This window comes from Lactococcus sp. LG1267 (genome assembly GCF_017309545.1).
Classification (GTDB): Bacteria; Bacillota; Bacilli; order Lactobacillales; family Streptococcaceae; genus Lactococcus; species Lactococcus petauri.
Genome location: NZ_CP071295.1, coordinates 461,371 through 922,743, shown reverse-complemented (window position 1 = coordinate 922,743; position 461,373 = coordinate 461,371). Strand labels below are relative to the sequence as shown.

Here is a 461,373-nt window from a genome sequence, read left to right as displayed (position 1 = left end):
TAATCTTGTTCTACAGGACCAATGACTGTCAGCGTTCCTAAACCACGATATGGAATAACAAACTTTTGACTGATCAACGTTAGGTTAGCAAAATAAGACATATTGTCAATGACAACCGAACGCATCTCATCTGTACTTGTTAATTCTCGTATTTCTTGAGCCATACGTGTATCATCGCTTAAAATTTTATAAAGCTCAGAAAGATTGTCTGTGGCAAAATCAAAGACATATTCACGTCCGCTACTTGTCAAATGCTCTGTGAACAAATCTGCAAAGACGGATTCAAAGAGCTCCAAGACATCACCAGTTGTTTTAAAGTACCGCTGTACTATCTGTGGGATATCCGTCCTCAACGCATAATGCACATCAAGAACTTTCTTACCTACTAAACGTTCTTTAATCAACCGTGTAAAGACTTGCAAGTCATGTTCACTCATACTTTTGGGGAGTACAAACTGATTTGTCCGAAGTTCGCCTGTCGCTAAGGTCATCACTGTCAACATCGAGTGATTATCTAAAGTGACAAGTTCAAAGGACTGTAAGACTTGCTCTTTCTGAGGAACATTAAGTACGAAAGAAGTTAAGCCGGTCAATCTTGAGAGAACTTCACTTGCTCTTTCAAATAAATCCGATAAGCGATAAAACTCACCATCAAAGGATTTCATAATTTGAAAAAGATCATTTTGTGTAAATTCTTCCAAGCGCAATACATTTTCTACAAAGTATTTGTAACCTGAAATACTAGGAACACGCCCACTTGACGTATGTTCTTTTTGAATGAGTCCAAGATTTTCCAAGGCTTTCATATCATTTCTGATTGTCGCACTTGATGCTTTAATCTGTTCCAATAAAGCTTTAGAACCAACGGGTGTGTGCTCTTTCGCGTAAAGTGAGACAATCAAATCCAAAATCTGTTGTTGCCGTTCTGTAATCATCTTTGTCTCCTTTCTTCGCTTTTAGCACTCACCATCCTCAAGTGCTAACAATATTATTATAACCCTTATCTCCTATCTTGTCAAGCAAAAAAACCAAAAATTAGCACTCTTTTTTATAGAGTGCTAATTTTTGGTTTTTTAAATAAATCCTACTTCTTTAGCAATGAAACGGATGCTAAAGAGACTAACAAGCATGACAGCTAGTGGAAATAATAGCGCTAGATTTTGCTGATGCATGAGATATTGATAGCCCCAATCAACAATTACCAGCACAGCCGCTATCTCTAAAATCCATAGTCCCACATTGAAAAAGCGGAGTATGAGTAAGATGAGAAGGAAAACCAAGAGTATTTCTATTATATTTTGCCATTGGGCTACTGGAGCCAGAGTTTTATTGATAAATCCCGTTATTGTGCGGCTTGTATTTTGAAAAACCGTCGTAAAGGTATTGGGTGATGCTAAAAGCCGTTGTGCAATAATCATTAAAGTATAGAGAAATAAGGCAATATTAGCATATAAAATCAAGTAGGCTTTATTCAACATTGTTGTGCGACTCCTTTTAACGCCCTTTATTTTACTGGGGCAATAACTTCAAATATTCTTCAAGTGTAAGGTTGTGTTTTGTCATATATTTGGCATTATCCACACCTACATAACGAAAATGCCAATCCTCATAATCCACACCAGTGGATGCTTTCCCACCTTCCGGGAAACGTAGTACAAAACCGTACTCAGGCGCAATTTTCTTCACTTGTGCGACTACATCTTCAGGGCTTTGGTTCAAAGCATCTACTGTCGACATATCAACAGCTAAGCCTGTTTGGTGCTCTGAGCTACCTGCAGGCTGTGAATAAGTCTTAACATTAGTTTCAGCTTGCTCACGAGATATAGGTTGCCCTGTGTTATTGACTGATCCTGCAGCACCAACCATTTCATTTTCCACATAAGTATTGAAGAGTTGTTCTTGATAAGCCACTGAGCGATATGCCGAAATCAAGTGTTCTGAGGGATCAATAGCCTGCGCTGCTGCTAAAAATTTAACAAGAGCATCTGCGATACGTTGATCAACCTGCACAGTGCCAACAGTTGTAAGCTCTGGGGAGAGTTCCTCTTTTGGATTTTCCCTGTTTACCAGAACAAGATTCCAGTCAGAACGATGAGCTTCCGGTAAATCAGTTGCCTTACTTTCAGCTGGCGAACTTGAAGATGAAGTTTGTCTTGGTTCAGCCGTTTTTTTCGTGACTTGTGTCTTGAGTTTACTTACAGCAAATACACATAGTCCAATGAAGACCAAGAGAATAATGAAACTTCCGATTACTCTACTTTTTTTGAGTTTTCTTTTTTTAGTTCTTCTTTGCATTTTTTATGATTTCTGCTCCAAGTTTGCGATACTCCATCGATCCGATATCTCCTACTTCAAATTTTCCATTTTCAAAAGTCAGATGTGTCACGGAACCATTATCCAAATTATGCGGACGTTCTTTATCTGGACGAAGCATTTTGATATAGCTTGCAATCGTCATCCCATGACTAACTATGACGATATTTTTCGCTCCCGCTGCTTCTGCTTCAGTTGCCATATCAGAAAAGCCATTCATAATACGTCCAGAGAGTTCTTCCCAAGTTTCCGCCCATCCTGCAGTATCGACTTCATAAATAGCACGCGCTAGTTCTTCATCTGAAGGGAACTTCCCTGTCTCTTGCATACCTTTTTCAGCAAAGATAATAGGAAGAACCCCATCAAAGAGTTCGCCATCATATCCCCCATCAAAAGAACCAAAACACCATTCACGAATACGCTTGTCCATCTTATAAGGAATATCTTTATTCTCGGAGTATTCCAAGATAAAGCCCATCGTTTGTATTGTTCTGCCAGAGTCAGAAGAATAAGCACGATCAAACTTCAACCCTTTAGCTTTGAAGCCCAGCCCCAACTCCATAGCTCCACGTTCACCTTCAGCAGTGAGCGGTGTGTCCGACCAACCTTGGGCTCTGCCGATTGTATTAAACATTGTTTTTCCGTGTCTTACCAAATAAATCTCAACCATGAACTCACCTTATCTTCTATTATATATATATCTTTAATTATACTTTATTTCAAAGCAATTGAACAGAGAAAAAAACCTCTTCTTATATAAGAGATTTTCTATCTATAGGCTATTTTTAGCTAAATTTTTTGATTTTTTCTTGAATCTCACGTGCTGAGTCTTTCAATTTATCCGCTTCTTCTTTGCTGATGCTTTCGATAAATCCAGGATAAGCTTGTGCACCATCGCGTCCAACAAGTGCTGGTGTTGACAAATACGCATCAAGTTCAGCATCGTAATGCGAGCAGACCACAGCTGCTTTGGCATCAGATAAAATGAGATTCATTAGACTCACTGAAGCTGCAGCAATAGCAAAGTTCGTATAGCCCTTTCCTTCATATACGACAAAACCGCCATGGCGTGCTGAATCTTCGATTTTTTCAAGGTCAAAATTGTTTGTCACTGCTGTTTTTTCAAATGGTACGCCACCAATATTTACTGTTGACCACGCTGCAAATTGCGAATCACCATGTTCACCAAGCATATAGCCGCTCACACTTCTCGCATCTACACCTGCTTCTTCAGCAATATAACGGTGTAAACGAGCCGAATCTAAATATGTTCCCGTTCCAAAAACTTGGTTTTTGGGAAGGTTAAGAGCTTGTGAATAAAGCTGTGCAATCACATCATTAGGGTTGGTTACGATTAAGAAAACACCATTAAAGCCTGAAGCATTAATTTCATCTGCTACTGCTTTGACCATGGGTGTATTAATTTTCAACTCTTGGAAACGATCTTGGGCATCAAGAGCTTTGATATGGCCCAAAGCAGAAATAACGACTTCTGCATCAGAAAGGTCTGGATAATCGCCGACAGTAATCTTTGTATGACTATTGAGTAGGCTAGCTGCATCAAGCATGTCAAAAGCTTCCGCTTTAGATTTTGCAGTATTTTTATCAATAAGGACTAATTCATCAACATAGCCTGCTTGAACAATCATTTGAGCAATCATTGCTCCGACATTCCCTAACCCAATTATACCTACTTTACGCATCTGAATCTCCTTTAAATTTTAGAGGATTTCTCCTCATTGTTTGTTTCATTGTATCAAAAAAAATCCCTTTTTTCAGAGATTTTTTCTTTTATTTACCAAAGATTTGTTTTAGCCAACTGGCTTTCTTGAGGATTCCGAGAAGGAGTACAGAGGTCCCTATTCCTGTAACTACTCCTCCTGTCCCAGCTGCATGCACAGCTATGGCATGTTTACGCGTTACAGCATCCTTATCCGCATCATCAAGTGAATTGATAGAGGTATGTTGTGACATCAGTGGGATATTTGCTTCCCCCCAGGTATAAGGAAGTTCTCCTTTGGTAGAAACTTGAGTAGTTGTATTCTTATTTTCTATTTCTTGTGGCTTTATAGTTTCTGCTGGGGTAACTTCTGTTGTATCCTTTTTATCTTGATTATGTGCTTCCAGATTTTTAAGAGGTTGATCTCTTTCTGTATCCGACTCCGGGTTCTGTACCTCTACTTTTTCTGGTGTTGTGAGTGAAATTGAAGGTAAACTATTATCCGGCTGCTCTGGTACAATTGGAGGTGCTGTAGGTGTAATCGGCACAGGTTCGCCTACAGGTACCAAAGGAAGAGTATTATCCGGAATTATGGGGACTGTTGGTGTGATAGGAACAGGTTCACCTATGGTTACTGGCGGAAGTGTAATATCTGGTGTTTCTGGAACGATCGGAGGCATTGTCGGCGTAATAGGCTGAGGGTTTTCAGGTGTTGTCGATCCACCGCCTGTATTTGCTTCCTCGGTTAACGAATTATTGGCACTTTTGTCCTGCAGTTCTTCAGCTTGGACACGTGAAACTGATGCAGAATAAGCTTGGCTCGGGTTCAGAATGATTGTTTGCCCTAATACTATGGTGGTTGCTAAAATTATACAATATCTTTTCTTTCTCATTCGCTTTTTGCCTCCTTTCTCATTATTTCTACTATACACCTTGTTTGAACGTATGCTGGGTTGCTATCGCTTCTTGCGCTCGACGGATACTTGGCTCAGCCAGTAAACTTTGCTCAACACGAGAATTTTTTATTTCTAGCTCTAATAGTTCAACTGCTTCATGCAAAGTTTGAACATCTTCTACACTTAAGACCTCAATAATATAGTTCAAGCTCTTGACATTCAGATACTTTTCAGGGAGTTCAGTACTTATTAATGTCTCAGATCCCAACGATCCCTCTAGACTATCAATCAGACATTGACTTTTTTGATTGTATTTAGGAAAAAGTTGCTTAACAAGAGCTTTTCGCCCAATGGGAAGTGTGTTACTTCCAAATATCTTTTTGAAAATATCATTTAGAAAAATTCCCAGAGCCCATAAGGCAAAGCTCAACATAAACGTGATTAAGAAGGTTTCTAAAGCGGAACGATCCAGTTGCCCATGACCATGTATAAAAGAAAAATCGTTTATAATATAAAAAGCTAAAATAAGGACAGGAAAGCTGAACGCAAGTAAAGACGAGCGGTAATTAATTTTGTACTGAATTTCTTGACGAAATTCGATCTTTATAACTTCAAGTTGATGGAGTTTGTCTTCTATTGTTTCGACTATTTCCATCAGTTCTTGGCAATGATCCAATGCCACACTTTCCTCCTTTCCCATAATTCCCTCTCTCTTCTCAATACTACATTTCTAAATTGTTCCAAAAATCCATCATCCGTAACTATTTATTCATCAAACAGTAAAAAAAGACTTATTATTTACATTTTAACATTTTAATTTGCTGTTTTTTGTTACATTTATATTAAATAACAAAAAAACATCCTAAGGATGTTTTTTATTCTTTTATTAATTGTGTTTCGATACATTCAATCGGTTAATCGCGCGATGAAGTGCTACTTCGGCACGTTTAGCTTCATCAGTCTTATGTGCCGCTTTAGCTTCTTCAAGCTCTTTTTCAGCACGAAGTTTTGCACGTTCGGCACGTGGAACATCGATATCACGATTACGCTCAGCAGAGTCTGCGATCACTGTAATCATACTATCCTTCACTTCAATAATACCGCCATTAACAGCAATATAATCAACGTGCTTCACATCATCAGGACGGCGCACCTTAAGTTCACTGATTTGTAAACCAGCGATTGTGGAAATCATGTTGGGTAAAATCCCCATATCTCCACCAATCGTATGCGCAAGAATGTAGGTTGCATGGTGATCATAAACGACACCCGCAGGAGTGATGACTTGAATAGCCATGACATTTTCACTCATTTCAGCAACCTCCTATCTTAATAACCCATTTTTTTAGCTTTTTCAAGAACGTCTTCGATTGGACCTACACCACGGAAAGCATCTTCTGGAATTGAATCGTATTTACCGTCAAGAATCGCTTTGAAATCTTCAACAGTTTTTTCAATTGGTACATATGATCCTGGTACACCAGTAAATGTTTCGGCAACGTTAAAGTTTTGTGAGAGGAAGAATTGGATACGACGTGCACGGTTAACCAATACTTTTTCATCATCAGACAATTCATCCATACCAAGAATAGCAATGATATCTTGTAATTCTTTATAACGTTGGAGCACACGTTGTACTTCCATAGCTACTGCATAGTGTTCTTCACCAACAATTTCAGGTGTAAGCGCACGTGATGAAGAAGCCAATGGATCAACGGCTGGGTAGATACCCATTTGTGTCAAACGACGTTCCAAGTTTGTTGTTGCATCCAAGTGAGCGAAGGCTGTTGCTGGCGCAGGGTCAGTATAGTCATCGGCTGGGACATAAATCGCTTGGATAGAAGTTACAGAACCTTGTTTTGTTGAAGTGATACGTTCTTGAAGTTGACCCATTTCAGTTGCAAGCGTAGGTTGGTAACCAACGGCTGATGGCATACGTCCTAAGAGGGCAGATACTTCTGAACCGGCTTGGGTGAAACGGAAGATATTATCAATGAAAAGCAAAACGTCTTGTTTTTCTACATCACGGAAATATTCAGCAATTGTCAAACCAGTAAGAGCAACACGCATACGTGCTCCAGGTGGCTCATTCATTTGACCGAAGACCATGGCTGTTTTTTCAATAACGCCTGATTCTTTCATTTCCCAGTAAAGGTCATTCCCTTCACGAGTACGTTCCCCAACACCAGTAAATACGGAAATACCACCGTGTTCTTGGGCAATATTGTGAATCAATTCTTGGATAAGAACGGTTTTACCAACTCCGGCCCCCCCGAACAAGCCAATCTTACCACCTTTAAGGTATGGGGCAAGTAAGTCAATAACTTTAATCCCTGTAACAAGAATTTCATTTGCTGTTGAAAGTTCATCAAAAGATGGCGCTTTTTTATGGATAGGACTGCGTTCTGCATTTTCAGCAAACGCTTCGCCACCATCGATAGCATCTCCAAGTACATTGAAGACACGTCCAAGTGTTTCTTGACCGACAGGTACGCTGATTGCTTTACCTGTATCGAGAACTTCAAGTCCACGTGTTAAGCCATCAGTTGATTCCATAGCGATGGTACGTACGGCACCATCACCAAGTTCCAACGCCACTTCAAGGACGATTTTAGTTTTAACGCCGTCTACATCTTTATAAACGATGAGTGCGTTATTAATCTCAGGAAGAGTCGCGCCTGACGCAAATTCAACGTCGACAACGGGACCAATGACCTGAGTAATTTTACCAGAACTCAATATTTTTCCTCCTAGTTTATTTTTCTGTCTTTAATTCTTTAAGAAAGGTTACCACATGCTTAAAGCGCTGAGGCTCCTGCAACAATTTCCGTAATTTCTTGTGTAATTGCTGCTTGACGCGCGCGGTTATATTGTATTGTCAGATCGTTAATCACTGTTTTAGCATTATCTGTAGCTGTACGCATTGCGGACATACCAGCAGCATGTTCAGCTGTTTTAGCATCAACAATCGCACCATAGATCATGCTTTCAGCATATTGAGGTAAAAGTTGATCTAAAATAGCTTCGCGGCTTGGTTCCAGTTCGAAACTCACCAATGATACTGGTGCTTCATCTTCTGGTTCCTCTGATTCATCAAATGTAATCGGAAGCATTTTTTGCATGCGTGCTTCACTTGTCAATGAATTGATATGGTGATTGTAGCAAACATAGAGTTGATCAAACTCTTCATTTTGATAGCGAGATACAGCTTGACGTACAATTTCACGAACTTCTTCAAAACTTGGTTGGTCAGTCAAACCACGTAATTCGTAAGATAATTCTACGTTACGAGAGCGGAAAAAATCTGCTCCTGTTCCACCTAAAGCAAGAATACAATATTCTTCTGGTCCCTGGTGTTTTTCACGTAATTTATTCATGACTGACTTCAAGATATTAGAGTTGTAACCTCCTACAAGGCCACGATCTGAAGTGATAACTAAATATCCTGTTTTCTTAACGGGACGTTTAGTCATCATCGGATTTTTAGAAGGGCCACGATCTGCAGCAACCAAGTCGGTTGTCACTTGACGCACCTTATCTGCATAAACCTGATAAGTTTTCGCAATCTTTTCTGATTTTTGCAATTTCGCTGCAGATACCATTTGCATGGCACCAGTGATATGACTTGTTTTTTCGGTTGAAGCAATTTTTGATTTAATTTCGCTAAGTGAAGCGCCCATAATGAACCTCCTTATTTAACGTAATTTGTAGTTTTCTTGAAGGCTTTGATTGCATCGTCAAGTTTTGCTTCATCTGGCAAATCTTTAGTATCTGTAATGACTTGTAAAAGTTCAGCATAGTTGACATCGAAGAAATCAAACATTTTTTCTTCAAAATCGAGAATATCTTCTACGGGAACATCATCAAGATGGCCATGTGTCAATGCATAAAGAATAAGAACTTGTTTTTCAACAGCCAATGGTTTGTGTAACGGCTGTTTCAAGACTTCAACTGTACGACGACCACGGTTCAATTTAGCTTGTGTTGCTTCATCAAGGTCAGAACCGAACTGTGTAAATGCTTCAAGTTCACGGAATGATGCCAAGTCCAAACGGAGTGTTCCGGCAACTTTTTTCATTGCCTTGATTTGAGCGGCACCACCAACACGTGATACAGAAGATCCGGCATCGATGGCTGGACGAATACCTGAATAGAAAAGGTCGTTTTCGAGGAAGATTTGTCCATCTGTGATTGAGATAACGTTTGTAGCGATGTAGGCAGAGATATCTCCGGCTTGTGTCTCAATGAAAGGCAAGGCTGTCATTGAACCACCACCTAAGTCATCGCTCAATTGTGCCGCACGTTCCAAAAGACGTGAGTGGAGGTAGAATACATCCCCTGGGTAAGCTTCACGACCTGGTGGACGACGGAGCAAGAGTGAAAGTTCACGGTAAGCCACGGCTTGTTTAGATAAATCATCATAAACAACCAGAACGTGTTTACCATTGTACATGAATTCCTCACCCATAGCTGCACCCGCATAAGGTGCAATATAAAGTAATGGTGAAGGTTGTGATGCTGAAGCTGTTACAACGATTGTATAATCCATTGCTCCAAGTTTACGGAGTGCTTCAACTTGTGTACGAACTGTCGATTCTTTTTGACCAATGGCAACGTAAATACAGATAATGTCTTTACCTTTTTGGTTAAGAATTGCATCGATAGCTACAGATGTTTTACCTGTTTGACGGTCACCGATAATCAACTCACGTTGACCACGACCGATTGGTACAAGTGCATCAATAGCTTTAAGTCCAGTTTGGAGTGGTTCTGAAACAGATTTACGTTGCATAACACCTGAAGCTGGAGCCTCAACAGGACGTGTTTTACCTGTATTGATATCGCCTAAGCCATCAACGGGTTGTCCAAGTGCATTTACAACACGGCCGATGAGTTCTTCACCGACTTGAATTTCCATGATTTTACCTGTACGTTTTACTGTATCTCCTTCGCGGATGCTAAGGAAATCACCAAGTACGATAATACCAACGTCTGTACTGTCTAAGTTTTGCGCCATACCATATACGCCGTTGTCAAACTCGACAAGCTCACCGCTCATCGCATTTTCAAGGCCGTAAGCACGGGCGATACCGTCACCAACATAAGTGACGACACCAGTTTCAGCAACTTCAAAATCTGGTGTAAAATTTTCAATTTGTTGTTTAATCAGTGAGCTGATTTCATTCGCTTTGATTGCCAAATGTATTTTGCTCCTTTCTGAGTTTTCATGTTAAATGGCTGAGAATTTTTTCTCAAAGGAGATTCTTAGAGAATCTCTTTGGCAATTTTTGCCAATTGTGATTTGACAGAAGCATCAATGATTTTTCCACGTGAATTTACAATAAATCCACCGACAATCTTTTCATCTACTGTGTTCACGATTGTTACTTCGTTCAAATCAAATTTCGATTTAGCGAGAGCAACAAATTTTTCGATTTGTGTTTCGGTTAATTTCACGCTTGAAATGACCTCTACATCAGCAATTCTAAACATATCATCTGCTGTATTTTTAATTTCAGCAAGAATTTCTGCTAAATCAGCTAATCGTCCGTTTGCACGAACAGTATCAAGGAAATTTTTCATCAAAGGTGATGAATTTTCTTTGATACTGTCAATAACTTCTGATTTTGCTGCTGTAGAATATACTTCCGTTCCGAAGAAAGAAGCAAGATCATCTTCTTTAAAAAGTTGTGTCAGTTCGTTAACCTCAGAAAGAATAACTTCTAATTGAGATTGTTCCTCTGCAACTTCAAGCAAGGCTTTACTGTATTTTTGAGAATTGACTGTTGTCATTTTCAACCAACCCCCTATTCGCCAAGCTTAGCAATATAGCTGTCAATAAGTTCTGATTGTGCTTGTGAATCCAAAGATTGACCGATGAGTTTTTCAGCAATTTGTACTGAAATATCAGCAACATCCCCTTTAACTGAACTGAGCGCTTCTTTGCGTTCTTGCTCAATATCTTCTTGGGCACGTTTTTTCACATTCGCAGCTTCTTCATTGGCTGTTGCCAAGATATTTGCACGATTTTGTTTAGCTGTATCATTGGCAGTTTGGATAATGTTGGCAGCTTCTTCTTTAGAACCTGCAAGTTCATTTTCACGTTGCGCTAATAATGTTTCTGCTTCTTTTTTTGACAGTTCTGCAGTTGTAATATCGTTGTTGATTTTATTTGCACGTTCTTCAAAGATACCTGTAATAGCACCCCACGCAAATTTACGAACCAAGATCAGCAAGATGATGAATGCACCGCTGACAACGATAATATTACCAAGAACTGTATTCGGAGCAGTTTCTAATAATGTAGTAAGCATTTCTACTCCTTTCCTAGTGTTCTGCTAAAATTTTGTGGCTAATGTAAAGATTTGTCAAAAGAACAAATACATAAGCCTGAAGAGATGAAATAAAGATTGAGAATGCTATCCAAGCCATTGCTAAAATCCATGTCACAGGAAGAATAAACCAACCAGAATCGATCATTCCAGCAATAATCCCTAGAAGAACTTCTCCGGCAAAGATATTACCGTAAAGACGAAGTCCCATAGAAAGGGCATTTGTAAACTCTTCCATAATAGTCATCGGAAGCATTGCTTTAGGTTCTTTCCAAAAGGCATTTTTAATATAGCCTTTAAAGCCAAACTGTTTCACACCAAGGGTATTGGCGAGTACAATGACTAAGACTGCTAAAGTCAAGTCAACTGTTGAGTTTGCTGTTGGAGAGCGCCATAAGCTGATGTCACCCGGTGCAGTGATTTTAGTAACTAGCCCAATAATATTCGAAATCAAAAGGAAAGAAAAGAGTGTAAAACTCATGAGGGCATACTTTGGTGACTCTTTAGCACCTAGATTTTCACGTCCGATGCCGTTAATAAAGTCAACTACCCACTCAAGGACGTTTTGCTTACCTGTAGGCTTCAGTTGCATATTGCGACTTGCCCAATAAATCAGACCAAAGACAATTAAAACGGTCAAAGCTGTCATATATAGAATGACTCCGTCAAAAGTTACTGGTCCAACATTAAAAGTCCATGTTGATTCCATAGCTAGTCTTCCTTTCTAAATAATTGTTGAGTATAAAAGTTAAATCAACGATTTTTAGAACAAGAAAGCCATAGCTAAGGCGATGAAGAATGTACCTTCGGCAAAGGCAACACCAAGGAACATACTTCCGCGGAGTTTGCCTTCCATTTCTGGTTGGCGTGCAACAGCATTAATAAATGCTGAAACAATAAGTCCATCACCGATAGCGGCACCAAGTGCACTAATACCAATAGCTACTGCTTTAAGAGCTTCAATTGAGATTGTTGTCATTTAATGACCTCTTTCTATGTGCGATTTTTCGCAAATTTTTATTACTATGAAATTATAGTCCTATTCAATCCGTTTGTCAAAACTTAACCTAAGATTATCAAACATTTTTCTATAAATCGTTCGGCCTTTTTTGAGCAAACGTTTTCTTTAGGATTTATTTAAGTTTCAAGGTTTTACATTTTAATTTTAAGCTGTTTAACTTAGACGTTCTTCTTCCTTATAATCAATAGGAAGCCATTTTAAAACGGTCTCGATTTGTTTGGTCCAATAGTACCATTCATGTGTACCCGGCGATTTTTCATAACGAAGGTCAAAGCCTTTTTCCTCAAGAAGTTGAGCCGCTCTATTATTTCCAGAGATAAGATAATCTTGTTCCCCACACCAACTGTAAAGCTTGGGCTTTTCACCTTCATGATGTTCTGCAAGATAGAGAATGCTGTTTTCACTATCATTAAAGTGATCAAGGTCACCAAAAATTCCGGTCCAATAAGCTTCATTCTCAGCACTTTGTTCTTTTAGGTCAGTCATATCTAACGCTCCTGATAAACTTGCTGCATAACTGAAATTTTTCGTAGCCAAAGCCAGCTTGAATGCGCCATAACCTCCCATCGACAAACCTGCGATAAAATTCTTTTCTCTCTTGCTGCTCAAGTTAGGAAAGAAATTATGTACCACTTGTGGCAATTCCTTTGCAATTGCATCAAAATATCTCATACCATAATTAGTATTAGTATAGAAGCCCAAATCAGTTGAAGGCATGACAATGGCAAGTTGAGAATGACGAATCAAACGATCAATCCCCGTTCTTATAAGCCATGAATCTTCATTTCCAGACATCCCATGCAATAGATAAAGCACTGGAATATCTTTTCCATCTTTTACACCTGTTTTACTAGCTTCTGGATAAATCACATTAAACTTACGATTCATCCCCAGTACTTCGGAGTAATATTCAATATTTATAATAGCCATTTTTCCTCCCATCCCGTTTACTTTTATGATTCAAGTAAACGTTTCCTACTATTATAACATAAGAATTATTACATATCGCCTTATTCTCATTGCTATTCAATCAAAAAGCAACGCTGTTTTGTCATATAGTATGTAACATTTTTTGTACCCAAACTTACTTTACTGTTTGAATTTGCCAAGTGCCTTTTTTATAAAGGAAACGGATTGCTCCTTGCTGGTCTGTCCGATAAATTTTTATTCCTCGTGCAGTTAATTGGTGAAGCGTTTCTTGACTCGGATGTTTATATCGATTATTCTTTCCAGCAGAAATAAGAGCAACCTTAGGCTTAATCGCTTCTAAAAAACCTTCCTTTGTAGAAGTCTTACTGCCATGATGTCCAACTTTTAGGATATCAACTTCTAAATGTGGATATTCTTTCTGGAGTTTAACCTCTCCCTCTTCTTCTAAGTCACCTGTAAAAAGAAATTTCTTCCCATAAAATTCACCAAACGTCACTAAAGAATTATCATTATCGCTTTTTCCTTCACCTCCTGTCGTTAGAAACCGGAGATAACTGTTAAATATGGGGAGCTTGTCTCCCTCTTGCACAATGTGAATCTGACTTTTTAAGCTGCTTAGTTTTTTAACAAAATTTTTCTTCTCTAATGCACTAGCTGATACATAAATATTTTTTATTGGTACTTTCTGAGCTACACTCTCCAAGTCGCCAATATGATCCTCATCTGGATGTGTCACAATCAGAACATCTACTTTGCTCACTCCACTCGCTCTCAGATAAGGTAGAAGTGTACTTTCAGCATTGCTCTTATAAATTCCCTCCTTCCACTGCTCATCAGCTCTTATTTTTAATCTACCGCCAGTATCAATTAAGATATTTTGACTGTTCCACCTGTCTTGCAAGAGAATGCTGTCTCCTTGGCCCACATCTACCATTGTAATATTTGGGTGTTTAGGATTTTTAACAAGGAAAAAAAGAAAGAAAAGGACAATTATTACAACTAAGTTCCAGTTCCTTTTTCTGTAAAAATCGAGTGCAAGTCCACTTAGCATAAAAAGCAAAAGTAAAAAAATAAGATTTGGTTTGCCAAATACAATCGGTTTATCAAATAAACTGCCAACCAGTCTTTCTATTGATTCTAAAATAATAAAAAAAAGGATTAAGTAATGTAAGATCAATGCCGAATAAAGAAAGGAGAAAGACAAAAAGTAAACCTGGCAAAAGTAAAAAATCAAAAATCAGACTAAATAATAAAGTCAATATAATCGATAATGGTTGGAAAGAATGGAAGTGAAAAATCAAAAGTGGAAGTACCCCAACAGCTAGAACAGTAGAATCAAGTAATGCTCTTTTTAATCCTTTTAGTTCATTGAATTTTTGTGAAAAAAATGTGATTAAGAAAGAATAGAGCATCGTCAGTTGTCCTCCTGTTGTCAGTAGGAAATATGGACTGAATATCATTAAAAGAAGAAAAGTGATAGAAAATCTATCGCTTGAATTTTTAATAGGTATATTTTTTTGAAGAAGCGCACGTAAGATTGAGAGAGATAAGCCAGTAAGAAAAGCATAAAATATCGAAAAGGGAATTTGGATAAAATAGACCAACTTTCTTGATAAACCTAGCCTTAATAAAATATTTCGAAGAAGTTCAATAAAAAAATTTACCTGCATCCCTGACAGGGCAAATAAATGGATAATACCGAGGCTAGTATAAAGTTCCCCCATTTCTTCAAAGTCTTTATCCAACCAACCAAAAAGAAGCCCTGTCATATAGGACGACATGGGAGAAGGAAAATGTTCTTGTGTCCAAAGAATAGCTTTTCGGCGTACCAGCCGTAAATCAAAGTCATGTTTTTCTTCAAATCCTTCAATTTTTTCTATTTTAAGAAGTCGGGAAATACCTTGCGTCCTTAAATACTTTCTGTAATCAAAACCTGAAAAGTTTCTTTGCTCTTCTGGTATCTCTAATGTGCCTTCAATGTAAAAAATCCCCTTTATCCTAAGATTTTTAAAGTATTCTTTTTCTTTTTCCGAAGTCAATGTGTAAAAAGCTTGGAAATCTCTTCCGTTCACTTCTCCCCTGAAACTGAGTCTGTTTCCATTCACTTGAAGAGTATCCATATAAGGGGTAATCTTCGAAATTTTTTCTGGTTGTTGTATTTCCTGTACTTCTGTCTCTTTTTTTACCATGAGTAAGAAGAAATTAAAGCACAGTAAAAGGGCTAACAAACTATAGTATTGACGATAAAAAGCGATGAAGAGACTAAACAAACTAAGAATAAGTAAAGGCCATGAAAAACTGAAAATAAGAAAATAAACAAAAACTAAGAGATATACTAAATAGATAAGCGTAAATTTTTGTTTCATCTAACTGCCAGAGCCTTTCTTAATCTACAGTGATTGCTTCTTTTAACTTTTCTAATGTTTTAGGACCAAAGCCACTTACCTTGGTCAATTCTTCCACTGACTCAAAAGAACCATTTTCAGAACGGTAATCCAGAATATCTTGCGCTTTTTTTGCTCCTACACCACTAAGCTGCTGCAATTCAGTTAAATCAGCTGTATTAATATTAATTTTAGTTTTTTCAGCTGTTTTACTGGTATTATCTTTGGTTTCTAACAAGTGATTTGTATCTGCTTCTCCTCTCACTGGAACATAGACCTCTGCTTCATCTTGTAATTTTTTTGCCAGATTTATTCCCTTCCTTTCTGCTTCTTCTGTAAAGCCCCCAGCACTTGCTACTGCATCAGATACACGCTTTTTGGAGGATAACTTGTAGATGCCTGGCTTTTTGACAGCGCCTTTGACATCAACGACGATTTCATTCTCATCTGCTTCTTTTTCTTCTTTTTTCTTTCCTGTAGCTTCTTTTTCCTTGCTCAGCTCCGCCCACTCGGAATGCTTTTCTTCTTGCTTTGGGATATCTAAAACTTTTTTATTCCAATAAAAAGCCCCTAAAATAGTCAATGCCAAAACAATTCCAACAGCGATTTTCCAATTTTCTTTTACATATTCTGATATTTTTTTCATAGTTCTAAATACGAAAAAACATGCAGTTTTTCACTGCATGTTTTTATAAAAACTTTTTTAAATTCCAAAACTCACGATAATCAAACCTACAACTACTAAAACAGCAAGAAAACCAGCATTTACTAAGGCAAAGTATTTTACAAATCCTGCCGTTTCACCACGTGCTTGAACGCGAATGATTTTATAGGCAATCAACGTTGCCATTGAAGCTACCATCGTCCCTATACCACCAATATCTGCTCCGATAACGACAGAAACGGCATGAGGAGTAAAAGGTGATATAAGAATTGGTGCTGCGATATTAGAGATAATCTGGCTCATAAAGACTGTGCCTAAGAAGGACATCTGTGGGCCAACAAAGGTATTGCTAATAAAGTCCGTAAGTACTTGAATATTTGCGATATTTCCTACAATCAAGAAGAAGAAAACAAAGGTAAGAAGTAAATGGTAATCAACACCCTTAAAAAGTTCGGGGCGATAGAAAAGAACAATTACAGCAACAATAGCTACAGCAAGATAAAAGTTAACATAACCAAATACAGCTGCGGCCATTAAAATCATTAAAGCAATAAAGATTGAGGTTTCTAATCGATTAAACTTGTTTACTTTTGTTTCAATGACCAAGGGTTCGTTGTCAATAAATTGGCAAGCCAAGTTCAAGAGCAGAAAGCCTGCGAGCCATAGTAATCCTGTTCCTTTAAAAAATTCTAAATTTGTCAATGACTGCCCCAAATGATGTGCTGGGTTTTGATAAAAAGAATATAAATAAAGATTGTGAGGATTACCTTGCGGTAAAAGACTTGAGCCTGTATGACAAGCAGGTACAATCATCGCGGCTCCAATGTAAACAGACTTACGATTTTTTATTTCTCGAGTAATCGTCAAGTAAAGCGGTAAAATCGTCAATATAGTGAGATCATTAGTAAAAAATACGGCAAAAAAGAAGGCCAGCATTGTGGTGAATCGTACAAGCTGACGCGTTGTTTTACTTCTTTTAACCAATGTTTGGCCCATATAGGACAAAATACCAGTAGATCGAAAACCAGCAATAACTAACATTAAACCAAAAACAGTTACAATGACTTTGTTATCAAAAAATTCAGTCTGTATTCCGCCCATACTCACTGAAATAACGGCGATAATAAACGATACAAGAAAGACCTTATCAACAATAAAAAACTGGGTCAACTTTTTGAAAGCATTGTCTGGCTTTCTTGTGATTTGCTGTTCCATGTTTTCTCCTTAAAAAACTGATTGATTGCACTCCTACAATTATACAACTTTTTTCCATGAAATTACGAAAAAGATTATAAAAAAACGGATTTTTTTTTAGAAGAAAAAATACAGCAAGGATTATCGGTTCTAAAAAAGTTACTTTAAATAAATAAAAAGTACTGTTTACAGTACTTTTGTCGTCCAAGATTCACAATTCCAAGTCTCAGTTGCAACATCTTGGTAGAATTCTGGTTCATGTGAAATTAAAAGAATTGTTCCCTTATATTCTTGTAAGGCACGTTTGAGTTCATCCTTGGCATCCACATCCAAATGATTGGTTGGCTCATCAAGGACAAGAACGTTACTTTCAGCATTCATTAATTTACACAAGCGAACTTTAGCTTTTTCACCACCACTTAAAACCGCAACTTTACTTTCAATATGTTTTTTTGTTAAGCCACAACGTGCCAATGCAGCCCGAACTTCCGCTTGGTTCATTGCCGGGAAAGTATCCCAAATCTCTTCCAAACATGTTTTCCCATTGTCACTTTTCACTTCTTGTTCAAAATAACCAATTTCTAATTTTTCACCACGTTGAACTTCTCCGTCAATGGCTTGTATTTCTCCCAAAATGCTGCGCAAGAGAGTTGTTTTACCAATCCCGTTTGCCCCTGTAAAAACTATCTTCTGGCCGCGCTCAGCCCGTAAGTTGAGTGGGCGTGACAAAGGCTCCGTATATCCAATAACTAAATCTTTAGTCTCAAAAATAAGTTTACTTGAAGTTGCACCTTTTTTGAAATCAAATTGCGGTTTTGGTCGCTCTGCACTTAATTCAATCATGTCCATTTTATCTAGTTTTTTCTGACGGGACATTGCCATATTTCGTGTCGCAACACGTGCTTTATTTCGTGCAACAAAATCTTTAAGATCTGCAATTTCTGATTGCTGGCGTTTATATGCGGCCAATTCTTGTTTTTTCTTCATTTCATAGACAGACTGGAAGGCTTCATAATTGCCAACATAACGATCTAAGGAACCATTTTCCATATGGTAAATGATGTTAATAACAGAACTTAAGAAAGGAATGTCATGCGAAATCAAGATAAAGGCATTTTCATATTCTAAGAGATACTGCTTAAGCCATGCAATATGCTCTTCATCCAAATAGTTTGTTGGCTCATCCAACATCAGGATTTCGGGTTTCGTCAGCAAGAGTTTTGCCAAAAGAACCTTGGTACGTTGGCCACCAGACAGATCTTCAACATCTCGCTCAAAGCCGATTTCATGAAGACCAAGTCCGCGTCCGATTTCCTCCACTTTAGAGTTAATTTGATAAAAGTCACTTTGCTCTAGAATATCTTGTAGTTCGCCGACTTCTTCCAAAAGTTGATCCATTTCTTCTGGAGTCACATCTCCCATTTTCAAATACAGATCATTAATTTCCGCTTCAATATCAAAAAGATACTGAAAGGCACTTGAAAGAACATCACGGATTGTTTGCCCTTTTTGTAAGACTGCATGTTGATCTAAGTAACCCACGCGAACTTTTTTTGACCATTCTACTTTACCTTCATCGGGTTGTAAAGCTCCTGTGATGATATTCATAAAGGTGGATTTACCTTCACCATTCGCACCGACCAGCCCGACATGTTCGCCTTTAAGAAGACGGAAAGACACATTTTCAAAAATCACGCGCTCACCAAAGCCATGCGATAAATTTTTTACATTGATAATACTCATATTACAGCTCTTTCTTTTTTACATACTGTTTAATAGTTTAACACAAAAAGTTAAAAGTAGGAAGTTGAGTATACCCTTAAGTAAAGATTATTCCTCATTTATTATTTTGTTCAGATAAGTAAAAACTGATCCAGAGGATCAGCTTACTATTTCTGTAAAAAAAGAGGTACTGTTAACATAACAATATCAAAGATAAGATGCACTGTCCAAGAAGTCCAGATTGATTTTGTTTTCAGATAAGCATAGTTAAATATCAAACGGGCAGCTCCCTGCACGAGTAAGATTTGAACAATTGTTCTTAGTACATCCCCGCCAAAATAAGTTTGAAAATGAACCATACCGAAAATAAAAGCTGTCAGCAAGGTACTAATCCATGTCGGCCAAGCAAATTTTTTACGAAAAGTTTCCAGAAGAGTTATCGAAAAAAGTTCTTCTCCCATCAGCATAAAAGGTACAAAAGGTAGGAGCGCTAGATTTCCAATGGCCTCGTTGCCATGATTTCCGGCTAAGCCAAAGATTATCTGCACCAAAGCTCCACCAATAAATGACCAAATAACATTTGCAAAAAAGCAAAGAATAATTATTTTAAGATACTTACCTTCTGGCTTTCTAAACCATTCCAGTGCGGAGTTTTTAAAGATAAGTGCAGCAGCTAAAAGGCTAAATACTAGCAATGTCAACTCTTGAAAAAGACCGATATGTAAATTTACAGATCCCATAAGATAAAATCCGATATAAAGAAGACCGAAGCCAATTAGTGCTTTTATTATCTCCTTGCTTTTTACTTCCATAGTTCTACTCCTAATTTTCATAAATATTGATGGACTTATTTTATAAGATTAATTATCGATTGTCAATATATTTTTATTGATATAAGATGTTTTTGTATTGAAATTATATAAAAATTCTAAAAAAACTCCTTATATAAGGGGTTTTTAGTTTGATATTGAGATTGTTTCAGACAAGGTGTCTGAGAGCTGATTCAATCGGGAAAAAGCTTTACTTTTTCTTTAACCGATACGAGTGATGATTTTCTTATGAAAATCTCTATCTGCTGATTCAATCGGGAAAAAGCTTTGCTTTTTCTTTAACCGATTGAACCCTCCAATCTAATTTTTCTACTATTATAATAGTAGAAAGTTATAAAAGTTGATTATATAAAGCTCTGTAAATATCAAACTTTTTCTACAAGTTGTGGAAAATATACTAAAGTTTTATACTTATGCCCCTTTTTTGCCCCCTAAATTAAAATCCCCACAGAGTGTAGGGATAAAGTGAAATAACTAAATTGTGTACCTAAAGTATAACAGAAAAATCCCTATTATCATAGAGATTTACCTATTAAGAACAGACGTTTATTATAGCATAAACCTTATTTTTTATGGTTCGGAAAAAATGACCGAATCAAAACAGTTATTAAAATAACGACCAGTATTATACGACTTACAGATTTATATTCTGTAAAATACTGAAGAAATATCGCTAATACAATAAGCAAAGTCGCAAGTAATTTATAAATAAATTCAAATCTTTTCATATGGTTCCTGCTGGATTCGAACCAGCGATAACTCCGTTATGAGCGGAGAACTTTAACCAGCTAAGATAAAGAACCAAAGCTCCCCGTAATATGAAAGGGAGCTATACCAAGCTCTTTGATTAAGTGTTATGAGCTTATAAATAGTTTGTATTTTTATCGAGCTTGGCATACGTTCATTATAGCATATTAAAACGCCTGCATAAAGCAGACGTCTTAGATAAATATCCGTTATAAGTAAATTAGGACAAGTACACCCCTAGTTTTCTAACCTCAATACTGTGAAATTTTATCCCTCTTAAAAGTTAAAGGGAACAAAAAATTATATATTAGTTTCTTTCACAATATAATTAGGTCTTTTCTTAGTTTCTACAAAAATTTTTGCAAGGTATTTGCCAATAATTCCCAAAGAAAGAAGCTGCAACCCTCCGAGTAATAGCACAAGAATTACAAGAGTAGGGAATCCATCAACTGGATCACCCCAAATTAGAGTTCTGACAAAGTAAAATAATCCCATCACTATTGATGCTAAGAAACTTAAAAATCCAACAAATGTTGCAAGATTAAGCGGAACTTCTGAAAAATTTACAATGCCATCAACTGAATACTTAACCAGCCCCCAAAAATTCCAAGAAGTAGAACCTGCAACACGTTCGTGATTTTCGTATGGAAGATAAGTGGTATCAAAACCAACCCAACTAAACAATCCTTTTGAAAAACGATTGCGTTCTTCTAGTTCTAAAATATTATCAACAACCTGACGAGTCATCAATCGAAAATCACGTGCTCCATCAACCATCTCTGTATCGGATATTTTATTAATAATTTTATAAAAATTTTTAGCAAAGAATGAACGAATAGGGGGTTCCCCATCTCGTGAAACACGGCGTGTTCCCACTATATCATAACCTTCTTTTATCTTCATATACATTTCATTTAACATTTGTGGTGGATCTTGTAAGTCTGCATCCATCACTGTGATAAAATCTCCATCTGCAGCTTTTAATCCTGCTAATAATGCCGCTTCTTTACCAAAATTTCTTGAAAACGAAATATACTTAATATCTTCCCTTACAGCAAGTTTTTTCAAAACTTCTAGAGTTTTATCCCGTGAACCATCATTAATAAAGTAAAAAGTCTTTTCTAAAGGTAAACTTTCCGTTTGCTTATCCACTTCATCGACGAACATTTCGAGTACTTCTTCTTCGTTGTATGCGGGAACGATTATTGAGAGTTTTGGCACGATTTTTTCCTTTCGTAATCTTACTTATTGAAATTCCCGCAAGGAAAATAATCCAGGAGAAAATCGAAATAATAATACTAGCCTTATGTGCAATTGTTTTTTCGTATGTAACTTTGACAATATCTGAACCATTTGGTTCAATTTCTAAAAAACCATCACTATTCTTATATGAAACTAATTTATTCCCTTTACTATCGAAGGCTTTAAATCCTTTAAGATATGTGATAGGTGCTTGTACGGTATCAATGTTAGTTGGCAAATTATTAATCATTAAATCCTCTCCCTGTACGGAAGCTATATTTTCATGTAGTTTGCCATCAAACTTCACCAAGGAATTTGCATAAACTTTTTGATTATTTTTAAATTGTCCTTTAATTCTATAATCATTAAACGCTAGTGATGAATATGTTAAATCATTATTTTTCTGCCCCAGCTCTTTTCGAGTTGCAAAATTACTATTTAAAATAACATCAATATTCTGAGGGTTTACTCTAAAGTATAATCTCCAACGTAAATTTTTGTTAGTTGGTTCAAAAGACTCATTTTTGATTCCGTTTTTTGCTTTAGTTGGGCCAACTTGACTAGCAGGTAAAACTGGAAAATAAGTAAAAATAGTATTACCATACATGCCTAAGATAGCAAAAATTAGCATAATTGAAGATGCAATTGGAATTATTCGTGGTTTTTCTTCCGTCAAGTCTATCAAACCCATTGCAACAAAAATACTTCCTAATAATTTGGGAATGAAATCCAAACGTGAAGTATACTGAATTGTCTCTGAAAAGAAATTTTGTATAAGCCACCATGGGAAAACCGATGAGTGAAGAAAGAGAAGAGAAATGAGATAGCCTAAAGCTATACACTTATATTTTTTATCTAATTTTTTATTTATAAAAAGTAAGGCAAATATTACTATAACTAAAAGTGAAAGTACATCAGAAAAATCAAATATATGTTTTACCACATTGTCAAAAAAACTCTTACCCCATTGCGTTTGACTATTAGGTAGAGGTGCCCAGGTACTTCCAAGACGCTGCTCCAAAAATGGAATTGTGAATATAGCAGATAATGCAATTGTAGCAATGGTCGTTCCAAATAGAATATTAATATTTTTTATATTGATTTTCTTCTTCAACAACCCTACAATAAAAATCAAGAGAATGGTAAGCACAAGAGCAAAAGTTTCAGGTATAGATAACATTACCGCTAACGCACTAAATCCAGCTGCACTCTTCCAAAATCTCTTATCACTCTTAAAAATAATCTTATAGAAACTAATAAGTATGACTGGAGCAAATAAAAAAACAATATTAGAAGTATATTGATTTATCCATACTAACCTTGTTAATGATGGATTTGTTCCTATACCTGCACTTGCAGTTAATATATAAGTTATTGAAAATATAAAAGCCTGTAAAATGTTATTTGTTGCTTTTTTAAAGACTGAATAATTCATTACTAAAGCAAAATAAACTATGAATATATCAAATAATATGAAAGCTAAAACAGGATTATTAAGTAAACGCCAAAGTAACGTTAAGGGAAGCAAGCCATACGAGGGATAAAATAGATTAAGTCCATACCCCCAATTCTGAATTCCTGAATATTGTACAATATCTGGAAAAAATTGACCGTGTTGTTGTAGTTTTACAATCTCATAAAGACGTGTAATGTGGAAATTGGAGTCAACATAAGTTATTAATTCTCCATTAATTAAAAAAGGTAAGAACAGAATTAATGAAATAAAGAAGAAAATTAAATTCCTTATCCAACGTTTCTCAATATACCTGTTTAGTTTTTGTTTCACGGTAAGAATTCCCTCATATAAAATAGTATTTGTGCTCGAAACACACGCTTCTTTAATAATAGCGAAATTATTATTTTTAATCAACCTTCAAATAAAAAAACCTAGTCATGTTGACTAGGTAAGTTTTCTATTTAGTAATTTATAGTTTGACCTGCATAAATCAAGTCAGGATTTTGAATCCCATTACTTGAAACAAGGTGCTGCACAGTTGTGCCTAAACGTTGTGCAATAACGGAGAGATTATCTCCATATTGTACTGTATAAGTTCCGCCTGCTGCCGCATTTGAGCCACCTGAGTAGCTGATTGCTTGACCTGCATAAATAAGGTTAGGATTACTCAAAGCGTTCTGACGGGCCAATTCTTGCCAGCTTGTACCCCAACTGTAAGCAATGCTGCTCAAAGTGTCGCCATATTGTACAATGTGAGTTTTCTTGCTCGGACTTGGTGCTGGAGTAGGCTCTGGAGTTGGATTTGGTGTAGGTAGAGGATCTGGTACTTTTCCATCATATCCATTGTCTGTGATACCTGTAAGGTCAATATTACCATCTAATCCACCTGCCACATAAGTAGAAGTAAATTGGAAAATACCAATATCATCCATGCTTGGGAAGAAATTCCAGTTTGGTGTTGGAGTTACTTCATAGTTTGGATATTCCGCAATCCAAAGTGATCCAGGAAACTCTTTAATAATGCGTTTGTAATCAACGTGGGCTAATGTATAAGGCTTGTAGCTGTAATACATTGGTGTATATCCTGCTTCTTTCACACGTCGCATTCCATAAAGAATAGCATCTGTGTTCGCCTGCTTACTTCCACTCGCACCACTCTCATAATCAAGAGCGACAATAGAGCCCTTTGGTGTTGCAATTTGTGGCAAGTATCGGTCAAGCACGCCTTTTGAAAGTTCAATAGACCCGCCTACTTGATACCAAATATAAGTGTGCGCACGTTTTCCTTGTGCCATTGTATTTTGAACTTGACTGTTATAAGTCAACTGGTCTACGTAATAACCACCATAAGTTCCCCCAATCTGAGCAATTGAGAACTTGTCATTGGCATAACCAAAGTTTCCTTGATAGCCGTTATATTTCGACCAGTCTGGATGTATACTATAAAAGTAGACAGAACTTTATGTGTTATAATCTGTTTTAAAAGACATGAAAACGAAAGGACATCCTATGTCAAAATCTAAACGCTACGATGAAGAATTCAAACAATCCCTTGTCAATCTTTATCAAACTGGAAAAACTCAGTCTGAACTCTGTAAAGACTATGGTGTATCTCAAACAGCACTTTCTAAATGGATCAAACAGTATTCTCAAGTTAAACTCGAAGATAATTCTGTACTTACTGCCAAACAAATACAAGACCTACAAAAACGTAATGCACAGCTTGAAGAGGAGAACCTCATCTTAAAAAAAGCAAGTGCCATATTCATGCAAAACTTAAAGTAAGACTCCTCGCTGTCTATCGGTTACGCTTTGAACACGCCACAACAACCTTGTGTCGTGTTTTACATGTCAATCGTTCTACTTACTATAAATTTTTAAAACATAAGCCCTCAAAAAGAGAACTGGATAATCAAATTTATAGAAAACAAATACTTCAAATTTATACCAAAGCAAACAAAAGACTTGGTGTGAAGTCTATCAAGGTCATTCTTCAAAGAGACTATGATACAAAAATCTCTGAAGGAAGAATTTACCGTCTCATGAAGAATATGGCGCTCCCTAAAATGGCAACCGTTAAGCCAAAACGCTCACTTAAAGAAGTTCAAAAAACGTACCCTCAGAACTTACTCAAGCAAGAATTTAATCCTGACCAACCAAATCAAGTATGGACAACAGACTTCACCTATATTTCTATCGGATATAAGAAACATGTCTATCTCTGCGCTATACTTGATCTCTACTCTAGAAAATGTATTGCTTGGAAACTCAGTCATCGTATCGATGCAAAGTTAGCATGTGACACTCTAGAATTAGCACTTAATAAAAGAAAGATTGAAGGAACACTTCTCTTCCATTCTGACCAAGGTTCACAATTTAAGGCCATTGAATTTAGAAAAATAATTGATGACAATAATATCATGCATTCTTTTTCTAAGCCTGGATATCCTTATGATAATGCCGTTACTGAAGCATTTTTCAAGTATTTGAAGCATAGACAAATCAACCGAAAAAATTATCAAAATATGAAACAGGTTCAATTAGATTGCTTTGAATATATTGAGAATTTTTATAACAATTACAACCCACATTCGGCTAATCTTGGACTCACTCCTAATCAGAAAGAAGAAAATTACTTTAATTCAATCAATTAACACTTTTTTCTGTCTACAAATTTGACATTAGTCCACTCATCAAAGTCAGATTCTGCAAATGTCATACTTAGTCCCTCTTGTGAGTAAGACTGCATCCCCTCTTGACCAATTCTATTGAATCGTTTTAAAACAACGTCCATAACAATATAATCAAGCTCTGGATAAACTTCTTTTTCGCTAGAACCAATGATGATAAGCAGTCGTTCGCGAGTTCTTTTTTCAATGATTTTTAAACGGTCATCTGGTGTTCCACTAAGTAGGCTTTTTATATCCTCGGTTAATGACATATACACCTCCCTATCCTGCAGGAGTTACTGTGACTTCACAAGTTGCTGTTTTACCATTTGATGTTGTAACTGTAATTGTCGCTGTACCTTCTGCAACTGCTGTAACTTTTCCTTGAATTGGTGTTACTGTTGCAATCGATGTATCACTTGATGCAAATTGAACCGACTTATCTTCTGCATTTTCTGGTGTTATTGTTGCTGTTAACGTTTCGTTTGCCCCAACTGCGAGTGATAATGTTGTTTTATTCAACGTTACACCCGTAGGGGCTATGCTTTTTTTACTACAGCAAATGCTTCATCTTTAACAGTCATGAACCCAAGCTCAAACGTAGCTTTAATTGCAGCCATATCACGTTCTGCTAAGTTAATAGGTTTATCATTTTCATCCACAACGGTTGTAAGAGTAGCTTCAGTAAGAATTTCATATTCAATACCTTTTAGAATTCCGTAGTATGCATAGTTCCAGTCAGCAATCAATTCCAATGGAGCAGTGTCCCCTGTTCCAAATGACCCTTTAGGAGTATAAGCAATAGGCAAACCAAGGATATCATCAACACCGTTAGAGTTAGCAGTATTGAAGATTGGAAGTTTATTTTCATCTTTGGTTGCACGATATTTACGACGTTGTGAACGAGTTGTGGCAATACCATTTGGCTCCAAATCGTTATCTTCAATTGATGCGATTGCTTCGTTGAAGTCGTCATATTTATTTGCTGTTTCTGTGATTATGTTTCCTGCATCAGTTGCAGCTTTTAATACACTGAATTTATATGGTGTTTCAATTCCACCAAATACAGCTTGGTCAAATTTCTTATAGAAAGCTTCTGCGATTTCTGCTTTCATCAATTCAAAGAAGTTTGTTACTGAGTAGTTCAGATTTTCTTTAGTCGTTGGGATGATTACAGCCATCTTTTTAGAAGCAAGTTCAGCTTTTACAAAAGATGGTTTGCTTGTTTCAATACGCTCGCCTTCGCCAACCCAGTAAGCACCGACACCAGTCATGAAAGTAAATTCTTCGACTGGTTTTGTCATTGGCACAGCCTTAGCTAAGCGCATAGCTGCAGAGTCATTCTTCACTGATGTGATAATTTCTGTAGATTGATTTTTAGGAATTGACCCTGTCTTGGCAGATTGCATTGTCACATTGTCTGGATCAAATGCAAAGTGTTGTAAATTAAGATTAAGTAATTGTTTTTTCATTTTTATTCTCCTATTTAATAATTCGGTGTTCGTTAAGTGCTTTTTGAGCTTCCGCAATACTTGAAGTTCCTGTATTGTTTGGGACTTTATTAGGCGTTTTACCTGTATTGCGTTCTACTTCCCAAAGTTTGCGCTCTTCTTTGATATAATCCGCAAATTCTTTGACTGCTGCTTTCGTTTTGTCCGCATCTTCTGAAACTAAGATATTCAACACAGCTTCAGTGGTACGGATTTCTTGCTCTTTCAGCATAGTTCCAGCTACTTTAGACATTTCCCGCAAGTTTTCCTTGCGCTCATATTCTGCAATACGAGCTTCAAGTTTTTTGCGTTCATGTTCTTCTTTTTCGTCTTTGTTCATTTTTGCTAGTTTTTCTGCTTCTTGCTTCTCAGCTTCAGCTTCTTTTTGCCAGCGTGAACGTTTAGACTTCACAATAGAATCAACATCATTATCATCTTTAAGTCCAAATTTTTCTTTGACTGCTGCTAATTGTTCATCGGTTAGATTTTCTAGTTTAAATTCTGGTGGAGTGGCTTGGCCAGTTCCCGTTCCACCTTCACCTCCATCTTGACCCTCTGCGAACAATTGCAAGTTTAAAGGCAATAATTGTTTGTTTTTCATAGCGATGCTCCTTCCATATCTTTTAACGTGGATAAATGCTTGCACTTCCGAAGCTTTTAATGTCATCACGCTTGGACATAAGAAAAAACCGACTGTAACCCAGACGGTTTTTTCACTTTTACTTTATAAATGATCGAAAGTCATTTATGCTTTCATATTCTTCTATATCATCTATCTTTTCTAGCTTTTCTTCATACTGTTTTCTCCTCATTATATTATTTCCTTCTTTATCATTAACAAATATCGATAAAAACTCTAATGTAACTAGTCCTTCAGGAATATCAAAATGCTGATTAACTTTAAAATCTCTTTCATCTCCAAATAAATTTGTTCCAATTAATTCAATCCCTAGTCCTAATCCTCGCTTTATAAATAGACTGTTTACGAGTATCACAACAAGTTCAACAGAAGATAGCTGCGCTCTTAAAATCCCAATATAATTTCGATACTCCCCTTTACCTATCTGTTCTTCATCAAGTCTTCTATTTAAATTTTTCAAAATTCTATGAACTATTTTAAAATAGGAGCTTGTTATTTTATAGTTTTCAGTATAACGCTTTATAATAATACCAATATCTTGAAACTCTTCCGACTTTTTATCCTTTACGGTTTCAAATATTCTTTCTATAGAGTCTTTTGTTTCCGTCTTTTCCTGTTCTTTTTTAAATAGATCTAACAAACTATAAAATTCTCTATTTGCATCATCAAGTTTTCTTCTTTTCTCATCTTCTTTTTTATCATTTGTTCTATCATTTTTAGCCTGTTCTTGAATACTAACAGTATTATTAAAAACCAGATATGTCAGATATGGACCGATTAATGATAAAAATATCTTTAAAAGCTCTAATCTATTTAAATTAATCATTTTTGGATTTACTTTATATTGTACTAAAAGTGCATATACATCAGATAGGACAGGTAAAAATAAAATCAACAATACCATTGCTATTACCACCAGACAGAACCATAGTTTCTTAAAAATATTTTTTCCTTTTTTATTGTCCATTTTTTCTCCTCACTAAAATATAATAGCAAAATAAGATAAAAATAACATCTGATGATTTATTATTTCACTCAATTTAGTAAGAGAAACCGTCACCTTTCTTCCTTTTCAATTGTAATTTCTTAATTGCTCTATCAGCTTCTGCCCTATCCTCAAAAGCTTGTTTATAATCATCTTGGTTGATTACTCCACGCTTTAGTAAACTGTCCCAGAAAGACTTATCATCGACGTGTGGAGCAGTACTACATTTGCACCACGGATGCATATTTGGTGCATTAATTCCTGGACTCATGTCGGTTAGCTTAAATATTTTGCCATTTAAGGCACCACAAACAGGACATGCATCAGGCTCCGCAATATATTCATATTCTTCAATAGAAGCTCTTTTATAACTTTCTTCTTGAATAGCTGTTTGAATACGTGTAGTCTCTGAAACGAGTAAACGATTTGCGTTATATGTTGCATTCTCTCGTCCTGCTTCAGTCATCAATTTCTTAAGTTGTGGAGATAATTCTTTAGGATTAATACCACTTGTTACGGATCTAATGAGAAGTTTTTCAATATCTGCTTTTAATTCAAATTGATATTGCCATAGCTTATCCGAAAAACTAGCAAAGCCCTCCACATTAAAACTTCCCTTAAGCACTGTTTCTATTAAGGTAGTATATCCATCTTTTGGGACGGTTAAACCAAGAATGCCTGCTTGTCTTTCAAACTCGTTTAATGCTACTCCAGTCAACTTGTTAGAGAAGTACTTATCAAGTTCATCAAAGACAGCAATAAGCTCTAATCCTATGTTTGCTTTTAATAACTCCAATCGGTTCACTCGCATTGTAAGATTGTAAAGTTTTAAAACTTGATTTGCTTTGTGTGAGAAGTCTTTTTCTTCCACATACTTCTTAGCTTTTCTCCCAAAAGATTGAACATCCATTTTGTCTGCACGTTTCATAGCTTCACTTACTGAGATACCTTGGCTATTCGCAAAGTTCTGCCAATTCGCATTGATTTCTTTTTGAATGGCTTCTTGTGCATCAAAAAGTTTATCCATGATTTGTGTCATACGTTTTTTATCATCTTTAATCTGTTGAGCTTGCCACGCTTTTTCACGCTTTATCCAATAATCTGGAGTTTTCATAAATTACTCCTTTATGATTTGACCTTACAGTGAAAATATTTTTTGAAATTTTTTCCAATATCGTCTAAAAGTTTTTCTGTCATTTTAGCTGCCAATCGTTTGTTGAAAAGTGATACGATTCTAATCTTTAAAATATTTAATTTATAGATTAAACGCTGTTTAACAATAGCTTCCACTTTAATTTTGCTCATCACTTGCCTCCGTCACTTTTTTATCAGTATCAAACACTGGTTTATCAGCTTTTTCTTTATTAATTCGCTCTATTTCTGTCTTCACATCAGGAACAACAGATAAAACGCTTAAATCAGTTTCTTCACTTGCCACTCCCATAAGCAGTGTAGCTGTCTCAGCTTGTTCTTTGATATCTTTAGGCTCATTACGAGTAAACGAGTACTCAATATCTTTCCATGAGTCTTTCCCAGCTTCATTAGTCGTTAGACTACAAAATAATTTATAACGCTTATTGAGTGAAGACTGAAACTTCCGTTGAAAAGATAAAGCAAGGTTACTCATAGCTTGCAACTTATAAGCCAATGCAACACCACTTGATGATCCAAAAGATTCATCTGAGATATTTGCAACCATACTTGTAAGGAAAACTAATTTTTCTAATCGATTCAATAGATTTTCTGTTTGAGCATCGCTATCAGGCTTTTCAAGAAACTTAACATCAACCTTATTTGCTCCTTCAGGATCTCGTGCATAGTAATTAATGACTCGGTTGCTTCGAATATTTTTTAAATCTTCTATGTCTACCTCAGCGCCAAGAAAAGCCATGTATTGGTCACTAAAATATTCCACATCATTTGCTTTCTCACTAATAGCTTTGTTAAAAGCGTTAACTAGAGAGATTACAGATTCAAAGATACTCATTCTCTCTTCGTTAAAATAAAACTCAACAACAGGCAGTTCTGGATAAGGATTGTAAGTTCTATCTCCAAAACTTAAATCGCTAGCCTCCCCATTAATTTCAATCGTCTCAAGTAATGTATAAACTTCTCCTTGAATTTTTCCGTCATCATCAATACCATATCTCACCGCAAACAAAGGTTCTTCTTTGATTGAGTCATCATATACCATAAACATATTTTCAGGAGTGTTATAAATAACGTTTGTTTGTGTAGCTTCATCTTGATAAAGTAACTCATAAGCCCGGCCATAAATACATGCCACCTTAGCAAGTTCTGATTCTTCATCTTCCATATCATTTAAATTATCAAATGACTGCAGCTTTTCTAGCACTTTAGAATCTTTATGTGATTTCTTAACAGGTATCCCATTAAAATAACCTGTAAAAGTATCAACAATATATTTTGGAAAATTCACAGCTAAGCGGTTGTCAGGCTTCCAATCATCCTTCTTTTTCTGAGAAGCGATATCCATAATGCCTTTATACATATTTATTAAATACTGATAGCGTGCAATTTCTTCTTTATGTTTTTCTATAAACTCTTTCACCACCTCAGGAGTAATTTCTCCATCTTTTGAAAAAGTCATGAGTTTAATTGGTTTAATGTCCAACTATAATCCTCCTTGGAATGATTTTAATTTGGCTTTTTGCTTACCATTCATAGACTCAGCAATACCCGTTGTTGCATCTGGTGCATCATCATGTTTGTTTTTACCTTCTTTTTGGTAAGTTGTCATAGCTTGGTAGTATTCTGGAAAACGTGTACGCCAGTCACTCGGAAAACGTACGTGCTGCTCAATCCAATAGCTGTTTGAATAAATGCGGGCTTCTTTGTTATTTCCTTGATAGAAGTCCTCTACTGCACAAGCTACATTTCCTTGTATCTTTTCTCGTACTGAACGAGCAAAAGACCGACCACCATTGTTGCGCTCGATCCTTGATACATTTACTTTATGAGTGATTAACTGTTGAGCTACTGCTTTTTCTGTGTACTCCATTGGTTTTTGTGTGTAAACAACATCCAGGACATCCGCAAAGCCGTCTGAGGTTTCTCCCCATACAATAGAGCAAAGATAGTCTTTACCAGTGTCTGCAGTATCACAGTAATTCCAAATCTTAATGTAGTTTGAGCGTGATTGATAAGTTTTAAACTCTCCATACAAGCGACCTTTAATATCAATTGGTTCTTGTTGGTAGTTGGCACTTGCAATATCTGGGCCCATTGTCTTTACTTTTCGTTTATAATCTTCCAAAGTAAGTACATCATCACAGAGCATTTCGTTTGTTTGTTCGTTATAGGCTTTAAGATTAACATGCTTCACTCTGTAACCATTTTGAGGTAACTCTCTCAAAGCTCGTCCTGCCAAGTCTTCACTGTGCCAACGTGTCATGTTAATAATTATCTTACCGCCTGATTCCAAACGTGAAAGCATGGTATTAACAAACCATTCCCAGTGCTTATCTAAGACTGCTACGTTGTTTGCCTCCTCAGCATTTTTGATAACATCATCAATGATAATAATATCAGCACCAAAACCTGTCGCAGTACCTGTTGGAGAAGTTGCGAGATAGTTATTATAACCATCTTCCAAACTCCAAAGGTTCATTGCACCATCACCAAATTTTATTTTGGCATCAAATATATCTGAATAAACAATCTTATTCACATCTGCTTTAGTCTCTTGAATAGTGTTACGTACATTTTTAGAAAAAACTGTGGATAAGGTTTCGTTATATGATCCAGTCATAATTTTCTTTGAATGGTCATTCCCCAGAATCCATTCAACAAAGCGGCCAAGCGAAAGAGACTTTCCGTGACGTGGTGGCATATTTAAAACTAATACATCGTGTTCATCATCATTTAAAAAGGATTGAAATTCATTACACACAGAGACCAAATATGCTCTGTCTCGCTTATAAAAGCTGGGCATAATCAAATTACAATAGTCAAAGAAAAAGCGCCTAGCCAGCTCAATTTTAGCCCCTAGCGCAATCTTATCCATCTCTACTTGCCAACTTTCTAAGCTCGTCCACACTTAATTCAGCAAAAGGATTAGTTTTTACTTCCCCAGATAGCTCTACCTTACTAGTATAGTCACCATCCATCTTATTAAGTGTGTCTATTGCTTTAATCATATCAGCTTCTTTTTCAGCGTTTTGTGCTATGTTCGATAAAGCTACCATTCGCTCTTTACGTGTCATAATCGCAGCATCTTGAGCTTCTTCTTGAAGTTCTTTATACCTTGTCTGAACCTTGCCTGTCTTAAACAAATTTGAAGCTTTAGAATCTACTGTTTCATCTTTCCATCTTGACGATTGTTTAAATGCTTCTCTATATGATTTCCGTTGGCTCATGCCAGCAATCAGGCATTGAACAAATTTTTCGTGTCTTGCATTTTCTAATATTGGCATAAGTCTCCTTTCATCAATATAAAAAGCCGCCATTTCTGACAGCTTTAACAGGATAGTGTTTATAAGTATTTTCTAGAGTCAGGCACTCCCTGTAAGTACCTGCTATAGGGATTAGCGGATTCGAACCACTAACCGTTCGCTTAGAAGGCGAATGCTCTATCCAACTGAGCTAAATCCCCAAATAAAAAACTGAACACGAGATTGATTTCATCATGTTCAGTTTTTTCACGAATAGCTTGAAGCTTCAAGTTATTCGACTAAAATATTGGATCAATATTTCAATTAAGAAATCTTGCCCAAAATAACATTCAAAGTATCAAGTTGAGCACGTTCAATTGTTGGCTCATCTTTAAGGAATGCACGTAAAGCTGCAGCTCCTGTACCATCTACTGCAATTGATTTACCTGTAGCAGTATTCATAACACGAAGTGATTTATGTCCTTCATTAACTCTAAATAATTTAAGCATTTCTATTTCCTCCTCTGGATCTGGATCAGGTTTTGGAGTAGAATCTCCTAAACGTAATCCGTATGCAAACGACAAGCCATAGTAATCTGACCATGCAAAACTGTCACGTGTTACATATTGTCGTCCATTGATATTTTGTTGAACAAGTGTTGGGTGTGTAGGTTCTTCGACGATTGCAACGTGACCGTAACCTCCATCTGAAAAGACTACAATGTCTCCTCGTTGAAGTTGGCTACGATTTGTAATACGTTGAACTTTTACTCCTGCATTTTGCAAAGCAGCAATATTACTTGCGCTCCCTGTATCAATAGCGTTACCGCCCATATGAACACCATATGCAGTCTGAACAACGTAGACAATCAAGTCCATACATTGACCACCATACATGCCATCCATGTCTACAGTTTGACCAAGCTTAGCTGATGCTAATGCCAATAAGTCTGCCATTTCCTACCTCCTTTATTTTTTATTCTTTTAAGATAAAATAGAGGCCTCTGAGTTATCTTGGTATGAAACAATTTCAGTACTCTTAATTCAACCGAACATGTTATTTGTGTTTTACCGAATTGTTCATGTTACTATTATCGCATTAAAATATAAGTAAAAAGTCGCAAGTTTGTTGCATAAAAGTCGCATACATTTTCACTTTATTTTATTTACCAAATAATATAAGGACTTAATCTGCTCTTCAACTCATCCAGCCTTCTAAAGATGGTTGAACGATCTGTACCTATATCAAGAGCAACTCCATTCCACGTCCATTTCTTTTTATAATATATAGACAATGCTTTTTTAACAAGCTCATCTTCTGAAGGCCACCACCTATCAAATTCTCTTTTATTGGATAAAAGAGTATTTAATTCTTCATCTTCATCTAAAGCTTTATCTAATTTTTCTTGAATTAAAAGCGCACTCTGGATGTATACTATAAAAGTAGACAGAACTTTATGTGTTATAATCTGTTTTAAAAGACATGAAAACGAAAGGACATCCTATGTCAAAATCTAAACGCTACGATGAAGAATTCAAACAATCCCTTGTCAATCTTTATCAAACTGGAAAAACTCAGTCTGAACTCTGTAAAGACTATGGTGTATCTCAAACAGCACTTTCTAAATGGATCAAACAGTATTCTCAAGTTAAACTCGAAGATAATTCTGTACTTACTGCCAAACAAATACAAGACCTACAAAAACGTAATGCACAGCTTGAAGAGGAGAACCTCATCTTAAAAAAAGCAAGTGCCATATTCATGCAAAACTTAAAGTAAGACTCCTCGCTGTCTATCGGTTACGCTTTGAACACGCCACAACAACCTTGTGTCGTGTTTTACATGTCAATCGTTCTACTTACTATAAATTTTTAAAACATAAGCCCTCAAAAAGAGAACTGGATAATCAAATTTATAGAAAACAAATACTTCAAATTTATACCAAAGCAAACAAAAGACTTGGTGTGAAGTCTATCAAGGTCATTCTTCAAAGAGACTATGATACAAAAATCTCTGAAGGAAGAATTTACCGTCTCATGAAGAATATGGCGCTCCCTAAAATGGCAACCGTTAAGCCAAAACGCTCACTTAAAGAAGTTCAAAAAACGTACCCTCAGAACTTACTCAAGCAAGAATTTAATCCTGACCAACCAAATCAAGTATGGACAACAGACTTCACCTATATTTCTATCGGATATAAGAAACATGTCTATCTCTGCGCTATACTTGATCTCTACTCTAGAAAATGTATTGCTTGGAAACTCAGTCATCGTATCGATGCAAAGTTAGCATGTGACACTCTAGAATTAGCACTTAATAAAAGAAAGATTGAAGGAACACTTCTCTTCCATTCTGACCAAGGTTCACAATTTAAGGCCATTGAATTTAGAAAAATAATTGATGACAATAATATCATGCATTCTTTTTCTAAGCCTGGATATCCTTATGATAATGCCGTTACTGAAGCATTTTTCAAGTATTTGAAGCATAGACAAATCAACCGAAAAAATTATCAAAATATGAAACAGGTTCAATTAGATTGCTTTGAATATATTGAGAATTTTTATAACAATTACAACCCACATTCGGCTAATCTTGGACTCACTCCTAATCAGAAAGAAGAAAATTACTTTAATTCAATCAATTAACACTTTTTTCTGTCTACAAATTTGACATTAGTCCAGACATACGGCTTGCAGGAATTTTTGAATCTGCTTTTTCAGAAGCAATACTTGCTAGAAAAGCATTTGTATAACCTTTCTTCTTTTTCAATTCCTCTACGGCTTTACGATAGCGCTCAAATTTTTCTTGTGTCATAATCCCTCCTTTTTATCTAAATAAAGTTTTTATAAAGAATTTTTATATTATTATATGTTTACGCTTGACTTTTTTCTCACGAACGAGTAAAATAAAGGAATAGTTAAAGAGCCTATTAAACACTTAATAAAACTTGCTTGCCGGCTGTGTTCATTAAGTATTTTAGGTTTTCTTTATCAGAAATATAATTTATCTTTACAAAAACTATTTTACTCTTTCGAGTTATATTTGTCAAGCGAAATATCACGAAAAAGTGAATTATTTTTTGTCATACCTTTGAAAGGCTTGATATGACTACATTTGATAGAATAAAAGAACTTGCTGATAGACAAGGCAAATCACTCCAAAAAGTTGCAAGTGATCTTGGATTTAGTCCAAATTACTTTTACAACTTAAAAAGTAAAAAATCTCCTTCAGCAGAACACTTAGCAAAAGTAGCAGATTATTTTCATGTTTCAGTTGATTATCTTCTAGGTCGTGAAGAAAACGCAGGAAATAAAGAACCTGTAGATCTTGCTGATCTAGTAGATGAAAGTAAAGTTGATTGGGATGAATGGGTATCTTTTGATGGTAAACCACTTACTGATGAGGTGAAATCTGCATTAAAACTTATTTTAGGTAAACGTCTTGAAGACTAATCGGGGGCTCTATGAACGAACAGGAACTAATAGAGCGTATAATCCTTGAAATAGAAAAATTTGGAATTGAAGTTATCGGAGACAACTCTTTTCCTTTGGACGCTGTAACTAACAATAGAAAAAAGATAACAATTTTTAATCCCAGTACGGTTAAAGCATTTAAGCTATGCCATGAATTAATACATATTAAGAACAATGATTCTTATCGCCTAGGAGAATGTGACACTACAAGTCCTCAAGAAAAAAGGACTAATAAAGAAGCTATTCTCTTTCTATGGGATATATTCATAACTGAAGGTGGGAGCTTTAATCTTTTTCAAAGGTTCATCGAAATATCTGGCTGCCCTTGCGATACTTCTTTTTCTCTTCTTTGTAAAGTAAACGCAGAAGTTATAAAAGAATTAAACAAAGAGGATAGCCAGGTAAAAGACTATAGCAAAATGTCCCTCAAGGAATGTGTTATTGACTATATCTCGCATTTTGATGTTGTGGAACAAATCAATACTTATCAATTTCTTGAAGCATATAATTTGCCATACGAAGAGTATGATGCAGCCGTTAAAATATTTAAAACTGTTTTGCATCTAGATTATGCCTGTTAAAAGGAGTGACTATGAAATTCGGAATGAGAACACCCAGTATTAAAAAAAGCATCAAAGCTCAAACGACTGGGAAGGTTAAAAGGCAAATAAAAAAAGCTCCAGTTCCCACTTATGGCAAAAAAGGAACTGGAGCAATTAAAAATCCTAAAAAAGCAGTTTATAATAAAGCTTATAAAAAAACTACATTTTCTTTTTGGAATTTGTTTAAATAAAGAATATATGTGCTATCAAGCTAAAAAGTAGGGAGATAAAATGACCGGAGAACTTTCAAAAAAACTAGTTGATAAAAGTATTGAAGCATTTATCATGGGTCTTGAGATTTACAATAAACCCACAATTAATTATAGATTGAAGGGTTCTCCTTCTTTATTTGTAACGCATGGGAACTGATGCTTAAAGCAAAAATGTTGGACGATGGAAAGAGCATTTACTTTAAAGATAATCCTGATAGAACTTTAAGTTTAGAAAACGTGATAAATCAAGTTTATCCAAATAAAACACAACCATTAAGAATCAATTTAGAAAAACTGGTTATTTTGAGAAATACGAGCACTCATTTTATTACTGAAGACTATGAAGTGATATATGCTCCACTTTTTCAATCAAATGTTCTTTCATTTTCTGAGCAACTTCTTCGTTTCCACGACAGAGACATTACAAAACACGTTCCACAAAATTTTTTAACTCTATCAGCAACTATGGAGCCACTAACAAATGAGCAAATAAAATTGAAATATTCTCCTGAAGTCGCCCAAAGATTTATTTTTCAAAAAAATGATATTGAAACAACCACCGAACTTTATCCATCAGATAAATTTTCTATAGCAATTCAGCATAACTTTTACCAAGTTAAGTCGAAAGAAAAAGCGGATTTCACTTTTAAGATTGATAAAAATTCTACACAATCTGTAAATACTATTACAAAATATAAAGACCCTAGCGAGACGCATAAGTATTCTTTTGAAAATTTAGTAAAAGAAGTTCAAGTCCGTTTGCAAAAGCGTAAAATACCCTTTACATATAAAACTAGCTCTGGAAGTAAAAATATCTTCAGTAGTTACACTCTTGGATTGTTTATAAAATTTTATGATATAAAAAATAACGAACAATATTCTTTCAAGCACATTGTTGGAAAAAATGAGACCTATTCATATTCTCAACAAGCTGCTGAATTTATAATTTCAGAAATAAAAAAAGATCCTCAAAATATTATTGAGAATCTAAAGAAGGCAAATAAAAAGAGATAACCCCAGGCACATAGGACTGCTCAATGCTTCAATAAAGCACTTACCCCATTTTGGGACCCAGCGGATATCCTTCACAAGTTATCTTTAAAGCTATTATAAACAATTTACAAATAAAAAGCAAATAAAAAAACCGCCCTAAACTTTGGCGAGTCGCAGGACGGATTTAAAAAATTAGTATGTGAAAACCACGTTATTCGTGAAGTTTTCTTGTACTCTATTTTACAGAAAAAAGGAGTAGAAATCAAATGTGGGTAGAAGCTTTACAAAATGGTAAATATAAATATTTTGAGAGATATCGGGACCCTTTAACCGAAAAGTTAAAGAAAGTGTCAATTACACTCGACAAAAACACTTCAAGGGCACAAAAGGAGGCACAACGTCTTCTCCAGGAAAAGATTGATAAGCACGTAAAAGATGATGATGTAAGTAACATTACTTTTTGGGAACTATATGAAGAGTATTTCAAGAACTGGTCCCCAACAGTTAAAGATTCTTCAAAGCGTGGTCTAATTGCTCACGATAATAGAATAAAGGATAATATCCCTAAGTCTACCCCCGCAAGAAATATTACACGCAGAACAATTCAAAAGTTAGTTAACGAAATGATGGATGAGGGCTATGCTTATAGTTACTATAATGGTTTCAAAAAACGATTCCATTCTATTCTTGATTTTGGTGTACGTATGGGATATCTTGATAAAAACGAAGCAAGTTATGTTAAATCTCCAAAAAAAGTAAAATCATTTGAAGAAGTCCAAGAAAAAAGAGAGAGTTACCTTGAATTAAGCGAAATAAAACAATTATTAAAAATACTTAGGATTACTCCAAGAGTAGATCATTTAGCAAACTTCGTAGAATTTATGGCCTATACTGGAGCAAGATATGGAGAAACTGCTGCTTTAACTACTAAAGATATTGATTTAGAGAATGGTCTAATAACAATAAATGGAACATATGATCGAGCATTGAAGATAAAAACAACTCCAAAGACAGATTTTTCCTACAGGACAATAACGATTCCAGATAATATTATTAAAATAATTGAATCACAACTGGAGTTACTGGAACTTAATAGATCAGTCAAAGGGAAAGATTTCAATAAAAATAATTATATATTCTTTAGTGTTAATGGTTCAGCAATTGATTTAGATACTTTAAATGTAGTGATACGGCGAGCAGCAGAAAAAGCAAAAATCAATAAACATTTAACTTCGCATATTTTTCGTCACTCACATGTTGCCCTACTTGCAGAATTAGGTATCCCGCTGAATGCTGCAATGGAAAGAGTAGGACACACAGATTATAAAACTACTCTAAGCATTTACTCACACGTTACCAAATCTGTCAAAGTTGATATAGTTAAAAAGTTAAATGAATTAAAATAAAAAGTGCCCCTCATAAAATTAAAGGGGCACTTTTTATTATTGTTGGATTTATTGGTAGCACTGTATTTTACGATTTTTATTTTTATGCCCCTTCTGTGCCCCATTGTCTTCTTGTAACAAAGCAAAATAACCGTAAAGCCTGTTATAAAGGCACTAAGAAACAATTAACCGATTGAACCCTCCATGCTGTAAGAAATCAATCGGTTGAGTTCTACTGCGTACTCCATTGGGAGTTCTTTAGTAAAGGGTTCAATAAAGCCCATCACAATCATATCTGTGGCTTCTTTTTCTGTTAAACCACGGCTCATCAAATAGTATAACTGTTCTTCTGAGATTTTAGATACTTTGGCTTCATGTTCCAAGGCAACTTGTGAGTTATGAATCTCATTAAATGGAATTGTATCTGATTTTGAAATATCATCCATAATAATCGTGTCACATTCAATATGTGATTTAGAATGTGCAGAGTTTTTGTTGAAGGTTACTTGTCCACGATAATTTACAGCTCCACCAGATTTAGAAATGGATTTAGAAATAATCGATGAGCTTGTATTTGGTGCATTATGAATCATTTTGGCACCTGTATCTTGCTCTTGATTTGCGTTAGCAAAGGCGATTGAAAGCATTGTACCACGTGCGCCAGGACCGTCTAAATAGACAGCTGGATACTTCATAGAGACACGTGAGCCTAAGTTACCATCAATCCATTCCACAGTTGCATTTGCCTCTGCTTTGGCTCGTTTTGTTACCAAGTTATAGACATTATCTGACCAGTTTTGAATGGTTGAATAACGCATATATCCGCCTTCTTCACAGAAGATTTCAACAACAGCAGCATGCAAGCTGGCTGATGAATATGTTGGTGCAGTACAACCTTCCACATATTGGATAGAAGCACCTTCATCAACAATGATTAAAGTACGTTCAAACTGACCAGACTTTTCGTTATTAATACGGAAATAGGCTTGGATAGGAATTTCACATTTTACCCCTTTAGGCACATAAACGAAACTTCCTCCAGACCAAACTGCTGAATTCAAAGCAGCTAATTTATTGTCTGTTGGTGGCACGAGCTTTGCAAAGTATTTTTTGAAAAGCTCCGGATATTCTTTCAGAGCAGAATCGGTATCGGTAAAGACGATACCAAGTTTTTCAAATTCTTCCTTCATGTTGTGATAAACAACTTCTGACTCATACTGTGCTGATGCTCCTGCTAGGTAAGCACGCTCTGCTTCTGGGATACCAATTTTTTCAAAGGTTTCCTTAATTTCATCAGGAACTTCTTCCCAAGTACGGGCAGGTTTATCGGTAGGTTTTTGGTAATAAACCACATCATCAAAATCAATGTCTGATAAATCAGGCCCCCATTCTGGGAGATCTAATTTTTTGAAGGCTTCGAAGGACTTGAGGCGGAAATCCAGCATCCATTCTGGTTCTTCTTTTGCGGCCGACATTGTACGTATCACATCTTCTGTCAGACCTGTTCCTGTAGACATGACTAATTCAGCATTATCATGAAAACCAAATTTATATTCTTCTAATACTGGAACTTCTTCTGTCATTATTTTCCTCTCTTTATTTGCATTTTAGTGAGATTCAGATACAGTCGCGGTACCATCTGTCTCAATCGCTTTTTTCAGGGCATTCCAGGCTAGCGTTGAACATTTTACTCGCTGCGGAAATTTCGACACTCCTGCAAGGAATTGTGCATCTCCTAAACGCTCCTGCGCTTCTTCAACGTGTCCTGTCACCATTTCTGAAAAAATCTTTGCCAATTCCAAAGCTTCGGCTTTTGTCTTGCCAATCACAGCTTCCGTCATCATTGAGGCAGATGCTGTTGAAATTGTACAACCGTGCCCGCTAAAGGCAATATCGCTAATCTTATCTTCTGTAAACGCAACAGTCAAGCGAATGACGTCTCCACAGGTTGGATTATTTAAATCAACAACACAAGCCTGTTGTAATTCACCTGCATGACGTGGCGCAGAAGAGTGATCAAGAATTACTGCACGGTATAAATTATCTAATTTTGAAAGTGCCATTCTTTTTCTCCGTTTTTTTGAATACTATAAGCCGAAAAACTCTTTTGTCTTCAAAAGAGCATCCACCAGTTTATCGCAGTCTGCTTTTGTATTATAAATATAAAAACTTGCGCGTGCTGTTGAAGCTTGACCAAGGTAATTAAGCAAAGGCTGTGCGCAATGATGCCCAGCGCGTACAGCCACACCTTCCATATCCAAAGCTGTCGCCAAATCGTGAGGATGAAGTCCTCGGATATTAAAGGCAATCACACCACTGCGCTCTTCAACAGCTTCTGGACCATAAACTTCCAAACCTTCAATCGCTTTTAGTTTAGGCATCACATAAGCTACAAGCTCTTGCTCATACCGATGAATATTGTCCATTCCTATTGCCTCAAGGTAGTCAATAGCTGCCCCGAGTGCGATAGCTCCCGCAATATTTGGTGTGCCCGCTTCAAACTTCCATGGCAACTCCGTCCATGTCGAGTGACTTTCATAAACGAAGTCAATCATTTCCCCACCAAATTCGATAGGATTCATTTGATTAAGCAAAGTCTCTTTTCCATAAAGAACACCAATTCCTGTTGGACCACACATTTTATGCCCCGAAAAAGCAAAGAAATCTACATCCAACTCTTGGACATTAATTTTCATATGCGGAACAGACTGCGCACCATCAACGACAAAATAGGCACCGTGATGATGAACTAGCTCTGCAATTTCCTTAATCGGAGTGATTGAACCTAGGACATTTGAGGCATGTGTTAAGCTTACAAATTTTGTTCTGGTCGTCAGTTTTTCTTTTAAGTCATCAACGTCTAAAGCACCGTCTTTCAGATAGACAATTTTTAGAATTGCTCCCGTTTTTTCAGCAACTTGTTGCCAAGGGACAAAGTTTGAGTGGTGCTCCGCAACGGAAATAATAATCTCATCACCTGCTGTTAAGGTTTGCTCCGCAAATTTTGAGACCCAGTTTAAACTCGTTGTTGTTCCACGAGTGAACAATACTTCTTTCGTAGACGCAGCATGAATAAACTTTCGAACCTTTTCACGTGCTGCCTCATAATCTGCAGTTGCACGCTCTGCAAGGGTATGAACCCCGCGATGAACATTGGCATTATCATGCTCATAATAGTTTGTCAAAACATCCAACACCTGTTGTGGCTTTTGGGTGGTGGCTGCATTGTCCAAGTAGACTAATGGTTCGTCATTAACTTTTTGATTAAGAATTTTAAAGTCTTTTGTTAAGTCAATCATTAGATTGCCAACTTTCTCTCGATAATTGAGATAAATTCATCACGAACGGCTTTAATTGGAATTTCAGTTACAACTGCACCGAGGAAGCCTCGAATAACAAGACGTTTGGCTGTTGTTTCATCTAAGCCTCGACTCATAAGGTAGTACATATCCTCAGGATCAACCTGACCAATAGAAGCTGCGTGTCCTGCAGTTACGTCATTTTCCTCAATGAGCAAAATAGGATTGGCATCACTACGAGCACGGTCTGAAAGCATCAATACTCGGCTTTCTTGTTGCGCATCCGCCCCTTTAGCCCCGCGCATGATTTGACCAATTCCATTAAAAGTTAATGTGCCTCGATCAAGAATAACACCATGTTGCAAGATATGCCCTACTGAATTACGGCCAAAGTTTGTCACACGAGTATCAATCCCTTGGATTTGTTTACCCATAGATAATCCAACAACTTTGATTTGTGAGTGGCTTCCATCACCTTTTAAATCGCTGTCAAAATCACAAATAACATTGCCATCATTCATTGTTCCGATAGACCAATCAATTGTAGCATTATTTGCTAAATGCCCGCGACGACTGATATAAGCTGTGACATGTTCTCCTAAACGGTCAATAGCCGCAAATTTCACTTGCGCACCTTCAAGGGCAATAACTTCGATAGAAAGATTACCTGTGACCTTAACGTTGCCATCACCGATACTTTCCAAACGTTCCAAATAATCAAGCTTACTGTTACGACCAGCAATAATTAAGATGTGTTTATTGAAAGGCAAATCTGACTCAGAATCCTGATAGAACTTTGCTTCTACAGGCATGTCAATTTCAACATTGTCCGGAATATAAAGAACCGCGCCAGAGTTGAAACTGGCAACATTGCTTGCTGCTAAACGATCTTCTGTATAGCTCACAGCTTTGCCGAAATAATTTTCGACTATCTCAGGAATTTCTTCCATCGCTGAAGCAAAATCAGTGAAAACAACACCTTTTTCAGCCAAATCTGGACGCATTTGCTCCATAACATTTTGGCTGCCTACTTGTACCAAAAGTGGGTGATTTGGTAGTTCTGTAAAGCTTGGAACGTTTCCACTTGGCTCAGAATCCCCTATTTCTGTATTATCCAAGCCCCAACGATTGAATTTCACACGCTCAATATTGGGCATCTCTAACTCTGTCATAGCCTCAAAGGCGGTTTGACGAAGCTCTGATAACCAGTTTGGTTCAGCATGCATGAGCGAGAAATTTTTTATTTTTTCATTCATTTAATTGTATCTCCATGATGTATTTGGTGATGTATGACTTTCTGTCCCTTAACACCTCATACGACCTCAACCTATGCTTCTTCCTTATATTGAATCCCTAATTCTTCAGAGATTTTAGCATATCCTTCTTTTTCAAGACGTTTCGCAAGTTCGGCTCCGCCTGTCATAACAACGCGGCCTTCCATCATGATGTGAACGACATCTGGGGTAATATAGTCGAGTAAACGTTGATAGTGGGTAATGATAAGGGCACCAAAACTATCGCCACGCATAGCGTTCACCCCTTTTGAGACTACTTTAAGCGCATCGATATCAAGCCCAGAGTCAATTTCATCCAAAATAGCAAAAGTTGGTTCTAACATCAAGAGTTGGAGGATTTCATTACGTTTCTTCTCCCCACCAGAGAAGCCTTCATTGAGGTAACGCTCTGCCATCTCTTCTTTCATGTTAAGTAATTCCATATTTTTATCCAATTTTTTGATGAAATCCATAACAGAAATTTTGTCATCTTCTGCACGTTTAGCATTAATGGCTGCACGCATAAATTCAGCGTTTGTAATCCCTGGAATTTCAGAAGGGTACTGCATCGCAAGGAATAATCCAAGTCGAGCGCGTTCATCGACTTCTAATTCAAGGACATTTTCACCATCAAATAGAATTTCTCCTTCAGTGACTGTGTAACTTGGATTTCCCATAATTGCTGCTGACAAGGTTGATTTCCCTGTACCGTTTGGACCCATGATTGCATGTACTTCATTGGTATTAATAGTAAGGTTTACACCTTTAAGGATTTCTTTGTCTTCAATGCTCACATGAAGATTTTTAATTTCTAAAGTTGCCATTCTAACTCCTTCAATTCATAAGTAAAATATCTTTTACACTTCACCCTCCATTATAACAAAAAAAACAGACGAAAAGCTCATTTCCGTTCTGTTTTGTCGTGTTTATATTTTCTTTTACGTTTCTTACTTATAACTTGCTCTCGATACTCCGAACTGCCAATGAACCTCAAAACATTGAGGAAAGGTTGGCGGTCTTTACCAAGTATACCGACCAAGTCAATAAACAGCCCCAGTCCAAGCAGCAAAGCAATAATTAAGAATATACCACCGATCCGGCTGGAAACTTGTAGGATCAAGGAAATAAAGGCAAAAATTCCAGCTATGCCATAAATAACTAATACAGCGCCTCGATGAGTGAAGCCAATGTACATTAAACGGTGGTGCAGGTGCATTTTATCCGCACTAGAAATTCTTTGATTATTCAGTTTTCGCCGCACCATTGCCACGATTGTATCTGTTAATGGAACACCTAAAATCAAAAGTGGTGTTAGAACAGCTACTGCCGTTGCATTCTTTAAACCTTGCAGGGACACAACCGATATCATAAATCCCAAAAACAGTGCACCAGTATCTCCTAGATAGATAATTGCTGGATGATAGTTATATGGGAAGAAGCCCATAATGGCGGCAACTAAGGTAAAAATGGTAATAGGCAAGAAGATACTTGAACCTGGTAAAAAGAAGTAAGACACAATCCCCATGGTAAAGAGTGAAATCACGGAGACACCACTGGCTAAACCATCTAGGCCATCGATCAGATTAACCGCATTTGTAATCGACACAATCCAAAAAACGGTAAAAATAAAGGATAACCAAGCGGGAAACTCAAGAAAAGGACCACCGAAAGGAATTTTAAGATTGTCAAAGCGTGCATGGGTAAAAAACCATGTGATTGAAGCAGCGAGAAGCAACCCAGCCATCTTCATCTTAGGGGAGATTTCTTTGATGTCATCAATCAATCCCGTAAGGACAACAATACCACCTGCTACAATAAAAGGTGCAATGTAGTTGATATAAGTCACAAAATGTGGCTTAATTCCTTCCGCCAACTGTTTGGGGCTCATCAGGGGAAGTTGTGGATAAACAATCATCGGGAGGATAAAAAGTGTCGCAATTGCAAAGGATGCAAAAATAGCTACTCCCCCTGCCGAGGGCATTATTTTAGTATTGACACGTCGCTTGTTAGGCTTATCTACAGCTCCAATTCGGCGTGAAACAAAGGTCATTAATGGGGTGAAAATCAAGGACATTCCAAATGTCACGAAGAGCACAATGAAGAACTCTACTGTGAAGGGAATCCCCTTAATTGGGATTTCTTTTATGGTATCTATCATATCTTAAATTTTTGAGAGAACTTCCAAAGCACGTGTATTGATTAGTATCTCGCCGTATTCTTGTAGTGTTTCGCGACTGTTGATCGTTTCCTGTCCGTATTCTAACATTCGGGCACGCATCGAACTTACGGCTGTCTTTCCTTTTGACTTTTGATTGTCCAAAATAATCAAATAAAACTTATCTTCATAGCTATAAAGTTCAGATTCCTCTGCATCAATTTTAACATTTTTTACTGCTGTTAAAAGTTGAGACATGTTTTCAAATTCTAGAGAATAGAAGACAAAATCTGGATCTGGTTTATTTTCTACTTTTGTTTCTTTTGTTTCAGTTGTACTTGTATCTGCCATTGTTCCGCCATTTTGTTTTAAATCTTCCACACGTCCAAAGAAATCCGTCATAAGTTGCTCAAATTCTTCGGGATCATCTGGGAGATTATTGGGATCAATATCAATATTTTCTTCAGTAACAATAATATTCACCCCTTTAGGGAAAGGTTGAATTTGGAAAGTTAAAAGTCCTGATGAGAACCTTTCCTCAAGTCCTAGTTCTTCTACTAATTCATAAAAAAGATTTTCAACCATTGACTGATTTGTAAAAAAATCAGAGAGTTTGACATCATGATCAACCAAATCTTGAAAGGTTAGGCTAATCTTTATCGTTTTTTCGTTTATTTCTTCGTATTGCATATTTTTAACCTATTATTCTTCATTAACCTGCATGAGAACCATAACTTTTAGTTTTCATTGCAGAAATATTTTTTCTTATATTTAACTGTTTCTTCTAATTATAACATATAAAAGGCTGTTCGCGTTTTTTGCCATTCACTCGAAAACTTTCTTTTTTTACTTTGTTACTCTTACGAAATTTTTTGTATCATTGGAAATTGTTATGTTATTTACCTCTAAAATATATTTTTTTGATAAAATAGTTCTATGATTTATTACATTCTTGCCAATCCCAATGCCGGTTCACGCAAAGGGGAGCGTTCATTGAAACTTTTACTGCCCTATCTTGAAAAAGAGGGCCTCTCTTACAAACTCTTTGCGACCGAACATACTGGGCAAGAAGCAGCTTTTATCCAAAAAATCCTGGAAGATAAATCAGCAGAGGACCGGATTGTCATCTTAGGTGGTGACGGTACCATTTCTTTGACTCTCAATGCTTTACCGGATGATCTGTCCTTTGGTTACATTCCTTCTGGTTCAGGTAATGATTTTGCCCGGAGTTTGGGGCTTTCTTTTGATCCTATCCAAGCCTTCGAAAATATTCGCCAAGATAAGACCAAAGACTTTTATGTTATCCATTATAAATCGCAATCGTTTTCTGGCTACGCGCTCAATAATGTAGGAATCGGTTTAGATGCAGCCATTGTCAAAGCAACTAACAGTGGACGTATGAAAAGCATACTTAATGCACTCAAGTTAGGCAGGCTTTCTTACTTTCTGACTGCCCTTCATGTTTTATTTAGCAAAAAACCGTTTGAGCTTAGCGTTTATAACATGAAAAATGCTTTTAAGTTTGATAATGCCTTTCTCTTGACCTTTACTAAGCATCCCTATTTTGGCGGTGGTATTCAAATTGCACCTGAAGCGACTAATCTCAGCCAGGAAATTCATTTGGTTGAGTTGGACAGATATAGTATCCCGAAAATATTTTCGTTAATTCCTAGTCTGCTTAAAGGAAAACATTTAGACAATAACCTTTTCCATCATAGTGTTTCCACAGCAGCTGCAGTAACATCGCAGTCCGTTCAACCCGTTCAAATCGATGGAGAGTCTTTTACTATCCAAGCCAATGACACTTTGACTCTAACTTCTGAAAAAAGAAAGATTATTTGTTAATAATAAAACGGAAGACTATCTTTTCAATAAGAGTTCATCTTCCGTTTTTCTTTTACAAAAAAATAGCGATATAATCATCGCTATTTTTTATTTTATTTTACTTCTTCAATTTCAGTTTCTGAAACAGTGACTTCAGGAGCATTTGACAAATCTGACAATGGCTCAAGATTACGGTAACGGAACATACCTGTACCGGCAGGAATAATCTTACCGATAATGACATTTTCCTTAAGACCAAGTAAGTGGTCTTCTTTACCATGGATTGCAGCATCAGTCAAGACACGTGTCGTTTCTTGGAAGGATGCAGCAGACAAGAATGAATTTGTTTCCAATGATGCTTTGGTAATACCCATAAGAACAGGACGTGCTGTCGCTGGTGTTTTACCTGAAAGGAGAGCTTCTTCATTGATTTTTTCAAAGTCAGAAATATCCATAAGTCCACCAGGCAAGATATCAACATCACCAGTATCCATTACGCGGACTTTACGAAGCATTTGGCGAACCATAACCTCGATGTGTTTATCCCCGATTTCAACCCCTTGTGAACGATAAGTTTTTTGAACTTCACCGAGCAAGTAAGTTTCAACAGATAAAGCATCACGTACTTGGAGCAAGTGCTTAGGTTCAATTGAACCTTGGATCAATTGGTGACCACGGTGGATAAATTCACCTTCTTCAACCATGAGCACATCGGCCATTGATACTATGTATGAACGTGTATCTGTTTTACCTTTAACTGTGATTTCACGTGTACGTGTCGCAGCGTCTTCCACAATAGATTCAACCGTACCAGTAACTTCGGTAATGATTGCTTCCCCTTTAGGATTACGTGCTTCAAAGATTTCTTGTACACGAGGCAAACCTTGAGTGATATCTGAGCTTGACGCAACACCACCCGTGTGGAATGTACGCATTGTCAACTGTGTACCAGGTTCACCGATTGATTGAGCGGCGATTGTACCAACAGCTTCACCAACTTCAACGGCTTCACCTGTTGCCAAGTTTTTACCGTAACAGTGTTTACATACACCATGTGGTGTTTTACATGTAAATACTGAACGGATTGTAACTTCTTTGATACCTGCAGCAACGATTTGCTTCGCGATATCTTCTGTAATCAATTGATCATCGCCAATAATTACTTCACCAGTTTCTGGATGTACAACTGTTTTACGTGTGTAACGTCCTTCGAGACGTTCAACCAACGGTTCTACCATTTCTTTACCAGTGGCAATATCAGAAATCAAGAGTCCACGGTCTGTACCACAATCCACTTCACGGATGATAACATCTTGAGCGACGTCAACCAAACGACGTGTAAGGTAACCAGAATCGGCAGTCTTAAGGGCTGTATCGGTCATACCTTTACGCGCACCGTGAGTTGAGAAGAACATTTCCAAGACAGAAAGACCTTCACGGAAGTTAGAAATGATAGGCAATTCCATGATACGACCATTAGGAGCAGCCATCAAACCACGCATACCGGCCAATTGCGAGAAGTTGGAAATGTTACCACGGGCACCAGAGTCCATCATCATAACGATTGGGTTAGTCAAATCTTGTTCTTCAATCAAGCGTTTTTCAAGTGTATCTTTTGCACCACGCCAAACATCAGTAACCGCATTGTAGCGCTCATCATCAGTAATCAAACCACGACGGAATTGTTTAGTAATTTGTTCTACACGTTTGTGTGCTGCACCAATGATTTCTGCTTTTTCAGGAACCACTGGGATATCCGCAATACCAACTGTTAAACCAGCCAATGTTGATTGATGGTAACCTAAGTTCTTGAGCAAGTCAAGGAACTCAGAAGTTGTTGTTGTACGGTAACGTTTGAAGACTTCAGCGATAATATTACCCAAGTGTTTTTTCTTGAATGGCAATACTGTATCAATTTCAGCTAAACGTTTATGGATATCTTCACCAGGTTCCATGAAGAAACGATCATCTGTTTGAGTTGTGATGTTCTCATCGGTATTTTCATTCAAGTAAGGCATACCTTCTGGATAAATTTCATTTCCTTCAGGCATGATTGAGTTGAACATTACTTTACCGACAGTTGTAATCAAGATTTTACCTTTTTGGAATTCTGTCCAAGGTTTATTCATTGATTGTGTTGCAATACCGATACGTGTATGCAAGTGGACATATCCGTTACGCATTGCAATTTCAACTTCTTCAGGATTAGAGAAGATCATACCTTCTCCTTCACGTCCTTTTGCTTCCATTGTCAAGTAGTAGTTACCCAAGACCATATCTTGAGAAGGTGTAACGACTGGTTTACCATCTTTAGGGTTAAGGATGTGTTCAGCAGCAAGCATAAGCAAACGTGCTTCGGCTTGCGCTTCTTCTGACAATGGCACGTGAATCGCCATTTGGTCACCGTCAAAGTCGGCATTGTAGGCTTCACAAGCCAATGGGTGCAAACGCATTGCACGTCCATCAATAAGTACTGGCTCGAACGCTTGAATACCTAAGCGGTGAAGCGTAGGTGCGCGGTTAAGAAGGACAGGGTGTTCTTTAACAACTTCTTCAAGGACATCCCAAACTTCAGCATCTTGACGTTCAACTTTACGTTTAGCCGCACGGATGTTGGCAGCCATTTCACGTTTAACCAATTCGGACATTACGAATGGTTTGAAGAGTTCGATAGCCATTTCACGTGGGACACCACATTGGTACATTTTAAGTGTTGGACCAACTGCAATAACTGAACGACCTGAGTAGTCAACACGTTTACCCAACAAGTTTTGACGGAAACGCCCTTGTTTACCTTTCAGCATATGGCTAAGAGATTTAAGCGGACGATTACCGGCACCTGTGATTGGACGACCACGACGACCGTTGTCAATCAATGTATCAACAGCTTCTTGCAACATACGTTTTTCATTTTGGACGATAATATTAGGGGCGTTAAGCTCCATCAAACGTTTCAAACGATTGTTACGGTTGATAACACGACGATAAAGGTCATTCAAATCAGATGTGGCAAAACGTCCACCATCTAATTGAACCATTGGACGAAGATCTGGTGGAATAACTGGAAGCACATTAAGCACCATCCAAGCTAATTTGTTACCAGATTTTTTGAAGGCTGTTAATACGTCTAAACGACGAATGATTTTCACACGACGTTGTCCGCTAACATTTTTCAATTCTTCTTTAAGTTCAGCAACTTCTGCATCAATATCAACATCGTTAAGCAAATCTTGGATAGCTTCAGCACCCATTTTCGCAACAAATGAACCAAAACCATTTTTCAAAAGTTGTTCACGATATTCACGCTCTGTCAAAAGTTGTTTCTTTTCAAGATCTGTTTCCTTAGGATCAATAACGACATAACTTGCGAAGTAAATAACTTCTTCAAGAGCACGTGGGCTCATATCAAGTGCAAGCCCCATACGTGATGGAATCCCTTTGAAATACCAGATGTGTGAAGTTGGTGCTGCCAACTCGATGTGCCCCATACGTTCACGACGTGATTTAGCTGTCGTTACTTGAACACCACAGAGTTCGCAGACTTGGTTTTTGTAGAAAACGCCTTTAAGCTTACCACAAGCACATTCCCAGTCCTTTTGTGGACCAAAGATACGCTCATCGAAGAGACCTTCGCGTTCAGGTTTTTGCGTACGATAGTTGATGGTTTCTGGTTTTTTGACTTCACCAAATGACCAGTAACGAATTTTTTGTGGAGATGCGATACCAATTCGCATACTCTCAAATTTATTTACATCGACCAATGTTTTCTCCACTTTCTTTGTATTTATTTCTTTTCTGTTGAATGTTTGGCTCTTGACAAACATTTCTGTGAAGACCGCTAGCTGTATCTTTTAAAACACAATCTTGCCCGAAAATCTTCAATCTAACGGATCAAAGCTCATGTGCTAGGCAGCAATGTAGAACTTATTTTTAAAATAGAAGTTATCCATCCAAATACAGTTCTACATTACCGCCTAGCACACTTGCACAGCGGTTTACCTTAAAAGGTTTTTATCTTAAATTTATTACGAAAAGCTATTTCTTATTCCTAATAAACTTCTTGTTCACAGAAAAGAACAATTATTTTTCTTCTTTTGCTTCGCTAATCAATGCTTGTTCAGTTTCCACTGCTTCAGTAACAATTTGCTCCTGAGCTTCAAGCATTTCTGGCGTAATGTCAATATTTTCTTGACGAACTTCGATTTCATCATCAAGTTCACGAAGATCAAGGACATTTTTCTCACCATCAAGGACTTTAAGATCCATACCAAGTGCTTGCAATTCTTTTACAAGGACACGGAATGATTCAGGAAGACCTGGTTTAGGAATACGTTCACCCTTAACGATAGCTTCATAAGCACGTGTACGTCCAATAACATCATCTGACTTGTAAGTCAAAATTTCTTGGAGAACATTTGCCGCACCATAAGCTTCAAGGGCCCAAACTTCCATTTCCCCGAAACGTTGTCCACCGAACTGCGCTTTACCACCGAGCGGTTGTTGTGTAACGAGTGAGTAAGGACCAACACTACGTGCGTGAAGTTTATCATCAACCATGTGGTGAAGTTTGATCATATACATGACACCGACAGAAATACGGTTATCAAAAGCTTCACCTGTACGTCCATCATAAAGTACTGTTTTGGCATCATCAGCCATTCCAGCTTCCTTAACGGTATCCCAGATATCTTCATCACTTGCACCATCGAAGACCGGTGATGCAATGTGAATACCCAATGTACGTGCAGCCATACCTAAGTGAAGTTCCATAACTTGTCCGATATTCATACGAGAAGGGACACCCAATGGATTCAACATGATATCGATTGGTGTACCATCCGGCAAGTAAGGCATATCCTCTACAGGAACGATATTTGAAACGACACCTTTGTTACCGTGACGTCCGGCCATCTTATCCCCAACGTGGATTTTACGTTTTTGTGAGATGAAGACACGAACCAACTTGTTCACACCTGATGGCAATTCATCACCATTTTCACGTGTGAATACACGTACATCGTGAACGATACCGCCACCACCGTGAGGAACACGGAGTGATGTATCACGAACTTCACGTGCTTTTTCACCAAAGATAGCACGAAGAAGACGTTCTTCAGGTGTAGGATCAGTTTCACCTTTTGGTGTTACTTTACCAACGAGCAAGTCCCCATCTTCAACCTCAGCACCAATACGGATAATACCGTCTTCGTCCAAGTTTTTGAGGGCTTCATCACCAATATTTGGAATTTCGCGTGTAATTTCTTCAGGGCCAAGCTTTGTATCGCGTGTTTCTGATTCATACTCTTCGATAGCAATAGATGTATAAACGTCATCTTTAATCAAACGTTCAGACATGATAATGGCATCCTCGAAGTTATAACCTTCCCAAGTCATATAAGCAACGAGTGGGTTTTGGCCAAGCGCCATTTCCCCATTTTCCATTGATGGTCCATCACCAATGATGTCGCCGGCTTCAACTTTATCACCAAGTTCAGCAAGTGGACGTTGGTTATATGAAGTTCCTGAGTTTGAACGACGGTACTTCATAATGTTATAGATATCAAGTTCACCTGATGTTCGACGTACACGGATTTCGTCAGCATCTACATATTCAACGGTACCATCATGTTTAGCAATCACAGCAGCACCTGAATCACGTGCTGTTTGATGTTCCATACCTGTACCAATCCAAGGTGCATGTGGATCAATCAATGGAACGGCTTGACGTTGCATGTTGGCACCCATAAGGGCACGGTTGGAGTCATCGTTTTCCAAGAAAGGAATACAAGCAGCTGCTACGGCGATAACCTGTTTAGGAGAAACGTCCATATAGTCTGCAGTTGAAGCATCAACTTCAATATTGTTACCAACGTGACGGGCCATTACTGTTTCGTTGACAAATTTGTTGTCATCAGTCAATGGTGAGTTAGCTTGGGCAACAGTGTAGTTGTCCTCTTCGTCAGCTGTTAAATACTCTACTTCATCCGTAACTGTTCCCGTTGCACGATCAATACGACGGTATGGTGACATGATGAAACCATATTCATTGATTTTGGCATAAGAAGACAAGTTATTGATCAACCCGATATTTGGACCCTCAGGTGTTTCAATCGGACACATACGGCCATAGTGAGTGTAGTGAACGTCACGTACTTCATATGAAGCACGGTCACGTGAGATACCACCAGGACCTAAGGCAGAGAAACGACGTTTGTGTGAAAGCTCTGACAAAGGATTGTGTTGGTCCATAAATTGTGACAACTGTGAAGAACCAAAGAATTCTTTGATTGCAGCAGTTACAGGACGGATGTTAATCAATCCTTGAGGTGTCATATTTTCATTTTCAGAAGATGACATACGTTCACGGATAACACGTTCCATACGTGAAAGACCGATACGGACTTGGTTTTGAAGCAATTCACCAACTGAACGGATACGACGGTTTCCTAAGTGGTCAATATCGTCTACTTTACCAATACCTTCAGAAAGACCTAACCAGTAGTTGATGTTAGCAATCACATCAGCTGGCATCAACACACGATTTTCTGCAGGAATTTGACCATTAGAAATCAATGTCACGACACGTTCTGGATCTTTTGGAGAGTAAACTTTCAATGTTTGAAGTTCAATTGGCTCAGGAATAACAGCATCGTCAGATGGTTGATAAACTGTTGTATTGAGACCATTATCCAAAAGGTTTTCGATAGAATCTAAAACATCACGTGTTACAAGAGTATCAGATTCAACGAGAATTTCTCCTGTTTCAGGATCAACGATTGGCTCTGCCAAAGTCAAACCGAGAATACGGTTTTTAAGCGCAAGCTTTTTATTAAATTTATAACGACCTACAGGTGCAAAGTCGTAACGACGTGGGTCGAAGAAACGTGCAATTAAAAGTCCACGAGAGCTGTCCGCTGTTTTAGGTTCACCAGGACGGAGGCGGTCATAGATGTCTTTAAGCGCTTCTTCAACACGTGTGTCTGATGGGTTTTTGTGAACATCTTTGCCCAATGTTGTATTGAGGAGTTCACTTGGTCCCATAAGTTCAAGGATTTCATCGTCACTACCAAAACCAAGAGCACGCAACATTGTTGTAAATGTTAACTTACGTGTACGGTCAATACGTACATAACCAACACCTTTAGCGTCTGTATCTAATTCAAACCACGCACCACGGTTAGGAATAGTTGTATGACCATAAGATTCCAAACCATTTTTATCTGTTTTAAGGTGGAAGTATGAACCTGGGCTACGTACCAACTGGCTGACGATCAAACGTTCAGAACCGTTGTTGATGAATGTACCCATTTCAGTCATAAGTGGGAAATCACCGAAGAAAACTTCTTGTGTTTTTAATTCGCCTGTTTCTTTATTTACAAGGCGGAAAGTCACATGAATCGGTGCAGAATAGTTTGCATCGTGAGCACGGGCTTCATCCACAGTGTATTTAGGGGCTTTCATTTCATATCCAACAAATTCAAGCTCCATTGTGCCCGCAAAGTTGTCAATTGGAAACATTTCTTTGAAGACGTTAGCCAAACCTTCGTCAAGGAAGTTTTGATAACTTGCTGTTTGAACTTCGATCAAGTTCGGCAAACCAATTACTTCTTTGATTCGTGAAAAACTGCGTCTTGTACGGTGTTTACCGTATTTTACGTCATGTCCTGCCAAGTTGATTCTCCTCATTCTATTTTTCCAGTTTTTCTGGATGTGTTATACAAGATTTGTCGATTTTAAGTTTCTTATGAAAAATTCTGAAAAGTCAGTAGTTTGTCTTTTTCATTACTTTTTAGATTTTTTACAGCTCAGAAACGGCAAAAAAGCAACGAAAACTTGACGTTTCGTTGCTTACAAAACCCGTGGGGACAATATTTCCCACAGAATTTGTCGACAAACCATTACCCTATATTATATCATTTATCGACTGTCTTTACAAGGTCTAAATGCCCTTGAATTACTTTTCTTTCAGCTTAACTTTACCTCTATCCGTCACTTCAACACCTTCTAATTTTAACAAACGAATTTGTTCTAGACGCCCTTCACCGTGCATCCCTATAGTGCCATCAGATCTGATGATTCGCCACCAAGGTAAATGATGACTTCCCGATAGACCGTGAAGCGCTCTGGCGACTTGCCGCGCACCATTTATAAGGCCTGCCCGTAGTGCAATATCTCTGTATGAACTCACTTGTCCATAGGGTACCGCTTTGATTTCCTTAAGTATCCGCTGCGTTTCCGGCTTAAGATCTTCAAAGTCCTTTACCATATTTTCACACGTTGCTCAGGCGCGCGATACATCCCGTCGCTTTCTTGCACCTCAAAAGTCTGATAAAATTCTTCTAAGTTTGTCGGTGGAATATTGGCGCGCAATTTCGCTGGGGCATGAACATCCATTGAAAGAAGCATTTGCTGGAATTCCATGCTGGCTTTCATACGCCAAATTTTCCCCCATTGGCTAAAGAAATCTGTAAGATTAACATCCTCTTCTTTTTGCGCAGCAGTCATCGCTACCGTGATTCCTCCTTGGTCGGCAATATTTTCCGAAACAATCAACTTGCCGTTTGCTGGACCAGCTTCAGTTGCTCGTCCATCAAAAGCTGCAATCATTTCTTCTTGTTTCTTCTCAAAAGCTTCATAGTCTTCGTCTGTCCACCATTTATTGAGATTGCCATACTTGTCAAACTGCGCTCCATTATTGTCAAAAGCATGTGAAATTTCATGGGCAATTACTGCACCAATACCACCGTAATTTTGACTAGCTGACTGTTCAAGACTGTAGAAGGGTGCCTGTAAGATAGCTGCTGGAAAAACAATCGTATTGCTGTCGGGACTATAATAAGCATTAACCATATGAGCCGGCATATGCCACAAGCTCTTATCAACTTCTTCGCTAAATTTTTCATAGTGACGTGCAGTGAGCAATTCATCAAAATGACAGGCATCTTCGTAGAGAGTTCCATTTCCAACTTTAAAACGACTATATATTTCTGGAAGTTTGTCCGGGTAGCCTATGAACACAGTAATTGCACTCAATTTTTCAATAGCCTTATCAATCGTTGCACGACTGAGCCATTCATTTTTATCTAAGCGTTCTTGATAAACTTTAATCATCTCAGAAGTCATGTGCTTAACGTCGGATTTAGCTTCTTCTCCAAAATATTTTAGACCGTAATAAAGGCCAATCACTTGACTGAAATAACTCTCCGTTATATCGAGTTGATGTTTTTCTTGACTCCTTGCCTCTAATACATTCGATAAAAAACGTCCATATGCAGACCCTAAAAGTCGTAATTCATCTGAAAGTAAGCCGGTTGCCTTACGCGCGATTTTCACCAACATCCACGCTTTAATTAAAGGCCAGTTTTCTTCGTTGATGATATGGTCAAAAGAGTCATAAAAACGATTTTCAAAGACAACGATTTTCTCCGGTTCAGTGCTAACCAAACCCTTAATAAATGAGTCAAAATCTATATTTTTAAAATGTCTTACAAACTCCTTAAAAGGAACCGGATTATAAAGCTCCGCATATTTAGCCCACTCTTCCGCAGTATTTGCTGATTCCACCAAAAGGCCATCAAAAGCCACTGCTTTAGCCGCGATTTCTTGGGCATCTTTTTGTCCAAAATGCTCTAATATTTCTTTGGAGTTTTCCTGCCAAAAACTCAAAAGTTCAGCTTTACGAGGATGACTTTCCTCATAGTAAGTAGTGTCAGGCAAAATAAGTCCAGGACCAGTGAAGCCTAGAGAGTGGTGCACTGCATCTTTCATATCTGCATCAACGCTGATTGAGAAAGGTAATGGGGCTTGAGAATGAAAAATCAAATCAAGTAAATGCGTACGAAAATCCTCGAATGAGTTAAGATTTGTTACCTTATCCATCTCTCTAATAACGGCCGAGAAATCGTTTTTATTACGACTTTTCCAATCTCCTGCCTTATTGTAAAACTTTATAGCCTCTAGCAGTTCAGGATTATCTTCTGGAAGTTCCACAGACATGCGCTGCAAATCGGCTGTTAAGTTTTTTTCATTTTCCAATACCAATTCGTCAAAAGCAGAGATACGAGGTTTATCATCTGGTATCTGTACCTGTTCAAGCCATTCGGCATTTACTGTTGCAAATAAATCATCTTGTATTCGTGTCATTATAACCTCCTGAAAACGTTTTTTATATTATAACATAAAAGAAAAAGCAAACTTCCGAACAGCTCTGCATTCTGAAATTCGCTTTATCTATTTTTTTAAATATGAAGTTTTTGACGAAGTCTTGTGCCTCGGCTCCCCATTAATTTTTCAAGTAAGCCAGCTTTGGCTGCAATATAAATGTAGGTGAAGAATCCACCGCCACCAGCCACAGCTACCACGAGCAAGGCTTTGAAATGACCTGGAGAAAGTGGCATCAAAATCAACGAAATCAACCCATAAAGAACCAGAGTCACAACGGCCATAATAGCCGTAATAATTGAGATTCCAATAATTCCTTTCAAAGTACTCTTAACTCGGAAACCCGTAACTTCATGAATTTTGCGAATAATAATCCATGTGCCATATCCAAAAGCAATAGTTGTCGCCACAAGCGGACCATAAGAGTGGAAAATCATAATTGACGGCACTTGCAAAATCAATTTGATCACTAAAGTAATAATGAAGTAACGCATCGCTACTTTAGAATAGTGCAAAGCTTGCAAGATTGGGGCAACCATCGTGTACAAAGCCAGCAAGAAGCTTTGGAGGACAGCCCAGATAAACAGTGCAAGCTGCAAGCTATTTACTGAACCATAAAACAGTGTATAGATTGGTGCAGCTAAAATTGTCATGCCTAGGACCGCAGGCAACATAAAGGCCACAAACAGTTGAAAATCGTAAGAAATCAAATGCGCTGTTTCTTTATAATTCTTCTTAACAAAGTTAGAGGCAATAAGTGGCAGAGCCACAGCTCCTAAAGTCATCGCTTCACCAATGAGAATCATTGTCAATTTGTCGGTATTAGCAGAAAAGTATGAGAAGAAAACTAAAAGCTGTGTATCACTATAGTCAGATACCCACCGCATGACCGTAACAAAGGTCGCTTGGTCCACAATTTTAAAAATTTGAATAGCTGAGCCAATAACGACAAACGGGATAGCTTGATAGATGGTTTGTGAAAGCAGGCGCCAAGCACTAATTTTTGTAATACTTGGGCCTGGGTTAATAATCTTGCCAAGCATATTGTTTTTGATCAAATACCAGAGCAAGACAGCACATGAGCCCAACATACCGATAAAGGCTGCTGTTGTGGATTGGACAACTGCTTGTGTCCAATCTCCACCTGAGAAGCCAAGCTTCATAATCATAAACGTAAATACTAACATCCAAATTACACGGACAACTTGTTCATAAATTTGGCTCAAAGCTATCGGCTTCATATCATTAAGCCCTTGGAAATATCCTCGAATAACTGACATAGCCGGGAAAATCAGAATGGCGAGCGAAAGCGAGCGCATCACCTCTGTTAGGTTTTCTCCTCCACCTGACATAGCTGCTAATGCGGGCGCACCGATATACATCACACCAGCTGCTACAATACCAAGCCCAACCATAAAAATAAAGATATGACGAACTAAACGATTGCTTAGATTTTCATCTCCCATCGCATTATAATGGGCTACCTCACGCGCAATAGCTACAGGAAGACCTGCAGTTGAAATCAAGAGAAAGAGCGCATAAATATTATACCCCATTGAAAAAAGGGCATTGGCTTCATTATTGTGTTCTCCCATCCACGCAAACCACGGAATGATGTAAATCGCACCCAGAAGACGTGATAAAATATCCGCTAAAGTAAACCACAAGGTCCCGCGCATCATTGTATCCTGCTGTGCTGCTTTATTGTCTCGAATCTCTTTACGCTTGGTTTCCGCATCCATTTGCTGGAGCTTTTCTTCCATGCTGAGATTATCAGTCATTTCTGTACTATTCATTTTTCTATTTTACCATGAAGTAGGGATTTTTGACAATAAAAGTTTATAACACTCCTTGGACAAAATAAGTTCTATTTCGAACTACAAATTCTAGATGGATGAGTTTAGTTCCTTTATTTACTAGAACCGTGAGATATAATTAACTTGAAATTCCAGAACGTTTGACATAAAAGTAGCACAGAAAAAAATGTCACGGTATAAAAATTAAAATAAGTTATAAGCAGGATGAAAGCTAAGCCCAGAAGTCCTCTAAAAAAATGCTCCTTTATCTGTCGTTGGATATACATTAACTTTAAGATGCGCATACTGATAAAATAAGCCCGGATTACTGTATTCATCATTATTAAGAAGACCGTTGCCAAGACTACAGTTAAATTCATGGACGAAGCTACAGTAAAAAAAGATAGAGCCATCAGGTAAGAAAGAGCCTGAATTTTTGGCAGTTGTTTTTTGTAATAGCTTAGCTCCACTGTTCTTTCCATGAATGCCACGTTTTGGAAGATGAATATACCAATGTAATTCAGAATGAAACTGCTCTGAATTACCACAAGAAGACCTAAAAGTGAATCAAAACCCGTGAATACACTTTCCTCTGAAACAAAGATAAGAAAACTACCACCAAGGAAAATCAGAGCGCTAAAAATATAAGTTTGGTTATTTTTATTCATAAGGATGATTAATAAAAAAGCCGGAAATTTCCCATTGTATAGATAGCTGCTCCTGCTGAAACACCAATAACAGCGCCAACGGCCCAGTTCCAAGCTGCAACTGTTGCTATTTTAGCCGCAATGACTCTATAGCTATAGACATATACGCCACGCGCGATAGCCTTAATTTGTGTCCAACCAAACCAAACCCTACCGCAGTTAAAGCCCTGCGCATCCCTGCTGAACGATGCCACAAGCCTTCCAAATTCCTTCCGACCATTCGGATAGAAAAAGCACGCGGTGCCAATAATGGCACATTTTGACTTGCCATCAATTCTTTTTCTTTTTGTTGTAAAAAAGCCAAGTCAGATTCATCAAATGTAACCTGTTCAAGCGAATCCCAATTTTCACTTTGTTGTTGATTTACTTGAATATCATTCGCTTGTACTAGCCCTGTCACAGACGGCCCAACTGTCGAAAATAAGAGAGTGAGCGCAATCATACCAACTATCCCTTTTTTAGTTTGTCTTTTCATTAAATTTTCCTTCCTGTGATTATGATTTTTTATGTGTGAATTTTTCAGCAAAGATACGAATAATACTTGAAGTACTTGATTAACCCTACCCATTTATATCGCTTATAGTTAGTCTATAACAACATTACAGCTAAAGACAGTTATAACTTAGGCTTAAATTACTACTTAAATTACTATATATTGACAGTTCTTTGTCGACTTAGTTAATAGAAAAATTGCCATAAACAAGCTTTTTCTTGCTCTTTTACCACAGTTTCAAAGCATAAAGATATTAAAAATATAGGAGTCTTTTATGAAAAAAACACTGCCCATCGGAGAAATATATCGTTATTTTCGTACCTCTAAAAATTTCGCCCTTAAGGAAGCGGCGAAGGACTGCATCTCCACTTCCCAACTTTCTAATTTTGAAAATGGACGCAGTTATGTTTCTTGCATTGTTTTGCTCTATCTCTTGAATAATATAAATGTAGCACCTCACGAATTTTTCCATCATCTTAATACCCAACTCAATCCTTTGGACTGGTTTGAAGAACGTGATATGGCTCATCTAAACAGTAATACGCTCCATCTTCAAAAAATTATCCAAAAATATGAAAAATCACTTATACAAAGCTCATCTTCCACTCAAAGATTAAACTTGGATAAATTTCGCTTAGAGGCAACCATGAAGCAGATAGATCCCCATTATCACCTCTCTTCTAAAAGTCTTACTGTCATTAAACACTACTTAATTAACATCAAAATATGGGGCGAATATGAATTTGATTTGTTGAGTGACATAGCTGGATTTCTAGACTTAGGTACCTTATCAAAGTTTAGCCATAAAATACTCAAAACAGCACGATGCAGAAACATTCATCCTCTTACCCAAAAAGCTCAAATAAAAACTGGAATAATCTTCCTCGAGATTTTTATTAAAAATAGACAGAAATATTTAGCAGAAGAGTTACTTGATTTTATTGCTTCTTTAAACATTCCAGAAATCGATCTTTTTGAAAGAGTAAATTTCATATATCAAAAAGCGCATTTTGAAGTGGTTTTTGGAGATACGAGCGCTATAGAAACAATGAAAAAATGTCAATATATTTTTGAACGATGTGAATCCTATCAAATTGCTCTGAAACTTGAACAGGAAATTAAAAGCTTAGAGACTGTGGTAAAAACAAGATAAACGCTTCCTATAGCACTATCCTCTCTTGTTCACGAAACATAAAGCGATTATCAAGTTACAAAAATATAAGTGAAAATGGTATAATTAAGCCTACGAATAAGAAAAAAGCACCTATCCACATTTAAGTGAAGTGCCTTATAATTTAGCTCTCTTCCGGAGTTAAATGGTATAAATAAAGGAGGCAGAAAAACCCATGCTCAAAATACAAGATGTTTTAGAAATTCTGAAAAAAGACGAAAACTTTCACGAAATTGTCTTTAAAAAGGAATATTACTATAACTGGGAAGAAGATTTCACCTTCGATCAATTAAGCTATGATAGCCGAAACACTTCTGCATCAACCCTATTTTTTGCGAAAGGTCTAAATTTTAAAGCAGAATATCTAGAAAACATAGCAGCACCTTTCTACATTTCTGAAATAGATTATGAAGTGGAAATACCTGCAATCATTGTTTCAAATGTGAAGCATGCAATGAGTCTCTTAGCTCAATCATTTTATGATTATCCACAAAATGAACTCCAAATATTAGCTTTGACCGGAACAAAAGGAAAAACAACTTCTGCTTACTTCGCTAAATCAATCTTAGATGAAATGAACGGACAAAAAACAGCCTTACTTTCTACAGCAGAAACAACTCTTGATGGGAAAAATTTCTTCAAATCTGAGTTAACTACACCCGAAAGTCTTGACTTACTCAAAATGATGCGCCAAGCTGCGGATAATGGAATGACACACCTTGTGATGGAAGTAAGCTCACAAGCTTATAAAACTGAACGTGTCTATGCTATTAACTTCGATGTTGGTGTCTTCCTTAATATCTCTCCCGATCACATCGGACCTGTCGAACATCCTACACTTGAAGATTATTTTTACTGCAAGCGACAACTTTTACATCATTCCGGTTACTTTGTAGCCAACAGTGAAATGACCCATTTTAATGTAATTAAGCAAGAGTTAGCAGATCTTAAAATCCCGCATGATTTTTACGGTGAAAAATCTGACAATCAAATCATCGAATCTCATGCACACGATTTTACAACAAGTGGTAAAATAGCTGACCATTTTGACATTCGTTTACTTGGAAAATTTAACCAAGAAAACGCCTTAGCAACAGCTTTAGCAACCCAACATCTAGGAGCCACAATCGAACAAATTAAAAACGGCTTAGCAAAAGCCGTAGTACCTGGACGCATGGAGATGTTAACTACAAAAAATGGTGCAAGAATTTATGTTGATTACGCCCATAACGGTATTAGTTTGCAAAACTTAGTGTCTGTTGTTGAACCTCATCATAACGGTAAAATCGTCTTGGTTTTAGGAGCTACGGGTAATAAAGGTGAAAGTCGTCGTAAGGATTTTGGCCAAGTTATCGAAGCACACGAACGCTTAGAAGTCATTCTCACTCAAGATGATTCTAACCACGAAGATCCTAAAGCCATTGCTGATGAAATTGCAAGTTATGTTTCACGCTCCTGTGATTTTGAAGCAGATCGTGCAGAGGCAATAAAACAAGCCATTCAACGTGTGACAGATCAAAATGATGCTGTTATTATTGCTGGAAAGGGTGCAGACAAGTTCCAGTTAGTCAATGATAAACGTGAACCTTATCCTGGTGATAGAGCCGTAGCAGAAAAATTTATTTAAAAATTGCCTCATCGGCATTTTATGTTTTGGAATAAAAAAAAGCAGCCTAAGCTGCTATTTTTTATTTAGCATTATGTAATTCATCTTCAGAAAGTTCTGTTAATGAGGCATATTCTGCAGGGTAACGTTTTTTGTAGCGATTCATCATAAAGAAGGCTACCAAACCAAAGATAACTGGACCAGCAATCATTGATACAACTGTTTGGATTGTATCTCCAAGGACTGCAGAGCGTTCAGCAACTGGCAAAGCAAAGTAATCTGTGATAGGTTGGATTACTGTGAAGGCATTTGCAAAAGCAACAACAAGAAATGTTACCGTTACAGCCGCCATCGCTACACCTTTAGATTTATAAAGCGTAAATGGTTTTTCAATATTATCATTGAGTTTGAATTTTGCATAGGCAATAACGATAAAGAGGTAAGGCAATGTCATCGCAACGTTGGCCATGTTTGTCAAGATTGCAAAGAATTTCGCCGCTGCTTCTGCACCACCACCAAGGTTGATGAGCATGTTCAGCAAGATGATAACAAAGACAATTACGAATTGGATAACCATGGCAAATTTTGGCATACCTGATTCTTTATCAAGTTGTCCATAGCGACCAGGCCAAAGTTTATCTGGTGTACCAGAAATAATTTGTTTAACTGGGCTGTAGATCAATGTAAAGAAAGCACCCATTAATGAAAGCAACATTGCAAGACCCATGTAACGGGCAAGAATTGAACCGATAACTACCGCACCTGAATGACTCATACCAAAAGCAGCACCAAGCGCTTCACCAAGGTATTGCATTGTTACATAACCTGCATTACCAAGGTTAATTGTTCCAGCTTTTACGCCTTCGTAAAATGCACCGCCTGTTTGGTAATTCATGAAGAAACCAACACAGAGAATCATTACAGAATAACCGATTGCAATGATAAGCGCTGACGTTACAACACCACGAGGGAAATTTTTCTCAGGTTGGTCTGTTTCATCAACCAAACCACCAACTGCTTCAACACCACCATAAGCAAAGATAGCAAATACCATGAAGGCAATAAAGCCAATTGCAGAACTGTTATTGAAGTTAGGATTAAGGCTGGTTACAAAAGCTTCAGCAGTAATTGGCGTTGTTGGATGTCCATTAAGAATAAGGACTAAGAGTGCGCAAATCAAGAGAATCGCATTCAATGAAAGAACAGCAATACCACCAAGTGTAGCGAATTTTTTGACTGCATCCAAACCACGAAGTGCAAAGAAAGTGATTGCAGCAACCCAAATCATAGCAATGATTGAGAGAATCCATGGATCTGGCACATGAAGCGAGTTACCAAAAATCATGTTTGTGATTGGTACCATGATACCATTTGAAACGTTGACCATCCATACCAAATATGAAGCGTACCACATAAATGTTCCGACGAAGGCGAAAGTTGGACCAACTGCTTTCTCCATCCAAGAATAGATCCCACCTTTTTCTTCTTTGAAAGCTGAACCAAGTTCAGTTACCATGAAGGCAAAGGGCAGGAAGAAGAATAATCCACCCACGATATACCATGGAATTGCAGCATAACCCATCATGTAGAATGCACGTGGGATGTTGTTAAATCCATATACTGATGTGAAGATCATCAGGCATAAGCCGACAAGAGAAAGTTTCCCTTTTGCTTTATCAGACATCAAATGTCCTCCTTTTTTTATAATCAGATTGACTGATTGAAAATATTTGTAAATCAAGTAACTTAAAGTACTTGTATAATTACCATAAGTAAAGGCGAGTGGGAAGTTTGACCAGAACTCTCAACAGTGAGTTATATTGTCTTTTATAAAAGATAGAATAGAACAATCATAACTAGAATTCGTTATAATTGTGCGACAATTCTAAGAAAAACCTAAAACAGGTCGCCCAAAGGCGACTTGTTTATTGGTTTATTTAATTAAGAAAAGTAAATTCTCTCGAAAAAATCACTGTTGGAAAGCTATTCCTCCCAACCTTAAGAACTATTTTAGCTTATTATGCTTTATTTTTCAACTTTATTATTGAGTTTAAGCATTTCGAGCAGTACATCTACCGCTTTTTCCATTGTTTGTAAGCTTACAAACTCGAAACGCCCGTGCATGTTTTCACCACCGGCAAAGATGTTTGGTGTTGGCAAGCCCATAAATGAAATCTTAGAACCATCTGTCCCACCGCGAACAGGTTCGATTTTTGGCTCGATATCCAAGTTTTTCATTGCTTCTTCGGCTAAATCAATGATTGACATGTCTTTCTCAATAACTTGAGCCATGTTGTAATATTGATCTTTGATTGTGGCTTTTACGCGTTCAGAGCCAAGTTCAGCATTCATTTTATCAGCAATTTCTTGCATCAAGGCTTTGCGCTCATTAAATTTATCTTCTGCATGGTCACGAATAATATATTGTGCGCGTGCTTCTTCGACAGTTCCGTCTAATTTCAAAAGGTGGAAGAAACCTTCACGTCCTTCTGTTTTTTCGGGACGATCAAATTCTGGCAATTGCGCATGGTAATCCATTGCTAATTGCAAAGCGTTAACCATTGTATTTTTGGCTGTACCTGGGTGAACATTTTTACCTTGAAACTCTAAAACAGCACCGGCAGCTGAGAATGTTTCGTATTCTAATTCACCAAGGGGTCCACCGTCAACTGTATAAGCAAAGTCAACATTGAAATCTTCAACATCAAAACGGTCAGCCCCTGTACCGATTTCTTCGTCTGGACCAAAACCAATACGGATTTCACCATGTTCAAAATCAGGATTGATATTGATTAAATAATCAGCCAAAGTCATGATTTCAGCAATACCAGACTTGTCATCAGCCCCCAAAAGTGTTGTACCATCTGTATGAATCAAAGTTTGACCTTTGTAGTTTTTCAAGTTTGGGAATTCTGCTGGATCAAGACTGAAACCAGAATCACCAAGTTTAATCACAGACTCTCCATCATAGTTCTCAAGAATTTGCGGATTGATACCTTCTGCATTAAAGTCTGCTGTATCCATGTGAGAAATCAGACCGATTTTACGGACATTTTTGTCTGTAGTTGCTGGGATAGTCCCTACAACATAACCGTTTGATTCAAGATAGTGTACATCTTGAATACCAATTTCGCGCATCTCATCTGCCATTTTATGAGCAAAATCAACAAGAGCAGGAACAGATGGTACAGTTGTTGAATTTTCATCTGAACGTGTGTTTACTTTAACATAATCAAGGAAACGGGGTAACAATTTTTCGTATTTCATTTTTATCCTCCTATGGAAATGAAGTTCTTTAATACCTTTGTTTGTTGGATTTGGGCAGAGATGAAGTCTTGAGGAGAATCATAATGAATTTCTTCAAGTTGAAGTGTATCGTCAAACGCAAGATTTGACGTAAACTCTCGTTCACCTACTGCGGAGATGTAGCCATATTTTTCTAAGGCTCTGATGAAAATATCTGGACGTGCTTTGACAATATCTTTACGCGTAAATTTGAGCAAAAAACTGGTCATGTATTTCAGAGCATACTCTGGATCAACATCGCCCATAAGATGATATACTTCTTGTTCAAGTATTGTAAGCGGTAAGTGATGCGCCACCTTGTAAAAATAGTTAAATAAGCTATCTGTGGTCAAATCATACCGACTTGAAAAATGTAGCGTGATTGTATTGGTTTTATTTTGAAGTTTTTGCTGGACAATAGACTGCTCCAGTCTCTGCTCCACTTGACTTCCAACTGCCACAAAAAATGGTTTCTCATAGATATTAACAGCTACAGGCATTGTTTTTGAAGAAAGATCAAAGTCAGCATCAGTAAAAACTTTAAAATTATTGCCATAACGTTTATCCTTGCGCCAGATAAAACCAGCAGCAATAAAGCTATCAAGCTGGCGATCTAAGTTTTTCTCTTGTTCAAAAACTTTATGAATTTGGCGTAAGGTTACCTCTTCATGCACGTGCAGGTAATTAATCAGTTTTAAGAAAAAAGGCTGACAAGTCAGCCTATTTTCATTAAAAACGCGAATAGGCATTATTTGTTAAACTCTTCAGTAAGTTGTGGTACAACTTGCTTTTTACGTGAAACGGCACCAGCTAAGAAAGCATGGTCGTCTTCTAACGTAAAGTGGAAAGCTGCTTCAACTTTATCTTTGTGGCTACCGATTTCGACAATTTCTGAGTTAGAATTTACGATATCTGTAATCATGAAGACAAAGTCATCATAATGTTCAACTTCCATTGCTTTCTTGATGGCTACTTTGACATCGTGTAAGCGTGAAAGTACATCTTGAATTTCAACTGTATTTACCTGAGCGATACGGATACGACTGCCATTAAGTTCAAATGTTTTTGCATCAATATCAATGAGTTCATCTGCTGACTTGTTGTCCAAGTTTGTGCCAGCTTTAAGCATAGCCATACCATATTCTTGGAGATCAACACCAGCAATTTTTGCCAATTCTTCTGCAACTTTATGGTCAGTTGCATGTGTTGTTGGTGATTTCAAAAGCAAGGTATCTGAAATCAAACCTGAAAGCAAGAGACCTGCTACTTCACGGGGAATCTCAACACCCGCTTCAAGGAATTTGCGGTAAACAATTGAAGAAGCTGAGCCAACAGGTTCAATTGTCATGAACAAAGGAGAAGCAGTATTGAAGTTAGCCACACGGTGGTGGTCCACCACACCAAAGATATTTAATGAAGCAATATCTGCGATTGATTGTTGGAACTCATTGTGATCCGTCAAGATAACTGTATCCACGCCTTCAGCTGCTGCTGATGTTACAACACGTGGTGCTTCTACACCAAAATAGTCCAACGCAAATTGCGTTTCTTCATTAGGTGTACCTAATGCAACACACTCTGTATTCAAAGCGCCAACTGGACGATGGTTGCTCAAATATGAGAAACCATAAGATGATGCGATTGCGTCTGTATCTGGTTTTTGATGACCAAAGACAAAAATTTTATCTGACATTTCTTTTACCTCATTTATATATTTATATTCACTTCATTATATCAAAAAAAGAGGATTTACGCACGCTTTCAATCTATTACTGGAAGTGTTCTTGCCTTAATCTTGGCACCGAAAAAACTTGAAAGCCAAATGCGGCCTTCAAGTTCTATCTAATTCTCTCTAAATATTCTTGATAAGTTTCTGTACCCATGATTGATTTTGCATTGGACACACGTTCTTTTGTCGGCGGTTTAACACCTGCAAGTGGATATTTCCAGCCTAGTTCGCGCCATTTGAATTCTCCCATCGTATGGTAAGGTAAGATTTCAAATTTTAGCACATTATCCAAGGTTTTAACAAATTCCCCTAGCTTTTCTAAATCTTCATCAATATCCGTTTCACCTGGTACAAGCACGTGACGGATCCACATGGCTTGCCCCTTATCAGAAAGGTAGCGGGCAAATTCTAAAATATTTTCATTAGGGTGTCCCGTCAAGGCCTTATGACGTTTTGAATCAATTTCTTTCAAGTCCAGTAAAACAAGATCTGTGACTTCAAGAAGTTCATCAATACGAGAGGTGATATATTCATCTGTTCTAAATGGCCGTGCTGAAGTGTCTAATGTGGTATGGATACCCAAACTTTTAGCGTATTGGAAAAGAGCGATGACGAAGTCAATTTGCAACATGGCTTCCCCACCAGATACAGTGATACCTCCTTTTTCGCCCCAAAAACCACGGAAACGAAGTGCTTCGTCCATCACATCTTCTACCGTACGTGTCGTTGCTTTTTCGTTTTTCAACGCCCAAGTATCTGGGTTATGACAATATTTGCAGCGCATTTGACAACCTTGCATAAAAACAATGAAACGTACTCCTGGACCATCTACAGATCCAAAGGATTCGGTAGAGTGAATCAGGCCGGTTACTTTTTTGGCTTCTTCAATATATGTATCAGTCATAAGCTTTTCCTCTTCTTCAGTATGCTTTTATCATACCTCAAATCTCTCTTATTATCAAATCCTTTTCTAGGCTCTTAATTTTCCATCATCAAACAGGTTAACCACAAAAGTAATCACGCAGAGAAGCAAGGCCAAGAAGAAAACATTATGCAAAGCTCCAAGAACGATTTGTTCTAATTGACCATGAATTTTCTCGGGAACGACTACGTTGGAAGCTGTACTAATAAATTCGTTGACATTCTTAAAGCTGACTTCTGGAAATTTACTGAGCCCCGCATTGATACCTAAGGAAAAAGCTAGCCCCAATATCCCGGTCATCATTGCCTGACCCAAAGTTCGTCCTAGCACAACGAGAGAACTTGCTTGACCAACCATTTCAGCAGGAACCATTTTTTGTGCCAAAAGTGTCGTTGTTGAAAGTATAACCCCCATCACACTTCCTGTAAAAGCAGAAATAATGTAAAAACCTTCGATTGGGAAAGCAACACTTGAAAGAACCAAGGGAATGTAGACAAGGATAAGAATACCCACTAAAACGGCATAAAGTCTCTTCGGCGCAAAACGTCGTAAAAGAAAACCAACAAAGAAACTGGTTACCATCCAAAACAATGATGTAGGTGTTAATGCAAGACCTGCAACAAAGGCTGGAACGCGGTAAATGGCTTGTAGCCAAATAGGAAAATAAATATTGAAAGCAATCAAGCAGCCACTTAAAAGCATTGAAATAATAATCTGAATACTGAAAGTCCTTGTTTTAAACATTTCTAAATTAAATAAAGGATCGACTGCTTTTTTCTCTGTACGAATAAAAATGATGCTGGCCGCAACAATCAAGAAGAGGAGCACAACTTCTAATAGCCAATTGATTGTGGAAGCTGACATTTCTTGAAACATCAGTAATAATGAAACTAAAAGTACAGATAGAGAGACAATACCTGCCCAGTCCATCGGTTGTTTTGCTGTTTTTTCGTGTACATCCTTATAACCAAAAATTGTAAGTAAAAGTGTGATCAATCCCAAGGGCACATTGATGAAGAAAACCCAGTGCCAGCCCAACGTATCAACAATCCATCCGCCAAGCAACGGGCCTACTAAAGCCGAAATCGCCCAAGCTGTATTATTCAACGCCATAATTTTTGCACGCTCTTCAAAATCAAATAAATCAGCAATAATTGTGAAGGTTAAAGGCATCACAGCTCCTGCACCGATACCTTGAATCGCTCGAAAAATAATGAGGAACAGCATGTTGGGGGCAATACCACAAAGTATCGAACCAATCACAAAAGAGACAAGTCCAAAGATAAAAATATTTTTTCGCCCCAGATTATCCGCAAGTTTTCCATAGATTGGTGTTGCAATAGCCGAAATAAGTAAATAAATAGCAAATACCCAGCTTTGGAGTTCTAGTCCTTTCAACTGAGAAATGATGGTTGGCATAGCTGTGGTCACAATCGTAACCTCAACAGATGTCATAAATGTTGCAATAAAAATAGCTATAACAATAGCCAAATGTTCTTTTCTTTTCATATTCCCTCCTCTGTTCTATATCTTCATTTCTTTTACATTTTATCATAGTTTTTTTCAGAAAGTCAGGACAGTAAAATAAAAAGATAGATTAATTTTAATCTATCTTTTACTTTTATTCAGGAAGCTCTACATCGAACTCCACACGAAGTTTTAATATACGATTTCCATCTACTTCCAGACTTGTGAGTGAGAAATGATCTTCTAAGTTGTCAATCTTACACATCACTTGTTGTCCTTTTTCTGGAATTTGTCCTGTTTCTGAGAGGAAGAAACCAGCCATTGTGTCTACATCCTTGTTGACCAAATGTGTGCCAAACTCGTCATTAAAGTCATTGATGGTCATTTTACCTTGAACCACATACATGTTCTCACCGATCTTATGAACTTCTGCTTCTGCAATATCCGTTTCGTCTTCAATCTCTCCGACGATTTCTTCAATCAAATCTTCAAGTGTGACGATACCTTCAACGCCCCCATATTCATTCAGCAAAATAGCCATTTGATTTTGGGTGTTACGCATCTGGAGCATCAAGTCATCCACAAAGACTGTTTCAGGAACAAAGAGTGGTTCTTGCAACATCTCACGGAAATCAATGTTATCAAAACCGTCAGCAAAGCCTCGAGCTAAGATACGTTTGGTGTGAATAATCCCTAAGATGTTGTCTTTATCATCATCATAAACAGGCACACGAGAGTATGACTCGCTGAGCATTTTCTCAATATTTTCACGCGGATCATCATTGATATCAATCATGAAGGCATCCGTACGTGGAACCATAATTTCACGTGCTACAAGTTCATCAAGACTGAAAACACCTGTAATCATTTCACGTTCAGAATCATCTAAGGCCGTTTCATCCGTGTGCACGAGATACTCAATCTCATCACGTGTCATGTCATCATCACTGCTGTCAAACTTGATTGGGAAAATTCTTGCCAGCCCATTAATCGTAATGGTCAACAACCAAATGAAAGGTTTTAAAACTACACCAATCGCCATCAAGGGACGAACCATTTTCAAAGCTGCTTTTTCTTTAAGAGCCTGAGCGATACGTTTAGGGAAAAGCTCACCAAATACAATCGTAAAGAAAGTCAAAATAACCAAGATAATGATTTTACTTAAGGTTTGGGCAAAGCTTGTATCACCAAACAACGGTGCCAGCTGTGCAGCTAATGTATCAGCCAAACTTGCCCCCGCTACGATATTCAAGAAGGTAATCCCAACTTGAACGGTGGACAGGAAGTGTGTCGGATTATCGATTACACTAAGCAAATATTGATACTGCTCATCGCCTTCACTCGCCTTTTGCTCTACACGCGATCGCGATAGAGAAACGAGTGCCATCTCACTTGCTGAGAAGAATGCATTCAAAGCAGTAAGAAAAACAAGTAATAAAATCTGTAAAATTATCGAGGTGCTCTCGGGGTCAGGGTGTGCCATTTTTACTCCTATTTTTTAGTAATATGAAAACTATTATATCATAGTTTAATCGTTTTGAAATATTTTTTTCTTTTCTTGCTCACGATGATTATGCCATAAGCCAGCAAGGAACTTCACAATTTCTTTAACTAATGAGTAGACAGGTACGGCAATAATCATACCTAGAATCCCATATAAACTTCCTGAAACCAACATCAAAACCATAACCGTCACAGGGTGAACGCGCACAGCATTCCCCACGATTTTAGGATAAACAAGGTTCCCGTCAATCTGTTGTAGGATTAAAACATAAGCGACAGCGAGTACAGCTGTCCAAGGTTGAGTAAATGCCAAAGTAAAAATTACCGGCAAAACTCCGATATAGGGTCCTGCATAAGGAATTAAGTTGGTAATAGCCGAAAAGCTGGCAAACAAGAAGGCGTAAGGAATGCCGAACAACATGTAACCTACAAAGACAAAGATGAAAACCAAAAGCGAGTCCAAAGCCACGCCCGAAATATAACGAGAAATTGTGGCATTCATCTTCTCGAGGAGCTCAACAAAACCAAGTGGATCTTCACGAAAAATTGTACGTTTTAAAGAAGGAAGTAATTTTTCACCATCTTTTAGCATATAGTAAAGTAGGATAGGAACTAAGATAGCAACCATAACCACAGAGGAAATGATACTTACGATGCTTCCAACACTGTCCGTTAAATTTTTAAGCAAATTATTCAGAATATCAGTATAAGATAAATTAATATTACTAATCATGCCATTAATGTCCAGCTGACGGTAAATGTGAGCAAAACGTGGATCATTTTGTAAAGATTCAATCCAATGACGAAACTCAGGAAATGCTTTCGTACTGGCATCAATCAAGCTACTTAACTGCGAAACGATATTAGGGATGATAGACGCAATACTCCAAACCACAAGCCCAAGCAAAGTAATCAAAACAATCAAAATCGCAAAGAAACGTTTAATTTTCCAACGGGTTTCCATATAAGTCACTACGGGTTTGAAGATGTAGTAAAGAAAACCCGCGATGATGAAGGGAATAAAGAGCAGGGCCAAAAGAGTTTTGACCGGTTGGAAGAGAAATTCCAGTTGCATGAGCATAAAAATAAGCAGGGTCGCTGCTAAAATTTCTACTGTCCAAAAAAATAATCTACTGTTTTTAAACATAATATCCTACTAATAAGGGCAAACGAAGCCCTTTCTTTTTTTTTAAAGCTATTTATATTATAATTGAAATAAGATTTTTACGCAAATTCAAGATTTCGGGAGGAAATTTATGCAAATCAAGCAAACCCGTGACACCATGTCGGAAATATACTGTGATGCATTACGTATTCGTAATACGGTTTTTGTAAAGGAGCAAGGTGTTCCTTTTGATTTAGAAGTTGGCAGTCCTATTGATGAGGCACATTCCGTGCACTTTGTAGGTTACGAGGATGGTAAAGCCTTAGCGACTGTTCGTCTTTTGGTGGATAGCGAAGATAAGAAACATGCTGTGGTCCAACGAATGGCTGTTCTAAAAGAGGAACGTGGCAAAGGTTATGCAAATGTCCTATTACAAAGTCTTCTTGATTTTTGCAATCAAGCAGGAATTACCCTTTTAACTTTGCATGCACAACTTAGCGCCAAAGGCCTCTATGAAAAATTCGGCTTTCAAGCGCAAGGCAAAACCTTTACAGAAGCTGGAATCGAACATGTTACCATGTCTTTTGAAATTAAATAAAAAAATAAGCGCTCACCTATTCACCGTTGGAGAGCGCTTTCCTTTATTTATATGCATTATATTAGCAATTCCTTAAACAAAACTAAACCTCCTTGCTTCAAGCAAGGAGATTTTTTACTCTTATTTTTAACTCCGGCAAGACCTGTGCCTCAAACCATGGATTTTTCCGTAACCAAATATTATTACGTGGTGAAGGATGCACAAGTGGAAAATATTCCGGTAGATAATTCTCAAAATCACGTACAACATCAGTAATACGTGTTTTCTTCGGCACATTAAGATAGTAAGGAATCGCGTAAGAACCAATGAGGACAATAAGCTCCAACTGCGGCATTTCTTTAATCAATAAAGGATGCCATTTTTCCGCAAAGCCTTTACGGGGCGGTAAATCACCAGATTTTCCTTTACCTGGAAAGTAAAAGTCCATAGGCAAGATGGCGAGCTTAGATGAGCTGTAAAATTCTTCATAAGAAATCCCTAGCCATTCACGAAGACGATCCCCGGAAGGATCATTCCAAAAAAGACGACTCTCCTGTGCTCGAATCCCCGGTGCCTGACCTACGATAAGGATTTTTGCTTCCTGGTGTGCAGAGTAGAGCGGGTCAATACCTTGTGCAGTATACAAAGTATTTTGCGGATCTTCTTTTATGGCTTGAAAAATTTTTGACAGCTTATCCATTTATTCTCCTTCTTTGAGAGGAAGTAGAGCATCAGCTAATCGTGCGAATTCTGGTATTGAAAGTGCTTCGGCACGAATGGTAGGCGAAATATCCGCCTGGGCCAAAAGTTCAGTTATTTCTGGTTTTTTATCCTTACCAAAAGCAGATTGTAAGTTGTTCATCAAGGTTTTACGACGGTGAACAAAGGTTGAGTGCATGGTTTTAAAGAAGAAATCTTCATCCTTCACAGCAACCAAAGGCTGCTCGCGGCGTGTCATCTTCAATATAGCTGAATCTACATTAGGCGCTGGAACAAAAACTGTGCGCGGCACAGTGAAAGCGACTTGTGCTTCCATATAATATTGCACCGCTATCGAAAGCGAGCCATAAGCCTTTGTGCTTGGTTTAGCTGCAATACGATCCGCAACCTCTTTTTGCATCATCACTACAAACTCAGTAAAGGGAATCTTAGATTCAATCAAGTGCATGAGAATTGGTGTTGTAATGTAATAAGGAAGATTTGCTACGACTTTTATAGGCAAGTCAGGATTTTTGAAATTCTTGATGTGCTCACGCATATCAACTTTCAAAACATCAGCATTTACAAGTTGAAAGTTATCATACGGCGCCAAAGTTTCTTCCAAAATTGGAATCAAAGTTTTGTCAATTTCAAAAGCCATTACTTCTGCTGCCTCTTCAAGTAAATACTGTGTGAGTGAACCAATACCTGGTCCAATCTCAATCACGTTTACTTGATCTGAAAGGTCAGCAGTTGCCGTAATTTTTGTCAAAATATTATGGTCCGTCAAAAAGTTTTGACCAAATTTTTTCTTAAAGTTAAAGTCATGCCGACGAAGAATATCCTGTGTGCGAATGACATTTGAGATACGATCTATATTTGAAGTTGTCATAGCTTTATTATAGCAGAAAAGCCGACGAACTGCTTTTAAAGAAAAAACAGAAATCAAAGAATTTCCGTTTTTTTCTTTTTATAACCGTAAATGCAAATAAGCTAAGCAAAACATACTTTTTCTCCTTAACTTTAGCTTGTGAGCCACGAATAATATTTTAGGAAGCCCAACATCTCACTCCACAAGCTCTAAGGCTACTTTACCTAAAGCAAAATTCCCAAGGGTTGCGGAGCCATTTTCCGAAACACTCGGCAGTCGCAAATATTCATCTATCGGACATGGGAGAGCAACGTAATGATTCAGAAGTTTCACAAATTCTTTTTGAACATATGCGAGCATATTGGGCTGCTCCATAATCCCACCGCCTAGTATAATAGCATCAGGTGCTAATGTTAAAGTTGCATTAAGCACGCCTTGCGCGATATAGTAGGCCAAGATTTCCCACTCAGGGCTGTCTGCAGGAAGTTCTTCACCCGAAATCCCTGTTCTGGCTTCAAGACTTGGACCTGAAGCCAGTCCTTCCAAACAATCACCATGAAACGGACAAATACCTTTAAAATAAAGATCGTTTGGATGACGTTTAACCATTTGATGGCCCATTTCAGCATGGCTTGTAGCACCAATAAAGTGACCGCCTTGAATAGCGCCGCCGCCAATCCCTGTACCAATAGTAAAGTAGACTAGATTTTCAAGAGCAGTATTCATCATTTCACCATAAGCCGATGCATTTACATCAGTAGTAAAAGCTATGGGAACATGAAGCGCGTCTTCTAAAAGTCCAACCAAATCCGTATTTGCCCAACCAGCCTTAGGTGTTGAAGTAATAAAGCCGTAAGTTTTACTTTTACTGTTAATATCGATAGGACCAAACGATCCTAAGCCAATTGCCGCAACATTTTTTGATTTAAAGTAATCGACGGTAGCAGCAATTGTTTCCTCGGGTGTTGTGGTAGATATTCTAATTTTATCTACAAGCTCGAACTGCTCATCCGCAACGGCGAGCACAAATTTTGTCCCACCAGCTTCTATAGATCCATAATACATTGTCAACTTCTACTCCTTTTCTTCAAATTAATGAAAGAATTTTTTCCTGTTTTACTACTTCTGCATATTCCTTTAACACTAAAATATCGTTATAATCAGACGAATTTGTAATCATCATCATTACCATATCCTCTAACCCAGCTTCCTTGATAGTCTTTCTGTTAAATGTTCCAAGCAAGTCACCTTTTTTAACTTTTTGGCCTGCCTTCACATTTTGGCTAAACCCTTTGCCCTTCATCGTGACCGTATCAATACCAATGTGAATCAAGATTTCTGCTCCACTTTCGGTTTTCATACCATAGGCATGACCCGTTTCGTAAGCAATCACAATTTCTCCATCTGCTGGCGCAAAGACATGATCATCTGCAGGTTGGATAGCGACACCTTTGCCCATTTTTTCTGTGGAGAATACAGGATCATTGACCTGCGAGAGTGGAAAAGCTGTGCCATTGATTGGTACGAAAATTGCTTCCTTTTCAGAGTTTTCTATATCTTGCATTTCAGAAGTGGGCTTCTCTACCTGAGGCTCCTCAATTTTTTTGTTTTCAACTTGTCGTCCGTAAATCAAAGTAACAATGAATGCAAGGATAAAGCTAATCAAAATAGCGAACATAAACTGCAGATTGTAGCCTGCTTTAATGGAGATAAAGCCAATCAAACCGGCAGAACCTAGGCTTACACCCAGCACATGAAAAAGCCCCATAAATAATGAACCAACAGCGGAAGCACCAAGTGCAATAAAGAATGGATATTTAAGTTTTAGGTTGACCCCAAAGAGAGCAGGCTCAGTTATCCCTAAAAGGGCGGAAAAACCAGCTGGAGCTGCGAGCGCCTTTGTTTTAATATTTTTTGTCAAGAAGAAGATCGCGAAGGTTGCACCTGCTTGTGCCATATTGGCTGCGGCTGCAACCGGAAAAATAAAGTCCCCACCAATACCCGAATGCTGATAGTTAGTGATAAGCATGGTTTCAATTGCTGAAAAGCTTTGGTGTAAACCTGTCAAAACAATCAGTGAGTAAAAGCCGCCAAATATGAACATTCCTAAGGCACCTAAGGTGTCATAAAGGCCAACCAAGCCATCTGTTAAACCATTTGATACAAAACGAAGTGCAGGACCAATTATGGTAAAAGTGAGAAATCCTGTAATAATTACCGAAAGCAATGGTGTGAAAGTGAAGTCAACTGCGTTGTTCAAATGTTTATGGAAAAAGTTTTCCAGCTTTGCAAGGACAAAAGATACCCCAATAACAGGAAGTACTTGACCTTGATAACCTGCCTGAGCAACATTTAAACCAAATATATTCCAGTAGGTCATTTCATTGTTTGCAATAGCTGTGGCCACCGCATAACCATTGACAAGCGATGGCATCACCATAATCATCCCGATAACCGCACCAAGATAGGGATTTCCTCCGAAACGTTTGGTAGCCGAAAATCCTATAAGAACAGGCATAAAGGCAAATGGTGCTGCACTCATAGCATTGACAATGTCTGCAAATCCTTTCCAAGCTGGAAACATTTCAACAACTGATTTTGCTGCAAAAAGATTCTCAGCGGTAAGAGCGTTATTGAGTGCCATCAATAAACCACCTGCAACAAGAGCGGGAATCAAAGGAACAAAGATATCTGAAAGAAGTTTGACTAATGCCATCACAGGATTTGGTTTGCTTTGGCTGTTTACAATCTCTTTTAAATCAGCTGTCGACGCCTCTTTTACTCCTGTAAGTTTGACAAATCCCTCATAGACTTTATTGACATCACCAGGTCCCACAATGATTTGATATTGTCCCGCCGTCTCAAAAGTTCCTTTGAGATCTGGGTCATTGTCTAAGGCTTCTTGATGAATCAATGAGCTGTCTTTCAGTACAAGGCGCAAGCGGGTTGCGCAATGTGCTGCTGCTTGAATATTCTCTTCTCCCACAGCAGAAATAATCCGTTCAGCAACTTGTTTGTGGTTCATAGTTTTCTCCTAAAATTTATTTTGGTGTCGCTTACATAACACATTTAATCACTTTACAAAAAATATGTCAAGCGTTTAACACAAAATAAAACATAACTTAAAATAATCAAGTTTATAAATTGACTTTTACATGAAAAACGTTTATCATAAAAATAAAATATGACGATAAGGAAATACAAGAAATGACATGGACTACCACTGAACGATACCGTGCTTATGAAAGCTATTCTGAGGATGAATTAAAGACCTTACGCGAACGTGTTGCTCAATCCCCTTGGCCCTCAACTTTTCATATTGAGCCAGAAACCGGTCTTCTCAATGACCCCAATGGTTTTTCATTTTTTAATGGCAAATGGCATCTCTTTTACCAACATTTTCCATTTGGCGCTGTGCATGGTTTGAAGTCATGGGTACATTTGACTTCTACAGATTTGGTGCACTTTGAAAAATCAGGACTCATTCTCTACCCTGATACGAAATTTGAGAACGCTGGTGCTTTTTCTGGTTCTGCTTTTCCTCTTGATGATGCACTTTTTATCATGTACACAGGAAATCATCGTAAAGAGGATTGGACACGCATACCTTATCAACTTGGTGCTAAGTTGGATAAAGAAAATCAGCTAGAAAAGTTGCCAGAGCCTATAATCTATCCCAATTTCTCAGAAACAACTGATCACTTTCGAGATCCACAAATTTTTCAACACCAAAAGAAACACTATATGCTGATTGGTGCACAATCTGTCGCCGAAGAAGGAAAAATAAAGATTTATCGCTCTAAAAATGAGCAATTAACAGCTTGGGAGGACTTAGGATTTTTGAATTTTACTTCAGAAAAGATGGGCTATATGATCGAATGTCCCAATCTTATCTTTATAAATAACACACCGGTCCTCATCTTCTGCCCCCAAGGCTTGGATCAATCAATCTGCTCTTATGGCAATATTTATCCCAATACCTATCTTATTGCCGATTCTTTTTCTGTTGATAAAGAAGTCCGGTTAATGGGCGACAATAGGATAGAAAATCTTGATTATGGCTTTGACTGTTATGCCACACAGGCTTTTAATGCTCCTGACGGCTCTGCTTATGCTATTTCTTGGTTAGGTTTACCAGATACAACTTATCCGACAGATCAGTTTGGCGTGCAAGGCGCCTTGTCTATGGTCAAAAAACTAAGTGTTAAAGACGGAAAGCTTTATCAAACTCCTGTAGATGAAATGAAAACTCTACGCAAAAAGAAAAAAGAGTTTTTACTCAAAGAAGAGCTGATTTCGACTCATAATGTTTTTGAAATGGAAATTGACCTCAAGTCTGAAGAATCACACCATTTGAATATCATGGCAAACGCTTCTCATGAAAGTGCACTGGAAATCCATATTGACAAGGAAAATGATTGTTTCACGGTTAAAAGAAATTATGAAAAAAGGACAGTAAATGTTAAAATAGAAAAAGTTAATCTATTTATAGATAAATCTATTTTTGAAATTTTTATTAATGATGGAGAGAAAGTCTTATCGGGGCGTGTATTTCCTAACAAAGAACAGTATTTTATACAAAGTGAAAAACCGATAAATATTAAAATGTGGGAACTGAATTAGTGGTTAAACTTGAAGATGTTGCAAAAAAAGCGGGTGTAAGTTTGACAACCGCTTCGCGTGTGATTAATAACAAAGGGTACTTAAGCGACACAACTATTGCTAAGGTTGAGGCCGCAATGCGTGACTTACATTATGTCCCAAATGCTGCAGCCCGCTCTTTACAAGGGAAATCTTTAAAATTAATTGGACTCGTTTTTCCTAATATCCAGAATGTATTCTATGCAGAATTAATCGAAAAAATTGAACAGGCGCTCTTTCGAAGAGGTTATAAAGCCATGCTGGCAACAACTGAGCACGACGAAAGGAAAGAAAGAGATTATTTAACTTTACTTCTTTCTAACCAAGTGGATGGCATCATTTATGGAAGTCATAATTTAAGTACTAACGATTATACTGCAATCCACGCACCTATCGTATCTTTTGACCGCATCCTCACTGCACAAACTACTATCGTTAGTTCAGATAATTTGCAAGGCGGTCGTTTAGCAACAGAAACTTTGATAAAAAACGGGAACAAAAAAATTGCTATTTTTACCGGCAGTGACAATACTAATTCGCCCACGCGCCTCAGACGCGAAGGCTATCTCTCTGTGATGAAAAAGCATGACTTAGAACCTCATGTGATTAAAATCCCAACAAGTTTAACTTTTCTGAATAAAAAAGAAGAAATCAAGAGAATTTTAAAAAAATCTGACTTTGACGGGATTTTCTGCACAGATGACTTAACAGCACTTCTTGTGAAAAATCTAGCGGCGGCAATGAACAAAGATATAAGTATCATTGGCTTTGACGGCACAGAGTTTATCAGGGAATATCATCCAGACTTGACGACAGTGAAGCAACCCATTACAGATTTGGCGGAGCTTTTAGTCGACTTAGTTATTCGTAAAATCCAAGGAGAAACAGTCGAAAACTCATATAAACTTCCTATAACTTTACATCAAGGACGAAAGCCTTTCGAAGAAGAATAAAAAAAGCGAAAACCAATCGGTTTTCGCTTTTTTATTCTAACTTTCTTTATCTTACTTTCAAGATCTCAAACCACGACCACGTTCAATAAAGTAATAGCAAACGGCATAGAGAGCAATGACAAAACCAAGTAGCACAAGCAAGCTAATCCACAGGGCAACATCTTGCACACCTAAAAAGCCATAACGGAAACCTGAAATCATATATACGATCGGGTTGACTTTCGAAATGTCCTGCCAAATTGGGGGTAACATAGAGATAGCATAGAAGACACCACCGAGATAAGTCAAAGGTTGTAAGACAAATGTTGGCACGATCGAAACATCATCAAAAGAACGCGCAAAGACACCATTAAGAAGCCCAGCCAAGGAAAAGAGGAAAGCCGTCAACAACAGAGTTACAATAATTACGAGCCAAGACTTCACAACTAAAGGAACAAAAAGCAACGAAATGATAGTCACTAACGTCCCAACGAAAATACCTCGAAGACTTCCGCCGGCCACAAAGCCTAAAATAATCACATGTGTAGGCACTGGAGCGACGAGTAATTCTTCAATATTTTTTTGAAATTTTTGCGAAAAGAAACTCGAAGAAACGTTCGCATAAGAGCTAGTAATAACAGACATCATGATAAGTCCGGGCACGATAAATTGCATATAAGAAAAGCCATGCATATCACCGATTCGTGAACCAATCATTTTACCAAAGATAATAAAATAAAGTGTGGTCGTAATCACTGGTGGCACAAGAGTTTGCACCCAAATACGCATAAAACGTGTGACTTCCTTAATAGCAAGAGATTTTCCTGCGGTCCAGTAGAGTTTAAACATTTTTTTCCTCCTCATGAGTAAGCTTAACAAAAAGCTCTTCTAGACGATTTGATTTATTGCGCATGGAAAGAACTTGAATGCCTTGGGCAGTCAGTTGCTCAAAAGCAGCATTGATGCCCTGATTGCGTTCAATCTTAAGCTCCAAGGTCTGGGAATCCACCAATTTCATCTCATATCCAATAAGCTCTGGTGCTTGCCCTTCCGCTTTAATATCGAGAATAAATGTTTCCGACTGTAATTTCGATAGTAAGTTTTTCATACTTGTATCTTCAATCACTTGTCCAGACTGGATAATTCCAATATTTCGGCAAAGCATTTCTGCTTCTTCCAAATAGTGTGTCGTCAGAATAATTGTTGTACCTGAAGCATTGAGTTGTGCGAGAAATTCCCACATTGAGCGGCGCACATCAATATCAACACCCGCTGTTGGCTCATCCAAAATCAAGAGCTTAGGCTCATGCATCAAGGCACGCGCAATCATCAAACGACGTTTCATCCCACCAGAAAGACGTCCTGCACGATCATTACGCTTTTCCCAAAGTTCCAACTGTGTGAGATATTTTTCTGAGCGTTTGAGCGCTTCCTTACGAGGTACACCATAGTATCCGGCTTGATTGACTAAGATTTGTTGAACCGTTTCAAACTGATTAAAGTTAAACTCTTGGGGCACAAGTCCGAGTTGTTGCTTAGCCTGCACTAGATTTTTATCAATATCATAGTCAAAGACTTTAACTGTTCCAGACGTTTTATTCACGAGTGAAGTAATAATACCGATAGTAGTTGATTTCCCTGCCCCATTAGGACCAAGCAAGGCATAAAAATCTCCTTCTTCAACTGCTAAATCAATACCTTTTAAGGCTTCCGTACCGGAATCATATACTTTTCTTAAGTTTTTTATTTCAAGTGCTTTTTTCATTTATAGCCCTTCATTATTTCTTCTATTTGTTGAAGCTCAATCCCAAACATGTTAAGTCTTTTGAGGATTTGCTTGCCATTAGCATAACCTATGCGGAGTTCTTCACAGAGATATTCCCGACGTTGGCGACTATCAGAGCGGAGGACAAGACCAAAGTTAATAAGATCTGCTTGAACCACAGTCGGCTCGATATTCGCGCCTCCTGTCAAGTGTCCCAAAGCTTTTTGCAAATCTTCATACTTGGCATGTTCTACTCCGAGAGAACCTTTACCTTTAGGTCGTGCTTCTTCACGTTTCAAAAAGGCATGCTGCGCCTCAGGAATAGCTTGCATAATAATCTTACGGATGCGTTCCCCTTGAAAATCTGGATCAGTAAAAACAACAAGCCCTCGTTTCTCTTGGAGGACCTTTAACCGCTCGATATCAGTCGCGTCTATACTACTTCCACCAGTTTCATAGGTATCCAGATCATAAAAGCGCTTCAGGTTTCTTGTGTCATCTCGCCCTTCAACGACGATAACTTTTTCGATTTTTTCTTTCATGAGGTCAAACCAAAAACTTTCAGTGCATTTGCATAGGTTTGCTCAGCCACTTCTTCCAAGCTAAGTCCACGAAGTTCCGCAATTTTCTCTGCTGTATAACGTGTGTAGCCTGGCTGATTTTCCTTACCGCGATAAGGCATTGGTGAAAGATAAGGGGCATCAGTTTCCACAAGTATGCGATCTAAAGGAAGCTTTGTAGCTGCTTCTTGGACATCAAGAGCCTTTTTAAATGTCACAACACCTGAGAAAGAAAGCATTAGACCAAGCTCCAGAAACTGTCGGGCCTCTTCATAGGTACCAGAAAAGCTGTGCATGATTCCTCCACGAGAGCCAACGCCTTCAGACTTTATAATTTCATAAGTATCAGCTAAAGCATCACGTGTGTGTACCACAAAAGGAACATCTGCTTCTTTTGAAATTTGAATTTGGCGCCGAAAACTTTGTTCTTGCAGTTCTTTTGATTCGACCATCCAATGATAATCTAAGCCAATTTCGCCCACTGCAAGCACCTTATTTTTTTGCAAATTTTCCAGCAGATACTGCTCTGCAGCTTGATCAAAGCTTCCACATTCATCTGGATGCCAACCAATCGTAGCATAGCATTCTTCATGTTCTGTAGCAAGCTTTATCGCCCAATCATTTGTTTTACGATCCACTCCGACAATATTCATGCGATGAACCCCTAGCTCATGTGCCTGAGTAATAATTTCCTTTTCTCTACCAATAAATTCATCTGAATTGAGGTGTGTGTGCGTGTCAAAAATATCCATTCTTCTATTATAACCCAAAATAAAGCAAATCTTATCTTAGAAAAACCGCTCTATTTTAAAAAGAAAATTTTCCTTTACTAAAAGCATGCAGCAAAAAACACCCGCTCGGGGTGTTTATAATAATTGCATTTGCTTTTAGATGGCATTGCGCAAACGAGCGCCGCCATTTTCTAAAATACGTACTGTACGCGGTAAAAAAGCACGGATTTCTTCTTCGTTGTATCCCACATGTAGACGTTTTTCATCCATAATGATTGGACGGCGCATGATTTGCGGATTTTCTGAAATGATTTTGATGGCTGCTGAAAGCGACAAGTCTTCAAAATCAACGCCTAAGGTCTTCACAAAGCGATTACGGCTAGAAATAAGCCCTTCCACACCATCATCACACTTTTCAAGAATACGACTAATTTCTTCTGCTGAAAGTGGGTCGCCAATGAGGTTACGTTCTTGAAATGGAATATTGTGATAAGTAAGCCAAGTTTTAGCTTTTTTACAACTCGTACAAGATGGGGCCGTATAAATAGTAAGCATCCCTCTCTCCTTTATATTAATATGGAACAATCCATGATCTTATTTATAATACCTAGCGGTATTAGCATTTGCTATTATAGCACAATTGACAGACAAAAAAAAGACCCTTTCCCTTTTTATTCTAAAAAAATCTGTCCTATTGGACAGATTAAAAAAAGTATTTAAATGTTATAATACTGGCGTTTTAACATAGATGGATAAATGTTCTTTGCTTCTTCCAGTTCTTTTTTCTTATTCTCAATATCTTCCGTAATTTCGACCGAAAAATTTTCAAAAATAGGACGTGCTTCTTTGAAAATATAGCCGCCATTTTTCAAATCTTGTTCATCTTCGAAAACAGCCAAATGGTGGGATAGATTTTTAAAGAAAGTACTTAAGAAATAAGCGGGGATGTACAAATTATACATTGAAGTATAATTTTTCAAAAAATTATAGTCGTAAAACGGCACTTTTACATCACTACGGGGATTAACGATTTCTTCATCATCTCCAATAATCGGACGGTTCAAGATTTCGATAATTTTTTGATTCAAGGTGTTTCTGACTTCAATTTCGCGTAAAAGTTTCTCAATGGCTAAGCGCTTCTTATAGCGATTTTCGTCAAAACGTTTGTAGATATACATGCCCGCAATAAAAAGCCAAGCACCCGCAATCATAGCAATAATCATAGAAATAATAAGTTCTGAATTCATACTATTATTATAACAAAATGACTAATGTTTTAAAACTCATTTCTCCAGAATTTATATAGCTAAGCTGTTATTTCGATCTTATTTCCCTCAGGATCGAGAATAACGGCTTCATAATAGCCATCGCCAGTTCTCCGTGGTCCAGATAAAACTTCAAAACCTTGTTCTAAAAATTCTTGAGCCCGCTTGTCTACCTCGGCTTCATCTCCCACCTGTAAAGCAAGATGAGCAAAACCCAGACCTTCAGGCATTATCTTTTCAATATCTGCACGATGCATGAGCTCTACACGTGCCCCTTCTTCAAAACTCATAAAATAGGAAGTAAAGCCTGTTTTAGAGTTGTGATATTGCTGACCCGCCCTTGCAGAAAAAAAGGTTTCATAAAAATTCCTCATCTTCCCTAAGTCTCTTACCCAAATTCCGATATGTTCAACTTTCATCTTTTTATCTCCTTGACTCTATTATAATATACTCCGACAGATAAAAGTGTTCCTTTCTTTGAAACATTTTACTTTTGAAAAGATATCTTCATTTCCTCCTTTTTAATCGTACTTATTTTTTGACCTTTTTTGACCTTTGATTTATAATAGAATAAAACATTGAAAAAGGAGACTTATCTATGGGATATTTAGTACCTACTGTCATCGAGCAATCAAGCCGTGGTGAACGCGCATATGACATTTATAGCCGTCTACTGAAAGACCGTATCATCATGTTGACAGGCCAAGTTGAGGATGGTATGGCCAACTCAATCATCGCACAACTCCTCTTCTTGGATGCCCAAGACAGCACAAAGGATATTTACCTCTACATTAACACACCTGGTGGTTCTGTTTCTGCTGGACTTGCAATTGTTGATACTATGAACTTCATCAAATCTGACGTTCAAACAATTGTTATGGGTATTGCTGCATCTATGGGTACAATCATTGCTTCTAGTGGTACAAAAGGCAAACGTTTCATGTTGCCGCATGCTGAATACATGATCCACCAACCTATGGGCGGTACTGGTGGTGGTACACAACAAACCGATATGGCTATCGCAGCAGAACACTTGCTCAAAACACGTCGTACTTTAGAAAAGATTTTGGCCGAAAACTCTGGTCAGTCTATGGAAAAAGTACATGCTGATGCAGAACGTGACAACTGGATGACAGCCCAAGAAACATTGGATTATGGTTTCATTGACGAAATCATGGAAGCCAACAGCTTAAAGTAAAGTAAAACAAAAAAACGTTCAACCTAAGAGTTGAACGTTTTTCTTTTATTGCTCACGTAGTTCGATAAGAAGATCTTTCGTCTGAATCGCTTCTCCTGCTACGGCATGAATTTCTTCAATCGTAGCATCAAACGGTGCTTCGATGGTCGTCTCCATCTTCATTGCTTCTGTAACCATCAGTGCTTGTCCTTTTTTGACCTGATCTCCTTTTTTCACTAGGATATCCAAAACAGATCCCGGCATGGTTGCACCAATTTGTTGTGGATCGGTGCTGTCAGCCTTACGCTTCGCAACAATTTGTGTTTTGATCGATTGATCATTTACACTAATTTCACGTCTTTGACCATTAAGGTTAAAGAAGAGCACACGATTTCCTAAAACATCTGGCTCACCAATCTCATCAAGACGAATAATCAGAGTTTTACCTTTCTCAATCTGCACCTCGATTTGCTCACCCATACGCATACCATGAAGGAAGGTTTCCGTATCAAGCAAGGTTACTGAGCCAAAAGCATCTTGCATTTTTTGATAATCCAAGAAGACTTGTGGGTACATAATGTAGCTTAAAACTTCATGTTCTTCAGCTGGGTAACCTAATATGTCTGAGAGTTCCTTTTCCACTTGTGCAAAGTCAACGGCTGGCGCGTGAAGACCAGGACGATCTGTTAATGCTTGTTTACCTTTGAGAACCAGCGATTGAAGTTTCTCTGGGAAACCACCTACAGGTTGACCTAAATCTCCTTGGAAGAAGGAAACAACTGACTCTGGGAAGTTTAATTCTGCGCCTTTTGCATAAACATCTTCTTCTGTGAGATCATTTTGCACCATAAAGAGTGCCATGTCGCCCACAACTTTCGAACTTGGAGTCACTTTAATAATGTCACCAAACATCATGTTCACTTTGCTATACATAGCTTTGACTTCATCAAAACGAGCATCTAAGCCAACTGCAGCAGATTGTGCTTTAAGATTGGTATATTGCCCCCCTGGCATCTCATGTCTGTAAACTTCTGTTTGCGGGCTCGTAATTCCAGCTTCAAAAGGTGCATAATAACGACGCGTATCTTCCCAATAATGGTCAATTTGTTCCGCGTTAGCAATATTCAAAGCCGCATGACGTCCACCATGCTCCAAGGCATAATAGAGTGACTGCATAGAAGGCTGCGATGTGCCACCAGCAAGTGATGCGGTCGCCACATCGACGATATCTACACCTGCCTTAATCGCACCTGAATAGGTAATAATACCATTACCTGCCGTATCATGTGTATGCAAATGAATCGGCAAATCAACTGTTTCTTTCAGTGCTGTTATCAGTACATAGGCAGCTTGTGGCTTCAGAAGACCAGCCATATCCTTAATTGCAAGAATATGAGCACCGCTAGCTTCCAATTCTTTAGCTAGGTCTTTATAATACTTCAAGTCATATTTTTGACGTGTTTTATCTAAGATATCGCCAGTATAACAAATCGTTGCTTCAGCAATTTTACCCGTGTCACGTACAGTTTGGATAGATTTTTCCATTTGCGGCAGCCAGTTAAGACTATCAAAAATACGGAAAACATCGATTCCCTCAGCTGCTGCTTTTTGAATAAACTCCTGAATAACATTATCAGGATAATTTTGATAACCTACTGCATTTGAGCCGCGGAACAGCATTTGGAAAAGTGTATTGGGCATCTGTTCACGCAATTTTCTTAAGCGATACCAAGGTGATTCATTTAAGAAACGGTAGGCGACATCGAAAGTTGCCCCGCCCCACATCTCTACAGAGAATAGGTCAGAAAGACCTTGATCTACAGAGGTTGCAATCCCCTTCATATCTTGTAGACGCAAGCGTGTGGCTAAAAGACTTTGGTGTGCATCACGAAAAGTTGTATCTGTGAGCAAAACTTCATGTGAACCTTTAACAAAGTCTACTACGGCTGCAGCACCTTCTTGATCAAGGATATTCTTTGTTGTTGTTTTCTGGAGAAGCTCAATTTCAGGTTGACGAGCAGGTTCAAAATAACGCTTCTCTGTTTTGTCAATCCCTGGGAATCCATTCACGGTAATATTCGAAATATATTTCAAGATTTTTGTACCGCGATTACGTTTGCGAGAAAACTTGAAGAGTTGCGGTGTATTGTCAATAAAGGTTGTCGTTGCTTGACCACTGGTAAACTGCTCGTCCTCAATAACGTTTTCCAAAAACGGAATATTCGTTTTTACCCCACGAATGCGGAATTCACGCAAGACACGCTGCATCTTATGCACCGCCTCTTCAAAATCTGTCGCATGAGTACAAACCTTGACTAAAAGACTATCGAAATAAGGCGTCACTTCATATCCTGCATAAGCATTACCTACATCAAGACGTACACCAAATCCGCCTGGTGAGCGGTATGTGTTAATTTTTCCTGTATCTGGAAGGAAATTATTTTCGGGATCTTCAGTCGTGATACGGCACTGGATGGCTGCACCTAGACATGGAATTTCATCCTGTGCAGGAATTTTGATATCTTGATGCAAATCCTGGCCTTGAGCAATAAGAATTTGTGCTGTAACAATATCTACACCAGTAATCATCTCCGTAATCGTATGTTCTACTTGGACCCGTGGGTTAACTTCAATAAAGTAAAATTGGTTATCTTTAACTAAAAACTCAACTGTCCCTGCATTAACATAACCCACAGCTTGGCAAAGTTGGACAGCTGCTTGACAGATTTCATTTCTAAATTCTGGTTCTAAGCCTACAGCTGGTGCAATTTCGATGACTTTTTGATTACGGCGTTGCACAGAACAATCTCGCTCATGAAGATGAACAATATTGCCATGTGTATCTCCCAAAATCTGTACTTCGATATGTTTTGGATTTTCAATATATTTTTCAACGTAAATTTCTGCTGAACCAAAAGCTGTTTGTGCTTCAGACTTGGCACGCGCATAACCATCACGCATCTCTTCGTCATTGCGAGCAACACGCATTCCACGTCCGCCGCCACCGAGAGCTGCTTTTATCATAACAGGGTAACCATAAGTTTCAGCAAAGGCAAGAGCCCCATCCAAATCGACAGCTCCATCCGTTCCTGGAATACCTTGAATTTGCGCTAAATCCGCTGCTTTCTTAGCTTTAATTTTATCGCCAAAAATATCCAAATGTTTTAAATCTGGCCCTACAAAAACTAAGCCAGCTTCACGGACCTTAGTCGCAAATTCTAAGTTTTCAGAAAGCAAACCATATCCCGGGTGAATTGCATCCGCTCCTGCATCTAGAGCAATACGAATAATATCATCCGCATCAAGGTAAGCATCTATCGGTTTTTTACCTTGTCCGACTAAGTATGCTTCGTCTGCTTTGAAACGGTGTACTGAGTACTCATCTTCTTTTGCATAGATGGCTACAGTGGACAAACCCAATTCATTACAGGCACGAAAAACACGAATGGCAATTTCACCACGGTTGGCAACGAGCAGTTTTTTCATACAATCCCCTATCTTTATTCCCTAAATATGTTGTGTAATATGGTTGACGATACCTTATAATTCAATTCCCTTCTTGCTTTAGCAAGATAGAGGCATTGAGTATTACGACTTGACGCAGTAAAAACATTTTTTGCGGAGAAAGTAGTAAGACTCTAGCAAATCTCCATAAGAGTTTGCGTTTGGCTCTCCTTGCTTTAGCAAGATAGAGGCATTGAGTATTAGAAAGCATCAGCAACCAAATTATGAATTTTCACAACATACAAACTTTATAAAAAAAGCTAATTTGATTAGCTTTTTCTTAACTTTAGCATTTAATATTAAACATTTCTAGCATATGTACTTGAAAGCTCTCTGACTTCTCTACGTTTTTCATCTGCCGAAATGTTGAGTACGAAAGCAATCCCCAAAGACAACACAAGGAATGATGATCCTCCTTGCGATAGGAATGGGAATGTTACCCCTGTTTCCGGAATAATCCCAAAGGCTCCCCCAATATTGATAAATACTGAAATCAAAAGGGTAGAACCAATACCGATACAGATCATCGAATTAAACGCACTTTTTGCACGGATACCGACCATTAAGATACGAACAATCATAAAGAACAATACGCCGAGAACAAGAATCCCTCCGATTAGACCCAGCTCCTCAATGACAATCGAGAAGATAAAGTCCGTGTGCGCTTCAGGTAGAAAACCGTTTTTCTCAATAGAGTTTCCGAGTCCACGACCAAACCATCCGCCATTACTTACGGCGTAATAGGAGTTGGCCATTTGGTGACCATATGTTGACAAGCCTCCGAAAGGATTAACCATTGCCTTAAAACGTGCATTGACATAGTGTCCCGGGATAACATCGCCACCTACGGCATAAAGGTAGGCAATAAAGGCAACCATAGCTCCCAAAATTATCTTGCCATAGCCACTAAACCAACGCCAAGAGATTCCACTCGAAGCAATCATTACTCCTGTAATCATCGCCATAATAGAAGCATTACCCAAGTCTGGCATGATAACCAAAATCCCTAACATTACGAGAATCGCAGAGCGCCATCCACCAAATAGTTTTTGCCAAATGGTTTTCCCTTTGAAAATTGCTGCGATATCTTTTTCATATATTTCATCCTGCTTTTCGGAAAAGACAGAAGCCAGATACCACACAACGAAAAATTTTGCATATTCAGCAGGTTGAATCGTTCCCACACCTGGGATGGGAATCCAGCCGTGTGCGCCATTTGCAGAAGTATTTGGACCGACACGCGAATAAATCATGGCTGAGATCAAAAGAAATAAAACCCAGCCAATCATTTTTTTACTCTTAAGAGCTCGGAGTTTCATCCGATAAATCACTGCAATAGCAACAAAACTCAGCAACATGAACGCGCCTTGGTTGATTGCCATTTTATAAGGTGAAAGTCCCTTCGCCAGCTGATATGGGACTGTTGCTGAAAAAACCATCACGATACCTACAGCTGACATTATCAGGTAGGGAATCAAAATAGAATAGTTCAGGAAGTTTGCTTTCTTCAATCCATCATTCATTTTATGTTATCATTTCATTTCTATTATTTTTTAACATTTTTTATTATACCATTTTTTCAGTTTCATTTTTACAGATGTGCAATTATTTTAAAAATAAATGGTTTTTCTAGAATGAAAAATACTTCATAGCACTTAAACTTCTCGGTGTAATGTAACCATGCGCTCTTTTGGACAAAACTTCATCGTTTCGACTTTATCAGGGTTGCTGCTTTTATTCTTACTGCTAATATAATTTTTACTCTTACAACTTGTGCAAGCTAAAGTTATTTTCACTCTCATTCTACGATGCTCCGTTTTCTTAAATACTTCCGGAAATTAGCCAAGGACCAAAAGAAATTAACAACTACGAAAAGACTTGTCACAATAAACGCCATCCGATAGGAAACCCAACCTGCAATTGCTGAGCCAACGATCGGACCTACAACAACACCAAAGTTAGAAAACATTTGGTTATAGGCGAAGATCCGTGACACACCTTCCTTAGGGGTGATTTTAGCCAAAAGGGAATTGACGGAAGGCATCAGAGCACCCGTGCCGAACCCCAGCATAAATCTTAAGATTCCTAATTGAAGAGGGGTTTCTACAAAAGCCATCGGTAAATACATAGCGAAACTAAAAGCTAAACCGATTAAAATCAGCCGATGTGCGCCATATTTGTCTCCTAATTTACCCAATGTACTAGAAGACATCATTGCAGATAAGCCAACTGCAGATACAATAAGACCTGAGATAAACATTAAGTTATTTGTATTTGTAGTCAATGTTTTGATGTAAAGGGTCACAAATGGCTCTATTGATTGTGTGGTGACTTGGATAATGAAGCTGGTAATAAGTAAGCCAAAAAGGATATGCTTGTTACTTACACGACTGATAATTTCCTTTGTAGATAACATATTATCTTTCGTTACAGGTTCAAAGTTTTCATGGACAAAAAAGACCGTTAGAATTGTTGCAAGAGCTAGCAGACTCCCAACGATAAGGAAGACATTCGCCATCCCAAACCATTGTGCCAATAAACCACCGATAGAAGGGCCAATCAAAGTTCCCGTAATCATTGCAGTGGATAAGACACCCAGGGCATAACCTGAACGTTCTTTCGGTGCTTGAGAAGCGATCATTGCTGTCGAGTTGGGAATAAATCCTGAAAAGAAGCCCATAAGACTGCGCATGAGCAGTAGCCACCAATAGCCACCCATATGATGAGAAAAAGCAATCGCAGACATGGTAAAGGTCATGGCAAAAGAAGCTCTGACCATCATGGGTTTCCGGCCGTATTTGTCCGCTAATTTTCCCCACATAGGAGCAACTAAGCCTGAGACCAAAGCTGTCGAAGCAAAAGCAATACCAGAAAACAGCTCTACATTAGAACCTGTCACTCCTAGGCTTTGAATATAAAGGGGCAAAAATGGCATCACCAGTGAAAAAGATGAGCCCACAATAAAACAGCCAATCCATGTGATCCACAAATTTTGTTTCCAATTAACTTTTCTGTTTTTTGTTGATTTACTCGTTTTAATCCCTCTTTTCTACTGCTTTTAACAGTTCTGTGATTTTTTCATAAGTTTCAGGAATTGTTCCTGAACTGTCAATAATACGTGTGGCATACTTCTTCTTTTCTGACAAAGGCATTTGAGCTTTGATACGCGCTTCTGCCTCTTCTTTTGTCATATTATCCCGACTCATGATACGCTCAATTTGGATGCTTTCTGGAACAGCGACTAACCATATTTCATCAAAACCATCATAAGCCTGTTCGATGAGTAAGGGAATATCCATAATTATGGCCTTTTGAACCTTATCATCCTTCAAAAGTGCTTCACGTCTCTTATAGAGTTCTTGGCGAATAATATGATTTTGGAGCAATGCTAGTTTTTCTCGCGCTTCATCATTTGAGAAAATTAAGTCGCCCAACTTTCGCCGAACCAAAAGTCCTTTCTCATCAAAGTAGGCAGGGCCAAATTCTTGTAGAATCGCCTGATATAAGGAGCCACCTGGGGCTTGTAATTCACGAACCACTTGATCCGCATCAATGATCGGATAGCCCTGAGAACGCAAAAAATCAACCGCCGTTGATTTCCCAGAAGCTATTCCACCTGTCAAACCGATTACTTTCTTCATAGCTTTATTATAGCACAACTCATGATACGATATTCAGTAATTACGCCCCCATGAAGCAAAAACGATATTTTTCCAGTCCAGAAAGGGCTTCGGACTGTTGTAATTGTCCATTCACTACCTCTTCCACTGCAGAAAGTAAGTATTATCGTTAAAAAAAAACAGAATTTGCTTAATTTATATAAATAAGCAAAAAACAACCTTCCCAAAGGAGAGATTGTTTCTACATTTCAATAGATATTAAATGTTTGATGTGTGCATTACTTCATCATCATCTTGTGAAAGAACTTCGTGGAACACACGTTCAGTCAATTCTTGTTTTTGTTCTGGTGTGAGGTATTTCGTGTTTACACAGTAACCAGAGATACGTACGATAACGTCTTCGCCAGCCATAATTTTGCTGTAAACATCTTTAAGGTCCATAACGTTAAGGTTAACGTGTTGTCCACCTTGTCCGAAGTAACCGTCAAGGATTTGAACCAAGTTATCTACTTGTTCGTCACGTGTTTTACCAAGTGCACGTGGAGAAACTTGAGTTGTCAATGAGATACCGTCATTTGCATGAGCAAATTCAAGTTTCGCCAAAGAGTTCAAGTTTTGGAGCCATCCACCGCGCGCTTTGTTTGATGGGTTAGCACCTGGTGAGAAGAATTCTACTTTAGATTTGTTCACTGAACCATCTTCATTGAGGAATACACCTTTATGAACTGGTGAGTTACCTGTTTGTTTAGAGTAAGCCACGTTTGAAGTGATTGTCAAGAGTGAAACTGTAGCTTCAGCATTTTTGTAAAGTTTGTGTGAAGCTAGTTTTTCGTAGTACATCTTCATCAAAAGTTTAGCGATATCGTCTACACGGTCATCATCTTCACCGTAACGTGGGAAGTCGCCTTCAACTTCGTAGTCATAGATGTAGCCGTTTTCATCACGAATAGTTTTAACTTTCGCATATTTGATTGCTGAAAGTGAGTCAACTGTATTGGCGAAACCACAGATACCGAAGCCCATGTTCGCACGAACACGTGTTGGCAAGAAGGCCATTTGTACAGCTTCATAGTTGTATTTATCAGTCATATAGTGGATGATGTTCATTGCATCCACATAAGTATCAGTCAACCAAGTCAATGATTTGTCAAAGTTTTCCATAACTGTATCATAGTCAAGAATTTCGTCAGTTACAGGTTCGATGTCGAACACTTTGTAGTCTTTATGAACATCGTCATATCCACCGTTCAAACCAGTAAGCATCGCTTTCAGAACGTTAACACGCGCTCCGAAGTATTGGAGGTTGTGACGTTCGTTTTCATTTTCTGGGTCAAGTGGTGATACACAACATGAGATACAAGACATTTCGCCGTAGCCTTCTTTAGCCATTGTTTCTACACCTTCATATTGAATAGAAGAGTGTTTATGAGACATTGACATTGCATAACGTTTGAAGGCATGCGGTAATTTATCAGACCAAAGTACTGTCAAGTTTGGTTCTGGAGCGTTACCGATTGTATCCAATGTGTTAAGGAAACGGTAGTCCATTTTTGTAACACGGTGACGACCGTCATTACCCATACCTGCCATTGATGTTGTGATGAATGTTGGGTCACCAGAGTAAAGTTCATCATAAGCAGCAGCACGCGCGAATTTCATTGTACGAAGTTTCAATACGAAATCATCAACGAATTCTTGAATTTCTTGTTCAGTGAAAGTACCACGTTCAAGGTCACGTTCAGCAAAGATATCAAGAACGATTGGCACACGTCCAAGTGATGTAGCCGCACCATTGATAACACGACATACAGCCATGTAAGCAATGTTGATCCATTGGATAGCTTCTTTAGTGTTCAGGGCTGGGCGACGAACGTCAAGTCCATAAAGATCACCAAATTTAGCAACTTGATCAAGTGCTTGGTATTGCATGTTGATTTCTTCTTTAAGACGGATAGTTTCTTCTGTAATTTCAGTGATTGCATCCCATTCGCGTGCTTTTTCTTTCATCAAGTAGTCTGCACCGTAAAGTGCAAGACGTGCGTAAACACCGATGATACGTCCACGTGAATAAGCATCTGGCAAACCAGTTACTGTGTGTGCGTGACGTGCTTTACGGATAGCTGATGTATAGGCACGGAAGATACCATCATTTACAGAAGTCATTGTTGTATCCAACACTTCGTGCAATTCAGGATCAACGCTGAGTCCGTGTTCTGTCAAGATTTTTTCTGCTACACGAAGACCACCTTTTGGCATGAAGTTCAAACGGAAAAGTTCGCTGTTTTGCATACCGTAGATTAATTCGAGATCTTTGTTTTCAGGATCGATGTAACCAGCAGGAATTTTGTGAATAGAAGTCACACGATCAGTATCGAATGGGAATCCTACTTCTTCATAGTGCGCTTTTGTTGTTTCGATAATATCTTTTACTTTAAGCGTACGTTCTGTTGGTCCTTCGAGGAAACTTTCGTCTCCATCATAAGGTTTGTAGTTGGCTTGAACAAAGCGCGTAACGCTTGCTTTATCTTGCCAGTCTGATCCTTTGAAACCTTCCCAGGCTTGCTCAAAGATTTCTTTAGTTTCTGTTTTCATGTAGAAAATCTCCTTTGGTCTTTCTGTTTCAGATTACGCTTTTATTATATCATACAGTTTACTAATTTCAAGGGATATATGGGAATGTTTGCACTTTCTTTACTAGTACAGTTTGAATTTTAAGTTAAACTGTTATATTTACGGTAAACGATTACAGATGCAAAATGTCACAGAAGTACAGAGATAACAAAAAAAGCCAAGCTTTTTTGCTTGACTTTTTTCTTGATACAGTTTCTGTACTTAAATCTTATTTGGTTTCGATTAAACCAATGTTGCCATCTTCACGGCGGTAAACGACATTAGTACTGTCTGTATCTGCATCTGTAAAGATATAGAAATCATGTCCTAACATGTCCATTTGAAGGACTGCTTCTTCAGCATCCATTGGTTTCAAGGAAACATGTTTTGTACGAACAATCTTTACTTGATCTTCATTTACTTCTTCAGCTTCATCAAGTGGTGCAAACTCGTCTCCGAAAGCTTGTCCGGTAGGAACATTAATCTTAGATTTACGGTTTACACGTGTTTTATACTTGCGAATTTGACGTTCTAGTTTTTCTTCAACAAAGTCAATAGCTGCATACATGTCAGCTGCTGTATCTTCTGCACGCAAAGTTACATTTTTAGCAGGAACTGTAACTTCTGCTTTGTAACGTTTGTCGGAGTAAACTTTAAGATTTACATAGGCTGTTACTTCATGACCATCGTTAAAGTATTTTTCAAGTTTTCCAACCTTATCTTCAACATATGAGCGGATTGAATCTGTTAACTCAAAATTTTCACCACGGATATTATATTTGATCATAGAGTCTACCTTAACGGCTCTTGTATTGAACCTTCACTGTTTTGCAGGCGCTGGACAGTCAAGTTTTAAGAACCGTCCTTTCTTTATTTCTAATTTAATTATAATATATAATCGCTTACAAGTCAATCAATAACACTTATTCTAATCTTTTTATTAGAAGAACCAATCGAAATCGTATCCCCTGGATGAATTTCGCCGGCAAGCAATTGTTCACTGAGCGTGTCTTCAACCTCACGTTGCAGAGCTTTACGCAATGGGCGGGCACCGTATTCAGGATCAAATCCTTTATCAGCAATAACTTTCAAAGCAGCAGGTGTAAATTTTACTTTGATATTTTGATCTTTCAAACGCGATACAAGAGATTTACTCATGATTTTCACGACTTGTTCAATCTCTTTTTCTGTCAGTGAATGGAAAACGATAGTTTCATCGATACGATTGAGAAATTCTGGACGGTACTGTTTCTTCAGCTCTTCCATGATTCTTGCTTTCATAGCTGGATAATCCGTTGAAATTGATTTAGCCCCAAAACCAACCGTTTTATCATCACGAATAGCCGTTGCACCCAAGTTAGATGTCATAATGATGATCGTATTTCTGAAATCAACTTTACGTCCTTTGGTATCTGTAACGAAACCATCATCCAAAATTTGTAACATGATATTGAAAATATCAGGGTGGGCCTTTTCGACTTCATCAAGGAGAATAACAGAATAAGGCTTATTACGGACTTGCTCTGTCAATTGCCCACCTTCATCGTAACCTACATATCCAGGAGGTGCTCCGATAAGACGCGATGTCGAGAATTTTTCCATAAATTCACTCATGTCTACACGAATCATATTTTCTTCACTGCCAAAAACACTTTCCGCTAAAGCCTTAGCAAGCTCTGTCTTCCCAACTCCTGTCGGACCAAGGAACATAAATGAGCCCAAAGGACGTCTCGTATCGGCAATCCCTGAACGTGCACGTCTAATGGCACGAGAAACAGCAGAAATCGCTTCTTCCTGTCCAACCACACGTTTATGTAACTCTTTTTCTAAGTTAATCAGACGTTCACTTTCTGTCTTCGTCATCTGTTGGAGTGGGATTCCTGTAAGGTTAGAAACGACAGCATAAACATCGCTTTCCTCCACCAAAGGATTATCATTTTCCGATACTGTAAAATTATCAATCTTGTGCGTTAATTTTTCAATATCTTTTTCAATCCCTTGCGCTTCAACAATATCAAGAGCAACAACTGCTTTTTGTAATCTCAGTTCTTCCGCTTTTAATTCTGCTTTTAACTCGTCTAACTTGGTATAATTTGTTTTACTCGTGATTTTAACTTTGGCTGCTGCTTCATCAAGAAGATCAATAGCTTTGTCTGGGAGACGACGACTAGGCATATAGCGATTACTCAAGCTGACAGCACGCTCCAAAGCCCCTTCTTCAAATTTGACTGTATGGTAAGCCTCAAATTTTTCTTTCAAGCCTTGTAAAATCGCAACCGTTTCCTCTTCTGAGGGTTCTTCGACATTGACACGGGCAAAACGGCGTTCTAGGGCTTCATCTTTTTCAATATATTTTTGATATTCTTGATAAGTGGTAGCACCAATGAGTTGGAACTCGCCCCGTGCTAATGCTGGTTTTAAAATGTTTGAGGCATCGTTGACCGAGTCCATGCCGCCACCAGCACCAATAATGGTATGGAGTTCATCGATAAAGACGATAACATCTTTATCATGTGTCACTTCATCAACAATAGCCGTCAAACGATCTTCAAATTCACCACGGAATTTTGTCCCCGCTACGACCATCGCCATATTTAAAGCCATAATGCGGCTGCCGCGTAAACCTACAGGAACATTTCCTGCAGCCACACGTGTCGCAAAACCTTCAATAATCGCTGACTTACCAACACCTGGCTCACCAACAAGAACGGGATTATTTTTTGTTCGACGGCTCAAAATGTGGATAAGACGTTCAACTTCACGCTCTCTTCCAATCATGGGATCAAGCTTGCCTTCACGGGCTGCTTTTGTCAAATCTGTTGATACCGTGTCTAAAGTAGGCGTTGTCGTTGTTTCGGACACTTTCCCCGACAGGTTTCTTTTCGAAGCTGGTGTCACCGCTTTACGGCGCTCTGGTACACGTAGATATGCTTTTTGCTCTAGCTTTTTGCGGAGGTTAACGATATTGATGTCTTGCTCACGTAAAAGTTGTCCTGCAAAGCTGGCTTCATTTGCCAACAGCATATATAAGAGATGCTCGGTCCCGATGCGGTTTTTATCATTATTTTGAGCCAGTGCTCGTGCTTGCTCAATAATCGTTTCCACTCTTGGACTAAGCTTTATTTCTGATTTTTTTGTCTTCACTTGACTTGAAAAATCTTCGATGTCGATTAACATTTCTTCCAAATCAATCTTTTCTGAATTAAGTAGCGTAAATGCCAATGAAGCCGGGACCTCAGCCAAGGCAGCCAATAAGTGCGAGCTTTCAACCCAAGCGTAGTTAAACTTGTGCGCATAGTCGACAGACTTCTCAAGCACTTTTATGACTTGTGGTGTAAAGTCCTTTTCATTAAATTTCATCATCACGATCCAATCTCTGTAGTATTTTTATCATCATTTGTGCTCGACAACTGTTAGAAATATCACTATCAGCTAAAAGCAAAAGGAGAAGATTTCCTTCTCGTTCAGTCAAAATGTTTTCATCAAATAAAAGTTGCAAGACATCTTGTGCCATACTTTCGGTCAAGTTGGCAGGCAACTTCTGTGCTAAATCAAGCAAGAATTCATGCTTTGCCGAATAATGGTATTTGAATATTTTAATATAGCCGCCACCACCACGCTTTGACTCAACATCAAAGCCTTTAGATGGGGTGAAACGGGTTTTAATCACATAGTTAATTTGCGAAGGAACCACGTCAAATTGACTGGCTAAATCTGCACGTTTAATCTCAATCTCACGTGCCTCTTCTAGCAGTTTTCGCAAATAAGCTTCGATAATATCTGAAGTATTTTGGACAGACATAGAACCTCCAATCTTTGACCTTTATTGACTATTATATCGAAAATTTTAATTTTTTACCAAAAATAGTGGCTGAAACGTCTCTAAAATAAAAAAATCCGCTAAAAGCAGATTTTTTTATTTTATTTTACATCAACAATCTTAACTTCGATTTCACCCATAGGCAACGGAATTTTCACAACATCGCCAACTTTACGGCCAATCAAGGCTTGAGCGATTGGAGATTCATTTGAAATTTTGCCTGAAAATGGATCAGCTTCAGCAGTACCGACGATTTCGTACTCTTCTTCTTCGTCATCTCCAACTTCTTGGAAAACAACTGATTTACCAAGAGCAACTTCATTTTTGTCAATATTAGCATTGTCTACGATTTCAGCATAACGAATCATTGTTTCCACAGTTGAGATACGACCTTCAATAAAGGCTTGTTCATCTTTTGCTGCTTCGTATTCTGAGTTTTCTGAAAGGTCACCGTAGCTACGTGCAATTTTGATGCGTTCAATAACTTCAGGGCGTTTAACCAATTTAAGGTTATCTAATTCTTGTTCTAATTTTTCCAGACCTTCTTTGGTCATGGGGAAAGTTTTTTCTACCATTTTTTATCCTTTTTAAATTTCTAATTAATTACCCGACGCAATCGCATCATTGACATACTTTTGAACATTGATGTTTTGTTCTTCAAGTGTTTGCGCAAAGTAAATCTTACCTTCAACGTCTGCTACGAAATAAAGATAATCATTCGCAGTCGGGTTAAGCACTGCTTTGATTGACGACAAGCTTGGACTCACGATTGGTCCAGGACCAAAACCTGGGTACAAATAAGTATTGAAAGGTGAGTCTAATTGTGTATTAATTGCAGCTTGCTGATCAAGCGACGTATCCTTACCTAGCTTACCTTCAGCATAAAAGATTCCTGTATTAGAATCCATCGTCATCCCTAAATCTTTACGGTTAAAGAAGACCTGTGCAACGTTACGGCGATCATCATCGCTATTCGCTTCTTTTTCGACAATGGCAGCCAAACTCAAGGTTTCATTGACCGTAAGTCCGTTCGCTTGTATTTGTTCATACAAAGGTTCCAGCTGTGTATTAGTTGTTGAAAGCATGGTCTCAATTAAGCTTTCAACAGTTGTCTTTTTCGTATACTCATAAGTTGCTGGGAAGAGGTAACCTTCAAGTTGATACTTCACACCACTGTCTTTACTTGGTAAGCTTGCAAGAAGTTTTGGAAACTTCTCTTTCATTTTTTCGATGAACGCTTGATCCTGTACAGTCTTCATAAACTCATCTTTAGTAAAAGGTGTTTTTTCATCTTTATCCGCAGAATTCACTGTAACAGCTTGAGCAATTTGTTCCAATGTATAACCTTCAGGAATCAAAATTTTGCCCAGAGTTGGTTCCACAGGATGTTCGGTTCCTCCTTGCTCCAAAAGACTTGCAATATCCGACAAGTTCATGCTAGGCGCCAAGTTGTAGTAGCCGCTCTTAAAGCCACTGAAATTTTTAAATTTAGTATAGTATTGGAAAACCATACCATTTTTGATAATACCTTCTCGTTGTAAGATATCTCCGATTTGTTTACTGCTTGCTCCCGCTGGAATGTTAATGGCGCGTTTGGTTGTATTTGCAGTATTGAGCGGTTGTACACCTTCTTTGATGAAATTATAACCGTAAAAACCAGTCCCTGCCGCAGCCAGAATTAAAACAGCTACGATAACAGCAATAATCTTTCCAGAAGAAACTTTCTTCTTCGATTTTTTCGCTTTCGACTTGGGCTGCATTTCTTCAGCTTCCGCATCCGATTTTACTGCTGCACGACGACTTCTTTGTCTGTGAGTCGTCTCTTCGCCAAGAGGCTCTGCAGCATCACTTGCTTGTGCTTCAGGTTGCTCATATTCATCAACAACTTCTTTATCAGACTCTTTTGTCTTGCGTCTAAGTCGTGAATAACTTTGTCCTTGGCTCGCTTGGAGCATTTGCTCGCGAACACTTGCAAAGTCTGGACGTTCTTCATGTGCTGATGCTTCTGTTTTCACTTGATCAGAAACAGCTTTTTCAGGAAATTCTACATCTTCGGAAATTTTAGCTTGTCCCTCTACTTCTGGATTTTCCAGTTCTTCTGTCAACTTAAATGGAGTTGGACGTTGAATATCCGAAAAATCAGCACGTTCTCGCCGAGTATGTCTACTCGGGGTTGAAGAAAGTTCTTTGTTGGATTCACGGGCATAGTTTTCAAAAGTCCCATCCGTGTTGGCTCGATTTCCTTCTTCAAGTTCACGCAAGATTTTATCTTTGAAACTTTCTCTCGAAAACTTCTCCGTATCTTTTTCTACCAAGGTTAATCCTCCTTATCACGCCACCCTCTTTTTTTAAACAGTGAAGCGTAAGTTTGTTGGGTAATATTCACAAAAGCGAGGTCAGGGACCTCACTCTTTTAGATTTTAATTCTCTTCTGAGTCGCTGTCGTCATCATCGTCGTCCTCTTCATCGAGTTCAACGTCTTCATCCACGTTATCCAGTTCAACTTCAGCAAGTTCAGCATCATAAGCTTGAACCTCATCTTTTTCATCATCTGGATTCTCATCATCATAAGTCATGTCATCTGCATCGTTTCCTTTGTCGATGTGTTCATCTTCAGGATCCACTTCATCTTCGATACCGAATGCATTAACTTTTGTACGTTTTTTAGTTGTTTTTTCTTCTTCGTCGTCAATTTCATCAAGAGCAATTACTTCCTCATCGATTTCGTCGATCGCGTACCATGAGCGCAGTGCCCAAATGTTATTTCCTAATGGAATAAAGCTTCCATCTGTATTCATTTCTGTGTAAAAACGTGCAATTGTGGCTTTGATTTCATTGTCCGACTTTTTCAAGTAGTCTTGAACGGCGTTCAAGATTTCTGCAAAAGCCATTTCCTTACCATTTTGTTCCAAAATTGCATGAGCAACTTCAATCATTGAAAGTTCTTCGATATTTTGTCCTTCTAATGCTTCAATTTTCAAACTTTTTTGCTCTCTTTCAGATTTTCTTTTTCTATATTATATTAAATTCGCTTCATTGTCAATATGTAAACGGATTTAAACTGTTTCATTATGTGTCGTTTTCCGTCTTGCTTGGTAGGATGAAATTAATAATGCATCAATACCTTATAATCATAGTTACCGAGTTTTTCACGCCCTTTAAGGTCATCAAGTTCAATAAAGAAGGCACACCCAACAACGATACCACCCAAACGCTCAATCATCTCAATAGTAGCTTTTACTGTTCCACCTGTTGCCAAGAGATCATCTACAATCAGAACACGTTGTCCTGGCTTAATAGAGTCAGCATGCATTGTCAATGTATCTGTACCATACTCTTTTTCATAGTCTGCTGAAATAACTTCACGTGGTAATTTTCCTGGTTTACGCACAGGAGCAAAACCAACACCAAGTGCAAAAGCAACAGGACATCCAACGATGAATCCACGCGCTTCTGGGCCAACAATCACATCAATTTCTTTATCGCGTGCATATTGCACAATTTCAGTAACTGCATAGTTGTAGGCATTTCCATCAGCCATAAGTGGTGAGATATCGCGGAAAACGATACCTTCTGTTGGGTAATTTTCAATCGTTGCAATGTAATCTTTAAGTTGCATGTGCATCTTCCTCTTTTAATTTTTTATAAATTTCTTTGACAGGGGATAAGGCGAAAAGTTCTTGAAAAGCAACAATTTCTTGAAGCTCTCGGTAAATATTACTTTCAGAAATATCACGCTTTTCGGCGGCTTTATTCACACTCATCATGCCATTGTCAATAGTGACAAAATTCAGTTCTTCAAATATTTGAATCATCTTTATCAGTAAAATATCGGGTATCTTCAAATAATTTGCTAAGTCTTTCAATTTAAAACGTATGTCAAACTCAGGATACTGATAAATTGCTTTATAGAAGCGCGCAAACTGCTCACGCGTCCCCGCTCCCGTCAAATAATAATTTTTCTTGATTGTATTTTTGAAATAAATCAATTCAAATTCCTGCTCATGTATTAATTCCGCCAAAGCAGATAAGGCTTCCTTATCAGTTGGGGCTTCCTCAATAATAAGCACTTCTTCTATTGTACCATTTTTCACTTCATTATGGACAAAACGTATTGTATTTTTAGGCAATTCAACTTGTCGACTTCGAATATCCAGAAGCTCAACACCATTTACTCTAGCATCAGCCACCATAAGCTGAACAGTTGTTGTACCATTCCAAGTATTGCTAGATAAGGTACCGACAAGTTCTGTATCACTTTGTTCAAATTCTAGGCTTTCAGCTCCATGCCCAAAGTAAACCGCATCTAAAGCTTGTCCATTTTGTACTAATTTAAGTTTGAGATGACTGTTGTCTTTTCCCATACTACGTGCTTGCTCAACCTGATAATCCGTAAGGAGAAAATGAGGCTTCGGATTGTCCATACCATAAGGAGATAACTTTTCTAAACTCCTAATCGTCTCTAAGCTAATCTCGTCAAACTGCAAACTGCCCTGAACTTCTAGTGAACTTTTTCCTGACATATCGATATCGTTTTCTTGAATAAAGTCGAGCATCACTTGCTTGATTGCTTCCACATTCTCCAAGGCAAAAGTCATCCCAGCAGCTTGTTTGTGGCCACCAAAAGCCATAAAAAGTTCACGGTGTTCGTTGAGTGCTTCAAATATATTAAAGTTTTCAATCGAACGTGCTGATCCTCGAAGAATCCCCTCTTCTTCTGCCAACATAATGATAGGTTTGTGAAATTGCTCAAGTAAACGTCCGGCAACAATACCTAAAACACCTTTATGCCAATCCTTATGATACAGAATTTGTACGGGCTCGTCCGTTATCATTGTGAGGGCTTGATTGAAGATATTTTCTACAATTACTTTACGCTTGCTATTTTTTTCATCAATCATCTGCGCAATTTCAGCAGCCACTTCTTCATCCCAGCCTGTTAATAGTTCAATCGCTGGGTTTGGGTCATCTAAGCGCCCCAGAGCATTCAAACGAGGGGCAATTTGAAAACCAATCGTTTCCTCATTCACCTTTTCAAAATCAGTTCCTGAGAGACGCATGAGTTCCATCAAGCCTGCACGCTCAGTATTCGCTAATACTTTTAGTCCATGACTCACCAAGATACGATTTTCATCAGTAAGACTAACCATATCCGCAATTGTTCCGATTGCCACCAAATCAAGCATATCTGAAGGAATATAGTCTAAAAGAGCTGTTGCGACTTTAAAAGCTACTCCTACTCCAGCCAAATACTTAAAAGGATAGTTTGATTCTGGGTGTTCAGGATGCACAATTGCAAAAGCTTCTGGCAGTACTTCTGGCATGCTGTGATGGTCAGTTACGATAACATCAACATTTTGACTTTGTGCATAGGCGATGGCTTCATGACCAGCCACACCATTATCCACGGTAATAATCAAATCAATGTCTTCATTTTGAATGAAATATTTATAGACATCAAGATTTGGTCCGTAACCATCAGTAAAGCGGTTAGGAAGATAGACCTGAACTTCCGCTCCTAATTCATCTAGAGCTGATTTCATGACGGAACTTGCCGTCATACCATCCGCATCATAATCACCGTATATTAAGATATTTTGCCCATTTTCAATTGCAGTCAAAATTCTTTGAACGGCTTTTTCCATATCGTGCAACAAAAACGGATCATGTAATTGCTGAAGATCAGGATTCAAGTAAGCTTGAATCTCCTCTTCTGCCCTTATGCCGCGTTGCCACAAAATTTGCGCTGCCAGTGTATCTAATTTATATTTTTTACTTAACTTAAGAAACTCATCCGGTAAGTCTGACTCAGTTAACTTCCATATATATTTTGATTTAATCAAGTTTCCTCCACTTCGACTGCTTATTTGAAGATTTATTTATAATTAAAAAACCTATTTCCTATATTATCTACAAGACTTGGGAAAAGCGCACGGACTTTCGCAACGAAAGCCAGCTGGACAGGTAAGTTCAATTCTCTTTTATTTTTCCCTAAAACTTGCTCAATCTTATCCGCAACATATTCTGCACTGACCGCGTTTTCGCCCACTTTTTCCAAATAGTCCATATTGTCTTTGTGAAATTTTGTGCGGACCGGCCCTGTGTTGACTGTTGTCACAATAAGATCTGGTTTTTCTAAACGTAAAGCATCAGAAAAAGCGAGAACAGCGGCTTTGGAAGCTGCATATACTGTCGATTTCGCTGTAGGTAACTTCCCTGCTATGGATGCAATATTAATTACTTGCAACTGTGGTTGCAAATCACGCGTCCGCTTAATCAGATCTAACGTATTCACCTTGAACATTTCATCAATTTGCTCATCCGATAAGTTACTTAACTCTGTAAACTCTCCAAAGCCCGCATTATTAATGAGGATATCTACTTTTTCAGGCATGTCTGGCTGTGGAAGCGAGCGACTGATCAAGATAAGGTTATGATCTTCTAAACGCTGAACAAGTGCTTGTGCTATATCACCGCTAGCGCCTGTAATTACAATATTCTTTTTACTCAACTTTTTCTTCATAAAAATCTTTCGCCACATACGAATTAGGATGAACATCTCGTGCTTCTTGCGCAAGCTGAGCTACAAGTGGGCCAACATAGCGTGCACTAATATGCGTGAGCACCAAACGCTTTACGCCAGCTTCCTGAGCAACATCTGCTGCTTGTTTTGAGGTCGAATGTCCGTGTCGGCGGGCCATTTTTGCTTCTTTTGCTTCATAAGTTGCTTCATGAACTAAAAGATCTGCCCCAACCGCTAAACGAACAGCGCTTGGTGTACGTCGGGTATCTCCAAGAATAGTGACCACTTTCCCCTGCTTGTCTGCGCCAATATAATCCTCTGGATGAAAAACTTTCCCATCATGTTCTACTGTTTCACCCTTCTTTATTTTGCCAAAGAGGGGACCGAAAGGTAGACCTGATGCTTTCAAAGCCGCTGCATCTAGTTCTCCAGGACGGTCTTTTTCGACTACACGATAGCCGAGACAAAAAATTGTATGATCTAAGGTATCAACATATACTTCAAAGGTTTGATCTTCAAATATCTTACCAGGCGTTTCAATTTCATGAAAGTGAATCTTGTATCCAAGACGCGAACCCGACATGCGTAGAGCCGTCATCACAAAGTCTTTCAGACCTTTTGGTCCATATAATTCCAAGTCCGTATGTTCCTCATCTTTACTTGAACCTTGGAAAGAACGACTAGATAGAAAACCCGGTAGACCAAAAATATGATCGCCATGCAAATGTGTAATAAAAATCTTGGTGATTTTTCTTGGTTTAATTGACGTTTCCAAAATTTGATGTTGGGTCGCTTCGCCACAATCGAATAGCCATATTTCGTTACGTTCATCGAGTAACTTCAAAGCAATAGCCTGTGTTTTTCGCGTTCGTGATGGCTGGCCCGCGCCCGTCCCTAAAAATTGAATATCCATATCTTCCTCAATATTCTAATTATGTTCTTTCCTATCCATTATTGGAATCAAATAAAAAACATTTTCTACTTTGATGCTTGTCTCTCATAGTTTCCACCTGTTCATTAAGTCAGAAAAGAGAATATCAAAATGTAAAAAACATTGTGCTTCTCACAATGTCTTACAGCGCTCAAAATAAAAAATTTATCCGTCTGGAGGGAATCGAACCCCCATCGCAAGAACCGGAATCTTGCGTGATATCCATTACACTACAGACGGCACTGATAACTCTATCATTTTACAGGAAAACAAAGGAAATTTCAAGTTTCTTTATTTCAAAAAATCTTCAAGGAAATCTTCGATGCTTTCATAGGTTTTATCTGCGATTTCCTTATCGTCATGTCCTATGTAAGCAGTGGCTAAACCAAGTTTTTGTGCTGGAAGAATGTCATGTTCAAGGAGATCTCCAACCATAAGTGTTGCTTCACGATCGAAGCCTTCCTTATCTAAAATATTATAAAAAGCTGCTTGATCAGGTTTGGTTAAGCCAGTTTCGGCCGAAATATAAACTGGAAACAGATTTTCAAAGCCAAAACGTTTAATTTTTTCTCTTTGCTCTCCACTCTCCCCATTGCTTAAAATAGCAATATTATAATTTTGAGAGAGTTCTAGCATTTTAGATAATAAATTCTGATCAACTTCTATCTCTTCAAGTAAAGCTGTCAAAAAAATGTCAAAGAACAGGCGCACAAAGTTTTCTTTATAGTGAATTGCGTAGTAATCCAAGACCTGGCGCACACGCTCTTCGCGCAGCTGCTCAATCGTCATTTTCCCTTCGTGAACTAAAGGCCAGAGTTGCTCATCCACTTCACGATACTTTGCCATAAAATCATCTATAGAAAATTCATCCTGAAAATCAATCAAGTCCAAAAAAACTTTCCGGTGTGCTGTTTCCCAATATTTTTTAAAAGGAAAGAGTGTATTGTCCCAGTCAAAAATAATATTTTTTATCTCTTTCATACTTCTCAATCCCTTTCCTCTTTCTTTAAAAGTTTATCATTTTGCCTTCTGGATATCAAATGAATTAAGACGATCCATCAGGAAGTTTTTCATAAGGCTATTTCTCTAAAAGCACCTGTTTTACACCTGCTTCAAAGCTTGTTACTTCAAGCTCTGGAAAATGTTTTTTAAACTTGTCTGAATTAAATACATTGTCCTCTGCATAACGCGGAAGAAGCTCTTGCAATTCTTTCGCTTTTTGGCTGAAAAGGGCCGCCAATTTGAATTGCCACATCTTAATTATTGTGTATTGAAGTTTTTTTCCTGTGATTTCTTCTGAAAGTGTAATGATGTCCTGATAAGTCAAGCTTGGTGCGCATGGCAAATGCCAAGTTTGACCATAAGCATCCGCATCATTCCCTATGAGAGCCATTGCACGGCTAGCATCGGGTGTCCAAATCAAGGTTCTCAAACGAGTAGCACTCAAGGGAATTTTTATTTTTCTATTCTCTTTAATTGCATTGAAGACCATTGTATTTGTTATACTCTGCGTCTGACCTGGGCCATAAAACTCCGGCGCGCGGCAGATTACAGCTTCGAGCGAATGGTGCTCTATCTCCTCAATTATCATTTCTGCTAATCGGGCACGTACCGTGGATTTTCTTCCCGTCGGTTCAAATTTAGTGTCTTCATATTGTATTTCCGCATTTTTAGGGTACATATAGGTATTATCAAAGAAAACCAATTTACTTTGGTGCAGCTTACAAGCGTCAATGACATTTTTCATCATCAGAGGAAATTGTTCTTCCCAAAGCTCAGAATTCATCGGTAAACCGGCTGTAAAATAAACAATCTCACTGCCAGCAATCGCTGCATGCGCTTCCTCAGCCTTCAGTAAATCAGCCGAAAACAAGCTATCTGTTGGGTTTACTTTACGTGGTTTTCTACTCACAAGCCTAATATCTTTTGTATATTTTTTAAAAAGTTCCTTGGCCAGCTCTTGACCAATCTGTCCATTACTTCCTAGTATTGTTTGCATTATGCAATCTCCTTTATAAGCATTTTAGCGACTGACCTTACAGAAAACGGATTTTGTCCCGTGATAAGTTGCCCATCTTGGAGGGCAAAATCTTTATAGAATCTTTTTTTGCACCATGTTGCCCCACGGCTTTTGGCTACCTCTTCATTGAGAAAAGGAACGATTTTTTTCTTGCCTGCAAGAACTTCTTCAGCTGTTGTAAAACCCGTTATCTTTTTCCCTGAAATGATGTATTGACCTTCTTGGTTCTTAAGATTAAGTAAACCAGCGATACCATGACAAACGGAAGTGAGATAACCACCATGCGCATAAATAGCTTGGGCGATACCTTTTATTTCTGGATTATCTGGAAAGTCCCACATCACACCGTGGCCACCTGTGAAATATATGGCACGATAGTCTTGCGAGATTACTTCCTCAGGTTTCAAAGTCTTTTTTAAAGCTCTTTCGACAAAGTCTTGCCGCTCATAAATGTTCCAAATGGCTTCATCCATATATTTCATACTCCGTGGGTCAAGTGGAACATAGCCACCATTTGGGCTAACAAAGTCATAAGCAATACCATGTTTTTGGAGTTCATCAACAAATTCTGCACTTTCGCCCAGCCAAAGCCCTGTCGCTTCATCGGTATTCTTATAACGCTTAATATTTGTTTCGACAATCAAAACTTTATTCATTTTTCTTGCTTTCCTTTCATTATCCTTGTTACTTCATCCAGAAAATGTTGTAATTTCATAATTTCTGATGTATCGTGTTCAAGATAGTAAAAGTTTCTTGTTCCTTCTGAACGATAATTGACTATCTTTGCTTGTCTTAAGATTTTCAAATGATGTGAAATAGCGGGGCGCGATAAGCCTGTAGCTTCGATTAAATCTCCAACTTGTATGCCTTTGCAATCACTCTTCTCCAATAACTTAATAATAATTGCTTGTCTCTTTTCATCACCTAAAGCAATTAAAAAGTCGCTGACTTCACTTAGTTCATGTTTTAAATGTTCAAATTTCATTATTACTCCTTATTGGTTTATGTTTTTAAATCATTAAACCATTATCTAACCTTACTGTCAAAAAATTGGATTGACAACCTATTCGTTTTTTTTTAAGAAAATAAAAAAACTCACAGCACCAAAGGCTATGAGTTTTTATTTTTATATAAAACAATTATTTAACTTTAACTGAATCTGTAATTGCTTCAACAGCCTTCTTCATTGCGATATCGTGTTGGAGCATGTCAACTGGAAGAAGTTTTTCAACTTGTTCAACAGGCATGTTATATTGTGCAGCCAAGTCAGCAATCTCAGCTTTAACTTCTTCATCTGTAGTTTCGAAGTTTTCTGCTTTAGCAATTGCTTCAATAACAAGGTTTGTACGCACACGTTTACCAGCATCTTCTTGGTATTGTTCGTGCAATTGCTCTTCAGTAGTACCTGTGATTTGGAAGTACATTTCTGGAGAGATACCTTGTTGTTGCATTCCACCAAGGAATTCGTTCATTGCGCGGTGAACTTCTTCGTGAATCATTTCTTCAGGAATTTCTTTGATTTCAGCATTTGCTACAGCTGTTTCGATAGCTGCAGTTTCAACAGCATCGTTGTAAGCTTCAGCTTTAGCATCTTCAAGTTCTTTACGGAATTTAGCTTTGAGCTCATCCAAAGTTTCAACTTCTTCGTCAATATCTTTTGCTAATTCATCATCAAGTTCTGGAACTTCTTTTGCTTTAACTTCGTTAACTTTAGTTGCGAATACTGCTTCTTTACCCGCAAGATCTGTAGCTTGGTAGTCTTCTGGGAAAGTCACTTTCACGTCGATTTCTTCGCCAGCTGAAGTGCCAACAAGTTGTTCTTCAAAGCCAGGGATAAATTGACCTGAACCAAGTTCTAAACTGTGGTTCGCACCTTTTCCGCCTTCAAATTCAACACCATCGATAGAACCAACAAAATCGATAACTACTGTATCTCCGTTTTCAGCTTTACCTTCTTTAACAGTCAATTCAGCAAGGTTGTTTTGTTCTTGTGTCAAACGTGCTTCAACTTCTTCATCAGCAACATCTTTAGTTGCTTCTACTGAAACTTCCAAGTTTTTGTAGTCACCAAGTTCTACTTCAGGCTTAACAGTTACTTCAGCTGTCAATTCCCAGTCAGAACCTTTTTCCATTTTAGTGACATCAATTTTTGGTTGAGCAACAGGTTCGATACCTGCTTCTTTTACAGCTGCATCATAAGCAGTTGGCAATACGGCATTCAAAGCTTCTTCGAAAAGAGCTTCTTCACCATACATGCGGTTAAACATTTGACGGCTGATTTTACCTTTACGGAAACCAGGCACTGAGATATTACCTTTTACTTTATTGAAAGCTTTGTCAAGACCGTTTTTGATTGTTTCTTGGTCGATTGAAAATGAGAGTGTACCAGTGTTAACACCAGTTTTTTCAAAACTTGCAGTCATTAATTATTTCTCCTTATTTATGAGCCTTGAGCTCAGAAATTTCATACCTTTCTAGAATAGCATAAAAACTGAGTGAATTCAACTTTTTGAACAATTATTTTTCGCGCTTTTCTTTGAGTTTAAATCAAAAAAAAAGCTTGCAAAAGCAAACTTTTATGGATTTAAACGTTGCATGACTTCTTGCCATAGGTCGCCACTAAAAACACGGGACGCTTGTCCGCCGCCTAGTACACCATAGCCTAACATCAAGCCCGCTGCACCTGCTATAAGGACAAGTACAAGAACTAAAAAGACTAATGAAAGGCGAACGCCTAATACTTTAATCGTTTTTTTAATCATCAATTTCCTCAAGTTCTGGAACACGTTCAATATCTGCTCCAAGTGATTTTAATTTTTCATGGAAGCGGTAATAACCACGATCAAGGTGACTTAATTTACGTACTGTAGTTTGACCTTGCGCAACCATACCAAGCAAAATTAATGCTGCACTTGCACGTAAATCTGTTGATTTAACTTGTGCACCTTGTAATTTTCGTGTGCCTTGGATGATGGCTGTGTTACGTGTAATATCGACCGTTAAGCCCATACGACGCATTTCTTCTAAATGTTGGAAACGATTTTCAAAAACCGTTTCAATCATTGTTGATTCACCCTTAGCGATAGCTTGAGCCGCAGTCATTTGCGATTGCATGTCTGTTGGGAAACCAGGATGTGGTAAAGTTTTTACATTTGTTGCTTTTAAGATTTCAGGACCTAGAACACGAAGTCCTTCATCTTCTTGGACAAACTCCACACCCATCTCAATCAATTTAGAAATTAAGGGACGGTTGTGCTCACGAACCGCATCTTTGATTAACACATCGCCTTGTGTCATTGCCGCTGCTACCATGAAGGTTCCAGCTTCGATACGGTCTTGTACAACTGCGTGGTTAGCTCCATGCATTTTTTCAACACCTTTGATAATAATTGTATCTGTACCAGCACCTTTGACATTTGCACCCATCTTATTGAGCCAATTTGCAAGGTCAACAATTTCAGGCTCGCGTGCTGCATTTTCTAAAGTTGTTGTTCCTTCTGCTAGAGTTGCAGCCATCATCAAGTTTTGTGTGGCACCTACTGATGGGAAGTCCAAATAGATATGTGCACCACGTAGCTTTTCAGCCTTAGCTTCAATGTAACCCGCTTCTTGAGTAATTTCCGCCCCCATCAATTCAAAGCCACGCAAGTGGAGATCGATAGGACGCGAACCAATTGAGCAACCTCCGGGCATTGAGACACGAGCATGCCCGTTTCGAGCTAAAATTGGACCCATTACAACGATAGAGGCACGCATTTTGCTTACAAATTCGTAGGGTGCTTTTGTTTTTACTTTAGAAGCTGCTTGTGCGTGAACCGTCTTGCTTTCTTCTGAAAACTCTAAGTCAACTCCAAGATGATCCACTAAATTGTTCATCATGTAAACATCGCTCAAGATAGGAACATTACGAAGAATAATTTCTCCCTCGCTTGGCAAAAGTGTCGCTGCAAGCAAAGGCAAAACAGCATTTTTTGCTCCTTCAATTTCTACAGTTCCTTTAAGGCGGGTATTTCCACCCTTGACAATTATTTTATCCATTTATACATTCCTATAATTTCTTTATTCTGAAAGACACCCTAAATTATAGCACAATGAATCTTTTCGTCAACTTTACAGGATTATGTCTGTCCTTTGTATTAGTTGTTCAACTAAATGTGCAGGCAGGCTATAAACGTACTGACGGTCTATAAGATTGGGTTTTGCTCCCTCAAAGGTTTTGGTCACAAAACCGAGTTTTTCGGTCAAAATACCTCCTGCGGCATAATCCCAAGGTTGTAAAAGGCTAAAATAAGCGACAGTTTTTCCTTCAAGAAGGTCCGCATAGGCCATTCCTGCGCTGCCTAACATCCTTACTCCTAAAGTAGTTAAACTAAAGTCCGTTAGTTTATATAAGTTTTTACGATAAATCATTGAATTGATTGAAAGTAGACTTTTTTCAAATGCTTGCGGTTTATAGAAAAGCCTTCTATCATTGCAAAATACTTCTTGCGCGTTATTCCAATAAAGTTTGTCCGCCATTACATCAAGAATTAATCCAAATTGGGGCTGACCTTTTTCATAATAAGCCAGCATCACAGCAAAGTTATCTTGCTGCACCACGAAATTTATCGTACCATCAATAGGATCTAAAATCCAAAAATTGTCTTGACTACGGTCAAAAGCTGCTGTATTTCGTCCGGCTTCTTCGGCTAGAATTTTATCCTGAGGATAATTCTTCCTAATTTCTTCAATGATGATTTCTTGAACCTGCTGATCAAAATTTGTCACCAAATCACTAAAATTACTTTTTTGCGAAACTTCCAAAGTTTGATGAATATTATCACGAAGAAAAGCTCCGGCTTCTCTCACCCAAGTTTTTGCTTGTTTAAGCTTTTTCAAAGCGAACAAATTGTCTTTCACTCGCTTGTACCTCCTTGACGGCACGATAAAGCGAATAACCACTGTTTTCTTCGAATTCTCGCCCCAGCTGTTTTTCTTGCATCTTGGAAGGTACAATCTTCTTGAATGTTTTATAAGCCTCCAAGAATTCTTCTTTGTTCACTTTACTCTCATAAAAATTTTCCACTTGATTGAAAAAAGAGAGCACTGCAGTCATTTCAGCAGTACTCCAACTTAAATCAAGTGGATATTGATAATTAGCTTTCATTATTCCCACTCTCCCTTATTCAGTTAGAAGTCGTTTACGGCACGTTTCATTTCCGCACGACGATAATGACGAGGTAAGAAAGCACGAATCTCGTCTTCATTAAAACCAATTTGTAACAAACGATCATCTGTGATAATCGGACGACGTAAAAGGTTTGGATACTCTGTTACAAGATTAATCAACTCGTTAATGGTCAACTCATCAAGATCCAAAGCAAGCTTTTGAAATATTTTTGACCGAATTGAAATAATATCTTCCGTTCCGTTTTCTGTTTTTGACAAAATTTTACGTAAGTCATCATTTGTCATCGGCTGTGTCAAAATGTTGTGCTCCGTATAAGGGACACTGTGTTTGTCCAACCATGCACGTGCCTTACGGCAACTTGTACATGAAGGCGATAAGTATAAATCAACCACTTTCTTTCCCCATTCTATCTAGGCTGTAACCAATTATTAAACTTGAGCAGCGCTATTATTTGTTACTTATTATACCAAAAATTATAGATTAAAAAAAGTGCGTTTTTTTACTATTGTGTAAGAATTTGTGTCTATGTTACATATTGTTCATATCGTCACAAATTTCTTGTAAATCTTCAAATCTAATCAATTCCATATTATAATTTGATGTCTTTTGCATCCTATCCGTAATAAAATGGAGCTTAGTTTCGTTTTCTTCGTCATATAAAACTAAAGAACCATCTGAATTTTCGAGCAAAAAATCGTTATACTGACGAAATTGACTTGGATTTTCGTAATCTTCGTAAGCATATTTAACATAATCTACATCTTTAAATTCACGCAATTTTGCTTGATTCGCCTCGTTCCAGTTTTTTCCCTGCGTTTCAAAGGGAAAAATACTTGCAATATGGAACTCGTATTCTGTTTGTAATTCTTTAGAAACTTGTAATGCCCAATATTCAAAGCCTAAATTACCCGTGAAAATAACCCATTTCAATCCTTTGTCCAGATACGCTTCCAATCTTCTTTTAAAGGCTTTTTTGATAATTTTAATTTTGATATCCTTCTCATCAAAAATCCCTAAATCAAAAGCTGTGTAACCTGTAATAAGCAATGTTTTCATAACGGATCCTTCCTTGCACAATATAAGGCATCATATTTTTTCTTTTCTTGATTATCCAAAAACATCTTTTCTCCTCGTTTATACTTTTTATACGACTTACGCAAAAATAAAGGAGCTATTTTTATTGCTGTTATTAAAATTTGAAAGTAAAGAAACTAATCGCAAACTCTACAATAAGATACCATTTTAACTGTAATAATCCAAAAGACAAATAATTTGCTATAATTACATTATACAATAGAAGTAACAATTTAATATATGGAAAAACACACATGCTAAAATATCCTCAAGGATTAAATAAACAAAGAAAAAATTTTTCAGGAAAACAAACAGAGAAAAAAGTGGTGCATAACGCTGCGAAAAGTACTCCGAATATGGTAAAATCTAAATCGGCAGTAAAATTTGGTAAACGTGGTATGAACTTTGAAGCAGAGATCAATGCGACTAATGATTATTATCTTGCACATGATATCGCTGTGATTCATAAAAAACCCACTCCTATCCAAATTGTAAAGGTTGACTATCCCCAACGTAGCCGTGCTAAAATTACCGAAGCCTACTTTAGACAGGCTTCAACTACAGATTATTCTGGCGTCTATCAGGGAAGATATATTGATTTTGAAGCTAAGGAAACCCATCAGAAGACAAGTTTTCCTCTGAAAAATTTTCATGAGCATCAAATCGTCCATATGTCCAAAGTTCTTGAACAAAAAGGCATTGCCTTTGTGCTCTTACACTTTGCCTCTTTGGACGAAACTTACTACTTGCCATCTGAGAATTTGATTCGTTTTTATCAAGAAAAAAAAGGCTTAAAGTCTATTCCTCTTGATTATATTAAGCAACATGCTTATCAAATCCCATCAAATCAGATTCCTAGAATCCCTTACTTGGATATCGTTAATCAACTTTGCGAGGTGAATTAAAATTCCTACTAACAAACGAAAAAAATCAAAAATGAATCGAAATAAAAACACTGCAGTTAAAAGATCTCTCATTTCAACATTGAAATGGGCTTTAATTCTGATTTTTTCAACAATTATTCTGACTTTTGTTGCTGCTGGTGCGCTCTTTATTTATTACGCAAAAGATGCACCAAAATTAGATATGAGCAAATTGGAGTCACCCCCATCAACGGTCGTTTATGACAAGGATGAGAAAGTAATTGCTACTCTTGGTGCGGAACAACGTGATTTAGTACAGACTGATAATATACCTGTCATGCTTGTTAATGCTGTAACCTCGATTGAGGACCGCCGCTTTTTCAATACACGCGGTGTTGACCCAATACGTATTGCTGGTTCTTTAGTCAATAACTTACGTGGTGGACATATGCAAGGTGGTTCTACCTTAGATATGCAGTTGATTAAACTGTCTTTCTTCTCTACTGACTCAGCTGACCAAAACATGAAAGTCAAAATTCAAGAAGCTTGGCTTGCCTTACAGCTGGACCAAAAATGGTCAAAAGAGCAAATCTTTACTGCTTATGTCAATAAAGTCAATATGGCAAACGGTTATTACGGTATGGGGACAGCTTCTCAAGCTTACTATAATAAACCGTTAACAGACTTGTCTATCGCACAGTTAGCCCTACTTGCGGGTATGCCACAAGCACCAAATACTTATAATCCTTATAAAAACCCAGAAGCTGCGAAGTATCGTCGCGATTTGGTAATCAATGCGATGTACCGCAATGGTAAAATCACTGAGAAACAAAGAGATGAAGCCATCAATACACCAATCGATGACGGTCTTCAAGACTTGAAGAGCGGTGTGAACATTCCTGAATATGCCAATGACTTCATCACCGAAGCCATCAAGCAAGCCAATCAAGAAACAGGAACAGATGCGCCAAATGCTGGCTTAAAGATTTATACTACGCTTGACAGCAAAGCGCAGGAAAATCTATTCAACATTGTCAATACCAATGATTCTGTACCATTCACTGATGACGAACTTCAAGTTGCTTCAACTTTGATTAATACACAGACAGGTGGCGTTGCGGCCCAAATCGGTGGACGTAAGCAAGAAATTGCGGTGTTTGGTTCAAATCCTGCAACAGAATCTACTCGTGACTGGGGCTCAACGATGAAGCCACTCATCGACTACGCACCTGCCTTTGAAAATGGCATTTATACAAGCACTGCCCAAACTATTTCCGACTCTGGTCCTTACTTCTATCCCGATGCTCAAAATATTCAACTGAACAACTGGGACAATCAGTATCTAGGAAATATCTCCGTACGACAGGCTTTAGCTCTTTCACGTAATATCCCGGCTATTAAAACTTTGGATGCTGTTGGACTGGACAATGCGACTGCTTTTGCCAACAAACTCGGATTTAAGTATCCTGTAGAAACAGGAAAATATGATGACAAAGGTAACCCTATTTTTGAACCAGGAACTATGACTTTCGCTAATGGGATTTCAAGTAACTCAAGAAGTAGTGATTCTCAATATGGTGCAAGCTCTGAACGTATGGCTGCTGCATATGCTGCTTTTTCGAACGATGGTATTTACACAAAACCTTACTATGTTTCGAAAATTGTAATGCCTGACGGCTCAACAAAAACTTATGAGCCAGAGCGCACGCGTGCGATGAAGTCTTCAACTGCTTATCTTATTACTGATATTCTCAAAGATGTTATCAAAGGAAACGACGGAACAATACCTGCTCTTTCTACAGGGCTTTATGCACAAACTCCTGGTCTTCCTGAAGCAGGGAAAACAGGAACTTCCAACTACGATGATGCTGAATATCCTAAAGCTCTTGAAACAGCTGGAATCACGCAAGCTCAGCTCCAAGGTGGTTCAATGGCACCAGACGAAAACTTTGTTGGTTACACACCACAATATTCTATGGCTGTATGGACAGGTTACAAAAATAGACTACAACCTGTCTATGGCGAAAATATGTATATCGCTGCTAAAGTTTTCAAAGCAATGATGACAGATTTATATCCTGATCCAACATCTGTTGCAGACTGGCAAATGCCAAGCGATGTCGTAAAACAAGGTTCTGACCTTAGTGTAACAGGAAATTAATTTATGAAAATCGAGAAAATCGTTAGTGAAATTGCTCAGGAAAATGCTTATATCCTGAGCAATTCTGCTTTTAGTATACTTATTGATCCTGGCAGTCAACCAGAAAAAATTATTGCAAAACTCCAAGAGATTGGCAAGCCTTTAAGTGCTATTCTCTTGACTCATGCACATTTTGACCATATTATGGGACTTGACACCCTCAAGCAAGCCTATCCTAATGCTCAAGTTTATCTACATGAAAATGAAAAAGAGTGGCTCAAAAACCCCGAGCTTAATGCTTCAGCTTTAATGCTCCCCTTTCCTGTCACTTGTAAGACTAATATAGATGAATATTATGTCTGTGATACACCTTATAATCTCTCTGGGCTAAAATTCCACGTGCGCCACACACCCGGACATTCTATTGGAGGAATTAGTCTTGTTTTCGAAGAAGAGAGGCTTATTTTTTCCGGTGATGCACTTTTTGCTGGTGCGATTGGAAGAACAGATCTTCCAAGTGGGAATCACACACAATTACTACAGTCCATTGAGGCAGAACTTTTTAGCCTTCCCGATGATTATACGGTTTATCCAGGGCACGGTCCAAGCACAACGATTGGAAAAGAAAAACTTTATAATCCATTTTTCTAATATAAAAAGCCCCAATGGGCTTTTTTATATTCAGCTTAGTAAGCTTCCAGAAATTTCCCTCAAAAAAAACATCTCTATATTAATATAGAGATGTTTTTTATTATACAGATAATGTTTGGCCAGGATAGATATTTCCTGTAATACCGTTCATTGCGGCAAGTTCATCTGCTGTTCTTCCATAAACAGAGGCAATTGACGTTAAAGTATCACCTGATTGAACAGTATAAGAACTAGAAACGGTGCTTGTTGCCATCGTTGAAGCACTTGTAGTTGAAGTTGTCGTCGTTGCACTAGTCCCAGCTGTTGGTATCTGGAGAACTTGGCCTTGCATGATGTGTTCTGTAGCTGAGAGACCATTTTGGGAAAGAATTGCATCCATTGATACACCATAGTGTGCTGCAATATCATAGACTGTATCACCTTCTTGAACAGTATAAGTTTGTGTACCGTATGAACTTGTATCTGTAGAAGTTGTAGTTGTCACATAGCTTGTTGTTGAAGTTGTAGCGACTTCTCCGCCATCATAAGCTGTTAAACCATATTGCGCAATAACAGCATTTAATTTTGAGGCATAATTTGGATCTGTAGCATAGCGTCCTTGCAACCAAGCGGTTGCATCTTGATAAGAGCTTGTATTTTCACGCCAAACACCTGAATACAAGAAAGAGCCACGTAATAAACGTGCTTGTGCAGCACAAGCCTCTGCAACTGAAGCATAAGCTTGGAAAGGTTCCACGACATTATGCATTTGTCCGTCAAGAAATTCTTGTGTAGGCAAATAAACTGGATTTCCTGAAGTGTATTTCACACCGAAAATATTATTATAATTTACAGCTAGTGCACTTTGTCCAGCACTGCTTTCCAAAATACCTTGGGCAATCATAACAGAGGGGTAAAGACCATATTCGTTTGCGACTGGAGTTGCTGCTTCAGCCAACTCTTGTACTGACATTGCTTGTGCTTTCACAGCCCCAAGACTTGTAAGGGCTACAGCAGCTGCGCCAAATAAAAATTTGTGTTTTGTATTCATCTTATAAAAACTCCATAAATAAAATATTCATTATTTCTAAGTATATACTATTTATTATCTAATGTAAAACTATATAATCCTTGATATTATATTTTTATAGCGCTTATTCGCTTTTTTTATGTAAAACTGATAAAGTAGGTTTTATAATAAGAAGCAGGATCATCAAAGATAAAAGGAGAACTCTATGTCTAAAATTTATGAAAACATTACTGAACTCATTGGGCAAACACCCATTATCAAGCTTCGCAATCTTCCTGAAGACAGTGCTGAGGTTTACGTTAAACTTGAGGCATTTAATCCTGGAGGATCAGTAAAAGACCGTATTGCCCTCAATATGATTCGGCAAGCAGAGCGGGATGGACTACTAAAAGAAGGTGGGACTATTATTGAACCAACTTCTGGAAATACTGGAATCGGACTTGCTTTTGTCGGAGCTGCTTTAGGCTACAAAGTTGTGATTGTCATGCCTGAAACCTTCTCACTTGAACGCCGTAAATTAATTCAAGCTTACGGTGCTGAACTTATTTTAACTCCAGCTGCTGGAGGAATGAATGAAGCTATTGCTACAGCAGAGCATCTTGCAGAAGAAAAAGGATGGTTCCTTCCACTTCAATTTGACAACCCGGCTAACCCAGCTGCTCACGAAGCCACAACAGCTGTAGAAATACTGGACGTTTTTGGTGAAACAGGTTTGGATGCTTTTGTGGCTGGTGCGGGAACCGGTGGAACTATTTCTGGGGTTTCCCATGTACTGAAAAAAGCAAATCCTAATCTCAAAAGTTATGCGGTAGAACCTGCAAGTTCTCCTGTCTTAACAGGCGGGCAACCACAGCCCCATAAACTTCAAGGGATTGGTGTTCCTTTTATCCCTAAAGCTTTGGACACTTCTTCTTATGATGAAGTAATTGATGTCCCTGTGGAAGAAGCTTTTACTACTGCTCGCGAAATTGGTTTTAGCCAGGGCTTCCTTGTAGGGATTTCAAGTGGTGCAGCAATTTGGGCTGCTCTTGAAGTTGCGAAAAAATTAGGTAAAGGAAAGAAAGTATTGACCTTGTCTGCCGACAATGGCGAGCGCTACCTCTCTACAGAACTCTATGATTTTTAATTCTTAAACTCTTAACTTAAGAGAAACATCAATAGTTGTAATTTAGCCACGTCTTTACTTAAACAACAGATAAAAAAGCTCCGACACTTAATCGGGGCTTTTATTCTTTTATCAATTCGCTACTTTAAGCATTTCTTGATAAATATTGCGGAAGATTGTAAGAAAGGCTTCAATCTCTAACATATTATTTGTATGGTCCAGACTAACACGTACAGCGCTGGTTGCAAGATCAGGTTTGACATGCATAGCCATGAGTGTGCCGGCAGCAGCATTTTTCTTCGAAGAACATGCAGATGTTGTTGAGATGAAAATCTCATGTTTTTCAAAAGCATGAACAACAACTTCTCCTCTAACTCCACGAATTCCAAAGGTCAATATATTGGGAGCAAAGTCATCCATTTCTGAAAAAAGGATAATTTTTTCTTGCTTAGAGAGTTCCTCAAAGATGATTGCTTTCATTTGACGAATTTTCTCAACTTTATGATCAAAATCAGATAGTGCAAGACGAAGAGCCTTAGCTGTAGCAGCGATACCAGCAACATTTTCAGTCGTCGAACGCTTGTTATTTTCCTGACCACCGCCATGTAAAAGAGGGGCTAAGCGTTTCCCTGATTTAATATAAAGAAAACCGACACCACGTGGCCCGTGGAATTTGTGCGCTGAAAATGTTGCAAAGTCCACACGTTCCAACATAAAGTCCTCAACAGCTATTTTACCAATGGCTTGGACAGCATCGATGTGGAAAGAAATGGTAGGACGATTTTCCAAGAGTTTAGCGATTTCTTTGATCGGTTGAATAGAGCCTATCTCGTTATTTACGGCCATGACAGATACCAAAATTGTATCTTCGCGGATTAATGCCTCAAGTTCTGAAACTTTAACAAATCCCCGTTCATCAACAGGTGCTTCATCAATTTCAAATCCTTGCGTAGCTAACCATGCTGCAGTATTTTTAACTGCAGGATGTTCTATGGCTGAGATAATGATGTGCTTCCCAAATCTTTCTTTTTCATATGCCACACCTTTTAAGACCCAGTTATCGCCTTCTGTTCCACCACTTGTGAAGTAAATTTCCTCTGTATTAACATGAAGTAGATCCGCGATTTGACGGCGTGAAGCCTCCAAAAGACGTGTTGCAGTTGTTCCTAAACTGTGCAAGCTCGAGGGATTTCCCATAATTTTAGTGGCTACATCTGTATATGTGCGTAAAACTTCTGGATTTATAGCGGTAGTGGCTGAATTATCAAAGTAAATGATTTTAGTTTCCCCATTTCTGAATAACATTTAGCAGCTTCCTTAGCTTAAGCAGCGGAAGCATTTTTTCATCCTTACATTCTATCACTTTTTTCTCGCTTTTTACAGCTTGAAAATCATTATATACTCAACTGTTATCTTCATTCTGTTTTACTGCAAGTAAACATGCAAGAGCTACAAATTTTTATAATCAAAGACAATAAAAAATACCATGGTTAACCACGGTATCAGTATTTCTACGCTAGATTATTTAACAGCGTCTTTCAAAGCTTTACCAGCTTTAAATGCAGGAACTGTAGTTGCTGCGATTTGGATAGCTGCACCAGTTTGTGGGTTGCGTCCTTCGCGAGCTGCACGTTCACGAGTTTCGAAAGTACCGAAACCGATAAGTTGAACTTTTTCTCCTTTTGCGAGGAATTCAGTTACTGATTCACCGAAAGCGTTAACTGCTTTTTCAGCATCTTTTTTAGTCAATCCAGCTTTTGCTGCAACTTCAGCAATAAGATCTTGTTTGTTAGCCATTTTAAAAATGTCCTCCATATTTTGTTTTACCTGTTCTTATTAGGCACTTTTCATTTTATCAAATGTTGTGAACCTTTGCAAGCCTAAACAGCGTTTTTCTGCGGTTTTTAGCTGATTTTAAGGTTGAATCATCAAATTAAAAGTAAAGTTTCCACTGACTAAATCTAGCTGATTTGCTTTTAAATATAAATTATCTGCTAAAGTAAGTTGTGGCAGATGTAATATGACTTGATCCTTCGTCGGTAAGACTTCTACAAAGGCTGGAAGCTTAATGCTTGACTTCACATAAGCAAGAACAGCACTTGTTGGTAAGTTCAATGTCCCTGCCGAAACATTCTTCACCTGAAGTGCAACAGAACCATCATTTAAAGCCAAAGGTTCAAAGTAAATATAGAGTGGAATTTTTTGGCCAAAAAGTTGGTAAGAAGCTTCTAAAACAGCTTGACTATTTGATAGATAGAATTTATAACTCATGTCTGAAGTCTGAAAATCTTGCAGATAAGTATTAATAAGCTGGTTTAACTGGTCCCGATTAGTCGTTATTTTAGCGACTTCTGTCGTCTCTTTAGGCTTACTTACTTGTCTCAAAGATTGTTGGTCCCGCACATTAAATACGCGACTCGAAATAAAAGCAAAAGTTCCAAGATTAATTGCTAATAGAGCAAGAAAGAGCCATTTCCAGATTGTTTTTTTATTTTTCATTGATCACCTGATATTCTTTAAATACTGCATCAGCCATGATTTGATAGCCAATATTGTTGGGGTGGAAACTATCTGCTGTATAAAGGAGATCATTGATTTGAGACTGACTTTCAGAAATCCCTTTCTCCCCTCCGATTCCTTTGTAAAGCAAATCGTTAATGGCAATAAAACTCGTATTTTTTTCTTCTTTTACCGTCTCCTCTGTTGCGATATTCCAATTATTAATGATTGTTTGCAAGGCTGTTATATTAGGAAAATTCATATAGAAAGGATTATAAATCCCTAAAACATAGACATGAGCCTTAGGATTATTTAGCCGAATAGTCTCAAAGATTTTTTTCAGCTCATTTTGATAATTACGCGCAGGTTGTTCAAAGTCTTTTTCTTTAAGTTTTGAAAGACGAGCAGCATTATCTCGGATAACTTTCATAACATCATTCCCACCAACAGTCAAAGTGATAAAATCTGCATTTTTTATAGCAGTTTGGATTTCTCTGTCCTGCATTTTTTCATAGATTTGGGTACTTGTATCACCTGCATGACCAAAGTTTTGTGACTCTACTTTTCCTGTGGTTTGGTTTTCTACCTCTTTTGCTAAAAGAGGGACGAAGCCACCTTGGCCTGTTGCATCACCAACACCTTCTGTTAATGAGTCTCCCAATGCCACGTAATTCACGATTTTATCTTGATCCTGTACTTCTTCTTTTAAACGGTTGCCAGCTGGAGTACTCATCAAGGAAAGCAAACAGAATACAAGTAAACTTGCTAGCAAAAAGCCAGCAAGTTCAAGAATAATTTTCAGTTTTTTATTCATAATCAATCATTACAGCCCAAGCACCCGGTCCTGTATGAGTAGCAATAGTAGAGTTAGTATCGAGGATAGAAATTGGTTTTTCAACAAATTTTTGCAAAGCTTCCTTCGCTTTATTAGAAAAATCAAGTCCTTCTACATGTGAAATGCCAATCTCACGAATTTTACGTCCAGAGTTTGCGATGTGTTCTACCGTTTCATCTAACCATTTGGTAAATGTCTTATTCCCACGTCCTCGTGTCATTACACCTAGCTCACGGTTTTTTAGTTCCATCACGATACGTACATGCAAGAGACTTCCCACGATTCCGGTTGTACGACTGATACGTCCGCCTTTAACCAGGTTTTCGAGCGTCGAAATCCCAATAAACAGTTCTGTATTTTCACGTACGTGATTAATTCTCTTCAAGATTTCTTCTTTTCCAAGACCTTCTTTAGCCAATCGTGCGGCTTCCACTACTTGGAATTTCAAACCTTGGTCCGTAAAATCACTATCAAGAACTGTTACATCACGGCCAGATAGCATTGCCCCTTGACGTGCTGCTTGTACTGTACCGCTTAAACTTTCAGTGATGTGGATGGAAATAATCGCATCTTCTTCACTGGCAATTTCTTCATATTTTTCTGCAAAGACCCCTACAGGAGGTTGGCTTGTTTTAGGCAATGCCTTAGAAGCCTTCATTTTTTCCATAAATGAGTCCAAGGGTAAGTCTGAATCAAGGTAAGTTGTCCCGTCAATAGTTACCGACAATGGAACTACAGTAATATCAAGTTCTTCTACTAATTCTGGTTCAATAGTTATTGATGAATCTGTCACAATTTTAATTGTCATATTTTCTCCAAATCAAAATAAAAAGACTTCGATTTCTTTTCTAAACAATCTATGTTAATATATATTAATATTATACCAAATGAACTGCAATTTCGCTAATCCTCTTTTTCAAATTTATAAATATTTTGATTTTAGAAAGCGAAATTATTATGGAAAGAAGGAGATCAATGGAAAAGCCAGCTTCTCGCGCTTATCAAATTGTCGACCAGGTCTTTAATGCCATCACACACGGAGTCGGAACTGGTCTTGCTATTACAGGACTTGTTTTACTCATACTTAAAGGAGTAGCCAATCATTCACCGATACAGATTGTTGCTTTCTCAATTTATGGAGCCTCTCTTGTACTACTTTTTCTCTTTTCAACTTTGGCACACAGCCTACACTTTACACGCGCTCAAAAAGTTTTTCAAGTTTTTGATCATAGCGGTATCTTTTTACTCATCGCAGGAACTTATACCCCTTATTGCCTCGTTACATTAGGAAATTGGCTAGGCTGGGGAATGTTAGCACTTGTTTGGCTTTGTGCGATCTTGGGAATAGTCGTTACAGCTATCTACCTCCCACGATGGAATACCGTGCCTAGAGGTTCAACTGTCCTTTATATTGTTATGGGATGGGTCATCCTCTTTGCCATTTACCCTCTCTGGCAGCTTCTGCCTGCCTATGGCTTCTGGTTTCTCGTTGGAGGAGGCGTAATTTACTCTGTCGGTGCAATTATATACCGTTATAAATTCCCTTTCGCTCACGTGGTCTGGCATCTTTTTGTTCTTGGTGCTGCAATGCTGATGTGGTTCTCCATCTATGGTTATGTGGGATCATAAGAAAAAACGCTATTTATAAACAGCGTTTAAGACATAGGTTTTCAACTTGTTCAAAAGTAAATCATTTTCTTCCACATAGACTTGAGTCTGTGTGGTTTTTTTTGTGTCAGCAAAATGCAAAATGACTTGTATTCCTCCAGGAAACTCCCGTAAAATTCGAGAAATATGCGTATTATGACTTGCATCTTCAAGATTCAACCAAAGTTTACGGTCTGTCTCTTCTACTTCGATGACACGATCAGCTAGCATCTGTAAAGCATCGTTTCTTTCAGAAACTTTGCCAGAAATTAAATAAAATTTTCCTTTTTCGAGATTTGCCATAAACCGCCGATAATTTTCTGGGAAAAGTGTAATATCAAAATTTTCTTTACTGTCAGTTGTGGATAGGAAAGCCATTGTCTCTCCTGTCTTTGTACGATGGGTACGCACAGCAAGCAGCTCGACTAAAACAGTCGCTCGCTTATTTTTTTGCAAATCAGTCAGTGCTGTAAAATTTGTTTTCAGTTTAAGTGCTAAAGTTTGCAAGGGGTGTGGCGTAATCCCTACACCTAAAAACTGCTTTTCATACTCGTATTTCTCGGATTGCAGATAATCTTCTGCATCTTGAAAAGAGAATTTTAAGGCAGATGCACCGAAGAGATCCAGTTGAATATTTTGACTATAATCAATGAGAGTTGATAAGTTTTGAGCCAGCTTCCCTCTGTTCATGTCTTGATCATCAAAAGCTCCAATCTGTACAAGTGGTAGCAAATAATCTTCTTTCTGGAAATTTTGAGGTAAACTTTTCACCAAGTCTGCTAAATCACTAAAGGGCCTATGTTCAACAATCCAAAATGCCATATCTCGTGGAATGCTCCGTACATTTGCTAAGCCCAAGGCGATTTTACCATTTTCTACTCTGTCATGATAAGGCATCCGATTGATGGAAGGTTGCTCCATTTGAAAATCATTATCCAAAGCGTCTTGCATCATGCTCTCTCTTTTACGGTCTCGCAGCTGAACCTCATAAAATTCATCGGGATAATTCGCCTTGAAATAAGCGATTTGAAAAGCTAGAGCAGCATAAGCATAGGCATGAGAACGATTAAAACCATAATTAGCAAAACGTTCAATCAGACGATATATCTCCATCGCTTGTGCTTCGGTGTGCCCCAACTTTAAGCTTCCTGCTAAAAATTCAGCTTGGAGTTCTTCAAATTCTTTTCCTTTTTTCTTTGAGATTGCACGGCGGAGCAAGTCAGCCTTACCCAAAGAGAAGCCAGCAAAGCGTTGTGCAACTTGCATGATCTGTTCCTGATAAATCATAATACCATAGGTTGGCGCTAATATTTCTGTCAGTGTCTCGTCAATAACTTCTACTTTTTCCTGTCCATGTCGGCGGGCAACGAATTGGGGAATAAACTGTGAAGGGCCTGGACGGAAAATAGATGTCGCATCAACAATATCCTCAAACTTTGTTGGAGCTAAATTATGCAAAAAACGTCTCATCTGTGGATTCTCAAATTGAAAAATACCTAGAGTATTTCCAGCCCGGAAAAGTGCTAACGTTTTGTCATCTTCTAAATCTATGTGCAAAGGATCGATGTGAACATTTTTTCGTTTTTGTACTAATTCACATAATCGCTCAATTATCGTTAAATTTCGTAAACCCAAAAAGTCGATTTTCAACAGACCAATTGCTTCAACATCCGGTGCCTCATATTGTGTCAAGGCCAAATCATCGGATGGTTTTAGAGGCACGTAATTGACCAAGGATTCTTGGCTTAACACCACGCCCGAAGCGTGTGTCGATGTTTGACGCGGTAAGCCTTCAATACGAGTAGCTATCTCATACACCTTTTGCAATCGACTGTCGCGTAAAATTTCAGCCTTAAGTTTAGGATTTTCCTCATATTCATCACGAAGCGAACCAAACCGTTGTCTCAACATGCGTGTGAGAGAAGAAAGCTCAGCTTCGTTCATCCCAAAAGCCTTTCCGACATCACGTAAAGCTTGTCGTTTACCTAAGGTCGAGAAAGTCACGATCTGCGCCACATGGTCGCTACCATAACGCCGCTTCATATAAGCAAGCAACTCGGACCGTTTGGTATCAGGCATATCAATATCGATATCGGGCATTGCCACACGTTCAGGGTTAAGGAAACGTTCAAAGAAGAGATTATTTGCTACCGGATCAACATGAGTAATGCCTAAAGTATAAGCCACCAATGAACCAGCAGCAGAGCCACGCCCCATGCCGCAATAGATGTCGTTTTCACTTGCATAGCGTAATAAGTCGGCAACAATAAGAAAATAGTCATCGAAGCCCATTTGATGGATGACCGATAGTTCATGATTGAGACGTGCACGATAGTCTTCTCCTGCAGGCAGATTGACTTCTGCTCTTTCACGAAGAAGCTCCGCTGCATTTCTTTGTTTATCAAACTGAGGCAAGCCTAACTTCTCACTAAAGTCATACGCAATATTTGCAACTAAGTTTTCAAGATTATCTAAGGCTTGAGGATAATTCTTAGCATATAATTTTTCGTAAATTTCTGGTCTCTGCAAAAGTTGGTCATTTGACAAAGTCAACTCTTGATTGTAAGGTATTAAATCACGAATCGCATGTAGAACTTCAAGGCTTTCATTATCGACCTGTGATAAGTAGCGCACAGGCTGAAAAGGAAGGTGCGGAAACTGAAGCGAAGTTCCTCCGGCACCTGTAGGCAAGATGCCAACATATACTTCTGCCTGAATCTGTGAAAGGGCTGAGAGATTCGCATAAGACTCTGGTACCACTAGAACGACATCATTTAAAAAACTCTCAATATCAGAAAAACGGTGACGACCGTAATTATGACTGGAAGAGATTTTTAAAAGATTTTTATAACCCTCAGTATTTTTAGCAATAAAACTAAAGGATACAGGTAAACTGTCCAGCTCAAAAACAAGCTCAACCCCAATAATGGGCTGTATGTTTCTCTTTTGTGCTTCAATCGCAAAGTGATAAGCACCATGTAAATTTCCGACATCACAAATGCCGAGCTGTTTATAGCCCATTTTTTCTGCCACATTCAGATAATCATCTACTCGGACAACACTATCTAAAAAACTGTACTCTGTTTTGGTGTTGAGTTGTGCAAACATTTGGCTCCTTTCTCCTTTGTTTTTATACTTTTTTCGCATAATTCTTGAATTTTAGCTCTAATAGTATTATACTTTATTTTGAAGAAAAATCGAAAGAAGAATTATTATGAAAGTACTTGTAACTCTTTTCTGGTCAGCCGTTATCGGCGAAGTTGTAGGTTACATCATGACCGCACTCGCTGGGGTAGCTGACAAGCCGTTTAGCACTTTGGTTGTCTCACTGGTATTCGGACTTTTTGTTTTACTCATTAGTAAAGTCGGAGTTGTGGAACCAAAGCATTAATCTCTCTTTCAAAGACCGATCAAAAAAAGCAGGTTTTTAATCTGCTTTTTTTGTGTCATAATAATCCTTTTCTTGTAGCTCCCAATACTCTTGATCTGTCTCACTAATTTCTCTTAAAATACGTGCCGGATTTCCCACAGCGATGACATGTGCGGGCAGATCTTTAGTAACTACTGCTCCTGACCCTACAATCGTTCCTTCGCCAATACTAACACCTGGATTCACAATAACACCTGCACCGAGCCATACACGATCGCCAATAGCGATTGGTTTTGCATATTCAAGCCCTCGAACCCGAACAGCTGCATCGATAGGATGCAATGGTGTAATCAGGCTTACGCGAGGTCCAAACATCACATCGTCTCCAATAGTGATTGGTGCAACATCCAAAAAAATACAATCCACATTGGCATAAAAATTTTCACCAATGTGTGTGTTAAAACCATAATCGACTTGAAGTGGCGGATTCACATAAATAGATTTTCCTGTACTCCCAAACAATTGTTTCTCTAAAGCAATAATTTCTTTTTGATCCATTAGGCTGGTTTGATTTATCTTTTGGGCAAGTACTCTTCCTGGTTGTGGATCATACTCTTTTTCAATCTTAGATGCTCTATAAAGTTGTCCTGAAATCATACGTTGATACTCTGACATGGCTTCTCCTCTCAATATTGCATCCAGTATATCAAATTATGATAGGAAAAAATATTAAAAAGTAAGCACTAAAAAAATCCCCAACTTAAGTAGGGATTTTTATTTTTACATGTTTTCCACTGCAGCTTTAACAAAGGCTTGATAAAGCTCTTCTGGACGGTTTGGACGTGATTGTAATTCTGGGTGATATTGACAAGCAACGAAGAATTTCTTATCGGTTAACTCAACGATTTCGACCAAACGGTTGTCTGGGGAAACACCAGAGAATGTAAAGCCTGCCGCTTCAAATTGTTCACGATATTTATTATTAAATTCATAGCGGTGACGGTGACGACGTTGAACGACATCCGCATCGTTATATGCCGCACGTGCTTTAGTGTTTGCTTTTAGTTTTGATGGGTAGAGTCCTAAGCGCAAGGTTCCTCCCATGTCTTCAACATCAACTTGGTCACGCATGATATCGATAATTGGATATGGTGTTTCTGGGTTTAATTCGTAAGAATGTGCCCCTTCCATGCCGAGAACATTGCGCGCAAACTCCACGCATGTCATTTGCATACCCAGACAGATCCCCAACATTGGAACGTCGTTTTCACGTGCATAACGGATAGCCGAAATTTTACCTTCTGATCCACGTTCACCAAACCCACCAGGAACGATAATACCATGTGCATCTTTCAAACGTGCAGCAGCATTGCTATCGTCCAAGTCATTGGCATTTACCCAGTCCAATTCGATATCGCTGTCTGCTGGGTATCCGGCATGTTTCAATGCTTCTGTCACTGAGATATATGCATCTGGTAATTCTACGTATTTCCCAACCAAGGCAATCTTGACTTTTTTCTTGAGGTTCATCACATGGTTAACCATTGCTGCCCACTCTGTCATATCAGCTGCAGGTGCATCAAGTTTCAAGTGATCACAAACGATTTGATCCATGTTTTGCTCTTGCAAGTTTAACGGAATTTGGTAAAGATGTTCCACATCTAGAGACTGGATAACTGCTTCAGGATCAACGTCACAGTACATAGCTACTTTATCACGCATTTCCCGTGTGATTGGAACTTCTGTACGAAGCACCAACATATTCGCTTGGATACCATACTCACGTAATGTTTTTGTTGCATTTTGTGCAATTTTTGTTTTCAACTCCCCAGCTGCACGCAAGTGGAGGATTGGCACAGTGTGAATGTACATCACATTATCTGAACCAACTTCGGCTTTCATTTGACGTAGAGCCTCAATAAACGGAAGGGATTCCATATCACCTACTGTACCACCCACCTCAGTGATGATAACATCCGCATCAGTCATAGTTGCTGCACGCTTAATTTTTTCTTTTAATGTATCCGTAACGTGAGGTACCATTTGAACTGTGGCTCCAAGGTACTCCCCTTTACGCTCTTTGCGTAAAATTTCAGAGTAAACTTTACCTGAAGTTACATTTGAGTATTTATTAAGATTGATATCAATAAAACGCTCGTAGTGTCCAAGGTCAAGGTCTGTTTCAGCACCATCGTCTGTAACAAAAACCTCACCGTGTTGATAAGGACTCATTGTCCCTGGGTCAATATTAAGATACGGATCAAATTTTTGTACAGTTACTTTAAGGCCACGGTTTTTGAGCAAACGTCCCAAAGACGCTGCAACAATACCCTTACCCATTGATGATGTACCACCACCTGTGACGAAAATATACTTAGTTGCCAATGCGAAATCTCCTCTGTTTTCTATATTAAGCCTGGGAAAATATAATGGAAAAATAGTTGCTTTTTTATTTTTCCTAATGAGGCGCTTAGGCAAAGCTCCGTAGAGCTTGCCATCCATCAATTAGTGGTTTTAGCCACAAATGTTGGTAGCGAAACAAAAAAATAAGCTCCCTTTTGTAAGGGAGCTTCTGACTTTACCGCAAAAAGCGGTGCCCGAATATTATTCTATATGATTTTGATTTTTTTGTCAAGGTCCTAGATTTTATCTGGAGTAAAAAAGAGGATAAGAACATCTATCCTCCTTTTAGAAATTAGTGAATATCAGTAGGACTCGCGAGCAACTGGTTTCCCTCTGAGGTCATCTACTTCGACTTTAAATGTCATCTGCACCTCCCTCTTTATTGTTAAAAAACATTTTCTCACACTTTGTCCTTATTACCAACTGATATGCAAAATTTCCAGTGAGGTACTTATCCAGACTTTTACTTACTCATAACTTGCACGTTCCCCACCAATAAGCTTAGGACGTGATTTGAGAGCTGTGACATGCGCTCCGCCAAGTTCTTTCAAGAGAGGTCGCACAGGGATTTGGACATGCTTTACGTGCATTCCAATAGCTGTATCGCCAATATCGAGTCCAGCATATGCCGTGATATGCTCAACTTCTACTGGTGCCTTAAATAGCTTATAAGCTGCGACTTGTCCACTCCCTCCTGCATGAAGCTGTGGAACAACAGAAACGATTTCCAAATCTTTTTTGTCCGCCAATTCTTGCTCTACAAGTAAAGCACGGTTAAGGTGTTCACAAGCCTGGACAGCTAAATAAATATCCCGCGCCTTGAGTGCTTCGTAAATCGTTCCGACAATCACTTCGCCGATCTCAGCTGAGGAGTTCTTACCAATTGTACCGCCATTGACTTCGGAACTAGATAGGCCCAAGACAAAAATCTGTCCAGCTTTTATCTCTGTTTTTGCAATAACATCTTCAATAATTGTTTTTGTTTCTTCTTTAATTTGTTTTAAGTCCATGAAGAGCACCTGATTTCTTAAGAATTTCTGTAAGAAGCAAAGCAACGACAAAACCGACACTGGTTTGCACGGCATTGATTGCCATGTCTGGTAATGCCACGGCTAAACTTCCAACAATAAACATATCTGCTATAAAATAACCGCCGACCATAACCACAGTAGCCAACACGTAATTAAGTGCTTTATTTTTTGTTATAACACCTAAATAACCTTGGAGTCCATGAATGACTAAAGTAAAAAACATGTATGCCGCATATCCTGCAATAAAATCATTGAGAAATCCTGCTAGTGCACCAACAATTAGACCTTCACGTTTTCCAAGAAGCATTGCTGTCGTGAAAATACCCGCATCAAGCAAGGTAAAATAACCACCAGGAATAGGTATTTTGGTGAAATAGCCTAAGACAAATGTCAAGGCAGCTAACAAAGCCAACAGGGTTAATTTTTTAGTTGAGTACTTCATTGCTCCTGCTTTCTTTTACTTTTCAAAGTTTGCTCGAATTCTACTCCATAACGTTTGTCAGCAGACTTTGGTGTATTTTTTATTGATTTAACTACAAAGTCAACAGCTTCTCGTGTTGCTGCGGCTAAAGTTTTACCATTAGTTAACTCTGCAGATAAAACAGAACCGAAGATATCTCCAGTGCCATGATATGCACCTGGCAATTTTTCTGCCAAAACATAGTCAATCTGTCCGGTACTTCTTGCAGCCGCGGCTCCAATATATTTTTCATCAAGCATAACACCCGTCAAAACAACATTTTTTGCCCCACGTGCTTGTAATTTTTCAATGAGCATTTCAATAAATGCTTCTGACTGCACACCTTCTTGGTAAGGTGTTCCTGTTAAAAGGCACGCTTCTGTGATATTAGGCAAAAGAACATCTGCATAAGGCAAAAGTTCACCCATTTTTTCTACAAAGTGCATATCGAAAACACTATAAAGTTCCCCATGATCAGCCATGACTGGATCAATAATAGCCAGATTGTTCGCATCTTTATATATGTCAATCAAGTCTTTGAGCACGTCAATTTGTTCCGCAGAAGCCATAAAGCCACTATAAATTCCATCCATATGGAGATTTAATTCTTGCCAGGCTTGAATAATGTTGCGCATTTCATCTGTAAGGTCAAGATAAGTAAAGTTGGTAAAACCACCTGTATGTGTTGATAAAAGCGCTGTGGGCAATAGTCGACACTCTATGCCGTAAGCACTAATAATCGGAAGCGCCACTGTTGAGGAACAACGACCTACGCAAGAAATGTCATGTACAGCAACAATATTTTTAGTCAAAATAAATTACCTCCTTGAGATAGAGCCCTTCTGGGGCAGCAGTCGGACCTGCTAGGTCGCGATTTTTACTTTCTAAAATCTTTTTAATTTGCGAGACAGGCATCCGCCCATTTCCTATTTTAATCACAGTTCCCATCATATTACGAACTTGTTTATAAAGAAACCCATTGCCCCGAAAAATAAATTTATAGTTTTCATCGTCTAGTTTTACAAGCTCAGCTTGAGTTATCGTTCGTATCTTATCTTCAACTGTAGCACCAGCTGCTGTAAAGCCAGTAAAGTCATGTGTACCAACCAAATCTGCTAGAGCTTGTCGCATCAAATCTTCATCAAGTTGATAGCGAAAATGTGCACGATACAAACGGTGAAAAGGACTCCGAACTTTACTGTTTTCCAGAAAATACTCATAAATCTTTTCATGCTTGTTAAAGCGAACATGAAAATCCTCTTCAACTTGTATGACTTCACGAAAGGCAATATCTGATGGGGTTTGCGTGTCCAAAGCGAAACGTAAACGTTCCTCATCTCGCTGCCCTTGTAAGTCAAAATGAATACGTTGAGCATGCGCATGCACTCCCGAATCTGTACGTCCTGAGCCATGCAATATCACAGTCTGGTGAGAATTTAATTTTGTCAAAACTTTTTCAATCTCTTCTTGTACAGTCCGTTGATTATTTTGGGTTTGAAAACCTGCAAAATTTGTGCCATCATAAGCAATCGTTGCCATATATCTAGTCATGTTTATATTATAGCAAAATCAAGTATAGATTTGTCTAACCTAATTTAGAGTTTCCCTTATTCTGCAAACTTTCTACTCTATTTTGAAAACCCTTTAATGCGACCAACCTTGCATTATTTAGGTTAGAAGCTCTTTTACACAACTATGTTATGTGTCAATATAGAAGCCAAAAATGCCCACATACGTTTTGGAGTCACCCAAAGGAACCTTTTGCTAAGAAAGCCAGATGTTCTCATCATTACCATCATCAAAACTATACCAATGCAAGGTATTGTCTGAAAAAGACTGGCCCCTACTTCTTGCTTTGCGTTCTTTACTAACTTTTGAATAGACATTTTCTAGATTAGTATCAAAACGCGCTGCAAGTTCACTGGCTGTTCCACAATCTAAAAATGCTTCTCCTCTATAAACCGCATATAACTTTTTCATCGTCTTCCTCCTTAATCATTTTGATGCAAGTTGGCAAGCATTTTTTCTCTTTGCATCTTGCGCCGCATTCTACGTTTCTCCTTACTTTCATGCTTGCGTCGCTCTATTTCTAGCTTGAGCAGTTCCTCCTCAAAGGCTAATTCTTCCTGCTTGCTTTTCCTTTGCGATATTTTAACTCTTTCTTTAGCCCTAGAGACTTTTGTCTGGATTATTGTCATATCTTCTTCCTTTCTATACCTTTTTTCAACTCACATCTTTTATAGAACTTTTGTCTATCTCAATTTGACTTTTGTATACTAATAAGCTACAATTAATGTAGAATGAAAAACCTATTGATTGGTGTGTATATTCTCACTCACACATACCTTATAGGACTTCTTTATAAAAGTTGCAAATCTTCTTTACAAGAAACATTATAGCATATTGGTATAAAATATCAAACGAAAAATATACTAATATGCTACAAACAGATAAAGCTATTCTGAAAGGTTAATAAATTTGGATTTATACGAAAAAATAAAAAAGTTAGCGGCCCAAAAGCATGTATCCATCAGACAAATTGAAGAACATCTGGGGTATGGTAATGGAACAATACGCCGCTGGAGTAAACAAACACCTGGTGTTGATAAAGTAACAGCAGTCGCCAAATACTTTAATGTCAGTGTTGATTATCTCCTTGGACACCAAGAAAAAAGCAATCATCAAGAACCTATCGACCTTGCTCCTTTAGTAGACGAGAGTAAGGTTGACTGGGATGAATGGGTGTCTTTTGATGGCAAACCACTTACTGATGAAGTAAAAACGGCATTAAAACTTATTTTAGGTAAGCGTCTTGAAGACTAAATGGGGGCTCTATGAACGAACAGGAACTAATAGAGCGTATAATCCTTGAGATAGAAAAATATGGAATTGAAGTTATCGGGGACAACTATTTTCCATTGGATGCTGTCACACATAACAGAAAAAAGATTACTATTTTTAATCCGAAAACGGTCAAGGCCTTTAAGTTGTGCCATGAGTTAATGCACATTAAGAATAATGATCGCTATCGTCTTGGAGAATGTGATACAACCAGCCCTCAGGAGAAACGAACAAATAAAGAAGCTATCCTCTTCCTCTGGGATATCTTTGTGTCCGAAGGCGGAAATTTTGAACTCTTCCAAAAATTTATCGAAATTTCTGGTTGTCCATGTGACACTTCTTTTGCGCTACTCTGTAAAGTGAACGAGGAAGTGATACACGCATTAAACAAATCAGACAGCCGAACGAAAGATTTTAGCACGATGTCGCTCAAAGAATGTGTGATTGACTACATCTCACACTTTGATGTTGTTGAGCAAATCAATACTTATCAATTTCTTGAAGCCTATAATTTGCCTTATGAGGATTATGATGCTGCCGTCGAAATTTTTAAAAAGATTTTAAAGTTGGATTACGCGTGCTAACTTTGAACTAATGCGGAGTACGCCTTTCGATATATAGTATAAAATAAAGCACTTCCCATGAAGTGCTTTATTTTTTTAATTTAAAAAGCCATCTTTTAAGCTTTACTTTTAGAACAAAAAATGCCCCGCCACGAAGGCGGAGCGAGGTTTGGCACCATGATCCGAGGGGGATTCGAACCCTCGACCGTTCGCTTAGAAGGCGAATGCTCTATCCAGCTGAGCTATCGGACCAAAATAGACAAGTAGATTTTTACACTACTTGTCTAGTCTATCATATTTTTCTAATTGAAGCAATTATTGTCCTGTATAAGGATCAACATAAGTGGTTGTACCATCTGCACTCGCACCTCCCATTCCTGGGTCAGTTGTTCCATATGCTGCGCCATCGTCTACAGAAGCCCCATAAGGATCTGGGGTAGTTGCATCAGCCTGACTTTCTTCAGAAGATTTTGTTTTATCCGATGAAGTTGGCTTATCACTTGTCGCTGCGCTACCATCTGTCGCAACATAGGTAGCAGAATTGCTGCTGTCAAGATTTACAAAAGAACCATTGACATCAATACCATAAACAGTTGACTTGCCATTTTCTGTTACTGTTGCTGAAGGCATGAAATAGGCATCAGGTATATTACCAGTTAATGTTTCGTATGTAATTAAATTATTACTTAAACTATTGCCTGTCTCTTTTTTCAGAGAGTTTCGTAAAGCGTTTTGAACGGCTAAAGTCGTATTTGTAGATAACAGCTGATAAGAACCACCATCTCCTGGATTCATATAATCAATCCCTTGATATTGAATCGAAACTACTTTATTAAAACAATCTCTATAACCTAATAAAGAAGTTAAAGTTGAGCCATTGATTGGAATATTTGTTTTGATGTCTTCACTAATATCGTCCAAGAATTTTTGATATTGAGTGATATTGTTCAATGCCAAGAGCTTCGTCACAACTGCTGAAATAACTTCACGCTGGTGTGCTGCACGACCATAGTCTCCATTAGGTAAGTGATGGCGATCACGCGAATAAACCAGCGCTTGGTCTCCATTAATGTGTTGTTTACCTGGTGGAACTTTCGCAGTGTACTCCGGCTCTGTGTCAGAGATATAAAGAGTCTGCCCAGTTGTATTGTCAATATCAATACCGCCCACATCATTGACCAAGTTGACCAAGCCATCAAAGTTAATCATGAGGAAGTTATCAACATTAATACCAGCCTGTTCTCCGATTGTCTTCATGGCATATTGGACACCTGTTTCCAGCCCTCCTGCATTATACCCCATCGGATAAGCGGCATTCATCTTCTGTGTCGAAACAGTATTACCTTTATTATCCAAAATGTTTGACATGACATCTCGCTCAAGAGAAACCATCGTTGTTGTATTCGTTTTGGGATTAAGGGTCATAACGATCTGTGAGTCAGAGTTACCATCCCAGCTGGTTGATCCTCCGCGGTCAGCTCCTCCAGTATCGACACCCATGAGTAAAATTGTTAATGGCTCAGTCGCTTTGATAATTTTTCCCGCATCTGTGCTTCCAACTTCCGCATAGGTTTTCGAAAATGCTTTTGTTGTGCTATCTAAAACTGTCGAAACATAGACAGTGGCTGCTCCAGCCGTTAAGGCGATGATCCCAACGATCATCAACAGCGATTTTTTCCAAAGTTTCATAGTAAAATTATATCAAATTTCTACAAATAAACAACAGGAAATGAAAAAAGCAACCAGATAGGCTTCTTTTTTCCTATCTGATCACTCTTATTTCACTTAGAAAAATTTGACCATTTGATACACATCTATCAATTGTCCATGTTCATCGCGTGCGCCATATTTTTGGACTGTTTCAAGCTCAAAACCAAACTTTTCATATAAATGGATAGCTGCTTTGTTGCGTTTTTGAACAGTTAATTCAAGTCGCTTTATCACGTCCATCTCCTCAATCCATTCAAGGGCATCCTCAAATAAAAAAGAAGCAATACCATAAACTTGAAATTGTGAACTTACAGCAATAAAAATATCCCCAATATGGCGTATGCGATAGTGAAAATCTGCCGTAATATGTAGAACGCCAGCAATTTCTTGACCAATAAAGGCTAGAAAATAAGCGTTATTGTCCTTCGTAAGAATCTGTGTCAAGTAATCTTGCATCTGCGTGGGCGACATAAGAATTCCCGCCTCATCTAAAGTCAGAAAATGACTTTCTTTTCCTACCTGATTAAGAAAAGCAATAAGCTTTATGCTATCTTCAGGAGTTGCTTCACGAATCAGTAACTCTGTGCTCATAATTCTCCTAGTAGTGCCTCATAGCGTTGTCCATGTGGAAGAAGTTCTAAGACACGTTCAGCATCCGTTGCAAAGCCGTCTGCGTATTTATCAAATTTCACTTCTAAGTAGGATTCAGGTAGACTTTCTCCCAGTAGCTCGCCCCATTCAATAACAGATATGCCTTCACCAAAAAGATAATCGTCAAGGTCAAAGCTGTCAGGATCATCTCCTGCACGGTAAACATCCATATGATATAAAGGGAGCTTTCCTTCCTCGTATTCTCGTACAATGGTGTAAGTTGGGCTCTTAATCATCTGCGAAATTCCTAAGCCCACAGCTAAACCCTTCACAAAGGTTGTTTTACCTGCACCAAGCTCTCCTGTCAAAACAATAATATCTTGTGCCTGAAGAAGGCCACCTAAACGCTCTGCAAATGCGAGCATCTTTTCTTCATTAACTTTTAATTTCATAGCCTTATTATAGCACAACTCAACACGTGAAATTTAGTAATTAAATCCCGGAAAACGGAAGTGATTGTTTTTCGCTAAGTCTTGTGTGACTCTAGCAAAGTCTAAAGGAGTCTTGTCTTTGGCCATTGACTCCTTTCCTCTTTCATGCAGTATGTCTGGGAACAAAAAAAGATTCCTTACGAATCTTTTTCTTTTATAGTTTTACGCCAATTTCTTCTTTGACTACGTCAACTATTGTGTCAACAACTTCATTTACTTCTTCATCTGTTGGTGCTTCAGCCATAACACGGAGAAGTGGTTCTGTTCCACTTGGGCGGACAAGAATGCGGCCTTTGCCGTTCATTTTTTCTTCCATGGCCGTAATAACTTCACGTATAGCTGGAATATCCATTGCCCCTTCTTTAGCAGCGTTATTTGCTACACGAACATTTACAAGTTTTTGAGGATAAATTGTGACTTCAGCTGCTAGTTCTGATAATTTTTTACCTGTTTCACGCATGACTTTTACAAGTTGGATAGCTGAGAGTTGTCCATCACCGGTCGTATTGTAGTCCAAGAAGACCATATGACCTGACTGTTCACCGCCAAAATTGTAATTATTTTTACGCATTTCTTCCACAACATAGCGGTCACCTACAGCCGTTACTACGGAATTCATACCTGCTTCTTCCAATGCTAAATGAAAACCAAGATTAGACATTACAGTTGTAACTACGGTATCTTTTGCTAATTTCCCTTGCTCAAGGAGATACTTCCCAACGATGAACATAATTTTGTCACCATCAACGATATTGCCATTTTCATCTACTGCGATAAGACGATCCGCATCACCATCGAAAGCCAGACCAATGTCGCTTCCAGTTTCTACAACCGTATCTGCTGTTTTCTCTGGGTGTGTTGAACCAACACCGTCATTAATATTAAGTCCATTTGGATTTTCACCAATCACTGTGAGTTCGGCATTTAAATCAGCAAACACAGCACGCGCAGATGTATATGAAGCACCATTAGCTGTATCGAGTACAATTTTGTAACCTTCAAAATCGCCTTCAGCTGTTGTTTTCAAAAATGCTTGATATTTACGTACAGCTTCATTATAATCGTGTAAAATTCCCAAACCTTCAGCAGAAGGTCGTGGTAATTTATCTTCTTCAGCATCAATCAAAGCTTCGATTTCTAACTCTTTATCATCGTCAAGTTTAAAACCATCTGCTCCGAAGAACTTAATTCCGTTATCCAAGGCTGGATTATGGCTGGCAGAAATCATAACCCCTGCAGAGGCTTCTTCTTTACGGACCAAATAAGCCACTCCTGGTGTAGCAATAACACCCAAGTCATAAACCTCAATCCCTACTGATAACAGACCTGAAATAAGGCTTGTTGAAAGCATCTGACCCGAAATACGTGGATCACGTGCTACATACACTTTTGGTGTTCCGATTTCATGTTGGCTAAGAACATAGCCACCAAAGCGCCCAAGTTTAAAGGCCATTTCTGGCGTTAACTCTACATTTGCCTCTCCACGAACGCCATCTGTTCCAAAATATTTACCCATTTTATTCTTCTCTTTTCTTTTTTTACTTATTTATTTTTTTACTGGAGTCATTGTTACTTCTACTTGACTAGGTTTCACACTTGCTCCATCTGCCTGTATATCGACATTTACAGTCTCTTTTTCCGTAATATTAGATATGTTTACCGTCGCATCAACACTATTAATCTTATCTAGAGCACTTTGTTCTCCTGAAATGGTGACTGTCTTCTGAGAGAGAGACGTCTTCATGTCTGAAAGACTTTGGTCAAGTGTTCCCGTTTTCTTCACATTAACTGGGACTGTTTTTGACGGCTTTTCTACGCTCACTTTCATTTGCACTGTCGCCGGACTGATTTGTGCGGGAAGTAATTTTCCGTCAGCATCAACTGCATGCAAGGTAACCGTACCAGAGTAATCATCATTTAAGTATGCATCACTTGGTAAGGCCGCTTGGATGGCATGGATTTGTTTGATGCTTGTTTCCCCTGCTGTTACTTTGACTTTTTCTTGACTCAGCTTGATGTCATTAACTTTGAAACCATCTGGTAGCTGCGCTTGTTCAATCAAGGGTGTTACATTAAATTCAGCACTGGCTTTCTTTTCTAAGCGAACGGTCAAGGTTGTAGGTTCAATTTGTGCATTTATGCCATTAGGAAGTTGTTGGATACGTACGGGCATCGTCACTGTTCCTTCTTTTGCATTGGATAAATCCACCACAAGATAAAAGTTCCGAGAATCCGGGTTTTCTTCTGTATTAATCTGAACGCGATTGTAACTTGTCAGGTAGACATTAGCAGTATTATTATAACCACTGGCAAAATATTCATCTGAATTATACTTAATTTCAATTGGTACATTGGAAATAGTTGTCGTATAAACTTCTCCAGTTGTTGAGTTACCTTGATTTCTCAACGCAGCAGAGCTTGCATTAAAGAATAAAATTACTGCAAAGAAAATGGAAGCTAAGATTGTAAAAAGTTTTGAAGCGAAAAAATTATTTCTCATTATTTTTTGCCTCCTGTTTCTTCTGGTCCCAAAATAGCGATAAGTTTTTCATGGAACACTTCTTTTGAAATATCCGCGTACAACTCACCATTATAAGCGATAGATATTCCTCCTGTTTCTTCCGAAACAACAAGAACTAAAGCATCTGAAGATTCTGATAAACCTATAGCTGCACGATGTCGTGTCCCAAACTCTTTGGATATTCCCGTTTTCTCAGTTAAAGGAAGGTAGGCACTGGTTACAGCAATTTTATCATCTTGAATAATCACTGCCCCATCATGTAAAGGCGTATTCGGGATAAAGATATTGATGATTAATTCACTGGAGATATCTGCATCTAACCTTATCCCTGTGGAAGCATACTCACTCAGAGTTTGTGTTCGCTCAATAGCAATGAGTGCTCCAATTTTACGCTCAGACATATAGGCAAAAGATTTTTCATATGCCTCAATATAGCTATTGATAGACCGGTTGCGTCCACCGGATAACCGATTGGTCGTCCGACCTAATCCTTCCAAAGCTCTACGTATTTCTGGTTGAAAGATAATAACACCGGCAATCGCACCATAGGTAATTACTTGATTGAGTAGCCACTCTAAAGTGGTCAAACCGATCAAACCAGCAACTATTCTTATGAGAACAAAAATAATAACACCACGTACTAAGCTGACCAGCTTTGTGCCTTGTACAAAACGCATAGCTAAATAAAGAAAAAAGCTTACAATAGCGATATCGATGATTGAAATGAACACACGCCAAGGCGATTGGTTTAACTCCAATATTTTTTGCCAGAAGTCAAGATTAAAAATTTGACTAAAATCACTCACATACTGCCCTCCTCACTGACTTATTCTTTACTATTATACCAAAAATACATTTCTTTATGTTATCTCCCACATAAAGAAAAAGCGACTTACACTAAGTTGCCGCTTTTCTCTTTTTTATTTTGCTTGACGTGCAGCTTTTCGTGCAGCTCGTCTTGCCTCACGCTCAGGATCTACTGGGCGTTCTTTTCTTTCTCTTTTTTCACGAACTGGCTGCGCAGCTTTTTTATCCGAAGCTTTTGCTTCACGAGCAATAAATTTTTCGTAATCCCCTGACATTCGGGCATACCGTAAGAATTTTTTCTTCGCATCTGCCGCAGCTTTTGCATAAAGCAATTCTGCTTGCTCTGCATTGACCTTCATAAGATTGGCAAAGCGAGACTGTTTCACCAACAATTCTCTTACTTGTCCAAAATCTGGACGTTTAAAATCTAATGTCAGAGGATTTTTTCCAACTTCTTCAAGTGCTGGATTGTAGCGGTAAAGTTGCCAATATCCACTGTTTACTGCAGCTTTTGCTTCATCAAGCACCTTGCTCATTCCCTCATAGTTTCCATGTGTAATACATGGTGTATAGGCAATAATTAGAGAAGGGCCCTTATGTTTTTCCGCTTCATCAAAGGCTTTGATTGTTTGCATCATGTTTGCACCACTTGCGATTTGAGCGACATAAACATTGCCGTAAGTCATAGCCATAAAGCCAAGATCTTTCTTCGCAGCAACCTTTCCGCCAGAAGCAAACTGCGCAATCGCACTTGCCGGTGTACCTTTGGAAACCTGTCCACCTGTATTGGCATAAACTTCGTTATCCATAACGAGGATATTTACATCTGCACCGCTGGCAATAACGTGATCCAATCCACCAAATCCAATATCATAGGCCCAGCCATCGCCACCAAAAATCCACTGTGTAGGTTTTACAAATTGGTCTTTTTCATTATATATTTCTTGTAGCAGAGCTGAATTTTCTTTTTCCTCTTTAAGCACGGCTTTGAACTTTTCAGCACGTGCTCTTGTACCTTCAGAATCTTCCAGGTGCTCCAGCCAATCCTCAGCTAACTGTGCTAAGGTAGCCGACATTTCAGGTAGGGCTACCTTAACTTGTGCTGCAAGTTTTTGCCGTCTTGTTTGACTTGCAAACCACATGCCATAACCGTATTCAGCATTATCTTCAAAGAGCGAATTTGACCATGCTGGACCTTGCCCAACATTATTTGTGGCATAAGGGGCAGCCTGTGTCCCCCCATAAATAGAAGAACATCCTGTGGCATTGGAGATCATCATACGATCACCAAACATCTGTGTAAGCAGTTTGATATAAGGCGTTTCCCCACAGCCAGAACACGCACCAGAAAACTCAAAGAGTGGTTGGTTAAACTGTGTAGCAGCGACTGTACCAGAGCGTGCTGGATTTTCTTTTTGCTTAAGTGTCATCCCAAAAGCCCAGTTGATGGCTTGAGTTTTTTGACTTTCATAAGGTACCATTTTTAGGGCTTGCCCTTTTTTCGGACAAGCTTCCACGCAGAGTCCACAGCCTGTACAATCCTCTACGGAAACTTGAATCCGGTACTTCAGACCGTCTTTGCCACGGTAATCCATCACACTGAAGCCTTCTGGCGCCACATTCCATTCATCTTCATCTGCGAGGAAAGGACGAATGGCAGCATGTGGACAGACAAAAGAACATTCATTACATTGCGTACATACAGCGCCGTTCCATTCTGGAACTTCCAAAGCAATGCCTCGTTTTTCAAAGGCAGAAATCCCTAGCGGACTACTTCCTGCTGCTACATTGGTAGCCACATCCTGAACAGTTAATTGATCACCTTCAAAGGCATTGACCTTATCTAAAAAGTTGAAAACATAGCGTTTACGGGCTGTATCTGCCGGAGCGGCTTTGGTAACTTTTTCTTCTGTGTCAGCCCATGAGGTAGGTACTTTTACTTCATGTAAATGATGCAGGGCTGCTTCCATAGCTTGTAAATTTTGCTCTACAATCTTTGGCGATTTACGGGCATACTTCTGTGCATCCTCTTTAAGAATCGCATAGACCTTATCAAAGGGCATAATGTTGGTCAACTTAAAGAAAGCAACTTGCATGATGGTATTAATGCGTCGCCCCAAACCAGTGGTTTGTGCAATCTTAGCAGCATCGATTGTGTAGAAACGAATCGCATTTTTCGCAATATACTTTTTAAGCTGGGCAGGTAAATTTCGATCAAGTTGTTCATCTGTCCAGCTTGTATTGAGGAGGAAAATCCCGCCAGGGCGCAAGCCTTTTGTTAAATCATATTGGCGCACATAAGTTGTATTATGGCAGGCTACAAAGTCAGGATGCGAAATCATATACTCCGACTGAATAGGACTGTCACCAAAGCGCAAATGACTTACGGTCAGTCCACCTGATTTTTTCGAATCGTACTCAAAGGCACCTTGAACATATTTGTCCGTATGGTCACCGATGATTTTAATAGCAGCTTTATTCGCACCCACGGTCCCATCTGAACCAAAGCCCCAGAATTTTGCTTGATAAGTATCTGCTGAAGTGAGATCCAAGTTCCCTGTAAGCGGTAAGGAAAGATGAGTCTGATCATCATCTATACCGATAGTAAAGCTTTTCTTCACAGATTTATTTTTCAGCTGCTCGAAAACTGCCACGATGTGCTCTGGTCGCGTATCTTTACCACCTATACCGTAACGTCCACCAATAACAGAAATATTTTGCTCAAACAGCAAATCTTTAATATCGAGTAAAAGAGGCTCAGCATTACTTCCTGCTTCTTTTGTCCGGTCAAGTACGGCAAGTGAAGTCACCGTTTTAGGTAATTTTTCAAGAAAGTTTTCTGAGGGAAATGGACGGTAAAGATGGATATTCAAAAAGCCTACTTTGCGCCCTTGATGATTCAGGTAATCAACAGTTTGTTTAACTGTTCCGGCAACAGATCCCATACTTACAATAACTTCTTCGGCATCTGGTGCTCCATAGTAATCTACCAGATCATAGTCCGTCCCACGCAAGTGATTTATTTCCCGCATGTATTTTTGCACGAGTTGAGGAAGTTCCTCATAATATGGATTGACCGTTTCACGCTGTTGGAAATAGATATCAGCATTCTGATTGGTTCCTGACACAGTTGGATGGTCTGGATTCATCGCACGTTGACGGAAAGCACTTAATTTCTCTTGATTAATCAATTTTGCTAGGTCTTCGTAATCCAGAACATCAATTTTTTGGATTTCATGTGAGGTGCGAAAACCATCAAAGAAGTTTAAAAAGGGCACCGATGCTTCAATTGTTGTCAGGTGGGATACAGCTGACAAGTCCATAACTTCTTGGACGCTAGATGCTGCTAACATGGCAAAACCTGTGGAACGCGCTGCCATAACATCCGAATGATCGCCTGAGATATTCAGTGCACCTGTTGCAATAGCACGTGCTGCCACGTGGATAACCCCAGGAAGAAGTTCGCCTGCCATCTTATACATATTGGGCAACATCAGTAAAAGCCCCTGAGACGAGGTAAATGTTGTTGCTAGAGCTCCAGCTTTTATGGCACCATGCAAAGCTCCAGCAGCACCTGCTTCTGATTGCATCTCGCTCAGTTTAACAGGTTGTCCCCAAATATTTTTGCGGCCCGAAATCGACCAAGCATCTGTATAATCAGCCATTGGTGAACTTGGCGTAATGGGGTAAATCATTGCAATTTCAGAGAAAGCATACGCAACATGTGCGGCTGCCATATTCCCATCCATAGTTTTTTTCATGATAAAGTCCTTATGTAAAAGCATTTATTTGGTTTTTCATCAGAAAAAACGGTGTCATTTGTTTTTTCTGTGGAAATATTCCTGAAAATCCAAGAGCTCTTACGCTTAAATTTTTGACTACTTCTATTTTAGCACTTTTAATTATAGGCTCCATGAGTGATGAGTGTCAAACACTTTTGACAAAAAATATAAAAAAAACAGAAACTTATTATAAATCTCTGCTTTTATGGATATAATATTTAATATTATCAGAATTTGATTTAACCTTCCTTAATACGTACTTCGGTATCTTTATCAAAGAAATGTGCTTTATTAAGATTAAGTGTGACAGTGATTTTTTCGCCAGGCTGACGGAAGTCTCTTGCTTCTACACGAGACACGAGTTCTGCATCTCCTGCCTTCAGATAGAGCATTGTTTCAGCACCCAAAAGTTCTGAGACAGTGACTTCAGCTTCAATTTGTGCTTCAGGATAAGCTTCCTCTGCAAGAATTGAGGCGGAGATATCTTCTGGACGTATCCCCATGATGACTTCTTTTGAAGAATATCCTTTTTCTTTAAGGAGCTTGTGTTGGCCTTCTGGAAGCGTTAAGCTGATGCCTTCACCGATGAGTTTGTTGCCTTCAATTTTGAGACTTAAGAAGTTCATCGCTGGGCTACCGATGAAGCCAGCAACGAATTTTGTCGCTGGTTCATTATAAAGTTCTTGAGGTGTGCCGATCTGCTCAATGCGTCCGACAGTACCTGATTTGTCCGCGTTCGGTGTTGAACTCATAATGACAATACGATCTGCGAGAGTCATCGCTTCAGTTTGGTCATGAGTGACATAAATGGTTGTAGCTCCAATGCGACGGTGAATTTTAGCGATTTCTGTACGCATAGAAACACGAAGCTTGGCATCCAAGTTTGACAAAGGCTCATCCATAAGGAAAACTTTAGCATCACGAACAATGGCACGTCCCATAGCTACACGTTGACGTTGTCCACCAGACATATCGGCAGGTTTACGATCAAGTAGATCAGTCAGTCCAAGAATCTTCGCTGCATTTTCTACACGTTGCTTGATATCATCTTTTTTATGCTTACGCAGTTTAAGTCCAAAAGCCATATTGTCAAAAACCGTCATATGAGGATATAGGGCATAGTTTTGGAAAACCATGGCTATATCACGATCTTTAGGTGCAACGTCATTCATCAGTTTACCATCGATAGTAAATTCGCCTTCTGTAATATCTTCTAGACCTGCAATCATACGCAAAGTTGTTGATTTCCCACAACCTGATGGTCCAACAAAGACGATAAATTCTTTATCTTTGACATCTAAATTAAAATCTTCCACCGAATATTGTGTAGCATTCGGATATTTTTTATAAACCTTGTCTAATTTAAGTGTTGTCATTGCTTCTCCTTCATCTTGTTGTATTTAAGCTATCTTCATTCTAATGCAAACGCTTCCTTTAAACAATATCTAAGATGCACAAAAAAACTGTACAAAATGCACAGCTTTATTTCTTTGTTATGAGGCTCAAACTATTAACCTTTCAGCGCATTTTTACAACCCCAGCTTGAACGATAAGAGCAGGGCGCACACCACCGGTAGTCCCCGATTCGGCACGCGGGCCAGGCAAAAGGGCTCCCAAAGGAATGCCATCCTCGGTGGTCTCCCTATGTATCCCCCAAGCCGTAGGCCCAAGCTCATGCCAAGGGTGCCATTGGGGTACATTTTCAGCACCTGTACGTGTAAACCACCACTCCCCATCACCAGCTACACGATTTTGCCAAGTTCGGAATGGTACATTTCCACCCCCTCCTGGACTCTGTGCTGAAAAGTATAGCACATCCGCCATAGATAAGGCAAAGGCTTGCGGTATTCCCTGTGGATTAACACGCGTCAAATCTTGGGCTACTGGACCCTCAAGATTACGCGGAGCCCAACCTTCAATCCCTCCCCATTCAATATAATTCGGAGCCACAGTCACTGGTACATCATCTCGTGCAGGTATGACTACTGGCTGAACACGCTCTTTAAAGTCAAGATTTAGCCCTGCATACCAACTCGCTAATACCGTAGGTTGCTCATTCCATGAAGGGCCTTTAATTGTGCGATTACGGATAATCATATGTTCATGGTCTCCTACTTCTCCAAGATAGAGGAATTGCTCCCCCGCTGTTGTGAAGCGATTACCTGGTCTTAATGAGGGTAAGAGGCTATCAAGTTCAGAGTCAGGAATGTTTGCATCAGGATCCAAAACTTCTCCTCCTCTGATAAGATGAAGGAAGTCTCCTAATACATCACTAAAACCAATGTATGCTGGTTCATCCTGAAAACGTGGTATATCAGGGCTTAGAGTATTCACCTGTTCCATAGGTGGCGGCATACCAATCAACTCACTCTTCACATGCACACCATAATAATAAGAACCTTGAAAGTTATGGACGACCTCTGTCATATGAGAGGCATCTAGGAGATAAGATGTAGCTTCCCCTGCTTGAAGGGCTCGTGCATAGTAGGCCCATCCGTTCGCTTCATCCATCACCCAGTAATTGCCAAGTAAATCATCACCATCAGAGTTTCCCTCTCGAAAAGCAGTATAACGTTCATTCCACTGATGGAGTGTTATCGGTGCCCGGTCTTGATACAGGTTTTGCGCTGTTTCACGCGTGATGGTTTGTCCCGGCCATTGGCCAGTGTTAGTATAAGTATCACCTTGACTCCAGTAATTAGTAGTACCGGCTCCGGGATGCGTCGCTCTTTGATAGAGTTCTCCATCCTCTCCTCGATAGCTCAGGTCACGGGCGTGTCCTGCTGCTGCGGTAATAGGACTATTATATGCTGTATTAAAAGTTGGTAAGTACCATGGTGGGCTGACGTCTCCACGGCTATAACCAAATGTTAGGTTAGATAGCTCATTAAAGGCAGCTGAAAGACTGTCACTTCTACGCTGTGAAACATCGGTTGCTTCTGGAATGTAGGTCGTCCAGCTGTCTAACTCTTCACGTTCCCCAGATATTATCGGTTGCCAAACATCACTTCCACGCTCTTGAAACTCCCCGAACTCAGAAAGTTGAAGCCTTACAAGGATAGGTTTTTGACCAAAGTTTTCGACAAAGACATCTTTATTTTCATCACCATCAAAATAGTCATGTACACGTCCGCCAACGTCAGCACGGTTTTCGAATTCTCGGTCATTGATGGCTTGTTGGTTGAATGCTGTAAAGGCGAATGTGCCTCCGATTAAACCAAGAATGGCTAAGAGCGCAATATTCCGCAGTTTACGTTTCTTTTCTGGGCTCATCTGTGACTCACCCCCTTAAGACATAGGAAACTTAGAACACAGAAAATTCTGCTCTGCTCTGCTAAAGGATTATACAACATAGGTGCTCCTTCTTCAAGTTTTTTGTTAACTTCAAGTAATTTATTTAACTATATTGTAATATTTTTCTTATTCATTTCAAAGTAATATCCACATTATAAAAATACCTCTATTGGCTGTTATCCAATAGAGGTATTTTTACGATTTTAGAACTTTAGAGATGTTCTAGCATTTATTTTACTTCTTCTTTGAGTTGTTCGGCTTCCTCAGCAAATTTCTGAGCAACGGCTTCGAGATCTTCTTCTTCCTCATCTCCCAGATAATGGTCATTATTGATTTCATCAAGGTTGACAAAAATTTCGATGTGACCATGGAGATTTCTGAAAGTTACTGGTGCATCGCCTCCATACTCGCCATCCACATTAATCATCATTTTTTTATCTGTGAGGGGCTCGACTTTGATTTGGCTTGATTTTAGGTATTCAATATTGACATCATCCACGTGACTGCCTTTAATCACCATGGAAATCAAAGCCAGTAACTCGAATAAATTATCTGTCTTCACCAAGATAAGAGTAAACAGACCGTCATCTAGTTTGGCATCTGGTGCGATTTTTTCAAATCCTCCAACAGAGTTGGTTAAGGCCGCAAAAAACATGGAAATCTCACCTTCAAACACGCCATCATCATGCGTAACCTTGACTTTGCGTTTACGAATTTGGGGCAGTAAATCAACACCTTTGGCAAGATAAGCCAAGTAGCCAAAAGCTGTTTTCAAACGGCTTGGTACACTATAAGTCAGCTCTGTTAAGCTTCCACCAGCAGCAATATTGATAAAATACTCAGCATCATTCACTTGACCCACATCAATATTCAAGGTCTGATTTTTACCAATCATTTCAACAGCTGCTAAGGGCTTATTGCGTGGGATTTTAAGTGCACGCGCAAAATCATTAGTTGTCCCTGTGGGGATAATGGCTAACTTCGGCCTTTTATCAAATGGAGACATTCCACTTACTATTTCGTTGATAGTGCCATCACCGCCAGCTGCTACAATAAGATCAAACCCTGCTTCAGTAGCACGTGAAGCTTCTTTTTGGGCAGACTGTGGTTCTGGTGTTGTCTGAAAAGCAGAGGCTTCATAGCCGAAACTTTCTAACTTATCCAAAATATCCGCGACATTTTTTTTAATGATTTCTTGCCCACTACTTGGGTTGTAAATCAATCTTGCTTTCATAATTTCAGCAACTCCTCTTCTGACCAAACTTCAATGCCCAAATCCTGTGCTTTAGCCAGTTTTGACCCAGCATCTGCTCCAGCTATAACTAAATCTGTCTTTTTAGAAACTGAGCCTGAGACATTTGCACCTAAAGCTTCTAATTTTTCTTTTGCCTCAGTTCGTGTCATAGCTGTTAATTTCCCTGTTAAAACAACGGTTTTCCCTGATAACACACTGTCTGTCTTGGGCTTAAGACCAAGATAGTCGAAGTTGACTCCCGCTTCTGCCAATTCTTGAAGCAAGACTTGCGCACCTTCTGTGGCAAAGTAGCTGGTTACAGCTTTGGCAATAACTGAACCTAAGCTTGGAATTTCAGCAATTTCTTCTAAGCTTGCTTGCGACAAGGCCCGAAGATTACCAAAACGCTCCATTAATAGTTTGGCAGCTTTCGATCCTACATGACGAATACCCAAGCCAAAAAGGAGCTTTTCTGCGGAGTTTTCTTTTGAGGCTTCAATGGCATTTAATAACTTGGTTGCTGACTTTTCTTGAATTTTATCCAGTGCCACTAATTCGTCAAGCTGCAACTTATAGATATCTGCCACATCTTTGATTAAGTTATTTTTGAAAAGTTGCGTAACTATCGATTGCCCCAAACCAGAAATATTCATTGCACCACGACTGGCAAAGTGAATAAGTTTTTCACGATTTTGTGCTGGACAAAGCGGATTGATACAGCGTAAGGCTACTTCATCTTCGAAATGCAAAAGTTCAGATGAACATTCCGGACAATATTGAGGGATTGCCATTTCTACAGAATCCGCTGGACGTTTCTCAAACAAAACACGTTGAACTGCTGGAATGATATCCCCTGCCTTATAGATCATGACTTTGTCCTTAAGACGGATATCCTTCTCCTTAATGTAGTCAACATTATGCAGTGTGGCGCGTGATACTGTCGTCTGCGCTAAGGTCACAGGAACCATATTCGCTGTTGGTGTAACGACCCCTGTACGCCCTACTGTCCAATCCACAGATAGGATTTCTGTTTCTGCCAGCTCAGCTGGAAATTTATAAGCGATGGCCCAACGTGGAGCCTTGACTGTAAAGCCTAATTCTTCTTGTTCAGCTAGATTATTAACTTTGATGACAACACCATCAATATCATAGTCTAAGTCATCCCGAAGAGAAGCCACGCGCTCAATGAAGGCCCAGACTTCATCAATATTTCGCGCAAAAACACGTTCTTTGTTGACGACAAGTCCAAGCTTTTCTAAGTACTCCAAAACTTCTTCTTGAGTGTCATTTGTCGCAGGACTCGCTTCTTGATAAAGGAAGGTTGCCAAGCCACGCTTGGTCACCTCTTTCGTATCTAACTGTCGTAAAGTTCCGGCTGCTGCATTACGCGGGTTGGCAAAGGAAGGTTTACCTTCAAGTTCGCGTTCCTTATTGAGTTTGACGAAATTTTTGCGTGGCAAATAAGCTTCACCTCGCACCACAATGTCAATAGGTTCTTTTAATACCAGTGGGACGTCTTTGATGCGTTTAACATTTTCTGTAATGTTTTCCCCTACACTGCCATCTCCACGTGTCGCAGCTACGACAAGTTTACCTGCTGTATATTTAAGAGAAAGTGAGAGACCATCAATTTTTAACTCACAAATGTACTCAGGCTTTGGAATGACTTTACGTACACGTTCATCAAAGTCTTCCAGCTCTTCACGTGAAAAAGCATCTGCTAGGCTGTAGAGATTGTATTCATGAGTATATTTTTCAAATCCTGATAGCACAACATCGCCTGTACGATGGGTCGGTGAATCAGCGCGTATCAAATGTGGGTTATCGTGTTCTAGAGTTTCTAACTCACGATAAAGGCGATCATACTCCGCATCTTCAACCGATGGCATATCCAAGGTATAGTATTCGTGAGCGTACTTATTTAATAACTCCGTTAAATCTTTGATCTTTGACTCGATATTCATACTAATAATTTTATCATATTTTTCGGTTTCCTCGGAGTAAGAAAGTTGTTATAATGGAGAAGTTCAATAGCTTATGTTAAGCTTAATTTTTATGAGGTTTTTAATGAAGAAAAAGATTTTTAATAAGATTGTGATTATACTGGCGGCCTTGCTCAGTATCATCATCATAACAGCTGGTATTCTTGGTCGACAGATACTTTTTCGTGATTATCCTGTTTTCCAGTCAATGTCCCAAAAAGAGATTGTCGAAGCAACGAATATCCTACCTGAGGATAACGACTATATCAAAAAATTAAAAAATAATGCGCTTGACGTCTATCTGAGTAATGCTTCCAGTGAACTCGCGGAAAAGTTAGAGGAGAACGAAAAACGCGTCAACAGTATTGTCAATGGCGAACTTCCCGAACAACAGTTTTCACAAAATCAGGACGAATTACAACAAGCGCTGGGCGCAAGCGATGAGCAAATGACGCAACTTGCTCAAACTTATGAGAATGCCCGCCTTAATCGTTCCATTGATCAGCTCCAAGCAGAAACAAAAACTTTAAAAGCTGAGCAGTTGTCTCAGTTTATTCAAGATGCAAACCAATTGGCACAACAGACTGAGAAGAGTATTCAATCTTATATTGAAGATAATAATGCTGTTTCTAAATCGACGATTTCTGTTTCGGTTCAAGCCCTCAATGATGCAAACTCTCTCCTTAGTAACTTTACACAGTTTGTAAACTATACCAATAATTACACAGCTATCACACAACTTCAATTTGATAAAATTTCTACAAATAATTCACTCATGGCAGACTTTCTCCCTGTATTTAACAAGGTAAATGCTTATCTCAGCCAGAAGGAAACCGTAGAAGCTCGTATCAAAGAGTTAACAGATTTCCAACAAAAAGTCGAAAAATCAGAACAGTTAAAAAGTTCAAGCATAGAAATGCCTAATCTCAAAGGTCAAACACTTGCGGCCATAAGAAAACAAGCAGGCATCGATTATAAAATTGAAGTGGAGCCAAACTATGAGGACAAAGATACAGCGATTGTAACTCAACAAAAACCTGAGCCCTCTCAGTATACTCGTATTCTAAAAGGTCAAACAATTACGGTTCAAACACAGAAAAAAGTTGAAGAAAAGAAAACTTCTTCTGTTTCTGCCAAAAAAGACAAAGAAAAAACAGAAGCCTCCAAAAAAGAGGACACTAAAGCTAAAAAGAAAGGAGATGAATAATGGCTAAAAAAATAATTCTCCGCACCCTTGCCGTTCTTTTTCTGCTCTTCTTGTTTGTAGGCGCTGTTGGTGCTGTTGGTGCCGTCTATCTCCTGGATAAAGAATCACACCAAGCACATACGATCGAGCTTAAGCCTTCCCCACAAGCCATCTCCCAATCCTTTACTATTACGGATATTAATGGAGAAGCACTTCAGGATTCCTCAAATATCTATAAGTACATTCCAGCACAGCTCTCAGGCAAAGATAAAAATATTCCTGAACTATACACAAAAGCTTTAGTCGCAGTTGAGGATAGTGACTTCTATTCCCGTAAAACTAAAGGTTATTCTATCAAAGGGGTAACTAATGCCGTCTTATCAGAAGTACTTACGAAATTACATCTCGCAAACGGTGCACGTGGTGGCTCAACCCTTGATCAACAATTAGCAAAAAATCTTGCGCATGGAGGTTTTACTGCCGATAAATCATTGTCCCGCAAAATCGTCGAATTGATTGATGCGCATAGCCTTGCTGAACGCTATTCTCGAGAAGAAATTCTCACCAGTTATCTCGACACCTTGCGTTTGACACCTGAAACCATTGGCCCTGGGGCTGCTTGGAACAATCTTTTCTCTACACCGATGATTACCTCAGAGAAAACACCACTCTATATTGCTCAAATTGCTTATTTAGCGGGGCTGGGTCAAGCACCTTCAACCTATGTTCAAGATTTTGAAGGCGCAGGGAAACAACGCGCCTTGACTGTTCTTTCGGTGATGAAGTCCAACAAAATTATCTCTGACCAAGAATACAAAGACAGCGCCGAAGCTGTGAAAAAAGAACTCGCACTTAAGCCAAGTTATACACAAGGCATCCCCCATGCTTATCAAGCCTATATTGCACAAGTACAAAAAGAGCTTGGCCAGATTGCTTTACCAAGAAACGCTAAGGTTGTTGTCAAAACATATGCTACGAAAGCACACTTGGATTATCTAGAGAGCGTTGCAAATCATACCGCACCTGATGTCTCAAATATTCCACGTAATAATCTGCCAGAAGGTACTTTAACTGCAATATCTGTGGTTGATACCCAAACAGGTCATATCTTAGCTTTAAATACAAATTCGGACAATCCACAATTGCCAATTTCCTCTGGCCGTTCTTCAGGTTCAACGATTAAACCATTACTCGATTATGCGCCCGCTCTTGAATATGGCTATATCAATGAAAACAGTACCTTGAATGGTAATGCTACAACTTACGCTGATGGCACACCGCTGATGAATTACGGTGGGAATAATTATGGCCCTGTTCCTGTCGGTTTTGCCCTTGGTAACTCTTTGAACTCTGCAGCCCTGCAAACCTTTAACATGACCAATAATGAGCAAAAAAACAGTATTATGCAGCCACTTGGTATTGCTTCTGTCAAATATGACCAAGAATCCATGTCTATTGACTATAATTTGTCTCCTTTACAGTCTGCATCTGCATATTCTGCGATTGGTAATGATGGCGTTCGCGTTACCCCTACTGCTGTGGCTTCTGTCACGGTAAATGGTCAAGAACTGCCACTTACTCAGCCTGAATCACAACGCGCCATGAGTTCTTCAACAGCTCGTTCGCTTGTTAATCTCATGCAAAATGTTACACAACCTAATGGTTCCGAGCCTTTAGCTGCTCAGCCGCAATGGCCGAATGCTTTCGCCACTAAGTCCGGGCTCTCTAATTTCCCCGATACTGCCACAGAACCGGCCCGTAGTCAAGGTGCTCCTGATGCTTGGATGGCTGCTACCTCTACAGGTGTTTCAACCGCTGTATGGGTCGGAAGCCCAGATATGAGTGGAAAATATTATGTGCCAGCTGCGCCTATTGAACAAGAAAACAATATGCGTGTCTATCTTTTGAACAACACCATCAGATATATGAATCAAGGCAGAAATGTGCCGCCATTTAGTTACTCAGGCACAGCGATGTCCCATGAACCTCTCTTACCAGAGCTGCCCCAGCTCACTGAGCCACCAACGACCCAAGCTATCCAGCAAGCTAAAGCCTTTGATGCTGTTGCTCCAAGTGTTACTCCCGGTTTAGAAGAATTTTATCAAATGCACCGTCAAGACAAGCTCTTAGATGCTGACTCCGTATATGGTGCTAAGAACTAAGTTCTTTATAATAAAAAAGCTGCTTGCAAGCAGCTTTTTTATTTATGATGCAACGGTCAGTTGTTCTTGAACATACTGTGCATAAAGTGGGTGTGATTTTACAAGATCACTGTGTTTACCTGCTCCTGTAATTGCTCCCTTTTCAATAAAGTAAATGTTATCTGCATCAACAATTGTGGATAAACGATGAGCAATGACTAATGTTGTTCTACCTTTCATCAGGCTATCCAAAGCTTTTTGAACCATTGCTTCTGACTCTGAATCTAGACTAGCTGTGGCTTCATCGAGCATGAGAATTTTCGGATTACGCAAGAAGGCACGTGCAATAGCTAAACGCTGACGTTGCCCACCTGATATCTTCACTCCACGTTCCCCTACTTGTGTATCCAATTTGTCGGGCATATTTTCGACAAAACCGCGTGCAAAGGCTAAGTCTAGCACTTCCCATAATTGTGCATCACTGTATGTACCGTCTAAACCATAAGTCAAGTTGTCACGAATTGTTCCTGCCATAATCGCTGAATCTTGTGAAACAAACCCAATTTGGCTACGCCAATCTTTGAGGGCTAAGTTTTCAATATCATGATTCCCCATTGTTAGTTTTCCTCCTGTTGGTTTGTAAAAGCGTTCCAAAATAGAGAAAATAGTTGATTTTCCGCCTCCAGAAGGACCTGCAAAGGCAACAATAGTATTTGGTTTCGCTTCGAAAGTAATATTTTTCAATATTTCTTCAGAGTCATCATATGAAAAACTAATATTTTCTGCACGTAAAACTTGGCCTTCAATATCTAGGTTTTCTCCAAGACTTAACTGCTCTTGTTCTTCTTCTAAAACTTCATTCAGACGGGCTGTGGCTCCTGAGGCTTTAGAACTTGCGGTAAAGAAAAGTGCTAGAGTAGGAACAGAACCAATCATGTTCATAAGATACATCAAGAAGCTCATCAAAGTGGCCATCGTCATTGCTCCTACGGCAACACGATGAATTCCATAAAGCAGCAATCCAAAGATTGTTGACATCATTAACAACATCATAATTGGTTGCATGGAACCATCAAAAATTGCTTCACGAAGCCCGATTTTATAAAGCTTATTGATGTTTTTTTCAGCTGAATGTGTCGCTTGTACCTCCGCATTGGAAGATTTGACCAAACGAATTTCACTAAGCACTTCACTTGCTGTGCCAGAAAACCCTGCAAGAGCATCTTGACGCTGGATTCCAAATTTTCGGCCAAAAGTGGCCAAGGGCATAATAATCAATGTCGCAATAGGAACAGCTATCACCATTGCTACAGTCATCTGCCAATCCATACGAAACATCATAAAAATTGAACCCACAAGAAGCAAAAGGCTTGTTAAGGTTTGAGGTACAGTATTAGCTAAAAGATCTTTCACTTGTGTTGTATCGTTGACCAAGCGGCTTCCAATTTCTCCTGTTTTGACTTCATCAAAGTACTTTACAGGTAGGTGAACCATCTTATTCCACACTGTTAAACGTAATCTTTTTACTACATTTTCTCCAAAAAATCCAAGCACTGAGACGCCAATTGCACCAAGTAAGGCCGAAAGGATGTAAACCAGAACTACATTTCCTAAAAGACCATAATCAATCCCTTGTGCAAATCCTGAAATAAGCGGCTGTATCATTTGAGGTACAATAAGCTGTAGTACCGCTCCCACAATCCCTGACAACATCCCAATGGCAAAATAGGAGTATTTTGGTTTACTCTTGGCAATGAGTTTCAAAAAATCCTTACTTTTTATTTTATTGGCTTTTATTTCTTTTTCCATTTTTATCTCCTTTAATTACTTAGTTTTTATTTTAACCAAACTAACAAAATCGATTATAAAACTTTTAATTAGTTTTGTCAACAATAAAACTAATTATTTGGGGATAAAAAACCAACCCATAAGGTTGGAATAATTTTTAATATTTAAATTCACCTACAGTACGGAATCCAATATTTTTAAATGAACTCATTTCGGCTTGATTGACATCTGTAGTCTTAAAGTTTTTTGCAAACTTCGCTGCTGATACACCATCTAAGCGTGTGAGTTGTTCACCATTGAACATCCAGATTGACCCATTCATTTTAGAATTTTTGTCGTTTACTTTATATAAAATCATTTCGTCTTCTTCTCCTTCATCTGTTTCTGATTCACCGGCTTTGCGCCATACTTCATAGTACTTAAAACTGTTGCTACTTAAATATGTACTATTAATTGGTAAATCTTGTATTGCTGTATTAGCTTGACCATTAGTATAATAGCAAGTCGAAGTAATAATTTTGCCACCTCCAGTAATTACACCTGTATGGCCTCCTGCGCCTCCTGATTCTGCCATTGAATTTCCAGCAGATAGTAGAATAATATCTTCATCCTGCATTTGATTCAGATTAGAACCTGACATATTTCCTGTTAGAATTCTCGTATAGCCACATTTTGACAGATAACCACCTAAGGTTACGGTATTATAAACATAATCATAAGCAACTCCTGTCGCTTCTTTAAGGGCTATAACAATACTACCTGAACAGTCTGCTGTTCCATCTGTACCAATACGAGAGCCTGTCATGGAGTAGGTGATTTGATTACGATGTGTATTGAACCAATCAACTACTTTTCTACGATTACTTGGAGTTGAACCTTGGAAAAGGTTATACCAAGAACGTGCCTGTGTACCTCGAGCAGGTTGATTTGGATTTAACGGCCGTTCATAATATCGAATAAAAATATCCGCCAATGTTTCAGGAGATGCCGTACTCTTAGTAAATTGTGCAAAAGTCATACTTGGGTGATAAAACTGTTGATTGTTTGCAACTTCCCACTCAATACGCTTGCATTGAGAGAAAACATCTTGATAAGCTAAACCTTTTGATTTTGCCCAGTCAATATATTTTGTCGCTGGTGTCCATTGAACAAGCCCATAACCACCATTCATATTACCAACTCTATCACTTTCCCAGCGATCGGCAATAATACCGCTCTCACTCTGCATATTACCTAGGAGAGCAGATACTGACTGTTTTGTCCATCCGCGTGACGTAAGATAGTCCCAGATTTGTTTTGCTGTTTCTTGTTGTCCCAGTTTATTTTCCTCCTTTTTTTATACAATTCTAATAAACCCGTCGACTTACCGATTGTTCTACCTAACATACAGCTGCATTTTTTAGGAATGACTTCAAGTTGGAATCGAACCAACCGTCTCTTATAGACTTGCCATTTTGAAGCCTGATTTAATTATATGACCGAATTTTCATTTATTCCAGGTTGGAAAACCGACCTCTATAAAGCTAATTTTTCTGCTTGAAGATGGCGACCAAGTTTTGCTTTATCGCCGATCACATTTATAATTGTAAGCCCTAATTTTAAATTGTTTCAGGTAAAAACAAAAAAACTGCTGAATTCAGCAGTTTTTTATATTATACAATCTATTGCGAAAGGCGGCAGACGGATTTGAACCGACGATCAAGCTTTTGCAGAGCCATGCCTTACCACTTGGCTATGCCGCCACAACATTAACCATTATATCGAAATTTAAGGATAAAAGCAAGAACTTTTACAGCTTCTCAGATTTCACCCCTCAAGGGTTAAGAAAAAGCCCTAAGCAATTTCTCTTAGAACTTTTCTTTTTTCTCAAAGTGTTATTGATATTAATTTGCCGCTTTTTCTAAAGCTTGAATACGTTTTTCCTGGCTAATAATTTCTGTAGCCAAATCTTTGAAGGTAATTGCGTTCATCAGATGGTCTTGCGCATGTACCATATAGAGATCGATTTCTGTATGAATACCTTGTGCTTCTTTTGTCAGCATATCTGTTTGAACATCATGGGCTTGGAGCAACTCTTGGTTCGACTCCTGAAGTGATTTTTCTGCTGCTTCAAAATCTCCTTCTTTTGCTTGTTGGATTGCTTGAAAGGCTAAACCTTTGGCATTTCCACCATGCATGATGATTCCCATCACAATTTCCATTCTTTCTTCGTTCATTACATCCCCTTTTATTTCGTCGTCTTGAGTTCTTTTACTTCATTAAAGCTTCTGCTGCTTCAAGGACTTTATCGCCACGCATCATACCATAGTCTTGCATTTTTATCACATCCATTGGTACATCAGCAGCTTGTGCTTTCTTTTGTACCTCTGCCTTCATGAAGCCTACTTGAGGTCCTAAGAGAAGGACATCAGGTTTAGGGGTAGCAGCAAGCATGTTATCGATGTCTGCTGTTGATTTTGCGAAAATTTCGTAGTCCAATCCTTTATCTGCTGCTGCTTTTTGCATTTTAGAAACTAAAAGTGATGTTGACATGCCTGCTGCGCAAGCTAAAGCGATTATTTTATCAGCCATAATTATTTTTCCTTCTTTTTCTTTTTATAGTCTTAAGTATACCGCTTTCATTGATTTTTTGCAAGTGTTTTCATAATGACAGAGTATGACTTTAGATACTGTCCCCATTCTCTTTAATGAGCGCTTGATACCAATAGTAAGAATCCTTGGGTATTCGCTTGAGACTACCTTCCATACTTTCGTCCTGATCCACATAGACAAAGCCATAGCGTTTCTGATAACCGTTCAACCAACTGAGTAAGTCAGTGTAAGACCATGTATGATAGCCAATCACTTGAACACCATCGGTTAAGGCTTCTTTTATAGCTTTAACATGACTTTCCAGATATCTAATGCGGTAATCATCATGAATTTGCCCTGCCTCAAGCTTGTCATACTCTCCTAAACCATTTTCTGTAATCATCACAGGTATGCGGTAGCGACTGGTAATTCGACGTAAGGCGATACGCAATCCCATTGGATCAATTTCCCAATCCCAGTTTGTACGTTCAACAGCAGGATTAGTTACACGTTTGTACAAGCCCGGAATGCCTTGGTCGCCTCCTGAGCCCTTAACTCCGGTAGTATTCATTTTACCAAGTGTGACTCCACCTTCGCGCGGATTCCAAGCATTGGCAGCAGTTTGATAATAATTAATCCCTAAAAAGTCTGGTCGGGCTGATTTTAAGAGTTCAAAATCACCCTCTTCGGTTTCAAACATCAGATCATTTTCTTTAAGATAATTCAAAGCCACAATAGGATATTCGCCATAGCAATAGACATCCATCCAAAAATGAGCAAACATTTCCTCTGCGTTTTCAGCTGCCAAGACATTAAGGGGATTGGAATTGATCGCGTAGTTTGGTGTATAAGCAAAAGAAGGACCGATTTGACCGGGCATATCCATTTCATGAAAAGCATTGATTACAGCTGCATTAGCCAAATTTGCATGGTGATTGACTTGATAAAACAGCTTCATATCGACTTTTCCTGGTGGATGTGTTGCCAATATCCAACCATGTTGTGTAAAGATGTTTTGTTCATTCAAGGATACCCAATACTTCACTTTTCCTTTAAAAGTTGTAAATAGTGTTTGCGCATAATGCACAAAATCCTCAATAATCTGGCGACTTTCCCAACCTTGATATTCTTCTTCAAGAGCTTGCGGTAAATCCCAATGATAGAGCGTAACTACAGGTTCGATATGATTAGCAATCAATTCATCAACCAAATCCATATAAAATTGTAAGCCTTGTTGATTAATTTCGCCCCGACCTTCAGGAAAAATACGTGTCCAAGCAATCGAAAAACGATAGGATTTTAATCCCATTTCAGCCATAAGTGCTACATCTTCTTTGTAGCGATGGTAGTGATCAACAGCAATGTCTCCTGTTGTCTCCTTAAAAGTTTTTCCTGGTATGCGGACAAAATTATCCCAAACTGATGGACCTTTTCCGTCTTCGTCATGCGCACCTTCAACCTGATAAGCTGCCGAAGCCGAGCCCCATAAAAAGTTATCGGGGAAAGCTTTTAGTTTTGTATGTTCCATTATAATTTTTCTCCATTTGAGGCTATGACTTGACTGTACCACTCAAAGGAATCTTTCTTCGAGCGTTCCAAGCTGCCATTTCCTTCATTGTCTTTATCTACATAGATAAAACCATAGCGTTTTTTCATCTCCCCAGTTCCTGCAGAAACAAGATCAATAAAGCCCCATGGTGTATAACCCATTAAGTCTACCCCATCGTATTCGACAGCATCTTTCATTGCTTCAATATGTGCTTTTAGATATTCCACACGGTATGGATCATGAATGCTACCATCTTCTTCTACTTTATCCACAGCACCAAAACCATTTTCTACAATAAAGAGTGGTTTTTCATAACGCTCATTGAACCAATTCATGCTATAACGCAGACCTAATGGATCAATTTGCCAACCCCATTCTGATGCTTCGACATATTGATTTTTTACCAAATCTCGGTTTTCAATATAATCAAAAGTTGGCGCTCCCAGGTTCTCTTGATTCTCCATTTTTTCAGCTGTACTTGGCATATAATTTAGCTTAAGACTTGGATCAATCTTTTCAGCCTGATCTTTAATAGCAAAACTCATATAATAACTAAAGCCGATATAATCTACTTCGCCTTTGGATAAATCTTCAATATCTTCTGAAGTAATGTCCAAATCAAAGGCTTTACGTTCAAAATATTTGAGCATATAGCTTGGATAGTGACCACGCGCATGGACATCGGTAAACCATAAACGCCGTTGCATGGCAACCTGTGCTGCCATCATATCTTCGGGTTTACATGTTGCAGGATAAATAGGACACATCGCAATCATGCAACCAATTTGGAAATCAGGGTTAATCTTATGTCCTAGATCTACAACTTTAGCAGAAGCCACTAATTCATAGTGGGCTGCTTGGTACATAATCTTTTCACGGTTCTCGCCTTCCACGAACTTCAAACCAGAGTTAGTGAATGGTGCAAAATCCAGATCAAAATTTGCTTGATTATTTATCTCGTTAAATGTCATCCAGTATTTAACTTTATCTTTATAGCGGGTCATTACTACTTCAGCAAATCTTACAAAAAAGTCAATCAAGCGGCGATTACGCCAGCCACCATACTCGGTAACCAAGTGATAAGGCATTTCAAAGTGGGAAAGCGTGATGACTGGCTCAATACCGTTTTTCAAACATTCATCAAACAAATCATCGTAAAATTGAAGACCTTCCTCATTTGGCTCACTTTCATCTCCATTTGGAAAAATACGTGTCCAAGCAATGGATGTACGGAAACAGTTCACACCTAACTCTGCAAAAAGTCTGACATCATCTTTATAGCGATGGTAGAAGTCAATGGCTTCATGGTTTGGATAATTTTCACCGGGTAAGACACCATCTGTAATCCGGCGCTCAACACCATTTGCTCCAGCAGTCATAACGTCGGCCACAGAAACTCCTTTGCCTCCTGCATTCCAGCCGCCTTCAAGTTGATGAGCAGCAACTGCACCGCCCCATAGGAAATCTTTTCTTAAAGTCATTTTTCTTCTCTCTTTCCTCTAATTCTGTTGATTTAACTTTAAATCTTTTACAAGGTTTGAACTTGCGTATACTTCAGTTCTTAACATCCTCCCCTTTTTTTAAACGCTCAGTTCCCCTCTATAAATGTAAACTCTCCCAGCTCTTGATGAGTTTACATTTATAGAAGAGAGATTAAGTCAATGCTTAATCTCATCTCACTATTATGCTTGTTCAGCTTGCTCTGCTTCATATGCTTCTTTTTCTTGTTGTACAAGAATCGCATCATATTTTTTAGCAAATGGCCAGTATATGGCACCTGTCACAAAAATCATCAAGGCTTGCCATGCTGCACCTTGCCAACCTCCGACAATCAAACCTGAAAGGATTGGCGGTGTTGTCCATGGGACGAAGATACCATTAAACGGTGGGATAATTCCCAGCGCAATAGCTGCATAAGTTCCAAATCCTGAAACGAGAGGGGCAATCAAGAATGGGAAAGCCAAGATTGGGTTTAAAACAATCGGCATACCAAAGAGTACAGGCTCGTTGATATTGAAGAAGGCGGGTGCCAATGTTAATTTACCAATAGTTTTCATTTGAACAGAACGCGCACGATAAATCATAAAGATAACGAAACCGAAAGTCATTCCTGAACCTGTAACCGTAATAAACTGATCCATAAAGGCTTGCGTAACAATATGTGCCCCATGATCAAGTGATAAGTTACCCTCTTGGAACAATTTGAGATTATCGGCATTGTTAGCCAAGAGCAATGGAGTCATGATACCGCCAATAACTGTGGCACCATGCACCCCAAACCACCAGATAAATACAGGTAAGAATGCAATTAAGAAGACACCAAGTGGTCCGTCTGTAGCATGTTGCAAAGGTGTTTGAATTAAAGTATAAATCCATTCAATCGGTGTTTGATCCGTTGTCAATACAGATAGAGCATAGATAAGCATTGCTACAAAAGTAATAACGAAAGCTGGCACAAGAGCACCAAAGGAATCTGATACATTTGCAGGCACTTGTTCAGGAAGTTTGATACGGATATCTTTTTTCATGAACCATGAGTAAGACCAACCGACCAATAAACCAGCAAGCATAGCGAGGATCATTCCTTTCCCACCAAGCCAAGCTGCATCGATAACACCACTTACTTGATACTCTCCCACGACAGCAGAACCATCAGCAATTTTAGTCACTGTTGAAATAGTGCTTGGTTGAAGCATAACCATGACAATAATAGAAGTCAAACCAGCAGAGGCGCCTTCATAGCCTTCGCTCTTCACCCAAGAATAAGCAATACCAAAAGCTGCAAAGAGGGCCATAATACCAAATGAAGCAGCATAGGCTTGATTAAAAATAGGGGCCCAACCAATTTGTGCAATCCAGTCCGCAACATTTTGTTGAGGGAAGTTTGCTAAGATGAGGAAGATTGCTCCAATAATAATGAAAGGTATTGGATACAACATACCGTTTTTAATTGCTGTAACGGCTTTTGTGTTCAAAAATTTCATCATCGGAGGCATTAATTTCTCGTTGATAAATTTATTCATATTTTTACTCCAAAAATTTTATTTTTAATTCATTAGGGCATCTGCAGCTGCCACTACATTTTTGCCATTCATCATACCATAGTCTTGCATCTTAATCACATCACAAGGAACTCCTGCGGCATTCGCTTTCTTAGTGACTTCTGCTTTCATATAAGAAACTTGAGGACCTAATAAAAGCACATCTGGTTTGTTCGAACCAGACCCTGCTAACATGTTATCAATCTCTGCTACTGACTTAGCAAAAATTTCATAATCTTTTCCAGCTTCTTTTGCTGCTTGTTGCATCTTCGTTACCAGCAATGATGTTGACATACCTGCTGCACATGCCAGTGCAATAACCTTTTCTGCCATTTTTTTCTCCTTATTCTTTTGAGCTCAAGAATATTATAGCGTTTTCTGAAAAGGCTTTCAAACAATAATATGAAATACCTTTCCTGTATTGAAACAAATAGAAAATGGCTTAAATTAAGGATTTGTGGCTTAAATTTTTGCAATAAATACAAAAAAACTTGCAAAAACTGCAAGTTTTTTAAAACATGTTTCACATTTTGGAACAAATTGAGCACTATTCCTCTAAAAAATGGAGCGTTTTATGAGCCAGAACTTCAAGAACTGCAACAACAGGAAGTTGTGTCGTTAAATTTCCTAGCGGATAAAGTTTAGACCATTCCGGCGTGAGATTGTAAAAGAGTTGCAAGTCAGCCAGCCGGCCAACTGTACTGTCTTCATTATTTGTCAATGAAATAATTTGTGCACCTTCTTGTTTGAATTCCAACTCCTTATTAATGATTTGAATCGTTTCTCCTGAGGCCGATAAAATCAATGCAATGACATTACCTGTGCCATTGATTTGGATAGCTTGAAAAGGATCATTAATAACAAAGGCACGTAAACCTGCATTCACAAAGTACTTACATGCATAATCAGCTAAAGAACCTGAGTTACCAATTCCCATAAAAACGGTATAATCTGCTTTAGCAATCATCTTGGCAGCTTCGGTCAGTCGCTTTTGATAACTTTCAGAATTCATACGGCGTAAAAACATATCAAATTCTAGCATATTGTCATAATGCTGCTCTTCCGCCGTTTTAGGTTTGCTTTGATTTTTTAGAAAAAATTTTAATTCTGCCCAACCATTAAAGCCCAACTTTGTACTCATTCTTACGATTGTTGTAGTAGAAACATGAAGCTGGCTAGCTAAGCTACGAATCGTTGCTTTTTGAACCTTATCTGGAGATTTGATGATAAAATCAAGGACCAAGGTTTCGAGCTCATTAAGCTTGCTTATTTGTTCAGGTTGAAACATAAAAACTCCTTTATCTAGCTTAAAATAGTGTATATTTGATCAAATAGTAACCCAGAGCTAAACACTCTCTAGCGTAATTGCTCATAGTCTGCCAAGCAGGGGTTTTACTTTCCGCTGCATAACCTTGCACATTTTTATAGCCTAATTTGGAAGCCAAATAAAGGCTACGATAAAGATGAAAGTCGCTCGTCACAAGTAGTGTCTTCCCTTGCACATACTTTTGAGAAAGCGCGAAATTCTCGACAGTATTTCGCGCTTTCTTTTCTTCAATGATTCGGCTAGAGTTTAAACCATGTGCTTTGAGGTATGTGGCCATTCCCTCAGCTTCAGATACAGGAGAAGCGGAACTTCGATAACCTGTGACAATAACTCTAGCTTGAGGATTGCTCTTAGCAAGTGTTAAAGCAGTATCAAGACGGCTCTTCGTAGTAGATGCAGGCTGACCATCTGGCTCAATCTTACTGCCTAAAACTAGTATCGTCTTAAAATCTTGTGCTGTATCTCCTTGATGAGCGACATCACTCCGTATCAAAAAGAAACAGAAAAGGCCATAGGCCGTTCCCAAAGCAAAGATTAACCCTAAAACTCGAAAGAATTTTTTCATTAGAATTTTTGTTTGCGGGCTTCACGTTGCTTACGTGCATTTTTATTGTGCTCTGCACGACGTTTTTTCGTATTTTCTTCTTCAATCGCCCATTTCAAGGCACGTTTATAGCCTGGTTTGACTTTTTTCTTACTCTTAGCCAACTGACCACGCATTTTGTTAGACAACTCTCCAGTCTTGGCTGTACGTTTTTCACGGCGATCACGATCATAAGAATCAACAATCTCACCATTTTTCACAGCTTTAGGTTGGAATGTTACACCCATTTTTTCAATTTCACGAATGGCTGAATCATCAGAAGGACTGTAAAGTGTAATCGCCGTTCCCGACAAACCATTACGTCCTGAGCGTCCTACACGGTGTACAAAGAAGGAAAGATCACGAGGAAGTTCATCATTGATAACATGACTTACACCTTCGATATCAATCCCACGTGCTGCAATATCCGTTGCTACAACAAACTGATAATCTAAGTTCTTGATGCTTGCCATGATACGTTTCCGTTCACGTGGTGGGATATCACCATGAATTTTCGCTGCTTTGACACCATTGTTGACTAAGAAATGATGAATATCATCAACGCGTCCCTTTGTATTGGCAAAAATCATTGCCATATAAGGATTGGTTGCCTTCGAAAGTTGCAGTAAAATTTGGTTATGTGATGCGCCTTTAGTTGAGATCAGCCAGTTTTCAATCGTGTCTGAAATCACAGTCTTATTCGCAATTTTTTCCATGACAGGATTATTCAAATATTTTTTAAGGAAAGGCTGTAACTTTTGTGGAATAGTTGCAGAGAAGACCAACATCTGTACTTTTTTACCAAAGCTGGCTGCAATTTTATCCACATCTGTCAAGAAGCCCATATCCAAAGTCATGTCCGCTTCATCTACAACAAAAATGGATGCCGTATGAATAATCAAAGCTCCCGATTTAAGTAAATCTTGGATACGCCCTGGTGTCCCAATCACGATATGAGGTTGTGAAGACTCAAGTTTCTTAATTTGACGCGCTTTATCTGTTCCACCCACATAGTTGACCACGCGGATTGCATCATTAAATTTAACAAATTCTTGAGCTGCATGATAAATCTGTGTGGCAAGCTCACGAGATGGTGCAGTGATTACGGCTTGGACTTCATCAAGCTCTGTGTTCAATTGTTGGAAAATAGGGAGCAAGAAAGTATGTGTCTTTCCTGAACCTGTTTTTGATTCCCCTACCAAATCACGGCCTGATAATACGACAGGAATCAGTTTTTCCTGAACGGGGGTTGGCGAAACGAACTTGATTGCCTCAAGCGTTTCATTGATATAATTCTTAAAGTTAAATTCTGTAAATTTCATAGCTCCTATTATAGCATGAATAGTGCATTTATAAAACAGGGTTCGCCTTTTTAATTCCAATTCTTATTGAAAAAAGCAGAAAAGCAAAAAAAGCACCTCCAAGGTGCTCTTTTTTTATGTTATTTAGCTTTAGCGTAAAGTTCGTTTACTTTATCCCAGTTAATCAAGCTAAAGAAAGCTTCGATGTAATCTGGACGAACATTGCGATATTTCAAATAATAAGCATGTTCCCAAACGTCAAGACCAAGTACTGGAATTTGTCCATCAGAAATTGGGTTATCTTGGTTGGCTGTAGAAACAACTTTAAGTTTACCGTAATCGAGAACTAACCAAGCCCAACCTGAACCAAAACGTCCTGTAGCAGCTGCTTTAAACTCAGCTTTGAAGTCGTCAAATGAACCAAAAGCTTCATCGATGGCTGCAGCGATGTCACCTGTTGGTGCACCACCTGCGTTTGGAGCAAGCCATTCCCAGAACATTGTGTGGTTCAAATGTCCGCCACCGTTGTTACGTACCGCAACGCGGATATCTTCTGGCAAACGGTCCAAATAAGCCACTAATTCTTCAACAGTTTTATCAAAGAATTCTGGGTGTTTTTCAATCGCTGCATTAAGATTATTTACATAGGTTTGGTGATGTTTATCATGGTGCAAATGCATTGTTTCTTCATCAAAGAAAGGTTCCAAAGCGTCGTATGCATAAGGTAATTCTGGAAGTGTATAAGCCATAGTATTCTCCTTAAATTTTAATATACTATTATTATAAAGAAATAAGAACCGTTTACAAAATTATCTGCTTATCTTTTCGTTCTTCACGAAAATACTTCAAATCTCGGTCATAGATAAATTCAACCCCTGTTAAATCATCATACTCCCGTGCACCAACCAAAGTATAGAGCTTTGTTAAATCATCTTTCCAGTGGCTAAACATTTCATCCAAGGCTTGAGGTCCTTGGGTATGTAGGATGGATAAAACATGCCCCGCCGAGCTGGCTAAAGGCGCACCCAAAAGTTGAGCATGCAAGATATCTGTAGCTGATGCAATACCTCCCGTAGCAATCAGAGGTTTAGTATTTTGCGCCAATTGAGCTTCAATGAGGCTCTCGGGTCCTGTAAAGCCATAATCATTTAAGTTTAAGGTGCTGTGCCCCCGTCCACTCTCAATCCATGCAAAATTTGTGCCACCTTTACCGCCAACATTAATGCCAGCGATGGCTGTTTGGCTAAGCTGTTTAAACATTTTTTGACTCATACCAAAGCCGACTTCTTTGACTACAACAGGAACATCTAAATTTTCAGCGATACGATTAATATTTTCAAGCCAGTAAAAAGAACGATCCCCTTCACTATCCTTCATGACCAACTCTTGTCCGGTATTAATATGAATTTCTAAAGCATCAGCAGAGAGCATTTCGACAGCCTTTTGTGCATTTTCTAAAGAGTGACCTGCTCCCATATTTGCAAAAATGAAACCCTTTGGATTATGTTGACGCACTTGACGGAAACCTTCCGCCAATTCGGGATATTTCAAAGCAATCGACTGCGAGCCGACGGCCATTGCTATATGATGGTGGGCCGCAATCTCCGCTAACTCTAAATTAACCTTATCACCTTTTTTAGATCCCCCAGTCATCGCTTCTATGTAAAAAGGAAAATCAAACTTATGTTCCAAAAGAGTAACCGATAAGTCAACTTCTTGTGTAGAAATTTCTGGCAAGCCATTGGGAACAACCCGTAATGCAGCAGAAAACTCTGAGCGATTTCGGCCTTCGCGCCAGTACTTTAAGCCAAGTGATAAGTGTTCATCCTTCCGATGTCCGTGGATTTCTTTACTCATTTTGTTTTCCTATTCTTATTTTCTCAAGCTTCATTCCTTCTGCTTCAAGAGCGCTCCTTAACTCGACTATCTTGTCTTCACGCTCTGCAAAAAGAATAATATTTTCACCAAACCCCGCACCTGAAATCTTTCCAGCAAATTCGGGTTGGCTATTCACAATATTCAGAGCTAAAGCCAGTTGATCAGTCATATAGCCTTTTGCTTGGTGCTCAATAAGTAAAAGTTGATTTTCGAGGAGTTTCTCTTTAAAAAGAGCGAAATCCTGCATATCAATAGCTGTACTTATTTCAATAACAAGTTCATCACTTTTAACATAAAATGCCTCAGAAAGTTGATGTTTCAATTTTTCTACTGTCTTCGCAGATTGAGCAGTTTGGACAACATAAGGCTGCCAAGGAATCGTTAGCGGAAGGACTCGCTGATGATTTTCATAGAAAATACTGCCACCATACATAATTGCAGCAACATCGCCACGAGAACCGCTCCCTTGCACATCATAATGTGCTTGGGCCGCAATTTCAAAGCGTTTTTTCAAGGGAAGATTGAGCTGAAAAAAAAGATTGAGTGCATTCACAACGCCGACAACGACACAAGCTGATGAGCCATAACCCTTCTTGTTTTCGCCAAAACCCAGTCCACTCTTGATTTCCAAGTGAAATTCCCGGGTCAATTCCACTTCTTTACTCATATACTTGATAGCCGTCATGACAAAATTCCAAGGCCCGCTCTGCTCAGGTTTAATTTCCTTTACTGAGAAGGCATGAGCAGGCATTGCCACATTCGTTTCTAAAAGACTGTGGCCCTCTACTTCTGAAATAACCACTTGGAAATCACTCTCAAGACTCGTTACCAGAGCTAAACCTCCTAGACGAGTAACCGCATATTCTCCTGCAATAAAAAGTTTTGCAGGAACATCTATTTTATAAGTACTCAAGTCCGCCCCCCGCATGTGCAATATCAAAATTAATATTTGGAAAATTTTCCCGTAGTTTTGTTAGAAGTACTTTCTCTGTCGCTCTGTCTGTAATAATTTTAACGTTTGGCCCAGCATCGATGGTAACAAAAGCCAAGAGTCCTGCTTTATAGCATTCTTGCGTAAAGGCAATAATCCGTTGAGTATCTTCAGTAAAGTAATCAAAAGGTTCCACACAGAGGCGATTCTGTTCATGCATACCCAAAGCATTATTTTCTGCGAGTAAACCAATCTTTTCAATATCTGCCTGACGAATCGCACTTTTCATTTCTTCAAGCTGACGTGCTGACTTTTCTACCCAAGCGCTGTAGGTCGGAGCAGTTTGAGCAAGTTGCATCCCCCGTGTTGAAGACATTTTCTTTTGGGCACTTGATATTTCAGCAACAATCATGGACAAGTGGATATCCTCATCATAAAAGCTCTCAGCATAAGAGGAAACGTCGTCTTCACCCTTGTTCCAAACAGCAAAGTTACCAAAGACTGAACGCGAAGCTGAACCAGAGCCACGCCGTGCAATTCTTGACATTTCTGTCAAATCGGCTGGTAATTCGAGGAGTCCAAACATGGCACCTGTCAATGCGGCAAAGCTTGAGGCTGAGGAAGCCAGTCCGGCAGCAGTTGGCACATGATTTTCAGAAGTGACTAAAACACCTGGAAAAGAACCATGCTTTGCACGAAGCATTTCTAAAAATTGATGCACACGAGTAGTATCGGTGTTCACCCCATTTAAAATCAGTTGATCCTGGTCAGTAAAAGCAACAGATGTCGTTGTATAAAATTGATCCAAAGTCATTGATAAGGAGCTTGTCGTAGGAATATTCAGCGCCACATCCGCCTTCCCCCAATATTTAATCAAGGCAATATTCGTATGTGCTCTAACAGTAAATTCATTCATTTATATTTTTTCCTCTTGTCGATTAATCTCTCCTATTATAACAAAGGTGGCGTAATTTAGCCATTTGTCGTTTTTGAAATTTATTCCTCCATATCGTTAAGGTCTCACAAAAAACCACCTGAAAAGGTGGTTACTTTTATACATATTTCCTGAAAGAAGAAAAGAGAAGCTCCATACACTACTTACTTCACAACGGTAACATTGCAAGGTGCATGGTTTACAACATAGGCTGTTGTAGAACCCAAAGTCATACGCTCAAAGTAATTAGAACCTGTGGCTCCCATCACGATGAGATCACACTTCTGCTCCGTTGCAAATTCAACAATTTGCTTCTTAGGAATACCTACTACCACAAAGGTTTGAACTTTGACATTGTCTTTTACAATAGTTACTGCTTCTTGCAAGATCATCTCGGAAGCTTTTGTATAATTGTGCTTAAGAATCGGCAGGGCATGCCCATATAATTTTCCGTCATCTTGGACCGTTAGGACCGAGAGTTCTACATCGTTTAAACGTGCGATTTCCATTGCCTCTTGGAGTGCTTTGTAAGAGTTGTCTGAACCATCAATGGGAACCAAAATATTTTTGTAATTCATCAAGATTTCTCCTTCCTTGCTTTGCCTATATTATAATGCTTTCTAATAATAAATAAAAGCAGCATGCATTAAAAATAAGCAGTCAAAGATGACTTCGTAAAACAAAAAACCTTAAGTGGCTTATACACTTAAGGTTTCCTTATACTTCATTTTTAAACAGAGTAAATCCAGGTATTCTTGGCGCCATTTTTCAAAAGCTTTTGACTAATGCGAATCGCATCTTTTTCATTAGCTGCTAGAGCGACCATTACCCCACCTAGACCTGAGCCTGTAAGCTTGGCTCCCAGAGCACCATTTCTCAGCGCTGTGTCCACTAAGGTATCTAAGCGTGGGTGTGAAACTCCAAGTGAAGAAAGATTTTCATGCGCTTGGTTCATCACTTGCCCCAAATCTTTTAATTTATTTGTCATGAGAAAATCTTTTGAAGCTTTTGAGAGTTGACCTAACTTTTCAATATGGCCTTGTGCCTTGGCCTTATTCTCTGATAATTTTTCCCTGACTATGCTAATCGCTTGACTAGTAAAGCCGTGTACACCTGAATCTCCAATAACCAGGTAACCCGATAGATTGAGATCAAAAGATTCGGCAGTTTGACCTTTAATAAACCAAAGCGGTAACTCCGAATTAACGGTTGCGACATCAATTCCTGATGAGCGGCCATGTGTAATATTCTCCGAGAAGTTAGCAAAAGATAAGAGCATTTCATCTGTTAGCTCTGCATCAAAAAAATCATAAAAGGCACGTGTGATTGCTGTTGCTAGAGCTGCTGATGCTCCCAATCCCCGTCCCAAAGGAATATTCGAATCAATTTCCAGAGAAAATGGAAGTTTTACGGAATGGAATTTTTCTAAAAGACGTAGGATGAGTTGGCGTACCCCCTCAAATTCGTCTCCTAACACATCCAATCTGCGCCGTGATTCATTATTTTCAATATATTGTCCGTATTTGATAGAAGAAATTGTAACGGTTGTCTTCAGAATAGTAACAGGTAACGCAATTGCAGGCTGCCCATAAACAACCGAATGCTCTCCAATCAAAATTAATTTGGAATGAGCGGTTCCTGTGCCCATTTTATTTGTAGTCATAACTATAAATTCTCCATTAAAGTACGCAAAGGTACTTGACAATTTTATAAAATTTGAGAGTGAAAATCAAGTAGCAATTCTTTTTTTGCCCATAATATCTAGATAAATAGGATAAATCTGTCCTTTCTCTTCTGGTATTGTGTCAAAAAAGTTATAATAAAAACATGGACAATTTACGCAAAGCAATTGAAAAAATGGATATTGTCACTGTCGATGCTGCAGTTAAATATAGTGGGTTAAGCAGAAAAGTGATACTTGATTTTATCCATGAAAATCCTCATCTAAGAATCTTTGATGAACAAGAGCAACATTGGGTTAATGAAAATGTTGATGGACATTGTTAAATACAAATAAAAAGTGCTTCTAGCACTTTTTATTTGTATTGCTCCATTCCGGGTACCTGATCTCCCCCAAAATATTTTTGAGAAAGTTCTTTCAAATATCCATCTTCAGCCATTTTTTTAATCTCTTGGTTAAGATCTTTTTGAAGTTGGGTTTGACTATTGTCAAGGATATAGTAAGTATAGGTCTTGAATTCAGGATATTTTTCAAGATCTGTAGGTACTGTATCAGATACACCTGTTACAGCATGTTCTTTAACAAGATTTTCCGCAGCAGATTTTGAAGCAAAGATAAAGTCCATTTGTCCATCAGAAAGAGCTTGTAAACGTTCTGCCAACCCGCGTTTTGAATAATCTACGGTAATTTTTTTATCAGGATGTGCACTATTCCACTGATCCATAATGTCACCATAGTTGGTCCCTGTTGGAATCTCGGTTTTCTTCCCTACAAGCCCTTCAATGGTTGTGATTTTATCTTTATCATTAGAGAAAATCGCATTAATGCCTTGCGTTGTGGGGAAACTAAAGAGATACTTTTCCTCACGCGCCTTTGTTTTACCATAAATATTCACACCGATATCTGCACGTCCTGCATCTAGAGCTGCAAGAATAGCACTGTCATCGTATGTTTTAAAGTCAAATTTATATTGAGGCAAATTTTCATCTGCTTTTTTGAGAATATCATATTCATAACCTGTCAGCTGCCCATCCTTCGTATACTCGTAAGGATTTGATGATCCAGAGATTGCCACATTGACTGTGGTCGTTTTTTCTTGACCGGCGGTTGTACTTTTATTCGAATTCGAGCACGCTGCTAGTAGAGTAACACCAGCTGCACTCAAAGCCAATAAGGTTATAACTTTATTTCTTTTCATTATAGCTCCACTTCCTTTTTACTTACGTTTTGATTTTAACATAAACTAAACAATTTCCATTTATCTACGCTTATAAATAAGTGCTACATTGATAAAATAAAAAAACAACCTAAAGTTGCTCTTTCTATTTTATAAATCATGATACTGTGCATAAAGATCCTGCCGCACCAGCTCACGCTCTTTCGCCACTTGCTTGATGGCTACGTTAGGTTTTATTCCCGATGCAACCAGAAGTTGAACAGCTTCTAATGCTGTAGTCTCATCCTCTGAATTATCCTCAACTTCTCCATTGAAGCCAGCAACGATAATTAAACATTCTCCCTTAATCGGTTGCTCTTTTAAAGAAAGTAAAACTTCTGAAATTTTACCTCGACGATATTCTTCATAAATTTTGGTTAATTCGCGTATTAAGGTAACGTCTCGATTCCCATAGATCTGAGCCATATTTTCTAAAGTTTCTGCTACACGATAAGGAGACTCATAAAAAATCTGCGTTTCAGGATAGGTCATTTTAGTTTCCAAAAACTTCTTCTGTTCACCTTTTTTACGAGGTAAAAAGCCGTAAAAAATATGAGGCTGAGGGACTAATCCAGAAGCGATAAGACCTGTTATTCCAGCTGAAGCGCCTGGTAAGGCTACTACATCGATATTTCGCTTAATGGCTTCCACAACTAAATCATGACCTGGATCAGAAATTGAAGGCATACCTGCATCTGAGACTTGTGCTAACGATTTTCCTGCCATAAGAAAATCTAAAAGCTTCGGAATTTTATCAAAGGAGTTATGCTCATGAAAAGACTCTTGAGCCACCTTGATTTCAAAATGATTAAGTAATTTTTGAGTGTTGCGTGTATCTTCACTTGCTACCAAATCCACGGTTCTTAGGGTTTCCAAAGCACGTAGTGTCATATCCTGCATGTTGCCGATAGGTGTTGGCACTAAGTAAAGCTTACCTGCGCTTTTTTCACCTTTAAAGCTTCGTTGTATATTCATCATCTGTACAAAAGCTCCAAGCAGTCCAAGCAATTTTCACCATCTTGCAAACGCTCTGCATAATGTAAATGACACACATGAAAGCCTTCATTAAAAATTTGAATCAGATTTGGATTAGGTTCATCTTTTGACTTTGAGCTAGCTTTTTCTTCTTTTTTCTCAATATGCGCCAAACGTTCGCGTAATTTTTCATTTTCCATGCGAATCGTTGCATTTTCTTTTAAGGATTCATCCAGTGCATCACGCACCGTTGAAATTTGGCCCAGTGTATAAGCCAAACTTTCCTCCAACAGCCCCAGTTGCACATAAATCTCATTTTTATCGATCATTATTTCCCCCATAACTTACCTCTATGTCAATTCTTCTTAAAGATTTACCTCTGAAATATCAAACTCTTTTATTGTATGCTCTAAGCGAAGCTTAATTTTGTTATTCAAAATGTTAAGTCCAATAACTTTCCCCTCACCATCTGCAGTCGTAATATGTTCACCAAAATCAGGAAAATTTTTACGTGCTTCCCTATAAAACTCATCTTCATAAGATAAACAGCACATTAAACGACCACAAAGACCATTCAGTTTGCTTTGTTTTAAAGAGAGCGACTGATTTTTTGCCATCTTAATAGAGACATTCGGAAATTCGTAAATAAACTCCGAACAACAAAGCGGTCGTCCACAAGGACCAACACCGCCATACATTTTTGCTGCATCACGCGCTCCAATCTGACGAAGCTCAATTCGCGTACAAAAAGTCGCAGCTAATTCTTTAAGTAAAGCTCGAAAATCCACTCTATTTTCCGATGTAAAGGACACAAAAAGCTGACTTTGGTTTAAATTATAAGCTGCATTTGTAACCTTCATGTCAATCCCACAATCTGCAACAATTTGGCGAATCTTCGTGCAGGCTTGTTGCGAGAGCTGCTCTGTCGTATAAATCAACTCTTCATCTGCTTCTGTTGCTGCACGAACAATTTCTCCGGATGTATCAACATTTTTATCTTGTGGGAGTTGCTTCATTACTCGACCATAAGTCTTGCCTTTTTCGTTTTGAATAATGACTTGCGTTCTTGGTGCAAATGTTTCATGACCACTTACAAAGGTATTTTGTTCTCCATGTGTAAACTCTACTTCGTAAATCATATTATCTTCTTCCTATTTCAGCACTATATATTCCAAACAAGATCCAAAGCGCACATTACTTTTCCACATTTTTTCTGCTTGAAAGGTTTTTTGAACCCATTTGGACATCTTTTCTTGATTAAAAAGCTCCAAGAGCAGAGAAAATACTAAAGTTTGTTTCTCCTTATCCTCAATATTTTCTGCAACATTTGTTAGATAAAGAAATGCTTCCCGTCGATCCGTCTTAACTAATTTCAGCAATTGTTGGAGTTTCTTCAATGTATCATTAAACCAAGTGGCTCCACTTAAATCCTGGGCTTCTTCTACCGAGTTACAAACCCGACTCAGTAATTCTGCCTGTGTTTTTAAGACACCATTTTGTTCCAACGTTTCTTGCATGTAGGCACTATTTTTGGGGAAACTAAAAACTTGTGTACGCGATTTAATGGTGGGTAACATGAGATTATCATTTTCTGTGATCAAAAAAACATGTGTTGCATTATCAGGTTCTTCAATGGACTTAAGTAAAGCATTTGCCGCGTTGCTGTGCATTTTTTCAGCTTCAGTGATAATGACCACTTTCTGAGCGCCTTCAAATCCTGACTGACTAAAAACTTCCGACAAATCCCGAATTTGTCCTGTTTTTATAGTTTGACCTTCCGGACGAATAATGTGTAAATCGCTAAATTCATCCCTAGCAACTAAACGACAGTGACGACAGTTCTCACAAGGTAAATTGTCCTGTAAATTTTCACAAAAAATAGCCTGACTTAGCCAAATAGCCATATCCAAACTACCAAATCCCCCACTAAAGAGATAAGCATGGCTCAGTTTATTCACACGTAAAATATGCTTAAAGCGTTCAAAAAGTGCTGGTTGAATATCTGCAATTTTCATGAAAACTCCTTAGTTTGAAATTTTATTACAAACAAAATTTCTTTTTGATGACTGTTAACGTGTCTGCAACAACTTTGTCAAGTTCTTGACTGGCATCAATCGTGACAAAGCGCTCAGGCTCATTCTTAACAATTTCTAAGTAACCTTGTCTGACTTTACGATGCATCTCAGCACGTTCGAGATCAAGTCTATTAACTTCATCTGCTCTATTTTTCATAATTCGTTCAAGTGCAACATCTGTATCAATATCGAAATATAATGTCAAATCCGGTTTAAGACCATCTGTTGCAAATTCATTAAGCCAGTTTACAGGTTCAACACCAAGTTCACGTCCGTAACCTTGATAAGCAACCGATGAATCAATAAAACGGTCAACAATTACCATTTTGCCTGCAGCCAGCGCTGGAAGCATTTTGGTTTGCATGTGTAGGCGACGTGCCGCAGCAAACAGCATCAGCTCTGTCTTACTGTCAATTTCTGTATTTTCTGTACTTAAAATTATATTTCGAATCTCTTCTGCCACACGTACACCTCCAGGTTCACGTGTCGGAAGGACTTTATAAGACGATTTTTCTAGTTCGGGAAGAATATTTTGTAAAACGGTTGTTTTACCGGCCCCATCTGGCCCTTCCAAACTAATTAATATTCCATTCATATCTTATATTATAGCAAAAATAAAAAGAAAAAATATGGGAAAAATGTTCTTTTATAAATATTGTTTACTATATAAGTTTCTTATTTTACAAATGATTTCACTTTTGTAAAAATTCTATATTATGGAAGGCTTTACCTTGCTATACTACTGTAATAATTGTATAATGAGAAAAGCAATTAATATTATATACATCTAAGCGAAAGGATTATCATGAAAAAAATTCTTGTTGTTGACGACGAAAAACCAATTTCAGATATTGTAAAATTTAATCTCGTCAAAGAAGGGTATGAAGTAGTCACTGCTTTTGATGGTGAAGAAGCTCTTGAACTCTTTGAATCAGAAAAACCCGATCTTATCTATCTTGATTTGATGCTTCCAAAAATTGATGGCCTTGAAGTTACACGTCAAATCCGTAAAACTTCTGAAGTCCCTATTTTGATGGTTTCTGCTAAAGATACAGAGTTTGATAAAGTTATCGGCCTTGAACTTGGTGCAGATGATTACATCACAAAACCATTTTCAAACCGTGAACTACTTGCTCGTATTAAATCAAACCTACGCCGCATGACAAACGTTCCTGTTGAACAACCAAAAGATTCTAAAAAAGAATTGGTAATTGGTAACTTACGTATCAACCCAACACATTATGCCGCATATAAAAATGAAACACAGCTTGACTTGACACACCGCGAATTTGAATTACTCTATTATCTTGCACAACATCTCGGTGAAGTTATCACACGTGAAACTTTGCTTGAAACTGTTTGGGGCTACGATTACTTCGGTGATGTTCGTACTGTTGACGTAACTGTTCGTCGCCTTCGCGAAAAAGTTGAAGATACTCCAAGCCGCCCTCAATACGTATCTACACGTCGTGGCGTTGGATACTATATGAGCGAACCTCATGAATAAATTTTTTAATTCAATAGTACTTAAAGGAGTAGTGATTCATCTACTTCTTTTTGGCATTTTTGAGATAGTAAATAGTCCATACTTCCTCACACACACTACTGCACTCTTACAGTTTTTCATCTTTTATCTGGTCACCTTAAGTCTTCTTATTTGGTATCTCAGTCGCTTGGCTCAAACGGCAAATAAAATATCTCATCAAGTGGATGATTTTTTGCATGATAACTATGAAAATCGCCAAATTTCTAAAGAAAATAATGAGCTCTCAGTAGCTTACAATAAATTGTTATTACTTGGACATGAAATCGAAGATCGGCAAGAACATTTAGAGAATCAGCGCAACCAACTGGAGAGTATTTTAACCTACCTTGCCGATGGTGTCATCACTACAGATAGGCATGGTAAGATTAATCTTGCTAATCACGCAGCACTGACTCTTCTTGATCAGTCAAACGAGTTAATCATTGGTAAAGATTTGATTGATATTCTAAATATCTCCGACAAATATTCTTTTCATGATTTACTACAAAAAGAGCCCGAACTCACACTCAATGCCATCAATTGTGAAGGGGCAGCTGTTATCCTCCGCGTAAACTTTATGCTCTTCCGTAGCGAATCAGGGTACATTTCTGGGATTATTGCTGTTCTTCACGATACAACGGAACAAGAAAAAACAGAAAGAGATCGCCGACTTTTTGTGTCCAATGTCTCGCATGAGTTGCGCACCCCTTTGACTTCTGTCAAAGCTTACTTAGAAGCGCTCAATGATGGGGCCCTAGCTGATCCCGAGGTTGCTAGTCACTTCGTGGATGTTTCCCTTAACGAAACAGATCGAATGATTCGGATGATCGGGGAGCTTTTAGAACTCTCTCGTATGGACCAAGATAAAGTTAAACTTCATACTGAAATTATCAACTATGTCGATTTTATCAACTATATCCTGGATCGTTTTGATCAAATTATCGAAAAAAATTACAATAACTTTAAAATTATTCGTCAAATATCTCAACAAGAGATTTGGCTTGAAATCGATACCGATAAGCTTTCGCAGGTTATTGACAATATCATCAATAATGCCTTTAAGTATTCTCCAAAAGGCGGAACAATTACCGTAAGCGTCTGGTGTGAAAGCAACAAAGCATTTACTTCTATTGCCGACCAAGGTATGGGAATCCCAAAACCTGCTTTAGCCAAAGTTTTTGACCGTTTTTATCGTGTCGATAATGCTTCAAGAAATAGCCAAATCGGTGGTACAGGCTTAGGCTTATCTATTGCCTATGATATTATGAAACTCCACAAAGGTGATATAGTAGTCACTTCTGATGGTAAAACTGGTTCAACTTTCACCCTGTCTTTCCCTTACAGTGATGAAATTAATCAAGAAAATAACGACTGGGAGGATTTTGCTGAATGAGCACTGAATCAGCATTTAAATATTCAATTTTAGCATCAGGAAGTACTGGAAATTCTTTTTACTTGGAAACACCTGAAAAGAAAATTCTGGTAGATGCTGGATTATCTGGAAAAAAAGTCGAGAGTTTATTAGGAGAGATTGACCGAGACATCAAAGATGTCGATGCACTCCTGATTACTCATGAGCATAGCGACCATATCAAAGGAATTGGTGTTCTTGCCCGAAAACACGGTATTCAGCTTTACGCCAATGAATTAACCTGGCAAGAACTGGAAAGTAAAAACTCACTAGGAAAAATTGCGAGTGAGCAAAAACATATCTTTGAAATGGGCAAAACTAAAACTTTTGGCGATATCGATGTCGAAAGTTTTGGGGTGAGTCATGATGCTATCGCGCCCCAATTTTATCGTTTTATGAAAGATAATAAATCCTTCGTATTACTTACAGATACAGGTTATGTAAGTGACCGTATGCGTGGTACAATCGAAAATGCCGACGGCTATCTTATGGAAAGTAATCACGATATTGAGATCCTCCGCATGGGGGGCTACCCTTGGAAAACAAAACAACGTATTCTCAGCGACCAAGGCCATTTATCTAACGAAGATGGTGCCGAAGCTGCTTTTAATGTTTTAGGAAATAAAACAAAACGCATCTTCCTCGGTCACCTTAGCCTGAATAACAATATTCAAGAGCTTGCACATATGACCATGGACGGTTTTCTGGCGCAACATGATGTTGATACCAAACGTGACGTTCATATTATTGACACTAGCCATGAGCATGCAAGTAAACTCTATGATATTTAGACAGTATTTACAGCAATAAAAAAAGACACGAATTCGTGTCTTTTTATTGTTACATCATACCACCCATCATTGATGGATCCATAGCTGGAGCTGCTGGTGCAGCTGGTTCTGGTTTATCAGCAACGACTGCTTCAGTCGTCAAGATAAGTCCTGCTACTGAGGCCGCATTTTGGAGGGCTGAACGTGTTACTTTAGCCGGATCCACAATACCTGTCTCAATCATTTCAACCCATTCACCAGTTGCGGCATTGAAACCAATACCTTTTTCTGCTGATTTAAGTTTATCAATAATGATTGAACCTTCGTAACCTGCATTAGCCGCGATTTGTCGTACTGGTTCTTCTAATGCGCGACGTACAATTGTGATACCTGTTTGCACGTCCCCTTCTTCTTCAAGACTGTCAAGGGCAGAGATAACTGTAACAAGGGCAGTACCTCCACCAGCAACGATACCTTCTTCGACGGCTGCGCGTGTTGCATTAAGTGCGTCTTCAATCAAAAGTTTTTGCGCTTTAAGTTCAGTTTCTGTAGCGGCACCGACTTTAATCACAGCGACTCCACCAGAAAGTTTAGCTAAACGTTCTTGAAGTTTTTCACGATCAAATTCTGAAGTAGTTTGTTCAACTTGAGCTTTAATTGTTGCTACACGAGTAGCAATAGCATCTGCTGAACCAGCACCTTCAACGATTGTCGTATGTTCTTTATCAACAGTTACTTTATTGGCTTGACCAAGTGCATCTAAGCTTGCATCTTTAAGTTCTAAACCAAGCTCTTCCGTAATTACTGTACCGCCTGTGAGGATTGCTAAGTCTTCAAGTTGGGCCTTGCGGCGGTCGCCAAAGCCTGGAGCCTTAACCGCTACAACATTGAAAGTACCACGGATTTTGTTCAACACGAGGGTTGGTAATGCTTCACCATCAACATCATCTGCCACAATAAGTAAAGGACGATTTGTTTTCAAGATTTGTTCAAGTAATGGTAAAATTTCTTGAATATTTGAAATCTTCTTATCTGTGATCAAGATATATGGGTTATCAAGGTTGGCCACCATTTTTTCATTGTCTGTCACCATATATTGTGACAAGTAACCACGGTCAAACTGCATACCTTCTACAACTTCAAGTTCAGTTTGCATACCTTTTGATTCTTCAATAGTAATAACACCATCGTTACCAACTTTTTCCATGGCATTTGAGATATACTCTCCAACCTTTTCTGAACGAGAAGAAACAGAGGCAACTTGTGCAATAGCTTCTTTACCAGATACTGGAATAGATAATTCCTTGAGTGCTTTTACTGCTGTTTCCGTTGCCAACTCAATACCACGACGAATGCCCACTGGATTAGCTCCGGCAGTTACGTTCTTCAAACCTTCACGAACAATCGCTTGTGTTAAAACAGTCGCTGTTGTAGTACCATCACCCGCAACATCATTTGTTTTTGAGGCCACTTCACTGACTAATTTTGCCCCCATATTTTCAAAGTGATCTTCTAATTCAATTTCTTTTGCGATAGTTACACCATCATTCGTGATAAGTGGACTACCATATGATTTTTCCAGAACAACATTGCGACCTTTAGGACCAAGTGTTGTTTTTACTGTATCTGCTAAAATATCAATACCACGAACCATTGCTGAACGAGCATCTGATGAAAATTTAATATCTTTTGCCATTTTTTATTATCTCCTGTCTTTATTTTCCTTAAACAGTCGCAAGAATTTCAGATTCTTTGATAATCAAGAAATCTTCGCCTTCAAATTTTACATTTGTACCGGCAAACTTTTCAAAGAGAACTGCATCACCAACTTGTACTGTTGGTGCAATAACTGTACCATGAGGAGTTGTTTTACCTGGGCCTACTGCCACAACTTCTGCAACTTGTGGTTTCTCTTGTGCTGCTGAGGCCAAGACGATCCCACCTAAAGATTTTTCTTCTTCCTCTTTTATACGCAATACAACGCGATCCGCTAAGGGTTTCAACATGTTATTCCTCCATTTTATGTTATTTTAGCACTCTTTAAGTTGGAGTGCTAATTTATATATCTTATTTTACCGCGAAGGTCAAAATTAGTCAAGAAAAAAACTTCTTTTTTTATTTTTTTAAATCGTTTTCTTATGGAGCCTGAGTTTCTTCAAGGCCCACTCGTAATGTGAAGCCAATGATGACTGAAAATACTGCGCTAAGGATGTTGTCCCAGTCCAAGGATAATATTGCTTCGTATAAAGCTCTTCATCTGAAAAATGTTGCAATAACTGGATAGTTCTTAGGTGACTTGTAGCAAGTTTTTCCTTTATTTCTTCATAAGGAGTAGCTTGATGCTTTTCCCAGATCTCTTGATTCATTGTCGCATAGTTTTTCCAAGTATAGGGTGTGGGTAAAAAGCTTTGACAGTTTCCTGAAACATTACTTTTTACAAAATTTTGTAAAAGTACTTGCCACTCATAAAGATGGGCATACACATCACGGATATTCTTATCTCGCCCCCAATGTGCCTCTTTTCCCTTCTCTTGGCCAAAGGCAAAAGTTGCTGTTTGTGCCTCTAAAGGTAGTGCGTCAACCAAATGACACAGCTTTTTCCAGTTTTCTTCTGAAAAGGAAATCAACTCTTTTTTCGTTTTTGCCTTTACCATTTTTCCCTCCTCACTTTCCTGTTCTCATCCTATCAAAAGAAAACGCTTTTTTCAATTTAAAACGGTAATTCGTCTTCTTTTAAATTAAGAGCACTATTTTCTATAGAATCTTGTCGCATGGCAACTGTCGCGCGACTTTCCAAAAGGTCAAAAGTTTTCACCAACACTTCTGTCACATAGCGTTTTTGTTCCTGCTTGTCCACATAATTCCTGGTTCGTATCTCCCCTTCTACAGCAAGTAGGGCACCTTTTTTAGCATAGGATGTACAGTGTTCCGCCTGTTTCTCCCAAAAGACCAAAGCGACAAAGTCTGTATCTTTTTCACCTGAAGCATTTTTATAGCGTCGTTTGACAGCAAGATTTATTCTCAATAGGCTTTTCCCATTAGATGTTTTAGTGAGTTCTGGATCTGCAACGAGTCGGCCAACAAGTAACGTTTTATTCATTTTGACACCTCCTTACTTTTTGTACGAAAAAAGACCTCAGCTTTCACTAAGGTCTTTATTATTTTATATTTAGGCTTGCCACATGCTTGTTGCATCAAAAGCTGACCCAGCTTCTAAATCTGTATCCAATTCGATGATACCACGAACTTGTGGTGCATTTGGTAAGTCAAGCTCTCGTGCCGAGCACAGCATGCCATAAGAAGGTACACCACGCAAAGCACCTGGCCAGATTAAAGAACCAGAAGGCATCATTGCACCAGGTAAAGCCGCTACTGTTTTCATACCAACAACGGCATTGGGAGCACCACAAACGATTTGAACTGGTGCATCTAGACCAACTTCTACTTGGCACACATGTAAATGATCGCTGTCTGCATGATCCTCCATCGTTAAAATCTCAGCGACTACAAATTTAGGTTGGCCATCATATGTAAACTGCTCGTCAAAGCCAGCTGCCTTAAGTTTTACATTAAGTTCCGTTACTTGAGGCTCAGATAAATCATTATGTCCTTGAGCCAAATCTGGCCAGTCTTTTTTTATATCGAAAATGTTCCAGCCCACTGTTTGTCCTGTATCTTCACGGAAGATACGCGCAACATCCGCCTTACGTTCGTAAGTTACTTCTGCGCCCTCATTGTTTGCCACAATCAGCATGAGGACATCACCAACATTTTTATTATACGTTGCAATCATTTTATTTATCTACACCCTTCAAAAATTCACTAACTTCTTCTTTAGTTTTACGTAGCTTATTCACTAAGCGTCCTGTTTCTTTACCATTTTCAAGTGTCACAAAGCTAGGAATACCCATGATTCCCCATTCAATAGCCAAGTCCATGAATTCGTCACGGTCAACTTCTACAAAGTCAAAGTCTGAAAATTCAGCTTCTAATTCTGGCATTTTTGGTTTGATAAAAGTACAGTCTGGGCACCATCCTGCAGTGAAAAACAAGACATGTTTGCCTTCTGATTTTACAATTTCAGCTAGTTCCTCATAATTTTTTGGAATAATCATAAATACTCCTCTCCTAATTCTGTAATTTCTAAGGTTTCTCCATCAATTTCAAAATTGATGTTTTGGTTTGTTCCAACAATCACGCCACCTTGATAAATAGCTCCGCGATCTGCCTCCTCAAAGATCCATACTGTTTGAATATCTTGGTCAGCAAAAGCTTCACGTACTGCTTGAATAACCTCTGCCCGCAAATTTTCTTCAACGTGTTTATAACTCTGATAGAGCACTCGCGCACCAGCTACACCAGCCAGCAGCCCTAAACCAACTTTCAAATATTTTTTCATATAAAAAATTTTAACATAAATTTGAGTATATTAGTACTTATAATTACTGTTTCCCCTCAGATCAGTTCCGCTTTTCTATAAATCCCCTAAAACTTATCCGTCTTTAAAAATTATAGTTATTAAATAGCATTAGGACAATACTATTATATACGGCTTTTAAATGCTACAATAAGGGAGTATAAAAAATCAAAGGAGACGAGATGACTCTATTTAACAAAATTAAAGAAATAACTGAAATTCAAGCAACAAGTGGTTACGAAGCACCAATGCGTGACTATCTTCGTGCCCGTATGGTGGACCTCGGCTACACACCTGAAACTGATGGTCTGGGCGGAATCTTTGTCACTAAAGAAAGTAAAACAGAAAATGCGCCTCGTGTTATGGTTGCAGCTCACATGGATGAAGTCGGCTTCATGGTGTCGTCAATTAAGGCAGATGGTACTTTACGTGTAGTCACTCTGGGTGGTTGGAATCCTTTAGTTGTTAGTGCACAACGCTTTACGCTATTCACACGTGATGGTAAAAAAATACCTGTTGTGACTGGTGGCCTACCACCACATCTTTTACGTGGAGCAGCGGGCGCACCTGCTATGCCACAAGTGGAAGATATCATCTTTGACGGTGGTTTTATGAGCAAAGAAGAAGTTTTAGAATTTGGGATTCGTCAAGGTGACGTCATCGTTCCTGAATCTGAAACAATTTTAACTGCTAATGGTAAAAATGTCATCAGTAAAGCTTGGGATAATCGCTACGGGTGTCTTATGGTCTTAGAACTTTTGGACTACCTTAAAGACAAAGAATTGCCAGTAACCTTGATTATCGGTGCAAATGTTCAGGAAGAAGTTGGCCTTCGCGGTGCCCATGTTTCAACAACTAAATTTAAACCTGAAGTTTTCTTTGCTGTTGACTGTTCTCCTGCAACGGATACTTTTGGAAACGACAATGGTCGTCTTGGCGAAGGCTCGCTTCTTCGTTATTACGACCCAGGTCATATCATGCTGCCTGGTATGAAGGACTTCCTCCTCAACACAGCAGAAGTTAATGGTATCAAAACACAAGCTTATATCTCAAAAGGTGGAACTGATGCTGGTGCAGCACACTTGCAAAACGAAGGTGTACCTTCAACAACTATTGGTGTGTGTGCCCGTTATATCCATAGTCACCAAACTATCTTCAACATGGATGATTTCACAGAAGCGCAAAACTTTATCCGGGCTATCGTTATGAGTCTTGATCAAGAAAAAGTAGCAGCCATTAAAAACTACTAATAAAAAAGTTAAAAAAAAGAGGTCCTGAGCCTCTTTTTTTAGTCATTCAGTTTTATTTCAGAAAGAAAAAGTAAAATCATAAAGCACCAAATATGAATTTTAGGGAAATTTATGAATAAAAAACTATACTATACTACTGGTTTACTTACTCTGGTAAGTTTTATCACACTGACTGCCATTGTAAAACTTTCTTATACACACGCACCTATTCCAAGCATTGATTCGCATTTACAGACAGTTGCTTGGCATCTTCAAAACAATGAATTTTTGGTTCAAATTTCAAGTGTAATTGCTAAATTTCTAGGTGACACAATGGGCGCTATAATTGGTCTTGTTATTGCTGCTATTATTTTTATCAAAGATAAGGTTTCAGCAATATGGTTAGCTCTGGTAGCCGGAATTGCTGTGGGGGGAAATACCTTGATTAAATTAGTTATTGGCCGTGATCGCCCTGACATTCATCGTATTGCCGCCTTTACAGATGAGCCAGGAAAAAGTTTTGCCAGTGGACATACAACTTTTGCTGTAGTACTCTTTGGCTGTCTCTTTTTTACCCTCTTACACTATCTCTCTTCTGTATGGAGCAAAACATTAGTTGGTTTTGTCGCTGTGGGGTTAATTTTTTTAACAATGTTTTCACGTGTACTTCTTGGGGTACATTATCCTTCGGATACTTTAGGCGGCTTACTTTGGGGGCTTTCAGTCATCTGCCTCACTTATCCAACTTATCTTCATTATAAAAACTCAGAAAAACTTCAACCTTATATACCTAAAAGTATGAGAAGAGCTGATTAAAGCTAAAAAGCTTTGACTATATGTCAAGCTTTTTTTCATAGTTGAGTATCTTTTGCTTAATATCTACTGCTGCTTCTTGACCCATAAAACCGCCCAAGCTGCCATCTTTACGCGTGACACGATGACATGGTAAAATGACAGGCAAAGGATTACGTGCTAATGCCTGCCCCACAGCTTGTTGTGCTTTAGGACTTCCGACACGCGCAGCCATTTCCTGATAACTTATAGTCGTTCCCGCTGGAATTTTGGGAAGTTCTAACCAAACAGCTTGTTGAAATGCTGTTCCTGTGGTCAATATAAAGTTCTGGTTCTTATTAAGTGCTTCGTAAGTCGTCTTTTCATGTTGGTCATCGAAAAAAACCTGGGTAATCTCCCCCTTAGCATTGCGCTCTACAGAGAGTGGAATATTCTCATTCAACATAGGTATTATTCTCCTCAAAATCCAACAGCCATTCTTTACGCCATAGTCCTCCAGTATAACCTGCCAGCTGCCCGGAGCTTTTTTTCAATCGATGACATGGAATCACGATTGCAAAGGGATTGGCTGCATTTGCTGCCCCTACTGCAATACTGGCTTGCGGATGCGCGAGTCCTTGTGCGATTTCTTTATAGGTTCTTGTTTGCCCAAACGGAATATCTTCAACTTTTTTCCAGACTTTTTGCTGAAACTCTGTACCTTGCACAGCTAAAGGGAGTTTAAAACTTTTTCTTTTTCTTGCAAAATACTCTTGCAACTCTTCTTCAAGTTGACATGAAATCGGAGTTGGATGTTCCAAAATAATAGCATTCTGTCTTGCAATCTTCGCCTGTAAATTCTTATGCTCTGTAAAGCCTAAGCGATAAAGAAACTGCGCATCACTGATACTTATCATTTGACCAATAGGTGTGTCAATATAGTTTTTATAGAGGCGCTTCTTCATGTTCTTATTATAACATAGTTCTCTCACCCAGAAACTACCTCAGAGCAAAAAAAAGAGAGCGAATACCCTCTCTTTTTTACTATTTTCTAGTTCCTAAAATTCTGTTCCACGCGTCATTATAATTCGCCTCTGTACCACCAATTCCAAACTTGAATTGTGTCACAGGTGCTCCGTTTTTAGCCCAATAACTTGTGGTTGTTTCACCGGAGACTTTAACATTTTTTAGATTCCCTCCAGTTACAGTGCCTGGTTTTTGACCGGTCGACTTAAGAACAGTGCTCTGGATCACATCTGGATCTTTACTTGGTTCTGGGAACTTTTCACCAGGACCAAACACATTTGGATCCGCTGCTGCGATTGCATTGACCAAGTTTGCCATATATGTACCATTATTGACCGCAGCTGTCTTGCTGCCCATCGGCGTATTATTATCATGACCAATCCAACCTCCAAGGGATACTTTAGGCGTTGAAAGCATGAGCCAACCGTCTACATAATCATTGGAAGTACCTGTCTTGCCTGTCCAATCCACGCTACTTGCAAGTGTTGGATTAATGGCCTGTAAATCTTGTAAAAAGTTTGTTGTACGACGACTGACATCATAGGTCAAAACATTACGTAAAAGATTCTCAGTAATTGTTGATGTTGCTTGTGAAAAGACTCTCTCTGCTTGACTCTTATGTTCGTAGATATCTTTACCGGAGTCGTCTTTTATGCTTTGGACAACATAGTGTGGCTCATAAACCCCGCCATTAGCTAAGGCTTGGTAGCCATTGGTATGTTGCACCACAGTTGGCTCAATACCACCACCGAGTGGAAGAGATTCCACACTGTAGTCTGGCACATAATAGCCCATCTTCTTCATGTAAGGTTCCACGCTATTGCCAGAATCAAGAATGGCTTGATAGGTCCAATGCGCAGGGATATTCCATGACACGCCTAAAGCTTCATTAAGACTTACCATTCCGGTTCCTGTTTCGCCAACGTGCAAGATTGGAGTACCGTCAGAGAAACTTGCTGGATAGTTACTCAGCATACTTGCTGACCCAATCAATCCCAAATCAATTGCTGGTGCATAAGCTAAGATTGGTTTAATCGAAGAACCTGGACTACGCTTCGTATCAAAGGCATGATTGTTTTGATTGGTTGCATAGTCTAAACCACCAATAAAGCCAAGTACTGCTCCTGTTTTATTATCCATGAGTACATTTCCGGCTTGAACTTCACCTGTACCGTCCTGTAAAATACCGCCATACTGCGCTACTGCATTTTGCATGGCATCATACACACCACGATTAATTGTTGTTGTGATAGTATAACCACCAGTTTGTAAGGCTTGTGCGGCTAATTCACGATATTTTTGCTTGGTGCTATCATTTCCTTGTTCTGTTGCCGAAACCTTGTCCCTCTTAATCAGATAATCATAGACGTGATTAAGAGCTTCACTGTACACAACATTATAAAGATAACCATGTGCTACAGAATCTTGTGGTTGTGAAGGCAGAAACGCTTGCGAGATATCCACAGCACTGTATTTTTCGTAATCTTTTTGAGTCAAATATCCTGCACGATACATGTTAAACAGGACATTTTGTTGACGAGCTAAGCCATAAGAGAGTAGCTCTTTTGATTTGAGCGAACCATCCACATTATAAGGAGAGTAAACAATTGGACTTTGTGGTAATCCAGCAATAAACGCTGCTTCTGGCACGGTTAAATCTTTAGCAGACTTACCAAAAATCCCTTGGGCAGCGGCTTGGACACCCGCAATATTTTTCCCTTGATTATTTCGCCCAAATGGCGAGACATTGAGATAATCCGTTAAAATTTCATCTTTACTTAAATATTGATTAAGCTGCAGTGCATAAACAATCTCGCTGGCCTTGCGTTGGAAAGTGACACTGTCTCCAAGAGACTGCTGTTTTACCAACTGTTGCGTAATCGTTGAACCACCAGAGCTTGTACCGCCACCTACGGCACCTAGAACGCCTCGAATTACTGCTTTGGGCACAACACCACTGTTCGTCTTAAAGGTTTCATCTTCTGTCGCAATCAGAGCTTTTTTCACATTTTCTGAAATTTGGTTGCTTGCTACATTAATCCTTACCAAATCACTGGAAATATCAGAAATATTTTCACCATTACTGTATTTCATGACTGAAACACCGTGAATATTATTAACCTGCTCGAGAAGTTGCTCCTTGCTTGGAACTTTGGTATTTTCAACAAGGCGAGCAAAATATCCCACACCTGCCGCAGCGCCAAATACACCAACTAAAAGAAAAAGCACACCAAAAATGACAACTACTCCACGCACGACTGAAAAAATAGTCTGAAGTGTTGTCTTCCCTTCTTCTACATCTGCTTGAACTTTTTTAGGTTTTTGAGGCCTTTTCGGAGAATTTTTACGACTTTCCTGCGTTTTGCTGGCACGCTTTTTCTCCATTTTAGCCTGCAAACGTGCCTGTGCACGTTCCTTCGACTGTTCTTGATCTTTTTTCATAATACATATTATACCAAACTTAGGCTCTTTTTTCGCCCCTATTTTTCCTTTTTTTTTGATATAATGAGAACGTTAATCTAATTACTGAGAGAAACTATAACAAAACTGTCAGTATTAACTAAATTTAGGAGGTAACATGAATATTTTTGACGAACTAAAAGAACGTGGTCTGATTTTCCAAACCACTGATGAAAAAGCTCTTCGCGAAGCTTTAACTGAGGGCATGGTAAGTTATTATGTTGGTTACGATCCTACTGCTGACAGTTTACACCTTGGTAATCTGGTCTTAATTCTTACAATGAAGCGTCTACAAATGGCTGGACACAAACCTTATCCATTGGTTGGGGGCGCTACTGGACTTGTTGGCGATCCATCTTTCAAAGATGCCGAACGTGGCTTACAAACGAAAGATACTGTTGTAGCTTGGGCTGATAAAATTCGTGCTCAGTTGGAACGTTTCCTTGACTTTGAAAATGGCGAAAATAAAGCTCAGATGGAAAACAACTACAATTGGTTCGAAAATTTATCTTTTATTGATTTCCTTCGTGATGTCGGTAAATATTACACGATTAACTACATGATGAGTAAAGATTCAGTGAAGAGTCGTATCGAATCAGGTATCTCTTACACCGAGTTTGCTTACCAAATTATGCAAGGTTACGATTTCTACGAGCTCAACCAACGTCATGGTATTACATTACAACTCGGTGGTTCTGACCAATGGGGCAATATGACTGCCGGCACAGAACTGCTCCGTCGTAAGGCTGGAAAAACTGGACATGTCATCACTATTCCATTGATTACAGACTCAACAGGTAAAAAATTTGGTAAATCTGAAGGAAATGCCATTTGGCTCGATGCAGATAAAACGTCTCCGTTTGAAATGTATCAATTTTGGCTGAATGTTAACGATGATGATGCTGTAAAAATGCTCAAAATTTTCACTTTCTTATCTCTTGAAGAAATTGCTGAAATCGGTGAGAAATTTGAGGCTGCACGTCACGAACGCTTAGCTCAAAAAGTACTTGCCCGCGAAGTTGTAACTCTTGTTCATGGACAAGCCGCTTACGAGCAAGCTGTAAAAATCACGGAAACTTTATTTGGTGGCGGTGATTTGAAAGCTCTTGATGCCAAGTCAATCCTTTCTGGCTTAAAAGATGTACCAACATATCAAGTGAAAGCAGACGATAACCTCAATATTATTGAACTCTTGATTTCTGCCGGAATCGAAAATTCAAAACGTCAAGCACGTGAAGATGTAACAAACGGTGCGATTTACATCAATGGTGAACGTATCCAAGATTTGGATTACACCTTCTCTGATGGAGATAAAATCGACAATCAACTTACTGTTGTTCGCCGTGGTAAAAAGAAAAATTTCATCTTGACTTATTAAGTTAAACTCTAATATTTAAGTAGCAACAGGGAATTCTCTGTTGCTTTTTTAATCCAAACACATTATTTTTCTAATTGAATCATGATATAATAGAGTTTAAGAACAAGATTATAAGGATAATAGCATGCCTGATAAAGATTTTGAACAAATGCTGAGAGATTTACGTGAACAGTATTTAGAAAAAGAAGAAATTACAGAAGAACCCTCTGATTCTGAAAAAAGTGAGATTTATACTCCAGTTTCACAAGAGGAAAAAAGACACAAAATACTTGAATCACTTCATCTTCTCGAAGAGAAGAAACTTTTCTTGTCTCAAAAACTTAAGGATTTCCATCAGCAAGATGCTAGTTATGAACAAATATCAAAGCTGAAACATGAAATTGAGGCTCTCAAGTATAAACAATCTCTTCTGCAGCAAAGGCTTGAATATATCGACAGCGGTGAATCAGACTTCACTAAAAAAGAGAAACTTAAACGTCAATTAACAGAGCTTGAGCTCAAACGCTGTCGCGCTCTCTTAAATAAAAAGAGCTGTGCCAAAATCGATCAGAAGATTAATCAAAAAAAGGACCTTTTCAAAAAGATAAAGTAGCCTTTTAGCCTTATAACCAATATGCTGTACTTTTAATGCAGCTTCTTGCTCTAAAATAGACGAAAGAAAGGAAAATTTGTGCTCCATACTATTTTTTATGTCATCATTTTTCTTCTTGCTCTAGTTATTTCAAATATCATCAATAAAGTTTTCCCAAAGTTGGCTCTCCCGCTGATTCAAGTCGTGATTGGGCTATGTTTGGGCTTTTTAGGTGCGTCAAAACTTTTGCAGGTTGACCCAGAATTCTTCTTGGGCTTCATCATTGCTCCTTTGCTTTTCCGTGAGAGTGAAGAGGCAGATGTCAAACATATCTTTAAACATACTCGAACGATATTAATGCTTATCTTTCCCTTAGTTTTCATTACAACTATTGGTTTAGGCTACTTAACGCATTTCTTTTATTTATCTGTACCTTTGGCTGCTTGTTTTGCCTTAGGGGCTTCATTAGCACCAACAGATGCAATCGCTGTTGCTGCCTTATCTGAACGCTTTAGTTTCCCCAAACGGGTCATGAGTATCCTTACGGGTGAATGCCTGCTGAATGATGCTTCTGGTATCATTTCCTTCCAGATTGCGGTTCTTGCGCTGGTCACTGGCGAATTTTCCCTGACTCATGCTTCTGCTGACCTTGTAGTCTCTGCAATCGGTGGTGCACTGGTCGGTTTCATTCTCGTTTGGATGAAGTCCTTTATTCTCAGAATTCTTGAGGATGTCGATGCCCGAGATGTTACAGGTTACCTTATTTTGGAGCTTATGCTTCCTTTATCTGCATTTTTAATTGCTGATATGCTTGAAGTTTCTGGAATCATCGCTGTCGTTGTCGCTGGAGTCATGCAAGCCAACGGTCTTAAAAGGACCACGCTTTTTGATGCCCAAGTCACAAAAGTGAAAAATACTATCTGGAATTTGCTAACCTTTGTTTTAAATTCAACAGTCTTCCTTTTCCTCGGGATAGAGTTACATCAGCTTGTTTTTCCGCTCATTGCTGATCCCCTTTACTCTACGACTTCTCTTTTATTCATGGTTTTACTTTTAACCATTGGTCTTTTTGCCCTTCGCTTTTCCCTGTTGGCTGTTTATTATCGTTATGTATCTCTGCGTCGCAATCAAAGCTTTTCTGCTTACTGGAACGATATCTTGTTACTGACTTTTGCTGGCTCCAAAGGTACCGTCAGCATTGCCACTGTCCTTTTGTTGCCACGGACAGTAGATATCCCGCATAGCTTAATCATCTTTCTCTGTGCAGCAGTTACCGCGCTCAGTTTTTTAACCGGACTATTTGTTTTACCTTTAATCGCTGCCAAAAAAGTTGTCAAAGTTGACAACATGGTAAAAATTTCTATCTTAGCCGATGTCGTTCGAGAATTGGAAAATGATTTAAAACAAGTTACAAAAGAAAAAGCGCGCCTTGGTTATAATATTGCTATCGATAGCTATCAAGACCGCATTCAAAAACTCATCATCGAGCAAGAAAGTTCAAATACTTCAATTGACTTTAATGAATTGCAATTGCTTATCGTCCGTCTTGAAGCTGAGGGACTGGAAAATGCCTTGAGACAAAATGAGATTTCCATGTACACCTATCGAACTTATCAGCGATACCTTCATTCGATGGAACAATCCGTTGCGCATAATTTGGTTTCAAGTATCCAGTTTGCTTCGGCCATTTCCATCCGTGTGCTTCATTTTTTCTTCTCAAGAATTATCCGTCTAGATTTCAGTTTCCGTAAAACACGGCCAGATAACGCTACAACACATCGTGAAATTACCGAGCTTTACTTTTCTAATACGGAGTTAGTCCTTCAAGCTTTGGACAATCTGGAATCAGTTTACGATGAGCGTTTAATCCATTATCTACAAGCAGAACGTTTACGCTCCGCAGAGTTTGTTGCCCGCGGTGGCTATATTACTGGTATTTTACATCGTGCGCAGCCTAATAATCTGAAAGAGATGATGCGTGCTTACTACCTTGAACGCAAAACCATCTTTGAGTATGAATCCCGTGGTGAGTTAACGATCGGCGAGGCAAAAGTCTTACGTCAAAATGTAAATACTTTAGAGGATTATTCCCTTGCAAGTAACCATCATACCTTACTCTACGACTTTATTGAAAAGAGACGTAAAAAAGTTCAAAAGACAACAAACAATGAACTTTCAACAAATAAATGAAAATAAAAAAACACCGAGCTTTATCCTTCGCTCAGGTGTTCTTTTATTTTTTTACGCCCTAAAAGACGAACGCCCGCCAAGATCCAAGAAATACTTGTCAGGACAAGTGAGCATACGAAAGCCATATGCATTCCCTGTAAAAAGGTATCTGGATGTTCTGGTAAATAAGTTCTTACCGTATAACCAAGTTGACTGGACATGGAAAGGAACAAAATAATGGTTGCTACAGAAGTTCCTAAAACAAAAGCCATGTTCCGAATCAAAGAATTCACAGAGCCTGCTATTCCTAAATACTTACGTTCTACTGTCTCCATGATTAAAGCATTATTAGGACTTTGGAAAGCCCCCATTGAGGCACCTTGGAGTAAGAGAATCGCAATCACCCACCATTGGGGCGAATCTGCTCGAATCAAAAGATAACCAATCTGAGAAAGAACAATCCCTGAAATCCCCACAAAGGTAATTACTTCCTTATCTATTTTATCTGCGAGTGCACCTGCTATTGGGCTCACAATAAGCATAGCAGCTGGATAGGCCATCATGATAAAGCCAGCCGCACCAGGCGCATAATCACGATAATCTTGTAGATAGAAAGGAAGCAAGATGCTAGCAAACATCGCAACAGTGAAGTTTAAAAGTGACATCAACAGACTCAAAGAAAAGAGTCTGTTTTTAAAAATCCCCAAGTCAAGTAAAGGTTTTTCCTTTCGGCGCTCCGTAAAAATAAAGCTAACAAAAAGTATAAAGCCAAGAGCCACGCCGAGAAGTAAGAGCGGATTATTCCATCCTAAAGTTTGGCCAAAATTCAAAGCCATGAATAAAAGAACGATCACAGCAGTCATTTGTAAACCACCTGACAAGTCAACTTCTTTTATAGAGCCTTGGCCTTCATCTTCTGGTAAAGCCCGACTTCCAAAAATCCAGGCCAATATCCCTATCGGAACATTAATCCAAAAGATATAATTCCAAGAGGCAACTTGTAAAATTAAGCCGCCCAAAGCTGGTCCTGCGATCGAGCCGACAGATACAAACATGGAAGTGATAGACATCGCCCGCGCTCGACTTTCAACAGGAAAAACCTGCGCCACAATCCCAAAACTTGTTGCCATAAACATGGAAGCTCCGATAGCTTGCACAACACGTGCAAAGAGTAGGAACGGTAAGCCTAAGCCGATGTTTAGCCCAGCCAATAACGAGCCGACAATAAAAATCGTCCAGCCCCATCTTGTTACGGTTGTTTTCCCAATCAAATCCGCAAGTCGTCCAAAAATAAGGATGATTGCACTGATAACGATCAAATAAATTGTGACCACCCACGTAATCTGTGAAGTTGACACATTTAGCTCACGCGCTATTGTTGGTAAGGCAATATTTACAATCGAGCCGTCTAAAGTTGACATGAGTGTAAATAAACCAATGGTGAGCAGCACTTTTGTTCTATTTTTCATTTATTTCCTTTCTATTTACCTACAAAGAGACTAAAAACTGCATCTAATGATACAGTTTTCAAAAATCAAAGTAAATCGTCAAATTCATTGGTTTCTGCTTTGTCCCAGTTTTCGCCCGTGATGCGGCTAATCATAATACCTTCAACAGCACGATCAACCATACCTTCAACGTCCAAACGTTTTTCATAGGCTAAAACATTTTCTAGTTTAGGATTTGTTTTTGGAGATGGTGGGGCAAATACAGTACAGCAATCTTCAAATGGTAGAATTGAAAGATTAAAGGTATCAATCTTTTCGGCGATATCGATAATTTCGATCTTATCCATTGTGACTACGGGGCGAATAACAGGAGTGTTTGTGACTTCATTAATCACAGACATTGAACCTAATGTTTGCGAAGCGACTTGTCCTAAACTTTCACCGTTAATAATCACTTTACCCCCACGTTCTTCACGAATGCGGTCAACTACACGCATCATAAAACGGCGAGTTAAAGTCATCAAATAAGATTGTGGCGCTTTGGCTTTGATTTCTTCTTGAATCTCAGTAAACGGAACTTCAATAAAAGTGATTGTTCCGCCAAACGCTGTTAATTTTGCTGTTAAATCTTTTGCTTTTTTCAAAGCACCAGGGCTTGTATAAGGTGGTGAAGCAAAGTGAACTGCCTCAATTTCGACACCTCGTTTAAGAGCCAAGTAACCTGCAACTGGAGAATCAATCCCACCTGAAAGCATCAAGTGACCGCGGCCTGCTGTTCCTACAGGCATTCCTCCTGCACCTTTAAGTGTTTCGAAACTAAGATAAGCACCTTCAAGACGAATTTCGACACGGAGAGTGATATCTGGCTTTTTCATTTGTACTTTGGCATAGTCAAAATTGTCAAAGACAACATCACCTAAAGTCATGTTTAACTCTGTGGAATCTTGTTCAAAGCTATGGTCCGCCCGACGTGTTGCAATTTTAAAAGTCATTCCTTCATGGTAAATTTCTTTCATCAAGTCAACAACTGCTGCTTTTAGACCTTCGATTGATTTTTCAACTTTGATGGATGCTGAAAAATTTTGAATCCCAAAAACTTTAGTTAAACGTTGAGAAACCTCTTCGTAGTCTGTACCATTTAACTGGATATGCGCGCGATCTCGTTGCGCTGTAATCTTCAAGTCTGTCAAATCAGCAAGAACTTCTTTGATGTTGTTGGCCAAACGATTGATAAAAAAGCCACGATTTTTTCCTTTTGTTGAAAGTTCACCATAGCGAACCATAATTTCATCGTATACGATAGTCATTTTATTTTCCTTTGTTACTTAATATAAGGTTATCTTTTTATTCCTGAGAGAATTTCAGTACAGGTTATTATACCACATTAGCTATTTTTCTAGGTTAATAATAGACGAATCAAAACCAATGCAAGCCCCACTTGGAAAACAAGCACAGCTAAGCCATAGATTGCTAACTTTCTTCCCGCGCGGACAAATTCTACTAGATTAAGCCTTAAACCGATAGCAGCTAAAGCGATAATTTCGCACCAACTACTGATAAAACGTGCCGTTTCAGTAATTACTTTTGGAAATTGAAAGACTGTATCCAGACTACACAGAATAATAAATCCTAATACATACCAAGGAAGAAAGGATTGGCGCTTGATCTTGAGCTGACCTTCCTGCTCTGTCGGTGCTTTCTCTGTGCGACGTGTGTGGTAAGAAAAATAAAGGACAACAAAGACAAGCATGATGATACGCATGATTTTAAACAAGGTAGCCATTGTTGTTGTTTCAGCATTCACCATTGTTGCTGAAGCGACAACCTGTCCCACAGACTGAATGGTTCCCCCAATCAAAGCACCACGTAGGAAATCATTTGCTCCAAAGAACCATGTACCTAAAACGGGTAATAGAAGCATTAACACTGTCCCCATGAGGTTAACCATAGTTATCGCTGTCCGCTTGTCTTTGTCTTCTGCTCCAATGACTGGCTCAACTGCCGCAATGGCGGAAGAACCACAAACGGCGTTTCCTGACGCCATTAGCGCATTAACTTTCGAGGAAAATCCAAGTTTCTTTCCAATAAACATGACAAAAACAATTGTAAGCACCATTTGTATAAGAATAAAACTTATACCACTCCAGCCTAGCTTTTGTATCGTTTGAAAGGTAACTGTCGCTCCTAAAAACATTACTGAAAATTCAAGAAGTTTCTTTTCTGACCAAGCCGTACCTGCAAAGAGGACTGGTTGTTTAAAGTAAACATTCCCCAAAATAATTCCCAATAAAATAGCAATCGTGGCTGCACCCATCCCTTTAAAAACATAGAGATTTAAAAAGTAACTGACTACGGCAACTACAAAACTGAGCCCTAAACCTGGCATGATCTTCTTATTTAACATGACAACTATTATAACAAAAAACAAAAATTAATTTGTGTATTCATTGACATATAACATTCATCTCATTTATCGTCTTACTATGATGTTGTTTGCTTATTAAAAGGTAAAGAAAAAAGCGCTCCAGCCAACAGTTTTTTGTTGTCTTGAACACTTTATATTATTTATTTTTTCAAATGATAGTTGTAGCTTGAAAGGATGATATCTTCATGAGCGTTCAGGTAATAACGGAGGCGTAAACCGGTCTGATTGTGGAAGATATTTTGCCATGGTTTCGACGGAATAAAAGTCGGAATCAAAACAGTAGTTGTATAGTTGTGCGCTTTTGCTTGTTTTGCAGCGAGATTAATAAAGCGAACAGCTGGCGTGATGATACTACGATAGCTGGTATGTACAACGGTCAACTTAATATCTGGGAAGGTTTCATTGAAATCACGTTCGATTTCGGCTTCTTTTTCCGTATCTTCTTTTGTAGACACGTGAAGTGCAATAAGATAGTCTCCTACAGACCGGGCATAGTTAATCGCCCCAACATCAACATTTGTTACATTTCCGACCAAGACGATAACTGTATTACCATCAAACTTATGCTCTGCAGTTTCTTTGCGCAAGCGCAATTGTTCCGCCACATTCATATAATGACTGTGGATACGGATAAAGCAGAAAATCAAAATCGGTAAAACAATAAAGAATGGCCAAATTTCAGCTGTGCGGAAAATGAGCAAAATCATCACCACGACAAAAGAAATGATTGCCCCAATAATATTAGGGATAGAACGTAAGAGGAACTTACTGCCCAGCTTCTTGCGCCAATGGACAACCATACCGATTTGAGCCAACGTAAATGGTGTAAAGACACCAATAGCATAGAGGGGGATAAGGCGATCTGTTTGTCCATCAAAGATAAACAAGAGAATGACCGCACCAATAGCCAAACTGATAATCCCATTCGAATAACTCAAACGTGTCCCACGAGCAGTAAACAAGTGAGGCATGTATTTCTTCTTCGCCATATTAAAAGCAAGCATTGGAAAGGCGGAATAACCTGTATTAGCTGCTACTGCCAAAATGAGAGCTGTAGCAATTTGGAAGATAAAGAAGAATGCGTGCCCAAAAACACTGTCTCCAAAAATCTGTTGCGCCATTTGGGCGATAATGGTCACATCACCGCGTGGTGTTAACCCAAGCCAATAAGCAAAGAAGATAACACCACTGAAGAATACTGCTAAAATAATCCCCATCATTACCAAAGTCTTGGCTGCATTTTTTTCTTTCGGTTGTTTAAAGAATGGTACAGCATTCGAAATGGCTTCTACCCCTGTCAGAGATGAAGAACCTGTTGAAAAGGCTTTGAGCAAGAGGATAAGTGAAACTCCTCCTACGGTTGTACCGATATGAGCCGGCGCTTGGTAGGGTAAACTTCCAGATAAAATACGGAATACCCCGACACCTAAGAGGGCAACTGTCGTCACAATAAATGTATAGACAGGAATCATGAGGAAGGCTGCTGATTCTCGCAAACCTCGGAGATTCATCAGCATAAGCAGTAAAGCAAGAGCAACTGCGATTTCTAAATTGTACTGATGAAGTTCAGGTAAAGCTGAGGTTATAGCATCAGCTCCTGAAGCTGTAGATACAGCAACCGTCAACATATAGTCGACCAAAAGCGATCCACCGGATATTAATCCTGGAATTGTACCGAGATTTTCTGTTGAAACCAGATAAGCTCCGCCTCCTGATGGATAGGCATGAATAACCTGTGTATAACTTCCAATCAGTGCAAACAGTAAAACCAAAATAATTAAGGCAATAGGTATCGAATACCATGAAGCGCCCGCACCTACTGCAACCAATACCAAAAGAATTTGTTCAGGTCCATAAGCAATTGATGACAAGGCATCTGACGATAACATGGCTAAGGCCTGTAATTTAGTCAGCAGGTGTGAATCTCCTACTGTTGACTTTAAAGATTTACCAATTAAAAGCTCTTTGACTTTTTTCAAAACGTAACTCCTGTATCATAAAATCTTTAAGTTGGATTTATCCGGCTTAATTCAGTCTAGGCTTGACTTTCCTAGCATAAAGAGGCCTCTCCAAGATAACTCAACTATTGTAGCATTTTTTTATTAATTTTAGTAGTATTTTTATGTTTGGTTTCAGTAACAAATGCAACAGAAAGACAAAGTGCTTGAAAGTCTTTTAAAATAAGCTTTCCTGAGCTCCATATTTCGCCAATATTTCTCTTTTTTTGTGTTAAATGTAATATTTCACGAGAGTAAATGATGTCATTTCATTTTTCTAAAAATAAAGTTCAACTTTTCTTTCATAAGATTTTTCAAAAACATGATTATAAGCTGTCAAAAGCCGTAAAATTATGCTAAAATATGGTTGATATAAACTTTTTTATAGGAGAAAAACATTTTGGCTGAAATTATCGAAGAACTTAATGACCAAATGAAAGTCCGTCGTGAAAAAATGGAAACACTGCGTGAATCAGGCATTGATCCATTCGGACATAAATTTACTCGTACACACAACTCTGCAGAATTACATGCGGAATACGATGAAAATACTAAAGAAGAATTACACGAAAAAGACTTGCATGCAACAATCGCGGGACGTCTGATGACAAAACGCGGTAAGGGTAAAGTTGGTTTTGCGCATATCCAAGACCGCGAAGGGCAAATTCAGATTTACGTGCGTAAAGACGAAGTTGGCGAAGAAAATTATCAAATTTTCAAACAGGCTGATCTCGGTGATTTCCTTGGTGTTGAAGGACAAATCATGAAGACAGATATGGGCGAGCTTTCTATTAAAGCAAGCAAATTGACTTTCTTGTCTAAAGCACTTCGTCCATTGCCAGAAAAATTCCACGGCCTGACAGATACTGAAACACGTTACCGCAAACGTTACTTGGATTTGATTTCAAACAAAGAAAGCTTCAATCGTTTCGTGACACGTTCTAAAATTATTAGCGAGATCCGTCGTTATATGGATGGCCGCGGATATCTTGAAGTTGAAACTCCTGTTTTGAACAACGAAGCCGGTGGTGCAGCAGCACGTCCATTCTATACACACCATAACTCATTAGACATCGACATGGCCCTGCGTATTGCAACAGAATTGCACTTGAAACGCTTAATCGTCGGTGGTATGGAAAAAGTTTATGAACTTGGCCGTGTCTTCCGTAACGAAGGAATGGATATGACACACAATCCTGAGTTTACAACTATGGAATCTTATGAAGCTTATGCTGATTTTGACGATATCATGGATTTGACTGAAGGAATTTTCCAACACGTGGCACACTCTGTCCTTGGCAAAGATGTTGTTGAATACGATGGTAAAGAAATCAATGTGGGCGGTAAGTTCGCTCGCATCCACATGGTTGATGCGATTAAAGAGCAAACAGGCGTGGATTTCTGGAAAGAAATGGATTTTGAAGAAGCTGCTGCTTTGGCGAAAGAACATGATATTTATGTGGAAAACCACTTCACAAGCGTTGGCCACATCATCAATGAATTCTTCGAGAAATACGTAGAAGATACATTGATCCAACCAACATTTGTTTTTGGACATCCAAAAGAAATCTCTCCTCTTGCGAAGATGAATGCTGAAGATCCACGTTTTACTGACCGTTTCGAACTCTTCATCAATGGTAAAGAATATGCCAATGCCTTCTCAGAGTTAAATGATCCAATCGATCAGCTTGAACGTTTCGAAGCCCAAGCTAAAGCGAAAGAACTCGGTGATGATGAAGCTACTGGTGTAGATTACGATTACGTTGAAGCATTGGAACACGGTATGCCACCAACTGGTGGTCTGGGTATCGGTATCGACCGCTTAGTCATGCTCTTCACTGGTACAACTTCTATCCGTGACGTCTTGCTCTTCCCAACAATGAAATAAAAACAAAAATCCAGTTCTCAGGGCTGGGTTTTTACAATCAAGAAGTGTGCGATATTTTTTATCTGCAACACTTTATCTAGATAAGAGAACAAACTATGTTAAGAATATCTCAAATAAAAACTTCAATTGATGAGCCTGTGGAAAAAGTTAAAAGCTTACTTTTGAAAAAATTAAAAATTCAAGAGTCCGACTTGATTGACTATCGTATTTATAAGGAATCAATTGATGCGCGCCATCGGGGAGAAATCAACTTTATCTACACAGTTGATGCCCAAGTCAAAAATGAAGCCAAGCTCCTCAAGAAAAAAATAAAAAATGTTTCACTCTCACCAGACTTGAAATATAAAGAACCACAAATCGGAACAGAAGCCATGAAACATCGTCCTTTAGTCATCGGTTTTGGTCCTGCTGGCATGTTTTCTGCTTTGCTCTTAGCACAAATGGGTTATCGTCCTATCGTTTTAGAACGTGGCCAAAAAGTTGAAGAACGTGTGAAATCCATTGATGATTTCTGGAAGAAAGGAAAACTCAATCCTGCTTCAAACGTCCAGTTTGGTGAAGGCGGTGCAGGTACTTTCTCAGATGGAAAACTTACTTCCCGTGTACGCGACTTGCGCGGACGCAAAGTTTTAGAAGAATTTGTAAAAGCCGGTGCACCTGAAGATATCCTCTACAAAGCACATCCGCACGTAGGAACAGATTTACTTCGCGATATTGTCAAGAATATTCGTGAGCAGATTATTGCTTTGGGCGGAGAAGTTCTTTTTGACAGTCAAGTCGCTTCATTTATCATCGACAAAAATAAACTTCAAGGGATTGTTCTCAAAAATGGTCAAGAAATCCTCTCCAATCATGCCGTTTTAGCCATCGGACACAGCGCACGCGATACCTTTGCTGAGCTGTACGACAAGGGAATTAACATGACCGCCAAGCCTTTTGCTGTTGGAGTTCGCATCGAACATCCTCAGAGCTTGATTAATCAAGCACAGTATAAAGAATTTGCTGAGCATCCTCGTTTAGGAGCAGCAGAATATCGTTTGACACACAAGGCCAGTTCTGGACGAGGTGTTTATACGTTCTGTATGTGCCCTGGAGGACTTGTCGTGCCTGCTGCATCGGAAGAAGGTCGCTTGGTAACCAACGGCATGAGTGAGCACGCCCGTTCTGAAGAAAATGCCAATAGTGGTTTACTGGTTCAAGTCTTCCCAGAAGATTTTGGCCAAGATCATCCTCTTGCTGGGGTTGAATTCCAACGAAAACTTGAAGAAAAAGCATTTGTCCTCGGTGGTAAAACTTATCAAGCCCCTGCACAATTAGTTGGAGATTTTCTTGCAGATCGTCCATCTACTGATATCGGTGAAGTTAAACCTTCTTATGCTTTGGGTGTCACTCCAACAGACTTAAGACAGCTCTTCCCTGAATATATTACTTCTTCTATGAAGGAGGCTCTTCTTGGATTCGACAAAAAAATTCAAGGTTTTGCTATGAACGATGCGATTATGACCGGTGTTGAATCACGCTCTTCTTCTCCTGTTCGAATCAATCGTGATGAAGAAAGTTTCCAATCTATTTCTACACAAGGTATTTATCCATCTGGTGAAGGAGCAGGATTTGCTGGCGGGATTGTATCCGCCGCCATTGATGGGCTTAAATGTGCCGAGCAAATGATTGCCTCCTTTGCACGACCTGAATAAAGAAAAAACTGAGCAATGCTCAGTTTATAATCTTAAAATGTTTATCCATCAAACGTACATCCTTGGGCTTAAGTCCAAGGATTTTTATTTCCTTATCTTTGGTAATAAGCACTGCAGCTTGAATCACGTGTTGTCTTTTCGCAAAGACTTTTTCAGGTTCTTCCGAAAAGAACAGCCTCTTCGCCTCAATCTCCCCATCTAATGACTTTTCAGAAAATATTGTCACGCTGGCTAAGTTATTCACATGAGGATAACCTGTTTCAGGATTGAGAATGTGATGATAGCTCTTTCCGTCTCGCTCTAAATAACGCTGATCAATTCCAGAAGTCACGACAGATGTGGATGCGGTAAGCACTTGAAGTAACAAAGATGACCCATGCGTAAGTGGATTACGAATTCCGACACGCCAATAACCTTTGAGGGGCAAGCCCAGAAACCGAATATTCCCTCCAAGGTTAACAATGCCTGTGGAAAAACCTGTTTCTTTCCAAAAATCTACAACTTTATCGGCAATATAACCTTTGGCTATTCCTCCTAAGTCTAAGGACATTCCTTTTCGAGGGAGAAAAACGGTCTTTTGCTGGTCATCCAGAACGATATCATCAGGACTCACCATAGCAAGCATTTTTTGAATTTCTTGCTCAGAAGGAACACGGGCATCAGCAAAACCAATATGCCAAAGCCTAACCAAGGGTCCGATACTTGCATTAAAACCAAAATGCTCCTGACTGACCTGTACAGCTTTTTTCGTTAAAGCATAGACTTCTTCCGACAAGGCAACGACTTTTACTCCCGCGGCTTGGTTGACTGCTATTAACTCCGAGAACGCCCTGTTGACTGTAAACAAATCTTCATAATGAGCAATTTTTCTATAGCCTTGCTCAATTTTTTCTGTAGTTTTTGACTTCTCCACATCAAGTAAACTCAGCTCAATAAATGTGCCTAAACCTCGATATTTTTTAGACAAAAAATCACTCATACTCTGAAGCTCCAGTATCGGCATCCGTTTCTATCAATGTTCGTAGAGGTTGCAAATGCGCACTGTAACGACAAAAGTTTCTGAAGCAATGTTCCAACCAAGAAATTGTTTGTCTATCTATTAGATTGCCTGAAATATCAAAAGCATCAGCAGCATGACTCAATAAAAATTGATTAGCCGGTAAGACGAAGGCTTCCAATCCTGGTGATTGGAGGATTTGTCTAAGGTTTTCCTGTGCAAAAACGGAACCCTGCTTTCCTAGAGAAGCGCCTACAATCATAACTGGCGTATTGATAATGGGTTGCAAAGCTCCCCAAGAGAGCCATTCTAGCAAAGACTTCAAGGCTGCAGTAATGGCATGATCGTACTCCGGAGTAGAGATAATCAAACCATCTGCGGCTTCAATGGCTTCAGCGATTTCGCGAATTCTCTCAGGCAAGTCCATACTGTCTTCCGAAAACAAGGGTAAGCCTGCAATCTCAATAACTTCAATCTCAGCTTCATTAATAAAATGTTTCTTCATATACCAAAGCAACTTTCTATTGTAAGAAAAGCTGGCATTGGTTCCTACTATTGCAATAAATTTCATCTTTATTCCTCTTCACTATAAATAAAAAGAGCTTTCGCTCTTTTTATTTTAACACCTTAAGATAGAAACCACTGCTTAGAGAGCTTGCTAAATTCACTAGAATGCTGAAGGACTTGTAAGCCTTGGTTGACTTTATCCATTAATTTAGTATCATTCTTTCGTGCTGCTACGGCATATTCAACTTGTGGGTAAGGAGTATCCAGCATATTATATAAGCCTTCAAGCTGATGATTACGAAGATAAGTTTTAGTATAGTCCTTATCTAAAAGAGCAGCTTGAATTTTTCCTGTTTGCAAGGCAGCGATTGCATTGCTCGGTTGGTTATAGAGAAACATCAGATTTTCTTTGACAATATTTTTTAAAATCTGCGGATAATCGCTAAACAAATCATAAGCTGCTGAAGCTTTTTGCCCGCCTACTGCTTGATTATGCATATCGCCAATATTATAAATTTCTGCTTCTTTGGGAACAAGCAACACTAAATTTCCCGTGTGATAAGGTTGACTAAATAAAATAGTTTTTTCCCTAGTCTTATTTGCTGTATAAGGCCCCCAAATCAGATCAACCTCTCCTTCTTTCAAGGCTTTTTCTTTGGCCGACCAATCCAATGGTTTCCAGTCAATCTTTATATTATAAGAAGCAAAGATTGCCTCTGCTAGAGCTATATTGAAACCTTCAGGTTTTCCACTCTCTTGCTTTGAAGTTAGGGGCGCAAAGTCTGCCTCATAACCGATAGTAATCGTCTTGCTTTCTTCAATCTTTTGCCATGTATTTTTCTTCGTGTTTACTCCGCAAGCCGTCAAAGTCATAAAAATAAATAATAGAAGGAAGGGAAGCAGGTAGAATTTGATTTTCTTCATGCTTTCATTTTATCATTTCTCTCGGCTCAAATCTACCGCTTTGAGTGGCACTAATTTTGTATTGTACTTCCATTTATAGCCAAAGTATAGAGCCAAGAAAAGTGGTATTGCGGCATACATGGCTAAGCCTTCGCCCCAGTGACTGCTGAAAAGCATGGCTGGGTCTAAATTAACAACAATCATTGCCGTCATGATCAGGGACAAGATTGGTCCAAAGGGGAACCATTTTGCTTGGTAAGGCAAACTGCTCAAATCACCGCCTTGAGCCAAAAAGGCTCGACGAAAACGAATGTGACTAATCGATATCCCAAGCCATGCAATAAATCCAGTCAAACTTGACAGGTCCACAAGCAAAAGATAAATTTGTGTGCCGAAAATTCCTGTTAAAAATGCGACCACACACACCGCTGTCGTTGCCAATAAAGCATTGATAGGAATACCGTTTTTGGCTATTTTGGAGAACTGGCGTGGTGCGCCTTCTTTTTTACCTAAAGAGTAGAGGATACGTGTTGAAGCATACATGACAGAGTTTGCTGATGAGATAACCGAGGTCAAAATCACAGCATTCATTAAACTCGCTGCTACTGCCAAACCAATATTCTTAAAAACGATAGTAAAAGGACTCATAACCGCTGTCGAATCAGGGTTAAGCAAGCGAGGATCTTGGTAATTGATAATAGCTGCAATAACAATAATCGTAAAGATGTAGAAAAGAAGAATGCGCCAAAAAATAGAATTCATCGCTTTAGGAATACTTTTCTCAGGATTTTCTGATTCACCTGCTGTAACTCCTAGAAGTTCTGTGCCTTGAAAAGAAAAGCCAGCGATGAGTAAAACACCAACAAATCCTGTCACTCCACCAGTAAAGCCGTGGTTACCTGCTGTGAGATTACCAACAACATCAATATTATTTCCAAAAATTCCAATAATAGTTAACACCCCAACAACCAAAAAGACAATAATTGTAATCAGCTTGATAATGGAGAGCCAATATTCTGTTTCCCCAAACGCGCGTACCGCCATGATATTAATTGCAAAAATAAGGACTGTAGCCACACCAGAGAATATCCAAGAAGGAACCTGAGGGAACCAAAATTGAGTGATTAATCCTGCTGTTGTCAAATCAACTGCAATCGTAATCGCACCGTTTATCCAATAGTTCCAACCCAAAGCAAAGCCAAAGGCTGGATCCACAAAACGTGCCCCATAATCTGTAAAGGAGCCCGATGTGGGTAAATAAGTGGCCATCTCTCCTAAAGAGGTCATTACAAAATAAACCATAATCCCGACAAAGATATAAGCCAATACCGATCCGAAAGGACCAGCCTGACTAATCGTCGCTCCTGAGGTTAGGAACAAGCCTGTTCCTATCGTGCCACCAAGCGCAATCATGGTGATGTGTCTTTGTTTTAAATTGCGCTTTACTTGATTTCCATTTTTCATATTTTTTCTTTCTCTAATACTTCTTCGTTCATTTACAGCATAATTTTGCCCAAAAGAAAAGACCGTATAGCCTAGCCATCCGGTCTTTCTGAGAATCACCGGCATAGATGTCTTTCGAGCGTACTCTAAAGTTGCATCTATACCAAAGTATGACACAACTCTTATCTATGCGCATGATGATGTTGAGATTGTAGGTCAAACTTAAACATATGTGATTCTCCTTCCTGATATTTTTTATTTAGTATAGTCCTTTATTTTAAAATTTGCAAGTATAAACTTTTTGTCGTCGTTTAGTCTTCGAAAATTTTATGTTAAAATATAGGAATGGAAAACAAAAAAAATACGAATATTATCTTTGGAGGATTATTAGTCCTCATCGTTGTTATCGTTGGTGGTCTTCTTTACTTTGCGAACAGTTCTGACAGCAAGACCGATGCAAAAAATGATTTGCAAAGTGTTGAACTCCCTCAGTTGTCGAATGAAGTGGGCAAGGATGAAGCTGAAGTTCAAATTCAAACAACAGCTGGGAACATCAATATTAAGCTCTTCCCTAAACTGGCACCAATGGCTGTCGAAAACTTCTTGACTTTGGCCAAGCAAGGTTACTATAAAAACAATGAATTCTTCCGTGTGATTAATGATTTCATGATTCAAACGGGTGACCCAAGTAATAAAGGAACCGGAAGCAAATCAGTAGTAAATAACAACAAACCATTTGCGACTGAGATTTCTAATCAGCTTTATCATATTCGCGGTGCAGTTTCTTTAGCAAACAGTGGTCCTGGCGAGACAAGCAGTTCGCAATTCTTTATTGTCCAAAATCCACAAGCAGCTGAGCAAGGTTTAAGTACAAGCAAATATCCTCAAAAGATTATCGATGCTTATAAAAAAGGTGGCTCACCTTTCCTTGATGGACAATATACGGTCTTTGGACAAGTGATTTCAGGCATGGATGTTGTTGATAAAATTGCTGCAGGCAAAGTGGAAGCTAACCCAAATAATCCACAAGAAGAATCATCTCCTGTAAATCCAGAAAAAATTACCGGCGTTAAAATTATCAAAGGTTGGGACTTTAAAAAATAAAAAAATCTTCTGTGTAGGCAGAAGATTTTTTAGCGCTAGTCCCAACTTCATCTGCCTTGCTATCCTCTGATGTTGATGATATAATGAAAATAAGTAAAAAGGCTTGCGCAAACAAGCCCTTTGTAGCCGTATGAAGAACGGTAGCCAAATTTTGATAGATAACTGTCGTTACTCAGCTAAAGTTGGACAGTTATTTTTTATTGTTGCTATTATTCAATGTCAACACCAGCATTGCAAAAGCAAGCATGAGTGACAAAGCTTCATAAACCGACAAAAAATGTCGCCTTTCTGTATTTTGAGGTTATAGCCTACAAAACGTCATAAGCATCACCTCCCAGTTAGGCTACCGTCCTTTAACTTCTACTCCGTTATTATAACATGTCCAAACTCAAAATGAATCTAAAAGAAAAAGCTGTGTCCCTACAAGATTCAGCTTTATTTTATTGTTTTTTTAGGAAAAATGGCTTTATAGCATACTTTTGAGCTCGTAATTGTTGTGTGGCCAATAATGGCACATAGCTTTTACTCACGCATCAATTTTTGCATATCTTCAGGCATTTCTAATTCAATATCAATCAATTCGTCTGTAAAGGGATGGACAAATTGTAAATGATGACAGTGGAGCGCTTGGCGATCAATAAGGTCATGATTACCTCCATAAAGTTCGTCGCCAACAAGAATATGCCCTAGATGTGAAAAATGAACACGAATCTGGTGTGTACGTCCGGTATGTAAAACGACATCTAACTGCATCAAGCCATTTTTCTTTGCAACAACTTCATAACTTGTTCTGGCTTCCTTCCCTTCAGGATGCACACGCCGCTCAATGATTGAAGTCTCCACTCGACCGATAGGTAAATTAATTTCACCTGTTTTGGGTAAGTTCTCGTCTGCATGGATAATGGCATAATAGCGTTTGGTCACACTGTCCTTATATTTAGGATGCACGATGAGCGAGTGAGCCAAGCTATGTTTAGCAAAGATCATCAAGCCACTCGTATCACGGTCCAAGCGTGTAATGATATGTACCGTTTGGTCCTCATATTTCTTTCGTACGATATAACCCTTTACAATATTAGACATAGCTCCTGTCGGATGTAAACGTCCAGTAATCGAAGTCCGTCCTGCAGGTTTATTCACAATCAAATAATGATCATCTTCAAAGACGACTTCTGGGTCAATATCTTCAGGAATCAATAAATCGGTACCTTGCTCGATAGGTGTGATTATCGTAACAACATCATCGACTTGTAAAGGAAAGAGAACATTACGCTCCATGCCATTCACTAAAATTTCACCACCGTCAAATTTGATATGTGAAAGGAAGCGTTTGGAAACGCCATGACGTTTAAGTAAGGCCTTTACCGTACTCCCATCAATTGTATTTGTAAATGAAAATTCCACTGTTTAACTTCTCCTTTTAAGTCTGATCTTGACATTGAGTACCTTACTGCTGAAGTGTTCTCCAACTCTATGGCTGAATTTTCTCCATCTAAAAACTCCAACATATGTCGGAGTTTGCCTAGAACAGAACTTTATTATAACATATTTGCTCGCTCTGTAAATATAATTAGGTCAAGAAACACTCTACACACAAATGAAAAGTGTGAGCAGCGCTATTCGACTTCACCGATAAACGCATTTTTCACGCGTTCCCAAAAGCTTGTATGGGCACAATTTGCAAAAGCGATAGTTTTACCATCCATGCTGTACTCGATGGCTTCAATTTTTTCGTAGTTGAAGGTCAGCTGGTCAACAGTAACACTGTAATCCTCAACATCTTCTGGACAGATAATGATACTGTCTTTCTTAGCAACAACCATTGGTGCCCCTAATGTCCGATAAACAATATTATTAAGACTAGCTATTTCGGCCATCTGCATAGCTTCCACACGTGGGTGTAAAACAGCACCACCGATAGATTTATTATAAGCTGTTGAACCTGTTGGTGTGGATACAGATAAGCCATCGCCTCGAAATTTTTCAAAGAGAAAATCCGAAATCCTGATATCCGCAACTAAAGTCTTAGACGTTCGGCGAATCGTTGATTCGTTCAGTGCGTAGTGCAGCATTTCTGAACCATCTTGAAATTTCACACGTATCCGTAATAGGGGATAATGAACAGCATGCTCAGCAGTTTCAGACTCTAGGGCAAGCGCCACCTTATCAAGATCTGTATTCATAAAGTCGGTATAAAAGCCCAGATGTCCCGTATGAACACCGACAAAGCGAATTTTATCCAGCTTGTCCTCATAGAGGTGCATAGCTTTGAGGAGCGTGCCATCTCCCCCGACTGAAATAACAATTTCTGGGTTTTCCTTTTCAAACCTGAAATTTTTGGACTGCAAAAGCGCTGTTAATTCTAACAGCGTCTTTTGTGATTTTTCACTTGAATTCCCTACCAACCAGATCTTTTTACCAGAGCTCATTGTCTTCTCCGTTTTCTTTCTTGTAGTCCAGTCTTGCTTGCGGGTCATCGAAAAGCAATTGGGCTTCTTGAATATCTTCGCGAATCGCACCCATTTCTTTATCCAACTGCGCAGCCATATGCGCCGCAGCAGTCAAGCGTTCTCGAACTTCCTCGGGGATTACACCACCATATTTGTAACTTAAAGAATGTTCGATTGTTGCCCAAAAATTCATCGCCAAGGTCCGGATTTGAATTTCGGCAAGCACAACTTGGGCACCCTCAATCATATCAATCGGATACTCAATAACCACGTGATATGAACGATAACCGCTTGCTTTTTGGTTATGAATATAATCCCGCTCTTCGATAATTTTTAAGTCTTTACGTTTTCGTAAAAGCTCTAACACATCCCAGACGTCATCAACAAACTGCACCATGACACGAACACCAGCAATATCTTCCATTTCTCGGATTGTTTCTTGGGTGTAGCCTCGCATGGCTGCCTTCTTCCGAATCGAATCACGTCGCTTCACGCGCCCCGTGACAAACTCAATCGGTGAGTAAAGTTTTTTCTTTAAAAATTGCTTACGCACACCACGAAGTTTGATTTTTAGTTCCCCAACCGTTTGGACATAAGGATCAAGAAATTCTTCCCAGTTAAATTCAGTTGTTGTACTTTCAGTCATATGCTTATCCAAATTGACACTCGGTCAATTCTCCTTTGTATTTTATTACAGGTCTTTCTCAATTATACCATATATCGCCCCCATTCACTAGACAGCTTGACTAATTTACGTCTACAAAAAAGAAGCAAAATGCTGTTTTAATAGCACTGTAGACCGTAAGAAAGGAGCTCCCTCTTCTTTTCTGGCTTTACTTAGATACAGCCTTTTGATATACTTTTAGATAATAGATCAATCATCATTTTAATAAGAAGGGAGGATGCCTCTCTTGGAGATCTTGTAAAGAGTAATCTAAACAGAGCATCTTTTTATACATAAAAATGTCAACAAATTTAGAAATTGAGCATAAGACGATGCTCTCTATGCCGGAGTATGACCGATTGAAAACACTTTTTTCACACGTCACTCCTGTCCGACAGACAAATCACTATCTTGATTCTCAAGATTTTACACTGCGTAAGAAAAAGTTAGCTCTGCGTATCCGTACCTTTGATCGTTCAGCAGAAATGACACTCAAGGTCCCTCAACAAGTGGGCAATATCGAACATAATATCGACCTTACACTTGAAGAAGCACAATATCTACTCGCACAAAAAAGTATCACTTGCGGTAAAACTGACCTGAGTGAAATTTGCGACATCTTAGTTGAGCGTGGAGTAGATTTGGAGAGTATTACTCTGATTGGGAGTTTAACTACGATCCGCTACGAACAACATCTCCCTATTGGGCTTGCTGCTCTAGATAAGAATGACTATCTGGGTCATACTGATTATGAGTTGGAGCTAGAAGTGACTGATAGTGAACAAGGTAAAAAAGATTTCCTTGCTTTCTTGAAGAAAAACCATATTGAATTTCGTTTTTCAAAATCAAAAGTTGTACGCTTCTTGGACTGTTTACGCCACCTGAAAAAACAATAAAAGTGCTGTTTCAGCACTTTTTTGCATATAATTTGGTCTCCTATATAAAATTTGGTACACTATACAACGTGGATACACAACTGATAAACAATAATATTAAAGATTTTAACAAGGAAAACAATAACTCTCATGTATGATATTCATCATTTTTTCACGCCTATTCTCAATCAATTTTCCGAATTTGATGCGCACAGCTGGTACCTCTATCCAATAGCTACACTTGCTGCAGCTAAAGAATTACGTGACAACAGTGAACTTCCCAAAAATATTGAAAATCTCAACGCGAGCTTTGACCGCCTCCAAAAAATTTCTTCCGATTTCTTGACGATAAATCTACACGGACGAAAGTATGGGCGAAAATTCATCTTAGCTTTACAGGAGAGACTGGACAACCTCAGCATACTAGATTATAACAATCAAATGCGCCATGAAATTCTCTGCGAAATAAAGCTCACAACCGCTGACTTTATTACTCATCGTCAGTTCGCTAAAAAACAAATGATTAAGAATGCTCAGGAATTTTATAAAAATGAGTTTACCCAAGTACCCTCTACTTTAATTTATACCGATACTGAATGTTTACACATCGAAAATTGCTCACAAGCCCTTATTCAAAATTATCTTCGTCACATTGAAAAAACTGCCTAAGGGCAGTTTTTTTGTAGACACAGCCTTAAAGGCTCTGTCTATAATGTCTTGTCTCCATTACAATTTACCTAAAGCAGCTTCCAGTTGTCCTTTGATCACTTCATTTGTCTCCGCAAAAGCTTCAGAGAAATTCTGGTTGAGATCTTTCAGATGACTTGGACGTACTCGTTTCACAAATTTAAGTGCTTTAAGTTTCTTGATTGTCTCGGAAACATCTTCTTCATTCACATAAAGCAAGCTATAATGCGCTTTGCGGCTTGTATAGCCAAGATCCCCATAGTGACTAAGTTGTCTGTTCCCTTTGTAAGAGTTGCAATAGACAAAAAGCGCAATTCTCCCTTGCATTTCAAGCGGACGAACTGTCTTATCTTCCGATTTCTTTGTCAATATTTCTTTATCAATGATGGCGTCCATGACGGCTTCCTCCTTTCAAAGGTAAATTTTCATCTACAAAAATGTGTTCTGAAATTGCTGAACTGATGTCTTTTGTTAGCTCGGATAACAGCTCCTGCAAATCATTTTCAGCTACGCGAAGCTGATAAACCTTCTCATTGAGCAGGATTTCTTTTCGGAGCTGAGCCAGTTCTGGCCTAAAAGCGATATACTCCTGATTGTCCGTAAGAAGTCGGAGCTTAGATTGTAAGTCTTCATCTTCCTCAAAATCCTTTTTTAAAGCACGATAAGTAGCGACTTCGGGTAATTCCAAAAAATCTTTAACCACTTCATCGATTAAATCATCAATTTCAAACAACTGTTCATTTATGATTAACATAACCTTATTATACCAGAAAACCAACTTTACCGCTTTTTCTCAACCCTCTTCAGTAAACTTTCTCTGTTTTTTCATTTATCATAAATGACATTTTTTATAAGTCTGTTCTAAACATGTAGCACATCATCTTGCCAAATTAATTCAAAAAAGATATAATTAACTGATAATGTCTATAATTGTACATAAAATTACAGAAAGGTTTTTATGAATAATGAAAACAATCAGACCCAGAGAGGTCTGAAAAATCGTCACATCCAGCTTATTGCAATAGCAGGAACTATCGGAACAGGTCTTTTCTTAGGGGCAGGTCAATCTATCAGTATGACCGGGCCTTCCATTCTTTTGATTTATATCATTATTGGTGCCTTAATGTTCATCTTGCTCCGTGCAATCGGTGAAATGCTCTATATGGATCCTGAGCAACACTCTTTCCTTAACTTCGTCAGTCACTATCTAGGCAACAAGGCCGGATATTTTATTCAATGGTCTTATTGGCTTGTTGTTATCTTTATGGCTATGGCTGAGTTAACCGCTGTCGGGGTCTACATCCAGTTCTGGTTACCAAGTGTTCCTGTCTGGCTTACCGAAACCGTTATCCTCTTGGCCTTAACTGCTTTAAACACACTCAACGCTAAATTCTTCGGTGAAACAGAGTTTTGGTTTGGGATGATAAAGATCGTTGCTATCGTTGGTTTGATTGTTACTGCCATCATCATGGCCTTCAGTGGCTTTCAAGCAGATGGTACAACAGTTAGCCTTAGCAATGTGACGAAGGACTTCTCCTTCTTCCCTAATGGCATTACAAACTTCATCGGAAGCTTCCAAATGGTAATGTTTGCCTTTGTTGCGATGGAATTTATCGGAATGACCGCTGCTGAAACCTTGGATCCACGTCCAACACTTAAAAAAGCAATTAATCAAATTCCGATTCGTATTTTAATCTTCTATATCGGAGCACTCACTGCGATTATGTCTATCTATCATTGGACAGATATTCCTGCAGATCAGTCTCCATTCGTTATGGTCTTTGACCTTATTGGTTTCAAGTGGGCAGCAGCAGTGATTAACTTTGTCGTCTTGACTTCTGCAGCTTCAGCGCTTAATTCAGCACTTTTCTCAACTACACGTAATCTTTTCTCTCTTTCAAAATTACACGGAGACAAAGCATTACAGCCCTTCACAAAACTTTCGAAAAATGGTATCCCAACAAATGCCCTTTTCTTCACAGCAGCACTAATCTTCTTAGCCCCATTTATCTCACTTATTCCTGGTGTGTCTAACGGCTTTGTCTTTATCACAAGTGTTGCGACTAATCTCTTCTTGATTGTTTATATCATGACCTTGATTGCTTATACAAAATATAGAAAATCAAGTGAGTATCTCGAAGACGGCTTTAAGGTTCCAATGCCGAACGTATTAGTTCCAGTGACTATCGTCGCATTTGGCTTAATCTTTATTTCCCTCTTCTTCTTCAAAGATACACGTATACCAGCGATTGGTTCAGCAATCTGGATTGTCGTCTTCGGGATTATTTCTTATCTCCGTAAAGAGAAAACAGTTGACTTATAAATAAAAAAACTTCTGAATACAGAAGTTTTTTTATTTATTCTAATTCAAGCTCGATTTCTTCCACTCCAGCAGCTTCAACCTTTACTTTTTCATCTGCTTTTGCTGGTTTAGCATCTTCTTTTTCATTTTCTTCATCACTTTCAATCAAACCGTGATTTTGACGTACTTTACGGTCGATTTCATTGAAAATTTCAGGATTATCTTTAAGGAAGGCTTTCGCTTTCTCCGCACCTTGACCGATCTTTTCGTCATTATAAGAGAACCAAGCACCTGCTTTCTTCACAATGCCTTCTTCAACGGCAATTGTTAAGAGTTCACCTGTTTTAGAAATACCTTCACCAAACATGATATCTACTAAAGCAACTTTAAATGGTGGCGCAACTTTGTTTTTAACAACTTTAATCTTCGTCAACTTACCAATGGCTGTTTTGTTGTCACCAGAGCCTTCTTCGATTTTTGTGCTACCACGAACGTCTAAACGTACAGAAGCATAGAATTTCAAAGCACGACCACCAGGCGTTGTTTCTGGGCTACCAAACATAACACCGACTTTTTCACGCAATTGGTTGATAAAGATCGCTGTTGTTTTTGTTTTGTTGATGCCTGCAGCAAGCTTACGCATGGCTTGACTCATCATACGTGCTTGCAAACCAACTGTCGAATCTCCGATTTCACCGTCAATTTCGGCACGTGGTGTCAAAGCAGCAACAGAGTCGACAACAACAAGGTCCACTGCACCAGATTCAATCAATTTCTCAGCAATTTGCAAGCCTTGCTCACCATAGTCAGGTTGTGACAAAAGAAGTTGGTCAATGTCGACACCAATCGCTGCAGCATAGACGGGATCCAAAGCGTGCTCCGCATCGATAAAGGCAGCAATACCACCTTCAGCTTGCACTTGAGCAACCGCATGTAGCGCAACCGTAGTCTTACCAGAACTTTCTGGACCGTAGATTTCGATGATACGACCTTTAGGATAACCACCGGCACCAAGTGCAATATCCAAAGCCAAACTTCCTGAGCTTGTGACTTGAACTTTTTGACTTGCTGCTTCACCCAAACGCATCAAAGAACCTTTACCAAAATCCTTTTCGATGAGATCAAGCGCATCTTTTAAGGCTTTTTCACGTTCTGCACCATATTTTTTTGTGATATCTTCTAATTTTTTCTTTTTCTTTGTAGCCATTATTTTCTCCGTTAATCTCTTGCTCTTTATATTATAGCATTTTTAATTTTGTTTGAAACTGATTGCACCGCATATTTTAGTACGTAAAAGATTGAAGTTTTCACTCTACTTTTGACAATATGGGCAAAAATGTGAACCGCGTCCTGCGACCTTTATCTTTTCAATCACTGCTTGCTGGCAATGTGGACAAAGCTGTCCTTGCTTGCCATAAACCATAAGTAACTCCTGCATACTTCCTTCTTTACCCATCGCATTTTTATACGTCCGAATGCTGGATCCCCCACGTTCAACTGCCGTTTGGAGGACTTCAATCGTATAATCGTGAATGCGGTGAATTTGAACATCGCTCAAGGCTGAAGCCAGCATTTCAGGATGCACTTGTGAGCGCCAAAGTACCTCATCAACATAGATGTTTCCTAGCCCAGCAACTAAAGTCTGGTCTAAAAGATAAGGTTTTATCTTCTTTTTCGATTTCTTTAGTTTTTCAGCAAAAATCTTCTCATCAAAGGTTTCAAAGCTTGGCTCTGGGCCAATCTTTTTCGAAAGGACATAACGTTCAACATCCTGACTTTTCAATAATTCCCAGGTGCCAAACTTGCGGACATCAGCATAAACAAGTGTCGCATCTGAAAACTTGACAAAGAGATGATCGTGCTTTTGCTTGACAAACTCCAGCGGTTCTACCCGGTATTTCCCCTCCATACGTAAATGGGAAATCAAGGTCCACTGACCAAAATCAAAAAGCAAGTACTTGCCACGGCGCTGGATATCTTTGATGACTTGACCTTCAAGTTCTTTTTTTAACTCCTCGAATCCTGTTAAAACCATTCGTGGATATGAACTTTCAATCTCCAATATTTTTTTATTTCTCACCAGCTTTTCCAAGCCTCGGCGTACATTTTCGACTTCTGGTAACTCTGGCATCTGTTTGCAGCATCCTATCCTAATTATTGGGTCTAATCAATGGAGAGTACAGCACACTCATGCAAAAGCCGGAGCTCTTCCCACCTATCAAATATTGAACCTATCAATATTATAGTCTATTTCTTTATTAAAATCAATAGATTATATTGGTTTTTTCGATATAATAAAAAAGCAGCTCAAACGAGCCAACTTTTACATATAATCTTCTTTCTTGTAACCAAAGTCGGATAAATCCATCTTACGGTCGCGCCAGTCATTTTTAATCTTGACCCATGTTTCAAGATAAACTTTATCACCCAGCATCAACTCAATATCACGGCGGGCCAATTTCCCAATCTTACGAATCATATCGCCGCCTTTACCGAGGATTATTCCTTTTTGGCTCTTACGTTCGACAATGATTGTTGCCATAATATGAATTTTCCCTGTTTCTTCATCACGTTTCATCGAATCTGTCGTTACAGCAATACTGTGCGGTACTTCTTCACGTGTCAAAAGAAGAATTTTTTCACGAATCATTTCGCTAACCAAGAAGCGTTCCGGATGATCGGTCACCATGTCTTCTGGGAAATACTGAGGACCTTCTTCAAGCTTGCTACTCAATGTTTCCAGCAAACGCTCCGTGTTATTACCTTGAAGTGCCGAAATTGGCACAACTTCTGCAAAGTCCATTTGCGAAGTATAGTCTGAAACAGTTTCAAAAAGGGCATCTGGATGAACTTTATCAATCTTGTTGACCACCAAAATAACAGGAACATCTGCTGTTTTCAGACGTTCAATAATCATGTTTTCACCCGTTGAGCGCGGCTCGTCAGCAGCAACCATGAAAAGGACCATATCACACTCACGAAGCGTAGAATAGGCAGACTGCACCATAAAATCGCCCAAAGCATTATGCGGTTTATGGATACCCGGTGTATCGATAAAGATAATTTGTTCCTTATCTGTCGTATAAATTCCTTGAATTTTATTCCGTGTTGTTTGCGGCTTGTCGCTCATAATCGCTATCTTTTGGCCCATCACATGATTTAGAAATGTTGATTTTCCAACATTGGGACGGCCTAAAATGGCTACAAATCCTGATTTAAAAGTATTATTTGTCATAGTGCTATTCTACCATATTTTAGCCTTATATTCTCCCTCTTCTATACTTTCTTGAGGGAAAAGAGAAAATTTTCAGTGCCTTGATATTAAGTATAGCTAATGCTATAATAAAAATAAGAAAAGGACTTGCACTAACAAGTCCCATGTAGCCGTTTTAAGAACGGTAGCTAAGATAATTATTTACAAATAATCGTCGTACTCGCTAAAGTTGGACGGTTATTTTTTGTTTATGTGTGTAAGTAGCGCAAGAATGAACATTGCAAAGAGCAACATTAAGGAAAGCGCCTGATACACTGACAAATTTTGACCTCCTTTCCGTTAGAATTTAGTGCCATTTTCATAGGCATCCACTCCTTTCGTAAAGAAAGCTACCGTCTTTTTACTTCTACCCTATCATTCTAGCATAGAGAAATCTTAAATCTAAGTTGTCTGCTTTAGCTATGGGCAGATATGCCCATCTAGTCCTTTAATGTTTTAAACTTGTTTTCAACTATCTTGATATAAAGGACAGCTCATGCTATAATAAAAATAAGAAAAGGAGCTTGCTACTAACAAGCTCCAATGAGACCGTTTAAGACGGTTGGCATTAGTTAGTCAAAAAATAGACCGAACTCTCCAAAAGTTAGCGGTCTATTTTTTTGTATTCTTTATTATCTCGATGATGAGATGGAGCAGCATTAGGATGAAGCCCGCAAAGGCGAGCATCAAGCTTAAGCTGTCGGAAAAACTCAAAAAATCTAGCCTTTCTAGTTTGATAGGGAATTGCCCTGTATCATCGGCATCACCCCTCTTTCTAAACTAAGCCAACCGCATAAAACTCTCTCAGCTTCATTATAGCATAGACATTACGCCTTAAAAAGAGCGCTTCTCCTTTTCACTTGTGCTTCTATTCCCCTCGGTAAGCCCTGCAAAGCCTGTCTCCACGGAATTTTACTGCTCTAAAAGCTTGGCAGTCAGTAAGCCATATTTGGCACACCATTAAAAAACGGATCAAGTCCTCACTTGGTCCATTTTTTATTTTTAGCTGTTGCTCCTCTTATAGAGTTGGTAAGCAACCCGTAGGAAGATAAGTCCTAGGAGTACCGCACCAACTGCCAGCGTATCGCCAACATCTGGCAAACGCTCAGTGGTCGGTGGTTTGTCTGCTGGAGGCGCTTGGCTTGGCGGTTGCTTCATTCCCACATAAGTGTTGCGAATGGTAAAACCCTTCCGTGCATCGCCGCTTATCTTTGTCTCATAGCCATTGACAGCCAGCTCTTTAACCTGATAGACAATCTCCTTGCCGTCTGCATCAAAGCGTGGCACATCTTGGAAAATCGCCTGCCAGTCGTTCGCTTGACTGAGCTGTTTCCGGCTGACTTCCTCCTGACCTGCAAAGAGCTGAACAATGATGGACTGCGGTTGCAAGTTAGGAGGAAGTTCCTTATGTTCCCAAACTTTTTTCACAGGAATATCCAAACTTTCGCCCAGCAAGGCGCGCTTGTCAAAATGGTTGGTAAAGACCGGCCGTAAGCTCTCAACCCCTTGTCCGTTTTTGCTCAGCCATTGCTTACCTAAGCTCAGCTTGCCATCTAGAGCTTGCTCCACTTGTACATGCCAGGTATACTCTGCATTGTCATAGGTCCAGCCTAAAGTATTTCCACGTTTTTCATGTACCGTAAACTCAAAAGTTCCCGCTCGGTCCAAAGAAACCTGAGGAAAAGAAACGCGCCCGCTATTGGTGATATGCACCGTCTGCCCACCCGGATTCATGACAAAGCTGAAGCGTTCGTCCTGTGGTGCAGGATCGCCTATCAGGCGTTTTTCAATCTCTAACTGCGCCTTAACTGGCGGTATCCATGTGTTATGCAGATCGATAGACCCCGCCTTAGTTTTGGTTTGCCAGCCAGAAATCGGCACTTCGCGAATACGATAGTCTATCTCCTCGCCCGCCTCGTCAAACTTGGACAAATTTTCGAAGCGGTAAGTCCAGTCCGGACCGGTCACATCGGTCTGACGGACGACCATATCATCTTGCAGGAGCTGTACTGTGATTTGCTCAGGCACTTGCACACTGTCAGGTTTTTCCCAAGTCTTTTGTCCTGAAAGGGAAATGTTTGAGCGGAGATAGCGGTTGGTCTGGCGGACATAGATATTACGATTGCGATGTTCATCCTCCACGCTTCCTGTGCCATACTCAATGCTCTGCTGGCTGAAGCCCGCATCAAAGCTGTCATGCTCGACCACTCGCCAACGGTCGCCCAGCTCCAGCTCGATAGGTACAGAACTCTCACCACTGCGCAGGCGAATCTCCCGGTCTTTCACATCATTGATATAGAGGTCAAACACAAACTCGTGACCTGCGTCATAACCCACACCTTCGACAAGCTTTTCCAAAATCAACTTGGCGCGCTCGGTCGGGGTACGGTAGTTGGGGAAACGCACGACATGCAAGTCGTTATTATCAGCAGGAACTTCGTCAGAGTCATCAGAATCATCCGCATCATCATTAGTTTCCATCTCGACAGTCTTTTCCGTCTTATGCACCTTGTCGACTTGCTCTTCCTTGGTCACATTGACCGTGTGCCCCTTGATTTCTTGTAGGGCTTCGATATAAGGGTCGGTGGAAATTTCGCGCAACCTGTAGGTCAAGCCCGGTGGCAAATCCTGAAAGAGGGCTTTCTGACCGTGGCGTAGGCGGATAATATCGCCTGAGACGAAGTCGATTAAGTCCCCTTCTTTATCGCCTTCAATAATCCTGTACTGGAAAGTCTGCCCTTCATGAGGTTCAAGTATCACCTCAAACTCAAAGTATTCTTTGAGATCGGCAGGATCATCCGAGTAGAGGAACTTGGTAAAAGCAAGTGCTGTAAAGCTTGGCAACTGACCCTCAGGCTGATAGATATTGCGGAAGAGATGGCGGTTGCTCGCGGTATCTGCCACTATCTCTCCAGAGACATACTCTGTCTCAGAGACAAAGTCTTCCCTGCCTAACTCGCTGACCCTATAGGAAGTACCGATGGGTAAGTCATGGATAGTGAGAATCTCGCCATGACGGAGCTTTATCGTGTCGCCATGCGCAAGCTTGCCTTCACGAATGTCGTCGTCATTCTCCGGATCATCGTCGATTTGGTAGCGGTTTGTGGTGTAGCGAAAGCTAGCATCTTCTGGCACATCAGGAAGTTGGACGGTAAATTCAAACTCAAGTAGCTTTTGTTCTTCGGTCACCTCAGAGCCGTCAAAGTTTATCACTTCTTTCTTAATATCAAGCGTGCGTGTCTTACCAAAGTTGGTAAAAGCTACGACAGACGGTGCTTCATGGTTGATATTACCCGAGGTATTATGGGCTTGCCCATGCTGAAACCCAACTTCCTCAACCTCGTAGTACAGTCCGACAGGTAGAGCGGTAAAGACAGCTCGCTGACCGTGGCGGAGCTTCAAGGTCTCGCCTGAAGCCAGCGGATGTTCCTCGCCCTCGCCATTGATCTGGTAGCTGTACGTGCCCCCATCAGAGAAGGTCACGCGAAATTCAAACTTTTGCGCGCCTTGCAGCTCGGAAAGCTCGCGCCCGTCGTCGTTTTCCAGTGTCTTTTCGATGATGAGGTCGCCTGAGAGCCGGCGGTTGTAGGCGGTAACGACCGTAGAGCCGTTGGGTGTGCTGGGCTCAACCGTGAAGTCGTAGCGCTTTACCTCCTGTCCTTGCTGGTCCTTATCGGGTGCAAAGCCATAAGGCAGACGGACTTCACGGAAGAAGTACCGCCCCGGTGGCAAGGCAACACTTATCCGCCCGTCCGCATCGGTGGTCCAGAGCGCTTCGTCCTCTAGTACGACTTGCTCATAAACTTCGGGGTCTTGCTGAGTGATTTCATAGAGGGCAAAGTCGGCGCCGGGGACAGGGATGTTGGTTGTGTTTCCTGCTGTATCTCGCTCCAGCTTGAGTAGCTGGACGGTACGCTTGGCGGTCTGTACCTGTCCGTCATTGATGGCGCTTTGTCTATCGCTGCTCCAAGCCCAGGTTCCTGTTATCCCTGTGGCAAATAATAACAAACAAAGTAGCGAAAAGAGGACAGGGCGTTTAGCTACCAGTCCGCGAAAAATCTGCTGGAATTTACTCAAAACCTGTCCTCCTTTCTTTAGTGAAGTTTTAGTTCAAAATGCCTTCTGAAATATTATCTTTATGTTTTTTAGAAATTCCATCCCTCAAGCTCAAGTTCTTCTGCCACACGTTCCCAGACTAAATGTCCTCTTTCATCGTTAGTTGAATCAATTAACTCAACTACATTGCTTTCAGTAGTTCCTGCAAATCCTCCCATCACATGAAGCGTGTAATTCCAGTCACCGCTGATACCATAAAGCCCTGTACGGGGATTCTCATCACCTTGTGGGAGCTTCGCATCGACATAGAAGCTAGTCGCTTGACCAGGCTCTAAGATATTTGCCCAGTAAGCCCAACCTGTAGTTTCATCAACAACCCAGTAGTTTCCTATCGCTGAGAAATCCGGAAATTCTACTGAATCATTTCTCATATGCTGCCATTGAGCAAAAGTGATGACATTATGGTCTTGATTAAGCACTTGACGAGTTGGGTGCTCCTCTGGAGAGTCTGTACCACCAGGGGGGAGTCGGTCATCAAGCGCATTAGATACTTGATTGGCTTGCCAATAGCCAGCTGTACCCGCTCCTGGATGCGTAACTCCTCCTCCTGCAACATCATGGGCTGTCCCTGCTGCGGCAGATTCGTCGTTATCAGTGAGGTTAAACGTCGGCATAAACCATGGACGATTCGCGCCATGCGCTGGATTTCCTAAGGCCAGACGGTAATAGGTATCTAGAGGATGAGATTGTCCGGCTTCTACAGGGACACGATATCCACTTAGATTTTCTGCATCATCTATCTGAGGGATATAAGCTGGCCACTCTTCAGGATTACTTGTAGGGTCAACGCCGGGTACGACCGAGATGTCGTTCTTGGTCATCAACTCGGTCAACTTCACCCGGACAAAGATAGGCTGTGTCCCAAAGTTTTCAGCAAATACGTCTTTGTTGCCTGAAGCATCATCAAAATAGTCATGAACACGTCCACCGTGCTCTGGACGGTTGGTGTCTTCCGTGATATTGAGGACACGCTGTCCGAAGTTGGTAAAGGCGAAAGTTCCACCGATCAAGGCAAGCGCCGCAGCAAGGCCACCAATCTTGAGGAGTTTTTTGGTTCTATCTTTCATAAAATCATAATTCCTTTTCTTTTTTTATTTTTTGAGTGTTGAAACTTTATAGAGACGGTATTTTTCCGTGTGATAGTATCCTCCTTTAGTTGTCTTTTTCTTTAGTTGATGATTTTGTCGAGGAGTGTTTGCGCTGAGGGCGAAACTCCTGTCCAGTCGCCCACATCCTCGGATGTTGCCAAGTCGGACTCGGCATAAATCCCGTAGTAGGTGTCTTTGGTGTCAAAGTCCACCTCTAGAGCATCCAGTAGAAGACTGGTCGCTGTGCGCTGGGGCAACCATGTCGCCCAGTAAAGCCAACCGTTATCATCATGCACCCAGAAGTTGCCAGTCGGCTTACCTGTGCTCTGCCATTCCTGCAGGGTCATGTAGCCGCCATAGTCGGACTGGACCGTTGCCTGTGCCATGTGGATCACATCAGGTATCACCACCTCTACTTCTGCTGCCTTGTCCCAAGTGCGTAAGTCGGACGTATGCTTTTGTCCCTTGGTCCACTGGTCGTGCGTGCCGGGCATCGGTATCCCTAAGTCAGTGTTGAATCCTCCTGTCTGCCCTTCACGCCCGTCTCCTGTGGTATTGGACTCGGTACTGTGATTGTTTTGGTTAAAGGTCGGCATGAAGATTTTCGGACGACTATTGTCATCGCCCAGATAGAGCGTGACAAAGTCCGCCATCGTAGAGTTGCTCGCGCGCTCAGGTTTAACAACCGCCCAAGAGTTGTGATCAGTAAGCTGGGCTTGCTCCAAACCTGCACCTTCCAGTGGCCTCGCTTGATTGCCTGTCAGCTCGCCCGCGCCCTGTCCACGCTCCATGTACTCGCTCAGACGCACTCGAGCCAAGATTTTTCTTGAGGAGAAGTTCTCCACATAGATATCTTTGTTTACTCTACCTGACCCATTGGTCAGATGACCAAAACCCTCAAAGTCATCATGCAAGCGTGCACCGGGCGGTGCTTGATGAGAAGTTATACCCAGCACACGTTGTCCGAAGTTGGTAAAGGCAAAGGTGCCACTCACGCTAAGACTTAATGTTGTCAGAAGAAGGACGAAAATGATATGCCTTTTCTTGTAATGCCACAGAAAGCGCAAGCTTTTTGGGGAGGCTTTGACAGCTAGAGTGTACTTTTGCAAAGCCCATTTCTCAAAAAACTTCGTGCGCTGTTTCATATGTCCGCACCTCGCTTTCTGTCACATCATGCGCTTGCCGTCCACCTTTTTTCTTTTTCAACTTCCGCTGTTTCAATGCCAAAAGGATATAGTTGATAATCTCATGGAGCAACAAGGTAGCAATTAACATGACGATAACTGAAACAATCAGATTGTTTCGGATAAAGTGAATGGCGCGCCCCAGCGGATAGCTGGAAAAGATAACCTGCCCGATGATGTTGCTGGCATGGACCATATCGGCATCTTCACGCTGGTTGTCCGTCCCCTTAGTCGTGAAACCTCGCTCACGGGTCCGCAGATGATTTTCCTCGATGCCTGTGATACGGTGGGTCACCACTCGATCGGACTCGGTGATAAAGGTAATATCATCACCGATATCCAGTGTATTAGCATCCACCTGTCGAGTCAGGAGGAAGGTATTTCGTGGATAAACGCTGCGCATAGAGTTAGACAATACAGTCATGGGCGAAAAACCACCTATATTGATGGGCTTACTGGCTTCATCCTGCAAGATTAAGCGTGATTCGACAAAGACCAAAAGCACGATGATGATAAGGTAGAAAAAAGCATTGCTCACAAGGCTAGCGCCTTTTGATTTGGGCTTTGCTGGCTGGTTACTGCCATAATCCTCAAAAGCCAGCTGTGGACTGTGCCGATGATAAAACTCCGAGCGCGCCGCCGGCGATACCGTCATCTGACTGACGACCAGTGTCGGATAACGCCTTGCCTCTTGAGGAAAGGCGGTATAACAATGGTAAGGCTTTTGGGGATCAGTATGTAGCACATCCTTTCCCACAGCTACAGCTGTAGGTGGTTGCTCCTTAACTATGTCGTTGCTGTCGGGCACAACTGCCGGACTTTTGTTGCGCAAGATTTCTGATGGGGCTGATTCTGATGGGGCTGATTCTGATGGGGCTGATTCTGATGGGGCTGATTCTGATGGGGCTGATTCTGATGGGGCTGATTCTGATGGGGCTGATTCTGATGGGGCTGATTCTGATGGGGCTGATTCTGATGGGGCTGATTCTGATGGGGCATCCTTCAGCCGTGCTTCGCTGGCTGAGAGGATGAGTTCCACTTCATCGAGAAGGTCTTGGATGTCCGGTGAAAATTCAAGAGCATCCAAGGTAAACTTGCCGCCACCACTCAGATCCCAATTTTTCAGAGTATCGAGCGGGTTGGGTGTCTTGTCCATTCCTTTCCTCCTTTCTATCCAAAGTATGATTTCTCACTTCATATAAATTTTGAGTTACAGATATATATATAACATTTCTAATATTTATATAGTTACATTTCAGTTACATAACAATTATATAAAATTAATATTGAAAATAAAAAAGATATGTGAGGATTATGAAAAAAAAAAAAAAAAAAAATGAGAGCCTTTGTTGGCTCTCATAAATTTGCGTTTTTGTTTTTGGATACTTCCCTATGAGTTGGGAATATTCTCTCTGCCACAGTTGTAGCTACTCTTATTGACTTTATTTACGCGTTTTGATATACTAAAATAAAAGCTGAGAGCTATTGCCGTAGCTCCCAGCGTAAGTCTTGGAACTCTTGTCTTTAACGTCTCCTGCGAGACGTTTTTTTAATTCTATCAGCTATTGATGAGTCAATTTTGAAACGACCCCAAGCCCTAAGAACTATCGATATCGCAAGAGCAACATAGATAACAAGCATCCCATGCTTTCCTTTCCCTCATAGTGTTAACCTCCCATGTCTTGGATTGTGTGAAGGGCACGCTATTTGTTCCAGTTAAACAGACTTACAAGACAAGCGAGGGATCAATCTCACTTGGCTATGACATTATTATAACATTGTCATGACATATCCTCAAATACTGCTTTACTTTTCCTTTTTTCATATTCGTTCTAAAAAAAAAACGCTCAAGACAGCTATTCAAATGCCGTTTTGAGCGTTTTTTCTATTTATTTATCGCCGCGATTACGCATTACGAAGCCAGCTTGTTTTTCGCTACCTTGTGTTTTTGGTTTACGGTCTTTTTTGTAGTAGTCCCGTTTTTTATCGTCACGATCACGCCAGTTGCGTTTCTTGTCGTCGCGGTCACGGTCGCCGCCTTTGCCACGGTAACCGCCCTTGCCATCACGATCGCCACCACGGCCACCGCGGTTGTTGTTACGATCACGTCCATAACGGCCGCCACCTTTGTTGCTGCCTTTACCTTTGCCCTTGAAGCCTTTGCCTTCACCATTAAATGGCAATGGGCGTTCTGCTGTTATTTGGACTTCTGGCATTGTGTCAGGGTCTTTCACACGGCTTTGGATAAGCATAGCAACCAATTCTTTGACATCGTATTCTGCCATGAGTTGTTCTGCATCAGCATCAAATTTTGTCAACTTGCCTTTAAGGCTACCGTCTTGGAGGTCACGTTTGATTTCATCCATGGCAACAGAAAGACTGGCTTGATAAGCATCTTCTTTTGTTGGTGGACGCATGCCCTTCATTTCTTTCTTGGTCAATTTTTCAATGGCACGGAGATAACCCATTTCATTGTAACTAACAAAGGTTACAGAACGACCTGACTTACCGGCACGACCTGTACGACCGATACGGTGAACATAGCTTTCTTGGTCTTGGGTAATGTCGTAGTTGTAAACGTGGGTTACACCTGAGATGTCAAGTCCACGGGCTGCAACGTCAGTAGCAACCAAGATATCCAAGTGGCCACCTTTGAAATCGCGTAAAACGCGTAAACGTTTGTTTTGGTCCAAGTCACCGTGAATACCTTCAGCACGATAACCACGTAATTTCAAACCACGTGTGATTTCATCCACACGACGTTTTGTACGTCCAAAGACAATAGCGAGTTCTGGACGTTCAACATCAAGCAAACGTGTCAAGACATCAAATTTTTCAAATTCTTTTGTCTTGATAAAGTATTGATCGATACGGTCAGCAGTCATTTCTTTAGCCGCAACTTTGATATGCTCTGGATTCTTCATGAATTTGACACCGATTTTTTTGATGTCATTTGGCATAGTTGCTGAGAAGAGCAATGTTTGACGTTCTGCTGGTGTTTTGCCGATGATGAATTCGATATCCTCAAGGAAGCCCATGTTAAGCATTTCATCTGCTTCATCAAGAATCAATGTTTCAAGATGTGAGAGGTCAAGCGCTTTACGTTTGAGCAAGTCAACCATACGTCCCGGTGTACCCACAACGATATGAGCACCTGAGCGCAAAGCTTTGATTTGTTTTTCGATGCTTGAACCACCAAAAACAGTGCGGACTTTAAGCCCTTTAGATTTACCAAAGCGGAAAAGTTCTTCTTGTCCTTGAACTGCAAGTTCACGTGTTGGGGCGATTACAAGAGCTTGAATCGCTTTATTTTCTGGATTAATTTTTTCGATTGTTGGAAGGCCAAAAGCAGCTGTTTTACCAGTACCTGTTTGAGCTTGTCCAAGAACGTCACGTCCTGAGAGCGCGAGTTGAATCGTTTGCTCTTGGATTGGCGTTGGTTGCTCATAACCGATAGCTGTAAGCGTCTCGACAATGCCTTCTGAAAGGCCGAGTTCGTTGAATTTCAATTGTTTCACCTATAATTTTCTAAATTTGCCACTGGCAAATATGACGACCAAGCTCGAAAGCTCAGTTACAGGCGAAAAAATCTTTGTCTTAACTCGCCTGAATATATAACTTGACTATTATATCATACTTTTAAAGATGTAAATGCTTACCTTTTTTATTTTTTTAAAATTTTTTTTAGCATCAAAAGAGCCAATAAAAAAGCACTCCTTGAAGCGCTTTTTATTTTTCCAATTTGAAGAAAGGAGAATCTTCTTTCAAATAATGTTTACCAGAGGTTAAGTCATATTGTACCAACTTCAAATCTTCCATACGTTTGCTTTGCTCTTCTGTCAAGGTTACTGTTGAAGATAGAGGCGAGTTATAAGCTGCCGGAACTTCCCACATCACATCTGACAAGAGAGCATAGTAAGGTGAAACTTTGGAGCCTGTTGCTTCAAATAAAGCTGGCGTAAAGGTTGCTGAACTTAAGTCCACTTGTTTATTGGTAGTGTTTCCTTTGTTGGTCCAGATGAAGTAATCTGTCTTATAAGCATTTAGTGGATCCTCTTTGAAGCCAGCATAGTCAGAAGGAAAGACATTTGACAAATGGTCGCCATAGAAAACCAGAGTAATTTTTTTATCAATCTTCTCAAGTTCTGTCAAGAATTCTTTGGTTGCCTTATCTGTATCCGAAATCTTACGAACATAATTCTCCAGAAGTTTATTTTGAGCTTCAGAATAACCTTCACCTGAAGCAGTGATAGTAGAGGAACCAGAATAGCTCGTATATGGCATATGATTTTGCATGGTCAAAACACTAAAGAATTGTGATTTAGAGGGATCAATTTTCTCTAAAACATCTCTATAAGTTTGAGCATCTGAAACCTTGCCATCGAGTGTTTCTTGGTTAGTTAATAAATCAGCTTTGTCTGTGCCCGAGAGCGCATAGAAATGATCGAAACCAAGTTTACTATAGATTGAATTACAATTATAATTGGTTGCATTTTCTGGATGAAGCGCAATCTTATTTGGGAAGTAATTCGAAATAGAAGGAATAAAGGGAATACTTGGTAAAACATCAGAATTTATAATAGAAACTTGGCTTGAGTAATTAACCATCGGCAAGCCATCTAAGGTTTGAGCCTCCATATTTGCTGTTCCTCCGCCATACCCGTTAGAATACATGAGACCGCCTGTAGCACTCTCTTTGATGTTATCAATATTTTGCAGAGGGTTTTCCGATAAGGTAATCCCTTGGATACGGTTAGGGTTCGATAGGGACTCACTCAAAATATAAATGACAGTTTGCTCTTGAATATCGTGCATACGTTTGGTATTGATTTCTTCAGCGCGTTTACTGTATTTGTCTTCAATTTCTTTGATTTTTTCTTTACTGTATCCGGCAGGCTCCTCCATTGCTTCACCATAGATTTGTCTCAACCAAACATAAGCCAAAGATTTTGTCCTTGCGGTATTAGGCGAACCTTTCCACAGTACATCCCCGTTGGCAACATTGATGTAGCGTGTAAGCAATGGAGTATTTATTTGTTCAGCTGGTTTTGTAAAAGTTTTGAAGTTTTGATAGATTGGAAGATAAACCAAAATAACAGCTCCAAGTACCAGTCCGCGTACTTTCCAAGTCATTAATTTTCCTGTAAAGAACTTTCTGCTCAAAAAGACAACGGCTAATATAAGAACAATTAGCACTCCCATCGCTATCATAATCAACTTCCCATCCACAAAGGACAGGAGTGTCTGAGGGTTAGAAAGCCAAGACAGTTCTGAAACATAGATTGGTTCTTGACGCTCAGAGAACTTAATCATATTGGCAAAACTAAAAAGTGCCCCTGCGACAATGACAAGCGCTGTCGCTGCTACATAACGGTTGATAAGCAGATAGACAAGCATAAAAATCAGACTCAAAACGATAATTTGGAACATTGTTGCTCCTGCAACCACAGTCCCGTGTAAGGGCACACTACTCTCCGACTTGATTGCACTCTGGATAAGAAAGTTAAAAATAATCGCCCAAAATAAGCTACTCGTGAAAGCCAAGGCAAAATTGTTTTTATTTGTGAAGAAGGCACTCGTCCCTTTAAAAATCAAATAACTTACGATAAAGATAACAAGAAAAACGAAGATGTAGTCGCCAAACAATCTCATGAAATCGTACCGAGCTAAAATTCTCTCTGAAGAATATAAAAGCTGATAAACACCACGAGAATTACGAGCACCAAAACTTGTATTCCAGATTAATCGACGTACCAGATAATCACTGAAGGCTAAGCTCGTAAGGAGGGAAACAAAAACATCCTCCCGCTTCAGGGTTGGTACCCAACTGAAAAGCTTCCGAGGTTTTTTAGATTCAGGAATTTTAATGATTAAAAGAATTCCTACTATAAAGATAAGAATCAATGGTATATAGCGCTCTACCAGCAGGTTCAAATTTAAAGAAATATAGGTCCAAGTAAAGTCAACATTGTTAATATTCTCCGTCAAAATCATGAAGAGATGAAAAATAAAATATGCAATGAAAATGATCGGAATAAGGTAGAGACTATTCCGTTTTACTACTTTTCTATTTCTTAAGTGGGTAAACCAAAGGGACCTATTTTTAAGCAGTGTCAAGAATAAATAGATAAGCCCAAATCCGCCCAGCACATAATAAACCTTTATGGCAATATTTACCGGCTGTGCAAGAGTCACTTGTTCTGGAATAATTTTAGTAATGCTTAAACTGGAAAGCATAAAAAATAAGGCTATCAACCCTGTTATTTTTAAAAAATTGTTTTTCATTTCATTTCCTTTTCGATTATATATCATTGTACTATATTTTTTAAAAATACTCATTCCATATACAAAAAAAGTCCCCACAGGGACTTTTCAAGTAATTTGTCAGAATATTAAACAGAAAATTGCTCCATCAACTCCACATCAGGGTATTTATCTTTAAACCAACGCATGGCAAAGTCATTTTCAAAGAGGAAGAGTGGATGATCGAAGCGATCTCGTGCCAAGATATTACGGCTTGACGACATTTTTTCATCTAAATCTTCGGGTTTAATCCAGCGAACTGTTTTGCTGCCCATTGGTGTCATGATAATTTCTGAATTGTACTCATTCTCCATACGGTGTTTGAAAACTTCAAATTGCAGTTGACCTACCGCACCAAGCATGATTTCCCCAGTCGTATAAGTTTTGTAGAGCTGTATCGCCCCTTCTTGCACCAACTGCTCAATCCCTTTTTGGAATGATTTTTGCTTCATGACATTTTTAGCAGTCACGCGCATAAAGAGTTCTGGTGTAAAAGTTGGTAGTGGTTCAAAAGGTGTTTTAAGTTTACCTGTGGTCAGTGTATCACCAACCTGGTAAGTTCCTGTATCGTAAACCCCAATGATGTCACCTGCTACCGCATTTTCGACATTTTCACGAGATTCTGCCATAAACTGAGTCACATTTGAAAGTTTGACTTGTTTCCCTGTCCGAAGGAGTTTTACGCCCATTCCTCGCTCAAATTCACCCGATACAATCCGCACAAAGGCAATACGGTCGCGGTGACGAATATCCATGTTGGCTTGAATTTTAAAGACAAAACCTGAGAATTCTTCACGTAATGGATCGATAATTTCATCCTCAACAGTCTTATGTCCATTTGGCTCTGGCGCATAAGTTAAGAAAGTATCCAAGAAGGTTTCAACCCCAAAGTCTGTCAAGGCCGAACCAAAGAAGACAGGTGTCAACTGACCAGCAAGTACTTCCTTTTCATCAAATTCATTCCCGGCATCAAGTAAGAGCTCGGCATCTTCCATAGCTTGCGCATAGAAAGGATTACTTGTCAGGGGATGGCTGGCATCAATTTCACCATTTTCCCCAAACTCAATGAAGCGCTCGCCATTTTCAGGTTGATAAACTTCGATACGTTTGTTATAAAAGTCATAGAGCCCTTGGAAGTTTTTCCCCATACCGATTGGCCAGTTCATAGGCACAGAAGCGATACCCAAGATATCTTCTAATTCACTCAGTAAGTCTAGCGGTTCACGACCATCACGGTCCAATTTATTAATAAAGGTAAATACAGGAATGCCACGGCGTTTTACAACTTGGAAAAGTTTTTTGGTTTGGGCCTCGATACCTTTGGCGCTATCAATAACCATGACCGCAGCATCAACGGCCATCAAAGTACGATAGGTATCCTCAGAGAAGTCCTCGTGCCCTGGTGTATCCAAGATGTTCACGCGCTTGCCAGCATAATCAAACTGCATAACTGATGAAGTCACGGAAATTCCACGTTCTTTTTCAATGTCCATCCAGTCCGATTTTGCAAAATTTCCTGTTTTACGTGCTTTGACCGTTCCGGCCTCACGGATTGCTCCACCAAATTTAAGGAGTTGTTCTGTTATTGTTGTTTTACCAGCATCCGGGTGACTGATGATGGCAAAGGTACGGCGTTTTTTTATTTCTTCTGCTCTATTCATTTTTTAACCTATTCTTATCAAAATATATGCCTTATTATTATAGCAAAAAAACAGGGAAACTGTTCTTTATCAATTGCTATACGGCTTTTAGGAGGTTTGTTATCTCTTTAATTCATTAAAAGGGCCACAATAATTCCTAAAATTGCTCCACCCAAGACTTGAAAAGGTGTATGACCTAGAAGTTCTTTCAAGGCTTTTTCTGCATTTATCTTAGGGTTTTCGATTGTTTTGATAATGATATTTAAAATATAAGCATGTGTCCCTGCTTGACGTCTTATTCCTTGCGCATCATACATCACGACGAATGCAAAAACAGTAGCAACAGCAAATACAGCGGAGTCAAAACCTTGCGAAAGACCTGTCGCTGTTGTCATAGAAACTACTAAAGCACTGTGCGAGCTCGGCATACCGCCTGTCGCGAAAAGCAATCGCCAATCCAGTTTACGATACCGAAAGATATCGACAATAATTTTGATGATTTGTGCAGCAAACCATCCCACGATGGCCGTGATTAAAATTTGGTTACTTATAATTTCAGTAAAAAAGTTCATCATCCTTCCTCTTTCCTCTTTCATTTATAAAAATACTGTGACTCACCTTAACTTCATTTTATACCATTTAAGGTAAATTCAATAATAAAATAGTCCCCAGATGCTTTTCTGGGGTTGATAAAAAAACTACACCTTTCAAGGTGCAGTTATTTTTATACCATTGCAATTTTTCTGTATTCTTCGGCTTCTTCTTCTGTCGAAAGAACAAAGTGTCCTGGCGTAATCTCACGCAATTCACGTGGCTGACCATCCAACTCTGTTGTTGGATCATAAGCTTGTGGGACACGGCTACGCTCTGAGATAGGATCCGGCGCAGGAATGGCACTCAACAAAGATTGCGTATAAGGGTGTAATGCATTATTGTAAACCTGATCAGATGTTCCGATTTCCAGAATTTTACCCCAGTGCATCACTCCGATTCGGTCAGAGATGTATTTTACCATAGATAAATCATGGGCGATGAACAGATAAGTCAAGCCTTCTTTTTCCTGAATATCACGCATCAAGTTAACAACCTGTGCCTGAATAGAGACATCCAAAGCTGAGATTGGCTCATCAGCCACGATGAATTTAGGGTTTACCGCTAAGGCACGGGCGATACCGATACGTTGACGTTGTCCTCCTGAGAATTCATGAGGATAACGTGTCATGTGGTCTTGGTTAAGACCAACGAGTTTAAGAAGTTCTTTGACCTTTTCTGTACGGTCTTCGTTATTCTTAGCCAACCCGTTTACATCAATACCTTCAGCGATGATGTCTTTGACCCGCATTCTGCCATTCAGTGAGGCTTGTGGATCTTGGAAAATCATTTGTACTTTTTCACGGAATTTTTTCAGCTCAGCACCTTTAATCTTGCTGACATCATTACCGTTAAAGTGGATTTCTCCTTTATTGATGTCGTAAAGCTTCATGATCGCACGGCCGATTGTAGTTTTACCTGAACCAGATTCACCTACAAGGCCAAAGGTTTCTCCCTCATAGATATGAAAGGAAACGTCATTAATGGCTTTATTAACATTCTTTTTTCCTTTGTTGAAAACCAGGTCAACACCTTTGAATTCGACAAGTTTTTTTCTTTCTTCAGTCATTATTCAGCATTTCCCTTCATTTTCATTTTTTCCCAACGGGTCCAGCGTTGTTGGATATTTTCAGATGGCAGAACTTTTGGTGAGCGTTCATCTAAGAGCCATGATTTTACTTGATGTGTTGGTGACACTTCAAAATAAGGTGGTTCTTCTTCAAAGTCGATTTCGAGAGCGTGTTGGTTACGCAAGGCAAAAGCATCGCCTTTAGGGGGATTGAGCAAGTCTGGAGGTGTCCCTGGAATGGAAACCAAACGTTCAACATCAGTATCCACCGTTGGCATAGAATCGAGAAGTCCCCATGTATAAGGATGTTGTGGGTTATAGAAGATTTCTTCTACTGTTCCATACTCCACAATCTCGCCTGCATACATCACGGCCACACGATCAGCAAAACCAGCCACTACACCCAAATCATGGGTGATAAAGATAATTGATGATTCGATACGCTGTTGAAGCTCTGACATCATTTGCATGATTTGCGCTTGAATAGTAACGTCCAAAGCTGTCGTTGGTTCATCTGCGATAAGAATTTCTGGATCAGCTGCAAGCGCGATCGCAATAACTGCACGTTGGCGCATCCCTCCCGACCATTGGTGTGGATAGTCATTAATGTGCTGCTCACTTTGGGGAATCCCTACAGCTTTCATCAATTCCAAAGCTTTTACTAAAGCTTCTTTCTTCTTCATTCCTCTGTGCTTGATCAATGGCTCAGCAATTTGGTTACCAATACGCATGGTTGGATCAAGCGAAGTCATCGGATCTTGGAAAATCATCGAGATTTCATTACCGCGAATCTTTTGCCAATCTTCTTCTTTGATGTCTAAGAGATTACGCCCTTTAAAGAGAATCTCTCCTTGAGGGATTTCGGCATTTGCTGCATTGAGGCCCATAAGCGTTTTCGTAGTGACAGATTTACCAGAACCTGATTCACCAACGATAGCTAAGGTTTCCCCTTTTTTCAAATCAAACGAAACATCACGGATGGCTTTGACCTTCCCAGCATATGTTTTGAAATGAACATGCAGATTTTTTACTTCAAGTACTTTTTCTTCTTTTTCAGTCATTTTACTTCCTCATTTCTTAGTCTTGGCCTGATTTTGGATCGAAAGCGTCACGTAAGCCGTAACCAAAGAGGAAGAAGGCGAGTGACAGGAGAGACAAGACTACTGCAGGTACTGCAACTTGGAATGGATAGAATTGCAAGCTTTGAATACCATCTGAAATCAATGAACCTAGCGATGCTGTTGGTGGTTTAACCCCCAAGTTAATCGCCGAAAGAACCGCTTCAAAGAAAATTACCGATGGAATATCAAACATAATTTGTACGATAATAACACCTAACATGTTTGGAATAAGGTGTTTAACCATGATTTTGAACGGGCTGGCCCCTAAGGTCTTCGCAGCAAGAACAAACTCACGTTCCTTAAGAGACAGGGTCATATTCCTTACCTGTCGGGCGATACCTGTCCAGATAAAGAGACCAATAGCAAGGACGATTGAAACAATACCTTGCCCAAGTAGGAGACCGAACATGGTTACAATAACCAAACTTGGAATAGAGCTGATAATCTCAATGATACGTTGCATGACCGTGTCCACTTTTCCGCCAATCCAACCGGAGATTAAACCATAAGTAATCCCGATCAGTACGTCAAAGACGATAGAGGCAAAAGCGATAATCAAGGAAATACGCAAACCAACGATTGTACGTTTAGCAATCGAACGTCCTAAAGAGTCTGTACCAAAGATAAAAGATTCACCTTCTGGTACATTTTGTACTTGGTACAGGTCTTCTGCGATTGTGCTTCCTGGTGCTGCAAAATTACCGTTCCAACCAGGAATATTTACATTTCCTAGCTTAGGAGGTAAGTTTTTATAGGTTTGAACCGCATTCGGATCAAAGTTATTGGCTGCTGATTGTGGGACAAAAAATGTTGAAACCACAGAGAACAACAGGGTGAAGATAACGACAACCATCGCTACCATTGCTACTTTATTTTTCTTAAAACGTCGCCATGCATCTTGCCAAAAAGTGAGGGCAGGTTTTGCGATCATTTCACTCGCTTCAAAATCACGGTTTGTTACAAGTTTAAATTTGCTGTTAATATTTTCCATTTTCTCCCCTCCTTTCTAGTCCAAACGTACACGTGGATCAACAAATGCTGTAATAATATCGGTGATCAAAATCATCGCCATCAACATTACGGCATAGACAACTGTAGTACCCATGATGACAGGGAAGTCCTTTGAAGGAATCGACTGTACAAACTGTTGACCGATACCAGGAATCGAGAAAATTGACTCGATGAGGACAGAACCTGTCAAGAGCCCGGCACTCATTGGGCCAATAAGTGTCAGCATTGGAATCAATGAGTTACGGATCGCATGTTTCCATAAGACTTCACGATCAGATAAACCTTTGGCACGTGCCAAGAGGATATAGTCTGATGAAAGCGACTCAATCATCTGTGCACGGACAAAACTCATGACCTGTGACATTGGAGCAAAGGAGAGCGCAAGCGACGGTAAGATAGTCTGCGCAAACGTTCCCCAGCCTGATACTGGAAGAAGTTCCCAAGTGTAACCAAAGTAAAGGAGGAGTAAAGTACCTACAATGAAGGAAGGTACTGAGAAGAAGACTGTAGAAATGATACTCAAAAGTCCATCGACCCATGTATTTTTAAAGCGGGCAGCAACAACACCAAAGAATGTTCCGACAACGACACCGATAATCAAGGCTTGGAAACCAAGTTGTGCTGAAACCGGAAGACGTTGTGCGATCATTGTGCTTACAGGTTGGTTGGCAAAGGTAAATGATGTACCGAAGTTACCCGTGAAAGCATTCTGGAGATAAATGAAGTACTGCACAATAAGAGGTTTATCTAAACCATATGCCACATTTAGTTGTTGAATTTGCTCTGGGGTTAATTTGGGGTTATTAAAGGGTGTTCCTGGCATTACCTGCATCAGGAAGAAAGTCGCTGTAATAACTACAAATAATGTTAAGAGCATCAATAAGATACGTTTTACAAGATATTTAGCTAACATATAAAAATTCCTTAATAAAAACACGAAAAGTAGGCCTCATAAGCCCTACTTATTCGTTTGATGTTAGTGCCTACTATTTTTCGATGTAAACACCTTTGAGATCGTAAGACAAACCTGTTGAGTTGAATTGCAAACCTTTAAGGTGTTGGTTACGGAGCGCTGGTGTTGCACGGTAATACAATGGGTTGATGCTTGATTCATTAAAGAGTGCTGCTTCAGCATCTTTATATGCTGCATCACGTGCTTTGTCATCCAAGACTACTGGCAATGTTGATGCTTTTGTCCAAGCTGCTTGATATGCAGGATTTACAAATTTACCATCGTTATAACCTGAGCCATCTGCAAAGAGTTGCAAGAATGTTGATGGTTCAGCGTAGTCACCACCCCAGAGTGAAAGAACGATATCAAAGTTTTGGTTTTGTGAATCTTTCAAACGTTGTTGGAAAGGTACGATTTTTTGAGTAAGTGTCAAGCCTGGCAATGTTTTAGAAAGTGAAGCTTGCAAGAAGTCAGCGACTGATTTTGATACAGGTGCATCAGCATCGGTTGTGTACTGAATGTTCAGTGATGTAACACCAATTTCTTTCAGACCTTTTTCCCAAAGTTCTTTAGCTTTTGCAGCATCGAAGTTGTAATCTTGTTTTGCAAATTCAGCAAAGTCTTTACCATCTGCTGTGACAGACATACCTGCTGGTGTGAATGTTTGTGCTACTGTACCCGCTGGAATGAATTGATCAACGATACTCTTACGGTCAGTCGCAAGATTCAAAGCATCACGGATATTTTTATTTTGCAATGCTTTAGCGACTTCTGGGCTTGTTGTACCACCGCCTGATTGGTTATATTGAAGGTAAGCTGTAGTTGCTTCTTTCAAGACAACAAGATCTTTACCATCATTGTAACCTTTATTAGCATTGTATAAGTCCATCGTACCTAAGCTGGCTTGGTCCAATTTTCCTTGTTTGAAGAGTTGAACCGCTGTATTCGGGTTAGATTGAACAGTGTAATCAATTTCGTCTGATTTTACATTGTCTTTGTCATAGTAATCTGGGTTTTTCACAAGAGAATAACTGTTGTTTGTCCCTGTCCAACCAGCATCTTTTTTGAAGATGAATGGTCCAGAGTAAACGACTTTATCAGATGAAGTTCCATATTGTTTACCAAATTCTTCAACCGCTGATTTGTTTACAGGGTAGTAAACGCTGTTTGCCAAGAGGAATTTAAAGTATGGTGTTGGTTGTGTCAAAGTAATCACCAACTCGTGGTCGCCATTAGCTTTTACACCCAACTGATTGAGGTCTTTAATCTTACCTGTGTTAATTTCATTGGCGTTCTTGATGTTACCAAGCAAGTAAGCGTATTGTGAACCTGTTGCAGGGTTTACAGCACGTTGCCATGAATAAAGGAAGTCTTTTGCTGTCAATTCATCGCCATTTGACCATTTCAAGTCATCACGCAAAGTGATGGTATATGTTAAGCCATCATCAGAGACTTTAATATCTGATGCCATCGCGTTTTGCGCCACACCTTTGTCATCTACACGTGTCAATCCTTCTTGGGTATTCCCGATGAAGAGGTTTGAGTAAGTGTCTGTAGCCAAGCCCGAATCCAATGTAGCAATATTTGTCGGAACGGAAAGTTGTGGGTTAGCTGTCTTAGAGCCACCTCCGCCATTTCCACATGCTGCCAAGAGCCCGACCGAAGCCAGGGCAAGTGTTCCTAATGATACTTTTTTCCAATTATCCATGTAACATCCTCTTTCTGTTTGACTTATCCGACAATTTGCATTTGTTTATTATTGTCTGAAAATTTATTATGTTCTCTATTATACTTAATTCAATCTGAATTGTAAAGACTTTTCTACATATTTTTTCTAAATTTATGCCATTTAATTTTTTTATACGTCATTTCCGAACATTATCTGACGATTTCACAATATAATTTTGCTCTTAGCACAATACTTCTTTAGAAAAAGAAAAAAAGCGAGGCTAATTCTCCTCGCGTATTATCATTCTATTCTGCTAAAACAGAAAGAATGATAATAAAAAAGCACTTGCGTGCTTAGTTTTGTAACTCTTCAACGATTGTTCCTAATTTCATGCTGTTAGATCCTTTGAGTAAAAGTTGATCTTGAGGTTGAAGCGTGTTTTGGAGCGTCTCCGTCAATTGGTTAAGGTCGGTAAAGTACGATACTTTATCTTCTGGTAATTCTGCTAGCAAATATTTCATCAAGTCACCATAGAGGTAAACGTGATCCATTTTCGAGAAATCAATTGCTGCGGCAATTCCTGCGTGAAGTTCTGGAGCTTGATCACCTAGTTCGAGCATATCAGCAAGAACAGTAAGTTTCCGTCCACTTTCATTTTTAGGTATGGCTTGGAAGGTTTCCAAGATAAGCTTCATGGCCGTTGGGTTAGCATTGTAAACATCACTAAGAATATCTGCGCCATTACTTGCCTTCTTCCACTCTGTACGGTTACGTGTCAAGGCAACATGAGACAGGGCGTGCTTGATTTTGGTCTCATCAATGTCAAGCAGCTTACCCACATAAGCCGCAAGCATTGCGTTAGTTGCATTAAATTTACCCGGCACCGGAATTGTAATTTCTTCGTCTAAGAAGTTTGTTGTGAAACTGAGTTGATCCTTGTGTTCGATAAGCTGTGTGACAAAAATATCCTCATCTGGTCCAAAACGGGTAATTTTTGTGTCTGCTGGTAAATACTTATTAATAATCTTATCTGCAGGCACAATAAGTTCACCATCTGGGCGCAAGCCCGCTTTAATTCCAAGCTTTCCTTCAGCAATTTTATCGCGTGTACCGAAAAATTCCAAATGTGATTCACCAATAAGCGTAACAAGAGCAATTTTAGGCTTGGCTATTTTAGATAGAAGGTCAATATCCCCCAGACGATCCATGCCCATCTCCAATACGATTTTTTCAGTGTCATCAGGCATATGAAGAACGGTATAAGGCATTCCAATTTCGTTATTATAATTGCCTTGTGTCTTATAGGTCTTATATTTTTCCGAAAGTACAGCCTGAATCATATCTTTGGTTGTGGTTTTCCCGTTTGATCCCGTCACAGCGATAACTTCTACTGCTGTTTTTTCTAGATAATACTGGGCTAATTTTTGGAAAGCTTCTAGACAATCCTCAACACGTAAATGGGGCTCGGCTACTTCTTGTTCAGCGAATGTCGCAAGAGCACCTTGTGCAAAGGCTGTCTCAATAAATGCGTGACCATCTCTTGCACCTTTAAGTGGCAAGAAAAGATCACCTTCTTGGATTTTGCGGCTGTCAAACTCAATATTATGAATTTCTGTATCTGCCAGTTCTGACCAATTATTTGTTGCGCCGACAATGCGGGCTATTTCGTGTAGTGTTAGTTTCATGATGAGTTTATTATATCAAAAGTCCTTTCATAACGCACCGATTCGCCATGAAAATACAGCGTACGGTTGTCAACGGTAGCCTTATAACCTTCTATTCAAAAACAATTACTTTTTAATAATCATTTTTATGGCTTGACTTATTTTCTTCTCACGTTCTTTTTCATCGTCACCTTCTAATAGTAGAAGGCAGTTTTGTAAATTTTCAGCTACAATGAGACCGATCAAACTGTCTAAACTTGAACGCACTGCTTTAAGTTGTGTCACTACAGCATCACAATCTTTTTCTTCTTCTAGCATGCGCAACACGCCTTGCAGTTGACCATCAGCTCTTTTCAATCTATTTTTGGTCTTGCTGTCGTAAATTGTTCCCATGTGTATCTCCTCTTTCCTCTCATTATATAGGGCGCCTCATAATTTGTCAAAAAGAGTGTGCTCAGCCCATACACTTCTTGCGTATTATCATTCTAATCTGCTAAAGCTGAAAGAATAGCTAAGGGTTCACCACTCGCTTCGCTCCTTGCGTATTATCATTCTATTCTGCTAAAGCTGAAAGAATGATAATAAAAACTTCAGGTTCGTGGCCTGAAGTTGTTCTATTTTTATAAGAGATGACTTTCACGAATTTCGAAGGCTTCTTGAGCCAGGGAAACAAGTTCTTCAATCAACTCACTGTATGATAGTCCCATATTTTCCCAGAGCAATGGGTACATTGACCATTGTGTGAATCCTGGAATGGCATTAATTTCATTGAGATAGATATCTCCTTGTTCATCATAGAAAAAGTCACAACGTGAGAGTCCAGCACCATTCATTGCTTGATAAGCTTTCTCTGCATAGTTACGCATTTTCTGTGCGACTTCTGCTGGAATATCTGCTGGAATGGCCATTTCGATTTTATTATCGATGTATTTTGAACGGTAGTCATAAAAATCAACGTCTTTAACGACTTCGCCAGGCAGTGTTGAACGCACTTTGCCCCCATTTCCTAAAACAGCACATTCGATTTCTCGTGCATTAACCCCTTGTTCAATCACCACACGATTATCATATTTATAAGCTTCTGCAAGACCTGCTTCTAGCTCTTCTAAGCTGCTGACTTTAGAAATGCCAACGCTTGAACCCATATTGGCTGGCTTGACAAAAACAGGGAAAGTCAATTTCTCTTGAACTTCTGCATGAATTTTTTCTTGATTTTCATCAGCATATGCCGCAACATAAGGAACTTGCGGTACACCTACAGCACTAAATACATGCTTAGCTAAAAGTTTATCCATTGTACTGCTGGCCGATAAAATATTGGGACCAACATAAGCTAGTCGCATAATTTCTAAGAAGCCTTGAATTGAGCCATCTTCGCCCATTGGCCCATGTAAAACAGGGAAAACCACTGCATCTTTTTCATAAATATCCGATGGTGCAACTTTTTGTTCTGGCTTGACCGTCTCATTGGTCATTAATTTTTCATTTTCTGCGGGTGTTTCAGTGAATTCTTGTGTTTTGATAAAATCACCAGCTTGACTGATAAAGTAAGTCTTCACTCTAAACTTGTCATAGTTTACTGCACGCATTACGCTTTCAGCTGAAAGAACGGAAACTTCTCGTTCTGCACTTCGACCACCATATAATAAAATCAATGTTTCTTTTGACATAATTTTCTCCACTTAAATTTCCATACGATTTTCAACTGCTTTGGATAGGGTAACTTCATCCGCATACTCAATATCTGAGCCAACTGCAAGGCCACGCGCTAAGCGGGTCACTTTGATTCCGGCGGGTTTAATCATCCGTGAAAGATACATCGCCGTTGCTTCACCATCAGATGTTGCATTTGTCGCGAGAATAACTTCTTCTACTTCGCTGTCTCCCATGAGACGAGTTAAGAGACTTTTCACGTTAATTTCGTCCGGTCCGATACCATTCATTGGACTAATCGTTCCGTGCAAAACATGATACAGCCCTCTGTATTCGCGGATTTTCTCCATTGCTAAGACATCTTTACTTTCCTCTACAACCAATATGGTTGTGCGATCACGCAGAGGGTCTTCACAGATAGCACAGGGATCACTCTCAGTCAGATTACCGCAAACCGAGCAAAAACGTAAATCACGTTTTGCCGAAATAAGGTTTCGGGCAAATTCATTAACATCTTGATCATCCATACCAATCGTGTGAAAGGCTAGACGTGTTGCTGTTTTTTGCCCGATACCGGGCAGTTTGCTAAAGCTTTCTATAAGTTTAGCGATTGGTTCAGGATAATAGACCATGTGTTCCTTTCTTCTTTCTGTGTGATAAAGTCATAACTATTATACCACACCTTTCGCTCAGAGAATTATCCTCATATTCTGTGGAACTATTCTACCCTGTGAATGTGAGATATTGTGTATTATACCATAACTTAAATTTCTGTACATTTAAGCCTAATGTGCTTTCAAAGAGCAACAATGACTCTCAAAGCAGCAGCAGCTTAGCCTTTTTTTTGTTATAATAAATTTCAATCCTGATAATGATTTACTGAAAGAGGACTTTCCGATATGGTTGAACAATACACCCTACAATCTAGCGATGAGCAAACTGAACTACATCTGCTTTACTGGCCGCTGGAACATCCAAAGGCGGTAATCCAACTCATTCATGGTATGGCAGAAAACATTGAACGCTACCACGCTTTTGCCCTCTACCTCAATAGTTTGGGATTCGCAGTGGTCGGTCATGACCATTTAGGACATGGGCATTCTGTACAGCAGAAAGAGCCACTTTACGGTTACTTTGGTACCGCTGGTCCCCAGAATGTCATCTCTGATATTTATCAAGTCAAAACTTGGACAAAGAAAAAGCTCCCCACACTGCCTTATTTCATGATGGGACACAGTATGGGTTCTTTTGCTTTGCGTAACGTTCTGCAAGATTATCCTGTTGATATTCAGGGGGTAATATTTATGGGTACGGGGACAAGTCCTCTCCATTTGAATTTCTTCCTGCCCTTCATTAAGAAAATAAGTCAAAAAAAACCAAAAGTTGTCGCTCCTTTGATAGATAAGCTTGCTTTTGGTAGCTATAGCAAAAAATTCCCTGAAAAAGGGAATTTTAACTGGCTTTCGAAAAATCAAAGTAATGTCTCTTCCTATGAAAATGATCCTCTACTTGGCTTTACGTTTACACGTAATGGTTTTGCGACACTTTTCTCACTAGTCCATAGGGCCAATCAAAAAAACTGGATGTATAATATGCCCGCGGACTTGCCAATTCTAATTATCAGCGGTGCGGCTGATCCGGTCGGCGACTGGGGTAAAGGACCGCAAAAAGTTTATCAGAAACTCCAAAAAGCAGGATTTAAACACCTCAAACTCCAGCTTTTTCCTGAATTACGTCATGAGATTCTCTTTGAGACAGAATATGAAGAGGTCTACCACACTATTGGCGATTGGTTAATGCGACATCTCCCACAATAGATTCTCTGATATGCTGCACAATTTCTAGCATAAGAGGGTCTTTTTCTTCTGCATAAGTAATGCTGGTAAAGCTCCGCTGATATTTGTTGCCTAAACTTTGATAAGGCATTCCTTGTGAAATAAAGCGTTTTGAAATTAAAGACACACCTAAGCCAGCTTGAATATGGGCAATAATCATGTCATTATTGTTCATTCTTACCAAGTAACGTGGTTTAAAGCTTTCTTCTTGGAGATATTTCTTGATGTAATGCCCTACACCTGAACCAATTTCTCTTGTAAAAAAAGTTTCGCTCTCTAAGTTACCTGCAAGAACTAATTCATCTTTAAACAGTGGAAAGGCTTCTACCTGCTCACTTGCCAAAGGTTTTTCGATAATGCCAAAATGCAAATCATGATTTTCAACCTTATTAAAAACTTTTTCTGAATCATACATAGATATTTTTAAATCAATCTGATCCAAGTAAGGAACAAGTTTAGGGTATAGCAAAGGCATAATTCCGATGGCAGCACTCTGTGATATCCCAATTTTAAAAGGTTTCTTGGCAAGTGTCGTCTGATTGAGTTCAGATTGTAAGTTTTCCCAGTCTTGAACATACTGAACTGCTTTCTTATACAGCAATTTTGCTGCTTCCGTAGGAATGACTTCGCGGTTCTTTCCGCGAATGAAAAGCGAATTGCCCACTTCTTCTTCTAATTTCTTTATCCTGACCGTCACTGTGGGCTGGGAAATAAACAAGTACTGCCCTGCTTTGGTAAAACTCCGCGTTTCATATATGGCGATGAAGGTTTCAAACAGTGAAAACATTATATCTCCTTTATTTTTTTATTACTTTTTTCTATTACTATAATTACAATAATTCATTTTACAAATTAAATCAAGTGTTTTATACTTAAAGCAGTGCTTGAACTGTTAGCTTCACTACAGTTCATACTCAATAATCATGTAAATACTAGGAGTTCTCGATGAAACAAATGTTTTTAAATTTTTTGAAAAAAATCCCTATCCCTATTTGCGGTCTAATTTTAGGTATGGTCTCCTTGGGAAATCTACTTTATTCCAAAGGATTCACCTTTCTAGGAAATACTTTTGACCTTGTTGGTCTCTTTTTTATGTTTCTGATCATGTTGAAACTTATTTTTACGATGCGCCATCTGCTGGAAGCTCTTAAAGATCCTATCGTTGGCTCAGTTTCCCCAACTTTCACTATGGCTTGGATGGTCATTTGTGTCTTTCTCAATAGGATTTTCCCCCACTCAAGTCTGGTTTACTTCATTTGGCTGCTTGCTATCTTCCTACATTTTCTCTTGATGGCTTATTTTGTTGCTCTTCACATCTTGCCGCAAAAAGTCGGAATGGTCCATGTCTATCCGAGCTGGTTTATTACCTTTGTAGGCTTGGGTGTTATCCCCAATACAGCAACAGTATTTAATCTAGAAATCGGCCGTATCGTACTTTGGCCTGCGCTCCTCTTCTACTTTATATTGCTCCCGATTATTACACATCGTATCTTTATTTTCAAAAAAATGCATGAGTCGACGCTTCCACTCATCACCATCCTTACAGCTCCAGGTTCTCTCTGTTTAGCAGCCTACCTTACTGTGACAGAAAGCAAGTCAAATCTTTTTGTTTTCGGTTTATTCCTGCTTTCACAGTTGATTTATCTTGCAACTGTGGTCCTCGTTATTCCTTTGCTCCGTCTACCTTTTTACCCAAGCTACGCTGCCTTTACCTTCCCTTTGGTTATTTCTGCTACTGCAGTTCATCTTATGGCTCAAAGTTATCCGGCCTTCACAGCCTTACTTACTCCTCTCTCTGTGATAGAACTTGTAATTGCCTTCTTCGCAGTTACTTACGTTTTGATTCGTTATAGCTACTTTTTAGTCAAAAAAGCTTAAATTAAAACCAACTCTCATTGAGCTGGTTTTTTATTTTATTTAAAATGATACATAGAGTTATAGAGGTTAGTAATCTCACGTGTAATATTTTGACCAATCTTCGAGGTCACACCACCTTCTTTAACCGTAGTTTGCGGAACCATAACACCGATAGAAATTTGTGGGTTTTCGGTTGGTGCATAAGCGACAACATTGTTTACTGTTACGGGTACACTTGTGCCATCTGGGGCCACATATGTTACTTCGGCAGTACCTGTTTTAGCAGAAATAGAAACTTCAGCACCTTGTGAAGGGCGCATGTAGTAACCTGTAGCACCGATTTGCCCATTTACAAAGTCATTCCCGTGAACGACTTGATACATACCATTATGTAGGACATCCATGTTTTCTGGAGTGATATTTACTTTGTCCATGATTTTCGGCGTGATATTTTTAACAAGTTTACCCATTCCTCCTTCAGAGTTGGTTTCATAGATACCGTCCACAATATGCGGTGCTAATCGCTCACCATTATTTGCCAAGGTCATACCGTATGTTGCAAGTTGAAGTGGTGTATAGGTATCAAACTGACCGAAAGATTCCATGAGCAAGTCAGAAACTGTTATCTCATTTGCATCTCTAATGAAGCCTGGTATTTCTCCAGGAATATCAAATCCTGTTGTTGTTCCCATTCCATAGGAAGCAAAGGCTTCACGTAGCTTTTTGAAGGCAGCTACACGGTCTGTACCATCAACAGCCATGTTAGGAACGTAAGGTTGGCCTAGCAACTTGAGTGCTATTTGAACCATATATGTATTAGAAGAATATTCTAGGGCTTGGACAGCATTAATTGGAAGGATGCCATTGGTAAACCATGATTCGATCAAACTTGACCCTGCTATCTGGATAGGCATATCATTGAGAATTTGATTACCGGCAATAACATTGGCATTCCAGCCAGCTGTCAGCGTTGCTGGCTTAACTACCGAACCAGGAACAAAAGCATCTTGGAAGGTGCCGTTAGTGTTACTTTGCATTGCCCCTGTTGTTTCGTCGCGTTTAAGTCCCGACAAGGCTAAAACCGCGCCCGTCTTAGAGTCCAACACAACAGCATATGCGCCCTGCGAATAAGTCCCAAAACCATCCGCGATCATATTGTTCATTTCGGTTTCCAAAATCTTATCAACAGCATCTTGGAATTTCAAATCGATCGTAAGTTTGAGATTATCTCCCTTGCTCCCTTTTTGTTTCACTTCCGTTCCAGTGACATTGCCTTGCTTATCGGTCAATACGTTACTAATCGTATGTGTCCCTTGCAAGTACTTTTCATAGCCCTTTTCTAAAAAGGCAGTCCCGACACGGTCATTCCGTTGGAAACCTTCTTTAAGGTACTCGTCCAGCATATCTTCTGGGATACCTTGTTTCTGAGTCGTTACCGTACCTAATATAGGCTTAAGCGCTGTATCCGCATATTTGCGGTTCCAGCTGGTTCCTACAGAAATCCCCTGCAGTTCGCCCTCATGTTCTCCAATATAAGCCTGCTGTTCTGCTGTAAGATTACTTGTTGTAATAATCGTTGTATTAAAGATAGTTGTTGAATTCATTTCTTTAAAGAGCTTGACTGCAAACATTTGCTGCTCATTAAAGTTAATATCCGCCTCGGTTACCTTACTGAGTTGGACATTATAAATTTCAGAACCTGAAAGCGAATTCCCCTTCTCATCTGTTTTTTCGTCCTTAGTCAGACTTTTAGCAATTTTCTCCAAGTTGTTGGCATCAGCCAAAAAATAATCCTTTTTATCTCGCTCGGTAATTTGTTTAAAATCATTGTCTAAAGTTAAGATGCCAGCAAGACGGTCCGCAATTTTACGCATATCATCTGCTGTCGTATTTTGCCCGCGCGTGTACTCGATCGCTTCAACAGGTTCTGTTGTCGCTAAAGGAACACCTTTCGCGTCATAAATATTCCCACGAGGTGCGCCTTGAACGATTTGTAGCGAGCCTGCGCCCCCTGCTTGTTTACTTTCATAAAAGCTCTGATTCATGATTTGCATGTGGTACAGCTTACCAATCAAAACTAAAAAGAGAACCGTGATGACAAAAAAGAGAAGCTTAACGCGCCCAGATGCCAACATGGTTGGGTTTTTTAATAACTTACGTGTTTTATCTTTTTTTCCGTTTAATTCGTTTCGTGTTTTTCTTTTCTCAGACATGGAACCCTATCCTAATTTTAACTCGTCATATTTATACCTAAACATTTTACCACAATAAGCTGTATTTTACCTTACATTTTTTAAAGAAAAGAAAAAACCTGCTTGATGCAGGTCTTATCGTATTATTTATGCTTGTTTTGGTGCAAGGTAGTATTCCTTAACAAGGTTCAAATTATCATCAAATTCGAACACGAGTGGTGGGAAGTTAGGGATTTCAACATCCATGATTTCATCATCTGAAAGCTGTTTGATATGTTTTACCAATGCGCGGATTGAGTTACCGTGCGCACCAACGAATACGTTTTTACCATCTTTCAATGCTGGAGCGATTTGATCTTCCCAGAATGGCAATGAACGTTCAAGTGTAACTTTGAGGTTTTCAGCATCAGGGATAAGGCTATCTTCAAGGTTAGCATAACGACGGTCAGCATGTGCTGAGTACTCATCATCACGTGGCATTGCTGGTGGCAATACATCATATGAACGACGCCAGATGTGAACTTGCTCATCACCGTGTTTTGCAGCAGCGTCAGCTTTGTTCAAGCCAGTCAAACCACCGTAGTGACGTTCATTTAAGCGCCAAGTTTTTACAACTGGTACCCAAAGTTGGTCAGAGTATTCAAGTGCATAGTTTGTAGTTTTGATCGCACGTTTCAATACAGAAGTGTACGCGATATCAAATTCGATACCTGCAGCTTTGATGAGTTTACCTGCATCAATTGCTTGTTGTGTTCCGTTTTCTGAAAGGTCCACGTCAGCCCAACCTGTGAAAAGGTTAGCCAAGTTCCATTCTGATTCACCGTGACGTGCAAAAACTAATTTTACCATTATGTGAGTTCTCCTATGTTAAATGTTTTACAAAATTTGTATACTGCTCTATTTTACACTAATTTTCATATTTTTTCTAGCCTAGACTCTAGGCTGGCTAAAACTTATAATTTTCAAAATAAACTTCTAAACTGCGCTTGTAAGACTTGGCTGCATCTGTTAAAAGTTGACCTTTTTGTTTAACCAAAATCAAGCTGTTTACATTATCTCCATCCATTGGAATAACCGTGACATTGTGTACACTTTCCTTATCAATAAATCCTAAACCTGTCGCATAGGCATCTGTACGCTCCAAGATACCATTTAAGGTTGCACGGTCGGTCACATTATAAATAAAAGTATTTTCAAAAGTTTCCACAAGGTCTTCCGAGTAGTAAAGAAATTGTTCATTTTCTTGAGTGAAGCGAACACGGTCTAAAGCTTTCAAATCACTTGTTTTGATGCTTTTCTTACGTGTCAAAGGATGATTTTTACGTAAATAAATATGTGTTTGTGAAATAAAAAGCTCTTCATAATCTAGCTCCAGCTTATCCAGCATACGGAGAATACCAGAACGATTATGCTTATTCAAGTACACAACACCAAGCTCGCTATGCCCTTGAGCCACTTCTTGTAAAATATTATAAGTCGTTGATTCAAAGACACGAAAATTCTTGATTTCAGGATTTTTCTTTGAAAATTCAACACCTACAGGAGCAAGAAAATCATAGTGCTGGCTTGCAACTGAAAAATGTCGTTCGGCTTCTTTCGGCTTTGCATATTTCGACTCAAAAGCTTCAAAGTCTCGTAAAATCGCTTGCGCTTGCTCATAGAAACGTTCACCTTCAATCGTCAAGCTGGCTCCCGTGTTTGTCCGTTCAAAAATTTGGAAATTAAGCTCTTGCTCCAAATCCTTAACCGCAATTGACATAGATGGCTGACTCACAAAGAGCTGCTCACTCGCCTCACGAAAGGTTCCACTGTTAGCGATAGCCACAACATAACGAAGCTGTTTGATGTTCATTTTTGCACTCCTTGATATTTCTTTAGCATTAATTAATAAATACTATTCCCGGGAACTCTTTTCACTCTCCCTTTTTGGTTTCGCACTAAGGGTGAAACCCGCCGCAACATTAAAAAAAGCCTATAGTTCAATTATACACTATTGACTAGGCTTTTTATTTTATTTTATAACTTAGTTTGCTCTTTTTTCGACATCTGCACGTTTCCAAAGGACACATTGATATTTTTCACACCAGAAGACATCTTCTTCTTTTTTCTTCACATGACTAAGCTGAAAAGTAAAGAGGTCGTCGACTTTAGTTCCCAGAATCTCTGCTAATTTAAAAGCTAGCAGAAGTTCGGGATCGTATTTATCATTTTCGATAGCATTGACGGTTTGTCGACTCACGTGAGCGATGCGCGCCAAATCTTCCTGAGAAAGTTTTTGAGCTTGTCTAAATTCACGAATTCTGTTTTCCATGCTTCCTCCTGATGATTTTGTTAAATCTGTGTTACTTTTACTATTTAATCATCTTTTGAGGCTTTTTGCAATATTTTTTTCCCAAAAGTCACTGATTCCTAAGCGTTTTTCTCGTCTTTTACACAAACCAAACGATAAATGGCATCTGTGTAGATTTCAATAGCTTTATAAAGTTCTTCAAGCTTTATATGCTCATCTGTTTGGTGCATAGTAAATGCAGAATCAGGGAAAAGAGCCCCATAAGCTACACCGCGTTTCATTAATCGCCCATATGTTCCACCACCTACTGTTTGTGGTGGACTGTCATCACCCGTGTGTTCGCGATAAGTACTCAAAAGCACTTGCACTAACGGATCTTCTGGTGAAAGATAGTGCGGTTGGTAGTTAATAAGCGCACTAATGCTTACTTTCTGGATAAAAGCAGTCAAATGCTTACTAAGTCGTTCTTGGATATCTTGCTCTGTCAAACCTTTCGGGTGACGGATATTGAGTGCAATCTTATTTTCCTGTCCATCCTCTGCAAAGTGAAAGACAGAAGGATTGACCGACAGTTTACCCATGTCCTCATCTTCATAAGCAATTCCAATATTCTTTCCTTCAAAATCTTGGTGAAGCTTCTGGCCAGCCACTTCTAGAAACTTTTGTGCATCTGCACCAAAATCATATGCAGCAAGGAACTTGGCTAAATATGTTGCAGCATTTTCTCCAATTTCTGGTGTGGAACTGTGTGCTGATTTCCCTTTAATTTGTAAGGAAGTTTTTGCTCCTGTTTTCGCAAATCTTCCTTCCAGCCTGTTCTTCTCCAGGTATTTTTCAAAATCGACTTTCAAGTCGAGAGGACTCGTAATCAAAGTCTTAGCCTCTTCTGGCACACAATTTTCTTGTATGCCACTCCTAAAATCATGGAGAATAAAGTCACCGTCATTTTTATGTCCAAAGTGCAGATACTCGGTAAGATTACTTTTTTCACCATTAACTACCGGAAAGCGTGCATCTGGTGAGAAGCCAAAATCTGGCAATTGTACTTTGGGAAGGTAATAAGCCATATCCTTCCATCCACTCTCTTCATCAGTTCCAATAATAAAGTTTACTTTTTTATAGAAAGGTACACCAGCCTCTTTCAAAATTTTCAAAGCATAATAGGTGGCCAGTGCAGGTCCTTTATTATCTAGAACACCGCGAGCATACAACCGTCCTTCTCTAAGTGTTGGTTCGTAAGGAGGATTTGTCCAGCCTTGACCTGCTGGAACAACATCAGCATGAACAAAAATCCCCAATGTTTCTTCTCCTTGACCATAATGTACTTCTCCAACATAATTCTCAAAATTTGCTGTTTTGAAACCATCTTTGTGGGCAATCTTTAGAAACTCCAGCATAGCAAGACTCGGTCCTGGACCAAAAGGAAATTCTCCGTTAGCCTCTTCATCATTTCGCTCAGAGTTTATTTTTAGTAACGCAATTAAGTCTTGCAAAAAGACCTCTTTACGTTTTTCTACTTCACTTTTAAAATCAATCGTCATGCACTGTCCCCCAGTTTACATCATTTATGGGTCACGCTCTTTGCCCATGTATCGCCAATAACCTGAACCAAAAGAACCAAAATCAGGATAAGTAAGGTTGCCAAGAAGGTCACATCATTAGAAAAGCGATTGTAGCCATATGCGATGGCTGTGTTTCCTAATCCTCCTGCTCCAATCGCACCCGCCATAGCTGTTAAACCAATCAAGGAAATAATCGTAACGGTAGATACCCGAATCAAACTACCAAGTTCTTCACGAAGATAGACTGTAAAGACGATATCCCAGAAATTAGCGCCTACAGTCTGTGCTGCTTCGACCGTCCCTTTATTTACACTTTCTAAAGCAACTTGAACTTGACGTGCATAAAAAGGAAAGACACCAAGTGTCAAAGGGACCAAAGCTGCTGTTGTTCCAATCTGTGTACCAACAATTTTTTGAGTGACAGGAGCAATAATAGCAAGTAAAACGATAAAGGGTACTGCACGGAAAATTGATGTAAACTTATCCAAAAAAGAGTAAAGTGCACGATGAGGCGTAATCCCTCCTTCGTTAGTCACAACAAGAGCGACACCAAATACCAGTCCAAGAAGCCCACCAAAAAGCCCTGACCAAAAAACCATAAAGAGTGTTTCTATGATTGAAGTCACCCAACCTGTATCTCCGTGTAAACCTAAGGCTACAACATTTGGAAAATGTTCTGTAAACCATGCTGTCATTTATTTCACCTGCGCTTTCAATACTGTAAACTCAATATTTTGGCCTGCCAAATATTCTTTAGCAGCCAAACGATTTTCTTCTGTTCCTTTTAGAGACACGACTAAAGAACCAAAACGTGTATTTTGTAGAACCTCAACATTCCCATAGAAGATATTCGTTGAAACATCAAATTTGCGGGTAATTTCCGACATAGCTGGTTCTCCTGATTGATTGCCATAATAAGACAAATAGATCAGTTCTTCATCGTCTGCCAAGTCACTGAATGTATCATTTTCAGTCAATGAATGAATAAAACGAGAGACATTCGATGTGGTATCGATGAATTGTTGTGTCAGTTGCTCTTGAGGATGGGCAAAGATTTCTAAAAGGTTATTTTGCTCAATCACTTCACCATTCTGCATAACTGCAACTTTATTGGCGATTTCTTTCACGACATGCATTTCATGAGTAATTAAAACGATAGTGAGACCCAAACGTTTTTGGAGATCCTTCAACAAGTCCAAAATTTGATTAGTTGTTTTTGGATCCAAAGCAGATGTTCCTTCATCAGAAATCAAAATTTCGGGATCATTCGCCAAGGCACGCGCAATAGCTACACGTTGCTTTTGTCCACCTGATAATTGGGCTGGGTACTTTTCTTCAAACTCTGACAAACTAACAAGATTAAGCAAGTCACGAATTTTTTCTTCCTTCTGTTTATCAGATAAAGGGCTATGTAAAAGCGCAAATTCGATATTTTCAAAAACCGTTTTTTCATTAAGGAGGTTGAAATGTTGGAAAATCATTCCGATTTTTTGACGTTCTTTACGGAGCTCTGCCGTCTTAATTTTAGCTTGATCCTTACCATCAGCTCCCGCTTTAAAAAGAACCTTGCCATTGACTTTCACCTCACCAGCACTTGGTTTTTGCAGAAGATTAATCGTACGGACAATCGTTGACTTGCCAGCACCTGAGTAGCCGATAATTCCAAAAATATCGCCTTTTTCGATATGGATTGTTGTATCTTTGACTGCATCCACCTTATTTTTCTTGGTCTCATAGGAAACTCTGATATTATTTAGTTCAATAATTGCCATCTTCTTCTCCACTATTTATGATTATTTCAATTTCAAATTCCAAGCAGGAATTGTTCCTTTTTCAGGGTACAATTTTGCAAATAATTCTTCTGTTTCTTTGGTTTGATAGGCTTTAACAACATCTTTGTAAAGTTGATTGTCTTTATCGTCTTTTCGTGCCACAATAATGTTAATCCATTGTTTTGAATTTTCATTTAAAGGTTCTGTTGCAATAACTTCCTTGTTTGTCAAACCTGCAGGAACTGAAAAGTCATTATTTACAACTGCTGCATCAACTGAAGACAGGGCTGAAGCTGTTTGCGACCCGTCCAATTCTTTGATCGTCAAATCTTTTGGATTTTCAGTAATATCTTTAACTGTGGCTAAAGCTCCAGCCTTTGTATCTAACTTAATCAAGCCAGCACTTTCTAAAACGTAAAGGGCACGACTTTCGTTAGAGGTATCATTAGGTACCGCAATTGTTCCTTTATTAGGAATCTCCTTCACATCTGTATGTTTCTTCGAGTAAAGACGAATTGGTGAAACTAAGATATCGCCAATGGGTTGTAAATCAGCATTATTGGCATCATTCCATTCTTTAAGGAAAGCATAATGTTGGAATGCATTAATGTCCACATCACCGTTTACCAAGGCTGTATTGGGTTGGTTATAGTCCGTGAAGCGGACAAATTTGAGATTAATACCGTATTCATCTTTTGCCGTCTTCGCTACCGAATCCCAAATCTTCGTACTCTCCTTTGAACCTGACATAATACCGACCTTAACGGTTTTATCCTCAGCAACATCCTTCTTGAAGAATGAGAAGTAGCCGATAAGTACGACAACGACGAGCGCTACAACAGCAATAATTTTGTTTCTTGTTTTCTTTTTCATAATAAGTCTCCCCTTTATTAACAATAATAATAACAGTATAGTCAAAAACAAAAAAAATAATCCGCCTCTATAAATAGAAACGAATTATCGTGGTACCATTCTAATTTCACGTAAAATACCAAAAAAGGATGTCTTACGTCTTGCTAATTATCTTTGGTGACAAGCAAGACTGCCCCAAAAATAATGTGTTCAATAACGAGAACCACTCCGTTAACAGTTTATTTAGAAAGTAAACTCACTGTTACGCGATTTCTAGGCCATTTTCAAAGTTTCCGTTAGTCTTGCTCTCACTAGCTGCAAGCTCCCTGTGCTAACTTTCGCTTTTACTCTCCTAGTCGCTTTCTTTGCTTTTTGACTATGAATTTATTCTATCAAATTTATTTTCGGTTAGCTTTACAAATTTTTAATGTCCACTTTTAAAATAATAAAACCCTCATCCAAAGATGAGGGTTAATCGGTCATAATCCGCTATTAACATTTGTGGCTAAAGCCCTAACTGTTTGACGGAAAGTCCTATTGGAACTTTCCTAGGCGTATTAAGATTATAGATACATGATTTTGAACAAAGCGACAGCGGCAAGTGCTGCAAGGATAGGTGCTGTAACAGGTACCCATGAATACCACCATTTACTGTCCCCTTTGTTTTCACCTAAAATAGATTTTGGTAAAAGTGAGTGCAAGATACGTGGACCAAGGTCACGTGCTGGGTTCAAACCAGGACCTGTAGGTCCTCCAAGTGAAGCAACCAATACGAGCACGAGGAAACCAAGGACAACGTGGCTGATTGCTGCTGATGAAGCTGCACCTGATACTGATGCTGCGATTTGTCCAGTAACATCTGCACTTGTTACATCTGCACCTTGTTGCGATGCGTAGTTTGTCATCCAGTTGATTGATTCAACACCACGATAAAGTTTTGTTAAGCCCATCGCTCCAAAGAAGAGAACGAATGATCCAACAAACTCGTTCAAGAAACCATTAACCAAGGCACCTGTATGTGTAGTGATTGTGCCATCATCAACGTTATCGATTGTTGAGAAAGTTCCTAAAATAGCATTTGGATTTTCTGTTTTGAGATAGTAAGGGCGATAAACCATTACGACGATCAACTGACCAAACATCGCTCCAAGAAGTTGAGCAAGAATATAGAATGGCACTTGTGCCCAAGGGAAAAATCCTGATGCTGCAAGTCCAAGTGTAAAGGCTGGGTTGATTTGAGCTGTGACATTACCTAAAGCTACGGCTGGTAACATTACACCAAGTCCGTAACCCCAAGCGATAATCAACCAAGATTGACCAAAGGCTTTTGTACCTTTAAGTTCAACGTTCGCTACGGCACCATTACCCAAGATAAGCAAAAGGGCAGTACCAATAAATTCAGTGAGATATTTCACTGTCCATGAATAGTCCATGAATTCCTCCAAGTAATAAAAATTAATGACAAAATAAAAACGAGATTAACTAATGTTAAACTCTTTTGTTATACATAGACATTATAGCACGTTTTTTTTATTTTGGCTAAAAAGATGTGAATTCTTGAACAGAAAATTTGTTTGACGAGAGAAAAGGGGAGAAACGGCTTCATGTAAGCGATTGCTCTTGTATTTGAAATTAAAAATAACAATATTTTATAAAGAAAAAAAGACTGAATCCAGTCTTTTTAGCTAATATAATCCTCAAAATATTCTGAGTTGTAAACCATAATCCTGTTATCAATAATATCAATAATTTCTTCCGTTTTAAGATCTCGGATAATACGATTTACGCTATTGCGTGTTGATATGCCACAAAAACCGGCAATGTCTTCATTTGTTACTGGAAAATCAATCAGAATACCGTTTCTTTTCTTTATCCCAAATTCGTTGATTAAGCTATTGATACAGGCGCAAACTGCACCTTTTTTTCCATTGATTGTCATCTTTTGCAAGAGTTCTAAGTTCATGGCTAATCTTCTTTGATAAAAATCATCAACGATGCGGAACAAGGTCAGATCACTCATTACCCATTTCCAAAATTCTTGACGTTGCACGCGATAAAAACTTGCTTCTTCTGATTCGACCCGTACATTGAAAAGAGCTGAGATACCATTTTCTTGCTTTTCTTCGAGCAAGGAAACAAAATCCGGTTCTGTTACATAAGCAATATTAAACTCACGTCCATCCCTCATAATATTGCTGATTTTAGCTACACCTTCTTTAAGTATATACACATAATCTGACTCAATTCCCTGATACATCACGTAGCTATGCCGTCTTTGAGTCACAACATTTACTTCTTTTTCTTCCAGTAATCGCAGTAAATATTCTATAAATTCTTTTGTCATCTTCCTTTTTTATTCATCTACTCCTTTAATACAACAGTTATTATACCACCATTTAAGCTTGTTTATTAAAATAATGGCTTCAATTTTATATTAAAGTTTTTCTACTCTCCTTACTTATTTTAAAAAAATGTACATACTTTGGCGCTAACATTTGTTACTCTCTGTCTGAGGCAGAATTTTTCTAGCTCGCTTCGCTCCCTGCGTATTATCATTCTAATTTGCTAAAGCAAAAAGAATGATAATAAAAAACATGCGCTCTGGCATGTCTTTAACATTTTATTCATCCACTTGTGTAATTGTACGGACATGGAAGGCAAATTTGCCATTGTCTGTAACCATAAAACCATTATTATCCACAACATGCTGAATGGCTTGATCCATGCTATCGAACTCTTTTATAATACTGTGTGAATTTGCTTCCCCCATAAAGTTTGGTGTTGCTTTTTCCTCATATGAAGAAATCCCACTGAATTTGAATTTCATAATTATTCTCCTCTCTGTTTTGTTCTTCTTTACTCCTTCATTATAGCACTCTTTTTATCTACTGCTCAAGTAAAGCCTTTTTCTTTTTTGCTTCTTCACGTAAGATATGTGCCAAAGCAGCAAAGGCTCTTTTCTGATATAATGGCTATAATAGTGTATCGAAAGGAAGATATTGCATGAAATTTAATCACTTTTCCATCGTTGAAAAAACCTTTGATGAACAGCTTATTGAGCTGGATCATCTCGGCTTTACTTGGTCTGTTTTTTGGGAAGAAAAGAAAATCCTTAAAAACTTTTTAATGGTTGCACCTGTCGACAGTGAAAGCATTCAAGCGACACCGACAGCCTCTTTCCAAGAATTCCTAACTTCAGATGAAGCACTCACATGGAATATCTTTTGGACGGTGAGTTTGCAATTGTTGGGATTTGTACCTAATTTTGAGTTTCAAGTGGACCAAGCAGAAGCTTTTGCAAAATCTGTAAATCTACCGATGATCGATGAGGAAGCACTCCACAGTGAAAACCTCATCAGCGCGCTTTACCTCCTTCTTTGTAGTCGTCGCAAAAACGGGATGACATTGGTTGAACATTGGGTATCTGAAGGTTTGCTTCCTTTAAGCAATACCTACCATTTTTTCAATGACAAATCGCTCGCTACTTTTGATACTGCAAATCTGATACGGGAGACAGTCTGGGTCGAATCTAAAGTCGATACTTATCGTACTGGAAAAAATGATTTGATTAAAGTACAGATTATTCGTCCCGTATTCGAGGGGCAATTGCCAGCAGTCATGACCGCAAGTCCTTACCATCTGGGGATAAATGAAATCGCCAATGACAAACAATTGCACGACATGAATGTATCTTTAGAAGAAAAAGCGCCTGGAAAAATCAAGGTTACCACACAACTTCCTACTCTTCTAGACTACGAAAAAGAACCTGCTCTAGAAGCTACTCCTGAAACACCCACTCAAAAGTTCACGCACGGTTGGACTTATTCACTGAACGATTATTTCTTAGCGCGTGGTTTTGCTTCACTTTATGTTGCCGGTGTCGGAACTTTAGATTCAGATGGTTTCCAAACTTCAGGTGATTACCAACAAATTTATAGTATGACTGCTGCAATTGACTGGCTCAATGGTCGGGCGCGTGCTTTTACTTCTCGCAAGAGAACACAAGAAGTGACTGCAGATTGGGCCAACGGCAAAGTCGCGATGACTGGTAAATCCTACTTGGGTACAATGGCTTATGGTGCAGCAACTACCGGCATTGATGGTCTAGAAGTGATTTTAGCCGAAGCCGGTATTACCTCTTGGTACTCTTATTATCGTGAAAATGGCTTGGTCCGCTCACCAGGCGGCTATCCCGGTGAAGATTTAGATGTTTTAGCAGCATTGACTTATTCGCGTAATCTTCAAGGTGCTGACTTCCTTGCGCATAATACGCAATATGAAGCTCACCTTTCTCAAATGCTTGAGTCTCTTGAGCGATCCACCGGCGATTATAACCAATATTGGCACGATAGAAACTATTTGCCACAGGCAAAAAATACTAAGGCAGATGTTCTGATTGTGCATGGTTTACAAGACTGGAATGTTACACCAGATCAAGCCTATCATTTTTGGCAAGCTCTGCCGAAAGAAACGGTTAAACACGCCTTCTTACACCGCGGTGCTCATATTTATATGAACAATTGGCAATCCATCGACTTTAGCGAAACCATCAACAGTTATTTCACCGCTAAGCTCTTAGATCGCAAGTTGACTTTGAACTTACCTCCTCTTGTTTTACAAGAAAATGGCAAAGACCAAAGTTGGACAGGGGTAGCCGACTGGGGCAGTGCAGAAACGGTTAAATTGCCACTTGGCAAAACAGCAGCTTCTATCCTAAAATTTGACAATCATTACGATGAAGAGATTTTTAAGGCTTACAGCAAAGATTTCCATACTTTCAAAAAAGATTTGTATGAAGGCAAAGCTCAAACAGCTGTGGTTGACTTAGAAGTAGCAGAAGACATGATGGTGAACGGTCAAGTCGAGCTGAACCTCAAAATCAAAGTCAATGACAGTAAAGCCCTTCTCTCTGCGCAACTTCTTGACTTTGGTAACAAGAAACGCCTCTCAGAAAACGCACAAACTCTGGACTTGAAAGCTCTGGACCGTGGCCGTAATTTTATGCTGGAAAATCTGATGGAGATTCCTCTGGTGGATAGCCCTTATCAACTTATGACTAAAGGCTTCCTCAATCTGCAAAACCGTGAGGATTTGCTTACAATCAGTCCTGTCGAGGAAAACGAGTGGCTGACCGTAAACCTTAAACTTCAGCCGACGCTTCATCAGCTGGAAAAAGGTGACAAGCTCCGTCTCTTGCTTTACAGTACAGACTTCGAACATACCGTACGAGATAATCGTGAGATGACTTATGAAGTAGACCTTGGTTCGTCTAAGATTATTCTCCCTGTAAGTAACAAATAAAAGAAAAATACTCAAGTTTAAAGAGCTTGAGTATTTTTTATTTTAAGAAATCCCTTACTTCAAAGACTTTCTTAAATTTTGATTTTTTTCTTCTTGTATAATACAAAACCTGCACCAAGAAGGAAGATTAGACCAGAAGTCAAGAGCCATAGCCCTAAGTTATCTCCGACAATCGGAAGACGTGGTTTTGGTTTATTAACCAACTTACCGGCATCAAAGACACCCGAGCCATCTTCTTCTGCAATAGTGACATATTGCGGTGTCTTATCTAACTTGTAGCCGGATGGCGCTTGGATTTCGACAAAGCGGTATTTACCTGGACCTGGTACAGTAACTGTTACCAATCCGTCCGCGTTTGACTTCACATTTTGTGCTACAATTTCTCCATCTTCGGTTTCTACCTTAAAGACAGCACCTTGAAGTGGATTATCTTGTTCATTAACTTTCAGAAGTTGGATAGCATAGTGATGTGTTGGGGGTGTTGGAGTTTCTGGATCGACTGGTTTATTTTCCATCGTTCCAGCATCAAAGAGTGCTTGCTCTTCACCTCCCATTGTTACCTCTTGTGGCACTTGACGTGGCTCACTATCTAAGATAAAGCCGTCTGGTGCTTCTGTTTCGATAAAGCGGTAGAAACCTGCTTTGTCTACCTCAGTACTCACAAGACCATCTGCTTTAGATTCCAAATCTTCTCTGTAAGTTTCCCATGGACCATTCACGTTTTCACTGTATTCAACCTTGAAGACGGCACCTGCTAGATTTTGACCGGCTTCATCTGTCTTACGAAGTTGGATACGAGCATTACGTATATTGACCATATTTTCAGCCTCAAAGAGGGCTTCGCCTGTATCTCCTATCGTAACTTTTTCTTTCACTTGACGTGGCGTACTATCAAGGATAAAGCCGTTTGGTGCTTGTGTTTCGATAAAACGGTAGTAGCCTTCTTTTTCGACAACCGTCGTAACAAGACCGTCTGTTCCAGAAGATAAACCTTCCTCGTAAGTTTCCCAAGGTCCATTTTCGTTTTCACTAAATTCAACCTTGAAGACAGCGCCTGCGAGGTTTTGACCTGCTTCATCGGTCTTACGCAGTTGGATACGTGAAATAGGTGCTTCTTTCTCATGGTTAATCATCGTTCCAGCATCAAAGCTTGTTTCCCCTGTCTCGCCAACATTAACATAAACTTGGCGTGGGCTACCATCGGTGACAAAGCCGTCTGGCGTTTGCGTTTCAACAAAACGATAGTAGCCGTCTTTTTCAACATCAAGTTTGACAAGACCATTATCACCAGAAGTTAAGTCTTCCGCAACAGTTTCCCAAGGATCATTGCCGTCTGCACTGAACTCAACCTTGAAGACAGCGTCAGCGAGGTTTTGACCCTCTGCATCAATCTTACGCAATTGAATACTTGCGATTGGTCGGTTTGCCATATCGCCAGCAGAGAAGAGGACTTGTCCCCCTACACCTGCGGTTACATGGACTTGACGTGGTTCGCTGTCTAAGACAAAGCCAGCTGGCGCTACTGTCTCAATAAAGCGGTAATAACCATCTTTTTCGATATCTTCAAGCTTGACAAGACCATCGTCGCCAGAAGTTAAGTTTTCTGCAACAGTTTCCCAAGGTCCATTTTCGTTTTCACTGAATTCAACCTTGAAGACAGCTCCTGCTAGATTTTGACCTTCCACATCTGTCTTACGTAGCTGGATACTTGCGTACGGACGGTTAACCACACCATCAACATTAAAGATGGTATCTCCAGTTTCTCCTGCATTAACATGAACTTCACGTGGTGTACTATCTAAGACAAAACCATCTGGTGCTTGCGTTTCAATGAAGCGATAATAACCATCGTTTTCGACATTAAGGCCGAGATAACCACCTGCTCCAGTTGTCATACCTTCTGCATAAGTTGACCAGTTATCCGTTTCAGCCGCTCTATATTCAACCTTGAAGACGGCACCTGCTAAGCCTTCACCCTCCACATCTGTCTTATGAAGTTGGATACGTGCGGTGAGTGTGTTGACCATATTAGGGAAGTAAATGGTGTCTGTGTTCCCATCTACCACTTCTCGCTCCTCGCTATAAGGATCATCTGGGAGTTGGTAGCCTCCAGGAGCTTGCGTTTCATGGAAACGATAGCGTCCTGGTTCAGTGACCACATAACGTACTAAACCATCACTATTTGACTGAAGACCTTTGACAAGGATTCTCCAATCACCTGCACCTCCATTTAATGAGGTATCGAAGACTTCCAGATCAAACTCTGCACCAGCGACATGATTGCCATATTGGTCAACCTTGGTCATTTGGAGCGGATAAACGGGAGGAAGCGGTGGTTCGATAGGTTCCGCAGTGAACACGTATCTGTTGACGATATTAATGGTAACATCGCTATTTCCGATAAGTCCTGGGACATAGAAATGCCAGATTGGGTCAGGCATTCCAACTTCTGCTGCACCGTTGATAAAGGCTACAGCTTCAAGTCTCCAATTTTCAATCTCATAGTTATGTTCTTGAATGGTGTAACGGCCCGGTGGTAGTTGGTCCGCAAGGATGATTTTTTCATCATTGAGAATCTGCGCTTTCGTTAAGCGACCAATTTCATCCCCATTGTCGTTAGTCACAGTAAGATAGAAGTCATCTGGGATGCGATCAAGCGGGATATTTTCAAAGCTTTTGCTCAAATTCAAAGAACCTAGTTTTTGGTAAAAGTTATCAAATCTAAAGCTCACATCTTCTGCTGCTCCAATCGTAATCGTTACTGGTTCCAAGCCTTGACCACTGCCAAAGTTATCTTGGTTTCCCGCTCCAAGCTGACGATAAGCCCAAGTGCTGTTGGAGAGGATATAGCCTGCATCTTTGACATTATCCGCGTTAAGCTCGCTGATTCTGTACTGCCCTTCATGGATACCGATGAATGATCTTCCTGCTATAGCATCTGCTCGGCTCACTCTTGTTTCATAATACCCCGTTGTTGTATTAAGAGTCCATACATCTCCGTTGCCCGGTTGTGGGTTTCCATCTCCAAGATACTCGATAAGAATTTCAAAGTCTTCTGGATAAGTGTCCGCTGGCAAGCCGTGGAAGAATTTCATAATACGTAAGGAAGGTGTATTAAGTTGGGGTTGCACATAAACATTGACAAAGCTTGCTGTGGCTACACCACCCGGTGTTACGGTTACGGTTTGGTCAAACTCTCCCGGCATATGTGTATAACCTGGGTCAGCCTGCTCAACATCTCCGCCCGCTTCTTTGATGGTGTAAACACCTGCTGGCAGATATTCTGGTAAGTCAAAGTGCCATTTGCCATTTGCTAGTGTAAACTTATCTGGGTCAAAAGTCACTGTTTCCTCAAAATTATTTGGACCTGTGATTGTAAAGGTCAATGGTCGGAGTGTAACGCCAGCTGGTATAGCTCCATCAGAGTTGACACGGTTGCCATTTTCATCAAGGAAGATAAATTCTTTTTCTAGTCTGATTTGTCCATAGTAATCAAGAGCAAATGTACCGTTATTTCCCAAGAGATTGGTAACAATACGCCCATCTTGTCCTGCTGGAGCTGTTGGATCTGCTTCGACCAGTTGTCGGCTGACATGAGCTTTGGTATTTGTCGGGTTGGCAGTTTTTCCTACAATTCTTGCACCATCAAAGTTATAGAAGGGGTTTTCAGTAGACGGCTCAAAAGTTGCAAAAGAGCTGTTTGCGTCATTATCCCAGTAGTTAGAGAAGAAGTTTGTTGGGAGGGCTTCTCCTGCAAGTAAAGCTTCTTCTACGCGTGCTTCATCTAAACCAACATTGAATCTTGCCTGTATAGGTGAAGTGTTCCCTGTAATACTAACTGTACCATCTTCGTTCTGCTGAACTGTACGTTCAGGAATGAGATGCGCAGGAATACTCCAATGCACAAACTGATCCTTGGCTTGGAGTTCTCTATAACCTGACTCATGCTCTGCTGAACCATAGTCTGAAGTAAAAGTATGTTCTATGAGTGCCGTATGGACAGTAAAGAGGAGACCGCTCACATTATTTACTGCAGGGTCGACTTGGTTTTCAATTTCGCCCCAGACAGGGTAAACCTGTGCCTTCGTCGCTGCTCCGTCAGCAGTAAGACCGATATAGCGCCCTTGGTCATTTGTAAAATAAGTAATGACATTATCTGGGCGATTATCAAGGATGCTTGCTGCTGTTGTAGCATCAATAAAGTTGCCGTCAGGAAGACGGATTTGCTGTGTTAATGTTTTAATAAAATCTTCACGGTGTGCATCAACCTCTGAAATATTATAGGTAAATGTTCCACCATTTGGTGCTGGGAACTCGATATTAGTCAGACCGTCAAAGCTCATGTATTTGCCCAAGACATCAGAGAAATCCAGTGTACCTGAACCCAAGTTTGTGCCGTTCCCGTTTCCGCCTAAAATTTCGCTGTTCCCTGTATCTTGAATACTGTTGGTAATCGAGATAAAGGCATCGCGCAAGGTCTGTAAGTCATCCGCTTTGAAAAACTCATCTGCATAAGCAATGTCCGTTGTTGAAAGTTCTACAGAAGCGTTATTTCTGATATTAACTGTACTCTTAGTGTTATTCCATTGATATGTCCCAAAGGCTTGTCTAAATTGCGCTTGGAAGTTTCCTGTTGCACCATTCGTAGCAAAGTTATTAAAGAGCGTTGTTAAGGTTGGTGTAGCAGCTGTTGGTCCTGCTGATGTCCCAGTCAAGCCCATCTGATGACGAACATTTGGTCCGACCTTGTCTGTATTTTCCGGCGTAGGATTCAATGTTGCACTGATTAAGTTTTGACCGGCTTCTGTGTCTTGTTTTCCTAAAGAGATACTAAAGAAGCCGATATCTGCTGCAGGTTGAGTTGGTGCATCGCCTGCAACATTTCCATTTGGAAAATAGTGATTAAGGACTGTTTTGCCACGATAGGCGGCTGTCAAGGCTGTCATTACAGCTAGACCTTGCTCACCATAACTACCATCTCCATAGAAATCACCGTCGCTCGCTACGAGTTGATTACCATTTGGACCAACAGTTACTGGAGTTAAAGCATCAAAGTCAAAGTCAGGACGACCCATGGTTGGTTCACCATCGGTCATTAGGATAAGATTAGGACGACGTGTTACTCTTACTGGATTTTCTTCTTCCCCAGCATCATTTGTCACAGGAACCTCAACTTGTTGGTCAGTTACGTTTTCCAGAATACGACTGGCTTCACGAATCCCCCACTGGGTTGGCGTTGAACCTTGTGAAACAAAGTTATTAACTTTAACTTGTCCACCTGAACCAGTTACAGCAGTTGCCACAACATTGACTTGGGAGTTCCCTGTCATGGTAAAGAAAGCACCATTACTGTTAGGGTTATATCTGCCGAGAGCAAAAACATTTTCGACACGGGCAAAACCACCTGTACGGCCACCATAAGCTACTACAGCTACACGATTGAGCGGGTTAGCATCTTGCAAGATACCAATAGCTTCATTAAGCGCATCAACCAGAAGGGCGATACGTGAACGTCCTGCGCCAGGATCGACACGAGTCATACTTCCAGAAACGTCAATGGTAAAGACAGTATCCGCAGGAATTTGATAACCGGCACGTATAGGTGCACTTTGCGCCAAAGCAGAGAGTGTTACTTCAAACTGATCATCGTCCAAGCTTCCGAGGTCGTGACGAACTGTTTTGTCTGTCCAGATACGTCCATCATGAGCGCCAGGAACATCCGTGAAGCCCATGTCTGCTAAGCTATCTGTATCAGGGTCTGAAACCTTACTGTCTTTAGCGATGTCCCAAGGAAGACCTGCTGCATTAGGCAGAAGCTCTGTCATGGCAAAAGGTAAGCCACGCTCCTTATCTGCGATATTGCCAACTTGCTCCTTAGAAGTTGAGCTTTCTTGTTCAGGCTTTGTTTCCTTTTCAGGTTTGGTTTCGGCTTCCTTATCAGATGTTTTCTCATCATCTGTTGGTTTTTCTTTATCTGTTTCTTCAAGCTTAATCGGAAGAGTGAGCACTTGATCCCCTATAGTGACTTCAATCTCTTTTCCATTGACTAAAGAATCTTTCACAACGTGAAGTTTCAAAGCGAAATTTCCCTCGCTCTGCTCCGTTAAGTTTAAAAGCACTTTATTGCCTTCCAACTTATAGCTGCCTTCTGTGAGGCCGGAGATTTTTTCTTCTGTTGTGACGTTCTCAAAGTCTGCGCCTTTCAAAACGATGGTTTCAGGTTGATTATCTTCCGCAGTACCCTTTTCAACCTTTCCTTCTACAATAACAGTTTGAAGATCCTTTTCATCTTCCCACTGCGCCTTGTTCAAAGTCGTGCGACCGTTTTTTTCTTCCTTGTCTATGGTTTCTGCGATAGCTAATGCTGGTAGCAAGGCTTGAACCACAAGAGAGACGATCATAAGTAAGCGTACGACTTTGTAGAGTCTTTTACTCTTCATCCAACTTTACTCCTTCTTAATATTTTCTCAATGCCTACAGGATAATTTTTACACATTTTTAACCTAAAAGACACATTATACACATTAAGTTTAACATAAGTTTACTTTTTGTCAAAGCCTTTTCTTTGATTACTAAAAAGAAGCGAATAAACTTTATTGTAACCTTTCTGCAACTTTACACTAAGATATATTTTTGAAGGAAAATTATAGCTGTGTCTTAAAATTTATAAGTTTGCTATAATAAAGCCATGTACTCATCATTCAGTTACGAGAGCTATGGCTTGCCGTATCAAGTCTTAAGGCTTAAAGAGAAGTGTCAACCAAGTTTACAGCCCCAAGAACTTCTTGTAAAAATGCTTTATGCTCCGGTCAATCCTTCAGATTTAATCCCAATGACCGGTGCATATGCGCACAGGATAAGCCTTCCTGCTACTGCAGGCTATGAAGGGGTTGGTCTTGTCGCAGATGTTGGCTGCGCACTTTCGCGCAAACTTATCGGTCAACGTGTTTTACCCTTGGAAGGGGAAGGCACTTGGCAAACTTTTGTCAAATGCCCTATATCTCATGCATTTTTTGTTCCTGATACTCTTGATTTGATTTCCGCTAGTCAGCTTTACATCAACCCTTTGACAGCTTGGCTTCTCTGTACAGAAGTTCTTGCATTAAAACCTGGTCAAAAACTTGCTGTAAATGCTGCTGGTTCTACTATTGGTCAAATCTTTGCCCAACTTTCACAGATACTGGGATTTGACTTTATCGCTATTACACGCGACAGTAAAAAGCACCACCTCCTAAAGGAGCGCGGTGCTCAGGAATTACGTACAGACTTGGTTGATCTCGAAGTAGATGCTGCCATTGATTGTGTCGGTGGACAGGATGGGACAGATTTAGCTGCTTGTGTCCGATCGGGTGGAAAGTTTCAAGCTCTTGGGCTCCTTTCGGGCGAACAGGTCAACTGGGGGAAAATAGCCGAACTACCTATTGACATCGGTATCTTTCATCTGCGGCATTGGAATGCTAAACTCAGTCCCGAAGAGTGGCAAAAAATCATGCAGACTCTGGCTAACTTGGTTGCTGATAGACGTTTACTCCTCAACCAAGCCGTGGAAATCATCCCTTATGACCAGCTTATCTCGTCTTTAAAATATCCGCAAAAAAACAAACGGTTAATTTCATTCATAAAAAAAACGCACGAGCTCTAACTCGTGCGTTTATTACTTGCGGCTTTTTATAAAAACTGTGCCATATGTTCAAGGACTTTTTCTTTGCCTAAAAGAGCGATTGTTTCAGGTAATTCTGGGCCGTGCATGCTACCAGAAGCAGCGATACGGATTGGCATCCAAAGATTTTTTCCTTTAACTCCTGTTTCTTTTTGCGTTTCTTTGAAAAGCGGGAAGATGTTTTCAGCAGTAAAATCTTCTAAGTTTTCAAGTTTCGCGCGGAAAGCGCCTACCGCAACTGGTGAAGTTTCCAATTCCATCATTTGACGGGCTTCGTCTGTGAGTTCTGGGAATTCACCAAAGAAGAGGTCTGTTAACTCCAGAATTTCTTCAGCATATTTCATTTGTGGTTTGTAGAGCTTAACCAGTTCTTCAGCACGCTCATCAAAGCGTCCAGCTTCTTCAAGGAAAGGTTTTGTCAATTCAAAGACAGGCTCAAACTCTGCATGCTTGATGTACTCGTTGTCCATCCATTCCAATTTCTTTTGGTCAAAGGCTGCCGGAGATTTACTCAAACGTTTTTCATCAAAAAGTTTCACCAGTTCTTCTGGGCTGAATTTTTCTTGTTCACCACCCGGGTTCCAACCTAAGAGAGCGATAAAGTTGAAAATAGCATCAGCCATGAAACCTTTTTTACGGTAATCTTCGATAAATTGAAGCGTGTTGGTATCACGTTTAGACAACTTTTTCCCTGTTTCAGAGTTAATAATCAATGTCATGTGCCCAAAAACAGGCGCTTCCCATCCTAAAGCTTCATAAACCATCAATTGTTTCGGCGTATTGGCGATGTGATCATCACCACGAATAACGTGTGAAATTTGCATGTCATGGTCGTCCACTACTACAGCAAAGTTGTAAGTTGGGTAACCATCGCGTTTTTGAATAACCCAATCACCGCCAATGTTCCCACCTTCAAATTCGATATCGCCTTTAACCATATCTGTCCATTTGTAAATGGCTGTTTCATTTACAGAAATACGAACAACCGGTGTAATTCCTGCTGCTTTGCGTTCAGCGATGTAAGCTTCTTTCTCAGCCTCTGACATCCCAGCATATTCATTGACATAATGAGGTGCAACACCTGCTGCTTCTTGTGCTTCATGATCAGCTTCAAGCTCTTCTGGCGTTTTGTAAGAGTAATAAGCCTTTCCTTCACTCAAAAGTTGATTAATATATTTTTGGTAAAGTTCCAACCGTTCAGATTGGCGATAGTTTTCATGTGTTTCTGGACTTTCATCCCAGTCAATCCCCAACCAACGTAAGTTTTCAAGTTGAGAACGTTCCCCATCTTCCACATGACGTTCGCGGTCTGTGTCTTCGATACGAATGATGAAATCTCCATCATAATGACGCGCAAAAAGATAGTTAAAAAGTGCAGTACGGGCATTACCGATATGTAAAAGCCCAGTTGGTGATGGCGCATAGCGCACACGAATGTTATTAGACATAGTTTTCTCCTGTTAGTTTCGATCCTTTTTATTTTATCATATTATGAGCAATGTTTCTAACAGTGAGTCATTATAAAATCATACTGTAATTAAAGAAACACAAGCTTCATTGACTCGACAAGGAGGACCATGTTAGAATAGAGATATGACTAAAATTACATATGACAAAGCAAAAATCACAGACATTGATGATGTGATGCACATTGAAGAGACTTCTTTCCCAGCGGATGAGGTACTCTCACGCGCTTCAATGTTAGAACGTATCCAAGTCATTCCTGAGCGCTTTTTCGTCGCTCGAAATGAAGAAGGTAAAGTGGTCGGCATTCTTGTGGGCCCAACTTCTGATAAATGTTATCTGACAGACGATATGTTTGAAAAAACAGAAGCAAGTCTTCCGACTGACCGCTTTCAAATTATCGTTAGCCTTGCTGTAGATAGTGAATACCAAGGACTTGGTATTGCTACTTCATTACTGGATTTGATGAAAGAGGCTGCAGCTGAGGAAAGCCGTCAAGGCATCAGCTTGACTTGTGTAGAAAGCCTTATTCCTTACTACGAACGTTATGGATTCGTTTCAAAAGGAATTTCTGACTCACAACTTGCAGGAGAAACATGGTACAACATGGTTCTTCCTCTATAAAAAAACGCTGCTCAGGCAGCGCTTTTTTATTTAATTACTTATAACTTCATCAATGTCTGTGTAAACCATGTTATAGAAATCAGCAACAGGTTTACATGTCAACTTACCATGGTCTGCATTTAGTCCCTCTTTCAGACCTGAGTTAGCTCTCAAGGCTTCTTTATAACCTTTGTTTGCTATAGCTAAACCATTTGCGAGAGTGGCATTATTTAAAGCTGCTGTCGAAGTTACAGGGACAGCACCAGGCATATTACCAACACAATAGTGGATAACACCTTCTTCTTCAAAAACAGGGTTGTCATGATAAGTCACATGAGAACTTTCACAAGTCCCTCCTTGATCAATTGCCACATCGACAATAACTGCACCTTTTTTCATCAATGGTAAATGTTCACGGCGAATAAGCTGTGGTGTAGCTGCACCAGGGATAAGCGCAGCTCCAATCACTAAGTCTGCTTTAGAAATCAGATCTTTTACCGTATGATCAGTGCTGTAAACCGTGTTTACACGCCCTTGATAGAGCTTATCAAGCTCAGTTAAGGCATCTAAATTCACATCGACTGCAGTAACATTAGCATGAAGCCCAACAGCCATAGCGACAGCATTACGACCAACAACTCCTGCACCACCAAGTACCAAAACATTTGCTGGAAGAACGCCAGTCACTCCTCCAAGAAGAACACCACGTCCTCCAAAAGGACGTTCCAAGTATTTCGCACCTTCTTGGACTGATAAACGCCCTGCAATTTCAGACATGGGTTTAAGCGCTGGCAGTGCACCGTTACGGTCGCGGATGGTTTCATAGGCAATCGCGACAATTTTCTTATCTAAAACAGCTTCTGTCAATGCTTTATCTGCTGCTAAATGGAAATAGGTATAAAATATTTGTCCCTCACGCATCAATGAATATTCTGGCTCAAGCGGTTCTTTGACCTTTATAATCATATCCGCTGTTTCATAAATATCCTCGGCAGTTGGTAAGATATTACAGCCAACTGCTGTGTAAAGTTCATCGGAATATGATGAGCCTTCACCTGCCCCTTTTTGAATATAGACATCATGTCCAGCGGCAACATAAGCTGCAGCAAATTCTGGTGCAAGTCCTACACGATATTCGTGTTTTTTGATCTCTGTTGGAACACCTATTTTCATCAAATTATCCTCCATATAGATATATGCTTCGGGGCTTTTCCCCTTTTTTGTTTGAAACCATAATACGACAAAAGCGAAAATGTAACCGCCTTCATAATTAGAATAACATTTCTAAAGTTTTATTGCAACTATGAACTTATACGTATTTTTTGTATCTGTGTAACAAAAAAGAAGTCTAAAAAGACTTCAATTAAATTCTATTATGTGGCTACCTTCTTTAAAGTTTTCATGAACCAAGGATTTAACCGTAAGTTTGATAATGGCCATATTTGCCGCATTTTCATGCACCTTCAGTAGATTAGGTTCCTGTTTAACACATTCTTTTGCTGCCGCTTCTTCTAAGACTTCGGCATACACGTTATTTGAGGATAACCGCTCCCCCTTCTCTAAACTATCAAACCATGTAGTGAAAGAGACCTCAGGATTTTCCTTAATGCTTTGTACTTTACGGGCATGCTTATCAGCTACCATGTAAAATATATTTTCTTCATGGACTGATTGGATAAAACTCATAATCGTCGTTGCTGATCCCCCATCTTTTGTTAAACAACTCAAAGCAAGGTAACCCGGAAGAAGTCCCAATATACGTCGTACTTCACCTCCTTGACCTTGAGCACCAACACTCGTTGCTTTTTTATTGGTTTTCAACACGGTCAAAAGAACCAAGGGCAAGGTTAGTACTGCGTAGGAGATAAGTAAAGCTAGGATAAAAGTCAGATTTTTATTTTGCAAAAAATTTGTTGAAATAATACCAACAAGGACAAGTGCTGCTAGTACATAGATAAGAAAAAGTTGTAAAAAACGCTTAAAGTACATGTTTCTCCTTATTTTTGTTTAACTATTTTGGATGAACAAGCTCAGCAAAAATCATACGTCCTGCACTTGTTTGCAGAACTTTTGCAACCTCAACCAACACTTTTTTATCAATCATTTTGGCCGTATCTTCAATGACAATCATTGTACCATCTGGTAGATAGGCTACACCTTGCTGACGTTCAGAACCTTCACGAATGATTGTTACTTCAATCTGCTCCCCAACCACCAGTTGTGTCTTAACGGCGTTTGCAAGATCATTAATGTTTAGGACGATTACGCCTTGGATCTCCGCTACTTTGTTGAGATTAAAATCGTTTGTGACTAACTTCGCACCGATTTCGCTAGCATAGCGAAGCAGTTTAGTGTCAACCTCGCGTATGTCCTTATAGTCTTTATTAGAAATTTCAACATTGTCAAATTCTTTTAAGGAATTTACGAGATCCAAACCACGGCGACCCTTGGCACGTTTCAAGGGATCAGCACTATCTGAAATGAGCTGGAGCTCTAGTAATACAAAATTAGGTACAATTACTTTATCACTGATAAAACCTGTTTTTAATACATCCAAAATACGTCCGTCAATAACCGAACTTGTATCCAAAATCATAGCATGTTGAGCTGTAACGACTTCTTTGACCACGGGCTTATCCACTGCAGCGACTTCTTTACGTTTACGAAAAACGATTTTAAAGATTTCATCTCCTCGCTTATCAAAGACCGTATAGCCAAGATAAAGCAGACCAATAATCAGCACAAAGGAAATGATGTTGCTTAATACTGGTACCCCAAGTAAAGAGAGAGGAATCGTTAAAAGCACACCTACGGTCAGACCTAAAATAGCACCAATAAAATTAAATACCATTTTTGAAAGATTGACTCTCGTGATTTTTTGATCTAGTTTTTTCAATGCTCGCATCAGCAAATTGGACATAAAGAATGATAAAATAACAAAAATAATTGCTCCAATTAACCCATTTACAATTTCCTGATTAAAAGCATTTCCCTCTTGTCTAAAGAGGTGCCAAACCCAAGGGAGAGTAGTGATGCCTAAAGAAGCACCCACAATACCCATGAGAACATGAATTATCCAACGACGCATAAGACTTCCTTTCTGTACATAGCCTCAATTTTTTATAACTAAAAAGCTCTGTGTCAATTATATCACACATCATAACAAGATACTTGTTTGTCCCATTACGATTATGACATCTTGACTCACAAAGCTTTTTCTTAGCCAAACACTTTTTTCAAACATTCAGATAAAGTCGTCACGCCGATCACTTGCAAATTTTCTGGAATATCTACACCTGCTAAGCTATTCTTAGGCGCATATACTTTTTGGAAACCTAATTTACTTGCTTCATTGAGACGTTGCTCCATACGTGTGACACGTCGGATTTCTCCAGTTAGGCCAATTTCGCCAATAAAGCATTCACGTGCATCTGTTGGCTCTTCCTTATAGCTGGAAGCAATTGCCACAGCGACTGCCAAGTCGATGGCTGGTTCATCCAACTTGACCCCACCTGCAGATTTCAAGTAAGCATCTTGCTGTTGTAAAAGAAAACCGGCACGCTTTTCAAGTACTGCCATGATTAAACTCACACGGTTAAAGTCTAAACCGGAGGTTGTACGTTTGGCATTCCCAAACATGGTTGGTGTTGTCAAAGCTTGAATTTCAACCAATATCGGACGAGTACCTTCTAACGCACAGACGATAGCAGATCCGGTAGAACCCTCTAGACGTTCTTCCAGAAAGACTTCACTCGGGTTGGTTACTTCCACTAAACCACTGCCTTGCATCTCGAAAATTCCAATTTCATTTGTTGAACCAAAACGGTTTTTGACCGCGCGTAAAATTCGGAATGTATTTTGGCGTTCTCCTTCAAAATACAAGACGGTATCAACCATATGTTCCAACATACGTGGTCCTGCAAGTTGCCCTTCCTTGGTGACATGTCCGACAATAAAAGTCGCAATATCGTTAGTTTTGGCCAACTGCATTAATTCTCCTGTCACCTCGCGCACTTGACTAACTGAACCCTGGGTACTCTGAATTTCAGGCGTCATGATAGTTTGAATCGAATCTACAATAAGAAAATCTGGCTGTAGACGTTCCACTTCATTTCGGATACTTTGCATATTGGTTTCGGCATAAAGATAAAAATCTGTATCAATGTCTCCCAAACGCTCAGCACGCAGCTTAATTTGTTGAGCTGACTCCTCCCCACTCACATAAAGCACACGCCCTCTTGAAGCAAGTTGTGTAGATACTTGAAGCAGCAGAGTCGATTTACCAATCCCTGGATCGCCCCCAATAAGGACAAGACTTCCTGGAACGACACCGCCTCCAAGGACTCGGTTAAACTCATCTAGGTCGGTTTCCACGCGCGGTGTATCAAAAAGTTCAACCTGATCTAACTTCATGGGTTTAGAGTGCTCACCTGTCAAACTTACTCTCTGATTTTTTACCTCTTGGACTTCTACTTCTTCCACAAAGGAGCCCCAAGCGCCACAATTGGGACAACGTCCGAGTTTTTTTACTGATTTATAGCCACATTCTTGACAAAGAAAGGTTGATTTTTTTTTAGCTATTTTGAAGTCCTCATTTCTATTATTCTTATAGACTTTTATTCGTATTTTTGTTAAAATAATTATGGTTTAACTATAAGCCGCTGTAGCTCAGTCGGTAGAGCAACACCATGGTAAGGTGGAGGTCGATGGTTCGATTCCATTCAGTGGCATGAATAAATTTTAGCCTCTTAAGGCTTTTTATTTTACCCATTATTTGATTATAACATATCAAAAGACAGACTTCACTGACTGTTTTCTTTTCTCCTCAAAGAGTTCTTCAAGCTCTCAAATCCTCTTCCTTATGATAATTCAATACAATAAAAATGGTAGTTATAATAGCACTACCATTTTTATTGTATTTACTGTAAAGTACTTCTTAAAACGCTCTGTAAAGCCTATTTTTAGCTCTAAACAACACTATTGTCTGAGATATTCTTTTACATTTTTTACAAATTCTTCCTTGTCTTTTGAACGTTCCCAGACAGTTAAAATGTCATCATCCGTCATACTATGGGAATCAATACCTGCTTCATAAAGTGCAATACGTGCTTGACCTAAGTCCGTGGTGCTGCCTGATTCAGTTCTTACCGTATGGTCTGCTTCTGGAGCTTGGGGATCTGGAGACACTTTAGAAGCCTCTGTACTGGTATTATCCTTACTTGTTGATTCTTGGTTTTTTTCTGACTTAGACTGCTCTAAACTTGCATCATTTTTTGATGTTGCTGTATCGGATTTTACTGTACTTTCTTTGCTTTTACCTGCCACTGTACTGGAATCCTTTTGCGGTTGTTTATTGGTTTGCTGATTTCCACATCCAGATAAACCAAGTAAACTGACAAGGAGTAGAGCTACTACTGATATTTTTTTCATGGTTTCCTCCTACTTAATCGCAAATACAGGACGGCCTGCATTCCAATCCATAGCATCTTGACTAGGACGTCCCCATAGTTCACGCAAAGTTGTTTTTCCTGAAGGATAGAATAGTTTTCCATAAGGATCGTTAATATTTACTCGACCATTAGTGTTGACATAGTCGGAAACGACAACGGCATGGCCAATACCCACATTAATATAAAATATGAGAGGATAGCCTGCTCTGAGCAAAGTTTCTGCTCGGTTGATATTACTGATAACTTCTACACTACGTCCATAAGCTTTAGCAGTATTGATCAAATCCTTCCCTGAGAGTCCAAAGCTTTCGTGACTAATCGTATCCGCTTTTTTAGCAACAATTCCTGGGTCAACATTTTGTCCATAGCTTCCCCGTAGAATCATAGCCAAGCTTGTAGGCACACACCCTGAAACTCCTACATTGGAGCCATTCAATCTGTTATTCTTCCATCTTGCATCCAGCTGAGAATAATATATTGGTTGATTAGCATGAGGTTGTGGTGCTGCCGGAAGTTTCTGATTATTTACTACAACACTATAGAAGCGATAGAGAAATGCGGCCATCTCTCCACGTGTGATATCCGCATCTGGTTTAAAAGATGTCGCTGTATATCCTGTCGTTATCCCTTTTGAACTTAGCCATCCTATATCATTTTTAAACATATGATTTTGGACATCCCAAAACTTTGGATTATATTTTGCAGAAGCAGGAGCTTTTCCTGATGCTTTTGCCATCCTGTGCAGAAAGGCCGCCATTTGTCCACGAGTTACCTTACCATTAGGATTATAGTGAGGGGCTGTACCATTAGATACTGTGGTCGCTGTCAACCAAAGGATTTGGTTTTTGTACTGACTAACGTCTGTATAAACATTGAAAGGCGCTTTATATGCTGGTGCTCCTGCTAAGCGGTGTAGAAAAACAGCCATCTCTCCGCGTGTTACTTTTGCATTAGGGTTATAGGTGCTTGGCGTATAACCTGTAGTAATACCACGACCATAAATCCAGTTGATGTTATTTTTGAACATTGACTGTGAGATATCTCTAAAAGGAGATCCTGAATTTTTTACGGGTAATTGTTTAAGACTAACACCAACTCTGGGGAGATTTTTGCGTGAAAAATACTCTTGGGCAACCGACTCCTTGGCCACTTCCTTCTCACTGTTATTTTTCTCTGGTTTTTCAGTTGTGCTTCCTGGAGCTGTCCCGGTTTCTTCAGTCTCCTTATCTGAAGGGGGATTACTTTGATGGTCACTTTCAGAAATACTATCTTCCAGAGAGCTATCAGCAGTAGAACTATTTTCAGAACTTCCTTCTGAACTACTAGAAGCTTCGACCTCTTCTTGCACGTTGCTCGTTATTGGGGCACTGCTGTCCACATTTGTCGCTGTAAGCTCACTGGCACTTACCAATATTCCTTGTGTGGACGATAAAACGAGAGCGCTAAGCGTGAGTAATTTTTTATATTTTTCCACAAATGTTATTCCTTTTTCTCATAAATTCCTATTCATACGTCCTTAACAAAAAAGTGTCTTCGTTATTTTTAAAATTATTCCACACTACAACAGACACTATATCCTCTCCCAAGTTCGTAGTCCTTGATTTGATTATATCATATCAAAGGAAAGAATTTTATATTCTTTTAATCCCCACACTTAAAAAAGCCTCTTTATTGAAAAGAGACCTATATTTTTATAAAAAAGCAAAAAAAAAAAACATATTGAGTGAACTACCGAAATAAATATCTCGGTAGACAGAGCTAGACTAAGCAGTGCTACTCGACGTTTTTACGTCAACTCAAACACAGCGCCATCATCATAACACTCAATAAGTAATCTTATATAATATTTAAATCCGAACTCTCTTAAACAAGCTCGATGATTGCCATAGGGGCAGCATCACCACGACGTGGTTCAACTTTCAAGATACGAGTGTAACCACCGTTACGGCCTTCGTAGCGTTTAGCAATATCGTCGAACAATTTTTGAAGTGCAGTTGGGAAAGTTTCAGTTTCTTCGTTGAAATCTTTAATAGCGATTTCGTTACGAACGTAAGCTGCTGCTTGACGACGAGCGTGCAAGTCACCACGTTTACCAAGAGTGATCATCTTTTCAACTGTTTTACGGATTTCTTTAGCACGAGCTTCAGTTGTAACGATAGTTTCGTTGATGATAAGATCAGTTGTCAAATCACGAAGCATAGCTTTACGTTGTGAAGATGTGCGTCCAAGTTTACGGTAACCCATTTTTTTCCTCCTGTATTATTTTCGTTTTTTGAGCTCCAAGCCCAAGTCAGTCAATTTAACCTTGACTTCTTCTACTGATTTGTGACCGAGGTTTTTGACTTTAATCATGTCAGCTTCACTCATTTCCACAATATCAGCTACGGTATTGATTCCAGCGCGTTTCAAACCATTGTAAGCACGAACTGAGAAGTCCATTTCTTCGATAATTTTATCGAGGACACGTTCTGTTTTAACTTCTTCTTTAGCCACGAGAGTTTCAGATTCTGAAGCTGTTTCTGACAAGTCAACAAACAAGTTCAAGTGATCTGTCAAAATCTTCGCAGAGAGAGACAAAGCATCATCAGCAACGATTGTGCCGTTTGTAGTGATTTCCAAAGTCAACTTATCGTAAGATGCATCACCACCTACACGAGCTGGTTCTACTTGATAGTTAACTTTGCTAACTGGTGTGTAAATTGAGTCCACAGCAATTGTACCGATAGGTGCGCCTTCGACTTTGTTTTCGTCAGCAGGAACGTATCCGTAACCTTTGTTTACTGTCATCACAGCACGCATAGAATGACCTTCTGCGATAGAGAAAAGATAATGGTCTTTATTGACAATTTCGATATCACTATCTGTCAAAATGTCACCTGCGGTTACTGTCATAGGTCCAGTAACGTCAAGCTCAATTTGTTTTTCATTTTCAACGTAAGATTTGATCGCAAGTCCTTTAATAGCAAGGATGATTTGGACCACATCTTCACGTACACCAGGGATTGTTGCGAATTCGTGTTGAACACCTTCAATTTGGATTGAAGTAACAGCAGACCCAGGCAATGAAGACAAGAGAACGCGACGTAAAGAATTACCCAAAGTTGTACCGTAACCACGTTCAAGTGGTTCTACTACAAACTTACCGTAAAATTCTGTTTCGTCAAATTTAATAATTTTTGGTTTTTCAAACTCAATCATGTATAGTCTCCTCTAAAAGAAAAGTAAAGTGATTTTGCAACTCACTAACGATTATACACGACGACGTTTTGGAGGACGTGCACCATTGTGAGGTACAGGAGTCACATCACTAATAGAAGTTACGTTAAGACCAGCAGCCGCGAGTGCACGGATTGCAGATTCACGACCTGAACCAGGACCTTTAACTGTAACAGATACTGTTTTCAACCCTTGTTCTTGAGCAGCTTTAGCAGCAGCTTCAGATGCCATTTGTGCAGCGAATGGTGTAGATTTTTTAGAACCTTTGAAACCAAGTGAACCTGCAGATGACCAAGCAAGAGCGTTACCATGAACGTCAGTAATCATAATGATAGTGTTGTTAAAAGTTGATTGAATGTGGGCGATACCAGTTTCAATATTCTTTTTCACACGACGTTTACGAGTAATTTTTGCCATTTTAACTCCTTTCTAGATTATTTTTTCTTACCAGCGATAGCTTTAGCAGGACCCTTACGAGTACGTGCGTTGTTTTTTGTGTTTTGTCCACGTGTAGGAAGTCCACGACGGTGACGCATACCACGGTAGCTACCAATTTCCATTAAGCGTTTGATGTTGAGGTTTACTTCACGACGAAGATCTCCTTCGAGTTTCAAGCCGTCAAGTTCACGACGAATTGCGTCTTCTTGATCAGATGTAAGATCTTTAGTACGTACATCTTCTGAAACACCTGCAGCAGCAAGCACTTTTTTAGCAGTTTGAAGTCCAACACCGTAAACGTATGTCAATGAAATAACGATACGTTTTTCGTTTGGAATATCAACTCCAGCAAAACGAGCCATAATTTAATAGTTCCTTTCTATCCCTGACGTTGTTTATGTTTTGGATTTACAGGGCAAATTACCATAACACGACCGTTACGACGAATTACTTTACAGTATTCGCAGATTGGTTTAACTGATGGTCTTACTTTCATTGTGTCTTCCTTTCTATGGTTACTGTGCTTTCGCACTCAATGAATGTCCAGGTTATTTAAAACGGTAGGTAATGCGTCCACGTGTCAAATCATATGGTGACATTTCCACTTGCACGCGGTCGCCAGGCAGGATACGGATATAATTCTTACGAATTTTTCCAGAAATCGTCGCCAAAACTTTGTGACCATTTTCAAGTTCAACAGTGAACATCGCATTCGGCATAGTATCTACTACTTTACCTTCAATTTCGATAACATCATCTTTTGCCAAGCAAAAGTACCTCCTTAAAAATCCCCGAAAGATACAAGTGTATCTAAAAAGTCGGACTGATATATTATAGCACACTGACTGACAAATGACAAGCCCTCTATTTATTTTTTTCCTTTATTTTTCTTTCTGCTTTAATATTAACCGGTTGACATTTAATGAGAGCCATGTTATTATTAACCAGTAAATGAAAGGAGAGGAATCATGCATACAAATTTAGAAAAACAAATTGATCAATTCTTATCTCAAGTCATGCAATTTGCTGAAAACAAGCACGAAATTCTTCTTGGAAAGTGTCAAAGTGATATCAAATTAACTTCTACTCAAGAACATCTCTTGATGCTCCTGAATGGAGAACCAACAACCAATGCTCGGATGGCAGAAACTCTTTCGGTCTCTCCGGCTGCCATCACTAAAGCTTTAAAAAAGTTACAAGATTTAGAACTTATATCGCCCACGAAAAGTAAGACCGATGAACGTGTTGTTTTATGGAATCTAACAGAAAAAGCATTGCCCATTGCACGTGAACACGCTGCACATCATGAGGCAACGCTAGACAGTTATCAGCAACTTACACAGAAATATACAGAAGATGAACAAAAAGTAATCCAAGACTTTCTTCATCAACTCGCTGAAAAATTTAAGTAGTTTAGAAAGTAAATAAAAATTATGCCTTATATTGATGTTCAAAATGTAAGCTTTTATTATGACAATAATCCTGTTTTAGAAGATGTGAGTTACTCGGTTAACCCAGGGGAATTTGTAACATTGACTGGAGAAAACGGTGCGGCAAAGTCAACGCTAATCAAAATAACGCTCGGAATTTTGAAACCTAAGTCTGGTAAAGTTATCATTGCACGCCATGACACACAAAATCGCCGTTTACGTATCGCTTACGTCCCACAACAAATTTCCAGTTTCAATGCGGGTTTCCCCTCAACTGTTCATGAATTTGTTCGTTCTGGTCGTTATCCCCGTAAAGGTTGGTTCCGCAAGCTTAATGCACATGACGAAGAACACGTAGAAGCTGCTCTTAATGCTGTAGGCATGTGGGACTTTCGTCATAAAAAAATTGGAGAACTTTCCGGTGGACAAAAGCAACGTATCATCATTGCTCGTACATTTGCTTCTGACCCTGATGTCTTTGTTCTGGATGAACCAACTGTTGGGATGGACGATGTAACCACAGAAGCCTTTTATGAGCTCATGGCCCATGCTGCACATGAGCATGGTAAAAGTGTTCTCATGGTTACACACGATCCTGACTCTGTTAAAAAATATATGGACCGAAACATCCACCTTGCCCGAGACAAAAACGGAAAATTTGAATGCTTTGAAGTCCATGGCAACCCTAATGCAAAAATGAAACAGGAGGTAAAAGCTAATGTTTGAAATCCTCTCTTATGACTTTATGCGCAACGCTTTACTAGCGACAACTGCCATTTCACTTTTTGCACCACTTCTTGGGGTTTTCCTTGTTCTGCGTCGTCAGTCTCTACTCTCTGACACCCTCTCCCATGTTTCTCTAGCAGGCGTTGCTTTCGGAGTCCTCTTTAGTTTAAATCCGACATGGACAACTTTAATTGTCGTTATTATTGCCGCTATCTTTATGGAATTTCTCCGTACCGTCTATAAAAATTATCTTGAGCTCGCAACTGCGATTTTAATGTCCGCTGGACTTGCTTTAGCCATGTTTATTATTAATGTGGCAGGGAGTAAAACCAGCATCAGCATTGACCAATATCTTTTTGGTTCAATTGTAACTATCGCTACTCCGCAAGTCGTGATGCTTTACATCATCGCTCTGATTGTTCTGGCTGGCTTTATATTCTTTCTCCGTCCACTTTATGTGATGACTTTTGATGAAGATACAGCTTTAGTAGATGGTCTTCCCGTCCGTGCTATGTCAATGATTTTTAATATTGTAACTGGTTTGGCGATTGCTTTGATGATTCCTGCCTGTGGCGCCCTACTGGTTTCTGCAATCATGGTTTTACCCGCTAGTGTATCTATGCTTATTGGAAAATCCTTCAAGACCGTACTAATCTGGTCAGTTATCATTGGTTTTATTGGTATGAACAGTGGATTGATCATCTCCTATTACTTCAATGCGCCTGCAAGTTCTGCAATTACCTTAATCTTCGTTGCACTTTTCTTAATTGTTTCTTTATTAAAACGTCTTTTCCGAAGATAGACAAACAAAAAACACTGAAATAATGTTCAGTGTTTTTTTGTTCTATTTTAGCCAAGAACAGCTTGAATATCTTCGGTTACTTTCTCCATAGCTTGTCCGCCATCGATTGATTTAACTAAACCAAGTTCTGTATAGTGTTTCAAGATTGGTGCTGATTCCTTGATGTTTACTTCTAGGCGATTTTTAACTGTTTCTGGAACATCATCGGCACGTTGATAAAGGTCATGTCCTCCACATACATCACATGTGCCTTCAACTTTTGTAGGTTTGAATAGTTTGTGATATGTTGCGCCACATGTACGGCAGATATAACGTCCACTTAAGCGTTCGACCAAGATATCTGGGTTTACTTCAATGTTGATGACTGCATCAAGTTTAATGCCAAGTTCTACCAACATTTTGTCCAAAGCTTCTGCTTGGTCAAATGTACGTGGATAACCATCAAGCAAGAATCCTGAAGCTTTGATGTCATCTTGTGCCAAACGTTCTTTGACGATACCGTTTGTTACTTCATCTGGAACCAATGCTCCTTTGTCGATATAAGATTTAGCAAGTTTGCCCATCTCAGTTTCATTTTTCATCGCTGCACGGAACATATCTCCTGTAGAGATGTGATTCACACCGTAATTTTTAACGATAAATTCTGCCTGTGTACCTTTACCTGCGCCTGGCAAGCCCATGATTAACAAGTTCATTCTTTTCTCCCGTTTTCTTCTTACAAGTTTTACTATAGATGCTGCAACTCTTGCTTATGAGTTTACAGACAACATAATATAAATTATACCTTAATATTTTACCGCATTTCTTACGATAAATAAAGAAAAACCTTGCCGAAGCAAGATTTTTTTAGCTTTCAATTGGATTATCCATAAATCCTTTGTAGTTTTTCTTGTAGAGATAACCTTCAAGTTGTTTAACAGCTTGAATAGCAACCTGAATCAAGATCAAGAGCGATGTTCCTCCCAAGGCAACGATTTTTGGCAATCCCCAAATATTTTGGGCAACGATTGGAAGAATCGAAATAAAGCCAAGGAAAAGTGCCCCGACTGTTGCCAGACGCATAAGTAAGCCTGAAACATATTTTTCAGTCCCTTTACCTGGACGAACAGATGGGATATATGAACCTTGTTTTTGCAGATTTTCTGCCATCTTTTCTGGATTAACTTGTACAAATGAGTAGAAGAAGGTAAAGAGAACAATCAATAAGCCATAAAGTAACATCCCAGTCCATGTATTATAAGAAAGGGCTGATTGTAAGCTATTCAGCCAGCCAACATTGTTACCTTGAGCGCGTTGTAAGAACTGTAAAATCGTTGCTGGAGCAGTTGTGATAGAACCTGCAAAGATTACTGGAATAACGCCTGCTGGGTTAACACGAAGTGGCAAGTATGAACTTGTAGGCGCCCCTTGTGTCAACTTAGTGTATTGAATCGGAACTTTACGTTCTGCTTGTTGTACAAATGTTGTGAAGTAAATAATCAATGCTGAAGCAACAACCAGAATAGCGACCATTACCCACGACATTGGAATTTGACTCGGACGAACATTTACAAACCACTCTGTATAAACTTCGTGAATGGCACTTGGAATACCTGAAACAATACCCGCAAAGATGATAACAGAAATACCAGAACCAAATCCTTTTTCATTGATTTGTTCACCCATCCATGTAACAACCATTGATCCTGTTGTCAAAATGACACCAATCATTAGGTAAGTTTGCCAGTTAGGATTTTGTACGATATTTGCCGAGCTCATAGCTTGGAAACCTGCAGTGATACCGATAGATTGAGCCATAGCCAAAACTAAAGTAATATAGCGTGTCGCTTGATTAAGCTTACGACGTCCGATTTCCCCTTGTTTTGACCACTCTACAAACTTTGGCAAAATATCCATTTGTAAAAGTTGAACGATAATTGATGCTGTGATATAAGGTGATACCCCCATAGCAAACAATGAATAGTTTTGCATGGCATTACCAGACACCAAGTTCATCATGTTCAAGAACGGTAAATCACTCAGGGCATTCAAGTTTTCAACATTGATCCCCGGTACTGTGATATGCGCACCTAATCGAAAGACAAACAGAATAAAGATGGTGAAGATAATCCGTGCTCTTACATCTTTTATTTTGAAAGCTTCCTTTAGAGTTTTGAAAAACATAATTTCCCTCTAAACTTTCTTAAATATTAACCCTATAAAATAAGCGGTTGAAAATCAACCGCCAATTGAATTATTTTGCTTCAAGAAGTTCTACAGAACCACCAGCAGCTTCAATAGCAGCTTTCGCAGCAGAAGATGCTTTAGCAACGTTAACCTTAAGGTTTTTAACTGTCAATTCGCCGTTAGCAAGAACTTTGATACCAGATTTAACATCTTTGATGATTTTAGCAGCTACAAGAGTTTCAGCTGTAACTTCAGCACCATCACCAAGACGGTTCAAAGTGTCAAGGTTTACGATTGCGTATTCTTTACGGTTTACGTTAGTAAATCCGCGTTTTGGAAGACGACGGAACAATTCTGTTTGTCCACCTTCAAAACCAGGACGTACGCCACCACCTGAACGTGATTTTTGACCTTTTTGTCCACGACCAGATGTTTTACCGTTACCAGATGAAGTACCACGACCTACACGGTTGCGAACTTTACGGCTGCCTTCAGCAGCTTTCATTTCATGAAGTTTCATGTTTTCTCCTTATTTTGTACAATGCTGCCGCCTCGCTCCACTCTAAGGAAGGATGGAGTTCAACTCGCCTGTACTTTTCTAATTTTTGGCTTTTAAACCTTTTCCATTTTACTAAATTTACTCTGAAAAAGCAAATCATTCCATAGTCTTTTCTTTTTTTAAAACAGAAAAAAGAGTATGTCTTTCATACCCTTTTTTCGTTTATTTTGCTGGAACTTCAATTTTTCCTGAAACAATATCAGCTTTTGCTGCTTCAACTGCTTTCCAAGCTTCATCTGAAGCATTATCTCGAGCAAGTGTTACACCGCCGTTAGAAAGATCATACTTGAGGTTTTCACCACCAGGGAATTTCCCTTTTTCTGTTCTATTGGCAATATCTTTAACTGCGTTTCCAACTTCTTTAACTGTTGAAACAAGGACAAAGTTTGATTTTTTCCCATCTTTTGATGTATACCCACCTAAATATTCTTGGTCCTGGTCAACACCAACAACCCATACTTTATCTTCTTCTTTTCTTGTTTCATTCAAATTCTTAGCTTCTGTGAACAAACCTGTTCCGACACTACCTGCTGCTTGATAAATCACATCTGCACCACTAGCGTACATTGCTGAAGCCATTGTTTTACCTTTGCCGGCATCTGTGAAGGACTGCGCATATTGTACATCAACTTTGATATCTGGTGATACTGATTTGGCACCCGCTGTAAAGCCTGTTTCAAAAGCGGCAAGAACATCTGACTTGATCCCACCGATGAAACCAACATGATTTGTTTTACTTGTTTTTGCTGCTGCTACACCTGCAAGGTAAGCTGACTGTTGATCCGCAAAAGTTGCAGAGACCACATTGTCTTTACCTTCGATGACCGAATCGATAACAGCAAATTTTGTATCAGGATTGTTTTGTGCGGCTTGAGAAGTTGCTTCGTGCAAAACAAAGCCAATGCTGAACACAAGATCATAACCACCTGAAACGGCCGAATTAAAGTTTGAAGTGAATTCAGCTGGAGAGTTAGATTGGAAGTAGTTAATTCCCTTTCCTTTTGAAAGCCCGTTATCTTTACCCCAAGCTTGAAGACCTTCCCAAGCTGATTGGTTAAATGAGCGATCATCAACCCCATCATTACCTAAAACTAAGGCTGCATTAAGGTCTGTTTTTCCTTGCGATCTTTCTGTATTGCGTCCTCCGCAACCTGCAAGTACAATTACTGATGCAAGTGCCACTGTCGCAAGTGCAAAAATTCGTTTGTTCATTCTTCTCTTCCTTTCACATTTAAAAACAATTATACCTTAAAATTTAATGTACATTTTTACTTATTTAATTCGACATCTTGAAAATTTTTACAATTTCCTCAGAAAAAAAGTCCAGATAATCTGAACTTTTTTAATTACTATTTAACTTCTTCAATTGTTACCAAGTGTGAAATTGAGTTAGCCATGCCGCGAAGTGCTGCATTGTCTTCTTTCACAACTGATGAACCAAGTTTACCAAGGCCAAGTGCAACAACAGTTTTACGTTGTGCAGGGATACGGCCGATTGGTGATTTTACCAATGTAATTTTGATTTGAGCCATGATATCCTCCTTATGCCAAATCGCTTACTGATTTGCCGCGGAGTTCCGCAACTTCTTCAGCGCGTTTCAATTGTTGCAAACCTTCAACTGTTGCGCGAACAACGTTGATTGCTGTGTTTGAACCTAATGATTTAGATGTTACGTCAGCAACACCTGCGAGTTCGAGGACGGCACGAACGGCACCACCTGCGGCAACTCCAGAACCTTCTACAGCTGGTTTGATAAGGATTTTACCACCGCCGAATACACCAAGTACTTCGTGAGGTACAGTAGTTCCTACCATAGGAACTGTCACGATGTTTTTCTTAGCTGCTTCGATAGCTTTACGGATTGCTTCTGGAACTTCTTGAGCTTTACCAGTACCGAAACCTACGCGACCGTTACGGTCACCAACTACAACAAGTGCAGCAAAGCGGAGACGACGTCCACCTTTAACAACTTTAGTAACGCGGTTGATACCAACAACGCGTTCTTCGAATTCTTTAACTTCTTCGTTTCTAGCCATTTTAATGATTACCCCTTTCCTTAGAATTTCAATCCAGCTTCACGTGCAGCTTCTGCAAGTGCTTGGATACGTCCGTGATAGAGATAACCACCGCGGTCAAATACAACTGCTTCGATGCCTTTAGCTTTAGCAGCTTCAGCAACAAGTTTACCAACTTCAGCAGCTTGTTCTGTTTTAGTACCAGTCAATTTGAGTGATGATGCAGATGCAAGTGTTACAGCTGCTTCGTCATCAATAACTTGTGCATAGATGTTTGTGTTTGAACGGAAAACGTTCAAACGTGGAGTCTCAGCAGTACCTGAGATTTTTCCGCGAACGCGAATGTGGCGTTTTTGACGGAGTTTGTTTTTATCTGGTTTAGAAATCACAATTCTACCTCTTTAAATATTTTATATTTCGATAGTTTCTGCCATCGATTTTCTTGCAAAAAATGCAAGCGGGAAGTTTCTGTCTGTACAGAATTTTGGCAAACTTACATTCACCAAATGACGGATCATAATCTCAAAGAGATTATTTACCAGTTTTACCTTCTTTACGACGTACGAATTCGCCAACGTAACGAATACCTTTACCTTTATAAGGTTCTGGTGAACGACGGCTACGGATGTAAGCAGCTGTTTGACCAACAACTTCTTTATCTGAACCTGAAACGTTGATGTGTGTAGCATCTGGAACTTCGAAAGTGATTCCTGCTGGAGCTTCGATTTCGTCTGGGTGAGATTTACCAACAGCCAATACAAGTTTTGAACCTTGAAGTTGTGCACGGTAACCAACCCCGATCATTTCGAGTTCTTTACGGAAACCTTCGCTAACACCAACAACCATGTTGTTGAAGTTTGCACGAGTTGTTCCGTGGATAGTTTTCATTTCTTTAGAATCATCTGGACGTTTGAATGTTACTTCAGAACCATTGATTTCCATTGTGATTGCTTCTGCAAATGTACGAGTCAATTCGCCTTTAGGGCCTTTAACTGTTACTGTTGCGCCATTTTGTTCAACTGTTACACCAGCTGGCAAAACAACGACTTTATTACCAATACGTGACATGTTTTTTTACCTTTTCTGTTAAATTATCAAGAGTATTTCTACTACCTGTTTTCACAATTATAATACTTTCAGCTTACGGGTAAAAGATTACCAGATGTAAGCAAGAACTTCACCACCGATGTTCTTAGAACGTGCAGCTTTGTCAGTTACAACGCCTTCAGAAGTTGAGATGATTGCTGTACCAAGTCCGTTAAGTACGCGTGGTACTTCGTCAGATTTAACGTAAACACGGAGACCTGGTTTAGAGATACGTTTCAAGTTAGTGATAACTTTTTCGTTGTTTTTTCCGTATTTCAAGAATACACGGATAACACCTTGTTTGTTATCTTCAACGTACTCAACGTCTTTCACATAACCTTCAGCTTTGAGGATTTCTGCGATTTCACGTTTGATTTTTGAAGCAGGTGCTTCAACAACTTCGAAACGACGCATGTTTCCGTTACGGATACGTGTGAGGAAGTCTGCAATTGGGTCTGTCATTACCATAATGTAATTTCTCCTTATTTGTAGTTTGGGTTTGTTCAATCCCACTTTCAAATTAATGAGGTCTTTTTAAAAAGACCGAACTTATATAGTTTATCAAATTATTTCTCTCGTGTCAATAGGCTCGGGTGTTTCTTCCTCCATTTAATTTTTGAAAGATAAAAAACACAGCTTCTAAAATATACGCTGTGTTTTTTCATTAATAAAGATATCTCGACTAAAGAGTTATTCTTCTCTCTCTTCCGTTTTTTCCTGAAGAACCGAGGTTTTGGAAAAAGAAAATATTTTAAAGACAAGGAAACTTAATAAGATCAAAATAATAAGAATTTCCATCATCTATTCTCCATTTTCTAACCTCTGCATAGTATTTAAAGCTTCTTGCCAGGTTGGCACTGAAAAACCAATAGCTTCTGTTTTCTTTATACTCAATGTGGAATTGTAAGGTCGTTTCACATTTGATGCAAGCTCTACTGTAGCAAGGGGTAAAAGCTTGACTTCTTCTTGGCGCAAAATATATTTTGCAAATTTAAACCAAGAAATATTTTCGGCTTCAACTTTTGCGTTGGTCAGATGATAAATACCATATTTTGGTTTATGCTGCACCAAGTAAATCATAAAATCAGCTAATGTTCTAGTCCAAGTTGGGCAACCAAATTGATCATTGACCACCATAATTACTTGATCATCTTTATTCTTGGCTTTATTTTTCATAGTGGAGACAAAATTATTACCGTAGCATCCAAAAAGCCAGCTTGTACGAATAATATAATGTTTGGTAGTATTTTTCTGCACAGCATTTTCACCCAATAGTTTTGTATAACCATAGTGGGTTTGTGGGTGTGGAACATCGTCTACTTCCCATTCTTTCCCAAGCTCTAAGTTGCCGCTGAAGACATAATCAGTAGAGACATAAAGTAATAATGCTCCCACATTCTCAGCTGCTTGTGCAATATTTTCGGTACCAACAGCATTGACCTGCTCGGCTAAATGTCGTTCTTCTTGTTCTGCTTTTTCGACTGCAGTATAGCCTGCACAAAGATAAATAATTTGTGGTTTATGACGAGAAAAATACGCATCGACTGCAACTTTATCGGTGATATCTAGCTCGTGTGACCCCGTAGCCAGATAAGGAATTTTTTCTCTATCAAACCGTAAGCAAAGTTCCCGTCCCAACAAACCATTTTTTCCTATAATCAGATTCATTCTTGACTTTCTAGTGACTGAATCACTTCACGCAACTGTTTAACGGAGTTTTTAAAAGCTTTACGTTCGTACGCATCAATATTTAATTCGATAATTTCTCTTACGCCAGTTTGGTTTACGACAGAGGGCACACCAGTGAAGATACCTTCTTCACCATATTGACCTTCTAGGTATGATGAAACAGGAAGAACTGCTTGTTCATTATTTAGAATAGCTTTTACTATCCTAGCTGTACTCATTCCGATACCATAATAAGTCGCCTTTTTACGGTCAATAATTTCATAAGCGGCATTTTTTACCTTGTCTGATAAAGTTTGTAAATCGCCAACTTCTAAGCGATTGTTTTGCACGATAAATTCAAGAATTGGTTTACCACCAACCGTCGTATGCGACCATACCGCAACTTCTGAATCCCCATGTTCACCAATAATATAACCGTGGATACTTCGAGGATCCATCTCAAGTTTTGTCGCGAGTTCTTTACGAAAACGTGTCGTATCTAAGGTTGTTCCCGTTCCTACAACCCTAGAAGCTGGTAGACCTGAAGCTTTCCAAGCACAGTAAGTCAGAACATCTACAGGGTTAGAAGCAATAACAAAGACGCCATCAAAACCAGATTTCATTACCTCATCCACAATAGATTTCATTATTTTAGCATTTGTATCTACAAGTTCTAACCGTGTTTGTCCTGGTTTTTGATTAATCCCTGCTGTAATGACAACTACGTTTGCATCTTTACATTCTTCATAACCGCCAGATTTGACATTTACATTTTCTTGACCCCAAGCAATTCCGTCAAGGAGGTCCAAAGCTTCCCCCTCAGCTTTTTCCTGATTCACATCAATCAGCACAAGGTCATTAACAATTCCTTGATTAATCATCGAATAAGCAATGCTTGTTCCGACAAATCCTGTTCCAACAACGACTACTTTTCTATTTGTTACTTGCATATTTACACTTCCTTCTGTATTATTTCTCTATCTCTATATTAAGCCATAATTAGACATTTGTAAAATGAATTAATTTAATGATAGATATTAATTTGTTTAATTAAATTTGGCGTTTATACTGATGTAGAAAAATACTGCTCATCCGATAATAGCGTGGAGCAAACTGCCGAATGTTTTCGGAATGATAGCCCACTAAAAATTTATTATGATCAACAATCAAAGGTGTCTGTAACACTTCAAAATTTTCGCTGAGATAAACGACTGCCTCATTAAAATGCATCTGTTGGAGCTGAAGAATTTTTCGGTGCAAATCCTCTGTGCAACGCTTCGTCGACTTCACGATATCATCAATACCATTTTCAGTTAGTCGAAGCATATACGACAAGTCTTCACAGTTCACACAATCTATCGTACATTTTCGATAAGGAATATGATGTTCATTCAGCCAATTTATCGCCTTTCTACTGGATAAACAAGAGTTGCGATAGTAGATAGTAATCATTTTTTCTCCTTTATAATATCAGTACTTTTCTATAAACATTGTAGAGCTTTCTTTTTAATTTGTAAAATAAATCTATTTAATACAAAGAATTATTAAATGTAATCAAAACTTCAAATAATTAATTAATATATATAATTATAACTATCAAAAAGATTCATTTTACCTATCCTTAACTTTATAGTATACTAAGACCGTAGTTAATCACTCAATCATGTTGAAGACACCTTGAAAAGTTCTTTGGTCCCAAGAGGCCCTTTACTCAAAAAATTTATGACAAAAAACAATTACAATTCTCTTTTCAATCTGTTAAAAACTTGATTTTAAAGCAGTACTTTTCGTACTGCTTTTTTTACACTTTATAATTCAATACTTCTGCGATATGGAGGATATCTGTACTTATTTTTCGTAAATTGTTAAGAATTCGAATATCTTCAAAGTCTGATCGTAGTAAATCTCTATTGACTTGAGTAAGATTAAGAATTTCTCGCTCTAACTTTTTAATCTCATCCAGTATTGTTTCTTCTTCCTGATGTTGTTTATCTTTAAGGAATGTAAAAACTTGATCTAGCATCCTCTCTATTAATGGTACGATAGACTCCATGACTAGCTTAATGGCCAATTCATTTTTTTCCTTGTCCTCTTCCTCCTCCGAGTAATCGTAAACATTCAGTGTCAATACGATATCTTTGGTATATGCCTCAATCTGGGCCAAATAATTTATAATTTTATATGCCCTTCCGACAAAAATAGCATATTTATCCTTTAACTCAACTGTATTAAGATTGACAAGTGCCCGATTAACCTCCTGTACCAAGTAGTTAATCAAAGTTTCATTCATAAGACTCGTGCTATTTTTTTCTCCATGTTGAATATTCATTCCTTCGGTAAAATCCTCTTACACAAGTTCAAATGTTCTTTGAATTTCTTTAAGGATCTGCTCAACTTCAATCTCTGGTGTGCGGAGTAACCTTCGATCAATAAATTTTAGTTTCAGGTGCGCTGTATCATCTGGTGCATTTTTAACACACTTTTCCGCCAACTGAATAATAAATTTCGAAAGTGGTAACAAAATAAAAAGTGTTGCAACATTAAAAATAATATGAGCATAAACTAGTTGCAGGGCAATACTTTCAGAAGTATTCTGAAGGAGGCTGACAAAGCCGAAAGGTAAAATAGTCAAAGCTGTGAAGATGAGCGCTCCAATAATATTAAACCAGACATGGACCATCGCAGCCTGCTTGGCTATTTTATTTCCACGGATTGATGAAAGAAGAGTGGTCACAACAGTCCCCACATTAAACCCATACAGAATAAATATAGCTTGATGTAAATCCACCACAATACCTGCGGCAACCATCGTCAGCAAAATACCTACTGAAGCAGTTGAACTTTGAATTAAAGCAGTAACAGCAAAACCAACCAATAAACCTACAAGAGGCATTTGCGTATGAGTAAACAGTTCCGCCATGAGAGGTGCTTCTCTTAAAGGAACCATGGATACACTCATCAGATTTAGCCCTAAGAATAAGAGCCCAAACCCTAGCAAGATCATTCCCATGTGATTGAAAGCCTTACGTTTCATAAACAGCGTGGCAATCGTGCCTATAAAAATGACAAAGGGAACAATGTCTTGAATATTAAATGTAAATAAAATGCCTGTTATGGTCGTTCCAGCATTGGCCCCCATAATAATTCCTGCAGCCTGGCTCAAATTCATCAATGACGAATCAATAAATCCTAAAACCATAACTGTTGTCGCTGTAGAACTCTGAATGACCGCGGTGATGATAAAACCTAAAAAAGCGCCGAACCATTTATTACGTGTCAAACGCTGTTAGATCTTTTTCAGTTGAGAACCGGCAATCAAGCTTAAACCATCACTCATCAAGCTCATACCGTATAAGAAAAGGCCCAAACCGCCTAATAAGAAAAAAATGTCGTAGATGGTCATCACAAAATCTCCAAATTGCATTCATGTTTTTATTTATTTTTCACTTATATTTAAGTATATCTTATTTTAATTTCGTTAAGAAACAATATTGTAATAAAGATATTTTTGAAAACAAAAAAACTTCCTCAAATGAGAAAGTGTTTTTTTCTGTTAGAACCACAATCCCCCGTGGAGATTGCATGGGCAATAAGCTAAGCTTCTGAAATGCCCTTTTTATATCAATTTCAAATTACCAAGATGCTTTCTTAACGCCTGGAAGTTGACCTTTGTAAGCCAACTCACGAAGACAGATACGGCAAAGTTTAAATTTGCGGTAAACTGAATGTGGGCGTCCGCAGCGTTCGCAACGAGTGTAGGCTTGCGTTGAGAATTTTGCAGGGCGTTGGTTTTTAACAACCATAGATTTCTTAGCCATTAGTTATTCTCCTATCCTATTATTTAGCAAACGGCATGCCAAGTTTAGCAAGCAATTCATGTGATTCTTCGTCAGTGTTCGCAGTTGTTACGATAACAACATCCAAACCACGTACTTTATCAACATCATCGTATGAGATTTCTGGGAAGATCAATTGTTCTTTCACACCAAGTGTGTAGTTTCCGCGTCCATCAAACGCTTTGTTTGATACACCGTGGAAGTCACGTACACGTGGAAGAGAAACAGTTACGAGTTTATCCAAAAATTCGTACATGCGTTCGCCACGAAGAGTTACTTTCGCACCGATAGCTTGACCTTCACGAAGACGGAAAGCCGCGATTGATTTTTTAGCTTTAGTAATCAACGGTTTTTGACCAGAGATCAAAGCCAATTCAGCAACGGCTTTGTCAAGGTTTTTAGAGTTGCTTACTGCATCCCCAACACCCATGTTAAGCACGATTTTTTCAACTTTTGGCACTGCCATAATTGAAGTGTAACCGAATTTTTCAGTCAATGCTGGTACTACTTCGTTAGAGTATTTTTCTTTTAAACGATTAGTCATATTCTTTCTCCTTCCCGTCTTAGTCTAGGACTTCGCCTGATTTTTTGTTGAAACGAACTTTTTTGCCGTCAACTTCTTTATAACCAACACGACCAGCTACACCGTTTTTGTCGAGCACTTGTACGTTAGAAACGTGGATAGGTGCTTCGATTTCAAGAATAGCGCCGTTTGGATTAACAGCGTCTGGTTTTTGGTGTTTCTTCATGATAGCAACACCTTCAACGATGACTTTGTTCATTTTTGGCAAAGCTTTAATCACTTTACCTGTTGTACCGCGGTCTTTACCTGCGATAACTTTTACAGTATCTCCAGTTTTTACAAACATTTGATATTCCTTTCTTACGCCCTCTGGGCACCCTACATGTAGGGGACTATTTCTATCTATGATAGAAGTGGATTTATAAATGTGGAATAAAATTCCTTTTGTTGATTTTGACATCAATAGCGGGATACTCTCCCGCTATTTCGACATCCTCTAAATATTAGAGAACCTCAGGTGCCAAAGAAACAATCTTCATGTAACCAGCTTCGCGAAGTTCACGAGCTACTGGGCCAAAGATACGTGTTCCTTTAGGTGTTTTATCGTCACGGATAATAACTGCTGCATTTTCGTCAAATTTGATGTAAGATCCATCAGGACGTTTAGCACCAGATTTAGTACGAACGATAACAGCTTTAACAACTTCACCTTTTTTAACAGCTCCACCAGGGGCAGCTGATTTTACTGTAGCTACGATAACATCACCAATACCAGCGAATTTACGGCTTGAACCACCGAGTACACGGATAGTCAAGATTTCTTTGGCACCAGAGTTATCTGCAACTTTCAAACGGCTTTCTGTTTGAATCATGCTTTTTTCCTCCTAGTTAGCTTAGATAATTACAGCTTCTTCAACGATTTCGATCAAGCGGAAACGTTTGTCTTTTGAAAGAGGACGAGTTTCCATGATACGTACGATATCACCAGTTTTGGCAGTATTATTTTCGTCATGAGCTTTGTATTTTTTAGAGTAGTTAATGCGTTTACCATAGACTGGGTGGTTACGTTTAGTTTCTACGACAACTGTGATAGTTTTATCCATTTTGTCTGAAACCACGCGGCCTTGATAAACTTTACGTTGATTACGTTCCATTTATGTATTTCTCCCGATCTATTTAGTCAATTCGCGTTGCACAGTTTTAACACGTGCAATTGTTTTCTTCACTTCGTCAAGTTTCGCTGTGTTTTCGAGACGACCAGCTGCAGCTTGGAAACGAAGTTCAAACAATTCTTTTTTCAATTCAGCTTCGCGTGTAGCCAATTCGTCGATTGACAAAGCGCGGAGATCCTTGAGAAGTGATTTTGTTTCGTTCAATTTCATTCTGCGTCACCTCGTTTTACAAATTTAGTCTTGACTGGAAGTTTGTGAGATGCAAGACGCAAAGCTTCACGTGCTACTTCTTCACTTACACCAGCAATTTCAAACATGATTTTACCACGTTTAACTGGTGATACCCAACCTTCAGGAGCACCTTTCCCTGAACCCATACGCACACCAATAGCTTTGGCTGTGTAAGATTTATGAGGGAAGATTTTAATCCAAACTTGACCGTTACGTTTCATGTAACGAGTCATAGCAATACGGGCTGCTTCGATTTGACGGTTAGTGATCCAGTGAGAAGTAGTCGCTTGAAGACCAAATTCACCGAATGCGATTTCTTTACCGCCTTTAGCTTCGCCACGCATTTTACCGCGGAATTCACGACGGTGTTTTACACGTTTTGGTACTAACATGGATTAATTTTCTCCTTTCACAGATTTTTTAGTTGGGAGAACTTCACCACGGTAGATCCAAACTTTAACGCCGAGTTTACCGTAAGTAGTGTCTGCTTCTTCCCAAGCATAGTCGATATCCGCACGCAATGTGTGGAGTGGAACTGTACCTTCAGAGTATCCTTCTGCACGGGCGATGTCCGCACCGTTCAAACGACCAGATACTTGAGTTTTGATACCTTTAGCTCCTGCACGCATAGCACGTTGGATAGCTTGTTTTTGAGCACGACGGAAAGCGATACGTGCTTCAAGTTGTTTAGCAATTCCTTCACCAACTAAGTGAGCATCCAAGTCAGGACGTTTGATCTCAACGATGTTGATGTGAACTTGTTTACCAGTGAGTTTGTTGAGGTCTGCACGAAGTGCATCAACGTTAGCACCAGATTTACCGATAACCATACCTGGTTTTGCAGTGTGCAAAGTAACGATAACTTTGTTTACAGCACGTTCAGTTTCAATAAGTGAAACTGAAGCATCAGCAAGTTTTGTTTGAACGAGTTGGCGAATTGCCAAATCTTCGTGAAGGTAATCCGCATATTCTTTCTCAGCATACCATTTGGCATCCCAGTCGCGAATAACGCCAACACGCATACCAATTGGATGAATTTTTTGACCCACGATTTTACCTCCTTATTCTTTCTCAGCCACTACTACTGTAATGTGGCTAGTACGTTTGTTGATTGGTGAAGCTGAACCTTTCGCACGTGGACGGAAACGTTTCATTGTTGGTCCTTCGTTGACGAAAGTTTCGCTAACTACCAAGTTAGCTTTTTCAAGACCAAAGTTATTTTCTGCATTAGCGATAGCTGAGTTCATTACTTTAAGAACTTCTGCAGCACCTTTAGTCGGTGTGAATTTCAAGATTGCGATTGCATCCGCAACACGTTTACCACGAATCAAGTCTGTAACAAGACGAGTTTTACGAGGTGAAACGCGAACTGTTTTTGCAGTTGCTTTAGCTGAAGTGATTTCTGCCATTTTGTTCTCCTCCTATTAACGTCTAGTTTTCTTGTCGTCAGCAGCGTGACCACGGTATGTACGAGTTGGTGCAAATTCACCTAATTTGTGTCCAACCATATCTTCTTGAACATAAACGGGAACGTGTTTGCGACCATCGTAAACAGCAATTGTAAGTCCTACAAAGTTAGGGTAGATTGTAGAACGGCGTGACCAAGTTTTGATCACTGATTTCTTTTCGGCGTTTTCTTGAGCTTCGACTTTTTTCATCAAATGCTCGTCAGCGAAAGGCCCCTTCTTAAGACTACGACTCATGTTTTTGAGTTCTCCTTTAAATTTGATACCACGCTGGCTACTAGGGCCAGGTTGGCGGATGATTTATATAGATATCTTCTCGACATCTTACTAAAGTTGACAAGATTTATCAATTTTAGCAAGACGCCGAGAAGGCATCTCAATAAAATATCTTACGCACAGATACAAACTTAACTTTTTTAACAAAAGTAAAGCTTGCTTTATGCTGCAAAATTATTTATCGTTGATACGTTTAACAATAAGTTTGTTAGAACGTGCGTTTTTATTACGTGTTTTGAGACCAAGAGCTGGTTTGCCCCATGGAGTCATTGGTGATTTACGACCAACAGGTTGTTTACCTTCACCACCACCGTGTGGGTGATCATTCGGGTTCATTACAGAACCACGAACTGTTGGACGGATACCACGCCAACGTGTACGACCCGCTTTACCATAGTTGATCAAGTTGTGTTGTTCGTTACCAACTGTACCAACTGTAGCACGGCAAGATGAAAGAATCATACGCATTTCGCCTGATTGAAGACGAACGAGTGTATATTTACCTTCTGTACCAAGTACTTGTGCAGATGTACCAGCTGAACGTACGAGTTGTCCACCTTTACCAGGTTTCATCTCGATGTTGTGGATCAAAGTACCAACTGGAATGTTAGCAAGTGGCAATGCGTTACCAACTTTGATATCTGATTCAGGACCAGATACAACTGTCATACCAACTTCAAGACCTTTAGGTGCAAGAATGTATGATTTGATACCATTTTCGTATACGATAAGGGCAATATTAGCTGAACGGTTTGGATCGTATTCGATTGTAGCAACTTTAGCTTTTACGTTATCAGTTGTACGTTTGAAGTCGATCAAACGGTATTTACGTTTGTGTCCGCCACCGTGGTGACGTACTGTAATGCGGCCAAGGTTGTTACGACCAGCGTTTTTGCTAAGACTTACAAGCAAGCTCTTTTCAGGAGTACTTGTAGTGATTTCTGCAAAATCGCTACCAGTCATGTTACGACGACCGTTTGTGGTAGGTTTGTAAACTTTAATTCCCACGATTTTCCTCCTCTATTATTCTGCGTCTTCGCCGAAGATATCAATAGATTTTGAACCTTCAGTCAAAGTGATAATTGCTTTTTTGTAGCCAGGTTTGAAACCTGTGTAACGACCAACACGTTTAGCTTTAGGCTTAACGCTGATTGTGTTTACAGATGAAACTTGAACACCTTCAAATGCTGCTTCAACAGCTTGTTTGATAAGGAGTTTGTGTGCGCGAGCATCTACTTCAAAAGTGTATTTCTTTTGATCCATTGCTTGCATAGAAGCTTCTGTAATAATTGGTTTACGGATTACGTCATAAAGAGACATTATGCAAGAACCTCCTCAATTTGAGACAGAGCTGCTTGAGTAGCAAGAACTTTGTCAGTGTTTACAAGATCAAGTACGCTTACTGAGCTAGCAGTTGATACTTTCACGTTTTTAAGGTTACGAGCAGAGAGTTCTGCGAATTCGTTACCTTCGTTAGGAAGAACAACAAGCACTTTACGTTCGATTGAAAGAGCTTCAAGAACTTTAGCGAATTCGCTAGTTTTTGGTGCTGAGAAGTTCAACTCGTCAACAGCCAAGAGTGTGTTGTCGATAACTTTTTGTGAGTAAGCTGATTTAAGAGCCAACTGACGTACTTTTTGTGGAAGTTTGTAAGCATAGCTACGTGGGTTAGGACCGAAGACAGTACCACCACCACGGAATTGTGGTGAGCGGATTGAACCTTGACGGGCACGTCCAGTTCCTTTTTGACGCCATGGTTTTTTACCGCCACCAGATACGAGTGAACGGTTTTTATGAGCGTGTGTACCTTGACGGAGGCTAGCACGTTGTGAAAGAACGACATCAAATACTACAGTTTCGTTTGGTTCGATACCAAACACTGCATCGTTAAGTGTTACTTCACCAGCTTGTGTGCCGTCTTGTTTAAATAATGATACTTTTGCCATTATAATCTATCTCCTTTCCTTATTATTTAGATTTGATCGCTGATTTAATAACGATCAATGATTTTTTAGATCCAGGTACGTTACCTTTTACAAGGATAACGTTTTGTTCTGGAAGTACTTGTGCGATAACAAGGTTTTGTACAGTAACTTTTTTGTTACCCATACGTCCCGCAAGGCGTTTACCTTTAGGAACTTTGTTAGCCGCAACAGGACCCATTGAACCAGGACGACGGTGGTAACGTGAACCGTGAGCCATTGGCCCGCGTGATTGACCCCAACGTTTGATTGGTCCTTGGAAACCTTTACCTTTAGAAGTACCGGTAACATCAACGACATCTCCAGCTTCGAAAGTATCAACTTTAATTTCTGATCCAACTTCTAAGCCTTCGATTCCTTTGAATTCACGAATGAAGCGCTTAGGAGCTGTGTTAGCTTTAGCTACATGACCTTTGGCAGGTTTGTTAGACAAAACTTCACGTTTGTCATCGAAACCAACTTGAACAGCTTCATAACCGTCTGTATCGACAGTTTTAGTTTGAAGCACAACGTTCGGAGTTGCTTCGATCACAGTTACGGGGATTAATTCACCGTTGTCTGTGAAGATTTGAGTCATTCCCACTTTTTTCCCTAAGATTCCTTTTGACATGAGAATTACCTTTCTTATAATTTAATTTCGATGTTTACGCCACTTGGAAGATCAAGTTTCATCAATGAATCAACAGTTTTTTGTGTTGGTTCGATGATGTCGATCAAACGTTTGTGTGTACGCATTTCAAATTGTTCGCGAGAGTCTTTGTATTTGTGAGTCGCGCGGATAACTGTGTAGACGCTACGGTCAGTTGGAAGTGGGATTGGACCACTTACTTCTGCGTTTGTACGTTTTGCAGTTTCTACAATTTTTTCAGCAGCAGCGTCAAGGATACGGTGTTCGTATGCTTTGAGGCGGATACGGATTTTTTTAGTTGCCATTTTTTCTCCTTCGTCTATTTGTTAATAGGCTAGCTCAGCGGGAAAACCGACACTGAAGTATGGCAATACTTTCGGGTGTGTCGCAACCTCTCGCTTCGTCGCTAATACTGTAATTTTTACAGCACCTATCTATTCTACCAAAGCGACTTTGTCTTGTCAAGGGCATAATACCTTTTTATTTAATTTATTTTTAGCTCACTCATATGTCTTCTCTTTTACTTCTAGCCCTTACTTTACGTGAATATTTTGCGACAGAATAATTCACATGGCTTTAGAAATACTATATAATAGTAATAAATACATATTAATTAATATAGGAGAACTTATGATTAAAGAATTCAAAGAATTTATTTTACGTGGTAATGTCTTAGATTTGGCAGTTGGGGTTATCATTGGTGCTGCTTTTACGGCCATTGTCACTTCTTTGGTAAATAACCTTATCAACCCACTTATTGGTCTTTTTGTTCAAGATGGCGCTTTGACACAAATGTCAGTTAAGGTTGCTGGTGCAACTTTTGCTTATGGGGCTTTCTTAAATGATGTTTTAAACTTCTTGATTACAGCCTTTGTCATCTTCATTCTCATAAAAGCCATCAACAAGCTTTTCCCTAAGAAAGAAGAGCAAGAAGAAATTGTTTCTAACGATGAATTAGATACTCTGCGTGAAATCCGTGACCTTTTGAAAGAAAAAGAACTTTCAAAATAACATTACACACTAAAAACCTCTATTATAATAGAGGTTTTTAGTGTGTAAGAAAAGTTCTAACTTTCCTATCAAAATTGAATTTTAAAAAGACAAAGCGGAAAAAATTATCTGCAAGCACGGCAAACCAGATGCCTTCTAAGCCCAAGGTAAATGTTTGACTTAGAATATAGCCGAGACCCACACGTATAATAAGCATCCCGATAATTGTTGTATATAAAGGAAGTTTTGCATTACCTATTCCTTGAAAAGCCGCCGTATAAGTGGTCGTTCCAGTGACAAAAAAAGTTGCCAAAAAAGAAAAGAGGATAACTGTGTTACTTGAAGCTATTGCGACAGTGTCTGTCGTAAAAAGATTACTTAATGATGTAGAAACTAAGACAAGAAGCAAACCAATACTCAACATCATCCCTGTCGCTAGCCAGTAGGTTCTTTTAATATATGACTGAATGGCTCCATAGTTATGTTGTCCAAACTCTTGAGCCACCAAAATAACTGTTACGGTAGCTAAACCGAATGCCGGCATATAGTTAAACTGAGTAATACTTTCGCCGATCGCATTTCCTGCAAAAACCCGATTTCCAAGAGCAATAATCAGCACCATGATTACCAAATCTCCTAGACGCATCGCCAAACGTTCACCAGCGGCCGGAATTGTTAAAAAGATCAGTTCTCTACTGATTTTTTCAGAGAAAAAGTTTTTCGTAGGTTGTAAATCCTTATCTTTGAGTTTTTTCCAGAGATACAGAAGCGCTACGCCCCTCGAAAAGATTGCTCCTAAGGCAGCTCCCATAATTCCCATATGAAAAACAAATATCAAAAGGGCTGAGAGAGCGATATTTAAAATATTGGCAAAGAGACTCGCATACATGGGTGTACGGCTGTCCCCATTTGCTCTGATAATGGCTCCAAAACTGGTCATTAAAGCCAGCAAAATAATTGTCCCACCAACCAAAAGGAGGTACTCTTGACCTAAAGTCGCTACATCCCCACGCCCGCCAAAAAAGCGCACGAGAGCTTGTGCAAAAAGAGCCGTAAGAATCCCAATAGTCCCTCCCAGTAATGCAGTGAGCTTTACCCCTGCGTTCACCATTTTCTTTGACATTTCACGTGCAAGGAAGCTTGATAAAATTGTCCCTAAAGCTATGAAAACGGCCTGATAAACGGTGATAATATTATTGGCTAGTGACACACCTGCTACAGCTGTGAGTCCAATTCGGGTGACTAAAAAGGTATCACTAATCCCCACCAGCATCTGCAGAAAATTCTCAACTACGGCTGGGAGCGCAAATTTTAATATTTCTTTTGTAGATTTCATATCCCTAATAAATAAGAGCGCACCCTTAACGATACGCTCTTATTTTTTATCCTTCAACTTCTTCAATTTGGTGCAGATCAAGCTCTACTGGTGTTTCACGACCAAACATATCGACCATAACTTTAATCTTATCGTCGCCTAAGACTTCTGTGATTGGTGCTTCAAATCCTGAGAAGGCGCCATCAATGATACGTACACGTTTACCCACAAAGATATCAAAATCAATTTCACGTACAACTTTACCCATACCGATAAGGATTTCTTGAATTTCTTCTTCAAAAAGTGGCGTTGGTTTTGAACGGTTACCGTGTGACCCAACGAAACCTGTAACGTTCGGTGTATTACGAACGATAAACCAAGCTTCATCTGTCATGTTCATTTCTACCAAAACATAACCTGGGAAGAGATTTTCTTCAACATCTTTCATCTTACCGTTCACTTCTGAGCGAACTGTTTCTGTCGGAATTTCAACACGAAGAATTTTATCTGCCATGTTATAAAGTTCTGCACGTTCAAGCAAATCTTCTTTTACTTTTTTCTCATAACCAGAATAAGTTTGGATAACAAACCAGCCTTGGTCAAAACTTGTTAATGTACTTTCGTCCATTGGAGTACCTCTTTATTGTTTTTTATTTTTTTAGTTTCAAATTTATGAGTTCATGTTCTGAACGGATTGTATAAGAAAAAGGCTTTCGCCTCTTCTTTCATTATATCACTAATTACGTACAAATGGAAGCAGATGCTGTACAGCACTTGTGATACCATTTTGTGTTATCCAGTCAAAAATCATCAAAAAGATGAGGAAGAAAACTGTATATTCAATAACCATGAAAAAATCAATGACAGACTGCTTACGTGTCGGCCACGTTGTTAACTTCATTTCTTTGACAACACTTCCAATAAATTTAAACATTTGATTTATCTCGTTTCCTTATGCAAAGTATGTTTGCCACAACGTGAGCAAAACTTCTTGACTTCTATGCGTTTTTCTTTTGCTGTACCCGACAGTTGAAGAGAGTAGTTTCTCGAACCGCACACCGTACAGGCCAATCCTGCTTTTTTTAACATGCTATTATTTTAGCAGAACTAAGAGAAAAATACAAATCTCTCTATTTTTTTGTCATATTTTCTAAGACAAGGCGTGTATAATTAATTGCCCCTTGGTCCTTCGGATGGATAGCATCACTATAGAACCATGAACTTTGATTTGCTGATAAGCCATGCCAATCGATGATTGTCAAGTTGGGATACTTCTTAGCCATCGCTTCTAATTGTTCATTGTTATTGCTTTCCCACGGGCGTGGCATTTGATTATTAATCCAGAAGACCGGTTTATCACCAACTTCTTCCATAATTTTTTCCACGTAATTTGTATTGCCAACGGTCAGTGTGCCATTAGTTCCAAGACCAATTAAGACAGCATCTGCTTTTTCAACTGCTTCTTTATTCTCTGCTAAAATGGTCGCTCCACCATCTACTTGCTCACCAACAACAGCTTTTATCGTCATTCTTGGGAAGGCTTCCTGTAGAGTGGTTGACCCTGCAACCATCACAGAATCACCAACTGCAAAAATTTGCATCTTACTTGCTCTTTCGGCAACCACTGGATCAACGCCATATTTTTCAGCGATAGTCTTTAGTGGCGTGCTGACACGGGCATTAGCAGCTTTTAAGTTTGCAGCTTCAAGCGCTTTTTGTTGCTCCATAATTCGAGCTTCTAACACTTGCTGATCATGTGGTGATTTTGGAGAAGTAAGAATCATAACGAGTGATACAAGCACTAAAACGGACACTAGGATTACGCGGACGGGTAAGGCGCGCCATTTTTCCTGCTTAATTTGCTCAACTTTTGTCATCACCCAAGGCCATAAGTTGCTGTAATCATAAGCAACGAGCGGACGTTCAATAAAGCGATATGAAAACTCAGATAAGGCAAAAATCAAGACCAACTGCCAAATGACGTTGTACCAACTTGTCGGATTAACGACTTTAGCAGCAACTAAAGCAAAGACTGGCAATTGCCAGAGATAAATCCCATACGAACGTGAGCCAATATAATCAAAAAGTTTATTTGAAAATATTTTATTTGCTTTCAAGCCCGGATGAACAACCAAAAGGATTAATAGCATTGTCAAGAGACTGACAAACCAAAGGCCGCCATAGTAAGTCACTGGACTTTGAGCCGGCATAAAAACATATAAGACTAAAGTCAGTGCAAGAACGCCCCATAAAAGGTTACGTCCAAAAGCTTGTCCTTTTTTATTCAACTTGGCAGGCATTTTATTCATTGGCCAAATGAAAGCCATACTTGCCCCCATCAGGAGACTAAAAATACGGGTATCTGTGCCATAATACACACGCGTTGGATCTTGCCCCACCTTATACTGAGCAATCATCAGTATCAATGAGAGGATGGCTAAAAAGTTTGTCAAAAGGAAACTGTGCTTCTTACTCCGAATGACCTTCACTAAAAAAATCATAATGAGCGGCCAGAAAATAAAGAATTGCCCTTCAATCGCCAGATAATATATATGCTTAAAAGGTGATTCTCCTGCAGCATCAGCAAAGTAGGATGATCCTTGCTGAATTTGCCACCAGTTTTGCACCATAAAAATACTTGAGAGAAAGTTTGACCTGAGGCCCTTCATCTGATTTTGTTGGAAGAAGAACAAATAAGGCGAAACAATCAAGAAAACAGCCAAGAGCATAGGGTAAATACGTTTGGCTCTTTTCCCCCAAAACTTAAGTGGTCTTATCTTTTTAGTTTTAGTATATTCTCTTAGTAGTGAATCCGTGACTAAGTATCCGGACAACACAAAGAAGAGAACAACGCCTAAAAATCCCCCTTGGATTTTCTGTGGATAAAGATGATACAAAATGACAGCAAGAACCCCAAGGGTACGTAAGCCATTAAAACCTGTTACGTAGCGTTTTTTTGCTTCCAAAACTGTCCTCCTTCTAAAAAGTAAGATTCACTTTTATTATTCTCTTTTTATATTTTTATTCCAATAATTTTTTTCATATATTTGCAAGAAAAAGAGCCGTGCCATGACTCTTTTTCTCATCTATGCACTACCCTTATTTTATCACTTTTCATGCTGTTTTAGAACAATTTACCTACCGAAAAAACCAGTAATTTTATCCCAAACATCTTTGGTAGCATTTTTAGCATCATCTACTGTTTTTTGGAAATCAAATCCGCTGCCTTTTTCAGAAGAATCACTGCTAGAATCTTCTGTTTGTGGCATATTTCCTGAACTGTTTTGTGCACTTTGCTCTTGATAAACAATTGCATCTTGTTGATTACGTAGAGCTGTCCAAGCTGGAGTTATCGGTGCAATATTATGCATGGCATAGGCATTTTCAGCTGTAAAGGCAGTTCCATCTGTATAAGGAAGCAAATAGCTGGCTATATTCCGGAAGATGACTGAAGGTTGCCCCTCAGAAGAACCTTCTAGCTGTTGCTGCTCATTTGTCTCATTCGGGAAACCAATCCATAGTGCAATCGCAATGTCAGGTGTATAACCAACCACCCATTGGTCAGTCGTATTATTTGTCCCTGTTTTCCCTGCCATTGCATAGCTTGCCGGTGCAGCATTCCAAGCTGAACCGTTGGTAAATGTACCCAACATCATGGAATTCATCTTCTCTGCTACTTCTTTGGTCATAATCCGTTTTTGTGTCACGTTGGCTGTTGCGATTGTATCCCCAGCTGCATTTTCAATTTTAGTAATCAAATGCGCGCTGTTCATTACACCCTCATTCGCGAAAGTTGCAAAAGCTTGAGCCATTTCCCAAGGATTTGTTTCGACACCAGAACCAAGAACGGTTGATAAAGTGTTGTTTTCATCTTTTTTATTGAGATTCAAACCAAATTCACGCCCAACAGCATTCCCTTTTTCTGGAGTGATATCACGATAAGTATTAATAGCAGGAATATTGTAGGAGTTAGCTAAAGCTTGATACATTGGTACAGTACCCAGGTACTCTCCACTGTAATTTTGCGGTGTCCAATTACCTGGATAAGTGGTTGGTTTATCTTCCAATACTTTATCGATTGGCCAACCTGCTTGGACTGCGGGCAGATAGGCGATTAACGGTTTGATAACTGAACCTGTCGAACGTTTCGATTGTGTGGCATAGTTAAAGTCAAGGAAACTGTTATGGTCTTCTGATGTGACATTGCCAACAAGAGCCTCGACGCCACCAGTTTTCGGATTGATTGCCACCGAACCTGACTGTGCGTGCGTGCCATCTGCAGCTTGTGGGAAAAGTGCGGCATTGTCATAAGTGACCTGCATCCCTGCCTGCTTATTTTGATCCAAAGTTGTATAAATCTTATAACCGTCATTCATAATGTCCTGCAAGCTAAGGCCATATTTGCGTTCAGCTTCCGCAATCACAGCATTGAAATAGCTTGGATACTTGTAAGCTTCTGACTGAGAAACATAAGTATCTTTTACCCGAGAGGCCAGATCGACCGATGCATAACTGTCTGCTTCTGACTGCGTGAGGTATCCTGCACTGACCATGTTCTGCAGTACCGTATCTCGTCGCGGTGTCGCAAATTTTCCGTCCTGGTAAAGTGGATTATAAATTTCTGGACCTTTCAGCATCCCCGCAAGCGTAGCGGCCTCATCTACGGTAACTGCATTTGCTGAGACTCCAAAGTATTTTTTACTGGCATCTTCAATCCCCCAAACACCATTCCCAAAATAAGCGTTATTCAGATACATTGTAAGAATGTCTTGTTTACTGTAATGTTTATTGATTTCTAAAGCGAGGAAAAATTCCCGGGCTTTACGGTCAATCGTTTGTTTCTGAGTAAGGTAGGCATTTTTGGCCAACTGCTGCGTGATGGTAGATCCACCACCAAAACGCCCCAAAGTAACAACTGCTAAGCTAAAGCGACTCAGATTAACTCCATGGTTCTTATAAAAAGTACGGTCCTCGGTGGCGACTACGGCATTTTTAATATTGTCACTTATGGCATCAAACTTAACTGTTGTTCCTTTACTTCCATAAAGTAATCCTGCTTCATCACCATTTTTGTCCACAATTTGCGTTTGCGCATCAATGGATTTTTGCAAGATGGATACATTGGCCGTTTTTGCCAAATAGAACAAATAAGAACCAACAGCAAGAATCATAACCAAAATAGCAATAATAGTAATTTTAGTTAAATTATACTTTTTCCAGAAACGTTTTACTGGACGTAAAAATTGCCTTATTTTTTCTGTATAAGGCGCCATCATTCTTAAATATTTTTTTATGCCTTTAAGGTCTTCAAGCGGAATTTCCGCTTCTTTCAGCTCTTTTTCTTCTTCATTATTATTTTCTATTTTTTTAGATGATTTCTTGTTTTTAGCACGACGACTAAAATTTTGATCTTTTTCTGACATGATTTTTTAAAAATCCTTTTGTATTCTATATTTTGCCTATTCTAACAAAAAAGCCTTTGTGTTACAATATTCTATATGAAATTTAGTTTAATTTTACCAAAAAAAATTAAAAAGCAAAGTGTTTCGCATTTACTGGAGCACACTTGGCTCGTTCCACGCAAACAAAGACACCTTTTACGAACCAAAAAACATGTCTTCCTTAACGGCACATTGGCAGACTGGGAGGATTCTATAAAGCCCCAAGACGAAGTTACTCTTATTTTTGATGACGACGATTTCAGGCAGCTGGAGGTTCCCGTAGGCAACCCTCATCTTGCCGATATCCTGTATGAAGATGAACACCTTGTTATTGTAAATAAACCCGAAGGCATGAAAACTCATGGCAACACTGCTGAGGAAATTGCCCTACAAAATCACGTGACAGCTCGCCTGAAGAGCCCCGTACATGTCGTTCATCGCTTGGACAAGGAGACCTCTGGAGCAGTCCTCTTTGCCAAAAACCAATTAATTCTGCCCATTCTGGGTAAAATGTTTGAGGAAAATAAAATCCATCGCTCTTATTTGGCAGTTGTACAAGGTTATTTTAACGAAAAAAGCTTAACTCTTAATAAAAATATTGGAAGAGATCGGCACGACCGAAAAAAATATGCCACCAGTAAAAATGGAAAAAGAGCCATTACTCATGTGACTGTACTCGAAAAAGAACACAACCACTCCCTTGTAAGGTGTACTCTTGATACCGGCCGTACGCACCAAATACGAGTTCACCTTTCCAGTGAAAGGCATCCTATCGTCGGTGATCCCCTCTATAATTTAGCGTTAAAAAAACAGCGCTTGATGCTTCACGCAGAAAAAATATATTTCCTTCATCCTTTCACAGAGGAATTAATAGAAATTAAAGCATCTAGCCAGACTTTTCAACAAGGCAAAAAAAGCCTACTTTCGAAAAGTAGGCCTTAGGAGTTTTATGAAAAGATTTTTTTAGGAAGGTCTTTATTATAGTGGACGCTTCTTAAAATAAGCTTAAGTCTTATTTAATTGTTTCTTTCAGTGATTTTAGGTTTTCTTCCATAATTGTCAGGTAACTTTCACCTGATTTTTTTTGTTCATCGGTCAATCCCTCAACAGGGTTAATAACCAACAACTTGGCTCCTGCTTCCTTGGCTAAAGTCTCCGCTAGCTTACTGCTAGAGTTATCTTCAAAATAAACAGTATTTAAATTTGCTTTTTGCATCTCATTTTTCAGTTTAATCAATGTTGCACTTGAAGGCTCTGCTTCAGGATCAAGGCCTGTAATGGCAATTGTTGTCAATCCATAATCACGGCCCAGGTAGCCAAAAGCTTCATGCTGTGTGATAAACGTTTTATTTTTAGCATTTTTCAATTGATCAAAGTCTTGATCTATTTTTTTCAACTTTCCAATATACTCATCAGCATTTTTAGTGAAATCTTCCTTATATTCAGGGAATTTTTTTGATAATTCATCTGCGATATAGCGGACTTCAAGTAAGGCTGCTTTAGGGCTTACCCATGTATGCGGGTCATCACCAATTTTTTCTACGGGTGTACTTGCTTCTATTTTAACACCTTTATTTTTTACAGAAGGGGCCCATTTTTCAAGGTATTTTGAATTATAAATAATAGCATCTGCATTCGTCAAAGTAGTCATGTCTTTTGCACTTGGCTCAAAATCATGTGCTTCTTGATTAGCAGGAACGATATTAATAATGTCAACTTTATCACCAACGACAGCTTTCGTAAACTCATACATTGGCTCAAATGTTGTCACAATTTGTGGTTTCTCACTTGCTGTTTTTTGACAAGCTGTCAATAAGAGCAAGACTGGGATAAGTAATAGAAGGGTATATTTTTTCATAAAGATAGTATAATACAAATTCAAAACAAAGTCAACCGGTTAACTACCAGTTAACTATTTTTTATCTGTCATGTTTTTCACGCTGTATGATCTTTTCTCTTAACTGCAGTTGGAGTTGATTTCGTTGTAATAAGCGTTGTTTTCTAGCATTAATAGCTCCTTGCAAATAATACTGTAAAAGCAAGCTGAAAAGAAGAGAAATGACCAGTGTATAGAGTAAAATACTGGCTCTTAACTTTCTTTTTCTGAGAACTTGTAAAGAAATATGCGGTCTCCTCCTTTTTCAAAAGACAAGATAATTTTTACCTGCTCTCCCTCCTGGCTGATTTTAACATTTTTTACATGATGGATCATTGGTTGATAACCTCGCCCATTAGCATTAGTTTTCCGAAAATCTCCTTTGGAGGAAAGACCAAATCTTAGATTGACATTTTTGCGGACATAAAGATAGTTATTTTCCACCTTATCTAAGCTTGCTCCCTCAAGTTCGCTTCTCAGTAGACTGCAAAAAAGTTGCCAATCTTGGGTGTGATCTATTGTTGCTCGTTTTACTTCTTCATGAAAAATTTTAGTAATATCTAGAAAAAGGGAAAAAGTACCTACTAACACGAGTAAAGCAAGGAGTGATTCCAGGAGAGTAAAGGCTGTAACTTTAATTTTTTTCAAGAACAATCAATACCTTTCCCGACTCACGGATAGTCATTTGCGAAGTAGTTTCCTCAATCGAAATCTCCACACCATTTAATTTCAAATGCTTTTTCCCCGTATCTATTGCCATATGAGCGACATTTAAGGCTTCGATATCCTTATTTTCCATCTCCGTTTGTTTCTTAACCTGAATAACTTGTTCTAAAATAACCGTGACGAAAAAGACAAGCAAACTCATAGCAATTAAGCTCTCTAATAGAAGATATGATTCAAGTGATTTTTTTCTTATATTTCCCGCTTCCAATTTCCAATTGATAAGAGATGGTTTTTTTCTGATAAGGAAGAAATATTGTAATTTTTTGTAGGCTCGAGTTGCCTGATTTTTGATCAAAAGTAATAGAAAAATCATTTATTTCAACCTCCTCTGGAACTTTCAGCACTTCCTCTTGGCTGTATAGTGTGCCATTACTCGCACTCAATGTCTGTTGCTGTCCCTTTAATCCTGCCATACGCTGGGTATCCTTATAAAGTCGCTCAAATTGTAAAATAAAAATCTCTGCGCGTGCTATCCTGACACTTTGTTTGACCGAACCTGAAAAGAGAAAAAGAACAGAAGAGCAAAGGAAAAGGACTAGTAAACTCTCTAGTAAGGTCAAAGCTTTAATTCGGTACATTACGTTTTGCATTAGGGTTCTTGGTATAATAATCATTGTAGCTATCGGCTTGTTTTTGCGTAATTAAACCGTCGGAGACAAGCTTCCCTAAGTTAGGACTATCCTGTTTATCAAGTTGATAAAGTTCGGCTTGACCTTCGACAACCTTAACAACCGCTGTTTGACCCGTATTTTGGATATTCTTCTTTTCTTTAGCCAAATTTGGGACAAACAATAAAAGTAACACACTGATAATAAGTAAGACGACAAGCATTTCAATCAAAGTAAAAGCTTTGAGTCTCTTTTTTTTCATTCATTCCTCCATGTTCTTTCAAATCAAGTTTCCCATATTGCTATATATAGGAAGTAGCATTGCCGCATAAATTAAAATAATCAACAGCGCCACGAGCAAGAAAACGATAGGCTGGATAAGTTGCATTGCTCTTTCCATCCTTTCAAAAAAGAGCGACCAGTTTTCTTCAGAAAAAATCATTAACTCTTTCCCTAGCTTGGACTTTAGTTCACCATATTCCACAATTAATGAGAGCTCCTTGGTAAATATGGGGTAAAATCGAAGAGTATCTTCAAACTTCTGACCACTATCTAATATTTGAAGAAGCTCAAAACCGAATTCTTTGAAAATTCGACTTTTTTGTTCTTGCATAATAAAACAAATCTGACGTAAATCGACAGCTTGAGCAATTAAGTTTCCCCATTCTCTTGCAAAATAAGCTGTCAAATAAAGCTGGACAAAACGGCCAACAAAAGGTATTTTGACCATTAGCCTCAGCGCTTCTAAAGCAGTTTTTTTCTTCCAATAGTATCTGCACAGATAAAAGAAAACGAACAAACTGAAGAGCCACCCTAAAAAGAGGGTCGGAAGATTCTGTATGGCATAAGTTGCTAATCCTTTGTTTTCTTCCAGTTGGGGCAGTAAATAATTTTTCAATCCAAGCATAATAAAGATTAGAAATGCCAGAAGAACAATCGGATAAGTGGCAACTTGGACAAGCTTTTTGCGGATGTTCAAAACACGTATCAGTTTTTCTTCAATCAATCCTAAAGTATACTCAACATTCCCATGAGACTCAGCCAAAGAGAGCTGGGTCACAACATCCTCATAAAAATTTAGCTTCGCCAAAATACCAGAGAAACTTTGCCCATTAAGTAAACCTTCACGCATTTTGGAAATAAAGTATGCTTCTGTAAGACCCGATCGTTCAAGGAAATCAATAATTTCAGAGAGGTGAAAGCCACTTTTGAAAAGATTATTCATGAGTTGAATGAGCTTAATCTGCTTTGCTAAACTCAATTTTTTCGCGCGCAGCTGCAATAGCTGAGATAAATCCATCTGCAACCAACTGATCGATCTGGTCATTCCATTCGTCTGGTTTCCATTCTTCAAACTTTTCCTTTTCACAAACAAGCAATCCCTTTCCTGCAATTAATCGTTGATAAATCACCCGCTGAAGACTGGATTGTAGCTCCCAATCACTTAATCCAAGTTCTTTTAAGCGTGCAATTACACCTGATATTGAGCGTGCATGAACAGTAGAGAATACTGTATACCCAGTCAAACTTGCACGGAGAACAGCTTTTGCCGTTTGACTATCTCTAATTTCACCAACAATAAGTAAATCAGGTCTGTGGCGAAGCGAAAGCTTAATCAAGGCATCATAATCATTCCCTATTACTTTATTGACTTGAAGTTGTAAAAATTCAGTTTCTACTAACTCCACAGGATCTTCTATACAAATAACTTGTTGATTTTTAAAATGCTCCCTTGCAAATTTGTACATAAGACTGGTCTTACCTGAACCTACAGGACCTGAAAAAAGGTAAAGGCCTCTTCCCCCAATAATAGTATTAAAGATCTCTGAATTCCAAAAATGAAGTTGGTTTTGTTGATGATGCAAGAGTCGAATAACCAAACTTTCTTGACCATGAAAATCACCGACAGTAGATAAACGTAAGCGCTGTTCACCTTTATCTAAAATATAAGTGCAAGCCCCCAACTGTACTCGTCTACTTTCTCCTAGATTCATACCAGATAAAAATTTCATATGAGCAATCAGTGCTTGCCCTTGCTCAAAGGTGAGTTCTCTTTCAAACCTCCTTTCTGTTGCTGTACGAAAATAGAGAAAATACTTTCCTTCTAGTGCTACTAAATAAAGATCGTGCACCATCTGATCTACTGCTTTTTGTAAAAGGTTTTTTGCCAAAACCTGTATCATGATTGACCTCCTTTGCTAAGCTTACTTATTAACACGATAAAGTTAGCAAGTTATCACAATTTTTTTGAAAAAATGAGCAGAAAATTTATAATAAGCTTTGTTATTTACTTAATACCCTTTCTCAATGCATAATAGAGGCAAGAGTAATAAAAAAACCTGCCCAAAGGCAGGTTCAAAATTTTCAATTAGAATTTTTTACGTTTACGTGCAGCTTCTGATTTACGTTTAGCTTTTACAGAAGGTTTTTCGTAGTGTTCACGTTTGCGGAGCTCTTGAAGAGTTCCAGCTTTTGTTACTGAACGTTTGAAACGGCGGAGAGCGTCGTCAAGCGATTCATTTTTACGAACGATAGTTTTTGACATTGATTTCACCCCATTTCATTTTCGTATTTACTCTTAAAGAGCACTCCTAATATTCTATCAAATGACTGTAGGTTTGTCAACTAGATGTATAAAATAAAAAAAGCAGATTGTCTCTGCCTTTTCGCTTATTGTACGGAGTAGTTTGGAGCTTCTTTTGTAATTTGAACATCGTGTGGGTGAGATTCTTTCAAACCAGCACCTGACATTTCGATAAATTGTGCTGACTCATGTAAAGCAAGGATATCAGCTGCTCCAGTGTAGCCCATACCTGACTTCAAGCCACCAACCATTTGGAAAACGATATCGGTCGCTGTACCTTTATAGGCAACCCGACCTTCGATACCTTCAGGAACCAATTTATTTGCTTCATTGACAGAGCCTTGGAAGTAACGGTCGCTTGAACCTTTCTTCATTGCTGCAAGTGAACCCATACCACGGTATGTTTTAAATTTACGCCCTTGGAAGATTTCGAATTCACCTGGTGATTCGTCTGTACCGGCAAGCATTGAGCCAAGCATTACTGCATCTCCTCCTGCTGCCAAAGCTTTAACGATATCGCCAGAGTATTTGATTCCTCCATCGGCGATGATTGTTTTACCGTATTCACGCGCAACTGCTGCCGCATCATAAATAGCTGTGATTTGTGGCACGCCTACACCTGCGACAACACGTGTAGTACAGATTGAACCTGGACCAATTCCGACTTTAACAACATCAACACCAGCTTCAAAGAGTGCGCGTGCACCTTCACCAGTGGCAATATTCCCTGCAATCAATGTACGTTCTGGGAAATGTTCACGAATTTCTTTGATTTTACGTAATACACCTGCCGAATGACCATGTGCAGTATCAATGACAATAGCATCGGCACCAGCTGCAAAGAGAGCTTCAGCACGATCAAAAGTATCAGAGGTTACACCAACAGCCGCAGCTACTAAAAGACGACCTTGACTATCTTTTGCGGCGTTAGGGAATTCAATCACACGTTCAATGTCTTTGATTGTAATCAAACCTGCAAGCTTACCGCTCTCGTCAACCAATGGCAATTTTTCAATCTTGTGTTTTTGAAGTGCTTCTTCAGCTTCACGCAATGAAGTTCCCACAGGTGCTGTAATCAAGTTTTCAGAAGTCATTACATTCTTGATTTCTTGATTGTAGTTTGAAACAAAACGAAGGTCACGGTTAGTCAAGATACCCACAAGCTTGCGATTTTCCAAAGTTTCAACAATGGGTACACCCGAAATACGGTAAGTCGCCATCAAGTTTTCCGCTTCTTCAATCTTATGCTCAGGTGTCAAGAAGAATGGATCAGTAATAACACCAGATTCTGAGCGTTTTACTTTGTGCACTTCTTCAGCCTGTTCAGCAATGCTCATATTTTTGTGGATAACACCAAGTCCACCTTGACGTGCCATTGAAATAGCCATTTTACTATCTGTTACAGTATCCATTGCAGCAGATATCATCGGAATATTCAATGTCAAGTTCTTCGCTAGTTTGGTACTCATGTCTACCTCGTTTGGCAGTACATGTGATTCCGCTGGAATCAATAACACATCATCAAAAGTGTAACCCTTCTTCAAAAACTTTGTTTCCCAATTTGACATTAAATCTATCCTCCAAATATATATTTTTACTATTCTATCACTATCTTTTAGGGATTTCAATGATTTTTCACCATATTTGTCAATATTTTTTGTAAACTACTTTTTTTGATTTAAGCTTTTTGTTAAAATAAAAGATAGTCAATAAAAAATAGTAATGAGGAAATAATGTTCACTTTAAAAAAAGCAGCCATATTTACCGGCTTATGCTACATAACACTCGCTGCTCATGCAGCACAAGCAGATACTGCTGAAGTGCCTATAAACAATCACCCGATGGGTTACTACGCTGAAGTGCAAACTGCTGAAAATCCAATGAACGCTCCTGTTGATGCCCAAGGACAGCTGGCCCCTATCGATGAAGATGGCCAAACAGTGAAAGAAGAAATCCTAGAGGATACTGAGACTCCAAAAGTTTCCAGCAGGGTACGTCGCTCTATCACAGATGATACGGAAACCGCTCAAGCGAGCTTAAGAAATGCCCCTTCTGATCTAGTCTCCAATGATACTAGCTTACCACGTAAGGATGCTGTGGATATTTCTTCTTGGCAAGATTGGATGACACAGAGTGATTTCAACCAACTTAAAACACAAGGTGTTAAGACGGTGGTTGTTAAACTGACGGAGAGCACAAATTATATTAACCCTGCAGCTAAAACCCAAATTCAGATGGCTAAAAATGCAGGACTAGCTGTTGCTGTTTACCACTTTTCACACTTCTCAGAATCAGGTAAAACGTCTCAAGCAACTGTAAATAACACTGCACGGGCAGAAGCTAATTTCTTTGCAAATATTGCTAAACAGTACGGTCTTTCAACAAGCACTGTCATGATTAACGATGCAGAATATGTTCCAGAAGACAGTGTCGGAAGTATGCCTTATTGGGATTGGACAGTTGCATCACAAAACTTTGCGGATCAACTTAAAAAGCAAGGATTTGTAAGCACACGTCACTATGCCTCAAAAGCATGGGCCGTAGATGGTGTTGGGCAGATGGAACCAAGTAAATTAGGTGCAAAAAATCTTTGGATTGCACAATATCTTTACGGTAAACCAAGTTCTGGTAATCTCCAAAACACACAATTTGGCTCATGGCAGTATACGAGTCAAATGTATTTCACAAACTTTAGTCGTCAAAGTCCCTTAGATGTAAGTATCGATTATGCCGATATCCTTACTCCGATTAATCCACCTACTCCAAGTGCCCCTTATTTAAAGGTTATTAATGGCAAAACCTATGGATTCTTAGCCAATGGGCAGAAGATTTTTGGTCAATATGCGATAAACGGTCATTGGTATCTTTTTGATAAAACGACTGGTATTATGCAAACAGGCCTTCAAAACCTTAGCACTTATGGGCAAAATAAAACGGTTTACTACGGCGAAAATGGGCAAATGCTCTATGGCGAGCAACAGATAAATGGAAAATGGTATCTTTTTAGGAAGAACTACGGAGATATGTTGACTGGATTGCAAAATCTTAGCACTTATGGGAAAAACAAAACGGTTTACTACGGCGAAAATGGGCAAATGCTCTATGGCGAGCAACAGATAAATGGAAAATGGTATCTTTTTAGGAAGAACTACGGAGATATGTTGACTGGATTGCAAAATCTTAGCACTTATGGGAAAAACAAAACGGTTTACTACGGCGAAAATGGGCAAATGCTCTATGGCGAGCAACAGATAAATGGAAAATGGTATCTTTTTAGGAAGAACTACGGAGATATGTTGACCGGATTGCAAAATCTTAGCACTTATGGGAAAAACAAAACGGTTTACTACGGCGAAAATGGGCAAATGCTCTATGGCGAGCAACAGATAAATGGAAAATGGTATCTTTTTAGGAAGAACTACGGAGATATGTTGACTGGATTGCAAAATCTTAGCACTTATGGGAAAAACAAAACGGTTTACTACGGCGAAAATGGGCAAATGCTCTATGGCGAGCAACAGATAAATGGAAAATGGTATCTTTTTAGGAAGAACTACGGAGATATGTTGACTGGATTGCAAAATCTTAGCACTTATGGGAAAAACAAAACGGTTTACTACGGCGAAAATGGGCAAATGCTCTATGGCGAGCAACAGATAAATGGAAAATGGTATCTTTTTAGGAAGAACTACGGAGATATGTTGACCGGATTACAGAACCTTAGCACTTACGGGAAAAACAAAACGGTTTACTACGGTGCAAACGGGCAAATGCTCTATGGCGAGCAAAAAATAAACGGATACTGGTATCTCTTTAGCAAGGGAACTGGAGCCATGTCATTTGGTTTCCAAGATCTTAATGTCTATGGAAAAAATAAGGTTGTTTACTATAACTCTCAAGGTCACATGTTATATGGTAAGCAGATTATAAATGGTAAAACTTACTATTTTGATACTACAACGGGTGCATTACAATAAAAAATCATGAGTTTAACTCATGATTTTTTTAATCTTATCAATATAAGAAATAAATACCAAATAATGTAGAAAAGACTAGCATAATATTCGTTATAATAATAACAGCGATAGAAATAATAACTGTTAAGCGATAAGGTCTTATTCTCAATTGAAATTTTTCATTACCAGTAACTAATGGTAATAGTAGAAGTGTGGGAGTAAAGTATCTCCCTTGGACACCTTCCACTGCTCCTAAGAACCTATGCACTTCTACGTAGTCAGAGATTGTAGGTTGGATTACAAAAGAATAAAAAACAGCGACTACCCCCCCTAAAAATACTAAAAATGCAAACCAAGAAATTAATAATGATTCTACAAAACGTTTCTCAACAAGTACAACTATAATTAGCAAAATGTACCATATAGCTGAAACCCAGTAAGGTAGGTGATTAAAATTTGCATATGGCGCTGCTAAAAGTGATTGAAAAATACTCGACACACTTAATCCTGGGGTTATATTAATCCAGTACCCTATAGTGATGCGATACAAACTGAAAGCAACTGTAGGTTTCATTATAAGAAAGACTATTGAGAGCACTAGAATAAAAATCACAACATACATAGAAGATTTCCAGTTTATCCACTTTTTTCTTTTAAGTTGAGATTTAATCTTATCTATAAATAAACCAAAACGAGAATTGTGTTTTTCTTGCACTAAATAAATCAGAAGCATTACAAACGTAGGTAATAATATTAAAAGTTTAAGATTAGTTTTTGCTCCTAATGTTAAAGATATAATGGATATTCCTAAATACCAAACATCACAGAGCCGCAACTGCTTCCGAACAATCATATTAATTGTAAAGGCAATAGCAAAAGCAGATAAAATATAAGTTGTTGCATCATAAGACAGACTAGCAAATGTATTTGTTATAACGGGACTTAAAGACACAACAGTAAATAAAAGTTTCCCTGCTTTAACCCATTTAATAATTAAAAACATAAGTATGGCACAGATGAAGCTAGATAATAGTCTTGCAATTACAATCATTACTCCTATGGATGGATATATTGCATGACCTAACTTAACACCAATAGCAGGAAGTAAGTGTCCCCAATAATTATAAGACGTTTTAGGTGGAATAAAAGCTGCCCTAGGCAAATCTTCTATAGGCATTTCTTTTATTTCACTCTTGAAATATTTTTCAAAGAACGTCCCTGATTGATAGTTAGGAACTTGTCTAAACATTCCCGATCCTATATTTGGTTCTCCATAAGCTGAAAGATCATTGGATAACCCTACCATATTTGTACTAATCGTATAATGGTATTGCCCATCTGGCTCATTAAACAATGGCATAGCAAGTGATAGCATCGTTCCTATAAAAAGAGCAAGGACTAGATAAATCTTATGAAGATGCTTTTCAATAGTTTCTTCTGTTGAAAATATTTTTTTCATATTTGACATCTCTCCTCACATAAACTTTATTAATAAAACTGCAATCACGAAGATTACTATACAGAAAAGGACGATGGGTATTATTATTTTCTTAGAAACATCTGGCGATTCTTTAATACCATTTTCCGTTAGAACATTATATTCATTTACATCTGCCAAGAAGTCAGGAATCGTAGTATTGATAGTAAAGTTCTGATTTTGTGAAGTATTTAAAGAACTTTGACTCACGAGTGACTTATTTCTTCCAATTTCAAAATTACTAAATACAGAAAACCGGATCAAACCATTATCCAGATTATGTCCATCAATTGCCTTAATAGGATAGAGAAAATATTCATTACCCTTCGCAAGTCCAACAATTTGAATTAAAGACTGGTTTAGTTTACTGTTGGTCTGTGCATTATAATTAAAACGGTTTAAAGCAGGAGGGATAGGTACAGGATCTAAACTGCCTATTGAATACTTATTACCCCCCTTTAGAATCGTGAATTGACTGTTGTCAATATTATTTAGGGAAGGAACAGTAATCCACCCCTTCTGCGCAGAGTAGAGTTGATAGTTTTTCCCGATTTGCTTTCCAAGTAAATACTCTCCCCCTGTTGCAAGTTTGTTAGTTTTACTATCTGCCATTGCAAAGTTAATACCAGAAAGAACAAGAACTGGAGATTTTGCAGACACTCCCCCCTGATTATCATCAACACCTGACACTGATAAAGATGCATTTCCACTTGTTGTCCCATCAATATTGAGTGGTAAAATAGAAGCGATAATTTCTAGAGTTAAATCTTGATCCAGTGTGGGTAATGTGATTTGGTAATTTGGGTTTGGGACAGCTTGATTCTCCTCATCTTTAATCACACCTACCTCAGCATCGCCCAGTGCTTTAACCGAACTAATCGCTAGATTGGTGCTTGATGATAAAAGTAAATCCCCCCCAAACTTATTGAAATCTTTACTTACTTTTAAGTGAAAAGTAATGGGTGAGGCTGAGTCAACAATATATCTTTTAAAATCTGTGAGTGCCACGTCACTCTGATCGTCCACTGAAATCTCTAGACGTCTATCTAAATTATCCGTATCAAGCTCTATTTGTTGATTTTCCTCTGTTATTGTCACTAATTTTTGAAAATTACCGCTTCCTGACATTATTGCTGTAATTCCCTTATTTACTACGGCTTCTGAATTTCCTTGTGCATTCGTAAAAGTATTCCCCATCTTTTCGGCTTCAGGCTGATGGAAGAAGATGCCCTCTGTTGTGCCATTAATAACCATTAGCATAGGTATACCACCTGCACGTAAAACGGCCTCTAATATTAGCATTGTTTCTTGAGGACTATGTTTTATCCCCGGCCCAATATGCAAACCATTAGGTAGATAAATAATTGACGGGTCAAGCTTTGGTTTTTTTGACGTAGAGGTCAACATTTTACTCTGAATTTGCTTCCATTCTGGAGAAAGAAAATCAGTACTTGTAATGTCTCCTGTCATTATTTTTTGATATGCCCCGTCTAAATTTCTTGCAGTATAAACGGCCCCCCTGTTAGGAATACCGCTTTGTGTAGAATGCAATCGAACGGTAAGCATCTCTGAAGCTGCTGATATTCCATTCATTTTCATATTACATATCATAACGCTGAAAACGAGTGCAATGATTATTTTCAAATAATTTTTATGTTTTATCATTTTTTATTTTTCTCAATCATAATTCTTTTTACATTAAATTTTTTTAAAGCAGGATTCTAGAATCTAAATTAATTTTTTTCTAGTATTTGTTTTATCACTATTTTTTCCTTAGTACTCCAAATATAAACTACAATAACAAATAAAAAAGTTATCCCTCTCACTATTAAATTTAAAAATACTGCACTGGGTTCAATAAATTGTACTACTTTTAAAGCAATGAACATTATTACTCCTAAAAGTAATGGAGATATAAATACTTTTAAAAAGCTAAATATATCTCCTTGCAGGGTAATCGTAATTAAACGATAAAAACTCACAATAAAGTTTAATAAAAAACCTATTGATAAGCATATGGCTACACTCACTATACTACCCATAGCAACTCCAATAGAGATAGAGGTAACCAGTATAATAGCACTGATAAATCCTGTAACGAAAAGAACTTTTGAATGATTCCTTGCTTGGAATATTGCTCCACTACTTGAAAGTGTCATCTGGATCCAAACTGTTAATGCCAGAATGGAAAAGGGAATTACTGCTTCCCCCCATTGACTTCCAAACATAAACAGAATAATTTTATCCGCAGATAAGCTTAAAAATACTGAAAGAGGAACTCCAATAAGTGCAAGCACATGAACAACTTTATAGTAAACCTCACGAATATAAACAACATCATCTTGATAGTCGGATAATACAGGTTGTAACACGGGGGTGATTACTCCTAAGAAAAGCGAGTTGGGTAACATGAGCAATTGGTAGGCTTTGCCATAATTAGCAAGTGCTGCTTCTCCCATAAATTTACCGACTAGAATATTATCTGTATTTCGTGAAAAATAATTTATAAAATTAAAACCAAATTGGTTTTTAGAGAAAGTCCAAATAGACTTTAATGGTTCCATATAAAATTTACTGCTAAAGCGTAACTTAGTAAAATAAAGATTCAGTAAAAAATTTATGATAGAAAAAACGATTGCACTAATAATTAAAGAGTATACGCCAAAGCCAAGAAAGGCTAAAGACACCCCTATAATACCTGCACAGACATTTGCGAAAACCATACTAAAATTAACATGTTTGAATTTTTTAGATTTGTTTAATATAGCAGAGGGAACAATATTTAGTCCATTAAAAAGAACAGATATAGCTTGGACCCAAGTTAACGATTTATATATATCTTGATGATAAAGCCATGCTAAAAAATAACCAAACAAACCAAATATTACTGCTATCGATACTGCAAAAATAGCTGAAAAATTAAAGAGAACTCTTACATCTTCTTGCGAAAGTTTTTTATTTTGAATAATAGCTGGCCCCATGCCAGATTCAATCATCATTGCAAAAAACACAATAAAGACCTGCATAATGGCTACCACCCCATAATCTTGAGGTGTCAATAAGCGACTTAGAACAGCATTAATGATTATTTGTAAAATAAAATTACTATAAACACCAATAGTAGTAAAAATCATTCCTGCCTTTAAATGATTCATTCTCCATCCCTCATTTTTTCTCTCATTTGACTTGGCGTCATTTGAATTGCTTCTTTTAGAATTTCAATATTTACTAGTTGATATTTCAATTTAAAAAGTGATTCCTTACGCTTATTCGAACCAGATACCATATCACTTGATGAATCTTCTTTATGATAAATGCTCAGATCATTCACATACATTTGTCGAAAATCTAACTTTTGACAGATATAAGCTAAGAGTTCTTCTTCTTCATATAAAAATGTATCTGGATAAAAACCCAAATACTCCCTCAAATAGTTCTCTCTAAAAAAGAGAGCTGATCCGTGTAACATGTTAACACGACTATCTAACAGTTGGGTCTTATAATTTGAAAAATCTCTTACCGCTCTTTTTCCTTTTAAAAGCCTTACAATATATCTGATAAATGGATAAATTCCTAATTGAGTAAAAAGTTTTACTTTTTTAAAGTACTTTTTCTTTGTTTGGATAGAAAATAAATCTCTATCTGATAGTTTACATATATTCTGATTTATACCGTCTCGTCCAATAATCTCTGTACCTACAATGGCAACTTCTGCAGGGAAATCAATAGTCATCAGTTTTTCAAGGTAATCTTTCTGAGTTAAGATTGTATCACCATTAATGACAAGAATATTGTAAATCTCTCTATCTTTCAAATATTTTATACCTAAGTTATTTCCCTTAGCAAAACCTATATTTTCACTAGTTGAAATGATATTTACTTTCTCCACATTATGATATGTCTCTTTTAGGACTCTAAGCGATTCATTTGGTGATGCATTTTCTACAACGACTATCTCAAAGTTTTTATAACTTTGGGTAAAAATAGACTCTATACATTCCAAGGTATCCTGATAGGCTAAATAATTTAATATTACAATTCCTATTGTATTTTTCACCGTATCAACCTCTTTCCATATATTTTAGGTACAGATAACCAAGTCTTTTATTTTTTCTTATTATATATAAAATCTTTCGCTTGAAAGATAGACTACTAAATTTTACTTTTTTAAAGTAAAATTCTCCTAGCGTATTACTAACTGTTTTCTTAAATGCTTTAAAACCTTTCTCAGGCAACTCTATGTTAAGTATCTCATTAATTGTTACACCTACGGTAAAATCACCCAACAGAGTTTGATACCCTGGAACATCTGAATCAATATATTTCTCAAGTTGTTTAATGATATTTATCCCATCAAGTACTTTATCAGGATTTTTCTTTGACTGAGCACTCCCTTTTCTAGCCCTCAAGTAACAATAGAAATTTTGAGGAATCCACAACAGTGTATTAGCTTTACTAAATAATTCAATAGAAAAAACTGCATCTTGTCCCGTTCTTTGGTTAGTAAACTGTAGGTCAATATTTTTTAAAAAGTCACGTCTAATAAACTTCGTCCATGGTGCAAAAAAAATTCTACTATTATAGTATTTAAGAGCGTCTGCCATAATTTTATCATTGGAATTATAAAACATTTGTAAGTCTTCTGGAATTGGTCTCACAGTTATTTTACCCTCTTCATCAACTTCATTGAAAGAAAACAAGACAATATCAGGGCCAGTACTACTATTTTTTATTTCAGAAAAGATTTTTGAGAAGCTTTCCTCTTCAATAGTGTCATCTGGATCCATGAAGTAAAGGTAGTCGCCAGAAGCAAAAGGAATTCCTTCATTTCTAGCATACCCACTCCCTTGATTCTGCGTTGAAATTACCCGTACTCTGTCAGAATGATTCTCAGCAATTTTTTGGGCAATATTTAATGTGTTATCCGATGAACCATCATTTACAATAATGACTTCATACTCAATTCCAGTCTGTACCAATATGGAAGCAATACTTTTTTCTAAATATTTTTCCACATTATATGCTGGAAGGATGACTGATAAGTCCATTAATTCTCCTATTTTAATTTATTAATTTAAAGCACTTTGCTCCACTTGTGTACGATTGGAGGAAGTGAAAAATCATCAACACGTCTTAGGGATTTTTCTTGATATTCTTTTCTAAGTGAAGCTGAATTAATTAGTTTTAATAGTTCTTGAGCAAATCCTTCAATATTACCTTGCTCTATTAGAAGGCCCGTTTCTCCACTTGAAAGAATTTCGTAGCTACCGCTTTGCTCAAATGCAATTATAGGTAAGCCTGCCCCCATCGCTTCAATTAGAACCAAAGGAAGCCCTTCTTTTCTAGATGTCATCATATAGATTGAGCTATCTAAGTAATGTTGCTCTAAATCCTTTCCCGATAACTCCCCACAATATTGAATTTTATCTTCTGTGTGACTTTTTTTTATAAGCTCATTAAAAGCTTGTAAATCTCCTCCACCGGCTACAGTAATTTTCCAATTTTCTGGAAGTTGTCTAGCAATATCAACAAGATAATCTAGACCCTTAACTTCTACTTCTTCTAGCCTTCCAACAAATGAAATATTTTTTGATTCTAACGATGATTTTTCATAAAAATTCATCGTTACAGGATTATAGATTTTAGTACAATTTTGATTAATAGGAAGCATATCCTGTTGGTCTTGTTCTGTTAAAACAACCACCTCATCAGCATAACTAAAACCATTAATAACCCACGGGTAGTTGTATTTTCTTCTAAATCCTTCAGTATAAAACTTTGTTGAACTATGCACCCATGCTATCGTTTTATACTTAGTACCATATTTGTTCTTAATTTCTGGAATCAATTCTACGGAGTAACCACTAAATACTAAAGTTTTACTATTAGACTGCTCCGCTTGTTTAATGATTTTCTTAACCTGCCATTTTATAAAAAGATCAACGAAAAAGTTAGCCCTGTATTTTGCACTCAAGGCTGTTCCATAGATATACAACTTTCGATTTAAAAGACTGTTCCCATACATTTCTAGGTCCATATCACTTGCTGGAAAATGATTTTCCATTTTACCCATAGTATAAATGCTTGTTTTCCTAGATTCTGTCTGCACAGCTTGAGCAATCACATAATTTGCTTTTTCAAGACCTCGTTTAGACCAATTATCTGTTATAAATAATACATTAGTCATATCTTTATTTCTCAAACTCACTCTTCTTAGAGAATTTCTCATTCAATGCTTTATTTAACCTTACTTTTTCACTTTCAAAATCAATCTCAGTCCCTCCATCATTAAAACAAAGAACTTTCATTTGTGATGCTAACAACTTTTTATAGTCTTGATCGAGGCCCATGGGAACCATTTTACCAAATTTAAAAGAATTATGCGGGTAAAATTCTGCGGTTGCTCTCAAATAATCTAGCAAAAACCAACTCGTTATCGTTTCACTATTTCTGAACTTGCTTTTAGAAGCAAATTTATATCTTTCTGGCAGCAATTCTCGTGTTTCCCGATAAATGGTTTTCGTGAAAGGCTGTGTTAGATGATCCGGTCTAAATCCAATAAATTTATGAAAGAAAAGTAAAACTGGTAACATGAGTAAGTTTGCTGCTACAGCAAAAAAACCGTTTCTTAAAGAAAAGTTACGCCATGTTATCAAACGTTTTTTTGGGCTTTTTGCTTCATTTACTGCTAACATATTATTGAAAAGAGCTACGTTAAAAGCTTCGCTTGCCAATATTGGTGTATGCATCATTTGAAGAACTGGAAATCCTTTATAGAAAAAATCCTCTGGACGCGTTGGTGAATTTAAAAATAAATCATCATTAAAGTTAACAAATTGCTCAGAAATCTCTGGGATGCGATCAAAATTTAATTCAATTGCTTGCGTAGCAAAAGTAGGTAAGTACTCTCCAGGAATAAAATCCTCATGCTTTACAATATTTAATTTTGGATGGTTTACATTCAACCACTCCGGGATATGACCATAGGTCACAAGATGAATTTTATTTACCCAGGGAGCATATTTTTCAACTGCACGAAACCAGTATTGAAAATTATCCATATTACGATAGCGAGCCTCGTTATTCAAGGATTCATCAAAATCCTCTCCACTGTGGCAAGCACGTTCTTTTTGCCATTCTTTATCTGTGCTATCGAGATATGTGACTACAAAATCTATTTTTTCCATATTATATTCTATTTAACTTTCAGCGTCTTATTTCTTTAAAATTTAGTCTATTTTAAAGCCTAGTCTCTCTCGTATAAATCTCTTGTATAAACTTTTTCGCGAACTGAACGCAATACATCATCTATACGATTTGCAACAATAACGTCTGTTGCTTCGTTAAACGTTGCAAAGTCCTTTTCTACTGGGATATCATGATAAGTGATTTCTTCAAGACGAGGTTCAAAGATGACAACTTTAGCTCCTTCTTTTTCTAAAATTCTAATGATATCATGTATAGCTGAGTAACGGAAGTTATCAGATCCCGATTTCATCGTAAGACGATAAATACCCACAGTTTTGGGATTCTTAGCTAGTATTTGCTTCGCAATGTATTCTTTGCGTGTTGTATTTGAACCAACAACTGCAGTCATCATTTCTTGTGGCACACCATAAAATTCAGCCTTAACTTGTTTTGTATCTTTAGGGAGACAGTATCCACCATAGCCAAATGAGGGGTTATTATAGTAATTACCAATACGTGGATCAAAACCCATTCCCTCAATAATTTTTTTCGTATTCAATCCGTTGCTTTCAGCATATGTGTCTAATTCATTAAAATACGCTACGCGTAAAGCCAAGTATGTATTTGAAAATAGTTTTACTGCTTCTGCTTCTGTTTCATTCATCAAAAGAGTTGCAACATCTTCTTTATGAGCACCTCGTTTAAACATTTCAGCAAGTTCTTCCCCACGCTGACTTACTTCACCAATAACAATTCGACTTGGGTAAAGATTATCATACAGCGCACGTCCTTCACGTAAAAATTCAGGTGAAAAGATAATATTATCTGTTTTATACTTGTCCTTTAAACTTTGTACGTAATTTACAGGTATAGTTGATTTGATTAAAAAAGTTGCGTCTGGACGAATAGCTAGAGCACGCTCAATAACATTTTCGATTGTAGATGTATCAAAATGCTGTGTTTCTTCATTATAATCTGTGGGTGTAGCAATTATTAAATAATCTGCATGGTTGACAGCTTTCTCAAAATCAGTTGTAAACTCCACACTTACATTATCTGAATCAAGAAATTCTATAATCTCTTTATCATCTAATATTGATTGTCCTTGTTGAAGCTTTTTTATTTTACTTTCAACAATATCATAGGCAACAACTTCTTCGTTTTGCCCCAGCAGAAGGGCATTTGATAACCCTACATAACCTAACCCGAAAACTGATATTTTCATTATTTTTTTCCTTTTATTGAATTAATTTTAATCCTAAGCACTTATTATATACAGGTTTTTTATACAAATAATACCTATCATTTTATCACTATCTTTTATAGATTTCAACAGCACTTACTCTAAATAGTCAATGCTTTCAGTATCATTACAATATTTCAAATGCTTTTACAAAGCTTTCTGCTGTTTTATCCCATGTGTAATTTTCTAAAACACGTTGTGAAACATTTTCTTGTATTCTCCTAATTTTATCCATATCTTGTACTAAACTTCTTAAAGTATCAAGTAGGACAGTTTCATCATTTTCAATAATAAATCCAAAGTTTTCATTAGGAATTAACTCACGAGCCCCTCCAACATTAGTCGTAATTACAACATTCTTTAATAAAGCTGCTTCGAGCATTGCTGTAGAAAATCCTTCAATCTTTGATAATAAAACAAATATATCTGATTTATTATTAATTTCCATAACCTTATCATGCGGGACCCGCCCAAGAAATTTTATATTTTCTTGAGTATATTGTGCTACCATGTCTTTATAAATTGGTCCATCGCCAGCAATGATTAATTCAAGATGGTCAACTTCTTGAGAAAGCTTGGAAAAAGCAGACAGGAGTGTTTCAACGCCCTTAAACTTTGCTTGCAAACGGCCTGAATAGCTTATTATAATTTTATCACTAGTATCCTTAAGTCGGCTATAATAATTATCAAAATCACTGCTGTCAATTGCGTTGTAAACTACCCCTTTTGATTCAACACCAAATTCTGTTAACCAATTTGCAGCTTCTTGAGATACACCATAAAAAGTAGCAGTATTTTTTTTTATATGCTGAATTAAAGTTCTCTCAATCTGGTGTAAGAAAAAATCAACAACTGGGTTATTCATGGTTAAATAGGTTGTCCCATGTTCGATGATCATTGCCTCTTTTCCATTTTCTGAAGCTAAGCTGGCTCCAAGTATAGAAGTCATATAAAATCGAGTATTAACTATGTAATAATCAATATTTTCTGATTTAATTTTTTCTAAAGTCCTTCTATACTCTTTGTTTTTCTTCAAGAACGGATAACGATTTTTCCACACATTTCTTATTGGAAGACGATAAACCTTGATCCCATCAACAACTTCTTCCTCTTTTAAATATTCTTCGTGTTGTGTTGTAACAACAATAATATTGTATCCCTTTGCAATTAATTTTTGAGCAATATTATAGGTATATCTTTCCACTCCTCCAAAATGGGGTAAATAGAAACCATTAAAGAATGCAACTGTTTTTGACATTATTTTTTCCTCTTTTCTTTACTTATTACAAAGAAAAAACAGGCACTTCAACATATTGACTTTCTCAGATTTATAGAAGTCAACAAAAGTGAAAGTGCTCTGCTTATAACAAAATTATTGTTGATTAAATTCATAATCAAGGTATTTTCTCATCCCTGATTCCAAATCAAATTTCGGACGATAACCGATTGTCTTCAGTTTAGAAACATCAGAAATCGATTCCTTAATATCACCTTCTCTTGCTTCATCATACTTAACATCAATACGTTTTTCTGTAATTTTCTGTGAAAGCTCAATAAGGTTATTGAGTGTTATTTTGTCACCTGTACCAACATTATAGACTTGCCCCAATGCTTCGTCTGAAGTCGCAATTAACATCAAGGCTTGCACAACATCTTCAATATAGACAAAATCCCGACTCTGCTCACCATCACCAAAGATAGTTAATAAACTTTCATTTTTCAAACGATCTACAAGAATAGAAATAAAGCCAGAATAAGGCGATGCAGGATTTTGTTTTGGTCCGTAAACATTAAAAAAACGAGTCGCACTTGTTGGAATATTATACAATTTGTTATAAACCATGGCCATTTTCTCTGAGGCAAACTTATCGACAGCATAAGGAGTAAGTGGTCGAATGACACTTTCTTCGCGTTTAGGTAGCGTAGGTTCATCACCATACACTGCTGCACTTGAAGAAAAAACAAACCGTTTCAAAGATTTTTTGTTTTTTCGTAATAGCTCTAAAATAGTCATTGTACTGTCAAAATTGACTTGATGTGTCTCATAAGGACGAGCAACAGAGTCGGCAACAGATGCAACGGCACCTAAATGAAAAATATATTCAAAATCATTCTCAGCAAAAATCTGAGACAATAAGTCTTTATCAGTAAGTGAACCCTGAATTTTTGTCAATTTTTTTGATGAATCAAGATTTTCAAAGCTACCCATAGATAAATCATCGATAACTACGATGTCATTACCAAAATTTAAAAGGGTATTAGATAAAGTTGAACCAATAAAACCCGCGCCACCTGTTACTAAAACACTACTATTTTTTATCATTTTTTTCGTCTTCTAACTCCTTTAAAGCTGATTCTTGAACAATAGACTCAATTTTTCCTTCAAGTTTACTCAACGTTACTGAATTCATAAAAAGCTTGATAAGAAGTACAAATATGATTAATAAAAAAACCATATTACTCATTGAATAGATTCCCATGAGATGAGTAATCACAACTAAATATTGCGGAAAAATACTTGTTATTAGTAAAAATATTGAAAATAATACCCAAAACAATGAGTGGTTAATTTCAATGTCTCCTTTTCGAACTTTTCTTGCAACATAAGCTGTTGTTAGCAAAGCTCCGATGATTAAGATAATCCTTAAAGTTATGGTCATGATATCTACCTTCTAAATGGTTGAAGCACTAATATGGAGATAGCAACTCGTGTCATATATTGGATACTTCGGCGAAGGTTAAGATAACTTTCCCCTGCAGTCCTATCTTGCATACTGACTTGTACTTCAGTAACCCTAAATTTTTTCTTAATAAAATAGCTCACCGTTTCTGGTTCTGGGGTCATATTTTCATTATTAATATAGAAATTAATTGCCTTCTTATTAAAGAGCCTCATCCCACTTGTTGGATCTTTGATACTTTTCCCCGTAGTAACCTTGATAGCCATCGAAATCATTATATTACCAGCCATTCTTAATGAATGTGGGCGCTTTTCAGTTACGAAACGGCTTCCTATAACTACGTCTGCTCCCTTTTCCGCTGCTTCAAGCATGCGTGGAATATACTCTGGCACATGTTGCCCATCGGCATCAAACTGGATAGCATAATCATACGACTGGCGTTGAGCATATTTTAAACCAGCTCTAAATCCACCTGTAAGCCCTAAATTAGTCCGTAGATTAATTAAATCTACTCCCATTTTCTTAACAATATCAACTGTTTTATCACGCGAGCCATCATTCACAACAATATAATCAAGATTAAGCTCAGCTGGATATTCATCTTTAAAATTTTGAATACTCAAAATTGTTTTTTCAATACTTTCCTCTTCATTATAAGCCGGAATAATGAGGAGTGTTCGTTTATTCGTAACCATATTTACCTTTATCTAAAACTTACAAAGTATCTTTAACAATATCATCCATCTTATACCAAGATTCCTGTTAAAAAAACCTTTTATAATCATTTTAACATATTTCTTCTTAATTTGATAGAATACCTCTGGCTTATAGTGTTTATAGAAATAGTATTCACTTGTGAAAATTTTTTCAAACCTTTCTTTAGAAACTTCTTCTAGTTTTAGTACTGATAAATTATGTTGAATTTCTACTGGCAAAACCTTTATTTTTTTTTCTTTATCTACAAGTTGATAAAACAACCAATGATCTAAGTAATCCAGCGGAAATTTTTTATTAAAGCCGCCAATTTTTTTAAGAAAATCTATCTTTATCACAAGGCAACTCGATATCCCAGTAATATTATGATTATAAATTCCGTCATTTTTCGGAAATAACAACATATCAACAGTATCACTAGCTGTTGGTGAAATTTGCTTTTTCCCCTCAAAAATTAACGGACAGTAAGCAGTTATATCTGTGTTTGACTGTAGTTCGGAAAATATTATTTTGAAATAATTTTCAGTTACTGCTGTATCATCGTCCAATAAGAGAATCCACTCATCTTGACTAAAATCCATAGTATTTTGATAAGCAACACGAGTTCCTCGCTCTTCTAAATCATTATAAATATAATTTAGAGATGCAAACTCATTAGCCATTTCTATGTACGAGTAGTCTATCAGCCCATTATCAAAAACTCTAACATTCAGTTTGCATTTTATACCCTCTTTTAGAGAGTGAAGTGCTTGAAAAGATTTTGTTTCGTCATATCTTTTACTATAAGCAACCAAACACACCGTTATTTTCATTTTTTTACCTTTATATCAAGATTTTTTTTATTTTTCTTTTTATTTTAGAGCCCAGACTTTTTGCATTTACAGCTTCATTAACAGAAACCAGATGACCTATATGGCGAATCGTTCTTAAAGTGGTGTCTTCTCCATTTTCGATAGCTTTACAAATCTCTTCATAAACTGTGTCTAAAGCGTATTTTTTTTGAACTTCTTTAGTTTGAAGCAAACTCTCTTCTTTTAATAGTTCAAAGTTATCTAATGCTTCTTGAATGTAATCAGCCAGTTGTTTAGCCTCACCCAAGTGATATTGTTTCCCCTGACCAAAAATCTTATAAACAGAATTATACCCTGGATTATCAGAAATAATTGTTGGGATCCCTTTTAGAAGTGCTTCTACATAAACCAAACCAAAAGTTTCCATTGCTGAAGTACTCACAAAAATATCCTTATCTGTTAGTTCCTCCCATGGCTCTTCTAGATTTCCCGTAAATGTTATATTTCTCAATTTATTCTCTGAAATAAAGTTATCACAAATTTTTTTATACTCTTTATCTTGTGCACCAATAAAAACTAGCTCAACTTCTGGCCTATCCAATTCTTTATAAGCTTTTAACAGTTCTAATTGATTTTTTCTATCTGTTAAACGCCCAACAGAAACTATGCGTGAAGTGGTAGACTTTCTGGAGATTGTCCCCTTAATTTCTGTATAAGGAATAAAAGACTTTACTTCTTTTTTAAAGATATCTGATAGTTGTTCGTTTAATAATCCTGACACACTAAATATTTCGTCAGAATATTCTTCGATAAAGTCAATTTTTGAACGGTAATAGGCAAATTCTCCTTCGGGAAATTCATGTATCAACCAAAAGTGCTTTTTACTCTCGCAAGCCGCTGCAACAGCACCTTGAAACACATTCACGGTATTGCTTATTAAAATATCTACTTCCTTTTTTTTGATGATCTCACGAATTTCGCTAATATTTTGTCGATAGTAATAAGCACGTTCATTGATATTTCCATTAACCTCCCCTGGAGCATCCTCCCACCACCAATTGAGAGCATCTAATTGAAAAAGTTGAATTCCTTCTTCTCGATGTCTATCAATGTAGTCTTGATTGTTATTTCGAGGACAAACATTTAGAACCGTGTAACCTAATTGGATTAAATATTTTTCAAAATTAAAAATAGAGATTTCAGCACCATTATCAAATGTTCCTGTGGGTGAAACAAATAGAATTGTTTTCATAAAATCCTCCTATATTATAGATAACCAAATAAACCTACACAAGTATTAACAAAGGTTAAAAGTAGCACAGCATAAACGATAAAGTTTTGAATTTTTTTATCGTACTCTATATCTTTAATAACCTCTCTCTGCCCAAAAAGATATCTAACAGCAGGAGCTATGAAGAATGGTAAAAAGAGTAATGCATAAAAATGATAGCGTCCTTGTACACCTCCAACGACCAAATCTCCTAGAACAAAGGTTCTATCATCGCCAGACATGGCATATATTACTCCAGCAGTGATAATACCAATTATTCCCAAAATAACAAAATTCATTCTTTTGGGTAAAGTAAAATCAAGGCGATAGCTTATTATAATGATAAGAATCGTGAGTAAAACAATGTTAAAAAATTCAACAGCCTCTGAAGGAAACTGTCTTTGCATAAAGGGCTGAGGTATAGCAAGTGTATTGTAAATATTGGCTGGTATATCTAAGATCGTTCTCAAAAGTAATGTCAAGGTATAGATTGGATGATCAATAAAATAATCCAATCTATGACTCAAAGCAATTGCATTGTCCGATGGTATCGCTCGTTCCTTAACTTCCCTTGCTATACCTAAAAACTTTCGTAATTCTGAAATAATGAGCCATTGTCGAACCCAAAGGAAACTCAAAATTCCACCAATACCTGCAAAAAGGAAGGAGTATAATTTTGTCTTTGCTTTATCAAAATAATCCTTAGGCAAAAATAAGGGAATTGTTACAAGAAGAACCATCGGCGCTTTACATAAAACTAAGGCGACACATGACATAACGTATACTATTATGCTTCGCATCGTAATTAATTTCTCTCTTGCAAAGAAGTTCGTCAATTGCGCTATTATAAGAAGAGAGAGTCCATAAAATAAGGAATCGTAATTATAGCCTGCCGAAATCCAAACAGTATAGGGAATCAAAGAAAATACAAAGAGTGGTAACTTGTATTTTTTACTTATCTTAATTGCAACAAACGCTAAAATAGCATACATAAGCAAATTAAATATCCGTCCCAAATAATAAGAAACAAAGAAGTAGGGGCTTATGAGCCTTCCAAGTGCTATCCCTAACGCACTAGGATAATATACAGGGTTGGCGAATGCAGCTATACCACCAATATTTACCTTTTTGTACTGTACCTCTGTATTTTTTATTTTCATAAATTTTTGGGTATAAAGATTAGTATTTTCAGTACCGCCATCCTCAATTCTACTCGGAAGCTGTGTTTCTGCTAAAAAGGTTGGTGATAATTCTAAATAATTAGATTGAGTAATATTTCTTAAAAATAAGTTGCCATCAGCAATCTGTGAAGCATAGAAAAAGTGAGTATTTTCATCTAAATTCTGGCGGACCGGCATAGACAATGCATTTACAATACCCAAACTCATGATAATTACAAAAGCATTCCATGCTAACTTATTAGAATCTTTTAGCCTACTAAAAGCAAACAAAAAGAGTAGAGCAATTAGGATAATAATAATATATATGCGTGGAACAATCAGCGGTCGATACTGTATTGTGAACTGAATAAAGATTAAAATCCCTAAGCAGACAATAAATTTATATCGGTTTACCCACAGTTCTGTTCCGATACCTTTAATATATTTCATTTATTTTCCTCGTTAATTCATCTTGATGGTTTTCGGCTACACAATTGCTCATAATGATTTTATAAGCATTTTCAGCTATCTCCTGACGTAAAGCTTTATTAATAATAAGCTTCTCTAGTTTATCGAACCATTCGTCTTCATTAGCTAATAAAGCTGTCTCTTCATCAATAAGCATCTCAGCAAAAGAACCTAAATTGCTAGCTATAGTCGGCACTTTAACCAAACCTGCTTCAATCCATTTTATTTCTGACTTTGCTTGGTTAAAAATACTGTCAACTAGAGGTGCTAAGTTAATATCAATTTGACTAATTAAAGCTGGAAGTTCCTTCCAATCAACATAATTGTGAGCAACTAATTGATTCTTGTATACCCTAAATTCTTCTGGTATATCTAAATGTCCTACCAAATGTAATTCCACATTTGAATATTTTTCTAGTATCTCCAGAACAGCTCCTCTTATTAAATCAAAATTTTCATTGTGTGTAATTGAACCTGAAAAATATCCTAGACGAACCCTCCCTTCTTGATGTTCATAATTCTTAATGACTTTTGAACTTAAAGTAACAAGCTGTTTACTCGCTAAATTACGATTCATAAAAACTTCACTTTTGTAGTGTTGGAGTTCCTTTTTTAATTTAGAAGTAGTAGTTATCGCAGCATCACAAATATTTAACATATCACCATAGCTACGAACCCCGGCATCATAATTCATTTTATCTATTTCAGATAATTCTTGCGTATATTGAAGCAAATCAGTATACTTTACATCAATCACTAAATCATCAATGTCGTAATAAACTGGTTTATTATATTTTTTGGCTAAAGTCACTAAATCACTTAACTGTTTTGAATAGCCTGTACGATAAATAATAATATGGCTTGCATGCTCAGCATATCCCATTTGGAATTCTGAAGCATTGACAGTCCAAACATCATGCCCTAATGACCGTAACTGTTCAGCTTTATTTTCTACCCTATAACGTGTGCATTGCGGAATTTTATTTTCTACACCATCAATAATCAAAATATGTTCTTTAACATTCTTATTTCTTAAGTCAGTCATAATTTGATTGATGACAGCTATTGGATAGTCTGTCTCTTGCTCAATATATTCCAATAACTTAGGGACTTCTGTTTTTCTTTCTAGACCTTGCCAAGAAAATTTGTCATCTGTATCATTTGAGAATGCTGTATACTTAACCAAAGGTACGCCATAATTTCTCAGCATTGTTAGTGGGTGGATGTACATCGCACTATCATGATTATTTCCACTTACAGCTCCATGTTTATACCCTAAATTCTCGAAATGTTTAGTAAATACTGTTTCATGTTTACCAATTGCTTTGTTACGAGAATCTGTATCCTCCAACTGTTCCCAATAATCACGAAATGCTTTGGTCGCAAATAGACTTTTTTCAATAACTAAAAAATAAGATTGTAGATGGATAGGAATCCGTCCATATTTGTTATATCCAGTAAAATCATCCTGTGCTTCTCCATAAGATATACCCCAGAAGTCTAAGCGTTTTTTAGCCATTTGGTCAAAAACATCTTGTAAATCTGTCATAGGACCTACATTAGTATCGTTTACTAGGATAAGTTCATCATACTCTTGTAATTCTTTATTTAAAAATTGAATACCATATCTGAAAGCTGCTGTATCATAGCCTTCATTAGGACGACATACAACTTGTCCAAATAGAGATAATTTTTGGATATCATCATTAGTACAGTTCCCATTTACAACAATTAAAGTCCTATCGGAAAGTTTTGATAGAGCCTCTAAGAAAATAATTTTGTATTCTTGAATAATGTCTTGACTTTCATAAATGACGTAAACTAGAGCTCTTTTTGGTGAAGTATAATTATTTACAGCACGTTGTTTATTTCTCCACCCTGTTAAAAATTTTTTCTTAATTAAAGTAAGAGGACGAGCCTTATCTCCAAGCTTATGCTTTATTTTTCGAAAATATGAAGGTAATCTTTTAGGATTTTTAATTAGTTTTAAAAAAGCACTAAGATATTTAGAACACTTGTAAGTTTTAGAATTTTGAATTAAATGAAGATGGTAATTTAAATTTTGAATGTCTTGAAGTTGTATTCGGATATCATCTTCTTGTTTTCGGATAGTTTGTAGTCGTTCTTTAGAAATTTTTTCTAAATTTTGTGCATGATTTTCAAGCTCAGAAAACTTTTCAATTAAAAGTTCATTTTTCGCTAATACTTGATTATCTCCATATTCTTGACGCCAGCCATCTATGAGATTTTCAAATTCAATGATATCATCAATAGCTCTATTCTTTGATCCGCGCCCATCTTCTTTTAAAAAATAATTAATTCGACAATCCTTTGCCAATTGAAATTTCTTTCCTGATAAGGCTAAACGATTAAAAAAGTCCCAATCCTCTGCTACTTTTTCACTCCGAAATTCAAAATCTTCTACTGCTGCTGTTCTCACTAAAGATTCAGATGATACATGTAATTTCTGAAGCTGATATTTGCGGATATCAAACTCTGGAAAATCCGTTTCGTAATCTATATCCCCAGTTTCATCGAATACGTGCCAGTTAGGATACACGATGTCTGCACCACTGGCTAAAGCATGAGAATACATTTTCTCAATATAGCTCGCATCAAAATAATCATCTGCATCAAGAAAAACAAAATACTCACCATGTGTATTTTGCATTCCTTCATTTCTAGTCCTTACAATTCCTAAATTTTCCCGACTGATAAAATTTATATAAAAATTTTCGGGGGCTTCTTGAATTTTCTGCTTGATAATATTTTTAGAACCATCCGTGGAGCCATCATCAATAATAATCAATTCCAAATTTTTATAAGTCTGCTGATAGATACTCTCAATGGCTTTTTCAATATAATTGCCATAATTGTAATTAGTAATAATTACACTTATTAAAGTATTCATTCTAACTCCTTGAGTAAGCCATAGTTTTCTTTGTCTTTGATGTCACGATAGATGAAGTGTAAATCGCTTTCACCTTTCGTGTAAACAACTGGTTCAGTTTCGAAGTCCTCTTCATCTTTATTTTTAGGGTCACGTCTCAATGTTGCTGATATCCTAAAATTAGAGTTGTGAAAGTTTTTCATTGGGATACTGAAAGATTGTTTATTTATACCATTTGTATTGATTGAACCACTATCATATACAATGCCTCCTCGGCCTTCATCAAAGAGAGCATAAGCAAGATATAGGTTTTTCTCTGATTTTATTTCTTCGGAAAATACTTCATATTGTATTTCAAATTTAAACTCCTGCTCAGGCTTGTTTAACACGAGTTTTGAAAGAGGATTAATTTTTATCGATGCGGCACTTACTTTTGCTTCTTCAGCAGTTTTACCTACATTTACTTCAAGGTTATCTTCAGAATAACGTGTGGCAATATCTTCAATTTCATTTGTCCCTTCAAGGATGCCGTTTTTAATATAAATCCCTTTATTACAATAACGTTGGACTGCACTCATATCATGAGTAACCAGGATAACTGTCTTTGATCGATCTTTTTTGATTTCCTCAAAAAATTCATTACATTTTCTCTGAAATGCTTCATCCCCTACTGCTAAAACTTCATCTAAAACGAGAACATCGCCTCGTGCTTTAATTGCTACAGAAAATGCTAGACGTACCTGCATCCCAGAAGAATAATTTTTCAGCTTCTGATTCATAAAATCTTGCAACTCTGCAAACTCAACGATTTCTTGATACATATCATCAATTTCGCTTGTTGAAAAACCTAACATAGCACCGTTCATATAAACATTCTCTTTACCTGTCAGTTCTGGATTGAAACCAACTCCTAATTCTATAAATGAGACCAGTTTACCGTTTACAGTGACCTTTCCTTTTTCTGGTGCATAAATCTGAGAAATAATTTTTAAGAGTGTTGATTTTCCTGAGCCATTTCTTCCGACAACCCCAAAGAAATCTCCTTTTTTAACCTCAAAAGAAATATCTTTGAGGACATGTTGTTCAGTATAACCTTTAATCCCTTTCATTCGATTAACAAGAAGAGTACGCAAACTATTTGTGGACTCCGTTGGTAGCCGGAAATATTTTCCTACATTTTCTATTTTTACTGCAATATCATCATTCATTTTAAATAATCTCCGCAAATCTCTTAGAATTTTTATTGAAAATAAGTAATCCTAGACCAAAAATAAATAGTGGAATAAGATATGGGATAATAACGATTGGGCTAGGAATTAGTTGCCATATCGCCGGGTTTGTATTATCACTAAATGCTAATATAAAACGCATATCTTGAATAATCTGCGCCATAGGGTTCATCATCATCCATTTAGCAATTTCCATGTGAGTGGCTGAAATTTGAGTAATGGGATAAATAATTGGTGTACCATAAAACCCTGCTTGCATAATTACTTCCCAGATTGGTCCTAAATCTCTAAAATACACAAAAAGTGTGGATAGGATGAACGCAATACCCGTAGTAAATAACACCAATTCAATGAGTAAGAAAGGAATAAATATCACCGTCCAACTAAAAGTTACACCATTGAAAATTCCAAAAATTATCACAACGATTAAAGAAAGTATTAAATTAATAAAAGCATTTGATACGACTGAAAAAATAATAACTTGCTTTGAAAAATTTACTTTACGCAACAAATCCCCTCGATTTACCATCGAAAGCATTCCAAGCCCAGTTGCTTCACCAAAAAAGTTCCAAATCGTAATTCCCAAGAGTAGTGCGATAGAAAAATGAGGAATTGCGGTTCCAAAACGTAAAAAACGTACAAAGACCAAATACATGACCAAAAACAGAAGCATCGGTTTCAAAATTGACCACAAATAGCCAATGACACTTCCCTGATATCTTAATTTAAAATCGGTTTTAATTAATTCTTTGAGTAGAATTTGGTTTCTACGGTTAAAGAAATTCATAGAGTCCTCCAAGAATTTGCTTCTGCAAATTTTTATTTGATTTACTTACTGTTTCTACGTAAGAAAGCCTTATAGGCAAATTTTGTAATAATCAAGCTTCGAAATATTTTTGTATGCCACGATTTATTTTTACGTAAATCGTATTTTTTCAGCCAAGCACGTCGCGTGGAATAATTTTGATCCAAAATACTCACATAATTTTGAATAAGCTCCTCGTCCTCTTCCAAAAGCGATACATTAGATAATAAATTTTGTGCTTGGCTTTGGCTCGCAGTAATAAGCCACCAGTATTTTCTAAACCAGAGATGCGGGCGTATCCATTTCTGGATTCTTTTCTTGATAGTACGGGCACCTAAAACATTATCATCATGCTGACGGTAAAGCATCGTAGGCTGATCAATATAAATCAACCCTTCTTGTGAAGCGGCAACTAAAGCCAGATACCAATCATGCATGATAATACCGGAAGTACTATTCCACAAATCAATCAGTGCTTTGTTAGCCATCATCGTACATCCCGTGACTGTGTTCTCTGTCAACTCTTGGACTAACTTAGTGTTAGCGTGCCCCGATTGGCTTTTGATCATTGAATTACTAATTACTTGCAATTTTTTATCTACAATTTTTAAATCTGTGTAATACAGTTTCGCCCTATCATTATCATACTTCTTGGTTTCATTTAGTACAATTTTCACTTTTTCCGGCAACCAATAATCATCTTGATCACAGAAAAAATAGTAATCTGCCTGATTATATTTAGCAAGTTCATAGAAAGATTCAATCACACCTTTATTTTCAGCCCGAATCAGCTGAATCCGTTGGTCAAGTTGCGCATATGAAGCAACGATATCACACGTTTTATCTTTTGAACCATCATCTCGCACTAACAAATTCCATTCGGTAAAGCTTTGCTTCTGAATACTTTCTATTTGTTGTCCGACATACTTTTCACCATTGTACGTCGACATTAAAATATTAACTTTCAACAAAAAGCTCCTCATACTGGGTACATATCATGTCCCACATATATCTTTCTTGTATCCTACTTCTTGATTTGTTTTGTAGGTCATTTCTTTCTATATCGCTCAAATTTTCAATTTGATTTATTTTTTGAGTTAATTCATCTTTATTGAAGTAGAGCACCGCATCCCCTGCTGTTTCACGATTAAAATTAACATCTAAAACGAGGTTAACCGAAGTTGACCACATCGCTTCAAGAAGCCCTGGGTTAGTCCCTCCTACTTCATGGCCATGCAAGTATGCAAGTGCATGTTCTCGTATATATCTTAATTCATCCTGATCATAAACCGTTCCAACAAACTTTATTCGCCTATCTTGGTCAAATTGTGTTTTTTGAAGAAGTATATCATAAAAAGTATTACCTTCATAGTTGGTGATAATGACCAAATCATTTTCTGTATTTGATGCCATAAAGCTGCGAATCAGTGTCTCATAATTATTTTCAGGGACAAAACGTCCTACAATTAAATAGTAATCTTCAACGCCAAATTCTTCTAAAGTTGTAGAAAAATCCAAACTGGATATCTCTGTTTCAGTACCGTAAGCAATCACCTCACTCTTGACCTGACCATATTCTGCACGTAAATAATCAAGAATACCTTGATTATCACTAATAATCATATCCGCACTACGGACCATTTTTTTCTCCGCATGCTTAAGATAGCGGCGCACAGGTTTCGGCCACTTGGTACGTTTCCACTCAAGCCCATCTGGATTGACAAGCAGCTTTCCGCCGACCTTGTGAATTTTATGAGCATAGTGACCAATAATGCCACCTATCGTATTTCCTAATATATAGAAGACTGGTTCAATAATTTGTTCCTCTTTAATTTGCTTCAAGGCTGCATTAATTGCCAGAGCATCATATGCAATTACACGCGCTGGTCCAATGTTTGGCACATTAATAACAAAGCAATCAGCCCCTCGATAATCAAAATGACCATCCACAACTTCTATATCTGAATTCTCGCTTTGACAAGCCACATGATATTTAATATTTTGATTACTTTGGTGTTTAACCAACTCTTCTACAAAAGTCTCAAACCCTCCATACTTTGCTGGCAATCCACGACTACCAATAATAAAAATGTGTTTTTTCATGTTTTTCTACGTTTGCAAGCGCAAACTTTTAACCTCTCAAAGCGAGAATTCTGCCTTAATGACAGAATTTCGCTGTTTTTTATCATCTCCAAAACTTGTCGATGCCATATTTATTTTGCTGTTTCGCCTTTGACTTTATCTTTATTTTCTCTTAAGTCACCAATAGTCAGCAATTGTGCAAGAGCTTCTTGCCATGTTGGAATATTAAATCCTGTAGCTTTCGCTTTAGTAAGACTCATCGTTGAGTTAAATGGTCGTTTCGCGGCAGATGGGAAATTACTTGAATCTACAGGTTTTACAACTGTATCTGTATCTTTCAAAATTTCTTTAGCAAAATCAAACCATGTTACATCTTCTCCAGGTGCAGCATCGTTTGTTAGGTGATAATAACCTGCTTCTGCTTGTTGATCAACCAAGTAGACCATAAACTCTGCTAATGTACGGGTCCAAGTAGGACGACCGTGTTGATCATTAACAACGGTGATTTCTGGAAAACGAGTGGCGAGATTTTGCATTGTAAAAACAAAATTTGGTCCGTAGCTACCAAATACCCATGCTGTACGAATCGTATAAAATTTCACACCAGATGCTTCAACTGCTTGCTCCCCGAGTAATTTTGTACGTCCATATTCTGAAACAGGGCCTTTTGGCGCATCAACTTCCCATTCTTGACCAACAGGTAAATCACCATTGAAAACATAGTCCGTTGAAATATAAACAAGTGTTGCTCCAACACGAGCAGCTGCCTCAGCTACATGACGTGTGCCATCAACATTAATTTTTTCGTTAAGAGCTTTACCTTCATCTTCTGCTTTATCTACAGCAGTGTAGGCAGCGCAGTGATAAACCAATTCTGGTTTATTTTTGTCAAAGAAAGCATCAACAGCAGTTTTGTCCGTAATATCAAGTTCATTAACATCTGCTGCAAAGTATTTTACATCCCGTTCATCAAGAAGATGGCGTAACTCAGTACCAAGTTGGCCATTTCCACCAGTAATTAAAATCATATTTATTCCTTTATCTTAGAGAACTTTTTGGCTTTCAGCATATTTTGCTTCAACAGCAGCTTTTTCTGCCTTCCACCAGTCTTGATTTTCAGTATACCAATCAATTGTTGCCTTCAAGCCTGACTCAAAGTCTGTGTGTTTAGGCTCCCAGCCAAGTTCTGTACGAAGTTTTGTATTGTCGATAGCATAGCGCAAATCATGGCCAGCACGATCAGTTACACGATCATAAGCGTCAGGTGTTTGTCCCATCTCCGTTAAGATTTCTTCTAAAACTTCTTTATTATTTTTTTCGCCATCGGCTCCGATAAGATAAGTTTCACCCATACGGCCTTTGGTCAAAATTGTCCAAACGCCAGAAGAATGGTCTTCTGTATGGATCCAGTCACGCACATTTTTACCATCGCCATAAAGTTTTGGTTTAATCCCTGATAAAATGTTTGTAATTTGACGTGGGATAAATTTTTCGATGTGTTGGTAAGGTCCATAGTTATTTGAACAGTTTGAAATTGTCGCTTTCAAGCCAAATGAACGTACCCAAGCACGGACAATTAAGTCCGATGCTGCTTTAGTCGAAGAGTAAGGACTTGATGGATTGTAAGGTGTTTTATCAGTGAATTTCTCACCTTCGCCTTCGCCATGTCCTGGTAAATCTTCGCGGTAAGGCAAATCACCATAAACTTCATCTGTCGATACATGATGGAAGCGTAAATCATATTTTCGTGCCGCTTGAATCAACGTATATGTCCCAATAAAGTTCGTTTGGATAAACTCATCTTGTGATTTAAGTGAGTTGTCGTTGTGGCTTTCTGCCGCATAGTGCACAATCGCATCTGCCTTGGAAGCAACCTGATCCACAATCTCTGGATCTGCAATATCACCAACGACAAGCTCTACACGATCTCCAAGAATCATGTCAATATTGGCACGATTTCCCGCATACGTTAATTTATCTAAAACGGTAATATGTACATCTGGATGATTATTATAAACGTAGTGTACGAAATTTGAACCGATGAATCCAGCACCACCAGTGACTACGATATTTTTAAATTCAGTCATTGTTTTTCCTCTAGTATATTTTTTATTGCAAGCGATAGTCTTGTTTGAATTTCTGCGCTGACACAATTTTTAAATATTTGCCATTAAACACCAGAAATTCATCTTGAGCAGCGTTAATCTTGATCAAACCACCAGTATTAACAATACGTAATGTTTTATCATTTAACCAAGAAAATCCACCTGAAGCAAAGGCCTTCTTTACCCACACAGGTTGTTCATTTTCCTTATTCACTTGCCAAAACTCTAGTATTCTTTTACTTTGTAGATGTTTGGCCTTCATTTTAGCCGAGTAAATCTGCGGTTAGGGGTTTTACATCTGCAAGCAGTGGGTGATTTTTGTCTGCTTCACTCACTTCAGCATGTGCAAGATCTTCCCACTCAATACCTAAAGTTGGATCTGCATAATTGACGAAAGCGTATTTTGGTTTAAGTTCCAAAGCCCAATAGTCATTTACTAAGTAAGAGTAAGAAACAGTATCACTTAAAACTTGGAAACCATTGGCAACGCCACGTGGTACAAAAATACCCTTGCTGGCATCAATCACTGTTTGGTAAACATGACCAAAGCTCTCGCCTTCACGAAGATCTACCCATGAGCCCAAAACACGTCCACCATCTGCTACAGAAATATATTTGTCCCATGGTTCAGCGTGTAAACCGCGCAAAACATTTTTACGTGAGAAAGAAACGTTATTTTGTAATTTTCCTTCTGCGAAGAATTTTTCTGGGAAACCGAGTGGAAGCATCTTTTCTTTTTGAAAGTTTTCTTTAAACCAGCCGCGATTATCACCATGAACCGGAATATCAAATTCTAACATACCTGGAATAGCTTCAATTTTGCGTGCTGCAAGTTCTTTTCCAAAAAAGTTATCCGTCATTTATTTATCACCTACCAATTTAAGTAAATATTTACCGTATGCGTTTTTCTTAAGCGGTTGTGCAAGTTCACGTACGGCTTCTTCAGAAATATAGCCCATACGCCATGCAATTTCTTCAAGGTTAGCAACCATAACGTTTTGCATACGTTGAACTGTTTCAATATATTGCGCTGCCTCGAGCAAGCTTTCATGTGTTCCTGTATCGAGCCATGCAAAGCCACGTCCCATAAGTTCGACAGAGAGATCACCACGTTCAAGATAGGCCTTATTCACATCTGTGATTTCCAACTCTCCACGTGGTGAAGGTTTGATGTTTTTAGCAATCTCTACAACATCATTATCGTAGAAATAAAGCCCTGTTACTGCGTAGTCAGATTTTGGTACCTCAGGTTTTTCTTCAATTGAAACAGCGTTCATGTCTTCGTCAAACTCAACAACACCAAAACGCTCTGGGTCTGGCACTTGGTAACCGAACACAGTTGCGCCTTTTTCTTTGGCTGCAGCAGTTTGAAGTAACTTAGACATCCCTGGGCCATGATAAATGTTATCACCCAAGATAAGAGCAACTGAATCATCACCAATAAAGTCTTCGCCGATGATGAAAGCTTGAGCCAAACCATCTGGACTTGGTTGAACAGCATACTGCAAATTTAGTCCGAATTCAGAACCATCTTGCAAGAGTTCTTGGAAACGCGGTGTATCTTCTGGTGTTGAGATGATCAAAATATCTTTAATCCCAGCTAACATCAGTGTAGATAACGGATAATAAATCATTGGTTTATCATAGACGGGCATCAATTGTTTACTTGCTGCACGAGTCAGTGGATACAAACGCGTTCCTGATCCACCTGCTAAAATAATCCCTTTCATGAGGTACCTCACTTTATTTCTTCTATTTTATTATAGTTAATCAGCATAATTATAGCATATTTTTACTTTTATTTCATTCTAATTCTGCCTGAGGTAGGAGCAAAAAGGACTAGAAGCAACGCTCTAGCACCTTTTGTTTAGTATGTTTCAATTATAATTTTTTAAACATGAATAAGGCTCCCTTTGTCAGTAAATATTGTGCAAGAGGTGCAACAATCAGAAATGGGATAAGTAATGTAAAGTGAAGCGGACTCGGCCATGCTAAATTAAGAAAATCCGTACCCACAATTAAAGCTACAAAAAACGAAAGCTGTGTGATTGTGAAAATCCATAAGCGGTAGCGCTTAATAGGCCAAAATATCTTGCGCTGCATCAAAACGTAGTTCCATGCAGAAAAGAGAACCGTCATCATCGCAAGTTCAGGATGTGAAATACCGAAGACTCCGCCTATTGTAACGATAAGTATTGCGCCAACAGCAATACTAAAACCCACAGGAAACGCACGCTCAAACAGCGTCCGCAAAAAACGACCTTCAACTTTTGAAAAGTCTGACTCAAAACTCAAGAAAAAAGAGGGAATCCCGACAAAAAACGCGGTCAAAACAGTAAGCTGGATTGGCTCAAAAGGATAGACACTCCCCGCAAATAAAGTCAACACAGTTAAAGCTATCGAAAACATCATCCGCACCATTAATAAAGAGCCTGTACGTGTTAAGTTATTAATTACGCGTCGCCCCTCATTAACAATATAAGGCATCGCCGAGAAGTTATTATCCATCAAAATAAGATTGGCGGTTTGTTTCGCCGCTTCACTACCTTCGCGCATGGCAATCGAACAATCAGCTTCCTTAAAGGCCATAATATCATTGACACCATCTCCAGTCATCGCTACTGTGTGCCCCTGCTTCTTCAGGATTTGCACCATCATTTTTTTCTGTTGTGGGGAGACACGACCAAAAATTTGAAAATTTTCTACTGCAAACTCCAGTTCTGCCTCTGTTTTTAGTTGACTGGCATCAACATACTGCTCGGCATCCGGTAAGGAAACAGCCTTCGCAATTGCCGATACTGTTACAGGATCATCTCCTGAGATGATTTTACAACGTACACCCTGCTTTTTAAAATAGGCCAGAGTCTGTTTAGCATCGTCACGCAAAACATCAGAAATAACAATGAGCGCTTCTGCAGTTAGGGCTTCAGGAAGTCGGTCTCTATCAAGTGCTTGTTTTGAGCAGGCCAAGACTAACACACGATAACCCTTTTCTGCATACTTTTGTGCGTGCTGTTCTAACACGGCATTTCCCTTTGGAAACAAAAACTGCCAAGCACCTAAATAAAAGGTCCCTTCTGTAAACTCAACTGCGCTGTATTTCCTCTCAGAAGAAAATGGCAACACTTGAGAAACATTGTAATCCTTTAATGAAGCAAAATACTTCCTTAAGGCTTGTGCAGTGACGTTTTGATCTGGGAGGTTTTCTAGAAGATTCCCCATGACATGGACAATGTGTGGCTCAGAATGTTCAGTCAGACTCTCAATCTTTTCCACTTTCATTTCACCCGTCGTAATGGTCCCTGTCTTATCCAAGCACAGCACATCCACTCGTGCAAGCGCATCAATCGTATGCAGCTCTTGAACCAAAACTTTTTGCTTCACTAAGTTGATAACTCCCAACGTTAAAGCCATACTGGTCAATAAAATCAACCCCTGTGGGAACATACCCTCTAGGGCAGCAACCGTTCCTAGAACGGCTTGTTTGTGGCCCGTATCAATGACATAAAACAACTTGAGGTAAAGCAAAATTCCCAAGGGTATCATAATGAAACTTACGATACGTACAACTTTTGCTAAACTGTCACGCAACATTCGTTTCTGTTTCTTTATTTTTTGAGCTTCATGGGCTAATTGATGAATATAATTGTCTTTTCCTACATGAACAACCCGTGCAACAGCTGTCCCGCTTGTGACAAAACTACCCGAAAAAAGTTCTGCATCTGCTTTTTTAGTCAGCGCGTCAGCCTCTCCGGTAAGCAAAGCTTCATTTACTTCCACTTGCCCTTCAATGATTTGGCAGTCACATGGAATTTGATCTCCAAGTCCCAGAAGAATAATGTCATCAAGCACAAGCTCTTCTTGTTTTAATTCAATCTGTTTCCCTTGACGAAAAGTCTTGACCTTACTTGTATTCAATAAAGAGAGCTTGTCGAGCAAGCGACGTGCTTTAATTTCCTGATATAAACCAATTCCTGCATTCACTGCAACAACAATAATGAAAAGCGCATTTCGATGCGAGCCCACTGAAAGCACTAAAATAAAAAGGAAAATATTGATTAAGTTAAAAAAAGTCAGCAAATTACTCGCAAAAATTTGGCCATATGTTTTACTGCTCTCATTCTTTGCGATATTGACCTGACCTGATTTTAAACGATTTTCAACTTCTTTTTGTGACAAACCTTCATATTTAAATGACATAAGCTCTCTCCTAACTCTTATTCTATCCTAACATTATTAGAGAAGCAAATACCTTACATTTTCGAAATAAAACCCCGTCACAATGAGGACGGGGTTAATTAGTTTACTTTGTTTGACGTGCCATCGAAGACTGCACATTGAATTTACGTTGAATAAGAAAGCGAATCCCCATCACGGCTGCCCCGAGAATAATTGTAATGTACGGAGCAAGTACAATATTGATGGATTTTGGTAAGAGAGCGACCAAGACAGAAACGCCTGCCCATGCCACCATCGCAACAGCTAACATCGCAAAACCTTTGCCTTTTTTCTGTGGGCGTTGTGCACTGTAAAAATATTTATACATCCAGTACATCACCAAACCAGCGAGAGCGGAAGAAGCCAGCGTTGTCAATAGACCGTAAACACTTGCTTGTGGCTGGAAGAGACCCATCAGTCCCATAACCACTGAAATCACACCAAAGAAAAGTAAAGCACTATCTAGCCACATCAAGAAGGGTGATTCATTTTTCGCTGTTTCCTGACGTTTTACCTTATCTTCCTCAGGTTTATACTGTGTCGCAAATTCCATTGGTGCCCCCAATAATTTGCGGGCCAGAATACCTTCCTTTTGTCCTTCGATGATTTTCGGCAAGATTTCAGCGAGTATTTTTTTGATTTCCTCGTCTGATTTTCCTAAAAGCATCAATTGCTTTGTTACGTTATGTACATATTCGCTATTTTTGGCAGTGAGTTGCTCGATTAGATTTTCCATATCTCCTATTATATAAAAATTTTGGTGAAATTTGGAAATAAAACTTGATTTTTTTAATAAAAAAATGTTATACTAATTTGGTATGTTATTTTGAGGGTTTCTGTAAGAATTGTGTTTCAGATCTGAATTTTTAGAGATGCTCTTTAAAAAAAGCATAAAATTTTTAAGGAGGAACCAAACCATGTCAAAAGAATGTTATTTTACTGGTCGTAAGACTGTATCAAGTAATAACCGTTCACACGCTATGAACCAAACTAAACGTGTAGTTAAACCTAATCTTCAAAAAGTTCAAATTCTTGAAAACGGTGAACTCAAAACTGTATGGGCTTCAGCTAAAGCATTGAAAAAATTGCCTGCAGGCGTTGAGCGTGTATAATTGGATAAAATAAAGAAAGCTAGTGAATCTTATTTACTGGTCTTTTTTATTTTCTTCTCTTTCTCCAACACTTTAAAAACCAAAGGTCATAATTAACGGTTGATCTTTGGTTTTTTCATCTTCTAAAACTCTTTCGACTTAAGACCCCCTCCCCTAAAGCACTTACAAGGCTAAATTGACCAAAAAACCAATAAAACAACTGTTCTATTTTACAAAATTATGATAAAATGAAGTGATACATAAATTATTATGGAGGAAAGTGCTGTATGATTCAACAGCACGCATATGAAAATGACCGTTACTATTAATACTCAACATGGTAATGTTGACATTGCAACAGATGTTATCGCTACTGTTGTAGGTGCAAGCACTACTGAAATTTTCGGCGTTGTCGGCATGACAAGCAAAAATGCTGTAAAAGACAATTTCCGTAATATCCTCGGACAAGAAAACTATTCTAAAGGTGTTGTCGTTACGACAACCGATAACCAAACAATCATTGGTGTTTATGTTGTTGTCAGCTATGGTGTTAAAATTAGCGAAGTTGCCAAAAACATCCAAGAACGTATCCGTTTCAATCTGGAAAATCAACTTGGCATTGTAGCAGCTAAAGTCAATGTATATGTACAAAATGTGAAGGTGGTCGAAGACTAGTGTCAAATATTAACGCAAGTAAATTTCAAGAAATGATTCAGGCGGCAGCAAGTCGCCTTAACGAACAAGCTGAATATGTCAATTCTCTGAATGTCTTTCCTGTCCCAGACGGAGATACAGGAACAAACATGGGGATGACAATCACAAATGGTGCCAAAGATGTCGCTGAAAAACCAGCCGAAACTGTTGGACAAGTTGCTCAAATCCTTTCCAAAGGTTTGCTCATGGGCGCTCGTGGTAACTCTGGTGTTATCCTTAGTCAAATCTTCCGCGGTTTTGGACAATATGCCAAAGACTACGATGAACTTGATGGTATTCATTTAGCTAACGCTTTGCAAAATGGTGTTGAAGTCGCTTATAAAGCGGTTATGAAACCTGTTGAAGGTACAATCTTAACTGTTTCACGCGGTGCTGCAGAACTTGCAAATCGTAAAACTAATGAGACTGACGATGCAACAGCTATTATGGAAGCTGCTCTTGAAGGAGCTAAAATCGCTTTAGCGAAAACACCAGACATGTTGCCAGTCCTTAAAGAAGTTGGCGTTGTCGATTCAGGTGGTCAAGGTTTGGTTTATATCTACGAAGGCTTCTTGATGGCTCTCAACGGTGAATTCGTCCCTGAAAATCCTGAGCAAGGTTTAGGTGCCATGGACCGTATGATTAACCTTGAACACGAGTCTGAAACAAGTGTTGCGGGTGCTTCCACAAGCGATATTAAATACGGCTACTGTACAGAGATTATGGTCGAGTTAGGCCAAGGTCCAACAGCCCGTGAGAGTTATGATCACGATAATTTCCAAGCTTACTTGGCGGGTATCGGTAATTCACTTTTAGTTGTTGATGACGAAGAAATCGTTAAAGTCCATGTCCATACTGAAGATCCTGGTCTTGTTATGCAAGAAGGGCTTAAATATGGTCGTCTGGTTAAGGTTAAAGTTGACAACATGCGCCTCCAAAACGAAGGTGTTGCTGAAAAAGAAAAAACAAACAACATCAGCACTTCTACTTCTAAATCTGACTGGGGATTGATTGCCATCGCTGCTGGTGATGGTCTTGCTGACATTTTCCGTGAAATGGGTGTACAGCATGTCGTTTCTGGTGGTCAAACAATGAACCCATCAACAGAAGACATCCTCAAAGCTATTGAAGCTGTCAATGCCGAAAAAGTTATTATTCTTCCAAATAATAAAAATATCTTCATGGCTGCCAAATCTGCCGCTGAAGTTTCAGATATTCCTGTTGAAGTGATTGAAACAGCAACTGTTCCTCAAGGTTTTACTGCCTTACTCAGCTTTGACCCAACAAAATCAATTGAAGAAAACAAAGAAAATATGACTGCTTCATTAGCAGACGTACAATCTGGTTCAGTGACACAAGCTATTCGTGACACCAATATTGATGGTATTGATATCCATAAAAAAGATACACTTGGCATGGTCAATAATAAAATTGTCGCATCAACCAAAAAAATGAACGATGCTATCTTTGCTGCTTTTGAAAAAATGATTGATGAAGACAGCGAAATTGCAGCAATTTATATTGGTGAAGACGGTAAAAAATCAAATGCCGAACGTATTGCCAAAGAACTAGAAAAACGTTACCCTGAACTCGAAGTAGAGATTCATGACGGAAAACAACCTGTTTATCCATACATTTTCTCTGTAGAATAAAACACAAAAAACTGGCCTCTCAAAGCTAGTTTTTTTGTGTGTTTGTTTTCACGTGAAACATTCTTTTTTTATTTACTTTCTCCCATACACAAATTTCCTCGAAATTACAAGTAATTCGTGTTATACTTATTGTAATGTCAAATACTTTTTACATCCCATTGAAGGAGCATGCATGAAAACACTGAATACTGCCCGTATCGGCCAAATATATTATGTAAATAAAATATTAAAATCCGAGCATGCTGGAAAACTTCGAGAGCTTGGTTTTGCCCCTGATACGGAAGTTGTTTTAATTTCTATGGACGGGGAAAATGCGCTTTTAAAGATTGGTCAGACACGTTTAGCGCTAAGCAGTTTCTACCTCAACACGATTTTGATTAAAGACGAACAATCAAATGAGGAACTTATACCTCTCTCGTCTTTGAATATCGGTCAAAGTGGCGTGGTCCGATTACTCGAGGGGGAAAGTGAAATAAAGCGCCGGCTTATGGATATGGGGATTACGAGGGGAACAAGTATTGCGGTGCATAAACTTGCACCACTAGGAGATCCTATGGAGCTTCATCTGCGGGGTTACTCTCTTTCTTTAAGAAAGAAAGATGCTGAAAAAATAAAAATTGTTGTCCAAGATTAAAAGGAAATAAAGATGACTAAAATCGCTTTGCTAGGAAACCCAAATAGTGGGAAAACAAGTATTTTCAATATATTAACTGGCAGTAATCAGCAAGTAGGAAATTGGCCAGGTGTAACAGTTGAATGTAAAACAGGACGTTATAAAAAAGACAAAAATATCGCTATTCAAGATTTACCGGGAACTTATTCTCTCTCACCTTATACTTTAGAAGAACAAGTCACACGAAATTATCTCAGAGAGACACCACCAGATGTCCTTCTCAATATTATTGATGCAACAAATCTCGAACGCTCACTGTACCTCACATTACAACTGATGGAGTTTAATATTCCTATCGTCATCGCTCTAAATATGAGCGACTTGCTAGAATATCAAGGTAAACAAATTGATATCGAAAAACTGTCTTACAGTTTAGGGCTACCTGTCGTACTTACTAGTGCTTTAAAGAAGAAAGGTCTAGACGAAGCTATTCGAAAAGCTTGCCAGCCTCTTGAAGTTACACCTTTAGATTATGACCTCCGTCTTGAAAGTGCCTTAGGAGAAATTCAAACGATTTGTCCCCAAGCAAAGAATCGTTTTGAACAAATTAAACTTTTTGAAGGGGACAGTTTAGCCTCGAACTCCCTCACTGCCTCACAAGGGCAAGAATTAGATGAAATCGTAGCAATCACCGAAAAAATTATGGGCGACGATCGTGAATCCATCATCGTTAACGAGCGCTATGATTTAATTGGTCAAATTGTTCGTTTGGTTGTTACAAGCGCACATAAAGGACAACTTAATCTAACAGATAAAATCGACCGCATCGTTACCCATAAATGGTTGGGCCTTCCTATTTTTATCCTTATCATGTGGCTCGTTTACTTTTTAGCGATACAGGTCATTGGTACACCCGCTAGCGATTGGCTCAATGATAACTTTTTTGGTAGTTTTCTGCCAGATATTTTACACCAAGTAATGGATAGCTTGGCGATTGTTCCTTGGGTCCAATCCCTACTCCTTGATGGTGTCCTCGCTGGAATTGGGGCTATCCTAGGCTTTGTTCCACAAATCTTCGTTCTATTCCTCCTGTTAGGCTTTCTTGAAGATTCAGGCTATATGGCTCGTGTCGCATTTGTGATGGATCGTATTTTTAGAAGATTTGGCTTGTCTGGTAAATCCTTTATTCCCATGTTGATTTCTTCTGGCTGTGGTGTACCGGGAATTATGGCTACCCGTACAATTGAACAAGAAAGGGACAGAAAAATTACCATCATGGTGACCACCTTCATGCCCTGTTCAGCAAAGTTGCCGATTATTGCTTTAGTTTCAGGTGCCTTTTTTCACTCCACCAGTTGGGTTGCACCTAGCGCATACTTCTTAGGCATGGCCATGATTATCCTCTCAGGAATTATTTTGAAAAAAACGAGAATGTTCGCGGGAGATACTTCTGCTTTCATCTTAGAATTGCCTACTTACCATATACCTCACTTTCCTACAGTCTTTAAATATGCGTTTGATCGAGGTTTGAGTTTTATTAAGCGCGCTGGGACAATCATTTTTGCGCTCAATGTCGCACTCTGGTTCTTGTCAAACTATAGCTTCACTTTGCACCAAGTTGAACCCGGCCAATCAATATTAGCAACGCTCGGAGGATACCTGAGTATTGTTTTTGCTCCTCTAGGCTTTGGAGAGTGGAAAGCCACGGTAGCTACCTTGACTGGACTAATTGCCAAAGAGACTATTGTCGGAACTATGAGCCAATTGTACGCCCAAGGTGCAGAGGTAGAAAATAACGGTCGAGCCATTTGGACGGCTCTACAAAATAGCTACACACCACTGGCCGCTTATTCTTTACTTGTCTTCAACCTGTTATGTGCACCCTGTATTGCTGCTATTTCGGCAATTTATAAGGAAATGGGTGAAGTTAAATGGACTTTACGCGCTGTGGGCTTTCAAACCGCTGTGGCTTACAGCATGAGCTTTATCATTTATCAGTTAGGCTCTGCCTTTCTGACACAGTCCATTAGCATTAATACATTGCTTGCAGTACTTCTCTTGGTTTTCGGCCTTTATCTTATCTTCCGTCGACCAAAATACACATCAAACAAGGAGGAACTTTCTCTTGAACTTAGCTAGCATCGTTCTCTTATCCCTTATTTTAATTGCAGCCTTCTTTTCAGTGCGCAAAACAGTGCGGAGAAAAGGAGCTTGCGATGATTGTACAACTACAACCTGTCCTGTTAAGGGTGTTTCTGCCTTAGAAATCCCATCGAAAAAAGACTGTTGTGAATAAGAAAAAACCTTCCTTAAGAGAAGGTTTTTCTTATTCTCAGAGAACTAAAGCAAGCAACATGAGTCCCGCTTGCAATAGCGAGAAGACCATTAATATTTTTACTGAAGCAATAAAAGTTTCACTTTTTACTTGTCTTTGGAGGTAAGGACGCGCTTGTGTGATAATGAAAGGCAAAAGTATAAACATGAGCAACATGAGTGGAGAGATTAGTCCCAAAACTACTGCCCCAACGATTGAGATATAGGCCAATATAATGGCTAATGTCCACCAGCGCAAAGCATTCTTTCTCCCGATGTAATGCACAATAGTATAACGATGATTAGCTTCGTCCTCTTCCAAATCACAAGTATTATTCGCCAGCATCAAGTTAGCAATTAACAAGGTACTTGGTAAAGCAACAAGGAAGGTTGATGCCAAAGTTGCAAAATCCCAAACAAAAACAGCACTCGTATTGATATATACACAGATCAGAAAAATTAAGTAGCCCATTGTTAAACCACTGGCCAGCTCACCTACAGGTAAACTTGATAAGGGTTTTGGTCCAGCTGAGTAAAAGATACCAATGAAATAGCAAAAAAGTCCTAACCAAAACACCGGCCAGCCCACAAGTCCTGCCACAATTAATCCTAAAATCAAGGAAAGAGAGAAGAAGAAGAGTAAAAAGCCCTTTATCAGCGAAAGTGATAGATTTTCCCGACCAATGATATTGGTATTTTTCTTGTAATCTTCCGTATCCACAGCCTTATGGTAATCATTGTAGTTGTCCCAAATATCTACAAAACAGTTAAAGCAGAACATAGCCACAAAGTAGATGATTAATGGGCCAAAATTGGCTATTTGATAATGATAAAGTGAATAAGCAACTCCCAGTATAAAAGGAAAAACGCTCGCTGTTTTAGCTTTCAGCTCAATAAGCTCAGCAAATATTTTAAAGTTCATTTTTTAATAATTTCTTTGTAATAAGGTTTGGGTAACTTCCATCAAAATTTCGCGGTTACGAGATTCTGGGAATTTTTCTATTTCAAGTAACGCTTGATCGGTTAGATGTTTTGCTAAGAAAAGACTTCCTGTAATGCCTCCTAGATCAGTGACCAGTTCGGAAAATTCGATACATTCTTGACGACTCAGTCCTTCTGGCGCTTCCAGATAAGGTAGGACTTTTTCAGGCGCTTCCTCTTTTGCCAGCAACAAGGGTAAGGTATAAATCCCTTGACGAAAATCCGTTAATATTGGTTTATCAGCTTCTTCCAAACCGACTGTAAAATTAAGTACATCATCATAAATCTGAAAAGCAAGACCAATCGCTAAACCAATCTTTCGTGCAGACCGTTGCATCTGCTTATCACCACCAGAGAAATACACACCTTCTAAACAAGCTAAACTCAATAGCTCTGCGGTTTTACCACTGATAGCTTTAAGATAGCGTCTAATACTGTTGTCTGCATTAAAAGCTGATTGCATCTGTGTAAGTTCACCTTGAAGAATCTTTTTCATCGATCTTGCATTACGCGGCAAAAATGGTGTCGCAGCCATTGTTTCACAAAGCAACTCGAAGTAAACCGTATAAATAAAATCACCCGTGTATACTGCAACATCCTTGCCAAATTGTGCTTCAACACTCGGCAAGCCTCGACGTAAAGGAGAATCATCAATAACATCATCATGAATCAATGTTGCCGAGTGTAACAACTCCAAACTGGCTGCTATTTTAACCAAACGTTCTTCGTCTTCTATCTCCTCGTCAACTAAGCCAGAAAATAGAAAAAAAAGCGCTGGCCGAACCATTTTACCTCCGCGCGTCGTAAACTTTTGTAATGCGTCACGTATATCTGTATTATTTACCGCTAAACGTTCTGTCATCATAGTTTGTACTGCGATAAGTTTTTCCTTAATTTCAGGATAGTCCTGCCAAAAATCTAGCACTTTTTCCCCTTACTACCTATATCTATCGTTTTTATATCTCTCTTATTCTAGCAAAATCCACCTTAAATTTCGATATAAACGACTCACTTTTTTCTCTTATTACTTATTATCGAATTTCAATAATATTTTGTTGTGGCAAGCGGTAACTTGCTTGACCTTTTGCTTCTGATGAGCCCAATACAACCAAGAGCTCTGGACGGTAACGTTTATCGACTTCGAGAATTTCATTCACGCGCTCAGTACGTTCAAAGCCAAGAATAATATTGCCTTCATAGCCTCTATTTTTGATGACATACATGAGATTCATCGTCACAAAACCAATATTCAATGATAAATAGCTTGCTTCCATCATCTCGTCCATATTTTCAAACATTTGGGGATAGCGACTATTGAAACGTTGCAGTTGTTCACTATCCATTTCTCCAGCCCCAGTACGTGCAATTTCACTCGAGCGTTCAGAAAGATTAGTATCACTAAAGATAGCAATGACCGCTCCAGCTTCTTTCACTTGTTGACCATTTTTTCCATGAACAACGGATAGAAGTTCTTGACGTTTTTGTTCACTCTCAACAATGACAAAGTGCCAAGGTTGGATGTTATGTGCAGAAGGTGCTAAACTTGCAGCAGAGATAATCTGTTTCACATCTACTGTTGGTATTTTTTTACCGTCAAATGTTTTTACAGCGTGGCGTTCTTTATTAATTTTTACAAAATCCATGAATATCCTCCTCTCATTATTGTACCAAATTTGCATATTTTTAGTATATAAAAAAGGGGTAAATCCCCTCTATTATCCTATTTGTTATATTCTCGCAAAAATTGAGACAAAGCAGACAAACCCTCGCGTAATGTCTTTTCATCCGTACAATAGCCTAAACGTGCATAGCCTGGCAAGTCAAACCTATTTCCCGGTACTAAAAGAACGCCTTTGTTTTTAAGCAAGGCCACGCAAAATTCTTCTGTTTGGGCCGGATCGAGCGTTTCAAATTTCACAAAGCTTGTCGATACTGCTTTAGGAAATATCATTGATACAAGTGGCTCATTTTCCACCCACTCCCGAAGTATCTGCAAATTATTAGTGACGATTTCTTTATTCCGCGCCAGTACTTGATCACGGTGTTTTAAGACTAGAGTTCCTAAGGCATCATCAAAGACTCCACAACAAATCATTGTATAATCGCGGTATTTGCGAAACTCATCTGCTAGTTTTTCATCTTGAGTCGCCACCCAACCTAAACGTACACCAGGTACAGAATATGTTTTAGAAAGCGAGTTCGTCGAGATACCTTTTTCATATAAGTCAACAATTGGCGCATAATCTTCCGCATCATCAAGAGGCAAGTAAACCTCATCGACCAAGACATAAGCATCAACTGTTCGAGCCAGTTGAATGACCTCTTCTAAAAAGGCACGGTTTAAGGTTGTACCTGTCGGATTATTGGCATTGTTCAAACAAATCATCTTTGTGTTTGGACGAATCATCTGACGGAGTTCATCCAAGCGTGGATACCAGTTTTCAGATTCATAAATTTGCCAAAACTCAATTTCGGCTCCTAAAGATCGTGGAATATCATAGAGCTGCTGGTAGCTTGGGTACTCTGCAATCACATGATCTCCCGGCTCGATCAATCCATACAAGACCAAATGATTGGCACCCGTTGCGCCATTTGTCGCCAAAATATTTTCTGCGGGAACTTTCGTATAAAGCTTGGCTACTTCTTGCTTAAATTCAGGAGAGCCTTCAATCCATCCGTAGTTAAATTTTTCCTGCATTAAGTGAGACATAAAGCTTTGGCCCTTGTCTTCTTCCAGATTTAATATTTCTTGCAACGTCATGGATGAAATCGTTGATTGAGCAATGTCATAAACTGCTTCTTTTTCCCATACATTGAGCCATTCTTCTACTCCAAAACCATCTATCTTCATATGTGCCCTCCTAAATATCAATTATAGTATAAGTATAGCATTGTGCATCCAGTATTTTAAAGCAATCTTCCATGGGAAAAAAGATTGTCTTTGTATTGTCATTAGGGTGTAACGTCATAATGTCATGCTCCTCAAGCATATCTCGGTCAAAATAAACATGCATATTATCCATTTTATTATCAACCAGACCATAAATAGAAACAATCCCAGACTGCAGTCCCAACATGCTTTCCAAACGTTCTTCTGATACAAAATGAAGTCGATTTACTCCAAGTACCTCCCCCAGTTTGTTCATCTCAACGCGCTTACTATCATCCATAATAACCATATAGAATTGGGTGGATTTTTTATTAGCCAAAACTAAAGTCTTCGACCTACAACCTTCATGTCCTTCAATATAATGGTCAGATTCTTCTGTAGAATGACTGGCCGGATGCTCGACAATTTTATAGGGAATTTCGAGCTGAGCCATTAACTTCTCTACTTCTTTAAAGTCTCTCATTCAGCCTCCTCATATAAGAAAAAGGCCGCGCAAAACACAGCCTCTTACATTTTAATCAGCAACAATTGTTGTTCCTGAACCATTTGCCAAGAAATCTTCAAGATTTTCAAGGGAAGTAATTGTTGCCGCACGACCAGTACGTTCTACAAAAGCCATAGCTGCTTCAACTTTTGGTTTCATAGAGCCTGCAGCAAATTGACCGTCTTCCAAGTAGGCACCAATTTCAGACAAAGTAACTTTTTCCAATTTCTTTTGATCTGGTTTGTTGTAATTGACAAAAACATTGTCCACACCTGTCAAAATAACTAACTCGTCACCATCCACAAGTTCTGCAAGTTTAGCTGCTGAAAAGTCCTTGTCTATTACAGCTTCCACTCCTGTGTATGTACCGTCTTCATGCTCAACTACAGGAATGCCGCCGCCGCCTGATACAGTAGTTAAAACTGCAGCATCTAACAGTGGTTTGATGGCTTCTGCTTCTACAATACGTTCTGGTTTTGGACTGGCAACAACACGACGATACCCACGACCTGAATCTTCGACAAATTTCCAATCTGGATATTGTTCCAACATTTTGTTCATTTGTGCTTCGTCATAGAATGGGCCAATCGGTTTTGTTGGGTTTTCAAATGCAGGATCATTACTGTCTACCACGACACGTGTGACAACAGAAGCTACAGGAATTCGTTCCAAGCCTTCTTTGATTAAAGCTTTAGTAAAGGCTTGAGTCATCCAGTATCCAATTTGTCCTTGAGTCATAGCCACGGCTGTATCTAAAGGCATCGCAGGATTTTTGGCACTGTCTGATCCCAGTTGTTGTAAAAGTAAATTACCAACTTGAGGGCCGTTACCATGCGTAACAACTATTTCTACATCGTTATCCTTAATGAGCGGGATCAATTGACTCGCTGTAACTTCAAGCGCTTCTTGTTGTGCTTGAGCTGTTGGATCATCTGTCAAAATAGCGTTACCGCCAAGAGCAACTACAATACGTCTAACCATAATTATTTTCTCCTATTTCATGTTATTAAAGCGCTTACTTCGCGCTTGAAAGAATAAAACTTTTGATGGCTCAAAAATTTTACTCTAAATTTTCTTTTTAAATACCAAGTAACTCTCTCAAACCAAACTGATTAGCAAGCAAGCCATAAAGAGCCAGCAAAGCTGCGAGAGTAAAGATAATAATAGCAAACCATTCGCCTGTTGAAATAGTTCTGTTGTTTTCACGTTTTGCACGGATATAGAGGACAAAACCAACTACATATAGAATGGAAGCCATCCAGACAAACTGCCAACCACTCAGGTAAAGGGCAATAATTTGGAATGCCATGGCAAAGAAGCCAATTAAAATATTTTTAGTTGATTTTTCGACTAAACCAACTTTTAATAGATATGCACCGACGAGAGCGTAGCAAACCATAATTACTGCAGTACAGAGGTAAACAAAGACATTATAAGCATCTGAGGCAAAGTAAGTAATAATGATAAAGAGTTGTACAAAACCTTGAGTCAAAAGCAATGAATTAACAGGTGCACCAGCTTTATTTTCTTTTCCAAACCAAGCAGGCAAGAGCTTTTGTGAAGCCAATTGAGAAGTTGACTCAACTGGAAGCATCGTCCACGATAACCAAGCACCGAGAAGTGAAATAATCAACCCGATAGCCATCAAATTACCACCCCAAGGGCCAACCATCTCACGTAAGATACCAACCATACCTGGTTGTGGCATACTTGCAAGCTGTGCTTGATCCAAATATCCATAAGGTAAGAGCGAGAGCAAGATATAAATCACCAGCAAAGTGAATAACCCAATAATTGAAGCTTTACCAGCATCTGATTTTTTCTTAGCACGGTCGCCCATCATTGCCGCACCTTCAATACCAACGAAGACCCAAATCATAACCATCAAGGAACTTTGAATCTGTCCGATTAATCCTGAGGCTGTCATCTGAGTAAATGCTGCTGATCCATCTGCATTAATGACGACATTTTGCCAAAAATGTTCTGTAAAGACTCCTGCTCTGAACATAACAATAGCAACAACGGCAAAAATTGCGATTGGAATTAATTTAGCAATGAGTACAATAGCATTAATTACTGCTGCCCCTTCAACACCACGAATAACAAGTGCAGTTAATGACCAAGAAACGACTGAGACAACAATGACTGATAAAAAGGTCAAAGAACCGTCTTCATTAGCAAAAACACCAGGAAAGAAATAGTTGACAGATGTCATCATCAAGACAGCGAAAGCCACGTTACCTGCCCAAGCAGACAACCAGTAACCCCAGCCTGATAAGAATCCGGCAAAATCACCAAATCCTGCGCGGGCATAATCTGAAACACCGGAGAGTTCTGGTTTATTAACAACAAGGTGATTTAAGCTCAAAACGAGCATAAGAATACCAAAACCAATAAAGAGCCATGAAATGACCACACCACCTGGTGTAGCTCCATTTGCCAAGTCGTTCGAGAGGTTAAATACCCCACCACCAATAGCTCCGGATACGATAATTGCTACGAGGGCCATGAGCCCTATTCCTTTTTTATTTTCTACTTCCATATTACTTCCTATTTTTTTCATAAAGTCATATGCTTTAAAAAAGTCTCCAATTATGAAAATATACGAGGTCTGACCTTTTCAAAACAAGAGTTATAGAGGGAACCAAAAATATTTTTTCCAGATTTGTGCAAACTTCCCACCGGTATTAGGAAGTGGAAAGTCTGTCAAATCCGGAAAAAATCAAATTCAAAATTTATTATTTGATACTTGGTACATCTGGAATGAAGAGGTTACCCAAAGTTGCTGCCATAATTGCTTTAATTGAGTGCATACGGTTTTCAGCTTCTTCAAATTGACGTGCATATTTAGAACGGAACACTTCGTCAGTAACTTCCATTTCAGTCAAGCCATACTCTTCTTTAATTTCTTTACCATATTCAGTTTCAGTATCGTGGAAGGCTGGCAAGCAGTGCATGAAGATAAGTTCTTCATCTGGAGTACCAGTCAATTTCATCATATCCATTGTGATACGGTATGGAGTGAGAAGTTCCACACGTTCTTCCCAGTTTGATTCACCCATTGATACCCATACGTCTGAGTAGATAATGTTTGCACCTTTAACCCCTGCTTCAATATCTGCAGTTGTTTCTGGTTTTGCACCTGACTCAGCTGCAAATTTACGCGCAATTTCCATAACTTCTTCAGAAGGTTGAAGTGATTCAGGCGCTACGATAGTTACGCTCACTCCAAGCATCGCACCTGTTACGATAAGAGAGTTAGCCATGTTGTTACGACCATCACCGACATAAGCAAGTTTAAGACCTTTAAGGTAACCAAATTCTTCTTTGATTGTCATGTAGTCTGCAATCATTTGAGTTGGATGCCAATCGTCAGTCAAACCATTCCATACAGGAACTCCTGAGTATTTTGCCAAATCTTCAACTTCTTTTTGTGAGAAACCACGACGTTCAATCGCATCAAACATTGAGCCAAGAACACGTGCTGTATCTTCAGTAGATTCTTTGATACCAAGTTGAATATCATCTTTACCAAGATATTCTGGGTGAGCACCAAGGTCGATAGCTGCTGTTGTAAATGCAGCACGCGTACGTGTAGAAGTTTTAGCAAAAAGTAAGGCGATATTTTTTCCTTCAAGATAATGGTGAGGGATGTTATTTTTCTTCAATGCTTTTAAGTGAATAGCAAAGTCAACAAGATATTGAATTTCTGCAGGTGTAAAATCTTTTTCTGCTAAAAATGAACGGCCTTGGAAAACTGAGTTAATTTTTGGTGTTTGCATTTAATTTTCTCCTAAATATAATTTTTTTATTTTTTGAAATAAGGACATTTGCTTGTGCTATAAGCAATAGAGTGTCAACGAGGTTGACAGAGCTGTAAACCAAGCAAATAGAGGGTGGATCTTTGATTAAATATCTTCACGCCACAATGGTTGAGACATACAACGTGCTCCACCACGACCACGTGCCAACTCGCTTGAAAGAATCTCATGTACTTTGATACCATGTTCTTTAAGTAATTCGATTGTGACATAGTTACGGTCATAAGTAACAATTTCACCTGGAGCGATAGCCAATGTGTTTGAACCATCATTCCATTGCTCACGCGGTGCAACGATTGGATCTCCATTACCACATTCAATCAAATCAAGTTCTGAGAGTTCCAACACTTTCTTAAGAGCAACTTTAAGGTCTGTCAAATGTTCAATTTCCACATCTCCATCTTTACCTGGACGTAAGATGAATGCATTGATATTTCCAGAACCATCAAAGATTCCTGGGAAGACTGTAAACTGATCATGATTAATCATTGTAAATACAGTATCCAAGTGCATCATTGCGTGATTATGCGGAATTTCAACAGCAAGTACAGTGTCAAAGGTTGACAATGGGTTTGCAAACAATTCTTTTGCTAAAGCTTGAATTGTTTTAGATGAAGTACGTTCAGAAACACCAATAGCTACAGTGTGTTTGTTTAATACGAGTTCATCACCACCTTCGACACGTGTTGTATGGTTACGATCACGCCAAATTGGAGTATCTTTAAAACGTGGGTGATTTGCCATTACATATTCTGTAATCAATGATTCAGGTTGACGTGCTGGGAAAGTCATTTTGTTAATAGTCATCCCTACACCCATAGATGCTTGTGGGTCACGAGTGAAGTAAGCATTTGGCAATGGATTAAGGTAGAAATGGTTTTCGGCATCAGAACCGGCCATGTCGCTAAGAACTGTACGTTTTAGGTCCAATTCATTTTTACGAACACCTGCATAAATCTTGTCAACCATTGCTTTTGTATCCATGCTTGTCAAGTACTCAGTCAAACCTTCAAGTGTACGTCCTGGACGGTAGCCTGCTTCATGCAAGAGTCGAGCCAAGAAATCTTTTTTAACACTTTCAGTTTGAAAAACATCTGCGGCAAGATCTTCTATATAGACAGTTTCTGCTCCGTTATCACGCAATGTTTGAGCAAAGAAATCGTGTTCCTTCTGAGCAATTTTCAAGTAAGGGATATCATCAAACAAGAGTTGATGCATTGTGTCTGGTGTGATGTTTTCGACTTCAGCACCTGGACGATGAAGGAGAACTGATTTAAGTTTTCCGATTTCTGAATTGACATTGATTGCTTTTTCCATGAGATAAGCATCCTTTCTTTTATATAAAACTATATATTAAAATTGTAAAAGCGCTTTCAACACCTTTTATTATAGTCTAATCTTTTTTTGAATGCAAATTGAACGTCATTATAATAATGCGCTTTCATTTCATAAAAAATAATAAATATACAAAAAGAAACCAGCAGTACCAAGGTTGAGCCTTTGTGATGGTTTCTTTTATTTTTTTATTACTTTTCTTTGTTTTTTCTAATTTGTTTACTTCTGAGTTGTCCGCAAGCGGCATCAATGTCTGTACCATGCTCTTGGCGCACAACACAGTTGATACCATTTTTCTTGAGTACATCGTAAAATTTCGCAGTATCATTTCGTGTTGAACGTTCATATTTGATATGCTCAGCGACAGGATTATAGGGAATCAGATTGACATACGAAAGTTTATTTCGGGGTTTTATTAAATCAGCTAATTCTTGTGCAATTTCCGGAGTATCATTTTCTCCAGAAAGCATAATATACTCATAGGTTACACGACGATTTGTTGTTTCAGTATAATAATCTATCGCATCAAAAAGTTTTTCAAGTGGTGCGCTACGTGTGATACGCATCAGACTTGTACGTAATTCATTGTTTGGTGCATGTAAAGAAATAGCCAAGTTCACTTGCAAGTTTTCATTTGCAAATTCTTTGATTTTTGCTGGCATGAAACCACAGGTTGACACGGTAATATGACGTGCCCCAATAGCAAGGCCATTATCGTCATTAATTGTGCGTAAAAAGTTCATCAAGTTTACATAGTTGTCAAATGGTTCACCGATACCCATAACTACAACATGAGAAACACGCTCATCTTGGCCTTTTTCATCGAAGTATTTTTGGACCAACATAATCTGAGCGACTATCTCTCCTGCTGTCACATCACGCTCTTTTTTTAGAATACCAGAGGCACAAAAAGTACAGCCCATGTTACATCCTACCTGAGTAGTCACACATACAGATAAGCCATAAGATTGGCGCATCAATACAGTTTCAATCATCATTTTATCTGGTAACATAAAAAGATATTTAACTGTTCCATCTTCCGACTCTTGTACGACGACTTGCTCCAGAGGATTCATAATAAAATGCGCGTTCAACTTTGCAATAAAATCCTTGGAGAGATTTGTCATTTCTTCAAAAGTTTGGACACGTTTTCGGTAAAGCCAATCCCACACTTGGGTTGCTCGAAATTTTTTTTCACCATTTTCAATCGCCCAATCAATAAGTTGATCACGTGTTAAGCCGTAAATTGTTTGTTTTTCCATTATATCTCCGATATTTTTCCCCCAAAAAATTTTTGAAGGAACTTTTTTGTATATTATTCAATAACTTTTTAGACATATTTTTAACATTTGTCTATTTTATTTTTTTGCACGTTCGCGTATTACAAAATTAGATTTAGAGGTTGTATTTTTCTCATTTTTCTCATTTTGTTTTATTTTAGCAGGCTTCTTACCTGATTTCTCGCGAATTTCAAATGATTTTTTCTCATTTTTCTTTTGCTTTTCTTGAGAGCTTCGATTTTTATTGCGATTATTTCGACGTCGTGCTTTTTCAAATTTAGGTTGACGTGGCTTGTCTTCAAAAACACGTTCGGATGTGTAAGCTTCATCTTGTGAGCGTACACGACGTAAAACAAAGTAGGCACAGCCATAATTGCAATATTCATTGATATAATCTTCTAATCGGTCAATCTTATTTTCAGATTGCATTTTTTTTCTACTTACTGAAAAAAAGCCTTTTAAACGGAGCTGTTCAAAGCCCCAATCTCCCACGATGTAATCATACTTATCGAAAATATCGCTAAATCGCTGCTCCAGCTTTTCAGCATCAAACCCTTCACGATAATTGTAAACCAGATGAAAAGTCTTACCACCTACTTTTACAATGTCATCTGTAGCAGTTATCCGCTCACCAGGGAAACGATTATAATTTAATTTTGATTCGTCAACTTCTTTTGGCACTTTCCTCTCCCTTTCTCTTTTTGTTCATTTTCTCGTTTTTTAATTCATTTGCTACTATTTCTCGTAGAAAATACGGAAAAAGTATTTCGGCTTTCTCTTGTTTTCGCAATAAAGGAAAATACCAAGCAAAGAGATACTGATCAGGAACGACTATGCTATAAGACTCAGCATCGACCACATCCGTATTTCTATAATAAAATTTCCCTCTGTTGAAATTTATTCCCTGAAAAATAAGCCGACCAAATTGCTTCCCTCGAAAACCCATACCTCGAATATTTTGCCCAGACAGCATTGCAGATACATCAAGCATTTCACGTAAAACTTCTTTCAGTACCTTACCAGTCATCGTAAGCCGCACTAAACGCATGGAATGGGGCAAAAATTGGTGTAAATCATCTAAAGTAAGTTGGTTTGGCAATGCTTCTGTAACCAAGAGCCCAGTATTGAAAACACAGGCTCCCACCTTGCCATATCGGGCAAGTAACTCTGCAATAAAATGACTTGCATTATAATCAGGATAAACATTGGTCAGGCTATAGGGAAGTTCTCCGACAGTCTTGCCTTGCAACATTTTACGTCCTTTCAACTCCCACGAGTTGATGTGTAAAGCATCACTTTTTACTTTTTTGAGCGTGTTGGTAGCAATCGTGGAAATTTCCGAAGCAATTACTTTGTTATTTTGATCAAAAGTAAGATTGATTTCGCCGATATGCTCCCCGTATCTTCCTGCAGCCGCAAGTAAGGTGTCATGTAATTCCGCTCCGTGTTCAAAAAGATGATGCGTATGGCTTCCAATAATTAAATCAATATCGTAATTTTTAGCGATTTTCTCATCAACGGTTTTACCCAAATGACTCAAAAGAATCGTAAAATCACAGTCCAGTGGCAAGAGCTGATCCAAGCAAACTAAAGGATCAACAATATCCCAACCTGCTTGTAAATAGGCTAGATAAGGAGCTGTTAAGCCAATGATTCCAATACGCATCCCCCAACTGCTCTCTATAAATTTAGGACCTTGAGCAAAAGGCATATTACTGATATTTGAAAGTAATATATCAAAGTCGGCTTGATTGTATAAACGGCTTAGCATATCATGAGTTAATCCTAAACCTTCATTGTTACCGAGGGTCGCTGCTGTCAAGTCCAGCTTATTCATCAGAGCAACATTAATCTGTCCTTCTGTGGCCTCAGTTAAAGGATGTACCCGGTCAACATCATCCCCTAAGTCAAATCGCAAGACATCTGGATGTCCAACTGTTTTTTCCGCAAAAAAACGCTCAATCACTGGAAATCTTTCCAAATGCGAGTGCAAGTCGTTCAAGTGAATAATGCGCAATGAATTCATTTTACCATTATAGCACAAAAAAGACCGCTAAAGCGGTAGTTTTTGTACTTTTTTACTTACGCCTGCAAATCAAAAACAAGGCATCATTCCTATTTTCCTGTTGATCCGAAGCCGCCAGTTCGTGTAGATTTAGTCACTTCTGCATCCCCATCAGCAACCAAGAAAGGCATAAAGACCGCTTGGACAATCCTCTCACCTTTTTCCAAGACCACTTCTGATTCCGTAATATTTTGCATTTGAGCAAATATCTCGCCCTCATTCCCTGGGTTATTGTAATAGTCACCGTCAATGACACCTACCGAGTTAATCATCACTAAACCTTTTTTACGCGGATTTGATGAGCGATCAAACAGATACAGAACTTCTCCTGCTTGCATATATGCCTTAAGGCCTGTTGAGATCAGTTTAATTTCACCAGGTTCAATGGTAATGTTTTCAGCCACTGATAAGTCATAGCCTGCCGCATGCTTGGTCGCACGTATTGGTAATTCTAGGTTTTCATTTTGGTATTTACTTACTATTTCAAATCCACGTGTTTTCATAATTACTCCTTATTGGTTATTTTTAATCTATTTATTTTATAAAGGGCAAAATCAGAAAAACGATAAATAAGACAACAACCGTTACTCCTGATAAAATCCGATTTTGCATTGGTACAGAATTCTTGAAATATTTAGGTGGAAAAACAGGAGCTAAAAGAAGTCCGCCCACTGCTCCTCCAACATGTGACCAAATATTGACCGAGCTAAGATTAAACATATTGAAGAAAAGATTAATCGCAATCAAGATGGTAAATGTCTTACCAATCTGTTTTAGCATCGGATGGCCTGTAAAGAAGCCAATTCCTGCAATAGCTGCAAAAAGACCAAAAATCGAAGTTGATGCTCCTGCAGATAAGGAATTGGGCGAAAAGATAAAGGTTGCTGCATTACCAAAAATTCCTGAAAGAATGTAGATCAAACTGAAATTAAGGCTACCAAATACAGCTTCAACCTGACGTCCGATAAAAAAGAGCGTCAGAGTATTCATAAGGAAGTGAGTCCATCCAATATGAATAAAAATTGGTGTCACAAGGCGCCACAATTGAGTTGGATCAGCTAAAATGGCTGGTGGAAATAATGCACCAGTATTAAAAAGGTTAATTGCCGAGGTTGCAGCTAAACCATAACGTAAAAATTGATAAAGCCAAACCATCGTTGTTAAAAGTGATAAAATATAAGTCGCTTTATGCTTCATAAAGTCTTTTTTTATCATATCAATGTTCATAAGTAAATATTTCTCCTATGCTTATATCATGAGGTTCTGGATGAAAATTTCTGTGCTGAAAATCATAACATAGACTAACTGTCTGTCCAGAAAAGCTTGCCAGATAACGGTCATAATATCCCGCGCCAAAACCAATCCGATAACCTTCTTTATTCCAAGCCAAGCCGGGGACCAAAATCAAATCAGGCACAACTTCGTTTTTCGACTTAGGTTCTAGTATACCAAATTTTGTACGTTCTAAGTCATTTTTGTCGTATTTTACAAAAATCATGTGGCGATCAGCCAAGGTTTTTGGTATAACTATTTGTTTATCTGCCTGCTCAAAAAGGGGTTGCAAATCAAATTCAAATTCTTGCGGCATATAGAGCGCCACGGTTTTAGCTTTTTTCCATTGTTCTGAGGCAAGCAGCTCTGCAATAATTTTCTGACTTTGACGGCTTTTGTCAGCAAAATCAAAACTTTTCAGTAAATTTATCATTTCTTTTCGAATTAGCGCTTTCTTTTCCATACTTTATATGGTATCATAAAGCTGTAAGTTTTTTTCAAGTTAACGTTTATGCTTTTTGTTACACGCTTTCCGAAGATAAGATTTACCAAACTAAAGAAAGGATGTATTCAAATGGCACAAGGAACTGTAAAATGGTTTAACGCTACTAAAGGTTTTGGCTTCATTACAACTGAAGAAGGCAACGATGTATTCGTACACTTCTCAGCTATTCAAACTGATGGCTTCAAAACTCTTGATGAAGGCCAAAAAGTTAGCTTTGATCTTGAAGAAGGCCCACGTGGACCTCAAGCAATCAACGTTACTAAATAATTGGTAATTAAAGCACCTTTACGGTGCTTTTTCTTTTTGTTTAAACACCACAATAAAAGCCGTTATGCTATTGTTTTATAGATATAAAAAGTTTACAATGTATAAAGCAAAGAATTTAGGAATATTATGAAAGATTTAACAAAAGGAAACATTCTCAAAGGTTTAATTACCTTCACACTTCCCCTGCTCTTGGGAAACTTTTTTCAAGTGCTCTATAATACTGCAGACACACTGATTGTTGGTCAAACGCTAGGAAAAAATGCACTTGCATCAGTGGGGGCTACGGGATCCATCAACTTTTTAATCGTTGGTTTTGCTCAGGGAATGACCGCAGGGCTCACGATTATTACTGCGCAACGCTTTGGTGCCAAAGATGCACATGCTGTCAAAAAGTCCTTTGTGACAGGGCTGTATTTTACGATAGCTATCTCCCTCTTGCTCAGTGTCTTGTCTGTCCTATTTGTGGGTCAATTACTACAACTTATGCAGACTCCAGCTGAGATTTACGAAGGTGCACACACTTTTTTAAGTATTATGTTAGGTGGACTTACAGCGACCACACTATATGCTTATTATTCGAACGCGCTCCGCGCCTTAGGTGATTCCAAGACACCGCTCTATGCACTTATCGTCGCCAGTATTTTAAATATCGGCTTTGAGTATTTCGCAATCCTCGTTCTCCATTTAGGCTTAGCGGGAGCAAGTGCAGCCACCATTTTGGCCCAATGTATCTCTGTGCTTTATCTGGTTTTACATATTAAACGCAAAGTGCCTGAGTTACACCTTAATCGAAAACTCCTTGTTTACGATACCCAAGAAATACGTACACATGCACGACTGAGTATTCCCATGGGATTTCAATCTAGTATTATCGCTATTGGTTCTATTACACTTCAAGTAGCACTTAACACTATGGGAACAAACGCTGTCGCCACTCAAGCTATTGTATCTAAGATTGACCAAATCGCGATGTTGCCAATGATGTCGATCGGACTTGCTATGGCTACCTTTGGAGCCCAAAACTATGGTGCAAAACAATACCGCCGAATAAATCAAGGGCTTTTCCAATCTCTCCTCATAGCTGTTTCCTGGGCGATTGGCTTTGCCATTCTTTTGGTAAGCTTGAACTATTACTTCACGACGGCTTTTATCTCACCAAGCCAAACAGCTGTTATTGATATGGCTAGACATTACTATATTGTGAATGGTGGTTTCTACTGGCTGCTTGCTATCCTCTTCGTTACGCGCTCAACATTACAGGGTTTGGGCAATGCGCGCATTCCAACAATTTGTGGTGTGGCAGAACTGGTCATGCGTGCCGCAGTGGCCATCATCGGAGTTAACCTCTTAAATTACACCGTGATTATTTCATCCAATCCAGCTGCTTGGTTGGGGTCAACCGCTATTCTGATTCCCACAACCATCCGAATGGTGCGTCGTTTTAACCGCGAAAATGCACAAGAAAAAATCGTTCTAAATTGAACGATTTTTTTATATTAGTCTTTATCTAATTCTTGATAGAGCAGTTTTTGCGCTACTGTTGGATTAGCTTGTCCTTTTGTAGCTTTCATGAGCTGACCAACTAATGCCTTAGCTGCATTTTCCTTACCGCCACGATAGTCAGCAACAGATTGTTCATTTTTAGCAAATACTTCATGAATGATAGGCAAGAGTACAGCTGGGTCAGAGATTTGAACCAAGCCGGCCTTTTTAACGAAAGCTTCTGCTGAACCACCGTTTTTAGCTAATTCGAGGAAGACTTTCTTCGCAATTTTCGATGAAATAGTCCCATCTGCAATCAAACGCAACATTTCTGTGAGATTTTCTGGAGTTAAGTGAATATCTTTAAGTTCCAGATGTGCTGTGTTCAAGTACTGAGCAACTTCACCTTGAAGCCAGTTGGATACCAATTTGGCATCACCACCTAATTTAACAGCTGCTTCAAAGAAATCAGAGACATCTTTTGAGCTTGTCAACTGGCGCGCATCGTATTCACTGAGGCCCATTTCCTCTACATAACGTACACGGCGTGCTGCTGCAAACTCAGGAAGTTCCGCACGAACTTCGTTAATCCAAGCTTCGGAAATTTCAATACGTGGCAAATCTGGTTCTGGGAAATAACGATAATCAGACGCACCTTCTTTAACACGCATCAAGATTGTTTCACCTGTTTTATCATCAAAACGACGTGTTTCTTGACGAATTTCACCACCAGCACGAAGAATTTTCGCTTGGCGATCAATTTCAAAGGCTAGGGCTTTCTTCACATTACTGAAAGAGTTCATGTTTTTCACTTCTGTTTTAACACCAAACTCTTCTTGGCCATAAGGACGCAATGAAATATTGGCATCACAGCGCATGGAACCTTCTTCCATCTTCACATCAGAAATACCTGTATAGAGAATCAATTCACGTAAGGCGGTCAAATACGCATAAGCTTCATCAGCGCTTCGCATATCTGGCTCAGAAACAATCTCAATCAATGGTACCCCTTGACGGTTCAAGTCAACATAAGAATAGCCATCTGTTCCGTGCGTATTTTTACCGGCATCTTCTTCAATATGTGCACGCTCAATACGAACAGTCGATTTTGTACCATCTTCAAGTTCAATTTCAATAGAACCATTGTAACCAATAGGTTCATCTGCCTGCGAAATTTGGTAAGCTTTAGGATTATCAGGGTAAAAATAATTTTTACGATCAAAGTGCATACTCTTTTGAATCGACATATTCATGGCAAGAGAAGCTTTCATCCCAGCAACGACAACACCTTTGTTCAATGTTGGCAAAACACCTGGCATTCCCCAGTCAATAACATTCGTATTGACATTTGGTTCAGAGCCAAATTCAGCTGGAGTTGGACTGTAAATTTTTGAGTTCGTATTTAACTCAACATGGACTTCAAGTCCAATGACTGTTTCAAAGTTCATCCTATTTTGCCCCTCCTTCTGTAAAGATAATTGGTTTTTTCTTATGATGATCTGTCGTTGCTTCGAACGCTGCTGCGACTTGATAAATTGTCTCCTCATCGTAGCGTTTACCAATCAATTGCATCCCAACAGGTAGACCTTCGACATAACCCGCCGGAATCGAAATTCCTGGTAAACCTGCAAGGTTGACTGGAATAGTTAAAATATCTGAGAGATACATTTGAACAGGGTCTTTTGATTTTTCATCGAAGCCAAAGGCCACCGTTGGAGCCGTTGGGCCAAGAATCAAATCATAATCCGCAAATACTTTATTAAAGTCTTCGATAATCATTGTACGCACTTGACCGGCCTTTTTAAAGTGCTTATCGTAGGCACCTGCAGAAAGACTAAATGTACCTAGCATAATGCGACGTTTGACCTCATCGCCAAAGCCTTCTGAACGTGATTTCACATAGACATCTTCAAGGTTTTTGATATCCTGTGCACGATAACCATAACGAATACCATCGAAGCGTTGGAGATTTGAGCTCGCTTCTGAAGAAGCGATGATGTAGTAAACAGCTACCCCATACTTGCTATGTGGCAAGCTCACTTCTTCAACAATAGCACCTAAAGATTCTAAGTGTTTCGCTGCCGCCATAATTTGCTCTTTGACTGTTGGATCAATGCCTTCACCAAAGTATTCTTTAGGCAAAGCAATCTTCATTCCTTTAATATCTTGACCTATTTTTGAACCAAAATCTGGCACAGCTACTTCTGAACTTGTAGCATCTTTAGCATCACTACCTGAGATAACATTTAAAAGTTGTGCATTTTCTTCAACAGTAGCTGAAAAGGGACCAATTTGATCAAGTGAACTAGAAAAAGCAATTAAACCATAACGAGAAACACGTCCGTAAGTTGGTTTCAGACCCACAATACCACTGAACGAAGCTGGTTGACGAATCGAACCACCTGTATCGGATCCTAATGACAAGCGTACTTGTCCACTCGCAACAGCACTAGCTGAACCTGAAGATGATCCACCAGGTACTTTTGTTTGATCCCACGCATTGTATGTTGGCTTAACAGAAGAAGTTTCCCCTGAGCCCCCCATTGCGAATTCGTCCATATTGGCTTTACCAATAATAACCATGCCATTGTCATAAAGCTTTTCAACGACAGTCGCATCATAAGGTGGGATAAAACCAGAAAGAATTTTACTTGCTGCAGTTGTTTCAATATTTTTAGTAACAATATTGTCTTTAACTGCTAAGGGAATACCGTCTGTAAGTTTTGTTGCATCAATTCCACGCGCATCAATAGCAGCTGCTTGCGCTAATGCTTCTTCACCTAATACAGAAATAAAACTGCCCATTGCTGCTTCACGTGCATGCACATCATCCAATGTCGCCTGTGTCAAGTCAACAGCAGAGATTTCCTTTTTCACCAAGAGGTCATGCAACTCTTTAATTGTTTTATTATTCAATGACATTATGCATCTCCTCCATCAGCCAACATTGCGGGAACCTTAATAAAGCCATCTTGCTTCGTTGGTACATTACGCATTAATTCATCACGGTCATCACCCGGTACAGCAATATCTTCACGCATGCGGTTTAAGTTATCCGCAACACTCATCGTAAATTTTACATTTTCCGTATTGACTTCCTCTAACTGCTCCACCATTTCGATAATTTTATCGAGTTTATCCGTCACAGCATCAAGTTCATTTTTCTCAAATTTAAGCTTTGACAAAGTTGCCACATGCTCCACTTGTTCTTTTGTAATCTTGCTCATGTTATTTTCCCTAACTATTAAAGATTTTCATTCTCAATTATAGCAAAAATCTTTAAAAACTGATACAGCTAGGCTTTACTGCCTACTGCCTTTACCACAAGTAAAAAACCTCTCACAACGAGAAGTTTTTTTATTACTTTTAAGGTTAGAAGTTACGACCTTCAAGCTTTGTAAATAAACCTTGGTTAAGAACTTTGAGGTAAGTCCCTTTCATTCCCAACGAACGGCTTTCAATAACACCAGCAGATTCAAGCTTACGTAGTGCATTAACAATTACTGAACGTGTAATTCCAATCTTGTCGGCAATGACTGAAGCAATAACATGTCCTTCTTCACCATCAAGTTCTTCAAGAATTGCTTTCACAGCCTTCATTTCTGAATACGAAAGTGTATTGACTGCCATGTTAGCCATCGTGTCTTTACGGATATTTTCTTCCATTTGTTCAAGCTTAAGATTTGAAAGTTGAACACCGATAACTGTTGTTGCAAGCTCTGCAAGCACAAGATCATCATCACTGAATTTTCCGTCTGTACGCCATAAGATGAAGGTTCCCAAGCGCATACCACTACCATAGATTGGTGCACATGTTGTCAAACCATTAGGATACTCACCTAAAAGTTCTGCAGGAAATACTGACAAAGGCTCGTTAATTGTGATATTTGCTAAAGTGTCGTAGATACGGATAGCCGCACGTGCATAATCTTCTGGCAATTGTTTTTGTACATGGAAAAGTTCATTAACACGATCGTTGTTAATTTCGTATGGCAGTGAATAGCCCAAAAGTTTCCCTTTTGTATCAATGATACAAGCATTACAGTCAATAACGTTGGCTAAACGCTCTGTCATGTTATCATAGGGTAACTCCTGCTTTAAATCAGTTACTCCATCTTGCAGAACTGATGTAATTTTGCGGGTTTTTTCTAGTAAAGTAGCCACGGTTTTCTCCTATTATATTATTTTCTAAATAAACTCTTAATGAATTATAACACAAAAAAATTCAAAAAACAACAGGAATAGTCAGAAAATTCGCTTTTTTCATTATAATAAAACAAGATATACAATTATGTATATCTTATTTCTTTTTATATACAGAAAATTGACTAACATTACCAACTTCCACTTTTTTGTAAGAATCTTTAAGTGTTTCTTTTACTGAATCTGAAAGATCCTGTCCACTTTGCACTACGACATACTTGTTGCCTGCATTAGCAAAGAGCAAATCAAAGTTCTGATGGAATCTCACTGGATAATGGCGAGGGAAGTCATCTATGCCACCCACACGCTGTGATCGCAAGTTAATGTTTTTATCCGATGCTATAGCCAGTACTTTATCCTCTTTTGTTGTATCGGCTTTCACAAACTGTGCAACTTGTTGTTCTTCTGAGAAAACTTGTTGATGCATCGTTTGGGTAACGATCGGAGCTCCTATCACAAAGAGCAGAGCTAAAATTGGCGCAAAAAGCTTGGCCTTCATATAATCTTGTAGGATATTCTGACGTTGATCCACCGCATCTTGTATAGTATCGCTGACGAATAATAAAAGTAACGGCAAGATGGCAAGCAAGTTTGAACTTTCGAATACTTGAGAAAAAACAACAAATCCTAACACAAGAATTGAACCCAATAAGAGTAAAAGTTGCCAGATAAATGTTTGACCCGAACTTTTAATATTACGTACGCCATGTACGAAATTGGCCGCAAGACCAAACACCAAAAGAAAAACGAGAGCTTTCAGAAGTGACATCCAGAAATTATCTGTAAAGCCTAGTGTCGTAAGCGGAATGATAATGGATTGTTCGATGGATGTATACAGTACTTGAGCATTTAAGGAGTAAAAAGCAACAGTATAACCTACCAACAATAAACCAAATAAAATTGCTAAAAGTTGATAAATACCCCGCCCAATTCTTTTATTCTGAATATTAAAGACAAGCAAAGCGAGACAAGAAAGAAGCCACAAAATGGTCATGATTGGTGATATGACAAACACAAGAGCTCCGCTCATACCAAAGAAGATAAAAGCTTCGTCACGTGCATCTTGACGTAGATAACGATCCAAGAACTGTAATGCCCATAATGCAAAAGGCAAGGCGATTAAGGTTGGCGCTGTACCACCTTGAGCCAATCCTGCAATCGAAACCAAGGTGAAACCTGTGGTAATTCGCGCTGCCAAACGGCTACGAGTACGTTGTGAAATTAAACGATAAACTTGCACACCGCTCATAAATAAAGCTAGCATTTGGAAAAGGTAAAGCAGCCAAGTTGTTTGACCAAAATGACCGAGCCAGTTAATTAGGTAAAAGACAATTCCGCCAGCACCCCAAAAATCATTGTAAGGGACCAATCCTGCCTGCATTGCCATTCCCGAATAGAGGTATTGCGACTGTACACCTGTAGGTTGAAGATTGAAGATAGGGAAAGCATAGAAGCTTAGACTAAGCACCAAGGACACGAGCCCAATAAATAACCAGTCAGCTGGCATAAGCCGTGGTGTTTTTTCTCGAGTTGGTACAAAACTCGCTTCTGATTTATGACGACGCGAATAAAACCCAGTCTCTTCCGCAGGAATATCAAGGTCTTCATTGACCTCAAGCTCCTCGAATTCTTCGATTTCTTCTGATTGTTCTAATTGTTTTTTATGTTCATGCCTAAGTGAACGTGAACCATATCTTTTTTTCATTTAATTTTCCTTCAAAGAGTAATCACTAAATTATAACAAATTTCTTCGAAGTACTCAATTTTTGCTAAAAATTTTATGTAATAATTTATAATATTTCAATATTGATGCAATAAAAAAAAGAGGCTTTGCCTCTTGATTTATCAATAAACTTCGTCGTCTTGATTTTCCATAAAGTTATTAAAAACTTCTTCAATCATATCCCATTCAGCATCTGAATCTTCAGCGATAGGTTGTAAATCACCTTCAGTGCCATCTTCATTTTGAGTAAATGAATAAGCTTGGATTTCAACTTCACCATTATCATCTTCTGCACCGTCAACAGGCATAACGAGGACGTAATTTTTACCAAATTCTTCTTGGCCATCAATAGTGATCAAGATTTCAAAAAGGCTTTCATTACCGTTATCATCAATCAGAGTGATAAAACGGTCTTCGTGGTCATGGTCATGTGTATGTTCTGACATAATACTTCCTACTTCTAAAATAATTTGTGCGCATCAAGATAATTTTGTAATATCAAGACAGCGGCGAGTTTATCAATTGATTTTTTACGGTCCTTGCGTCGGACGCCACCATCAATTAATACTTTTTCTGCTTGCATTGTCGTCAAGCGTTCATCTTGGTATTCTACAGCGACATCAAACGTTTCAGTAATTTTTTCACCATAGTTTCTTGAAGCCTCTGCACGAATACCTTCATCATTATTCATATGTTTGGGTAAACCGAGTACAATTTTTGAAGGTTTATATTCTGTTATTAGTTCTGCTAAGCGCTCAAAACCAAATTCACCAGCTTCACTGTCAATCTTTATTGTTTCAACAGGCTGAGCCGTCATTCCCAATAAATCACTCACAGCTACACCAACAGTTTTCGTACCGACATCCAAACCTAAAATTCTACTGTACATTAAAGTTGTACACCGTGTGCTTTTAAGTATTCTTTAATCAGTTCTTCAACAATATCATCACGGTCAAAACGACGGATTTTGTTACGTGCATCGTCGTGACGTGGAATATAAGCTGGATCTCCTGACAAAACATAACCTACCATTTGGTTGATAGGATTGTAACCTTTAGCATCAAGTGCACGATAAACATTTACAAGTGTTTCGCCGATTTCTTTTTTACTTGAATCATCAAATTCAAAGCGGACTGTTTCATCTGTAAAACTCATAATATGTACCTCCTTTGGGGTAGGTTCAAGCAAACTGCTTAAAAATCCTTTTAATTAATTTTTTCTAATAATGCTCTTTAATTATACATCATTTCTGACACTAATTCAATCTATTTCGTCTAGTAGCTAGAATAAATGGCCCTCTAGACGACCATTTATCACTCAATGCTAAACTATAAATTTACCGGCTTAAGGGAGAATATTTCCAGCTTCCATATACAAGTCATACCACTCCTCACGGCTGAGAACCAGATCACTGGCATTTGTTACTTCCTCGATCCGTCGTTCCGTCATCGTACCAATTATTGTTTGCATACGCGCTGGATGGCGGTTAATCCATGCTATAGCAATCCCTGAAGGGGTAAGATTGTATTTTTCAGCATATTCTTCAAGCTTTTTGTTTAATTCTGGGAATTTATCATTACCAACAAAAGGACCATCAAAATATCCATGTTGGAAAGGAGACCAAGCTTGAATCGTCATCTTATTTATCCGGGAATACTCTAGTACTGAACCATCTTGCATATGACTGGCTTGATTAGGAATATTCACATTGAGACCTGCATCAACCATTTCAGTATGCTTCAAGCCAAATTGAAGCTGATTAAAGAGTAACGGCTGCTTCACTGCTGTTTTAAGTAACTCCACTTGCATCGGATTTTGATTGGAAACTCCAAAATAGCGAACCTTTCCAGATTTCTCGAGCTCGTAGAAGGCCTCTGCGACCTCTTCTGGCTCCATTAGCGTATCGGGGCGGTGCAAGAGCATGGTATCGAGATAATCCGTCTGTAGCCGTTGTAAAGAGCCTTCTACCGACTTGATAATATGTTCTTTTGAAAAATCAAAGGCAACCCCTGGGCGGATAGCGCATTTCGATTGGAGATAAATGTCTTCCCGTCGAATAGAGGTTTGCGCCAAAGCCTCGGCAAAAACCGTTTCACACTGTCCAGCACCATAAATATCCGCGTGATCAAAAAAGTTAATACCATTTTCATAAGCTGTTTCAATAACTTTGACAGGGTTCTTTCCTGGTTCTATGATACGCATACAGCCTAAGATAATTTGTGAAGCTTGCATATCGGCAATTTGAATTTTTTTCATTAACAAAAACTCCTCTTCTTTTACAATAAATTCATTATATCACAATAAAAGTAAACGCTTTACTTTTCCAAGAGTTATTTTTGTTCCTTTTTATGAATCATGTTTCCAAAAGAAAAAACCCACCCGAGGGTGAGAATCCTTTTTTACAATTAAACTGTAAGTGAAGCACGTCCTTTACGACGACGAGCTGCAAGTACACGACGTCCGTTTTTAGTTGCCATGCGTGCACGGAATCCGTGAGTAGTCTTACGAGGTTTTTTATGTGGTTGGTAAGTACGTTTCATTTGTTAAATCCCTGGGCTACTTCACTTGGGAAAGTAGCTCCACCGTTCTTGCGGTGTTCCTTTCTTTCATTTCTGTGCTTAAAGCATACTAAAATATTCTACACCAAATCATCGCAAATGTCAAATTTCTTTTGTAACGGTGATATAACGATTGTATTCATTACCTTCAGAATGGCTAGAAACACCTTCTTCTTTCGAAATAATTGTATGCACAATCTTGCGTTCATTCGACTGTAAATCATTAATATAGACAGTTTCACCAGAACGAGCACGTTCTGCTGCACGATGCGCCAAGCTGGTAATATATGCTTTACGCTTTTCATGATAATCCCCAACATTGACAGCAATATTTATACGGGTACTTAAAATACTGTTAGCATAAGCTTTAGCCAAGGTTTGTAAACTTTGCAAAATCTTCCCATGTTTACCAATGAGTAAAGCATCTTGATTCGAATTTAAGTTAAAAACAATCAGAGTGCCTTCTTTTGCTACATTTACAGTGATCGCAATACCCATTTCAGAGGTAATATTTGTTAAGTAAGTCGAAATTTTATCCGCAAACTCTGTTTCCTCAGCAGTTAATTCCATCGGTACAGCCTTAGCTTTTTCTTTTACCTTCTCAGGAACCTCAACTTCTGGAAGCGGATCTTTGCTTTGAGCAATGTCTGCTTTAACTTCTTCAATTATAACTTCACGTTCTTCTGGAGTTAATTGACCTTCTTGTTCTTTTTCAGCTGCACGTACAGCTTTAACAATTTGGCTTAACTCAAGAGTTGCTTCCATAGCAGACTGTGCTTTAGGCACACCAAGGTTGATATCTTCCACACCACGTTCTGCTAATCGATCCGCTTTACGAATGGTTTCTTCTTTGATTTCTTCTATATCTACGAGGGCTCGTTTTTTACCAAATCCTAAAAAACCACGTTTTTCTTTTTGTTTTACATGAATATGCACATTCTCACGCTTTACACCTAAACGATATAAGCCGCGTTCTATTGCTTCTTCAACTGTTCTCCCAGTAAAAATAGTCATGATTTAAAACTCCTATCTCCTGATTTACTTTTTATTTTTCAACGCCTTCTTTAATGCCTTCTCACGTGCTTTTACTTTATCCTTTTCCGCTTGGGCTTTAGCTTCACGCGCTGCGATTATTTTGAAGGGATTGGCAATAAGCAAAGTTTGTAAGACTTGGAAACCATTTGATACTACCCAGTAAAGAGCAACACCGCTTGCGACATTGATCGCAAAAACAAAAATCATCACTGGCATAGCAAATGTCATCGTACTTGTCATTGCATTTTTCTCAGGGGCTGATTTCATTGTCAACCATGAGCTAGCAAATGTAAAGAGTGCTGCCAAAATTGGCAAGATAAATGTTGGATCTTTATCTCCGATATTAAACCAGAGGAAAGTTCCGTGCTTTAAGAAATCTACACGTGTCAAAGCTTGGTACAACGCCCATAATATTGGCATTTGCACTAAGAGTGGTAAACATCCTGCATAAGGATTCACCTTGTTTTTAGCGTAAAGTTCTTGTGTTTCTTCTTGAACTTTACGACGCGAATCCACGTCTTTACCTGGATATTGCGCTTGTATTTTTTTAATTTCAGGCTGAATTTCCTGCATTTTTTGGCTAGACTTGATTTGAATATTCATCAAAGGCAAAAGTGCCGCACGAATAATCAAGGTAAATAAAATAATACCAACAGCTGTCATACCACCAAATGACAAGAAACGAATAACCTGAGCAAATCCATAAACTATCTGTTCCCAAAAGTTTGTTGAATGTTGTGTGACCTCAGAACGTCCACAGGCAGCCAATAAGAGTAAAGAAGCACTTGCCATCGAAAGCAAAGTTATTTTCTTTTTCAATTCTTTTCTCCATCTTTATAAATTTTAGACAATTTCAATACATGCTTGAGATTTTTTCTTACTTCATCAAAACTGAGTTTTTCGACTCCTGGACGTGCAATAATCACAAAATCTTCGTCTTCTAAATGAGAAGAAAACTCTGCTACTGCATGTCTAATGAGTCGCTTCACACGATTCCGTGTGACCGCATTTCCAATCTTTTTACTTACTGAAATCCCTGTACGAAAATGCTGTTGCTCAGTATCGAGTTTATATACAACAAATTTCTTATTGGCAAAGCTATTTTTCGCTAAAAATATTTGTTCAAAGTCTTTCGAGCGTTTTACACGATAGGTCTTTTTTATAGCCAAGCCACTCTCTCCCATACTAAAAATTATCTCCATTATTTTAACACAAAGTAGAGGAAAAGTCACTTTTTTCCAAGAAAGCGCTTTTTTAGCTTTAATTTTTGTTGCATATCATTACTTATAAGCTCAAAACCATGTTAGAATAAAGGTAAATAAAAGATAGATGTAGCCAAGAGCCAATAAAGTGATCTTCATTTCGCTTCCCTAAACATAATGGCTCAAAGAATCAATCCCCTTTGATTCCCGACTACTCCTTTTCCTTCCCACACATTTGTTGGCTCTTGTGGGAAGGTTTTTTCATACAAAATCATATTTATTGGTATAAGCATTATGTCTCTTAGGTAATATTATTCCTATTTTCTTTAAAAAATTTGGTATAATAATGCGATGAAAAAACGTAAAAAGAAAATTTTCGCTTTATGGACAATTAGCATCATAAGCCTACTGCTGCTCGTTGATTTGGGGATTACTTATTATTTCTACTCCGTTGCCTATGTCCGTAATGACGCTCCCGTGGGCCAAGTTCAAGCCTCAAGTAAAAATTATCCTCTCGTCACACAATTTGATAAGTTGAATAAAAAAACACTTACCATGGAAAATGGCGGCTTAAAGCTCAATGCTTGGTACATCCCAGCGGAACATAAGACAAATAAAACAGTTATTGTTGTCCACGGTTTTCGCCAAAATAAAGAAGCGATGCGCCAATATGGACAACTCTTCCATGATTTAGGCTATAATGTGCTTATGCCTGACAATCGTGCTGCTGGATCCTCAGAAGGTCAGCTCATTACTTATGGTTACTACGATAAAAAAGACGTGATCGCCTGGTCAAAAAAATTAACACAAGAAAACCCTGAAAGTCGTATTACTTTATTTGGACTTTCTATGGGAGCTGCAACTGTTATGATGGCATCAAGTGAGACAGAATTACCTAGCTCTGTCAACAGTATTATCGAAGATTGTGGCTATACTGATGTTTGGTCGGAAATCACCTATCAAGCCAAGTCGACCTACAATATTCCGCCATTTCCCCTTGTCTATAGTTTATCCGCTATGAATAAAGTGCGCCAAGGTTGGTTTTTAAAAGAAGCAAGTGCGACACAAGCACTCTCTCAAAACAATCGCCCTATCCTCCTTATCCACGGCGATTCAGACACTTATGTGCCTACGTCAATGCTTAAGGAAAACTACCAAGCAGTCAAGACAGGAACACCAAAGGAAATGCTTTTGATTAAAGGCGCTGCACATGCCAAGGCCTTTGAGACAAATCCTCAGCTTTACCGTGAATCTGTTGAAAAATTTCTGAAAAACTATAACGGTTGATTATTTTACAGTGCTAAACACCCTATTACAGTTTATTCTTGCATTCCCCTTCCTAAAATGGTATTATATTAAAGTACCAATTCGCGGAAGTGGCGGAATTGGCAGACGCGCAGGATTAAGGATCCTGTGGCCTATCTTGGCTGTGCGGGTTCAAGTCCCGCCTTCCGCATATTATTTAAACGTCTAGTAATTAGACGTTTTTTTGTTTTCTCATCTGCTTCAAAATCATTCACAAAAATGGTATAATAATGACATCAAGAAACTATATATTTGCAATACTCAAGGCACTTAAGTCTTGAAACAAGGAGATAATAAACCACGATGATGAATATGCAAAACATGATGAAGCAAGCACAAAAATTGCAAAAACAAATGCAAGCTTCACAAGAAGAAATTGCCAACACTACTTTTTTTGGTAAAGCAGCACAAGATTTAGTAATCGCTGAATTTTCTGGTGATCGTAAATTAACAAACTTGACAATCAAGAGTGATGTGATTGACCCTGAAGATCCTGAAACATTGCAAGATTTGGTTGCAGATGCTGTAAACGATGCTCTCACTCAAATCGAAAAAACTACTGAACAAAAACTAGGTAAGTTCTCTAAAGGACTCCCCTTCTAATAAAATAGCCTCTGAAGGCTTTTTTATTTTATTCTTCTTATTAATTAGAATAAAAAATTCGAAAATAGGGACTTTGATTATTCTTAAAATACAAAAAAACGCGAATTTCTTCGCGTTTTTCTTATTTTGTATATTCTTCAACGAGTGCGACAACTTCTTCCATTGTTGCACATTCAGTAAGAGCTTTGTTTGAAAGTTCTTCCATCTTAGTTGAATCCAAACGTTTCATCAATGAACGTGTTTGAAGTACAGATGTTGCTGACATTGAGAATTCATCAAGTCCGATACCCATAAGAAGTGGAACAGCAGTTTGATCACCGGCCATTTCACCACACATACCAGCCCATTTGCCTTCTGCATGCGCAGCTTTAACAACATTGTTGATAAGGCGAAGGATAGACGGGTTGTAAGGTTGGTAAAGGTATGAAACTTGTTCATTCATACGGTCTGCAGCCATTGTGTATTGGATCAAATCGTTAGTACCAATTGAGAAGAAATCAACTTCCTTCGCAAATTGGTCAGCCAACATTGCTGCTGCTGGGATTTCGATCATGATACCTACTTCGATACCTTCAGCTACTGGAACACCTTCGGCGATCAATTTAGCTTTTTCTTCGTCGTAGATTTTCTTAGCAGCACGGAATTCTGTAACCAATGCAACCATTGGGAACATGATACGGAGTGTACCGTGAACTGATGCACGGAGAAGTGCACGAAGTTGTGTGCGGAACATTGCATCACCACTATTAGAAAGTGAGATGCGTAAAGCACGCCAACCCAAGAATGGATTCATTTCTTCTGGCAAGTCGAAGTATGGCAATGTTTTGTCACCACCGATGTCCATTGTACGAACAACGACTGGTTTACCATTCATGCCTTCAAGTACTGCTTTGTAAGCTTCGTATTGATCTTCTTCCGTTGGGAAGTCTTGAGCATCCATATAGAGGAACTCTGTACGGTAAAGACCAACAGCTTCCGCACCATTGTCGTTAACACCTTCAACATCTTTAGGTGTACCAATGTTTGCAGCTAACTCAAAGTGTTTACCATCAGCTGTTACTGTTTCAGCATCTTTAAGAGCAGCCCATTCAGCTTTTTGTGCCGCATACGCTTCACCAGCTGCGTGGAATTCGCTTTGTTGCTCTGGAGTTGGATCAAGAACAACTTCACCTGTTAAACCTGATACAGCCATAAGTTGACCTTCAGAAACAAGTTCAGTGATATTGTTTGTACCCAATACAGCAGGAATTTCAAGCGTACGTGCCATGATTGCTGAGTGAGATGTACGTCCACCAATGTTTGTAACAAAGGCCTTAACGTACTTCTTATCAAGCTGTGCAGTATCTGATGGTGTCAAGTCTTCAGCAACAATGATCACTTCTTCGTTAATCAAAGCTGGGCTTGGCAATTTAACACCAAGAAGGTTTGCCATTACACGTTTTGTAACGTCTTTAATATCGGCAGCGCGCTCTTGCATGTAAGCATTGTCTTCCATACCTTCAAAGATAGCAATGAACATGTCAGTGATTTCTTTAAGGGCTGCTTCAGCATTAACTTTTTTAGATTCAATAGTAGCTTTGATTTGAGCGGTCATATCTGGGTCTGCAAGAACCATCATGTGTGCGTCAAATACGGCTGCGGCTTCTTCTCCGAGGCTATCTACTGCTTTATCTTTAATGATTTGAAGCTCGCTTTGAGCGGCAGCAAGAGCTGCATCAAGACGAGCTTCTTCATTTTCGATATTCTCAACAGTCACTGTCTCAAATGACAAATCAGGTTGAACAAGCAAGTATGCCTTCGCTACGGCTACACCTGATGATGCAGCGATACCTTTAAGCATAGATGTCATTATTCAGCAAGACCTTCCTTAACCATTGTTTCAGCGATTGTGCTCAATGCGTCATCAGCATCAGCACCTTCAGCAGTGATAGTTACATCAGCGCCTTGACCAACACCGAGTGACATAACACCCATGATTGATTTAAGGTTTACAGATTTACCTTTGTATTCAAGGTTAATTTCTGAAGTGAATTTAGAAGCTGTTTGAACGAGCAATGTAGCTGGACGTGCGTGGATACCAGTTTCTGCAACGATGTGGAATTCTTTAGATGCCATTTTTGGAATCTCCTTATTTCAATTTTTATTCGATAATGCCTTTTTGTTCAGCATATCTATTTTAACATTATACTACAAAGTGAAAAGGTTTGCAATCATTTTTTCATTAAATTATCTTCATCATTTCGGCTTTTTTATTTATCCTCTGAAATTATTATATTTCCGCTTGATAAATCTCCTGAATCAAGGCCTCTGTTTTCTCCCAACCAAGACAAGCATCTGTAATTGATTTTCCAAACACTTCCGGTCGGTCTTGACGTCCATCTTCTAAATACGACTCAATCATAAAGCCTCGTACATAACGGCGTATTTTTTCATCCCAATCACGATTGACTAACGTTTGTCGTACAATTCGAATTTGCTCCATATATTTCTTCCCAGAGTTATCATGATTGGTATCCACAATGATAAAGGGATTCTTTAAGCCCATTTTTTCGTAATTTGCAATGACTTCCTGCAAATTATCCGTATAGTAATTGGGAAGATTTTTACCATGCTCGTCCTGCCCCCCACGTAAAATGGCATGTGCCAAAGGGTTCCCTGCAGTTTGAACTTCTGCACGGCCAAAGAGAAAGTCTTGCTCTTGCTGTGCTGCGTAAATGCCATTTAGCATGACTTTGATATTACCAGAAGTTGGATTTTTCATCCCCGTTGGCGCATCAATACCAGAAGCCACGAAGCGATGTTGCTGATTTTCCACTGAGCGGGCGCCAACTGCATAATAAGAAACTAAATCATCTACTAAAGGCAAGTTCTCCGGGTACAACATTTCATCAGCAGTGGTCAGTCCAGTTTGTGTAATAACTTTATAGTGAAGATCACGTACCATACGAATACCATTAATAAGATCAGCTTCACCTGCTGCATCTGGTTGATGAATGATTCCTTTATAACCTTCCCCGTTTGTTCGCGGTTTCGCTGTATAAACACGCATTACCATGAAAATCTTGTCTTTTACTTTTTCTTGGAGTTTAGCCAAACGATGTGCGTACTCCAGAACAGCTGCTTCATTGTCCGAGGAACAAGGACCAATAATTAATAAAAGCCGGGAATCTTCACCTTTGATAATTGCTTCTAATTCTCTGTCTCTTGCTTCTTTTCGCTGATGTTGTTCGCTATCAAGGTGGCCCAGCATTTTGACTGCATCAACATTTATCTCTGGGCTTATTATTTTGAAAGACATCTTTCTCCTTTCAATTTATTGATATCTTTTGTATTTATCAACTTAGAAAAATGAAACACCCTAAGTTAGGGTGTTTCGTCTATTTTATCACTTTTTTATCTAAGCTGTGTGAACGCGACCATGACAGTTCTTATATTTTTTACCTGAACCACATGGACACATGTCATTACGGCCAACTTTACTGAAATCAATACCTTCTGCAGAGGATTGTCCCACATTTGTCAAGTTTTCTTGTGAAGCCGTTACAGTTACACGCGGTGCTTGTTCTTGAACAGCGGTTTGCGGATGAATTTGAGCTTTCATCATCAAACGAGTTACTTCAAACTCAATAGCTCCAATCATGTTATTAAACATTTTGTGTGATTCTTCTTGATATTCAACAATCGGGTTGTTTTGTGCATAACCACGTAAGCCTACAGACTGACGCATTTGATCCAAATGATCGATATGCTCAGACCAATTGTTGTCTACTACACGAAGGATAACAGCACGTTGGAAGTCAATCTGACGCTCTTTATCGCCCAAGCGTTCCATTTGTGTTGCATAATGTTCTTTAACTTTTTCAAAAAGAAAATCTTTAATTTCTTGTGGGCTTTTACCACGAAGATCTTCAATGCTAAAGACATCCGCTGAAAGCATTGTATTTTCAACAGTTTCATAAAGATTGAGCAGATTTGCTTCTTCTTGAAGATCCCCTGTTGCTGCATGGCCATCAACTTGGCGATCGATTGTACGCTTAAACATACCATACAGAGCAGGTGTCATATCTTCAGTCGCCACAATCACTTCATGGCGTTGTGCATAAATAACTTCACGTTGTTCACGAATCACATCATCATATTGCAAGACTTGTTTACGTGAATCGTAGTTATTTCCTTCGACACGTTTCTGTGAACCTTCGATTTGTCGTGTGATTAAGCCAGATTTGATGACGGCATCATCACCACTGATACGCATACGATCAAGGAAGGCAGAAACGCGTTCGGAACCAAAACGTTTCATTAAATCATCTTCAAGTGAAAGATAAAATTGAGAGACACCAGCATCCCCTTGACGACCAGAACGTCCACGGAGCTGATTATCGATACGACGACTTTCATGACGTTCAGTACCGATTACCGCAAGACCTTGATATTCTGGATTTGGATGTTCTTTAACACCAGGGCCAAGCTTGATGTCTGTACCACGACCAGCCATATTGGTCGCAATGGTTACCGCTCCTTGTTGACCGGCATTCATAATGATTTGTGCTTCACGGAAGTGGTTTTTCGCATTCAAAACTTCATGCGGGATTTTAGCTTCGACCAATTTTTTCGAAATAATCTCAGAAGTTTCAACAGCCACAGTACCAATCAAAATAGGTTGTCCCTCAGCATGACGTTTCTTCACGTCATCCAAGACAGCATTTAGTTTTGCTTCAAGGGTTGGATAAAGCAAGTCTGAATGGTCCACACGTCGGATTGGGCGGTTCGTTGGAATCGGGATAATTTGAATATTATAGATTTCACGGAACTCTTCTTCTTCCGTTTTCGCTGTACCAGTCATCCCTGACAATTTTTTGTACATACGGAAGTAGTTTTGAATCGTAATTGAAGCCATGGTTTTAGATTCATCTTGAATCGGCACACCTTCTTTGGCTTCAATCGCTTGGTGTAAACCATCAGAATAGCGACGACCAGGCATTGTCCGACCTGTAAACTGGTCAATAATCAAGACTTCTTGTTGATCATCAACCATATAATCGATGTCATGAAGCATGATATAATTGGCACGGAGTGCATTGTCCACAAAGTGAGTCAAGGCAACATTTTCCATGTCATAAAGGTTTTCAATATCAAAGAAACGTTCTGCTTTATCTATCCCCTCATCTGTGAGTGAGATAGTTTTAGATTGCAAGTCAATCTTATAGTCATCGCCCTCTTCATAATCTTCACGACCAACCAAAGTCTTAGCAAACTGATCTGCACGGTAATAAAGCGCAGAAGAGCCCTCTGCTTGACCTGAAATAATCAATGGTGTGCGCGCCTCATCAATCAAGATGGAGTCAACCTCATCGACAAGAGCATAGTTGAGCGGACGCTGTACCATATCTTCAAAACGAGTGACCATGTTGTCACGCAAGTAGTCGAAACCAAGCTCGGATGATGTCGAATAAGTGATATCACAGTTATATGCTTCACGTTTTTCTTCTGGTGACTTAGAGTTAAGGTTAAGTCCAACAGTCAAACCGAGCCAGTTGTATAATTCACCCATTTCGGTTGCATCACGTGTTGTCAAATACTCGTTGACTGTTACTACGTGTACACCTTTGCCAGAAATCGCATTTAAATAAACTGGCATGGTAGCTGTCAAAGTTTTACCTTCACCAGTACGCATCTCCGGAACGTCACCATTGTGGAGGACAATCCCCCCCATAATTTGCACGTGGAAAGGAAAAAGACCAAGGACACGTTTTGCTGCTTCACGGCAGACAGCAAAAACTTCATACAGCATGTCGTCAAGACTCTCACCGGCAGCTGCACGTTCTCTAAATTCTTCTGTTTTGGCCTGCAGTTGCTCATCTGCAAGGGCAGCCATTTCTTCTTCGTATGATTCGACTTTTTGAGCCATTTTATGTAATCTTTTGAGCTCTTTTTTGTCGTTTTCTACTAATTTTTTAATAATATTTGCCATGTATTCTCCGTTTACTATCCAATAAGGGATATTTCCTTAATTTTAGCATTTTTAAAGGTTTTTTCCAATAGTTACCTCAAAAATATAAATACAGCTGTATTATTTAGCAACGTATTTGTAATTTGGATCGATTTCCTTATCGAGTTGAGCAAATGCAGCTTCCAAACGGCGATTTACTTCTTCGATACCTTCAGCATTTGCTTTTTTAATATCTGAAATATCAATAGGTTCCCCAAAATTCAATTGTACTTTTTCACGCTTAAAAATACCCTTCATTGATAAAGGACCTTGATAAACAGCAGGAACAATCCGAACTTTTGCCATTTTAGCGATAATCGTAACACCGCCTTTGAGTTCGTTGGAGTGTCGTGAACCTGTTGGAAACATGATGAGAGATTTATCTGATTTTTTTAGCATCTTTACTGGATACTGAATGACTTCACGTCCAGGATTTTCACGATCGACTGGGAAAGCCCCACATTTTTTAATCCACCACGCAAAGAAAGGATTTTTAAAAAGCTCTTTCTTGGCCATAAAGATAAACTGTTTTGGACGTGTCGCAAAAGCCATGTAAACAGGATCAAGAATCATGCGGTGTGGCGCTACCAAAATATAATTCTCAGACTTGTCTGGAATGCGTTCCGTGTGATGGTATGTAGCCTTACCATTAAATATGAAAAGTAAAAAGCGAACTAAACCGCGTAAAAATATATAAAACATAACTGTAGAATACTCCTAAAAATATTTAGCTTTATAAATTTTATACTATTTACTTCAATTTGGCTAGTCAGAAAAGCAAAAAAACTCCTTCTGGAGTTTTTATTTATCAATTGACTTGACGCTAATCAATTTCTAAGTCGAGAATGGTCTGAGGCTTTTGGAGATGAATTGTTTGGAGCCCCACCTTCTGTGCTCCCACTATATTAGCTAAATTATCATCTATAAACAAAGTTTCCGCCGCCTGTAAACCAGAGCATTCTAAAACCTCTTTAAACGCAGCCATATCTGGTTTTCTCAGGTGTAAACTATGTGAATAAAACACCTGTTTAAAGTAAGACTCCAAAGTTCTTCCCGTTTGTTCTGAGCATCTTTTTTCAAAACATTTTGCATGAATACTGTTAGTGTTTGAAAAGAGAAAAATGTTATATTTTTCAGAAATTCTTTCAAAATAATTCATCCGCTCTGAACTGAAATCTTTCAAAATAAGATTCCAAGCTTCTTCTATCGCCTCATTATCCACATCGACTTTTGCTTCTTCTCGAAGGCGGTCACAAAATCCTTCTGGTGTAATGAGTCCCAACTCCAAAGCTTCGAAAAAATCCGCCTGTTTTTTCAAGGTGAAATAATCTTCGAAATCTGAAATACCTAATTTGTGGAATTGCTGTATCATTCTTTCAAAATCTAGATCAAGAATCACACCGCCGAGATCAAAAATGATATTTTTAACTGTCATCGATTGTCCTCTGCTTTCTATTTTCGTGCACTTTTTGTATCAATAATTATTGTTACTGGCCCATCATTAATTAAACTGATTTCCATATCTGCACCGAATTCTCCTGCTTTAGTCGGAACAATCTGGTTAAGCTTTTTATTAAATTTAAGATACATCGCTTCTGCATATGCTGGATTCCCGGCTTGCGAAAAGCTTGGGCGTGTTCCTTTGCGAATATCCGCATAGAGTGTAAACTGTGAGATAGAAAGTACTTCGCCAGAGATATCTTGTACAGATAAGTTCATCTTGCCATTTTCATCTGAAAAAATACGCATTTTACTGATCTTGCGTACGGCATAATCTAAGTCAAAATCTGTATCTGCATCTTCTACTGCAACGAGAAGTAATAGGCCAGATGTGATTTGATTTCTGATTTTATTTTCAATTTTTACTGAAGCTTCTTTAACTCTTTGGATTACTATTTTCATAATTTCATTTTAACAAAAAAACTATCCAAAAGGACAGTTTTTTGCTATTTTATGTTAACCATTGGTCCGTTTAACACTATAGACATCTGGTGTCATCTTAATCTTATCAACAATCAAAGTCAAATCAGATAGATTTTTTATTCCAATAGAAAGATGGATATTGGCCATTTTTTTATCCTTTGTTGGATGAGCATTAATTGAGATCAAACTTTTTGTTGTATTAGACAACACTTGAACGATATCATTAAGCAGATTTGGACGATTAAACGCATACACATGGATATTGGCCACGTATTCTTTAGTGAGGTGTTGTGAATCATCCCATTCTACATCAATCAGACGTTTTTCATAATCTTCTTGACTGCGAACATTTTTACAGTCTGCGCGGTGGATGGAAACCCCTCGACCTTTAGTGATATAGCCGACAATCTTATCCCCTGGCACAGGGTTGCAACATTTACTGATATGCACCAACATGCTATCAACGCCAGAAACACTCACACCACCATCATGGCGAATTTTCATGACATTTTTATTTTTGTTTTCGCGTTTGACTTCGCCCTTCATTAGTTGTTCAGATTCAGCTTTCAGCTTTTCTTTCTCAACTTTACGGCGCTCACTTTCTGTCAAACGATTGAATACAGAAGTTGCTGATATTTCCCCAAAACCAACTGCGGCAAACAGGGCTTCACTGTCCCGATAACTTAATTTTTCAAGTACTTCGTCCAAATGTTTTTTATCCAAATATTGGTTCGGTGTGAAACCATTCTCTGCAAGTTCCGTTTGCAGCATTTCACGACCTTTGTGGATAGAGAGTTCCTTATCTTGACTCTTGAAAAATTGCTTAATCTTGTTACGGGCTTTATTGGTCTTAACGAGCTTAATCCAATCACGACTTGGTCCAAATGACGTTTTGGAAGTAATAATTTCTACTTTATCACCTGTTTTCAGAACATAATTCAGCGGTTGCATCCGCTCGTTAATCTTCGCACCTGTTGCATGATCTCCCACTTGCGTATGAATAGCATATGCAAAGTCAATAGGACCGGAGCCAGCTGGCAATTCCTGAACTGCTCCTGTTGGTGTAAACACATAAATTTTGTCGCCAAGAATATCTTCCTGAACTGCTTTAACAAATTCCTCTGCGGAGTCACCTGATTGTTCTTGAAGTTCCACCAATTCGTTAATCCAGTTTAGTGTTTCCGAAATCTCATGAACGTCAACTTTAGCTTTACGCCCTTGTTTGTAAGCCCAGTGTGCTGCGACCCCGTACTCAGCAATCTGATGCATCTCATGGGTTCTGATTTGGAATTCCATCGGCCCCTTAGGACCGTAAACCGTGGTGTGAACAGACTGGTAACCATTAGCTTTAGGGTTAGCAATATAGTCCTTGAAACGCCCAGGCATCGGTTTCCATAAATCATGGATATACCCTAGTGTCGTGTAAACGTCGCTTGTCGAGTTTGTCAAACAGCGAATGGCAATAAGGTCATAAATTTCATCAAAACGCTTTTTCTTATCGTGCATTTTACGATAAATAGAATAGATATGCTTTGGTCGCCCATAGATTTCAGCGTCAACTTGTGCATCTTTCATACGCTCATTTAGCTTCTCAATCACTTCTTCAACTAAATTTTCACGCGCTGCACGTTTTTCGTTCATTAAGCCACGGATACGATAGAACTCTGTTTCATTAAGATAACGGAAAGAGAGATCTTCAAGTTCCCATTTAATGCTTCCAATACCCAAGCGGTGTGCAAGCGGCGCATAAATCGCCATAGTCTCACTTGAAATACGTTTTTGTTTGTCTGGTCGGAGATTTTTGAGAGTGCGCATATTATGAAGACGGTCGGCAAGTTTGACCAAGATAACTCGAATATCCTTGCTCATGGCCATCAACATCTTACGGTGATTTTCCGCAAGTTGTTCTTCATGCGATTTGTATTCTACTTTACCAAGCTTCGTTACTCCATCAACAATATTCGCAATCTCTTCACCAAAAAGTTCCACCAAGTCTGACTGTATAAAGTTAGTGTCTTCAACAACATCATGCAAAAAGCCTGCCGATACAGTTGCTGCATCAAGCTGTAGTTTAGCTAAAATTCCCGCCACTTGGATAGGATGGATAATGTAAGGTTCTCCGCTAGCACGATACTGTTCAGCGTGAGCTATTGATGCACACTGTAAAGCTTTACGTACCAGCAAGATATCTTTTTCATTCATGTATGCGGAAGCAAGTTTAACCACTTGATCTCCGGTAAGATTTGGTTCTGAGGGCATATTTTATTTCCTGTGAAGTAGCTCCACTTTCCTCCTTGATATATTTTTACTATTCTAACACATTTCTGCCTATAAATTTACGCTTTTAGTCCTTAAAGCGCGAGTTTTCGTCTCTTTGTTCGGTTTATTTCAACAAATCAAAGTAAGTTGAAAAGGCCGACAAGGCGTAGAGCGGTGCTGTCTCAGCACGCATAATACGCGGTCCAAGCCCGACAATCTCTGCACCTGCTTGTTCAAATAGCGCAATCTCTTCCGGTGCAATACCACCTTCTGGTCCAAAAAGCAGCAAAACTTTTTGGCCTGGTTTTAAACTCGCCATACTTTGAGCCAACTTCGCTTGCTCCCCTGCTTTAGCAGATTCTTCATAAGCAATTAAAACTTGGTCAAATTGAGAAAATGTAGCAACCAGTTCAGACAGTTTTTCAAAAAAACAGATTTCTGGCAATATTTGACGGCGAGATTGTTCTGCAGCACCCAATACAATTTTATCTAATTTTTCCTTCTTTTTAGCAAGCTTTTTGCTGTCCCATTTGGCCACAGACCATTTGAAGGGCGCAGCCCAGATTGCACTTGCGCCAAGTTCCGTTGCCTTCTCACTGATAAATTCTAATTTATCGCCTTTAGGGAAACCAAGCGCTACAGTAATGTGAACTGGAAGTTCCGTTTGCACTTCCAGTACCTCTAATAAACGTACCGTACATAGCTCGCTAGAAACAACTTCGGCAAGGCCCACTTTCCCCTCTTCAAAAACTAGCTGTATCTTCTCCCCCACACTCGTCCTCATGACTGTAAAAATGTGATGAACAGCTGCCTTATCGTCAATAGTAAAGTCTTCACCAATTTCTGGTTGCTTTTTGAACACAAAATATTGATTTGCCATACTTAACCGCCAATTACCCCTTCACGGTTTTCTGTCTTTTTGAAAATCACACAGTTCCATTCACCTTGAGTCATACGCGTTTCAAGGAAGAAACCAGCATTTTCTGCGGATGCAATAACTTTATCTGCCTTATCAGCGATGATACCACTCATAATCAAATAACCTTCATCTTTGACGAGACGGAAAGCGTCGTCAGTCATAAGTACAAGAATATCTGCCAAGATATTTGCTACGATAACTTCTGCTTGTTGCTCGATACCCTCCAATAAATTATTGGCTGAGATTGAAATTTTATCCGTATTTGGGTTAAGCTCGATGTTTTCACGTGCTACACGCACAGCAACTTCATCAATATCATAGGCATGAATTTCACTTGCGCCAAGATAAGCGCTAGCTACAGAGAGCACACCGGAACCTGTACCTACATCCAAGACCGTTTCGCCACCGCGAATTATTTGTTCTAGAGCATAAAGACTCATTTTTGTTGTTGGGTGCGTACCTGTACCAAAAGCCATCCCTGGATCAAGGCGAATCAGCTTCTCCGCTGAAGATTGTGGAGTATAATCTGTCCAACTTGGGACAATCGTCAAATCATGAGTAATACGAGCTGGTTCAAAATACTTTTTCCAAGCATCTGCCCAATCTTGTTCTGCAAGATTATTTGTACGTACTTCAACGTTGGTCACGTCAAAGCTTCCTGCTAAAGCATTTACCTTTTGTTCAATATCTGACTTGAGCTCAGTAACTGGCATATTTTCCGGATAATAAGCAGTCACTTCCACCATTTCTGACTGTTCTACCTGAGGAAGCACTTCTCCGAAAAGGTCCTTGTGATTAAGATAATCTGCACTGTCGTTAATTTCGACTCCTGCTGATCCTGCTTCAACTAAAATATTACTGATTGCTTCTTCCGCTGCACGAATGATGCGTACGGTGATACTGTTCCAATTATTCATATTATTGCTATTCTCTTCCTTATATTAATAACGAGGATACTTGAAAAAAGTTGTCTCCTCAAGATTTTCCAAACCTTTTTCAAATTTTTCTTGATCAAATTCAAGCATAAATTCTTCTTCATCGGAATTTAAGAAATCTATCAAAGCATCTAAACCTTCATCCGCTGTTTCTTGTAAGAACTCAACAAAGTAAGTAATATATTCACGAGATAAGCCCTTGTCTGAATAAGCCACACCTGCTAAATAGTCTTCTTCTGAAAACTTCGACTTGTTCGGATTATAAAAAATCACAGCATCTTCATAAAGTACATTTTCTTCTGACTCGACACCATCTGCATCCGAAAGAACAACGCCTTCTGGATTTGCAGCTTCCAAAAGGAAGCTGACTTCGACAGCGAAATTTCTTTTATCCCAATTTATCTCAAAATCATAACTGAAATTCTTGCTCAATTCTTCATCTAAAATATCTAAAAAACCGTACTTTGCCATTTTCTACCTCTTTTTTCTGTTACAAGCAATTTCCTCTCCAATGCTTCGAATTAAAATAGCAATTGGGAGTTTAAACGTCGTAATACTTTTCTGTTATAATTATAACAGAAATAAAAATTATCTCTAGAGAGAAATATATGAAAATCAGACCTATCGAACCCCATGATTTCGCTTATGTGGCTAAAATCGAAAATCAAAACTGGACTTTAAAATCCACACCCTTTGTCATCAACAGCTCTGCTGAGAAAATAATGAAGAAAATATTGAAGGGAACACGTTATCTTCTTGCGGAAGAAGAGGGTGTTATTTTGGGTGTTTTAGATTACGGTCCCCGCAATAAGTCTGAATTTGGTTCACATGTAATTACTTTCGGTGTAATGACTGTAAAAGAAGCAAGAGGAAAAGGTGTGGCGACTCAGCTTATCCAACATCTTATCCACGAAGCACGTACCGAAAAATATGAAAAGATTACCATCAATGCAATGTCAAGCAACCCTAAAGCAGTAGCTCTCTACGAGCATCTAGGATTTCAACTTGAAGGGCGACTCAAAAAAGAGTATTTCATTGATGGTCTCTATGTTGACAGCTTAATTTACGCCTATTATCTCTAGGTAGTAAGGAGAACCGCTTTATATGACACATCAAAATTTAGCCCGCCGAATGCGACCGCGTAATATTGACGAGATTATTGGGCAATCTCATCTTGTTGGCCCTAAAAAAATCATTCGCCGGATGGTCGAAACAAAACTTTTGACTTCCATGATTCTTTACGGCCCTCCGGGAATTGGTAAAACTTCCATTGCCTCTGCTATTGCCGGCACGATGAATGCCGCTTTCCGTAGTTTTAATGCAACAACAGACAGCAAGAAAAAACTGCAAGAAATTGCCGCTGAGGCGGAATTTTCTGGACAACTAGTTCTTCTCTTAGATGAAATTCATCGTCTGGATAAACCTAAGCAAGATTTTCTCCTGCCTCTGTTAGAAAATGGTCAAATTATCTTAATTGGCGCTACTACGGAAAACCCTTATTTTAGTGTTGTGCCTGCCATCCGTAGTCGTGTGCAGATTTTTGAGTTAAAGCCTCTAGAAAGTGATGATTTACAGAATGCTGTAAACCTTGCCCTTGAAGATACGGAACGAGGCTTTAACTTTCATGTTACTCTTGACGATGATGCTCTTTACTTTCTCACACACTCAACCAACGGTGATTTACGCGCGGTTTACAATGCTTTGGAACTTGCCGTCTTATCTTCCGAAAACCATCATGTAACCCTGGAAGATATGGAAAACTCACTTCAACGTAAAGCACTAAGTTTTGATAAAGATGGCGATGCTCATTATGACTTGCTTAGTGCCTTACAAAAATCAATCCGCGGATCTGATGTAAACGCAAGTTTACACTATGCTGCACGTCTAATTGAAGGCGGAGACCTTCAAAGTCTGGCACGAAGATTGACAGTAATGGCTTATGAAGACATCGGTCTTGCCAATCCAGAAGCCGCTGTTCATACAATGTTAGGTTTACAAGCTGCAGAAAAATTAGGGTTTCCTGAGGCAAGGATACCGCTAGCAAATATCATAATTGACCTTGCCCTCTCCCCTAAGTCCAATGCCGCTTATATGGCTCTGGATGCGGCAATAGAAGACTTAGGAAAATACGGAAATCTTCCCATTCCTGCGCACTTACAAGACGGGCACTATGCGGGAGCTAAGGATCTTGGGCGAAGTCAGGGTTATAAGTACCCACATAATTTCCCAGAACATTGGGTGAAGCAGGATTATCTACCCGATAAACTGCGAAAAGCAGATTACTTCCACCCTGATAAGATGGGCAAATACGAATGGGCCTTAAATGAACGTAAGAAATGGATCGAAAACCAAAAGAAAAATCGTCAAAACTGACGATTTTTTATGGCTCTTTGTCAAATCGGACTGATGAGTCGGATATATAAGATGATAAACTTGAGATTACTCTCAGATTTATCATCTTTTTTAGTTATTTAATTTTAATAAGGCCGTTTATCAAGAAAATTCTTATACGCATATTTGTAAATGAGTTGAATCCATAGGAAACTCTTTTAAGTGTTTTTATATGAGTGTTCTTAGCTTCAATTTTTCCATTGGAAAAATTATATTTAAGAGCGTTTCTAATACCTTCTTCATAGGAAATCAGATTTTCTATTTTATCTCTAAATTGTGTATCCAAGCTATCAGGTAGATTTTTCAATAGTTCGAAAAAGGAACGGTCATCTTTGTTTCTAAAGTGATACATTAATAAATGGAAAATGTCATAAGCTTCTTTTAGTTCAGAAGAAAATGAGAGTAGTCGATCAATCACCATAGATTCCGTTAAAAGATGGTACTTTGGAGAAGGAAAACTTCTCCAAGTTTTGAACTCTGAAATGGAAATATTTGTTTGATTTTTTAGAAGTAATTTCCAGTTTGATTTTAATTTATTTGCTTTTGACTTTTTCTTATTGGTAATTAATCTCTTCATTTCTCGGACTCTAAAATCATTAAAAGCGGTGTTCAAATGCTTCACAATATGGAACCTATCAATGATTAATTTAGCAGTAGGAAAGACATTTTTAGTTAATTGAAAGTAAGCAGCATTCATATCTGTTACTAAAAATTTAACTTTTTCCCTTTCCTCCAACGGAGAGCGATTGAAGTAAGGGATTATTTTATCTAATTTCCTACTAGGTAAAATATCTACTAATTCACCTGTTTCTCCATCAGCACATATGAAGCTCATTTTATCTTCATAACTAGCGTGAGATCTAAACTCATCTACCATTAAAACTTCTGGAAAACTCCGTGGTTTAAGTTGTTGCGGGAGTTGTGATTCAACTGACTTAAGAACTCTTAAAACTGTAGTTAATGAAACGTGGCATTGTTTAGCTATAAATGTCATAGAGATTTTCTCAGTTAATAATTCTAAAATTTTCAAAGTAATAAATTTACTGATATGACAGTTTTTTTCAACAATAGAACACTGTGCCGTCCAATTGTGCGAACAGCTTTTACAATGGAATCGTTGTTTCTTCAGTTTTAAAATAGTGGGCATATTTTGATAAGAATCTAACTGAATAGTTACTTCCTTTTTTCCATTTCTAACAACTACACTTTTCCCTTCATTATCAACAATAGTTGAACCACAGTTCCTACAAGCCGAAGGCATGGGAGAATAGACTCCAAAGATAACTAAAGTGTTCTTCCCTTTAATTTTATATTCCTCCGTATTTGTTAAATCTAAATGTTCATCTGTAATTCGTAGCATTTTTTTGATATGATTATTCAAGACATGTCGTCCTTTCTATCTTAGATTTTTGGTCGTACTTAAATTTTACTAGATAGACGACATGTTTTATATTTAAATAAACTAAAAAAGGACTGATGAATCAAAATTTGATTCATCAGTCCTTTAAATTATAGAGCCTCGTCACTGCTGATACTTCTTTTTCAGCTAACTTGTTTTCAACTAAAACTTTAAAGTCTTGATTGCTCTTAATTTTAGTTTTAACAACTGGCTCACCTTTTGCCTGTACAGGCTCTACTTGGCGATTTGAAGCAATTAATTCATTAAAAGTTTCAGTAATAGCCCCACTTGAGCGATAACTTTTTTGTAAGTGGTATGTCTCTATTTTATTATGATAACCTTTAAGAATCTCTTCCATTTCAGAGTTCAAAACTTGGAGAAGTTTTCCTTCTCCAAAGTACCATCTTTTAACGGAATCTATGGTGATTGATCGACTACTCTCATTTTCTTCTGAACTAAAAGAAGCTTATGACATTTTCCATTTATTAATGTATCACTTTAGAAACAAAGATGACCGTTCCTTTTTCGAACTATTGAAAAATCTACCTGATAGCTTGGATACACAATTTAGAGATAAAATAGAAAATCTGATTTCCTATGAAGAAGGTATTAGAAACGCTCTTAAATAATACTTTTTAATATATTGCAAATACTCATTAGCACTTTTCTGTATCTCTTCGCCCTTCATATCCGAATTAGCACCGTAAAGTACAAACTCTGGTACATATTCAGCATGAATCTATGCACATAAAGATTTGAATGGTGTTAACATCTGGGTTAATGTATGCTTGTTTTTACCCATACTTGTAAATTCACCTTTTTTTACGCCAGCTGATATAGCTAATCCTAATTTTCGATTATAAAATATTCTTTTACCCTTTGATCCGTAAGCCCATCCATATATAATCACTTCATCGATCCATTTTTTTAATAATGAAGGAGAACTATACCAATATAATGGAAATTGAAAAATAATATTATCATGATTTTCAACTAATTCCTGCTCTCTTTTTACATTTATAATAAAATCAGGATACTCTCTATAAAGATCATGAATGGTAATTTCGTTTGAATAAGACGCTGCTTTTTCTACCCAAACTTTATTGATTCGAGAATTTGGCATATCTGGGTGAGAAACGATCACCAATGTTTTCATTGTTTCATCCTTAACATACTCAACTTTCGCACCAATAAAACAGTGTACGAAAGTTGAGTTACTTAAAAGTATTCTATTCTAAGAAATTCAAATTTGCGTGATTCCTAAGCTATTTATTTACAGCTTAAACTATAGAAGATGAACTAAACAATAACTAATCTTTACATAACTAAGTTATTACCCACGCTTTTTTAAACCTAATCCAGCTATTAAGGCAATGAGTATTGCCCCTGTAGCTGCAAGGAACGCATCTGAGTAGGACATAGCGTCCAATATATATAATGGATTTATCGGCTCAGTAGCATCACGTCGAGCGGATAATAATGCTCCAATCATACCTGCTCCAGTTCCTGCTCCAAGGTACAAAGCACCTTGGAAAATCCCCATTCCGACACCAACCTTGTCTGCATCGAGTGCACTTACTGCGGCGTTATTTGCGGGAGAATTCGTGAATGCAAAAGCAATCCCTACTCCGAGGACCCCCACGGAAACTAACAGAGGTGAAGCACCAGATGCATAGGTGGACAAGAATAAGGTAGACAGCCCCATCAGAGTCATCCCAGTAATTATCAGACGTTTATCCCCAAATCGATCAGAAAGACGGCCAACGAAGGGAGATAAGATTGCAACAGCCACACCACCTGGCAACAATATCATTCCAGCCTGTCCAGAAGAGAGTCCATTCACCTCAATGACTAGTAATGGGACGAACACAAGAACAGCGAAATAAGCAAACATCGAAAAAAATGCAATTATGACCGTATTGACATAATCCTTGTTATTGAACAGGACAGGTGGTACAAATGGATTTTCTGCGGTAACAATTCTCCAAATAAATCCCACCAAAGCTACAACAGAACCAATTAGGCTAGTTAACGATGAGAACGAAGAAAAACCAGAAGTTTCTCCTTGAGTGATGCCAAAAAGGAGTAATCCTACTGTGAGGCCGAGGAATAAACCACCAATGAAATCAAAGTTCTTATTGCTTCCTACGGATTCTGCCGGTTTAATTGTCGGTAACGCGTAGTAGGCACCAATAACAATCATAATGGCTAACAAAAATGTGAACCAAAACAAGGCATTCCACCCTAAATATTGACCAACTACTCCACCAAATATTGGACCAGCAGCAGTTCCAACACCAATACTTCCTGCGATAATTCCCAAAGCTCCCCCACGTTTTCCTTGTGGGAAAACCTTCGAAATTGCAATGACTGATAGAACTGGAATTGCGGACATCCCAGCACCCTGAACCATTCTTCCCAAAACCAACAATGGGAGGTTCGGGGCAATTGCACATAAAAGACTACCACTTGCCAGAATCATAATGGCAAAGATATATAGCTTTCGTAACTCAAAAAAGTCTGAGATTCGACCATAAATCGGAACTCCAATCGCAAGAACAAGTGCAATACCACTAACTATCCAACTCACTTGAGATTTCGAAGCTTCTAAAGCTTTGCTTATTAGTGGAAGTACGGGATTGACTGAATCAGCCGTAATTGAACCTACAAGTACAGATAGGGAGAGTACCATCATTAAAAGCCTAGTAGAACCCCTTTTTTCAGATTGAATCATTTCTTTAGATTTACTATCCTTTTTCATTTTATTTCCTCCTAAAATATATTGTGATTTTAGGAGGCTAAATCCACTGCTTTCACCATAAACCTCACCTCATATCTATTTATATTGTAAAACCAAATCAACGAACTCACCATATTTCTACAGCATGATTAAAGATTCGGTTCTCCAAACTAACTGAACTGATCAAACAAAAAAAAGGCACCAGTTTAACAACCGGTGCCTAATCATTCGTATGCATTTTTACAAATGCAATAGATTCATAAATTTTTGCCCATTATATAAAAGGAGGCAAAAAGTTTTCCGGTAGTGTTTCCATTTTTTGTTTTTGTGAAAAAGGACATACTGATCCCGTTGTACCTAAATCCCCTGAAACTTTTACATGCTTTCTAAACTCGACATTAATGAAATCAATTCCCATTACTTTTTGCCTCCTTTCTCATATTGTGATAATAACACAATAATGGCTCTTTGTCAAATCGGACTGATGAGTCGGATATATAAGATGATAAACTTGAGATTACTCTCAGATTTATCATCTTTTTTAGTTATTTAATTTTAATAAGGCCGTTTATCAAGAAAATTCTTATACGCATATTTGTAAATGAGTTGAATCCATAGGAAACTCTTTTAAGTGTTTTTATATGAGTGTTCTTAGCTTCAATTTTTCCATTGGAAAAATTATATTTAAGAGCGTTTCTAATACCTTCTTCATAGGAAATCAGATTTTCTATTTTATCTCTAAATTGTGTATCCAAGCTATCAGGTAGATTTTTCAATAGTTCGAAAAAGGAACGGTCATCTTTGTTTCTAAAGTGATACATTAATAAATGGAAAATGTCATAAGCTTCTTTTAGTTCAGAAGAAAATGAGAGTAGTCGATCAATCACCATAGATTCCGTTAAAAGATGGTACTTTGGAGAAGGAAAACTTCTCCAAGTTTTGAACTCTGAAATGGAAATATTTGTTTGATTTTTTAGAAGTAATTTCCAGTTTGATTTTAATTTATTTGCTTTTGACTTTTTCTTATTGGTAATTAATCTCTTCATTTCTCGGACTCTAAAATCATTAAAAGCGGTGTTCAAATGCTTCACAATATGGAACCTATCAATGATTAATTTAGCAGTAGGAAAGACATTTTTAGTTAATTGAAAGTAAGCAGCATTCATATCTGTTACTAAAAATTTAACTTTTTCCCTTTCCTCCAACGGAGAGCGATTGAAGTAAGGGATTATTTTATCTAATTTCCTACTAGGTAAAATATCTACTAATTCACCTGTTTCTCCATCAGCACATATGAAGCTCATTTTATCTTCATAACTAGCGTGAGATCTAAACTCATCTACCATTAAAACTTCTGGAAAACTCCGTGGTTTAAGTTGTTGCGGGAGTTGTGATTCAACTGACTTAAGAACTCTTAAAACTGTAGTTAATGAAACGTGGCATTGTTTAGCTATAAATGTCATAGAGATTTTCTCAGTTAATAATTCTAAAATTTTCAAAGTAATAAATTTACTGATATGACAGTTTTTTTCAACAATAGAACACTGTGCCGTCCAATTGTGCGAACAGCTTTTACAATGGAATCGTTGTTTCTTCAGTTTTAAAATAGTGGGCATATTTTGATAAGAATCTAACTGAATAGTTACTTCCTTTTTTCCATTTCTAACAACTACACTTTTCCCTTCATTATCAACAATAGTTGAACCACAGTTCCTACAAGCCGAAGGCATGGGAGAATAGACTCCAAAGATAACTAAAGTGTTCTTCCCTTTAATTTTATATTCCTCCGTATTTGTTAAATCTAAATGTTCATCTGTAATTCGTAGCATTTTTTTGATATGATTATTCAAGACATGTCGTCCTTTCTATCTTAGATTTTTGGTCGTACTTAAATTTTACTAGATAGACGACATGTTTTATATTTAAATAAACTAAAAAAGGACTGATGAATCAAAATTTGATTCATCAGTCCTTTAAATTATAGAGCCTTTTTTATTACTTATTCTTAAATCCCTTCAAGGCTCTTAAAGCATAAAGAATCGAAACAACATCAATAACCTCTTGGAAAAGAGCACCGATAATTGCCGGAATAAGCCCTGTAGCAGCAATTAACATCAAGATGACACAAATGATAATCCCAATCAAAACCGATTGTTTCGCAATGGTTAATGTATCACGACTAATATGAACTGCTTTTGTCACAGAGGACAAATCATTTTTCAAGAGTACAATATCAGCTGCTTCACTAGCGACAGTATTGTTTCCTGTCCCGATAGAAATACCAACATCCGCAAGCGTTAAAGCTGGGGCATCATTGACACCGTCACCAACCATAATCGTTGGATGAATAGTTGAAGCTTGGATTTTGGCAAGCTTTTCTTCTGGTAACATACTACTGTAAACCTCGGTAATCCCTACTTGTGCTGCAATTTTATCGGCAACACGAGCATTATCCCCTGTCAGCATCGTAATGCTCTCAAAACCTGTTTGACGTAAATCTTTAATCACAGCGGGAGCATTGGCACGTAAAGTATCTGAGAAGGTTACTGCACCGATATATTGGCCATCACGTGACACATAAAAAGCTGTTTCAAAATCTAACCCCTCTGGTGCGCCCACAAAACTTGCACGCCCGATTTTAATTAATTGACCATTGATTTGCCCTGTCACACCTAATCCTGCAACCTCACTGAGGTTTTCTAAAGCAAGACTTTGGACATTATGTGACTCTGCATAGCTTGAAACAGCCTTGGCCAAGATGTGAGTGGAAGATTTTTCGATGGTGTAAACAATATTGAGTAACTCTTCTTGCGATATTCCTTCTGCTGGAACAATGGCATCTACTTCGATTTTACCATCGGTAATTGTTCCCGTTTTATCAAAGAAAATTGCCTTGGCTGTTGCAAGTTTCTCAATGATGGTTCCATTTTTAATTAAAAAACCATTTTTTGAGGAACGACTCATTCCTGAGACAAAAGCAATGGGCGCAGCCAAAATCAAAGGACATGGACTTGCGACCACCAATACTTCTGCAATACGGACAGGGTCACCAGAGATAAAGTAAGCAACAGCTGCAATGATGTAGGCCATAATCGTAAATGGCACAGCGTAACGATCTGCTAAACGTACAAAATTTGCCGGCGTTGCTTCTGCTTCACGAACAAGAGCAACGATTTTTTGAAATTGGGATTCACTTGCTGCAACACTTGTGCGGATTTCGATACTGGAGCTACCATTAATTGCACCTGAAAGAATTTCATCCCCTTGTTGTAACTCATTCGGTTTAGTTTCACCCGTTACAGAGGATTCATCCAGAATAGCTGCTTCTGAAAGGAGAACCCCATCGATAGGCACAACTTCCATAGGCTTAATCAAGAGATGTGCCCCTATCTCAACATCATCTAAGTCCATGTCGACGACTTTACCCTCTTGCATGACATGGGCAATATCTGGTGTTTTCTGCAACAGGGCAGACAATTCACGATTGGCACGTCCCGCTGCGTAATCCTCAAGCGTTTCACCTCCAACCAACATTAAAATAATGATTAATGAGGCCCAATATTCTCCTACCAATAGTGTCGCAATAATCGCAGTAATTGCGAGTAAGTCAACACCATAATTTCCTTTACGCAGTGTTTTAACCATCTCAATAAACATTGACAGTGCTAAAATACCACCTGCAACAGTGATGATAAATCGTGCTATCAGAGGTGCGTTAAAAGCAAACTGAGCCAAAAGAGACGCAGCTGCTATGAAAAATACTAAAACAAGTTTTTGCCAGTTTTTCATGTTTTCTCCTTATAAAATAAATTTCCTGAAACTTTGCCCTGTTTGACTCAAAATAGTTTTCATCGAACACTGATTTGCTCGGGATAGAAAAATAATCCTTGTCGCACTTTGATTCCGAAGAACTGAGCTTTTATTTTATAAGTTACAACATTCTTAACTATATATTAGCAAAAAACAGGGAATATTCCCAACCAGACAACTGTCAAAAGTCTTTGTCACTTTATCTATAGAACTTTTTCACCCAATAGCCACCTTAAAAAAACGTCAAGTAAAAATACTTTACAAAGCTTGCTTTTTGAAAAAGATTAGTGTATTATAGTAAAGTACGTTTTTGGGCTTATCCAAAACGAAAAAATCTACGGAGGAATCAAACCATGGCAGTACCTGCACGTCACACTTCTAAATCTAAGAAAAACAAACGTCGTACACACTACAAAATGACAGCTCCAACTGTTACTTTTGACGAAACTACTGGTGACTACCGTCACTCACACCGTGTTTCACTTAAAGGCTACTACAAAGGCCGCCAAGTAAAAGACGCTAAATAAAAACAGTAAAAAAGTCAGAAAGGAACAGTTATGCGCGTAAATATTACACTTGAACACAAAGAATCTGGTGAACGTCTTTACCTTACTCAAAAGAACAAACGTAACAACCCAGACCGTTTGGAATTGAAAAAATACTCTCCAAAACTTCGTAAACACGTTATTTTTAAAGAAGTTAAATAATATTAAACCGCTGTGGCGGTTTTTTTGTTTATTTTATTTCCTACTTTAATCTATTTCTATTTTATCTGCTACTCCGTAAGTAAAAACATCAGCATTTATAAAATTTTTCATACCTTGAATTTCACTTTAAGTTATTAATTTTTAAATTATAAAAGTCATATATAATTAGATTTATAATAATTATTCACCTTATTTTAGTTGTATTAAATCTACTTCATTTTGGTATAATTATAAAAGATATCTATTAATGCACAAGTTTTACATGGTATACAGTAGATAAGTAATATGAAACTATATTTCATAAAATAATTGCTTATTTAACTAAGGAGAATTATGGATAACAAAAAAGAATATCAAGCATTGTTTTCAGAGACTTTAGAAAAAATTGAAGAAGAAAACAATAATCTCACTAAAATGACTATTTTAGTGAGTGGAAAAAGCGGAGTTGGGAAGTCTACCCTTATTAATTCTGTTTTTGGAGATGAACTTACAAAAACGGGAATAGGTAAACCTATTACTGATAAAATTAATTTAATTGCTAAAGAGGGTTACCCCATACAAATCTATGATACTGTTGGTCTTGAATTAAAATCAACAAAATTTGATCTTCACTCTCTTGTAAAATCAATTGCGAAAAATGATATCAAAAAACTTATACAAAAAACTAAGTCTACAAAAGAATTAGATGATGATATTCACATTGCGTGGTATGCTATTTCAGGTAATAGTGCGAGGATTGAAGATGTTGAAATTGACTTAATCAATTGGATTATAGATCAAGGAATTCCTGTAATTATCGTACTTACGAAGAGTTTTGATCAAACAGAAGCAAAGAAACTAAAACAAGAAATTTTGAATATTGTTCCTAGAATTGTGGATGTCGTAATTACTTTAGCCGAGGATTCTGATACCAATCATGCTTTCGGAATAGACGACATGATCCACAAAACATTCGATGTCCTACCCGAAAGTGTTAATACTGCCTTTGTACATTCTCAATCTGCTTCTATCGATTTGAAGAAAAGTGAATCCTTAAAAGTTGTAACAGCTAGTATGGCAGCAAATTTTGGAATCGGATTTTCACCAGTACCGGGATCAGATGGTCCACTAATGATGAGCGCCCAAACAGCAATGATTGCTAGGATTACTGCAATATTTGGAGTAGATATTAAGAAAAATCAAATAGAAACTGTTATTTCAAGTATGCTCGGTATTTATGGTGCCTTGATTGCTGGTAAAAGCTTAGTTGGTGGAATAAGTAAACTCTTGCCAGGGCTTGGTACACTTGGTGGAGGGTTGATTTCAGGTGGTGTAGGTATGGTTATTACTGGGGCTCTTGGACGCGCTTATATTGAATTAATGAGCTTGGTTATAACAGAAAAAATTGATTTATCAGATATTTCATCAGATGAGCTTACTAATATTCTTCTTTCTCTACTTCCTGACTATCTCCCTCAATTCTCAGAATCTATAGCAGAAACTAAAATAAACTAAAAAATAATAGAGTGTTTAAATACTCTATTATTTTTTAGTTTATTACGGGTTTTTATAAGGTTAAACTACTAAACTTAAAACCATTATTTATATACATTTACTGAATAAAACATATATCAAAAGCTCTTGAATTTTTCGGTATTATCACTATTAAAGCGACCAGTAAACACCTGCACGTAAGTTCTTCACCGTAAGCATCGCCAAGAAGCTTAAAATATAGAGTACAGAGATGAAGAGCATAACAGTCATGATAGAATAATGCGCTAAGATAAAGCCAATAACTATTGAAGAGAAGCCTCCAATACAGCGTCCCGTATTCATAATCACGTTATTGGCTGTGGCTCGGACTTCTGGTGGGTATAAGCGAGAAACTACGGCGCCATATCCTGTAAACATCCCATTTGAAAAGTAACCAACGACGGCACCAACTAAAGTCAGTGATGCGAGTGTTGTCGGAATGGTCAAGACATAAACAGCCAAGGATGAAGCGATAAGGAAGAGACCAAAAGCTACCTTCGGACCAAGTTTATCCAAAATTTGACCAAAGGTCAACATACCTAGAGACATCCCGATAATGGTCGCAATCATCCATGAGGATGAGCCAGCGACTGTTAAGTTCAGTTTTTTCTGCATAATTGTTGGGAGCCAGTTCATCAAGCCAAAGTAACCAGCGATTTGAACGATAGCCATCCACATTAGAACAAGTGTTTGGTGTGTCAATTGGCGTGTTTTAAACAAGTCGGAAATTTTTCCCTTATTTTCAGTTTTTATGGCTTTGAAAGAATCACTTTCCTTCAGGTGCTTTTGAATAAAGACTGTCAAAACTACTGGCACAAGTCCAAACAAGAACAAGAAACGCCATCCATAAGTGGGTAAGATACTCATTGACAAAATTGCTGCACACATCGCGCCAACTTGTCCCGCAACGGCAACAATCGAAGAAGTTCGACCCAGCTTTTTCTTACTGAAATTCTCAGCGAGAATAGTCATTCCGACCCCATATTCACCACCGCCACCAATTCCTGCGATAAAACGTAAGATATAAAGCGAGGTAACACTGTGTGAGAAATAAATCGCGCCCGTTGCGAGACCAAAAATGAGAATCGAAAGGGATAACATTTTTACACGTCCAAATTTATCGGCCAGAATCCCAAAAAGAATTCCGCCCAGCAACATCCCCAAGTTAGTTACTGTAGAAATTGCTCCCGCTTCGGTCGTCGTTAGACCAAATTCACCAATAATTGACGATAGTGCGAATGAAAGAAACATGATATCCATGTTTTCTAAACCAAATCCAGCAGAAACCAAGGTTCCTACCTTGACTTGATAGGCGCTCACAGCCTTGGGATGTGCCGATGTGTGTGTTCTCATATTCAATTCCTCCAAATGCCAGATCTCTGCCTGACTTTATTTGCTTTTAGACAGTTTATCACTTTAAAAATTGTGATTCAAGGCTCAGCCAACCTTACACGAAACTAAATCACCAAATGTTCGGCTTTTGCTATAATTTATCTTTATTCTAAGAAAACACGAAGAACTATATTTCCTAGCCCGTCAATAAGACATTTATCCGAAGCTAGGAAATTTTTTTTGCTAGAATAGAAATATGTGTACAAGTATAAAAATGCAAGCTGCTGATGAAAGCATCATCTTCGCAAGAACAATGGATTGGCATAGCTTTATCCCCGAAGCTCTCGTTCTACCACAAAATTACCAGTGGAAAAGTGTCTATAATAACAGGAATATCTCCAATGTTTATACTATATTAGGAGTAGGACGAAATATTCCGGATTTGCATGCGGATATCTCAGATGGCGTTAATGATTTTGGACTTTCTGTCCAAAAACTTACTTTTTCTAACCACTCAGAATACGCTGAATATGCTCATGAGGATAAATTACAGCTCGCGCCTTTTGAATTTGTCACTTGGGCTTTAGGAAACTGTCGTTCAGTAGCCGATTTGATAAACCAACTTGAAAGTGTCCAACTCATGAGCGACACCTTTTCGCATTATAAATTTGGCCGGAGTGATTTGCACTTCTCCGCTGTCGATCCAACAGGTCGTATGATTAATATTGAACCGCGCAATGGCAGTTTTGAGATTATCGAAAATACAATCGGTGTGGTCACAAATGCTCCTAAATTTGAACGTGAAATCCTCAAGTTACAAGATTATATGGATCTAACTACTCAACCCTTAGCACCTAACCGTATTTCAACTGGGGATTTCAGTGGGAAGCCTGTTTTTCCAGGAGGGTTTACCCCAACCTCGCGCTTCATCCGTGCCACAATTCTTAAAGAACGTGCAATTCTGCCTGCTGATGAACAACAGAATATCAGTGAAATTTGGCACATTTTAAATGCTGTCACTGTGCCCAAGTCTGATGGACGTTCAGATACTTATACTGTTTATCGCAGTGCGGTAGATTTGAATAGCCGTACTTTATATTTTCAAACTTATGATTCTCTTTCCATCATAAGTTATCCATTTCCTGATTAGTTTAAAACCGCCTCAAGCGGTTTTTTGCTCTTTTTCTTCTATAGTAATAATATTCTTTAAATGAAATCCCTTTCTTAAAAAAAATCAAAATTTTAACGCAAAATTATAGACGCTCCGTCCATTTTGTGCTATAATTGCATATCGTAAACTCAATAAGGGTTGTAATGATAATCTTTGCTAATTATAGACACGTTGTTCTTTTATATTTTAGTAATAGAGGAGGATTTATGGAAAATAGAAAAGAACGTACGAAATCAAAACTTCGCGACGCAATAACACAACTTTTACAGGAAAAATCGTTCGATCATATCACAACAACTGAGCTTGTGAAGGTTGCTAAAATCAGCCGAAGCGGCTTTTATACGCATTACCAAGACAAGTATGATATGATTGATCAATACCAAAAAACCTTGTTTAATACGATCGAGTATGTCTTTGAAAAAAATAATGGCGATCTTCATAAAACCATGTTAGAAACTTATGAGTTCCTTGATAACAATGAGATTTATGCTGCTTTATTTTCAGAAAATGGCAGTAAAGAAATCCATCAGTTCATGCAAGCCCAACTGAAAAATATTTTGGCACGTTCAATCCTGCCACAAAACCCTAAGCGTGAAAAGCTGGACAAGTTGGAAAGTATCTACACCACAACTTATTATGCTAATGCCATTTTCGGTTTAACTCAAGCTTGGATTCGTCGTAAACGGAAAGAAACACCAGAACAAATTTCTGAACTGTTGATGGCTCTGATTAGCTGATAACAAAAATTAAAACTGCCTTAGATTTACTAAAAGAGGAGAATATGTGAAACATATAAAAAATACTGGGAAACTATTTATTCTGGATTGGAAGCGTATCTTTAAAAATCCAATAGCAATCTTTTTAGTGATTGCTTTGATGTTTATTCCATCCTTATATGCTTGGTTTAATATTAAAGCCCTTTGGGATCCTTATGCGAATACTTCACAGCTCCCAATAGCGGTTTATAGTGATGACCGAACAGAGAAATTCCAAGACAAATCGATTAATATCGGTGATGAAGTCCTGAAAAATCTTAAAGAAAATAAACAACTCGGTTGGAAGTTCGTTGACTCTAAACAAGAGTTGGATAAGGGTGTCAAATCTGGTAAGTACTACGCAGGTATCTATCTGCCAGCGGATTTCTCTAAAAATTTGCTTAGCTTTACCACAGGGGATATCCAGAAGCCTAAAATCGTTTATTCCATCAATGAAAAAATAAATGCTATTGCCCCAAAAATTACTTCGAAAGGTGCGTCTTCATTACAAAGTCAAATTTCCGAAGAATTTATTAAAACGGCAAGTAGCACATTGCTTAAAACCTTTAATGATATCGGATATGACATTGATAAAAACATGGTCAGCATCCAGAAAATTAAAAATACTATCTTATCTACTAACGATAATTTAGATACAATTGACCAATATACTCAGCAAGTCGTTGATTTACATGGCAAAATGCCTGATTTGAAAGCGAAGCTCGCTAAGGCAAATGAGTTTATTGACTATTTGCCTGAGGTTGATGCACTTGGTCAGAAAGTGGTCCAATTGGACGACAGCATGCCAACTGTGAAAAATCAGCTTGCAATTATTATGACCTTGCAAGAAAAAATCCCTGAAATTCAAAATGCTGGTAAACAGATCGCAATGATTGACAATGACTTTGCCTCTGTTGAGCAAACCATGAATGAGGGTATCCAAGAAGCCAAACAAGGCTTGACTATTATTCAACAAGTCCAAACTGCCTTGCCAGATATTCGTAAACTTGGCAATCAAGCCAATGAGCTGGCTTCTACTACTTTGGACGGTGCAACGCAACTTCAAAATGCTTTGCCAAGTATTACAAGTAGTGTAGAAGTGACTTTAAAAGCTTTGCAAAATGTGGCTGACAGTACTTCTTCTATTGTTACTACTATAAGACAAGCTATTGAGGATGGGCAACTCACTGATGATGAAAAGGCCAAAATTGATAGTCTAGTCAAAGCTTATCAAGCAAGCGTTCCCCAACAACAAGAGGCAATCAGAAATCTCATTGATTTTCTACAAAAAGCCCAAGAGAGTGCTGGTAATAATGAATTTGATGCCGCTATTAAAAACTTGAACGATTTAAGTGCGCTATTAGGAGACATCAGTACTAGATTAGGTAAGGTTAATGAATTTGTTCAAGCTGGAGATATTTCTTCTATTAAGGCCTACTTAGATCAAATTGATGACCTAGCAAAAAACATTTCTGGTCTTGTTAGCCAAATAGATGTTCAAGATATAACCGCAAAAGTGCAAAACGTCCTCACCCAACTTATCGATACCATCAAAAATGCCCAAGGTCTCCTAACAAAAGCCCAAGCTATTGATTTTGAATCCTTGCTCAGCTCAACAAGTAAGACGGTTTCTAATGCGATTACCTTGCTTGAAAAGTATCAAAAAGAAATGCCTGCGATTAAGCAAGAAGTTCACGATGCCAACATTATGCTTAATGGCAATATGAACACTATTGTCAACGCTATTAATAAAGGTGCTTCACTTTATCAAAATGAATTGCCAGTTGTGGAGCAAAAACTTGATAAAGCCGCTGATTTTGTCAAAAATGATTACCCGGGTATTCGTAAAGATTTGACAGAAACTTTGGGTACAGTCAATCAAAAAATGCCTGATCTTGAAAAAGCCTTGAACCAAGCAAATGACCTTATCGTCAATGACTGGCCAGGAATCAAAACAGGAATTCGTAAAGCCGCTGATGCTATTCGTAAAGGTGAAAAAGAAGTTGATTTAGGCGAAATTGTAAAACTACTAAAACTTGATGCGACGAAAGAAAGTGACTTCCTGACACAACCTGTTGAGGTCCAAGAAAATGCAGTCTATCCAATCGCAAATAACGGTTCAGCCAGCACACCGTTCTATACCGCCCTTTGTTTGTGGGTTGGCGCTGTCCTCTTCTCTAGTGTCGCTGTCACCGGCTTCCACTTAGAAGGCAAAGATAAACTGCTTTACTCTAAACGTGAACAATTCTCAGCACGTATGCTTACTTTCATCGTGATGGGACTGGGACAAGCACTTATCGTTACCCTTGGGAACTATTTCGGCCTTGGTGTAGACGTACGTAATCCTGTTTATAGTGTCTTATTTGCCTTACTGATTGCTATAACCTTTATGATCATGGTTTATGTTCTAGTAGCTTTGTTTGGAAATATCGGGAAAGGGATTGCCATTATTATCTTGGTCCTCTCTATTTCCGGTGGGGGCGGGAACTACCCTATTCAAGTCTCTGGTAAATTCTTCCAAGCGATTAACCCTTACTTGCCGTTTACCCATGCGGTCAACCTCTTACGAGAATCTGCTGGTGGTATTTATTGGCCAAATGCTTGGCTTGCCATCATCATCCTCGTAGCCGTTTCTATTGTCTTTTTAGTCGCTGGGCTTATATTCTTCCCCCATCTCGAAAAAACCTCTAAAAAGATCTCAGAAATGACCCAACGGAGCCATCTCTTCCACTAATCAAAATAAAAAACTCATATTTTTATGAGTTTTTTTATTTTTTCCTTGACCTTGACCTAAGGTCAAGATATATAATATTAGTATCAATGAAAGGAGCGTTATGCAAAATATTAAAGCTATCACGAAAATGACAGGTTTAACCTCCAAAACTTTGCGCCATTGGGAGTCTGTTGGACTTCTGGCCCCAGCGAGAGACCAAAACGATTATCGTTTATATTCTGAACAAGATATTGCCCAAATTTTTTATATCATGAGCTTAAGAAAGTTGGACTTGCCGCTTGATCAAATCAAAAATATCCTCTCACAAAATCAAGATGAAAAGAAAACTTTAAGCCAACATTTGATGCGCTTAAATGATCAACTCAAGCACCTTGAAAAATTGATTGAGCATCTGTCATACAAATTAGAAAAAGGAGATTACCACATGAATGAACAAGAATTTGAACTTCTCAAGAGTACGCAACTGAAAGAAAACGAAGATAAATATGGCGCTGAAATCCGTCTAAAATGGGGCAGTGAGCGCGTCGATAAGTCATATCAAAAATATGCCCAAGCCGATCAAGCCAAAATCAAACATTGGCAAAAATCCCACGAAAAAATGATTCACATGTTGGAAGAAGCTTATGAAAACAATGATGATAATCTCGCCAAACAAGCTATTACCCTCCATAAAGAAATCCTGGAACTCTTTTGGCCCGAAGAAACTATCGCTCCGGAAGCACATATTGGCTTAGGGCAAATGTATGTTGAGGATCCTCGCTTCCGTAGCAATTACAACCAAAAACACGCACAACTTCCAGAGTATTTCTTAGAAGCAATAAAAAATTACTACAAATAAAAAAGCCCAAAGGCTTTTTTATTCTATTTTTTTCCGCAGTTTTTCTACAAAAAGATAAGCCGCTGGACAGGTCACTGTGTTTTTCAAGGTCAGATTATTGATTTGATAAATCTTTTTTCGATCTGTATGGGGAAATTCACGGCAGGCCTTAGGACGAACCTCGTAAATACTGCAAAGATTATCACTTCCAAGAAAGGGGCAAGGCATCGTTTGAAAAACCTTGTCACCATCCTCGTCTATGCGTAAATATTGGGCTTCAAAATCGGCCGCCTTCATGCGCAGATACTTCGAAATACGGGTAATGTCAGCTTCTGTAAAAAGCGGACCTAAGCTCTTACAGCAGTTAGCACAAGCCGTACAATCGATTTCAGCAAAAACTTCATCATGTGTTTCTTTTACAATGTAATCTAGGTTTTTGGGTGCTTTCTTTTTTAAGTTGCCCAAAAATTTCTTATGCTCCTTCTTTTTTTGCAGAGCCAAATCTTTATAATGTTCTATATCCATTTCTTCATCATTATATCATAATCAAAAAAACAAAAAATGCCTGAGTTCACTCAGACATTTTCTGCATTTAGGAGTAGGTTTTATGAAAAATTTTATTGGAATAAAGATATTATAATGGACACGACTTAAGCTAGGCTAAAGCCACACTGAAATAAAACTAAAAGTGCACTTTATCCCAAATTATGCTGTTTCAAAAAGACTTAAAATATGATAGAATAGGGCGATAACCTTTATAAAAGTTAACTTTTATAAATCAATATACTCTAGGAGAAAAATATATCCATGCTTACAGTTTCTGATGTTTCATTACAATTTTCTGACCGCAAGCTTTTTGATGACGTTAACATCAAGTTTACGGCAGGAAACTGCTATGGTTTAATCGGTGCCAATGGTGCCGGTAAATCAACTTTTTTAAAAATCTTGGATGGCGAAATCCAACCCACAACTGGTCACGTTTCAATGGGACCAAACGAGCGTATGTCTGTCCTCCGTCAAAATCACTATGACTATGAAGATCAAACACCGCTTGATGTTGTTATGATGGGTAATGAAAAGCTCTATGCCATCGCACAAGAAAAAAATGCCATCTACATGAAAGAAGACTTTTCGGATGAAGATGGAATGCGTGCTGCTGAACTCGAAGCGGAGTTTGGTGAAATGGGCGGTTACGAAGCCGAAGCCGAAGCAGCTCAACTGCTTCAAAGCTTAGGCATTAAGACTGAGCAACATTATGATCTCATGGCAAATCTGACTTCTGGCGAACACGTTAAGGTCCTTCTGGCACGCGCTCTTTTCGGTAAACCCGACGTCCTTCTCTTGGACGAACCAACTAATGGTTTGGATATTCAAGCGATCAACTGGCTTGAAGACTTCCTTATCAACTTTGAAAACACCGTTATCGTCGTATCCCATGACCGTCACTTCCTCAATAACGTTTGTACTTATATGGCTGACTTGGATTACGGTAAAATCAAACTTTATCCTGGTAACTACGATTTTTGGAAAGAATCTTCCGAGCTTGCCCTTCGTCTGCAAGGAGATGCAAATCGTAAGGCTGAAGAAAAAATTAAAGAGCTGCAAGATTTCATCGCCCGCTTCTCGGCCAATGCTTCTAAATCAAAACAAGCCACATCACGTAAGAAAATGTTGGATAAAATCGAAGTGGAAAGCTTTGTACCTTCTTCTCGTAAATATCCTTTCATCGGTTTTGATCAAGAACGCGAAATCGGGAATGACTTACTCCGTGTAGATAATTTGTCCGTCGAAATCGATGGGGAAAAAGTCATTGACAACATCAGCTTTATCTTAGCTCCTGGTGACAAAACTGCCTTTATCGGTCAAAATGATATCCAAACAACTGCTTTGATTCGTGCCTTGATGGGCGATATCGAATACACAGGTGAAATTAAATGGGGTGTTACTTCATCACGTTCTTATCTTCCAAAAGATAACAGCCGTGACTTTGCGACAGACGAATCTATCTTGGATTGGCTCCGCCAATTTGTCTTAACTAAAGAAGAGGATGACAATACTTACCTCCGTGGTTTCTTGGGACGTATGCTCTTCAAAGGCGAAGAATCTCTCAAGTCTGTTTCTGTCCTTTCAGGGGGAGAAAAAGTTCGTGTTATGCTTTCTAAAATGATGTTGCAACGTGCAAATGTTTTAGTTCTTGATGATCCAACTAATCACTTGGACTTGGAGTCAATTTCTGCACTTAATGACGGACTGAAAAAATTCAAAGGCAGCATTATCTTTGCTTCACATGACCATGAATTTATCAATACGTTAGCAAATCATATCGTTGTTATTTCTAAGAACGGTGTCATTGATCGTATTGGAGAAACTTATGATGACTTCTTGGCTAATGACGAAGTCCAAGCTAAAGTGAAAGAACTTTGGTCTGAAGATTAAGATCAACTTTAAAAGAATAAATTGTTGCTCCGCCAAGACTATCTTGAAGCGGAGTATTTTTAATAAGGGGACAAGATGAGTAATCAATTGAAAATATTTGCGACAGATATGGATGGCACTTTTCTCGACGAAAACCGTGCCTACGATAAAAGTCGTCTACGTGATATTTTAAAAGAATTTAAAAAAAGAAATTATCTTTTTTGTGCAGCAAGCGGACGTCAACTCTTGGCTTTAGAAGAACTCTTTGATGAGTTCCAAGACCAAGTCGCCTTCTGTGCGGAAAATGGCGCCTTGGTTAAATACCAAGGCGAGATTCTCTACAGCAGTATCTTAGGTCAAGATAAGGCCAGCAAACTCGTTGAACTTGTACGTCAAAATCCACACATGCATCGTGATGTTGTTCTCTTTTCAGGACTCAACGGTGCTTATGCACTTCAAACAGCCGATCCACAATTTGTCGAATTTGCCAATCTCTATTATTCTGATTTAAAATTGGTACAATCAGTTCATGATATTGAAGATGAAATCTTAAAAGTCTGTGTGGAGTTTCCACCAGAACAAATCCGCGAATGTGAAGACTGGATAAATGCACAAATGACCGATATTCGTGCAACAACGACCGGCTTCCGCTCTATTGACATCATGTCAGCTGGAATCAGCAAGGCTACAGGCCTCTCACACTTGCTCACACACCTCCAATCAAGTCCAGAGTCACTTACAGCTTTTGGAGATCAAAGCAATGACTTAGAAATGCTGGAATTAGCAGGTACCGCTGTAGCCGTTGAGAATGCTATTCCGGAGGTTTTGAAAATTTCCGATAAGGTTATCGGTCACAATCGCGACGCAGCTGTCTTAACTGAGCTCGAAGCCATTTTGGCACATTAATCAAGAGTATGAGCCTTGCCTCATACTTTTTTGACTGTTTTCAGCCTCAATCATATTGGCTAAAACAAAAGATTTTCGTTATAATTGAACAGAGAAATTATCGGAGGATACACTATGAGAATCGCAATTGATGCTATGGGTGGCGACTTTGCACCCGAGTCAATCGTTAAAGGAATTAATTTAGCAAAAAAAGAATTTCCAAATATTGAGTTTCAGCTCTATGGAGAACCTGAAGCAATTAAAGCACATTTAGAGGATGAAAAAAACGTAAAAATCATCGCAACAACTGAGCTTATCGACTTCCACGATGAGCCAGTAAAAGCTATCCGCAAGAAAAAAGATAGCTCTCTCGTCCGTGCGGTTAAAGCAGTCAAAGATGGTGAAGCTGATGCTGTTCTTTCTGCAGGAAACACTGGAGCTCTGCTTGCTGCTGGCTTATTTATTGTCGGTCGCATCAAACAGATAGACCGGCCAGCTCTTATGAGTACACTTCCTACTGCAGATGGTACAGGTTTCGATATGTTAGATTTAGGTGCTAACGCTGAAAATAAACCTGAACATCTGGCTGACTTTGCTATTTTAGGAAGCTACTATGCGGCCAATGTACGTGGTGTTAAAAATCCTCGTGTAGCACTTCTCTCCAACGGCTCTGAAGAATCAAAAGGTTCAACGATGATTAAAGAAACGCATGCTTTACTCTCAAATATTGAAGATATTAATTTTATTGGTAATATTGAATCGCGTGACATCTTGACTGGAGCAGCTGATGTCGTTGTCGCTGATGGTTTCACGGGAAACGCTGTGCTTAAAGCTATCGAAGGTACTGCAAGTGTTCTGATGCGTCAAATCAAAAACGGTATTATGAATGGAGGCTTCACCACTAAAATCGGTGGTGCTCTTGTGAAAAAAGAACTCAGCAAACTCAAAGACACGATGAGTACCGATAGCGCGGGAGGTGCAGCTTTAGTAGGTGTCAAAGCTCCTGTTATCAAGGCTCACGGTAATTCTAGTCCTGAGGCCATTGTTTCAACGATTCGTCAAATCCATCGGATGCTAGAAACGGATGTTACTGGCCAACTAGTGAAACATTTCGAAGACAAAAACTAATAAAAAAAGCTTTACCATAATGGTAAAGCTTTTTTTATTAGTTGTATTTCTTATAGTACACATTTTTGACAAACTGTAACAATAAGAGATAAGCAAGGATAATTAGACCCCAGTAGAAGAAGAATTGAACAGGCAAGTGTGCTAAGTCAATAATTGATCCATATGAACTTAAAATCAATGTAAAGCCAACGACAAATGCGCCAATTGTGGAAAGAATGACTGGCAATGAAGGACGACTTTGCAAGAAGGGGACTTTTTTGGTACGCAAGATATGGAAAGCCAAAGCTTGTGTACCTAAGCTGACTGCAAACCAACCTGCTTGGAAAAGGTTAGCATGGGCAACTGTATTGAAGCCAAAGACATACCACAATACAAGGAAAGTGATGATGTCAAAGATAGAAGACACGGGTCCAACAATAAATGCAAAACGGGCAAGACCTTTAGTTTGCCATTTCACTGGACGCGCAATGTCTTCTTCGTCAACATTATCCCAAGGGATTGAAAGTTGACTCATGTCATAAATCAGATTCAAAGTTAAAATTTGTAAACTGAGCATTGGCAAGAAAGGTAAAAAGGCGCTAGCCACCAAGACTGAAAAGACATTCCCAAAGTTTGAGGATAAAGTGATACGAATATACTTCATCATGTTTGTAAAGACTTTACGTCCTTCAGTGACACCAGTTTCCAAAACCTGTAAACTTTTCTCGAGCAGAATGATATTTGAGGCGTCTTTAGTAATATCAGCTGCAGTGTCAACTGAAATCCCGATATCTGCCGCACGTAAACTTGGGGCGTCATTTATTCCGTCTCCCATAAAACCAACCGTGTGAACCTTACGAATAAGTTCAATAATTCGTGCCTTTTGCATTGGATTTAATTTTGCAAAAAGGTGTACTTCCATAGCTGTATTGAACAGTTCTTCATCATCCATAAGATCAATTTCACTTCCGATACAATAACGATCAACCGGAATTCCAACATCTTCACAAACTTTTTGCGCTACAATGGCATTATCACCTGTCAACACTTTTACAGTTACACCGTGATTTTGTAAACTATTGATTGCTTTAGCAGCAGATTCTTTAGCCGGATCTAGGAAACCGATAAATCCGACAAGTGTCATATCACGCTCGCTATCAGAGTCAAAGTCTTCTAGTTCATCATCTGAAATGATTCGTTCAGCAATAGTTAAGACACGCATGCCTTGCATATTCATTTCACGGTTGACTTCTTTCATCTCCGCTAAACGTTCTTCCGTAATTTCAACACGTTTCCCGTCTTCCATTACATGTGTACAGATGGCTTGCATCTCCTCAACGGCACCTTTTGTGACCATTAAATTTTTATTATCGGTTTTTACAACGACAGATAAAAGACGACGTGAGAAATCAAAAGGAATCTCATCTACTTTTGTAATATTTTCATCAGGCAATTCACGGCCCAATTTTTTGAAATAGTCAATGACAGCAACGTCCATCAGATTTTTCCAACCGGTTTGGAAGTTAGAATTGATAAAAGCGGAATTTAATACTTCATCTGCCTTATTGCCACGAGAATTTACATATTCAACCATAACGACACGGTCTTCTGTAATTGTGCCTGTCTTGTCTGTACAAAGTATATCCATCGAACCTAGATTCTGGATAGCAGATAGATTTTTTACAATGACTTTTTCTTTACTGAGAGCCACTGCACCTTTAGCCAAGTTCGCATTGACAATCATGGGCAGCATTTCAGGTGTAAGACCGACAGCTACGGCGATGGCAAAGAAGAATGATGTTTCGAAATCGCCTTTTGTTACCCAGTTCAAAACCAAAACAACTGGGAACATAATCGCAACTAAAGTCAATAGAAGGCGACTTACACGGCTCAATCCTTTATCAAAAGCGGATTCAACCTTTGTTGCTGTAGCTTTACTGGCAATATCACCGAACATGGTAGAAGCACCAGTTTTAACGATTAAAATCTCACCATTTCCTGATAAGACATCAGTTCCCATAAAGAGAACATTTGGAGCATCAAGTGCTGACGTAACTTCCCAATCAATTTGCTCATCTTCATCTAAATCCTCCGGTAAACGTTTCTCGACTGGGAAAGATTCACCGGTTAAAGAGGCTTGATTGATAAAGAGATCTCGGTGGGAGAGCAGAATAGCATCTGCTGGAATCATATCTCCCGTTTGAAGTTGAATAATATCTCCTGGAACAACTTCGTCCATTGGGATTTCAAAATTTTCCGCTCCACGTTTAACATTTGTGGTATTTTCAATCATCTCATGTAAAGCGATTGAAGCTTTTTGTGACTTGTATTCCTGTACAAAACTAACACCAGCAGATACGGTAACCATGAGCAACATGTAAAGTGCGCCCTCCATATCTCCTGTCAATGCGGAAACAACTGCCAAAAAAGCAAGAACAAAAACAAATGGATTTTTAAAAGCATGGAGCAGAATAATATACCATGGAACGGGTTGCTGACTTGCAACCACATTCGGTCCGTATTCGTCTAAGCGTTCCTCAGCCTGTTCAGCGTTCAAACCCGTAAAACTCGTGTTTAAACGTTCAAAAAGCTCGTCACGATTCAACTGTGCCAACTCTTTTAGCACATCGTTTTTGTTTGTTTTCATTTTTTGCATACTTGCACCTCCCTCATTTCTAGGGCGTAAACCTTTGAAGGCCTACTTTTCTTTTATTATGGTGTGGTTTGCGAAATTCCTCTCTTTATTCTACTACAAATTATAGGATAGTCCTATGAAGTTACTTAATCGAAATTATAAAGTAATTTATTATACATACATGAACACACTTCACTTCTTAGTGTTATGTTTGTAATCAAAAACTAGATGAACCACATGTAAACTTAGTTGACACTTTCTTGACAACTCCTCTTGTCTTGCTCGAAAGCTTATACACATGTTTACAACTTTATTTTTTGTACAAAAAAACATGTGGAAAGATATGGAGGCACCTTTCCACATGTTAATAACTGTAGTTTAAATTACTAATTCCGCATCAAGTTCAATAGGAACTGATGCTAAAGCTTTAGAAACCGGACATGTTGCTTCGATTTCTTTTGCTAACTTTTGAAATTCATCATCAGAAATTCCAGCAATTTTAGATTGGTTTTTCAGATGGATTTTTGTAATCGCAGGACCATCGGCTGTTACCGCAAAAGTAACATCTGCTTGGGTATAGATATTATTGACCTTGTAACCTTTTTCGCTTAAAAGCAATGAGAATGCCATGCTGAAACAAGCAGCATGTGCTGCACCCAAAAGTTCCTCAGGGGTTGTTATTGATGCCGAATGCTCTGCGCGCGCTTCAAAATTATAAGGTGTATCAGTAAATACTTGTGAAGAATCTAGACTGATGGTACCTGAACCATTTTCTAAATCTCCTTGCCATTGTGCTGATGCTGTGGATACATTTGCCATATTTTTCTCCTTTTTATGTTATAAATAGTTAGTTTGCCTATATTCTCAGTATAGGATTTTATTATAGCCTTTTCAAGAGATTGGGCTCAGACTTATTTGACATTATTTGAAAATAAATGTAGAATTTGTACTATCAGAAGAGTAGCTTTTCAAAGAATTCTTTAGGAAGTTGACGGTTGTGCAAGTCAATGTTTTCAGAAAAGTGAATGGACTGATAATAACAAAAAATGATTTTACGCAATATAAATCACGGCTGCTCCCGTTAAAAAAGCACTCGTTCCTAGGACGAGCTAGAGGAAATTCTTAAGGAATTTCGAATTACGGTGGTACCGCGTGTTAACGCCCGTAAAGTATTTTTACAATACTTTACGGGTTTTTTTGTTATAAAAATTTGTACATCAAGAAGGAGAGAACTATCATGAATAAACCTACAATCTTAACTGGCGATCGCCCTACGGGCAAACTCCATATCGGACATTATGTTGGCTCACTTAAAAATCGTGTGCTTCTACAAAATACAGGAAAATACAACATGTTTGTTTTCCTTGCCGACCAACAAGCACTCACCGATCATGCTAAAGAACCAGAAAAAATTATCCAATCTGTTGGAGACGTTGCTTTAGATTATTTGGCTGCTGGCCTCGATCCAGAAAAATCAACCATTTTTATCCAGTCCCAAATTCCTGAATTGGCTGAACTTTCAATGTATTATATGAATTTAGTCTCTCTAGCACGACTTGAACGTAATCCTACAGTTAAAACAGAAATTGCTCAAAAAGCCTTTGGTGAATCTATTCCTGCTGGCTTCTTAGTTTATCCTATCGCTCAAGCCGCAGATATTACAGCCTTTAAAGCCAATCTGGTTCCTGTAGGAAATGACCAGAAACCAATGATTGAACAATGTCGCGAAATCGCCCGTTCTTTCAATAATGCATATGACTGTGACGTTTTAGTTGAACCTGAAGGACTTTATCCAGAAAATGAAGCGGCAGGACGTCTTCCTGGCCTTGATGGGAATGCAAAAATGTCTAAATCACTTGGTAACGGCATCTATCTGGCTGATGATATGGATACGCTCAAAAAGAAAGTGATGAGTATGTACACAGATCCCGACCACATCAAGGTTGAGGATCCAGGTAAAATTGAGGGCAATATGGTCTTCCATTATCTTGATGTTTTTGGACGTGAGGAAGATGCTACTACTATTGCTGAGATGAAAGAGCATTATCAAGCTGGGGGCTTAGGAGATGTAAAAACTAAACGCTATCTATTGGACATTCTCGACCGTGAACTCTCTCCTATTCGTGAACGCCGCATCGAATTCGCTAAAGACATGGGCGCTGTTTATGATATGCTTCAAGTGGGCTCTGAAAAAGCACGCGCTGTTGCTGCAAATACCTTATCTGAAGTAAAATCAGCGATGGGTATTAACTACTTTGATGCTAAATAAAAAGAAGGCAAGAACTTATGACAACTCAAGAAAAAATTGCCGCATTTGCCAAGAAAATCCATGAGAATAACAATGATGGACATGGCTTTGATCACGTCAATCGCGTTGTCAAGCTCGCAAAGCAAATTCTTGCTACTGAGCCCCTTGCAGATTCGGATTTAGTTATTGCTACGGCCTACCTGCACGATATCTATGATGAAAAGCTCTGTGCCAATGTTGCCAAACAAAAACAGGACCTTGCAGCCTTCTTAACTTCCTTAGATTTTTCCAAAGAGAATCAGGATAAAATCTTTTACATCATTGACAATATGAGTTACTCTACTAACCTTTTGGAGAAAAAAGAACTTGACATCAATGGTCAAATCGTCCAAGATGCCGACCGTCTTGATGCGATGGGCGCTTGGGGCATTGTGCGGACTTTAGAGTACGGCTGGGCCAAAGGTCGCACCTTTTACGACCCACAAATATTACCCGAAAAGTTTGAGAATAAGCATACTTACCACCAAAACCAAGGGACAACACTCAATCATTTTTACGAAAAGCTCTTTTTACTCAAAGATTTATTGAACACAGCACATGCTAAAAAATTAGCTGAGAAAAGAGATAAAATTATGCATGATTTTGTCACGGCTATCAAAGATGAATACAATATTTAGAAGGAAAAGATATGGACTTAGATAAAAATGATTCTTATATGAAAAATCAGAATACTTGTCTTATTTTTGCTCATCGTGGCTCCAAATGTAACCGACCTGAGAATACTTTAGCCGCCTTCCAAGAAGCTCTTCGTGTCAAATCAGACGGTATTGAACTCGATGTCCATCTGTCTAAGGATAATCAATTGGTCGTCATTCATGACGAAAAAGTCAATCGGACAACCTCTGGAAAAGGACGTGTCCGTGACTTAAGACTGGCAGAACTTAAACAATTAGATGCTGGCTCTTGGTTTGATAGCCGTTTCAGGGGAGAACGTATTCCTACATTAAAGGAAGTTATAAATCTGCTGACAAAAGAGAACTTTACAGGCTTCTTAAACATTGAGTTAAAGACCGACATTGTTGACTACCCAGATATCGAAGAAAAAGTATTAGAGTTGGTTGCTCAACAAACTCTTCCATTTACAATCATCTATTCTTCTTTTAATGTCAATACACTTCGGCGGCTTCAGGCTCTCGGTGTAAAAGATGAAATAGCCTACCTTGCAGGTAAAAAATTACAGAAGGTAAGCCTAAATAAAGTAGAGAACTTTATGTCTAGTCTTCATTTGAAAAAAAAGTATGTTTTAAAGTACCCCGAACTTCTAGCTTCTGATTATCGGCCAATCCGGCTCTGGGGGATTGATTCGGAAACGGACATGCGCTATGCCTTTCAGCATAATATAGCTGGAATTTTTACAGATTTTCCTGAAAAAGCACGACAAATCAGACAACATTTATAAAAATTATTGAACTCATAAAAAAACATGCCAATGCATGTTTTTTTACATCCATAACTTCACAAATTTTTCAAAGAAATAGCATAATATTCAATTATGATAGCGGAGTCATTTTTCTTTACTTTCTATTTCACAAGGGATATAATGAAACTATATGTGTTCAATGTCAAAGACATTTGACATATATTTTTAATGGAAGGAGAATCTATGCAATATATCAATTATCTCGGGCAGGATGCCTATACTAACATTGCGATGGATTCTTGGTTATTAAACAATCTGAAAGCAGACGAGCCTGTATTTTCCCTTTGGCAAAATAAGCGCGCTGTTATCGTTGGACGTAACCAAAATACTTTTGCTGAGATAAACCAAGATTATATTGATCAACATGATGTACAAGTTGTACGTCGCGTATCTGGTGGTGGTGCTGTCTATCATGATGAGGGAAATATTTGTTTTACATTTTTTGTTCCCGTAGCCAGTTCAGCCCAGGTCAACTTTCATCAATTCGTGAAACCCATGTATGATGCACTTCGCTCCCTTGGTATTGAAGCCGAAATTACTGGAAGAAATGATTTAGAAATTTCGGGGAAAAAAGTTTCAGGGAACGCTCAACGTTACGCTGGTGGTTACCTTATGCACCACGGCACTTTACTTTGGGATACTGATGTGGAGGCGATGATCCGCTCACTGAATGTCTCTGACGAAAAGTTTGTCTCTAAGGCTGCTAAATCTGTTCGCGCACGTGTCGGGAACATTAAAGACTTTGCCCCTGACTTAAACTTAGATACTTTTATCGATGCCCTCAAATACTATTTGACGGACCAAGGTAAAGATGGTGAATATATTCTGAGCGATGAACAGCTGGCTGGTATAAAGGCTGCACGTGATGAACAATTTTCAACTTGGGATTGGAATTATGGTGAAAGCCCTAAATTCAGTTTCAATAACCATGCCAAATTTACTGGTGGATCAATTGATATCCAAGTTGACGTTGATAATGGTTTGATTACTGATATTAATTTCTTGGGGGATTTCCTTGGTGTCCGTGACTGGCGTGATATCAAACAAGATTTTATCGGTCTTCCGTTTAATCCAGATGCTGTCTATGATGTTTTAGAGAAAAACAAAGCAGGTCAGTATTTTGGAACAATTGAAAACAAAGAACTTTCACAGCTTTTTAGAGCTGATGAATTAGTTTAAAAACAAGAATGAAGAAGAAAGTGAGATATTTATGTCAAACAGCACAAAAATCCTCGATTTCAAAGAACAATTAGAATTACAAGATAGCGCATTTCCAACGCTTCAAATCTTAGACGAAAATGGAAAAATCGTTGACGAAGAAGGCCTTAAACGTGCCGATCTTTCAGATCAAGATTTAGTAGAACTCTTTAAAAACATGCTTCTTAGTCGTCAAATTGACATCCGTTGCATGAAGCTTGCTAAGCAAGGACGTATGGGATTCTTTGGACCAACTGCAGGTCAAGAAGCTTCTCAAATGGCTTCTGCCTTTGCATTCACTGATGAAGACTGGCTTTTCCCAGGTTATCGTGACTTGCCACAAATTTACGCAAAAGGTTGGCCAATTTGGAAGGGGCTCCTCTGGTCTCGTGGTCACCAACTCGGTAACGAATATACAACAGACGAAGGTGCGGAAGTAAAATCTTGGTTCCCACAAATCATCATTGGTGCTCAATATGTTGAAGCTGCTGGTGTTGCTTTGGGCCTTAAAAAACGTAAAAAAGATGCAGTTGCCTTTGTTTACACAGGTGATGGTGGTTCTTCTCAAGGTGATACTTATGAAGGTATCAACTTTGCTTCTGCTTACAAAGCTCCTCTTGTTGCTTTTATCCAAAATAATGGTTATGCAATCTCAACACCACGTGAACTCCAAACAGCAGCACCTCACTTGGCTGCTAAAGGTTGGGCAGCTGGTGCACCATCTATCGTTGTAGACGGTAATGATGCAATCGCTATGTATTTGGCAGCTAAAGAAGCTCGTGCTTGGGCTGTTGCTGGTAATGGGCCGGTAGTTATTGAAGCTCTTACTAACCGTTTAGAGCCACATTCAACAGCTGGTGATGATCCACTTCGTTACCGTAGCCAAGAAGGACTTGATGCTTGGTGGGCAAAAGAGCCATTGCTCCGTATGCGTACTTACTTGACTGAAAAAGGTATCTGGGATGATGCTCAAGAAGAAGCTTACATCGCAGAACTTGATGCTCGTATCGATGCAGACATCAAGAAAGCAAATAATGTTGAAAAACAAAAAATCTCAAGCTTCTTGAAAAACACACTTGAAGTACCTAGCCAAGTGATGGCAGAACAAATTGCAAAATTTGAAAGTGAGGGCAAGTAAACATGGCAGTAAAAACTTATATTGCAGCAATCACAGAAGCGCTTGACTTGGCGCTTGAACGTGACGAAAACACATTGATCTTCGGTGAAGACGTTGGACAAAATGGTGGGGTATTCCGTGCAACCGACGGACTCCAAGCCAAACACGGAGAAGATCGCGTCTTCAACACACCTTTAGCTGAATCTGGTATTGGTGGTTTAGCAATTGGTCTTTCAACTCAAGGCTTCCGCCCTGTTATGGAAATCCAATTTGGCACATTTGTGTATGAAGTTTTTGATTCAATTGCTGGACAAATGTCTCGTACACGTTACCGTTTTAATAACACACGTCATAACCCAATTGTTATCCGTACACCTTATGGTATCGGTACAAAAACACCTGAAATGCATGCCGATTCTATTGAAGGGCTCTTTGCTCAAATTCCTGGTCTTCGTGTTGTTATGCCTTCAAATCCGGCTGATGCTAAAGGTCTCCTTTTGGCAGCCATTGAAAATAATGATCCTGTAATGTACCTTGAAAACTTACACCTTTATCGTTCTGTTAAGGGTGAAGTTCCAGAAGGTTATTACACAACACCTTTAGACCAAGCAGTGGTTGCTAAAGAAGGTTCAGACGTTTCAATTATCGCTTATGGTGGTACAGTTCCTTTGGCTATCAAGGCTGCTGAACAACTCGAAAAAGAAGGTGTTAGCGCTGAAGTTCTTGATTTGCGTACTGTTTCACCACTTGACATCAAATCAATCGGTGAAACAGTTGAAAAAACTGGACGTGTTGTTGTCGTTCAAGAAGCTCAACGTACAGCTGGTATTGCTGCTAACGTTATGGCGGAAATTTCAGAACGTTTCGTTCTGTCACTTAAAGCACCTATCGGCCGTGTAGCGGGGCCAGATTCTATCTTCCCATTTGCTCAAGCCGAAAATGACTGGGCAATTAAAGCTGACGATATTGTGAAAAAAGTGAAAGAGGTAGTAGATTATGACTGAAATTTTTAAAATGCCTGATATCGGCGAAGGCATGCACGAAGGCGATATCGCCAACTGGCTTGTAAAAGTCGGAGATGTCGTTAAAGAAGACGATCCAGTAGCCGAAGTACAAAATGACAAATTGATGCAAGAAATTTTGTCTCCTTACTCTGGTACTGTAACAAAACTTTTCGTTGAAGCTGGAACAACTGTTGAAGTTGGCGCTCCACTTATCGAATATGATGGAGATGGCTCAGGTGAAGCTGGTACTACTGAAGCATCTCCCGCTGCTGCTTCTGAAGCTCCTTCAGGTGATGCTCAAATCTTCACTATGCCTGATATCGGTGAAGGTATGCACGAAGGCGATATCGCCAACTGGCTTGTAAAAGTCGGAGACGACGTCAAAGAAGATGATCCTGTTGCTGAAGTACAAAACGACAAATTGATGCAAGAGATCTTGTCTCCTTACTCTGGTAAAGTTACAAAACTCTTTGTTGAGGCTGGAACAACTGTTGAAGTCGGCGCTCCACTTATCGAATACAATGGTAATGGTTCTACAGCTGCCGCTACTCCAGCTCCTAAAGCTGCTCCAACAACAACTGCCGATACAGCACCTTCTGCTCCTAAAACTGAAGGTGGTGCTACAACACGTACTACTGCAGACGGTCGCGTTCTTGCGATGCCATCTGTACGTCACTATGCGCGTGAACACGGTATTGATTTGACTCAAGTTCAATCTACAGGTCGTCATGGACACACAACCTTGGCAGATGTCAAAGCCTTTGCTTCTGGCGCAGCTGCTCCTAAAGCCGCTGCTCCTGCGGAAGCTAAGCCAGCTCCTAAGGCTGATGCAGCTAAACCTGCTGTTCCTAAACCAGCTCCAGCTCCTGTACAAGCAGCTGAAGGTGATCGTCGTGAGCCAATGACGCCAACACGTAAAGCCATCTCAAACGCGATGAGCACACAAAATGCAAATATTCCAGCGGTTACTAACTTTGACCAAGTGGAAGTTTCTAAACTTGTTGCTCACCGTAAAGAATACAAAGAAATTGCGGCTAAACAAGATGTTAAACTTACTTACCTTGCTTACGTGACTAAAGCCTTGGCTGCTACAGCTAAGAAATTCCCAGAAATTAACGCATCTATCGACGGTACGGATATTGTTTACCATAATGATGTAAACATTGGTATCGCCGTAAATGCGCCAAGCGGACTTTATGTACCTGTGATTAAAAATGCAGATAAGAAATCAATCTTTACTATTGCTAAAGAAATTTCTGAACTTGCTGAAGCTGTACGTACTGGTTCTATCAAACCAGACCAAATGCGCGGTTCAACAATCACAATTTCAAATATTGGTTCTGCCCGCGGCACTTGGTTTACACCAATCATCAATGGTTCTGACGTTATGATCCTTGGCCTTGGTTCAATCGTTAAAGAACCAATCGTTAACGCTGAAGGTGAATTAGCTGTTGGTCAAAACATGAAGCTTTCTGTAAGCTATGACCACCGTCTCATCGATGGTATGCTCGGACAAGGTTCATTGAACTATCTTAAGAGTCTTTTAGCTGATCCAGCTTACATGCTCATGGAAGTTTAAGAAGAAAAGAGGAAAGAATAATTATGGTTGTTGGTGCACAAGCCACTGAAGTAGATACAGTTGTCATCGGATCAGGCCCTGGCGGTTACGTTGCGGCGATTCGCGCGGCTGAACTTGGTAAAAAAGTTGTTGTTATCGAAAAAGATAACGTAGGTGGGGTCTGCCTTAATATTGGTTGTATCCCTTCAAAAGCCTTGATTAACGTGGGACACCACTATCAAGACGCTCTTAAACAAGAAGCAGGCAAAAGTCCCTTTGGACTTTCTAACGGTGAAGTAAATCTTGATTGGGCCGCTGCTCAATCATGGAAAGATGAAAAAGTTGTGAAGCAACTCACTGGCGGTATCGCAATGCTCCTGAAAAAGCATAAAATTGAGTTGATTAAAGGAACAGCTGAATTCATCGATAATGAAACAATTAACGTGGAGCAAGAAGACGGCTTCCAATTGTTGAACTTCCAAAATGCAATTATTGCTACAGGTTCACGTCCAATTGAAATCCCAAGTTTCCCTTACGGCGGACGCATTATTGATTCAACAGGTGCCCTTAATCTGAAGGAAATCCCTAAACATTTGATCATCGTTGGTGGTGGTGTTATCGGTTCTGAACTTGGTGGCGCCTACCGTATGTTAGGTTCTAAAATTACTATTGTTGAAGGATTAGATCACATCTTGAATGGTTTTGACAAAGAAATGTCAGACATCATTGCTAACCGTGTAAAAACTGCTGGTTCAGAAATCTTCACTTCTGCTATGGCAAAATCTGCGACTCAAACAGATACAGATGTTACTTTAACTTTCGAAGTAGATGGTAAAGAACAAACTGTTACGGGTGACTACTTACTCGTATCCGTAGGTCGTCGTCCAAATACTGACATGTTAGGTCTTAACAACACTGACGTTAAGCTTACAGATCGTGGCCTCATCGAAGTCGATGACTCATTCCAAACTTCTGTACCACACATCTATGCTATTGGTGACGTTGTTCCTGGACCAATGCTCGCACACAAAGCATCATTCCAAGCGAAGATTGCGGCGGCTGCCATTGCGGGCGGAGAAGATGCTGTGGACTTGCATATCGCTCTTCCTGCTGTTGCTTATACAACAACAGAGTTGGCTACTGTAGGTGAAACACCTGAATCTGTAAAAGATCGTATGGATCAAGTTAAAATCAGCAAATTCCCATTTGCAGCTAACGGACGTGCTATCTCAATGGACGATACGACAGGTTTCATTCGTTTAATTACAGAGAACAAAGAAGGAGCCGTTATTGGTGCTCAAATCGTTGGTCCTGGAGCTTCTGACTTGATTTCAGGTCTTGCTCTTGCGATCGAAAACGGTTTGACTTCAAAAGATATTTCCTTGACTATCCAGCCTCACCCAACACTTGGTGAAGCAATCATGGATACAGCTGAAATTGCTGATGGATTACCTATCCACGTTTAAAAGAATAAAAAAAGCATTCATCTGAATGCTTTTTTTATTCTTTCATTATGTCGGCCCAATCTTTCATTCCATCTAAAAACTTTTTAGATTTCAAATGAATACCGACATACTCGTCGTAGATACCATCAATAAATAAACGTATCTTTTCTTTCATCTCTCTTTTAACAGATATTTTCTCGAGTTGTTCTAAAGATATTTCCTGAAAGAGATTGACCAAATAAAGAACATTAGGATCCAGATGTAAGCGACGCATATCCTCATCAAAATGATTTTTGCAAAGGCAAGCGTTGAATTTATAGGAATAATCAAAAGGACCTTGCTTACTATGGCAAAAAGCACATTCCGTACAATTTAGAGCAACTCCAAAACGACTTAAAACTTGGATTTCAAAAATATTGGTAATGATTTCTTTATCAAAACCTTGATCCAACAAGTCCATACACTTAATCACGAAAGCATAAAGAGAAGAATCATATTGGTTATCCGGAATTGCTGCATCGGCTAGACTAATAATGTAAGAAGCATGAGCATTAAGAAAAATATCCTCACTGATACGCTTATAAGTTACGGCTTCACTTACATCATCAAGGAAGGAAAAACCTTCCTCATTGATTGTTCCCATCAAACTTGCAGCTGTAAAGTTTTGTAAACTGCTGGCATATTTAGAACGTGCAAAATTTTTAACAAAAAACATACGCTTGCCAAAAGACTCAGTAAAAATCTTGACCAACTTATCTTTTTCACGATAATTTTTAGTATACAGGACAAGCCCACGGGTTTCAACACTCTTCATTCTTATATTGTAAAGCCAGAGGTCTATCTTTGTCAAGAGACTTATCCTATTGCACCTACAGCTAAGGCTGTTACTCAGATAAGCAAGATAGTATTACTATTATTAAAATAGCTTCAACATCTTATATCATCTTAATTCGATATAAAAAACAGTCTCATCTTAAAGATGAGACTGTTTACTTTATAGTGCCCCCTGCAGGGCTCGAACCTGCGACCCATAGATTAAGAGTCTACTGCTCTACCAACTGAGCTAAGGAGGCTATTCACATGTAATAACTTACTTTATTAGTATAGCACTTTCAGTAAAAATTGCAAGAATTTTTGTATTTATTTCTCTCATCCTTCAAGGCTCCATATGAGCTCTTTTAGCGTCTTTTGCAGAACCTTAGTAAAAAGATATGTGAAACAAGTTAAGAAAGCTCACAATGGTGTTTTATAGCCTTTTGAGTTAATAACTAAAGATACTAAGAGAATGACTTTATTTGTAAAAAAAATTTATAAATACACAAAAAAAACACTGATTGAATGCCGTATGCTTACTCCAGTATTGAACCCGCCAAGAAGCCAGGTGGGTGTTCTCGCTTCAGATCAGCTGCTCTTACTTTATTCAGAGTCTTAACGCTATCGAATGTCTCTTGAACCCCTATGCAATACAAATATAGTCGGTCAAAAATTTGAGTAAACTCGCACATTCCAGTGCTTTTCTATATACATATACTAACATGTTCCGAGGTCTTTTTCAAGTAAAAGAGTTAGCGGTTTCATCAGTAGTATATAAAATAAAAAAAGACAACCCTTAGATTGTCTTGGGACTGCGGATGTCAGACTCGAACTGACGACATCATGATTAACAGTCATGCGCTACTACCAACTGAGCTAATCCGCAATACTTGGCATCTACCTTATCTCACAGGGGGCAACCCCCAACTACTTCCGGCGTTATAGGACTTAACTTCTGTGTTCGACATGGGAACAGGTGTATCTCCTATGCAATGAATACCAAATATGGGAACACGAGGATTTGAACCTCGGACCCCTGCGTTATCAACACAGTGCTCTAACCAACTGAGCTATGCTCCCTCATATTTGAAATGTTTTTCATACTTTTATAAAAAACAAAGCGGGTGATGAGAATCGAACTCACAACATCAGCTTGGAAGGCTGAGGTTTTACCACTAAACTACACCCGCAAATGGCGCGAGACGGAATCGAACCGCCGACACATGGAGCTTCAATCCATTGCTCTACCAACTGAGCTACCGAGCCAAAAATGTAATTCAACAATTAATTGCGGGAGCAGGATTTGAACCTACGACCTTCGGGTTATGAGCCCGACGAGCTACCTAGCTGCTCCATCCCGCGATAATAAAAAGGAGGATGTGGGATTCGAACCCACGCACGGTTTTACCCGCCTGACGGTTTTCAAGACCGTTCCCTTCAGCCGGACTTGGGTAATCCTCCAAAAATAGTCCGTACGGGATTCGAACCCGTGTTACCGCCGTGAAAAGGCGGTGTCTTAACCCCTTGACCAACGGACCATCTTATTATTGCGCTGTCCTCTCGAACAGTACTTTTCTATTATACACTAATTTAGAAATATGTCAAGAATAAACTGTAGTTTTTCCAAAATAATTTCTTTTTAATTCGTGTTTAGATAGAACTTGTTGAGTGACAACTATATTAGTATACCATATTTTTATTTTTTGTCAAAGAAAAACTCGAATATTTAGATTATAAATATTCGAGTTTAGAAAAAAACAGTCTTATTCGACTGTTTTATCTTCTTTATTTTCATTAGCTGCTTCTTCTTGAGCTTTATTTGCATCTTCAAGGACTTCCTCGAATGATTTTGCTTCTACAGGCTCATTTTCGTGTTCGATAACATCATCCGGCATTTTACCTGTCTTATAAAGAGACATGATTTGTTTAGCATCCAATGTTTCGTATTTAAGAAGGGCAAGCGCAATAGCTTTATGTTGTTCACGGTGAGCTTCGATAATCTCAACAGCTTTATCGTAAGCTTCTTTCGTAATTGCACGGATTTCTTCATCAATAGCTTGTGCTGTAGCTTCTGAGTAAGTTTTTGTTTGTCCGTAATCACGTCCAATAAATACAGCTTGACTGCCTTCGTAACTGATTGTGCCCAGTCTTTCTGACATACCGTATTGTGTCACCATACCACGAGCGATACGCGTAGCTTGTTCAAAGTCATTTGAAGCGCCTGTCGTGATAGCATTAAAGATAATTTGCTCAGCTGCACGGCCACCCATAAGACCTGCAAGGTTTTCTTGCATATCTTCTTTTGAAAGAAGGAATTGATCTTCCTTAGGAAGAGCAATCATATAACCACCGGCACGGCCACGTGGAACGATCGTAACTTTATGGACAGTATTAGCGTTTGAAAGGACCAAACCAACGATTGTGTGCCCTGCTTCATGGTAAGCCACCATTTCACGTTCACGTTCAGAGATTTTCTTGTCTTTCTTAGCTGGTCCTGCAATAACACGGTCTTGTGCTTCATCAATATCTGAAGCATCGATAACTTTTTTATCACGACGTGCGGCCACGAGAGCAGCTTCATTAAGGACATTTTCAAGATCGGCTCCAACAAAACCTGGGGTTTGTTGTGCAACAACTTTAAGGTCAACACTTGAATCAAGGGGTTTGTTTTTCGCATGCACACGAAGTACAGCTTCACGACCTTTAACATCAGGGGCGCCAACAAGTACTTTACGGTCAAAACGACCTGGACGTAGCAAGGCTGGATCGAGAACGTCTGAGCGGTTTGTCGCTGCGATAACAATAACAGAGTTATCATTGTCTTGGAAACCATCCATCTCAACCAAGAGTTGGTTAAGTGTTTGTTCACGTTCATCATTACCACCGCCAAGACCAGCGCCACGTTGACGACCGACAGCATCAATTTCATCAATAAAGATGATTGATGGTGCTGTCTTCTTCGCGTTTTCAAAAAGGTCACGTACACGGCTGGCACCGACACCGACAAACATTTCGACAAAATCAGAACCAGAAATAGAATAGAAAGGTACGCCAGCTTCACCGGCAACAGCTTTTGCAAGCAAAGTTTTACCTGTACCTGGAGGGCCCTCTAAAAGAACTCCCGCAGGGATACGTGCACCAAGATCATGGTATTTTTTAGGATTTTTGAGGAAATCAACAACTTCGACAAGTTCTTGTTTTTCTTCTTCTGATCCTGCAACGTCTGCAAAGCGAACTTTTGAAGTTTTAGCGTCTTGTTGCTTCGCTCGAGATTTACCAAAGCTCATTGGATTGCCGGCACCGCCGCCACCACGTGAGCCCATTCCGCCCATCATTAGCCAGAAGAAGCCGACCATGAGAAGCATTGGTAAGATGTATGAAAGAATTTGGATCCACATACCGCTTGTTGAAGCTGGAACGACACTCACTTGGATTCCTTTTTCTTCTGCTGCTGTTTGGACACCTTTAATCACACTATCTGTAGGGATAATAAGCGATTGGAAATTCGTTACTTTAGAATTGTTGCCTGGTAAAAATGGAAGGTTGTTATTACCTTCTACAGGTTTAGGATCCTTGTATTCGCCAGAAACTGTAAACAGACTATCACTAGGCTGCATTTTCAGGGATTTAATATTACCGTCTTTAATGTCACTCATCAATGTAGAGTAGCTGATTTTATCAACGTTAGATTGATTGCCACTAAAGAAAGCATTAATACCGAAAACGATGACGATTACAAGCAAGACCCAACCTAGAGTACTTTTAATAAAGCCTCCGTTTTTATTGTTGTTAGGATTTGGATTGTTCATATTTTCTTCTTTGCCTTTTATTTTTTTATCTCTTAGTTATAGCATACTTACGTATCTTTTGCTATTAGTAAGCCCTATCATGAGCATTTTTCATACTTTGGTATGAGTTTTTTTATTTGTTATAAACTTCTTCTTTTAATACACCGACATAAGGGAGGTTACGGTAGTGGTTATCGAAATCAAGTCCGAAACCGACAACGAATTCATTTGGAATTGTAAAGCCAGTATAATCTGCATCAATTTCCACAACACGTCCTTCTGGTTTATCCAAAAGTGTTACGATTTTAACGGTCGCCCCACGGTGTTCGAGAAGCTCTTTCAGATATTTCAAAGTACGGCCAGTATCGATGATATCTTCAACAATAATAATTTCTCGTCCAGTTACAGGAGTAGCCACGTCAAGAAGCAACTTTACTTCACCTGAAGACTCTGTTCCGCCATGATAGCTTGAAACGGTCATGAAATCCATTTCCAATTGGATATCCATGCGTTTAACTAATTCCGCAAGGAAGGGAACTGAGCCACGTAAAATGCCTAGAAGCAATGGATTTTTGTCTTTATATTCATCAGCAAGAATTTTTCCAAGTTCAATCGTTTTACTCTGGATTTCTTCTTCTGAAATGAGTACTTTTTTTATGTCTTTTTCAAGCATTATCAATATCCTCTCTTATAGTGGGTTTGACCCACAGCGTCCTTTTCATTTTATCATTTTTAAGGGCTTTACTCAAATCTGAAACAGTTAAATCAGTGATAGCATAGATATCTTTCTCAACTAAAATTAAAAGATTTTCGCGCTTTTCCAATGGAACATGTTGTTCAATAAAAAATTTCCGCAATTTTTTATGATGCCCATTTATCAAAATATAATCCCCTGGCTGACGCTTCCTTATTTCAATTTCACCTTCCATTGGAAGATCAACACGCATGAAACTTGCATCTTTGGGATCATCCTCCATTATTTCGATTTCTTTTTTAGGGAAAGGTTGATTCGGAACAATCATGAAATACTGGTCATTTTTCACAAAAAAATAGGCGTTAGATAATTCCGAACGGTATTGCTGCGGACGCTCAATAATCCATAAAAGTTCTGAAAATTTTGCTTTGGAAACCTGCAGGTCAGGGAATTTTTCTAGATATTCTTGAAGGATAAAATGTTGTAAAGCCCTCGATTGTCTGAGAAAAAGTTTGAGATTGATTTCGTCCTTGATAATTTCTAACTCTGCTATTTTATCTTTGATTACTGAAAAAGCCAAGGTAATTTCTTGCGACATACTTACAATTGCCTCAGAAAACTGTGGATTTTCCTGTGTAAGTGCTGGTATATATTGATTACGTACACGATTGCGCAAATAATCCGTTCCTGCATTTGTTACATCCTCAAAATATTCCTCCGCATCAAAATCTGCTTTACTAAAAGTGAGTAAAGGACGAATTAATTCACCGGTACCAAAGGCCTGACGTTCAGGAATTCCGGTCAAATGGCGTAAACGTCGTCCTGTAATTTCGCGCATGAGGACTGTTTCAACTTGGTCGCCTTTGTGATGCGCTGTGACCAAAGCAGTACAGTTTTTATCTGCCATAACTTGACGAAAAAACTCATAACGCATGTTTCTTCCTGCTTCTTCACTGAATTTCTCATCAGAATCGTAATGAGCAACTTCCAATTCAATCTGGAGATCCGCCATTTTTTGCTTCAGTTGTTCTTCTTCCCAATCTGCAACATCGCGTAAACCATAGTTTACATGTGCTGTAAACAGTTCAACCTCAAGTTCTTTGCGGTAAGTATAAAGCCAATTGAAAAGAGTCATTGAATCTTTCCCACCAGATAAGGCAACTAAAACGCGTCTGTGCTCTTTAAAGAATTCCTTTTGTTGAACCAGTTTTAGAAATCTATTCATTTGAGTACCTCATAGACATCCTTGGAAATTTGGGAAATGATCTTGTCACTACCACCTTTTGTTTCTATCACCAAGATATAAGGTTGATTTGTAAAGACAATAGCTGCATCATGATTGTAAGCATCAGCAGCACCAATTTTATGTGCAACACGAACATTTTTAGGTAAACCTGCCTGTATTTTTACATCGTCAAATTGTGTATCAAATAAAGCATTGAAGGAGTAACCTCCTTCATTATACAGAGCTTCGAGCACTCTTCCGGTCATTTCAGATGAGGCTTCTCGCTCAACCGGATCCCAAGCTTCCCCTGCGATTTTTGTAATCTCATTTCGAAAAGCTGGAGAGAATTGTCCCGTTTCATAGTAGGCTAAAAGATTGCTTCCCACATTATCCGAGTTTTTTGCTGTCCGCTCGATCACTTCTGATAAGGAATAGCCTTTATTATCAGCTATAACTGGTAGAGTTCCTGTTCCTCCAGCTTCAAATGAACCTTTAAATGTATTAATTGCAGTATTATATAGCAATTTGTCGCTTAAGGTTGCTTGACCTTCATTTAAGCGCTTTTGTGTCCAATACAATATCGGAAGCTTCGATAAACTCGCTGCATACATCTTTTGCTTTTGGTTGACACCTATTGTAAATGAGTTGTCCAGTTGTTTAACATAAATAGAATACTTTGAATCGTCATACTTTTGCTTCAACATCTCTTGAGCCTGAACCATCTTAGGGTCTTCAAACTTCAAGTTTTCCTTGCTAATCCATCCTGTTTGTCCCCCATTAAAGCTAACCTCATAATAAGTGCCCCAATGAGTTGTGGCAACTTGATTGGTAAGCAGTTTTTGACCACCTGAAAGTTTTGTGTAAACTTCCTTGTCATAAGTCGTAAACGGACTATAATAAACTTCAGCTGTCTTTGCTGTATAAACACTTATCTTTTGCTCTTCTTTCTTCAGTAAAACATCTGAACCTATCATTTTCGGATCTGCTTTGACAAAAGTATGATTGGCCAATTCAAACATATTTTCTTTTAAATTTATAATTTCAAGCTGTTTCTGCCTCGGAATTTCCCCGATTTTTTGTGTCATGGATGCATCTTTGTAGGCTATTACTTGAGTAAGCGTCACGGCACGAGAAGGTATGCTTGTATAGTAATTTTCCTTACTTTGTGTTAAGCTTTTTACTTTGGAATCAATGCTTACATTTTGATTCTTCTGCGGCAAGATAAAAAAGGCTGGCATGAGCATTATAATCATTACCAACCAAACAGCTATATTCATTTCATTCTTCAGTTTTTGCATTTTCTAAAACCTTATCAATCATATCGTATGCTTTACTTAAGTCTGCGGTTTTCCAGTGCATATTCTTAATCCACATTGGATTACCACCGTGCAGAAATTCATAAGTTCTTTGGCGTTGGCCAAAAGATTCGCCAGTAATATCCCAAGCTAAATTAAGCAGAAGTGCACGATCCTCTGCCTGAAGCAATGGACTAGTCATACTTGCTTTCAAAAGGTCAGCTATTTCGGAATTTTCAAATTCTCGAAAATCTGGCACGCCAACAATTGAGCCACTAGCAAATTCAGCAATGGCCCGAAGAGCTTCATCATAATACTTTGTTAAACTCGCACGAACGGCAAGTAAAACTTGCATATTTGGTTTTAAGACTTCATTTTCTATCTGCGCAGTATATTCACTCGCCAGAATACTGGATTTAATTATTTCCAAATTTACTGTTAAAGTTCCTAAAATCTCTTGCACACGCAAAAACTCAGTCAAGCCTAATTTTTCTGCTAAGCGTACAGCTAAGCCTGTTACAAATTCTAACTTCACATAGCCGCGAACTTCATCTTGATGTGCCGTATGTACAAAAAAACCTGAACCTTCAAAGAATGCATTCGACAAGGCAACATCACCACAAACAAAAAGACGTTCGTTTGGGATAAAGACATCATCAAAAATGATAAACGCATCCATCTCGTCAAAAGATCCCGAAAGGGGATAATCTTTGAGAGAAAATTCCTCTCGCATTGTGGATTTACGACAGACAATCTTCATACCTTCAGTAGCTAAGGGAACAGAAAAAGCCAGAGCAAACTTTTTATCTTCAGCTGAGAGCCCCGGCAAGTTAAAGACCATTAATTCATCAGCTAAAGGCGCCAAAGTATTAACCTGTTTGGCACCCCGAACAAGCACACCATCTGGACGCTCTTCTTTGATCCAAACTGCTGCAAATTCTTGCCCTTCTTCAAGCAAGGTATTCAAATTTTTCGAACGATCCACTTGAGGATTCTGAATTGCATGGGAAACGAATAAGTCTTTCTCCTTAACACCTTCTCCCCATTTTTTAGCATTTAGTGCATAATTCGTGCGTTGATCTGCTCCTAGAATATCAGCATAATAATCAAGAACAGCAATGCCCGTATCAATAAAATCAGGTGTACGTCCTAGCATCCCAAAGCTTTCACGCGCCACATCCTCATAAATCTTACGTTTTTTGGCCAAATCCTCAATACTTTTAGGTGGAAGAAACATTGTAGGACGCTGAATACCCTTTTCATCATACATATGCCCTGCTTTTTCGTTTTGCAACTCGTAATAACGTTGAATATATTTTAAAGTCCGTGCAAAAACTGGTTCTGCTGTAAAATCTTCAATGCGTTTTCCTTGATAATATACAGCACGTCCGTCATTCAAGTTTCCATCTTTTGTCGTCATAATCTTTTAAGGTTCCCGTTTTTTGTGCTTAAATCTCTCAGCCGATCTTCAGTTTCTTCCAAAAAACTCCCAAAAGTTTCTTTAAAATCTTTTTCGATAAAAGATAGTTCTATTTTTCCATCTTCACGTTCCTTCAAAACTTCCACTTCAATAAGATCGCCTGCTTTAAATTTTATCTGTCTTTTAGGTATATTCGACCACCGTAAAAGACCTGTTTTTGAATCAGAAAAAAGGACAAAAAGTCCAAATTTACTGATTGATTTTATTTTTCCAATCACGGCTCTATCCCACCATTGACAAGTTCTGGAATGCTAAAAACTTTCTCATTTGCTTGGGAATCATCTAATTTAGCACGCGCATATTTTGCTAAAAAGGTTGGATCTTTGAGTTTACTGATATCTGAACTTTTAAGGGCTAAATCGTGGTCCAATGCTGCATTTTTCTGTGCAGCTTGAGCCTCCATTGCAATTTGTTTTTGCAAATTTTGATAAGACTGTACCACACTGATAGTTGCTAAGCTAAAAAGCAACATTGCTCCAATCAAAATAATACCTAGATGTTTCCGTCGAGGTAGAGGTTGGGAGTTTCTTTCTGTTTGTTTAGCATTCGTATAATCATTTTTCAAATGAATAATTTGTTTGTCCATTTTTCCTCCGAAAAATTTATAGCTGAATTATAGTTCAGTATCTGCAGTAATCCGTGTTTCACTCAAAATTTTATACATTTTTTCTGCATCTTCTTTACGCGTGAATTCTTTAAGTTCTAGAACACTTACTTCTACAATCTTGTTTCCAAAGCGAATTTCAATGACATCATCAAATTTAACATCACTTGAAGATTTCGCTATTTTCCCATTGATCTTAATTCGTCCCTTATCAGCAACTTCTTTAGCTACAGGGCGACGTTTTATCAGACGAGAAACCTTTAAAAATTTATCTAATCTCATAGTGGTTATTATAACACACTTCAAGCCTTTTGAAAAATCACTTGAAATTATTTTTAGAGTCGTTAAAGGCTTTTAAATAAAGAGTTTTCTAAAAAAAAGAATAATGTTTCATATGAAACATTATTCTTTTTCGTGCTTATCTCTTAATTCTGAAAGTTTTTCAGTAAAATTCATGATTTCACGTAGAAGGACGACATCTTTTCGATTTTCAATTTTAAAACGAAAAGTCATTTTTCCTAGCTTCTCACCCACACTTGCTTTTAAGTTTGTTTCAGACAAAGCTTCAAAATACTCTTGTGGATCGTACATCGTATTGGCTGATTTAGCCATTGTTAGCACAACTTCAAATTTATTTTTTTCGATTTTTTCAACGAGAGCATTATCCGCAAATGTTTTCAATAACCCAATTTCTAACAAGTAGGCAACCTCATCCGGATACTCTCCAAAACGGTCCATCATCTCATCTTGTAGTTCTTCATAGTTTTTTCGAGTATCCACTTGGCGAATACGCTTATAAATCTCAATTTTTTGTCTTTCATCACCGATATAATAACTTGGAATAAAAGCATCTAAGCCAAGCATAATTTCCGCATTGGTCTTCGTCTTAATCTTATCGCCACCCATGCGTTTATGGACTGCTTCTTCAAGCAATTGCGAGTAAAGTTCAAAACCAACCGAATCAATAAAGCCAGATTGTTCTGCTCCCAGCAAATTTCCTGCGCCTCGAATTGAAAGATCACGCATTGCAATTTTGAAACCTGAGCCAAGTTCTGTAAAGCCCTTGATTGCTTCTAAACGCTTTTCTGAAACTTCAGATAAGATTTTTTCTGGTTTATACATAAAGTAAGCATAAGCAACTCGACTGCTTCGGCCCACGCGCCCCCTTAATTGATACAGTTGCGATAATCCCATCATATCGGCATTTTCAATAAAGAGCGTATTGGCATTTGGAATATCAACCCCTGTTTCAATAATCGTCGTTGCCACTAAGACATCATATTCATTATTTATAAAATCCATCAAGGTATTTTCTAATTGAATTTCTGTCATCTGTCCATGAATATAGCCAATTCTTGCCTCAGGTATCAACTCTTCCAGTTGGGAAACTTTTTGCTCAATACTGTCTACTCGGTTATGAACGTAGTAAACCTGCCCACCACGCGAAATCTCCCGAAGTACCGCATCACGTACAACTCCATAATTTGTTTCCATTACATATGTTTGGACAGGATAACGGTTTGTTGGTGGCGTTTCAATGACTGATAAATCACGAATACCTAACATTGACATATGCAAGGTTCTCGGTATAGGTGTTGCGGTAAGTGTCAAAACATCAACCTGTGTTTTTAATTCTTTCAAACGTTCCTTGTGTTTGACACCGAAGCGCTGTTCCTCATCAATAATCATTAAGCCCAAGTCAAGAAATTCGACATCCTTGGATAAAAGACGATGGGTACCAATGATTAAGTCCACGCGTCCTTTCTTTAACTTATCCAAAATCGCCGTTTGTTGAGCCTTGGTTTGGAAACGACTCAAAACAGCAATGTTTACACCAAAGTTTACAAAGCGTTCCATAAAGTTATTATAGTGTTGTTCCGCTAAAACAGTGGTTGGTACTAAAACGGCGACCTGTTTACTGTCATTAATTGCTTTAAAGGCTGCACGCATTGCAACCTCTGTTTTCCCAAAGCCAACATCTCCCACTAATAGTCGATCCATCGGTCGCTCAAGTTCCATATCCTTTTTGATTTCACTAATTGAGCGCAACTGGTCTGCAGTTTCTGGGTAAGCAAATCCATTGTCAAATTCTTCCTGGTTAACATCATCCACAGAAAAAGCATGACCTTTTAAAGCTTGTCTTGCCGAATACAGTTTGATCAGGTCCTCAGAAATATCTTCGACTTGTTTACTTACAGACGACATCGTTTTACGCCAACGGCCATCATTAAGCTTATTTATCTTGGGAGTTTTTCCCTCTGCAGCAGAGTATTTACTTAATAGATTCAGATGGTCTACTGGAACTGATATCGTATCACCATTTTGATATTGAATCGTCAAGTAATCACGATGCATTCCTGATACTTCAATGGTTTGAATACCTAAGTATTTCCCTATCCCGTGTTTTTTATGTACAACGTAATCACCAACTTCGAGTTCGTTGTAATCTTTTAGACGTTCTGCATTAGTGATATTTAAACGCCGTGTTTTTTTCTTTCTTGCTTTACCAAAAATTTCTGACTCAGTAATAACAACAAGTTTCTCATCAATAAAATTAAAACCATTGTTAAGATTTAATTTCAAAAGGTTTATTTTTCCTTTTTGGATTTCATCAATGGACACCATTTGAAGCTCTAAATCTAGTTTCTGGAGCTCCGAACGTAGTTTCTCAGAAGACACAGCCAAAATAACTGTAAAACCCTGCTTTACAAACCTGTCAACTTCGGTGTAAAAGAGTTCCATTTGCCCAAAGAACTGCTGCATCGAATGTTGATTAAAATTATATAAAGCATCAAACTTTATATTTCCTAAGCCTTTTTGAAAATTCGAGAAAAAACTTGCCGGTTTGTGAGAACGTAACTTAGAAATAACATCTAAAAGATAGGTTTGTCCTTCAAAAGAGCGTCCCATACTTTTTTCCGAAACAATAAATTCTGCAAGTTCTTGTTCTGTTTTATTATTGGCTTCGTTAATTTTTTGAAAATCATCAATAAAGATTTGAATATTTTTCGGAAAATAATTCAAAAGAGAGGCTGGCTTTTCGTAAAAATATTCTGCAAACTTGCGTAAATCTTTATGATAGTAATGATTTTCCGCTGCTGCAATCACTTCTTCAAAATAAGATTGAGCTGTAGGATCGGTTACATTTTGTAGCTGAGCACTTAATTTTTTTACACCTTGCTCAAATTCCCAAGGCATTAAAATAAAATCGCTCGCCGGATATATTTCTACTTGATCCATATTTTCGTGCGAGCGTTGTGTCTCACTATCAAAGGCACGAATCGTATCTACTTCGTCGCCAAAAAATTCCAGCCTTAAAGGTTGTGCTGCATCGAGTGGATAAATATCCACGATATCGCCACGTTGTGAAAACTCTCCAGGTACCATCACACGCTGTGTCTTCTCATAACCGGCGCTGGCTAATATTTCGAGTAGACTTGTCATCTCAAATTCATCACCTTGAGTCAGGAGAAGGTAGTTTTCTTGAAAATTATCAGGGTGAGGCAAGAGCGAACGTAAAGCCATAAAAGGAACGACCAAAAATCCTGTTTGCTGTGTATCAAGCAGGAAATTTAGAGCTTCAAGACGATAGGCTGTCCGGTCTTTACTTGCTATTGCAAATTCAGCATAGACATTGTCATCTGAAAAAAATTGGTAAACCTTCTCATCTTCAACAAGATTAGTCAGTTCATCATAAAGTTCGTTTGCGTGGTATTGATTATCAGTTACAATCACGTACTTATCCGGATTATTCTCATAAGCATTAGCCATAACCATCGCCTGAGCAGTTCCAGATAGACCGGTTAAAAGCGTACGCTCTGCTTTTGCAAAACTTCTCTGCCATGATTGTAAATCGTGGTTTTGATCAAAAAATTCGTTTATTTTCATTGTCCGTTAAATTTATTCATTGCTTGTGAAAAATCATTTGATTCAATATAGAATTTAACTGCCTCTACAGCCTTGTTTATGCCGTCCTGTGCAATTTCTACATTTTCTTTATCAAATTTAGATAAGACATGTGCAACTACTGTTTTTCCATGTTCTGGACGTCCAATCCCAATTTTTACTCGGTTGAACTGCTCTGTTCCTAGATGAGTGATTGTTGACTTTATTCCACGTTGACCACCTGAAGAACCTTTTTGACGCAGTCTCACGCGTCCAATAGCCGAGTCCATATCGTCAACAATGACCGTTAAATCTGCTGGATCCAGATTATAGTAAGTCAATAAAGGTTGGATGGCGCGTCCTGATTCATTCATGAAGGTTTGCGGTTTTACTAGAAAAACTTTTTCACCATTAACGAAAGTAGAAGCAACTTCAGCCATAAAGGTTTTTTCCATGCTAAAGTTTACACCATAGTCTTTTGCAAGTAAATCAACAGCCATAAAGCCCATATTATGTTTGGTTTGCTCATACTTGTCGCCAGGATTTCCTAGCCCTACAATCATTTTTGTCATTTTTTCTCCTCTTTCCCAAAAATAGCAAAAGGCTGATTCATACAAATCAGCTCTTTTTAGTTATTGTAAAACTTTTTGGCTCATAGGCTTAAACGCTTGGGGAACTATCTTACACGTTAAAGCGGAATTCCATGATATCGCCATCTTGTCCCACATATTCTTTACCCTCTTCACGTAAACGTCCTGCTTCTTTAACAGCCTTTTCACTACCATATTTCATCAAATCATCATAAGACATGGTTACAGCACGAATAAATCCTTTTTCAAAATCACTATGAATGACTCCTGCCAATTGAGGAGCTTTCATGCCTCGCTTAAAGGTCCAAGCACGCACTTCTTTTTCGCCAGCTGTAAAATATGTGGCAAGTCCAAGTAAGTGATAAGCTGCTTTTGTCAATTTATCAACACCAGATTCTTCTAAACCGAGTGCTTCAAGAAACTCTGCTTTGTCCTCATCATCAAGTTCGGCAATTTCTTCTTCAGCACGTGCTGAAATAACAACAACCTCTGCATTTTCAGTCGCTGCAAATTCACGAATTTGTTTCACATATTCAATGTCATCTGGTGCACTTACTTCATCTTCACCTACATTAGCGACATACAGGACAGGTTTTGTAGTAAGTAGGAATAGCTGTTTGACAACTTTTTGCTCTTCTTCATCAAATTCTACTGTTCGCGCAGATTTTCCATCTTCCAAAACTGGCTTGATTTTAGACAAAACATTGAATTCTGCTACCGCATCTTTATCCTTAACCGTACGTGCGACTTTTTCAACCCGCGCATAGCGTTTATTTACGGATTCTAAATCGGCCAAAATCAACTCTAAATTAATTGTTTCAATATCTGCCAATGGATCAACAAAAGAATCCTCACGGTTATTTTCGCGCATCACGTTTTCATCATCAAAAGCACGAACCACGTGTACGATTGCATCAACCTCGCGAATATTCGCAAGGAACTTATTACCCAAACCTTCACCTTTAGAGGCACCTTTTACAATACCTGCAATATCTGTAAATTCAAAAGTTGTAGGAACAGTCTTTTTAGGTTTGATTAATTCTGTGATTTTAGTCAAGCGTTCATCGGGAACTTCAACCATACCTACATTAGGCTCGATGGTTGCAAAAGGATAGTTTGCTGCTTCAGCACCCGCTTTTGTAATTGCATTAAAAAGAGTAGATTTTCCGACATTAGGAAGGCCGACAATACCTGCTGTTAAAGCCATATTTATTCATTTCTCCGTCAAATTTTATAGTCATCCAATTATACCGTAAATCATGAAAAAAGACAAAAAAGCATATTCTATCAAGGTTTTTAAAAGCCCAAACAAAAAGTTGTGACTACATTGTCACAACTTTTTTTATTTTTTTATTGAAATCATTACGGTTCATCATAACGACATGATCACAATTCGTACATCGAATTTTGATATCTGCACCCATTCGAATTATTTCCCAACTGTTTGCTTTTTTTCCCGTTGATTTGATTGTACAAGCATGTGGTTTCTTCATTTCAACAATTGATCCTAATTGATAGTCTAACATTTTACAACCTTTCTACGACGACTTTTTGAGGTCCACCTAATAAAATCAAATACTTGTCAACTTGGTTGACATGATAGGCCTTCCTTAAAGCATCTGCATAGAGTTCCATCTGAACTTCATAATTTTTCTTGATTTCTGCAATCTGCACTTGATTGCGAAAATAATCCGTTTTATAGTCAAACAAGATAATCTTATCTTCAAATTTTATAAAGCCATCACATATTCCTCGAACAATATATTGTTCTTGTGCAACTTCATCTGTTTTCAACATAGAAAAAGGTGCTTCCTTGGTTGTACGCTCCACGTTATCAACCAGGACTTTACCAAAATCTGTGTCAAATAAAGTCAGAATTTTGGGTAAATCAATTTTGTTTTTCACTTCATCCAGAAGGTCCATCTGATCCAAGGTTTGTTGGAAGTCGAATAAGTTTGGTCGTGAAAAATCTGCATATTGCATAAAACTATGGGTAGCAGAACCTATTTCGGCAGCTGTAATTTTATGTTGACCAAAATCCAACATCTCCAACTGTTTTACACGTTCATACTCACTTGATGGTAAAACATTTCCCAACTCTAATTGCTTTTCATAACTTCTTTTTTTAACTTGACTAGGAGTTTGAATGCTTGAAAGTTTCGTTGCTGCTAACTTTGGATATTGATAATCTAATATAGCCCGCGCTTGTTTTACATCGGATAAACTGTCCATTATTTTATCAAATTTTTTCGCGTCTTCTGCTAATTTTTTAAAGTCAGGATAAACTGTAAACTTTTTATCAACCCCTTGTAAATCAGCAGCCTTGATTACTTTAAAATTCATCGGTAACTTATGTGCTTTTTGAAGAGCTAACAACCAATGTTGGTAGCCATTCGCAGCTTGACGATATTTAAGAGGTAAAATGCCTTTTTCTAATTTCGTTTCCCCATATTTTTCCAGATCTTTTGGTTTGATTTTACCGACCATATAGAGTTTTTTCTTCGCTCTTGTAAAGGCGACATAAAGAACACGCATTTCTTCTGAAAGCATTGCATTTCGCTTCAAATCCTTATTGACGAGATACGGTAAGGTTTCCATTTTAACCAAAGCATAGGGGAAATCGGTCTCTACAGCTGACTCATTTTTTAAATCAGCAGTATATTTCATTCCTAAGCCATTTTCCCGAGTAAGTATCACCGAATCTCTTAGATCTTTCTGGTTGAACTTAGTTTGTAAATTCATGAGAAAGACAACATCAAACTCTAACCCTTTGGACTTATGAAAAGTCATTACTCTTACCGCATTTTGTGGCAACTTAATATTCACAGAAGCAAGGTCGTTGTTTTGTTCCATAAATTTATCAATCATCTTGATGAATCGGAAAAGACCTTTATAGCCCGAACTTTCATAGGATTCAGCCCTTACTGAAAGAGCATGAAGATTGGCTTGACGCATCTCACCATTTGGTAGCGCTCCAACATAGTCCAGATAAAAAGTTTCTGTGTAAATCTTCCATAGAAGTTCATGGATAGTGACTTCGTTTACAAGTTTACGCCACCCTGTAAACCTCTCCAAAAAGGTATCAATCTTTGTTTTAAGGGATTTGTCTATCAGCTCTCCATCACTAAGCTGCAACTTCTGCCAAAACCGGGTATCAGAACCAGCATTCAAACTAATCCTTGTAAGATCATCCTCTGTAAAGTTAAACATTGGTGAGCGTAAGGTCGCCACTAAAGGAATATCATAGAGCGGATTATCTATAGCACGCAAGATATCCAAAATTAAGGTTACTTCAAGAGATTTTAAAAAGTCAACGCGCCCCTCATCCAAAACGACTGGAATATCGTAAGCTTTTAAGATATCTTCAATTTTATTATTTTGAGATTTGGAACGTACCAAAAGAGCGATATCTTTATATTCTAAGTTCTCGTCAGAGGCTATCAGCTCCTTAATTTGTTGAGCAACAACTTTTATTTCTCCATCACTCATTTGTTCTGACTCATCTTCTAAAGTATCTTCTTCATAAAGAAGGAGCTCAGGGTAAAAGTTCTCTTCTAACTTCTCCGGATAGTCCATAAGATTCCCTTGGACCAATTCCTCTTCTTTACCGTAGATCATTTCTCCCACTTCTTCGTCCATCAAATGTTTAAATACCTCATTTGTGAAGGAGAGGACTTCACCGCGTGAACGAAAATTTTCTTTGAGACGAATCAGTTGATTAGGATTCGTTTCATCAGCATAGGCCATGTATTTCTTGAGAAAAAGACTAGGATCGGCCAAACGAAAACCATATATCGATTGCTTAATATCACCAACCATAAAAAGATTATCAGAGCCGTCACCATTTTTACTCAGCAACCGTAGCATCGCTTCTTGGACATGACTGGTATCTTGATACTCGTCAATCATGATTTCACTATATTTATTACGATAAGCCGTTGCGACATCTGGATTTTCTTCTAATATTTTAATTGCAAAATGGGCAATATCCGAATATTCAAATGCATTTTCCGAACGTTTTCGCTCCAGATAGACATTATAAAAATATAGAACAAATTTTTGAAGGGTTTCAGCCAAAACTTTTGCTTCAGGTTGATATTTTTCAATCGTTGACAAATGTTTTATTTTTTCTAAAAAATCTCTCACAAGACCTGGAGCAGTCTTGGTTCCTATCACAGACTTAAAACTTTCTGCTAAAATTTCATCTTTCTTTAATGACCAGCGCGAAAAGTCAAGAGATCTAAAAATTTCCGTAAATTGAAGATAATCTCTCCGAGCTAAACTAGAAAGAAGATGTTCTTGATTATCCACTACGATCTGTGCTTTTTCTAAAGTTTTCCCCGTAAGATTTTTTTCCGTCAGAGATTTCTGTAAATCTAAAATAAAGGTTTCGAGTTGTAAGACTACATCTTGTGAAAATGATTCGGGTAAATCAGAGAATTTTTGATAAAAATCAAAGCCTTTAAGAAATTCATTTTTTAACCAATTTTCAGGACTTTCTGTTGCTGAAGCAAAGTTGTAAACCGTGTAAACCACGCTCTGGAAGCCTTTAATATTCCGATCTCTTGAAAAATTTTTTACCAGCTTTTCAAAGGTCTTTTTATCTATTTTTGCTATCTCTTTGATTTCTGATTGTTCTGAAAGATATTGCTCGACCAGATCATCAAAGACTTCTTGCTTCAAGAGATCACTCTCTGTCTGATCTGCTAGAATTCTAAAGTTTGGATCAATATCTACACGATTAAAATTTTCTCGTAACAATTTCTGTGTAAAGCTATCCATTGTACCAATGTCTGCATGAGGCAGTTTTTGTAATGCCAGTTTAATCCTTTGTTTTTCAATACTATCTTGAGATTTATAACTTGCTTTCTTTAGATCTTTTTCTAAACGCATACGTAATTCTGCTGCCGCTTTTTTAGTAAAGGTTGAAATAAACAAGCTCTCAATATCAATGCCATTTTTTATTTTTTCAACAATCCGGTTCGCCATGACAAAAGTCTTTCCTGATCCAGCACTTGCTGAAACGAGTATATTATGTCCTTGGCTATGTATTGCTTCTTCCTGTTCGGGTGTCAATTTTACTTCAGTCATTTACTGGACCTCCTTTCAACTCTTCAAGAATCTCTTTGCGACTTTTTTGACCGACTTCACGGGTATAATCATTCATATGCCTGCTTGCTTCAAAGCGACAGATTGATTTTAAAGGACAATAGCGACATCCGTGTACATTACCAGATTTATCGATACCTTCTTTAGTCATGACTGGGTTAATCGCTATCTCTCCCTCACGCAGTCGTTCTCCCGCACGAGCATAATGACTTTCGTTGAGCTTGATAAGGCCTTCAAACTCCTCTTGACTATAGACATTATTTCGATTAATGTTAACAACGTCAATTTCCTGATTTACTTTATCCTTATACTCTTCCAGAATAAGACCTTCATAGCGCATTTTTTTAGCTAATAAGGCAGCTATTTCTCCTAAATAATCTACATCAGAAAGGTTGATGCTTTCGTTTTTTAACTGCAGGTAAAGAGCGCCCCAAAGCTTTTGATCAGCATTCATTTGCTTGAGGACATCTAAATAAGTAAGAAACTGTAAACTTGTTCCATCATAAGCTGACGCAAGATCAAATTTATGCTGACTAGATTTATAATCAATAGCACCAATACTATCATCAAAAAATTGATCTATTCTATCAATTCTTCCTCTTAAATTAATCTTGTCTATAGAAAAATTACCCAGTTCACTTTGCGGTAAACCAAAAGCACTCTCGGTTGCTAAAGTCTTCATCTGATCATTTTCCAAGCCATTTTTCAAAACAACTGCAGTTTGCTTGACGATTTCTCCAAGATTTGTCCATGTAAATTGTGCGGTTGCATCTTGTGTGAAATAGCGGGCATAGGAAGTGTCAACATCACGTAAAACACTTTCCAAGTGATCATCGAAATTTTCGCTGTTCAAGTTAGGATTATCTAGGAGTTTTTCAAAAACTTCATGAAAGAAATTACCAACGACTTTTGAATTCAAATCTATATTTTCAAAACTTTCTAATCCTAAGGTCTGTTCTAAAAAGTACTGGTACTCGCAATTATAAAAACGTTCAAAACTACTCACAGAAGCATGGATTTTATCCTTGTAAATTTCTTTTACAGTCTCAGGATCCAAGGATACAGGTGCTATATCTTGATCAAGATTATAAATCAAACGTTGAAAATCGGGATTTTCTTTAAGAAGAATACGGAATAAACTGGACCAAAAACTACGTTTATCCTCTCCCCCATCGATTTCCTCTTGAGCAAGTAGATGTTCAATTTTCCCAATATTTGTAATGAGAGAACGTGTATTCCCTATATGCGTTACGGTTTCCAGGAGATTAACTGAAGAGACTTCACGTTTAACACTTTCTCCTGCTTTTGTATGTTCAATAAATAACTGCAATAATGCCGAGCTATCATCTTGAGCATTCGCATAAATTTGAGGTGTCGAAAGTACGAGCTTTTCTGTTGCTGCATTGACTAACGAGACACTTGTAAAGGTATTCTTACTAGAGTTTGTCACATTTAATTGCTCAATAAAACGAAAATCATCATGAGATACATTTTGATTAATAATCGCACGTTCTTCATCCGAAAGTAAGCTAGAGTTTTTCTTGATTTTGGGAAAGTTAGCCATTGTCAGACCAATAGCATAGATATACTTATTGGTTCTTGCTTCTACCAGTTCATAGTCTTTTACATTGACAACATCAACATTTGCAGGAATTTGGCGATATTTCGCACCTTTCAATCCAGCTAAGATTAACTCAAGAAATTCGAGCACTTTCATCTTTTGCTCAGCAAAAACGGCCTGAAATTCCTTCAAATTAGAAAGAAGTAATTTCCAAACCTGTTCATATTTATCTGCCAAGACATGATTTTCTTCAACTTCAGCTTGATTATAAAGCAGATTCATATTCTCAAGAACATTGCCATTTTGGATAAAATGTTGAAATTGTTCAAGCCACTTGGCTCCCGTTTTTTCTGAACTACCTTTCAAAAACTTTTGAAGAGCTGAGGATTCACCAAGCATCTCTTCTCTTAGAGTTTCAACCTTCTCTAATTCTAAAAATTCACTTTCTTCAAAAGCAGTGGCAAATTTCTTTCTGCCTCGAATTTTATACTTGTTCACATAGTATTCAAAGTAATCTAAGGCATCTTGGCTAAAGTTTACACCACTGTAAACTTTGCTTTTAAGGAGATTGACCACATCATTAGTACGATAATTGTTCTTTTTTATTGCATAAAGACTTTCTAAGAAAATAATCAAGGGATGCTGACTCATTGCTTCTTCCTGAGCATAGAAAAAAGGAATCTCATACAAATCAAAGATTTCTTGAACTGGTATTGCGTAAGCTTCCACATTACCAACCAATACCGTAAAGTCTTTAAATAAAGCGCCTTGAGCTATCTTTTGACGAATTTCTTTAGCAACGGCTTCGATTTCTGCCATCTGGTTTTCTGCTTCCCAGATTTCAAAATGTTCTTTATCTTTAGACTCTAGCTCAATATTTTCTCTTTCTTGAATAAAATTAGTTTCTAGTTCAATCAAACGTGTCAACTTATCATATACTTTATCTGGTTTTGTATTCGAAACAGAAGAGATTTGAGCAGAAAACTTATTGCGAAAACGTTGAATCATCTCTAGAGCATTCGTGTAAACCGACAAAGAAAAATCTGTCAACTTATAGTCTGATGAACGAGCATAGGTCCCAATGATGATTTCTGAACCTGCGGAATGAAGGGCAGAAATAAAACTTTCCTCTTCAGCAGTAAACCTCGTATAGCCATCAATAATGATTACCGCATTATGTAACACCTGATTAAATTTGCCCTCATTTATACTTTGTATAAAATGTTGAAACTCTGAAAAATTAGCATAAGAGAGATTTAATTCATCTTCGAAACGTGCTAAAATTGCTGATAACTCCATATTTTTGGGACTTTCGGGTAAGTCTTCACAGGTTAAATTTGCAGTAACTAATTCTGCACGCAAATTCACCAACATTTCAAGGAAAGCTGGTGAACTTTGCAAACTATAATAGAGTGGCAATTCTTCTTTAGAAAAAGACTTCAAAACTTTACGAAAAAGCATACTCAATCCAGACTGACTGAGTTCGACTTTTTCATCTGTATTTTTTTCTTTACGATCAAAATAATAAGGAAGTTGCTTAAAACGTGTAACCAAGAGGTCAAAAACGGCTGTATCTGCACCTGATGAAATACGCTCTAAAATTTCCTTTTCTTTTTCAAAAGACATTGAAGATGGAACAATATAATAAACTTTTTTCTCTTCTTTCAATGCCTGTTGAGCACGCTCCAAAAGAAATTGAGTTAGATCTTGTGTAATTTCAGTATAAATGATTTCCATAAAAAAATAGACCTCACTTTCGTTAAGTCTATTCTAACATTTTTTAGTTTGTTCTGACAGGTGTAATAAGCTGTACGAAACTGTCTGTATCATTTTTAGGAAGAAGTGTAAAAGGACGAACGTTTGAAATGAAACGAATACGAACTTCCGGTTCTTTTATAACACGAAGCGCATCAATCAGATATTGTGGGTTAAAGCTGATTGCAATATCCTCACCAGTTTTTTCAATTGCTGTCAACTCTTCATGAACACTACCAACTTCAGGTGAATTGGCTGTTGTAATTACTGAATCTCCTGAAACAGTAAGTTTAACAGTACCATTTGATGTTGCATTTGATAAGAGACGTGCACGTTCCATTGTACGACGTAAAGCAGCCACATCAAAGACGAGATTTAAGCTATAATCAGCTTCATTAGGTATTAAACGATTCGTATCAGGGTAAGTACCTTCAATTAGACGACTGTAGTAACTGATACGCTCATTACGGAAGAGAATTTGATTATTCGCCAAGGAAATATCCAAATCTTCCTCATCATTAGTAAATACATTTTTGAAACTTTGGATAGACTTACTAGGAAGAACGACATCAAAATCAGAACCGTCATTCTCAAGAGCAAGCAAGCGTTGGCTCATACGATGTGAGTCAGTCGCAACAGCTTTGAGATTTTTCTTATCTGATAAGACCAAATGTACCCCAGTAAAAATAGGACGACTTTCTTGCGTACTTACAGCAAATACTGTTTCTGTAAAAATTTCTTTCAAAAAACCAACATTAATTTTAAGAGGATTTTCTTGTGAAATTTCTTGAATACGTGGATAAATTTCGGCATCCTGTCCTTTTAAAGTAATTTCTGACTTTCCAGAAGTGAGTAGTACTTGTTTTTGTTCTAATTCTTCAAATTCTAAAGTAAGTTCTGGCATTTGACTAACTACACTTTCAAAGAATGAAGCTTCCAATAAGATACTACCAGTACCAGAGATATTCATTCCAGCATCTTTATCACTGGCAGGTAAAAAGTTCTCAATCGAAATTTGACCATTGGATCCTGTTAGTGTAATTCCTTCTGCACTGACTGTAATTTTTAATTTGGTTAAAGCAGGAATAGTAACTTTTGAACCAATCGCTTGTTTAGTAATTTTTAGTGCATTTTGAAAAGCTACTTTGTTAATTGAAAATTTTATCATGATAGTCCTTTTCTTTATTTATTTATATAAATATATTAGTAATAGTAGTAGGTCTTGTGAGTATGGGGATAAGCGCGAAAACATGAACTTTTATAAGTTTTCCACTGTGTATAAGTAGAGGATAACTCAAGGAAATCTTTTGAAGTTTTCCACAGGTCACTTTTTATTGAAACAGTCGCTTGATGGCGTCAATGTCTTTTTGAACATCGATGTCATTTTTCATTTTTTCTGTTATTTGCTTGTGCGCATACATGACAGTAGTATGATCGCGTCCACCAAACTCATTGCCAATAGCTGGAAGACTGAGTGCCAACAATTCACGAATCAAATACATTGCAATTTGTCTTGGAAATGCAATTTCTTTTGGTCGTTTAGGCCCAATAAGATCAGCTGTTGACACATGATAGTATTTTGCAACCTCATCTTGTATTTTTTTGACTGTCAAATTTGACAAAGGTTGCTGCGTATTACTTTTAAGAGAACGCAGAGCTTCACTGGCGGTATCAATATTGACTACCGTTTGGTTGTTTGTTTTCGCAACAAACTCTACACGATTAAGTGCACCTTCAAGTTCACGGACATTTGAGTCAATTTGGCCAGCGATATAACTAAGAGTTTCTTGAGGGAATTCTAAATTACTGCTCTCAGACTTTGTCTGGAGAATGGCCATACGTGTTTCATAGTCAGGTGCTGTGATGTCTGTCGTTAATCCCCATGAAAAACGAGTCACTAAACGCTCCTCAAGTTTATTGAGTTCTTGTGGTATACGGTCCGAAGTGAGAACGATTTGAGCACCACGATCATGAAGAGTATTAAAAGTATTGAAAAACTCGTTTTGGGTACCTTCTTTATCACTAAAGAACTGGACGTCATCAAGAAGAAGTATATCTAAGTTTCGATATGTTTCTTCAAATTTTGCCATCTGTCCTTTACGTGTTGCATTGACATAGTCATTGACAAAAGTTTCTGCAGATACATATTTAACCTTAGAATGCGGATTATCTTTCAAGATTTCGTTGCCAATCGCATGCATCAAATGTGTCTTGCCAAGTCCAGAACCTCCATAAATGAAGAGAGGATTATAAACATCCCCTGGTTTATCGGCAACAGCAAAAGCAGCAGCTTTTGCCCATTTATTACCTTCACCTTGGATGTAGTTATCAAAAATGTACTTTGGATTTAAGCGCGTGAAGTCCGGAGTTGCTAGAGCAGGTGCTTCATCAAATCCATCTTGTTCATTGGTTTCTTGTTCAATTTTTTCTGAAACTTCTTCTTCTGAAAGTAAATTGAAACGAATTGGTCGATCAAAAATTTCAAACCCAGCTGTACTGATTAGTCCTTCCTGACTCCGCCAAAAATCTTTATGAAACTTCGCACCCACGATAATGGTTGCTACATCATTTTCAATTTCTAACAGTTGGGCAGGCTCAATGAAGAAATCATAAGACTGCGGCTTGATATTTTTTTTCGCTAATTCTTTTACTCTCGTCCAAAATTCTTTTTTTTCTTTTTGGAGAGCCATATTTTTCCTCTAATATATTAAAATTAAGTAGAACCTATTATATCATGTTGATAACTATTTATCCACCGCTGTTGAAAAAAAATATGGATTTTCCACAGAAGTGGATAACTATCCCCGGAACTGTGGATAATTTGGAAAAATGAAAAGTTTTCCACAGGAGGCGAATGCTATAACAAGCATTTCTAAACTTTTCCACAAAAAAGTAAAACAAAATTTTTGTGAATAAATCTTGGGATAAAAAATCCACAGTGAATTCACTGTGGATTTTTTGTGAGTTTATTCAAGAGTTCTTCGAGTTTTTCTAAACTGTCAAAATGCAACTCTAGTTTTCCATTTTGGTGCTTTTCATTATATGAAATTTTATTACTTACACCTAAACATCTTGCAATTTCTTTTTCCTTTTCTTCTATATAAATGCTTTTTTTATTATTCGTT

Annotated in this window: 430 protein-coding genes, 15 tRNA genes, 1 rRNA gene and 5 pseudogenes (2 of these 451 cut by a window edge); 82 read left to right on the top strand and 369 right to left on the bottom strand. The window is 38.6% G+C overall.

Annotation, left to right across the window (positions count from 1 at the left end; all coding sequences use genetic code 11):
• The 25 genes and pseudogenes from hrcA to J0J33_RS04465 form a co-directional block, all read right to left on the bottom strand.
• Positions 1-935 carry the 5' portion of a heat-inducible transcriptional repressor HrcA gene (gene hrcA, locus J0J33_RS04585; RefSeq protein WP_017368864.1) on the bottom strand. The gene continues 103 nt to the left of window position 1, outside the view, so the window shows 935 of its 1,038 coding nt (coding positions 1-935); the start codon lies at positions 933-935; its stop codon lies beyond the left edge, outside the window.
• Positions 936-1,073: 138 nt separating this feature from the next.
• Complete coding sequence (locus tag J0J33_RS04580; protein ID WP_019293617.1) at positions 1,074-1,478, bottom strand: hypothetical protein; 405 nt, start codon at positions 1,476-1,478, stop codon at positions 1,074-1,076.
• Positions 1,479-1,509: 31 nt separating this feature from the next.
• Positions 1,510-2,295, bottom strand: a complete 786-nt coding sequence (locus J0J33_RS04575; protein ID WP_086582292.1) for a M15 family metallopeptidase — start codon at positions 2,293-2,295, stop codon at positions 1,510-1,512.
• Positions 2,279-2,983: a histidine phosphatase family protein gene (locus tag J0J33_RS04570; protein WP_019293619.1), complete on the bottom strand. Its 705-nt coding sequence runs from the start codon at positions 2,981-2,983 to the stop codon at positions 2,279-2,281. The genes J0J33_RS04575 and J0J33_RS04570 overlap by 17 nt, the downstream gene beginning before the upstream one ends.
• A 115-nt stretch (positions 2,984-3,098) precedes the next feature.
• Positions 3,099-4,016 (bottom strand): saccharopine dehydrogenase NADP-binding domain-containing protein, encoded by a 918-nt coding sequence (locus tag J0J33_RS04565; RefSeq protein ID WP_061413582.1) that lies wholly within the window; start codon positions 4,014-4,016, stop codon positions 3,099-3,101.
• Positions 4,017-4,104: 88 nt separating this feature from the next.
• Positions 4,105-4,926, bottom strand: a complete 822-nt coding sequence (locus J0J33_RS04560; protein WP_198494897.1) for a hypothetical protein — start codon at positions 4,924-4,926, stop codon at positions 4,105-4,107.
• A 31-nt stretch (positions 4,927-4,957) separates the two neighbouring features.
• The gene (locus tag J0J33_RS04555; protein ID WP_206921808.1) at positions 4,958-5,629 is read right to left on the bottom strand and encodes a hypothetical protein; all 672 of its coding nucleotides are present in this window, start codon (positions 5,627-5,629) and stop codon (positions 4,958-4,960) included.
• Positions 5,630-5,815: 186 nt separating this feature from the next.
• Positions 5,816-6,241 (bottom strand): F0F1 ATP synthase subunit epsilon, encoded by a 426-nt coding sequence (locus J0J33_RS04550; protein WP_019292091.1) that lies wholly within the window; start codon positions 6,239-6,241, stop codon positions 5,816-5,818.
• Between the two features lie 17 nt (positions 6,242-6,258).
• A complete protein-coding gene (atpD, locus tag J0J33_RS04545) occupies positions 6,259-7,668 on the bottom strand; it encodes a F0F1 ATP synthase subunit beta (protein WP_004259151.1) in 1,410 nt (469 codons plus the stop codon).
• Positions 7,669-7,727: 59 nt separating this feature from the next.
• Entirely contained in the window at positions 7,728-8,609 is an 882-nt protein-coding gene (locus J0J33_RS04540) for a F0F1 ATP synthase subunit gamma (RefSeq protein WP_061413587.1), read from the bottom strand.
• An 11-nt stretch (positions 8,610-8,620) separates the two neighbouring features.
• Entirely contained in the window at positions 8,621-10,129 is a 1,509-nt protein-coding gene (gene atpA / locus J0J33_RS04535) for a F0F1 ATP synthase subunit alpha (RefSeq protein WP_004259170.1), read from the bottom strand.
• A 65-nt stretch (positions 10,130-10,194) separates the two neighbouring features.
• Positions 10,195-10,722: a F0F1 ATP synthase subunit delta gene (locus J0J33_RS04530; RefSeq protein ID WP_019292093.1), complete on the bottom strand. Its 528-nt coding sequence runs from the start codon at positions 10,720-10,722 to the stop codon at positions 10,195-10,197.
• Positions 10,723-10,736: 14 nt separating this feature from the next.
• Positions 10,737-11,243 (bottom strand): F0F1 ATP synthase subunit B, encoded by a 507-nt coding sequence (atpF, locus tag J0J33_RS04525; RefSeq protein ID WP_004259173.1) that lies wholly within the window; start codon positions 11,241-11,243, stop codon positions 10,737-10,739.
• A gap of 13 nt (positions 11,244-11,256) precedes the next feature.
• The gene (gene atpB, locus J0J33_RS04520; protein ID WP_004259176.1) at positions 11,257-11,970 is read right to left on the bottom strand and encodes a F0F1 ATP synthase subunit A; all 714 of its coding nucleotides are present in this window, start codon (positions 11,968-11,970) and stop codon (positions 11,257-11,259) included.
• 54 nt (positions 11,971-12,024) lie between these two features.
• Positions 12,025-12,240, bottom strand: coding sequence for a F0F1 ATP synthase subunit C (locus J0J33_RS04515; RefSeq protein ID WP_003135074.1), 216 nt, complete (start codon positions 12,238-12,240; stop codon positions 12,025-12,027).
• 195 nt (positions 12,241-12,435) lie between these two features.
• Positions 12,436-13,212, bottom strand: a complete 777-nt coding sequence (locus tag J0J33_RS04510; protein WP_029343492.1) for an alpha/beta hydrolase family protein — start codon at positions 13,210-13,212, stop codon at positions 12,436-12,438.
• A 154-nt stretch (positions 13,213-13,366) separates the two neighbouring features.
• Positions 13,367-15,578, bottom strand: a pseudogene (locus tag J0J33_RS10935) (DNA internalization-related competence protein ComEC/Rec2).
• A 19-nt stretch (positions 15,579-15,597) separates the two neighbouring features.
• Positions 15,598-16,242 carry a helix-hairpin-helix domain-containing protein gene (locus J0J33_RS04500; protein WP_206888286.1) on the bottom strand — a complete coding sequence of 215 codons (645 nt, stop codon included), beginning with the start codon at positions 16,240-16,242 and terminating at the stop codon, positions 15,598-15,600.
• 57 nt (positions 16,243-16,299) lie between these two features.
• Entirely contained in the window at positions 16,300-17,475 is a 1,176-nt protein-coding gene (locus tag J0J33_RS04495; RefSeq protein WP_019292097.1) for an SLC13 family permease, read from the bottom strand.
• A 165-nt stretch (positions 17,476-17,640) separates the two neighbouring features.
• Positions 17,641-19,197 (bottom strand): ABC-F family ATP-binding cassette domain-containing protein, encoded by a 1,557-nt coding sequence (locus J0J33_RS04490; protein WP_206888283.1) that lies wholly within the window; start codon positions 19,195-19,197, stop codon positions 17,641-17,643.
• 146 nt (positions 19,198-19,343) lie between these two features.
• Positions 19,344-19,988: a CPBP family intramembrane glutamic endopeptidase gene (locus J0J33_RS04485; RefSeq protein ID WP_206888280.1), complete on the bottom strand. Its 645-nt coding sequence runs from the start codon at positions 19,986-19,988 to the stop codon at positions 19,344-19,346.
• A gap of 747 nt (positions 19,989-20,735) precedes the next feature.
• Positions 20,736-20,809: transfer RNA gene (locus tag J0J33_RS04480), tRNA-Ile, on the bottom strand.
• A 244-nt stretch (positions 20,810-21,053) separates the two neighbouring features.
• Positions 21,054-21,920 carry a glycosyltransferase family 2 protein gene (locus tag J0J33_RS04475; protein ID WP_242526942.1) on the bottom strand — a complete coding sequence of 289 codons (867 nt, stop codon included), beginning with the start codon at positions 21,918-21,920 and terminating at the stop codon, positions 21,054-21,056.
• Positions 21,907-23,781 carry a hypothetical protein gene (locus J0J33_RS04470; RefSeq protein ID WP_206921806.1) on the bottom strand — a complete coding sequence of 625 codons (1,875 nt, stop codon included), beginning with the start codon at positions 23,779-23,781 and terminating at the stop codon, positions 21,907-21,909. The genes J0J33_RS04475 and J0J33_RS04470 overlap by 14 nt, the downstream gene beginning before the upstream one ends.
• 131 nt (positions 23,782-23,912) lie before the next feature.
• A pseudogene (locus J0J33_RS04465) lies at positions 23,913-24,881 on the bottom strand (LysM peptidoglycan-binding domain-containing protein); the annotation flags it as partial.
• 79 nt (positions 24,882-24,960) lie between these two features.
• Between J0J33_RS04465 and J0J33_RS04460 the strand changes: the two are divergent.
• A protein-coding gene (locus J0J33_RS04460; protein ID WP_206889150.1) for an IS3 family transposase occupies positions 24,961-26,105 on the top strand; the annotation gives its coding sequence in 2 pieces (ribosomal slippage) (positions 24,961-25,192 and positions 25,192-26,105; 1,146 coding nt in all).
• Here the strand turns inward: J0J33_RS04460 and J0J33_RS04455 are convergent.
• The 12 genes from J0J33_RS04455 to J0J33_RS04400 all read right to left on the bottom strand — a co-directional run bounded on the left by J0J33_RS04455 (position 26,102) and on the right by J0J33_RS04400 (position 34,586).
• On the bottom strand, positions 26,102-26,392 hold the full coding sequence (locus J0J33_RS04455; protein WP_206921805.1) for a phage head-tail connector protein: 291 nt from the start codon (positions 26,390-26,392) through the stop codon (positions 26,102-26,104). The two genes, J0J33_RS04460 and J0J33_RS04455, sit on opposite strands and share 4 nt — an antisense overlap.
• A gap of 10 nt (positions 26,393-26,402) precedes the next feature.
• Positions 26,403-26,642 carry an Ig-like domain-containing protein gene (locus J0J33_RS04450; RefSeq protein ID WP_165712058.1) on the bottom strand — a complete coding sequence of 80 codons (240 nt, stop codon included), beginning with the start codon at positions 26,640-26,642 and terminating at the stop codon, positions 26,403-26,405.
• Between the two features lie 17 nt (positions 26,643-26,659).
• Complete coding sequence (locus J0J33_RS04445; RefSeq protein WP_206921804.1) at positions 26,660-27,592, bottom strand: phage major capsid protein; 933 nt, start codon at positions 27,590-27,592, stop codon at positions 26,660-26,662.
• A gap of 10 nt (positions 27,593-27,602) precedes the next feature.
• Positions 27,603-28,211: a DUF4355 domain-containing protein gene (locus J0J33_RS04440; RefSeq protein WP_206921803.1), complete on the bottom strand. Its 609-nt coding sequence runs from the start codon at positions 28,209-28,211 to the stop codon at positions 27,603-27,605.
• Between the two features lie 118 nt (positions 28,212-28,329).
• Complete coding sequence (locus tag J0J33_RS04435) at positions 28,330-29,217, bottom strand: putative phage abortive infection protein (protein WP_206921802.1); 888 nt, start codon at positions 29,215-29,217, stop codon at positions 28,330-28,332.
• A gap of 73 nt (positions 29,218-29,290) precedes the next feature.
• Complete coding sequence (locus J0J33_RS04430; RefSeq protein WP_206921801.1) at positions 29,291-30,349, bottom strand: minor capsid protein; 1,059 nt, start codon at positions 30,347-30,349, stop codon at positions 29,291-29,293.
• Between the two features lie 11 nt (positions 30,350-30,360).
• Positions 30,361-30,540 (bottom strand): hypothetical protein, encoded by a 180-nt coding sequence (locus J0J33_RS04425; RefSeq protein WP_206921800.1) that lies wholly within the window; start codon positions 30,538-30,540, stop codon positions 30,361-30,363.
• Positions 30,527-31,870, bottom strand: coding sequence for a phage portal protein (locus J0J33_RS04420; protein WP_206921799.1), 1,344 nt, complete (start codon positions 31,868-31,870; stop codon positions 30,527-30,529). The genes J0J33_RS04425 and J0J33_RS04420 overlap by 14 nt, the downstream gene beginning before the upstream one ends.
• Entirely contained in the window at positions 31,871-33,262 is a 1,392-nt protein-coding gene (gene terL / locus J0J33_RS04415; protein ID WP_206921798.1) for a phage terminase large subunit, read from the bottom strand.
• Entirely contained in the window at positions 33,255-33,671 is a 417-nt protein-coding gene (locus tag J0J33_RS04410) for a terminase (protein WP_206921797.1), read from the bottom strand. Before J0J33_RS04410 ends, terL begins: the two co-directional genes overlap by 8 nt.
• Before the next feature lie 105 nt (positions 33,672-33,776).
• A tRNA-Arg gene (locus J0J33_RS04405) sits at positions 33,777-33,850 on the bottom strand.
• 103 nt (positions 33,851-33,953) lie between these two features.
• The gene (locus tag J0J33_RS04400) at positions 33,954-34,586 is read right to left on the bottom strand and encodes a CHAP domain-containing protein (RefSeq protein WP_242526941.1); all 633 of its coding nucleotides are present in this window, start codon (positions 34,584-34,586) and stop codon (positions 33,954-33,956) included.
• A 547-nt stretch (positions 34,587-35,133) separates the two neighbouring features.
• On the opposite strand from J0J33_RS04400, the gene J0J33_RS04395 reads away from it, so the two are divergent.
• Positions 35,134-36,278, top strand: a protein-coding gene (locus J0J33_RS04395) for an IS3 family transposase (protein ID WP_206889150.1) whose coding sequence is annotated in 2 segments (ribosomal slippage) — positions 35,134-35,365 and positions 35,365-36,278 — 1,146 coding nt in all. Because the reading frame shifts where the segments join, the coding sequence is not laid out codon by codon here.
• A 13-nt stretch (positions 36,279-36,291) separates the two neighbouring features.
• On the opposite strand, the gene J0J33_RS04390 is transcribed toward J0J33_RS04395, so the two are convergent.
• On the bottom strand, positions 36,292-36,447 hold the full coding sequence (locus J0J33_RS04390) for a hypothetical protein (RefSeq protein ID WP_206921831.1): 156 nt from the start codon (positions 36,445-36,447) through the stop codon (positions 36,292-36,294).
• A gap of 290 nt (positions 36,448-36,737) precedes the next feature.
• On the opposite strand from J0J33_RS04390, the gene J0J33_RS04385 reads away from it, so the two are divergent.
• From J0J33_RS04385 to J0J33_RS04365, 5 genes and pseudogenes are all read left to right on the top strand, one after another.
• The gene (locus tag J0J33_RS04385; protein WP_206921796.1) at positions 36,738-37,085 is read left to right on the top strand and encodes a helix-turn-helix domain-containing protein; all 348 of its coding nucleotides are present in this window, start codon (positions 36,738-36,740) and stop codon (positions 37,083-37,085) included.
• A gap of 11 nt (positions 37,086-37,096) precedes the next feature.
• Positions 37,097-37,687 carry a hypothetical protein gene (locus J0J33_RS04380; protein ID WP_206921795.1) on the top strand — a complete coding sequence of 197 codons (591 nt, stop codon included), beginning with the start codon at positions 37,097-37,099 and terminating at the stop codon, positions 37,685-37,687.
• Positions 37,688-37,698: 11 nt separating this feature from the next.
• Positions 37,699-37,899 (top strand): hypothetical protein, encoded by a 201-nt coding sequence (locus J0J33_RS04375; protein ID WP_206921794.1) that lies wholly within the window; start codon positions 37,699-37,701, stop codon positions 37,897-37,899.
• A gap of 40 nt (positions 37,900-37,939) precedes the next feature.
• Positions 37,940-38,934, top strand: a pseudogene (locus J0J33_RS04370) (DUF3644 domain-containing protein).
• 245 nt (positions 38,935-39,179) lie between these two features.
• Positions 39,180-40,319: a site-specific integrase gene (locus J0J33_RS04365; protein WP_206921793.1), complete on the top strand. Its 1,140-nt coding sequence runs from the start codon at positions 39,180-39,182 to the stop codon at positions 40,317-40,319.
• Between the two features lie 164 nt (positions 40,320-40,483).
• Here the strand turns inward: J0J33_RS04365 and sufB are convergent, their stop codons facing one another.
• From sufB to J0J33_RS04330, 7 genes are all read right to left on the bottom strand, one after another.
• Positions 40,484-41,881: a Fe-S cluster assembly protein SufB gene (gene sufB, locus J0J33_RS04360; protein WP_004259194.1), complete on the bottom strand. Its 1,398-nt coding sequence runs from the start codon at positions 41,879-41,881 to the stop codon at positions 40,484-40,486.
• Positions 41,882-41,905: 24 nt separating this feature from the next.
• Positions 41,906-42,361 (bottom strand): Fe-S cluster assembly sulfur transfer protein SufU, encoded by a 456-nt coding sequence (gene sufU / locus J0J33_RS04355; protein WP_019292403.1) that lies wholly within the window; start codon positions 42,359-42,361, stop codon positions 41,906-41,908.
• A gap of 24 nt (positions 42,362-42,385) precedes the next feature.
• A complete protein-coding gene (locus J0J33_RS04350) occupies positions 42,386-43,597 on the bottom strand; it encodes a cysteine desulfurase (RefSeq protein ID WP_019292404.1) in 1,212 nt (403 codons plus the stop codon).
• A complete protein-coding gene (gene sufD / locus J0J33_RS04345) occupies positions 43,597-44,853 on the bottom strand; it encodes a Fe-S cluster assembly protein SufD (protein ID WP_019293599.1) in 1,257 nt (418 codons plus the stop codon). The genes J0J33_RS04350 and sufD overlap by 1 nt, the downstream gene beginning before the upstream one ends.
• Positions 44,854-44,924: 71 nt before the next feature.
• Entirely contained in the window at positions 44,925-45,695 is a 771-nt protein-coding gene (sufC, locus tag J0J33_RS04340; protein WP_206921792.1) for a Fe-S cluster assembly ATPase SufC, read from the bottom strand.
• Positions 45,696-45,772: 77 nt separating this feature from the next.
• On the bottom strand, positions 45,773-47,029 hold the full coding sequence (locus tag J0J33_RS04335) for a glycosyltransferase family 4 protein (RefSeq protein WP_019293600.1): 1,257 nt from the start codon (positions 47,027-47,029) through the stop codon (positions 45,773-45,775).
• Positions 47,030-47,032: 3 nt separating this feature from the next.
• Positions 47,033-47,716 carry an adaptor protein MecA gene (locus tag J0J33_RS04330; RefSeq protein ID WP_019292408.1) on the bottom strand — a complete coding sequence of 228 codons (684 nt, stop codon included), beginning with the start codon at positions 47,714-47,716 and terminating at the stop codon, positions 47,033-47,035.
• Between the two features lie 246 nt (positions 47,717-47,962).
• Here J0J33_RS04330 and J0J33_RS04325 point away from each other — a divergent pair, with 246 nt between their 5' ends.
• Positions 47,963-48,871 carry a diacylglycerol kinase family protein gene (locus J0J33_RS04325; RefSeq protein WP_206888275.1) on the top strand — a complete coding sequence of 303 codons (909 nt, stop codon included), beginning with the start codon at positions 47,963-47,965 and terminating at the stop codon, positions 48,869-48,871.
• Positions 48,872-48,963: 92 nt separating this feature from the next.
• On the opposite strand, the gene rpoC is transcribed toward J0J33_RS04325, so the two are convergent.
• From rpoC to J0J33_RS04290, 7 genes and pseudogenes are all read right to left on the bottom strand, one after another.
• Positions 48,964-52,611 carry a DNA-directed RNA polymerase subunit beta' gene (rpoC, locus tag J0J33_RS04320; RefSeq protein ID WP_206888273.1) on the bottom strand — a complete coding sequence of 1,216 codons (3,648 nt, stop codon included), beginning with the start codon at positions 52,609-52,611 and terminating at the stop codon, positions 48,964-48,966.
• Positions 52,612-52,930: 319 nt separating this feature from the next.
• On the bottom strand, positions 52,931-56,521 hold the full coding sequence (gene rpoB / locus J0J33_RS04315) for a DNA-directed RNA polymerase subunit beta (RefSeq protein ID WP_019293602.1): 3,591 nt from the start codon (positions 56,519-56,521) through the stop codon (positions 52,931-52,933).
• A gap of 283 nt (positions 56,522-56,804) precedes the next feature.
• Positions 56,805-57,116 (bottom strand): MGMT family protein, encoded by a 312-nt coding sequence (locus J0J33_RS04310; protein ID WP_206888271.1) that lies wholly within the window; start codon positions 57,114-57,116, stop codon positions 56,805-56,807.
• The gene (locus tag J0J33_RS04305; protein ID WP_206888269.1) at positions 57,110-58,993 is read right to left on the bottom strand and encodes a M13-type metalloendopeptidase; all 1,884 of its coding nucleotides are present in this window, start codon (positions 58,991-58,993) and stop codon (positions 57,110-57,112) included. Before J0J33_RS04305 ends, J0J33_RS04310 begins: the two co-directional genes overlap by 7 nt.
• A 95-nt stretch (positions 58,994-59,088) precedes the next feature.
• The gene (locus J0J33_RS04300) at positions 59,089-60,807 is read right to left on the bottom strand and encodes a polysaccharide biosynthesis protein (protein WP_019293339.1); all 1,719 of its coding nucleotides are present in this window, start codon (positions 60,805-60,807) and stop codon (positions 59,089-59,091) included.
• A 113-nt stretch (positions 60,808-60,920) separates the two neighbouring features.
• Positions 60,921-61,475 (bottom strand): hypothetical protein, encoded by a 555-nt coding sequence (locus J0J33_RS04295; RefSeq protein ID WP_165716554.1) that lies wholly within the window; start codon positions 61,473-61,475, stop codon positions 60,921-60,923.
• Between the two features lie 8 nt (positions 61,476-61,483).
• Positions 61,484-61,989 (bottom strand): annotated as a pseudogene (locus J0J33_RS04290) (hypothetical protein).
• 292 nt (positions 61,990-62,281) lie between these two features.
• On the opposite strand from J0J33_RS04290, the gene J0J33_RS04285 reads away from it, so the two are divergent.
• Positions 62,282-63,160: a helix-turn-helix domain-containing protein gene (locus J0J33_RS04285; RefSeq protein WP_019292417.1), complete on the top strand. Its 879-nt coding sequence runs from the start codon at positions 62,282-62,284 to the stop codon at positions 63,158-63,160.
• Positions 63,161-63,353: 193 nt separating this feature from the next.
• Entirely contained in the window at positions 63,354-64,805 is a 1,452-nt protein-coding gene (locus tag J0J33_RS04280; RefSeq protein WP_206888267.1) for a UDP-N-acetylmuramoyl-L-alanyl-D-glutamate--L-lysine ligase, read from the top strand.
• 61 nt (positions 64,806-64,866) lie between these two features.
• On the opposite strand, the gene yjeM is transcribed toward J0J33_RS04280, so the two are convergent.
• From yjeM to J0J33_RS04240, 8 genes are all read right to left on the bottom strand, one after another.
• The gene (gene yjeM / locus J0J33_RS04275; protein WP_019292419.1) at positions 64,867-66,468 is read right to left on the bottom strand and encodes a glutamate/gamma-aminobutyrate family transporter YjeM; all 1,602 of its coding nucleotides are present in this window, start codon (positions 66,466-66,468) and stop codon (positions 64,867-64,869) included.
• Positions 66,469-66,809: 341 nt separating this feature from the next.
• A complete protein-coding gene (gene pepT, locus J0J33_RS04270) occupies positions 66,810-68,051 on the bottom strand; it encodes a peptidase T (protein WP_019292420.1) in 1,242 nt (413 codons plus the stop codon).
• A gap of 2 nt (positions 68,052-68,053) precedes the next feature.
• Positions 68,054-68,818, bottom strand: coding sequence for a DUF1803 domain-containing protein (locus J0J33_RS04265; protein WP_198494950.1), 765 nt, complete (start codon positions 68,816-68,818; stop codon positions 68,054-68,056).
• Positions 68,818-69,762 carry a manganese-dependent inorganic pyrophosphatase gene (locus J0J33_RS04260; protein WP_014024319.1) on the bottom strand — a complete coding sequence of 315 codons (945 nt, stop codon included), beginning with the start codon at positions 69,760-69,762 and terminating at the stop codon, positions 68,818-68,820. The genes J0J33_RS04265 and J0J33_RS04260 overlap by 1 nt, the downstream gene beginning before the upstream one ends.
• Positions 69,763-69,907: 145 nt before the next feature.
• Positions 69,908-70,702, bottom strand: coding sequence for a pyruvate formate-lyase-activating protein (gene pflA / locus J0J33_RS04255; protein ID WP_019292422.1), 795 nt, complete (start codon positions 70,700-70,702; stop codon positions 69,908-69,910).
• A 66-nt stretch (positions 70,703-70,768) separates the two neighbouring features.
• The gene (locus tag J0J33_RS04250; RefSeq protein ID WP_019292423.1) at positions 70,769-72,229 is read right to left on the bottom strand and encodes a DHA2 family efflux MFS transporter permease subunit; all 1,461 of its coding nucleotides are present in this window, start codon (positions 72,227-72,229) and stop codon (positions 70,769-70,771) included.
• Between the two features lie 112 nt (positions 72,230-72,341).
• Positions 72,342-73,670, bottom strand: coding sequence for a hemolysin family protein (locus tag J0J33_RS04245; RefSeq protein WP_004259258.1), 1,329 nt, complete (start codon positions 73,668-73,670; stop codon positions 72,342-72,344).
• Between the two features lie 45 nt (positions 73,671-73,715).
• The gene (locus J0J33_RS04240) at positions 73,716-74,837 is read right to left on the bottom strand and encodes an AI-2E family transporter (RefSeq protein WP_206921791.1); all 1,122 of its coding nucleotides are present in this window, start codon (positions 74,835-74,837) and stop codon (positions 73,716-73,718) included.
• Positions 74,838-74,946: 109 nt separating this feature from the next.
• On the opposite strand from J0J33_RS04240, the gene J0J33_RS04235 reads away from it, so the two are divergent.
• A complete protein-coding gene (locus tag J0J33_RS04235) occupies positions 74,947-75,393 on the top strand; it encodes a GNAT family N-acetyltransferase (RefSeq protein WP_019293329.1) in 447 nt (148 codons plus the stop codon).
• Positions 75,394-75,490: 97 nt separating this feature from the next.
• Here the strand turns inward: J0J33_RS04235 and J0J33_RS04230 are convergent, their stop codons facing one another.
• From J0J33_RS04230 to J0J33_RS04215, 4 genes are all read right to left on the bottom strand, one after another.
• Complete coding sequence (locus tag J0J33_RS04230) at positions 75,491-76,072, bottom strand: uracil-DNA glycosylase family protein (protein ID WP_019293328.1); 582 nt, start codon at positions 76,070-76,072, stop codon at positions 75,491-75,493.
• The gene (gene rsmA, locus J0J33_RS04225) at positions 76,073-76,963 is read right to left on the bottom strand and encodes a 16S rRNA (adenine(1518)-N(6)/adenine(1519)-N(6))-dimethyltransferase RsmA (RefSeq protein WP_029345685.1); all 891 of its coding nucleotides are present in this window, start codon (positions 76,961-76,963) and stop codon (positions 76,073-76,075) included.
• A 174-nt stretch (positions 76,964-77,137) separates the two neighbouring features.
• Positions 77,138-78,013, bottom strand: coding sequence for a fructokinase ScrK (gene scrK, locus J0J33_RS04220; protein ID WP_165706421.1), 876 nt, complete (start codon positions 78,011-78,013; stop codon positions 77,138-77,140).
• 16 nt (positions 78,014-78,029) lie between these two features.
• A complete protein-coding gene (locus tag J0J33_RS04215) occupies positions 78,030-79,967 on the bottom strand; it encodes a sucrose-specific PTS transporter subunit IIBC (protein ID WP_206888262.1) in 1,938 nt (645 codons plus the stop codon).
• 182 nt (positions 79,968-80,149) lie between these two features.
• On the opposite strand from J0J33_RS04215, the gene J0J33_RS04210 reads away from it, so the two are divergent.
• Positions 80,150-81,565, top strand: coding sequence for a sucrose-6-phosphate hydrolase (locus J0J33_RS04210; protein WP_206888259.1), 1,416 nt, complete (start codon positions 80,150-80,152; stop codon positions 81,563-81,565).
• Positions 81,565-82,536 carry a LacI family DNA-binding transcriptional regulator gene (locus J0J33_RS04205; RefSeq protein WP_019292431.1) on the top strand — a complete coding sequence of 324 codons (972 nt, stop codon included), beginning with the start codon at positions 81,565-81,567 and terminating at the stop codon, positions 82,534-82,536. The genes J0J33_RS04210 and J0J33_RS04205 overlap by 1 nt, the downstream gene beginning before the upstream one ends.
• A gap of 57 nt (positions 82,537-82,593) precedes the next feature.
• Here the strand turns inward: J0J33_RS04205 and J0J33_RS04200 are convergent, their stop codons facing one another.
• The 7 genes from J0J33_RS04200 to J0J33_RS04170 form a co-directional block, all read right to left on the bottom strand.
• Positions 82,594-83,364 carry an ABC transporter permease gene (locus tag J0J33_RS04200; protein WP_019292654.1) on the bottom strand — a complete coding sequence of 257 codons (771 nt, stop codon included), beginning with the start codon at positions 83,362-83,364 and terminating at the stop codon, positions 82,594-82,596.
• Positions 83,357-84,280, bottom strand: a complete 924-nt coding sequence (locus tag J0J33_RS04195; RefSeq protein ID WP_206888255.1) for an ABC transporter ATP-binding protein — start codon at positions 84,278-84,280, stop codon at positions 83,357-83,359. The genes J0J33_RS04200 and J0J33_RS04195 overlap by 8 nt, the downstream gene beginning before the upstream one ends.
• A complete protein-coding gene (rnmV, locus tag J0J33_RS04190; RefSeq protein WP_019292656.1) occupies positions 84,277-84,822 on the bottom strand; it encodes a ribonuclease M5 in 546 nt (181 codons plus the stop codon). The genes J0J33_RS04195 and rnmV overlap by 4 nt, the downstream gene beginning before the upstream one ends.
• On the bottom strand, positions 84,819-85,592 hold the full coding sequence (locus J0J33_RS04185) for a TatD family hydrolase (RefSeq protein WP_019294145.1): 774 nt from the start codon (positions 85,590-85,592) through the stop codon (positions 84,819-84,821). Before J0J33_RS04185 ends, rnmV begins: the two co-directional genes overlap by 4 nt.
• Before the next feature lie 135 nt (positions 85,593-85,727).
• A complete protein-coding gene (gene spx, locus J0J33_RS04180; RefSeq protein WP_003134024.1) occupies positions 85,728-86,126 on the bottom strand; it encodes a transcriptional regulator Spx in 399 nt (132 codons plus the stop codon).
• 161 nt (positions 86,127-86,287) lie between these two features.
• Positions 86,288-86,818, bottom strand: a complete 531-nt coding sequence (locus J0J33_RS04175; RefSeq protein WP_019292658.1) for a hypothetical protein — start codon at positions 86,816-86,818, stop codon at positions 86,288-86,290.
• Positions 86,819-86,877: 59 nt separating this feature from the next.
• Positions 86,878-87,255, bottom strand: a complete 378-nt coding sequence (locus J0J33_RS04170; RefSeq protein WP_019294146.1) for a VOC family protein — start codon at positions 87,253-87,255, stop codon at positions 86,878-86,880.
• Positions 87,256-87,434: 179 nt separating this feature from the next.
• Here J0J33_RS04170 and J0J33_RS04165 point away from each other — a divergent pair, with 179 nt between their 5' ends.
• Positions 87,435-88,034 carry an ATP-dependent Clp protease proteolytic subunit gene (locus tag J0J33_RS04165; RefSeq protein WP_003134020.1) on the top strand — a complete coding sequence of 200 codons (600 nt, stop codon included), beginning with the start codon at positions 87,435-87,437 and terminating at the stop codon, positions 88,032-88,034.
• A gap of 45 nt (positions 88,035-88,079) precedes the next feature.
• Here the strand turns inward: J0J33_RS04165 and J0J33_RS04160 are convergent, their stop codons facing one another.
• The 28 genes from J0J33_RS04160 to J0J33_RS04025 form a co-directional block, all read right to left on the bottom strand.
• Positions 88,080-91,499 (bottom strand): pyruvate carboxylase, encoded by a 3,420-nt coding sequence (locus J0J33_RS04160; protein ID WP_206888252.1) that lies wholly within the window; start codon positions 91,497-91,499, stop codon positions 88,080-88,082.
• Between the two features lie 317 nt (positions 91,500-91,816).
• Positions 91,817-93,040, bottom strand: a complete 1,224-nt coding sequence (locus J0J33_RS04155; RefSeq protein ID WP_019294148.1) for an FtsW/RodA/SpoVE family cell cycle protein — start codon at positions 93,038-93,040, stop codon at positions 91,817-91,819.
• A gap of 132 nt (positions 93,041-93,172) precedes the next feature.
• Positions 93,173-93,319, bottom strand: a complete 147-nt coding sequence (gene rpmG / locus J0J33_RS04150) for a 50S ribosomal protein L33 (protein ID WP_014024306.1) — start codon at positions 93,317-93,319, stop codon at positions 93,173-93,175.
• Positions 93,316-94,506 carry a multidrug efflux MFS transporter gene (locus J0J33_RS04145; protein WP_206888249.1) on the bottom strand — a complete coding sequence of 397 codons (1,191 nt, stop codon included), beginning with the start codon at positions 94,504-94,506 and terminating at the stop codon, positions 93,316-93,318. The genes rpmG (J0J33_RS04150) and J0J33_RS04145 overlap by 4 nt, the downstream gene beginning before the upstream one ends.
• A 46-nt stretch (positions 94,507-94,552) precedes the next feature.
• A complete protein-coding gene (coaE, locus tag J0J33_RS04140) occupies positions 94,553-95,158 on the bottom strand; it encodes a dephospho-CoA kinase (RefSeq protein ID WP_019294150.1) in 606 nt (201 codons plus the stop codon).
• Between the two features lie 237 nt (positions 95,159-95,395).
• Entirely contained in the window at positions 95,396-97,729 is a 2,334-nt protein-coding gene (pflB, locus tag J0J33_RS04135) for a formate C-acetyltransferase (RefSeq protein ID WP_019292664.1), read from the bottom strand.
• Positions 97,730-97,976: 247 nt separating this feature from the next.
• Positions 97,977-98,534: a ribosome hibernation-promoting factor, HPF/YfiA family gene (gene hpf / locus J0J33_RS04130; RefSeq protein ID WP_003134010.1), complete on the bottom strand. Its 558-nt coding sequence runs from the start codon at positions 98,532-98,534 to the stop codon at positions 97,977-97,979.
• A 122-nt stretch (positions 98,535-98,656) separates the two neighbouring features.
• A complete protein-coding gene (locus J0J33_RS04125; RefSeq protein WP_029345874.1) occupies positions 98,657-101,107 on the bottom strand; it encodes an ATP-dependent Clp protease ATP-binding subunit in 2,451 nt (816 codons plus the stop codon).
• Positions 101,097-101,549, bottom strand: a complete 453-nt coding sequence (locus J0J33_RS04120; RefSeq protein WP_206888247.1) for a CtsR family transcriptional regulator — start codon at positions 101,547-101,549, stop codon at positions 101,097-101,099. The genes J0J33_RS04125 and J0J33_RS04120 overlap by 11 nt, the downstream gene beginning before the upstream one ends.
• A 119-nt stretch (positions 101,550-101,668) precedes the next feature.
• Positions 101,669-102,142 carry a transcription elongation factor GreA gene (gene greA, locus J0J33_RS04115; protein WP_019292667.1) on the bottom strand — a complete coding sequence of 158 codons (474 nt, stop codon included), beginning with the start codon at positions 102,140-102,142 and terminating at the stop codon, positions 101,669-101,671.
• 24 nt (positions 102,143-102,166) lie between these two features.
• Positions 102,167-103,882, bottom strand: a complete 1,716-nt coding sequence (gene mltG / locus J0J33_RS04110; RefSeq protein WP_019294152.1) for an endolytic transglycosylase MltG — start codon at positions 103,880-103,882, stop codon at positions 102,167-102,169.
• 105 nt (positions 103,883-103,987) lie between these two features.
• Positions 103,988-104,548 carry a DNA-directed RNA polymerase subunit delta gene (gene rpoE, locus J0J33_RS04105; RefSeq protein WP_003134001.1) on the bottom strand — a complete coding sequence of 187 codons (561 nt, stop codon included), beginning with the start codon at positions 104,546-104,548 and terminating at the stop codon, positions 103,988-103,990.
• 125 nt (positions 104,549-104,673) lie between these two features.
• Entirely contained in the window at positions 104,674-105,186 is a 513-nt protein-coding gene (locus tag J0J33_RS04100) for an adenine phosphoribosyltransferase (RefSeq protein ID WP_003134000.1), read from the bottom strand.
• Positions 105,176-107,410, bottom strand: coding sequence for a single-stranded-DNA-specific exonuclease RecJ (recJ, locus tag J0J33_RS04095; RefSeq protein WP_206888244.1), 2,235 nt, complete (start codon positions 107,408-107,410; stop codon positions 105,176-105,178). Before recJ ends, J0J33_RS04100 begins: the two co-directional genes overlap by 11 nt.
• 32 nt (positions 107,411-107,442) lie before the next feature.
• Positions 107,443-108,090, bottom strand: coding sequence for an SDR family oxidoreductase (locus J0J33_RS04090; protein ID WP_019294154.1), 648 nt, complete (start codon positions 108,088-108,090; stop codon positions 107,443-107,445).
• A complete protein-coding gene (gene rnz, locus J0J33_RS04085) occupies positions 108,071-109,003 on the bottom strand; it encodes a ribonuclease Z (RefSeq protein ID WP_206888243.1) in 933 nt (310 codons plus the stop codon). Before rnz ends, J0J33_RS04090 begins: the two co-directional genes overlap by 20 nt.
• A 186-nt stretch (positions 109,004-109,189) precedes the next feature.
• Positions 109,190-109,261, bottom strand: a tRNA-Arg gene (locus J0J33_RS04080).
• Positions 109,262-109,312: 51 nt separating this feature from the next.
• On the bottom strand, positions 109,313-110,002 hold the full coding sequence (locus J0J33_RS04075) for an HAD family hydrolase (protein WP_019292623.1): 690 nt from the start codon (positions 110,000-110,002) through the stop codon (positions 109,313-109,315).
• Positions 110,003-110,099: 97 nt separating this feature from the next.
• Positions 110,100-111,020, bottom strand: coding sequence for an NAD-dependent epimerase/dehydratase family protein (locus tag J0J33_RS04070; protein WP_206888241.1), 921 nt, complete (start codon positions 111,018-111,020; stop codon positions 110,100-110,102).
• A complete protein-coding gene (locus J0J33_RS04065) occupies positions 111,020-111,697 on the bottom strand; it encodes a type 1 glutamine amidotransferase domain-containing protein (RefSeq protein ID WP_019294158.1) in 678 nt (225 codons plus the stop codon). The genes J0J33_RS04070 and J0J33_RS04065 overlap by 1 nt, the downstream gene beginning before the upstream one ends.
• Positions 111,694-112,026: a helix-turn-helix transcriptional regulator gene (locus tag J0J33_RS04060; protein WP_019294159.1), complete on the bottom strand. Its 333-nt coding sequence runs from the start codon at positions 112,024-112,026 to the stop codon at positions 111,694-111,696. Before J0J33_RS04060 ends, J0J33_RS04065 begins: the two co-directional genes overlap by 4 nt.
• 154 nt (positions 112,027-112,180) lie before the next feature.
• Positions 112,181-113,464, bottom strand: a complete 1,284-nt coding sequence (tig, locus tag J0J33_RS04055) for a trigger factor (RefSeq protein WP_019292627.1) — start codon at positions 113,462-113,464, stop codon at positions 112,181-112,183.
• A 153-nt stretch (positions 113,465-113,617) separates the two neighbouring features.
• Positions 113,618-113,803: a DNA-directed RNA polymerase subunit beta gene (locus tag J0J33_RS04050; protein WP_017370713.1), complete on the bottom strand. Its 186-nt coding sequence runs from the start codon at positions 113,801-113,803 to the stop codon at positions 113,618-113,620.
• Entirely contained in the window at positions 113,796-115,079 is a 1,284-nt protein-coding gene (murA, locus tag J0J33_RS04045; RefSeq protein WP_019292629.1) for a UDP-N-acetylglucosamine 1-carboxyvinyltransferase, read from the bottom strand. The genes J0J33_RS04050 and murA overlap by 8 nt, the downstream gene beginning before the upstream one ends.
• A 72-nt stretch (positions 115,080-115,151) precedes the next feature.
• On the bottom strand, positions 115,152-115,940 hold the full coding sequence (locus J0J33_RS04040; RefSeq protein ID WP_019294160.1) for an inositol monophosphatase family protein: 789 nt from the start codon (positions 115,938-115,940) through the stop codon (positions 115,152-115,154).
• Positions 115,906-116,187, bottom strand: a complete 282-nt coding sequence (locus tag J0J33_RS04035; protein WP_019294161.1) for a UPF0223 family protein — start codon at positions 116,185-116,187, stop codon at positions 115,906-115,908. Before J0J33_RS04035 ends, J0J33_RS04040 begins: the two co-directional genes overlap by 35 nt.
• Positions 116,188-116,210: 23 nt before the next feature.
• A complete protein-coding gene (gene spx, locus J0J33_RS04030; protein WP_003133982.1) occupies positions 116,211-116,603 on the bottom strand; it encodes a transcriptional regulator Spx in 393 nt (130 codons plus the stop codon).
• Positions 116,604-116,739: 136 nt separating this feature from the next.
• Complete coding sequence (locus J0J33_RS04025) at positions 116,740-117,267, bottom strand: SLOG family protein (protein ID WP_029345876.1); 528 nt, start codon at positions 117,265-117,267, stop codon at positions 116,740-116,742.
• A gap of 272 nt (positions 117,268-117,539) precedes the next feature.
• Between J0J33_RS04025 and recU the strand changes: the two genes are divergently transcribed.
• Genes recU through J0J33_RS04010 form a run of 3 tightly spaced genes read left to right on the top strand, consistent with a single transcriptional unit; the run spans position 117,540 to position 120,939 of the window.
• Positions 117,540-118,190 (top strand): Holliday junction resolvase RecU, encoded by a 651-nt coding sequence (gene recU / locus J0J33_RS04020; protein ID WP_019294163.1) that lies wholly within the window; start codon positions 117,540-117,542, stop codon positions 118,188-118,190.
• Positions 118,191-118,221: 31 nt separating this feature from the next.
• Complete coding sequence (locus J0J33_RS04015) at positions 118,222-120,309, top strand: transglycosylase domain-containing protein (protein WP_206921790.1); 2,088 nt, start codon at positions 118,222-118,224, stop codon at positions 120,307-120,309.
• 3 nt (positions 120,310-120,312) lie between these two features.
• On the top strand, positions 120,313-120,939 hold the full coding sequence (locus J0J33_RS04010) for an MBL fold metallo-hydrolase (RefSeq protein ID WP_019294165.1): 627 nt from the start codon (positions 120,313-120,315) through the stop codon (positions 120,937-120,939).
• 100 nt (positions 120,940-121,039) lie between these two features.
• Here J0J33_RS04010 and J0J33_RS04005 read toward each other — a convergent pair whose 3' ends face one another.
• Positions 121,040-121,969, bottom strand: a complete 930-nt coding sequence (locus tag J0J33_RS04005; protein WP_019294166.1) for a glucosaminidase domain-containing protein — start codon at positions 121,967-121,969, stop codon at positions 121,040-121,042.
• 184 nt (positions 121,970-122,153) lie between these two features.
• Here J0J33_RS04005 and cysK point away from each other — a divergent pair, with 184 nt between their 5' ends.
• Positions 122,154-123,074, top strand: a complete 921-nt coding sequence (cysK, locus tag J0J33_RS04000; protein WP_019294167.1) for a cysteine synthase A — start codon at positions 122,154-122,156, stop codon at positions 123,072-123,074.
• Between the two features lie 111 nt (positions 123,075-123,185).
• Here cysK and J0J33_RS03995 read toward each other — a convergent pair whose 3' ends face one another.
• The 5 genes from J0J33_RS03995 to J0J33_RS03975 all read right to left on the bottom strand — a co-directional run bounded on the left by J0J33_RS03995 (position 123,186) and on the right by J0J33_RS03975 (position 127,195).
• Entirely contained in the window at positions 123,186-124,331 is a 1,146-nt protein-coding gene (locus J0J33_RS03995; protein ID WP_029343523.1) for a cysteine desulfurase family protein, read from the bottom strand.
• 243 nt (positions 124,332-124,574) lie between these two features.
• Positions 124,575-124,850, bottom strand: coding sequence for an HU family DNA-binding protein (locus J0J33_RS03990; RefSeq protein ID WP_003133973.1), 276 nt, complete (start codon positions 124,848-124,850; stop codon positions 124,575-124,577).
• A 117-nt stretch (positions 124,851-124,967) separates the two neighbouring features.
• Positions 124,968-125,552, bottom strand: coding sequence for a YpmS family protein (locus J0J33_RS03985; RefSeq protein WP_019294169.1), 585 nt, complete (start codon positions 125,550-125,552; stop codon positions 124,968-124,970).
• The gene (locus tag J0J33_RS03980) at positions 125,542-126,366 is read right to left on the bottom strand and encodes an SGNH/GDSL hydrolase family protein (RefSeq protein ID WP_029343524.1); all 825 of its coding nucleotides are present in this window, start codon (positions 126,364-126,366) and stop codon (positions 125,542-125,544) included. Before J0J33_RS03980 ends, J0J33_RS03985 begins: the two co-directional genes overlap by 11 nt.
• Positions 126,359-127,195 carry a DegV family protein gene (locus J0J33_RS03975; RefSeq protein ID WP_019292641.1) on the bottom strand — a complete coding sequence of 279 codons (837 nt, stop codon included), beginning with the start codon at positions 127,193-127,195 and terminating at the stop codon, positions 126,359-126,361. Before J0J33_RS03975 ends, J0J33_RS03980 begins: the two co-directional genes overlap by 8 nt.
• Before the next feature lie 167 nt (positions 127,196-127,362).
• Here J0J33_RS03975 and J0J33_RS03970 point away from each other — a divergent pair, with 167 nt between their 5' ends.
• A complete protein-coding gene (locus tag J0J33_RS03970; RefSeq protein WP_019292642.1) occupies positions 127,363-128,016 on the top strand; it encodes a hemolysin III family protein in 654 nt (217 codons plus the stop codon).
• 9 nt (positions 128,017-128,025) lie between these two features.
• Here J0J33_RS03970 and J0J33_RS03965 read toward each other — a convergent pair whose 3' ends face one another.
• Positions 128,026-131,142: a DNA polymerase III subunit alpha gene (locus J0J33_RS03965; protein WP_206888233.1), complete on the bottom strand. Its 3,117-nt coding sequence runs from the start codon at positions 131,140-131,142 to the stop codon at positions 128,026-128,028.
• Between the two features lie 106 nt (positions 131,143-131,248).
• Between J0J33_RS03965 and J0J33_RS03960 the strand changes: the two genes are divergently transcribed.
• Positions 131,249-131,425 (top strand): DUF2929 family protein, encoded by a 177-nt coding sequence (locus tag J0J33_RS03960; RefSeq protein WP_017369403.1) that lies wholly within the window; start codon positions 131,249-131,251, stop codon positions 131,423-131,425.
• 36 nt (positions 131,426-131,461) lie between these two features.
• On the opposite strand, the gene J0J33_RS03955 is transcribed toward J0J33_RS03960, so the two are convergent.
• The 8 genes from J0J33_RS03955 to J0J33_RS03920 form a co-directional block, all read right to left on the bottom strand.
• Positions 131,462-132,079: a sugar O-acetyltransferase gene (locus J0J33_RS03955; protein WP_173816825.1), complete on the bottom strand. Its 618-nt coding sequence runs from the start codon at positions 132,077-132,079 to the stop codon at positions 131,462-131,464.
• A gap of 105 nt (positions 132,080-132,184) precedes the next feature.
• A complete protein-coding gene (locus J0J33_RS03950) occupies positions 132,185-133,789 on the bottom strand; it encodes a CTP synthase (protein WP_019294172.1) in 1,605 nt (534 codons plus the stop codon).
• Positions 133,790-134,274: 485 nt separating this feature from the next.
• Entirely contained in the window at positions 134,275-134,817 is a 543-nt protein-coding gene (locus tag J0J33_RS03945; RefSeq protein ID WP_117516704.1) for a TIGR01440 family protein, read from the bottom strand.
• The gene (locus J0J33_RS03940; protein ID WP_019294173.1) at positions 134,798-135,280 is read right to left on the bottom strand and encodes an ECF transporter S component; all 483 of its coding nucleotides are present in this window, start codon (positions 135,278-135,280) and stop codon (positions 134,798-134,800) included. The genes J0J33_RS03945 and J0J33_RS03940 overlap by 20 nt, the downstream gene beginning before the upstream one ends.
• Positions 135,277-136,110, bottom strand: coding sequence for a pyridoxamine kinase (locus J0J33_RS03935; RefSeq protein WP_019294174.1), 834 nt, complete (start codon positions 136,108-136,110; stop codon positions 135,277-135,279). Before J0J33_RS03935 ends, J0J33_RS03940 begins: the two co-directional genes overlap by 4 nt.
• Positions 136,103-136,849, bottom strand: a complete 747-nt coding sequence (gene truA, locus J0J33_RS03930) for a tRNA pseudouridine(38-40) synthase TruA (protein WP_061413699.1) — start codon at positions 136,847-136,849, stop codon at positions 136,103-136,105. Before truA ends, J0J33_RS03935 begins: the two co-directional genes overlap by 8 nt.
• Positions 136,850-137,062: 213 nt before the next feature.
• Entirely contained in the window at positions 137,063-137,278 is a 216-nt protein-coding gene (locus tag J0J33_RS03925) for a hypothetical protein (RefSeq protein WP_019292650.1), read from the bottom strand.
• 11 nt (positions 137,279-137,289) lie between these two features.
• On the bottom strand, positions 137,290-137,496 hold the full coding sequence (locus J0J33_RS03920; RefSeq protein ID WP_061413701.1) for a hypothetical protein: 207 nt from the start codon (positions 137,494-137,496) through the stop codon (positions 137,290-137,292).
• Positions 137,497-137,776: 280 nt separating this feature from the next.
• Here J0J33_RS03920 and J0J33_RS03915 point away from each other — a divergent pair, with 280 nt between their 5' ends.
• On the top strand, positions 137,777-138,121 hold the full coding sequence (locus J0J33_RS03915) for an XRE family transcriptional regulator (protein WP_173816827.1): 345 nt from the start codon (positions 137,777-137,779) through the stop codon (positions 138,119-138,121).
• Between the two features lie 11 nt (positions 138,122-138,132).
• Entirely contained in the window at positions 138,133-138,723 is a 591-nt protein-coding gene (locus J0J33_RS03910) for a hypothetical protein (protein WP_019294176.1), read from the top strand.
• Between the two features lie 157 nt (positions 138,724-138,880).
• On the opposite strand, the gene J0J33_RS03905 is transcribed toward J0J33_RS03910, so the two are convergent.
• The 12 genes from J0J33_RS03905 to ligA form a co-directional block, all read right to left on the bottom strand.
• Positions 138,881-138,954: transfer RNA gene (locus tag J0J33_RS03905), tRNA-Arg, on the bottom strand.
• A 63-nt stretch (positions 138,955-139,017) separates the two neighbouring features.
• Complete coding sequence (locus J0J33_RS03900) at positions 139,018-140,391, bottom strand: LCP family protein (RefSeq protein ID WP_046401076.1); 1,374 nt, start codon at positions 140,389-140,391, stop codon at positions 139,018-139,020.
• A 96-nt stretch (positions 140,392-140,487) separates the two neighbouring features.
• Entirely contained in the window at positions 140,488-141,003 is a 516-nt protein-coding gene (locus J0J33_RS03895) for a GNAT family N-acetyltransferase (RefSeq protein WP_206921789.1), read from the bottom strand.
• Entirely contained in the window at positions 141,000-141,455 is a 456-nt protein-coding gene (gene tsaE, locus J0J33_RS03890) for a tRNA (adenosine(37)-N6)-threonylcarbamoyltransferase complex ATPase subunit type 1 TsaE (protein ID WP_019292885.1), read from the bottom strand. Before tsaE ends, J0J33_RS03895 begins: the two co-directional genes overlap by 4 nt.
• Positions 141,456-141,648: 193 nt before the next feature.
• On the bottom strand, positions 141,649-143,010 hold the full coding sequence (gene glmM, locus J0J33_RS03885) for a phosphoglucosamine mutase (RefSeq protein ID WP_019292887.1): 1,362 nt from the start codon (positions 143,008-143,010) through the stop codon (positions 141,649-141,651).
• 30 nt (positions 143,011-143,040) lie between these two features.
• A complete protein-coding gene (locus tag J0J33_RS03880; RefSeq protein WP_019293423.1) occupies positions 143,041-143,994 on the bottom strand; it encodes a YbbR-like domain-containing protein in 954 nt (317 codons plus the stop codon).
• Positions 143,994-144,821: a diadenylate cyclase CdaA gene (gene cdaA / locus J0J33_RS03875; RefSeq protein ID WP_019292889.1), complete on the bottom strand. Its 828-nt coding sequence runs from the start codon at positions 144,819-144,821 to the stop codon at positions 143,994-143,996. The genes J0J33_RS03880 and cdaA overlap by 1 nt, the downstream gene beginning before the upstream one ends.
• A gap of 114 nt (positions 144,822-144,935) precedes the next feature.
• Entirely contained in the window at positions 144,936-148,583 is a 3,648-nt protein-coding gene (gene nifJ / locus J0J33_RS03870) for a pyruvate:ferredoxin (flavodoxin) oxidoreductase (RefSeq protein WP_206921788.1), read from the bottom strand.
• Between the two features lie 260 nt (positions 148,584-148,843).
• A complete protein-coding gene (locus J0J33_RS03865; protein WP_019292901.1) occupies positions 148,844-149,980 on the bottom strand; it encodes an ABC transporter ATP-binding protein in 1,137 nt (378 codons plus the stop codon).
• Positions 149,981-150,122: 142 nt separating this feature from the next.
• Entirely contained in the window at positions 150,123-151,877 is a 1,755-nt protein-coding gene (locus J0J33_RS03860) for a hypothetical protein (RefSeq protein ID WP_173816831.1), read from the bottom strand.
• Positions 151,878-152,127: 250 nt separating this feature from the next.
• Complete coding sequence (locus tag J0J33_RS03855; RefSeq protein ID WP_206921787.1) at positions 152,128-153,132, bottom strand: diacylglycerol kinase; 1,005 nt, start codon at positions 153,130-153,132, stop codon at positions 152,128-152,130.
• On the bottom strand, positions 153,129-155,096 hold the full coding sequence (gene ligA, locus J0J33_RS03850; RefSeq protein WP_061413726.1) for an NAD-dependent DNA ligase LigA: 1,968 nt from the start codon (positions 155,094-155,096) through the stop codon (positions 153,129-153,131). Before ligA ends, J0J33_RS03855 begins: the two co-directional genes overlap by 4 nt.
• A 103-nt stretch (positions 155,097-155,199) precedes the next feature.
• On the opposite strand from ligA, the gene J0J33_RS03845 reads away from it, so the two are divergent.
• On the top strand, positions 155,200-156,321 hold the full coding sequence (locus tag J0J33_RS03845) for a PASTA domain-containing protein (RefSeq protein ID WP_019292905.1): 1,122 nt from the start codon (positions 155,200-155,202) through the stop codon (positions 156,319-156,321).
• On the top strand, positions 156,321-158,462 hold the full coding sequence (locus J0J33_RS03840; RefSeq protein WP_061413730.1) for a transglycosylase domain-containing protein: 2,142 nt from the start codon (positions 156,321-156,323) through the stop codon (positions 158,460-158,462). The genes J0J33_RS03845 and J0J33_RS03840 overlap by 1 nt, the downstream gene beginning before the upstream one ends.
• A 42-nt stretch (positions 158,463-158,504) precedes the next feature.
• Here J0J33_RS03840 and J0J33_RS03835 read toward each other — a convergent pair whose 3' ends face one another.
• The 18 genes from J0J33_RS03835 to mvk form a co-directional block, all read right to left on the bottom strand.
• Positions 158,505-160,250 (bottom strand): ABC transporter ATP-binding protein, encoded by a 1,746-nt coding sequence (locus J0J33_RS03835; protein ID WP_206921786.1) that lies wholly within the window; start codon positions 160,248-160,250, stop codon positions 158,505-158,507.
• A gap of 136 nt (positions 160,251-160,386) precedes the next feature.
• Positions 160,387-161,520, bottom strand: coding sequence for a phage tail tip lysozyme (locus tag J0J33_RS03830; RefSeq protein ID WP_242526946.1), 1,134 nt, complete (start codon positions 161,518-161,520; stop codon positions 160,387-160,389).
• A 380-nt stretch (positions 161,521-161,900) separates the two neighbouring features.
• A tRNA-Cys gene (locus J0J33_RS03825) sits at positions 161,901-161,971 on the bottom strand.
• A gap of 141 nt (positions 161,972-162,112) precedes the next feature.
• Positions 162,113-162,445 carry a PTS lactose/cellobiose transporter subunit IIA gene (locus J0J33_RS03820; protein ID WP_019293871.1) on the bottom strand — a complete coding sequence of 111 codons (333 nt, stop codon included), beginning with the start codon at positions 162,443-162,445 and terminating at the stop codon, positions 162,113-162,115.
• A gap of 34 nt (positions 162,446-162,479) precedes the next feature.
• Positions 162,480-162,800 carry a PTS sugar transporter subunit IIB gene (locus tag J0J33_RS03815; RefSeq protein ID WP_003133928.1) on the bottom strand — a complete coding sequence of 107 codons (321 nt, stop codon included), beginning with the start codon at positions 162,798-162,800 and terminating at the stop codon, positions 162,480-162,482.
• A 91-nt stretch (positions 162,801-162,891) separates the two neighbouring features.
• A complete protein-coding gene (locus J0J33_RS03810) occupies positions 162,892-164,328 on the bottom strand; it encodes a glycoside hydrolase family 1 protein (protein WP_206888227.1) in 1,437 nt (478 codons plus the stop codon).
• Complete coding sequence (locus J0J33_RS03805; RefSeq protein ID WP_061413738.1) at positions 164,328-165,830, bottom strand: 6-phospho-beta-glucosidase; 1,503 nt, start codon at positions 165,828-165,830, stop codon at positions 164,328-164,330. Before J0J33_RS03805 ends, J0J33_RS03810 begins: the two co-directional genes overlap by 1 nt.
• Positions 165,831-166,031: 201 nt before the next feature.
• Positions 166,032-167,372: a PTS sugar transporter subunit IIC gene (locus J0J33_RS03800; protein WP_019291333.1), complete on the bottom strand. Its 1,341-nt coding sequence runs from the start codon at positions 167,370-167,372 to the stop codon at positions 166,032-166,034.
• A 24-nt stretch (positions 167,373-167,396) separates the two neighbouring features.
• Positions 167,397-167,723 (bottom strand): PTS sugar transporter subunit IIB, encoded by a 327-nt coding sequence (locus J0J33_RS03795; protein ID WP_019291334.1) that lies wholly within the window; start codon positions 167,721-167,723, stop codon positions 167,397-167,399.
• A gap of 214 nt (positions 167,724-167,937) precedes the next feature.
• Positions 167,938-168,678 (bottom strand): MurR/RpiR family transcriptional regulator, encoded by a 741-nt coding sequence (locus J0J33_RS03790; protein WP_019291335.1) that lies wholly within the window; start codon positions 168,676-168,678, stop codon positions 167,938-167,940.
• Between the two features lie 19 nt (positions 168,679-168,697).
• On the bottom strand, positions 168,698-169,282 hold the full coding sequence (locus tag J0J33_RS03785; protein ID WP_019293868.1) for a YdcF family protein: 585 nt from the start codon (positions 169,280-169,282) through the stop codon (positions 168,698-168,700).
• Entirely contained in the window at positions 169,282-170,622 is a 1,341-nt protein-coding gene (locus tag J0J33_RS03780) for a DEAD/DEAH box helicase (RefSeq protein WP_019291337.1), read from the bottom strand. Before J0J33_RS03780 ends, J0J33_RS03785 begins: the two co-directional genes overlap by 1 nt.
• A gap of 119 nt (positions 170,623-170,741) precedes the next feature.
• A complete protein-coding gene (locus J0J33_RS03775; protein WP_017369434.1) occupies positions 170,742-171,350 on the bottom strand; it encodes a superoxide dismutase in 609 nt (202 codons plus the stop codon).
• Between the two features lie 52 nt (positions 171,351-171,402).
• Positions 171,403-172,458, bottom strand: a complete 1,056-nt coding sequence (gene fni, locus J0J33_RS03770) for a type 2 isopentenyl-diphosphate Delta-isomerase (RefSeq protein ID WP_019293867.1) — start codon at positions 172,456-172,458, stop codon at positions 171,403-171,405.
• Positions 172,451-173,392 (bottom strand): mevalonate kinase, encoded by a 942-nt coding sequence (locus J0J33_RS03765; protein WP_019291340.1) that lies wholly within the window; start codon positions 173,390-173,392, stop codon positions 172,451-172,453. Before J0J33_RS03765 ends, fni begins: the two co-directional genes overlap by 8 nt.
• Positions 173,379-174,326, bottom strand: coding sequence for a diphosphomevalonate decarboxylase (mvaD, locus tag J0J33_RS03760; RefSeq protein ID WP_019293866.1), 948 nt, complete (start codon positions 174,324-174,326; stop codon positions 173,379-173,381). Before mvaD ends, J0J33_RS03765 begins: the two co-directional genes overlap by 14 nt.
• 182 nt (positions 174,327-174,508) lie before the next feature.
• A complete protein-coding gene (locus J0J33_RS03755; RefSeq protein WP_061413748.1) occupies positions 174,509-174,922 on the bottom strand; it encodes a universal stress protein in 414 nt (137 codons plus the stop codon).
• 152 nt (positions 174,923-175,074) lie between these two features.
• Positions 175,075-176,007 carry a mevalonate kinase gene (gene mvk / locus J0J33_RS03750; RefSeq protein ID WP_165716508.1) on the bottom strand — a complete coding sequence of 311 codons (933 nt, stop codon included), beginning with the start codon at positions 176,005-176,007 and terminating at the stop codon, positions 175,075-175,077.
• A gap of 164 nt (positions 176,008-176,171) precedes the next feature.
• On the opposite strand from mvk, the gene J0J33_RS03745 reads away from it, so the two are divergent.
• On the top strand, positions 176,172-176,351 hold the full coding sequence (locus J0J33_RS03745) for a hypothetical protein (RefSeq protein WP_029343527.1): 180 nt from the start codon (positions 176,172-176,174) through the stop codon (positions 176,349-176,351).
• A gap of 29 nt (positions 176,352-176,380) precedes the next feature.
• Here J0J33_RS03745 and J0J33_RS03740 read toward each other — a convergent pair whose 3' ends face one another.
• The 6 genes from J0J33_RS03740 to tmk all read right to left on the bottom strand — a co-directional run bounded on the left by J0J33_RS03740 (position 176,381) and on the right by tmk (position 180,886).
• Positions 176,381-177,223, bottom strand: a complete 843-nt coding sequence (locus J0J33_RS03740; RefSeq protein WP_019291346.1) for a transporter substrate-binding domain-containing protein — start codon at positions 177,221-177,223, stop codon at positions 176,381-176,383.
• 129 nt (positions 177,224-177,352) lie between these two features.
• Positions 177,353-178,216 (bottom strand): 16S rRNA (cytidine(1402)-2'-O)-methyltransferase, encoded by an 864-nt coding sequence (rsmI, locus tag J0J33_RS03735; protein WP_206889138.1) that lies wholly within the window; start codon positions 178,214-178,216, stop codon positions 177,353-177,355.
• Positions 178,216-178,557 carry a DNA replication initiation control protein YabA gene (locus tag J0J33_RS03730; RefSeq protein WP_019293863.1) on the bottom strand — a complete coding sequence of 114 codons (342 nt, stop codon included), beginning with the start codon at positions 178,555-178,557 and terminating at the stop codon, positions 178,216-178,218. The genes rsmI and J0J33_RS03730 overlap by 1 nt, the downstream gene beginning before the upstream one ends.
• Positions 178,558-178,581: 24 nt before the next feature.
• Positions 178,582-179,355: a regulatory iron-sulfur-containing complex subunit RicT gene (ricT, locus tag J0J33_RS03725; protein ID WP_206921785.1), complete on the bottom strand. Its 774-nt coding sequence runs from the start codon at positions 179,353-179,355 to the stop codon at positions 178,582-178,584.
• A 12-nt stretch (positions 179,356-179,367) separates the two neighbouring features.
• A complete protein-coding gene (locus tag J0J33_RS03720; RefSeq protein ID WP_019293862.1) occupies positions 179,368-180,231 on the bottom strand; it encodes a DNA polymerase III subunit delta' in 864 nt (287 codons plus the stop codon).
• A gap of 25 nt (positions 180,232-180,256) precedes the next feature.
• A complete protein-coding gene (tmk, locus tag J0J33_RS03715; RefSeq protein ID WP_117516745.1) occupies positions 180,257-180,886 on the bottom strand; it encodes a dTMP kinase in 630 nt (209 codons plus the stop codon).
• 210 nt (positions 180,887-181,096) lie between these two features.
• On the opposite strand from tmk, the gene yycF reads away from it, so the two are divergent.
• Genes yycF through J0J33_RS03700 form a run of 3 tightly spaced genes read left to right on the top strand, consistent with a single transcriptional unit; the run spans position 181,097 to position 184,018 of the window.
• A complete protein-coding gene (gene yycF, locus J0J33_RS03710; protein ID WP_003133894.1) occupies positions 181,097-181,798 on the top strand; it encodes a response regulator YycF in 702 nt (233 codons plus the stop codon).
• A complete protein-coding gene (locus J0J33_RS03705; RefSeq protein ID WP_206888223.1) occupies positions 181,791-183,209 on the top strand; it encodes an ATP-binding protein in 1,419 nt (472 codons plus the stop codon). Before yycF ends, J0J33_RS03705 begins: the two co-directional genes overlap by 8 nt.
• On the top strand, positions 183,206-184,018 hold the full coding sequence (locus J0J33_RS03700) for an MBL fold metallo-hydrolase (RefSeq protein WP_165716504.1): 813 nt from the start codon (positions 183,206-183,208) through the stop codon (positions 184,016-184,018). The genes J0J33_RS03705 and J0J33_RS03700 overlap by 4 nt, the downstream gene beginning before the upstream one ends.
• A gap of 49 nt (positions 184,019-184,067) precedes the next feature.
• On the opposite strand, the gene groL is transcribed toward J0J33_RS03700, so the two are convergent.
• The 7 genes from groL to J0J33_RS03665 all read right to left on the bottom strand — a co-directional run bounded on the left by groL (position 184,068) and on the right by J0J33_RS03665 (position 188,396).
• Entirely contained in the window at positions 184,068-185,693 is a 1,626-nt protein-coding gene (gene groL / locus J0J33_RS03695; RefSeq protein ID WP_003133890.1) for a chaperonin GroEL, read from the bottom strand.
• Between the two features lie 28 nt (positions 185,694-185,721).
• On the bottom strand, positions 185,722-186,003 hold the full coding sequence (groES, locus tag J0J33_RS03690; protein WP_206888220.1) for a co-chaperone GroES: 282 nt from the start codon (positions 186,001-186,003) through the stop codon (positions 185,722-185,724).
• 117 nt (positions 186,004-186,120) lie between these two features.
• On the bottom strand, positions 186,121-186,651 hold the full coding sequence (locus tag J0J33_RS03685; RefSeq protein WP_206888217.1) for a ClbS/DfsB family four-helix bundle protein: 531 nt from the start codon (positions 186,649-186,651) through the stop codon (positions 186,121-186,123).
• Positions 186,652-186,707: 56 nt separating this feature from the next.
• On the bottom strand, positions 186,708-187,097 hold the full coding sequence (locus J0J33_RS03680; RefSeq protein ID WP_019291355.1) for a single-stranded DNA-binding protein: 390 nt from the start codon (positions 187,095-187,097) through the stop codon (positions 186,708-186,710).
• Between the two features lie 69 nt (positions 187,098-187,166).
• Positions 187,167-187,790, bottom strand: coding sequence for a YtpR family tRNA-binding protein (gene ytpR, locus J0J33_RS03675; protein WP_206888214.1), 624 nt, complete (start codon positions 187,788-187,790; stop codon positions 187,167-187,169).
• Between the two features lies 1 nt (position 187,791).
• Complete coding sequence (locus tag J0J33_RS03670) at positions 187,792-188,112, bottom strand: thioredoxin family protein (RefSeq protein ID WP_165716501.1); 321 nt, start codon at positions 188,110-188,112, stop codon at positions 187,792-187,794.
• Positions 188,109-188,396: a hypothetical protein gene (locus tag J0J33_RS03665; protein ID WP_206888211.1), complete on the bottom strand. Its 288-nt coding sequence runs from the start codon at positions 188,394-188,396 to the stop codon at positions 188,109-188,111. Before J0J33_RS03665 ends, J0J33_RS03670 begins: the two co-directional genes overlap by 4 nt.
• Before the next feature lie 200 nt (positions 188,397-188,596).
• On the opposite strand from J0J33_RS03665, the gene pepA reads away from it, so the two are divergent.
• Complete coding sequence (gene pepA / locus J0J33_RS03660; protein ID WP_206888208.1) at positions 188,597-189,664, top strand: glutamyl aminopeptidase; 1,068 nt, start codon at positions 188,597-188,599, stop codon at positions 189,662-189,664.
• Positions 189,665-189,775: 111 nt separating this feature from the next.
• Positions 189,776-190,459 (top strand): phosphatase PAP2 family protein, encoded by a 684-nt coding sequence (locus J0J33_RS03655; protein WP_206888205.1) that lies wholly within the window; start codon positions 189,776-189,778, stop codon positions 190,457-190,459.
• Positions 190,460-190,475: 16 nt separating this feature from the next.
• On the opposite strand, the gene J0J33_RS03650 is transcribed toward J0J33_RS03655, so the two are convergent.
• The 3 genes from J0J33_RS03650 to J0J33_RS03640 form a co-directional block, all read right to left on the bottom strand.
• Positions 190,476-190,880, bottom strand: a complete 405-nt coding sequence (locus J0J33_RS03650) for a methylated-DNA--[protein]-cysteine S-methyltransferase (protein ID WP_165720037.1) — start codon at positions 190,878-190,880, stop codon at positions 190,476-190,478.
• On the bottom strand, positions 190,870-191,379 hold the full coding sequence (locus J0J33_RS03645) for a methylated-DNA--[protein]-cysteine S-methyltransferase (protein ID WP_206888202.1): 510 nt from the start codon (positions 191,377-191,379) through the stop codon (positions 190,870-190,872). The genes J0J33_RS03650 and J0J33_RS03645 overlap by 11 nt, the downstream gene beginning before the upstream one ends.
• Positions 191,380-191,458: 79 nt before the next feature.
• Positions 191,459-193,882 (bottom strand): transglycosylase domain-containing protein, encoded by a 2,424-nt coding sequence (locus J0J33_RS03640; RefSeq protein WP_206888200.1) that lies wholly within the window; start codon positions 193,880-193,882, stop codon positions 191,459-191,461.
• A 136-nt stretch (positions 193,883-194,018) separates the two neighbouring features.
• Between J0J33_RS03640 and tyrS the strand changes: the two genes are divergently transcribed.
• The 3 genes from tyrS (at position 194,019) to J0J33_RS03625 (ending at position 198,039) form a co-directional block, all read left to right on the top strand.
• On the top strand, positions 194,019-195,278 hold the full coding sequence (gene tyrS, locus J0J33_RS03635) for a tyrosine--tRNA ligase (RefSeq protein ID WP_019294209.1): 1,260 nt from the start codon (positions 194,019-194,021) through the stop codon (positions 195,276-195,278).
• A 124-nt stretch (positions 195,279-195,402) separates the two neighbouring features.
• Positions 195,403-195,870 (top strand): hypothetical protein, encoded by a 468-nt coding sequence (locus tag J0J33_RS03630; protein WP_191672877.1) that lies wholly within the window; start codon positions 195,403-195,405, stop codon positions 195,868-195,870.
• A 78-nt stretch (positions 195,871-195,948) separates the two neighbouring features.
• Positions 195,949-198,039 (top strand): sodium:proton antiporter, encoded by a 2,091-nt coding sequence (locus J0J33_RS03625; protein WP_206921784.1) that lies wholly within the window; start codon positions 195,949-195,951, stop codon positions 198,037-198,039.
• Positions 198,040-198,059: 20 nt separating this feature from the next.
• Here J0J33_RS03625 and J0J33_RS03620 read toward each other — a convergent pair whose 3' ends face one another.
• The 4 genes from J0J33_RS03620 to J0J33_RS03605 form a co-directional block, all read right to left on the bottom strand.
• Positions 198,060-199,487 (bottom strand): MFS transporter, encoded by a 1,428-nt coding sequence (locus J0J33_RS03620; RefSeq protein ID WP_206921783.1) that lies wholly within the window; start codon positions 199,485-199,487, stop codon positions 198,060-198,062.
• 65 nt (positions 199,488-199,552) lie between these two features.
• Complete coding sequence (thiI, locus tag J0J33_RS03615) at positions 199,553-200,773, bottom strand: tRNA uracil 4-sulfurtransferase ThiI (protein WP_019294212.1); 1,221 nt, start codon at positions 200,771-200,773, stop codon at positions 199,553-199,555.
• Positions 200,774-200,862: 89 nt separating this feature from the next.
• Entirely contained in the window at positions 200,863-201,870 is a 1,008-nt protein-coding gene (locus J0J33_RS03610; protein ID WP_233128960.1) for a YeiH family protein, read from the bottom strand.
• Between the two features lie 161 nt (positions 201,871-202,031).
• The gene (locus J0J33_RS03605) at positions 202,032-203,870 is read right to left on the bottom strand and encodes an APC family permease (RefSeq protein WP_019294216.1); all 1,839 of its coding nucleotides are present in this window, start codon (positions 203,868-203,870) and stop codon (positions 202,032-202,034) included.
• Positions 203,871-204,285: 415 nt separating this feature from the next.
• Between J0J33_RS03605 and lysS the strand changes: the two genes are divergently transcribed.
• Together lysS and J0J33_RS03595 are read left to right on the top strand one after the other, a co-directional pair.
• A complete protein-coding gene (lysS, locus tag J0J33_RS03600; RefSeq protein ID WP_153188328.1) occupies positions 204,286-205,776 on the top strand; it encodes a lysine--tRNA ligase in 1,491 nt (496 codons plus the stop codon).
• 95 nt (positions 205,777-205,871) lie between these two features.
• Positions 205,872-207,470: an NAD(P)/FAD-dependent oxidoreductase gene (locus J0J33_RS03595; RefSeq protein ID WP_206888194.1), complete on the top strand. Its 1,599-nt coding sequence runs from the start codon at positions 205,872-205,874 to the stop codon at positions 207,468-207,470.
• Between the two features lie 19 nt (positions 207,471-207,489).
• Here J0J33_RS03595 and J0J33_RS03590 read toward each other — a convergent pair whose 3' ends face one another.
• From J0J33_RS03590 to J0J33_RS03575, 4 genes are read right to left on the bottom strand one after another with little or no spacing between them, the layout of a single operon-like run.
• The gene (locus tag J0J33_RS03590) at positions 207,490-208,473 is read right to left on the bottom strand and encodes an FAD:protein FMN transferase (RefSeq protein ID WP_195916910.1); all 984 of its coding nucleotides are present in this window, start codon (positions 208,471-208,473) and stop codon (positions 207,490-207,492) included.
• On the bottom strand, positions 208,442-209,038 hold the full coding sequence (locus J0J33_RS03585; RefSeq protein WP_086582747.1) for an NADPH-dependent FMN reductase: 597 nt from the start codon (positions 209,036-209,038) through the stop codon (positions 208,442-208,444). The genes J0J33_RS03590 and J0J33_RS03585 overlap by 32 nt, the downstream gene beginning before the upstream one ends.
• Positions 209,039-209,094: 56 nt before the next feature.
• The gene (locus tag J0J33_RS03580; protein WP_206888191.1) at positions 209,095-209,898 is read right to left on the bottom strand and encodes a transporter substrate-binding domain-containing protein; all 804 of its coding nucleotides are present in this window, start codon (positions 209,896-209,898) and stop codon (positions 209,095-209,097) included.
• Between the two features lie 12 nt (positions 209,899-209,910).
• Positions 209,911-211,341 carry an amino acid permease gene (locus J0J33_RS03575; protein ID WP_206889136.1) on the bottom strand — a complete coding sequence of 477 codons (1,431 nt, stop codon included), beginning with the start codon at positions 211,339-211,341 and terminating at the stop codon, positions 209,911-209,913.
• A gap of 324 nt (positions 211,342-211,665) precedes the next feature.
• On the opposite strand from J0J33_RS03575, the gene J0J33_RS03570 reads away from it, so the two are divergent.
• Positions 211,666-212,424: a peptidylprolyl isomerase gene (locus J0J33_RS03570; protein WP_019335964.1), complete on the top strand. Its 759-nt coding sequence runs from the start codon at positions 211,666-211,668 to the stop codon at positions 212,422-212,424.
• A gap of 190 nt (positions 212,425-212,614) precedes the next feature.
• On the opposite strand, the gene J0J33_RS10760 is transcribed toward J0J33_RS03570, so the two are convergent.
• The 4 genes from J0J33_RS10760 to J0J33_RS03555 all read right to left on the bottom strand — a co-directional run bounded on the left by J0J33_RS10760 (position 212,615) and on the right by J0J33_RS03555 (position 215,520).
• Entirely contained in the window at positions 212,615-212,671 is a 57-nt protein-coding gene (locus tag J0J33_RS10760) for a hypothetical protein (RefSeq protein WP_231951197.1), read from the bottom strand.
• 275 nt (positions 212,672-212,946) lie between these two features.
• Positions 212,947-213,828 (bottom strand): RluA family pseudouridine synthase, encoded by an 882-nt coding sequence (locus tag J0J33_RS03565; RefSeq protein ID WP_206921782.1) that lies wholly within the window; start codon positions 213,826-213,828, stop codon positions 212,947-212,949.
• A gap of 212 nt (positions 213,829-214,040) precedes the next feature.
• Positions 214,041-214,853, bottom strand: coding sequence for an NAD kinase (locus tag J0J33_RS03560; RefSeq protein ID WP_029343532.1), 813 nt, complete (start codon positions 214,851-214,853; stop codon positions 214,041-214,043).
• Positions 214,840-215,520: a GTP pyrophosphokinase family protein gene (locus J0J33_RS03555; protein WP_019291383.1), complete on the bottom strand. Its 681-nt coding sequence runs from the start codon at positions 215,518-215,520 to the stop codon at positions 214,840-214,842. The genes J0J33_RS03560 and J0J33_RS03555 overlap by 14 nt, the downstream gene beginning before the upstream one ends.
• Positions 215,521-215,837: 317 nt before the next feature.
• Between J0J33_RS03555 and J0J33_RS03550 the strand changes: the two genes are divergently transcribed.
• A complete protein-coding gene (locus J0J33_RS03550) occupies positions 215,838-216,434 on the top strand; it encodes a CYTH domain-containing protein (RefSeq protein WP_003133845.1) in 597 nt (198 codons plus the stop codon).
• Positions 216,435-216,563: 129 nt separating this feature from the next.
• A complete protein-coding gene (locus J0J33_RS03545; RefSeq protein ID WP_019291385.1) occupies positions 216,564-217,082 on the top strand; it encodes a hypothetical protein in 519 nt (172 codons plus the stop codon).
• Positions 217,083-217,139: 57 nt separating this feature from the next.
• On the opposite strand, the gene J0J33_RS03540 is transcribed toward J0J33_RS03545, so the two are convergent.
• Entirely contained in the window at positions 217,140-217,496 is a 357-nt protein-coding gene (locus J0J33_RS03540; protein ID WP_019291386.1) for a YlbG family protein, read from the bottom strand.
• On the bottom strand, positions 217,480-217,854 hold the full coding sequence (locus J0J33_RS03535) for a YlbF family regulator (protein WP_191672875.1): 375 nt from the start codon (positions 217,852-217,854) through the stop codon (positions 217,480-217,482). Before J0J33_RS03535 ends, J0J33_RS03540 begins: the two co-directional genes overlap by 17 nt.
• 204 nt (positions 217,855-218,058) lie before the next feature.
• Between J0J33_RS03535 and J0J33_RS03530 the strand changes: the two genes are divergently transcribed.
• Positions 218,059-219,423, top strand: a complete 1,365-nt coding sequence (locus J0J33_RS03530) for an amino acid permease (RefSeq protein WP_019291388.1) — start codon at positions 218,059-218,061, stop codon at positions 219,421-219,423.
• A gap of 34 nt (positions 219,424-219,457) precedes the next feature.
• Here the strand turns inward: J0J33_RS03530 and recA are convergent, their stop codons facing one another.
• From recA to recR, 22 genes are all read right to left on the bottom strand, one after another.
• The gene (gene recA / locus J0J33_RS03525) at positions 219,458-220,609 is read right to left on the bottom strand and encodes a recombinase RecA (RefSeq protein ID WP_019291389.1); all 1,152 of its coding nucleotides are present in this window, start codon (positions 220,607-220,609) and stop codon (positions 219,458-219,460) included.
• Between the two features lie 105 nt (positions 220,610-220,714).
• Entirely contained in the window at positions 220,715-221,533 is an 819-nt protein-coding gene (gene mutM / locus J0J33_RS03520) for a DNA-formamidopyrimidine glycosylase (protein WP_206921781.1), read from the bottom strand.
• A 192-nt stretch (positions 221,534-221,725) separates the two neighbouring features.
• A complete protein-coding gene (gene era / locus J0J33_RS03515; protein ID WP_061413835.1) occupies positions 221,726-222,637 on the bottom strand; it encodes a GTPase Era in 912 nt (303 codons plus the stop codon).
• Positions 222,638-222,853: 216 nt separating this feature from the next.
• Positions 222,854-222,910, bottom strand: coding sequence for a putative holin-like toxin (locus J0J33_RS10755; protein ID WP_230315966.1), 57 nt, complete (start codon positions 222,908-222,910; stop codon positions 222,854-222,856).
• A 357-nt stretch (positions 222,911-223,267) separates the two neighbouring features.
• A complete protein-coding gene (locus J0J33_RS10930; RefSeq protein ID WP_370569340.1) occupies positions 223,268-223,342 on the bottom strand; it encodes a putative holin-like toxin in 75 nt (24 codons plus the stop codon).
• Positions 223,343-223,657: 315 nt separating this feature from the next.
• Complete coding sequence (locus J0J33_RS03505) at positions 223,658-226,732, bottom strand: Cna B-type domain-containing protein (RefSeq protein ID WP_206921780.1); 3,075 nt, start codon at positions 226,730-226,732, stop codon at positions 223,658-223,660.
• Positions 226,733-226,800: 68 nt separating this feature from the next.
• Positions 226,801-227,838, bottom strand: coding sequence for a hypothetical protein (locus J0J33_RS03500; RefSeq protein WP_206921779.1), 1,038 nt, complete (start codon positions 227,836-227,838; stop codon positions 226,801-226,803).
• Positions 227,839-227,939: 101 nt separating this feature from the next.
• Complete coding sequence (locus tag J0J33_RS03495; protein WP_206921778.1) at positions 227,940-229,004, bottom strand: hypothetical protein; 1,065 nt, start codon at positions 229,002-229,004, stop codon at positions 227,940-227,942.
• Entirely contained in the window at positions 228,979-230,199 is a 1,221-nt protein-coding gene (locus tag J0J33_RS03490; protein ID WP_206921777.1) for a signal peptidase I, read from the bottom strand. Before J0J33_RS03490 ends, J0J33_RS03495 begins: the two co-directional genes overlap by 26 nt.
• A gap of 733 nt (positions 230,200-230,932) precedes the next feature.
• Complete coding sequence (locus J0J33_RS03485) at positions 230,933-232,552, bottom strand: DEAD/DEAH box helicase (protein WP_206921776.1); 1,620 nt, start codon at positions 232,550-232,552, stop codon at positions 230,933-230,935.
• Positions 232,553-232,772: 220 nt separating this feature from the next.
• Positions 232,773-235,328, bottom strand: coding sequence for an alkaline phosphatase family protein (locus J0J33_RS03480; protein ID WP_206921775.1), 2,556 nt, complete (start codon positions 235,326-235,328; stop codon positions 232,773-232,775).
• A gap of 107 nt (positions 235,329-235,435) precedes the next feature.
• Positions 235,436-237,007, bottom strand: a complete 1,572-nt coding sequence (locus J0J33_RS03475) for a peptide chain release factor 3 (RefSeq protein ID WP_003133826.1) — start codon at positions 237,005-237,007, stop codon at positions 235,436-235,438.
• Positions 237,008-237,114: 107 nt separating this feature from the next.
• The gene (locus tag J0J33_RS03470) at positions 237,115-237,558 is read right to left on the bottom strand and encodes a divergent PAP2 family protein (RefSeq protein ID WP_003133825.1); all 444 of its coding nucleotides are present in this window, start codon (positions 237,556-237,558) and stop codon (positions 237,115-237,117) included.
• Positions 237,559-237,710: 152 nt separating this feature from the next.
• Positions 237,711-238,646 carry an ABC transporter ATP-binding protein gene (locus J0J33_RS03465; protein ID WP_019294202.1) on the bottom strand — a complete coding sequence of 312 codons (936 nt, stop codon included), beginning with the start codon at positions 238,644-238,646 and terminating at the stop codon, positions 237,711-237,713.
• Positions 238,646-239,707: an ABC transporter ATP-binding protein gene (locus J0J33_RS03460; RefSeq protein ID WP_003133822.1), complete on the bottom strand. Its 1,062-nt coding sequence runs from the start codon at positions 239,705-239,707 to the stop codon at positions 238,646-238,648. Before J0J33_RS03460 ends, J0J33_RS03465 begins: the two co-directional genes overlap by 1 nt.
• A gap of 16 nt (positions 239,708-239,723) precedes the next feature.
• Positions 239,724-240,758, bottom strand: a complete 1,035-nt coding sequence (locus tag J0J33_RS03455) for an ABC transporter permease (RefSeq protein ID WP_003133820.1) — start codon at positions 240,756-240,758, stop codon at positions 239,724-239,726.
• Between the two features lie 15 nt (positions 240,759-240,773).
• Entirely contained in the window at positions 240,774-241,691 is a 918-nt protein-coding gene (locus tag J0J33_RS03450) for an ABC transporter permease (RefSeq protein WP_003133819.1), read from the bottom strand.
• A 73-nt stretch (positions 241,692-241,764) separates the two neighbouring features.
• Positions 241,765-243,438 carry a peptide ABC transporter substrate-binding protein gene (locus J0J33_RS03445; protein ID WP_019291402.1) on the bottom strand — a complete coding sequence of 558 codons (1,674 nt, stop codon included), beginning with the start codon at positions 243,436-243,438 and terminating at the stop codon, positions 241,765-241,767.
• A 314-nt stretch (positions 243,439-243,752) separates the two neighbouring features.
• Complete coding sequence (gene murF, locus J0J33_RS03440) at positions 243,753-245,084, bottom strand: UDP-N-acetylmuramoyl-tripeptide--D-alanyl-D-alanine ligase (protein WP_040086779.1); 1,332 nt, start codon at positions 245,082-245,084, stop codon at positions 243,753-243,755.
• 105 nt (positions 245,085-245,189) lie between these two features.
• Positions 245,190-245,456 (bottom strand): metal-sensitive transcriptional regulator, encoded by a 267-nt coding sequence (locus J0J33_RS03435; protein ID WP_003133815.1) that lies wholly within the window; start codon positions 245,454-245,456, stop codon positions 245,190-245,192.
• 227 nt (positions 245,457-245,683) lie between these two features.
• Positions 245,684-246,733, bottom strand: a complete 1,050-nt coding sequence (locus J0J33_RS03430) for a D-alanine--D-alanine ligase (protein ID WP_040086781.1) — start codon at positions 246,731-246,733, stop codon at positions 245,684-245,686.
• A gap of 12 nt (positions 246,734-246,745) precedes the next feature.
• On the bottom strand, positions 246,746-247,348 hold the full coding sequence (gene recR, locus J0J33_RS03425; protein ID WP_017368792.1) for a recombination mediator RecR: 603 nt from the start codon (positions 247,346-247,348) through the stop codon (positions 246,746-246,748).
• Between the two features lie 267 nt (positions 247,349-247,615).
• On the opposite strand from recR, the gene J0J33_RS03420 reads away from it, so the two are divergent.
• A complete protein-coding gene (locus tag J0J33_RS03420; protein WP_206921774.1) occupies positions 247,616-248,533 on the top strand; it encodes an alpha/beta fold hydrolase in 918 nt (305 codons plus the stop codon).
• On the opposite strand, the gene J0J33_RS03415 is transcribed toward J0J33_RS03420, so the two are convergent.
• Positions 248,496-249,338, bottom strand: coding sequence for a LysR family transcriptional regulator (locus J0J33_RS03415; RefSeq protein ID WP_206921773.1), 843 nt, complete (start codon positions 249,336-249,338; stop codon positions 248,496-248,498). The genes J0J33_RS03420 and J0J33_RS03415 overlap by 38 nt on opposite strands.
• Before the next feature lie 158 nt (positions 249,339-249,496).
• Between J0J33_RS03415 and J0J33_RS03410 the strand changes: the two genes are divergently transcribed.
• Positions 249,497-250,429 (top strand): TDT family transporter, encoded by a 933-nt coding sequence (locus J0J33_RS03410; protein ID WP_019291407.1) that lies wholly within the window; start codon positions 249,497-249,499, stop codon positions 250,427-250,429.
• Between the two features lie 35 nt (positions 250,430-250,464).
• Here J0J33_RS03410 and J0J33_RS03405 read toward each other — a convergent pair whose 3' ends face one another.
• The 11 genes from J0J33_RS03405 to J0J33_RS03355 all read right to left on the bottom strand — a co-directional run bounded on the left by J0J33_RS03405 (position 250,465) and on the right by J0J33_RS03355 (position 261,903).
• The gene (locus tag J0J33_RS03405) at positions 250,465-252,621 is read right to left on the bottom strand and encodes a penicillin-binding transpeptidase domain-containing protein (protein ID WP_206921772.1); all 2,157 of its coding nucleotides are present in this window, start codon (positions 252,619-252,621) and stop codon (positions 250,465-250,467) included.
• A gap of 126 nt (positions 252,622-252,747) precedes the next feature.
• Positions 252,748-253,449 (bottom strand): phosphoglycerate mutase, encoded by a 702-nt coding sequence (locus tag J0J33_RS03400; protein WP_003133801.1) that lies wholly within the window; start codon positions 253,447-253,449, stop codon positions 252,748-252,750.
• Between the two features lie 97 nt (positions 253,450-253,546).
• A complete protein-coding gene (locus J0J33_RS03395) occupies positions 253,547-254,452 on the bottom strand; it encodes a LysR family transcriptional regulator (protein WP_003133799.1) in 906 nt (301 codons plus the stop codon).
• A gap of 171 nt (positions 254,453-254,623) precedes the next feature.
• Positions 254,624-254,911, bottom strand: a complete 288-nt coding sequence (locus tag J0J33_RS03390; RefSeq protein WP_003133798.1) for a helix-turn-helix transcriptional regulator — start codon at positions 254,909-254,911, stop codon at positions 254,624-254,626.
• Between the two features lie 98 nt (positions 254,912-255,009).
• Positions 255,010-256,431, bottom strand: a complete 1,422-nt coding sequence (gene pepV, locus J0J33_RS03385) for a dipeptidase PepV (protein ID WP_019291409.1) — start codon at positions 256,429-256,431, stop codon at positions 255,010-255,012.
• 20 nt (positions 256,432-256,451) lie between these two features.
• Positions 256,452-257,147, bottom strand: coding sequence for a methionine ABC transporter permease (locus J0J33_RS03380; RefSeq protein WP_003133796.1), 696 nt, complete (start codon positions 257,145-257,147; stop codon positions 256,452-256,454).
• The gene (locus J0J33_RS03375) at positions 257,148-258,224 is read right to left on the bottom strand and encodes a methionine ABC transporter ATP-binding protein (protein WP_019291411.1); all 1,077 of its coding nucleotides are present in this window, start codon (positions 258,222-258,224) and stop codon (positions 257,148-257,150) included. It abuts the gene before it with no gap.
• A gap of 21 nt (positions 258,225-258,245) precedes the next feature.
• Positions 258,246-259,097 carry a MetQ/NlpA family ABC transporter substrate-binding protein gene (locus tag J0J33_RS03370; protein ID WP_019293605.1) on the bottom strand — a complete coding sequence of 284 codons (852 nt, stop codon included), beginning with the start codon at positions 259,095-259,097 and terminating at the stop codon, positions 258,246-258,248.
• A gap of 542 nt (positions 259,098-259,639) precedes the next feature.
• Entirely contained in the window at positions 259,640-260,509 is an 870-nt protein-coding gene (gene gla, locus J0J33_RS03365) for an aquaglyceroporin Gla (RefSeq protein WP_003133793.1), read from the bottom strand.
• A 248-nt stretch (positions 260,510-260,757) separates the two neighbouring features.
• Complete coding sequence (locus J0J33_RS03360; RefSeq protein WP_019335976.1) at positions 260,758-261,420, bottom strand: Crp/Fnr family transcriptional regulator; 663 nt, start codon at positions 261,418-261,420, stop codon at positions 260,758-260,760.
• 276 nt (positions 261,421-261,696) lie between these two features.
• Positions 261,697-261,903 carry a hypothetical protein gene (locus tag J0J33_RS03355; protein ID WP_019335977.1) on the bottom strand — a complete coding sequence of 69 codons (207 nt, stop codon included), beginning with the start codon at positions 261,901-261,903 and terminating at the stop codon, positions 261,697-261,699.
• A gap of 176 nt (positions 261,904-262,079) precedes the next feature.
• Here J0J33_RS03355 and J0J33_RS03350 point away from each other — a divergent pair, with 176 nt between their 5' ends.
• Positions 262,080-264,377, top strand: coding sequence for a Xaa-Pro dipeptidyl-peptidase (locus tag J0J33_RS03350; protein ID WP_206921771.1), 2,298 nt, complete (start codon positions 262,080-262,082; stop codon positions 264,375-264,377).
• A gap of 71 nt (positions 264,378-264,448) precedes the next feature.
• Here the strand turns inward: J0J33_RS03350 and J0J33_RS03345 are convergent, their stop codons facing one another.
• Positions 264,449-270,817: a SpaA isopeptide-forming pilin-related protein gene (locus J0J33_RS03345; RefSeq protein WP_206921770.1), complete on the bottom strand. Its 6,369-nt coding sequence runs from the start codon at positions 270,815-270,817 to the stop codon at positions 264,449-264,451.
• A 248-nt stretch (positions 270,818-271,065) separates the two neighbouring features.
• Between J0J33_RS03345 and J0J33_RS03340 the strand changes: the two genes are divergently transcribed.
• Entirely contained in the window at positions 271,066-272,019 is a 954-nt protein-coding gene (locus tag J0J33_RS03340) for a zinc-dependent alcohol dehydrogenase family protein (protein ID WP_206921769.1), read from the top strand.
• Between the two features lie 26 nt (positions 272,020-272,045).
• Here the strand turns inward: J0J33_RS03340 and gltX are convergent, their stop codons facing one another.
• On the bottom strand, positions 272,046-273,485 hold the full coding sequence (gltX, locus tag J0J33_RS03335) for a glutamate--tRNA ligase (RefSeq protein ID WP_019292995.1): 1,440 nt from the start codon (positions 273,483-273,485) through the stop codon (positions 272,046-272,048).
• A 145-nt stretch (positions 273,486-273,630) separates the two neighbouring features.
• Between gltX and J0J33_RS03330 the strand changes: the two genes are divergently transcribed.
• Positions 273,631-274,125, top strand: coding sequence for a GNAT family N-acetyltransferase (locus tag J0J33_RS03330; protein ID WP_019291419.1), 495 nt, complete (start codon positions 273,631-273,633; stop codon positions 274,123-274,125).
• A 30-nt stretch (positions 274,126-274,155) separates the two neighbouring features.
• Here the strand turns inward: J0J33_RS03330 and ald are convergent, their stop codons facing one another.
• The 4 genes from ald to radA all read right to left on the bottom strand — a co-directional run bounded on the left by ald (position 274,156) and on the right by radA (position 278,685).
• Positions 274,156-275,277 (bottom strand): alanine dehydrogenase, encoded by a 1,122-nt coding sequence (gene ald, locus J0J33_RS03325; RefSeq protein ID WP_019291420.1) that lies wholly within the window; start codon positions 275,275-275,277, stop codon positions 274,156-274,158.
• Between the two features lie 186 nt (positions 275,278-275,463).
• Positions 275,464-276,093, bottom strand: coding sequence for a pyridoxamine 5'-phosphate oxidase family protein (locus J0J33_RS03320; RefSeq protein WP_019292996.1), 630 nt, complete (start codon positions 276,091-276,093; stop codon positions 275,464-275,466).
• Positions 276,094-276,115: 22 nt separating this feature from the next.
• Positions 276,116-277,192 carry a PIN/TRAM domain-containing protein gene (locus tag J0J33_RS03315; protein WP_019291422.1) on the bottom strand — a complete coding sequence of 359 codons (1,077 nt, stop codon included), beginning with the start codon at positions 277,190-277,192 and terminating at the stop codon, positions 276,116-276,118.
• Between the two features lie 131 nt (positions 277,193-277,323).
• Entirely contained in the window at positions 277,324-278,685 is a 1,362-nt protein-coding gene (gene radA / locus J0J33_RS03310; RefSeq protein ID WP_029345652.1) for a DNA repair protein RadA, read from the bottom strand.
• 76 nt (positions 278,686-278,761) lie between these two features.
• Here radA and J0J33_RS03305 point away from each other — a divergent pair.
• Positions 278,762-278,834: transfer RNA gene (locus J0J33_RS03305), tRNA-Thr, on the top strand.
• A 247-nt stretch (positions 278,835-279,081) separates the two neighbouring features.
• On the opposite strand, the gene J0J33_RS03300 is transcribed toward J0J33_RS03305, so the two are convergent.
• From J0J33_RS03300 to infA, 8 genes are all read right to left on the bottom strand, one after another.
• Positions 279,082-279,534 carry a hypothetical protein gene (locus J0J33_RS03300; protein WP_019292998.1) on the bottom strand — a complete coding sequence of 151 codons (453 nt, stop codon included), beginning with the start codon at positions 279,532-279,534 and terminating at the stop codon, positions 279,082-279,084.
• Between the two features lie 9 nt (positions 279,535-279,543).
• Complete coding sequence (locus J0J33_RS03295) at positions 279,544-281,028, bottom strand: S-layer homology domain-containing protein (protein ID WP_173816860.1); 1,485 nt, start codon at positions 281,026-281,028, stop codon at positions 279,544-279,546.
• A 389-nt stretch (positions 281,029-281,417) separates the two neighbouring features.
• Complete coding sequence (gene rplQ / locus J0J33_RS03290) at positions 281,418-281,798, bottom strand: 50S ribosomal protein L17 (RefSeq protein WP_003133776.1); 381 nt, start codon at positions 281,796-281,798, stop codon at positions 281,418-281,420.
• 15 nt (positions 281,799-281,813) lie between these two features.
• On the bottom strand, positions 281,814-282,752 hold the full coding sequence (locus J0J33_RS03285) for a DNA-directed RNA polymerase subunit alpha (RefSeq protein WP_003133775.1): 939 nt from the start codon (positions 282,750-282,752) through the stop codon (positions 281,814-281,816).
• Between the two features lie 51 nt (positions 282,753-282,803).
• Complete coding sequence (rpsK, locus tag J0J33_RS03280; RefSeq protein WP_003133774.1) at positions 282,804-283,187, bottom strand: 30S ribosomal protein S11; 384 nt, start codon at positions 283,185-283,187, stop codon at positions 282,804-282,806.
• Positions 283,188-283,204: 17 nt separating this feature from the next.
• A complete protein-coding gene (rpsM, locus tag J0J33_RS03275; RefSeq protein WP_003133773.1) occupies positions 283,205-283,570 on the bottom strand; it encodes a 30S ribosomal protein S13 in 366 nt (121 codons plus the stop codon).
• 17 nt (positions 283,571-283,587) lie between these two features.
• Complete coding sequence (gene rpmJ / locus J0J33_RS03270) at positions 283,588-283,704, bottom strand: 50S ribosomal protein L36 (RefSeq protein WP_014024193.1); 117 nt, start codon at positions 283,702-283,704, stop codon at positions 283,588-283,590.
• 52 nt (positions 283,705-283,756) lie between these two features.
• Entirely contained in the window at positions 283,757-283,975 is a 219-nt protein-coding gene (gene infA, locus J0J33_RS03265) for a translation initiation factor IF-1 (protein ID WP_003133772.1), read from the bottom strand.
• Positions 283,976-284,176: 201 nt separating this feature from the next.
• On the opposite strand from infA, the gene J0J33_RS03260 reads away from it, so the two are divergent.
• From J0J33_RS03260 to J0J33_RS03250, 3 genes are read left to right on the top strand one after another with little or no spacing between them, the layout of a single operon-like run.
• The gene (locus J0J33_RS03260; protein WP_019291427.1) at positions 284,177-284,620 is read left to right on the top strand and encodes a zinc-dependent MarR family transcriptional regulator; all 444 of its coding nucleotides are present in this window, start codon (positions 284,177-284,179) and stop codon (positions 284,618-284,620) included.
• Between the two features lie 21 nt (positions 284,621-284,641).
• Positions 284,642-285,364 carry a metal ABC transporter ATP-binding protein gene (locus tag J0J33_RS03255; RefSeq protein ID WP_173816863.1) on the top strand — a complete coding sequence of 241 codons (723 nt, stop codon included), beginning with the start codon at positions 284,642-284,644 and terminating at the stop codon, positions 285,362-285,364.
• Positions 285,357-286,166, top strand: coding sequence for a metal ABC transporter permease (locus J0J33_RS03250; protein ID WP_019291429.1), 810 nt, complete (start codon positions 285,357-285,359; stop codon positions 286,164-286,166). The genes J0J33_RS03255 and J0J33_RS03250 overlap by 8 nt, the downstream gene beginning before the upstream one ends.
• A 47-nt stretch (positions 286,167-286,213) precedes the next feature.
• Here J0J33_RS03250 and J0J33_RS03245 read toward each other — a convergent pair whose 3' ends face one another.
• The 28 genes and pseudogenes from J0J33_RS03245 to rpsJ all read right to left on the bottom strand — a co-directional run bounded on the left by J0J33_RS03245 (position 286,214) and on the right by rpsJ (position 304,080).
• Positions 286,214-286,861: an adenylate kinase gene (locus J0J33_RS03245; protein WP_003133767.1), complete on the bottom strand. Its 648-nt coding sequence runs from the start codon at positions 286,859-286,861 to the stop codon at positions 286,214-286,216.
• A gap of 151 nt (positions 286,862-287,012) precedes the next feature.
• A complete protein-coding gene (gene secY, locus J0J33_RS03240; RefSeq protein WP_019291430.1) occupies positions 287,013-288,329 on the bottom strand; it encodes a preprotein translocase subunit SecY in 1,317 nt (438 codons plus the stop codon).
• 70 nt (positions 288,330-288,399) lie between these two features.
• On the bottom strand, positions 288,400-288,852 hold the full coding sequence (rplO, locus tag J0J33_RS03235; protein ID WP_003133763.1) for a 50S ribosomal protein L15: 453 nt from the start codon (positions 288,850-288,852) through the stop codon (positions 288,400-288,402).
• Positions 288,853-289,053: 201 nt separating this feature from the next.
• A complete protein-coding gene (locus tag J0J33_RS03230; RefSeq protein WP_003133762.1) occupies positions 289,054-290,103 on the bottom strand; it encodes a BMP family protein in 1,050 nt (349 codons plus the stop codon).
• Between the two features lie 137 nt (positions 290,104-290,240).
• Positions 290,241-290,423 carry a 50S ribosomal protein L30 gene (gene rpmD, locus J0J33_RS03225; RefSeq protein WP_003134512.1) on the bottom strand — a complete coding sequence of 61 codons (183 nt, stop codon included), beginning with the start codon at positions 290,421-290,423 and terminating at the stop codon, positions 290,241-290,243.
• Between the two features lie 10 nt (positions 290,424-290,433).
• Positions 290,434-290,928, bottom strand: a complete 495-nt coding sequence (gene rpsE, locus J0J33_RS03220; RefSeq protein ID WP_003133760.1) for a 30S ribosomal protein S5 — start codon at positions 290,926-290,928, stop codon at positions 290,434-290,436.
• A gap of 20 nt (positions 290,929-290,948) precedes the next feature.
• The gene (gene rplR / locus J0J33_RS03215; protein WP_003133759.1) at positions 290,949-291,296 is read right to left on the bottom strand and encodes a 50S ribosomal protein L18; all 348 of its coding nucleotides are present in this window, start codon (positions 291,294-291,296) and stop codon (positions 290,949-290,951) included.
• Positions 291,297-291,438: 142 nt separating this feature from the next.
• Positions 291,439-291,975: a 50S ribosomal protein L6 gene (rplF, locus tag J0J33_RS03210; RefSeq protein ID WP_019291431.1), complete on the bottom strand. Its 537-nt coding sequence runs from the start codon at positions 291,973-291,975 to the stop codon at positions 291,439-291,441.
• 87 nt (positions 291,976-292,062) lie between these two features.
• A complete protein-coding gene (gene rpsH, locus J0J33_RS03205; protein ID WP_003133755.1) occupies positions 292,063-292,461 on the bottom strand; it encodes a 30S ribosomal protein S8 in 399 nt (132 codons plus the stop codon).
• Between the two features lie 333 nt (positions 292,462-292,794).
• Entirely contained in the window at positions 292,795-293,661 is an 867-nt protein-coding gene (gene rfbD / locus J0J33_RS03200) for a dTDP-4-dehydrorhamnose reductase (RefSeq protein WP_019293001.1), read from the bottom strand.
• The gene (locus J0J33_RS03195; protein WP_019291434.1) at positions 293,658-294,611 is read right to left on the bottom strand and encodes an L-lactate dehydrogenase; all 954 of its coding nucleotides are present in this window, start codon (positions 294,609-294,611) and stop codon (positions 293,658-293,660) included. The genes rfbD (J0J33_RS03200) and J0J33_RS03195 overlap by 4 nt, the downstream gene beginning before the upstream one ends.
• Positions 294,612-294,711: 100 nt before the next feature.
• The gene (locus J0J33_RS03190) at positions 294,712-295,113 is read right to left on the bottom strand and encodes an ArsC/Spx/MgsR family protein (protein WP_173816865.1); all 402 of its coding nucleotides are present in this window, start codon (positions 295,111-295,113) and stop codon (positions 294,712-294,714) included.
• Positions 295,114-295,462: 349 nt separating this feature from the next.
• Positions 295,463-297,064: pseudogene (locus J0J33_RS10925) on the bottom strand (Na/Pi cotransporter family protein).
• Between the two features lie 229 nt (positions 297,065-297,293).
• Positions 297,294-297,479, bottom strand: coding sequence for a type Z 30S ribosomal protein S14 (locus J0J33_RS03180; protein ID WP_003129946.1), 186 nt, complete (start codon positions 297,477-297,479; stop codon positions 297,294-297,296).
• A gap of 19 nt (positions 297,480-297,498) precedes the next feature.
• Entirely contained in the window at positions 297,499-298,041 is a 543-nt protein-coding gene (gene rplE / locus J0J33_RS03175; RefSeq protein ID WP_003133751.1) for a 50S ribosomal protein L5, read from the bottom strand.
• A gap of 19 nt (positions 298,042-298,060) precedes the next feature.
• Entirely contained in the window at positions 298,061-298,366 is a 306-nt protein-coding gene (gene rplX / locus J0J33_RS03170; protein ID WP_003133750.1) for a 50S ribosomal protein L24, read from the bottom strand.
• A 157-nt stretch (positions 298,367-298,523) separates the two neighbouring features.
• Complete coding sequence (gene rplN / locus J0J33_RS03165; protein ID WP_003133749.1) at positions 298,524-298,892, bottom strand: 50S ribosomal protein L14; 369 nt, start codon at positions 298,890-298,892, stop codon at positions 298,524-298,526.
• 21 nt (positions 298,893-298,913) lie between these two features.
• On the bottom strand, positions 298,914-299,174 hold the full coding sequence (gene rpsQ, locus J0J33_RS03160) for a 30S ribosomal protein S17 (protein WP_003133748.1): 261 nt from the start codon (positions 299,172-299,174) through the stop codon (positions 298,914-298,916).
• Positions 299,175-299,192: 18 nt separating this feature from the next.
• Positions 299,193-299,402 carry a 50S ribosomal protein L29 gene (gene rpmC, locus J0J33_RS03155; protein ID WP_003133747.1) on the bottom strand — a complete coding sequence of 70 codons (210 nt, stop codon included), beginning with the start codon at positions 299,400-299,402 and terminating at the stop codon, positions 299,193-299,195.
• Positions 299,399-299,815: a 50S ribosomal protein L16 gene (rplP, locus tag J0J33_RS03150; RefSeq protein WP_003133745.1), complete on the bottom strand. Its 417-nt coding sequence runs from the start codon at positions 299,813-299,815 to the stop codon at positions 299,399-299,401. The genes rpmC and rplP overlap by 4 nt, the downstream gene beginning before the upstream one ends.
• A 3-nt stretch (positions 299,816-299,818) precedes the next feature.
• Complete coding sequence (gene rpsC / locus J0J33_RS03145; RefSeq protein ID WP_003133744.1) at positions 299,819-300,472, bottom strand: 30S ribosomal protein S3; 654 nt, start codon at positions 300,470-300,472, stop codon at positions 299,819-299,821.
• A gap of 12 nt (positions 300,473-300,484) precedes the next feature.
• Entirely contained in the window at positions 300,485-300,832 is a 348-nt protein-coding gene (gene rplV / locus J0J33_RS03140) for a 50S ribosomal protein L22 (protein ID WP_003133743.1), read from the bottom strand.
• A gap of 15 nt (positions 300,833-300,847) precedes the next feature.
• Positions 300,848-301,126, bottom strand: coding sequence for a 30S ribosomal protein S19 (rpsS, locus tag J0J33_RS03135; RefSeq protein ID WP_003133742.1), 279 nt, complete (start codon positions 301,124-301,126; stop codon positions 300,848-300,850).
• A 213-nt stretch (positions 301,127-301,339) separates the two neighbouring features.
• A complete protein-coding gene (gene rplB / locus J0J33_RS03130; RefSeq protein ID WP_017368757.1) occupies positions 301,340-302,173 on the bottom strand; it encodes a 50S ribosomal protein L2 in 834 nt (277 codons plus the stop codon).
• A 15-nt stretch (positions 302,174-302,188) separates the two neighbouring features.
• Entirely contained in the window at positions 302,189-302,485 is a 297-nt protein-coding gene (locus J0J33_RS03125; protein WP_206921768.1) for a 50S ribosomal protein L23, read from the bottom strand.
• Positions 302,485-303,111 carry a 50S ribosomal protein L4 gene (gene rplD / locus J0J33_RS03120; RefSeq protein WP_003133739.1) on the bottom strand — a complete coding sequence of 209 codons (627 nt, stop codon included), beginning with the start codon at positions 303,109-303,111 and terminating at the stop codon, positions 302,485-302,487. The genes J0J33_RS03125 and rplD overlap by 1 nt, the downstream gene beginning before the upstream one ends.
• 22 nt (positions 303,112-303,133) lie before the next feature.
• Positions 303,134-303,757: a 50S ribosomal protein L3 gene (gene rplC / locus J0J33_RS03115; protein ID WP_003133737.1), complete on the bottom strand. Its 624-nt coding sequence runs from the start codon at positions 303,755-303,757 to the stop codon at positions 303,134-303,136.
• A 14-nt stretch (positions 303,758-303,771) separates the two neighbouring features.
• Positions 303,772-304,080, bottom strand: a complete 309-nt coding sequence (rpsJ, locus tag J0J33_RS03110; protein ID WP_003129973.1) for a 30S ribosomal protein S10 — start codon at positions 304,078-304,080, stop codon at positions 303,772-303,774.
• 325 nt (positions 304,081-304,405) lie between these two features.
• Here rpsJ and mscL point away from each other — a divergent pair, with 325 nt between their 5' ends.
• Positions 304,406-304,786 carry a large-conductance mechanosensitive channel protein MscL gene (gene mscL / locus J0J33_RS03105; protein ID WP_019291438.1) on the top strand — a complete coding sequence of 127 codons (381 nt, stop codon included), beginning with the start codon at positions 304,406-304,408 and terminating at the stop codon, positions 304,784-304,786.
• Between the two features lie 37 nt (positions 304,787-304,823).
• On the opposite strand, the gene J0J33_RS03100 is transcribed toward mscL, so the two are convergent.
• The 6 genes from J0J33_RS03100 to J0J33_RS03075 all read right to left on the bottom strand — a co-directional run bounded on the left by J0J33_RS03100 (position 304,824) and on the right by J0J33_RS03075 (position 311,503).
• Entirely contained in the window at positions 304,824-306,101 is a 1,278-nt protein-coding gene (locus J0J33_RS03100) for an MATE family efflux transporter (RefSeq protein WP_019291439.1), read from the bottom strand.
• 46 nt (positions 306,102-306,147) lie between these two features.
• Positions 306,148-306,708 (bottom strand): transcription termination/antitermination protein NusG, encoded by a 561-nt coding sequence (gene nusG, locus J0J33_RS03095; protein ID WP_003133733.1) that lies wholly within the window; start codon positions 306,706-306,708, stop codon positions 306,148-306,150.
• A gap of 108 nt (positions 306,709-306,816) precedes the next feature.
• Complete coding sequence (gene secE, locus J0J33_RS03090) at positions 306,817-307,014, bottom strand: preprotein translocase subunit SecE (RefSeq protein ID WP_173816868.1); 198 nt, start codon at positions 307,012-307,014, stop codon at positions 306,817-306,819.
• Between the two features lie 5 nt (positions 307,015-307,019).
• A complete protein-coding gene (gene rpmG, locus J0J33_RS03085; RefSeq protein WP_003134525.1) occupies positions 307,020-307,169 on the bottom strand; it encodes a 50S ribosomal protein L33 in 150 nt (49 codons plus the stop codon).
• 41 nt (positions 307,170-307,210) lie between these two features.
• Positions 307,211-309,046, bottom strand: a complete 1,836-nt coding sequence (locus tag J0J33_RS03080) for an acyltransferase family protein (protein ID WP_019293005.1) — start codon at positions 309,044-309,046, stop codon at positions 307,211-307,213.
• A gap of 168 nt (positions 309,047-309,214) precedes the next feature.
• Positions 309,215-311,503, bottom strand: a complete 2,289-nt coding sequence (locus tag J0J33_RS03075; RefSeq protein ID WP_173816871.1) for a PBP1A family penicillin-binding protein — start codon at positions 311,501-311,503, stop codon at positions 309,215-309,217.
• Between the two features lie 75 nt (positions 311,504-311,578).
• Here J0J33_RS03075 and J0J33_RS03070 point away from each other — a divergent pair, with 75 nt between their 5' ends.
• Positions 311,579-312,463 carry an RluA family pseudouridine synthase gene (locus J0J33_RS03070; protein ID WP_086582775.1) on the top strand — a complete coding sequence of 295 codons (885 nt, stop codon included), beginning with the start codon at positions 311,579-311,581 and terminating at the stop codon, positions 312,461-312,463.
• Between the two features lie 70 nt (positions 312,464-312,533).
• On the opposite strand, the gene J0J33_RS03065 is transcribed toward J0J33_RS03070, so the two are convergent.
• The 9 genes from J0J33_RS03065 to guaB all read right to left on the bottom strand — a co-directional run bounded on the left by J0J33_RS03065 (position 312,534) and on the right by guaB (position 318,883).
• Positions 312,534-313,379 carry a metal ABC transporter solute-binding protein, Zn/Mn family gene (locus J0J33_RS03065; protein ID WP_019336001.1) on the bottom strand — a complete coding sequence of 282 codons (846 nt, stop codon included), beginning with the start codon at positions 313,377-313,379 and terminating at the stop codon, positions 312,534-312,536.
• Between the two features lie 231 nt (positions 313,380-313,610).
• A complete protein-coding gene (comGF, locus tag J0J33_RS03060) occupies positions 313,611-314,045 on the bottom strand; it encodes a competence type IV pilus minor pilin ComGF (RefSeq protein WP_242526938.1) in 435 nt (144 codons plus the stop codon).
• Positions 314,032-314,265 (bottom strand): competence type IV pilus minor pilin ComGE, encoded by a 234-nt coding sequence (comGE, locus tag J0J33_RS10870; RefSeq protein ID WP_019293009.1) that lies wholly within the window; start codon positions 314,263-314,265, stop codon positions 314,032-314,034. Before comGE ends, comGF begins: the two co-directional genes overlap by 14 nt.
• 31 nt (positions 314,266-314,296) lie before the next feature.
• On the bottom strand, positions 314,297-314,713 hold the full coding sequence (gene comGD / locus J0J33_RS10740; protein WP_019293010.1) for a competence type IV pilus minor pilin ComGD: 417 nt from the start codon (positions 314,711-314,713) through the stop codon (positions 314,297-314,299).
• Positions 314,688-314,993, bottom strand: a complete 306-nt coding sequence (gene comGC / locus J0J33_RS03050; RefSeq protein WP_040087209.1) for a competence type IV pilus major pilin ComGC — start codon at positions 314,991-314,993, stop codon at positions 314,688-314,690. Before comGC ends, comGD begins: the two co-directional genes overlap by 26 nt.
• Before the next feature lie 18 nt (positions 314,994-315,011).
• Positions 315,012-316,031 (bottom strand): competence type IV pilus assembly protein ComGB, encoded by a 1,020-nt coding sequence (gene comGB / locus J0J33_RS03045; RefSeq protein WP_256440196.1) that lies wholly within the window; start codon positions 316,029-316,031, stop codon positions 315,012-315,014.
• Complete coding sequence (gene comGA / locus J0J33_RS03040) at positions 315,970-316,914, bottom strand: competence type IV pilus ATPase ComGA (protein WP_173816876.1); 945 nt, start codon at positions 316,912-316,914, stop codon at positions 315,970-315,972. The genes comGB and comGA overlap by 62 nt, the downstream gene beginning before the upstream one ends.
• 185 nt (positions 316,915-317,099) lie before the next feature.
• Positions 317,100-317,276 (bottom strand): 30S ribosomal protein S21, encoded by a 177-nt coding sequence (gene rpsU / locus J0J33_RS03035; protein ID WP_003134539.1) that lies wholly within the window; start codon positions 317,274-317,276, stop codon positions 317,100-317,102.
• Positions 317,277-317,401: 125 nt separating this feature from the next.
• The gene (guaB, locus tag J0J33_RS03030) at positions 317,402-318,883 is read right to left on the bottom strand and encodes an IMP dehydrogenase (protein ID WP_003133714.1); all 1,482 of its coding nucleotides are present in this window, start codon (positions 318,881-318,883) and stop codon (positions 317,402-317,404) included.
• Positions 318,884-319,048: 165 nt separating this feature from the next.
• Between guaB and J0J33_RS10735 the strand changes: the two genes are divergently transcribed.
• Positions 319,049-321,292, top strand: a complete 2,244-nt coding sequence (locus J0J33_RS10735) for a GH25 family lysozyme (protein ID WP_242526937.1) — start codon at positions 319,049-319,051, stop codon at positions 321,290-321,292.
• A 37-nt stretch (positions 321,293-321,329) separates the two neighbouring features.
• Here J0J33_RS10735 and J0J33_RS03020 read toward each other — a convergent pair whose 3' ends face one another.
• The 27 genes from J0J33_RS03020 to J0J33_RS02890 all read right to left on the bottom strand — a co-directional run bounded on the left by J0J33_RS03020 (position 321,330) and on the right by J0J33_RS02890 (position 352,328).
• On the bottom strand, positions 321,330-322,730 hold the full coding sequence (locus J0J33_RS03020) for a DUF2142 domain-containing protein (RefSeq protein ID WP_173816878.1): 1,401 nt from the start codon (positions 322,728-322,730) through the stop codon (positions 321,330-321,332).
• Between the two features lie 15 nt (positions 322,731-322,745).
• A complete protein-coding gene (locus J0J33_RS03015; RefSeq protein WP_173816880.1) occupies positions 322,746-324,413 on the bottom strand; it encodes a hypothetical protein in 1,668 nt (555 codons plus the stop codon).
• A 68-nt stretch (positions 324,414-324,481) separates the two neighbouring features.
• A complete protein-coding gene (locus J0J33_RS03010) occupies positions 324,482-325,903 on the bottom strand; it encodes a lipopolysaccharide biosynthesis protein (protein ID WP_173816882.1) in 1,422 nt (473 codons plus the stop codon).
• Positions 325,900-326,805 (bottom strand): glycosyltransferase, encoded by a 906-nt coding sequence (locus J0J33_RS03005; RefSeq protein WP_173816884.1) that lies wholly within the window; start codon positions 326,803-326,805, stop codon positions 325,900-325,902. Before J0J33_RS03005 ends, J0J33_RS03010 begins: the two co-directional genes overlap by 4 nt.
• A 4-nt stretch (positions 326,806-326,809) precedes the next feature.
• Positions 326,810-327,796 (bottom strand): glycosyltransferase family 2 protein, encoded by a 987-nt coding sequence (locus tag J0J33_RS03000; protein WP_173816886.1) that lies wholly within the window; start codon positions 327,794-327,796, stop codon positions 326,810-326,812.
• Positions 327,797-327,822: 26 nt separating this feature from the next.
• On the bottom strand, positions 327,823-328,950 hold the full coding sequence (locus J0J33_RS02995) for a glycosyltransferase (RefSeq protein ID WP_173816887.1): 1,128 nt from the start codon (positions 328,948-328,950) through the stop codon (positions 327,823-327,825).
• On the bottom strand, positions 328,940-329,935 hold the full coding sequence (locus tag J0J33_RS02990; RefSeq protein ID WP_173816889.1) for a glycosyl transferase: 996 nt from the start codon (positions 329,933-329,935) through the stop codon (positions 328,940-328,942). The genes J0J33_RS02995 and J0J33_RS02990 overlap by 11 nt, the downstream gene beginning before the upstream one ends.
• A gap of 59 nt (positions 329,936-329,994) precedes the next feature.
• Positions 329,995-331,161: a nucleotide sugar dehydrogenase gene (locus J0J33_RS02985; RefSeq protein WP_173816892.1), complete on the bottom strand. Its 1,167-nt coding sequence runs from the start codon at positions 331,159-331,161 to the stop codon at positions 329,995-329,997.
• Between the two features lie 145 nt (positions 331,162-331,306).
• A complete protein-coding gene (locus J0J33_RS02980) occupies positions 331,307-332,437 on the bottom strand; it encodes a glycosyltransferase family 4 protein (protein WP_173816895.1) in 1,131 nt (376 codons plus the stop codon).
• 114 nt (positions 332,438-332,551) lie between these two features.
• Positions 332,552-333,502: an NAD-dependent epimerase/dehydratase family protein gene (locus tag J0J33_RS02975; RefSeq protein WP_173816898.1), complete on the bottom strand. Its 951-nt coding sequence runs from the start codon at positions 333,500-333,502 to the stop codon at positions 332,552-332,554.
• Positions 333,489-333,839, bottom strand: a complete 351-nt coding sequence (locus tag J0J33_RS02970; protein ID WP_173816901.1) for a DUF2304 domain-containing protein — start codon at positions 333,837-333,839, stop codon at positions 333,489-333,491. Before J0J33_RS02970 ends, J0J33_RS02975 begins: the two co-directional genes overlap by 14 nt.
• A 5-nt stretch (positions 333,840-333,844) precedes the next feature.
• The gene (locus J0J33_RS02965) at positions 333,845-334,555 is read right to left on the bottom strand and encodes a glycosyltransferase family 2 protein (RefSeq protein WP_173816903.1); all 711 of its coding nucleotides are present in this window, start codon (positions 334,553-334,555) and stop codon (positions 333,845-333,847) included.
• A 12-nt stretch (positions 334,556-334,567) separates the two neighbouring features.
• Complete coding sequence (locus J0J33_RS02960; RefSeq protein ID WP_173816905.1) at positions 334,568-335,386, bottom strand: glycosyltransferase family 2 protein; 819 nt, start codon at positions 335,384-335,386, stop codon at positions 334,568-334,570.
• A 10-nt stretch (positions 335,387-335,396) separates the two neighbouring features.
• On the bottom strand, positions 335,397-336,617 hold the full coding sequence (locus tag J0J33_RS02955) for a glycosyltransferase family 4 protein (protein ID WP_173816908.1): 1,221 nt from the start codon (positions 336,615-336,617) through the stop codon (positions 335,397-335,399).
• Positions 336,618-336,631: 14 nt separating this feature from the next.
• Positions 336,632-338,245 (bottom strand): DUF2142 domain-containing protein, encoded by a 1,614-nt coding sequence (locus tag J0J33_RS02950; protein ID WP_173816909.1) that lies wholly within the window; start codon positions 338,243-338,245, stop codon positions 336,632-336,634.
• Positions 338,232-341,174, bottom strand: coding sequence for a rhamnan synthesis F family protein (locus J0J33_RS02945; protein WP_173816911.1), 2,943 nt, complete (start codon positions 341,172-341,174; stop codon positions 338,232-338,234). The genes J0J33_RS02950 and J0J33_RS02945 overlap by 14 nt, the downstream gene beginning before the upstream one ends.
• Complete coding sequence (locus tag J0J33_RS02940; protein ID WP_173816914.1) at positions 341,171-342,361, bottom strand: ABC transporter ATP-binding protein; 1,191 nt, start codon at positions 342,359-342,361, stop codon at positions 341,171-341,173. Before J0J33_RS02940 ends, J0J33_RS02945 begins: the two co-directional genes overlap by 4 nt.
• 1 nt (position 342,362) lies before the next feature.
• The gene (locus J0J33_RS02935) at positions 342,363-343,169 is read right to left on the bottom strand and encodes an ABC transporter permease (protein ID WP_173816917.1); all 807 of its coding nucleotides are present in this window, start codon (positions 343,167-343,169) and stop codon (positions 342,363-342,365) included.
• A 41-nt stretch (positions 343,170-343,210) separates the two neighbouring features.
• On the bottom strand, positions 343,211-344,155 hold the full coding sequence (locus tag J0J33_RS02930) for a glycosyltransferase family 2 protein (protein WP_242526936.1): 945 nt from the start codon (positions 344,153-344,155) through the stop codon (positions 343,211-343,213).
• The gene (cps2T, locus tag J0J33_RS02925; protein WP_173816919.1) at positions 344,145-345,290 is read right to left on the bottom strand and encodes a beta 1-4 rhamnosyltransferase Cps2T; all 1,146 of its coding nucleotides are present in this window, start codon (positions 345,288-345,290) and stop codon (positions 344,145-344,147) included. Before cps2T ends, J0J33_RS02930 begins: the two co-directional genes overlap by 11 nt.
• 110 nt (positions 345,291-345,400) lie before the next feature.
• Positions 345,401-346,297 carry a dTDP-4-dehydrorhamnose reductase gene (gene rfbD, locus J0J33_RS02920; protein WP_165719175.1) on the bottom strand — a complete coding sequence of 299 codons (897 nt, stop codon included), beginning with the start codon at positions 346,295-346,297 and terminating at the stop codon, positions 345,401-345,403.
• Positions 346,298-346,312: 15 nt separating this feature from the next.
• Positions 346,313-347,356 (bottom strand): dTDP-glucose 4,6-dehydratase, encoded by a 1,044-nt coding sequence (rfbB, locus tag J0J33_RS02915; RefSeq protein ID WP_173816921.1) that lies wholly within the window; start codon positions 347,354-347,356, stop codon positions 346,313-346,315.
• 22 nt (positions 347,357-347,378) lie between these two features.
• Entirely contained in the window at positions 347,379-347,636 is a 258-nt protein-coding gene (locus J0J33_RS02910) for a hypothetical protein (protein ID WP_019336021.1), read from the bottom strand.
• Between the two features lies 1 nt (position 347,637).
• Positions 347,638-348,234, bottom strand: coding sequence for a dTDP-4-dehydrorhamnose 3,5-epimerase family protein (locus J0J33_RS02905; RefSeq protein ID WP_019292677.1), 597 nt, complete (start codon positions 348,232-348,234; stop codon positions 347,638-347,640).
• Positions 348,235-349,104, bottom strand: coding sequence for a glucose-1-phosphate thymidylyltransferase RfbA (gene rfbA, locus J0J33_RS02900; protein ID WP_019292678.1), 870 nt, complete (start codon positions 349,102-349,104; stop codon positions 348,235-348,237).
• A gap of 151 nt (positions 349,105-349,255) precedes the next feature.
• On the bottom strand, positions 349,256-351,574 hold the full coding sequence (locus tag J0J33_RS02895) for an HAD-IC family P-type ATPase (protein ID WP_173816924.1): 2,319 nt from the start codon (positions 351,572-351,574) through the stop codon (positions 349,256-349,258).
• Between the two features lie 103 nt (positions 351,575-351,677).
• Complete coding sequence (locus J0J33_RS02890; protein ID WP_173816927.1) at positions 351,678-352,328, bottom strand: DUF1129 domain-containing protein; 651 nt, start codon at positions 352,326-352,328, stop codon at positions 351,678-351,680.
• Positions 352,329-352,509: 181 nt separating this feature from the next.
• On the opposite strand from J0J33_RS02890, the gene rpmB reads away from it, so the two are divergent.
• The 5 genes from rpmB to feoB all read left to right on the top strand — a co-directional run bounded on the left by rpmB (position 352,510) and on the right by feoB (position 357,780).
• Positions 352,510-352,704: a 50S ribosomal protein L28 gene (gene rpmB / locus J0J33_RS02885; protein WP_003133678.1), complete on the top strand. Its 195-nt coding sequence runs from the start codon at positions 352,510-352,512 to the stop codon at positions 352,702-352,704.
• 291 nt (positions 352,705-352,995) lie between these two features.
• Positions 352,996-353,358 (top strand): Asp23/Gls24 family envelope stress response protein, encoded by a 363-nt coding sequence (locus J0J33_RS02880; protein WP_026063759.1) that lies wholly within the window; start codon positions 352,996-352,998, stop codon positions 353,356-353,358.
• Positions 353,358-355,028 (top strand): DAK2 domain-containing protein, encoded by a 1,671-nt coding sequence (locus J0J33_RS02875; protein WP_019292681.1) that lies wholly within the window; start codon positions 353,358-353,360, stop codon positions 355,026-355,028. The genes J0J33_RS02880 and J0J33_RS02875 overlap by 1 nt, the downstream gene beginning before the upstream one ends.
• Positions 355,029-355,200: 172 nt before the next feature.
• On the top strand, positions 355,201-355,662 hold the full coding sequence (locus J0J33_RS02870; RefSeq protein WP_019292682.1) for a ferrous iron transport protein A: 462 nt from the start codon (positions 355,201-355,203) through the stop codon (positions 355,660-355,662).
• Positions 355,663-355,674: 12 nt separating this feature from the next.
• Positions 355,675-357,780: a ferrous iron transport protein B gene (gene feoB / locus J0J33_RS02865; RefSeq protein ID WP_173816929.1), complete on the top strand. Its 2,106-nt coding sequence runs from the start codon at positions 355,675-355,677 to the stop codon at positions 357,778-357,780.
• Positions 357,781-357,973: 193 nt separating this feature from the next.
• Here the strand turns inward: feoB and J0J33_RS02860 are convergent, their stop codons facing one another.
• The 15 genes from J0J33_RS02860 to J0J33_RS02790 form a co-directional block, all read right to left on the bottom strand.
• Positions 357,974-358,876, bottom strand: a complete 903-nt coding sequence (locus tag J0J33_RS02860; protein ID WP_206921767.1) for a prenyltransferase — start codon at positions 358,874-358,876, stop codon at positions 357,974-357,976.
• Positions 358,877-358,879: 3 nt separating this feature from the next.
• Positions 358,880-359,860: a polyprenyl synthetase family protein gene (locus J0J33_RS02855; RefSeq protein WP_173816931.1), complete on the bottom strand. Its 981-nt coding sequence runs from the start codon at positions 359,858-359,860 to the stop codon at positions 358,880-358,882.
• Between the two features lie 106 nt (positions 359,861-359,966).
• Complete coding sequence (locus J0J33_RS02850; protein ID WP_019293036.1) at positions 359,967-360,578, bottom strand: nitroreductase family protein; 612 nt, start codon at positions 360,576-360,578, stop codon at positions 359,967-359,969.
• A 77-nt stretch (positions 360,579-360,655) separates the two neighbouring features.
• Entirely contained in the window at positions 360,656-361,786 is a 1,131-nt protein-coding gene (locus J0J33_RS02845) for an aminotransferase (protein ID WP_061414008.1), read from the bottom strand.
• A 10-nt stretch (positions 361,787-361,796) separates the two neighbouring features.
• The gene (locus J0J33_RS02840) at positions 361,797-362,288 is read right to left on the bottom strand and encodes a prolyl-tRNA synthetase associated domain-containing protein (protein WP_019292688.1); all 492 of its coding nucleotides are present in this window, start codon (positions 362,286-362,288) and stop codon (positions 361,797-361,799) included.
• Positions 362,289-362,339: 51 nt separating this feature from the next.
• Positions 362,340-363,290, bottom strand: coding sequence for a carbamate kinase (gene arcC, locus J0J33_RS02835; protein ID WP_019292689.1), 951 nt, complete (start codon positions 363,288-363,290; stop codon positions 362,340-362,342).
• A 97-nt stretch (positions 363,291-363,387) separates the two neighbouring features.
• Entirely contained in the window at positions 363,388-364,851 is a 1,464-nt protein-coding gene (locus tag J0J33_RS02830; RefSeq protein WP_019292690.1) for a basic amino acid/polyamine antiporter, read from the bottom strand.
• 196 nt (positions 364,852-365,047) lie between these two features.
• On the bottom strand, positions 365,048-366,091 hold the full coding sequence (gene argF / locus J0J33_RS02825) for an ornithine carbamoyltransferase (protein WP_003133656.1): 1,044 nt from the start codon (positions 366,089-366,091) through the stop codon (positions 365,048-365,050).
• A 126-nt stretch (positions 366,092-366,217) separates the two neighbouring features.
• Entirely contained in the window at positions 366,218-367,447 is a 1,230-nt protein-coding gene (gene arcA, locus J0J33_RS02820) for an arginine deiminase (protein WP_173816941.1), read from the bottom strand.
• A 209-nt stretch (positions 367,448-367,656) separates the two neighbouring features.
• Complete coding sequence (gene rlmN / locus J0J33_RS02815) at positions 367,657-368,727, bottom strand: 23S rRNA (adenine(2503)-C(2))-methyltransferase RlmN (RefSeq protein WP_019292691.1); 1,071 nt, start codon at positions 368,725-368,727, stop codon at positions 367,657-367,659.
• A gap of 96 nt (positions 368,728-368,823) precedes the next feature.
• Positions 368,824-369,426, bottom strand: coding sequence for a YutD family protein (locus tag J0J33_RS02810; protein WP_173816943.1), 603 nt, complete (start codon positions 369,424-369,426; stop codon positions 368,824-368,826).
• Positions 369,410-370,771, bottom strand: coding sequence for a bifunctional UDP-sugar hydrolase/5'-nucleotidase (locus tag J0J33_RS02805; RefSeq protein ID WP_173816945.1), 1,362 nt, complete (start codon positions 370,769-370,771; stop codon positions 369,410-369,412). Before J0J33_RS02805 ends, J0J33_RS02810 begins: the two co-directional genes overlap by 17 nt.
• Before the next feature lie 89 nt (positions 370,772-370,860).
• Positions 370,861-371,313 (bottom strand): dUTP diphosphatase, encoded by a 453-nt coding sequence (locus J0J33_RS02800; RefSeq protein WP_061414012.1) that lies wholly within the window; start codon positions 371,311-371,313, stop codon positions 370,861-370,863.
• Between the two features lie 31 nt (positions 371,314-371,344).
• The gene (locus J0J33_RS02795; RefSeq protein ID WP_014024129.1) at positions 371,345-372,037 is read right to left on the bottom strand and encodes a rhomboid family intramembrane serine protease; all 693 of its coding nucleotides are present in this window, start codon (positions 372,035-372,037) and stop codon (positions 371,345-371,347) included.
• Positions 372,027-372,545 (bottom strand): 5-formyltetrahydrofolate cyclo-ligase, encoded by a 519-nt coding sequence (locus J0J33_RS02790; RefSeq protein ID WP_019291913.1) that lies wholly within the window; start codon positions 372,543-372,545, stop codon positions 372,027-372,029. The genes J0J33_RS02795 and J0J33_RS02790 overlap by 11 nt, the downstream gene beginning before the upstream one ends.
• Before the next feature lie 111 nt (positions 372,546-372,656).
• Here J0J33_RS02790 and J0J33_RS02785 point away from each other — a divergent pair, with 111 nt between their 5' ends.
• Positions 372,657-372,854, top strand: coding sequence for a cold-shock protein (locus tag J0J33_RS02785; protein ID WP_003133641.1), 198 nt, complete (start codon positions 372,657-372,659; stop codon positions 372,852-372,854).
• 126 nt (positions 372,855-372,980) lie between these two features.
• A complete protein-coding gene (locus J0J33_RS02780; RefSeq protein ID WP_061414018.1) occupies positions 372,981-374,336 on the top strand; it encodes an MATE family efflux transporter in 1,356 nt (451 codons plus the stop codon).
• A gap of 14 nt (positions 374,337-374,350) precedes the next feature.
• On the opposite strand, the gene gatB is transcribed toward J0J33_RS02780, so the two are convergent.
• The 13 genes from gatB to rnpA all read right to left on the bottom strand — a co-directional run bounded on the left by gatB (position 374,351) and on the right by rnpA (position 385,039).
• Positions 374,351-375,784, bottom strand: coding sequence for an Asp-tRNA(Asn)/Glu-tRNA(Gln) amidotransferase subunit GatB (gene gatB / locus J0J33_RS02775; RefSeq protein WP_019336035.1), 1,434 nt, complete (start codon positions 375,782-375,784; stop codon positions 374,351-374,353).
• A gap of 1 nt (position 375,785) precedes the next feature.
• Positions 375,786-377,258, bottom strand: a complete 1,473-nt coding sequence (gene gatA, locus J0J33_RS02770) for an Asp-tRNA(Asn)/Glu-tRNA(Gln) amidotransferase subunit GatA (RefSeq protein WP_206921766.1) — start codon at positions 377,256-377,258, stop codon at positions 375,786-375,788.
• Positions 377,258-377,563 (bottom strand): Asp-tRNA(Asn)/Glu-tRNA(Gln) amidotransferase subunit GatC, encoded by a 306-nt coding sequence (gene gatC / locus J0J33_RS02765; protein ID WP_173816949.1) that lies wholly within the window; start codon positions 377,561-377,563, stop codon positions 377,258-377,260. Before gatC ends, gatA begins: the two co-directional genes overlap by 1 nt.
• A gap of 145 nt (positions 377,564-377,708) precedes the next feature.
• Positions 377,709-378,500 (bottom strand): GTP-sensing pleiotropic transcriptional regulator CodY, encoded by a 792-nt coding sequence (gene codY / locus J0J33_RS02760; protein WP_003133634.1) that lies wholly within the window; start codon positions 378,498-378,500, stop codon positions 377,709-377,711.
• A gap of 136 nt (positions 378,501-378,636) precedes the next feature.
• Positions 378,637-380,244 carry a hypothetical protein gene (locus J0J33_RS02755; RefSeq protein WP_019336037.1) on the bottom strand — a complete coding sequence of 536 codons (1,608 nt, stop codon included), beginning with the start codon at positions 380,242-380,244 and terminating at the stop codon, positions 378,637-378,639.
• A gap of 140 nt (positions 380,245-380,384) precedes the next feature.
• Positions 380,385-380,708 carry a DUF1292 domain-containing protein gene (locus tag J0J33_RS02750; RefSeq protein WP_003133632.1) on the bottom strand — a complete coding sequence of 108 codons (324 nt, stop codon included), beginning with the start codon at positions 380,706-380,708 and terminating at the stop codon, positions 380,385-380,387.
• Positions 380,709-380,722: 14 nt separating this feature from the next.
• Positions 380,723-381,151, bottom strand: a complete 429-nt coding sequence (ruvX, locus tag J0J33_RS02745) for a Holliday junction resolvase RuvX (RefSeq protein ID WP_003133630.1) — start codon at positions 381,149-381,151, stop codon at positions 380,723-380,725.
• Complete coding sequence (locus tag J0J33_RS02740; protein WP_003133629.1) at positions 381,151-381,417, bottom strand: IreB family regulatory phosphoprotein; 267 nt, start codon at positions 381,415-381,417, stop codon at positions 381,151-381,153. Before J0J33_RS02740 ends, ruvX begins: the two co-directional genes overlap by 1 nt.
• 189 nt (positions 381,418-381,606) lie before the next feature.
• On the bottom strand, positions 381,607-382,518 hold the full coding sequence (locus J0J33_RS02735) for an aldo/keto reductase family oxidoreductase (RefSeq protein ID WP_173816951.1): 912 nt from the start codon (positions 382,516-382,518) through the stop codon (positions 381,607-381,609).
• Between the two features lie 149 nt (positions 382,519-382,667).
• Entirely contained in the window at positions 382,668-382,802 is a 135-nt protein-coding gene (gene rpmH / locus J0J33_RS02730; RefSeq protein ID WP_003135255.1) for a 50S ribosomal protein L34, read from the bottom strand.
• A gap of 120 nt (positions 382,803-382,922) precedes the next feature.
• Positions 382,923-383,834, bottom strand: coding sequence for an RNA-binding cell elongation regulator Jag/EloR (jag, locus tag J0J33_RS02725; protein WP_019293820.1), 912 nt, complete (start codon positions 383,832-383,834; stop codon positions 382,923-382,925).
• 24 nt (positions 383,835-383,858) lie between these two features.
• Positions 383,859-384,674: a YidC/Oxa1 family membrane protein insertase gene (locus tag J0J33_RS02720; protein WP_003133626.1), complete on the bottom strand. Its 816-nt coding sequence runs from the start codon at positions 384,672-384,674 to the stop codon at positions 383,859-383,861.
• On the bottom strand, positions 384,671-385,039 hold the full coding sequence (gene rnpA / locus J0J33_RS02715; RefSeq protein ID WP_019291921.1) for a ribonuclease P protein component: 369 nt from the start codon (positions 385,037-385,039) through the stop codon (positions 384,671-384,673). Before rnpA ends, J0J33_RS02720 begins: the two co-directional genes overlap by 4 nt.
• Positions 385,040-385,408: 369 nt before the next feature.
• On the opposite strand from rnpA, the gene J0J33_RS02710 reads away from it, so the two are divergent.
• From J0J33_RS02710 to J0J33_RS02700, 3 genes are all read left to right on the top strand, one after another.
• Positions 385,409-386,344 carry an alpha/beta hydrolase gene (locus tag J0J33_RS02710; RefSeq protein ID WP_165716454.1) on the top strand — a complete coding sequence of 312 codons (936 nt, stop codon included), beginning with the start codon at positions 385,409-385,411 and terminating at the stop codon, positions 386,342-386,344.
• A gap of 83 nt (positions 386,345-386,427) precedes the next feature.
• Positions 386,428-386,513, top strand: a tRNA-Leu gene (locus J0J33_RS02705).
• 152 nt (positions 386,514-386,665) lie between these two features.
• Positions 386,666-386,965 (top strand): YbaB/EbfC family nucleoid-associated protein, encoded by a 300-nt coding sequence (locus J0J33_RS02700; RefSeq protein ID WP_019291923.1) that lies wholly within the window; start codon positions 386,666-386,668, stop codon positions 386,963-386,965.
• Between the two features lie 121 nt (positions 386,966-387,086).
• Here the strand turns inward: J0J33_RS02700 and ptsP are convergent, their stop codons facing one another.
• The 11 genes from ptsP to J0J33_RS02645 all read right to left on the bottom strand — a co-directional run bounded on the left by ptsP (position 387,087) and on the right by J0J33_RS02645 (position 399,461).
• The gene (gene ptsP / locus J0J33_RS02695; protein ID WP_003133622.1) at positions 387,087-388,814 is read right to left on the bottom strand and encodes a phosphoenolpyruvate--protein phosphotransferase; all 1,728 of its coding nucleotides are present in this window, start codon (positions 388,812-388,814) and stop codon (positions 387,087-387,089) included.
• Entirely contained in the window at positions 388,814-389,080 is a 267-nt protein-coding gene (locus J0J33_RS02690) for a phosphocarrier protein HPr (protein ID WP_003133620.1), read from the bottom strand. The genes ptsP and J0J33_RS02690 overlap by 1 nt, the downstream gene beginning before the upstream one ends.
• Before the next feature lie 154 nt (positions 389,081-389,234).
• On the bottom strand, positions 389,235-390,263 hold the full coding sequence (locus J0J33_RS02685; RefSeq protein WP_019293824.1) for a 3-deoxy-7-phosphoheptulonate synthase: 1,029 nt from the start codon (positions 390,261-390,263) through the stop codon (positions 389,235-389,237).
• A gap of 99 nt (positions 390,264-390,362) precedes the next feature.
• Positions 390,363-392,936, bottom strand: coding sequence for a preprotein translocase subunit SecA (secA, locus tag J0J33_RS02680; RefSeq protein WP_173816953.1), 2,574 nt, complete (start codon positions 392,934-392,936; stop codon positions 390,363-390,365).
• A gap of 99 nt (positions 392,937-393,035) precedes the next feature.
• A complete protein-coding gene (locus J0J33_RS02675; RefSeq protein WP_019291927.1) occupies positions 393,036-393,656 on the bottom strand; it encodes a 1-acyl-sn-glycerol-3-phosphate acyltransferase in 621 nt (206 codons plus the stop codon).
• 121 nt (positions 393,657-393,777) lie between these two features.
• Complete coding sequence (locus tag J0J33_RS02670) at positions 393,778-394,389, bottom strand: HAD family phosphatase (protein WP_173816955.1); 612 nt, start codon at positions 394,387-394,389, stop codon at positions 393,778-393,780.
• A gap of 17 nt (positions 394,390-394,406) precedes the next feature.
• Positions 394,407-394,856, bottom strand: coding sequence for a D-aminoacyl-tRNA deacylase (dtd, locus tag J0J33_RS02665; protein WP_019336050.1), 450 nt, complete (start codon positions 394,854-394,856; stop codon positions 394,407-394,409).
• A gap of 54 nt (positions 394,857-394,910) precedes the next feature.
• Positions 394,911-397,136 carry a bifunctional (p)ppGpp synthetase/guanosine-3',5'-bis(diphosphate) 3'-pyrophosphohydrolase gene (locus J0J33_RS02660; protein WP_003133614.1) on the bottom strand — a complete coding sequence of 742 codons (2,226 nt, stop codon included), beginning with the start codon at positions 397,134-397,136 and terminating at the stop codon, positions 394,911-394,913.
• A gap of 124 nt (positions 397,137-397,260) precedes the next feature.
• Complete coding sequence (locus J0J33_RS02655) at positions 397,261-398,016, bottom strand: 16S rRNA (uracil(1498)-N(3))-methyltransferase (RefSeq protein WP_019293237.1); 756 nt, start codon at positions 398,014-398,016, stop codon at positions 397,261-397,263.
• Between the two features lie 2 nt (positions 398,017-398,018).
• Complete coding sequence (gene prmA / locus J0J33_RS02650; protein WP_206921765.1) at positions 398,019-398,972, bottom strand: 50S ribosomal protein L11 methyltransferase; 954 nt, start codon at positions 398,970-398,972, stop codon at positions 398,019-398,021.
• Positions 398,973-398,996: 24 nt separating this feature from the next.
• Entirely contained in the window at positions 398,997-399,461 is a 465-nt protein-coding gene (locus J0J33_RS02645; protein WP_061414030.1) for a DUF3013 family protein, read from the bottom strand.
• A gap of 137 nt (positions 399,462-399,598) precedes the next feature.
• On the opposite strand from J0J33_RS02645, the gene J0J33_RS02640 reads away from it, so the two are divergent.
• Both J0J33_RS02640 and J0J33_RS02635 read left to right on the top strand, forming a co-directional pair.
• Entirely contained in the window at positions 399,599-400,072 is a 474-nt protein-coding gene (locus J0J33_RS02640; RefSeq protein ID WP_019336052.1) for a GNAT family N-acetyltransferase, read from the top strand.
• 22 nt (positions 400,073-400,094) lie between these two features.
• A complete protein-coding gene (locus J0J33_RS02635; RefSeq protein ID WP_107106095.1) occupies positions 400,095-401,363 on the top strand; it encodes a replication-associated recombination protein A in 1,269 nt (422 codons plus the stop codon).
• 94 nt (positions 401,364-401,457) lie between these two features.
• Here the strand turns inward: J0J33_RS02635 and J0J33_RS02630 are convergent, their stop codons facing one another.
• Entirely contained in the window at positions 401,458-402,762 is a 1,305-nt protein-coding gene (locus tag J0J33_RS02630) for an ISL3 family transposase (protein WP_089202021.1), read from the bottom strand.
• Positions 402,763-402,877: 115 nt separating this feature from the next.
• Positions 402,878-403,138, bottom strand: a complete 261-nt coding sequence (locus J0J33_RS02625; protein ID WP_089202020.1) for a hypothetical protein — start codon at positions 403,136-403,138, stop codon at positions 402,878-402,880.
• A 61-nt stretch (positions 403,139-403,199) separates the two neighbouring features.
• Here J0J33_RS02625 and J0J33_RS02620 point away from each other — a divergent pair, with 61 nt between their 5' ends.
• Positions 403,200-403,409 (top strand): transposase, encoded by a 210-nt coding sequence (locus J0J33_RS02620; RefSeq protein ID WP_172440482.1) that lies wholly within the window; start codon positions 403,200-403,202, stop codon positions 403,407-403,409.
• A 110-nt stretch (positions 403,410-403,519) separates the two neighbouring features.
• Here J0J33_RS02620 and J0J33_RS02615 read toward each other — a convergent pair whose 3' ends face one another.
• The 5 genes from J0J33_RS02615 to J0J33_RS02595 form a co-directional block, all read right to left on the bottom strand.
• Positions 403,520-403,936, bottom strand: coding sequence for an NAD(P)H-dependent oxidoreductase (locus J0J33_RS02615; RefSeq protein ID WP_000855243.1), 417 nt, complete (start codon positions 403,934-403,936; stop codon positions 403,520-403,522).
• A 177-nt stretch (positions 403,937-404,113) separates the two neighbouring features.
• A complete protein-coding gene (fexA, locus tag J0J33_RS02610) occupies positions 404,114-405,541 on the bottom strand; it encodes a chloramphenicol/florfenicol efflux MFS transporter FexA (RefSeq protein WP_065813868.1) in 1,428 nt (475 codons plus the stop codon).
• Positions 405,542-405,794: 253 nt separating this feature from the next.
• Complete coding sequence (locus J0J33_RS02605) at positions 405,795-405,938, bottom strand: hypothetical protein (RefSeq protein ID WP_002360221.1); 144 nt, start codon at positions 405,936-405,938, stop codon at positions 405,795-405,797.
• A gap of 127 nt (positions 405,939-406,065) precedes the next feature.
• Positions 406,066-407,370: an ISL3 family transposase gene (locus J0J33_RS02600; RefSeq protein WP_089202021.1), complete on the bottom strand. Its 1,305-nt coding sequence runs from the start codon at positions 407,368-407,370 to the stop codon at positions 406,066-406,068.
• Between the two features lie 145 nt (positions 407,371-407,515).
• Positions 407,516-409,309: a heavy metal translocating P-type ATPase gene (locus tag J0J33_RS02595; RefSeq protein ID WP_019336054.1), complete on the bottom strand. Its 1,794-nt coding sequence runs from the start codon at positions 409,307-409,309 to the stop codon at positions 407,516-407,518.
• Between the two features lie 374 nt (positions 409,310-409,683).
• Between J0J33_RS02595 and rpmF the strand changes: the two genes are divergently transcribed.
• The 3 genes from rpmF (at position 409,684) to J0J33_RS02580 (ending at position 411,531) form a co-directional block, all read left to right on the top strand.
• Positions 409,684-409,857: a 50S ribosomal protein L32 gene (gene rpmF / locus J0J33_RS02590; RefSeq protein ID WP_003135292.1), complete on the top strand. Its 174-nt coding sequence runs from the start codon at positions 409,684-409,686 to the stop codon at positions 409,855-409,857.
• A 30-nt stretch (positions 409,858-409,887) separates the two neighbouring features.
• A complete protein-coding gene (gene rpmG, locus J0J33_RS02585) occupies positions 409,888-410,037 on the top strand; it encodes a 50S ribosomal protein L33 (protein ID WP_003135293.1) in 150 nt (49 codons plus the stop codon).
• Positions 410,038-410,370: 333 nt separating this feature from the next.
• Entirely contained in the window at positions 410,371-411,531 is a 1,161-nt protein-coding gene (locus J0J33_RS02580) for a GTPase (RefSeq protein WP_019336055.1), read from the top strand.
• Positions 411,532-411,681: 150 nt separating this feature from the next.
• Here the strand turns inward: J0J33_RS02580 and J0J33_RS02575 are convergent, their stop codons facing one another.
• Positions 411,682-412,902: an MFS transporter gene (locus tag J0J33_RS02575; protein ID WP_019336056.1), complete on the bottom strand. Its 1,221-nt coding sequence runs from the start codon at positions 412,900-412,902 to the stop codon at positions 411,682-411,684.
• Positions 412,903-413,137: 235 nt separating this feature from the next.
• On the opposite strand from J0J33_RS02575, the gene J0J33_RS02570 reads away from it, so the two are divergent.
• The 4 genes from J0J33_RS02570 (at position 413,138) to J0J33_RS02555 (ending at position 418,379) form a co-directional block, all read left to right on the top strand.
• On the top strand, positions 413,138-414,031 hold the full coding sequence (locus J0J33_RS02570) for a choloylglycine hydrolase family protein (RefSeq protein WP_117516853.1): 894 nt from the start codon (positions 413,138-413,140) through the stop codon (positions 414,029-414,031).
• A 227-nt stretch (positions 414,032-414,258) separates the two neighbouring features.
• The gene (locus tag J0J33_RS02565; protein ID WP_003133604.1) at positions 414,259-414,789 is read left to right on the top strand and encodes a TetR/AcrR family transcriptional regulator; all 531 of its coding nucleotides are present in this window, start codon (positions 414,259-414,261) and stop codon (positions 414,787-414,789) included.
• A gap of 46 nt (positions 414,790-414,835) precedes the next feature.
• Positions 414,836-417,541 (top strand): YhgE/Pip domain-containing protein, encoded by a 2,706-nt coding sequence (locus tag J0J33_RS02560; RefSeq protein WP_107106094.1) that lies wholly within the window; start codon positions 414,836-414,838, stop codon positions 417,539-417,541.
• Positions 417,542-417,641: 100 nt separating this feature from the next.
• Positions 417,642-418,379, top strand: a complete 738-nt coding sequence (locus tag J0J33_RS02555) for a MerR family transcriptional regulator (protein ID WP_019336059.1) — start codon at positions 417,642-417,644, stop codon at positions 418,377-418,379.
• Between the two features lie 18 nt (positions 418,380-418,397).
• Here J0J33_RS02555 and J0J33_RS02550 read toward each other — a convergent pair whose 3' ends face one another.
• Positions 418,398-418,883, bottom strand: coding sequence for a YkgJ family cysteine cluster protein (locus tag J0J33_RS02550; RefSeq protein ID WP_019292105.1), 486 nt, complete (start codon positions 418,881-418,883; stop codon positions 418,398-418,400).
• Positions 418,884-419,165: 282 nt separating this feature from the next.
• Between J0J33_RS02550 and J0J33_RS02545 the strand changes: the two genes are divergently transcribed.
• The 3 genes from J0J33_RS02545 (at position 419,166) to plsX (ending at position 422,786) form a co-directional block, all read left to right on the top strand.
• Positions 419,166-420,794 (top strand): ATP-binding cassette domain-containing protein, encoded by a 1,629-nt coding sequence (locus tag J0J33_RS02545; RefSeq protein ID WP_014024105.1) that lies wholly within the window; start codon positions 419,166-419,168, stop codon positions 420,792-420,794.
• A 75-nt stretch (positions 420,795-420,869) separates the two neighbouring features.
• Positions 420,870-421,679, top strand: a complete 810-nt coding sequence (locus tag J0J33_RS02540) for a Cof-type HAD-IIB family hydrolase (protein ID WP_019292104.1) — start codon at positions 420,870-420,872, stop codon at positions 421,677-421,679.
• 114 nt (positions 421,680-421,793) lie between these two features.
• Complete coding sequence (gene plsX / locus J0J33_RS02535) at positions 421,794-422,786, top strand: phosphate acyltransferase PlsX (protein ID WP_017368655.1); 993 nt, start codon at positions 421,794-421,796, stop codon at positions 422,784-422,786.
• Positions 422,787-422,823: 37 nt separating this feature from the next.
• On the opposite strand, the gene mgtA is transcribed toward plsX, so the two are convergent.
• Both mgtA and J0J33_RS02525 read right to left on the bottom strand, forming a co-directional pair.
• Positions 422,824-425,421 (bottom strand): magnesium-translocating P-type ATPase, encoded by a 2,598-nt coding sequence (gene mgtA / locus J0J33_RS02530; RefSeq protein WP_086582813.1) that lies wholly within the window; start codon positions 425,419-425,421, stop codon positions 422,824-422,826.
• A 357-nt stretch (positions 425,422-425,778) separates the two neighbouring features.
• A complete protein-coding gene (locus tag J0J33_RS02525; RefSeq protein WP_019292147.1) occupies positions 425,779-426,219 on the bottom strand; it encodes an OsmC family protein in 441 nt (146 codons plus the stop codon).
• Between the two features lie 418 nt (positions 426,220-426,637).
• Here J0J33_RS02525 and trpS point away from each other — a divergent pair, with 418 nt between their 5' ends.
• The 8 genes from trpS to lpdA all read left to right on the top strand — a co-directional run bounded on the left by trpS (position 426,638) and on the right by lpdA (position 435,470).
• Complete coding sequence (gene trpS, locus J0J33_RS02520; RefSeq protein ID WP_173816957.1) at positions 426,638-427,669, top strand: tryptophan--tRNA ligase; 1,032 nt, start codon at positions 426,638-426,640, stop codon at positions 427,667-427,669.
• A gap of 17 nt (positions 427,670-427,686) precedes the next feature.
• Positions 427,687-428,325 (top strand): HD domain-containing protein, encoded by a 639-nt coding sequence (locus tag J0J33_RS02515; protein WP_173816959.1) that lies wholly within the window; start codon positions 427,687-427,689, stop codon positions 428,323-428,325.
• A gap of 11 nt (positions 428,326-428,336) precedes the next feature.
• Positions 428,337-429,107, top strand: a complete 771-nt coding sequence (locus J0J33_RS02510; RefSeq protein ID WP_173816961.1) for a glycerophosphodiester phosphodiesterase — start codon at positions 428,337-428,339, stop codon at positions 429,105-429,107.
• Between the two features lie 204 nt (positions 429,108-429,311).
• A complete protein-coding gene (locus J0J33_RS02505) occupies positions 429,312-430,307 on the top strand; it encodes a lipoate--protein ligase (protein WP_019293669.1) in 996 nt (331 codons plus the stop codon).
• A gap of 31 nt (positions 430,308-430,338) precedes the next feature.
• Positions 430,339-431,463, top strand: a complete 1,125-nt coding sequence (locus J0J33_RS02500; protein WP_003133590.1) for a thiamine pyrophosphate-dependent dehydrogenase E1 component subunit alpha — start codon at positions 430,339-430,341, stop codon at positions 431,461-431,463.
• A gap of 2 nt (positions 431,464-431,465) precedes the next feature.
• The gene (locus tag J0J33_RS02495) at positions 431,466-432,446 is read left to right on the top strand and encodes an alpha-ketoacid dehydrogenase subunit beta (RefSeq protein WP_003133589.1); all 981 of its coding nucleotides are present in this window, start codon (positions 431,466-431,468) and stop codon (positions 432,444-432,446) included.
• On the top strand, positions 432,439-434,025 hold the full coding sequence (locus J0J33_RS02490) for a 2-oxo acid dehydrogenase subunit E2 (RefSeq protein WP_019293668.1): 1,587 nt from the start codon (positions 432,439-432,441) through the stop codon (positions 434,023-434,025). The genes J0J33_RS02495 and J0J33_RS02490 overlap by 8 nt, the downstream gene beginning before the upstream one ends.
• Before the next feature lie 23 nt (positions 434,026-434,048).
• On the top strand, positions 434,049-435,470 hold the full coding sequence (lpdA, locus tag J0J33_RS02485; RefSeq protein ID WP_019292153.1) for a dihydrolipoyl dehydrogenase: 1,422 nt from the start codon (positions 434,049-434,051) through the stop codon (positions 435,468-435,470).
• 34 nt (positions 435,471-435,504) lie between these two features.
• Here lpdA and recO read toward each other — a convergent pair whose 3' ends face one another.
• From recO to J0J33_RS02350, 27 genes are all read right to left on the bottom strand, one after another.
• On the bottom strand, positions 435,505-436,263 hold the full coding sequence (gene recO, locus J0J33_RS02480) for a DNA repair protein RecO (RefSeq protein WP_173816963.1): 759 nt from the start codon (positions 436,261-436,263) through the stop codon (positions 435,505-435,507).
• A 186-nt stretch (positions 436,264-436,449) separates the two neighbouring features.
• Positions 436,450-436,522 (bottom strand) — tRNA-Lys (locus J0J33_RS02475).
• Between the two features lie 552 nt (positions 436,523-437,074).
• Positions 437,075-437,148: transfer RNA gene (locus J0J33_RS02470), tRNA-Asn, on the bottom strand.
• 2 nt (positions 437,149-437,150) lie between these two features.
• A 5S ribosomal RNA gene (gene rrf / locus J0J33_RS02465) occupies positions 437,151-437,266 on the bottom strand.
• A 2-nt stretch (positions 437,267-437,268) separates the two neighbouring features.
• Positions 437,269-437,342, bottom strand: a tRNA-Ile gene (locus J0J33_RS02460).
• A gap of 39 nt (positions 437,343-437,381) precedes the next feature.
• Positions 437,382-437,452, bottom strand: a tRNA-Gly gene (locus J0J33_RS02455).
• A gap of 3 nt (positions 437,453-437,455) precedes the next feature.
• Positions 437,456-437,528 (bottom strand) — tRNA-Phe (locus J0J33_RS02450).
• 22 nt (positions 437,529-437,550) lie between these two features.
• Positions 437,551-437,624, bottom strand: a tRNA-Met gene (locus J0J33_RS02445).
• Between the two features lie 9 nt (positions 437,625-437,633).
• Positions 437,634-437,723 (bottom strand) — tRNA-Ser (locus J0J33_RS02440).
• 5 nt (positions 437,724-437,728) lie between these two features.
• Positions 437,729-437,800: transfer RNA gene (locus J0J33_RS02435), tRNA-Glu, on the bottom strand.
• A 225-nt stretch (positions 437,801-438,025) separates the two neighbouring features.
• A complete protein-coding gene (gene ftsH, locus J0J33_RS02430) occupies positions 438,026-440,071 on the bottom strand; it encodes an ATP-dependent zinc metalloprotease FtsH (protein ID WP_003133580.1) in 2,046 nt (681 codons plus the stop codon).
• A gap of 112 nt (positions 440,072-440,183) precedes the next feature.
• The gene (gene hpt / locus J0J33_RS02425) at positions 440,184-440,723 is read right to left on the bottom strand and encodes a hypoxanthine phosphoribosyltransferase (protein ID WP_003133579.1); all 540 of its coding nucleotides are present in this window, start codon (positions 440,721-440,723) and stop codon (positions 440,184-440,186) included.
• Positions 440,716-441,969 carry a tRNA lysidine(34) synthetase TilS gene (gene tilS / locus J0J33_RS02420; RefSeq protein ID WP_173816965.1) on the bottom strand — a complete coding sequence of 418 codons (1,254 nt, stop codon included), beginning with the start codon at positions 441,967-441,969 and terminating at the stop codon, positions 440,716-440,718. The genes hpt and tilS overlap by 8 nt, the downstream gene beginning before the upstream one ends.
• Positions 441,966-443,267 carry a serine hydrolase gene (locus J0J33_RS02415; RefSeq protein ID WP_206888129.1) on the bottom strand — a complete coding sequence of 434 codons (1,302 nt, stop codon included), beginning with the start codon at positions 443,265-443,267 and terminating at the stop codon, positions 441,966-441,968. The genes tilS and J0J33_RS02415 overlap by 4 nt, the downstream gene beginning before the upstream one ends.
• Positions 443,248-444,684 carry a 4-hydroxyphenylacetate 3-hydroxylase N-terminal domain-containing protein gene (locus tag J0J33_RS02410; protein WP_019292434.1) on the bottom strand — a complete coding sequence of 479 codons (1,437 nt, stop codon included), beginning with the start codon at positions 444,682-444,684 and terminating at the stop codon, positions 443,248-443,250. The genes J0J33_RS02415 and J0J33_RS02410 overlap by 20 nt, the downstream gene beginning before the upstream one ends.
• Positions 444,681-444,962, bottom strand: a complete 282-nt coding sequence (locus J0J33_RS02405; RefSeq protein ID WP_019292435.1) for a S1 RNA-binding domain-containing protein — start codon at positions 444,960-444,962, stop codon at positions 444,681-444,683. The genes J0J33_RS02410 and J0J33_RS02405 overlap by 4 nt, the downstream gene beginning before the upstream one ends.
• Entirely contained in the window at positions 444,959-445,330 is a 372-nt protein-coding gene (locus J0J33_RS02400) for a septum formation initiator family protein (RefSeq protein ID WP_019292436.1), read from the bottom strand. Before J0J33_RS02400 ends, J0J33_RS02405 begins: the two co-directional genes overlap by 4 nt.
• A 27-nt stretch (positions 445,331-445,357) precedes the next feature.
• Positions 445,358-445,630 carry an RNA-binding S4 domain-containing protein gene (locus J0J33_RS02395; protein ID WP_017370095.1) on the bottom strand — a complete coding sequence of 91 codons (273 nt, stop codon included), beginning with the start codon at positions 445,628-445,630 and terminating at the stop codon, positions 445,358-445,360.
• A gap of 120 nt (positions 445,631-445,750) precedes the next feature.
• Positions 445,751-449,236: a transcription-repair coupling factor gene (gene mfd, locus J0J33_RS02390; RefSeq protein WP_206921764.1), complete on the bottom strand. Its 3,486-nt coding sequence runs from the start codon at positions 449,234-449,236 to the stop codon at positions 445,751-445,753.
• Positions 449,233-449,805 carry an aminoacyl-tRNA hydrolase gene (pth, locus tag J0J33_RS02385; RefSeq protein WP_019335922.1) on the bottom strand — a complete coding sequence of 191 codons (573 nt, stop codon included), beginning with the start codon at positions 449,803-449,805 and terminating at the stop codon, positions 449,233-449,235. The genes mfd and pth overlap by 4 nt, the downstream gene beginning before the upstream one ends.
• 109 nt (positions 449,806-449,914) lie before the next feature.
• Positions 449,915-451,030, bottom strand: a complete 1,116-nt coding sequence (gene ychF, locus J0J33_RS02380) for a redox-regulated ATPase YchF (protein ID WP_003133569.1) — start codon at positions 451,028-451,030, stop codon at positions 449,915-449,917.
• A 115-nt stretch (positions 451,031-451,145) separates the two neighbouring features.
• Complete coding sequence (locus J0J33_RS02375) at positions 451,146-451,349, bottom strand: DUF951 domain-containing protein (protein WP_019292460.1); 204 nt, start codon at positions 451,347-451,349, stop codon at positions 451,146-451,148.
• Between the two features lies 1 nt (position 451,350).
• The gene (addA, locus tag J0J33_RS02370) at positions 451,351-454,914 is read right to left on the bottom strand and encodes a helicase-exonuclease AddAB subunit AddA (protein ID WP_173816971.1); all 3,564 of its coding nucleotides are present in this window, start codon (positions 454,912-454,914) and stop codon (positions 451,351-451,353) included.
• Positions 454,907-458,230, bottom strand: a complete 3,324-nt coding sequence (rexB, locus tag J0J33_RS02365; RefSeq protein WP_173816973.1) for an ATP-dependent nuclease subunit B — start codon at positions 458,228-458,230, stop codon at positions 454,907-454,909. Before rexB ends, addA begins: the two co-directional genes overlap by 8 nt.
• 43 nt (positions 458,231-458,273) lie before the next feature.
• The gene (gene dnaN, locus J0J33_RS02360) at positions 458,274-459,416 is read right to left on the bottom strand and encodes a DNA polymerase III subunit beta (protein WP_173816975.1); all 1,143 of its coding nucleotides are present in this window, start codon (positions 459,414-459,416) and stop codon (positions 458,274-458,276) included.
• 163 nt (positions 459,417-459,579) lie between these two features.
• Positions 459,580-460,938, bottom strand: a complete 1,359-nt coding sequence (gene dnaA, locus J0J33_RS02355; RefSeq protein WP_019292464.1) for a chromosomal replication initiator protein DnaA — start codon at positions 460,936-460,938, stop codon at positions 459,580-459,582.
• A gap of 254 nt (positions 460,939-461,192) precedes the next feature.
• Positions 461,193-461,373: the final stretch of a ParB/RepB/Spo0J family partition protein gene (locus tag J0J33_RS02350; RefSeq protein ID WP_173816977.1), read on the bottom strand. Its footprint extends 608 nt past the window's final position; the window shows 181 of its 789 coding nt (coding positions 609-789); the start codon falls outside the window, past its right edge — the gene reads right to left on this strand; the stop codon is at positions 461,193-461,195.

What these genes read in the sequence shown, in the direction of transcription:
- J0J33_RS02785 (WP_003133641.1), top strand. Translation starts at nt 372,657, where the DNA reads ATGGCACAAGGAACTGTAAAATGGTTTAACGCTACTAAAGGTTTTGGC.
- rplD (WP_003133739.1), bottom strand. Translation starts at nt 303,111, where the DNA reads ATGGCAAAAGTATCATTATTTAAACAAGACGGCACACAAGCTGGTGAA.
- arcC (WP_019292689.1), bottom strand. Translation starts at nt 363,290, where the DNA reads ATGGTTAGACGTATTGTAGTTGCTCTTGGCGGTAACGCTATTTTGACA.
- J0J33_RS03020 (WP_173816878.1), bottom strand. Translation starts at nt 322,730, where the DNA reads ATGAAAAAAATATTTTCAACAGAAGAAACTATTGAAAAGCATCTTCAT.
- J0J33_RS03345 (WP_206921770.1), bottom strand. Translation starts at nt 270,817, where the DNA reads ATGAAGAGTAAAAGACTCTACAAAGTCGTACGCTTACTTATGATCGTC.
- pth (WP_019335922.1), bottom strand. Translation starts at nt 449,805, where the DNA reads ATGACAAAAATGATTGTAGGGCTAGGAAATCCTGGCGACAAGTATGAG.
- J0J33_RS02605 (WP_002360221.1), bottom strand. Translation starts at nt 405,938, where the DNA reads ATGGGAATTGATTTCATTAATGTCGAGTTTAGAAAGCATGTAAAAGTT.
- J0J33_RS04250 (WP_019292423.1), bottom strand. Translation starts at nt 72,229, where the DNA reads ATGAAAAGAAAAGAACATTTGGCTATTGTTATAGCTATTTTTATTGCA.
- rfbA (WP_019292678.1), bottom strand. Translation starts at nt 349,104, where the DNA reads ATGAAAGGGATTATTTTAGCAGGTGGATCAGGAACGCGTTTGTATCCA.
- ytpR (WP_206888214.1), bottom strand. Translation starts at nt 187,790, where the DNA reads ATGATTGCAACGTATAATAAAAATGTTGGTGATGTCCTCATGCTGATT.
- guaB (WP_003133714.1), bottom strand. Translation starts at nt 318,883, where the DNA reads ATGTCAAATTGGGAAACAAAGTTTTTGAAGAAGGGTTACACTTTTGAT.
- J0J33_RS04570 (WP_019293619.1), bottom strand. Translation starts at nt 2,983, where the DNA reads ATGGTTGAGATTTATTTGGTAAGACACGGAAAAACAATGTTTAATACA.
- plsX (WP_017368655.1), top strand. Translation starts at nt 421,794, where the DNA reads ATGAGAATCGCAATTGATGCTATGGGTGGCGACTTTGCACCCGAGTCA.
- J0J33_RS03350 (WP_206921771.1), top strand. Translation starts at nt 262,080, where the DNA reads ATGAAATTTAATCACTTTTCCATCGTTGAAAAAACCTTTGATGAACAG.
- comGC (WP_040087209.1), bottom strand. Translation starts at nt 314,993, where the DNA reads ATGAAAAAAAAGAGACTCAAAGCTTTTACTTTGATTGAAATGCTTGTC.
- J0J33_RS03445 (WP_019291402.1), bottom strand. Translation starts at nt 243,438, where the DNA reads ATGGATAATTGGAAAAAAGTATCATTAGGAACACTTGCCCTGGCTTCG.
- J0J33_RS03000 (WP_173816886.1), bottom strand. Translation starts at nt 327,796, where the DNA reads ATGGACTTATCAGTCATCCTTCCAGCATATAATGTGGAAAAATATTTA.
- J0J33_RS03880 (WP_019293423.1), bottom strand. Translation starts at nt 143,994, where the DNA reads ATGAGAAATAATTTTTTCGCTTCAAAACTTTTTACAATCTTAGCTTCC.
- jag (WP_019293820.1), bottom strand. Translation starts at nt 383,834, where the DNA reads ATGACTATTTTTACTGGGAGAACAGTTGAAGAAGCAATAGAACGCGGC.
- J0J33_RS04005 (WP_019294166.1), bottom strand. Translation starts at nt 121,969, where the DNA reads ATGAATACAAAACACAAATTTTTATTTGGCGCAGCTGCTGTAGCCCTT.
- J0J33_RS02670 (WP_173816955.1), bottom strand. Translation starts at nt 394,389, where the DNA reads ATGACAGTTAAAAATATCATTTTTGATCTCGGCGGTGTGATTCTTGAT.
- J0J33_RS04330 (WP_019292408.1), bottom strand. Translation starts at nt 47,716, where the DNA reads ATGCAATACGAAGAAATAAACGAAAAAACGATAAAGATTAGCCTAACC.
- J0J33_RS02970 (WP_173816901.1), bottom strand. Translation starts at nt 333,839, where the DNA reads ATGACCATAACTTTAAGGATTATCTTAATCATCGGAGCTTTGCTAACA.
- J0J33_RS02895 (WP_173816924.1), bottom strand. Translation starts at nt 351,574, where the DNA reads ATGTCATTTAAATATGAAGGTTTGTCACAAAAAGAAGTTGAAAATCGT.
- J0J33_RS04440 (WP_206921803.1), bottom strand. Translation starts at nt 28,211, where the DNA reads ATGAAAAACAAACAATTATTGCCTTTAAACTTGCAATTGTTCGCAGAG.
- J0J33_RS03720 (WP_019293862.1), bottom strand. Translation starts at nt 180,231, where the DNA reads ATGAAAATTGCAGATATTCAACCAGCACTTTTTGAACGCTTTAAGCAT.
- J0J33_RS03680 (WP_019291355.1), bottom strand. Translation starts at nt 187,097, where the DNA reads ATGAATAAAACGTTACTTGTTGGCCGACTCGTTGCAGATCCAGAACTC.
- rpsE (WP_003133760.1), bottom strand. Translation starts at nt 290,928, where the DNA reads ATGGCTAGAAACGAAGAAGTTAAAGAATTCGAAGAACGCGTTGTTGGT.
- rpsM (WP_003133773.1), bottom strand. Translation starts at nt 283,570, where the DNA reads ATGGCTCGTTTTGCTGGAGTTGATATTCCAAACGAAAAACGTATCGTT.
- J0J33_RS02510 (WP_173816961.1), top strand. Translation starts at nt 428,337, where the DNA reads ATGGACTTAGATAAAAATGATTCTTATATGAAAAATCAGAATACTTGT.
- J0J33_RS02525 (WP_019292147.1), bottom strand. Translation starts at nt 426,219, where the DNA reads ATGGCAAATGTATCCACAGCATCAGCACAATGGCAAGGAGATTTAGAA.
- rpmC (WP_003133747.1), bottom strand. Translation starts at nt 299,402, where the DNA reads ATGAAATTGAACGAAACAAAATCACTTCTCAAGGATCTCCGCGCTTTG.
- J0J33_RS03375 (WP_019291411.1), bottom strand. Translation starts at nt 258,224, where the DNA reads ATGGCAATTATTGAACTAAATAATATCAGAGTTTCCTATGAGACCAAG.
- J0J33_RS03855 (WP_206921787.1), bottom strand. Translation starts at nt 153,132, where the DNA reads ATGAAAGCAAGATTGATTTACAACCCAAGTAGTGGGCAAGAAATCATT.
- rplF (WP_019291431.1), bottom strand. Translation starts at nt 291,975, where the DNA reads ATGTCACGTATTGGTAATAAAGTCGTTGTTTTGCCAGCTGGTGTAACA.
- J0J33_RS04495 (WP_019292097.1), bottom strand. Translation starts at nt 17,475, where the DNA reads ATGGAACAGCAAATCACAAGAAAGCCAGACAATGCTTTCAAAAAGTTG.
- J0J33_RS03100 (WP_019291439.1), bottom strand. Translation starts at nt 306,101, where the DNA reads ATGAAATCTACAAAAGAAATATTAAAATTTGCGCTCCCAGCCGTAGTT.
- recR (WP_017368792.1), bottom strand. Translation starts at nt 247,348, where the DNA reads ATGGTCTATTATCCTGAACCAATCGCTAAACTTATAGAAAGCTTTAGC.
- J0J33_RS03450 (WP_003133819.1), bottom strand. Translation starts at nt 241,691, where the DNA reads ATGTTAGCTAAATATCTTGTAAAACGTATCTTATTGATGCTCTTAACA.
- tig (WP_019292627.1), bottom strand. Translation starts at nt 113,464, where the DNA reads ATGACTGCAAGTTTTGAAAAAACTGGTGTTAACACTGGTACACTCTCA.
- rplE (WP_003133751.1), bottom strand. Translation starts at nt 298,041, where the DNA reads ATGACTAATCGTTTAAAAGAAAAATACTCTAACGAAGTAGTACCAGCA.
- mvaD (WP_019293866.1), bottom strand. Translation starts at nt 174,326, where the DNA reads ATGAATGAATTTACTGTTAGAGCACATACGAATATTGCCTTGATTAAA.
- rexB (WP_173816973.1), bottom strand. Translation starts at nt 458,230, where the DNA reads ATGGAAATCATTTATACTGAAATTACACAAGATCTAACTCAATTTCTT.
- mfd (WP_206921764.1), bottom strand. Translation starts at nt 449,236, where the DNA reads ATGAAAATAAACGAATTTTTTGATCAAAACCACGATTTACAATCATGG.
- J0J33_RS04410 (WP_206921797.1), bottom strand. Translation starts at nt 33,671, where the DNA reads ATGCCAATATTAGAAAATGCAAGACACGAAAAATTTGTTCAATGCCTG.
- tmk (WP_117516745.1), bottom strand. Translation starts at nt 180,886, where the DNA reads ATGAATGGAATATTAATTAGTTTGGAAGGGCCAGATGGGGCCGGTAAA.
- J0J33_RS03010 (WP_173816882.1), bottom strand. Translation starts at nt 325,903, where the DNA reads ATGAATCATTTAAAGGCAGGAATGATTTTTACTACTATTGGTGTTTAT.
- rplC (WP_003133737.1), bottom strand. Translation starts at nt 303,757, where the DNA reads ATGTCAAAAGGAATCTTAGGGAAAAAAGTGGGAATGACTCAAATCTTC.
- rpmF (WP_003135292.1), top strand. Translation starts at nt 409,684, where the DNA reads ATGGCAGTACCTGCACGTCACACTTCTAAATCTAAGAAAAACAAACGT.
- J0J33_RS03980 (WP_029343524.1), bottom strand. Translation starts at nt 126,366, where the DNA reads ATGAATAAAAAACTGAAAATTATTCTTGAACTTGCTGGCTTTTTGCTA.
- J0J33_RS04210 (WP_206888259.1), top strand. Translation starts at nt 80,150, where the DNA reads ATGACATGGACTACCACTGAACGATACCGTGCTTATGAAAGCTATTCT.
- J0J33_RS04385 (WP_206921796.1), top strand. Translation starts at nt 36,738, where the DNA reads ATGACTACATTTGATAGAATAAAAGAACTTGCTGATAGACAAGGCAAA.
- J0J33_RS02735 (WP_173816951.1), bottom strand. Translation starts at nt 382,518, where the DNA reads ATGAAAAAAATTCAAATTGCCGATATGCAAGCTTCACAAATTATCTTA.
- dnaA (WP_019292464.1), bottom strand. Translation starts at nt 460,938, where the DNA reads ATGGCTCTCCAAAAAGAAAAAAAAGAATTTTGGACGAGAGTAAAAGAA.
- J0J33_RS03990 (WP_003133973.1), bottom strand. Translation starts at nt 124,850, where the DNA reads ATGGCTAACAAACAAGATCTTATTGCTGAAGTTGCAGCAAAAGCTGGA.
- J0J33_RS03845 (WP_019292905.1), top strand. Translation starts at nt 155,200, where the DNA reads ATGAAGAAAAAGATTTTTAATAAGATTGTGATTATACTGGCGGCCTTG.
- J0J33_RS02860 (WP_206921767.1), bottom strand. Translation starts at nt 358,876, where the DNA reads ATGAACTTTAAAATATTTGCTGAGCTTATTGAGCTGAAAGCTAAAACA.
- J0J33_RS03925 (WP_019292650.1), bottom strand. Translation starts at nt 137,278, where the DNA reads ATGAAAAAGTTATATGCGGTTTATAGAGGAGAAGCATTTTTAGATTGT.
- J0J33_RS04375 (WP_206921794.1), top strand. Translation starts at nt 37,699, where the DNA reads ATGAAATTCGGAATGAGAACACCCAGTATTAAAAAAAGCATCAAAGCT.
- J0J33_RS02780 (WP_061414018.1), top strand. Translation starts at nt 372,981, where the DNA reads ATGAAAGATTTAACAAAAGGAAACATTCTCAAAGGTTTAATTACCTTC.
- J0J33_RS04035 (WP_019294161.1), bottom strand. Translation starts at nt 116,187, where the DNA reads ATGAAAGCTAATTATCAATATCCACTTGATTTAAGTTGGAGTACTGCT.
- J0J33_RS02985 (WP_173816892.1), bottom strand. Translation starts at nt 331,161, where the DNA reads ATGAAAATATCAGTTTTCGGGTTAGGTTATGTAGGGTTATCAAATGCC.
- J0J33_RS03860 (WP_173816831.1), bottom strand. Translation starts at nt 151,877, where the DNA reads ATGAGCCCAGAAAAGAAACGTAAACTGCGGAATATTGCGCTCTTAGCC.
- pflB (WP_019292664.1), bottom strand. Translation starts at nt 97,729, where the DNA reads ATGAAAACAGAAACTAAAGAAATCTTTGAGCAAGCCTGGGAAGGTTTC.
- cysK (WP_019294167.1), top strand. Translation starts at nt 122,154, where the DNA reads ATGTCTAAAATTTATGAAAACATTACTGAACTCATTGGGCAAACACCC.
- murF (WP_040086779.1), bottom strand. Translation starts at nt 245,084, where the DNA reads ATGAAACTAACACTACACGAAATAGCCCGCATTGTCGGCGCAACAAAT.
- rpsK (WP_003133774.1), bottom strand. Translation starts at nt 283,187, where the DNA reads ATGGCAAAAATTACTCGTAAACGTCGTGTGAAAAAGAATATTGAAACT.
- J0J33_RS03640 (WP_206888200.1), bottom strand. Translation starts at nt 193,882, where the DNA reads ATGAAAAAAGATCAAGAACAGTCGAAGGAACGTGCACAGGCACGTTTG.
- J0J33_RS03700 (WP_165716504.1), top strand. Translation starts at nt 183,206, where the DNA reads ATGAGCACTGAATCAGCATTTAAATATTCAATTTTAGCATCAGGAAGT.
- J0J33_RS04515 (WP_003135074.1), bottom strand. Translation starts at nt 12,240, where the DNA reads ATGACAACAATCTCAATTGAAGCTCTTAAAGCAGTAGCTATTGGTATT.
- rplV (WP_003133743.1), bottom strand. Translation starts at nt 300,832, where the DNA reads ATGGCAGAAATCACTTCAGCTAAAGCAACTGCAAAAACAGTTCGCGTT.
- coaE (WP_019294150.1), bottom strand. Translation starts at nt 95,158, where the DNA reads ATGAAGAAAGTAATCGGTTTGACAGGTGGAATAGCTTCTGGGAAATCA.
- J0J33_RS02635 (WP_107106095.1), top strand. Translation starts at nt 400,095, where the DNA reads ATGACACATCAAAATTTAGCCCGCCGAATGCGACCGCGTAATATTGAC.
- J0J33_RS03550 (WP_003133845.1), top strand. Translation starts at nt 215,838, where the DNA reads ATGTCAACAAATTTAGAAATTGAGCATAAGACGATGCTCTCTATGCCG.
- J0J33_RS02495 (WP_003133589.1), top strand. Translation starts at nt 431,466, where the DNA reads ATGGCAGTAAAAACTTATATTGCAGCAATCACAGAAGCGCTTGACTTG.
- J0J33_RS04235 (WP_019293329.1), top strand. Translation starts at nt 74,947, where the DNA reads ATGCAAATCAAGCAAACCCGTGACACCATGTCGGAAATATACTGTGAT.
- J0J33_RS03315 (WP_019291422.1), bottom strand. Translation starts at nt 277,192, where the DNA reads ATGCGTCGTTGGATAATTCATGTTCTCATGGGTATTGTGGGTGCTTCT.
- J0J33_RS03245 (WP_003133767.1), bottom strand. Translation starts at nt 286,861, where the DNA reads ATGAACTTGTTAATCATGGGCTTGCCAGGCGCAGGTAAAGGTACACAG.
- secE (WP_173816868.1), bottom strand. Translation starts at nt 307,014, where the DNA reads ATGTTTAAATTTATTGGAAGTGTTGTCAAAGAAATGAAGTTAACAACG.
- J0J33_RS04185 (WP_019294145.1), bottom strand. Translation starts at nt 85,592, where the DNA reads ATGGATATTTTTGACACGCACACACACCTCAATTCAGATGAATTTATT.
- J0J33_RS02595 (WP_019336054.1), bottom strand. Translation starts at nt 409,309, where the DNA reads ATGAAAAACTGGCAAAAACTTGTTTTAGTATTTTTCATAGCAGCTGCG.
- J0J33_RS03595 (WP_206888194.1), top strand. Translation starts at nt 205,872, where the DNA reads ATGTTAAGAATATCTCAAATAAAAACTTCAATTGATGAGCCTGTGGAA.
- J0J33_RS03665 (WP_206888211.1), bottom strand. Translation starts at nt 188,396, where the DNA reads ATGAAAAAATATTTGAAAGTTGGTTTAGGGCTGCTGGCTGGTGTAGCT.
- J0J33_RS04170 (WP_019294146.1), bottom strand. Translation starts at nt 87,255, where the DNA reads ATGAAAGTTGAACATATCGGAATTTGGGTAAGAGACTTAGGGAAGATG.
- J0J33_RS03370 (WP_019293605.1), bottom strand. Translation starts at nt 259,097, where the DNA reads ATGAAAAAGAAAACAAGAAACAAAATTATTGCTGTTGTAGCGCTCGTC.
- greA (WP_019292667.1), bottom strand. Translation starts at nt 102,142, where the DNA reads ATGGTAGAAAAAACTTTCCCCATGACCAAAGAAGGTCTGGAAAAATTA.
- rplN (WP_003133749.1), bottom strand. Translation starts at nt 298,892, where the DNA reads ATGATTCAAACAGAAAGCCGTTTGAAAGTTGCAGATAACTCTGGTGCC.
- J0J33_RS03015 (WP_173816880.1), bottom strand. Translation starts at nt 324,413, where the DNA reads ATGATAAAACATAAAAATTATTTGAAAATAATCATTGCACTCGTTTTC.
- J0J33_RS04510 (WP_029343492.1), bottom strand. Translation starts at nt 13,212, where the DNA reads ATGGCTATTATAAATATTGAATATTACTCCGAAGTACTGGGGATGAAT.
- J0J33_RS03610 (WP_233128960.1), bottom strand. Translation starts at nt 201,870, where the DNA reads ATGTTAAATAAGAAGATCATGCCAGGTTTAGGGCTCAGTTTTGTAGTT.
- recU (WP_019294163.1), top strand. Translation starts at nt 117,540, where the DNA reads ATGCTAAAATATCCTCAAGGATTAAATAAACAAAGAAAAAATTTTTCA.
- recO (WP_173816963.1), bottom strand. Translation starts at nt 436,263, where the DNA reads ATGAAGAGTGTTGAAACCCGTGGGCTTGTCCTGTATACTAAAAATTAT.
- pepV (WP_019291409.1), bottom strand. Translation starts at nt 256,431, where the DNA reads ATGACGATTGATTTTAAAAGTGAAGTAGAAAAACGTAAAGAGGTCTTT.
- recA (WP_019291389.1), bottom strand. Translation starts at nt 220,609, where the DNA reads ATGGCTACAAAGAAAAAGAAAAAATTAGAAGATATCACAAAAAAATAT.
- J0J33_RS04430 (WP_206921801.1), bottom strand. Translation starts at nt 30,349, where the DNA reads ATGAAAACTCCAGATTATTGGATAAAGCGTGAAAAAGCGTGGCAAGCT.
- J0J33_RS04160 (WP_206888252.1), bottom strand. Translation starts at nt 91,499, where the DNA reads ATGAAAAAACTGCTCGTTGCCAACCGTGGTGAAATTGCCATTCGTGTT.
- J0J33_RS02395 (WP_017370095.1), bottom strand. Translation starts at nt 445,630, where the DNA reads ATGAGATTAGATAAATTTTTAAAGGTTTCTCGTCTGATAAAACGTCGC.
- J0J33_RS03255 (WP_173816863.1), top strand. Translation starts at nt 284,642, where the DNA reads ATGCCTTATATTGATGTTCAAAATGTAAGCTTTTATTATGACAATAAT.
- J0J33_RS03775 (WP_017369434.1), bottom strand. Translation starts at nt 171,350, where the DNA reads ATGGCTTATACACTTCCAGAATTACCTTATGCATACGACGCTTTGGAA.
- J0J33_RS02755 (WP_019336037.1), bottom strand. Translation starts at nt 380,244, where the DNA reads ATGAAAAAAAGATATGGTTCACGTTCACTTAGGCATGAACATAAAAAA.
- J0J33_RS04120 (WP_206888247.1), bottom strand. Translation starts at nt 101,549, where the DNA reads ATGTCTGTCCAAAATACTTCAGATATTATCGAAGCTTATTTGCGAAAA.
- rsmI (WP_206889138.1), bottom strand. Translation starts at nt 178,216, where the DNA reads ATGAATATACAACGAAGCTTTAAAGGTGAAAAAAGCGCAGGTAAGCTT.
- hpf (WP_003134010.1), bottom strand. Translation starts at nt 98,534, where the DNA reads ATGATCAAATATAATATCCGTGGTGAAAATTTTGAGTTAACAGATTCA.
- groL (WP_003133890.1), bottom strand. Translation starts at nt 185,693, where the DNA reads ATGGCAAAAGATATTAAATTTTCATCAGATGCTCGTTCAGCAATGGTT.
- murA (WP_019292629.1), bottom strand. Translation starts at nt 115,079, where the DNA reads ATGGATAAAATAATTGTCAAGGGTGGAAATACCCGCCTTAAAGGAACT.
- rfbD (WP_019293001.1), bottom strand. Translation starts at nt 293,661, where the DNA reads ATGAATCTGATTATAGGAAAAAATGGTTTGTTGGGACGGGAACTTTGC.
- J0J33_RS04015 (WP_206921790.1), top strand. Translation starts at nt 118,222, where the DNA reads ATGAATCGAAATAAAAACACTGCAGTTAAAAGATCTCTCATTTCAACA.
- trpS (WP_173816957.1), top strand. Translation starts at nt 426,638, where the DNA reads ATGAATAAACCTACAATCTTAACTGGCGATCGCCCTACGGGCAAACTC.
- J0J33_RS02575 (WP_019336056.1), bottom strand. Translation starts at nt 412,902, where the DNA reads ATGAGAACACACACATCGGCACATCCCAAGGCTGTGAGCGCCTATCAA.
- rplP (WP_003133745.1), bottom strand. Translation starts at nt 299,815, where the DNA reads ATGTTAGTACCAAAACGTGTAAAACACCGTCGTGAATTCCGCGGTAAA.
- J0J33_RS03745 (WP_029343527.1), top strand. Translation starts at nt 176,172, where the DNA reads ATGGACAATTTACGCAAAGCAATTGAAAAAATGGATATTGTCACTGTC.
- dtd (WP_019336050.1), bottom strand. Translation starts at nt 394,856, where the DNA reads ATGAAAATAGTAATCCAAAGAGTTAAAGAAGCTTCAGTAAAAATTGAA.
- J0J33_RS03260 (WP_019291427.1), top strand. Translation starts at nt 284,177, where the DNA reads ATGCATACAAATTTAGAAAAACAAATTGATCAATTCTTATCTCAAGTC.
- J0J33_RS03405 (WP_206921772.1), bottom strand. Translation starts at nt 252,621, where the DNA reads ATGTCTGAGAAAAGAAAAACACGAAACGAATTAAACGGAAAAAAAGAT.
- J0J33_RS03800 (WP_019291333.1), bottom strand. Translation starts at nt 167,372, where the DNA reads ATGAATAAATTTATCAACGAGAAATTAATGCCTCCGATGATGAAATTT.
- comGB (WP_256440196.1), bottom strand. Translation starts at nt 316,031, where the DNA reads ATGGATTTATCTCAGCTATTGCAGCTGCGCGCGAAAAAATTGAGTTTA.
- J0J33_RS02840 (WP_019292688.1), bottom strand. Translation starts at nt 362,288, where the DNA reads ATGAGAGACTTTAAAGAAGTAGAGAAGTTAATGGCTCAGCTCGAAATT.
- tilS (WP_173816965.1), bottom strand. Translation starts at nt 441,969, where the DNA reads ATGAATAGATTTCTAAAACTGGTTCAACAAAAGGAATTCTTTAAAGAG.
- J0J33_RS03460 (WP_003133822.1), bottom strand. Translation starts at nt 239,707, where the DNA reads ATGACTGAAAAAGAAGAAAAAGTACTTGAAGTAAAAAATCTGCATGTT.
- J0J33_RS04215 (WP_206888262.1), bottom strand. Translation starts at nt 79,967, where the DNA reads ATGAACCACAAACAAGTTGCTGAACGGATTATTTCTGCTGTGGGAGAA.
- rpmG (WP_003134525.1), bottom strand. Translation starts at nt 307,169, where the DNA reads ATGTTAAAAAAAGCAGGATTGGCCTGTACGGTGTGCGGTTCGAGAAAC.
- J0J33_RS03380 (WP_003133796.1), bottom strand. Translation starts at nt 257,147, where the DNA reads ATGACAGCATGGTTTACAGAACATTTTCCAAATGTTGTAGCCTTAGGT.
- fexA (WP_065813868.1), bottom strand. Translation starts at nt 405,541, where the DNA reads ATGAAAAAGGATAGTAAATCTAAAGAAATGATTCAATCTGAAAAAAGG.
- J0J33_RS03075 (WP_173816871.1), bottom strand. Translation starts at nt 311,503, where the DNA reads ATGTCAGAAAAAGATCAAAATTTTAGTCGTCGTGCTAAAAACAAGAAA.
- J0J33_RS03670 (WP_165716501.1), bottom strand. Translation starts at nt 188,112, where the DNA reads ATGATTATTCCAAAAAATTATGAGGAACTAGCTGAAATTGTAAAATCA.
- J0J33_RS03195 (WP_019291434.1), bottom strand. Translation starts at nt 294,611, where the DNA reads ATGCAAGTAACAAATAGAAAAGTAGTCGTTGTTGGAACAGGATTTGTC.
- J0J33_RS02545 (WP_014024105.1), top strand. Translation starts at nt 419,166, where the DNA reads ATGCTTACAGTTTCTGATGTTTCATTACAATTTTCTGACCGCAAGCTT.
- J0J33_RS03840 (WP_061413730.1), top strand. Translation starts at nt 156,321, where the DNA reads ATGGCTAAAAAAATAATTCTCCGCACCCTTGCCGTTCTTTTTCTGCTC.
- J0J33_RS03500 (WP_206921779.1), bottom strand. Translation starts at nt 227,838, where the DNA reads ATGAAAGATAGAACCAAAAAACTCCTCAAGATTGGTGGCCTTGCTGCG.
- J0J33_RS03630 (WP_191672877.1), top strand. Translation starts at nt 195,403, where the DNA reads ATGCCTGATAAAGATTTTGAACAAATGCTGAGAGATTTACGTGAACAG.
- J0J33_RS04100 (WP_003134000.1), bottom strand. Translation starts at nt 105,186, where the DNA reads ATGCAACTTAAAGATTACATTGCAACGATTGAAAATTACCCAACAGAA.
- ptsP (WP_003133622.1), bottom strand. Translation starts at nt 388,814, where the DNA reads ATGACATCTATGCTTAAAGGTATCGCTGCATCATCAGGTGTAGCCGTA.
- J0J33_RS03730 (WP_019293863.1), bottom strand. Translation starts at nt 178,557, where the DNA reads ATGGGGGAAATAATGATCGATAAAAATGAGATTTATGTGCAACTGGGG.
- gatB (WP_019336035.1), bottom strand. Translation starts at nt 375,784, where the DNA reads ATGAACTTTGAAACAGTCATTGGACTTGAAGTCCATGTTGAGTTAAAT.
- truA (WP_061413699.1), bottom strand. Translation starts at nt 136,849, where the DNA reads ATGACTAGATATATGGCAACGATTGCTTATGATGGCACAAATTTTGCA.
- J0J33_RS02800 (WP_061414012.1), bottom strand. Translation starts at nt 371,313, where the DNA reads ATGAAAACACGTGGATTTGAAATAGTAAGTAAATACCAAAATGAAAAC.
- rpmB (WP_003133678.1), top strand. Translation starts at nt 352,510, where the DNA reads ATGTCAAAAGAATGTTATTTTACTGGTCGTAAGACTGTATCAAGTAAT.
- J0J33_RS03900 (WP_046401076.1), bottom strand. Translation starts at nt 140,391, where the DNA reads ATGAAACTTTGGAAAAAATCGCTGTTGATGATCGTTGGGATCATCGCC.
- J0J33_RS02945 (WP_173816911.1), bottom strand. Translation starts at nt 341,174, where the DNA reads ATGAATACTTTAATAAGTGTAATTATTACTAATTACAATTATGGCAAT.
- J0J33_RS03575 (WP_206889136.1), bottom strand. Translation starts at nt 211,341, where the DNA reads ATGAAAAATGGAAATCAAGTAAAGCGCAATTTAAAACAAAGACACATC.
- J0J33_RS03580 (WP_206888191.1), bottom strand. Translation starts at nt 209,898, where the DNA reads ATGAAGAAAATCAAATTCTACCTGCTTCCCTTCCTTCTATTATTTATT.
- J0J33_RS03125 (WP_206921768.1), bottom strand. Translation starts at nt 302,485, where the DNA reads ATGTCTCTTTATGACGTAATCCGTAAACCAATTATTACAGAAGCTTCT.
- J0J33_RS03970 (WP_019292642.1), top strand. Translation starts at nt 127,363, where the DNA reads ATGGAAAAGCCAGCTTCTCGCGCTTATCAAATTGTCGACCAGGTCTTT.
- J0J33_RS02555 (WP_019336059.1), top strand. Translation starts at nt 417,642, where the DNA reads ATGCAAAATATTAAAGCTATCACGAAAATGACAGGTTTAACCTCCAAA.
- J0J33_RS03395 (WP_003133799.1), bottom strand. Translation starts at nt 254,452, where the DNA reads ATGAACATCAAACAGCTTCGTTATGTTGTGGCTATCGCTAACAGTGGA.
- yjeM (WP_019292419.1), bottom strand. Translation starts at nt 66,468, where the DNA reads ATGTCTGATAAAGCAAAAGGGAAACTTTCTCTTGTCGGCTTATGCCTG.
- J0J33_RS02690 (WP_003133620.1), bottom strand. Translation starts at nt 389,080, where the DNA reads ATGGCATCTAAAGAATTCCACATCGTTGCAGAAACTGGTATCCACGCA.
- J0J33_RS02565 (WP_003133604.1), top strand. Translation starts at nt 414,259, where the DNA reads ATGGAAAATAGAAAAGAACGTACGAAATCAAAACTTCGCGACGCAATA.
- secY (WP_019291430.1), bottom strand. Translation starts at nt 288,329, where the DNA reads ATGTTTTTCAAAACTCTAAAGGAAGCTTTCAAAATAAAAGATGTAAGA.
- J0J33_RS03495 (WP_206921778.1), bottom strand. Translation starts at nt 229,004, where the DNA reads ATGAAACAGCGCACGAAGTTTTTTGAGAAATGGGCTTTGCAAAAGTAC.
- J0J33_RS04455 (WP_206921805.1), bottom strand. Translation starts at nt 26,392, where the DNA reads ATGTCATTAACCGAGGATATAAAAAGCCTACTTAGTGGAACACCAGAT.
- J0J33_RS03430 (WP_040086781.1), bottom strand. Translation starts at nt 246,733, where the DNA reads ATGTCAAAAGAAACATTGATTTTATTATATGGTGGTCGAAGTGCAGAA.
- J0J33_RS03820 (WP_019293871.1), bottom strand. Translation starts at nt 162,445, where the DNA reads ATGAACGAAGAAAGAATGGAAATTGTGATGGGAATCATCATGCATGGT.
- rpmG (WP_014024306.1), bottom strand. Translation starts at nt 93,319, where the DNA reads ATGAGAGTGAAAATAACTTTAGCTTGCACAAGTTGTAAGAGTAAAAAT.
- J0J33_RS04245 (WP_004259258.1), bottom strand. Translation starts at nt 73,670, where the DNA reads ATGGCACACCCTGACCCCGAGAGCACCTCGATAATTTTACAGATTTTA.
- J0J33_RS03355 (WP_019335977.1), bottom strand. Translation starts at nt 261,903, where the DNA reads ATGAAATTCAAATTCAGTGGGATTTCTTCATATGAGGAAAAAGCAACA.
- J0J33_RS02675 (WP_019291927.1), bottom strand. Translation starts at nt 393,656, where the DNA reads ATGTTTTATATATTTTTACGCGGTTTAGTTCGCTTTTTACTTTTCATA.
- J0J33_RS03945 (WP_117516704.1), bottom strand. Translation starts at nt 134,817, where the DNA reads ATGGACTTAAAACAAATTAAAGAAGAAACAAAAACAATTATTGAAGAT.
- J0J33_RS02685 (WP_019293824.1), bottom strand. Translation starts at nt 390,263, where the DNA reads ATGTCTTTCAAAATAATAAGCCCAGAGATAAATGTTGATGCAGTCAAA.
- lpdA (WP_019292153.1), top strand. Translation starts at nt 434,049, where the DNA reads ATGGTTGTTGGTGCACAAGCCACTGAAGTAGATACAGTTGTCATCGGA.
- mscL (WP_019291438.1), top strand. Translation starts at nt 304,406, where the DNA reads ATGATTAAAGAATTCAAAGAATTTATTTTACGTGGTAATGTCTTAGAT.
- J0J33_RS03685 (WP_206888217.1), bottom strand. Translation starts at nt 186,651, where the DNA reads ATGGTAAAGGCAAAAACGAAAAAAGAGTTGATTTCCTTTTCAGAAGAA.
- comGE (WP_019293009.1), bottom strand. Translation starts at nt 314,265, where the DNA reads ATGAGTTTGCTTGTCTTTTTCGTCACGGTTATTTTAGAACAAGTTATT.
- rpsJ (WP_003129973.1), bottom strand. Translation starts at nt 304,080, where the DNA reads ATGGCAACTAAAAAAATCCGTATCCGCCTCAAAGCATACGAACACCGT.
- J0J33_RS02570 (WP_117516853.1), top strand. Translation starts at nt 413,138, where the DNA reads ATGTGTACAAGTATAAAAATGCAAGCTGCTGATGAAAGCATCATCTTC.
- nusG (WP_003133733.1), bottom strand. Translation starts at nt 306,708, where the DNA reads ATGGACGAAAGTACATTAACAAGTTTTGACCAAGGCTGGTTTGTTATC.
- J0J33_RS02400 (WP_019292436.1), bottom strand. Translation starts at nt 445,330, where the DNA reads ATGGACAAACAAATTATTCATTTGAAAAATGATTATACGAATGCTAAA.
- J0J33_RS04305 (WP_206888269.1), bottom strand. Translation starts at nt 58,993, where the DNA reads ATGACACGAATACAAGATGATTTATTTGCAACAGTAAATGCCGAATGG.
- pflA (WP_019292422.1), bottom strand. Translation starts at nt 70,702, where the DNA reads ATGACTGATACATATATTGAAGAAGCCAAAAAAGTAACCGGCCTGATT.
- J0J33_RS04400 (WP_242526941.1), bottom strand. Translation starts at nt 34,586, where the DNA reads ATGGCAGACTTATTGGCATTAGCATCAGCTAAGCTTGGTCAAACTGTA.
- J0J33_RS04550 (WP_019292091.1), bottom strand. Translation starts at nt 6,241, where the DNA reads ATGAGTGAAAATGTCATGGCTATTCAAGTCATCACTCCTGCGGGTGTC.
- J0J33_RS03790 (WP_019291335.1), bottom strand. Translation starts at nt 168,678, where the DNA reads ATGTTTCAACCTGAACAAATAAGCAAGCTTAATGAGCTCGAAACCTTG.
- J0J33_RS04265 (WP_198494950.1), bottom strand. Translation starts at nt 68,818, where the DNA reads ATGCCTATTCGCGTTTTTAATGAAAATAGGCTGACTTGTCAGCCTTTT.
- J0J33_RS10735 (WP_242526937.1), top strand. Translation starts at nt 319,049, where the DNA reads ATGTTCACTTTAAAAAAAGCAGCCATATTTACCGGCTTATGCTACATA.
- ricT (WP_206921785.1), bottom strand. Translation starts at nt 179,355, where the DNA reads ATGATTTACGAAGTAGAGTTTACACATGGAGAACAAAATACCTTTGTA.
- J0J33_RS03535 (WP_191672875.1), bottom strand. Translation starts at nt 217,854, where the DNA reads ATGTTAATCATAAATGAACAGTTGTTTGAAATTGATGATTTAATCGAT.
- J0J33_RS04390 (WP_206921831.1), bottom strand. Translation starts at nt 36,447, where the DNA reads ATGACACAAGAAAAATTTGAGCGCTATCGTAAAGCCGTAGAGGAATTG.
- J0J33_RS02890 (WP_173816927.1), bottom strand. Translation starts at nt 352,328, where the DNA reads ATGGAAAATCTAATCGAGCAACTCACTGCCAAAAATAGCGAATATGTA.
- J0J33_RS02965 (WP_173816903.1), bottom strand. Translation starts at nt 334,555, where the DNA reads ATGGTTACGAATAAACGAACACTCCTCATTATTCCGGCTTATAATGAA.
- J0J33_RS02710 (WP_165716454.1), top strand. Translation starts at nt 385,409, where the DNA reads ATGAAAAAACGTAAAAAGAAAATTTTCGCTTTATGGACAATTAGCATC.
- groES (WP_206888220.1), bottom strand. Translation starts at nt 186,003, where the DNA reads ATGTTGAAACCCTTAGCGGATCGCGTTGTATTGCGTATAAAAGAGGAA.
- sufB (WP_004259194.1), bottom strand. Translation starts at nt 41,881, where the DNA reads ATGACAGAAGAAGTTCCAGTATTAGAAGAATATAAATTTGGTTTTCAT.
- rpmG (WP_003135293.1), top strand. Translation starts at nt 409,888, where the DNA reads ATGCGCGTAAATATTACACTTGAACACAAAGAATCTGGTGAACGTCTT.
- J0J33_RS03250 (WP_019291429.1), top strand. Translation starts at nt 285,357, where the DNA reads ATGTTTGAAATCCTCTCTTATGACTTTATGCGCAACGCTTTACTAGCG.
- J0J33_RS04010 (WP_019294165.1), top strand. Translation starts at nt 120,313, where the DNA reads ATGAAAATCGAGAAAATCGTTAGTGAAATTGCTCAGGAAAATGCTTAT.
- J0J33_RS03470 (WP_003133825.1), bottom strand. Translation starts at nt 237,558, where the DNA reads ATGAACTTTTTTACTGAAATTATAAGTAACCAAATTTTAATCACGGCC.
- mvk (WP_165716508.1), bottom strand. Translation starts at nt 176,007, where the DNA reads ATGACTACAAATAAAATGGGCACAGGAACCGCTCATTCCAAATTAATT.
- J0J33_RS03360 (WP_019335976.1), bottom strand. Translation starts at nt 261,420, where the DNA reads ATGACAAAAGAATTTATAGAATATTTACTGCGATTACTGGAAGAAAAA.
- J0J33_RS03300 (WP_019292998.1), bottom strand. Translation starts at nt 279,534, where the DNA reads ATGAAAAAAATATCAGTAGTAGCTCTACTCCTTGTCAGTTTACTTGGT.
- J0J33_RS03585 (WP_086582747.1), bottom strand. Translation starts at nt 209,038, where the DNA reads ATGAAATTTATTGCAATAGTAGGAACCAATGCCAGCTTTTCTTACAAT.
- J0J33_RS03340 (WP_206921769.1), top strand. Translation starts at nt 271,066, where the DNA reads ATGTACTCATCATTCAGTTACGAGAGCTATGGCTTGCCGTATCAAGTC.
- J0J33_RS02905 (WP_019292677.1), bottom strand. Translation starts at nt 348,234, where the DNA reads ATGACGGATAACTTTTTTGGAAAAGAACTTGCAGCACGCAAAATTGAA.
- J0J33_RS03530 (WP_019291388.1), top strand. Translation starts at nt 218,059, where the DNA reads ATGAATAATGAAAACAATCAGACCCAGAGAGGTCTGAAAAATCGTCAC.
- pepA (WP_206888208.1), top strand. Translation starts at nt 188,597, where the DNA reads ATGACTCTATTTAACAAAATTAAAGAAATAACTGAAATTCAAGCAACA.
- ruvX (WP_003133630.1), bottom strand. Translation starts at nt 381,151, where the DNA reads ATGTACAGTAGAATTTTAGGTTTGGATGTCGGTACGAAAACTGTTGGT.
- J0J33_RS04300 (WP_019293339.1), bottom strand. Translation starts at nt 60,807, where the DNA reads ATGAATAGTACAGAAATGACTGATAATCTCAGCATGGAAGAAAAGCTC.
- J0J33_RS02830 (WP_019292690.1), bottom strand. Translation starts at nt 364,851, where the DNA reads ATGGAAGTAGAAAATAAAAAAGGAATAGGGCTCATGGCCCTCGTAGCA.
- J0J33_RS04070 (WP_206888241.1), bottom strand. Translation starts at nt 111,020, where the DNA reads ATGCAAACAATACTAGGAAGTAATGGACAGATTGGTCAAGAGCTGGCC.
- gatC (WP_173816949.1), bottom strand. Translation starts at nt 377,563, where the DNA reads ATGAGCAAGATTACAAAAGAACAAGTGGAGCATGTGGCAACTTTGTCA.
- J0J33_RS04365 (WP_206921793.1), top strand. Translation starts at nt 39,180, where the DNA reads ATGTGGGTAGAAGCTTTACAAAATGGTAAATATAAATATTTTGAGAGA.
- J0J33_RS03475 (WP_003133826.1), bottom strand. Translation starts at nt 237,007, where the DNA reads ATGAATAGAGCAGAAGAAATAAAAAAACGCCGTACCTTTGCCATCATC.
- J0J33_RS03435 (WP_003133815.1), bottom strand. Translation starts at nt 245,456, where the DNA reads ATGGGAACAATTTACGACAGCAAGACCAAAAATAGATTGAAAAGAGCT.
- J0J33_RS03620 (WP_206921783.1), bottom strand. Translation starts at nt 199,487, where the DNA reads ATGAAAAATAGAACAAAAGTGCTGCTCACCATTGGTTTATTTACACTC.
- J0J33_RS04490 (WP_206888283.1), bottom strand. Translation starts at nt 19,197, where the DNA reads ATGAGTATTATCAATGTAAAAAATTTATCGCATGGCTTTGGTGAGCGC.
- J0J33_RS03865 (WP_019292901.1), bottom strand. Translation starts at nt 149,980, where the DNA reads ATGACAACACTTAAATTAGACAAGGTTTATAAAAAATATCCGAATGCT.
- J0J33_RS02540 (WP_019292104.1), top strand. Translation starts at nt 420,870, where the DNA reads ATGAGTAATCAATTGAAAATATTTGCGACAGATATGGATGGCACTTTT.
- J0J33_RS04445 (WP_206921804.1), bottom strand. Translation starts at nt 27,592, where the DNA reads ATGAAAAAACAATTACTTAATCTTAATTTACAACACTTTGCATTTGAT.
- J0J33_RS04575 (WP_086582292.1), bottom strand. Translation starts at nt 2,295, where the DNA reads ATGCAAAGAAGAACTAAAAAAAGAAAACTCAAAAAAAGTAGAGTAATC.
- yycF (WP_003133894.1), top strand. Translation starts at nt 181,097, where the DNA reads ATGAAAAAAATTCTTGTTGTTGACGACGAAAAACCAATTTCAGATATT.
- J0J33_RS04540 (WP_061413587.1), bottom strand. Translation starts at nt 8,609, where the DNA reads ATGGGCGCTTCACTTAGCGAAATTAAATCAAAAATTGCTTCAACCGAA.
- J0J33_RS03835 (WP_206921786.1), bottom strand. Translation starts at nt 160,250, where the DNA reads ATGGAAAAAGAAATAAAAGCCAATAAAATAAAAAGTAAGGATTTTTTG.
- J0J33_RS03920 (WP_061413701.1), bottom strand. Translation starts at nt 137,496, where the DNA reads ATGACAATAATCCAGACAAAAGTCTCTAGGGCTAAAGAAAGAGTTAAA.
- cps2T (WP_173816919.1), bottom strand. Translation starts at nt 345,290, where the DNA reads ATGAAAAAACACATTTTTATTATTGGTAGTCGTGGATTGCCAGCAAAG.
- J0J33_RS04200 (WP_019292654.1), bottom strand. Translation starts at nt 83,364, where the DNA reads ATGTTTAAACTCTACTGGACCGCAGGAAAATCTCTTGCTATTAAGGAA.
- comGD (WP_019293010.1), bottom strand. Translation starts at nt 314,713, where the DNA reads ATGCAAAACGTAATGTACCGAATTAAAGCTTTGACCTTACTAGAGAGT.
- J0J33_RS02935 (WP_173816917.1), bottom strand. Translation starts at nt 343,169, where the DNA reads ATGAATTTCTTTAACCGTAGAAACCAAATTCTACTCAAAGAATTAATT.
- argF (WP_003133656.1), bottom strand. Translation starts at nt 366,091, where the DNA reads ATGCAAACACCAAAAATTAACTCAGTTTTCCAAGGCCGTTCATTTTTA.
- rnpA (WP_019291921.1), bottom strand. Translation starts at nt 385,039, where the DNA reads ATGGGAGAGAGTGGCTTGGCTATAAAAAAGACCTATCGTGTAAAACGC.
- J0J33_RS02980 (WP_173816895.1), bottom strand. Translation starts at nt 332,437, where the DNA reads ATGTCAAAAACAGTTGCATTCTTTAATGGTTTCTATTTACCCCATTTT.
- J0J33_RS03955 (WP_173816825.1), bottom strand. Translation starts at nt 132,079, where the DNA reads ATGTCAGAGTATCAACGTATGATTTCAGGACAACTTTATAGAGCATCT.
- J0J33_RS03070 (WP_086582775.1), top strand. Translation starts at nt 311,579, where the DNA reads ATGAAATTTAGTTTAATTTTACCAAAAAAAATTAAAAAGCAAAGTGTT.
- gla (WP_003133793.1), bottom strand. Translation starts at nt 260,509, where the DNA reads ATGGACTATTCATGGACAGTGAAATATCTCACTGAATTTATTGGTACT.
- sufD (WP_019293599.1), bottom strand. Translation starts at nt 44,853, where the DNA reads ATGAATGAAAAAATAAAAAATTTCTCGCTCATGCATGCTGAACCAAAC.
- J0J33_RS02910 (WP_019336021.1), bottom strand. Translation starts at nt 347,636, where the DNA reads ATGAAGGCCAAACATCTACAAAGTAAAAGAATACTAGAGTTTTGGCAA.
- J0J33_RS03910 (WP_019294176.1), top strand. Translation starts at nt 138,133, where the DNA reads ATGAACGAACAGGAACTAATAGAGCGTATAATCCTTGAGATAGAAAAA.
- J0J33_RS04125 (WP_029345874.1), bottom strand. Translation starts at nt 101,107, where the DNA reads ATGAAATTTAATGAAAAGGACTTTACACCACAAGTCATAAAAGTGCTT.
- J0J33_RS03805 (WP_061413738.1), bottom strand. Translation starts at nt 165,830, where the DNA reads ATGACTTTAAGAAAAGATTTCCTATGGGGCGGTGCAGTTGCTGCTCAT.
- J0J33_RS03480 (WP_206921775.1), bottom strand. Translation starts at nt 235,328, where the DNA reads ATGAAAAACAATTTTTTAAAAATAACAGGGTTGATAGCCTTATTTTTT.
- comGA (WP_173816876.1), bottom strand. Translation starts at nt 316,914, where the DNA reads ATGATACAGGTTTTGGCAAAAAACCTTTTACAAAAAGCAGTAGATCAG.
- J0J33_RS03965 (WP_206888233.1), bottom strand. Translation starts at nt 131,142, where the DNA reads ATGTTTGCACAACTCAACACCAAAACAGAGTACAGTTTTTTAGATAGT.
- ligA (WP_061413726.1), bottom strand. Translation starts at nt 155,096, where the DNA reads ATGAATATCGAGTCAAAGATCAAAGATTTAACGGAGTTATTAAATAAG.
- rpmJ (WP_014024193.1), bottom strand. Translation starts at nt 283,704, where the DNA reads ATGAAAGTAAGACCATCAGTTAAACCAATCTGCGAATACTGTAAAGTA.
- J0J33_RS04580 (WP_019293617.1), bottom strand. Translation starts at nt 1,478, where the DNA reads ATGTTGAATAAAGCCTACTTGATTTTATATGCTAATATTGCCTTATTT.
- J0J33_RS04230 (WP_019293328.1), bottom strand. Translation starts at nt 76,072, where the DNA reads ATGGATAAGCTGTCAAAAATTTTTCAAGCCATAAAAGAAGATCCGCAA.
- J0J33_RS03285 (WP_003133775.1), bottom strand. Translation starts at nt 282,752, where the DNA reads ATGATTGAGTTTGAAAAACCAAAAATTATTAAATTTGACGAAACAGAA.
- J0J33_RS04485 (WP_206888280.1), bottom strand. Translation starts at nt 19,988, where the DNA reads ATGGAAGTAAAAAGCAAGGAGATAATAAAAGCACTAATTGGCTTCGGT.
- sufC (WP_206921792.1), bottom strand. Translation starts at nt 45,695, where the DNA reads ATGGCAACTTTAGAAATTAAAAATCTTCATGTGAGCATTGAAGACAAA.
- J0J33_RS04350 (WP_019292404.1), bottom strand. Translation starts at nt 43,597, where the DNA reads ATGATTGACTTAACAAAAGACTTTAAAATTCTTAATCAAAAAGTTAAT.
- J0J33_RS04560 (WP_198494897.1), bottom strand. Translation starts at nt 4,926, where the DNA reads ATGAGAAAGAAAAGATATTGTATAATTTTAGCAACCACCATAGTATTA.
- gltX (WP_019292995.1), bottom strand. Translation starts at nt 273,485, where the DNA reads ATGTCTAATAACATTCGTGTGCGCTATGCGCCATCACCAACTGGGCTT.
- J0J33_RS02955 (WP_173816908.1), bottom strand. Translation starts at nt 336,617, where the DNA reads ATGAAAACAATTCTATTTGTTTCACCCACAGGAACATTTGATAATGGT.
- J0J33_RS04530 (WP_019292093.1), bottom strand. Translation starts at nt 10,722, where the DNA reads ATGACAACAGTCAATTCTCAAAAATACAGTAAAGCCTTGCTTGAAGTT.
- J0J33_RS03065 (WP_019336001.1), bottom strand. Translation starts at nt 313,379, where the DNA reads ATGAAAAAATATACCCTTCTATTACTTATCCCAGTCTTGCTCTTATTG.
- J0J33_RS02750 (WP_003133632.1), bottom strand. Translation starts at nt 380,708, where the DNA reads ATGTCAGAACATACACATGACCATGACCACGAAGACCGTTTTATCACT.
- rpsH (WP_003133755.1), bottom strand. Translation starts at nt 292,461, where the DNA reads ATGGTAATGACAGACCCAATTGCAGACTTCCTCACACGTATCCGTAAC.
- rnz (WP_206888243.1), bottom strand. Translation starts at nt 109,003, where the DNA reads ATGGATATTCAATTTTTAGGGACGGGCGCGGGCCAGCCATCACGAACG.
- J0J33_RS03320 (WP_019292996.1), bottom strand. Translation starts at nt 276,093, where the DNA reads ATGTACTTTAAGCGTTTTTTACAACTTTTTCTTATCTATGTACTAGCA.
- J0J33_RS02415 (WP_206888129.1), bottom strand. Translation starts at nt 443,267, where the DNA reads ATGCAAAAACTGAAGAATGAAATGAATATAGCTGTTTGGTTGGTAATG.
- J0J33_RS03555 (WP_019291383.1), bottom strand. Translation starts at nt 215,520, where the DNA reads ATGACTGAAAGTACAACAACTGAATTTAACTGGGAAGAATTTCTTGAT.
- rfbB (WP_173816921.1), bottom strand. Translation starts at nt 347,356, where the DNA reads ATGACTGAATTTAAAAATATCGTAGTCACTGGTGGTGCTGGATTCATC.
- J0J33_RS04325 (WP_206888275.1), top strand. Translation starts at nt 47,963, where the DNA reads ATGATTTATTACATTCTTGCCAATCCCAATGCCGGTTCACGCAAAGGG.
- J0J33_RS02975 (WP_173816898.1), bottom strand. Translation starts at nt 333,502, where the DNA reads ATGATAAAAAATAGTAGTGTTTTAGTAACAGGTGGCGCGGGTTTTATT.
- J0J33_RS04475 (WP_242526942.1), bottom strand. Translation starts at nt 21,920, where the DNA reads ATGTTCGTCGATGAAGTGGATAAGCAAACGGAAAGTTTACCTTTAGAA.
- J0J33_RS02805 (WP_173816945.1), bottom strand. Translation starts at nt 370,771, where the DNA reads ATGAATTCATTGCGCATTATTCACTTGAACGACTTGCACTCGCATTTG.
- J0J33_RS04555 (WP_206921808.1), bottom strand. Translation starts at nt 5,629, where the DNA reads ATGGGAAAGGAGGAAAGTGTGGCATTGGATCATTGCCAAGAACTGATG.
- rpmD (WP_003134512.1), bottom strand. Translation starts at nt 290,423, where the DNA reads ATGGCTCAAATCAAAATTACATTGGTAAAATCACCAATCGGCCGTATC.
- atpB (WP_004259176.1), bottom strand. Translation starts at nt 11,970, where the DNA reads ATGGAATCAACATGGACTTTTAATGTTGGACCAGTAACTTTTGACGGA.
- mutM (WP_206921781.1), bottom strand. Translation starts at nt 221,533, where the DNA reads ATGCCAGAGTTACCAGAAGTCGAAAATGTACGCCGAGGCTTGGAAAAG.
- J0J33_RS03390 (WP_003133798.1), bottom strand. Translation starts at nt 254,911, where the DNA reads ATGGAAAACAGAATTCGTGAATTTAGACAAGCTCAAAAACTTTCTCAG.
- J0J33_RS02645 (WP_061414030.1), bottom strand. Translation starts at nt 399,461, where the DNA reads ATGGCAAAGTACGGTTTTTTAGATATTTTAGATGAAGAATTGAGCAAG.
- rplQ (WP_003133776.1), bottom strand. Translation starts at nt 281,798, where the DNA reads ATGGGTTACCGTAAACTTGGACGCACATCTTCACAACGTAAAGCTATG.
- J0J33_RS03420 (WP_206921774.1), top strand. Translation starts at nt 247,616, where the DNA reads ATGGTTGAACAATACACCCTACAATCTAGCGATGAGCAAACTGAACTA.
- rpsU (WP_003134539.1), bottom strand. Translation starts at nt 317,276, where the DNA reads ATGTCAAAAACTATCGTTCGTAAAAATGAATCGCTTGACGACGCTCTC.
- J0J33_RS03785 (WP_019293868.1), bottom strand. Translation starts at nt 169,282, where the DNA reads ATGAAAAAATTCTTTCGAGTTTTAGGGTTAATCTTTGCTTTGGGAACG.
- J0J33_RS02505 (WP_019293669.1), top strand. Translation starts at nt 429,312, where the DNA reads ATGCAATATATCAATTATCTCGGGCAGGATGCCTATACTAACATTGCG.
- J0J33_RS03705 (WP_206888223.1), top strand. Translation starts at nt 181,791, where the DNA reads ATGAATAAATTTTTTAATTCAATAGTACTTAAAGGAGTAGTGATTCAT.
- tsaE (WP_019292885.1), bottom strand. Translation starts at nt 141,455, where the DNA reads ATGAAATTAAAAGTTAATGAAGAAAAGATGCTCGCATTTGCAGAGCGT.
- J0J33_RS04175 (WP_019292658.1), bottom strand. Translation starts at nt 86,818, where the DNA reads ATGAATTCAGAACTTATTATTTCTATGATTATTGCTATGATTGCGGGT.
- J0J33_RS02790 (WP_019291913.1), bottom strand. Translation starts at nt 372,545, where the DNA reads ATGGAAAAGAAAGCGCTAATTCGAAAAGAAATGATAAATTTACTGAAA.
- J0J33_RS02490 (WP_019293668.1), top strand. Translation starts at nt 432,439, where the DNA reads ATGACTGAAATTTTTAAAATGCCTGATATCGGCGAAGGCATGCACGAA.
- J0J33_RS03400 (WP_003133801.1), bottom strand. Translation starts at nt 253,449, where the DNA reads ATGGTAAAATTAGTTTTTGCACGTCACGGTGAATCAGAATGGAACTTG.
- rpsS (WP_003133742.1), bottom strand. Translation starts at nt 301,126, where the DNA reads ATGAGTCGTAGTCTTAAGAAGGGGCCTTTCGCTGACGAGCATTTGATG.
- J0J33_RS02625 (WP_089202020.1), bottom strand. Translation starts at nt 403,138, where the DNA reads ATGGAAGAGATTCTTAAAGGTTATCATAATAAAATAGAGACATACCAC.
- rplX (WP_003133750.1), bottom strand. Translation starts at nt 298,366, where the DNA reads ATGTTTGTAAAAACTGGAGATACTGTAAAAGTTATCGCAGGTAAAGAC.
- glmM (WP_019292887.1), bottom strand. Translation starts at nt 143,010, where the DNA reads ATGGGTAAATATTTTGGAACAGATGGCGTTCGTGGAGAGGCAAATGTA.
- sufU (WP_019292403.1), bottom strand. Translation starts at nt 42,361, where the DNA reads ATGGCACTTTCAAAATTAGATAATTTATACCGTGCAGTAATTCTTGAT.
- J0J33_RS04435 (WP_206921802.1), bottom strand. Translation starts at nt 29,217, where the DNA reads ATGGACAATAAAAAAGGAAAAAATATTTTTAAGAAACTATGGTTCTGT.
- J0J33_RS02845 (WP_061414008.1), bottom strand. Translation starts at nt 361,786, where the DNA reads ATGAAGATAGATGGTTTTGGAGTAGAAGAATGGCTCAATGTATGGGAA.
- J0J33_RS04025 (WP_029345876.1), bottom strand. Translation starts at nt 117,267, where the DNA reads ATGAAAACATTGCTTATTACAGGTTACACAGCTTTTGATTTAGGGATT.
- J0J33_RS03190 (WP_173816865.1), bottom strand. Translation starts at nt 295,113, where the DNA reads ATGATTACTATCTACTATCGCAACTCTTGTTTATCCAGTAGAAAGGCG.
- rlmN (WP_019292691.1), bottom strand. Translation starts at nt 368,727, where the DNA reads ATGGAAAAACAAACAATTTACGGCTTAACACGTGATCAACTTATTGAT.
- J0J33_RS03230 (WP_003133762.1), bottom strand. Translation starts at nt 290,103, where the DNA reads ATGAACAAACGAATTTTTGCACTTGCGACAGTGGCACTTGCATCAGTA.
- J0J33_RS03740 (WP_019291346.1), bottom strand. Translation starts at nt 177,223, where the DNA reads ATGAAAAGAAATAAAGTTATAACCTTATTGGCTTTGAGTGCAGCTGGT.
- J0J33_RS04500 (WP_206888286.1), bottom strand. Translation starts at nt 16,242, where the DNA reads ATGAAAAAAATATCAGAATATGTAAAAGAAAATTGGAAAATCGCTGTT.
- J0J33_RS03180 (WP_003129946.1), bottom strand. Translation starts at nt 297,479, where the DNA reads ATGGCTAAGAAATCTATGGTTGTTAAAAACCAACGCCCTGCAAAATTC.
- J0J33_RS02795 (WP_014024129.1), bottom strand. Translation starts at nt 372,037, where the DNA reads ATGAACATTGATATGATAAAAAAAGACTTTATGAAGCATAAAGCGACT.
- ychF (WP_003133569.1), bottom strand. Translation starts at nt 451,030, where the DNA reads ATGGCTTTAACAGCAGGTATTGTCGGCCTTCCTAATGTCGGAAAATCT.
- J0J33_RS03795 (WP_019291334.1), bottom strand. Translation starts at nt 167,723, where the DNA reads ATGGCAGAAAAGGTTATTGCACTGGCATGTGCAGCAGGTATGTCAACA.
- J0J33_RS02940 (WP_173816914.1), bottom strand. Translation starts at nt 342,361, where the DNA reads ATGAATGATGATATTGCAGTAAAAATAGAAAATGTAGGAAAATATTTC.
- hpt (WP_003133579.1), bottom strand. Translation starts at nt 440,723, where the DNA reads ATGCTTGAAAAAGACATAAAAAAAGTACTCATTTCAGAAGAAGAAATC.
- J0J33_RS02655 (WP_019293237.1), bottom strand. Translation starts at nt 398,016, where the DNA reads ATGGCAAATCAATATTTTGTGTTCAAAAAGCAACCAGAAATTGGTGAA.
- thiI (WP_019294212.1), bottom strand. Translation starts at nt 200,773, where the DNA reads ATGACTATCGTATACGATGAAATTATGGTTCGCTATGGTGAACTTTCA.
- rpmH (WP_003135255.1), bottom strand. Translation starts at nt 382,802, where the DNA reads ATGAAACGTACTTACCAACCACATAAAAAACCTCGTAAGACTACTCAC.
- J0J33_RS04295 (WP_165716554.1), bottom strand. Translation starts at nt 61,475, where the DNA reads ATGAATAAAAATAACCAAACTTATATTTTTAGCGCTCTGATTTTCCTT.
- J0J33_RS03645 (WP_206888202.1), bottom strand. Translation starts at nt 191,379, where the DNA reads ATGAAGAAGCGCCTCTATAAAAACTATATTGACACACCTATTGGTCAA.
- J0J33_RS02550 (WP_019292105.1), bottom strand. Translation starts at nt 418,883, where the DNA reads ATGGATATAGAACATTATAAAGATTTGGCTCTGCAAAAAAAGAAGGAG.
- J0J33_RS02880 (WP_026063759.1), top strand. Translation starts at nt 352,996, where the DNA reads ATGACCGTTACTATTAATACTCAACATGGTAATGTTGACATTGCAACA.
- J0J33_RS02500 (WP_003133590.1), top strand. Translation starts at nt 430,339, where the DNA reads ATGTCAAACAGCACAAAAATCCTCGATTTCAAAGAACAATTAGAATTA.
- J0J33_RS04165 (WP_003134020.1), top strand. Translation starts at nt 87,435, where the DNA reads ATGGGATATTTAGTACCTACTGTCATCGAGCAATCAAGCCGTGGTGAA.
- J0J33_RS04380 (WP_206921795.1), top strand. Translation starts at nt 37,097, where the DNA reads ATGAACGAACAGGAACTAATAGAGCGTATAATCCTTGAAATAGAAAAA.
- J0J33_RS04310 (WP_206888271.1), bottom strand. Translation starts at nt 57,116, where the DNA reads ATGGTAAAGGACTTTGAAGATCTTAAGCCGGAAACGCAGCGGATACTT.
- J0J33_RS04335 (WP_019293600.1), bottom strand. Translation starts at nt 47,029, where the DNA reads ATGATAGATACCATAAAAGAAATCCCAATTAAGGGGATTCCCTTCACA.
- J0J33_RS02700 (WP_019291923.1), top strand. Translation starts at nt 386,666, where the DNA reads ATGATGAATATGCAAAACATGATGAAGCAAGCACAAAAATTGCAAAAA.
- J0J33_RS04425 (WP_206921800.1), bottom strand. Translation starts at nt 30,540, where the DNA reads ATGAGCAAAATTAAAGTGGAAGCTATTGTTAAACAGCGTTTAATCTAT.
- J0J33_RS02580 (WP_019336055.1), top strand. Translation starts at nt 410,371, where the DNA reads ATGGATAACAAAAAAGAATATCAAGCATTGTTTTCAGAGACTTTAGAA.
- J0J33_RS03810 (WP_206888227.1), bottom strand. Translation starts at nt 164,328, where the DNA reads ATGGAACATACAAAACTAAAAGCTTTCCCCGATAACTTTTTATGGGGC.
- J0J33_RS02660 (WP_003133614.1), bottom strand. Translation starts at nt 397,136, where the DNA reads ATGCCCTCAGAACCAAATCTTACCGGAGATCAAGTGGTTAAACTTGCT.
- J0J33_RS03330 (WP_019291419.1), top strand. Translation starts at nt 273,631, where the DNA reads ATGACTAAAATTACATATGACAAAGCAAAAATCACAGACATTGATGAT.
- J0J33_RS04280 (WP_206888267.1), top strand. Translation starts at nt 63,354, where the DNA reads ATGCTCAAAATACAAGATGTTTTAGAAATTCTGAAAAAAGACGAAAAC.
- rnmV (WP_019292656.1), bottom strand. Translation starts at nt 84,822, where the DNA reads ATGAAAGAAAAAATCGAAAAAGTTATCGTCGTTGAAGGGCGAGATGAC.
- arcA (WP_173816941.1), bottom strand. Translation starts at nt 367,447, where the DNA reads ATGGAAAAAGCAATCAATGTCAATTCAGAAATCGGAAAACTTAAATCA.
- J0J33_RS03985 (WP_019294169.1), bottom strand. Translation starts at nt 125,552, where the DNA reads ATGAAAAATAAAAAAACAATCTGGAAATGGCTCTTTCTTGCTCTATTA.
- rsmA (WP_029345685.1), bottom strand. Translation starts at nt 76,963, where the DNA reads ATGACAACTTCAAATATAGATCGTATCTCAAATGTCATTCGCACACAG.
- terL (WP_206921798.1), bottom strand. Translation starts at nt 33,262, where the DNA reads ATGGATAAGATTGCGCTAGGGGCTAAAATTGAGCTGGCTAGGCGCTTT.
- rplO (WP_003133763.1), bottom strand. Translation starts at nt 288,852, where the DNA reads ATGAAACTTCATGAAATGAAAGCTGCTGAAGGCAGCCGTAAAGTTCGC.
- J0J33_RS03560 (WP_029343532.1), bottom strand. Translation starts at nt 214,853, where the DNA reads ATGAGCTCTGGTAAAAAGATCTGGTTGGTAGGGAATTCAAGTGAAAAA.
- mgtA (WP_086582813.1), bottom strand. Translation starts at nt 425,421, where the DNA reads ATGCAAAAAATGAAAACAAACAAAAACGATGTGCTAAAAGAGTTGGCA.
- era (WP_061413835.1), bottom strand. Translation starts at nt 222,637, where the DNA reads ATGACAAATAATACTTTTAAATCAGGATTTGTAGCCATTTTAGGCCGT.
- J0J33_RS04285 (WP_019292417.1), top strand. Translation starts at nt 62,282, where the DNA reads ATGAAAAAAACACTGCCCATCGGAGAAATATATCGTTATTTTCGTACC.
- J0J33_RS02850 (WP_019293036.1), bottom strand. Translation starts at nt 360,578, where the DNA reads ATGGATTTTGTAAAAATTAATAAAGAACGCCACGCTGTAAAAACATTT.
- ftsH (WP_003133580.1), bottom strand. Translation starts at nt 440,071, where the DNA reads ATGAACAATCCAAATCCTAACAACAATAAAAACGGAGGCTTTATTAAA.
- J0J33_RS03975 (WP_019292641.1), bottom strand. Translation starts at nt 127,195, where the DNA reads ATGACAATTAAAATTGTGACAGATTCATCAATAACTATTGAACCAGAA.
- ald (WP_019291420.1), bottom strand. Translation starts at nt 275,277, where the DNA reads ATGAAAATAGGTGTTCCAACAGAGATCAAAAAACACGAATATCGTGTA.
- J0J33_RS03940 (WP_019294173.1), bottom strand. Translation starts at nt 135,280, where the DNA reads ATGAAGTACTCAACTAAAAAATTAACCCTGTTGGCTTTGTTAGCTGCC.
- spx (WP_003134024.1), bottom strand. Translation starts at nt 86,126, where the DNA reads ATGCTTACTATTTATACGGCCCCATCTTGTACGAGTTGTAAAAAAGCT.
- J0J33_RS02515 (WP_173816959.1), top strand. Translation starts at nt 427,687, where the DNA reads ATGACAACTCAAGAAAAAATTGCCGCATTTGCCAAGAAAATCCATGAG.
- J0J33_RS02870 (WP_019292682.1), top strand. Translation starts at nt 355,201, where the DNA reads ATGAAAACACTGAATACTGCCCGTATCGGCCAAATATATTATGTAAAT.
- J0J33_RS04090 (WP_019294154.1), bottom strand. Translation starts at nt 108,090, where the DNA reads ATGAAGAAAAAGTTGAGTAAAAAGAATATTGTAATTACAGGCGCTAGC.
- feoB (WP_173816929.1), top strand. Translation starts at nt 355,675, where the DNA reads ATGACTAAAATCGCTTTGCTAGGAAACCCAAATAGTGGGAAAACAAGT.
- J0J33_RS04050 (WP_017370713.1), bottom strand. Translation starts at nt 113,803, where the DNA reads ATGATTAAAAAAACGATTAAAGTATTAGGCGTTCGCCTTTCATTAGTC.
- J0J33_RS03655 (WP_206888205.1), top strand. Translation starts at nt 189,776, where the DNA reads ATGAATAAAAAACTATACTATACTACTGGTTTACTTACTCTGGTAAGT.
- J0J33_RS04075 (WP_019292623.1), bottom strand. Translation starts at nt 110,002, where the DNA reads ATGAAAGAGATAAAAAATATTATTTTTGACTGGGACAATACACTCTTT.
- J0J33_RS02960 (WP_173816905.1), bottom strand. Translation starts at nt 335,386, where the DNA reads ATGAAAATAACGGTGTGTTTGGTTGCTTATAGTAAAAGATATGACGAA.
- J0J33_RS03455 (WP_003133820.1), bottom strand. Translation starts at nt 240,758, where the DNA reads ATGGAAAATATTAACAGCAAATTTAAACTTGTAACAAACCGTGATTTT.
- dnaN (WP_173816975.1), bottom strand. Translation starts at nt 459,416, where the DNA reads ATGATAAAATTTTCAATTAACAAAGTAGCTTTTCAAAATGCACTAAAA.
- J0J33_RS02410 (WP_019292434.1), bottom strand. Translation starts at nt 444,684, where the DNA reads ATGACGACAAAAGATGGAAACTTGAATGACGGACGTGCTGTATATTAT.
- J0J33_RS04060 (WP_019294159.1), bottom strand. Translation starts at nt 112,026, where the DNA reads ATGAAATTTGAACATTTAAAACATGAACTAAGTGAAGTCAGCGACTTT.
- J0J33_RS04240 (WP_206921791.1), bottom strand. Translation starts at nt 74,837, where the DNA reads ATGTTTAAAAACAGTAGATTATTTTTTTGGACAGTAGAAATTTTAGCA.
- J0J33_RS03540 (WP_019291386.1), bottom strand. Translation starts at nt 217,496, where the DNA reads ATGGACGCCATCATTGATAAAGAAATATTGACAAAGAAATCGGAAGAT.
- J0J33_RS03545 (WP_019291385.1), top strand. Translation starts at nt 216,564, where the DNA reads ATGTATGATATTCATCATTTTTTCACGCCTATTCTCAATCAATTTTCC.
- J0J33_RS03755 (WP_061413748.1), bottom strand. Translation starts at nt 174,922, where the DNA reads ATGAATTACAAAAATATTTTGGTTCCCATTGATGGTTCAGACAACTCT.
- J0J33_RS03570 (WP_019335964.1), top strand. Translation starts at nt 211,666, where the DNA reads ATGGAAAACAAAAAAAATACGAATATTATCTTTGGAGGATTATTAGTC.
- J0J33_RS04065 (WP_019294158.1), bottom strand. Translation starts at nt 111,697, where the DNA reads ATGAATAAAGTTTTGATTGTCGAAACAAATATTAAGCGTTATAAGAAT.
- J0J33_RS02615 (WP_000855243.1), bottom strand. Translation starts at nt 403,936, where the DNA reads ATGAAAACATTGGTGATCGTTTCTCACCCAGATATGCCAAATTCTCGA.
- J0J33_RS03490 (WP_206921777.1), bottom strand. Translation starts at nt 230,199, where the DNA reads ATGGACAAGACACCCAACCCGCTCGATACTCTGAAAAATTGGGATCTG.
- addA (WP_173816971.1), bottom strand. Translation starts at nt 454,914, where the DNA reads ATGACTGAAGTAAAATTGACACCCGAACAGGAAGAAGCAATACATAGC.
- J0J33_RS03410 (WP_019291407.1), top strand. Translation starts at nt 249,497, where the DNA reads ATGAAACAAATGTTTTTAAATTTTTTGAAAAAAATCCCTATCCCTATT.
- J0J33_RS03780 (WP_019291337.1), bottom strand. Translation starts at nt 170,622, where the DNA reads ATGAAATTTACAGAATTTAACTTTAAGAATTATATCAATGAAACGCTT.
- J0J33_RS03650 (WP_165720037.1), bottom strand. Translation starts at nt 190,880, where the DNA reads ATGTTGAATGAGAATATTCCACTCTCTGTAGAGCGCAATGCTAAGGGG.
- J0J33_RS03465 (WP_019294202.1), bottom strand. Translation starts at nt 238,646, where the DNA reads ATGACTGAAGAAAGAAAAAAACTTGTCGAATTCAAAGGTGTTGACCTG.
- pepT (WP_019292420.1), bottom strand. Translation starts at nt 68,051, where the DNA reads ATGAAATACGAAAAATTGTTACCCCGTTTCCTTGATTATGTTAAAGTA.
- atpF (WP_004259173.1), bottom strand. Translation starts at nt 11,243, where the DNA reads ATGCTTACTACATTATTAGAAACTGCTCCGAATACAGTTCTTGGTAAT.
- J0J33_RS04195 (WP_206888255.1), bottom strand. Translation starts at nt 84,280, where the DNA reads ATGAAAAAAGCACTTGAAATAAAAAACTTAAGAAAAGTATATGATTCC.
- tyrS (WP_019294209.1), top strand. Translation starts at nt 194,019, where the DNA reads ATGAATATTTTTGACGAACTAAAAGAACGTGGTCTGATTTTCCAAACC.
- J0J33_RS03960 (WP_017369403.1), top strand. Translation starts at nt 131,249, where the DNA reads ATGAAAGTACTTGTAACTCTTTTCTGGTCAGCCGTTATCGGCGAAGTT.
- J0J33_RS02950 (WP_173816909.1), bottom strand. Translation starts at nt 338,245, where the DNA reads ATGAAATATATTAAAGGTATCGGAACAGAACTGTGGGTAAACCGATAT.
- rpsQ (WP_003133748.1), bottom strand. Translation starts at nt 299,174, where the DNA reads ATGGAACGTAATCAACGTAAAGTTTATCAAGGCCGCGTGGTTTCAGAC.
- rfbD (WP_165719175.1), bottom strand. Translation starts at nt 346,297, where the DNA reads ATGATTTTAATTACTGGTGGAAATGGCCAACTTGGTACTGAGTTACGC.
- J0J33_RS04260 (WP_014024319.1), bottom strand. Translation starts at nt 69,762, where the DNA reads ATGTCAGATAAAATTTTTGTCTTTGGTCATCAAAAACCAGATACAGAC.
- J0J33_RS04565 (WP_061413582.1), bottom strand. Translation starts at nt 4,016, where the DNA reads ATGCGTAAAGTAGGTATAATTGGGTTAGGGAATGTCGGAGCAATGATT.
- J0J33_RS03815 (WP_003133928.1), bottom strand. Translation starts at nt 162,800, where the DNA reads ATGGCTGATAAAATAATCGCTTTAGCTTGCGCAGCAGGCATGTCAACA.
- J0J33_RS02640 (WP_019336052.1), top strand. Translation starts at nt 399,599, where the DNA reads ATGAAAATCAGACCTATCGAACCCCATGATTTCGCTTATGTGGCTAAA.
- J0J33_RS03415 (WP_206921773.1), bottom strand. Translation starts at nt 249,338, where the DNA reads ATGTTTTCACTGTTTGAAACCTTCATCGCCATATATGAAACGCGGAGT.
- J0J33_RS02990 (WP_173816889.1), bottom strand. Translation starts at nt 329,935, where the DNA reads ATGGAAAAAATAGATTTTGTAGTCACATATCTCGATAGCACAGATAAA.
- J0J33_RS02620 (WP_172440482.1), top strand. Translation starts at nt 403,200, where the DNA reads ATGGTGATTGATCGACTACTCTCATTTTCTTCTGAACTAAAAGAAGCT.
- J0J33_RS02740 (WP_003133629.1), bottom strand. Translation starts at nt 381,417, where the DNA reads ATGAGTTTTACAGATGAAACAGTCCGCTTTGAATTTGATGATTCAAGT.
- J0J33_RS03895 (WP_206921789.1), bottom strand. Translation starts at nt 141,003, where the DNA reads ATGAGCACAGAGTTACTGATTCGTGAAGCAACTCCTGAAGATAGCATA.
- nifJ (WP_206921788.1), bottom strand. Translation starts at nt 148,583, where the DNA reads ATGAAAAAAACTATGGATGGGAATATGGCAGCCGCACATGTTGCGTAT.
- J0J33_RS04155 (WP_019294148.1), bottom strand. Translation starts at nt 93,040, where the DNA reads ATGAATGATGGATTGAAGAAAGCAAACTTCCTGAACTATTCTATTTTG.
- J0J33_RS03590 (WP_195916910.1), bottom strand. Translation starts at nt 208,473, where the DNA reads ATGCCGATACTGGAGCTTCAGAGTATGAGTGATTTTTTGTCTAAAAAA.
- fni (WP_019293867.1), bottom strand. Translation starts at nt 172,458, where the DNA reads ATGAGTAAAGAAATCCACGGACATCGGAAGGATGAACACTTATCACTT.
- J0J33_RS02375 (WP_019292460.1), bottom strand. Translation starts at nt 451,349, where the DNA reads ATGTTAGACTATCAATTAGGATCAATTGTTGAAATGAAGAAACCACAT.
- secA (WP_173816953.1), bottom strand. Translation starts at nt 392,936, where the DNA reads ATGGCAAATATTATTAAAAAATTAGTAGAAAACGACAAAAAAGAGCTC.
- prmA (WP_206921765.1), bottom strand. Translation starts at nt 398,972, where the DNA reads ATGAATAATTGGAACAGTATCACCGTACGCATCATTCGTGCAGCGGAA.
- gatA (WP_206921766.1), bottom strand. Translation starts at nt 377,258, where the DNA reads ATGTCATTGAATAATAAAACAATTAAAGAGTTGCATGACCTCTTGGTG.